Annotated in this window: 353 protein-coding genes, 3 tRNA genes, 4 rRNA genes, 28 pseudogenes and 1 riboswitch (2 of these 389 only partly in view); of the genes and pseudogenes, 195 read left to right on the forward strand and 193 right to left on the reverse strand. The window is 46.3% G+C overall.

Annotated elements, in window-relative coordinates:
- Together D0A34_17685 and D0A34_17690 are read left to right on the forward strand one after the other, a co-directional pair.
- Window positions 1–1,179, forward strand: the 3' portion of a protein-coding gene (locus D0A34_17685) for a DUF3370 domain-containing protein (protein UNU20463.1). The gene continues 180 nt to the left of window position 1, outside the view; 1,179 of the gene's 1,359 nt are visible here — the last part of the coding sequence; the start codon falls outside the window, past its left edge; its stop codon occupies window positions 1,177–1,179.
- Between the two features lie 123 nt (window positions 1,180–1,302).
- Window positions 1,303–1,686: a hypothetical protein gene (locus D0A34_17690; GenBank protein ID UNU20464.1), complete on the forward strand. Its 384-nt coding sequence runs from the start codon at window positions 1,303–1,305 to the stop codon at window positions 1,684–1,686.
- Between the two features lie 355 nt (window positions 1,687–2,041).
- Here D0A34_17690 and D0A34_17695 read toward each other — a convergent pair whose 3' ends face one another.
- The 3 genes from D0A34_17695 to D0A34_17705 form a co-directional block, all read right to left on the reverse strand.
- The gene (locus tag D0A34_17695; GenBank protein UNU20465.1) at window positions 2,042–3,625 is read right to left on the reverse strand and encodes a DUF4335 domain-containing protein; all 1,584 of its coding nucleotides are present in this window, start codon (window positions 3,623–3,625) and stop codon (window positions 2,042–2,044) included.
- A 199-nt stretch (window positions 3,626–3,824) separates the two neighbouring features.
- Window positions 3,825–4,430 (reverse strand): DUF3038 domain-containing protein, encoded by a 606-nt coding sequence (locus tag D0A34_17700; protein ID UNU20466.1) that lies wholly within the window; start codon window positions 4,428–4,430, stop codon window positions 3,825–3,827.
- Window positions 4,431–4,681: 251 nt separating this feature from the next.
- Window positions 4,682–7,411 carry an endonuclease MutS2 gene (locus D0A34_17705; GenBank protein UNU20467.1) on the reverse strand — a complete coding sequence of 910 codons (2,730 nt, stop codon included), beginning with the start codon at window positions 7,409–7,411 and terminating at the stop codon, window positions 4,682–4,684.
- 439 nt (window positions 7,412–7,850) lie between these two features.
- On the opposite strand from D0A34_17705, the gene D0A34_17710 reads away from it, so the two are divergent.
- On the forward strand, window positions 7,851–9,098 hold the full coding sequence (locus D0A34_17710) for a hybrid sensor histidine kinase/response regulator (GenBank protein ID UNU20468.1): 1,248 nt from the start codon (window positions 7,851–7,853) through the stop codon (window positions 9,096–9,098).
- Window positions 9,099–9,382: 284 nt separating this feature from the next.
- Here the strand turns inward: D0A34_17710 and D0A34_17715 are convergent, their stop codons facing one another.
- From D0A34_17715 to D0A34_17730, 4 genes are all read right to left on the reverse strand, one after another.
- Entirely contained in the window at window positions 9,383–10,477 is a 1,095-nt protein-coding gene (locus tag D0A34_17715; protein ID UNU20469.1) for a homoserine kinase, read from the reverse strand.
- Between the two features lie 90 nt (window positions 10,478–10,567).
- Window positions 10,568–11,062: a tetratricopeptide repeat protein gene (locus D0A34_17720; protein UNU20470.1), complete on the reverse strand. Its 495-nt coding sequence runs from the start codon at window positions 11,060–11,062 to the stop codon at window positions 10,568–10,570.
- Between the two features lie 3 nt (window positions 11,063–11,065).
- On the reverse strand, window positions 11,066–11,632 hold the full coding sequence (locus tag D0A34_17725) for a Uma2 family endonuclease (protein UNU20471.1): 567 nt from the start codon (window positions 11,630–11,632) through the stop codon (window positions 11,066–11,068).
- 222 nt (window positions 11,633–11,854) lie between these two features.
- Window positions 11,855–13,090 carry a VWA domain-containing protein gene (locus tag D0A34_17730; GenBank protein UNU20472.1) on the reverse strand — a complete coding sequence of 412 codons (1,236 nt, stop codon included), beginning with the start codon at window positions 13,088–13,090 and terminating at the stop codon, window positions 11,855–11,857.
- Window positions 13,091–13,162: 72 nt separating this feature from the next.
- Here D0A34_17730 and D0A34_17735 point away from each other — a divergent pair, with 72 nt between their 5' ends.
- The 3 genes from D0A34_17735 to D0A34_17745 all read left to right on the forward strand — a co-directional run bounded on the left by D0A34_17735 (window position 13,163) and on the right by D0A34_17745 (window position 15,353).
- The gene (locus D0A34_17735; protein ID UNU20473.1) at window positions 13,163–13,822 is read left to right on the forward strand and encodes an ATP-dependent Clp protease proteolytic subunit; all 660 of its coding nucleotides are present in this window, start codon (window positions 13,163–13,165) and stop codon (window positions 13,820–13,822) included.
- Window positions 13,823–14,002: 180 nt separating this feature from the next.
- Window positions 14,003–14,596, forward strand: a complete 594-nt coding sequence (locus tag D0A34_17740) for an ATP-dependent Clp protease proteolytic subunit (GenBank protein ID UNU20474.1) — start codon at window positions 14,003–14,005, stop codon at window positions 14,594–14,596.
- Between the two features lie 130 nt (window positions 14,597–14,726).
- Window positions 14,727–15,353 carry a molecular chaperone DnaJ gene (locus D0A34_17745; protein UNU20475.1) on the forward strand — a complete coding sequence of 209 codons (627 nt, stop codon included), beginning with the start codon at window positions 14,727–14,729 and terminating at the stop codon, window positions 15,351–15,353.
- Here D0A34_17745 and D0A34_17750 read toward each other — a convergent pair.
- Both D0A34_17750 and D0A34_17755 read right to left on the reverse strand, forming a co-directional pair.
- Window positions 15,347–16,276 (reverse strand): serine/threonine protein kinase, encoded by a 930-nt coding sequence (locus D0A34_17750; protein ID UNU20476.1) that lies wholly within the window; start codon window positions 16,274–16,276, stop codon window positions 15,347–15,349. The two genes, D0A34_17745 and D0A34_17750, sit on opposite strands and share 7 nt — an antisense overlap.
- 461 nt (window positions 16,277–16,737) lie before the next feature.
- On the reverse strand, window positions 16,738–17,469 hold the full coding sequence (locus tag D0A34_17755) for a hypothetical protein (GenBank protein ID UNU20477.1): 732 nt from the start codon (window positions 17,467–17,469) through the stop codon (window positions 16,738–16,740).
- Between the two features lie 474 nt (window positions 17,470–17,943).
- On the opposite strand from D0A34_17755, the gene D0A34_17760 reads away from it, so the two are divergent.
- Window positions 17,944–18,198 (forward strand): hypothetical protein, encoded by a 255-nt coding sequence (locus D0A34_17760; protein UNU20478.1) that lies wholly within the window; start codon window positions 17,944–17,946, stop codon window positions 18,196–18,198.
- Window positions 18,199–18,201: 3 nt separating this feature from the next.
- Here D0A34_17760 and D0A34_17765 read toward each other — a convergent pair whose 3' ends face one another.
- On the reverse strand, window positions 18,202–19,095 hold the full coding sequence (locus D0A34_17765; protein ID UNU20479.1) for a hypothetical protein: 894 nt from the start codon (window positions 19,093–19,095) through the stop codon (window positions 18,202–18,204).
- Window positions 19,096–19,184: 89 nt separating this feature from the next.
- Between D0A34_17765 and D0A34_17770 the strand changes: the two genes are divergently transcribed.
- Window positions 19,185–19,976 carry a 2-phosphosulfolactate phosphatase family protein gene (locus D0A34_17770; GenBank protein ID UNU20480.1) on the forward strand — a complete coding sequence of 264 codons (792 nt, stop codon included), beginning with the start codon at window positions 19,185–19,187 and terminating at the stop codon, window positions 19,974–19,976.
- Between the two features lie 133 nt (window positions 19,977–20,109).
- On the opposite strand, the gene D0A34_17775 is transcribed toward D0A34_17770, so the two are convergent.
- The 4 genes from D0A34_17775 to D0A34_17790 all read right to left on the reverse strand — a co-directional run bounded on the left by D0A34_17775 (window position 20,110) and on the right by D0A34_17790 (window position 31,272).
- A complete protein-coding gene (locus D0A34_17775; protein ID UNU22351.1) occupies window positions 20,110–21,510 on the reverse strand; it encodes a hypothetical protein in 1,401 nt (466 codons plus the stop codon).
- Between the two features lie 374 nt (window positions 21,511–21,884).
- The gene (locus D0A34_17780) at window positions 21,885–27,080 is read right to left on the reverse strand and encodes a PAS domain S-box protein (GenBank protein ID UNU20481.1); all 5,196 of its coding nucleotides are present in this window, start codon (window positions 27,078–27,080) and stop codon (window positions 21,885–21,887) included.
- 406 nt (window positions 27,081–27,486) lie between these two features.
- Complete coding sequence (locus tag D0A34_17785; GenBank protein ID UNU20482.1) at window positions 27,487–28,779, reverse strand: response regulator; 1,293 nt, start codon at window positions 28,777–28,779, stop codon at window positions 27,487–27,489.
- A gap of 174 nt (window positions 28,780–28,953) precedes the next feature.
- A complete protein-coding gene (locus D0A34_17790) occupies window positions 28,954–31,272 on the reverse strand; it encodes a tetratricopeptide repeat protein (GenBank protein ID UNU20483.1) in 2,319 nt (772 codons plus the stop codon).
- A gap of 164 nt (window positions 31,273–31,436) precedes the next feature.
- Here D0A34_17790 and D0A34_17795 point away from each other — a divergent pair, with 164 nt between their 5' ends.
- The 3 genes from D0A34_17795 (at window position 31,437) to D0A34_17805 (ending at window position 39,158) form a co-directional block, all read left to right on the forward strand.
- Window positions 31,437–34,004: a glycosyltransferase gene (locus D0A34_17795; GenBank protein UNU20484.1), complete on the forward strand. Its 2,568-nt coding sequence runs from the start codon at window positions 31,437–31,439 to the stop codon at window positions 34,002–34,004.
- A 127-nt stretch (window positions 34,005–34,131) separates the two neighbouring features.
- A complete protein-coding gene (locus tag D0A34_17800) occupies window positions 34,132–37,638 on the forward strand; it encodes a glycosyltransferase (GenBank protein ID UNU20485.1) in 3,507 nt (1,168 codons plus the stop codon).
- A gap of 191 nt (window positions 37,639–37,829) precedes the next feature.
- Entirely contained in the window at window positions 37,830–39,158 is a 1,329-nt protein-coding gene (locus D0A34_17805) for a beta-xylosidase (protein ID UNU22352.1), read from the forward strand.
- A gap of 70 nt (window positions 39,159–39,228) precedes the next feature.
- Here the strand turns inward: D0A34_17805 and D0A34_17810 are convergent, their stop codons facing one another.
- Entirely contained in the window at window positions 39,229–39,528 is a 300-nt protein-coding gene (locus D0A34_17810; protein ID UNU20486.1) for a hypothetical protein, read from the reverse strand.
- Window positions 39,525–40,064 carry a hypothetical protein gene (locus D0A34_17815; GenBank protein UNU20487.1) on the reverse strand — a complete coding sequence of 180 codons (540 nt, stop codon included), beginning with the start codon at window positions 40,062–40,064 and terminating at the stop codon, window positions 39,525–39,527. The genes D0A34_17810 and D0A34_17815 overlap by 4 nt, the downstream gene beginning before the upstream one ends.
- Before the next feature lie 356 nt (window positions 40,065–40,420).
- Between D0A34_17815 and rfbF the strand changes: the two genes are divergently transcribed.
- The 6 genes and pseudogenes from rfbF (at window position 40,421) to D0A34_17845 (ending at window position 45,255) form a co-directional block, all read left to right on the forward strand.
- Window positions 40,421–41,194 carry a glucose-1-phosphate cytidylyltransferase gene (gene rfbF, locus D0A34_17820; GenBank protein UNU20488.1) on the forward strand — a complete coding sequence of 258 codons (774 nt, stop codon included), beginning with the start codon at window positions 40,421–40,423 and terminating at the stop codon, window positions 41,192–41,194.
- 157 nt (window positions 41,195–41,351) lie between these two features.
- Complete coding sequence (locus D0A34_17825; protein UNU20489.1) at window positions 41,352–42,416, forward strand: acyl-CoA dehydrogenase; 1,065 nt, start codon at window positions 41,352–41,354, stop codon at window positions 42,414–42,416.
- 84 nt (window positions 42,417–42,500) lie between these two features.
- A complete protein-coding gene (locus tag D0A34_17830; protein ID UNU20490.1) occupies window positions 42,501–43,232 on the forward strand; it encodes a cyclase family protein in 732 nt (243 codons plus the stop codon).
- Window positions 43,233–43,242: 10 nt separating this feature from the next.
- Window positions 43,243–43,335, forward strand: a pseudogene (locus D0A34_17835) (cobalamin biosynthesis protein CbiG).
- Window positions 43,336–43,408: 73 nt separating this feature from the next.
- The gene (locus D0A34_17840) at window positions 43,409–44,155 is read left to right on the forward strand and encodes a DUF1995 family protein (protein UNU20491.1); all 747 of its coding nucleotides are present in this window, start codon (window positions 43,409–43,411) and stop codon (window positions 44,153–44,155) included.
- A 329-nt stretch (window positions 44,156–44,484) separates the two neighbouring features.
- Window positions 44,485–45,255: a serine/threonine protein phosphatase gene (locus D0A34_17845; GenBank protein UNU20492.1), complete on the forward strand. Its 771-nt coding sequence runs from the start codon at window positions 44,485–44,487 to the stop codon at window positions 45,253–45,255.
- A gap of 210 nt (window positions 45,256–45,465) precedes the next feature.
- Here the strand turns inward: D0A34_17845 and D0A34_17850 are convergent, their stop codons facing one another.
- Window positions 45,466–46,317, reverse strand: coding sequence for a M48 family peptidase (locus tag D0A34_17850; GenBank protein ID UNU20493.1), 852 nt, complete (start codon window positions 46,315–46,317; stop codon window positions 45,466–45,468).
- A 372-nt stretch (window positions 46,318–46,689) separates the two neighbouring features.
- On the opposite strand from D0A34_17850, the gene D0A34_17855 reads away from it, so the two are divergent.
- Window positions 46,690–47,214 carry a DUF4330 domain-containing protein gene (locus tag D0A34_17855; GenBank protein UNU20494.1) on the forward strand — a complete coding sequence of 175 codons (525 nt, stop codon included), beginning with the start codon at window positions 46,690–46,692 and terminating at the stop codon, window positions 47,212–47,214.
- 307 nt (window positions 47,215–47,521) lie between these two features.
- Here D0A34_17855 and D0A34_17860 read toward each other — a convergent pair whose 3' ends face one another.
- Window positions 47,522–48,427: an alpha/beta hydrolase gene (locus D0A34_17860; GenBank protein ID UNU20495.1), complete on the reverse strand. Its 906-nt coding sequence runs from the start codon at window positions 48,425–48,427 to the stop codon at window positions 47,522–47,524.
- 236 nt (window positions 48,428–48,663) lie between these two features.
- Between D0A34_17860 and D0A34_17865 the strand changes: the two genes are divergently transcribed.
- On the forward strand, window positions 48,664–48,936 hold the full coding sequence (locus D0A34_17865; GenBank protein ID UNU20496.1) for a hypothetical protein: 273 nt from the start codon (window positions 48,664–48,666) through the stop codon (window positions 48,934–48,936).
- Window positions 48,937–48,957: 21 nt separating this feature from the next.
- The gene (locus D0A34_17870) at window positions 48,958–49,572 is read left to right on the forward strand and encodes a hypothetical protein (protein UNU20497.1); all 615 of its coding nucleotides are present in this window, start codon (window positions 48,958–48,960) and stop codon (window positions 49,570–49,572) included.
- Here D0A34_17870 and D0A34_17875 read toward each other — a convergent pair.
- Complete coding sequence (locus D0A34_17875; GenBank protein ID UNU20498.1) at window positions 49,540–49,821, reverse strand: hypothetical protein; 282 nt, start codon at window positions 49,819–49,821, stop codon at window positions 49,540–49,542. The two genes, D0A34_17870 and D0A34_17875, sit on opposite strands and share 33 nt — an antisense overlap.
- Between D0A34_17875 and D0A34_17880 the strand changes: the two genes are divergently transcribed.
- The 5 genes from D0A34_17880 to D0A34_17900 all read left to right on the forward strand — a co-directional run bounded on the left by D0A34_17880 (window position 49,786) and on the right by D0A34_17900 (window position 55,037).
- Entirely contained in the window at window positions 49,786–49,932 is a 147-nt protein-coding gene (locus tag D0A34_17880; GenBank protein UNU20499.1) for a hypothetical protein, read from the forward strand. The genes D0A34_17875 and D0A34_17880 overlap by 36 nt on opposite strands.
- Window positions 49,933–50,110: 178 nt before the next feature.
- Window positions 50,111–50,359, forward strand: coding sequence for a hypothetical protein (locus D0A34_17885; GenBank protein ID UNU20500.1), 249 nt, complete (start codon window positions 50,111–50,113; stop codon window positions 50,357–50,359).
- 1,248 nt (window positions 50,360–51,607) lie between these two features.
- Window positions 51,608–52,510: an MBL fold metallo-hydrolase gene (locus D0A34_17890; GenBank protein UNU20501.1), complete on the forward strand. Its 903-nt coding sequence runs from the start codon at window positions 51,608–51,610 to the stop codon at window positions 52,508–52,510.
- A 240-nt stretch (window positions 52,511–52,750) separates the two neighbouring features.
- A complete protein-coding gene (locus D0A34_17895; GenBank protein UNU20502.1) occupies window positions 52,751–53,965 on the forward strand; it encodes a bifunctional riboflavin kinase/FAD synthetase in 1,215 nt (404 codons plus the stop codon).
- Window positions 53,966–54,128: 163 nt separating this feature from the next.
- A complete protein-coding gene (locus D0A34_17900; GenBank protein UNU20503.1) occupies window positions 54,129–55,037 on the forward strand; it encodes a MoxR family ATPase in 909 nt (302 codons plus the stop codon).
- A 253-nt stretch (window positions 55,038–55,290) separates the two neighbouring features.
- Here the strand turns inward: D0A34_17900 and D0A34_17905 are convergent, their stop codons facing one another.
- The gene (locus D0A34_17905; GenBank protein UNU20504.1) at window positions 55,291–56,499 is read right to left on the reverse strand and encodes a colanic acid biosynthesis glycosyltransferase WcaL; all 1,209 of its coding nucleotides are present in this window, start codon (window positions 56,497–56,499) and stop codon (window positions 55,291–55,293) included.
- 390 nt (window positions 56,500–56,889) lie between these two features.
- Entirely contained in the window at window positions 56,890–57,096 is a 207-nt protein-coding gene (locus tag D0A34_17910) for a hypothetical protein (GenBank protein ID UNU20505.1), read from the reverse strand.
- Window positions 57,097–57,210: 114 nt separating this feature from the next.
- Between D0A34_17910 and D0A34_17915 the strand changes: the two genes are divergently transcribed.
- Both D0A34_17915 and D0A34_17920 read left to right on the forward strand, forming a co-directional pair.
- On the forward strand, window positions 57,211–57,537 hold the full coding sequence (locus D0A34_17915; protein ID UNU20506.1) for a DUF2488 family protein: 327 nt from the start codon (window positions 57,211–57,213) through the stop codon (window positions 57,535–57,537).
- A gap of 38 nt (window positions 57,538–57,575) precedes the next feature.
- Window positions 57,576–58,271: a hypothetical protein gene (locus D0A34_17920; protein UNU22353.1), complete on the forward strand. Its 696-nt coding sequence runs from the start codon at window positions 57,576–57,578 to the stop codon at window positions 58,269–58,271.
- Between the two features lie 85 nt (window positions 58,272–58,356).
- Here D0A34_17920 and D0A34_17925 read toward each other — a convergent pair whose 3' ends face one another.
- Together D0A34_17925 and D0A34_17930 are read right to left on the reverse strand one after the other, a co-directional pair.
- Window positions 58,357–60,456, reverse strand: coding sequence for a tetratricopeptide repeat protein (locus D0A34_17925; GenBank protein ID UNU20507.1), 2,100 nt, complete (start codon window positions 60,454–60,456; stop codon window positions 58,357–58,359).
- A gap of 462 nt (window positions 60,457–60,918) precedes the next feature.
- Window positions 60,919–61,860 carry an NAD-dependent epimerase/dehydratase family protein gene (locus D0A34_17930; protein UNU20508.1) on the reverse strand — a complete coding sequence of 314 codons (942 nt, stop codon included), beginning with the start codon at window positions 61,858–61,860 and terminating at the stop codon, window positions 60,919–60,921.
- 358 nt (window positions 61,861–62,218) lie between these two features.
- On the opposite strand from D0A34_17930, the gene D0A34_17935 reads away from it, so the two are divergent.
- Window positions 62,219–64,237 carry a DNA primase gene (locus D0A34_17935; GenBank protein ID UNU20509.1) on the forward strand — a complete coding sequence of 673 codons (2,019 nt, stop codon included), beginning with the start codon at window positions 62,219–62,221 and terminating at the stop codon, window positions 64,235–64,237.
- Between the two features lie 161 nt (window positions 64,238–64,398).
- On the opposite strand, the gene D0A34_17940 is transcribed toward D0A34_17935, so the two are convergent.
- Window positions 64,399–64,914 carry a pentapeptide repeat-containing protein gene (locus tag D0A34_17940; GenBank protein UNU20510.1) on the reverse strand — a complete coding sequence of 172 codons (516 nt, stop codon included), beginning with the start codon at window positions 64,912–64,914 and terminating at the stop codon, window positions 64,399–64,401.
- Between the two features lie 14 nt (window positions 64,915–64,928).
- Between D0A34_17940 and D0A34_17945 the strand changes: the two genes are divergently transcribed.
- A complete protein-coding gene (locus tag D0A34_17945) occupies window positions 64,929–65,498 on the forward strand; it encodes a YraN family protein (protein UNU20511.1) in 570 nt (189 codons plus the stop codon).
- Window positions 65,499–65,696: 198 nt separating this feature from the next.
- Here D0A34_17945 and D0A34_17950 read toward each other — a convergent pair whose 3' ends face one another.
- Entirely contained in the window at window positions 65,697–66,086 is a 390-nt protein-coding gene (locus tag D0A34_17950; GenBank protein UNU22354.1) for a hypothetical protein, read from the reverse strand.
- A 148-nt stretch (window positions 66,087–66,234) separates the two neighbouring features.
- On the opposite strand from D0A34_17950, the gene queA reads away from it, so the two are divergent.
- Complete coding sequence (gene queA, locus D0A34_17955) at window positions 66,235–67,374, forward strand: tRNA preQ1(34) S-adenosylmethionine ribosyltransferase-isomerase QueA (protein ID UNU20512.1); 1,140 nt, start codon at window positions 66,235–66,237, stop codon at window positions 67,372–67,374.
- Between the two features lie 42 nt (window positions 67,375–67,416).
- Here queA and D0A34_17960 read toward each other — a convergent pair whose 3' ends face one another.
- Window positions 67,417–67,590, reverse strand: coding sequence for a 50S ribosomal protein L32 (locus tag D0A34_17960; protein ID UNU22355.1), 174 nt, complete (start codon window positions 67,588–67,590; stop codon window positions 67,417–67,419).
- A 180-nt stretch (window positions 67,591–67,770) separates the two neighbouring features.
- A complete protein-coding gene (locus tag D0A34_17965) occupies window positions 67,771–68,247 on the reverse strand; it encodes a TM2 domain-containing protein (GenBank protein ID UNU20513.1) in 477 nt (158 codons plus the stop codon).
- A 424-nt stretch (window positions 68,248–68,671) separates the two neighbouring features.
- Between D0A34_17965 and acsF the strand changes: the two genes are divergently transcribed.
- On the forward strand, window positions 68,672–69,748 hold the full coding sequence (acsF, locus tag D0A34_17970; protein ID UNU20514.1) for a magnesium-protoporphyrin IX monomethyl ester (oxidative) cyclase: 1,077 nt from the start codon (window positions 68,672–68,674) through the stop codon (window positions 69,746–69,748).
- A 142-nt stretch (window positions 69,749–69,890) separates the two neighbouring features.
- Here acsF and D0A34_17975 read toward each other — a convergent pair whose 3' ends face one another.
- A complete protein-coding gene (locus D0A34_17975; GenBank protein UNU20515.1) occupies window positions 69,891–73,352 on the reverse strand; it encodes a CHAT domain-containing protein in 3,462 nt (1,153 codons plus the stop codon).
- Between the two features lie 235 nt (window positions 73,353–73,587).
- Between D0A34_17975 and D0A34_17980 the strand changes: the two genes are divergently transcribed.
- The gene (locus D0A34_17980) at window positions 73,588–75,102 is read left to right on the forward strand and encodes a phospholipid carrier-dependent glycosyltransferase (GenBank protein ID UNU20516.1); all 1,515 of its coding nucleotides are present in this window, start codon (window positions 73,588–73,590) and stop codon (window positions 75,100–75,102) included.
- Window positions 75,103–75,251: 149 nt separating this feature from the next.
- Here D0A34_17980 and trmB read toward each other — a convergent pair whose 3' ends face one another.
- The 3 genes from trmB to csaB form a co-directional block, all read right to left on the reverse strand.
- Window positions 75,252–75,884, reverse strand: a complete 633-nt coding sequence (gene trmB / locus D0A34_17985; GenBank protein ID UNU20517.1) for a tRNA (guanosine(46)-N7)-methyltransferase TrmB — start codon at window positions 75,882–75,884, stop codon at window positions 75,252–75,254.
- 159 nt (window positions 75,885–76,043) lie between these two features.
- On the reverse strand, window positions 76,044–76,754 hold the full coding sequence (locus D0A34_17990) for a Uma2 family endonuclease (protein UNU20518.1): 711 nt from the start codon (window positions 76,752–76,754) through the stop codon (window positions 76,044–76,046).
- A gap of 31 nt (window positions 76,755–76,785) precedes the next feature.
- Window positions 76,786–77,829, reverse strand: a complete 1,044-nt coding sequence (gene csaB / locus D0A34_17995) for a polysaccharide pyruvyl transferase CsaB (protein UNU20519.1) — start codon at window positions 77,827–77,829, stop codon at window positions 76,786–76,788.
- 303 nt (window positions 77,830–78,132) lie between these two features.
- Between csaB and D0A34_18000 the strand changes: the two genes are divergently transcribed.
- The 3 genes and pseudogenes from D0A34_18000 (at window position 78,133) to D0A34_18010 (ending at window position 82,753) form a co-directional block, all read left to right on the forward strand.
- The gene (locus D0A34_18000; GenBank protein UNU20520.1) at window positions 78,133–78,447 is read left to right on the forward strand and encodes a DUF2499 domain-containing protein; all 315 of its coding nucleotides are present in this window, start codon (window positions 78,133–78,135) and stop codon (window positions 78,445–78,447) included.
- Between the two features lie 16 nt (window positions 78,448–78,463).
- Window positions 78,464–78,883, forward strand: a complete 420-nt coding sequence (locus D0A34_18005; protein UNU20521.1) for a DUF1311 domain-containing protein — start codon at window positions 78,464–78,466, stop codon at window positions 78,881–78,883.
- Between the two features lie 189 nt (window positions 78,884–79,072).
- Window positions 79,073–82,753, forward strand: a pseudogene (locus D0A34_18010) (DNA polymerase III subunit alpha).
- A gap of 135 nt (window positions 82,754–82,888) precedes the next feature.
- On the opposite strand, the gene D0A34_18015 reads toward D0A34_18010, so the two are convergent.
- The 3 genes from D0A34_18015 to D0A34_18025 all read right to left on the reverse strand — a co-directional run bounded on the left by D0A34_18015 (window position 82,889) and on the right by D0A34_18025 (window position 86,588).
- On the reverse strand, window positions 82,889–84,976 hold the full coding sequence (locus D0A34_18015) for a serine/threonine protein kinase (GenBank protein ID UNU20522.1): 2,088 nt from the start codon (window positions 84,974–84,976) through the stop codon (window positions 82,889–82,891).
- Window positions 84,977–85,301: 325 nt separating this feature from the next.
- Window positions 85,302–85,640: a DUF3593 domain-containing protein gene (locus tag D0A34_18020; protein UNU20523.1), complete on the reverse strand. Its 339-nt coding sequence runs from the start codon at window positions 85,638–85,640 to the stop codon at window positions 85,302–85,304.
- Window positions 85,641–85,937: 297 nt separating this feature from the next.
- On the reverse strand, window positions 85,938–86,588 hold the full coding sequence (locus D0A34_18025) for an ATP-binding protein (protein ID UNU20524.1): 651 nt from the start codon (window positions 86,586–86,588) through the stop codon (window positions 85,938–85,940).
- Between the two features lie 585 nt (window positions 86,589–87,173).
- Here D0A34_18025 and D0A34_18030 point away from each other — a divergent pair.
- Window positions 87,174–87,917, forward strand: coding sequence for a pentapeptide repeat-containing protein (locus tag D0A34_18030; GenBank protein ID UNU20525.1), 744 nt, complete (start codon window positions 87,174–87,176; stop codon window positions 87,915–87,917).
- Window positions 87,918–88,019: 102 nt separating this feature from the next.
- On the opposite strand, the gene D0A34_18035 is transcribed toward D0A34_18030, so the two are convergent.
- A complete protein-coding gene (locus D0A34_18035; GenBank protein UNU20526.1) occupies window positions 88,020–89,006 on the reverse strand; it encodes an alpha/beta fold hydrolase in 987 nt (328 codons plus the stop codon).
- Window positions 89,007–89,117: 111 nt separating this feature from the next.
- On the reverse strand, window positions 89,118–90,584 hold the full coding sequence (gene gatA, locus D0A34_18040) for an Asp-tRNA(Asn)/Glu-tRNA(Gln) amidotransferase subunit GatA (protein ID UNU20527.1): 1,467 nt from the start codon (window positions 90,582–90,584) through the stop codon (window positions 89,118–89,120).
- Between the two features lie 1,100 nt (window positions 90,585–91,684).
- On the opposite strand from gatA, the gene D0A34_18045 reads away from it, so the two are divergent.
- The 3 genes from D0A34_18045 (at window position 91,685) to D0A34_18055 (ending at window position 94,561) form a co-directional block, all read left to right on the forward strand.
- Complete coding sequence (locus D0A34_18045; protein ID UNU20528.1) at window positions 91,685–92,140, forward strand: helix-turn-helix domain-containing protein; 456 nt, start codon at window positions 91,685–91,687, stop codon at window positions 92,138–92,140.
- A 227-nt stretch (window positions 92,141–92,367) separates the two neighbouring features.
- Window positions 92,368–93,669: a serine hydrolase gene (locus tag D0A34_18050; protein ID UNU22356.1), complete on the forward strand. Its 1,302-nt coding sequence runs from the start codon at window positions 92,368–92,370 to the stop codon at window positions 93,667–93,669.
- 55 nt (window positions 93,670–93,724) lie between these two features.
- Window positions 93,725–94,561 (forward strand): alpha/beta hydrolase, encoded by an 837-nt coding sequence (locus tag D0A34_18055; protein ID UNU20529.1) that lies wholly within the window; start codon window positions 93,725–93,727, stop codon window positions 94,559–94,561.
- A gap of 132 nt (window positions 94,562–94,693) precedes the next feature.
- On the opposite strand, the gene D0A34_18060 is transcribed toward D0A34_18055, so the two are convergent.
- The 3 genes from D0A34_18060 to D0A34_18070 form a co-directional block, all read right to left on the reverse strand.
- Window positions 94,694–94,972 (reverse strand): DUF1816 domain-containing protein, encoded by a 279-nt coding sequence (locus tag D0A34_18060; GenBank protein UNU20530.1) that lies wholly within the window; start codon window positions 94,970–94,972, stop codon window positions 94,694–94,696.
- A 300-nt stretch (window positions 94,973–95,272) separates the two neighbouring features.
- Window positions 95,273–96,748: a 23S rRNA (guanosine(2251)-2'-O)-methyltransferase RlmB gene (rlmB, locus tag D0A34_18065; protein UNU20531.1), complete on the reverse strand. Its 1,476-nt coding sequence runs from the start codon at window positions 96,746–96,748 to the stop codon at window positions 95,273–95,275.
- Between the two features lie 263 nt (window positions 96,749–97,011).
- Window positions 97,012–97,458, reverse strand: a complete 447-nt coding sequence (locus tag D0A34_18070; GenBank protein ID UNU20532.1) for a ribonuclease III — start codon at window positions 97,456–97,458, stop codon at window positions 97,012–97,014.
- Window positions 97,459–97,558: 100 nt separating this feature from the next.
- Here D0A34_18070 and D0A34_18075 point away from each other — a divergent pair, with 100 nt between their 5' ends.
- Window positions 97,559–97,870 (forward strand): hypothetical protein, encoded by a 312-nt coding sequence (locus D0A34_18075; protein ID UNU20533.1) that lies wholly within the window; start codon window positions 97,559–97,561, stop codon window positions 97,868–97,870.
- Here D0A34_18075 and D0A34_18080 read toward each other — a convergent pair.
- Together D0A34_18080 and D0A34_18085 are read right to left on the reverse strand one after the other, a co-directional pair.
- Complete coding sequence (locus D0A34_18080) at window positions 97,857–98,213, reverse strand: anti-sigma factor antagonist (protein ID UNU20534.1); 357 nt, start codon at window positions 98,211–98,213, stop codon at window positions 97,857–97,859. The two genes, D0A34_18075 and D0A34_18080, sit on opposite strands and share 14 nt — an antisense overlap.
- Before the next feature lie 153 nt (window positions 98,214–98,366).
- Complete coding sequence (locus tag D0A34_18085; GenBank protein UNU20535.1) at window positions 98,367–99,524, reverse strand: carbamoyl-phosphate synthase small subunit; 1,158 nt, start codon at window positions 99,522–99,524, stop codon at window positions 98,367–98,369.
- Window positions 99,525–99,846: 322 nt separating this feature from the next.
- Here D0A34_18085 and D0A34_18090 point away from each other — a divergent pair, with 322 nt between their 5' ends.
- Window positions 99,847–100,491, forward strand: coding sequence for a hypothetical protein (locus D0A34_18090; GenBank protein ID UNU22357.1), 645 nt, complete (start codon window positions 99,847–99,849; stop codon window positions 100,489–100,491).
- A gap of 285 nt (window positions 100,492–100,776) precedes the next feature.
- On the opposite strand, the gene trpD is transcribed toward D0A34_18090, so the two are convergent.
- Window positions 100,777–101,892, reverse strand: a complete 1,116-nt coding sequence (gene trpD, locus D0A34_18095; GenBank protein ID UNU20536.1) for an anthranilate phosphoribosyltransferase — start codon at window positions 101,890–101,892, stop codon at window positions 100,777–100,779.
- Between the two features lie 874 nt (window positions 101,893–102,766).
- Here trpD and D0A34_18100 point away from each other — a divergent pair.
- Window positions 102,767–105,760, forward strand: coding sequence for a PAS domain S-box protein (locus tag D0A34_18100; protein ID UNU20537.1), 2,994 nt, complete (start codon window positions 102,767–102,769; stop codon window positions 105,758–105,760).
- A 279-nt stretch (window positions 105,761–106,039) separates the two neighbouring features.
- Here D0A34_18100 and D0A34_18105 read toward each other — a convergent pair whose 3' ends face one another.
- The 8 genes from D0A34_18105 to D0A34_18140 form a co-directional block, all read right to left on the reverse strand.
- Window positions 106,040–107,809: a response regulator gene (locus D0A34_18105; protein UNU20538.1), complete on the reverse strand. Its 1,770-nt coding sequence runs from the start codon at window positions 107,807–107,809 to the stop codon at window positions 106,040–106,042.
- On the reverse strand, window positions 107,806–108,201 hold the full coding sequence (locus tag D0A34_18110; GenBank protein ID UNU20539.1) for a response regulator: 396 nt from the start codon (window positions 108,199–108,201) through the stop codon (window positions 107,806–107,808). Before D0A34_18110 ends, D0A34_18105 begins: the two co-directional genes overlap by 4 nt.
- A gap of 112 nt (window positions 108,202–108,313) precedes the next feature.
- A complete protein-coding gene (locus D0A34_18115) occupies window positions 108,314–108,544 on the reverse strand; it encodes a hypothetical protein (GenBank protein ID UNU20540.1) in 231 nt (76 codons plus the stop codon).
- Window positions 108,545–108,707: 163 nt separating this feature from the next.
- Window positions 108,708–114,188: a GAF domain-containing protein gene (locus tag D0A34_18120; GenBank protein UNU20541.1), complete on the reverse strand. Its 5,481-nt coding sequence runs from the start codon at window positions 114,186–114,188 to the stop codon at window positions 108,708–108,710.
- Between the two features lie 125 nt (window positions 114,189–114,313).
- A complete protein-coding gene (locus D0A34_18125) occupies window positions 114,314–114,997 on the reverse strand; it encodes a ribonuclease HII (GenBank protein ID UNU22358.1) in 684 nt (227 codons plus the stop codon).
- 1 nt (window position 114,998) lies between these two features.
- Window positions 114,999–117,344: a ribonuclease E/G gene (locus D0A34_18130; protein UNU20542.1), complete on the reverse strand. Its 2,346-nt coding sequence runs from the start codon at window positions 117,342–117,344 to the stop codon at window positions 114,999–115,001.
- A gap of 1,342 nt (window positions 117,345–118,686) precedes the next feature.
- On the reverse strand, window positions 118,687–121,452 hold the full coding sequence (locus D0A34_18135) for a TIGR03960 family B12-binding radical SAM protein (GenBank protein UNU20543.1): 2,766 nt from the start codon (window positions 121,450–121,452) through the stop codon (window positions 118,687–118,689).
- A 143-nt stretch (window positions 121,453–121,595) separates the two neighbouring features.
- Complete coding sequence (locus tag D0A34_18140) at window positions 121,596–121,946, reverse strand: anti-sigma factor antagonist (GenBank protein UNU20544.1); 351 nt, start codon at window positions 121,944–121,946, stop codon at window positions 121,596–121,598.
- A gap of 384 nt (window positions 121,947–122,330) precedes the next feature.
- Here D0A34_18140 and D0A34_18145 point away from each other — a divergent pair, with 384 nt between their 5' ends.
- Window positions 122,331–122,528 carry a hypothetical protein gene (locus tag D0A34_18145; GenBank protein UNU20545.1) on the forward strand — a complete coding sequence of 66 codons (198 nt, stop codon included), beginning with the start codon at window positions 122,331–122,333 and terminating at the stop codon, window positions 122,526–122,528.
- Between the two features lie 787 nt (window positions 122,529–123,315).
- Here the strand turns inward: D0A34_18145 and D0A34_18150 are convergent.
- Window positions 123,316–126,144, reverse strand: a complete 2,829-nt coding sequence (locus D0A34_18150; GenBank protein ID UNU20546.1) for a hybrid sensor histidine kinase/response regulator — start codon at window positions 126,142–126,144, stop codon at window positions 123,316–123,318.
- A 1,133-nt stretch (window positions 126,145–127,277) separates the two neighbouring features.
- Here D0A34_18150 and D0A34_18155 point away from each other — a divergent pair.
- From D0A34_18155 to argH, 6 genes are all read left to right on the forward strand, one after another.
- Window positions 127,278–128,003, forward strand: coding sequence for a DUF502 domain-containing protein (locus D0A34_18155; protein UNU20547.1), 726 nt, complete (start codon window positions 127,278–127,280; stop codon window positions 128,001–128,003).
- A gap of 354 nt (window positions 128,004–128,357) precedes the next feature.
- Window positions 128,358–128,990 carry a transcription antitermination protein NusB gene (nusB, locus tag D0A34_18160; protein ID UNU20548.1) on the forward strand — a complete coding sequence of 211 codons (633 nt, stop codon included), beginning with the start codon at window positions 128,358–128,360 and terminating at the stop codon, window positions 128,988–128,990.
- A 130-nt stretch (window positions 128,991–129,120) separates the two neighbouring features.
- Window positions 129,121–130,878: a signal recognition particle-docking protein FtsY gene (gene ftsY / locus D0A34_18165; GenBank protein UNU20549.1), complete on the forward strand. Its 1,758-nt coding sequence runs from the start codon at window positions 129,121–129,123 to the stop codon at window positions 130,876–130,878.
- A 567-nt stretch (window positions 130,879–131,445) separates the two neighbouring features.
- On the forward strand, window positions 131,446–132,933 hold the full coding sequence (locus tag D0A34_18170; protein UNU20550.1) for a guanylate cyclase: 1,488 nt from the start codon (window positions 131,446–131,448) through the stop codon (window positions 132,931–132,933).
- Window positions 132,923–133,162: a hypothetical protein gene (locus tag D0A34_18175; protein UNU20551.1), complete on the forward strand. Its 240-nt coding sequence runs from the start codon at window positions 132,923–132,925 to the stop codon at window positions 133,160–133,162. Before D0A34_18170 ends, D0A34_18175 begins: the two co-directional genes overlap by 11 nt.
- Window positions 133,163–133,450: 288 nt before the next feature.
- On the forward strand, window positions 133,451–134,836 hold the full coding sequence (gene argH, locus D0A34_18180; GenBank protein ID UNU20552.1) for an argininosuccinate lyase: 1,386 nt from the start codon (window positions 133,451–133,453) through the stop codon (window positions 134,834–134,836).
- Window positions 134,837–134,935: 99 nt separating this feature from the next.
- Here the strand turns inward: argH and D0A34_18185 are convergent, their stop codons facing one another.
- On the reverse strand, window positions 134,936–135,145 hold the full coding sequence (locus D0A34_18185) for a hypothetical protein (protein UNU20553.1): 210 nt from the start codon (window positions 135,143–135,145) through the stop codon (window positions 134,936–134,938).
- 444 nt (window positions 135,146–135,589) lie between these two features.
- Here D0A34_18185 and D0A34_18190 point away from each other — a divergent pair, with 444 nt between their 5' ends.
- From D0A34_18190 to D0A34_18200, 3 genes are all read left to right on the forward strand, one after another.
- A complete protein-coding gene (locus tag D0A34_18190) occupies window positions 135,590–136,063 on the forward strand; it encodes a thioredoxin-dependent thiol peroxidase (protein UNU20554.1) in 474 nt (157 codons plus the stop codon).
- 77 nt (window positions 136,064–136,140) lie between these two features.
- Window positions 136,141–136,596, forward strand: coding sequence for an NUDIX hydrolase (locus D0A34_18195; protein UNU20555.1), 456 nt, complete (start codon window positions 136,141–136,143; stop codon window positions 136,594–136,596).
- Between the two features lie 158 nt (window positions 136,597–136,754).
- Window positions 136,755–137,561, forward strand: a complete 807-nt coding sequence (locus D0A34_18200) for an alpha/beta hydrolase (GenBank protein UNU20556.1) — start codon at window positions 136,755–136,757, stop codon at window positions 137,559–137,561.
- A 191-nt stretch (window positions 137,562–137,752) separates the two neighbouring features.
- Here D0A34_18200 and D0A34_18205 read toward each other — a convergent pair whose 3' ends face one another.
- A complete protein-coding gene (locus D0A34_18205; protein ID UNU20557.1) occupies window positions 137,753–138,655 on the reverse strand; it encodes a pantothenate kinase in 903 nt (300 codons plus the stop codon).
- Between the two features lie 315 nt (window positions 138,656–138,970).
- Between D0A34_18205 and D0A34_18210 the strand changes: the two genes are divergently transcribed.
- From D0A34_18210 to D0A34_18235, 6 genes are all read left to right on the forward strand, one after another.
- On the forward strand, window positions 138,971–141,070 hold the full coding sequence (locus D0A34_18210; protein ID UNU20558.1) for a GAF domain-containing protein: 2,100 nt from the start codon (window positions 138,971–138,973) through the stop codon (window positions 141,068–141,070).
- Between the two features lie 425 nt (window positions 141,071–141,495).
- Window positions 141,496–143,223, forward strand: coding sequence for an MBL fold metallo-hydrolase (locus D0A34_18215; protein ID UNU20559.1), 1,728 nt, complete (start codon window positions 141,496–141,498; stop codon window positions 143,221–143,223).
- A 153-nt stretch (window positions 143,224–143,376) separates the two neighbouring features.
- Entirely contained in the window at window positions 143,377–144,006 is a 630-nt protein-coding gene (locus D0A34_18220) for a hypothetical protein (GenBank protein ID UNU20560.1), read from the forward strand.
- Window positions 143,999–145,744 (forward strand): flavin oxidoreductase, encoded by a 1,746-nt coding sequence (locus D0A34_18225; protein ID UNU20561.1) that lies wholly within the window; start codon window positions 143,999–144,001, stop codon window positions 145,742–145,744. Before D0A34_18220 ends, D0A34_18225 begins: the two co-directional genes overlap by 8 nt.
- A gap of 114 nt (window positions 145,745–145,858) precedes the next feature.
- Window positions 145,859–146,125, forward strand: a complete 267-nt coding sequence (locus tag D0A34_18230; protein UNU20562.1) for a type II toxin-antitoxin system HicA family toxin — start codon at window positions 145,859–145,861, stop codon at window positions 146,123–146,125.
- Entirely contained in the window at window positions 146,112–146,321 is a 210-nt protein-coding gene (locus D0A34_18235) for a type II toxin-antitoxin system HicB family antitoxin (GenBank protein ID UNU20563.1), read from the forward strand. The genes D0A34_18230 and D0A34_18235 overlap by 14 nt, the downstream gene beginning before the upstream one ends.
- Window positions 146,322–146,430: 109 nt before the next feature.
- Here the strand turns inward: D0A34_18235 and pgsA are convergent, their stop codons facing one another.
- From pgsA to D0A34_18265, 6 genes are all read right to left on the reverse strand, one after another.
- Window positions 146,431–146,949, reverse strand: coding sequence for a CDP-diacylglycerol--glycerol-3-phosphate 3-phosphatidyltransferase (gene pgsA, locus D0A34_18240; GenBank protein UNU20564.1), 519 nt, complete (start codon window positions 146,947–146,949; stop codon window positions 146,431–146,433).
- Window positions 146,950–147,157: 208 nt separating this feature from the next.
- The gene (locus D0A34_18245) at window positions 147,158–148,003 is read right to left on the reverse strand and encodes an ADP-ribosylglycohydrolase family protein (GenBank protein ID UNU20565.1); all 846 of its coding nucleotides are present in this window, start codon (window positions 148,001–148,003) and stop codon (window positions 147,158–147,160) included.
- Window positions 148,004–148,086: 83 nt separating this feature from the next.
- Window positions 148,087–148,797 carry a sugar transferase gene (locus tag D0A34_18250; GenBank protein UNU20566.1) on the reverse strand — a complete coding sequence of 237 codons (711 nt, stop codon included), beginning with the start codon at window positions 148,795–148,797 and terminating at the stop codon, window positions 148,087–148,089.
- 273 nt (window positions 148,798–149,070) lie between these two features.
- Complete coding sequence (locus tag D0A34_18255; GenBank protein UNU20567.1) at window positions 149,071–151,065, reverse strand: hypothetical protein; 1,995 nt, start codon at window positions 151,063–151,065, stop codon at window positions 149,071–149,073.
- Between the two features lie 53 nt (window positions 151,066–151,118).
- Window positions 151,119–153,428: a hypothetical protein gene (locus D0A34_18260; protein ID UNU20568.1), complete on the reverse strand. Its 2,310-nt coding sequence runs from the start codon at window positions 153,426–153,428 to the stop codon at window positions 151,119–151,121.
- Window positions 153,429–153,592: 164 nt separating this feature from the next.
- Window positions 153,593–153,892, reverse strand: coding sequence for a hypothetical protein (locus tag D0A34_18265; GenBank protein UNU20569.1), 300 nt, complete (start codon window positions 153,890–153,892; stop codon window positions 153,593–153,595).
- Window positions 153,893–154,510: 618 nt separating this feature from the next.
- On the opposite strand from D0A34_18265, the gene D0A34_18270 reads away from it, so the two are divergent.
- The 9 genes and pseudogenes from D0A34_18270 (at window position 154,511) to D0A34_18310 (ending at window position 161,423) form a co-directional block, all read left to right on the forward strand.
- Window positions 154,511–155,221, forward strand: coding sequence for a Crp/Fnr family transcriptional regulator (locus tag D0A34_18270; GenBank protein ID UNU20570.1), 711 nt, complete (start codon window positions 154,511–154,513; stop codon window positions 155,219–155,221).
- An 89-nt stretch (window positions 155,222–155,310) separates the two neighbouring features.
- Window positions 155,311–155,808, forward strand: coding sequence for a universal stress protein (locus D0A34_18275; protein UNU20571.1), 498 nt, complete (start codon window positions 155,311–155,313; stop codon window positions 155,806–155,808).
- A gap of 249 nt (window positions 155,809–156,057) precedes the next feature.
- The gene (locus D0A34_18280; GenBank protein UNU20572.1) at window positions 156,058–156,813 is read left to right on the forward strand and encodes a DUF2232 domain-containing protein; all 756 of its coding nucleotides are present in this window, start codon (window positions 156,058–156,060) and stop codon (window positions 156,811–156,813) included.
- Between the two features lie 458 nt (window positions 156,814–157,271).
- Window positions 157,272–158,197: pseudogene (locus D0A34_18285) on the forward strand (ISKra4 family transposase).
- 145 nt (window positions 158,198–158,342) lie between these two features.
- Window positions 158,343–159,218 (forward strand): annotated as a pseudogene (locus tag D0A34_18290) (IS630 family transposase).
- A gap of 249 nt (window positions 159,219–159,467) precedes the next feature.
- Window positions 159,468–160,115 (forward strand): hypothetical protein, encoded by a 648-nt coding sequence (locus D0A34_18295; GenBank protein UNU20573.1) that lies wholly within the window; start codon window positions 159,468–159,470, stop codon window positions 160,113–160,115.
- 84 nt (window positions 160,116–160,199) lie between these two features.
- Window positions 160,200–160,391 (forward strand): hypothetical protein, encoded by a 192-nt coding sequence (locus D0A34_18300; protein UNU20574.1) that lies wholly within the window; start codon window positions 160,200–160,202, stop codon window positions 160,389–160,391.
- Between the two features lie 72 nt (window positions 160,392–160,463).
- Window positions 160,464–160,796 (forward strand): hypothetical protein, encoded by a 333-nt coding sequence (locus tag D0A34_18305; GenBank protein ID UNU20575.1) that lies wholly within the window; start codon window positions 160,464–160,466, stop codon window positions 160,794–160,796.
- Between the two features lie 36 nt (window positions 160,797–160,832).
- Complete coding sequence (locus tag D0A34_18310; GenBank protein UNU20576.1) at window positions 160,833–161,423, forward strand: hypothetical protein; 591 nt, start codon at window positions 160,833–160,835, stop codon at window positions 161,421–161,423.
- 7 nt (window positions 161,424–161,430) lie between these two features.
- On the opposite strand, the pseudogene D0A34_18315 reads toward D0A34_18310, so the two are convergent.
- Both D0A34_18315 and D0A34_18320 read right to left on the reverse strand, forming a co-directional pair.
- Window positions 161,431–162,103: pseudogene (locus D0A34_18315) on the reverse strand (class I SAM-dependent methyltransferase).
- Window positions 162,104–162,233: 130 nt separating this feature from the next.
- Window positions 162,234–163,412 carry a glycosyltransferase family 2 protein gene (locus D0A34_18320; GenBank protein UNU20577.1) on the reverse strand — a complete coding sequence of 393 codons (1,179 nt, stop codon included), beginning with the start codon at window positions 163,410–163,412 and terminating at the stop codon, window positions 162,234–162,236.
- Between the two features lie 160 nt (window positions 163,413–163,572).
- On the opposite strand from D0A34_18320, the gene D0A34_18325 reads away from it, so the two are divergent.
- The 3 genes from D0A34_18325 (at window position 163,573) to D0A34_18335 (ending at window position 165,849) form a co-directional block, all read left to right on the forward strand.
- A complete protein-coding gene (locus tag D0A34_18325) occupies window positions 163,573–163,965 on the forward strand; it encodes a transporter (GenBank protein UNU20578.1) in 393 nt (130 codons plus the stop codon).
- Between the two features lie 378 nt (window positions 163,966–164,343).
- Window positions 164,344–164,550: a hypothetical protein gene (locus D0A34_18330; protein ID UNU20579.1), complete on the forward strand. Its 207-nt coding sequence runs from the start codon at window positions 164,344–164,346 to the stop codon at window positions 164,548–164,550.
- 192 nt (window positions 164,551–164,742) lie between these two features.
- A complete protein-coding gene (locus tag D0A34_18335) occupies window positions 164,743–165,849 on the forward strand; it encodes a TIGR00303 family protein (GenBank protein UNU20580.1) in 1,107 nt (368 codons plus the stop codon).
- 388 nt (window positions 165,850–166,237) lie between these two features.
- Here D0A34_18335 and D0A34_18340 read toward each other — a convergent pair whose 3' ends face one another.
- Complete coding sequence (locus D0A34_18340; protein ID UNU22359.1) at window positions 166,238–166,636, reverse strand: hypothetical protein; 399 nt, start codon at window positions 166,634–166,636, stop codon at window positions 166,238–166,240.
- Window positions 166,637–167,280: 644 nt separating this feature from the next.
- On the opposite strand from D0A34_18340, the pseudogene D0A34_18345 reads away from it, so the two are divergent.
- Together D0A34_18345 and D0A34_18350 are read left to right on the forward strand one after the other, a co-directional pair.
- A pseudogene (locus D0A34_18345) lies at window positions 167,281–167,421 on the forward strand (phycobiliprotein lyase).
- Window positions 167,418–168,527 carry an extracellular solute-binding protein gene (locus D0A34_18350; GenBank protein ID UNU20581.1) on the forward strand — a complete coding sequence of 370 codons (1,110 nt, stop codon included), beginning with the start codon at window positions 167,418–167,420 and terminating at the stop codon, window positions 168,525–168,527. Before D0A34_18345 ends, D0A34_18350 begins: the two are co-directional and overlap by 4 nt.
- A 67-nt stretch (window positions 168,528–168,594) precedes the next feature.
- Here the strand turns inward: D0A34_18350 and D0A34_18355 are convergent, their stop codons facing one another.
- The 4 genes from D0A34_18355 to D0A34_18370 all read right to left on the reverse strand — a co-directional run bounded on the left by D0A34_18355 (window position 168,595) and on the right by D0A34_18370 (window position 174,845).
- Window positions 168,595–169,038 (reverse strand): hypothetical protein, encoded by a 444-nt coding sequence (locus D0A34_18355; protein ID UNU22360.1) that lies wholly within the window; start codon window positions 169,036–169,038, stop codon window positions 168,595–168,597.
- Between the two features lie 296 nt (window positions 169,039–169,334).
- The gene (locus tag D0A34_18360) at window positions 169,335–172,574 is read right to left on the reverse strand and encodes a PAS domain-containing sensor histidine kinase (protein UNU20582.1); all 3,240 of its coding nucleotides are present in this window, start codon (window positions 172,572–172,574) and stop codon (window positions 169,335–169,337) included.
- Between the two features lie 628 nt (window positions 172,575–173,202).
- Window positions 173,203–174,333 carry an aldo/keto reductase gene (locus D0A34_18365; protein ID UNU20583.1) on the reverse strand — a complete coding sequence of 377 codons (1,131 nt, stop codon included), beginning with the start codon at window positions 174,331–174,333 and terminating at the stop codon, window positions 173,203–173,205.
- Window positions 174,334–174,338: 5 nt separating this feature from the next.
- A complete protein-coding gene (locus tag D0A34_18370; protein UNU20584.1) occupies window positions 174,339–174,845 on the reverse strand; it encodes a bifunctional nuclease family protein in 507 nt (168 codons plus the stop codon).
- A gap of 228 nt (window positions 174,846–175,073) precedes the next feature.
- Between D0A34_18370 and ribE the strand changes: the two genes are divergently transcribed.
- Entirely contained in the window at window positions 175,074–175,787 is a 714-nt protein-coding gene (ribE, locus tag D0A34_18375; protein UNU20585.1) for a riboflavin synthase, read from the forward strand.
- A gap of 87 nt (window positions 175,788–175,874) precedes the next feature.
- The gene (locus D0A34_18380; protein UNU20586.1) at window positions 175,875–176,672 is read left to right on the forward strand and encodes a DUF4339 domain-containing protein; all 798 of its coding nucleotides are present in this window, start codon (window positions 175,875–175,877) and stop codon (window positions 176,670–176,672) included.
- 304 nt (window positions 176,673–176,976) lie between these two features.
- Here D0A34_18380 and D0A34_18385 read toward each other — a convergent pair whose 3' ends face one another.
- The 3 genes from D0A34_18385 to D0A34_18395 all read right to left on the reverse strand — a co-directional run bounded on the left by D0A34_18385 (window position 176,977) and on the right by D0A34_18395 (window position 182,147).
- Complete coding sequence (locus D0A34_18385) at window positions 176,977–177,867, reverse strand: glycosyltransferase (GenBank protein UNU20587.1); 891 nt, start codon at window positions 177,865–177,867, stop codon at window positions 176,977–176,979.
- Window positions 177,868–177,882: 15 nt separating this feature from the next.
- Complete coding sequence (locus tag D0A34_18390; GenBank protein ID UNU22361.1) at window positions 177,883–180,162, reverse strand: hypothetical protein; 2,280 nt, start codon at window positions 180,160–180,162, stop codon at window positions 177,883–177,885.
- A 167-nt stretch (window positions 180,163–180,329) separates the two neighbouring features.
- Window positions 180,330–182,147 carry a peptidase M23 gene (locus D0A34_18395; protein UNU22362.1) on the reverse strand — a complete coding sequence of 606 codons (1,818 nt, stop codon included), beginning with the start codon at window positions 182,145–182,147 and terminating at the stop codon, window positions 180,330–180,332.
- 401 nt (window positions 182,148–182,548) lie between these two features.
- Here D0A34_18395 and pgeF point away from each other — a divergent pair, with 401 nt between their 5' ends.
- Both pgeF and D0A34_18405 read left to right on the forward strand, forming a co-directional pair.
- Window positions 182,549–183,427, forward strand: a complete 879-nt coding sequence (gene pgeF, locus D0A34_18400; protein ID UNU20588.1) for a peptidoglycan editing factor PgeF — start codon at window positions 182,549–182,551, stop codon at window positions 183,425–183,427.
- A 244-nt stretch (window positions 183,428–183,671) separates the two neighbouring features.
- On the forward strand, window positions 183,672–184,283 hold the full coding sequence (locus tag D0A34_18405; protein UNU20589.1) for a molecular chaperone DnaJ: 612 nt from the start codon (window positions 183,672–183,674) through the stop codon (window positions 184,281–184,283).
- A gap of 153 nt (window positions 184,284–184,436) precedes the next feature.
- Here D0A34_18405 and D0A34_18410 read toward each other — a convergent pair whose 3' ends face one another.
- Window positions 184,437–185,123, reverse strand: a complete 687-nt coding sequence (locus tag D0A34_18410; GenBank protein ID UNU20590.1) for an HAD family hydrolase — start codon at window positions 185,121–185,123, stop codon at window positions 184,437–184,439.
- A gap of 478 nt (window positions 185,124–185,601) precedes the next feature.
- On the opposite strand from D0A34_18410, the gene D0A34_18415 reads away from it, so the two are divergent.
- Together D0A34_18415 and D0A34_18420 are read left to right on the forward strand one after the other, a co-directional pair.
- Window positions 185,602–187,749, forward strand: coding sequence for a diguanylate cyclase (locus tag D0A34_18415; GenBank protein UNU20591.1), 2,148 nt, complete (start codon window positions 185,602–185,604; stop codon window positions 187,747–187,749).
- Window positions 187,730–188,263 carry a GNAT family N-acetyltransferase gene (locus tag D0A34_18420; protein ID UNU20592.1) on the forward strand — a complete coding sequence of 178 codons (534 nt, stop codon included), beginning with the start codon at window positions 187,730–187,732 and terminating at the stop codon, window positions 188,261–188,263. Before D0A34_18415 ends, D0A34_18420 begins: the two co-directional genes overlap by 20 nt.
- Window positions 188,264–188,283: 20 nt before the next feature.
- Here D0A34_18420 and hppD read toward each other — a convergent pair whose 3' ends face one another.
- The 9 genes from hppD to D0A34_18465 all read right to left on the reverse strand — a co-directional run bounded on the left by hppD (window position 188,284) and on the right by D0A34_18465 (window position 199,634).
- The gene (gene hppD / locus D0A34_18425) at window positions 188,284–189,345 is read right to left on the reverse strand and encodes a 4-hydroxyphenylpyruvate dioxygenase (GenBank protein UNU20593.1); all 1,062 of its coding nucleotides are present in this window, start codon (window positions 189,343–189,345) and stop codon (window positions 188,284–188,286) included.
- A 401-nt stretch (window positions 189,346–189,746) separates the two neighbouring features.
- Window positions 189,747–190,454: an SDR family oxidoreductase gene (locus D0A34_18430; protein ID UNU20594.1), complete on the reverse strand. Its 708-nt coding sequence runs from the start codon at window positions 190,452–190,454 to the stop codon at window positions 189,747–189,749.
- Between the two features lie 83 nt (window positions 190,455–190,537).
- Window positions 190,538–191,947 carry an NYN domain-containing protein gene (locus D0A34_18435; GenBank protein UNU20595.1) on the reverse strand — a complete coding sequence of 470 codons (1,410 nt, stop codon included), beginning with the start codon at window positions 191,945–191,947 and terminating at the stop codon, window positions 190,538–190,540.
- A gap of 42 nt (window positions 191,948–191,989) precedes the next feature.
- Window positions 191,990–193,261: an amino acid permease gene (locus D0A34_18440; GenBank protein ID UNU20596.1), complete on the reverse strand. Its 1,272-nt coding sequence runs from the start codon at window positions 193,259–193,261 to the stop codon at window positions 191,990–191,992.
- Between the two features lie 386 nt (window positions 193,262–193,647).
- Complete coding sequence (gene pstB / locus D0A34_18445) at window positions 193,648–194,499, reverse strand: phosphate ABC transporter ATP-binding protein (GenBank protein ID UNU20597.1); 852 nt, start codon at window positions 194,497–194,499, stop codon at window positions 193,648–193,650.
- A gap of 56 nt (window positions 194,500–194,555) precedes the next feature.
- Entirely contained in the window at window positions 194,556–195,536 is a 981-nt protein-coding gene (pstA, locus tag D0A34_18450) for a phosphate ABC transporter permease PstA (GenBank protein UNU20598.1), read from the reverse strand.
- 2 nt (window positions 195,537–195,538) lie between these two features.
- Complete coding sequence (pstC, locus tag D0A34_18455; protein ID UNU20599.1) at window positions 195,539–196,540, reverse strand: phosphate ABC transporter permease subunit PstC; 1,002 nt, start codon at window positions 196,538–196,540, stop codon at window positions 195,539–195,541.
- 275 nt (window positions 196,541–196,815) lie between these two features.
- Window positions 196,816–197,844, reverse strand: coding sequence for a phosphate ABC transporter substrate-binding protein PstS (gene pstS / locus D0A34_18460; GenBank protein UNU20600.1), 1,029 nt, complete (start codon window positions 197,842–197,844; stop codon window positions 196,816–196,818).
- A 356-nt stretch (window positions 197,845–198,200) separates the two neighbouring features.
- The gene (locus D0A34_18465) at window positions 198,201–199,634 is read right to left on the reverse strand and encodes an NYN domain-containing protein (GenBank protein UNU22363.1); all 1,434 of its coding nucleotides are present in this window, start codon (window positions 199,632–199,634) and stop codon (window positions 198,201–198,203) included.
- A 184-nt stretch (window positions 199,635–199,818) separates the two neighbouring features.
- On the opposite strand from D0A34_18465, the gene D0A34_18470 reads away from it, so the two are divergent.
- The 3 genes from D0A34_18470 (at window position 199,819) to D0A34_18480 (ending at window position 202,038) form a co-directional block, all read left to right on the forward strand.
- Window positions 199,819–201,327 carry a UbiD family decarboxylase gene (locus tag D0A34_18470; protein ID UNU20601.1) on the forward strand — a complete coding sequence of 503 codons (1,509 nt, stop codon included), beginning with the start codon at window positions 199,819–199,821 and terminating at the stop codon, window positions 201,325–201,327.
- Window positions 201,328–201,517: 190 nt separating this feature from the next.
- A complete protein-coding gene (locus D0A34_18475; GenBank protein UNU20602.1) occupies window positions 201,518–201,805 on the forward strand; it encodes a type II toxin-antitoxin system HigB family toxin in 288 nt (95 codons plus the stop codon).
- The gene (locus D0A34_18480) at window positions 201,805–202,038 is read left to right on the forward strand and encodes a hypothetical protein (protein UNU22364.1); all 234 of its coding nucleotides are present in this window, start codon (window positions 201,805–201,807) and stop codon (window positions 202,036–202,038) included. The genes D0A34_18475 and D0A34_18480 overlap by 1 nt, the downstream gene beginning before the upstream one ends.
- Before the next feature lie 162 nt (window positions 202,039–202,200).
- On the opposite strand, the gene D0A34_18485 is transcribed toward D0A34_18480, so the two are convergent.
- The 5 genes from D0A34_18485 to D0A34_18505 form a co-directional block, all read right to left on the reverse strand.
- On the reverse strand, window positions 202,201–204,501 hold the full coding sequence (locus D0A34_18485) for a tetratricopeptide repeat protein (protein UNU20603.1): 2,301 nt from the start codon (window positions 204,499–204,501) through the stop codon (window positions 202,201–202,203).
- A gap of 104 nt (window positions 204,502–204,605) precedes the next feature.
- A complete protein-coding gene (locus D0A34_18490) occupies window positions 204,606–205,100 on the reverse strand; it encodes a hypothetical protein (protein UNU22365.1) in 495 nt (164 codons plus the stop codon).
- 314 nt (window positions 205,101–205,414) lie between these two features.
- Window positions 205,415–205,627: an XRE family transcriptional regulator gene (locus D0A34_18495; GenBank protein ID UNU20604.1), complete on the reverse strand. Its 213-nt coding sequence runs from the start codon at window positions 205,625–205,627 to the stop codon at window positions 205,415–205,417.
- A 20-nt stretch (window positions 205,628–205,647) separates the two neighbouring features.
- Window positions 205,648–205,851, reverse strand: a complete 204-nt coding sequence (locus D0A34_18500; GenBank protein UNU20605.1) for an XRE family transcriptional regulator — start codon at window positions 205,849–205,851, stop codon at window positions 205,648–205,650.
- 29 nt (window positions 205,852–205,880) lie between these two features.
- Window positions 205,881–206,093: an XRE family transcriptional regulator gene (locus D0A34_18505; protein ID UNU20606.1), complete on the reverse strand. Its 213-nt coding sequence runs from the start codon at window positions 206,091–206,093 to the stop codon at window positions 205,881–205,883.
- Window positions 206,094–206,223: 130 nt separating this feature from the next.
- Between D0A34_18505 and D0A34_18510 the strand changes: the two genes are divergently transcribed.
- Complete coding sequence (locus D0A34_18510; protein UNU20607.1) at window positions 206,224–206,466, forward strand: hypothetical protein; 243 nt, start codon at window positions 206,224–206,226, stop codon at window positions 206,464–206,466.
- A gap of 129 nt (window positions 206,467–206,595) precedes the next feature.
- Complete coding sequence (locus D0A34_18515) at window positions 206,596–207,384, forward strand: DUF4058 family protein (protein UNU20608.1); 789 nt, start codon at window positions 206,596–206,598, stop codon at window positions 207,382–207,384.
- Window positions 207,385–207,483: 99 nt separating this feature from the next.
- Here the strand turns inward: D0A34_18515 and D0A34_18520 are convergent, their stop codons facing one another.
- Entirely contained in the window at window positions 207,484–208,182 is a 699-nt protein-coding gene (locus tag D0A34_18520; GenBank protein UNU20609.1) for an ABC transporter ATP-binding protein, read from the reverse strand.
- The gene (locus D0A34_18525) at window positions 208,179–208,448 is read right to left on the reverse strand and encodes a hypothetical protein (protein ID UNU20610.1); all 270 of its coding nucleotides are present in this window, start codon (window positions 208,446–208,448) and stop codon (window positions 208,179–208,181) included. The genes D0A34_18520 and D0A34_18525 overlap by 4 nt, the downstream gene beginning before the upstream one ends.
- Window positions 208,449–208,865: 417 nt before the next feature.
- On the opposite strand from D0A34_18525, the gene psbD reads away from it, so the two are divergent.
- The 7 genes from psbD to cysK all read left to right on the forward strand — a co-directional run bounded on the left by psbD (window position 208,866) and on the right by cysK (window position 217,281).
- On the forward strand, window positions 208,866–209,924 hold the full coding sequence (gene psbD, locus D0A34_18530; GenBank protein ID UNU20611.1) for a photosystem II D2 protein (photosystem q(a) protein): 1,059 nt from the start codon (window positions 208,866–208,868) through the stop codon (window positions 209,922–209,924).
- A 69-nt stretch (window positions 209,925–209,993) separates the two neighbouring features.
- Entirely contained in the window at window positions 209,994–210,230 is a 237-nt protein-coding gene (locus D0A34_18535) for a hypothetical protein (protein ID UNU20612.1), read from the forward strand.
- A 596-nt stretch (window positions 210,231–210,826) separates the two neighbouring features.
- Window positions 210,827–211,108, forward strand: a complete 282-nt coding sequence (locus tag D0A34_18540) for a 4a-hydroxytetrahydrobiopterin dehydratase (protein ID UNU20613.1) — start codon at window positions 210,827–210,829, stop codon at window positions 211,106–211,108.
- 159 nt (window positions 211,109–211,267) lie between these two features.
- Entirely contained in the window at window positions 211,268–212,917 is a 1,650-nt protein-coding gene (locus D0A34_18545; protein UNU20614.1) for an HD domain-containing protein, read from the forward strand.
- A 292-nt stretch (window positions 212,918–213,209) separates the two neighbouring features.
- On the forward strand, window positions 213,210–215,426 hold the full coding sequence (locus D0A34_18550) for a porin (GenBank protein UNU20615.1): 2,217 nt from the start codon (window positions 213,210–213,212) through the stop codon (window positions 215,424–215,426).
- A 393-nt stretch (window positions 215,427–215,819) separates the two neighbouring features.
- On the forward strand, window positions 215,820–216,260 hold the full coding sequence (locus D0A34_18555) for an Rrf2 family transcriptional regulator (protein UNU20616.1): 441 nt from the start codon (window positions 215,820–215,822) through the stop codon (window positions 216,258–216,260).
- A 58-nt stretch (window positions 216,261–216,318) separates the two neighbouring features.
- Entirely contained in the window at window positions 216,319–217,281 is a 963-nt protein-coding gene (gene cysK, locus D0A34_18560) for a cysteine synthase A (GenBank protein UNU20617.1), read from the forward strand.
- Between the two features lie 92 nt (window positions 217,282–217,373).
- On the opposite strand, the gene D0A34_18565 is transcribed toward cysK, so the two are convergent.
- Window positions 217,374–219,029 (reverse strand): hypothetical protein, encoded by a 1,656-nt coding sequence (locus D0A34_18565; protein UNU20618.1) that lies wholly within the window; start codon window positions 219,027–219,029, stop codon window positions 217,374–217,376.
- Between the two features lie 501 nt (window positions 219,030–219,530).
- Here D0A34_18565 and D0A34_18570 point away from each other — a divergent pair.
- The gene (locus D0A34_18570; protein ID UNU20619.1) at window positions 219,531–220,211 is read left to right on the forward strand and encodes a molecular chaperone DnaJ; all 681 of its coding nucleotides are present in this window, start codon (window positions 219,531–219,533) and stop codon (window positions 220,209–220,211) included.
- Between the two features lie 147 nt (window positions 220,212–220,358).
- Here the strand turns inward: D0A34_18570 and D0A34_18575 are convergent, their stop codons facing one another.
- On the reverse strand, window positions 220,359–221,858 hold the full coding sequence (locus D0A34_18575) for a hypothetical protein (GenBank protein ID UNU20620.1): 1,500 nt from the start codon (window positions 221,856–221,858) through the stop codon (window positions 220,359–220,361).
- Window positions 221,859–221,964: 106 nt separating this feature from the next.
- Here D0A34_18575 and D0A34_18580 point away from each other — a divergent pair, with 106 nt between their 5' ends.
- The 4 genes from D0A34_18580 (at window position 221,965) to D0A34_18595 (ending at window position 226,559) form a co-directional block, all read left to right on the forward strand.
- Window positions 221,965–222,249, forward strand: coding sequence for a hypothetical protein (locus D0A34_18580; GenBank protein ID UNU20621.1), 285 nt, complete (start codon window positions 221,965–221,967; stop codon window positions 222,247–222,249).
- Window positions 222,250–222,297: 48 nt separating this feature from the next.
- The gene (locus tag D0A34_18585) at window positions 222,298–223,170 is read left to right on the forward strand and encodes a 6-pyruvoyl tetrahydropterin synthase (GenBank protein ID UNU20622.1); all 873 of its coding nucleotides are present in this window, start codon (window positions 222,298–222,300) and stop codon (window positions 223,168–223,170) included.
- A gap of 225 nt (window positions 223,171–223,395) precedes the next feature.
- A complete protein-coding gene (locus D0A34_18590) occupies window positions 223,396–225,672 on the forward strand; it encodes a tetratricopeptide repeat protein (protein ID UNU20623.1) in 2,277 nt (758 codons plus the stop codon).
- Between the two features lie 326 nt (window positions 225,673–225,998).
- Window positions 225,999–226,559 carry a Uma2 family endonuclease gene (locus D0A34_18595; protein UNU20624.1) on the forward strand — a complete coding sequence of 187 codons (561 nt, stop codon included), beginning with the start codon at window positions 225,999–226,001 and terminating at the stop codon, window positions 226,557–226,559.
- Window positions 226,560–226,760: 201 nt separating this feature from the next.
- Here the strand turns inward: D0A34_18595 and D0A34_18600 are convergent, their stop codons facing one another.
- Window positions 226,761–227,897 carry a DUF262 domain-containing protein gene (locus D0A34_18600; GenBank protein UNU20625.1) on the reverse strand — a complete coding sequence of 379 codons (1,137 nt, stop codon included), beginning with the start codon at window positions 227,895–227,897 and terminating at the stop codon, window positions 226,761–226,763.
- A gap of 124 nt (window positions 227,898–228,021) precedes the next feature.
- Window positions 228,022–228,118, forward strand: a riboswitch (TPP riboswitch).
- A gap of 7 nt (window positions 228,119–228,125) precedes the next feature.
- On the opposite strand from D0A34_18600, the gene D0A34_18605 reads away from it, so the two are divergent.
- Window positions 228,126–229,499 (forward strand): phosphomethylpyrimidine synthase, encoded by a 1,374-nt coding sequence (locus tag D0A34_18605; GenBank protein ID UNU20626.1) that lies wholly within the window; start codon window positions 228,126–228,128, stop codon window positions 229,497–229,499.
- A 169-nt stretch (window positions 229,500–229,668) separates the two neighbouring features.
- Here D0A34_18605 and D0A34_18610 read toward each other — a convergent pair.
- The 3 genes and pseudogenes from D0A34_18610 to D0A34_18620 form a co-directional block, all read right to left on the reverse strand.
- Window positions 229,669–230,057 (reverse strand): annotated as a pseudogene (locus D0A34_18610) (hypothetical protein).
- A 166-nt stretch (window positions 230,058–230,223) separates the two neighbouring features.
- Window positions 230,224–230,901, reverse strand: coding sequence for a hypothetical protein (locus D0A34_18615; GenBank protein UNU20627.1), 678 nt, complete (start codon window positions 230,899–230,901; stop codon window positions 230,224–230,226).
- 292 nt (window positions 230,902–231,193) lie between these two features.
- The gene (locus tag D0A34_18620) at window positions 231,194–231,781 is read right to left on the reverse strand and encodes an orotate phosphoribosyltransferase (protein UNU20628.1); all 588 of its coding nucleotides are present in this window, start codon (window positions 231,779–231,781) and stop codon (window positions 231,194–231,196) included.
- Between the two features lie 85 nt (window positions 231,782–231,866).
- Between D0A34_18620 and D0A34_18625 the strand changes: the two genes are divergently transcribed.
- Complete coding sequence (locus tag D0A34_18625) at window positions 231,867–232,394, forward strand: hypothetical protein (protein UNU20629.1); 528 nt, start codon at window positions 231,867–231,869, stop codon at window positions 232,392–232,394.
- 178 nt (window positions 232,395–232,572) lie between these two features.
- Here D0A34_18625 and D0A34_18630 read toward each other — a convergent pair whose 3' ends face one another.
- Together D0A34_18630 and D0A34_18635 are read right to left on the reverse strand one after the other, a co-directional pair.
- Window positions 232,573–233,319, reverse strand: coding sequence for a pentapeptide repeat-containing protein (locus D0A34_18630; GenBank protein ID UNU20630.1), 747 nt, complete (start codon window positions 233,317–233,319; stop codon window positions 232,573–232,575).
- A 20-nt stretch (window positions 233,320–233,339) separates the two neighbouring features.
- A complete protein-coding gene (locus tag D0A34_18635) occupies window positions 233,340–233,984 on the reverse strand; it encodes a BMC domain-containing protein (GenBank protein UNU22366.1) in 645 nt (214 codons plus the stop codon).
- Window positions 233,985–234,306: 322 nt separating this feature from the next.
- Here D0A34_18635 and D0A34_18640 point away from each other — a divergent pair, with 322 nt between their 5' ends.
- Together D0A34_18640 and D0A34_18645 are read left to right on the forward strand one after the other, a co-directional pair.
- The gene (locus D0A34_18640) at window positions 234,307–234,630 is read left to right on the forward strand and encodes a hypothetical protein (protein ID UNU20631.1); all 324 of its coding nucleotides are present in this window, start codon (window positions 234,307–234,309) and stop codon (window positions 234,628–234,630) included.
- A 113-nt stretch (window positions 234,631–234,743) separates the two neighbouring features.
- Entirely contained in the window at window positions 234,744–235,067 is a 324-nt protein-coding gene (locus D0A34_18645; GenBank protein UNU20632.1) for a hypothetical protein, read from the forward strand.
- A 385-nt stretch (window positions 235,068–235,452) separates the two neighbouring features.
- On the opposite strand, the pseudogene D0A34_18650 reads toward D0A34_18645, so the two are convergent.
- Window positions 235,453–240,805: pseudogene (locus D0A34_18650) on the reverse strand (PAS domain S-box protein).
- A gap of 182 nt (window positions 240,806–240,987) precedes the next feature.
- On the opposite strand from D0A34_18650, the gene D0A34_18655 reads away from it, so the two are divergent.
- Both D0A34_18655 and D0A34_18660 read left to right on the forward strand, forming a co-directional pair.
- The gene (locus D0A34_18655) at window positions 240,988–241,791 is read left to right on the forward strand and encodes a creatininase family protein (protein ID UNU20633.1); all 804 of its coding nucleotides are present in this window, start codon (window positions 240,988–240,990) and stop codon (window positions 241,789–241,791) included.
- Between the two features lie 81 nt (window positions 241,792–241,872).
- Complete coding sequence (locus tag D0A34_18660) at window positions 241,873–242,628, forward strand: DUF561 domain-containing protein (GenBank protein UNU20634.1); 756 nt, start codon at window positions 241,873–241,875, stop codon at window positions 242,626–242,628.
- 140 nt (window positions 242,629–242,768) lie between these two features.
- Here the strand turns inward: D0A34_18660 and D0A34_18665 are convergent, their stop codons facing one another.
- On the reverse strand, window positions 242,769–243,431 hold the full coding sequence (locus D0A34_18665) for a hypothetical protein (GenBank protein UNU20635.1): 663 nt from the start codon (window positions 243,429–243,431) through the stop codon (window positions 242,769–242,771).
- 80 nt (window positions 243,432–243,511) lie between these two features.
- Between D0A34_18665 and D0A34_18670 the strand changes: the two genes are divergently transcribed.
- The 3 genes from D0A34_18670 to dprA all read left to right on the forward strand — a co-directional run bounded on the left by D0A34_18670 (window position 243,512) and on the right by dprA (window position 246,219).
- Window positions 243,512–244,159: a hypothetical protein gene (locus D0A34_18670; protein UNU20636.1), complete on the forward strand. Its 648-nt coding sequence runs from the start codon at window positions 243,512–243,514 to the stop codon at window positions 244,157–244,159.
- Between the two features lie 44 nt (window positions 244,160–244,203).
- On the forward strand, window positions 244,204–244,887 hold the full coding sequence (locus D0A34_18675; protein UNU20637.1) for a YdcF family protein: 684 nt from the start codon (window positions 244,204–244,206) through the stop codon (window positions 244,885–244,887).
- Between the two features lie 180 nt (window positions 244,888–245,067).
- A complete protein-coding gene (gene dprA, locus D0A34_18680; GenBank protein ID UNU20638.1) occupies window positions 245,068–246,219 on the forward strand; it encodes a DNA-protecting protein DprA in 1,152 nt (383 codons plus the stop codon).
- A 261-nt stretch (window positions 246,220–246,480) separates the two neighbouring features.
- On the opposite strand, the gene D0A34_18685 is transcribed toward dprA, so the two are convergent.
- The 11 genes and pseudogenes from D0A34_18685 to D0A34_18735 all read right to left on the reverse strand — a co-directional run bounded on the left by D0A34_18685 (window position 246,481) and on the right by D0A34_18735 (window position 267,818).
- A complete protein-coding gene (locus D0A34_18685) occupies window positions 246,481–246,861 on the reverse strand; it encodes a hypothetical protein (GenBank protein UNU22367.1) in 381 nt (126 codons plus the stop codon).
- A gap of 78 nt (window positions 246,862–246,939) precedes the next feature.
- Window positions 246,940–248,454, reverse strand: a pseudogene (locus D0A34_18690) (peptidase C11 clostripain).
- Window positions 248,455–249,270: 816 nt separating this feature from the next.
- Window positions 249,271–250,110, reverse strand: a pseudogene (locus tag D0A34_18695) (VCBS repeat-containing protein).
- 1,110 nt (window positions 250,111–251,220) lie between these two features.
- Window positions 251,221–252,921, reverse strand: a pseudogene (locus D0A34_18700) (peptidase C11 clostripain).
- A 705-nt stretch (window positions 252,922–253,626) separates the two neighbouring features.
- A pseudogene (locus D0A34_18705) lies at window positions 253,627–254,253 on the reverse strand (hypothetical protein).
- Window positions 254,254–254,535: 282 nt separating this feature from the next.
- Window positions 254,536–255,045 (reverse strand): annotated as a pseudogene (locus D0A34_18710) (hypothetical protein).
- Between the two features lie 882 nt (window positions 255,046–255,927).
- Window positions 255,928–256,527, reverse strand: a pseudogene (locus D0A34_18715) (DUF4347 domain-containing protein).
- Between the two features lie 446 nt (window positions 256,528–256,973).
- Complete coding sequence (locus D0A34_18720; GenBank protein ID UNU20639.1) at window positions 256,974–264,257, reverse strand: DUF4347 domain-containing protein; 7,284 nt, start codon at window positions 264,255–264,257, stop codon at window positions 256,974–256,976.
- A gap of 369 nt (window positions 264,258–264,626) precedes the next feature.
- Window positions 264,627–265,505 carry a 3'(2'),5'-bisphosphate nucleotidase CysQ gene (locus D0A34_18725; protein ID UNU22368.1) on the reverse strand — a complete coding sequence of 293 codons (879 nt, stop codon included), beginning with the start codon at window positions 265,503–265,505 and terminating at the stop codon, window positions 264,627–264,629.
- Window positions 265,506–265,603: 98 nt separating this feature from the next.
- Window positions 265,604–266,728, reverse strand: coding sequence for a cupin-like domain-containing protein (locus D0A34_18730; protein UNU20640.1), 1,125 nt, complete (start codon window positions 266,726–266,728; stop codon window positions 265,604–265,606).
- Window positions 266,729–266,960: 232 nt separating this feature from the next.
- Window positions 266,961–267,818 (reverse strand): sugar kinase, encoded by an 858-nt coding sequence (locus D0A34_18735; protein ID UNU20641.1) that lies wholly within the window; start codon window positions 267,816–267,818, stop codon window positions 266,961–266,963.
- A gap of 84 nt (window positions 267,819–267,902) precedes the next feature.
- On the opposite strand from D0A34_18735, the gene rsmI reads away from it, so the two are divergent.
- Window positions 267,903–268,784: a 16S rRNA (cytidine(1402)-2'-O)-methyltransferase gene (gene rsmI, locus D0A34_18740; GenBank protein UNU20642.1), complete on the forward strand. Its 882-nt coding sequence runs from the start codon at window positions 267,903–267,905 to the stop codon at window positions 268,782–268,784.
- Window positions 268,785–268,867: 83 nt separating this feature from the next.
- Window positions 268,868–270,085: a glycosyltransferase gene (locus D0A34_18745; GenBank protein UNU20643.1), complete on the forward strand. Its 1,218-nt coding sequence runs from the start codon at window positions 268,868–268,870 to the stop codon at window positions 270,083–270,085.
- Between the two features lie 166 nt (window positions 270,086–270,251).
- Here D0A34_18745 and D0A34_18750 read toward each other — a convergent pair whose 3' ends face one another.
- The gene (locus tag D0A34_18750; protein ID UNU20644.1) at window positions 270,252–271,520 is read right to left on the reverse strand and encodes an IS701 family transposase; all 1,269 of its coding nucleotides are present in this window, start codon (window positions 271,518–271,520) and stop codon (window positions 270,252–270,254) included.
- 150 nt (window positions 271,521–271,670) lie between these two features.
- Window positions 271,671–272,651, reverse strand: coding sequence for a DNA (cytosine-5-)-methyltransferase (dcm, locus tag D0A34_18755; GenBank protein ID UNU20645.1), 981 nt, complete (start codon window positions 272,649–272,651; stop codon window positions 271,671–271,673).
- Between the two features lie 78 nt (window positions 272,652–272,729).
- Between dcm and D0A34_18760 the strand changes: the two genes are divergently transcribed.
- Window positions 272,730–273,992, forward strand: a complete 1,263-nt coding sequence (locus tag D0A34_18760; protein UNU20646.1) for a bifunctional folylpolyglutamate synthase/dihydrofolate synthase — start codon at window positions 272,730–272,732, stop codon at window positions 273,990–273,992.
- Window positions 273,993–273,997: 5 nt separating this feature from the next.
- Here D0A34_18760 and D0A34_18765 read toward each other — a convergent pair whose 3' ends face one another.
- The 3 genes from D0A34_18765 to D0A34_18775 form a co-directional block, all read right to left on the reverse strand.
- On the reverse strand, window positions 273,998–274,573 hold the full coding sequence (locus D0A34_18765; protein ID UNU20647.1) for a Uma2 family endonuclease: 576 nt from the start codon (window positions 274,571–274,573) through the stop codon (window positions 273,998–274,000).
- 394 nt (window positions 274,574–274,967) lie between these two features.
- Window positions 274,968–276,251 carry a sugar ABC transporter substrate-binding protein gene (locus D0A34_18770; GenBank protein UNU20648.1) on the reverse strand — a complete coding sequence of 428 codons (1,284 nt, stop codon included), beginning with the start codon at window positions 276,249–276,251 and terminating at the stop codon, window positions 274,968–274,970.
- Window positions 276,241–276,468 carry a hypothetical protein gene (locus D0A34_18775; protein ID UNU20649.1) on the reverse strand — a complete coding sequence of 76 codons (228 nt, stop codon included), beginning with the start codon at window positions 276,466–276,468 and terminating at the stop codon, window positions 276,241–276,243. Before D0A34_18775 ends, D0A34_18770 begins: the two co-directional genes overlap by 11 nt.
- Before the next feature lie 212 nt (window positions 276,469–276,680).
- Between D0A34_18775 and pilM the strand changes: the two genes are divergently transcribed.
- The 8 genes from pilM (at window position 276,681) to D0A34_18815 (ending at window position 292,397) form a co-directional block, all read left to right on the forward strand.
- A complete protein-coding gene (pilM, locus tag D0A34_18780; GenBank protein UNU20650.1) occupies window positions 276,681–277,775 on the forward strand; it encodes a type IV pilus assembly protein PilM in 1,095 nt (364 codons plus the stop codon).
- Between the two features lie 392 nt (window positions 277,776–278,167).
- A complete protein-coding gene (locus tag D0A34_18785; protein UNU20651.1) occupies window positions 278,168–279,073 on the forward strand; it encodes a fimbrial assembly protein in 906 nt (301 codons plus the stop codon).
- The gene (locus D0A34_18790; protein ID UNU20652.1) at window positions 279,070–279,870 is read left to right on the forward strand and encodes a pilus assembly protein PilO; all 801 of its coding nucleotides are present in this window, start codon (window positions 279,070–279,072) and stop codon (window positions 279,868–279,870) included. Before D0A34_18785 ends, D0A34_18790 begins: the two co-directional genes overlap by 4 nt.
- A 321-nt stretch (window positions 279,871–280,191) precedes the next feature.
- A complete protein-coding gene (locus tag D0A34_18795; protein UNU20653.1) occupies window positions 280,192–282,576 on the forward strand; it encodes a type IV pilus secretin family protein in 2,385 nt (794 codons plus the stop codon).
- Between the two features lie 681 nt (window positions 282,577–283,257).
- Window positions 283,258–283,548 carry an HU family DNA-binding protein gene (locus D0A34_18800; protein UNU20654.1) on the forward strand — a complete coding sequence of 97 codons (291 nt, stop codon included), beginning with the start codon at window positions 283,258–283,260 and terminating at the stop codon, window positions 283,546–283,548.
- A gap of 15 nt (window positions 283,549–283,563) precedes the next feature.
- Window positions 283,564–284,697: a threonine-phosphate decarboxylase gene (locus D0A34_18805; GenBank protein ID UNU20655.1), complete on the forward strand. Its 1,134-nt coding sequence runs from the start codon at window positions 283,564–283,566 to the stop codon at window positions 284,695–284,697.
- A 133-nt stretch (window positions 284,698–284,830) separates the two neighbouring features.
- Window positions 284,831–286,306, forward strand: a complete 1,476-nt coding sequence (locus D0A34_18810) for an NAD(P)/FAD-dependent oxidoreductase (GenBank protein ID UNU20656.1) — start codon at window positions 284,831–284,833, stop codon at window positions 286,304–286,306.
- 619 nt (window positions 286,307–286,925) lie between these two features.
- The gene (locus D0A34_18815) at window positions 286,926–292,397 is read left to right on the forward strand and encodes a GAF domain-containing protein (GenBank protein ID UNU20657.1); all 5,472 of its coding nucleotides are present in this window, start codon (window positions 286,926–286,928) and stop codon (window positions 292,395–292,397) included.
- 421 nt (window positions 292,398–292,818) lie between these two features.
- On the opposite strand, the gene D0A34_18820 is transcribed toward D0A34_18815, so the two are convergent.
- The 3 genes from D0A34_18820 to D0A34_18830 form a co-directional block, all read right to left on the reverse strand.
- Window positions 292,819–292,905, reverse strand: a tRNA-Ser gene (locus D0A34_18820).
- Window positions 292,906–292,965: 60 nt separating this feature from the next.
- The gene (locus D0A34_18825) at window positions 292,966–295,536 is read right to left on the reverse strand and encodes a ComEC/Rec2 family competence protein (protein UNU20658.1); all 2,571 of its coding nucleotides are present in this window, start codon (window positions 295,534–295,536) and stop codon (window positions 292,966–292,968) included.
- Window positions 295,537–295,747: 211 nt separating this feature from the next.
- Window positions 295,748–296,227: a DUF4079 domain-containing protein gene (locus D0A34_18830; GenBank protein ID UNU20659.1), complete on the reverse strand. Its 480-nt coding sequence runs from the start codon at window positions 296,225–296,227 to the stop codon at window positions 295,748–295,750.
- 252 nt (window positions 296,228–296,479) lie between these two features.
- Between D0A34_18830 and D0A34_18835 the strand changes: the two genes are divergently transcribed.
- Window positions 296,480–297,514: an endonuclease/exonuclease/phosphatase gene (locus tag D0A34_18835; GenBank protein UNU20660.1), complete on the forward strand. Its 1,035-nt coding sequence runs from the start codon at window positions 296,480–296,482 to the stop codon at window positions 297,512–297,514.
- A gap of 845 nt (window positions 297,515–298,359) precedes the next feature.
- Here the strand turns inward: D0A34_18835 and D0A34_18840 are convergent.
- The 4 genes from D0A34_18840 to D0A34_18855 all read right to left on the reverse strand — a co-directional run bounded on the left by D0A34_18840 (window position 298,360) and on the right by D0A34_18855 (window position 301,184).
- The gene (locus D0A34_18840; GenBank protein ID UNU20661.1) at window positions 298,360–298,698 is read right to left on the reverse strand and encodes a DUF1815 family protein; all 339 of its coding nucleotides are present in this window, start codon (window positions 298,696–298,698) and stop codon (window positions 298,360–298,362) included.
- 317 nt (window positions 298,699–299,015) lie between these two features.
- A complete protein-coding gene (locus tag D0A34_18845) occupies window positions 299,016–299,747 on the reverse strand; it encodes a JAB domain-containing protein (protein ID UNU20662.1) in 732 nt (243 codons plus the stop codon).
- A 122-nt stretch (window positions 299,748–299,869) separates the two neighbouring features.
- A complete protein-coding gene (locus D0A34_18850) occupies window positions 299,870–300,370 on the reverse strand; it encodes a hypothetical protein (protein UNU22369.1) in 501 nt (166 codons plus the stop codon).
- Between the two features lie 571 nt (window positions 300,371–300,941).
- On the reverse strand, window positions 300,942–301,184 hold the full coding sequence (locus D0A34_18855) for a hypothetical protein (GenBank protein UNU20663.1): 243 nt from the start codon (window positions 301,182–301,184) through the stop codon (window positions 300,942–300,944).
- Between the two features lie 238 nt (window positions 301,185–301,422).
- Here D0A34_18855 and D0A34_18860 point away from each other — a divergent pair, with 238 nt between their 5' ends.
- Both D0A34_18860 and D0A34_18865 read left to right on the forward strand, forming a co-directional pair.
- Entirely contained in the window at window positions 301,423–302,439 is a 1,017-nt protein-coding gene (locus tag D0A34_18860) for a succinate dehydrogenase/fumarate reductase iron-sulfur subunit (protein UNU20664.1), read from the forward strand.
- 94 nt (window positions 302,440–302,533) lie between these two features.
- Window positions 302,534–302,722 (forward strand): high light inducible protein, encoded by a 189-nt coding sequence (locus D0A34_18865; protein UNU20665.1) that lies wholly within the window; start codon window positions 302,534–302,536, stop codon window positions 302,720–302,722.
- A 234-nt stretch (window positions 302,723–302,956) separates the two neighbouring features.
- On the opposite strand, the gene D0A34_18870 is transcribed toward D0A34_18865, so the two are convergent.
- The 5 genes from D0A34_18870 to D0A34_18890 form a co-directional block, all read right to left on the reverse strand.
- Window positions 302,957–303,577: a peptidase gene (locus tag D0A34_18870; protein UNU20666.1), complete on the reverse strand. Its 621-nt coding sequence runs from the start codon at window positions 303,575–303,577 to the stop codon at window positions 302,957–302,959.
- A gap of 183 nt (window positions 303,578–303,760) precedes the next feature.
- Complete coding sequence (locus tag D0A34_18875) at window positions 303,761–305,209, reverse strand: serine protease (GenBank protein ID UNU20667.1); 1,449 nt, start codon at window positions 305,207–305,209, stop codon at window positions 303,761–303,763.
- Between the two features lie 109 nt (window positions 305,210–305,318).
- Complete coding sequence (locus tag D0A34_18880) at window positions 305,319–306,443, reverse strand: bacteriocin transporter (protein UNU20668.1); 1,125 nt, start codon at window positions 306,441–306,443, stop codon at window positions 305,319–305,321.
- A 267-nt stretch (window positions 306,444–306,710) separates the two neighbouring features.
- On the reverse strand, window positions 306,711–307,520 hold the full coding sequence (locus tag D0A34_18885; GenBank protein UNU20669.1) for a hypothetical protein: 810 nt from the start codon (window positions 307,518–307,520) through the stop codon (window positions 306,711–306,713).
- Window positions 307,521–307,799: 279 nt separating this feature from the next.
- On the reverse strand, window positions 307,800–307,919 hold the full coding sequence (locus D0A34_18890) for a Photosystem II reaction center X protein (GenBank protein ID UNU20670.1): 120 nt from the start codon (window positions 307,917–307,919) through the stop codon (window positions 307,800–307,802).
- A 124-nt stretch (window positions 307,920–308,043) separates the two neighbouring features.
- Here D0A34_18890 and D0A34_18895 point away from each other — a divergent pair, with 124 nt between their 5' ends.
- A complete protein-coding gene (locus D0A34_18895; GenBank protein ID UNU20671.1) occupies window positions 308,044–308,328 on the forward strand; it encodes a YggT family protein in 285 nt (94 codons plus the stop codon).
- Window positions 308,329–308,449: 121 nt separating this feature from the next.
- Here D0A34_18895 and accC read toward each other — a convergent pair whose 3' ends face one another.
- Window positions 308,450–309,805, reverse strand: a complete 1,356-nt coding sequence (gene accC / locus D0A34_18900; protein ID UNU20672.1) for an acetyl-CoA carboxylase biotin carboxylase subunit — start codon at window positions 309,803–309,805, stop codon at window positions 308,450–308,452.
- A gap of 228 nt (window positions 309,806–310,033) precedes the next feature.
- Between accC and D0A34_18905 the strand changes: the two genes are divergently transcribed.
- Window positions 310,034–310,117: transfer RNA gene (locus D0A34_18905), tRNA-Leu, on the forward strand.
- Window positions 310,118–310,243: 126 nt separating this feature from the next.
- Here the strand turns inward: D0A34_18905 and D0A34_18910 are convergent.
- Entirely contained in the window at window positions 310,244–310,483 is a 240-nt protein-coding gene (locus tag D0A34_18910) for a hypothetical protein (GenBank protein UNU20673.1), read from the reverse strand.
- A 126-nt stretch (window positions 310,484–310,609) separates the two neighbouring features.
- Here D0A34_18910 and D0A34_18915 point away from each other — a divergent pair, with 126 nt between their 5' ends.
- Window positions 310,610–310,822, forward strand: a complete 213-nt coding sequence (locus D0A34_18915; protein UNU20674.1) for an XRE family transcriptional regulator — start codon at window positions 310,610–310,612, stop codon at window positions 310,820–310,822.
- A gap of 16 nt (window positions 310,823–310,838) precedes the next feature.
- Here the strand turns inward: D0A34_18915 and D0A34_18920 are convergent, their stop codons facing one another.
- The 6 genes from D0A34_18920 to D0A34_18945 all read right to left on the reverse strand — a co-directional run bounded on the left by D0A34_18920 (window position 310,839) and on the right by D0A34_18945 (window position 323,676).
- Window positions 310,839–312,338 (reverse strand): hypothetical protein, encoded by a 1,500-nt coding sequence (locus D0A34_18920; protein ID UNU20675.1) that lies wholly within the window; start codon window positions 312,336–312,338, stop codon window positions 310,839–310,841.
- 17 nt (window positions 312,339–312,355) lie between these two features.
- Window positions 312,356–312,688 carry a hypothetical protein gene (locus D0A34_18925; GenBank protein ID UNU20676.1) on the reverse strand — a complete coding sequence of 111 codons (333 nt, stop codon included), beginning with the start codon at window positions 312,686–312,688 and terminating at the stop codon, window positions 312,356–312,358.
- A 10-nt stretch (window positions 312,689–312,698) separates the two neighbouring features.
- Window positions 312,699–316,691, reverse strand: coding sequence for a CHAT domain-containing protein (locus D0A34_18930; GenBank protein UNU20677.1), 3,993 nt, complete (start codon window positions 316,689–316,691; stop codon window positions 312,699–312,701).
- Between the two features lie 221 nt (window positions 316,692–316,912).
- On the reverse strand, window positions 316,913–318,184 hold the full coding sequence (locus D0A34_18935; GenBank protein ID UNU20678.1) for an FAD-dependent hydroxylase: 1,272 nt from the start codon (window positions 318,182–318,184) through the stop codon (window positions 316,913–316,915).
- Between the two features lie 261 nt (window positions 318,185–318,445).
- A complete protein-coding gene (locus D0A34_18940; protein ID UNU20679.1) occupies window positions 318,446–321,973 on the reverse strand; it encodes a PAS domain-containing sensor histidine kinase in 3,528 nt (1,175 codons plus the stop codon).
- A gap of 551 nt (window positions 321,974–322,524) precedes the next feature.
- The gene (locus D0A34_18945) at window positions 322,525–323,676 is read right to left on the reverse strand and encodes a serine/threonine protein kinase (GenBank protein ID UNU20680.1); all 1,152 of its coding nucleotides are present in this window, start codon (window positions 323,674–323,676) and stop codon (window positions 322,525–322,527) included.
- Window positions 323,677–323,976: 300 nt separating this feature from the next.
- On the opposite strand from D0A34_18945, the gene D0A34_18950 reads away from it, so the two are divergent.
- The 4 genes from D0A34_18950 to D0A34_18965 all read left to right on the forward strand — a co-directional run bounded on the left by D0A34_18950 (window position 323,977) and on the right by D0A34_18965 (window position 329,249).
- Window positions 323,977–327,609, forward strand: a complete 3,633-nt coding sequence (locus D0A34_18950; GenBank protein ID UNU20681.1) for a hypothetical protein — start codon at window positions 323,977–323,979, stop codon at window positions 327,607–327,609.
- A 101-nt stretch (window positions 327,610–327,710) separates the two neighbouring features.
- Entirely contained in the window at window positions 327,711–328,253 is a 543-nt protein-coding gene (locus D0A34_18955; protein ID UNU20682.1) for a hypothetical protein, read from the forward strand.
- Window positions 328,254–328,802: 549 nt separating this feature from the next.
- Window positions 328,803–329,060 (forward strand): hypothetical protein, encoded by a 258-nt coding sequence (locus tag D0A34_18960; GenBank protein ID UNU20683.1) that lies wholly within the window; start codon window positions 328,803–328,805, stop codon window positions 329,058–329,060.
- A gap of 3 nt (window positions 329,061–329,063) precedes the next feature.
- On the forward strand, window positions 329,064–329,249 hold the full coding sequence (locus D0A34_18965; protein UNU20684.1) for a hypothetical protein: 186 nt from the start codon (window positions 329,064–329,066) through the stop codon (window positions 329,247–329,249).
- Here D0A34_18965 and D0A34_18970 read toward each other — a convergent pair.
- Window positions 329,239–329,907: a hypothetical protein gene (locus D0A34_18970; protein UNU20685.1), complete on the reverse strand. Its 669-nt coding sequence runs from the start codon at window positions 329,905–329,907 to the stop codon at window positions 329,239–329,241. The genes D0A34_18965 and D0A34_18970 overlap by 11 nt on opposite strands.
- Window positions 329,908–330,006: 99 nt before the next feature.
- Here D0A34_18970 and D0A34_18975 point away from each other — a divergent pair, with 99 nt between their 5' ends.
- The 5 genes from D0A34_18975 (at window position 330,007) to D0A34_18995 (ending at window position 335,411) form a co-directional block, all read left to right on the forward strand.
- Window positions 330,007–332,187, forward strand: a complete 2,181-nt coding sequence (locus tag D0A34_18975; protein UNU22370.1) for a tetratricopeptide repeat protein — start codon at window positions 330,007–330,009, stop codon at window positions 332,185–332,187.
- 17 nt (window positions 332,188–332,204) lie between these two features.
- Entirely contained in the window at window positions 332,205–332,801 is a 597-nt protein-coding gene (locus D0A34_18980) for a tRNA-(ms[2]io[6]A)-hydroxylase (GenBank protein ID UNU20686.1), read from the forward strand.
- Between the two features lie 90 nt (window positions 332,802–332,891).
- Window positions 332,892–333,389, forward strand: coding sequence for a GNAT family N-acetyltransferase (locus D0A34_18985; GenBank protein UNU20687.1), 498 nt, complete (start codon window positions 332,892–332,894; stop codon window positions 333,387–333,389).
- Window positions 333,390–333,403: 14 nt separating this feature from the next.
- Complete coding sequence (locus tag D0A34_18990; GenBank protein ID UNU20688.1) at window positions 333,404–333,946, forward strand: MAPEG family protein; 543 nt, start codon at window positions 333,404–333,406, stop codon at window positions 333,944–333,946.
- 76 nt (window positions 333,947–334,022) lie between these two features.
- Window positions 334,023–335,411: a cytochrome P450 gene (locus D0A34_18995; GenBank protein ID UNU20689.1), complete on the forward strand. Its 1,389-nt coding sequence runs from the start codon at window positions 334,023–334,025 to the stop codon at window positions 335,409–335,411.
- A 56-nt stretch (window positions 335,412–335,467) separates the two neighbouring features.
- Here D0A34_18995 and D0A34_19000 read toward each other — a convergent pair whose 3' ends face one another.
- The 3 genes from D0A34_19000 to D0A34_19010 all read right to left on the reverse strand — a co-directional run bounded on the left by D0A34_19000 (window position 335,468) and on the right by D0A34_19010 (window position 342,369).
- The gene (locus tag D0A34_19000) at window positions 335,468–339,310 is read right to left on the reverse strand and encodes a PAS domain S-box protein (protein ID UNU20690.1); all 3,843 of its coding nucleotides are present in this window, start codon (window positions 339,308–339,310) and stop codon (window positions 335,468–335,470) included.
- A gap of 555 nt (window positions 339,311–339,865) precedes the next feature.
- On the reverse strand, window positions 339,866–341,257 hold the full coding sequence (locus tag D0A34_19005; GenBank protein UNU20691.1) for an NAD-dependent malic enzyme: 1,392 nt from the start codon (window positions 341,255–341,257) through the stop codon (window positions 339,866–339,868).
- 716 nt (window positions 341,258–341,973) lie between these two features.
- The gene (locus D0A34_19010) at window positions 341,974–342,369 is read right to left on the reverse strand and encodes a hypothetical protein (GenBank protein ID UNU20692.1); all 396 of its coding nucleotides are present in this window, start codon (window positions 342,367–342,369) and stop codon (window positions 341,974–341,976) included.
- A 349-nt stretch (window positions 342,370–342,718) separates the two neighbouring features.
- Here D0A34_19010 and D0A34_19015 point away from each other — a divergent pair, with 349 nt between their 5' ends.
- Window positions 342,719–344,476: an arginine--tRNA ligase gene (locus tag D0A34_19015; GenBank protein ID UNU20693.1), complete on the forward strand. Its 1,758-nt coding sequence runs from the start codon at window positions 342,719–342,721 to the stop codon at window positions 344,474–344,476.
- Between the two features lie 108 nt (window positions 344,477–344,584).
- Here the strand turns inward: D0A34_19015 and D0A34_19020 are convergent, their stop codons facing one another.
- The 3 genes from D0A34_19020 to D0A34_19030 form a co-directional block, all read right to left on the reverse strand.
- The gene (locus D0A34_19020) at window positions 344,585–344,845 is read right to left on the reverse strand and encodes a hypothetical protein (protein UNU20694.1); all 261 of its coding nucleotides are present in this window, start codon (window positions 344,843–344,845) and stop codon (window positions 344,585–344,587) included.
- Entirely contained in the window at window positions 344,842–345,099 is a 258-nt protein-coding gene (locus D0A34_19025; GenBank protein UNU22371.1) for a hypothetical protein, read from the reverse strand. The genes D0A34_19020 and D0A34_19025 overlap by 4 nt, the downstream gene beginning before the upstream one ends.
- 235 nt (window positions 345,100–345,334) lie before the next feature.
- Complete coding sequence (locus D0A34_19030) at window positions 345,335–346,345, reverse strand: hypothetical protein (GenBank protein UNU20695.1); 1,011 nt, start codon at window positions 346,343–346,345, stop codon at window positions 345,335–345,337.
- A gap of 103 nt (window positions 346,346–346,448) precedes the next feature.
- Between D0A34_19030 and D0A34_19035 the strand changes: the two are divergent.
- Window positions 346,449–347,702, forward strand: a pseudogene (locus D0A34_19035) (hypothetical protein).
- 58 nt (window positions 347,703–347,760) lie between these two features.
- Here D0A34_19035 and D0A34_19040 read toward each other — a convergent pair.
- The 3 genes from D0A34_19040 to D0A34_19050 all read right to left on the reverse strand — a co-directional run bounded on the left by D0A34_19040 (window position 347,761) and on the right by D0A34_19050 (window position 349,749).
- Window positions 347,761–348,612, reverse strand: a complete 852-nt coding sequence (locus D0A34_19040; GenBank protein ID UNU20696.1) for an alpha-L-glutamate ligase — start codon at window positions 348,610–348,612, stop codon at window positions 347,761–347,763.
- A 108-nt stretch (window positions 348,613–348,720) separates the two neighbouring features.
- Window positions 348,721–349,410 (reverse strand): ImmA/IrrE family metallo-endopeptidase, encoded by a 690-nt coding sequence (locus tag D0A34_19045; protein ID UNU20697.1) that lies wholly within the window; start codon window positions 349,408–349,410, stop codon window positions 348,721–348,723.
- 15 nt (window positions 349,411–349,425) lie between these two features.
- Entirely contained in the window at window positions 349,426–349,749 is a 324-nt protein-coding gene (locus tag D0A34_19050) for an XRE family transcriptional regulator (GenBank protein UNU20698.1), read from the reverse strand.
- 254 nt (window positions 349,750–350,003) lie between these two features.
- On the opposite strand from D0A34_19050, the gene D0A34_19055 reads away from it, so the two are divergent.
- On the forward strand, window positions 350,004–350,276 hold the full coding sequence (locus D0A34_19055; GenBank protein ID UNU20699.1) for a hypothetical protein: 273 nt from the start codon (window positions 350,004–350,006) through the stop codon (window positions 350,274–350,276).
- Between the two features lie 7 nt (window positions 350,277–350,283).
- Here the strand turns inward: D0A34_19055 and D0A34_19060 are convergent, their stop codons facing one another.
- Window positions 350,284–351,552 carry an IS701 family transposase gene (locus D0A34_19060; protein UNU20700.1) on the reverse strand — a complete coding sequence of 423 codons (1,269 nt, stop codon included), beginning with the start codon at window positions 351,550–351,552 and terminating at the stop codon, window positions 350,284–350,286.
- Between the two features lie 176 nt (window positions 351,553–351,728).
- On the opposite strand from D0A34_19060, the gene D0A34_19065 reads away from it, so the two are divergent.
- From D0A34_19065 to D0A34_19095, 7 genes are all read left to right on the forward strand, one after another.
- Complete coding sequence (locus D0A34_19065) at window positions 351,729–352,430, forward strand: hypothetical protein (GenBank protein ID UNU20701.1); 702 nt, start codon at window positions 351,729–351,731, stop codon at window positions 352,428–352,430.
- Window positions 352,431–352,489: 59 nt separating this feature from the next.
- Window positions 352,490–352,858, forward strand: coding sequence for a hypothetical protein (locus tag D0A34_19070; protein UNU20702.1), 369 nt, complete (start codon window positions 352,490–352,492; stop codon window positions 352,856–352,858).
- Between the two features lie 55 nt (window positions 352,859–352,913).
- Complete coding sequence (locus tag D0A34_19075; protein ID UNU20703.1) at window positions 352,914–353,891, forward strand: hypothetical protein; 978 nt, start codon at window positions 352,914–352,916, stop codon at window positions 353,889–353,891.
- Between the two features lie 76 nt (window positions 353,892–353,967).
- On the forward strand, window positions 353,968–355,047 hold the full coding sequence (locus D0A34_19080; GenBank protein ID UNU20704.1) for a hypothetical protein: 1,080 nt from the start codon (window positions 353,968–353,970) through the stop codon (window positions 355,045–355,047).
- Window positions 355,048–355,193: 146 nt separating this feature from the next.
- The gene (locus tag D0A34_19085; GenBank protein UNU20705.1) at window positions 355,194–355,919 is read left to right on the forward strand and encodes a DUF433 domain-containing protein; all 726 of its coding nucleotides are present in this window, start codon (window positions 355,194–355,196) and stop codon (window positions 355,917–355,919) included.
- Window positions 355,916–356,362 carry a hypothetical protein gene (locus tag D0A34_19090; protein ID UNU20706.1) on the forward strand — a complete coding sequence of 149 codons (447 nt, stop codon included), beginning with the start codon at window positions 355,916–355,918 and terminating at the stop codon, window positions 356,360–356,362. Before D0A34_19085 ends, D0A34_19090 begins: the two co-directional genes overlap by 4 nt.
- A 196-nt stretch (window positions 356,363–356,558) precedes the next feature.
- On the forward strand, window positions 356,559–356,840 hold the full coding sequence (locus tag D0A34_19095) for a hypothetical protein (GenBank protein ID UNU20707.1): 282 nt from the start codon (window positions 356,559–356,561) through the stop codon (window positions 356,838–356,840).
- Between the two features lie 94 nt (window positions 356,841–356,934).
- Here D0A34_19095 and D0A34_19100 read toward each other — a convergent pair whose 3' ends face one another.
- From D0A34_19100 to D0A34_19115, 4 genes are all read right to left on the reverse strand, one after another.
- Window positions 356,935–357,405, reverse strand: a complete 471-nt coding sequence (locus D0A34_19100; protein ID UNU20708.1) for a ferredoxin — start codon at window positions 357,403–357,405, stop codon at window positions 356,935–356,937.
- Between the two features lie 77 nt (window positions 357,406–357,482).
- Window positions 357,483–357,869 carry a DUF1257 domain-containing protein gene (locus D0A34_19105; protein ID UNU20709.1) on the reverse strand — a complete coding sequence of 129 codons (387 nt, stop codon included), beginning with the start codon at window positions 357,867–357,869 and terminating at the stop codon, window positions 357,483–357,485.
- A 40-nt stretch (window positions 357,870–357,909) separates the two neighbouring features.
- Window positions 357,910–358,119, reverse strand: a complete 210-nt coding sequence (locus D0A34_19110) for a DUF2997 domain-containing protein (GenBank protein ID UNU22372.1) — start codon at window positions 358,117–358,119, stop codon at window positions 357,910–357,912.
- Between the two features lie 556 nt (window positions 358,120–358,675).
- Window positions 358,676–359,407 carry a class I SAM-dependent methyltransferase gene (locus tag D0A34_19115; GenBank protein UNU20710.1) on the reverse strand — a complete coding sequence of 244 codons (732 nt, stop codon included), beginning with the start codon at window positions 359,405–359,407 and terminating at the stop codon, window positions 358,676–358,678.
- Window positions 359,408–359,459: 52 nt separating this feature from the next.
- Here D0A34_19115 and D0A34_19120 point away from each other — a divergent pair.
- Window positions 359,460–359,732 (forward strand): annotated as a pseudogene (locus D0A34_19120) (DUF1348 family protein).
- Between the two features lie 189 nt (window positions 359,733–359,921).
- On the opposite strand, the gene D0A34_19125 reads toward D0A34_19120, so the two are convergent.
- Together D0A34_19125 and D0A34_19130 are read right to left on the reverse strand one after the other, a co-directional pair.
- Window positions 359,922–360,110: a hypothetical protein gene (locus D0A34_19125; protein UNU20711.1), complete on the reverse strand. Its 189-nt coding sequence runs from the start codon at window positions 360,108–360,110 to the stop codon at window positions 359,922–359,924.
- An 18-nt stretch (window positions 360,111–360,128) separates the two neighbouring features.
- Window positions 360,129–360,365: a hypothetical protein gene (locus D0A34_19130; GenBank protein UNU20712.1), complete on the reverse strand. Its 237-nt coding sequence runs from the start codon at window positions 360,363–360,365 to the stop codon at window positions 360,129–360,131.
- Between the two features lie 84 nt (window positions 360,366–360,449).
- Between D0A34_19130 and D0A34_19135 the strand changes: the two are divergent.
- The 5 genes and pseudogenes from D0A34_19135 to D0A34_19155 all read left to right on the forward strand — a co-directional run bounded on the left by D0A34_19135 (window position 360,450) and on the right by D0A34_19155 (window position 366,729).
- A pseudogene (locus D0A34_19135) lies at window positions 360,450–361,595 on the forward strand (IS4 family transposase).
- 275 nt (window positions 361,596–361,870) lie between these two features.
- Window positions 361,871–362,158 carry a DUF4347 domain-containing protein gene (locus D0A34_19140; protein ID UNU22373.1) on the forward strand — a complete coding sequence of 96 codons (288 nt, stop codon included), beginning with the start codon at window positions 361,871–361,873 and terminating at the stop codon, window positions 362,156–362,158.
- Window positions 362,159–362,245: 87 nt separating this feature from the next.
- Window positions 362,246–364,351: pseudogene (locus D0A34_19145) on the forward strand (DUF4347 domain-containing protein).
- Between the two features lie 1,224 nt (window positions 364,352–365,575).
- Window positions 365,576–366,286: pseudogene (locus D0A34_19150) on the forward strand (IS1 family transposase).
- Window positions 366,287–366,390: 104 nt separating this feature from the next.
- Window positions 366,391–366,729, forward strand: coding sequence for a hypothetical protein (locus D0A34_19155; GenBank protein ID UNU20713.1), 339 nt, complete (start codon window positions 366,391–366,393; stop codon window positions 366,727–366,729).
- A 13-nt stretch (window positions 366,730–366,742) separates the two neighbouring features.
- Here the strand turns inward: D0A34_19155 and D0A34_19160 are convergent, their stop codons facing one another.
- Window positions 366,743–367,630: an ABC transporter permease gene (locus D0A34_19160; GenBank protein ID UNU20714.1), complete on the reverse strand. Its 888-nt coding sequence runs from the start codon at window positions 367,628–367,630 to the stop codon at window positions 366,743–366,745.
- 223 nt (window positions 367,631–367,853) lie between these two features.
- Here D0A34_19160 and D0A34_19165 point away from each other — a divergent pair, with 223 nt between their 5' ends.
- Window positions 367,854–369,182 (forward strand): insulinase family protein, encoded by a 1,329-nt coding sequence (locus D0A34_19165; protein UNU20715.1) that lies wholly within the window; start codon window positions 367,854–367,856, stop codon window positions 369,180–369,182.
- 490 nt (window positions 369,183–369,672) lie between these two features.
- Entirely contained in the window at window positions 369,673–370,701 is a 1,029-nt protein-coding gene (locus tag D0A34_19170) for a peptidoglycan-binding protein (GenBank protein UNU20716.1), read from the forward strand.
- 208 nt (window positions 370,702–370,909) lie between these two features.
- Here the strand turns inward: D0A34_19170 and D0A34_19175 are convergent, their stop codons facing one another.
- Window positions 370,910–371,770: a carboxylating nicotinate-nucleotide diphosphorylase gene (locus D0A34_19175; GenBank protein ID UNU20717.1), complete on the reverse strand. Its 861-nt coding sequence runs from the start codon at window positions 371,768–371,770 to the stop codon at window positions 370,910–370,912.
- 209 nt (window positions 371,771–371,979) lie between these two features.
- Between D0A34_19175 and D0A34_19180 the strand changes: the two are divergent.
- Together D0A34_19180 and D0A34_19185 are read left to right on the forward strand one after the other, a co-directional pair.
- Window positions 371,980–372,192, forward strand: a pseudogene (locus D0A34_19180) (DUF2281 domain-containing protein).
- Window positions 372,193–372,268: 76 nt separating this feature from the next.
- A complete protein-coding gene (locus D0A34_19185; protein UNU20718.1) occupies window positions 372,269–372,634 on the forward strand; it encodes a hypothetical protein in 366 nt (121 codons plus the stop codon).
- 39 nt (window positions 372,635–372,673) lie between these two features.
- On the opposite strand, the gene D0A34_19190 is transcribed toward D0A34_19185, so the two are convergent.
- Window positions 372,674–372,853: a hypothetical protein gene (locus tag D0A34_19190; protein UNU20719.1), complete on the reverse strand. Its 180-nt coding sequence runs from the start codon at window positions 372,851–372,853 to the stop codon at window positions 372,674–372,676.
- Between the two features lie 188 nt (window positions 372,854–373,041).
- Between D0A34_19190 and D0A34_19195 the strand changes: the two genes are divergently transcribed.
- Together D0A34_19195 and D0A34_19200 are read left to right on the forward strand one after the other, a co-directional pair.
- Window positions 373,042–373,257, forward strand: a complete 216-nt coding sequence (locus tag D0A34_19195) for a hypothetical protein (GenBank protein UNU20720.1) — start codon at window positions 373,042–373,044, stop codon at window positions 373,255–373,257.
- A 1,000-nt stretch (window positions 373,258–374,257) separates the two neighbouring features.
- Window positions 374,258–376,120: a HAMP domain-containing protein gene (locus D0A34_19200; GenBank protein UNU20721.1), complete on the forward strand. Its 1,863-nt coding sequence runs from the start codon at window positions 374,258–374,260 to the stop codon at window positions 376,118–376,120.
- A 158-nt stretch (window positions 376,121–376,278) separates the two neighbouring features.
- On the opposite strand, the gene rrf (D0A34_19205) is transcribed toward D0A34_19200, so the two are convergent.
- The 10 genes and pseudogenes from rrf (D0A34_19205) to sufR form a co-directional block, all read right to left on the reverse strand.
- Window positions 376,279–376,395, reverse strand: a 5S ribosomal RNA gene (rrf, locus tag D0A34_19205).
- Between the two features lie 196 nt (window positions 376,396–376,591).
- Window positions 376,592–376,792 (reverse strand): annotated as a pseudogene (locus D0A34_19210) (hypothetical protein).
- Between the two features lie 195 nt (window positions 376,793–376,987).
- A 5S ribosomal RNA gene (gene rrf / locus D0A34_19215) occupies window positions 376,988–377,104 on the reverse strand.
- A 496-nt stretch (window positions 377,105–377,600) separates the two neighbouring features.
- Complete coding sequence (locus D0A34_19220; protein UNU22374.1) at window positions 377,601–379,160, reverse strand: cytochrome P450; 1,560 nt, start codon at window positions 379,158–379,160, stop codon at window positions 377,601–377,603.
- 249 nt (window positions 379,161–379,409) lie between these two features.
- A 5S ribosomal RNA gene (gene rrf / locus D0A34_19225) occupies window positions 379,410–379,526 on the reverse strand.
- Between the two features lie 45 nt (window positions 379,527–379,571).
- On the reverse strand, window positions 379,572–379,757 hold the full coding sequence (locus D0A34_19230; protein UNU20722.1) for a hypothetical protein: 186 nt from the start codon (window positions 379,755–379,757) through the stop codon (window positions 379,572–379,574).
- Window positions 379,735–379,929, reverse strand: coding sequence for a hypothetical protein (locus tag D0A34_19235; protein UNU20723.1), 195 nt, complete (start codon window positions 379,927–379,929; stop codon window positions 379,735–379,737). Before D0A34_19235 ends, D0A34_19230 begins: the two co-directional genes overlap by 23 nt.
- A gap of 201 nt (window positions 379,930–380,130) precedes the next feature.
- Window positions 380,131–380,247: ribosomal RNA gene (gene rrf / locus D0A34_19240) — 5S ribosomal RNA — on the reverse strand.
- A 208-nt stretch (window positions 380,248–380,455) separates the two neighbouring features.
- Window positions 380,456–380,863 carry a hypothetical protein gene (locus tag D0A34_19245; protein ID UNU20724.1) on the reverse strand — a complete coding sequence of 136 codons (408 nt, stop codon included), beginning with the start codon at window positions 380,861–380,863 and terminating at the stop codon, window positions 380,456–380,458.
- A gap of 222 nt (window positions 380,864–381,085) precedes the next feature.
- Window positions 381,086–381,787, reverse strand: a complete 702-nt coding sequence (gene sufR / locus D0A34_19250) for an iron-sulfur cluster biosynthesis transcriptional regulator SufR (GenBank protein ID UNU20725.1) — start codon at window positions 381,785–381,787, stop codon at window positions 381,086–381,088.
- Window positions 381,788–381,978: 191 nt separating this feature from the next.
- Here sufR and sufB point away from each other — a divergent pair, with 191 nt between their 5' ends.
- The 5 genes from sufB (at window position 381,979) to D0A34_19275 (ending at window position 388,301) form a co-directional block, all read left to right on the forward strand.
- Complete coding sequence (sufB, locus tag D0A34_19255) at window positions 381,979–383,421, forward strand: Fe-S cluster assembly protein SufB (protein UNU20726.1); 1,443 nt, start codon at window positions 381,979–381,981, stop codon at window positions 383,419–383,421.
- A gap of 225 nt (window positions 383,422–383,646) precedes the next feature.
- Window positions 383,647–384,438, forward strand: coding sequence for a Fe-S cluster assembly ATPase SufC (gene sufC, locus D0A34_19260; protein ID UNU20727.1), 792 nt, complete (start codon window positions 383,647–383,649; stop codon window positions 384,436–384,438).
- Entirely contained in the window at window positions 384,438–385,799 is a 1,362-nt protein-coding gene (gene sufD, locus D0A34_19265) for a Fe-S cluster assembly protein SufD (GenBank protein UNU20728.1), read from the forward strand. Before sufC ends, sufD begins: the two co-directional genes overlap by 1 nt.
- A gap of 177 nt (window positions 385,800–385,976) precedes the next feature.
- Window positions 385,977–387,239, forward strand: a complete 1,263-nt coding sequence (gene sufS, locus D0A34_19270; protein ID UNU20729.1) for a SufS family cysteine desulfurase — start codon at window positions 385,977–385,979, stop codon at window positions 387,237–387,239.
- Window positions 387,240–387,356: 117 nt separating this feature from the next.
- Window positions 387,357–388,301: a hypothetical protein gene (locus tag D0A34_19275; GenBank protein UNU20730.1), complete on the forward strand. Its 945-nt coding sequence runs from the start codon at window positions 387,357–387,359 to the stop codon at window positions 388,299–388,301.
- Between the two features lie 77 nt (window positions 388,302–388,378).
- On the opposite strand, the gene D0A34_19280 is transcribed toward D0A34_19275, so the two are convergent.
- A complete protein-coding gene (locus tag D0A34_19280; protein UNU20731.1) occupies window positions 388,379–389,203 on the reverse strand; it encodes an NAD-dependent epimerase/dehydratase family protein in 825 nt (274 codons plus the stop codon).
- A gap of 134 nt (window positions 389,204–389,337) precedes the next feature.
- On the opposite strand from D0A34_19280, the gene D0A34_19285 reads away from it, so the two are divergent.
- A complete protein-coding gene (locus D0A34_19285; GenBank protein ID UNU22375.1) occupies window positions 389,338–390,189 on the forward strand; it encodes a DUF1232 domain-containing protein in 852 nt (283 codons plus the stop codon).
- 163 nt (window positions 390,190–390,352) lie between these two features.
- On the opposite strand, the gene D0A34_19290 is transcribed toward D0A34_19285, so the two are convergent.
- On the reverse strand, window positions 390,353–390,709 hold the full coding sequence (locus D0A34_19290) for a zinc ribbon domain-containing protein (GenBank protein UNU20732.1): 357 nt from the start codon (window positions 390,707–390,709) through the stop codon (window positions 390,353–390,355).
- Between the two features lie 327 nt (window positions 390,710–391,036).
- On the opposite strand from D0A34_19290, the gene D0A34_19295 reads away from it, so the two are divergent.
- Entirely contained in the window at window positions 391,037–391,618 is a 582-nt protein-coding gene (locus D0A34_19295; protein ID UNU20733.1) for a hypothetical protein, read from the forward strand.
- Window positions 391,619–391,919: 301 nt separating this feature from the next.
- Window positions 391,920–392,393, forward strand: a complete 474-nt coding sequence (locus D0A34_19300) for a TspO protein (protein UNU20734.1) — start codon at window positions 391,920–391,922, stop codon at window positions 392,391–392,393.
- A 137-nt stretch (window positions 392,394–392,530) separates the two neighbouring features.
- On the opposite strand, the pseudogene D0A34_19305 reads toward D0A34_19300, so the two are convergent.
- From D0A34_19305 to hslO, 4 genes and pseudogenes are all read right to left on the reverse strand, one after another.
- Window positions 392,531–392,940: pseudogene (locus D0A34_19305) on the reverse strand (polyketide cyclase).
- Between the two features lie 59 nt (window positions 392,941–392,999).
- Window positions 393,000–395,060 carry a hypothetical protein gene (locus D0A34_19310; protein UNU20735.1) on the reverse strand — a complete coding sequence of 687 codons (2,061 nt, stop codon included), beginning with the start codon at window positions 395,058–395,060 and terminating at the stop codon, window positions 393,000–393,002.
- Complete coding sequence (locus D0A34_19315; GenBank protein UNU20736.1) at window positions 395,057–395,281, reverse strand: hypothetical protein; 225 nt, start codon at window positions 395,279–395,281, stop codon at window positions 395,057–395,059. The genes D0A34_19310 and D0A34_19315 overlap by 4 nt, the downstream gene beginning before the upstream one ends.
- A 24-nt stretch (window positions 395,282–395,305) precedes the next feature.
- Window positions 395,306–396,205: an Hsp33 family molecular chaperone HslO gene (gene hslO, locus D0A34_19320; protein UNU20737.1), complete on the reverse strand. Its 900-nt coding sequence runs from the start codon at window positions 396,203–396,205 to the stop codon at window positions 395,306–395,308.
- A 424-nt stretch (window positions 396,206–396,629) separates the two neighbouring features.
- On the opposite strand from hslO, the gene D0A34_19325 reads away from it, so the two are divergent.
- Complete coding sequence (locus D0A34_19325) at window positions 396,630–397,283, forward strand: Crp/Fnr family transcriptional regulator (protein UNU20738.1); 654 nt, start codon at window positions 396,630–396,632, stop codon at window positions 397,281–397,283.
- Between the two features lie 76 nt (window positions 397,284–397,359).
- Window positions 397,360–397,578: a hypothetical protein gene (locus tag D0A34_19330; protein ID UNU20739.1), complete on the forward strand. Its 219-nt coding sequence runs from the start codon at window positions 397,360–397,362 to the stop codon at window positions 397,576–397,578.
- Window positions 397,579–397,750: 172 nt separating this feature from the next.
- Here D0A34_19330 and D0A34_19335 read toward each other — a convergent pair whose 3' ends face one another.
- Window positions 397,751–398,971 carry an FtsW/RodA/SpoVE family cell cycle protein gene (locus D0A34_19335; protein ID UNU20740.1) on the reverse strand — a complete coding sequence of 407 codons (1,221 nt, stop codon included), beginning with the start codon at window positions 398,969–398,971 and terminating at the stop codon, window positions 397,751–397,753.
- A gap of 218 nt (window positions 398,972–399,189) precedes the next feature.
- On the opposite strand from D0A34_19335, the gene D0A34_19340 reads away from it, so the two are divergent.
- Window positions 399,190–403,362 carry a methyltransferase domain-containing protein gene (locus D0A34_19340; GenBank protein UNU20741.1) on the forward strand — a complete coding sequence of 1,391 codons (4,173 nt, stop codon included), beginning with the start codon at window positions 399,190–399,192 and terminating at the stop codon, window positions 403,360–403,362.
- Window positions 403,363–403,568: 206 nt separating this feature from the next.
- Here D0A34_19340 and D0A34_19345 read toward each other — a convergent pair whose 3' ends face one another.
- The 3 genes from D0A34_19345 to D0A34_19355 all read right to left on the reverse strand — a co-directional run bounded on the left by D0A34_19345 (window position 403,569) and on the right by D0A34_19355 (window position 405,185).
- A complete protein-coding gene (locus D0A34_19345) occupies window positions 403,569–403,772 on the reverse strand; it encodes a photosystem I reaction center subunit XII (GenBank protein ID UNU20742.1) in 204 nt (67 codons plus the stop codon).
- Between the two features lie 265 nt (window positions 403,773–404,037).
- A complete protein-coding gene (apcB, locus tag D0A34_19350) occupies window positions 404,038–404,523 on the reverse strand; it encodes an allophycocyanin subunit beta (GenBank protein UNU20743.1) in 486 nt (161 codons plus the stop codon).
- 176 nt (window positions 404,524–404,699) lie between these two features.
- A complete protein-coding gene (locus tag D0A34_19355; GenBank protein UNU20744.1) occupies window positions 404,700–405,185 on the reverse strand; it encodes an allophycocyanin in 486 nt (161 codons plus the stop codon).
- A 518-nt stretch (window positions 405,186–405,703) separates the two neighbouring features.
- On the opposite strand from D0A34_19355, the gene D0A34_19360 reads away from it, so the two are divergent.
- Both D0A34_19360 and D0A34_19365 read left to right on the forward strand, forming a co-directional pair.
- A complete protein-coding gene (locus D0A34_19360; GenBank protein ID UNU20745.1) occupies window positions 405,704–406,009 on the forward strand; it encodes a hypothetical protein in 306 nt (101 codons plus the stop codon).
- A gap of 11 nt (window positions 406,010–406,020) precedes the next feature.
- A complete protein-coding gene (locus tag D0A34_19365) occupies window positions 406,021–407,223 on the forward strand; it encodes a hypothetical protein (GenBank protein UNU20746.1) in 1,203 nt (400 codons plus the stop codon).
- Between the two features lie 131 nt (window positions 407,224–407,354).
- Here the strand turns inward: D0A34_19365 and D0A34_19370 are convergent, their stop codons facing one another.
- On the reverse strand, window positions 407,355–407,939 hold the full coding sequence (locus tag D0A34_19370) for a DUF99 family protein (protein ID UNU20747.1): 585 nt from the start codon (window positions 407,937–407,939) through the stop codon (window positions 407,355–407,357).
- 98 nt (window positions 407,940–408,037) lie between these two features.
- Between D0A34_19370 and glpK the strand changes: the two genes are divergently transcribed.
- Window positions 408,038–409,525, forward strand: a complete 1,488-nt coding sequence (gene glpK / locus D0A34_19375) for a glycerol kinase (GenBank protein UNU20748.1) — start codon at window positions 408,038–408,040, stop codon at window positions 409,523–409,525.
- A 74-nt stretch (window positions 409,526–409,599) separates the two neighbouring features.
- On the forward strand, window positions 409,600–409,971 hold the full coding sequence (locus D0A34_19380; protein ID UNU20749.1) for a cytochrome C6: 372 nt from the start codon (window positions 409,600–409,602) through the stop codon (window positions 409,969–409,971).
- A 16-nt stretch (window positions 409,972–409,987) separates the two neighbouring features.
- Here D0A34_19380 and D0A34_19385 read toward each other — a convergent pair.
- A pseudogene (locus D0A34_19385) lies at window positions 409,988–410,797 on the reverse strand (hypothetical protein).
- Window positions 410,798–412,041: 1,244 nt separating this feature from the next.
- On the opposite strand from D0A34_19385, the gene D0A34_19390 reads away from it, so the two are divergent.
- From D0A34_19390 to D0A34_19400, 3 genes are all read left to right on the forward strand, one after another.
- Window positions 412,042–413,028: a hypothetical protein gene (locus D0A34_19390; protein ID UNU20750.1), complete on the forward strand. Its 987-nt coding sequence runs from the start codon at window positions 412,042–412,044 to the stop codon at window positions 413,026–413,028.
- A 110-nt stretch (window positions 413,029–413,138) separates the two neighbouring features.
- A complete protein-coding gene (locus D0A34_19395; GenBank protein UNU20751.1) occupies window positions 413,139–413,648 on the forward strand; it encodes a DUF3122 domain-containing protein in 510 nt (169 codons plus the stop codon).
- A gap of 324 nt (window positions 413,649–413,972) precedes the next feature.
- Complete coding sequence (locus D0A34_19400) at window positions 413,973–414,188, forward strand: hypothetical protein (protein UNU20752.1); 216 nt, start codon at window positions 413,973–413,975, stop codon at window positions 414,186–414,188.
- Between the two features lie 171 nt (window positions 414,189–414,359).
- Here D0A34_19400 and D0A34_19405 read toward each other — a convergent pair whose 3' ends face one another.
- Window positions 414,360–417,407 carry a hypothetical protein gene (locus tag D0A34_19405; protein UNU20753.1) on the reverse strand — a complete coding sequence of 1,016 codons (3,048 nt, stop codon included), beginning with the start codon at window positions 417,405–417,407 and terminating at the stop codon, window positions 414,360–414,362.
- Between the two features lie 390 nt (window positions 417,408–417,797).
- Here D0A34_19405 and rplU point away from each other — a divergent pair, with 390 nt between their 5' ends.
- Entirely contained in the window at window positions 417,798–418,190 is a 393-nt protein-coding gene (gene rplU, locus D0A34_19410; protein ID UNU20754.1) for a 50S ribosomal protein L21, read from the forward strand.
- A gap of 27 nt (window positions 418,191–418,217) precedes the next feature.
- Window positions 418,218–418,517 (forward strand): 50S ribosomal protein L27, encoded by a 300-nt coding sequence (locus tag D0A34_19415; GenBank protein UNU20755.1) that lies wholly within the window; start codon window positions 418,218–418,220, stop codon window positions 418,515–418,517.
- 312 nt (window positions 418,518–418,829) lie between these two features.
- Here the strand turns inward: D0A34_19415 and thiS are convergent, their stop codons facing one another.
- Both thiS and D0A34_19425 read right to left on the reverse strand, forming a co-directional pair.
- The gene (thiS, locus tag D0A34_19420; GenBank protein UNU20756.1) at window positions 418,830–419,042 is read right to left on the reverse strand and encodes a thiamine biosynthesis protein ThiS; all 213 of its coding nucleotides are present in this window, start codon (window positions 419,040–419,042) and stop codon (window positions 418,830–418,832) included.
- 97 nt (window positions 419,043–419,139) lie between these two features.
- Complete coding sequence (locus D0A34_19425; protein UNU20757.1) at window positions 419,140–420,222, reverse strand: thiamine phosphate synthase; 1,083 nt, start codon at window positions 420,220–420,222, stop codon at window positions 419,140–419,142.
- A 219-nt stretch (window positions 420,223–420,441) separates the two neighbouring features.
- On the opposite strand from D0A34_19425, the gene D0A34_19430 reads away from it, so the two are divergent.
- Window positions 420,442–422,322 (forward strand): DUF1565 domain-containing protein, encoded by a 1,881-nt coding sequence (locus D0A34_19430; protein ID UNU20758.1) that lies wholly within the window; start codon window positions 420,442–420,444, stop codon window positions 422,320–422,322.
- A gap of 577 nt (window positions 422,323–422,899) precedes the next feature.
- On the opposite strand, the gene D0A34_19435 is transcribed toward D0A34_19430, so the two are convergent.
- Entirely contained in the window at window positions 422,900–423,577 is a 678-nt protein-coding gene (locus tag D0A34_19435) for a peptidoglycan-binding protein (GenBank protein ID UNU20759.1), read from the reverse strand.
- A gap of 55 nt (window positions 423,578–423,632) precedes the next feature.
- Here D0A34_19435 and D0A34_19440 point away from each other — a divergent pair, with 55 nt between their 5' ends.
- The 5 genes and pseudogenes from D0A34_19440 (at window position 423,633) to D0A34_19460 (ending at window position 430,123) form a co-directional block, all read left to right on the forward strand.
- Window positions 423,633–423,815: a hypothetical protein gene (locus D0A34_19440; protein ID UNU20760.1), complete on the forward strand. Its 183-nt coding sequence runs from the start codon at window positions 423,633–423,635 to the stop codon at window positions 423,813–423,815.
- A gap of 28 nt (window positions 423,816–423,843) precedes the next feature.
- The gene (locus D0A34_19445; GenBank protein ID UNU20761.1) at window positions 423,844–425,784 is read left to right on the forward strand and encodes a hypothetical protein; all 1,941 of its coding nucleotides are present in this window, start codon (window positions 423,844–423,846) and stop codon (window positions 425,782–425,784) included.
- 1 nt (window position 425,785) lies between these two features.
- Entirely contained in the window at window positions 425,786–426,040 is a 255-nt protein-coding gene (locus tag D0A34_19450; protein ID UNU20762.1) for a hypothetical protein, read from the forward strand.
- 290 nt (window positions 426,041–426,330) lie between these two features.
- Window positions 426,331–428,448 (forward strand): annotated as a pseudogene (locus tag D0A34_19455) (hypothetical protein).
- Window positions 428,449–429,262: 814 nt separating this feature from the next.
- Entirely contained in the window at window positions 429,263–430,123 is an 861-nt protein-coding gene (locus D0A34_19460) for an NAD(P)-dependent oxidoreductase (GenBank protein UNU20763.1), read from the forward strand.
- Between the two features lie 618 nt (window positions 430,124–430,741).
- Here D0A34_19460 and D0A34_19465 read toward each other — a convergent pair.
- Window positions 430,742–431,770: a DNA nickase gene (locus D0A34_19465; GenBank protein ID UNU20764.1), complete on the reverse strand. Its 1,029-nt coding sequence runs from the start codon at window positions 431,768–431,770 to the stop codon at window positions 430,742–430,744.
- A 303-nt stretch (window positions 431,771–432,073) separates the two neighbouring features.
- Here D0A34_19465 and D0A34_19470 point away from each other — a divergent pair, with 303 nt between their 5' ends.
- From D0A34_19470 to D0A34_19485, 4 genes and pseudogenes are all read left to right on the forward strand, one after another.
- Window positions 432,074–433,339 carry an insulinase family protein gene (locus tag D0A34_19470; GenBank protein ID UNU20765.1) on the forward strand — a complete coding sequence of 422 codons (1,266 nt, stop codon included), beginning with the start codon at window positions 432,074–432,076 and terminating at the stop codon, window positions 433,337–433,339.
- Window positions 433,340–433,620: 281 nt separating this feature from the next.
- Entirely contained in the window at window positions 433,621–434,889 is a 1,269-nt protein-coding gene (locus tag D0A34_19475) for an insulinase family protein (GenBank protein UNU20766.1), read from the forward strand.
- Between the two features lie 7 nt (window positions 434,890–434,896).
- Window positions 434,897–435,007 (forward strand): annotated as a pseudogene (locus D0A34_19480) (type II toxin-antitoxin system RelE/ParE family toxin).
- 18 nt (window positions 435,008–435,025) lie between these two features.
- A complete protein-coding gene (locus D0A34_19485; protein UNU20767.1) occupies window positions 435,026–435,352 on the forward strand; it encodes an XRE family transcriptional regulator in 327 nt (108 codons plus the stop codon).
- 13 nt (window positions 435,353–435,365) lie between these two features.
- Here D0A34_19485 and D0A34_19490 read toward each other — a convergent pair whose 3' ends face one another.
- Both D0A34_19490 and D0A34_19495 read right to left on the reverse strand, forming a co-directional pair.
- Window positions 435,366–435,674, reverse strand: coding sequence for a hypothetical protein (locus D0A34_19490; protein UNU20768.1), 309 nt, complete (start codon window positions 435,672–435,674; stop codon window positions 435,366–435,368).
- A pseudogene (locus tag D0A34_19495) lies at window positions 435,637–435,914 on the reverse strand (BrnT family toxin). Before D0A34_19495 ends, D0A34_19490 begins: the two are co-directional and overlap by 38 nt.
- A 212-nt stretch (window positions 435,915–436,126) precedes the next feature.
- Here D0A34_19495 and D0A34_19500 point away from each other — a divergent pair.
- Together D0A34_19500 and D0A34_19505 are read left to right on the forward strand one after the other, a co-directional pair.
- Window positions 436,127–437,947: an efflux RND transporter periplasmic adaptor subunit gene (locus tag D0A34_19500; GenBank protein UNU20769.1), complete on the forward strand. Its 1,821-nt coding sequence runs from the start codon at window positions 436,127–436,129 to the stop codon at window positions 437,945–437,947.
- 137 nt (window positions 437,948–438,084) lie between these two features.
- A complete protein-coding gene (locus tag D0A34_19505) occupies window positions 438,085–439,350 on the forward strand; it encodes an ABC transporter substrate-binding protein (GenBank protein ID UNU20770.1) in 1,266 nt (421 codons plus the stop codon).
- A gap of 532 nt (window positions 439,351–439,882) precedes the next feature.
- On the opposite strand, the pseudogene D0A34_19510 reads toward D0A34_19505, so the two are convergent.
- Window positions 439,883–440,730 (reverse strand): annotated as a pseudogene (locus tag D0A34_19510) (IS630 family transposase).
- A 170-nt stretch (window positions 440,731–440,900) separates the two neighbouring features.
- On the opposite strand from D0A34_19510, the gene D0A34_19515 reads away from it, so the two are divergent.
- Window positions 440,901–441,497 (forward strand): hypothetical protein, encoded by a 597-nt coding sequence (locus D0A34_19515; protein UNU20771.1) that lies wholly within the window; start codon window positions 440,901–440,903, stop codon window positions 441,495–441,497.
- Complete coding sequence (locus D0A34_19520) at window positions 441,490–443,997, forward strand: AAA family ATPase (GenBank protein ID UNU20772.1); 2,508 nt, start codon at window positions 441,490–441,492, stop codon at window positions 443,995–443,997. The genes D0A34_19515 and D0A34_19520 overlap by 8 nt, the downstream gene beginning before the upstream one ends.
- Window positions 443,998–444,045: 48 nt before the next feature.
- Here D0A34_19520 and D0A34_19525 read toward each other — a convergent pair.
- From D0A34_19525 to D0A34_19555, 7 genes and pseudogenes are all read right to left on the reverse strand, one after another.
- A pseudogene (locus D0A34_19525) lies at window positions 444,046–445,091 on the reverse strand (IS630 family transposase).
- Window positions 445,092–445,259: 168 nt separating this feature from the next.
- Window positions 445,260–445,508, reverse strand: coding sequence for a DUF4926 domain-containing protein (locus tag D0A34_19530; GenBank protein ID UNU20773.1), 249 nt, complete (start codon window positions 445,506–445,508; stop codon window positions 445,260–445,262).
- Window positions 445,509–445,593: 85 nt separating this feature from the next.
- Window positions 445,594–445,821 (reverse strand): type II toxin-antitoxin system HicB family antitoxin, encoded by a 228-nt coding sequence (locus tag D0A34_19535; protein UNU20774.1) that lies wholly within the window; start codon window positions 445,819–445,821, stop codon window positions 445,594–445,596.
- A complete protein-coding gene (locus D0A34_19540; GenBank protein ID UNU20775.1) occupies window positions 445,818–446,042 on the reverse strand; it encodes a type II toxin-antitoxin system HicA family toxin in 225 nt (74 codons plus the stop codon). The genes D0A34_19535 and D0A34_19540 overlap by 4 nt, the downstream gene beginning before the upstream one ends.
- Window positions 446,043–446,207: 165 nt before the next feature.
- Window positions 446,208–446,711, reverse strand: coding sequence for an NAD(P)H-quinone oxidoreductase subunit J (locus tag D0A34_19545; protein UNU20776.1), 504 nt, complete (start codon window positions 446,709–446,711; stop codon window positions 446,208–446,210).
- Complete coding sequence (locus D0A34_19550; GenBank protein UNU20777.1) at window positions 446,704–447,426, reverse strand: NADH-quinone oxidoreductase subunit B; 723 nt, start codon at window positions 447,424–447,426, stop codon at window positions 446,704–446,706. Before D0A34_19550 ends, D0A34_19545 begins: the two co-directional genes overlap by 8 nt.
- Window positions 447,417–447,779: an NAD(P)H-quinone oxidoreductase subunit 3 gene (locus D0A34_19555; protein UNU20778.1), complete on the reverse strand. Its 363-nt coding sequence runs from the start codon at window positions 447,777–447,779 to the stop codon at window positions 447,417–447,419. Before D0A34_19555 ends, D0A34_19550 begins: the two co-directional genes overlap by 10 nt.
- Window positions 447,780–447,941: 162 nt before the next feature.
- Here D0A34_19555 and D0A34_19560 point away from each other — a divergent pair, with 162 nt between their 5' ends.
- The 7 genes from D0A34_19560 (at window position 447,942) to D0A34_19590 (ending at window position 452,653) form a co-directional block, all read left to right on the forward strand.
- Window positions 447,942–448,277 (forward strand): rubredoxin, encoded by a 336-nt coding sequence (locus tag D0A34_19560; GenBank protein UNU20779.1) that lies wholly within the window; start codon window positions 447,942–447,944, stop codon window positions 448,275–448,277.
- Window positions 448,264–449,277 (forward strand): photosynthesis system II assembly factor Ycf48, encoded by a 1,014-nt coding sequence (locus D0A34_19565; protein ID UNU20780.1) that lies wholly within the window; start codon window positions 448,264–448,266, stop codon window positions 449,275–449,277. The genes D0A34_19560 and D0A34_19565 overlap by 14 nt, the downstream gene beginning before the upstream one ends.
- A gap of 56 nt (window positions 449,278–449,333) precedes the next feature.
- The gene (locus D0A34_19570) at window positions 449,334–449,582 is read left to right on the forward strand and encodes a cytochrome b559 subunit alpha (GenBank protein UNU20781.1); all 249 of its coding nucleotides are present in this window, start codon (window positions 449,334–449,336) and stop codon (window positions 449,580–449,582) included.
- Window positions 449,583–449,602: 20 nt separating this feature from the next.
- Window positions 449,603–449,740 (forward strand): cytochrome b559 subunit beta, encoded by a 138-nt coding sequence (locus D0A34_19575; protein ID UNU20782.1) that lies wholly within the window; start codon window positions 449,603–449,605, stop codon window positions 449,738–449,740.
- Window positions 449,741–449,749: 9 nt separating this feature from the next.
- Window positions 449,750–449,872, forward strand: a complete 123-nt coding sequence (locus tag D0A34_19580) for a photosystem II reaction center protein L (protein UNU20783.1) — start codon at window positions 449,750–449,752, stop codon at window positions 449,870–449,872.
- A gap of 69 nt (window positions 449,873–449,941) precedes the next feature.
- The gene (locus tag D0A34_19585; protein UNU20784.1) at window positions 449,942–450,064 is read left to right on the forward strand and encodes a photosystem II reaction center protein J; all 123 of its coding nucleotides are present in this window, start codon (window positions 449,942–449,944) and stop codon (window positions 450,062–450,064) included.
- A gap of 336 nt (window positions 450,065–450,400) precedes the next feature.
- Entirely contained in the window at window positions 450,401–452,653 is a 2,253-nt protein-coding gene (locus D0A34_19590) for an FHA domain-containing protein (protein ID UNU20785.1), read from the forward strand.
- 606 nt (window positions 452,654–453,259) lie between these two features.
- Here D0A34_19590 and cobA read toward each other — a convergent pair.
- The 4 genes from cobA to D0A34_19610 all read right to left on the reverse strand — a co-directional run bounded on the left by cobA (window position 453,260) and on the right by D0A34_19610 (window position 457,459).
- The gene (gene cobA / locus D0A34_19595; protein ID UNU20786.1) at window positions 453,260–454,069 is read right to left on the reverse strand and encodes a uroporphyrinogen-III C-methyltransferase; all 810 of its coding nucleotides are present in this window, start codon (window positions 454,067–454,069) and stop codon (window positions 453,260–453,262) included.
- Window positions 454,066–454,803, reverse strand: a complete 738-nt coding sequence (locus tag D0A34_19600) for a sirohydrochlorin chelatase (protein ID UNU22376.1) — start codon at window positions 454,801–454,803, stop codon at window positions 454,066–454,068. Before D0A34_19600 ends, cobA begins: the two co-directional genes overlap by 4 nt.
- 246 nt (window positions 454,804–455,049) lie before the next feature.
- Complete coding sequence (locus tag D0A34_19605; protein UNU20787.1) at window positions 455,050–455,733, reverse strand: manganese catalase family protein; 684 nt, start codon at window positions 455,731–455,733, stop codon at window positions 455,050–455,052.
- A gap of 190 nt (window positions 455,734–455,923) precedes the next feature.
- Window positions 455,924–457,459, reverse strand: coding sequence for a serine/threonine protein kinase (locus tag D0A34_19610; GenBank protein UNU20788.1), 1,536 nt, complete (start codon window positions 457,457–457,459; stop codon window positions 455,924–455,926).
- A 632-nt stretch (window positions 457,460–458,091) separates the two neighbouring features.
- Here D0A34_19610 and D0A34_19615 point away from each other — a divergent pair.
- Together D0A34_19615 and D0A34_19620 are read left to right on the forward strand one after the other, a co-directional pair.
- Window positions 458,092–458,164 (forward strand) — tRNA-His (locus D0A34_19615).
- A 175-nt stretch (window positions 458,165–458,339) separates the two neighbouring features.
- Window positions 458,340–461,373, forward strand: the 5' portion of a protein-coding gene (locus D0A34_19620) for a DNA helicase (protein UNU20789.1). 1,271 nt of this gene lie beyond the right edge of the window; the window shows 3,034 of its 4,305 coding nt (coding positions 1–3,034); it begins with the start codon at window positions 458,340–458,342; its stop codon lies off the right edge, out of view.

Genomic DNA, 461,373 nt, shown 5'->3' on the forward strand with positions numbered 1-461,373 from the left:
GGTAAAAGATTTCCGGCGGCACATTTAAACTTTCCATTTCAAGGACGTTTCGACATATTTGCCCACCACATAGCCCGCGCACCTTCGCCGGAAGATTTGCGAACATTGTATCAAGGAGTAATTGTTTACAATCCGGGCAATAAACCAGTAAAATTAGATATATTGCAAGCTGCGAGTTATCTCAGTCAACCGGATGCACCTTTTATTGAATTGCCGCCACAAGTCGATAATTCAAACAGTAATATTTACGCGGGGCCGGGAAGCCGGGCTGTGAATGATATTCTCAGAGGAAGGAGACAGTCAGACTTTGGGCCTGGGTTAATTATTCCACCGGGAAAAAGCCAAATGTTGATGAATCATCCGATACCAGTGCGGGGATTGGTACCGCCGTTAAACGGTCGATCGACCTTGATGCGGTTACGCAGCGATGGTATAGTCTATGTTGCCAGTCTGGCGATGTTTGCCCGACTTGACGGAGAGGAAAACGGACAGGGAAAGGAGCGATCGCCCAACTTAGCAGAATGGCAAAACTTATTAGACAATGGTAATATAGCCGGGCCGCGCGATCGAGATCCCACACCGCCAGAAATCACCGAAGGTCAACTAATTTACGGCAGAGTTGCCGGTGTAGCATTAGGTTCAGAATGGCGAGCACTTCTCTCAGACAACCCCGCCACATCAAACCTAGCAATTCCCCAACCCGGAACAGCATTTTCCTACCCATTAAGCAGCCTCCCGCGCGGGATGCTGGGCACAAATCAAGTGCAAAGTGCGAGAATGCTAGTCCGCTACCCAGATACAGCATACCGCGCCCACGGCAATTACGGAATTCAATACAGTCTCAGCTTGCCACTGTACAATTCTACCAGCAAAAATCAAACTGTAGCTGTCGCAATTCAAACTCCAATTAAGACAGACAAATTAACTTCAGGAGGACTTAGTTTTTTAGAACCTCCGGCACCTCAAACTTTTTTTAGGGGGACGGTTCGAGTGCGCTATACTGATGACAATCAAGTGCCTCAAACTCGCTACGTGCATTTAGTGCAGCGGCGGGGACAGCAGGGGGAACCTTTGGTAAAATTAGAGATGAAATCCGGAGAAAAGCGACTTGTAGAAGTGGATTTTATTTATCCGCCCGATTCGTCGCCGCCACAAGTTTTGACAGTGAAAACAAATTAAATTTTAGCGGCTGCTACTGCTAGACCGACGCCTACAAATACAATACGTAATTAACCTGATTTGTTTTTATTTTTGCGTGGCGCGGACTTGGTTGGTGTCTAGTCGGTATTGGCATAAAACAAGATGAACTTATCAAAAAAATTCTGGATTATTGCTTGTTTTGTGTACGTTTTAATTCTTCTCACTATCATGCTTTTAGCAGATACGGGGAAATTAGTCAACTTTCCTCTCGCTCATCCCCCTTATGACAAACTCGGTCACTTTATTTTGTACGGAATAGCATCTTTTCTGTGCCATAGAGCGACGGGCAAAAAAAATATCAATTTGTTTAATTATTCCATTTCTTTCGGGCCCGCAATTTTTACTATGTTCACTGCTGCGGAAGAAATGCTGCAAGGGATTTTACCCAATCGTACTGCTAGTATTGAAGATTTTTTATTTAGTTTTTGCGGGATTGCAGTTTTTTATTGGATTGGAGAAGTTTGGGATAGAAAAAAAGGGCATTGATGATATAGAAGGAAGAAGGAAGTTCGGCAACGGATTATGTAACGGATGTAACGGATGTAACGGATGTCAGGAAGAAGGAAGTTCGGCAACGGATTATGTAACGGATGTAACGGATGTCAGGAAGAAAGAAGAAGGAAGTTTCTAGAGTGCACAATGCGAACCAGTTGACGAGTGTCAGCAACTTTTTTTACTGGTGACTTTGCGCGCACGGGTAAAGAGATATTTGCAGGACAAAGGGGAGCAAATGTCAATACGCTGGCTGCTGCGGCCGCCGTTAAAAATTAAATTTTTTTGAACTTGTTTAAGATTAGCAATTTACCGGGATTTCCCATCTCGACAATGTGTTTGAGACCGTTTAATCACTCTCTTCCAAAAAGGTTTGTACTCGACCGTTGGGTCGCAAAACAACTCTAATTTTCGGATTTTTGCCATTAGAAACGGCAGAAACAAACGGCTCGCCGACTAATGGCATATTAGTTTGCTCGATATAATCTGCTGCTGCTTTTCCCATCGGCACAATACTTTGAACTGACCCATTTTCATCGATCAGCACGCTGTATTCCAAAGTTTGTTCCATTCCTTCTGGAGGCTTCCAGCGTTCCTCAAAGTAAGTTCTAGCTTCTGAAACTTGAGGAATTGTATCAAATAAAGTGCGGTTTTTTTTGCTCGCCGCGGCCTGGTTGTTGTCCTCGGACTCGGTGGTTGGTTGAGCATCCTCAAGGGGTGGGAGTTCGGTACTAGCGGGGGGGACAATCGGCTCGATGGGGCTGGGGAAGGGCTGCGGCGGGGGAACGGGAAATCGGGAAGCCGACAGGGAGGGCGGCAGGGGGGGCGGTACGGCGGGAGCTAGTCTCGGCGGTAGGGGGGGCAGCACGTAGGGTACTGGTGCGGGTGCTTGGGGGGCGGAAATGGGCGGTTCTTCGGGGGCGGGAATTGTGATTGTTTGCCCTTGAGGGAAAGCTGGGGCGCTCTGTGGGGCGCTGGCTGTGCTGCCATTGGGGGGAAATAGCAGGGGTGGCTGCTGGATAGGGCTGGGTCTGTTGCTGGGGGGATTTGGGGCGAGGGCGATGGGGGGCAAGCTGGGGCTGGGGGAGGCGGCGGTGTTGATGGGCGGGGGCGGCAGGGGCGGTAAACCCGGTGTTGGTGCTGGGGGTGTCGGTACGGCGGGAACTGGACTGGGGGAGACGCCTGCAGCTAGCTGGGGGTTTCCGGGAGCGGGGGCGAGTTGTGGATTGGCGGGGGCGGGAGCGGGGGCTGTGGCGGTTTGCGGGGAGGTGGCGGCCCGATCGAGCATTTTGAGAATTCCTGTCGTCAGGCCGGCGCTGGCGACCAGCATTGCTGCCACCTTGAGCCAGGGTGAGGACAGCGGTTGTCGAGGTTCACGATTGAGGTTGGGAAGCGCCATCACTTCGGCGGCGCAGTCATCTAGTGCTGTGGCCAAGTCAAACAGTTGCAGGGTGCTCAAGGGAACTACTGGCCCGGATTCTACGGCGCTCAAAGAGCCTAAAAACAAGTTGTGGGCGAGCAACCCGCGGGGTTCTAAGCGGGGGGGAACCGGAAGGTAGGAGGTATTCGGGGCGGAAGTTGCCAGTTCGGAAGTGTTGACGGCTCGATCGAATATAACGGCGTTACGCGCTGCTTCTGGCGAGTCTGGGCCCGCAGGGATACGGCCTCTTTGAGAGTTGAGGTTGCTTTCCCAATCGCGGGATTCGCCGAGCAAGTTTTGGACGTAGTTGCTGACAGCTTCGTGGAGGGTTTCGAGTTGAATTCGATCGCCCCTGAGAGTAACGTGTTCGGTATCTGGCAGCCTGGGGTCGTCGAGTCGCAGCTCGAAACTTAAAGATTTAAACACCGGTTGGCCCGCCCAGCGAGATAGAGGCGAACTTTTGGCTGTAATTTCCAGCGTGCAAGTGGGGGGCGTGTACCGTTTGAGAACCATAGCGAAGAAGGAAGAAGGAAGAAGGAAGAAGGAAGAAGGAAGAGGGAATAACTATGTTTTATCTGATATTTGGCAGTATTCTCAACAAGCTGTTTTAGCAAGAGGCATCTTGCCTGTTCCACAATAAATAAATTTTCTGGTGGAACAGGCATCTTGCCTGTTCCCGATGTTTGTCATTCTCGTTCCCATTATGCTTAGTTTAATTCTTAGCACGGTCTAGAAGAGCCAGCCAGAGGCGGCGGTGGCCACCGGGACTGCTGTAAAACAGCAAATCGATCAGGAGTTTGAGGGCCAAATCAGTCAGTTCTCGTGCCGATAAATTTTCTGCATCTTCCATGCGCGAGCCATAAGTGTTGCTGAACCTGTCAATATAATCTCCCAGCAAAGCGATGGTGTGAGGTTCGCGGTTTTGTTCAGCCATTTGTTCCAGCAAAGCAACAGCCCGGCGGATTAAAGCTTGGTGCTGTTTTGCCAAATGACAGCTTATCAAAACGAGCGATCGAGCTTCCTCCACATCGAGTTTTTTGCGCCCTCCGTGACCTTTCCGCAGCGGGTTAGATTGGCGCAGCCGCCACAAAGCTACCCGATCGGCTACCATTGGCTCTAAATTCAGTTCGGCTGCTACCTTGAGCATCGCCTCTGAGCCAATTTCTGCCAATGCTTCTAGGGCTAACAGCACTAAATCCAGTTGGGCTTTAATGTTGTCCAACTGGGTAGGTTCTGGTGCTTTTTGGGTCAATTCTTCCCAGTTGGGAGATTGGCCCGTTGCGTTTGTGGGAGCGGAGGACTTTACGGTCGAGCGCATGGCTTCAGCACGGGAAATTAAGACAGGTTGAGGCAGGATATCAAACAGTATGCAGTGATTAAAGCTTTGCGGCCTGTGGGCAACAGCACATCTGTTAATTTGTCTCCATAGCTCGTTGCTTTGATTCCGGCAATCCTAACTGCTGGACGGAGTTGCGGGTTAAAAGTTGCGGCTTCAAGTTCGATCGATCGCAATCCGCAAAACCCATAAATTTTTACTTCTCACCATGCTACGCCACCGGCTGCCACAAATCAATGTAAATAAACCACCGTCACACCTGTACCTCCTTCTTTTTGACTGGCGAGCTCAAAGCGGGAAACCTGCGGATGAGTCGCGAGGAACTCGTGAACGCCGCGCCGCAACTGTCCCGTACCTTTGCCGTGAATTATCCACAGGACTCCGTATTCCACGGCCTTGGAAAGAGCTCGGTCTATTTCGATTTCTGCGTCTGAGACTCTGGCACCCCGTAGGTCGATCGTATTATTAGCAGTGCGAATGGCGATTTCGGGATTGGGTTTTGCAGCTTCCGCCGCTGCTTGCTTAGCTTTAGCCGTAGCGAGTGCTTGTGCTTGGGCGGCCGCCTTGGCTAATTGAGCTTTAGTTTCCGGTTTTTGACCGTCTAGGGATTCAATTTCTCCTAGTTTGACAGTCATTTTCATAATCCCAAACCGAACGCTCAACTCTTCGTTAGCGTCGGGGCCGCTGAGGACTTCGGCGGTTTGGCCCAAGCTGGGAATGCGGATGCGATCGCCCACTTTCGGCATAAAACTCGGTTTGGGTTTAGCCGGTTGTTGGCGAGAGGGCAGGTGTTTTTCAGAAATTTGATTTAAGGTATCTGTCGCTTGTTGGGCATTTTGAGCGGTTTGGTTACCCGACTGCAAGCGACGAATGATTTGAGCAATTTCTGATTTTGCCGACCCTATCGCCTCATTTACTGCCACTTCCTGAGCTATTTTTAGTTCTCGCTCCCGCTCTTGCAAAGCGGCTGCTTTTTGAGAAACTTCTCTGTGCAGTTTTTCGGTTTGGTGTAGCAGTTGAGTTGCTTCTCTGGCCTTGGTTTCCTGTTTCCGGCGCTGTGCTTCGAGTCCAGCAATCACTTGATTGACATCTTGAGACGCTCCCCCGACATAGGTTTGAGCTTCTTCGACTATGGATGCTAGCAAACCGAGTCTTTTGGCAATGGTGAGGGCGTTGGAACGTCCGGGAATTCCCCACAGCAAGCGATAGGTTGGCTGCATGGAATTGTCGTCAAATTCTACTGAGGCATTTTCAAAGCGGGAGTCTTGATATTTGAGGGCTTTGAGTTCGCCAAAGTGGGTAGTTGCAACTGTTAATAGGGAATGTTGGGCGAGATATTGCAACAGGGCGATCGCCAATGCACTGCCTTCTGAGGGGTCTGTCCCCGCTCCTACTTCGTCTAACAAAACTAAAGATTTGGGAATTGCTAATTGGGAATTGCTAATTGGGCTTTGGGCTTTGGGAATTTGTAATTTAGGTTTGAGAATTGGGAGAGCAGAAACAGTGTTCTGTGTATCTGTGACTTCTTGGTCTTGCTGTTGGGAATTAGTAATTGGAAGGTTTGAAGTTTCTTCCCCTTCAGCCTGCGATTTATTGCCTAAAACTTCTAAAATGCGGCTGATGCGGCGGATATGGCCGGAGAAAGTTGACAAACTTTGCTGCAAAGATTGTTCGTCACCAATATCAGCCAAAATATTGTCAAACCAAGGCAATTCTACGGGTTCGCGGGCGGCAACAAACATTCCTGCTTTCGCCATTAAAGCTGCCAAGCCCAAGGTTTTGAGGGTGACAGTTTTGCCGCCAGTGTTGGGGCCTGTGATGGCGACGACGCGGATGTGCGGCCCGATGGTTAAATCGACCGGCACGACTGGAAAGCCTTGCTCGTGCTGTTGCTGCCAAACTAATAAAGGATGGCGCAACTGGCGCAGGGTAATTTGCGATCGCAGGTTGCGAATTAATAATTGACTGTTTTCTTCTTTTTCCTCATCTTCTTTTTCTTCTTTTTCCTCATCTTCTTTTTCGGGATTTTTTGGTGCTAGTTCTGGCTCTCCCAATTCGATAAATTTCGGCGGATTTGCTTGCAACCAAAAACTATAACGCGCTTTAGCGGCTGCTAAATCTAAAGTTGTAACTACCACCACCAATCTGTCTAAATCAGGTTTTACTGCGGCGACTTGCTCAGTGAGGGCGCGGCGGACTGCTTCTTCTTCGGCTTGTTCTTGCCTGAGAAACTGCCGCATTTGGTTGTTAAGATTGACTGTGCTGTGGGGTTCTACGTACAGTGTCGCGCCGCTAGCCGAGGAGTCGTGAACGATGCCCGGTATGGCATCTTTTTGGGGAGCTTTGACGGGAATGACAAAGCGTCCGCTTCTTTGGGTAATTAGCTGTTCTTGTACGGCGTTGGATTGGCGCTGCAAAATCCCCTGCAATATTTGATAAATGCGATCGCGCAACTGTCGCATTTGAACTCTAATTCCTGCTAATTTAGGAGTGGCTCTGTCTGCTACTTGAGCGCGATCGTCTATACAGCGGTGGATTTCTTGCTCTAGTTCGGGATAAGTCCGCAATTGAGCTGCCAGTTCTTTGAGCGTCGGCACATCTGCCTGAGAGTCAATTATCCGGCGCAATTGCCTTGCTCCGGCGAGGGTAGTAGCAATTGCCAGCAATTCTTCGCCGCTGAGCAAACCTTGCAGTTCGGCTCGTTGCAGCGAAGTGCCGATGTCTTGGATTCCTTCAAAACTCAAAGCACCGCCAGCGCGGCTCTCTAACTGATAAGCTTCATGAGTTTGGGCTAGGAGTTCTGCTGTTTGAGCTTGAGTTGCCGGGATTGGGAGGTCGAGGGCGGCGGCGACGCCGAGTTTGGTGGCCGCGAAGGTAGCCAAGTGCTGACACAGGCGCGGCCATTCTAATAGTTCTAGTGTTTCGGCTTGAATCAAAGTTGAGGTGGTGTTGGTAATTGGCATTCTCAGGCGCTGACCGAGAAGGTGAATTTAACGATACTATTAATTGATTTTAAAGTTTTTTATTGTTTCCTGGCGCAATTTGAGAAAGTATCTGCGATCGCCCTCAGCAGTCTTTCGGCAGACAGCTCTGATGTAACATTAATTACGAAGGAGAAAATTTGCCTTTTTGCAGTGCCCGTCTAAAATTATACCTTCTCGTGATACCAGTCCCCAAAAAATATGCAACTGTAGGCAAGCTCCCAACTATTATTATACAGTAAGTCATTCCCCCTTTTTTACTCGAAAATATAAAATCTAAAATGGTATGAGCTATTTTTGGTTTTGAGGGATCGGGCATCGGCTGTTTTTTGGTGGCATTGAACTATTTGGGAATTTTAAATATGTCAGTGCAATTCTGGCGGTTGTATCCTAAAAAGTAATTTGTGGAGATGATAGAAGTATGGCAAAGATTCTGGCGATCATCGCGGATACTGTGACTTTTCAAGTTGTGCAAGAGTTACTCGGCCAAGAGGGACATCAGGTGAAAGTCGTTTCCGACGACCAAGAGGGTTTAGACTGGGCGAGGGAATTGTCCCCCGATGCGATAATTTGCGACGGGACTTCGCCTCAAATCAACTTTTTGGAGGTGTGCCGGCTGGTGAAAGCCGATCGAGAATTGGCGGCAGCCTATTTTATTCTGCTGACAACACCGGAGCAATTTGATGAAATTCAAGAATTGGATGCGGCCTTTGACGATTTTCTGTTTAAACCGATAGTTAAGCAGGAATTATTGGCGCGGGTGCGCGCTTCTAAGAAATCGCGCGAGTTGAGGGCGCAGTTGGCTCTCACCCAGCAAGAATTGCAACTGTCGCGCGATCGAATGCTACAAACAGAAAAAATGTCTAGTTTGGGCGAATTGGTGTCTGGGATAGCCCACGAAATTAACAACCCAATTACTTTTATTTACAGCAATCTAACTCACGTCCAAAGCTACGCGACCGATTTAATTGAACTGCTGCGATTGTATCAAAAAGAGCTAGTCAATCCCGGAGCGGAAATTATGCAAAAACAACAAGATATGGATGTGGAATTCGTACTCGACGATTTATTAAAAATTGTGAGTTCCATGCGTACCGGGAGCGATCGCATCCGCCAAATAATTTTGTCGCTACAGGATTTTTCCCGCAGCGATCGATCTGGCTGGCAGTTATTCGATGTTTCCGACGGTTTAGAAAATACTCTGTTGTTGTTACAGCACCGCTTGCCGGCTCGCGAGGGAAGGCGAGACATCAAGGTGATGAAAGAATTCGGCAATTTGCCACAAATTGAGTGTTATGCAGGTTTGCTCAATCAAGCTTTTCTGAATATCATCAATCACGCGATCGATATTTTGGAAGAGTCTGCTCAAGAGTTGGCAGAGTTGGAATCACTCAAATTTAAGCCGGTGATTTTGATTAGCACTCAGGTGGTCGATGCTGAGCGAATTTCTATTGAGATTGCTGATAACGACATGGCAATTAGCAAAGATATCACAGCGCAACTTTCTGAGCCCTTTTTGGTTGCCCAACCTGCGGAACCACCCATCTACTCGGGACTTGCTCTCAGCTATCAGATAATTGTAGAGCAGCACAAAGGAGAGTTAAGGTGTTTTTCTGAACCAGGTAAAGGTACTAAAATTTACATAGAAATTCCCCTGCGTCACAGCTAATTAATACTATTTACCGTTCGTGGGGGCGGGTTTTTGAGATTGTTTGTTTTAGCCTGATCTTATGGTGAATCCGCCCCTACAATGACTGCATTTTTTTTAAATGTAAAATTTTGTAGAGGGCATGGCAGAAGTTATCGAAAAGAGACTTGAGTTGATATTCAAGAGATTTGAAGGAGAGAGGAAGAGAATAGAAATATGAATAATTCCATGGAGAGGGGCAAGCACGGGAGATTGCCCCTACCAAACACGGTTATGTAGATGTTGTGTGTCTAAGAGTGGAATAACTAAAGGGAGACTTGCGCGCCTTGAGTATCGAGGCCGATCGCCCTTACATCTGCCTTTACCCCAAATTCCATCCAAGCAGCCGCCATTTCCCTCACAACCGCATCAGCATTAGTAGCATCCGTTAAAGCCAAAAGCGTCGGCCCGGCACCGCTAATTACCATTCCACAGGCCCCTGCATTCAGGGCAGCTTGTTGCACAGTTTCATATCCCCGAATCAGAGATTGGCGGTAAGGTTGGTGAATTTTGTCTTGGAGGGCGCAGCGCAGCCAATTTTCATTGCCCGCTTCCAAAGCCCGCACTAGCAAACCGAGGTGTGCAGCATTAAAAATCGCGTCAGCCTTACTGTAATCTGCTGGCAAAACTTGGCGCGCTTCGGCTGTAGACAGTTCAAAATCGGGGATGGCTACCACGGTCACAATATTTGGATGCCAGGGAATGTCGCAAATTTCCCAGGAACCCCCCCCTTGCCCCCCCTTGCTAAGGGGGGGTGATGGTAGAATTTCCGCATCTAAGGGTGATTGTTCTCTTGGCCCCGCTTCGGTAAGGGGGAGTTCTTCTCTTAGCCCCGCTTCGGTAAGGGGGAGTTGTTCTCTTAGCCCCCCCTTAGTAAGGGGGGGTTGGGGGGGTGGATTGCTAGCAGCGAGGCGACAACCTCCAAGTAAAGCGGGGACAACGTTGTCGGGATGTCCTTCAAGTTCGATCGCCAATTGCATCACTTCCACTTGACTCAAAGGCGCACCGGCTAACTCATTTGCACCGACTAACCCACCGACAATAGCTGTGGCGGAACTCCCCAAACCTCTAGCCAGCGGAACTTGCATATCTATATGTATCGCTACAGGGGGCGGCGATTGGTTGAGGCGATGGTATAACTTGACAAAGGCTAGATAAGCGAGATTGCTATCGTCTGTCTTGACTTTGGCGGCTTCTTGGCCTGTAACAGTAATTTTTAGTTTCTCGGTTGCTGAAGGTTCGAGTCGGGAGAATTGGAAGCGGTTGTAGAGGCTTAAAGCGGCGCCGATGCAGTCGAAGCCGGGGCCTAAATTGGCTGTTGTAGCGGGTACAGTAACGGTGACGGTGGAAGTTTCGGGCATTTTTTGAATGGTGGATTTGGAATGTTTAACCGCAGATGAATGCGGATGAACGCAGATCGAAGGATATTATACTATGTTTTCAAAAGCACTCTATTTTTGCAGAATTTGAAGATGCTGTATGGCATCTTGATAATCGTTGGTATTGCCGTCTTTTTGATAAAGTTCCGCTGCTTTTTGATAATCGGCGATCGCCCCCGGTTCGTCTTCTAAGAACTCGCGGACTCTGGCGCGGTTGTAGTAGGCGTCGCCGTAGTTGGGGTTGATTTCAATTGCGCGATCAAAATCTGCTTTAGCTGCTGGATAGTCTTTGAGATTGCGGCCGTGGATGATGCCGCGTTTGTTGTAGGCTTTGGCGTAGTTGGGGTTGAGGCGAATAGCTTCGGTGTAATCGGCGATCGCCCCTTGAATATCTCCCGCCTCTGATTTAGCTAAAGCACTATTAAATAAGTCTTCAGCAGGATTTTGAACAATCGTTTTTTGAACTATTAATATTGCTGAGGATTTAGCAGAGACAGCAATGGATATATTACCAAAGATAGTAAATATTACTAGAGTAGCGATTAAATTGTAAAATGATGATTTCATAAGTTAGGCAAAAATTTGAGCGACAGAACAACTAAAACCGGGCAACAAAGGCGAAGTTAGTTCATCATTGCTCAACAGCGTAGCAATGAGCCTTAAACTTGCTTGTTCCCTGCGATAAACTTCTATTTGCTGCAATTGCCAATTCACAACCCAGTATTCCTGCACTCCTCGCACCGAATAGAGTCTGAGTTTCAAATCTCGATCGCGTCTATGATTGTCTGCACCGGGGGACAATACTTCAACAATTAACTCGGGTGCGGCGGTTAAATGACCGGCTTCGTCTAGCAAGATAGCCAAGCGTTCAGTGCTCGCCCAAACGAGATCAGGAATAACATTGTCCGCATCACTGAAAATAATGCCTGGATTGATGGCGGCTCGTCCCAAACCACTCGCTCGCGACCAGGTTTTTAACTCTAAGTAGATGTTACCACAAGCTTCTTGATGCCCCCAATGCGGTGCTCTAGTCATAAATAGCTCCCCATCAATAATTTCATAACGATCGCCGTTATCGGGCAATAGTTCTAAATCGGCGGTAGTCCAGCGTACTTTATCAGATATTGTCTGGTTCATACAAGCACTCTTGATAGGTGATAGAAACATTCTAAACGATCGAGCTTCTACATGATCCACGGCTTGAAACAATCGGCATCCCCTAACTTTCGCTTTTTGTAGGCGAGACTCATAATATTGAAACCCGCCTGGGTGCGGGTTTCGTTTTTGTAGAGGCGATTTGGCATCGCCGAATTGTCCAATCGCCCAATTTAAAATTATTTAAAATTTCAAATCGCCCGATTACTTCAAAATAGTTTTAGAAGCAATCCGAGTTTTCTTGCGATCGGCTTCACTCAATTGTTCGCCAGACTGCAAGCGAGTAGCAGAGGTTTGCAGCACAGTTGCGGCACTTTTATCGCCCATTTGCAAAGCAGTTTTAGCAGCAGTTTGCAGCATCGTAGCCGCACCGGCGCGATCGCCCTGTTGCAATCTAGTTTCTGCGAGTTGAGTTTGGCGGTATTTAGCCAAAGCTAAAATGTGCTGCTGTACCATCGGGTTAATTGCCGGCTGATAAACTTTCAGGACATTAGTGGAAATTGCAACGGGATCGGACAGCAAACTTTGACCGACACTCGGATCGTCGTAGCGAATTTGCAATTGCCCGATCGCCTGTGTACCTTCGGGCAACTGTCCAATATAAATATTAGCCAAAACTACTCGCTCTATATCCTTCATTAAATCTCCCAGGCGCACCATAAAACGATCGCCCTCTTGCTGTACCGGTAATTCGATCGTATCCGGGGCAACTTGGGCGATCGGTTTGAGTTCGGCTAACCGCACTTTTGGCATCAGGGAAAATAGCAAATAAGCATTAGTCAAACCTACACCTTGGACGCGGCTAAACAGTTTACCAAACTCGTCAACCGCATCTTCAGGACGCTGAATGTGAGCCAGAGCACCGCCGCCGGCATCAGCAATCTTTTCCAAAATATCTTGATTCCAGTTATCGCCAAATCCCAAAGAATTTAAAGTCATGTTGTAGTCTGCAGCCAGTTTCGCCAACTTCAAACAGCGGCCGTCGTCGCCGTGTTCGTTTTCGCCGTCAGTCAGCAGAAACGCCTGAGATATAGCTTCTTTTTTGCCTTTGCCCAACTCTTCAATACCTAACTTAATGCCCTCATCAATTGCTGTGCCACCGGCCGAGCGCAATTGCTCAATTTGCCGTTTAATGCTACTGGGGTCTCCCACAATTTGATTGGGGACGAGGACTTTGGCTTTATGATCGAAAGCCACCGCGCAAAAGCGATCCCCGGGCTTCAACCTGTCTAGCAAACGTCCTGCGGCTTGTTTGACGGTTTCCAAGGGGCGTCCGCCCATCGAGCCGCTGTGGTCGAGAATCAGACACAGGTTTAAGGGTACGCTGGAGTCGATCGAGCTTGCCATCGCAGACACTGAAATCGCTAGCTGGCGCTGGGTCGAGGGCGCGGCAGCGTCAAGGTTAGGGTCGTTTAAAACCGGGAGCAAACTAACTTTCATGCGGGATACCTAAAGATTGCGTTACTATTTCTTTAAGAATAGCTCCATCAGTTCAGGCAACATTTCGGTTATATGAACACACCAATTAAAGCTGTGCAATCGCCATACTACGGGGAAGGGAACTCTCGGACGCCACCTCCCGATTTGCCATCCCTGTTGCTGAAGGAGCGGATCGTTTATCTGGGGATGCCTCTAGTGCCTGCGGTAACAGAACTGATTATCGCTGAACTGTTGTTCTTGCAGTACGAAGACCCGGATAAGCCAATCAAAATCTACATCAACTCGACCGGCACTTCTGGTTACAGTGGCGAACCCGTCGGCTTTGAAACGGAAGCCTTCGCTATCTGCGACACGATCAGATACATTAAGCCGCCCGTGCACACTATTTGCCTCGGTTCGGCAATGGGGATGTCTGCGATGCTTTTAGCGGCTGGTACAAAAGGCTTTCGGGCGAGTTTGCCCCACGCTTCTATTGTGTTGCACCAACCCAAGGCGTACACGCGGGGTCAAGCAAGCGACATTCAAATTCGGGCTAAGGAAGTGCTGGCAAATAAAGCAACGATGCTTGAGATTTTTGCAAGCTGTACTGGCCAACCGATCGAAAAGATTACTAAAGATATGGATCGGTTGCTGTACCTGACGCCCCAGGAAGCTAAAGAATACGGTTTGATCGATCGCGTTCTTGAAAGTTCGGAAGAATTGCCGAAACCGCTGCCGGCTGGAGTCATCTAACGGGGCTGTGAAAGAAAGTTTTGAATTTTAAGTTTTGAATTTTAAGTTAAAGAGTTCAAAATTCTCGCACCAGCGTTGAGAAGGACGAAATAACCTCAAAATTCAAAACCCGAAATTCAAGACCCGAAATTTCCAACTCAAAACTACTCGTCAATTACCAACTAAACGGAGTTCCGAATTATGCCTATAGGTGTGCCAAAAGTTCCCTACAAAATGCCGGGTGGTTATGATACTCAGTGGATTAATATCTACGATCGCCTCTACCGGGAACGGATTATTTTCTTGGGCAGGGACGTTGACGATGAAATTGCCAATCAAATCATCGCTGTGATGCTCTATCTCGATTCGGAAGATTCAGGTAAGGATATTATTTTGTACATCAATTCCCCAGGCGGGATGGTGTCGGCAGGCATGGCTATTTTTGATACCATGCAGCACATTAAATCGGACGTGGTGACGATTTGTGTGGGCTTGGCTGCTTCTATGGGTTCTTTCCTGTTAGCTGCCGGTGCGAAGGGGAAACGGTTAGCTTTGCCTCACTCGCGAATCATGATTCACCAGCCTTCTGGGGGGACGCGGGGACAAGCAACGGATATTCAGATTGAGGCGAAAGAGATTCTGCGGCTGCGCCACGAACTCAATAATATCTATGCTAAGAATACTGGCAAGCCGATCGAGAAAATCGAGAAGGACATGGATCGCGACTATTTCATGTCCGCTCAGGAAGCCAAGGAATACGGCTTGATTGACAGAGTGATCGAAGATCGTCCGTAAGTTATTTTTGCGCTTCAGTAGTGCGGGCAACCCTCGCACTACAACCTAGTTCGCAGTAAATTTTGGCAGAATCTTTACATTTAAGGATTCTGCCATATTTAATGGTATTATCAACGCTCATTCATGCTAGATGGATATTGCAGATTATTACCGACAGTTAGGACTGAGGTCTGGTGCGAGTTTATCGCAAGTTAAGGCCTCTTATCGGCAGTTAGCCAGACAGTATCACCCCGATGTGAATCCGGGAAACGAACAGGCTAAGAATAAGTTTATTGCTATTACTGAGGCTTATAAGTTCTTGGTGAATGTTGCCCCCCACCATGTTGCGGACTCGAAAGTTGCCAATTCAACTGTGTCGCCTACTTGGACATCGGTGGATCAGGGGGTGAAAGCTCAACCGCAGGCAGTTAAAGTGGCTCGAAAAGAAGCTGCGGTTCAATCTAATGCGGATCTGTCGGCGGTGGAGCAAAAGTTAAAGCAAGATGCTTATTTTGAGTTGCAGCAGTTGCTGAAATATCAGAGGTTCCCACGGGCGATCGCCTTGATTGAGGGTTTGGCCCAGCGGGTTCCCGAAGATTTGGAGGTGCGTCAGTGGCAGGCGATCGCCTATCAGCGCTGGGGACGGCATTTGATCGGAGAAAACCAGGTTGATAAGGCGAGAATTTATTTGAAAAAGGCTGTGAAAACTGACCCTCACAATCGGGCTTTGTGGGCAGAAGTTGAGCGGGATTTTCGCCGGCTGGAACAGATTTATTGAAGCGATGTTGCGTCCCCCTTTTGCAGGGGGTCTCCGTCGGGAATTTTTAATTTTTCTAAAATAACTTGGGTATTTTCAGGTCGGTTTTCCGGTAGCGGTTCGATCAATTCGTCGATCAAGTCTAGGAGTAACGGGTCAATATCTACAGCCTGGTTCCTCCAATTAATTTTACCAGTTTTTTCATTAACGGGAAAGTGTATCGGCTCTATGCCTGTTAATAAATGTACAAAAGTACGCCCCAGGGCAAAAAAGTCGGATCGCACGCCAGCTTTACCTAGAATTTGTTCCGGTGGGCAGTATCCAGCAGAACCTATGGGTGTGGTATTTATCTCTACTTCTGTGGCGGCGCCGAAGTCAATTAATCTCAATTTCCCATGGGCTTCAACCATCAGGTTGGATGGCTTAATATCCCGATGCACTACATGATATTTGTGGATGTCCTGCAAAATATGAAGCATTTGTTGCAGCCAATCAAGAGCGAGCTTTTGAGAAACGGACTGTTTTTTACTTAAGAATTCTGCCAAGTTTTCTCCGGTAATTTTTTCCATTATTAAACAAGACAATTTCTGGAAATTATGGGGGAGTTTAATTTGGAAATAACCGTCAGGTTCGACTTGCGGAACAGAACCCTTTCCGGCCAGCCAAATCAAAACTCGCGCTTCTTGCTTGAACAAGCGAACTAAATCGTAATTGTGGGTCTGTTTCAAGACTTTTAAAATTTTGACAGTTCCCCATTCGTTTTCCCCGGTTCCCAAATCTTCGACTTCAAAGATGTCTGTGGGGCGTGCGGGATTGGGCGATCGCACTGGTTTAAGGATACGATAGCGATCGGCAATTAACAAATCCGTGCCGCAAGCTTGACAATTTTGAGCAGCAGCAGGATTTTCGCGTTGTTCGCATTGAGGATTGATGCAGTAAATCATCTGTCTTGATACGTCCAGGACTGACGGATTTAACGAATTGAATCAATTATTAGCATAAAACCCAGCAGTTCTGACCTTACTACTGGGTTTATATTTACCGCCCATTTGGGCACGCTATCACATTTAAGTCAAGGATTTAAGATTAATAGCATCCCGCTCTACCGATTGAGCTACCCCCCTGCGTTTGGTAGAGGGGGCTGGATATGAGCCAGCAACCTCGATGATGTGATTTTCCTGACATTCGTTTTAGCGATCGGCGGTGAATGCTGAGTTTAGAGTAATAGCTTGCTGTTAAATTTGTACGCAATGCTGCCTCTGCCAATTGGGCTACCCCCCTATTTTGGGTAGGAGGGACAGGAGTCGAACCTGCACTATCACATTTGTACGGTTTAAGTTGAAGTTTTAGATTGAACTTGTACTCTGTTTAGATATTAAACCATAACTATCCAAAAAGCAAGCAATTAGCGGAAAATAAATTGAAAAATTCGCTCTCCCACTCTCTGTTCCTCAACTTCAGAATTGTTAGCTTCTTCGCGGGCGAACATAACAGCTTGCTGCAATATTTCCACCCTTTGTAGCAACTCATTGATCCGCCGTGCTGGTAAAGCTCCAGAAAACTTGACAGTCCGCCAATAGCCGATCGTAATATCTTCGTAATAAATATCGACTTGAGCCGGATGGTGTTCGGTAGCTTCAGCTTTAACGTGATTGCGCGGAGTTTTAAATGTCTTAAGAGTTTGCACAGGTTCTGTTGCCCAGCAGTGGGCCGAAGCATCGAAGTTCCAAGTCTCGGAAGCATCTAAGACTGGAAGTTTTTTGATAAATGCTTGCAAATCTGCTAACTGCTTTTCAAGGAATAGCAAATAGCTGACGGGAACTTGACTCAAAAGCACGTTTCCGTCTACAGTTACGTCCGCCCTGGCGCTACAATTTGTCCAATCTTTGGTTGCGGTTACGTCGAAGAGTTTGGTCAACACTTCAGTCGTTTTGCGGATAATCTCTTCTGCTTTGACTTCAACTTTTTTGGACTCTGGCGGTAGTTGTTCGCCTTCTTCGTCTTTGGGACGGTAAGTGCGGGAGATTCCAGAAAGCACAGCGGGCTTCTGGAGCGCTTTTTGAGCTTCTGCCAGTTCTTGAACCGAGCGGCTTTTGATGCCTTTTTCGATCGCAATAATCTGATTTAAGCGTGCCATTGTTCGATTTTATTGACGCTGAACTCACATCAAGTCCGGTTGATTTTGATAATCAAATTGTTTGTCCTGTGGCTTTTAGGGCTTTGAGGACTTCAGTCCTCAGTACAAACCTCACGATCGTTCTTTAACCAGACTTGTTCAGTTTGTAGTATTACATAATTCAATATAGATTACAAATTTTTTTTGTAGGCGCGGTGCCAAGAGCACCCGCCACTACCCGTGCCAAGCAATTTATCTCTCAAAAAATCGGCAAAATCTCTAGCGTCGCTGCCAAAGTGTAGCAAATATAACTCTTTGTCAGCGCTCCAACTACCTCTTGAGATAGATGCGGAAATCCCTCCCAAGGCGCGTTGTCATATGGGGAAATATTTCTTAACATATAGATAACAAAGGGAATCCGAGGAGACACCAAAAATCCTTAAGCCCTTGGGGTGCCCCGGTTAATCAGACTTTTCGCAAACAAGGGCTAAATCAATGAACAAGCAGCAAAACTCCCAAGTTTCAGCATTTTTGCCCATGCTCCAAAAAGGCATTTGGCTGTTTGGGATTCTCTCTTGGATATTCGGGCTGACAGATAGAACTATTGCACTATTATCTGACGGATATTTGTCGGCGATCGATATTGTCCAGCTATTTACAGCATCCTTTTTCTTCATTAGCTGGCTGTTTTTAAGCCCGTTTCTGGGTCTTAACTCCCAGAGTCAGCCGAAGGAAGAAGCATCTCCCTAGTTTTTAATTTGTAATGTTAGTTTCTCGATCGCTATGAGTTTCTTCTGGGGCAAAGCGGGCCGGCCAAATGCGATCGCAAAAAAACAAAGTTCCCGCCGTCACGCACAGCGGAATCGCCAACAGATTCAACAGGGGAATGCTCACCAAACCCAAACAAACCACACCAAAACTCCCGCTGGCCGGCAAACTCGCCCAAATTATCTCCAACTTCTCCTGAAAAGGTCGCCTGCGCCTCTCCAAAGGTGCATCTAAAAAGTCCAAACAGACAATAGTCGCGCCCAAAGCTACGCCACCCAAACTGCTAAGAATAGAGCCGACACCAGGGAGAAAATTTAGCAGCAGCAGCGGTATACCGACGCTCAACAAAATTTGTAGTTTTCGCAGTTCAAAGGCGATCGCCCTTTGAATATCCCCAAAACTACTCGCCAAATTCATTGGTGCTTCTGCGGGCAATTGACCGTTCCGCAGCAGTTCCAATTGTTCGGAAAGTTGGCCGTACCAGGGTGAACCTAAAATTACGCCAAACTGCACTAACAAAAATCCAATTATCAGCAAAAGTCCTGACACTAGGAGTACGCGCAGCAGCCAGCCGAAAGCGACTGTTAACACCCCAAGAAAGCTCAGCCAAGCTGGAAAACTAGCAATTAGAGCATTAAATCGGACGGACAAATCGGCAACTAAAACGTCTATCCCTGCCAAACTGGGAAATAGCAAGCTTAAATAAAGACCAATACCAATTATAAAATTTAGCACCACGGGAACTAATACATAAGTCCACAGCTTGGGAGTTTGCAAAATCAGCGTGAAAGCTCGCAAAGGATAGGTGAAACCTGCCAGGAGTCCAATTGGTGCGGTAATGGCGGCGTGGGCGGGGTTTGAATTTAGCTGTTTTGACATATTTTCTGCTTTTGAGGACTCGACTCTATTTTCTATTATCCACTTTCCATTATTATTGCTGATGAGGATTTATCGCAGGTAGCCCAAAAGTGAAGCTTTTTATTTACCATACCCCGGAACTTACGCCAGCCGACAAAATGCCGGCTTGCGCGATCGCAGTTGATGTGCTGCGGGCGACTACGACAATGGCAACGGCCCTGAATAATGGGGCGGAAGCTGTCCAAGTTTTCAGCGACTTAGATAAGCTAATGGCCGAGAGCGAAAAATGGCCTGCAGATAAGCGGATTCGCGCCGGAGAGCGCGGCGGCGGCAAAGTTGAGGGATTTGACATGGGGAATTCCCCCTTCGACTGCACGCCAGAAAAGGTGACTGGGAAGCGAATTTTTATCAGCACAACTAACGGTACTCGGGCTCTGGAGCGAGTGCAAGCTGCTGCAACTGTGTTAACGGCGGCTTTGATTAACCGCAAATCTGTGGTGCAGTTTTTGTTAAATAAACAGCCGGAAACTATTTGGATTGTGGGTTCTGGTTGGGAAGGGAGTTATTCGTTGGAAGATACGGTTTGTGCTGGTGCGATCGCCCAAAGTCTGCTAGCAGAAAGCGGTATTCCTGCGAGCGATTTTGCTGGTAACGATGAAGTATTTGGGGCTATTGCTCTTTACCTGCACTGGCAAGATCGGTTGCATGAATTGTTGGAAAGAGCCAGTCACGGCCAGCGCCTCCTCGGTTTAGGGGTAATTGAAGATTTAAAATATTGCGCGCAAACGGATACTTTAGATGTGCTGCCGGTGCAGCGAGAACCGGGAGTTTTGGTTAAGTCGGATTTTAAAATTCCTCAAGCTAATTTCTGGGCTCAATCTTCGGAAAAAACGGCGAATTAAATTTTTCGGCGAGTGCAGTATTAGTAAGGTGCGCCTAGGCGCACCCTACGGAAATTAGTAGTTACCGAACAAGATTTTTTTAAAAGAAAGTAGTATTAAAGATACTGGGCAGGAACACAAAATTGTTTTGTTCCTAGTGGATTGCAGGCAATTGAGAATTGCTGTATTCACCGCCGAAGCGCTGAATTAAACACTCGGCAATTCTGGCTGCTGCACCGGGTTCTCCCATGCGGCGCAAGCCATTTTCAGCGATTAGCTGTAACCTGTCGGGGTCGCGGAGCAAAGACTGCACGGCGCCGGCAACTTCGGCGGGATGTTTGACTAAAATTAATGACGGGCCTAACAGGCGACTTTGATCTTCTGCAAAAGCTGGAGTAAATTGTGGGCCGTTTCCGGGAATGGCGATCGCGGGTTTTCCTAAACCTACAAATTGTTCTGTAGCCGTTCCTGCCATTGCTATTGCTAAATCTGCTTCGTACAAACAATCGTTAAAACTTTGCTGAGTCAAAATCATGGTGGCGTTTCTCTGCACAAATGTCAGCGGCAATAGCAAATTAGGAGATTCTTTCTGAATTTCTTGAGCGCTAGAAACAGGAGGTCGCAAAATACTTCCTTCTCGCCGCTGCGTTCTAATTTCGCCGTCTTGTCGCCAGCCGAAAAATTCTAAACTAGGTCGCAAAGCTTCTAAATTTAACTGAGGAGAAATGGCTCCAAAAAATAACAATTTGCGATCGGCAAACAGCGACAAAATTCCGGCTACAGCCTCTATTATTACCAGCCAATTAGCATAAGCTTCCGGCGCTCTAGAACCGGGGAGTAAGGTGATGACGAGCGATCGCGACCTTTCCCGAAACTCTGCGTCAGGGCCGTAAAAACCGGCTGGGTTTTCCGGTTGGAGTCCGTCCATCATCGGGTTTCCGAGATTGTAAGCGGGAATTCCCAGCTTTTGTAAAGTCTCGGCGGTTAGCGCGTCCCTGGCAAAAACGGCCCGACAGCGCGATCGAGTCATCAACCAGCGCTCCCAAGGCAAATAAACCGAGCGCGGGCAACCCCACCAACCCAAGACTCGGGATTTGCGAGCCAGAGGCCCGTTCTCGTCCCGCAAATAATACTCGGACTTAGCAGTACCGACAAAGGCATAGGGCGCGCCGCTGAGCCAAGCAAACAGCAGCGGTACAATATCCCCGCAGGCTAAAATAACGCCGTCTTGATTCCCAGACTGTTGTTGGGTCCGCACCCAAGCGCGGATGGCTTTAAACTGAGCGATGGTTAACTGAAGCAGGCCGCCTTTAACATCGCGCAAAAATTCCCTCCCGTCCATGTAAATAAAGCCGCCCGAAGGCATCCGCTGCACGGGGCCGATGATGCGGGCGTTTTCTAGTTGAGCGAAAGCTTGCCCTTCACCCACTAGCGGAAACACGGCTAATTCTGGCGGATGCGGGTGCTGTTGCAGTTCCTGCAAGATGCGAAGGGCGATCGCGTCTTCTCCGTGGCCGTTACTGAGGCAAAGTAATTTCAATCCCAACTCTCTCAAAAACTCTATTATCAAAAAATCGCCTGAAAACCCTGCGACTTCAGTCTAGGGATGAAAGGCAACTTTACACTTTAGTTTACCAGAAAAATCTTGTTTGAAATAGTACAAAACACGGTAATGGGGAGCCACAGGAGGCGCTGCTCACAATCTATACTGTGCCCAAAGATATCTGGCATTTAACAGCAATTGCTCGGACTCGGGGAGACAACTTCTGAAGCGGCAAAATAACTTGTTTAATGTTGGGAGTTACGGCCACATACACTGACAATTGCGCGATCGACAATTGCCAGATATCCCGCTAAATAACGCGGCGGTAAGTTGCTGCACATCTAAATTATCTGTATGCAGCCAAGCTCTCAACCATCAGAGGGCTACTATTTTCCCTCGATATATTGCTTTAAAGTATTCCGAATTTGTTTGAGCTGAAATCCCTTAGCAAGTTGGCGCAGCTTCAAGATAAACGGCCCTAAACTAGGTTCTAAACTCTCCAGCTTAGCACTCTCATCAAAAATTTCTTCAATGTCGCCCATAGCTGCGAGTTTCAAAAGTTTTGCTATTGACTCAGAAGCCGCAGGTAACAGAGAAGAATAAGCAGGAAAATCCGAGGCGGGTGACAAACTGGGAGTTTTGCGCTTTTTGTTTTCCGAAGATTCCCCATAAATCCATTCTAGTCCCAAATGCACGCGCAACTGTTCCAAAAAGTGATTTGCTTCGATCGGTTTGGGAAGAAAATCATCGTACCCTGCGAGGATGCTATCTTGCTGCGTAGCCTCGAAAACGCTAGCTGACATAGCGATTAACACGACATCTTTTACTGCCGGCAACTGCCGCAGTTTTCTTGCAGTTTCTAAACCATCCATTACAGGCATCCGCAAGTCCATTAAAATCACATCCGGTTGAAATTCAACTGTTTTGCAAAGGCATTCTTGCCCGTTTTGGGCTTCTGCAACCTCAAATCCCAAACGCAGCAGCAGCCTGCACAACAAATCGCGATCCAGTTGATGGTCATCCACGATTAGCACTTTCCGCTTGTTGCCGATAAAACCGACAAGCCAGCGTTTTTCCTGCAAAGGAGACACCTCCAAGTACCGTTTAGCTGCTGGCAATTCTAAATCTACCCAAAAAGTGCTGCCTTTTCCCAAAGTGCTGTGGACGTGAATTTCGGTACCCATTAGTTTCGCTAACTTCTGGCTAATCGAGAGTCCGAGACCTGTACCTTCAACAAACGTATTGCCTCCTACTTGGTGGAAAGGCAAAAATATTTCTTCTAACTTGCTTCGCGCTATTCCTGTGCCGGTATCCTCGACTTGAAAGCGGATTTTTAAAGCGTGTTTGGCTGCGATCGCATTGTGGGCGAAGCGCATATAATTTTCTTTCAGTTCCGAACTCAAAGTCGAGAACTCATAATTTTCTCCTTGCCCTCGACTCCAGGCCCCTGTGCCGACATAGCCGACTTTGAAAGTCACACCGCCACTGTTAGTAAATTTAACTGCATTGCTGAGTAAATTTATGAGAATTTGGCGCAATCTTTTTGGATCGACACGAACGCAGCTAGGCAGGGGAGAGACTTGTTCGTAATTAAATAAAATTTCTTTTTGAGAGGCCCGCATCTGAAAGAGATCAGCAATGTTTTTTATGAAATTTATAAAATTTAACTCTTCTGGGTAGAGTTCCATTTTTCTAGCTTCAATTTTGGAAAGATCTAAAACATCGTCGATTAACATCAGCAGGTGTTGACCGCACTGTTGAATATTGCTGAGACTTTCTTGGTGATCTGAGCTTAAGTCTTTGTCGGTTTTGAGGATTTGAGCGTAACCTAAAACGCCGTTTAAAGGCGTGCGTAGTTCGTGGCTCATGTTGGCAAGAAATTCGCTTTTGGCGCGGTTGGCGCTTTCTGCGGCTAATGCAGCTTGTTGGAGGGCCGATTCTGCAAGTTTGCGCTCGGCAATTTCGGTTTGTGCTTGTTGAAATAGCGTGGATTGCTGGATCGCGATCGCCAATTGCACGCACAATTGCCGGAGGGATTCTATTTCTGACGAATCCCAGGAACGGGGGCCACTGCAATCGTGGGCGATCAGGAGTCCCCAGAGCTGATTTTCCGCCGTCGGTTGGACTTGGGAAATGCTTTCTCGTGCTTGTAAAATCGGCACTATTAAGTTAGCTTTAACTTCAAATTGTTCGAGGAAGTTAATGTGACATTCGCTCAGATTTTCCGCGTAAATATCTGCTATAGCACGAATATTTCCTTGCTGGTAAATATCAACAAACTTATCTCTAAAACACGTATCCCAATTGTCAAAATTTTGCAACGAAGTTATATCTTTTGCTACGGATTCGACAACTACAAGACCGCTCCAGTCGGGATTAAAGCGGTAAATAACTGTGCGGTCTGTTTGCAAAAATTGCCGCACTTCTTCGACAGCAGTTGTCAGGACTTCTTCTAAATTTAGGGAGGAGCGAATGCGATCGAGCATGGCAACTACTAGCCGTTCTCGCCTTAATTGCTGCTGCAGGGTCATCTCCGCTTGTTTGCGTTCGGTGATGTCGGTAATTACTCCCACTAACCCGATTAAATGACCAGTTTCATCTTTAATGCCGTCGGCGCGAAATAAAGTTGTTACCAGTTTGTTGTTTTTAGTGTTGATTTTGAGTTCGCCTTGCCAAGAGTTGCCTTTACGGAGCGTTTTAAACATTTCTAGCAGCACATTACTTTGGGGGTAAATTGCTGTTAATCCGCCTGCTGTGTTTAGTTCTTCTGCTGTGTAGCCGTACTGTTGAACAAAGGCTTGATTGTGGTAGAGCGATCGCCCTGTCAAGTCAGCAATGCCGATCGCATCGCTGGTGCTTTCCACCGCTTGAGTAACTCGCAGCAAATCTAATTCTGCTTGTTTGCGATCGCTAATATCAGTAATAGTGCCGATATAGCCTTTAATCTCCTGCTTGTCTCCGATTTCTGCAATTGCCTGACCTATCACCCAAATTACCCGACCGTCGGGACGCTGAAAGCGGTATTCTGATTTAAAAGGAATTTTCTCAATAATTGCTCGATGCCATTCATTTTTTACCCGCTCCGTATCATCGGGATGTATGGCATTCATCCAGCCAATCTCTGCTGCTAATTCTGCGTTTAATCCCGTAATTTCGCTCCACCGTTTATTCACATAAAGGCAATTTCCCAAGGTGTCGGTATGGAATATGCAAACTGGCGATGCTTCTGCTAAAGTTTGGTAGCGTCGCTGGCTCGACCGCAGGGCTGATTCTACCTGTTTTCTATTAGTTATATCGCGAACTATAGAAATAATTTCGCCACCTACAAGCATTGTCAGCGACAATTCTTGAGGGAACTTAGTACCGTCCCGGCGCTGACCGATCGCTTCTATATTGCAGTACCCTTTTTGCAGGAGCATCGGCATTATTTGTAGTTCAAAAAATAAATTTTCTGCTTTGCTGTAGAGCATTTTCCATTTCTTCCCATACAGTTCGCTAGGGCTAGCCAAGCCGTACATTTTGAGATAAGCGTCGTTGGAATAAATACATTCTTTATTATTATTAAAAATGGCGATTCCGTCAGAAGCAGCCGCCATTGCTACTGCTTGTCGCTGGAGTTGGGACTCTGCTTGTTTGCGAGAGGTAATGTCGTGACCGACTGAGTAGATTAAACCTTCTTCACTAAATGGCGATGACGTCCACAGGAAGCATTTGTAAGAACCATCTTTGCAGAGGTAGCGGTTTTCAAAGGAGATACTGGACGTACCCGCGATTAGTTTTGCTCCTTCGGCTGCGGTAGCTTTGCGATCGTCTGGATGAACAAATTCCATCATTGGCTTGGCCAACAATTCACTAATACTGTAGCCTAAAGCTGTTGACCAAGCTGGGTTTAAACGTTTAAAACGACCGTCAAAATCTACAATGCAAAGCAAGTCTAAGGAGATGGTAAAAAAACGATCGCGCTCTGTTTGTGCCTGCTTTAATTCAGTAATATCCATCACTAAACCGTCCCAGAGAATATCGCCTTCGCTGCCAGATTTGCTCTCCTTAGTGAGCCTTTCTGGTCTCGCAGCTCCTTGCAGCCACTTAACTTTTCCAGATGGTAAAGTCTGCCGCCACTGCTGCTGCCAAGGTTCCAGCGTAGTGGCTGAAATTGCGATCGATGCTTTTAAATCTAAGAGATCGTCTGGGTGAATTCCATTGGAAATCAGTTCAGCATTTTGCTCTATTGCTTCTGCCTCTAATTCGTAGAGTGGGTGGCTGCCTGAAGAGATGTAGGGGAAAGACATTTTTCCAGTTGCTGACATTCGTAATTGATAAATTATTCCCGGCAGGTTAGCTACCAATTTTTGAAAGCGAGCTTCGCTTTGTTGCAGGGCTTTTTGTTGCTGTCTGTATTCGGTAAAATCTCTAATTGTACCCACTATTACTTTACTGCCGTCTGCTATTTGGAAGACGCTTTTTTTTGTAGAAATTATGTGTTCTCTCCCCCGAGAGTCTGTGAATTTTTCTTCGGTCTCCAAGCAGACACCCGTTGTCAATACTTCTTCATTTTTGGTCCCAAAAACAGCAGCTTCTGATTGAGAAAAAAAGTCATAATCTGATTTGCCGATCAGTTCTTGCCGCGATTTGCCGACCAACTGACAAAAAGCATCATTTAATATCATCCAGCGGTGTTGCTCGTCTTTGACAAAAATTGGGTCTGGGGTAGCATTTATGGTGTGGTTTAAAAATTCTTCTGACGCTTTCACTTTGGCTTCGTAGCGGTAGCGATCGCTCACGTCCAACACTACTTCGATTATCCGGTCGATAGACCCGTCCAGGCGACGGATGCAGCGCAGGGAAACTCGCGTATAAACTATTTCGCCGTTTTTTCTGAGCCACCTTTTGTCTAAGATGTAACCGTCGAGCCTACCTGCTAACATCTGAGAAAAATTTTCACAATTAGCCTCCCAATCCTCTGGATGACTCAACTCTAACCAATTCTTTTGCACGAGTTCGTAGCGCTCATAGCCCAGCAAATGGCACAGGGCCTCGTTAACTTCTATCCAGTGGCAATTTAGAGGAAGTTCGCTGTCAATAATTGGAGCGATGATGGCAATGCCGATCAGGGAATTTTCCACCACCGAGCGATATTTTTCTTCACTTTTTCGCAAAGCCTCTTGACTGTTCTGGCGTTCTATGGCGTACCGGAGCGATCGAATTAACAGTTCGCTGTCGATTTTTCTTTTTACCAAGTAATCCTGTACGCCAGCCGAAATCAACCGCAGGGCAAGTTCTTCGTCGTTTTGGGCGGTCAGAACTACGATCGGCACATTTACCCCGTATTCTTGTACCCGAGCCACCGTCTCGATTCCCAGACTATCTGGCAGTGAAAGGTCTAATAAAATTATGTCAAAAGTTTCTTGATTCAATCGCTGCTGCGCTTCGCTGAGGCGCTCTACTTTCGTCAGCACTATACTCTGCGCGCCGCCAATTTCTGACAGCAAATCTTCAATCAGCTCAGCTTCTTGAGGGTTGTCTTCTACTAACAGAACTTTAAAGCAGATAGGAGGCAAAGCTAAGTTAAAAATTGCTTTCATAATATTTATTAATCAAGAAAATGTTAAACTCACTTGAATTTTACCTTTTATTTTCAGGGCAGTCATTCAATTGCACGTACACATACATCGACCGTAAAATTGCGGGGTGAGCAAGCGCTACAAAAAAGGTGTTAAATAATTAAAATTATATCACGCACTAACTAGACTGTCAACGCAAAATAAGTTTTCTTATAAGTTGCCATTTATACCAGTTAAAAAACCATGCAAGTGTTGTCAAGCTCCCAACCCCGATAGTCACAGTCCTTGTCAATTATTCCCTTCTTTTTTTACATATAAAATGGTATTAAATTCTCGATTGTCCTTTCGAGTTTCTGACTTAAAATATATAAATTAATTGATTTTTCGTACCTTAGAGCTTATACCTTTTGACGAAAAAATCTCTCAATTAAGCGAGAGTAAAGTAAAACGTACAACCTTGCTCCGGCTCCGATTCCACCCAGATACATCCGCCGTGAAGTTCCACAATCTTTTGACAAATTGCTAAACCAATACCTGTCCCCGAATATTCTCTTTGAGTATGCAAGCGCTGGAAAATTTGAAAGATACGTTTTTGATGCTGGGGAGCAATCCCAATTCCATTATCTGAGACAGAAATTAACCAGTTTTCCTCCTGTTTGCAAGCGGTAATATGAACCACAGGCGGTGCGTCGTGGCGATATTTAATCGCATTGCTGACTAAATTTTGAAAGAGCTGTACGAGTTGAGAAATATCCCCCATTACCGCTGGTAATTCGCTGTAAGTGACAACGGCTTGATTCTCGCGTATCGCCCCTTGCAGGTTCGCGAGTGCTTGCTCGACTGCATGATTGCAATCTGTCAGTTCAAAAGGTTTCCGACTCCGACCAACGCGCGAATATTCGAGTAAATCGTCAATTAAAGTTTGCATTCTGGTGCAGCCCTGAACGATATTGCCGATAAACTTAGTACCTTGGGTGTCGAGTTGGTCTTTGTAGCGTTTTTCTAAAAGTTGAGCGTAACTGGCAATAGTTGCTAAAGGCGCTTGCAAGTCGTGAGAAGCCACATAAGCAAATTGTTCTAGTTCCGCATTTGAACGCGCCAATTCTTGGTTAGATTTTAATAGAGCAGATTCGGCGCGCTGGCGGTGCGATATCTCTTGTTGGAGTACCAAATTTTGCTCTTGCAGAGCTTTTTCAACGGCGCGACGGGTGCTGATTTCTTGTTGCAAAATTTGATTTTTCTCCTGAAGAGTCTTTTCGACTGCTAAGCGGCTCGTGATTTCTTCTTGCAGCAACATATTTTGTTCTTTTAGCTGCTTTTGTAAATTCCGCAGGCTGAGGTGACTTTCAATGCGGGCGAGCACTTCTTCAAACTGAAATGGCTTGCTGATATAGTCAACTGCTCCCACAGCAAATGCGTTTACTTTGTCGAAAACTTCATCTTTAGCGCTGATAAAAATTACCGGAATTTCGCGAGTTTTCGGCTCTAATTTCAAGTGCTGACAAACTTCGTAACCGTTCATTTCCGGCATCATTATGTCGAGCAAAATTAAATCGGGTGGATTAGAATTGCAGGCTCTCAAAGCCATTTTTCCGTTAATCACGCAGCGGGGGGTGTACCCCCTCTGAGTCAACATCGTAGACAACAGACGCAGGTTTTCTGCTGTATCGTCTACTACTAAAATGTTTCCTAACGGCGTCCCTGGTTGGTGATTGTTCATTGATTATTTTCCTGTTTTCACAAAAGGTGTTTGCAGCTATTTTATTTAGGTCTTACGGAAAACACCAGTTTTCTAGTAGGAATAGTGGCGAAAGAAAACGAGGAAGCCACTCATGAACCGGGTGTTTAGGCGTTTGTGCACAAGCAAGTCCTGTTATTGCTCGTTTATCAATCCTCAAATCCCCAGCAGGAGAGTCAAAGCATTATTGTTCTCAGTCAATGCTTTGTCTAACACTTTAAATCCCGCCACTTTGCACATACATTCTAAAGCAGTAGCTGTAGGTAGCCACCACCACCGCGCACAGTCGTTGATGTCAAAAACTGCTTTCTCAGTTATCCCTAACATGGCTGCGCCGTCGGTGTGCTGCTGCCAGTAAGCTGTTAAAATAGCTCGTTCTACGTCGCCTAAAGCGGGAATGAAAATTACCCCAGAAGCTGGAATTTCGTAGCGTCCCCGCTCGTTTTCTATAATTTCTTGAGTAATAGCGGAAGTTAAGATTAAATACTCTCCACTTATTTGACGCAAGTTAGTTAAAATTTGCAAAGGGTGAGGGTGATGGTACAAAACTCCTGCACAGTGAACTACATCGTAAGGCTCGCCAATTTCTGCAAGCTGAATCTGAGTTATATCTCGATTGATACAATTATAATTAGCAATCTTTAAACTTGTCATCCGATCGCGAAAATATTGCCACCCGTGGAGGGATGTTGGCATGGCATCAATCATTGTAAGAGAAACTGCACCGTATTTGCTAGCTACAGATACTTTTTCGTTGACAGTTGCCGACAAGCCGCCGACTTCTGCAAAACTCTTGCCTTTGACGACTCGGGCAATGTAGCGCTCAGGAATATCGTGACTCTCCAACTCTAATAATATCCTGCGCTCCCCCGACGAGTCCTTTTTCTCCAAAACTTCCGCCAATTTCCAGGATATTGCTGGATCTTCTGGCCGGATTTCTAAGGCCATCAAGTACAAAACTGTCGCTGCGTCAATCCGATCGATGTCGGAAAATTTTTGGGCTATTTTACAGTAAAATTCAGGAGGGTGCAGGGGCAGCAACTCGTGGTGATAGTAGCTGGTTGCTGTGTCTAAATCTGCCGGACTTCTTTTGATGAGAGCATCGCCTAATTTGGTGTAAATTTTAGGTAGTTCAGGCTCTATTTCCAGCGCGCAAAGGTAAGCTGAAACCGCATCGTTCCACTCGTGCATTTCAGTCAAAGCATCGCCTAAGTTGTAATAAGACCAAGAAAGATTGGGATTTAGTTCAATAGCGCGCTTGTAGGCGATAGATGCTGCTTTCCACTGCTGGGTTTTCAACAGCGCTTCTCCTAAATTGTGATAACTCCAAGAAAAGTTGGGATTGAGTTCGATCGCCCGCTGGTAGGCGCTGATTGCTCCTAACAAATCCTGGAGTTTAACTTTAGTTAAAGCTAAATTATAATGAGACCAAAAGAATTCTGAATGGAGTGCGATCGCCCTTTGGTATGCAGCCTCAGCTTCCGACCATTTTTGGAGTTGAAAAAAAGCATCTCCCAAGTTATGGAAAGAGCCGGAATAATTAGGATCTAAGTCAATAGCTCGTTGGTAAGCAGCGGCGGCTTCGGACCATTTTTCTAATTTGCCGCAAGCTTCTCCCATGCTGTAGTAGCACCAAGAAAAATCTGGGTTAATTTCAACAGCCGTGCGGTAGGCAACAACGGCTTCTTGCCATTGTTCCAACTTGAGCAGCACACTACCTAAATTATAGTAAGACCAAAAAGAGTTGGGATTTAACTCAATACTTTCCCGGTAAGCGGCGACTGCTTCAGGTAATTGTCCGCTGTCTTGAAAAACCTTGGCTAATTTGTAATAAAGCTCAGAAATATCTGGCTGAAGTTGAATAGCTTTGCGGTAGTTAACTATAGCTTCGTCCCAGTGTTGTAGTTGACTAGCAGTTGCTGCTAACTGGTAATAAGCTTCGCAACAACTGGGGTTTAAATAAATGGTGCGGTGATAACAAATTAGGGCGGCTTCTGGCTTGTTTTGCGCCAACAAAGTATTACCTAAATCGAGATATTCTTCCGCTATCTCTATCGGTTCCACCATGAGTGCTTGATACGAACAGTCTGCTGCTTCTTCAGCTTGACCGACTTGGGTAAATATCCGGCTCAAATTACGGTAAAATCCTGCAAAGTTTGGTTGCAGGGAGATGGCTTTTTGGTAACAGGCGATCGCCTCTTGCCACTGTTCCAATGTAGCGCAGAGAGTGCCGAGGTTAGCAAAAGCTTCGGCAAAATCCGGTTGCAGAGCGATCGCAACTTTATACCAATACCTTGCGTCTTCTAGTTTACCCTGGGCTTGCAGCGCCTTTCCCAAGGTCTTGCAAGTCTTGGCGGAATTGGGGTGCGATGCCAAAACTTGCTGGCAAAGTGCGATCGCCTCATCCAACTTCCCTAAAGCCAAATAGACTTCTGCCTGTTGTTGAAAATCAACCGCTGCTGTTTCTGAATTCACTTCCTGCGTTCCTGTTGAGTAATAATTCTATGTATTATTGTATGGTACAACTTGTCAAACTTCAAATTCAAGTAAATACATCTGCCGATGGGCCAATAAATAGTGCTAAATGTCAGCAACCTTAATATAAACTAGACAATAATAGGTTAATAGCGAGCTAAATAATGTCAACAGTCAATCGAACACCGCTTATTAGCGTAATTATACCAGCATATAATGGCGATCGCTACATCGTGCAAGCGGTAGAAAGCGCCCTCGGTCAAACTTTTAATAATTTGGAAATTATAGTGGTAGACGACGGTTCCACAGATCGCACGCAGCAAGTATTGCAGCCTTATCTTGACAGAATTCGCTACATTTATCAGAAAAACCAAGGAGTAGGAGTTGCCCGAAATCAGGCTTGTCAGCTAGCCAGAGGCAAGTTTTTAGCGTTTCTAGATGCCGATGACTATTTCTTACCCTCCAAGCTAGAAAAACAAATAGCTTGTTTTGACGCTGACCCCGCATTAGACATGGTGCAAACAGGTTGGCTGCTAGTCGATGAAACCGGGCGAGAGATTTTTGCTGTCAAGCCTTGGCAGCAAGCACCCGAATTAGATTTAGCCAGCTTTATTATATATAAATGTGTGCGTCCGAGTGCGATGATGCTGCGCCGAAAGTGCTGGGAAGATTTGGGTGGTTTCGATTCTCAGTTTCCGCTAGCCGAAGATTTAGATTTTGCCTTGCGTTTGACTTTAAAGGGGTACAAAGCAGTTTGGTTAGAAGAGATTCTTACCTGTTATCGCCAGCACAATTCTAATATCATGTCAAGCGGTTTGCCGCTAATGAAGAATACAGAAATTTTGATGAAAGAATTCTTCGAGCGACCTGATTTGCCTGAATCAATCCGCCAGTTAAAAAACCAGGAACACTATCTATCCTTCAAGTGGCTGGCATGGCGGATGTACCGCGACGGTCATCTAGCAGAGATGGCCCAGTGTTTGGAAAAATCATTGCACTATACGCCTTTTTCGCCCACAAAAACAGTATTGAATTGGCTGGAAACTTTTAGGATAGCTTCTGAAGAATATGGTGAAAATTTTGACGCTTATTCGCTGAGTAAGTTAGCGGAATGGCAAGAGATAATTCTGATGGTGATGACTAATCCACCCCAATCTCAACAGGCTTCTATTCCCACACCTTCACCAGCGCGTGAAGCGAAGCGCTCCCGGAGGGAATCGCACATTTTACTCTACAACACGGACGATCCGGGCGTGGGAGGATTAGCGCAGTATAATCATGCCATTCTCTGTAAGTTAGCCATGTTGGGCTATCGAGTCACTTGCGTGCAAACGAAACATTCTAGCCCCTTACTGGAGCGAGAACGAGAGTTAGGTATAAAGCATTTGTGGCTGGATTTTAGCGGTCATAAAGATTTACAGCGGGTGTTAAGAAATACTCAGGATGCACGAGAAATTTTTGCGAGTAATAAACCGGATCTGATTATTTTTAGCGATGGCTGGCCCTTTTCTAATTTTGCAGCAAAACAGGTAGTTATTCAAATGGGAATACCATACATGATGGTGATCGGGTTAGTTATGCCAGAACACGCAACTTTTGCTGGCGGGGATGTAGTGCCTTATGTAGAAGGAGTGCTTCACCACTGCCTGCAAGCTAGAGCCTTGATTGTTGGCGCTTACGAACATTTGAATTTATTGTGCCAACATTTCAAGTTGCCAAAAGAGCGAGGACAAGTGATTTACTTGGGGCGTTCTCCTGAATATTTTTTACCTCCTAATGCTGCGGCTCGTCAACGCCTGCGACAAGAAATAAAAATTCCTGAAGATGCGATTGTCTGTTTCACATCTGCTCGATTGGCCTCGATTAAAGGGCATCGATATCAGATCGAAGCAATCAAGCAGTTGCAGCAGTCTCCTGTGTGGTCTAAACTATATTTTGTGTGGGCAGGAACTGGTGAGGGAAGCGCTGACAATGTAGAGATAGAATTGAGGGACACTATTAAAGAGTTAGGGGTGAGCGATCGCGTGAAGTTGATCGGACAGCGCTGGGATATCCTAGATTGGCTGGATGCTAGCGACATATTCATTTTGACTTCTCTAGCAGATGCAGCGCCTTCTTTTTCAGTCATGGAAGCGATGGCTAAGGGATTGCCGGTAGTTGCAACGGCTGTGGGCGGTATTCCTGAAGGGCTTGGCGATACTGGGAAATTGTTGCCCGATCCGAATACCGATCCAGAGGGAACCGCAAGGGAATTGGCGAAAACTGTAGAAGCTTGGGCGATGAATCCAGAATTACGGGATCAAATAGGTCAAGCTTGCAAGCAGCGGGCCGAGAAACTATTCAAAGAGGAACGGATGTTGGCAGAGTCGATGGAGGCGATCGAAAAAGCTTTAGTTTGCGATCGCCCAACAGAGTTATTGGTTAATAAAAAAGAGGTGCAGAGGTCAATGGCGAAAATAGAAAGCCGGGTGTACTACAGCTCTTTAGTGTGGAATGCTTGGCAGGCTTACTGTCAAGAAGATCTAAGCGGAATGCAGAAGTGGCTTCAAAAATCTTTGACGTACACACCTTTTTTGACTACAGAAACCTTATTAAATTGGGTAGAATATTTTGGCAACTTTTCCTCCCAGAAAGGGCATAACTTAGATACCTATTCTCTAATTAATTCCGCAGAATGGCAACAATTAGTCGAGCAAGTACAGGGTATTGAATCTGTATTTTCTGCACGCTAAAATACCAGATTTACCTTTGAAATTTGGATTGCTGTCAGCAGTACAATTGCATCGGCCTTCCGCCTGACCTCCGTTACATCCGTTACAGAATCCGTTGCCGAACCCTTCCTGATCACCGATAAAACTCATGCCAATGGCAAATTCGACACCGCGGGTAAGTGTAATTATTCCCGCATATAATGGCGATCGCTACATCGGGCAAGCGGTAGAAAGCGTCATCAGCCAAACCTATAAAAACTGGGAAATTATCGTCATAGACGACGGCTCAACCGACGACACCCGCCAAGCATTGGAGCCTTATTTTGATAAAATTCGCTATGTTTATCAGGAAAACCAAGGAGTAGCTACCGCGAGAAACCGAGGAATTGAGGAATCCCGAGGTGAATTAATTGCTTTTTTAGATCAAGATGACTTTTTCTTGTCCGATAAGTTAGCTGGACAAGTTGCGTTATTTGACGCTCAGCCATCACTAGGAATTGTTAATAGTGGCTGGCGAATGGTTAAAGACCAGGGCGAAAGTATTTTCGATGTAACACCCTGGGAATACTTGCCTCAGCTAGACTTAAAAACCTGGATTGTTTATATGCCCCTACTTCCCAGCGCCATGATGTTTTCACGGCAGTGGCTGGAACGAGTCGGTGGCTTTGATTCTCAGTATGATTCAGTAGATGATGCCGACTTAATCTTGCGTTTAGCACTATCTGGCTGCGAAGCTGCTTGGTTGCCTCAAGTGACGGTATGCTATCGCCAGCACGGGCAAAATGTGTCCATCCAGAAAGCGCAGAAACAAGCAAATCTTGCTATTAAATTAAAGCAAAATTTATTCGCCCGATCGGACTTGCCAGAGGACATCCGTCAATTGGAAAAGCCGGCTTTTTATGAGATTCTAACATGGATGTCGTGGCAACTTTTCTACAGTGGCTATCCGGTGCAAGCAGTAGATTATTACCAAAAATCTTTCCTTTATACTCCTTACTCGCCAGAAAAAACAGTAATAGATTGGCTTGGCCGTCTGACTGCAATTTCTAAATCTTACGGAATTGACCCCGACACTCAGTCTTTAAGAAACTTACCAGAATGGAAAAAGTTAATGGTTAACATACTTCCCCAAAAAATAGTCAGAGTCAGCGTCATCATTCCCACTTACAACAGCGATAGCTACATTGTCAAATCCGTAGAGAGTGTTCTCAGCCAGACTTATCAAAACTGGGAAATTATCGTCATAGACGATGGTTCAACTGACAACACTCGCCAAGTTTTAGCACCTTACCTCGATTTAATTCAATACATATATCAAGATAACCAAGGAGCAGCAATTGCTCGGAATCATGCTTGTAAGTTAGCCCAAGGGGAATTCTTAGCTTTTCTAGATGCTGACGACTTCTTCTTACCAGAAAAACTAGAAAAACAAGTAGCTTGTTTTGACGCTGATCCCACATTAGATTTGGTGCAAACAGGTTGGCAGATAGTTGGCGACAACGACGAAGCCATCTATGGAGTAAAGCCTTGGGAAGAAGAACCAAAATTAGATTTAGAAGCCTTTGTTTTCTACAAATCAGTGCGTCCCAGCGCCATGATGCTGCGGCGAGAGTGGTGGGAACGCTTGGGAGGTTTCGATCCTCGCTTGCCGCCAACCGAAGATTTAGATTTTGTCCTACGTTTAGCTTTAAAAGGCTGCAAGTCAGTTTGGTTAAAAGAGATATTAACCTGCTATCGTCAGCACGACAGCAATATCATGTCCAACGGCTCCAAATTAATGAAAAATACGGAAATTTTGATGGAGCAGTTTTTCGCTCGGCCAGACTTACCTCAGCACATCCGTGACTTGAAACGCGCGGAACGTTACAAGTGTTTAGTATGGATAGCATGGCGGATGTACCGCGACGGATATTTGCCAGAAATGGTCGAAAGTCTAGAAAAATCTCTGCATTACACTCGTTTGACAGGTACTGAAACTGTTTTTAATTGGTTGGAAACTTTTAAGGGAGTTTCGGAACAGTACGGCTACAACTTTGATGCCTATGCCTTAACTAATTTACAGGAATGGCAAGACATAGTGGCGATCGCAGCCAACAATCCTTATCAGTTTCAATCGGCTCCCAGTTCGACTTCTCGGCAGCCAACAAAGCACGTACTCCTGTACACAGAAGACTCAGGAGTCGGCGGTTTGGCTCAGTTTAACCACTCGCTGATGTGTAAATTAGCTGCGGAGGGCTACCGAGTTACCAGCGTTCAAAGTCAAGCTTCTAATCCTTTAATTACCGAACAAAAACAGCTAGGTATCGAACATCTTTGGCTAGAGTTCGACACGATGAAAGAGTTTTTGCGAATTGCTTACAATTTAGATGATGCTAAAAAGATTTACGCCCAGGCTCGACCGGATTTAATTATATTTAGTGACGGCTGGCCGATGGCTAACTTTGCAGCCAAACAAGTTGCGATCGAGCAAAATATACCATACATAATCAGTCTGGGTTATATCAATCGCAATTATGAAACCTTCGATCGCGGCGATCAAATTCCCTATTTCGATGCAGTGGCCTACCAGTACATGGTAGCCAAAGCAGCAGTAGCTGTTTCGCACGAGAATTTAAACTTGTTCCAAAGTCTATTTAAAGCGCGTCTAGAACGGGGAAAAGTAATCTATTATGGCAGACCAAATAGTTATTTTGAGCCACCGAATCTTTTCACTCGCCAACGCCTGCGTCAAGAACTAGGAATCCCCGAAAATGCTGTTGTTTGTTTCACGGCGGCGAGATTGACTCCAATTAAAGGATATCAGTATCAATTGCAGGCGATCGCCCAATTAAAAAATCGTCCAATATGGCCCCACATTTACTTTGTTTGGGCGGGTCCTGGGTCTACTACTCACGACAATATGGAACCTGAATTAAGAGCAACTGTGAGCCAATTGGGAGTAGGAGAACAGGTTAAATTCTTAGGACAGCGCTGGGATATTGCCGATTGGCTAGACGCCAGCGACATCTTTATTTTATCTTCCGAAGCTGAGGGAATGCCACTAGCAATTATGGAAGCCATGGCGAAAGGATTGCCCGTAATTGCCACAGCAGTCAGCGGGATTCCTGAAGAATTGGGAGACACGGGAAAGTTGCTCCCCGATCCTACCATCGACCCAGCAGGAACCGTAAAAGAGTTGGTAGAAACGGTGGAAATATGGGCCGAAAATCCCGAATCGCGCAGGCTTGCAGGACAAGCGTGCAAAGCGCGAGCCCAAGAACTATTCAAAGAAGAACGGATGCTTCGGGAATATGAAGAAATAATTGAACAGGCATTTGTAAGTGATGATGAGAGCGACAGTTTCTCTATTAGTCCGAAACTCCAAAAGCAGGTGCAGCAAGTGGATAGACTGCTGAAATACTATTATTTAGTGTGGAAGGCTTGGGAGGCTTACGCTCGGGGAGATATGTCCGAGATGGTGAATAATTTGCAATCTGCTTGGGCCTGCACACCTTATTTTACCACAGAAACAATCTTTGATTGGGTGAAAAATTTTGGCATTTTTGCTGTGGAAAAAGGGATTAATTTCGATGCCAACGAGCTGATCAACTCCCGATCGTGGCAACAAGTGATAGAATCAATACAGGGTTTTGAAGTGTTGTCTTCTGTTCGTTAAAATTCTTATTTGTAAGTTGCTAGTAAGGAGTTGATTTCTGATTGATTAAAGAGAGGACTAAACTCCTGACTAGGAATTTACTAATGTTTAACTGGTTCCTAGGCTCGGCCTCGCTTATTTAGTAAATCGGCGAGTGAAATCGCTACTACACATACAAAGTCCGCCTTCGCAAAATGGAGACAATAAAAGATATGCAATTTACCTTCAAGTTCAAACCAATTAATAAACTCCTGCCAATTTGTTTAGCTATTGTCACTGTTCTGTTAATAGCCTATTTTGGACAGCCAAGAGCGATCGCCCAACTTCGATCGAACGTTACAGTAGATTTTGGACAGCCAGCCACCGGTACAATTTCCATGAGTGGCATCCTGCACGGAATCGACACTGCCAAACCGCCGGATAGTTCTATCAAACCCTTGCAGCCCAAGCTTTGGCGGGCGGGGAGACTCGATATTTACGATCGAGTAATCGCCAGCGGAGCCGAGTTTCAGTTAGTAGTCAGCGACTTGTGGGGCTACGGTAGCAATCCCAATGGCTGGCCCTATCAAAACTACCCCGCGTGGGAAGCATTCATCCGACAGTTAGCCCAGCAAAATAAAGGCAAGAAAATTATTTGGGATGTATGGAATGAACCCGATTTAAAAAATCCGTTTTGGAACGGAAGCAGAGAACAATTCTTTGAAACCTACAAAAGAGCTTACAAAATTTTGCGAGAAGAATTGGGACCGTCAGCAATGATTGGCGGACCGAGCATTACCAACTACAACAAAGGATATCTCGCCGCTTTTTTGGATTACTGCAAAGCGAACAAACTGGAAGTAAATTTCCTAGCTTGGCACGAACTCAACGATACCATGATCTTATTTGTTGACGACCATGTAATTGATGCTAAACGTAATTTTCAGCAAAGTCCCTCTTACAAGGAACTGAAATTGCAAAAAATTTACGTCAACGAAATTGTCGGGAACTTAGCGCAGTACCAGCCGGGGGAAATCTTAGGTTATTTCTATAACTTAGAGTATGCAAAAGCTGATGGTGCTTGCAGAGCTTGTTGGGAGAGTAAAGGGCCAAATAAAGTTAGCAATTGCTTCAACAATACGCTGAGTGGGATGGTCACGCCTAATAATTTTGAACCGAGAGCCGCTTGGTGGACATACAAAGCTTATGCTGACGGAGTTAATTCGCGGGTGCGGAGTTGGTCAAATAACAATCGCCTTGTCGCTTTAGCCAGCAAGTCAAATCCTGAAGGTAAAGCACAGATACTTTTAGGTTATTTCGACCCCAATTTTTCCTCAGCAACAACGGTAACATTAAGCCTCGGAAATTTGGAGCAGCTAGGTATTCAAAGAGGTCAGAAAATCACTCTAAAATTAGAAAAAATCCCCAACAATCAAGAAGGAGCAGTGCCACAGCTTGTCACCGTTAAAGAAGAAAGTTTGTCGGTAACTAGCGGCAGCTTGGCTTATGTTATCCCTAATTTCAACGTCCACGAAGGCTACTTATTGACGGTTAGCAAGTGATATCGTTTTCGGTTGCATCGGAATTATATAGAGGACACGGCACTGCCGTGTCCCTACAAATATATAGATTTTAGCTGGGAGTATTCAAAGATTTTTGCACCGATTCCAACCACTCTCGGACTGTTTGATTTTCGGATTGTGGGTCGTAGCAACACCCTAATTCATCGAGGATGAATGCTTCTAAATCGGCAGGGGCGATCGGCATTTGTAGCAGTTTGCTGAGTTCTTGCGATGCAGCTTCAACAGTTGTGGGTGGTTCGCTGCTGCGGTAGTTGTTGACTACATCGCTGGGAGTGTCAGCTTCTAATGGCCAGTCTTGGTGAAAGTAGGAACTGAAAAATTGGGTTAAATGAGGAAATTGATTGATCATTGGGGATAGGCTGTGAGAATAAAGTATCCGGGAGGTAAGTTGGCGCTGCGCTGGAGGACGATTCTCAGGCGAGATGCTGAAGTTGCTTTCGATGCGCGGCGACGCAGAGTAATGCCAATTATTCTGTTGGCGTTGTAGTCGATCGTATAACGATTGCCTCGACTTTTCACCCAGGAGTCGATCGCACTTTGATTTCTGTTCATTGCTTCTGCAATAGCCGCTTCGGCGACGGAACGATCAGTAAAAGAAGATGCTGCAGAAATTCTCGTTTCCCTTGCGAGTCGCTGTGCTAGTTCTGCTTCTGTTTTACCAACGTGTCTCTCTACAGTGTGTCCTCCTGCTGATTCGTGAAAGTCTAATCCGCCGCCCGGTATGTTGGGTACAAAAGCTACGGTGGTTTGTGGTATGGTTGAGATTTTCGCTGCAACAACAGTGGCGTAAACACCAGGTATAGCCGATTGGAATAATATAATTATTGAGGCGATCGCACAGAGGATACCTAAAAACTTTTTTAGGCGATCGAGTTGATTTTTCATTGCTGTTGAAGGTCTTTCTTATATTTATAATAGGTCTTGGCTGTTTTTTTGTCTATTTCTTAATCGACTATTAGTAAGTTAGAAATTGCGCTGTATTCAAATATACTGTCCGCAGTACCCACCCTACGGTTAGTTAGAAATTGCGCGCAGCATTTAAATACATGGTGTGCACGGAACACCCTAGGATTATTCCTAAATACACGGTGTCCACGGATCACCCTACGATTATTTATAATAATTCGTGATTTCTGGGGTTTACAAAGCTTCACTCACTATGAGAAAATGTTAATAATTCTTTGAAATAATCCCTGATGATTGATGATAAATTAATTAATCATCTTTAAAAATGTGACAAAATGCAAGTAGTTATCCTAGCTGGCGGTCTCGGTACTCGTCTCAGAGAAGAAACAGAATTTCGTCCCAAACCCTTAGTTGAGGTGGGGGGACATCCAATTATTTGGCACATCATGAAAATCTATGCACACTACGGTTTCCAAAACTTTATTGTGTGCTTGGGCTATCGCGGCAACATGATTAAAGAATATTTCCTCAATTATGAAGCCATGAACAATGACTTTACTATCTGTCTGGGACGCCAAAATGCCATCACTTATCACGAGGAACATCTGGAACAAGATTTTAATGTTACCCTGGCTGAAACTGGCGCGGCAAGCATGACAGGAGGGCGGGTAAAACGGATCGAAAAATATATCGATCGCGAGAATTTCATGGTGACATACGGCGATGGAGTAGCTGATGTCGATATTGACGCCTTGATGGATTTTCACAAATCTCACGGGAAGCTGGCAACTGTCACCACATTTCGTCCGATTTCTCGCTTTGGAATTTTGGATGTAGACAGCGATAGCCGCGTAGTTCAATTTTCTGAAAAACCTCAAGTTGACGGCTGGATCAGTATTGGATATATGATATTCAACCGCCGGGTATTTGAGTATTTGGGGGGAGATGATTGTATTTTAGAACAAGAGCCGATGCAGCGTTTGGCGGCCGACGGACAATTGATGGCTTACCGTCATGAGGGTTTCTTCTTTGCGATGGATACTTTTCGAGAATACAAGTATTTAAACGAACTTTGGGATGAAGGAAAGGCTCCTTGGAAAGTTTGGTAGTGAGTTAGTTTTGAGGCGGGCTTTTAGGCTCGCTTCATAAGAATTTGAATAAATATAAAGCCGATTATACGTTTATAAAGTACACCCCGCGAGCGAGCGAGTAGTAGGGACACGGCAGTGCCGTGTCCCTACCTCTGCTATAAAATAATTATAAAAAATGGATTCCCAAGAAATTCTCAACAGCACAGAAACTTACCTACAAAAGTGCGTTGCACCTCACGCGGAAATTATCGACAGCAACTCGGAAGCGCTGAGAACAGCAGTTGCTGGATTGGAAGATCGATCGCTCTTAGCATTGCGAGTTCCCCAAAAATGGGGCGGCGCTGAAATTGCACCGGAGATTTTTTACCAATATCAGGAATTGACGGCTCGATATTCGGGCGCTGTGTCTTTCCTGCAAACTCAGCACCACAGCGCAACTGCCATGCTTGCCAACAGCGACAATGAAATCCTAAAAAGCAGATACTTGCCCGGGATCGCCCAAAAAGAGTTACGCTTGGGTATTGGGTTTTCGCATTTAAGGCGATCGGGCAATCCTGCCGTCACCGCGACTCCCACAAAAGCGGGCTATTTATTGTCAGGAAAAGTTCCTTGGGTAACAGGTTTTCGCTTGTTTCAAAAGTTTATTGTAGCGGCGGTACTTCCTGACGAACGTGCTGTTTTCGGTTTAGTGCCTTTTACCAATAGTGAACGCGAATCGGGTAAAATAGCTTTTAGCGAAATCATGCAGTTAATCGCCATGAACTCGACTAATACTGTGACAGCCACTCTCGATAATTGGTTGCTGCATGAATCGGAAATAATTTCAGTTAAACCTGTCGGCTGGATTTCGGAAAACGACAGCAAAAATATAGTGAATTTTGTTCCGGGTACTTTTGGCTGTATTCGAGCGGGATTGGATGTTATTGCAGCAGCGGCGGCTGCTAAGAATTCACCTTTTATAACGGCAGCTTGCCAAAAACTAGAGCAAAAGCTCGATCGGCTAAAACAGAATTTCCCACAATCTCAACATAGCTCGAAAGCAGAACAATTAGCGCTGCGAGCTCAAGCCATTGATTTAGCGGTGCGTTGCGGGCACGCTGCGGTTGCAGTTTCTAGCGGTGCTGCTAACGGTGCGGTACACCCGGCCGGGAGAGTTTATCGAGAAGCTTTGGTGTATACTGTTTCCGGGCAAACAAAGGATGTGATGGAAGCAACGCTCGATCGACTAATCAAATTTTAGATTTGAGATTTTAGATTTTATATTGAGCTCGCAGAAGGTCAAAAATTCAACTGTCTTTAATAAATAAAAAATATATTTAACCTGATGACAAACAACTTTAAGTCAAATAACTTAAAAACCATCGCCTATACCACCATTCTAGACTTAACCCATTCAATTCACCCAAACATTCCCATCTGGCCCGGAGATCCAGCGACAGAAATTGCCACAGTATCTCAAATAGAAAAAAACGGCTATTTCCTGCGAAAATTCTCAATGGGAGAACACAGCGCCACGCACATCAACGCACCCAACAGCTTTTATGCAGGAGGCGCCAGCATTGATAGTTATTCGCCGCAGTCGCTAGTTTCCCCCGCAATTGCGATCGATATCCGCCAGCAAAGTCTTGCCAATCCCGACTACACTTTAACAATTGATGATATATTGACTTGGGAACGGCAGCACAAACTTATAGAACCGGGAACTCTAGTTTTATTGTATACTGGCTGGCAAGAAAAATGGGATGACGAGCGAGCATTTTTCAACCGAGACGATCGCGGAATTTGCCACTTTCCCGGATTTGGCAAAGCAGCCACTCAATTTTTGCTAGAAGAACGCTCGATAGCCGGAATTGGCACCGACACCCACGGAGTCGATACCGGGCAAGATGAAAGTTTTGTGGTTAATAAATTGGTCTTGGAAACGCAGCGAATAGTGCTGGAAAATCTGGCAAATCTCGACTTGTTACCTGCGGCTGACATCACTTTAGTTATCGGAATCTTGCGCCTTTTGGGAGGTTCCGGCTCGCCTGTGTCGGTGTTAGCTTTTGTCGCTTAATGTGGTAAAACTTACATCTTGCACCATGCTCAAGAACAGGCAAGATGCCTGTTCCACAAAGAGTAAATTTTCTTGTGGAACAGGCATCTTGCCTGTTCCTAAATAGGTAATTGAGAATGGTGCAATATCTCAGGTAAAATTAGATTGAGAGAAGTCGAGTAAAAACAATAAGATTAATGACAGAACTGCCCAAGGATCTCAACGAGGCGATCGCCCAATCCCGCATTGCCACCGCCGCTGCCCTCTCGGACGGCAAAACTCTACTACAAGTCGAATTAGTATTTCCAGAAATCGCCCTGCAAGCACAGTCTATCACCGAACAATTCCTCCCAGAACTTGAAGAAATCTACCCCGGAGTAAAAGTCTTTTTTCCCGACGCCGGTGCGGCAGCCCTCGCGCGCCGCGACTGGGGAGAAACACCGTTTAAAGTCACTGATTTGGGTAGCAGTCGCAGCCCTGTTGAAGATAAAATAGCACCGGAAGATCAACTTTTCCTTTTGATCAATCCAGCAGCCGTAGAAGTGGCCCAAGTCGAACGACTTTACATAGCTGCGGCCGGTCGCCCAGTAATTCTACTCAACCCGCGCCTGGAAGATGTTGCCACCATAGGTATAGGCTATGCGGGCCGCCAATTGCGCGATCGATTCCTCAGCAAAATCGAATCCTGCTACTACGTCAGACCCCTAGACGCTGCTGCTTTATTCCGCTGCTACCCCCAATCCTGGCAAGTGTGGCTGGAAAGAAACAACCAATACGAATTAATTTCTGAAACCGCCCAAAAACCAGTCGGAGACGATTTAGAGCGGATTTTAGCCGCTTCTCTCCCAAGCGCCGATCCTGACTCCACCACACCTGCCAAACCCTTAAAAAAGAAAGGTTTTTTGGCAGAGCTCCAGACATTCCTCAAAGCTTTGACTCAGTGACAATCGTTAAGGCTCGATCGTATTTTAGAGTGTGTCAGCTAGGATTATTTTCGACTTAATCCGTCGCCTAATCGCTGATGCACCCTAAAGCGTGAAATAACTCAAAGCTTTGCCTCAGTAACAGCAGTTGCAGAACCACAATTAACAGCTTGCCTCTGTTTCTATCAGTAGCTACGCAAACAGGTACTGGCGAGCTTTACAGAATCTTTATACAAACCAGTATAATGGGTGACACCCCTCCACGGTAAAAGAGGAGAGGCAAATAGCAGCAAAATCAGATGCTATAAGCTAGAGATGGGGCTTTTGAGTCAGGGAAGCGGATAAACCCAATGGAGCATCGGCGCATTGTTATCGGGGACGTACACGGGCATTACGACGGCTTAATGACCCTGCTAGAGGCACTTGCCCCCAGCTGGAACGATCGCGTCTATTTTTTGGGAGACTTAATCGATCGTGGCCCCAAAAGCGCTCAGGTATTAGATTTTGTGCAGCAAAGCCCCTACCAAACTCTGTTGGGCAACCACGAACAACTGATGCTGGAAGCTTTGTCGGGGACACCGATGGATATGCGAGCGTGGCAATCTTGGCTCTACAGTGGTGGCGATGCGACAGTAGCGAGCTACAGAGATACAGGGATGATGCCGTACAAACACTTAGAGTGGCTGCGATCGCTCCCCACGCACCGGGACTTAGGGGACATCTGGCTGGTTCACGCCGGCGTTGACCCCCATCTGTCGCTCGAGGAACAGTCTATCGAACAACTGTGTTGGATTCGCAGGGAATTTCACACCATGTCGAAACCCTATTTTCCCAATAAATTAATTATCACCGGTCACACGATCACCTTTACCTTTCATGGGGTCAGACCGGGCGAATTAGTCAGGGGCGAAGGGTGGTTGGATATTGACACGGGTGCTTATCATCCCAAAAGCGGCTGGCTGACAGGATTTGACCTCAGCTACCGGAGAGTTTATCAAGTAAATGTATTTAACAATCAAGTCCGAATTTTGCCGTTTGACGAAGTTGTCAGGCAATTGAAGCCGCAGCCGATTGCACCCCCGGAACCTGCGATCGATTCTGTTGTTCAACAGCAGTGTTAAATCAAGTTTTCGTTGTAGGGTATGTCAGCTTAAGTCCGATCTCTTAAATCGAAATTAACTTGCTGCTGACATACCTTAGTAACTGGATTTATTTTTTAACGAACCGCGATCTAGCGTTAGCGAAGCGGCGCGTTAGCGCTAGATCGCGAAGTAAGAAAAGAGAAGGGAAGAGAAGAGAAAAGAAGAGAGTGCCTGATTGATTTACGTTTGCTACGAACCTAAAAGTCGGCGGATTTCTAGCCTGTAATCCTCATTATTCAAACCTTCACCGCTAGCAAGCTCCGGATCTATAGCCTGCGAAATAGCAGCAATACGATCGCCAGTTGCCGGGTGAGTGCTCAAAATGCTAGGAGGAGAAGGTTTGTCGAGCAACTTTTTCATAAAATCAACCATCCCAGATTGAGCGTAGCCTGCTCGCCCCATAGTTTGCAATCCCAACTGATCGGCTTCATACTCAGCTTGCCGACTGTGGGGTCGCCGCAAAGCCAATTCCACCCCAATCTGAACCGCCTGAGATCGATCGAGCCCAGTTGCCGAAGCTACACCTGAAGCTATGGCCATTTGACGCATTTGTTGAATCGCGTGGCGAGCATTAATGTGAGCGATTTCGTGGGCGATCACACTTGCCAATTCTGCCTCATTGTCCGCCGCTGCCATCAAGCCTTTATTCACATAAACAAAACCGCCCATAGTTGCAAAAGCATTAATCGTGTCGTCGTCAATCACTTGAAAAGTATAAGGAATATTTGGGCGACTGCTTTCTTGAGCGAGTCGTTGACCGATGCGGTTGATATATTCTGTAGTGTCCCGATCGCGGTCAATCTTAAACTGGCTGTTCGTTAACTGCTGATTAATTTGTCGACCAATAGCCACCTCTTGGCGATCGGACATATTCGACAATTGAATAACTTGAATGCCTCGAAAAATTAGTTCGGGCAACGAAAATGCTTGAGTCGGTTCCGGGGAAACCACCCAGATACCTGCAGCCACCATCAGGGACAGAAACAGATAAATCCCCCGGCCACAAGTACGCCGGCAAGTCAACCAAAAACTTTTTAACATGAGTGATAGGTGCCAGAAGTTAGATAAAATTTGAGGAAAAACTCGAAAAGTCACTAAATAGGCAGACGTAATTTGAGGCTACTTAGTTGCTATTCTAGCTTTTTGTCAATTTTTAAGGGTGCCACCAGCTTCTGGGCCATCGAGCCAAGGCCAAGCAACCGCCGTCAACTGCCTTCTGGCTTAAGTGCCCAAGTCATGCGGATTTTGGGCGATCGTTGTGGTAATATCTTTTAGCTTCAGGACTTACGCATCAATAAAGTATGTCATTGCCAGCGGTAGCTCAGCAATAGCAGCATCTGTTTTTCATCGATGTCTGCGTAAGTCCTGAGCTTGTAAACATACTCCTGTCGCTATCAGTATAATAGGCGATTTATGAAAATTTTGGATTCTCAAGGCCGGCTGTTCGGCAAACTCAGCATCCTAGACGTAGGTGCCGCTCTAATCGTACTGCTAGTTGCAGTCGGAATCTTCTTCTTTCCCGGCACTTCTGGCGGTTCCGTCGCCCAAGTCGGCACCAGTGTCAAACCTGTAGAACTTGATGCAATTGCGATCGGTCTCAAAGGGACAAACGTTCCCGATTTGTTCAAACCAGGTGATAAAATCAATGTGGTGATCCGCAATCAACCCTCCGGTCAGATTACCATCAAATCTGTCAAAACTCTCACCAGAACCCTAGCAGTTCCTCAGCCCAACGGCACTCTGAAAGCTCTCCCCGACCCCAGAGAAGAAGAATCCTTCAGCAAAAATATGATGTTTACCTTAGAGGGAAAAGGTCAACTTACTGAAAATGGCCCGGTTTTAGGTAATACGAAAGTCAAAATTGGCACTACGCTAGAGCTTGAAGGCAACAAGTACATTTTCAACGCCAGCGTCATCGACGTGCGAGTCAAAGAATAATTAGTAGTCATTAGTCATTGCTAATGGGTAATTGGTAATGGGGAATGGGGAATTAATATTCTTTCTTCCCTCTTCCTCAATCCGTTACCTCCGTTTATATCAATTCAGGTAACACCGGAATTGATATAAACGGAGGACACGGCAGTGCCGTTTCCCTACCCCAATTAATAGGGAAATAGCACTTCCGTGTCCTCATGGTTCCAGTCCGCACGCGCCTACCACTGTGGGGTAATATTAATTCCGATGCTACCGAATTTGATATTACATCCGTTACATCCCAAGAAAGCGAAGCCGTTGCGGAACTTCTTCACCCTTCTGAAAGCAATTTTAAGTATTGCCGAATTAAGCCAATCGTAACAGCGGGAATTTCTAACTGCGGAGTCAAACCTACGTTTTCCAGAGGTTGAAAAACTTTGATTGCTTCGGGGTTGAGGTTTGCCAACCGCTGGCCGATATCGGGCCCGGTAAACTGCGATTTTTCTCCCCAAATAATCGCTGTCGGCGTTGTTAGCTGAGTGATGTACAGCGACAAATCAAAGCACAAATCTCCCCGCACAAAAGACAGGGCGGCATATTCTGCATTTGGTTCCAAAGCAGATGCGAGGTAAGCATCAACAATTTCTTGGTAAACGCGGCGGGAATCGGCAAATTGGCGCTGTTCTAGGAAGCTACGGATGCCGCCGTCGGTGGCGATGCCGGTACTGTAGAGCAATTTGTCTAAAATCGGCGTACCCACTAGCTTAGCGAAGAAACTGGTGCCGTAATCTTGTCCGAAGTCCGACAAACCGCTGGGTATGGTCAAAATCAGGGATTTAAAGAGATCCGGCCGTGCGATCGCAGCTCGAATCGCGATCGCCCCTGTTAGCGAAGAAGCAATCACATCTGTCGGACTGCCGCAAGTTTTTTCTAGAAATTCAATCAGAATTGTGATATAATCTTCTACCTGATAATCTCTTGCCGGATGTTCCGATCGCCCCCAACCGATTAAATCAGGTGCTAAAATTCGATATTCTGCCGCAAAAGCCGGATAAACTTTCGACCATTCGTAGGCACTCGACCCGCCACCAAAACCGTGAAAAAATACTAAGTTTGGTTGATTTTCCGAAGTTGAGGTCGGCAACCCCATCCAAGGCATTTTTTCAGCAGTGTAGTAAACCATTCTGCCGAGAGAAGTAACTATTGATCGCTGACCGAAGCCGAGGGGCACAAGCATAAATTAACCTCAATCGCTGTTATATTTTAGATTCTTTTGAGCCGCCCCGTCTTTGTTTAAAAAACTTGCAAAGCTGGTGGCGTTTTTGTAAAGATTGAGTAATGATTTAAATCTATTTTAGTACAGGTGAAGCGTGAAACTACAGACAGCAAGTAAGTTTTGCGATTTGGGCAATTCCCCTGTGTAGTTATCCTTAGCCTTGCAAACTACCGCCGATCGGAGATAATAGCAAAATGATGGGTAAGACCCCTCAACAAAATAGAGTCTGTTCGCCAAGCCGGAAAGCAGACGCTCGGAAAGCAGGAGTATTAGGACTCGCTTTCAGGCAGGAGGCAGGTTGGCCGACGCTCGCCAATCACAAATCATTAATCACGATATTTTGCGGAGCAGTGGCTTTTGAGGTCGAAAGTCTTTGTTGGAGGGCGGGCGATGGGGTTTCGATTCCTAATTGCAGGTTTGGCAATCACGGGCCTCGCCGTTATCAATTCCAAAACACAAGAAACAACTAATCTCAGGGAGGTCTACTAAAAATGCAACTGCTCAGGAAACGGGATCGCGAGGGTTTTATGGTTGATGCGAAAAGTCTTCAATCTGACGGGTTTGCAGAATTTGACACAGCCTGTAGAAGCATGGATTTAAACGGCAAAAAGTCTTTTGTCGCCACTCCAGAACGCTCAGGCCCAGGGGCAGAGGTGCGATCGCGCGCCACAGTACCTGCGATCGTCCGCGTAGCTTTAGAAGACTTGAAATGCTTTGAAGTAGTAGAACATCAGTTTGCACATTGGGGGGTGACTTTTAGCAATGCCGTCGCCATCCAACCTTCAAACCCAGCCTTTTTCACGGGTTCTGCGGCAACAGTGTTAATGGGGGCCCCCAAAAGCGGACTGATAGAAGTAACTTTTAAGTATCCAGTTCGCTGGGTGTCAGGACTCGTCACCAGTTCGCGACGAACTGTTTTATCTGCTTGTGACATTGACGGCAACGCAATTGTTCAGGATGAAATGCCGGCGCCCAATTTGGTCGGGTCTAATTCTCCGATCGCCCCTAGGGCTCCCCTGCGCGTAAAAGCTCCGAATATTCATCGAATTACTTTTTACGCTTTTGACGGTCAGCTAGTAGTCGATGACTTGATTTTTGGATTTTAGAGCAAAGCCATAAGTAGCGTCCCAAGTCTGCAAACCTTCGAGAAGGGCATTGCGGACTAAAGCTTCTGGTTCCCGACTCAGCATCAGGCGAAAGCACTCGGCAGCGCGGGAACGGGCGATCGAACTTTTGACAGAGCTCACAGGGCCAAACCCACCCTGATTCACCAAATCGGTCATTTGCCGCACTGCAATTAAACGCTTCACGGGGTCAGCATCAGTCAAATCCGCCAAGATGCGATCGAGCGCCACTTCATCTTTTGCGGCCCCCAGACTCAACCCTTGCCGCAGCAACAGCCCTGCAATCGCAATCATGCCCACATTCTGCAAAATCAGGTTCAAAGCCATCCAGTGGCTCTCTGAGTCAGCCCAAATCGCGAAACTCATGTAAGCGCCCAAGGTAGCCATGGCACCGGTACCCACGGCTAAAACGAACCGACGGTTCGGGCCCTCCCAAAATTGCTCGCCTTTTGCTCGCAGCAATTGCCAGTCCCACGACTGCCCTCGGTAAACCAGCATCATCGCTGCTATCCCCAGGCCTGTGGAAAACAGTAACTCACTGTTCCACCACCCCCAGACTGCTGCCAGGGTGACAACTGCCAGCCAACCTTTTGAGCGAGTCAAACTCTCTAGCAGCCACTTGAGAAACGCAGTAGAATACACAGGCGATCGGGCCCACTCGCTTTTGCCATCTGCCCTCCGGCGCATTGTTTCGGCAGTCCGGCCTGTGGCTGTTGGGGTTCCCGGCGGGCGATCGTCCGAACTAAATTGCCTCAAAGCTTGGCCCTGAGTCATTTCTACAGACAGGTCGCTCAAGGGGAGATTACCGAGTTCCAAAGTGCGATCGGACACTTTCACAGGCGATCTATTCAGCTTGGTGGTAGTTTTTTTAACTTGATTCATACTGACTTTTTTGTAAAATAACTTAAAGTTATCCAGGCGTTTTTAGCACTGATTTAGATTCTCGGTAAACAAGAGTCTAAGACTCTATGATACCGGAAATTTAAACCCGTGGCGAGTACCGCAACGGCGCCGAATTCCGAGAAATCATTACCAAAAATAGAGCTATGGAAGATTTTTGAGAAAAGCACCACAGGGTAACAGCAAATATTTTTGCATCACTCTTGAGACAGAAGGTTGATCGGAGTTAACCTGATGGCAGCAAAAAAACTAATTTTTTTAATTTCAGTCAGAAAATAGGTCAATTTTGAGTGCTTGAATTCGTCCGCCAAGAAATGCACGCCAAGAAATGCACGACGAAAATTTAGCCTTTTGCCCGCAGATCCGGGCTCTGGCTGCTACCCCGGTGTCAGATGAGGCTGGGTTCAGCTCGACCGCTAGCGGGACGAACCGCAGCCTCTGGGCGGGCCGAGAATCCAGACAGTATTGGTTGATAATTAATAGCAGAAGCCTTCTTAAACTGCTAAGATTTTTGAATTAATGGGAGTTGAGTTAATTCAACCGGGTTCTGGTAAAAAGGAGTCCCTGATGCTCATGGGCAGGGGTTAAATGGCGGGAGCATCTCAAGTCGGATAAATTAACCGTCATTATTGTAGAGGCGCCTTTACGCCCGATCGGCAAGATCGACCAGATATCGGGGTAAAACAGCCCCGCCACCTGCATATTATGGTCCCTCAACCCGACTAGATAGCAGGAAGGCCCTCATCCGGGTTCAAGCCCGTAAAGCAGTAAGGCAAGCAACCGACCGCGCGATCGTGTTTGGCAAGTGCGGAGGCTGGAAAAACAGCGGCTTTTGACCAAACTCATACAGAACTGCGGCCCCAAAGTGTGTCTGGGGAGGTTAGTCTAGTAGAGAGAGGAGAAGAATAGTTACGATCGAGACTTGATTAGTCAACCTTGTAATTTATTGCTCAGTTGTCAAGCCCAACAGTTTTGCATTCTGTGGCAAGCGAGACTCTTACCACTTCCAACAAGTGGGGAACTCGACCGTCAAAGAACTTGGGTTTGATGGTAAAGCCCTTAGTAATATATAAACACCTTACCGATAACTCGCCGGAACAATCTTGCAAGAAAACCCATGTCTAGTATGCAAAACCAATTCACGGTTCACTTCTGGGGCGTTAGAGGTAGCATAGCGTCTCCCGGGGCAGAAACAGTACGTTACGGGGGCAACACGCCCTGTGTAGAAATGCGAGTGGGTGACAGTCGCCTAATTTTTGATGGTGGTACTGGATTGCGGGTTTTGGGACAAACTCTCCTTTCCCAGATGCCCGTAAAAGCTCATATGTTTTTTACTCACTCTCACTGGGATCACATTCAAGGATTCCCATTTTTTGTCCCAGCTTTTATTCCGGGCAATTGTTTTCACATCTATGGGGCTATTGCTCCTAATAAGGCTACTATCCAGCAGCGGCTCCACGACCAGATGCTGCACCCCAATTTTCCGGTGCCCCTGCAAATTATGGGTGCAGACCTGAAATTTAACGATATAGAAGTGGGCCAACCGCTGGAAATCGGAGATATTAAGGTGGAAACTGCTTTGTTGAACCATCCCGGGGAAGCTATAGGCTACCGCGTAAACTGGCGGGGCTATTCGGCTGCTTACGTAACTGATACCGAACATTTTCCCGATCGTTTAGACGAAAATGTGGTGTCTTTGGCTCAGGATGCTGAGGTGCTGATCTACGACGCTACTTATACCGATGAGGAGTATTATGCGGAGAAGAGCAGCAAGGTCGGCTGGGGACATTCGACTTGGCAGGAAGCGGTGAAGGTGGCAAAGGCTGCTAATGTCAAAAAGTTGGTGATTTTTCACCACGATCCGCTGCACAATGACGAGTTTTTAGACAGGGTGGGAGAACAAGTGGCTCAAAGGTTCCCGAATAGTTTGATGGCGCGGGAAGGTTTGTCGTTACAATTGCTGCCTCCTGATAACGATTTGTCTGAAGCGTCGGTGCAAGCGCCTCAAGTGTCTGTCTGAGGGATTTGAGCTTGTCAGATGGTTCTGAAATCTCGATCTGTGAAATCTGAAATTTAAGCGAGGGCTGACCTCACTCAAAGACGGATACCGTGCCACGTACTCCTGTCGTGGAAAACCAAAAAGTTTAGACCAAAGTTCAAGCTTCCAGATTTATCTGTGGAGTCAATTCTAAAATCTAAAATCTAAAATCTAAGATCGACTGGCGATCGCAATCTGGCTAAGTATGTCAAAATTTTAAGCGTGTGGGTAACTTCTTCTTGTACCGCTGCTCTGACTCCAACTTCTGTTGCCTTGGGAAACTTTGATGGTTTGCACCTAGGGCATCGACAAGTCGTGCAGCCAATTTTAAATCGATCGCCTGAGCAAAATTCTGCGACGATTCTTGCGTCGGGGCCAAACTTGCGCTCCAACGCTGGCAGAGATGAAAATTTGGAAAGCGAACCTCCGGCGACCTGCTACAACGACTCAGCAGCACCGCCCGATCGAGCTGGCAGCAGCCATAATTTCGAGGATTTGATAGGCCCTAGGGCCGACGGCAACAGCTTCTCTGGTCGCGATTCTGATGGGGTCGATCGGCTTTACGGCACTGTGGTGACATTCGATCCCCACCCGCAAGAATTTTTTACGGGTCAACAGAAAAAACTGCTGACGCCTCTGGCAGAAAAGGTAGAATTGCTCGAAGCAATGGGCGTCGAGCAACTTGTGCTGCTGCCGTTCGATCGAGAATTGGCGGCCTTGACTGCTTCTGAGTTTGTCGAGGAAATTTTGGTGCGACAACTAAAAGCGAGTCGAATTAGTGTGGGGGTTGATTTTCGGTTTGGACGGGGACGCGCTGGAACGGCTGTGGATTTACAGTTGATCGCGTCGGGTTACGGTATTGATGTTGCTCTTGTACCCCTCCACAATTGCGGTGAGGGCGATCGGATCAGCAGTTCTGCAATCCGCGAAGGTCTGGCATCCGGCGACCTCACAAGAGCGAATCAGTTGCTGGGGCGACCTTACAGTTTAGTCGGGACTGTGGTTGGCGGACAGCGGCTGGGTAGGACGATCGGATTTCCTACGGCTAATATCGAACTGCCGCCGGAAAAATTTTTGCCACGTTTTGGCGTGTACGCGGTGCGAGTCTCGGTGAAGCATGGAGGGGAAAAGATGAAAGATGGAAGTTCTTCCTATCAGCAGGAAAATCCCAAATCTCTAATTCCCGGTCCAGCATCAAATTTATCTTTTGTCAATGGGGTGATGAATGTTGGCTGTCGCCCGACGGTAGAGGGCCTGCAACCCACTGTGGAAGTTCACCTGTTAGATTGGTCTGGGGATTTGTACGGCCAAACCTTGAGCGCGAGTTTGGTAGAGTTTTTGCGACCCGAACAAAAATTCGCTTCTCTGGATGCTCTCAAAACTCAAATTCAGGCAGATTGCGATATTGCTAGAAGCGTATTAACTGCTAAAGTCTAATAATTATGTGATCTAGAACGGGCGATCGGTTTTAAAAATGGTGCAAGATGAGTCAGACTAAATTCTAGTTGTACAAATCCGCAGTCCGCAAGGCAAAGACTCAAGATTTTGGCAATTTGATGTTTGATTCACAATTAGCAATTAGCAATTAGCAATCAGGGATATGAGACAACATATTGAACGGCTCAAACAAAATCTAGGCAAAACTATGGTCGGCAAAGCGGATGCTATTCGCTTGGTGCTGGTAGCCGTGCTTTCGGGGGGGCACGCGCTGCTGGAAGACGTGCCCGGTGTGGGAAAAACGCTGCTGGCGAAGTCTTTGGCGCGATCGATCGATGGGAAGTTTCAGCGGATTCAGTGTACTCCCGATTTGTTGCCGACGGATATCACCGGTACTAATATTTGGAATCCGCGCAGCGGAGAGTTTGAGTTTTTGCCCGGGCCAGTTTTTGCTAATGTTTTGCTTGCCGATGAAATCAATCGGGCGACGCCGCGAACTCAGTCAGCTTTGCTGGAAGTGATGGAAGAAAAGCAGGTGACAGTAGATGGAGTTTCTCGGAATGTTCCGACGCCGTTTTTTGTGATTGCGACTCAGAACCCGATCGAATATCAAGGCACTTTTCCGCTACCGGAAGCGCAGATGGATCGGTTTACTTTGTCTTTGACTTTGGGCTATCCTGCTGCGGTGGAAGAGTTGCAAATGTTGGAACGGCTTTCTGATAGTTTTGCAGTGGAAGATTTGCAGCCTTGTATTTCTTTGGAACAGGTGCAGGAATTGCGGCGTTTGTGCGCTGCTGTGAAGGTGGAAGGCTCTTTGAAACAGTATATGGTAGATTTGGTGCGATCGACGCGGGAAGATGAGGAGATTACTCTGGGGGTGAGTCCCCGGGGTGCGGTGGCTTTGCACCGGGCGTCGCAGGCTTTGGCATTTATGGAGGGCCGGGATTTTGCTACTGATGATGATGTTAAGTATGTGGCGCCGCACGTACTATCTCACCGTTTGATTCCGGCGGGGGGAAAGAGGGCTAAGGCAATTGTTGACAAGTTGTTGCGCTCTGTTCCTATTCCTTAAAAAGTTTGTAAGTAGGTCGTTCTAATTAAATAAACAGGCAAGATGCCTGTTCCACAAAGAATGGATTTTATTATGGGATAGGCATCATGTCCGCCCTTGTTATATCAAATCCGGTGGCATCGGAATTAATATTACCCACAGTCAGGAAACGGCACTGCCGTTTCCCTACCATTAATAGGGCGAGAGTTACATCCGAGGGGGGCTAATGATTATTTTGGGGTAGGGGAACAGCATTGCCTTACTACTTTTTTAATCACGGCTTAATAGCACTCTCAAACAGCGCGACTAATTTTTTGGCCTCTAAATCAACATTGTGTTGTTGAGCAACTCTCTCGGCTCCTGTTTTCCCCATTTGTTCTAGCTTTTCTAACGGTGCCTCCAATACCGCGCGCATCGCTACCGCTAATGCTTCTGCGGAACCGGGAGGAACTAACCAACCGCAAACACCGGGTTCTACGAGCTCGGGGATGCCAGCAACATAAGTGCTAATTACGGGCCGATTGAGAGCGAGGGCTTCCATAATTACAACGGGCAAACCTTCAGCAAAACTAGGCAATACCATTGCCCGTGAAGCTAAAATCTCTTGCTGAACTCGATCGCCACTGGCCCAGCCGGTAATTTCTATATGATTTTGCAGGCCGAGTTGCAGAATCTGCTGTTCAATATCCGATCGCAGCGGCCCGTCTCCTACCAGTACCAACTTAAACTCTAAGCCTTGAACTGCTAGCAAGTTAGCAGCTTCTAGCAATAACAAATGACCTTTTTGTTCGCTGAGCCGGCCAATGCAAGCTAAGCGGGGTGCTGCGGGTATGGGGACGTAGGGTGCAGCTAAAAATGCAGCATCTACGCCGCAGTGTATGACGTGAATTTTTGACCAAAAAGTGCGATCGCACCACCGAAAAAGCTGACTTTTACCGAAGGAACTAACTGCGGCTACAAAGGTCGAGCGCTTAATTTTTTCGTCTAAGGAAAGAAGTGTGGCTTTATCAAATTCTTCAGGGCCGTGAACGGTGAAACTGTAAGTGGGGCCGCCAAGCACGCGGCACAGCATTGCGACTGTTGTGGAATTTGTCCCGAAGTGAGCGTGAACGTGTGCTGTACCCGATTCTGCAAACCAATTTAAAAGAATGCAAGCTTCTGCTAAATAAGCTAGATGCAGCAAAATCCCCCGTTCCGAGTGCCAGCCAACTTTGAACATTAACCGCACAGCTTCGATGAATCGAATGGGTCTAGTTGCGGCAACGCGCAGCAAACCCCACGCTAACCCCTGTACACCAACTCCTAAGATTACTTTAGTCAATTCTTGCTCTAGTTTGTCGGCCCCATCAACGAGTTCAGACTCGCAGGATCGGATGGAATAACGTGCGACTTTCATGCCGCAATTTTCAACGGCTAGCACTTCTCTGCGGACAAAGCTGTGGCTGACTTTGGGATATTGGTTGACTAAATAAGCGATGTTCATGAAGGGGAGAAAATTTTATGGTAAAGCTTAGATTAGTTTAGCCTTTAGCTGCAGTACGTGGGCAACAAATTTAGCTGATTGGTTGAGCTTATTTGAGCAGGGGCGGAGGGCGATCACTTTTGGTGGGAGGGGGAAAGTGACAGCGGGGCGATGGCTATTCCGGCGAGAGGAAATCAATCCACACATTTTACATTTTTAATACAATAGTTACGACAGTTTTTAGGTAGTAGTCACAAACCCTTGATTTTCACGCAGGCAGCTTGATCGCCGAATCGTTATGAAAGCTTTATTTTACGGTTGGTCATCAAAAACTGTCTGAAGTCTTTCATATGCCAACCACTCCCAATCCGGTTTAACAGCCCCCAGTTTGCCTCAATAATTGGTAATTATTCAACCTCCAATTCCATCTAATTTCCTATTGCCACCTAAATTTTCCCGAAAATCACCAGCCCGAAAAATAATCGCCCAAATCCCCAAACAACCAGCAACTCTCTCAACTCTCACAACTCCCCCAACTCTCGCCACCAACGATTTTTCTGAGGCGACTTGCTCTGCATCTATCCAAGATGACAACAAATAAGGTAAAGTAAACGGCACAAGAGTCTAGAACTCTCCAACAACCGCAACTCGGCAAACCCGCCCCTGACCAGCAAAACTGGCAGATACAGGCGGCATTAACCGCTAACCGTCAACCCCTAACAACCAAGAAAAATGCAAACCTACTATTACGTTTTAGCCAGCCAACGCTTTTTGCTAGAAGAAGAAGCCCTAGATGAAGTGTTTAAAGAAAGAACTCGGAACTACAACGAACAAGAAAAACAAATAGACTTCTGGTTGGTCAAACAGCCTGCTTTCCTAGAAGCACCGACAATGGCAGAAGTTAAAGCAAAATGCCCTCAGCCAGCCGCTGCTATTATTTCTACCGATCCTGTCTTCATTACCTGGTTGAAACTGCGATTAGAATATGTACTGACAGGGGAATTTAAAGCACCATCAGAAACTATTCCCGATGCCCTCGCATCCCTACAGCCAGCATGAAAAAATTAGCCCAATCTTCGACAAAAAAACTAACAACAATTAGGGGTAAATTGTACAAATATATTTTGTATCTCCCCCTATTTTCTGCTACCTCGATCGCCCTTTTGGTATTGACAATTTTATCGAGTTCTGTTAAAGCTCAATCGAGCTGCCAACCGCCTCAGCCCGATGAATATCTACTGTTAATTGTCACCAGAACACCCGAACAGCAAGAAAGAGCAAAACGCTCTTTCCCTGGAAATACTAACAACACAGTTTGTCGGTACATCAATGACACGGTGACGCGAGTTGGTGGCTTTCGCGACTCGCAAATCGCCAGCGATTGGGTTAAATACATCGAAGATGTTGTCGGATTACAAACTTACGTAGTACGATCGCCCGCAGCGGCACTACCCCAAAATTTGCCAGTCTACAACCCTCAGCCAGCACCAGGTTCTGAACCCATCACCAATCCTTCAACCGGCAATCTTGCCTTCAATCCCCAACCCCTGGGCCCTGGTTATGCAGTGTTAGTAGATTACTTCAACCAACCGGAATTAGCCGCCCAAGTCAGGCAAGCATTAGGCACGCAAGTAGGCTTAGCTTCCTACGGCCAGCGTCCCTTTTTATTCGTCGCTTATACAACGGATCAAAACGCCGCTACTGCTGCTGTAAAAACATTGAGCGATCGAGGTTTTTGGCCGATGTTAGTAGACAGCCGCCGAGTTACCGTAATTGCTCCCGCTGTTCGCTAAAAGATAAGCTACTCCCACGATCGTTTGGATCGTGAAATCGCTACTACACTTGCCTCTCGTCCTAGCAGAGGGGGACTAATAACAATTATTGTTGTTGTTGTTGGGATTCTAGCGGGCTGCTTCCTAGCTGACTTTCTGCCCGCTTTTTTGCTTCCATTGCGGCTCGGTAATCTGGTTTGTAGCGAATTGCTTTGTCATAGGAGGCGATCGCATCTTCGTATCTTTTTATCGCCACAAGTGCATTGCCGCGACTATACCAGGCTTCCGAGTAGTCTTGCTTGACATAAACGGCTTCGTTGTAAGAGGCGATCGCATCTTCATACCGTTTCAAATTGTACTGGGCATTGCCTCTATTGTACCACGCTTGATCTTCTTTGGGGTTTAAGTCTAAGGCTCTGTTGTAACACTCAATTGCTTGTTCGTACTTGCGTAATTCGTGATATGACCAACCTAAATTGTACCACGCTTGATAATAATCCGGTTTTAATTTAACAGCTTTTTCGTAAGCTTCTACCGCTTCTTCATGCCTCCGCATTTTCAGCAAAGCGATGCCTTTACTGTACCAGGATTGATAAAATTTTGGCTGAAACCGCACGGCTTTTTCGTAGGCTTCAAAAGCTTCTTGATTTTTGTTCACTTCTAGGAAAACATTGCCTAAATTGTACCAAGCTTCATAATTGTCGAATTTGATTTCAACTGCTTTTTGATAGGATTCGACGGCTCGATCGTACTGTTTTAATTTTTGGTAAGCTTGTCCGCGATTGTACCAAGCACGGTACAAGTTAGACTGAAATTCTACGGCTTTTTCGTAGGAAGCGATCGCTTCTTCGTACCGCTGCGAATCTAATAGAACATCGCCTCTGCCTTCCCACGCTGTGGCATAGTCGGGTTGGATTTTCAAAGCGTTATCAAAAGATGCGATCGCCTCTTGAGACTGTTGCAACTTATCCAAAGCATAACCCCGTCCCGTCCAAGCTTCTAAGTATTCCGGCTTTAATTCTATGGCTTTATCATAAGCTGACTGCGATTCATGGTATTTTTTCAATTTATATAAAGTTTTGGCTTTTTCCTGCCAAACTTCCGCGTAGTCTGGTCTGAGAGTTATTGCTCGCTCGTAAGCTGCTAGAGCTTCTTCAAATCGACTTAAATTGTAAAGAGTATTGCCTCGGTTGTACAGGTCAGTTGCATTGGCAGAATTAAAAGTATTTACACCATAAATAGAGGCTATAATACTGATGCCAATTAAACTGGCGATCGACAATATTTTTAAATACAGTTTTTTTCGGGATTTTACAGGCCCCTTCGCAGCACCAACCGGAGGCAATACAGGAACTGTACCGCTGAAAGAATTTTTCAATTCTTTAATAGCTTGCAGCGTTTCCCCGGCACTAGAATAACGTTGCCGAAAATCGTACTTTACCATCTTATCTAAAATCTTCGCAAATTCAGGACTGACTGATGTTTTGTCCTGCCATATAATTTCCTCTGTATCGGGGTTTTTTGGCATTTGGTGAGGATTTATGCCAGTGAGGAACTGAATTGCGATCGCACCGACGGCATAGATATCGCTGCTGAGTTTCGGGTTGCCGTGAGCTTGTTCGCTGGGCATATAACCGGGAGTACCGATGCTGACACTCAAGCTATTTCTGGGCTGAGGAGTGGTGATTTGAGTAGTAATTTCTTTGACTGCGCCGAAGTCAATTAAAACTAATTTTCCGTCTCTATCTCTGCGGAGGATATTGCGGGGATTGACATCGCGGTGAATCACATTTTGCTGGTGTACAAAGTCTAAAATTTCGAGAAGTTCCTGCAATATACAAATGACTTGCTCTTCCTGCATGACTCCCGCATTTCCAGGGGAAGCGGGCGTAATTTCTTGACCTAAATCGTGGCCTTCTATAAATTCTTGAACTAGATAAAACTCTTGATTTTCTTCAAAGTAAGCAAAAAGCCGGGGAATGCGATCGTGATTTCCCAACTTGTACAAAACTTGTGCTTCGGTATCGAATAAACGTCTTGCTACCTTTAGAGTTTCCGGATCGGTTGCGTGAGGTTTAAGCTGCTTGACGACGCAGAGGTGATTGCCTGGTAGCTGCTTATCTTCAGCTAAATAAGTTTGAGCAAATCCGCCGCCTCCCAAGTGACGGATAATACTGTAGCGATTGCCGAGTGTTATTCCAAGCATGAAATTCACCTAATATTTCCTAGTCGTTTGGAGAATTAGCTTCCAACCAAGCTGTCACATCTTCCGCATTTTAAAATTCTAACATGGCCTCTCTAAATTTTTTAATTGCTCGCACCACAACTGGGGAGTTTTAATTTTAATAAAATCTATTTTAGGGTGAAATCCATTGTGCAGTTATTCAATCATTAATTTAGTTCCATCAGTTTTTGCTGTATTGTACAAAGCTAGCTTGTCTAATGTCGGCCGATTTATAACTTGAATTTCAATAATTACAACAGACGTGTCGTTGTTGAGTTTTGCGATCGCCTTTAAGTAGCTATCTTTGGTTTTGATGTAAGGTGCGCGGTGCGAACTTTACTGTGACAGTCTGTTTGCTTTCTTTCTTGTTCCCTCCCCTTAGTAAGGGGAGGGTTAGGGTGGGGTTCTAGATTTTTGCTGGCATGGGGATGCTCCCACTCTAACTTAACTTTGAACCGATTTCAAAATTTCATCATCGACTGAAAAATCTATCTCAGCTTTGTCCCGTCCCGAAACTACATAATCATTCTGAAAAGAATCTTTCAGTCCAGAAAGTAAGTCAAATTCTGGCTGCCAGTTAAGATCGGTGACAGCTTTATTAACTGAAGCAAAAAAGTGCTGCAATCGCATCGGAAAAGCTTTCTTTTTGCCGAAGTCAAATTGTTTCGGATCGTAGTGTACAATCTTAATAGCATCAGGGGATTTGCCTGCAGCTTGAATGCAGGCGCGAGCTAAACCGTCAAAGGTGACAAATCGATCGCCCGAAACGTTGTAAATTTGCCCGATCGCCCTAGAGTTGCCCAAAACCGCCGCCATTGCTTTAGCCAAATCCTGACAGTGCCCCAACTGCGTGAAGTGCATTCCGTTACCGGGAATCGGAATCGGTCGATCGCGCGCAATGCGATCGAAAAACCAAGCCTCTAAATCGTTATAATTTTGGGGGCCGTAAATGTAAGTCGGGCGAATCGAAGTCCAAGGCAAACCCGATGCGGCCAAGTAATTTTCGGTTTCGCATTTACCCAAATGCCGGCTTTTAGGATCGGTAGCGTCCCCTTCGATATGAGGCATTTGATCCGACTTCAAATAAACCCCCGCAGAGCTCATGTAAACAAAGTGCTGTACCCGCCCTTTAAATATTTCAGCTAAAGGCTTGGTATCGCTGAGTTCGCGGCCGTTGTTGTCAAAAACAGCGTCAAACTCGACCGTCGATAACTTTTCTTGCAGTTGTTCGACATTTGTGCGATCGCCCTGAATCTGTTTTACGCCCGCAACCGGTACAGGCTTGTTGCCCCGGTTAAACAACACCACTTCATGCCCTTGTGCTGCTAAAATCTTAGTAAGATAAACCCCGATAAACCGAGTACCGCCCATCATTAAAATTCGCATTATTTTCGATGCTCCTTACAGTTAGTGTAAATATCTTACAATAAAGTTATGCCTTACGGAGCAACCGTTTTTTTAACAAAACACATATTAACAGCGAGCAGCCCTGGTACAAAAAACCGGAACAATTGAGTTTTTATGTGCAAGTCCTGAAAGTCAATTTTGTGCTTTACTAAAGTGCGATCGCTCCCAATAAACATATAGCAATCCCTAAGACGATTCACACTTTCTCACTTGCTAAAACCCTAGCTTTTCTTCCTTCTTCCTTCTGTTTATCCGATCGCAAAGCTGAAGGGTCTTCTTCCTTCTTCCTTCTTCCTTCTTCCTTCCGCTATACTTTCAATTTCCCTAAAATCGCCCTATGCAAGTTCCTCGGCTGCATCCAGAAACAATTGAAGAAGTTAAACAAAGAGCCGACATAGTAGATGTCATTTCCGGCCGCGTCGTGTTGCGAAAACGCGGCAAAGAATTTGTAGGTTTGTGTCCTTTTCACGATGAAAAATCTCCCAGCTTTACAGTCAGTCCCGGCAAACAAATGTATTATTGTTTCGGGTGCGGCGCAGGCGGCAATGCTTTTAAGTTCCTCATGGAATTGGAGAAACGCCCTTTCAGCGAAGTAGTATTAGAATTAGCTAAAAATTATCAAGTTCCCATCAAAACTGTCGAACCGGAACACCGACAAGAATTGCAGCGGCAAATTTCTCTGCGCGAACAACTCTATGAAATCTCAGCACTAACAGCCAACTTTTACGAACACGCTTTGCGGCAAACCCAAGGAGAAGAACCCTTAGCATATCTCAAATCAGAGCGCCAGCTCAGCGAAGAAACTATCCAACAATTTCAATTAGGTTATGCACCCCAAGGTTGGGAAGCACTTTACAGTTATTTAGTAGAACAGAAAAACTATCCGGCGCAATTAGTCGAACAAGCTGGATTAATTGTACCCCGAAAAAATGGCGGCAGCGGTTATTACGATCGCTTCCGCAATCGCATTATGATTCCCATTCGCGACACCCAAGGCAGAGTCATCGGTTTCGGCGGCAGAGCTCTCGGCGACGAACAGCCGAAATACCTCAATTCTCCCGAAACAGAACTGTTCGACAAAGGCAAAACTTTATTCGCCTTAGATACTGCGAAAACAGCCATTAGCAAAGCCGATCGCGCAGTGGTGGTAGAAGGGTACTTTGATGCGATCGCACTTCACGCCGCCGGCATCTCCAACGCCGTCGCTTCCCTCGGCACAGCGTTAAGTTTAAACCAAGTGCGGCAGTTATTGCGGTACACTGACTCCAAACAAATTATCCTCAACTTCGACGCCGACAAAGCAGGAACTCAAGCAGCAGAACGCGCAATTGGAGAAATAGAAAAACTCGCTTATCAAGGAGAAGTGCAACTGCGGGTGCTCAACATTCCTGACGGCAAAGATGCCGACGAATATCTCAAAACCTACTCCCCAGAACAATATCGAGAATTGCTGGAAAATGCTCCCTTGTGGCTAGACTGGCAATTGCAACAAATGCTCGTCAATCAAGATTTGAAGCAAGCCGATACTTCCCAGCAAGTCACCAAAAAAATAATTAATTTATTAACCAATATCACTGACGATAATCAGCTAGCACATTACCTGCAAAAGTGCGCCGAAATTCTAAGTAAAGGAGATTTTAGACTCACCAAAATGATCGCTGAAAACTTGCTCAATCAAGTAGTCAGCGATTGGGCAAAGCGGCAAAGTCAAGACGAATCTTTAACAATGCCCCTGTTAATTAGAAACAAGCTGAAGCCGAACAAACAATATAAAAAGCAGCGTGCAAGCGGCGAAAACAAAAACTCAAAATCCAGCTTATCTGCCGTAGCCCGCAGTCTTTTAGAAGAAGCAGAAGCGCAATTATTGCAGATTTATTTGCACTGTCCCGAATATCGCCAAGATGTCAGAGAAGCAATAGAAGCTAGAGACGTGCAGTTTAGCCTTTCCCACCACAGATTTTTGTGGCACCAGATTGTGAATGCAGAAATATTGCACAAAATGTCTTTACAAGTAGCGCCTTCAGAGTTAATATTGAAATTGCAAGATAGCTTCATTGAATATCCGAATCAACTAAATCAAATCTCGCATTTATTTCACTTAAATGAGTTCTCAGAAAGAAACGTTTATCGCGCACCTCTAGTCATTAGATCTGCCCTCGCCTGTATCGAGCAAATTATCAGCATGAAGCGCCGCCGAATTGCACTCAATATGTGGGAAAAAGCCAAGGCAGCTAGCAGTGGCGAAGAGGCTATAGAATATCACCAACTATTTTGTGCCGAACAAGAATGGCTCAAGGAATTAGAGCGACTGCGTCAAGTTAATTTTTACGATTTAACATCCGTGCCTTGGGGCTAATACCCTTTTAGATTTTAGGTTTTAGATTGGGGATGACTCGTTCGATATAGGTTGGAAGCTTGCCTGCGGTTACATTTTTTTAACTGATATAAGTAATAAAGTCCTTACTACAAACCTGTTTGTACTTAGGACTTTATTCCTTTATTTATTCAACCAGCCTTTTAATAATCGCAAAAAAGAGTTTCGCGAGTATCTCTACCCGTCACGGGATTAGTACCTTTTGCCACTTTACAAAGTTTTTCTATCATATCGTCTCGCAGCAGTGTATCAGTAAAATCAGCACCGTCAATGACTGCTCCTTCGAGTCTGGTATTGTAAGCGAAAGCACCCTCAAGGATAGCATTAGTTAAATTTGCTTTCATCATGCGAGCCAAATCTAAAGTAGCACCCGTGAAATTAGCGCCTTCTAAATTTGCTTCTTCCATATTGGCCGCAAAAAAGCTGACGCCCCGCAAATCTGCATTAGTAAAATTGCTGTTGCGAAGATTGGCTTTATTAAAGCTGTCGTCAGTCAGGACTTGGCCAGTAAAATCAGCGCCTACTAGGATTTCTTTATCGTGATCCAAAGCGAAAGCAGGTGCGGGATTAATGCCGATCGCCCCAGCGGCAATTACTGCTAAAATAACAAAACTCAGCAAGAAAGTATAAATATGTTGGCGAATTCGAGAAATCATCATACAAGTTCAAGCTAATGGGCAGTCGTGACAGTTCAGAATTGAATTCTACCAGAAAGAGCGATCGCCCGTTAGCGACGGCTGACTCCAATTGCCCCCAATCCCTAAACTCTCGGGATATCGGCACATTGGGAGAAAACTTAGTCGCTGACTGGTTGCAGCAGCAAGGTTGGGAAATCCTGCACCGGCAGTGGCACTGTCGCTGGGGAGAGATTGACATCATCGCACTCGGAAGAGAGGAAGAAAGCGCAAAAAACCGAGGTCTTCCCAATCACACATCCCCGACATTAGCATTTGTAGAGGTAAAAACTCGCCGCCGGGGAAATTGGGATGCTGGTGGAATGCTGGCTGTTACTACCACAAAACAAGCCAAACTTTGGCAAACAGCCGAAATATTTTTAAGCACTCATCCAGATTTAGCCAATAATTATTGTCGCTTTGATGTCGCTTTAGTCAGGTGCGAACCTTCACAACAAAACACTAAGCAAATATTACCACCATTAACAGCAGCGAACTCTCAATTCGCCGTTGCAGGAAACTACCGACTCACCCTGCAAGAATACATTCGCTCGGCTTTTAGCAATTAAAAATATATAATTAAAATTTAGAGGGTAAAATCTCATAGCAATGCCACTAGGTAATTTTTAATTATTAACTTGCCTAGGCTGTCGCGCATTTCTCTCTTGAGCTTTAACGGATCTGAAAAAAGCGTTAAATCTTCTCCCGCTTTCCCCTTCTCTCCCTCTCCTGTTCTGTCATCACAGTTAATTTATATGCGTAGCAATCTAGGCGAGAGTTTCCGGGCAATATCCCAGACCCTTGACAAACTGCTGGCGAAACGCTTCAATTTCTTTGCGGTCAGGGCTGCCGTGACAAACCACTGCCACCTGGTAGCGGCGCATCACGCTCAGTGGGGACTGTCCGGTTTCCAAACTCCAAAGCGCCATTTGCAAGCGAATTTCAGGATCGTAAGGAATCCCGAGTTCGTTCATAAAAGCCCGAAAATCCCCGTGCATTTCGGGAGTTAAATATTGGCTCATTTTCACCTTTACCACCCAGCCGTCAATTTGGTGAATAACAGTGATAAATTGCAAGGGAAGATGATGAGCCGTGCGTAGGTAATCCACGACTCTCAGAGTAAGGCTAGTATTGGCGATGTAGTAGAGGTATTCCATAACGATCCTTATGAGCAAAGCTGATGCTATACCTCTATCCTCGCGGGCTATATCCGCCACCACAAGGGGAAAAGCACCCGACTTTGGATGGGGGTTTTTACCCAATTTGTTACCCAGTTGACAGATCGATCGCACAGGAATTCACTCGATGACAGAGATGGACTGGTCTTTGGACGGCTATGACTACGAACTTCCGCCCTCACGCATTGCCCAAAATCCCGTAGTGCCGAGGGACAGTTCTCGCTTGCTGGCTGTAGATTCTCCCAGCAGCCACCAACACCGGATTTTTAGGGATTTACCCGATTTGCTGCAACCAGGCGACTTGCTGGTACTGAACAACACCCGCGTGCTGCCAGCGAGGCTCTACGGGCACAAACCCAACGGCCCGGCTGTGGAGATATTGTTGATGGAAGAACGGCAGCACAACTGTTGGCTGGCTTTGGTTAAACCGGGGAAACGCTTAAAGTTGGGAGCAAAAATTGAGTTTGATCCCATCGCCCCTCCCTGTGAGGACTCGACCACAGCTCCTTGCTGTTGCCTTCCCGATGCCACGATGCCGGATCGTCGTCGATTGACTGCAACAGTTATAGAGAGGGACGACGCAACAGGGGGACGGCTGTTGGAGTTTGACATCCCCACAGATGAGAATCTGGCGAAGTTTTTGGACGAATACGGTCACATACCCCTGCCGCCCTACATCGAAAATTCCCAAGCTTCAGCGGAACAGTACCAGACTGTTTATGCCGATCGGCTTGGGGCGGTGGCGGCCCCCACAGCAGGCCTGCACTTCACCGAAGAATTGTTCAGCCGCTTGGAACAGCGGGGAATAGAAAAAACTTTTGTCACCTTACACGTCGGAGTAGGGACGTTTCGCCCGGTGGAGGTGGCAGACGTGACGGCTCACAAAATGCACGGCGAATGGGTGGAAGTACCCGCCGTCACCGTTGAGAAAATCCGGGAAACTCAAGCCAGAGGCGGGCGGATCATTGCCGTGGGTACCACAGCAGTGCGAGCTTTAGAGGGAGCCGCCGCCGCGAGAGACGATTTTTCCTTGCAACCTTTTTGCGGCCCGACCAATTTGTTTATCTACCCGGGCTACAAGTGGCGGGTTGTAGAGGGGATGATTACCAATTTTCACTTGCCCCGCTCTACTTTGATGATGATGATAAGTGCAATGATTGGAAGGCCTCGGCTGTTGGATTTGTACCGAGAAGCGATCGAGCAACAGTACCGCTTTTATTCCTTTGGCGATGCCATGCTGATTTTACCAACAGCAAAAAAGGATTGATCGATCGGGCATCGGGTTCGCCCCATGCCCGGTACTCCGTTTCTATTCTTCCTCCTCTTCTTCATTGCCGGGATACACGAAGCTGTTGGAACGCCCAGTCAGAACAGATTTGCCCAGAGACAGAGCTTTCTGAGCTGCCACTACAGCTTTGCGCTTCCATGTGGCCTTACGCATATTCTTCTTGGATTTGGAGGTTTTCTTCTTAGGGACTGCCATGACGCTAAATACTTTCTGCTTGCTTATATAGACAAACAAACATTCTAGCCGATTTTGTCGGCAATGCTTACTCGAAAAACGGCAACAACTGCTCGGTCAGCAATATCAAGTAGTAGGGTGCGTCAGCGATTAGGTTCTGGAAAAATAGACAAAATCCCCTAGGTAACGCACCCGCAGCAGCTAAAGTTCGTGAAAGTGGTAGATCACGACGCCAGTTACGGCATCGTTCTCGATACTCACATAACCGGTTTTGAGCATTGCCGTGAAAGCCTCTTCCACTTCGGCAAAAGTAGCGCCGGTTGCCATCACCCCTTGGGTGACAGATAATCTTCCGTTCTTGGTATAAGCTGCCTTCAGGAGTTTAACCCCTAACTGGTGTGGAGTTTGCTTGGGGTATGTCGCGGCGATCGCCCCGCTGCTGGGATATAGCGGTATACCTTCGGGAGATACGCCGAGTTTGCCCCTGAGACTGGCATTGTGTTCGTCCACCATGTTCGGCAGCAGCAGCAAGTCAAACAATTGCCCAAACCCAAACAAACCAAAGGTAAACAGCCACAGCAAACCCGTACCAATCTTGCCGTTGTAGAGGCGGTGGAGTCCGAAGGGGCCGAAAAAACAAGCTGCCCATAAAAGGTAACTAACACCTAAATTGCTCATTTTCTGACCGTCCTGCCTGGTTATTCTAAGAATTGGAGTCCCTCTATACATTTTGTACTTTCTATGTGGTGTTTAAACAGTTTGACACCAGCAGATATTTGTGGATTGTCCGAAGTTATTGGTTATTTACTACCAATTCCCCAATTCCCCATGCCCCATGCCCCATGCCCCATGCCCCATAACCCATACCCATGCCCAGTGAGTAATTTTGCGTAGCAATTCTTAACGCCAGCAACATATTTGCGCGGGCGAGAGCTTGGTAAACTGGAGGGCGTGGAAATTACAGCAGCTTAGACCTAGATTCCACACGGAGCGCCAAAGCAAGCGCGCCGCCAGCGCTGGCCGGACATACACGAGCGCGATCGCCCGCAGTACCCGACAATGGAAACAAGCGAGTAGTTATAAGCAGAAATCCAATAAAAATATGGTAGATTCCCTCAAAAAACCCACTTTTGAAGAACTGCGGCCGGGAGTGAAAGCCCCAGCCAAAGAAACTATTCTCACGCCGAGATTTTACACAACAGACTTTGACGAGATGGCCAAAATGGACATCTCCGTAAATGAAGCCGAACTAAAAGCAATTATTGAAGAGTTCCGCGTTGACTACAACCGCAACCACTTCGTGCGTGATGCCGAGTTCGAGCAATCTTGGGAACACATCGACGGCGAAAAGCGCCAGTTGTTCATTGAGTTTCTGGAACGCTCTTGCACCGCTGAGTTTTCTGGCTTCTTGCTCTACAAAGAGTTAGCACGCAAGCTCAAGGACAAAAATCCACTGCTGGCCGAAGGTTTCTTGCTGATGTCCCGCGACGAAGCGCGGCACGCCGGATTCCTCAACAAAGCCCTGTCCGACTTTAATTTGTCCCTGGATTTGGGTTTCTTGACAAAGAGCCGCAGTTACACATTCTTTAAGCCGAAGTTTATTTTCTACGCGACTTACTTGTCTGAAAAGATCGGTTATTGGCGCTACATCACGATTTATCAGCACTTAAAAGCGCATCCTGAAGACCAGATTTATCCGATTTTCCGATTCTTTGAAAATTGGTGCCAAGATGAAAACCGCCACGGAGATTTCTTTGATGCGGTGATGAGAGCTCAGCCTCAGATGTTGAATGATTGGCGCGCTAAGCTTTGGTGCCGTTTCTTCTTGCTGTCAGTGTTCGCCACAATGTATCTCAATGATATCCAGCGTGCAGGTTTTTATCGATCGCTCGGACTCGATGCTCGCGAATACGACATTGAAGTCATCAAAAAGACCAACGAAACAGCAGGCCGCGTCTTCCCCGTGATGCTGGACGTGAACAACCCCGAGTTTTATGAACGCCTCGATGTTTGCCTCAAGAACAATCAGAAGTTGACCGCCATTGTTGCTTCTAATACTCCGAAATTCTTGCAGTTCTTCCAAAAATTGCCTTTGTATCTGTCGAACGGCTGGCAATTAGTGAAGCTGTACTTCATGAAAACAATTGAATCACCTTCAGTACAGGGCGCTGTGCGTTAAGTTTTGATTTTTCATCCTCTGTGACGGCGGTTCTGCGACAAGCGGAGCCGCTTTTTTTTGGTATCCAGATTCACCGCAAAAAGTTCTCGCCCGACTTACACTCGTCCGGAATTGGAATTAATGCTGGTTTTTTTCATAAAATTTATCGCCATTCCCCCTGAAGCGTAAAAGCCGCCCAATAATAAGGAGAACGCCACTCTTCCTGCTTCAACATTTCCAGTTGCGCCGCCCTTAAAGCCGCCGCTGGCGTTAACCCTTTTTGCAGCATTCCCTGATAAAAACTTGACATTAACGTAGCTGTTCCTTCATCATCCACATTCCACAAACTCACCACAACTCGCTGAGCCCCGGCATACATAAATCCCCGCGTTAATCCTACCATGCCCTCGCCTTTAATATTCTGTCCCATTCCCGTCTGACAAGCACTTAAAACCACTAAATTTGCTGACAGTTTCAAGTTGAAAATATCGGTCAGGCGCAAAAAACCATTAACAAGATTGCCCTTGTCATCTACGGTAGACATCACAATTCCTGACAGTTCGGGATTTTTGCTGTTGGCAAGGCCGTGGGTGGCAAAGTGAACGATTTGATAATTAGCTAAACTGCCGTCGGTAGCATTAGTGCGATTGGCATCAAAATCAATCTTTTGACTGCTAGAAGCTGAGGGAAATAAGCTGGATATTGTTTGGGCTTCTTGGCGGGTAAATGCGAGGCGTTCTGGCGGCCATTGCCGATTAGAAGCACGAAGCGAGCGATTTAAATCGAGGTTATTTGCTTCTAATTTTTCTGTTGTTGCTTGGGTGATTTTTCCTTTAATTCTTTCATCGTCTGGACTGAAAACAGGATCGGCTAAAATTGCTAAAGTTCGGCTTGGGGGTTTTCTATCTCCGTAATTTTGCCTGAGAATGGCGAGAGTTGAGGCAGAAGGCAGAGTGATAATTTCATGTTCGCTAATTAAGGGAACATTGGTATTTTGTGCCCTGGTTGGGTCAAGAGTTAAAGCTTGAAAAGGGGTATATTGCAACACGCCGTCGGGAACAATTAACAAGCGTTTATTGCCTAATTGGGCTGCTGCGGGTTGTAAAATCACTTGACCCAGATTTGCACTTGCTTGGGCAACTTGTTGGGGAATATCTCTCTGGATTGGGCTAGTTATTGCCTCTAGGAAGTCCTTAGCTGCTGTTTCAATGTCAACCTGTTTTGGTAATTCATAGCTGGTTACTCCGGTTGATGTCACAACCCACAAATAACTGCGGTATTTGCCGAGGTAATACTGCAATAAAATTGTGTTTTCATCGAGAATTTGTTTCTGAATTTCTGGCAGCGTTAAAGGTTGGGGTTGGGTGAGGGCAGCGTAGCGGGGGCTGGCGGTACGAATCAGAGTTTGAAGTTGCTGATATTGTTGCAAAAGTGCGAGGCGCCCAGAGTCGATTTCAGCGATTTTAGTGGGATTGGGGTTGGGGCTGCTGATTGCTTCGATGCGCTGCTTTTCAATGGCATCAAGTTGCTGTTGCAAGCTCTTTTCTTGTTGCAGTAAATCGGGGGAAATGCCTTCGCGAATGTTGGCGTTACTTTCTTGCAGAAGTTCGAGGAGACTGCGGGCGCGGGAACGTTCGCTGGCTTCAAAGGCTTTGGTATCATAACCAGATCTGGGTTGCGTTTTGTGCAGTTGCATTAACAGGTCAATGTAGAACTGGTAATAGTTTTGTACGGTGGCAAAGTATGAGGTGCGGAGTTCTGGGCTGGCAATTTTGGTGCGGAGGCTTTCAATAATTTTGATGGAGGCTTCAATGTTAGTGAGGGCTTCAGTGAGATTGCCTTGCTCACGTTTTGCATAAGCTATGTTGCTGAGGTTGTTCGCTTCTCCACTGCGATCGCCTACTGCACGACTTAGGGGAAGTGACTGGCTGTAATACTCTAGCGCTTTCTGTTTTTCTCCTAAATCTGAGTAGACACTGCCGATGTTGTTGAGGGTGCGAGCTTCCCCACGGCGATCGCCCACAGCCCGAAACAGGGGAAGCGACTGGCTGTAATACTCTAGCGCTTTCTGTTTTTCTTCCAAATCATCGTAGACACTGCCGATGTTGTTGAGGGTGGTAGCTTCCCCACGGCGATCGCCCACAGCCCGATACAGGGGAAGCGACTGACTGTAATACTCTAGCGCTTTCTGTTTTTCTCCCAAATCTAAGTAGACTAAGCCGATATTGTTGAGGGTGGTAGCTTCTCCATTGCGATCGCCTACTGCTCGATACAGGGGAAGGGACTGGTTGTAATACTCTCTTGCTTTCTGTTTTTCTCCCAAATCTGAGTAGACATTGCCGATGTTGCCGAGGGTGCGAGCTTCCTGTGGATCGCCTATTGCCCGACTCAGGGGAAGGGACTGACTGAAATACTCTAGCGCTTTCTGTTTTTCTCCCAAATCTGAGTAGACTAAGCCGATATTGTTGAGCGTGCTAGCTTCCCCACTGCGATCGCCTACTGCTCGATACAGGGGAAGCGACTGGTTGTAATACTCTAGCGCTTTCTGTTTTTCTCCCAAATCTGAGTAGACACTGCCGATGTTGTTGAGGGTGGCAGTTTCCCCCCTGCGATCGCCTATTGCCCGACTCAGGGCAAGCGACTGGCCCAAATACTCTAGTGCTTTCTGTTTTTCTCCCAATGCTGAGTAAACCGCGCCGATGCCGATAAGGGTGACAGCTTCTCCATTGCGATCGCCTATTTCCCGACTCAGGGGAAGGGACTGGCTGTAATACTCTAGCGCTTTCTGTTTTTCTCCTAAATCTGAGTAGACAGTGCCGATGTTGTTGAGGGTGCGAGCTTCCTGTTTGCGATCGCCTATTGCCCGACTCAGGGGAAGCGACTGGCTGTAATACTCTAGGGATTTCTGTTTTTCTCCCAAATCTGAGTAGACACTGCCGATATTGTTGAGGGTGGTGGCTTCCCCACCGCGCTCGCCTACTGCTCGAAACAGGGGAAGCGCCTGGCTGTAATACTCTAGGGATTTCTGTTTTTCTCCCAATGCTGAGTAGACAACGCCGATGTTTGTGAGGGTGCGAGCTTCCTGTGTGCGATCGCCTATTGCCCGACTCAGGGGAAGGGACTGGCTGTAATACTCTAGGGATTTCTGTTTTTCTCCCAATTCATCGTAGACTTTGCCGATGTTGTTGAGGGTAGTAGCTTCCCCACCGCGATCGCCTACTGCCCGAAACAGGGGAAGCGACTGGCTGTAATACTCTAGGGATTTCTGTTTTTCTCCCAAATCATCGTAGACTCTGCCAAGAACTAGGAGACTAACTGCTTGTGCTGAAGTGTCGCCCGCTTCTCGATACAGCTTTAATGCTTCTTCAAGCTTAGGGATCGCTTTTCTTAAAGATTCCGCCGTCCCCTGCTGAAACATTTGCACCCCTTCTGTCAAGGCTCTTTCAGCAGCAGCAGCCGGGTTTCCTCCGGACTGCTGCGATACCCCTTGGCTAATTTTTATAACGCTGGGCGCAGCTACCGCCGGGACTCCTAGCAGGATACTCGCACCTACAGCGATCCCCCAAACCCACAGCCTGAGATTCATAAACACCTGCTCAAACAAGACCTGGTTAACCGCTATCATAGTCGATCGCAGCTTATCAGGTGCGCTTTCCCTTCCTGCGTGCCGGTTACATCGGGGGCATATTGTGCCATCCTGTCGCTACCTCTGGCCGCACCCTCCAAGCGCGATCGCCCGCATCGGATTTGCCTCCGCGAACATTAAAAGTCATAATTGTAATTTTTACGCTATTCTCAACTCAGTATTTTTAAATGAGCGATCACCCTCAAATCTAGCATTTACTATTTACTGCTGTTTTATGAAAATCAACAAAAAACAATTCAACAGATCTACTTTAGTTTTTTGCTTAGGAATGTTCGCTGTGTTCCTCCTATCCTTAACACTACGCTTTTGGGAACTGGAGCGATTTAACACCTTAGTCTTTGACGAGGTTTACTACGCTAAATTTGCCAACGATTATCTCACCAAAACTCCCTTTTTCAACGCTCACCCGCCTCTGAGCCAGTACATAATTGCGATCGGCATTTGGATCGGCACTCACCTTCCCTTCGGCAAAACAGCCGTCAACAGTATGGCTGGCTCCCTGCTTTCCCCTTGGGATTACCGCTGGCTGAATGCTCTCACTGGTTCCTTTATTCCGCTAGTGGTGGGAGCCCTGGCTTATCAGCTAGTTCCGCGCCGCACCTTTGCTTTTATTGCTACTTTATTGATCGCCTGCGACGGTCTGTTTTTAGTTGAGTCTCGCTACGCGCTGAACAACATTTATCTGGTTTTATTTGGAATTTTAGGTCAGTTATTTATTTTAAAAGCTGTAGAAGCAGAAGGCAAAAAGCGCTGGATTTGGCTGGTAGTCGCTGGGATAGGTTTCGGCGCATCTGCGGCTATCAAATGGAACGGATTATGGTTTCTTTTCGGTACTTATCTAATTTTAATCTGTGCTTGGGCCGTTCGTTTTATCCAGGGTAACAGAGGAAATGAAGAACAAAGCCGCGAGGTAGATTCACCTCTAATTCCTGCCGAAAGTCCAGTACAAAAACTGACTAAACTCAATTTTATAGAACTCTGCTTGAGTCTAGCTATTATTCCTATTCTAGTTTACAGCATCTCTTGGATTCCTCACCTGCACTTTAATCCAACTCCCAATTTCTGGCAGATGCAAACGGAAATTTTGACTTATCACCAGCGGATTAAAAGCAGCCCAGATGTACATCCTTACTGTTCCACGTGGTACAGTTGGCCTTTGATGCTGCGCCCCATAGTTTACTTCTACAAAAGTGCTAGCAGCAATGCCCAACCAGATCCGGTTTTGCCGCCTTTACCTGAAGGTGCAACTCAGGCAATTTTTGACGTTCACGCAATGGGAAATCCATTGCTTTGGTGGCTGTCAACCTTAGCTTTACTGCTAGTAATAGGAGTTTTAGTTCACCGGATTTTGGTGTGGCTGCAAACGCGCAGCGAGGCTTCTGTTGACACGATAGAAAATCAGCGGCCGATTTTGTTTCCACCGACTGCTGAAATGTGGCTGGGGTTATATTTAATAGTTAATTGGGCCGCTAATTTGCTGCCTTGGGTGAAGGTGACTCGCTGCATATTTTTGTACCATTATATGGGCTGTTCTGTGTTTGCAGCATTAGCACTTGCTTGGTGGGTTGACAGGTGGCTGCACAGCCCTCAAACTCGACTCCGAGGGATGGGGGTAACAATTATTTTTCTGGTTTTGGGTGCTTTTAGTTTTTGGATGCCTATCTATTTGGGGCTGCCTTTGTCGCAAATGGAATGGAAAATTAGGATGTGGCTGGCGTCTTGGGTTTAAGCTAGAAATAATTCTTTTATTAACGGGCAAGATGCCCGTTCCACAAGAAAATTAAGTTTTGTGGAACAGGCCGAAAAGCCTGTTCCTAACCAAGGTGCAAGATGTAAATTATAACATTTATGACAAAGGTGAGTTTGCAAAAGCGAGCATTATTTTTGATAGAGTGCTCGATAAACTGGTTCGCCCCGTTTCAGAGTAGCAATTTCTCTTTCTGTAGCCACAGGCAGGGGATTTTCTGCTAGCCAGTTGTCGCCGTTTTGACGTTTAAAACTAGGGTGAGATGAAAAGCGATCGCACATTTCCCTTTCTACTTCCTCAATATCTGACTGGATAAAAACTTCGCCGCCAATTGCCAGATAAGTTGCCAATTCCTTGACTAATTCCTGCTGCACCACCCGCCGTTTGTGGTGCTTTTTCTTGAACCAGGGATCGGGAAACTGAATGCTAACTCGCTGCAAAATACCGGCGGGTAAAGTTTCTAAAAGTGGTTTGAGAGAACTATTCGCATTGCAAAACAAATAGTGCAAATTTGTCAAGCCTTTTTCGTCCCGCCAAAGATTCGCCTCCTCTACCAGAGGTTCCCGAATTTCTAATCCTAGAAAATTCCAGTCTGTTTGGATTTGCGCCATGTGCCACAAAAACCGTCCTCTGCCGCAGCCGATATCTAAATGCAGCGGTAAATTTAAGTCGGCATAGATTTTAGTCCAATCCGGGGGACTTGCAGATGCTTGATATCTAATTGATAGGGGATTGACGTGTTCCCGCACTCTTACTCTTGCCAATTTTGCTGTCTCCTGAATGTATTTTTTAACCGCTAATGAAGGCAGATTAACGTGGATTAACGCAGATAAATATTGATTTTTGCGATGTTGTTCAATACTTTTTAATTAATGAGCAATCTTAAATTGCAGAGGGACAAATTTCAACTGCTCATTATTGCATTAGGCCTCTGGTTCCATGCCTGCTGCTCTTAATTGTGCAGCTAGTCGATCGGCTCGCTGCCGTTCTCTTTCTACCATCTCTGCTCCCCACAATAACATCTCTCCGCTCTCATCCCACCACCGCAACCAATATCCGGTTCTTTCAGCTTTTGTTCCCTGCCAAACACCCAGAAATAACCCTATTCCTGCAATCCAATAACGACCGTTTAAATCAGGTTGCTGTATTTGATAATCTCCTGATGAATCCAACTGGTAGACTTCTAACACTCCAGCGGCTGGCTCAAAAAGTGCATAGATTGGTACTCGCAATACTTGTCTATAAAAAAACCATTTCCCCGGTGGATAAGTGGGCTTGTTAGAATATTCATCGTAGGAAGTAGCTGACAAGAACTCCATGACGACGGCGGGAATTTCGCCTTCTAAGTTTGGAGTGTAACTGCGGCGAATTTCTTGACTAGAAAGCGACTGTACGTTGCGAGCATAAAACAAATCGGGAGCTTTGATAACTAGCTTATTATCTAAGGTGGCACAAATCCCCAGATTAGGGGCAACTAATGTTCCCTCCAAAATTAGCCCCGCGATTTCTAAGATTTCTCGCAAGGCGGCAGCGAGTAAGGGCTGGTCGATATTTTGCAGAGGTTGCTCCTCTAAAATGAAATCATCTGGTAATTTTTCCCAGGTAATTTTCAAGTCGGTTGTAGTGGCTGTCACGGTATTTTACCTCTTATTGAGACTGCTATTACTAAGACTGCTGGAGCGCGGCTCGCAATACTTCTCGGTGAAAGAGCGATCGCTCTACTATAAATTTTATCCTGTCTGGAGATAAGGCGTCGCCGTTAGCATAGTGTTCGATCCAGGTTTTGCTAATTAAATAAGGATCGTCTGGCAATTCTGATAATAAGTATCCCGGCATTTCTAACTCTTCCATTAACTGGCTGACTTTCGGATCGTAGCTGAGGGCAAAACAGCGACATTCTTCGGATGCTGCCATAATTAAACTGTGGTAACGCATCCCGATCGCCATTTCGACCCCCCGGAACACTCCTTTCAATTTTCTCGGGTCGTCTAAACTGAGGATGCGGCTCCTTTTGGGCAGGGCTTCGTGCAAATGTTGGGCAATTTCTAAGTCGTGAGACGCTTGAAAAGGCAGCAGCAAAATTAAGGTGCGAGTTGCTTTTTGAAAGTCAACTAAAGCTTGAGTTAAGATGGACAAACGCGCGGGAGTTAGTGTAGAATGAGAACGCAAACAAACAGCAACTCTGGGCGCAGGTAAATCCCACAAACCCGACACGGGAGAATTCTCCAAAGCCCACACGGGATCGGGCGCTAAAGTAAAGGGAATTTGCCAATCTGCAAGTAAAGTAGCTGAACCTTTATCCCGCACGCTGACGCCGGTGCATCCAGCAAAACAGCGCTGAGATAACTTGCGAGTCATTTCGCGCTTCAAAGGCCCAATTCCCTGGGCCCAGGCAACAGTTTTTAAGCCCATCCGCTGCGCTAATCCCATCAAACCCCCATAATAGAAAGGACTCGCAATGCTGGTAGCGTCTTGGATTAAACTACCGCCGCCCCAAATTAGCGCGTCGGATGTGCGGAGTGCTTCGAGAACTTGGAACGCATTCATGCGATCGCGCGCAGCTACCCCGTACCGCTGATTTGTCTCGACAGGATTGCCAGACAGGACGATCGGCGTCACGCCATCTGGTAACATTTGCAGTAGCGATGCCAACAGCGCCTCGTCGCCGCCGTTGCCTTTACCGTAATAGCCGCACAAAATTGCTCGCATTTCTACTCTTTTCTTTGTTTGTGATGGGGAATCTAACTATTTTAGATTTTAGATAGGGGATTTTAGATTTTTTTGAGATGTAAAATTTGATAATACTACTACCCAAAAAAATGCTCCTGTCATCAAGCTTCAAGGCTTTACGTCATCAGTCAGCTCAAATCGCAAATCTAATAAAATCTCAAATCGCTAATCTCAAATTGTATGACGCATCATACTTTAATATGACAGTTGCGTAAGTCCCGATAGAGAAATCTTTCATCTTCGTTATCGATAAATCTTTCATCTTCGTTCAGAATACAAAAAATGCACGCTTTGTCAATTCCCACCTGGATTATTCACGTCTCTAGCGTCGTCGAGTGGATTGCCGCCATCTGGTTAATTTGGACTTACGGCGAAGTCACTCAAAACCGAGCTTGGTGGGCCCTTTCCGCCGCAATGCTGCCCGCTCTCGTCAGCGCTATGTGTGCCTGTACTTGGCACTATTTTGACAACTCTCCCGCCCTAGAATGGATCGTTACCCTGCAAGCGGCGATGACTCTCATTGGCAATTTTACTTTGTGGGCGGCGGCTTGGTGGATTTGGCGATCGGCTCAGCCAGCAGAGAAAATTAAAGATTAAAAAAAGGAGAAACGAATTGAAAACTAGCACTATTTCGGTAAAATTAGCCGCGAGTTTGCTTTTGTTGACAGCCGGATTTTTGCTTCCCACCAAAGCCAGCAACATTCCCGTACAAGTCGCCCAACAGCCTAACTGCAAAAATCCTCAAACCACGGTAGAGATGAATGTCTGTTCCAGTCAAGAGTTTGAGAGTGCAGACAAAAAGCTCAATCAAGTCTATCAGCAACTGCAAGCAAAAATCAGCAGTAAACAAAAGCAGAGATTGACGGCGGCACAGCGTACTTGGATAAAATTTCGAGATGAAAATTGTGATTATGCAAAAGGGCAATTTGAAGGCGGTTCGGTGGCTCCTTCTACCTACGGTTATTGCAGGGCCAGAGTGACGCAAGAACGGATTAAAGATTTGGAAGGTTATTTGAAACAAGCAAATTTGTAAAAGTTCGATCGCGATCGAGAATAATTTACCCATTCAATCATCAATACCGCGACAACCTCATCTTTTGCACTTTTAGAAGCCCCAGCACAAACCAGCTCAAGAGTGATATAAAGCTTTGTTTTTTATTTTACGCTTTGCCACGCCAATGGTGTAAAATCTAAATTCTCAAATCTTATATTTTAAATCCCTATGTCCTTCGTTGGTTTGCACATTCACAGCGATTATAGCTTACTAGATGGGGCTTCTCAGCTACAACAGCTCGCAGAACGGGCGGTGGAATTGGGGATGCCCGCGATCGCCCTTACAGACCACGGGGTGATGTACGGCGCGATCGAGCTAATCAAAGTTTGCCGAAATAAAAATATTAAGCCGATTATTGGCAATGAAATGTATGTCGTCAACGGCGACATTGAAGTAAAAGTTAGAGGTAGAAGAAAATACCATCAAGTTGTTTTAGCTAAAAACACCCAAGGTTATAAAAACCTCGTCAAACTAACCACAATTTCCCACTTAAAGGGAATGCCTGAAAGAGGTATTTTTGCCCGACCTTGCATCAACAAGGAGCTGCTAAAACAATACTCTGAAGGTTTAATTGTCACCAGTGCTTGCTTGGGCGGGGAAGTTCCCCAAATGATTCTCCAAAACAAGCTAGATACTGCCCGTGAAGTAGCCACCTGGTATAAAGAAGTATTTGGGGAAGATTACTATATAGAAATTCAAGACCACGGTTCCCCGGAAGACCGGATTGTTAATGTTGAAATCGTCAAAATTGCCCGTGAACTCAAGATTAAAATAATTGCCACCAATGATTCTCACTATATTTCCTGCAACGACGTAGAAGCACACGATGCTTTGCTCTGCATTAACACCAACAAACTGATTGAAGAAGACAAGCGGATGCGCTACAGCGGCACAGAATATTTGAAGTCCGCAGACGAAATGGCGCAACTGTTTCGAGACCATTTGGACGATGAAACAATCAAAGAGGCGATCGACACCACTTTAGAAGTCGCAAATAAAGTAAAATCTTACGACATCATGGGGGAATCTCGCATTCCCAACTATCCAATTCCCCCAGAACACACGGCAGACACTTTTGTCGAAGAAATATCATGGAAAGGACTGTTAGAACGCCTCAAAGCTAGAAACCGCAATGAAATTCCCGTCGTCTACAAAGAACGGCTGGAATACGAACTAAAAATGATTCAGCAGATGGGTTTTTCCACCTATTTTTTAGTAGTTTGGGACTACATGAAATATGCCAGGGACAACCACATTCCCGTAGGGCCAGGACGCGGTTCTGCCGCAGGTTCCCTAGTTGCCTATGTCTTGAAAATTACTAATATTGACCCCGTGCATCACGGACTGCTATTCGAGCGATTTCTCAATCCCGAACGCAAATCCATGCCAGATATCGATAGCGATTTCTGCATAGAAAGACGGGACGACATGATTAAATACGTTACTGAAAAGTATGGCGAAGAGCGCGTAGCGCAAATTATTACTTTCAACAGAATGACATCAAAAGCTGTCTTGAAAGATGTTGCCAGAGTGTTAGGCATTCCTTACAAGAAAGCAGACGAAATGGCAAAATTAATTCCCGTCTCGCGGGGAAAACCGGAAAAACTTAAAGTGATGATTTCCGGTGAAACACCTGCACCGGAATTTAAAGACAACTACGAGAATACAATTTGCATTAATGAAGAAACAGGGACAGAAGTCCCTGTTCGTCAGTGGATTGACATGGCAATTCGCATTGAAGGAACCAACAAAACCTATGGCGTTCACGCAGCAGGCGTAGTGATTTCTTCAGACCCGCTCGATGAAATTGTACCGCTACAAAAGAATAACGAAGGTGCTGTGATTACGCAGTATTATATGGAAGATTTGGAAGCACTAGGTCTTCTAAAAATGGATTTTTTGGGATTGAAAAATTTGACAACGCTCCAGAAAACTGTTGATTATATTAAGCAAACCCAAAATCTAATTGTCGATCCAGAAATGCTACCTTCTGATATAGAGCGCAGAGCTCAAGAGACTTTTGGCCGAATCAAAAAGTTACCGGATGATGTAGATAAAACTTATAAACTTTTAGAAAGAGGAGATTTAGAAGGTATTTTCCAGTTAGAATCTTCTGGGATGCTGGATGTAGTGAAAAAACTCAAACCTTCCTGTCTGGATGATATTTCTTCTATTTTGGCACTTTACCGACCCGGGCCGCTGGATGCAGGTTTGATTCCTCAGTTTATTGACTGCAAGCACGGTAAAACAGTTGAGTACGATCATCCGCTATTAGAGCCGATTTTAAAAGAGACTTACGGAACGCTTTGTTTTCAAGAGCAAATTATGCGGATGGCTCAAGATTTGGCGGGCTATTCTTTGGGGCAAGCTGACTTGCTGCGACGTGCAATGGGCAAGAAGAAAGCTGATGAAATGCAGAAGCAAAAAGAAACGTTTATCGACGGGGCAACTAAGAATGGAGTCAGTCAAAGAATTGCTGAGAAACTGTTCGCGCAGATGCTGCAATTTGCGGAATACTGTTTTAATAAATCCCACTCAATGGCCTATGCGTATATCACGTATCAGACTGCCTATTTAAAGGCGAATTATCCTCTAGAATACATGGCTGCACTGCTGACTGCTAACAGGGGCGATCAGGAGAAAGTACAGAAATATATTGCCAATTGTCTCAAGCTGGGTATTGAGGTTGAGCCGCCGGATATTAATAGCTCTGAACTTACTTTTACACCGCTTCCCAAACAGATGACTGGCTCTGCAAAAGATAAAATTTTGTTTGGGGTTTCGGCGGTTAAAAATGTGGGTGAGGGAGCAATTGAAAATATTTTGGCGGCGCGGCAGGAAGGGGGTAACTTTACATCGCTGGCTGATTTGTGCGATCGCGTAAATCTTCATTCTGTGAACCGCCGCGCTTTAGAAGCATTAATTCAATGCGGTGCTTTTGACAAAATTGAAAACAACCGCAATCAATTAGTACACGACCTCGAAGGGGTGATTAAATGGGCGCAAGAGCGCAAAAGAGACCGAGAAAGCGGCCAAGGTAATCTTTTTGATTTGTTAGGTGCGAATAGCTTTGGCAAGTCAGTCAATACCTATGAGTCGGCGCCAAGATCTAAAGTGGTAAAAGATTTTGAAAAACAAGAGAAATTGCGTTTAGAAAAAGAACTGCTTGGCTTTTATGTGTCAGAACATCCCCTAAAGTTTCTCATGCAAGTAAACCCAGACCCCGATGTTGTGACTCTCGAACAGTTAGCAGATAAAAAGGGTAAAGTATCAGTTATTGTCATGCTCAGCGCTATCAAAATGGTAGTGACAAAAAAAGGCGATGCCATGGCAATTTTGCAATTAGAAGATTTGACACATCAAATAAAAGCTGTGGTGTTCCCCAAGGCTTACGAACAAGTCAAACCTTACATTGTAGAGAATGCTATCTTACAGATTAGTGGAAAAATTGAGAAAGATGGCGAGGAAATTCAGATAATTGTAGACACTGCAAAGCCGGTTGAAACAGTACAGGTTACAGAGGAAATCGAGAGGGCGGAATCGGAAATAAACAACTCTTGGCCAGTGGAACCAGTCAACATTGTACGATCGACAAAACCTGTGGAAGTTTTAGAAATGGTGATTGTCAAGCTGACACCGCAGCAAGTACAAGACGGGGAAAAACTCAATTCTCTCAAAGCTATTTTACAAGAACTTTCCAATCGTGGAGAAGGTGCTAGCGTTTCTGTGGGAGGAATTGTTGTCGGTGAATATTCCTGTCAACCCCTTCGCATTAACCCTCAATTGTGGGTGCACGATGGCGAGGGAACTGTTAGCCGTCTTAAGTCGGCTGGATTTGATGCTTGGGTTTTTCCTCTAGACAATCGCGGGGATGCTGCGGTGTTTCGAGAAATGCGATCGCAACTTAATGTACATTCTTGGGCCAGTCGCTTACTTGACACTAACACCGATCGCCTTCACAAGTATGTCAATTATCTCGCCCAACTAAACAGACGCCCGCCAAACTAACACTTCGCCGCCATCGCCACCGGTGACTAAAGTTTGACCGTCAGGACTAAAAGCCACCGGATTGCACCCAGCTAGACTGCACAAACATTCTCCTGTTTCCAGGTTCCAGAGTTTAACCGTACCGTCTCGACTGCCGCTAGCCATAATTTCGCGATCTGGACTAATCGCCACCGAAATCACCGCATCCGAATGCCCCCTCAAAGTATTAATCAATTCCCCTGTATCGGCATTCCACAATTTAACAGTAGCGTCGGCACTTCCACTGACAATCATCTTGCCGTCTTGACTAAATGCGATGGCATAAACCCCATCTGAATGACCGACAAAAGTCCGTACACTCTCCCCAATACCTACAAGCCACATCTTGATAGTTTTGTCAGCACTGCCGCTGGCAAGCATCATACTTTGAGGGCGAAAACTAACCGATAAAACCTTGTCAGAATGTCCCGAAAGTTTTTGAACTAATGCTCCGTTGCGCTGGTTCCACAATTTAATACTCTGGTCGCCGCTAGCACTCGCAATCGCTCCAGAGTCGCAACTAAAAGCCACCGAGTACACGGAGCCGTAGCGATGACTGTACGGGGAACCAAAATCGCTGTAAAATTCGCGAATCATCGCCTTTTTATCCAGCTTCCACTCAATGACTTTTCTGTCAAAACTGCCGCTAACCATAATTCTCCCGTCGGGGCTGATTGCCACAGCATTAACCCTGGCGGAATGACCGAAAAAAGTATGGATGAATTCACCTGTTTGCAGGTTCCACAGCTTAATTGTTTTATCGTCACTGGCGCTAGCGAGAATATTGCCTTGAGGATTAATAACAACAGCATTAACCGAGTCTGAATGACCGTGGAGAATGCGCTCGCACCGCCAGTTATTAGACAATAATGTCGGATTGTTAGCGGATGGCGCAACATTAATCTTGTGGGGCGGCGCGACCGAGACGGCAGTGGCTGTATTTGGCTGCGAGTTAGTTACTGGCGAATTAATAGCTATTTTTGTGGGCGAATTATAACTGATTTGAGAGCGAGGATATTGCCCAAAATTTACCAAGTCTTGCAATACTTCAGCAGCGGATTGATATCGCTCTCGTACCGAATCTTTGAGCAATTTATTCAAAATAGTTGCTAATTTTTGGCTGACTTTTATGCCTTTTTGCGCCAAGTGCGATCGCCAAATCCATTTGCATTCCAAAGCATCGAACAAATCCTTAAGTACCGCCCCAGTTAGCAGGTGAATACAGGTAACGCCCAAACTGTAAAGGTCGCTCGCCGGATAGGCCTTGCCACTGCGAATTTGTTCGAGCGGCGCATAGCCTGCAGTTCCAGTTATCGTCCCAGTTTGCGCCTCAGAAAGGCCCGTAATGTGCTTAGCAACTCCAAAATCTACTAGCACAAACTGGCCCCCCCTGGCCTTCCCCTGTACAGCAGGAGATTCAGCCACAATTATCCCTTTCATACCACCAGAAGATTGAGGTAAATTTGCCCCTCCTTTTCCTTTACCTGGAGTTGAGGTACTATATCCCGCAGCAGCCCACAAGGTTTGGGGACTTCTCCGCACAATATTTTCCGGCTTAATATCTCGATGAATCACCTGCTGCTCGTGAACAAATTGCAAAACAGGCAACAAATTGATCAACAATTCCCAAATCTGTTCCTCGCTAAAAGCTCCCCGCTGCTGCAACTCCTGAAACAAATTATTTCCCTCGATTAACTCTTCCACAAGATACAGACGTTTGGCTTGTTCAAAAGAAGCCAGCAAACTGGGAATCTGCGGGTGTTCTCCGAGTTCGTGCAATCGATGAGCTTCTTGTTTGAACAGTGCAGTTGCCTTTTCTAATTCAGCCTTTTCTTGCACTTGGGGGAAAAATTGTTTGATGGCGCAGGGAGTTTTCAACCTATCTTCATCGACAGCTAAAAAAGTTCTGCCAAATGTTCCTTCGCCGATAGGTTGAAGGGCGCGGTAACGCTCTTTCAGTAGCAATTTAGAGCCGCACGCCCGACAAAAATTGGTTGAGTCAGCATTCTGCGGCTTTTGGCAATGGGGATTGAGGCAATAGCTCATCTTTTTTCCGGCCTGGAGATTCCCACCACAGCTAAACTTAGCAACATGGTAGTCTGTTTCCACTCACGCCCAGAGCACCATTCTCGACAATACCTGAGAAACCGGCTTTCTAAACCCAAAATCTCGGCTCTCAGGTTGAGCCAGTGCCAAGAAACCAAGGTGATGACACTAGAAGTGCTTGATGTGAGTTTCCATATATTCTAATGCTTTCCTAAAATTTTGCCGGTTGGCCGCTCACAAACTGGTATGTCAACAGTTAACTGTTAACTACGGCTATTCTGCAGCATTTATGCCGAGAGTAAATACAAAACTGAGATGAGATCGGCTATTCTCCCCCATCTAAAAGACACTCTGGCTCCTCGCCGCCCTTCTGTGACGATGCTTTGGCTTTAATCACCGCTTCTCTAAAGCCTAAAACTAATAAAATATTGGCAATTGTTAAGAATACTTCTGCAGAACCGTGCAGCCAATCGACATTTGCTAGCGACTCGTTGTAGGCAACTTTTGCGTAAATTGCGGCGGGAATAGTCACAGCCACAAAAACGAGAGTGCCGTAAAATCCCATCAGAGCTAAACGGGGTGTTTTTCCCGATCGAGTCAAAAACCAGAGAAATCCCAAGTAGGGAAATAGAGACAGAACAAATAAACTTTCTTTGGAAATCATTAGTAATTGGCGAGCGACCAGATACTATGATAAATTAAAAGCTCAAAAATTAGTGTGAATAATTTTTAACTTTTGATATTTAGTTTTTAATATTTAATTAGACAGATGCACCCGTTTCTATCGAACCGCTATAGAGTCACCCAAGACCATAGCTCTTAAACTAAGCCGCAGCAGGTCGGCAGTATTCAAAACCCCTCACCGACGCGGAGACAAAACCCGTAACTTTTTCCCTAACACCGTTTTTAGGATAACACATTTTTAACCGTGCCAGTCTGTTAATTGCCCCTCTCTCCAAAGCTACCCAGCAATTAGAAACAGAGACGGTTCCAAAGTTTTCTGTCTGCTAGGCATCAAGCAAGCATCGTTGACAACCTCTAAATCCAAGCCGTTATTTCTATCTCCTGCCAGAATTTCCTTCAGCTTAGCATCAAAATCAAAACACGGGCCGCAATCCCAAACTTTGAGTTCCAACCGTCCCTTAAATACCCTAATTTCCAGTTGAACAGGAGTTTCTACTGGCAGATTTTTGTGAGCGTGGCGAACTGCATTAGTGAAACCTTCGGCTAAAGCCAACTGAAAGTTCCACCACACTTCATTGGGGAGCGATATATCTTTCAACTGTTCAAACCACAACAAAACTTGGGTTAAAGCATTGACATCTGTGTTGACTTGCAGGCTAATATGTTGAATACAAGTTTCATGCAGATCTTCTTCCTGCTGTTTTTCAGTCTGCCAATCCCAGGTGTTTAATAAATTCATTAACCCATCTAAAACGCTAGCTTTTTTTATATTTTGGGAGCGATTGCGATTTTCTACTTCGTAAGTTTTGCTCAGCGACAAACAATTTCGATTGTCCAGAGTCCGGGTGTAACTTAGCTCGTCTGCAATCTGCCACATGAGTTTGATCCCCCTGCCGCCTTCTGCAAGTTGATCTATGCTGTTGGACATCTATTTTCCTCGTCTGAAAGTATTAGCTGTACCCAATTTTCCCACCCGCCGAGACACCAGGTATTTTTTTTATACTTGCTTGCTCGGTATTATTTCGGGGATCACACAAAAATGCTATCTTTTTTAGAGAAGGCAGCGCATCAGCAATATGTCTTAAGAGTCTAAGCCAATTGGCTTATTTACCTATCGCCTGTACGGAGAACGATCGCCCTCGGCAGCAAAACCCAACTGCATCGATTACAAATACTTATCCGTTGTCCGAGTCGGCCACTTGTCGCAGCCGTCGCCAGCTCCAGAATCCCTGGCATTTAGCGCCTCCGGCCGTTCGCCGTTCGCTGCCACGGAGCCTTGATGTGCGGGCTTTCATCCCCAACGCGTAAGTAATATCCGTGAGCGCGATCGAACCTTACACCGTCGAGTCACGTCCATCCACTAGACTAGGACTTACGCAAACAACCCAGTTTCTGCTTAGAATATTGGGTTTGACAGCGAGGAATTAACGAGGAAACCGGGTTTTTGGTCCCCCGCACGTAAGTCCAGCAGACAAATCGGTGATGAAAGGCAGTTACAGGACTTACCCAGACTATGACCAAAATCAAACTGAAAATTCTGACTGCAGCGATAATGCTACTCCCATTTTGCGCCGCACTTCCCTTATCAGCTCAAAATCTATCTCTAGTCAAGCGGCTGCTAGAAACCAGAGGATGTCCCGGATGCGACTTATTTGGCGCTTCCTTGAGCCGTGCAGATTTGTTTGGCGCTTCCTTGAGCCGCGCCACTCTCAGCAGGGCCGACTTAGTTGATGCCGACTTGACTGCCGCTGACTTAATGGAAGCTAATTTAAACAACGCCAACATGAGAAACGCCTTTTTGGCCGACGCCGACCTCAGCAACGCCGACCTGAGCAGGGCCGACATCAGGGGAGCAAACTTAGAAAATGCAAACCTCAGCGAGAGTTCTCTTCGAGAAGCATCCCTCCAGTTGGCTAATTTAAAATGCAGTAATTTGAGCGCCGCTAAACTAAGTAGAACCGACCTGAGAAATGCCGATTTAAGCGGTGCAAATCTCAGCGGTGCCGACCTCCAAGAAGCCGATTTAAGCGGTGCAAATCTCAGCGGTGCCGACCTTAGATCGGCCGATTTGAGGAATGCGAGATTGAACAAAGCTAATCTCACCGATGCGAATCTCTGTGGAGCCCGGATGCCCGATCAAAAAACCTCTCGGCGAGGCTGCGAAGTTAAGAAAGAACCAGCGATCAGCACGAACAATTACTGTAATTACTGCTATGCCTTGAATGACTGGTGGCTCAATGTATTAAGGTTCTACTAAGCAGTATCATCGCCATCACTACTCTGTTTAATATGTACTGTTAGAAGTGCGAGTAGGCGGTACAGATATCCAACTTAACCTGTTACCGCCAATAGCTTTTATCTACTTGGAAGAACCTAAAAATTGGCTCAGTATTTGCAAATATTCTGCGCCCCCGATCTGTGCCACATTAGTGTGACCTCCCTCAGGAACTATGTAAAGCTGTTTCGGCTCCGGTGCTGCCTCAAACATTTTTTTGCTCATTTCCACTGGAACTACATTGTCAGCATTCCCGTGAATAAAAAGCACGGGCATTTGCAGGCGATCGACTTTTGAAAGAGAATCAAACCGCTGTGTCAGCAAAAAATCGATCGGAAACATCCAAAACAGCCCTTTTTGGAAATTAACCATCGCCCGCGTCGAAGTAAAAGAACCTTCTACGATTAACCCCGCCGCCTCAGGGTGACGCACGGCTAGATCGATCGCGATCGCCCCTCCCAAAGAATGACCGTAGATATAAATTTGATTCGGGTTAATCCCCCGCTGTTTCACCAAATAATCCCAAGCAAGTTGAGCATCCTCATAAACCTGAGATTCACTCGGAAAATCGCCCTGGCTTTTTCCATAACCACGATAATCCATCACAAATACCGACAAACCTAATCGATGAAATCGATAAGCATGTTCGACATTTGCTCCCACATTTGAAGCATTGCCGTGCAGGTACAAAACTACCCGCCCTAACCCCCCCTTGTTAAGGGCGGGAACCGCACTGATGGCCCGTTTGTCACTTTGGGGCGTCGCCAGAAACGACTCCCCCTTTCTCGCTTCACCCTTTGCTAGGGGGGGGCTGGGGGGATTTTCCGAGGCAGGAATCCACCACCCGTGTACGCTGTCCACCGCGCCTGTTTTAGTTGGAATGGGCAGCCAGACATCTTGATATTTCAACTGAAAATCATCTGGCGTAGTTTCGATCGCCCGCGCGGGAAAAAAGATAAACTTACCTTGTGCTACAAATAGGAATACACAAGCAGCAGAATAAGCAACGGCCAAAACTATCCCAAAAGCTATTAGCGCTTTAGACACAAGGAATACTAGCAACTTGTTCATAGATAGAGCACGCGGGAAATTAGAGATCGCTCAAAAGCTAATGGCAAATGATTAATTCAGACAATTAGCCAAGATCGATTACTAACTTCCGCCGCCCTATTCCGCCGATTTTCAAAAATTAATGAATTCGGGGTGGTGTAAGTGCCAATTTGTAGACTGTTCGTAAGCGTGAGCCACTTGAAACAACCGAGATTCTTGCAAAACATTACCAATCAGTTGTATACCCACGGGCAGTCCTTTATCATCAAATCCGCAGGGCAAATTCAAAGCTGGCAAACCAGCCAGATTCACGGGAATAGTCATCAAATCTGACAAATACATACTTAGGGGGTCATTGAATTTTTCCCCTGCCTTAAATGCGGTAGTAGGAGCTGTGGGACAGACTAAAACATCAACTTGAGAAAAAGCTTTTTCAAAGTCTTCTTTAATCAAAGTCCGAACTTTTTGAGCTTTTAGATAATAGGCATCGTAATATCCAGCCGACAATACGTAAGTGCCGATCGCAATCCGGCGTTTAACTTCCGCACCGAACCCTTGAGAGCGGGTTTTGGCATACATATCCAAAAGATTATCGGAGTCTGGAGACCGGAAACCGTATTTGACTCCATCATATCGCGCCAAATTTGCCGAAGCTTCCGAGGGAGCAATGATGTAGTAAGTGGGCAAACCGTAGCGGAACCGGGGACAAGAAATGACTTGAATTTCTGCGCCCAATTGTTGAAATTGCTCGATCGCCTTAGTAACAGCGTCTTTAACCCCCGAGTCCAGCCCTACACCAAAAGTTTCTTTAATTACACCAATTCTAATCTGACCCTTCGGTCGCAAACTGGGTCTTAAAGCTTGAGCGTAGTCAGGAATTGGGACATTAAGACTCGTGGAATCTCTCGGATCATAACCGGCGATCGCCCCCAACAAAATCGCTGAATCCTCAACAGTGCGACCAAAGGGCCCGATTTGATCGAGAGAAGAAGCATAGGCGACCAAACCGTAGCGAGAAACCAACCCATAAGTCGGTTTCAGACCCACCAAACCGCAAAAAGCAGCAGGTTGGCGGATCGATCCCCCAGTATCAGAACCCAAACTCACGACGCATTCTCCAGCCGCTACCGCTGCGGCAGAACCGCCAGAAGACCCTCCGGGCACGCGCTCCAAGTCCCAAGGATTCGCGGTAACTTGATAGGCAGAAGTTTCTGTCGAGCTCCCCATTGCAAACTCGTCCATATTCGTCTTACCCACAATCACCGCACCGGCTGCTTGGAGTTTGGAGACGACGGTGGCATCGTAGGGAGGAACAAAATTCTCCAAAATTCGAGAGGCGCAGGTTGTGGGAACGCCCTCGGTACACATATTGTCTTTAACGGCGATCGGGATGCCGGCCAACAGACCAATTTGCTCTCCGGCTGCGATTTGGGCATCCACTTTATGGGCCTGTGCCAATGCGCTGTCTGCCGTCACGCACAGAAAGCTTTTCAACTTCGGCTCTAGCTGGGTAATTCGGTCTAATGTTTCTTGAGTAATTTCCACAGCAGAGCGTTCTTTATTGACCAGTTGTCGGTGCAACTCGCGGATGGATGCCATGCTCGTACCTTTATCATTTCTACTTTGAGACAATACAGTTAATATAACTGGCAATTGTACCTGCTTACAGCCCGAAGGCAAAGTCTGCTATTTTTGTGGCGAAAGTTCGAGCCTCGAAGAGGGTTCCGTAACGCGCGAGCGGTCATTTTATCTACAATAGATTAAATTCCCAAAATCCCACCGGACACAAATAAGCGATCGCGTTTTTTACCTAATCTTTTAAAAAACCAAGAATGCAACTGTATTACGACTGATGCAAAAAGTGGTTTGACTCGAGATTTATATGAGTAAGGGGTAAGGTGTGCAGTGCGATCCCTACATAATTAGGTTCTGGCTCCAATAATGTGTAGGCAAGATCCCAATCATTAGGAAATCAGTCATTCCCCATTCTGTAATCTAAATTCTCGAATATTAGATCCCAGCTTCTCTTCGAGCAACCCACGATTTAGGGTAGAAAAAGATGGCATAAAAAATAAACTAATTCCCGGTCATGACTGCTTTATTCGGGGGAATATTCAGACAAGACTCAAAATATTTGTTCCCAAGAGATGACCAGTTTTCTAAAATTTTATTTAAAAACGCATATTTCTAAGCATCTAAAGCTGATTTTTGAGGTGATTAATTTCCTCCTGAAAATCCAGAAAAAAATGAACTGGGAATAGAAAATCAGGATAATAAAATATTAGAGTATTGCTGCACATACCCTAATAATTAGGGTCAGATTGTGAAGAACTCTTTTTTAGTCAAAAATGACTGAAAGTTATCAGTCATCCAAGTGAATTAATAGCCGCTGCGCGATCGTCGAAGAAAATAGTGAGCAACCTTTTCCCATAAACGCCCATTGTGCCCAGGGTTAAAAAGCCTGTGAGAAATCTGGGGTTCCCAAAAAAGCTCGAAACGCTCACTGCCAGGCCGAGGTCTCCTGTTGCGCGCCCCTGCAAAAAAACAGCAGTCCTTCCTCAAGTACGACTATCCGCGTGTACCTGCGGTAAAAAAAGCTAGGTATTTGCCGCCACGATCCCCAGGAAAATAATTTCATCCGGAATTATCCCCAAAACCAAAGATATATGGTAAGAAGTTCCCGATGCCCCGTTGGAGGAATGCCACCTAAAGCTCACTTAGAATCCCACCTGACGGCAGAGGAACTCAAAATTCGCTACCGGCAGGCACAAAACACCACAGAGTCGCGCCGCTGGCACTTGCTGCTGTTAGTTTCCAGAAATTGGACTATCAAACAAGCAGCCCAAGTCGTAGGCCTCAACTACGACTACGCCAAAGAAATTGTCCAGCGCTACAACCGAGAAGGGCCTAACTCTGTGAGAAATCGCAGCGGAGACCGCCAGCCCCCTCCTGCGAAATCCTTGCTGAATCCTGAACAGCAAGAAGAACTGCGACAAGCCCTGCAAGGCCCTGCCCCCGACGGCGGAGACTGGACAGGCCCCAAAGTAGCTCGCTGGATTGCCGAAAAAATCGGTAGCGATCATGTCTGGCCCCAACGCGGTTGGGATTACCTCAAGCGGTTGGGTGCTGACTGGCGACGGCGGCGCAAAAAGTAGATAGTTCCCAATATTTAAAGGGGGTTGATTGCTTTGGTGCGATCGCTCCCTTTATCTTGGTTATTTTGCCACATTGGCGCGATTAAAACCCTTTTAGATTTGAGATTTTAGATTTGAGATTTTAGATTTGTTCTTCAATCTAAAATCTCCCATCTAAATCTCAAACCGTTTGACTGATGTAACAATAGCTGCTTATATTGAATGTGGTGGTGTTGAGGATGTTAAATATGCTAGATATCAGGTGTTTTTGGTCGATCGCCAACAAGATGGCGGCAGTAGTAGCCGGCATCGGACTGGTTCAGATGTTAACCATCGCAAGTTCATTCTCTCAATCATCTAACCCGCGTTCCCTAGACGAACTCTACAAAATTCGCGATCGGCTGATCACCGAATTAGAACAACCCTCTTCTCCCTCCCCAGAACCAACCCTCCTCTCCGGCTTAGTTCCCTTCGCAGCCAATCCTCAAGAACAACTGCTACAGCAGTTGCAAGCGGTGGAAGCTCAAATATTAGTAGAACAGAGGGCTAAGGACGACTTACAGCAAGCAGTCCGTTTAGCCAACCGAGCCGTAGAAACTAAACGGCAGCCAAATCAGTCGATCGAATCTTCGCAGCAAACTCAATTTTTCTGGCATCAGGCCCTCAACAACTTGCAGGAAGTTCCTCAAAATTCATTTTTAGCTTCGCTAACTGCCTCAAAAACTCAAGAATACCGGGAAAATTTAACAGCAGCAACCTTTCAAGTGCAGCAAGCAAAATCTGATTTTTTGGGTGCGCTGGCGCGGGAAAGCGGTTTGTCGGCTCAAGCTTCGATCGGGGTTTGCAACCTTTCTAGAGAGTGCGTAAACCTCCGGGGCGATGTGCCTCCTGCCAGTCCGGCCAGCTTAATTAAATTGCCGATTGCTGTCGCCCTGATGCAAAAAGTCGAAAAGGAAAAAATTAGTCTTAACCAAGAAGTATTCGTCAATCGGGGTAATTTCACCGAAGACGCATCGGCAAAGATTACGTCCAATCGCAATTACCCGCTACAGCTACTGTTAGAAGAAATGATCTATCGCAGCAGCAATATCGCCACCAATCAACTAATCGATTATTTGGGTTCGGATTACATCAATCAATTTTTAGATAATCGCGGCTACGAAGTCACCCGCGTCAACTTCAAATTGATGGGGGCAAAAATTATGCCTTCCAACCCCGGTTCTGGTCGCAACCGCCTGACTGCTAACGAACTCACCGAAATGATGGTGCAAATTTACAACGGCGAAACACCCGGTGCTAAACTATTAATAGAAACTCTCAACCGCCAGTACGATCACGCTCTGGGATTTGCTGCATTGGAAGGAACTAAAGCTCAGTGGTTGGGCGAAAAAACCGGCCAAAATTCCCGGGTACTCGGCACAACTTTAGCGATGAGCGTTGACGACGAGGCCTATGTGATTACTGTGATTGACAGCCGCAGCGGCGAGCTACAAATGCGCCAGTCTATTTCTAAAATTGCCGATTACATTGTCCGAAACCCCAGCTTTTAACCGCTGGAATATACAATTTATAGCGGGGACAACGCACCGCCCAAACAGTTAAAAAATGCCGCATCACAAACTCAGTGTTTCCGTCAAAGGCAAAGGGTTTCCGATTCTCTGCTTGCACGGCCATCCAGGTTCCGGCGATTGTATGTCCGTCTTCACAGAACACCTATCACAACGCTTCCAAACGATCGCCCCCGACTTGCGCGGCTACGGCAACAGCCGCACCTCAACTTTCTTTGAAATGACCGATCATCTGGTCGATTTAGAAGCACTATTAGACAGATTAGGAGTCGATCGGTGTTTGGTGATCGGATGGTCTTTGGGAGGGATTTTAGCCCTGGAATTAGCCATGAAATATCCCCAGCGAGTCACCGGTTTGATTCTCCTTGCATCAGCAGCCAAACCGCGAGGAAGTCACCCTCCCATCTCTTGGCAAGATAACCTTTACACCGGTTTAGCCGGAATTATCAATTGGGCGATACCCGGTTGGCAGTGGAATATCGATACTTTTGCTAGGCGATCGCTCTTTCGCTACTTGATACAGCAGCATAACGCCACCCCTTACCGCTACTTAGCACAGGCAGGTACCCCCGCCTACCTCAAGACTTCCAACACGGCTACCAAGGCGTTAAATACCGCTCTGAGGGCTGGATACGATCGACTGATGCACCTGGGCGACATTCATTGTCCCAGCTTGGTGCTCGCCGGAGAGGGCGATCGGCACATCACCTCAGAGTCGAGTTTAGAAACCGCCCGCCACCTGCACGACTGTCAGTGGCACTGCTATCCCAATACAGCCCACTTGTTCCCTTGGGAAATTCCCGATCGGGTAGTCGCAGACATTGATCGCTGGATTGAGAGTCACCCCGAAGCAGTTGGCAATTACGAGTGTTGAGTTTTGAGTTTGTCACAAGCAATTTATTACCCAACACTCAAGAGTTTTGAAGTTACAACAACTCACAACTCAAAACCGCACAGCGTTGCGAGGGAAGCGTAGCCCTCTCAAAACTCAAAATTCCCCCTGCTTCTACTGACCGCTCAAAACCGGCCACAGCCCTCCATCACCAAGCTTTCCCAAATCTTCTGCAACAGTCAAAGTAATTGGTTTGCAGCGCTGAATAGAAACACTAACACCTTCTGCCCCTTCATTTTCTATGTCTTCTACATATCCTGCTTTTGCAGCTTCCGCCTCTCCATCGGTTAAGAACGGGCCAAAATAGTAAATGCACCGCGGCGCTGAAGTTTTAACTTCAACCCACCAAGCCAATCCGAAAAAGTTGAGCAAGCTAATCAAGAATTCTTTCATCTGCTGTTCTAATGTATTTGACGGTGTTTTCAGGGTGCTGCGAACACGCCTAGGCTTTTGTTATTTACACACACGTGGCTGACTGCTACCAAGAACCGATCCAAACCTCTTTAAAGCGGATATCTAAATAGATTTGTGTCGAATTCCTGTTTGAACGTAGGGGCCAGGCCCCCTCTACTTTCGCCTGAACCAGTAACGACAGTCGATCGGCTACCCTTACTTGTTCAGGGTGTGGTGCCACTCCCTTGTGAGTGGCATTCACAATAAACTACTCTGTTGTGTTCTTTTTTTCAACTACCTTTACGATCCGTGTACGTGAAACTTTTTGGGCCCGCGCTGACGGTAAATTTCGTATAAAGCCATCCCCGTTGCTACCGAGACATTCAGGCTAGGAGTATTGCCCCTTAAAGGAATTGAAACTAATCCGTCACATCCGCGCTGTATCAAAAGGCTCAAACCCTCAGCTTCACCACCTACCACTAAAACAGTGGGCCCAGAGAACTTGACTGTCTCTACAGATTGACCGACGCCTGCTGCAGTACCATAAATCCAGAATCCAGCCTCTTTGAGTTCTTCCAGCGCCCGGTTAAGATTGACAACCCTCGCCACGGGCAGGCTTTCCAATGCCCCTGCTGCCACTTTTCTCACTGCCGAGGTAATCCCAACAGCCCGCCGCTGCGGAATCACCATGCCCTGAGAGCCCAATGCTTCTGCGGTGCGAATAATCGCCCCTAGATTATGCGGGTCGTTGAGTCCTTCGGCTACCACAATTACTGGATCTTCGCAAGCCGACTTAGCTTTTGCGATCAGTTCGCTCAAATCCAGGTATTCGTAGGCTGATACTTGAGCCGCGACGCCTTGGTGGTTTGCCTTGCGCGTGATGTAGTCGAGGCGCAAATCGTCAACTTCATCAATGATGCTGCCGTTGGTCTTGGCTTCCGTTAGCAAGCTGTGAAAGCGGGGATCGTAGCGCAGGTGGGGGACAACCCAAATCCGGTTGAGGACTTGGTTTGTTTCTAAAGCTGCTTGCACCGCATGGCGGCCGTAAATCATGTCGTCTGTGTCTGCGTCTGGTTGCACGACTGTATTTGAGGCACTGTCAACAGGGCGAGTGTCTCTGTCTTTGTCTCTGTCTCTGAAATGGTTGCCCCGGAATTCTTGCGGGCTATTGTCTTTGTCTCTGTCTTTGTAATAATTGCCCCTGGATTCCTGCGGTCTGCTGTCTCTGTCTCTGTCTCGGAAATTGTTGCGGGCCGGCTGCGGGCTGCTGTCTCTGTCTCTATCTCGGAAATTGTTGCGGGCCGGCTGCGGGCTGCTGTCTCTGTCTCTATCTCGGAAATTGTTGCGGGCCGGCTGCGGGCTGCTGTCTCTGTCTCTGTCTCGGAAATTGTTGCGGGCCGGCTGCGGGCTGCTGTCTCTGTCTCTGTCTCGGAAATTGTTGCGGGCCGGCTGCGGGCTGCTGTCTCTGTCTTGGTAATAATTGCCCCGGGATTCCTGCGGGCTGCTGTCTCTGTCTTGGAAAGTATTATTTCTGCGAATTTCCGGTTGGCTGTCGGAATCGACTCTGCGTTTGAAAATTGCTCTCACGGGCATTTCTCGCGATTGCGGAGCGAAGGTCGATCGCTTTTGAGGCGCGTCTACTCCGCGAGTTTCGGGACGGGGCTTGCGTTCAAAGCGGGCAGAGGATGGTTGTGAGTCCTGACGGCGGCCTTCGCTTTTGAAGGGTTTGCTGTCGGAATTAGATCGCGAGGAGTTTGGTCTGGTAAATTTTCTCATTGGTTTCTTGTGGTCAAAACGTTTTGACTGAAGGCTAATGGATTGTAGATTGTAGATTTTAGATTCTTGATTGAGGGAGCAATCTTGGGGCTTTGAGATTTTAGATTTTCTAGGGAGGGAGCAAGGATTTTGCTGTGTTCAAATTGCTAGTTAATAACTGATAAATCCTGTTTTGCCGATCGAGATTTTTGCGGTTGTATGTTAGCCGTGCAAGGATGGTTAATTAATCCTTCCCCATTCCCAACTCTTAACTGCTTAATCCTTTAAGTCTCAAGATCTAAAAGTCCCAGAAGTTCGGTCAATCTTTCGGGATCGGTGAGATACAAATATCCGACCAAGGTTTCTAAACTGCTGGCTTGTTGGTATATCTCTGGATCTGCTCGCTTAGAACGGCCCGCTGCTGCATTGCGGCCGCGCTTGACAATTGCTAATTCTGTACTGTTCAAGTAAGGAGAGAGCGATCGCAAGTGACGCGCTTGAGTTTCGGCTCGTACTTGCCCCACCACCAATTCGTGATAAGCTTGCAATTTTTTGGGTGGGACTAAGTACGAACTGCGAACGTAGAGTTCGTACACTGCATCTCCCAAATATGCCCAGGCTGCGGGCGAAATCCTTTCTATTTCTGCTGGTGTAGCCCTCGCAGGATGCACTCGATTTAAACTGATATCCGTCAGACTCAGTTTGAGCCCGTCATCTGCGATCGGCGACATACTTTTTTAAATAAAACTTCCGCACAGCTTGGTTTTTCTAGTCACTTACTTATTTCGTCTTTCGTTACTTCAGCAATTATAGCTTTCACAGGAGTGTTCGTTGTCAGATCACGAAGCGAGATATATAGACAAAGCTTGGCGCAAAGACGATCGCACTCCTAATCGCACTCCTAAAAAAGGCTTTTTACCAAATCGGGATGCTCTAATTTTTATACCATTTTTCCGCGTGTTTGCCACACATATTTTACTGCCCCTCCACCGAAACTCTAAGCATCGCGGAGATAGGCGCTGGCGCGTGTCACAGCTTCTGGCTAAATCCGTATTGTCTTACCCGCAAAAAAATAAAAATTTGCTATCCAGCGTTGAGAACCGGATAGCTAATTTAATCCACTTTGGCGTCAAGCATCCTTGACGTTTTTTACCGCCTCATCAACCGAAGGCTGCAAAGACAAAAATTTCTCTAAGCGAACCAGTTTAACAGTCTGAGTTACGCGGGGATTTGAGACAATTTGCAATGTCCCCTCCAAGGTTTGGGCTTTTTTGACAAGTTGCACAAGTGCGCCCAGGCCTGAACTATCCACAAAGTCTATCTGCGACAAGTCCAAAATTACGTGTTTTGGGCTCTCGTCAATACATTTGCTTATTACCTTCCGAAAAGTTGCCTCAGAAAAAGCGTCCAGCAGGCCAGTCAGGCGAAATAACTGATAGTTATTCTTGACTTCGCGAGTGCCTCTGAGGCTAACGGTCAGGGTCAATGACTCAGGAATGACACCCTCCTAGCTAGATATGGCTTAAAGTCGAGGCTTCATTATAGGAGTTTTTTGGTCTTTTGTCTACACTTTTTTTTGGTCAGTGGTTTTTAGTTTTTTTGAGGCAGCAGTCATTAACGGTTGACTGCTGACTGCTAACTATTTACTGCTGGCTACTTTCTGATTGTCTCGCATTGACTGCACGAATCGATCGAATAAATAATCGGCGTCGTGCGGGCCCGGACTGGCTTCTGGGTGGTACTGCACTGAGAAAAGTGGCAGAGTTTTATGCTTCAATCCGGCTACGGTGCGATCGTTCAAATTGAGATGAGTAATTTCTACTTCGGGGACTAGGGAATCGGGGTTGATGGCAAAACCATGATTTTGGCTAGTAATTTCTACTTGCTGAGTTAAACCCGCTGGATGATTCAATCCCCGGTGGCCGAACTTAAGTTTAAAAGTTTCTGCACCCAAGGAAAGTCCCAAAATTTGGTGTCCCATGCAGATGCCGAATACGGGTTTGTCGGACTTTAACAAAGCTTTCGCAGTCGCGATCCCTTCCGTTACCGCCGCCGGATCTCCGGGGCCGTTGGACAGAAAAATGCCGTCCGGGTTGTATTTGAGGATTTCCTCTGGCGACGTGTCAGCGGGGACAACGATGACCCGACACCCGTAACTCGCCAAACGCCGCAGGATGTTGCGCTTGATCCCAAAGTCTAGCGCTACCACCGTCCACATTTCGCCGTTAGCAGGTTTGACTGTAGGACTGAACTCCCAAACCGAGTCCGTGGCTTCAGACCACTCGTAAACCTCGCGAGTGGTGACTTCCTGGACCAGATTCAGCCCGTCCATGCTGGGGGCATCTTGCACTTGCTCCAAAAGTTCCGCCTGGTCGAGAATCGTGGTCGAAATGCCACCGTTGATCGCTCCCACCGTGCGAATTTTGCGAGTGAGGGCGCGGGTGTCGATCCCGTAAATTCCGGGGATATCGTACTGTTTCAGGTAGTCTTGCAGAGATTGCGAGCAGCGCCAGTTGCTGGGGCGGCTGCATACGTTCCGGGCGATCGCACCCCGAATTTGCGGGCGCGAGGATTCTTCGTCTTCTAGATTTACCCCGGTATTGCCCAATTCTGGATAAGTAAAAGTTACAATTTGACCGCAATAGCTGGGATCGGTCAATACTTCTTGGTAGCCCGTCATTCCCGTATTAAATACTACTTCGCCAACGACGGTGGCGTCAGCGCCAAACGACCAGCCGCGGTAAGCAGTACCGTCAGCCAGGACTAGGAGAGCGGGTTGTGCAGTTGAAAGTGACATGGCATCCTTAATTACTTTCGTTTGGTTTAATTCTTACCACTGCCAGCGATTTGATGCTAGTCGGCAATATACAGATATTATTTTAATTTGTGCAAGGGTTCGGCAAAGCAAGGCACCTAGGCCCGAGGCAGAAGCAACAGGTAATCAAAAAGCTGCAACAAGTGCAAATTCTCCCACTCCCCACCCTCGGCATCTCCTAGTCTCTCCATCTCCCTCTGGCGCAGCAATTTATCTGCCAGCAGCTTATGAGGGCCGAAAGTCTAAATCTATACCAAAAGGCAGTTGTCGCTGTTACGATCGAGCTACAGCGTTTAACGAAACTATGGCTAGTAAATCTCCCTTGCCTTTACTCTCAAACTTATACAAGCATCTACTGAACTCTAAAAAACTGTGCAAACCGTTACTGGTTGTAACAACAGCTATTTCTCTGAGCAGTTCAATTTTAATAGGGACTGTTGCCAACTCCTCGCGAGCAGTGGCTCAAGAAAGTGAGGGATGCTTCATGCGGAGCTCGTCAGGCCGAACCCTCAACCTCAGCCAATCAGTCTGCGGTTTTCTCCCCGAAGCATTGAATTCCGCTACTGCGCCCGCAGCGAAGTCTGGAGTATTTCAGGCAAAAATTAAACGCCGAGAGGCTAATATCCCCGTCATAGAAGTCACATTTAACGGCAAACAAAAGTTCGAGATGATGGTAGATTCTGGAGCTAGTGGCACAGTAATTACACCAGCAATGGCTAAAGCCTTGGGCGTTGTTCTCCAGGGAACAGTGCAAGCACAAACTCCGAACGGAGTGGCTACTTTTCCCCTCGGTCGTTTGACTTCTATTGAAGCTGGGGGTCTGGCAGTTAACAATGTAGTTGTCGCAGTCTCGCCGTCGCTAGATATCGGACTATTGGGTCACGACTTTTTTGGTAATAAAGACATAACGATTAAGCAAGATGTGATTGAATTTCGATCGCGCTCTTAAACAGAGGGAAGAAGGAAGAGGGAAGAAGGAAGAAGGAAGAAGGAAGAAGGAAGAAGGAAGAAGGAAGAAGGAAGAAGGAAGAAGGATTTTTTTTACTAACCAACAAGAAGACAAGAGAGAAAAAAGTTTCCCAACTTGAAAAAGTATGAATGCAGAAGGCTGAGTTTTAGACGGTTAGAGCGGGAAGATTTGGGTATTCTAAATTTTTCTTTACTTCTTCCCTCTTCCCTCTTCCCTCTTCCCTCTTCCCTCTTCCTTCTTCCCTCTTCCTTCTTCCTTCTTCCTTCATTTCAAAAACTCAATCAACTGCTGCAACTTCAACCAAGATTCGCCGCTCAATAAAATGTCCTTAGCCATAGAAACTCCTGCTGCGTGAGAACCCATAGGAATTGCGCCTCCCACCTGAAAAGCCAAAGACGCATTCAAAGCTACAACATCCATTTGTGCGGGCGTACCTTTGCCTTGCAAAACGTTCCGCAAAATCTCGGCGTTTTCCTCAACATTTCCGCCTTTTAACGAGCCGATCGCACTTGGTGTCAATCCTACCTTTTGGGGGTCTAAAGTAGTCAGTTCCACTTTGCCATCCGACAAAACGGCCAAATCAGTCACATCTCCCAACCCCGCCTCGTCCAATTTTTCTCTGCCGTGAGCGACTACAGCTAACTCAGTCCCCAACTCGCCCAAAGCTTGAGCAATAGTTGATACCAGACTAGGATCGAACACCCCGATTACCTGCCCTGTAGGGCGCATAGGATTGACAAGGGGCCCTAAAAGGTTAAAAACAGTCCTTACCTTCAAAGTGCGCCGGAGCGACGCTACAGCCTTAAGTGCGGGATGCCACCCAGGCGCAAATAAAAAGGTGATGCCTACTTCGTCTACCGCAGCTTTTACCTTCGCGGCATCGGCGTTGAGGTTGACTCCGAGTGCTTCCAACACGTCAGCAGAACCCACTTTGCTCGATGCGGAGCGATTTCCGTGTTTGGCAACTCGAACTTTGCCGGCGGCGGCCACAAAAGCTACAGCAGTGGAAATGTTAAACGTCGATGCGCCGTCGCCACCTGTGCCGCAAGTATCAATTAATTTGAGATTGGAGATTGGAGATTGGGAATTGAAAACGCTCTCCGACTCACCTGCAAGCGACTGAGAACCCAATACCTGAGCCATTCCTACCAATTCTTGGGCAGAGATGCCTTTGGCTTGGATGGCCGCTAAAATTGCTCCTGAGAGGACGGGGGGAATAGCTTCTGCTAGCCATCCCTGCATCAAGTCGGCTGCTTGGGCGCGTGAGAGAGATTGTCTGTCTAATAGTTGTTGCAGCAGGGCTGGCCACACAGGAGAATCCGCCGTCTGGGTTGAAGCAGGGGATGACTCTGGCGTTGCTAGGAGAGGAGAATCTGTCATTTATTAGTTTCTAGTCAAATTTAGCTTGATCGAGCTTTGCGGCCAAACCGAGAATCGATCGGGATTTTACCAGACTTGCCGACCAAATTTTGCGCGCCCGGGCCCAGATTTTTGCCCAAATGCCAGCACCGCTACAGAATTTTTCCGCCCGCAGCAGCAGAATATGAATTTTTTGATACAACAATTACCCTATTGTTGTGCCAACTTTACATACAAACCCCAGATCGTACAACTGCCAGCAGTCTGGTGTATTATCTATCAGGAATAATACTTAACAGTAACTCAGAGCAGCCAAAGACCGATAAAAGTTTCCGACAGGAGTTGTGGAGAGCAAAAAATTTTAGACATTAGGAGAGCCCCAGATTCATCTGTGGAGTCAATTCTTTAATCTAAAATCTCAAATCTCCAATCGACTGACAGCAAGGACAGCGAGCGTTTAGCTCTTGCAGGCGGGTTAGTTGCCTCGGGTAAGAGTCGATCATACTCTCACCCAAATCCTAAAAATAGAGTCTTGCGGTTGTAGAAGTCGCTGCCTTTTATTCTTGTAACAACATCGTTGCTACTAACTTATTTCAGGGTATTCAACTGCTAATATATTCAGGGAGATTTCAAGGAACGGGTTTTGCTAGAACACCTGCATCGTAGGCACATCAATGTGCCAATGCGAGCGTGACAGCCAGTCAAGCCTCAAATAAATACCCGATCAACTAAACTTTCTGCAGCAACCACTAACAACTAACAGCCCGGTAGGACAGATGAATAAACACACTCGTCTCCGGCTGCGACACCATCTTTCAGCCTAACTAACGGCTCAAATTTAGCAGGCGGTAGACTAAAAATATTCAACTCATACACAAGAGCAGGGTATTCACAAGTGGGAAATCAAAAAGTAGGAAATAAAACGCTAGAATGCCTGAATGTCGCGGAGGCACTGCACCAAATGGAAGCAAAATATTATAGTATGTTTGAAAATGCTGTGTCGGGTATTTTTCAAACAACCCAATCCGGTCGCTACATCAGCGCTAATCCAGCTTTGGCTCGCATCTACGGATATAATTCCGCCGCAGAATTGATGGGCTGTCTGACTGATATCAGCGATCAACTTTACGTCAACCCCGATCGGCGCGATCAATTTGTTTCTGCTTTGCAAGAACAGGGCATCGTATCGGATTTTGAGTCGCAGATTTATCGCCGAGACGGAACAATAATTTGGATCGCTGAAAATGCGCGGGCTGTCTGCGATGAAGCGGGGAAATTGCTCTACTACGAAGGTTTTGTAGAAGATATCACCCAGCGCAAGCAAGCAGAATCTGCACTTCGAGAAAGCGAAGAACGCCTGCGCTTAATAATTGAAGGGGTTAAGGATTATGCTATATTTATGTTAGATACTCATGGGTATGTAGCTAGCTGGAATTCGGGTGCAGAACGCATTTTTGGATACAGAGCGCAGGAAATAGTCGGCAATAATTCGGAGTGTTTTTTCACGAAAGAAGATCTTGAAATTGGCAAGCCCCGAGAAAAATTAATCAGGGCAGTGGCAGAAGGTCGATACGAAAATGAAGGCTGGCGGCTTCGCAAAGACGGCTCGCGATTTTGGGCGAATATTATTGTTACTCCTTTGCGCGATGAAAGGGGAAAGTTGCAGGGCTTTTCTCAAGTAATGCAGGATATTACTGAGCAAAAGCGGGCGGCTGAGGAAAAGATGCAGTTGATTGCTTCTTTGCAGGCGTCGGAAAAAAAGTTTCGCACTTTGTACGAATCGACGACTGATGCGGTAATGCTGCTAGACGAAGAGGGTTTTTTGGATTGCAATCCGGCTACTTTAAAGTTATTTGGATGCAGCACTGAATCGGAGTTTTGTGGCAAGCATCCTTCGGAGTTCAGCCCGCCGCTGCAAACGGACGGACAAGATTCTATGAGTCTTTATCAAGAGTGCATTAATACCGCTATGCGATCGGGAAATTGCCGTTTTGACTGGCGGCACTGCCGTTTGGATGGTTCTGAGTTTCCGGCGGAAGTGCTGCTAACTTCTATGGATATCGGCGGCAAAATAGGGCTGCAAGGCGTGGTGCGCGATATCACTTATCGGGTGCAGGCTGAGGAAGCCCTGAAGCAGGCTAATGAGGTATTGGAATGCCGGGTTAAAGAGCGGACAAGTCAGTTGGAAGAGGCTATTAAAAAGTTGAGTTTATCGGAAGAAAAGTTTTCTAAAGCTTTTAGATCTAGTCCTGATCCGATGATTATTACTACTTTTACTGAGGGTCGTTTTATTGAAGTTAATGATAGTTTTTTGTCGATGACTGGTTACGATTTAGAAGAGACGACCTGGAATACAGTACCGGGGTTAAATATTTGGGTAAGACCTCAAGACAGACTTAATTTTAGGCAACGTTTGCACGAACAAGGTGTTGTTCGCAATCAGGAATGCGAGTTTCGGATGAAGTCGGGATCGGTGGTGGTGTGTTTGCTGTCTGCAGAGTTGATTAATTTGGACGGCGAACTCTGTATGCTAGCGGTGATGACGGATATTACCGATCGCAAACACGCCGAAGAAGCCCTACGGGAAAGCCAGCGGGCTTTGGCGACGCTGATGAGCAATTTGCCGGGAATGGCCTACCGTTTTCGCAACGATGCCGATCGCAGTATGGAGTTTGTCAGCGAAGGTTGCTATCAGTTAGCCGGCTATTCTCCTGAAGAATTTATCGGCACGCGGCAAATTTCTCTCTCGGAATTGACTCACCCGGACGATCGCGATATTTTGTGGAATGCCGTACAAGTTGCGTTGCAAGAAAATCGACCCTATCAGCTAAATTACCGAATTACTTCTAAAAATGGGGAATTAAAATGGGTTTGGGAGCAAGGTTTGGGAGTGTTTTCCGACTCGGGAGAGTTGATAGCTTTGGAAGGCTTAATTACTGATATTTCTGAGCAGAAACGCAGTGAAGAAGCTTTGCGGCGATCGCAAACAGAGTTAACCCAACAAAAACTTCAACTCGAAAATACTTTGCACGAATTGCAGCAAACTCAAGCTCAATTGATTCACACTGAGAAAATGTCTACTCTAGGTCAAATGGTAGCGGGTGTCGCTCACGAAATTAACAATCCCGTTAGCAGCGTTTGTGGCAATCTCGTTCACGTCGGCCACTACACGGAAGATTTGCTGAATTTGCTCGATATGTACCAGCAGCAGTGCCCGCAGCCGTCGGCAGCAATTCAAGATAAAATTAAGGATATCGAGCTAGAGTTTCTGCTAGAAGATTTGCCGAAAGCGATGTCTTCGATGCAGGTTGGGGCCGATCGCATTCGGGAAATCGTGCGATCGCTCAGAAATTTCTCCCGCAAAGACGATTCTCAAATGAGCAAAGTTAACCTGCACGAAGGGATTGAAGGAACGTTGCTGATTCTGCAAAGCCGCCTGAAAGCCAGAGGCAACTATCCCGAAATTGCGGTAATTAAGGACTATGGAAATTTGCCTCTGGTTGAGTGTTATGCTGGGAAAATCAATCAGGTATTTATGAATTTGATCGGAAATGCGATCGACGCGATCGAGGAATACAACGAAGGGCGTTCAGTTGGCGAAGTCAAAGCTAACCGCAGCAAGATTAAAATTAGGACAGAAGTCCAAAACTCCAATGCTGTAATTAGGATTACTGACAACGGCCCCGGTATGCCAGAAGAAGTTTCCCAGCAGTTATTCGAGGCTTTTTTTACCACCAAACCCGCCGACAAAGGCACCGGTTTAGGCCTGTCAATTTCCTACAAAGTTGTCCAAGAACACGGTGGCAAACTGAGCTGTGTGTCTGCACTCGGCCACGGAGCCGAGTTTATCATAGAATTGCCGATCGAACAACCGATCAAACAATCCTAAAGTGCGATCGGGGCGATCGCATCGGGTTCACGAGTCGCGGTTTGTAGTGAGGACTAAAGTCCTCATAAAAATCCCTCGGACTAAAGCGGTAAGGTGCGGTGTGCATGGAGCCCTACATATAGAAATTTTGCATAAGTTCTGTATTGCTGAAACCCCAGCTTTTATTGCTTCTTGCTGCCATCAGTTACATCCGTCGAGCGAATCCGTTGCCCAACTTCCTTTCATCCGTTAAATCCCTTAAATCCGTCGAGCGAATCCGTTGTCCAACTTCCTTCTTCGTTAATTACACCTTTCCCAATAACTTCGAGCCACCTTATCCCCCGGATTTTGTCGCAAACAATCCGCAAAAAGTCCCGCAGCTTCCCTAAAATTATTCATATTGTACAAAGACAAAGCCTCAGTAAATAGTTGCAGAGTCGCTAACTTCCCCCCTTTAACTTCCGGCACATCCGCATCAAAAACTTCATAAACAGTCACCCATTCAGACTTACCCTTAACTTGAACTTCATCAATTACCCGAATTGCATAATCACCCGGATTTCTCAAGCGATCGAAAGTCTGCTGAGTAATTAATAGCGACACCCCGTAATTCTTCGTCAAACTTTCAATCCGAGAAGCCAAATTAACCGCATCGCTAATCACAGTACCGTCCATCCGGTTTTTGCCGCCCACTATACCCAGAATCAAAGAACCAGTATTGATTCCCACCCCAATCTCAACTGGCACATAACCCACAGAAGCGCGATCTCGATTGTATTCAGCAAGAGTATGCAGCATGGCAATTCCCGCTTTCACAGCATCATCCGCGCCTTCGCTAAACAAAGCCATAATTGCATCGCCAATATATTTATCAATAAACCCCTGATTTTCCACAATCAGCGGTTCCATTCGACTCAGATAAGAATTTATAAATTTGAAATTTTCTGTCGGTGTCATTTGTTCCGAGAGAGTAGTGAAATCGCGGATGTCAGAAAACAAAACCGACATTTCCAACTCCACCGCTTCTCCCAATTTAATATCAACAATACTGTCACATCCCAAAAAAGCTAACAACTCTTTGGGTACAAAGCGACTTGTCGCCTCCGCAATTTCTAATTCTGCATCCAGTGAAAGTTCCAAATTGCAATTGACCTCAAAGAGATCCTCGATGAACTTTTGGCGTTCTGTTTCAGCTTCTTGGCGTTCCGTGATATCTTGAAGAGTGGTGATAGCATAAACAATATTTCCTTGTTGATCATAGATGGGAGTAGCGACGATTTCTAGGGGAATAATCTTGTCGCCTTGATGAACTTCTGCATCGTCAGCCGTAGCACTTTCTCCCTTCAACGCGCGCACGCTGGGCAAATTTTCCGTAGGATAATTTTGATTTGTGCCTGCTTGATAGAGTTGATAAACCTCTGACAATTGCCCGGAACTCGTATCCGGCACAACTCCTTTACCAAATATCTCTTTTGCTTTCCGATTGACGTAGTAAGGTTGGCCGTCCGCATCCAGCACACCTACACCAATCGGCATTGCTTCCAAAAACTGTGTCAAGCGATTTTCGCTTTCATGGAGTTTGGTAATCAGTGCCGTTTGCTGGCTGTTTAACTCGGCTAACTCCTGATTCATTTGCTGAAGTCTGGCGTTTTGTTGTGCCAGTTGTTTATCTTGAAGATAACTATTTAGCGCTTCTCTAACCGTCAATTTCAAATCTTCCGCTTGCCAAGGTTTGGTAATATAACGATATAAGTTTGCAGAGTTAATAGCATTGGCGATCGCCCCAAGATCTGCTTGTCCTGTCAGCATAATTTTTATAGTTTTAGGCGAAATTAGATGAGCCTTTTTTAACAGCTCATCTCCCTTCATATCAGGCATAATGTGATCGGAAATAATTAAAAGAACTTCATCCCCATCCTCTAGCAATTCTTCAATTAACTCTAATGCCTCTTGTCCACCTTCAGCAATTTCTATTATATAATCATTGCCAACAGCCTCTTGCAGTTCTGCTTTGAGGCTCCTGAGTACAGTTTTCTCATCATCGACACAGATAATTACCTGTTGGCTCATAGCTTAGATAAACCCGATCTAATAGTTTCCAGCAAATCTGATTCTAGCCAAGGTTTAGATAAGCAACGATAAAGGTTAGCCTGTTTTTTTGCTCGGTCAATTGCTACTTCATCAGCTTGACCAGTCAGCATAATTTTAATAACATGGGGGTAGCTTTGGTGAATGCGAATCAGCAACTCATCTCCCTTAATCCCAGGCATTAACCAATCACAAATAATCAGAATAACGCTCGTTTCTTCGTCAGAGAGTTCGCTGATTACATCTAAAGCCTCTTCAGCATCTTCTGCTCCTTCGTAGGTGTAAGCATCCCCAAATTCTGCTGTTAGCTGCGTCCTGAGACTGTCTAATATTATTCTCTCATCGTCAACGCACAAAATAACTGGTTTAGACATCTATTTTTTCTCCTTTTTAATTATTATTAATAGCAAAAGTAGCAAAAGTAGTAAAGTGTATTAGTAGACCCCATCTTATCTTAAGATATCAGTCGATTTTAAATTTGAGATTTTAGACTTCGGCGTGAGCGCTCAGTCGAAGGATTTTAGATTGACTCCACAGATGAATCTGGGAGCTTGAACAAGGGTCTAAAATTTTTGCCTCTCCACGAATCCTGTCGGGGCTTGTATCGGTTTTTGGGCGGGGTTCCAAGTCAACGGCTCGCCGCATCCTCTCCCCCTCCCCCCAGTCGCCGAAACTAAGAAACTTATATCGGTAGTAGCTTAGCTGAGCATAGCCCATCGTACTACTGTTTTACATCCGTTTCCGGTTCGATCGGAGTTATGGGCCTCAAAACGCTTTAATTTTTGAAATCCTATCAATGGGGTAGATTGCAGCTTAGGCAGAACCAAGCAAAATCCGATCGGCTTACTACCTTATATAGTTTGCCAGTTCCTTGACCTGCTTATACAGCGCTCATTGGCACGAAAACCTTAAATGTAGTTTTGCCCGGAATTGATTCCACTTCAATTTTTCCCTGATGTTTCTCAACAATCTTCTTGACAATATCTAGTCCCAATCCGCTGCCTTCTCCTGCCAATTTAGTAGTAAAAAACGGGTCAAATATTTTCCCTTTTATCTCTTCTGGTATCCCGTGACCGCTGTCGCTAATGCTAATCTTAGCTTGGTCATCTTCAGCCGTTAACTCAATTGTTAGCGTGCCTCGATAATCCATTGCTTGCAAAGCATTGTGAATTAAATTCGTCCAAACTTGATTAAGTTCGTCGGGATAGCACAGTATCGGCGGGATTTCGGCATAGTTTTTGATGACCTCCACTCCCTGTTTGAGGAGATTTTGATACAGGGTTAAGATTGTTTCAATACCTTCTGTAATACTGGCTGCTGTTTTTTCGCCAGACTGTTCGTAGCGGGCATAAGTTTTTAAGGCAAAAACTACTTTTGATGCTCTGTCTGTGGCTGTGTTGATAGTAGCGATGCCTCTTTTTAATTCGGAAAGTTTGTAGGCGATTTCTAAGAGATGTAAACTATCGGATCTTTGCAACAACGGGACAAAGGCATCTATTTCATTATAAACCCCCATGATCACTAGGCGATCGGCTACGGTATCGGCACTATCAATCTCTAATTCTTCCAGTTTGCTTCTCAAAGCTCTCTTTAATTTGCGTTCTTCTTTTGTTGATAAGCTTGCTTCTTGTTGGAGGGAACGCTGAAGTAAACTCAAGAAATTCTGTGCTTCTGGTGGGGAGAGAGATTGAAAAAGTGGGGGCAACTGTTCTAAAGTTTGATTCAAGAACTTAGAAACATTTCCTGCCGAGGAGCGAATTGCACCCAGGGGAGTGTTAACTTCGTGAGCCACTCCGGCCACAAGTTGTCCTAAAGCCGCCATTTTTTCTGATTGAATCAATCCTTCTTGGGTGGCTTCGAGATTGCTTAAAACTTGTGATAATTCTTGAGTGCGTTCTTCTACTTTTGCTTCTAAGTTGGTATAGAGTTGGGCATTTTCGATCGAGATGGCAGCTTGCGAGGACAAGACTTTTAACAGGGCTACTCTGTCGGGAGTAAAGGCACCTGTTACCAGGTTATTTTCTAAGTAAATTATTGAAATAAGCTGATTCTGTTTGAGCAGAGGAACGCAGAGGATTGATTTAGCTTTATGGGCCTTTATATAAGTGTCATTAGTAAATTTACCTTCACAAGCAGCATCATTTAAAACAACATCTTTGTGAGTCCTGCTTACATAATTAATCACTGATAGTGACAGTAAAGAGCTGCTTTGCAATGGGATTGACTCCAATAAATTGATGCTGTCGCAATCCACTGCACCGGATGCTTCAATCAGTAGTTTACCATGAGATTCCAACAACAAGTAGCCCACCTGTGCGCCAGCATTCTCCATCATAATTTTCATCAAGTTTCGGAGTAATTTCTCTAGCACAATTTCACCAGCAATGGCTTGAGAAGCTTTGATAACTGTCGCTAAATCTAAAGCTGTACCCGCTCCTGTAGTAGTGTGAGAAGTGGCGATGCTCGTGCCTGCGTTTTTACCAATAGTCGCCGCAGATTTAGCCTGTAATTGTGGATATCTTGCTTCTAAATCCTCAACTTTTGCCCTAGCTTGCCAGCGAGTATAGCCGTAGTGTGCTCCTTTGAGATAGGTTTGGGCAATCTCCTCCATACCGCTTGCCAGATAAAATTCTGCTGCTAGCTCATAGGCTAAAGCTTCATATTGAATATATCCGCTGTCTCTTGCTCCTTTAATCGCTCGGTCGTAAAGTTTTGCTGCTTGCCAATTATCTCCCCATACTCGCGCTGTTTCTGCTTCTACTAGGTCGTATTTATGCTGGAAATTGAACGGGGCAAGCTCTGCCCATTGCTTCATTTGCTCCTGGTTTAATTCGACTCGCTCCAAGTTTTCCATGAATTGGGGAGAATACTGAGCGAGCAGGGCAAGAGAATAGTAGAAGTTATGCACAGCAACATACATAAATCCCATGAGAGAATCTATGTATTCTGCGGCTGCAATGGCATTTTTTACGGCGCCGGCACAGTCTTTGAATAAGTAAGAAAGATTTAGTTTGGCGAGGTAAACCAGACAAAGCAAAGTGCGGTTATTCGTGGCTAGCAAACGGGGAATTATTTCCTCCTCGTTAAAGCTTTCGCCCAGCAAACGAGATGGGGTGGCAGTTGTTTCCAAAAGATTTAAGGTAACTTGCCGCCAGATATTAGTCTGGTAGAGAGCATATTCCTGTTTAAGCTTCCATAATTGTTCGCAGGATTGCTGCATTTTTGAGGCGACAGATTCTAGTCCTTCCCCGGTCAAAAATAGGGTGATACAATAAGCTTTAATACAATAACAGGCGTACTCATTGTCTCCTGTGTCCAGTCCGCTTTTACTTCCATCTAGGAGCAGAGAAAGACTGCTTTTTTCGGGGTCTTTCCAGTGTTTAACGAAAGAACAAAATAAGTTATAAACTTTCGCTTTTAGTTCTGTAGCATGATATATATTTACTAGCTTCAGTGCCAATTTTCCGGCGTGATATCCAGTTTCTATGTTGCCTTTTCCCGAACAGATAACAGCATACCCAACATAAGCATAAGCAGCCAAGGCTGAATAACCTTTTTGAATAGTCAGGTTAACCATTGTCAACATAATTAACACTAAAACTCCGGGTTTCGCAAATAAAGCTGAGGGAGAAATAGACATTAAAATCCGCATGGCTGCTAGTTGAGCAGCGTCAGTCATTTGCGGGAAGCTTTCTAAGTCCATCAGTGTTGGCAGCTCTACGTTACTATCTTCCCCTGTCGATAGAGAAATTTCCAGCAATTTCAATGCTTCTAAACCCGTTTCTATAGCTTTAAGTGGCTGATTTTGAGCGGTATAAATTTGCACTTTAAGTTCGTAAGCTTTTACCCTGTCTAGCTGATTTATTGCTCGTTCCAAGATAACTTCAGCTAATGTTTCTGCCTGGTGAAATTTGGTGTTTAAATATTGAGCCTCTACAGTTTCTTGATAGAGATTTAGGGTTAAGTCATACTGCGTTTGCCAACTTTCTTCGGTTAAGAGGCTTAACCCTGTCTTCAAATATTGAACCGCCGCAGTGTAAGCCGTCGCTGCTTTGGCTTTCTGGCCGGCTATCAAATTTAGTTGGGCAATTTCGTTTCGCTCTTGTTGATGGGTTAGTAGGGGTTGTACTGCCCTGCTTGCCCCTATCCCAAGATTGAGATGATCGACAATTTCAAATATTTTTTTTGATCGTGTTTCGGGCGAACTATTCTTTAGCAACAGGCGACCAATTTGTAAATGGATGGCTTGTTTTTCTGATTCGTCAATCAAAGAATAAGTTGCTTGTTGGATGCGATCGTGTCCAAATTTATAGTTTTGAATTAACAGTTGAGTATCTAATTCTGAGAAAGTAAAAATCAACTCAGACTGAATTGCCTCTTTCAGAGCGGAGAAAATTTCAGCGGGCGATCGCTCGCAAATAATTGATAGAGTGCTTAAGTCAAACTCTGCACCTATACAAGCTGCCAAACGCAATACCTCCTGAGTGGTTGACGGCAATTTGTTGAGTTTGGCAATCATTAATTCTACCACATTGTCAGTAATTGCCCTCGCCTCAATCTGACCAATATCCCAGTGCCAAGTGCGATCAATAAAATCGAAGCTTAGCAGGTTTTCAGCATATAACGTTTTCAACAATTCACTCACAAAAAAAGGATTACCCCGGGTTTTTTTCAGGATTAATTCTGCTAAAGAGCGAACCGAAGAACCATCGCATTGTAACGTATCAGCAATCAATTCATTGATATGTTTTTGCGCTAAAGGTACAAGGGTAATCTGGTTAACGACAGATACTTGATCAGAGCGAATTGCTTCCAGAGTCACCATCAAGGGATGGGTGGAATTGACTTCGTTGTCTCGATAAGCTCCAATCAAAAATAGATATTGGGTATCTGCATCCGCCATCATCAGTTGGATTAATTTGAGGGTGGCAGTATCTGCCCACTGCAAATCGTCCAGAAAAATGACTAAAGGATGCTTTTTTGAGCAAAATACCCGAATGAAATTGCCACAGATAAGATTAAAGCGATTTTGCGATTCAATTGCGCCTAATTCCGGCAATGCCGGCTGTTGGCCCACAATCAATGCAACTTCGGGAATTACATCAATAATGATTTGACCGTTAGCACCAAAAGCATCTAATAATTTTTCTCGCCATTGATTAAGCTGTTCTTCGCTTTCGGTCAATAATTGTCGCACTAATCCCGAGAAAGCACTGACAAGAGCAGAGTAAGGAATATTGCGCTGAAATTGGTCGAACTTTCCCGCGATAAAATAGCCTCTAGCCTTGGTTATCGGTTTATAAACTTCGGATACCAGTGCTGACTTGCCGATGCCAGAATAACCAGCAACCAGCATTAATTCTTTACGGGATTGCTGATTATTTTCGGTTTCGCTAACTCGATCGAAGGCTGCTAGTAAATCTGCAACTTCTGCCTCACGTCCGTAAAGTTTCTGGGGAATCTGGAACTTGTCGCAAATATCTTGACTGCCAAGGGGGAACGATTCTATTTTGCCCTTTGTCTGTAATTGGTTCAAACATTTTTCTAAATCTGCTTTGATTCCGCAGGCACTTTGATATCGATCCTCGGCTGTTTTTGCCATCAGTTTGAGTGCGATATCAGAAATAATTGGGGGAATTTCTGGATTAACCTGATGCGGCGGTACTGGTTGTTTGGCGATGTGGCAATGTACCAACTCCAAAGCATCGTCAGCGGCAAATGGAAGTTGCCCGGTGAGGAGTTCGTAGAAGGTAACGCCCAAAGAGTAAAAGTCGGTTCGATAATCGAGAGAACGGTTCATCCTTCCAGTTTGTTCTGGAGAAATATAGGCTAATGTACCTTCTAAAATATTGGGGTTTTTTAGGGTAGGATTTTCACGGGTGAAGACGGTAGCAATGCCAAAATCGATAATTTTGACTTGCCCGGTTTCTGGATTGAGCAGGATATTGGCGGGGTTAATGTCTTTGTGGATAATTTTGGCACTATGAATTTGAGCCAAAATCTCTGCTGTTTGAATAGCGATGCGGAGGAAGTGCTGTAAAGATGAAATATTTGGCGTTTCTACAGGGTTATCCTTCAACATTTCTAAAGAAGTGCCGCCATAATCTTCAAAGATAATGACTAGGGTTCTTTTATACTCATGTAGGCTATAAACTTTGACGAATCCTTCTAGATTTTGGAGATTGCAAGTAATTTCGTATTCCTGCTTGTAGCGGGTAAGTTCAGCAGGATCTGGATAATCTTCATCGAGCATTTTGAAGATAACAAGTTGATTGTCCTGTTCGCGAATGCCTCGATAAACCGTTGAATTGTGGCTTTCGTAAATTCGCTCTAGAATCTCGTAGCCTTCAATTTTTAACATTTTGGGTGATTTGGAGAATGTTAATTTTTATGTAAAGTATGGTAATCTGCACCCTCTTGAACAGTCGCTTTTTTTGAGCGGAATTATGTCTATTTAACCTGACTTGTATTATTGACTACAACTAGCTATCTTCGACAGGGATTAAAAGATTGTCGGTGAAAAGCCGATCGCCCGTAACGTTCCAACCCCAATTTATGTTTAGCTGTACCATATCCTTTGTTGTTTGTCAAGTCATATTCAGGATACTTAATAGCCATCCGCAGAATTAATTCATCGCGCCAAACTTTCGCCACAATACTAGCAGCAGCAATCTGAATCGATCGCGCATCACCCTTAATCATCGTCTCTTGCTCGATCGCCAAATTGGGAATCCTTTGATTCCCATCAACCAAACACAAATCCGGCGTCACCTTCAACTTTAAAATCGCCCGTTTCATCGCCAACAAAGAAGCCTGTAAAATATTGAGGCGATCGATCTCCCGCACCGAAGCCGCACCAATTTGACAGTCAACCGCCACAGCCCGGATTTTCACAGCTAACCGACTCCGGGCTGTGGCACTCAACTGCTTGCTGTCGCGCACCCCGCAACTGGCTAATTCATCGAGAACTTCGTCGGGCAAAATGCAGGCAGCAGCCACCACTGGCCCGAACAAAGCGCCTCGTCCGACTTCATCCACACCTGCAATTACTAGAGTGTTCGAGGGAGAGGGGGAAAGGGGAAGATGGAAAGATGGAAAGAGAGTAAAAATTTCTACTTCTTCCTTCTTCCCTCTTCCCTCTGACTTCTTCCCTCTTCCCTCGGACTTCATATCACTCATCCACCACGGCTGACGAGCGGCGGCGACGGCGACGGTTGATAGCAGGCTCCTCGGGTTCGCTGGGCTCGCTGGGTTGGCTGGGTTCGATCGGCTCATGGGATTCGATCGGCTCATTGAGTTCGATGGGCTCATAGGATTCGATCGGCTCATAGGATTCGATCGGCTCATAGGATTCGATCGGCTCATGGGATTCGATCGGCTCATAGGATTCGCCCATCACATCGCTGGGTTCCTCTCTCCGATCAAAATCATCAGTTTCGTCTATCGAACTCTGGCCATAAATTTCAGCCTCATCCTCATCCTCATCCTCAGAAAAAACAGGCTCAACTACCGACCTTTCTGGGTAATAATCTCGTTCCTCAACCTCCTGTACAGGCGCCGCCGCTTCAAATTCAAATTCGAGCTGCTCGAAAGGCGGCTTGTTCGGGGCCACTCCGGGGAGAGTCACCGAAACGATCGCATTCTTAGGATTTTTCACGCTGCGATCAGTAAGCACCAAAGGAGAAACTCCCATCAGAGCATAAACATCCTGCTCCTCCGCCGTCATTTCCACCGAAATCACCTCCGGAGGCTCCACCATCGGCTTCATCAACTCAGACTTAGCTGGACGCACACGCTCGAAGTCCTCGCGCCTGCCAACAGTCGCCATATTCACCAGCCCGAAGCCCTCCGAAGCCGCCCGGATCCCGGGGGGCGCCAGATACTCAGAGCGCGTATCCGCTACAGGCGCGCTCGAAGTATTCGGCAGCCGCAACTTGCTGCGTACCGGTTCCTCTTCCACCGGGGGGGCAAAAGGCTCTTCACCAATCCGGCGGCGGCGCCGCCGTCTTGTTCCGTTCCCCAAATCCTGATAGCTGGGATGGTTGAGCAAGTCCAAAGGCGAGGCGTTGCTGCCAGTCTCAAAATCGACACTTTCGCTCTGAGGTTCCCAAGCAGCCCGAGCAGGTTCGGGGGGGCGTTCTTCCCGCACCGGGGCAGGAGTTGCAGCCGGCACAGGCGTCAAGCTGCGACGTTCCAATCCTTCTGGCAAATTCAACAAAACGCGGTTCGAGGTAGCAACAGTGCGATCGCCCGATTCCCGCACCGCTGCGGCGAAGTCTTCTTCCCCGGGCAAGTGCACCAGATGACCCAACCCGCTGCAAGTCGGACAACTGTGGCCGAACAACTCGTAAATATTTTGACCTTGGCGCTTGCGAGTGAGTTCTACCAGTCCCAATTCCGACAGTTGAGCGATTTGCGGCCGAGCTTTGTCAGCTTTGAGAGCTTTATTGAAATGTTCCAGCACCTGCAACTGATCGCGACGGGATTCCATGTCAATAAAGTCAACAATAATCACGCCGGCAATATTGCGTAACCGCAGTTGTCTAGCAATTTCCGTTGCTGCTTCGCAATTTGTCCAGAGTACAGTTTCCCGAGCCGTCGCCGATCGAGTAAACGAGCCAGAGTTGACATCGATCACCGTCAGCGCCTCAGTCGGTTCGATAATCACATAACCGCCCGAAGGCAAATCCACCCTTGGTCTGAGGGCTTCTCGAATCGCAGCGTTAACCCGGAAAAATTCTAAAATCGAGGCGCGCTCTCGGTGGTGGTCAATCAAAACTCCCGCAGGAAGTTTACCGCCGTTCCAGCTCATCAACTGCTGCTTCACCCGCTTAATTCCATTTTGCGAGTCCACCACAATCCGATTCACGTCACCGCTGAACATATCTCGCAGCACCCGCTGGATAAAATCGTCATCCCGGTTGAGCAATGCCGGCGCCCGCGAAGTACCGCCTTCGAGTTGAACGGCTTCCCACTGTTTTTGGAGGACTTCCAAATCTTCCATGATCGCTTCTTCCGTCATCCCTTCAGCTTCAGTGCGTACCAGCAGCCCCATCCCGGCCGGTTTCACCAAAATAGCCAGGGCTCTGAGGCGGTTGCGCTCGGCTTCGGACTTGATCCGCCGCGAGAGATTGACTCCCCTGCCGTAGGGCATCAGTACCAAATAGCGACCCGGCAGGGTAATGTTGCCTGTCAGCCGGGGGCCTTTGCTGCCCGTCGGTTCTTTCATTACCTGTACCACCACTTTCTGCTGGGGGGTCAGGAGTTCTGTAATTGCTCCTGCCGAGCGTTTAAGGCGCAGCGGGCCGAGGTCTGTTACGTGCATGAACCCGTTACGTTCTGGGTCGCCAATATTGACGAATGCCGCATCTATCCCAGGGAGTACATTTTCAACAATTCCCAAGTAAATGTCACTGACTTGGTGGCTGCCTGTGGCTACCACAAGTTCTTGGATTTGATCTTCTGAAAAGACGGCAGCAATGCGATGCTGCTCTGCTATAACTATCTGCTTTGTCATTCAATTTCCTCACAAAACTGGCAGCAAGTTAGAGACACTTACGCACTCATAGTGCCTCTGACTTTCACTGTAATTAGTAGTGGCTTGAAGAGTTATTAGCTGTGAGTTGGTGCAGGGTGGAAGAAAATTTAACTGTTGACCGTTCACTGTTAACTGTTGACTGTTCACTGTTAACTGTTACAGATAAAGTAGTTAAACCCGCCCTTACAGAGTTATGAGTTATGCTCAGCAGATAAATCTGAGAGATTGAAATAAGGAGGCTTTTATCGAGTTAGCACTATTGAGATTTGAGTTGAGAATTGCGAAATCAATACTCAAAATTCAACACTTACAACTCTTCCTTTGAACTCAGCGAATAAATTCATTGACACCGTACCAATTTCTTAACACACAACTTAACACTACGAACTGATAACTCCGCTTGCGTGGTGGTAGGGGGCTGGTTTTGAGCGAAAGTAGGTAGGAGTGAAAGCGCCTAGACTTTTGTTGAATTCTTGTGCGTTCGCACTCAACATACCCCAGCTTGGCATTCGACTGCAACCTCCGCCCCTGCCAAGCCTAAAACCTCGTCAGTCGATTTTAGATGTTAAATTTTAGATTTTAGATTTACTCAACAGATGAATCTCGGAGATTGAACTAGAGTCTAAAATCTAAAATTTTTGGTTCTGCACGAATTAAGTCGGGGGCTTATTTCCGTTTTTTGACGGGCCAGTCGATTTTAGATGTTAAATTTTAGATTTTAGATTTTAGATTTACTCCACAGATGAATCTGGGAGATTGAACTAAAGTGTAAAATCTAAAATTTTTGGTTCTTCACGACTTAAGTCGGGGGCTTATCTGCGTTGTTTGACGGGTCAATCGATTTTAGATTTTAGGTTTTAGATTTTAGATTTACTCCACAGATGAATCTGGGAGCTGGAACTTTAATCTAAAATCTAAAACTTTTGGTTCTCCACGACTTAAGTCGGGGACTTATCTCCGTTTTTTGACCCGTCAAAAACATCTATTGTTGAATACCCGCTCTGCGGTTTGAACCGTGAGATTTTTGAATAAGCCGACCACCGACAACCAGTCGATAGATCGAAATTAATCGCTAAATTTGGTTCAGACCCCGCTCCTGCGGGTTTGGCGCTAGATTTAGCCCGTGAATGTACAACAAAAAGGCTTGAAGTCTTGAACAGAAGCAATTTGCACCCAGCCCGCGTTGCTGGTTGACGAGGGCGGCGAGCGACTAAAGCGCTCGAGCCGCCGCGGCTTCCATAACAAGCGATTATAGCGTGAAACGACACATCCCGATCGAGAGCCGAAGGTGAAAGAAATATTCCACCACGGCTTCCCTATCTTAACCATAACCCAGGATTAGCTGACTACGCTCAACCTGCAGAAGCTGAATTTCCTGCTGGCTGACTTGTTCGAGCATGAAAACAATATGTTCTGGCTTTAGCAAGTTGCCGTCGCTGCGACAACTCCCGGTAAAGCGCAAGACGGCTCTACCTTCCGATGTAGCACCAGAGGCTCTTGTGCTGCTGTCTGGTTTCTGCTCTACAAGTTCTAGTTTGTGCAGCCTTTCGCGCAAATTGACATTCTGCGTCTTTCCCGACTTAGTAGTATGCACCCGCCAAAAAGCCTCGGTTTCGGCGATCGTCTTGACCCAAGCTTCCCAGTTGGCATCAGGAGCCACGGAGACAGGAGCAGCATTTTCCCCGTCTAATTCGCCATTTTCTGTCAACGAGCCTGCCGAGGCCACAGTAATTACGTACTCGGCTGCTTCTAACAACTGGTTAGCAGAAGGAGCCTTGAGATCGATCGACTCAACCTTGTAAATCGGAATATTTTCCGGCAGCTTAGCCGCCAACTTTTCCCGAAAACTCTCAATATCGATCGACTCAGTGAGCTCAAAGTCGGCAATTTCCCCAGTGCTGGTCACACCCAGAGGCAGAGCATTTGCCAGAGAAATCCGAGGGTTCGGGTGAAACCCGCCGGTAAACGAAATCGGCAAATCGGCTCTGCGGACTACTCGATCGAACAATCGGATCAAATCCAAATGACCAACCAAAGCCATATCGCCCACCTTCCCGAACCAAACCCGTAAACGCTGTTTCCGCTCCGTATTCGGGACAAACTCCCCAGCAAACTCAGGAATTGGCAGCGCTTCCACAACCACATTGTGTCCGAAATCGGTGCCGCAAACCCCGCAGCGCGAACACCCTTCAAAGGAACAGTCGGGAACCGTCGCTGCTTCTAAAGCCTTTTGCAAGTCAATTTTCAGCCAGTTTTTGTCGATCCCTGTATCTAAGTGATCCCAAGGCAGGGCCTGATCGAGAGAGAGGGAGGGGGACAGGGGGAGATCCGGAGAATTGGGAAAATCTTCCTTGATTTCTCTTCCTTCTTCCTTCTTCCTTCTTCCTTCTTCCTTCTCCTCTTCCTTCTCAAAAAGATTCCACTCGCCGCTTTCGACTTGGCGGTATTTCCAGGTAAGGCCCGATTCATCGATCGCCTGAGTCCAAGCTTTGTAAGCCTGATCCAAGCTTTCCCACCACGCATCCATACCCGCGCCAAGTTCCCAAGCGCGGCGGACTACAGCAGCCAAACGTCGATCGCCCCGTCCGACAAAATCCTCCATTGCCGAAATCCGCACATCAGTGTAATTCACCTTGACGCCCCGCATCCCGCGAAATTCTCCCTTCAGGAGTTTTTGCTTGCGGGAAAACTCAGCAGTAGAAACCGAGTGCCACTGAAAAGGAGTGTGAGGCTTAGGCGTAAAATTAGAAATTGTCAAGTTAAAAATCAGTCCCCGGCGGCCATCGAGCCTGCATTCCCTGTGCAGCCAGCGGACTGTTTCGGCGATGCCCACAACATCAAAATCTGTTTCTCCGGGCAAACCGATCATAAAATACAGCTTGATTTTATCCCAGCCGCGATCGACCGCAGTTTTGACACCCCGAAGCAATTCTTCATTCGTCAAACCTTTGTTAACGATGTCGCGCATCCGCTGAGTACCAGCTTCCGGGGCAAAAGTCAAACCGCCTTGTCGCGTACCGCCGAGAATGTCGGCAATATTATCGTCAAATCTGTCAACCCGCTGACTGGGTAGAGACAGAGAGATATTTTTATCTTTCAGGCGATTTTTGATTTCCATCCCGACGGCTGGGAGTGCCAGATAGTCGGAACAACTCAGGGAAAGCAGGGAAAACTCGCTGTGTCCGGTGGCTTGCATCCCCTGTTCGATCGCCTCTACGACTTGCTGCGGTTCGACATCGCGCGCGGGGCGAGTCAGCATTCCCGGCTGACAGAAGCGACACCCGCGGGTGCATCCCCGGCGGATTTCTACTGTCAGTCTGTCGTGTACTGTCTGGACGTAGGGAACCAGGCCGGTCGAATAAGCTGGTATGGGAGTTGCCACGCGGCGCAGAATTCGTTCTGGAACTTGGGGGCGGTTGGGATGAACAGAACCGTCGGCCGCCATATCGTAGAATTGCGGGACGTAGACGCCGGGAATTTGCGCTAAATCCAGCAGCAATGCTTCTCGGCTCAAATTATTTGTTTTGCCTTCTGCCAAAATCAAGCCAATTTCTGGCAGCAACTCTTCTCCATCTCCCAAAGCGATGAAGTCAAAAAAGTCCGCGTAGGGTTCGGGGTTAGAAGTTGCCGTTTGCCCGCCAGCAAAAATCAGCGGCATTTGACCGTTTTGGCGATTTGTCGCTCTTTCTTGCCAAGTTAGTGGAATGCCGGCTAAATCCAGCATTTCCAGAATGTTTGTGGCTCCGAGTTCGTAGCTGAGGCTGAAGCCCAGAATATCAAATTCTGTGAGCGATCGCCTTGATTCTACGGCAAACAGGGGAGTTTTGGTCGATCGCAGTTTTGCGGCCAAGTCGGGCGCGGGCAAATAAGCCCGATCGCACAACTGTCTGGGCCCTGCGTTCAAAATGTTGTAAAGGATGATGTGTCCCAGATTGGAAGCACCAACTTCATAAACTTCTGGGTAAGTGAGAACCCAGCGCACCAACGCCCCGTCCCAAGGCTTGTGCGTAGCCCCCAATTCGTTTCCCAGATAACGAGCAGGCTGATTAATGTCTGCTGTAAGTAATTCTTCGACTTTTACTGCCACGGCTCGACTCGCTAAATATTTGCGACTCTTAAGCAGCCTACCTTAAAATCTGCCAACACGCCAACGACAGTCGTCTGTCTTTTCGGGCATTTAACCGAATTTGCTTTGTTTTGTTGCCTGTTCTCGTCGCCTAGGAGGCTCTATCAGTGTTGTTTTACGCACGAGTTTTCGGCATCAAAGCTATCGACATTTTCAAATATTTCAAACACTCGATCGAGTTGGCTGAGTTCCAGAATCATCCTAATCCCGGGGGATACCGAGCAAAGACTAAACCTGCGGCCCATTTTTTTCGCCTGCTTGAGGCCTGAAACCAATGCCATCAAACCGGCACTGTCAATAAATGTTATTGCGCCCAAATCTACGAGTACCGCTACCACTCCGGGGGCTGAAATTGCTGTCGTTAGTTGCCGTCCGAATTCTCCGCAGGTGGCTGCATTCAGGTAGTCTAGGGGTCGAATCACCGTAATTGGTTTATGGGCAAGAAGTGTCTGCATATGTCAAACCTATGATTGCTACGTATTTTCAACTACTGTGCTGGACGGATGTAAGCCTAAACCTACTTGATTACTCTGAGCCTAACTTAATCCGAGGCAAACCGACCAGTTGTTTTCAGTAATTTTACGTAATCTTTATTTATTGACTCTTTTTTATGAATTTTTGCGTAAGATTTGGCTAGGAAACGTAAGCTACTATACTATTTTTTATTTATGCCAGCAGGCGCAAGTCTTGGTAACTGTAAAAATTGCGATCAACTTTGCCCTAGCTGTTAAATAAAACTGAACAATGTAATTAAAATCACTGGTTAGTTCTGATCTAGATCACCTGTTTGCTCGACACTTCAGAGGAAAATTAAAATGTACGGAGTTCTCCGACTTACTATGCAAGCAACTCATGCTATCCGTCAACTTGTAGAAAAAGCCCTCTACATTAAGCAGTTGACGCCTGACATTGAAAACGAAATCAACTACGAGCTCACCCGTTTGGGATACATCTCGGATATTGATTATGAGGCTTTAGAGTTATTAATGGATGAAATGGATGCCGGCCGGGTGCAATTGGTATCTAGCCGTCGATAGTGGGAAGCGGGCGACCAGCCCACATTCAAGAACCAAAAAATCCTTGCACGGCGGGCAATAGAGGAGTGTTAGAAGCATTCACGTCGGCCGAATATTTTTTTAATGAAGCATCTCATTGCTGAACTTGATATTTGAGGAAATAGTGTTAGGGGCGATCGTCCCTGCACCTCTGCTCAAAAGCTAAAAACTTTGACTTATATTAAATTTCTAACTTTTGGGGTATGACAAATTAGGTTAATTTTAACCAAGAGTCATGCTTAATTAAGCAGCTAATTGCTGAACTTGATATTTGAGCAGAGACTGTTAAGGGCGATCGTCCCTGAACCTCATACAATTTTAGATTTTAGATTTTAGATTTTAGATTTTAGATTTTAGAAGTCGGACTACTGATGATTATCAGGGTTTGGAACTTTTCTACAGTTGCATTCTTTTTAGAAACTGTTATCAGTATCAAAAACTACACACTGTGCTCCAAATTAAATTTATAACTTTTGGGACTTGACAAATTATCTCTAAGTCTAATTCATAATAAAAAAAGTTTTTCGGCAGGATTAGGACTAAGGGCAACTGTCACAAATAAAGCTTAAATTTTAAGTAAGTATGTAGTTGCGCTTGTACGCTCTTTCCTAAGCTAATAGCGCACAAGCTCAACTACATATTTTTGTTTAATCTACGAGTTGGCCTTAGTCCTAAGAACTATTATCCGATCGCTCGAATGCAAGGAAAATTGGTTTGTAGTTAGGATTTCCGTCCTCGCGGAGTCAATCTAAAATCTAAAATCTAAAATCTAAAATCTAAAATCGTTCGATCGCCCCACCAAACTTGCCACCACCGCCACCAACTCAGCAGGCTCGATCGGCTTGGGCACGTAAATTTGAAAACCTTGCTGCAGTGCCCGTATGCGTTCCTCTACCCTACCAACCGCCGTGAACGCCAACGCCGGAATTTCCCTGTCCACCATCCGCGATCGCACTTGTTGCAGCAGAGCCTCTCCGTCAAGGGCCTGTATCCCGATATCGATCGCCAACACATCCGGATTCAGCCTTTCAATCGCCTCCACCGCACCCTTTTCAGAGCTAGCAGTCTCCACTTGGGCCCCGCAATCTTCGAGCACGGTACAGGCAAAATCCAGGGAATCCGCGTCGAGATCGACCACCAATACCCGCACTCCAGAAAGATTGCTGTTGACAAAAGAGTCCTTTACAGGGGCTCGCGCCTTGCTTTGAGGAATCGCCAACTCCCCGAGTCCGGCAACAGAAAATCCGCCGTCGCCAGGAAGCTGTTGAATTGGCAATCTCACTAAAAACCTCGACCCTTTTCCCTTCCCGGCCGATTCGGCTTGCACCGTCCCCCCGTGCATTTCCACAAAATGCCGCACTAGGGCCAAACCCAAACCCAATCCGTTGTACGATCGCCTTGTAGAGCTGTCAGCTTGGCTGAACCGCTCGAAAACGTGCGGCAAAAACTCTTCTGAAATCCCTTGTCCCGTGTCGCTAACCTCAATTTCGACACTAGCGGGCGACAAATTTTTACAGCAAGCGGATTCCTCAGGGGCCAAAGTCCCCTGCATCTTTCGCACCTCCACCTTTACCTGTCCGCCATTGGGAGTAAACTTAATCGCATTCGACAGCAAATTCCAGGCTACCTGCTGCAAGCGACCAGAATCGGCAAAAATCCGCCCTGCATTGGGGTCGAAATCCGTCACCATTTCAATATTTTTGGCGGCAATCGCGGGCGCGAGAGTATCGATCGCAGCCTCAACAGTCGAAACCACATCCACCCACCGCAAATTCAGCGACAGTTTGCCGGTAATAATCTGCGACACGTCCAACAAATCCTCGATCAGAGTTGCCAGCGATCGTGTATTGCGGTCGATCGTTTCCAGAGCCCGAACAGTTGTTTTTTCGTCAAACTTGCGGTTTCGCAGCAGTTGCGCCCATCCCAGCATCGAATTCAGCGGCGTCCGCAATTCGTGGGACAAAGTTCCCAGAAACTCGTCTTTAATCCGGTTCGCCCGCGCCAATTCCTGGGCTCGATCTTGCAGTTCTCTTTCCAACTGCTTGCCAACCGTCAAGTCGAGAATAAAAGCCACAGATTCTTGCCGCTTGTGTGGCAGCAAAACATATCCGATCAACACCGGAATCCGGCTGCCGTCTTTCCTCCAGAATTCCTTTTCGTAGGGAGTACAAGCCCCTGTTGCTTGTGCCTCTGCAATCCCCTTCTTGTCGAGAGGCCGGTACTCCGGGGGCGTGATGTCAATCCAGTTTAATTCCCCGCGCTGCAAGTGTTCCCGAGTGTAACCAACTATCCGCAAAAATTCATCGTTTGCCTCGATGATACTGCCATTAACATCCCCGAAGATAATTCCTATCAAGTTAGCTTCGGCTAACATTCTCAGCTTTTCTTCGCTAGCTTGGAGTGCCGCTTCTGTTTGCTTGCGATCGGTAACGTCTTGGATGTAACCCGACAAACCAGAATCGGAAGGATAAAAACGCATCTTCAACCACTTATTCCATAACGGTATGAATTCTTCATACTCGATTGTTACTTTTTCTGCTAATGCTTTGCAAGCCATTTGGTAAAACGGTAAATCGACAGCCCAGGGAAATATATCCCAAATTTTTTTACCAATCAGTTCGGCTTTTGGTCTGCCTAACAGCTCAATAGCTTGGTGGTTGACATAGGTATACTGCCAATTTAAATCAACAGCAATAAAAGCATCGGTAATGCTTTCGAGAATGTTAGTAATTTGATCATTTGCCAATTGCAGCGCTTTAGCAGTTTCTTCTGCTTGCAACCTCGCTGCTTGTTCGCGGGACAAAGCTGCCGCGCGTTCTTGTTCTGCCTGTTTTCGATCGCTAATATCGATGTAAGAACCGATGTAACCTGCAAAAGTGCGATCGGGTCTGTATCTGGGTACGCCTGTACCCAAAACCCAGCGGTATTCCCCGTCATAGCGCCTCAAACGGCATTCGACCCGATACTCGCTGCCAGCTTTGAAGGCTTTTTGGTAAATATCCAGAGATTCTGACAAGTCATCTGGGTGCAAGTTTTCCATCCAACCCGTGCCCATTTCTTGCGCCAAAGTTCTACCGGTAAACTCCAGCCAAACTTTGTTAAAGTAATCGCCAAGTTGGTCAGTGTCCGACATCCAAATCATCACCGGCGCCGTATCTGCCATAATCCGAAATCGAGCTTCGCTCTCCTGCTGCTGTGCTTCGGCTTGCTTGCGCTCGTTCCGTTCTTGAACTTCCCGCAGGGCCCGCTCAATCGACGGCACCAGGCGTATCAAACGGCGTTTGAGAACATAATCAGTAGCGCCGCTTTTCAAAGTTTCGATCGCCACTTCCTCGCCCAAAGTAGCCGAAACAAAAATAAACGGCACTCCCGGACAAGTAGTATGGGCGATTTCCAGTGCCGCTATCCCGTTAAAACAAGGCAGCATATAATCTGCCAAAATAATGTCAAAACTTTGTTTTTCCAGCGCCGTGGCAAAGTCTTCTCGAGTTTCCACACACACCAGAGAAAATTTGAGTCCGCCATCCATTAGATATGCCTCAATCAGTTCGGCATCTAGGGGACTGTCTTCTACTAAGAGGATACTGAGCGTTTTCACAAAAATTCCTTTTACTTAAATATTAATTATCGGATACAAAATTTGATCGGGCTGCGGCTTTCAGTGAAGCCCAAAAAATTCTTGGGTTTTGAATCGCATAAAAAAATGTAAAAATCAATTGGTTTCATGAGTTGAGCATTCATATCTCAATCCTAACTTCTAATCAAGTCTATTGCTGCTTGCCGCGAGGTGAATCCCCGCTCTGACTTGATTGGCTAGTACGCTTGTTTTTCCTTAACTTTCGTCGGCTTCCAAGGAATCGGCACCGCTGGAGTCTTGCTTCTATGCAGCAGTTTAGCTATACGCTGTTGAACAAATAGTTTCCCGCTTCTGGCTAGAAACAACTAGCTATGTAGTAATTTATCTCGCTTGCTACTAACTACTGCTACCTCGTTTGGCAGATTCTTTATTTTGTAGTGATGCCCGAGTTAATTCTATATTGCTTAGCCACTTCTCTCAAACTCGAATTCGCTTGAATTGTGCCCTTATTTCCTGAATATAGATCGATCCTGTCAAAAAAAGTCAAAGTTGCTGGTCTGTCTGCTTTACTTTTTGGCGGATTTGCCTAACATTCAACACTTGCATGGTAGGCAAGTGTTGCCTTGTTGAGCGCTGTCGTCCCTCAAGAATAAGGAATTTTATACTAAAAAATGTCATACTGCATCTAGCGAAAGATAGATTTTTGGATAGACACTGCACTCAACCTGCATAGATTCGCCTGAATTCGGTACAACGAAGTGCCACCCAGCCGAAAATCTGAGAAAGCTCGATCGAGCAATTAATTTCCTATACAAATAACAGAAAAATTTCTCTGGACTCGCTAGACTTGCACTCCCAGGCTGCCTCTGACCGATCGGCTTATTGATTGCACCGACCCAAAGTGTCTTAAAATATACAATACGGTGAGCTGCTGCACAGCCTGCATATATTAAAACCCAGCGCCAACTTGCAATAATTCTTTAAAATAGAGGTACAGCACCGGCGATCCCTAACTCTTCCCCCTCAGAAAGGGTAGGGTTTAGCAGAATTGAAGACGATCGTCTATGGTGACTTCCGGTAAAGCCCGTGCAGTTGCTTTAGTCTCAGCTTTATTCAGGTTATTGGCAACCAGTTACGAGGAGATTTGACCCGCCGTGCTCCAACGCATCAAACAAGACTTAAAAAACGACCTGATCGCAGGACTATTGGTAGTCATACCCTTAGCTACCACCATCTGGCTGACAATTACCATCGCCAGTTGGGTTATCAATTTTCTCACCAAAATTCCCAAGCAGATCAACCCTTTTGACGGACTCAACCCGATTTTGGTGAATCTGCTAAATCTCTTAGTAGGCCTGGCTGTACCCCTGCTAAGCATCTTAGTCATCGGTTTAATGGCCCGCAACATTTTCGGCAAGTGGCTGCTAGACTTTGGCGAACGGCTGTTGCAGGCAATTCCCCTAGCCGGTTCGGTTTACAAAACCCTCAAACAACTGCTGGGAACCCTCCTCAAATCAAACGACAAATTTCGCCGCGTGGTGTTAGTGGAATATCCCCGGCGGGGAATCTGGACGTTAGCATTTGTGACCGGTACGATCGAGAGTAACGATATCCCACCTCACCTTTCTGGTGAAACCCCGATCGGCATTTTCATCCCCACCACTCCGAACCCCACTACCGGATGGTACGCTATAGTTCCCGAGGCAGATTTAGTCAATTTGTCAATGTCGATCGAAGATGCCTTTAAAGTCATCATCTCTGGCGGCATCGTCAACCCCAGCAACTCAGTTTCAGTAACCCCCGAAAAAATCAAGGGCAAAACACTCGAACCCTTGGTATCCGAATCAAGATACCAGGCTGTCCCAGTCGAAGAAGATTGAATCAGGACATTAATCTGTAGGTCAGCTTTAGAAAGCATCTCAATCAGAATAAAAAGCGTTTTTTAGGAGTGCGAGCGGGACGCCCACTATATGTATATATGTAGCGGGCGTCCCGCTCGCACTCCTGTAAAAGCAAAACTCAGATGCTCCCCATTTTTAGTGGGTTTCAAACTCTAAACTTTACTTTGCGAATAACAGATAATATTTGTCCAAAACCTACCCAGAAACAATCGTGACTCAGGGCGGGTTTTTTGCGAGTTTTTCTGCTAAAGTCCAAGTCTATGCTCTGAACCAGCGCCTAGCAATCTCAAAAATTCCGAAATTCCTAAAGTCCCAATTCCTATCTAACAAACTATGAAAAAAGCCCGCGAAACAGCACGCGAACTCGCACTCCTCGGCATCAGCCAACTGCCGACTAATCCAGAACTCTTAGAAGCCAAGAAACTGCAAGATGTTCTCCTCGCCGCCATCCGTGCCCTGACAACAGAAGTTCAAGAAGCCCTAGAAGCAGCAGCATCCGAAGTGCAGCGGAGTAGCGACAAACTGCTTGCCAGCGAAATCCGCGCTGCCGATATACAAAGTGCTAGAGCAATGGTGCGGGAAGCAGTCGAACTCACCCAAACCGCCATCAACCGTCTCGGTTCAGCAATGGAGTTTCCAGAACAGATCCAGCTAGCCAACCAGCAAGATGTCCGCACCTATGCTTTGCAAATCCTGACCAAAGTCAGCGCCAACCGTGTTCAAATTGACGAATTACTCTCAGAAGCCCTTGTAGACTGGCAAATAGAACGGTTGGCCCGGATCGATCGAGATATCATGAGAATCGCGATCGCCGAAATGCTATATCTCGCCTTACCCGAACAAGTCAGCGTCAACGAAGCCGTCCAACTGGCAAAACGCTACAGCGGTGACGAAGGACATCGCTTCATCAACGGAGTCCTCCGCCGAGTAGTCGATAAAATCAAGGCAGAAGTTGTTAGTCAGTAGTCCTTAGTCCTCAGTCAAGAGTCTGTAGGGTGCTCTTCGGCGCACCTTACCCAGAGTCATTAGCAATCCACAATCCGCAATCGGCAATCCGCTCTAAACTAAGGACTAATAACTATCTTCCCAATTTCCTATGGTATTTAATTGGTTTCGTCGCCAGTACAGCGAAAGCAAATCTTCTGAAACAGAGGGAACCCCCAAACACCCGCAAGATGAGTCGGCAAAATCCGCACCGGTTGAGCCTCAAACAGATGCAACAGAGCAAAGCTCTCCTGCTGTATCCGAAGATTATCTCAATTGGGCAAAAGCTGCTTACAAAAATATTCAAAAACAGCAAAAACCCGAAACAGAAGTTTCCGAGACAGCAGGGCCCGAGGTTCCCGCGGCCGAAACAGAAATCGCGACAGTTGCGGAAGTTGCAGCACCGGCGACTATTGAAGCAACGGAGCCGAGCGAACTTGAACCAGCACCCACAGCACCAACTGTTGCAGAAGTTACAGAAGTTGAAGCACCAGCCGCATTTGGAGCTACCGACACGATAGAACTCGATGCAGCTAACCCAGCCGCAATTGCAGAAACTCTGCAACCAACAGCCGGGGCGATCGACATTGCACCTATTGCTCAAAAATTAGAAGTTACAGCAGAAAATATAGAAATTGCCGAGCCTGCAACGGAGGTTGTAGAAACCGAATCACTCGCATCCGACGGCCAAACAGAGGAAGCCCTGCCGTTTTGGGCCAGAGCTCAGGCCGAGCGCATGGAGCGCATCGAACGCCTCAAAGAAACCGCAATTGAAGAACCCGACGTAATTGCAGCCGCCGCCGAGAGAGCCGCCATTATCGAAGAAATTCCCGGTTTCGCCTTTGACGAAGGCTTCCTGTGGTCCTCAGAAATCTTAGCCAGTCAAGGCCGCCGGCCAGACCAAGTATCAGTTGAAGAAATCACTTGGCTGCAAAAACTGCGGAAAGGCTTAGAAAGAACTCGTCGCAGCTTAATTAATCGACTAAAGGCGATCGTCGGTCAAGGCCCGCTCAATCAAGACGCGGTAGCCGAAATTGAGACTTTGCTGCTGCAAGCCGATGTCGGAGTCGCAGCCACCGACATCATTATTACGCGCCTCCAAGAAAGACTCACACAAGAAGTGCTCCCACCAGAACAGGCTCTAGCCTACCTCAAAACCATCCTGCGGGACATTCTCGACGCTCCCTGTGCCGAAACCGCCGCAGGCAATCCCGCCTACAGCCTGACATTTGCCCCGGAAAAAGACACTTTTAACATCTGGTTAATCGTAGGAGTCAACGGTGCGGGCAAAACTACGACGATCGGCAAACTTGCCCATATTGCCCAAAAATCCGGCTACAAAACCCTAATTGCTGCCGCCGACACTTTCCGCGCCGCCGCCGTCGAACAGGTGAAAGTTTGGGGTTCCCGCAGCGGGGTCGAAATTATTGCCAACCCAGGGAAAAATACCGATCCGGCTGCTGTCGTGTTTGATGCGATCGCCGCTGCCAGCGCCCGAGGCACAGAACTCCTGATCGTAGACACCGCAGGCCGCCTGCAAAACAAAAAAAATCTGATGGACGAATTAAGTAAAATCCGTCGCATTGTAGATAAGAAAGCCCCTGGGGCTACCGTAGAATCTCTACTGGTCTTGGATGCCACACTGGGTCAAAATGGTTTGCGACAGGCAGAAGTGTTCGCAGAATCAGCAAAATTAAGCGGAGTAGTATTGACAAAACTCGACGGTTCTGCTAAAGGTGGTGTTGCTCTAGCAGTAGTGCAGCAGCTTGGTCTGCCAATCCGCTTTATTGGAGTCGGGGAAAGCATCGAAGACTTGCGCCCGTTTTCTAGTTACGAATTTGTGGAAGCCCTACTCGATTTTAGATTTTAGATTTTAGATTTTAGATTGATCAGGTATCTGTGGTCGTCCCAATTTTTGGAGGCGGATACAGAGGTTCAAAATCTCAAATCCTTAACCTCAAACTACCATCGCAGGACTTGTGCCGATCGCCACGGGCGGCGAGTGAAAACTAAATACCCCTAGAAACAATACCTTCCCCTGTTCTTGCTGGTTGGGGTTCAAAGCGCCATTAGTGTGTCAAATTAAGCTCAAATTTAGTATCAGTCTGCTGTCTGATTGCACAGTCTTCCCGATCCCCTTGGCCCTCCCCTTAAGAAGGGCGACAGCAAATCGTTAAAGTCCCCATTCTTAAGGGAAGCCGCTGCGGTCTTGGGGCCCCCCAAGTAAAGCAAGCGGCGTGGATTTAGGGGGTTCTAGACTCAGCTATAAACGAGATTGCTTAAGAATTTCAGAGTTAAGTTGATACGAATGTCCGAGTACCGAACCTACTTGCTCAAACCAAACTACTTGTTCTAAAAAAAACGGGTTTCTGTTCCAGTGACCCCTAAGTCATCAATCATTCCTCCTCCCTCTAAGATCGAAAATCACAAATTTAAAATGACTGCTGTGCCTTTGCCTCGCCCCTCACCTCAACCTGCTGACCGCCCTCCCGGTCGCAATTCCACCGACGCGACGCCAGTATTTGCCCTCAAAGAACTGGTGGCGCGTTTGCACCGATATCAGCACAACGTTCAAGATATGTTGGGTTCGCTGGGATTTGCCCTGCGAAGTTTTAACAATCTCAACCAATTTTTGGAGTTGGTGCCTTTGGTGGCGACTCGCGTTACTGACGCCGACGGGGGAGCTTTAGTGCTGTTCAAACCCAACGGTCAAGTCAGGTTTCAGCAGTTGCATTGTCAGGAAGGACGGCAGTGCCAAGATATGCGAAAAGCGTTGGAAATAGCCACCAGGCAAGCTACAGCAGGTGCGGGCGCTACTGCTGCATCGTTTTCTGAAACCTCTGGGCAAACTTCTAGTCTAGACCTGCAAGTCGGTCGTTATTTGGGCCCGGATGTTCATTTGTTTGGGGCGCCAATTTTAGTCAACAATTTGGAACGCGGACGCCTTTATGTTTTTAGCAGTGATCCGCAATATCTCTGGACTCCCAGCAGACAGAAATTAGTTCGGTTGGTGGCGGATCAAACCGCTGTGGCTATTTGCAAAGACGAACTTACTGTTAAGTTGGCGGAAAAAGACCGCTTAGACAGAGAGTTAGAAATCGGGGCGGAAATTCAATTGCGGCTGCAACCCCGCAGTTGTCCGAAAATTCCCGGTGTTGACGTGGCCGCCCGCTGCCAAACTGCTAGCAGAGTCGGCGGAGATTATTATGATTTTATTCCCGCTGACTATGACCCGATCGGCAAGGAGAATGAGGGGGAAAACCCCCCATCCCTAATTAAAAATCTCAAGTCCAAAATCGACAAGGGCCGCTGGAGCATTGTGATCGGCGACGTGATGGGCAAAGGAGTACCGGCTGGCCTGTTGATGACGATGACACGGGGTATGCTGCGGGCGGAGGTTTTGAACCGCCACTCGCCGTCGAGAATTTTGCAACATTTAAACCGGGTTATGCACGCGGATTTGGAAAATTCCCATCGTTTTGTGACTCTGTTTTATTCGGAGTATGACCCGAAAACTCGCGTTTTGTCTTACAGCAATGCAGCTCACCACCCGCCTTTGCTGTGGCAAGCTGCAACTAATTCGATTGTTCAGCTCGATACTTTGGAGGGAATGTTAATTGGCCTGGATGCTGATTCGCATTACCAAGAAGCTCAAGTGCAATTGCAGCCAGGAGATACTATTATTTATTACACAGACGGATTTACTGATGCTGCTAATCAAAGGGGCGATCGCTTTGACGAGGATAACTTGACCTCGGCTTTTCAGTGGGCCTGTCAAAATTACGAGCAGTCTGAAGAGATTTTGGATTATTTGTTCGATCGCGTACACCAGTTTATCGGCATCGGCAATCGTAACGAAGATGACATGACACTGGTTGTACTTAGGGTAAGACCTTTAGCAGGAGAAAATCACCATGATAGTTAATTTAATGCCGGAAATTACTGCTGGATTAACCAGTTCAATTAATTGGAACGATGTCGCTCACGTGTTAGTTGTGAAATCTCATTTGAGATCGACGGTGGTTTTGGGTCAAAGCTACGAACTTTTTACAAATTTCCAGAAAGCTTGGAACAATTTTGTTTCGACTGGTCAAATAGGAGCTTTTTTTATAGGTATTTTTGTTGGCTGGTTCTTTAAAGGGATTTTTCGTTAGATTTTTTGTCGAAGGAGGTATCTGGAACAGATTTAAAAGGTTTGTAGCCAAAACTTCACTTCTTTCTGATGCAGCAAAAGTTTCACAATTTGGTAGTCAAGACTTCAGTTTTTTGGGGTCAAAAGATGTATAAAAACTTTGTAGTCAAAACGTGAGTTTTTTCTTACAGAATTTGGGAGGGAGGATTAAAGTCCCGACTACAAACCGGAGGAAGGACTAAAGTCTTTGCTACAAACCGGTTTTTATAGACTTCTGCAACAGAGATATAATCTAGTTTTAGCTTGAGCAATGACAACACAACAAAAAACTTGGAGTCAAAGATTTGAATCGGCGCTGCACCCAGCGATCGCCCGATTCAATGCTAGTATTGGCTTCGATATTGAATTGATTGAGTACGACTTGACGGGTTCTGTCGCTCACGCGAAAATGCTGGCAAAAACAGGGATTATTTCCGCAGCAGAAGGCGAACAGTTAGTCAATGGTTTGGAACAGATCCGCCGCGAATACCGCCAAGGACTTTTTGTTCCGGGAGTTGATGCAGAAGACGTTCACTTCGCTGTAGAGAAGCGGCTGACGGATATCGTGGGAGATGCCGGGAAAAAGTTGCACACGGCCCGATCGCGCAACGATCAAGCCGGCACTGATACTCGCTTGTATTTGCGCGATCGCATCGCAGAAATTCGCGAGCAATTGCGGGAATTTCAAGGAGTTTTGCTCGATATTGCCGATCGTAACGTGGAAACTTTAATCCCCGGTTACACGCACTTGCAGCGCGCTCAGCCGATCAGTTTGGCTCATTACCTGTTAGCTTATTTTGAAATGACAGATCGCGATTGGGAACGTCTCGGCGATATCTGCAAGCGGGTGAATGTTTCGCCTTTGGGTTGTGGCGCGCTGGCGGGGACAACTTTCCCAATTGACCGACATTATACGGCAGAACTATTGCAGTTTGACAAGGTTTATGCTAATAGCTTAGATGGAGTGAGCGATCGAGATTTTGCGATCGAATTTCTCGCCGCAGCTAGCTTGATTATGGTACACCTGAGCCGCTTGTCAGAAGAAATGATTTTGTGGTCTTCTCACGAATTTGGATTTATTACGCTCAAAGATAGCTGCGCTACGGGCTCTAGCATCATGCCACAGAAAAAAAATCCCGACGTGCCGGAGTTGGTGCGGGGCAAAGCGGGGCGGGTGTTCGGTAACTTACAAGCCTTGTTGGTAGTAGTGAAGGGACTTCCTTTGGCCTACAACAAAGATTTACAAGAAGATAAAGAGGCTTTGTTTGATACCGTAAGAACGGTACAGGGTTGCTTGGAAGCAATGACGATTTTGCTGCGGGAAGGAATCGCGTTTAACGGCGATCGCCTTGCTGCTGCTGTTACGGAAGACTTTTCTAACGCTACAGACGTAGCCGACTACTTGGCCGCCAAAGGCGTTCCCTTCCGGGAAGCTTACAACCTTGTCGGCAAAGTCGTCAAAACTTGCCTTTCGGGGGGCAAACTCCTCAAAGATTTGACACTTGAGGAGTGGAAAGACTTGCACCCAGCCTTTGAGACAGACATTTACAGCGCGATCGCACCTCAGCAAGTGGTGGCGGCTCGCAATAGTTACGGGGGTACCGGGTTTGAACAAGTGAGAAAATCACTTATCGCTGCGCGCGATCGGATCGCCTAAACATCGTTGAATTATTGGACAAATTCCGGCTGGCTATCTCTACGAAAGAACGATCGTGTTTTCCACTCTGGTTCTAAGTTCGGCAGATAGCCTCAGCAATTAATCTTCAGCAGCAGCCATGTCTTTGTCTCTGCCACCGCTCATGGCGCCCATGCCACCGCCGTTGCCGCCGTCAAATCGTCTTCTCTTGTTGGAGAACATATCTTGATTTCTCCGCTTGCGAAACTTGCGAGCGTATGCTTGATTTCGTTGTGCCTTCTCTTTCTTGAGATTGCGGCGCTTAGCCATTCTGACCTCACTAATAAACATTGACAGTCCCCGGGCTTTCACGCCCAGGGATTCTTAAGTTTGACACTCTGTGCACTCTGGGTGACTAAGATTCTTGGTTCAGCGAAGTCACTTACTGGCGACAGGATTGCTCCAGCCAAAATATAGGTGTCTTCTCCCCAAGCGTAAATTCCGGTATGCCATACCGTACTCGATCAGTTCTCTTTATGTAGTTAGGTTTTCTTCAAATTTAGCTTTCCTAAACCGCAACACCGTTAGGTGTGACTACGCACTCAACTAATCCAGTTAAGTTTTTACGTTGTCTAGTTATACTCAATTTTAGACCGATGACGATCATAGCACACCCGGTACAAGACCCAGAAAAAAGAATACGGGGATTCAAGTCGGTGGGAATGCGGGCCCGATGGGACGCAATGTTTTCGCTCTTGCGGAATATTTCTATAAACTCTTGACAAAATACGACAAATGACGATTTATTCCGGTGACGTAGCTCCTGTCTTCAGCCTGCCCGACGCGCAAGGCAATGTCGTCAGCCTTGCAGATTTTCGAGGGCGGCGAGTTGTACTTTACTTTTATCCTCGGGACAATACCCCAGGCTGTACCAAAGAAGCTTGCGGCTTTCGCGATATTCACTCAGACTACGAGTCGCGCAATATTGCAGTCCTCGGCGTCAGCACAGACGGGGCCGAGTCTCACGCCAAGTTTGCAGCTAAATATCAACTGCCCTTTCCCTTGCTGTGCGACTCTAACGCCGAAGTTGCTACCGCCTACGGCTGTTACGGACTCAAAAAATTTATGGGAAAAGAATTTATGGGAATTACTCGATCGACTTTCGCGATCGACCCAGATGGTAGGATTGAAAAGGTTTATCGGAAAGTCAAACCAGAAACTCACGCGGCGGAAATCCTAGCAGACTTGCCAGACCTCTGGCGTGAATGAAAAATTAAAAATTAAGACTCCGGAGCTGCAAGCTAGGAGGCCTGAAGTTATTATCTCCTAAACAAGCTTTTGAGTTTATGCGTCGATTGTGGCAAATTGTACAAACTGTGCTGGGACTGATTTTTCGACATCCTGTGACTGGTACTGCGGTGATCCCCGTATTGCCTGACGGGCGAATTGTGTTAATTCGCCGCCGCGACAACGGTCGCTGGGCACTGCCGGGAGGTATGGTGGATTGGGGAGAGGATATTCCGACAACTGTGCGGCGGGAATTAGCAGAGGAAACAGGACTCGATTTAGTCAAAATCCGTCGCTTGGTGGGTGTTTATTCGGCTGCCGATAGAGACCCTCGCCTGCACTCGATTTGTATCGTGGTGGCTGCAGAGGTACAGGGCAATATGCAAGTTCAGGATACGCTTGAAGTCAGTGAGGTTGAGGCTTTTTTGCCCGAATCACTGCCCGAGGGCGCGCTCAGCCACGATAACGACCAACACTTACAGGACTATTTTCAAGGCCTGACAACTTTGGCGTAAATCGGCGGGGCATCCAAATTTGAGAAAAGTCGGAAATTACCTCGCCGTCAAAAATTGTCTGTGATGACTGTGGAATTAATTTTTAATGTTTTCCTACTTTAATTCACAATCTCTGAAGATTAAATTAATCATCTTTTTATTACTAAATATTTAACCGGATGTACTCACCGCTACGCAATTCTCGGGTCAAACTCTCTGTAGGGCAAATCTTCTGGCACGAAGTCGGTCAAGGCCCGAATTTAGTATTTTTACACGGTTCTTGGCAGGACAGCAGTCAGTGGCTGAGGACGATCGAACATTTGAGCCCCTACTACCACTGCTTCGCACCGGATTTGCTGGGGTTTGGCGACTCGGAACGCCCGAATCTTCATTATTCGATCGACCTGGAAGTAGAATGTCTCGCTCAATACCTCGATACTTTGAAACTGCGAGAGGTTTATTTAATCGCTCACTCTCTCGGTGGTTGGGTGGCCACCAGCTACGCTATCAAATATCCCGATCGAGTTCAGGGTTTGGTTTTGTTGGCCCCAGAAGGCCTCAAGGTTGGCAACCGGCGGGGGCGGTGGCAGACGGCTAGCTGGCTGATCGGCAAACCACCCCTCGGTTTTTGGTGGCTGCGATCGATCTATCCAATTGCTAAGTTGCTGGGTACTCAAAACAAGATTGACGGACTGCTAAATTTCAGACAGCAGTTGATTCACTCCCCAGTTGCGGTGCAGTTGCTCTTCCGGCGGCGGCGGGCTGAAATTACAGCGGAGTTAGTTGATGAGAATTTGCCTTTGCTGAAAGCGCCTGTTTTGGTGTTGCAAGGTTCTGAAGATACCTCGGCAGCTTCGTCTCTGTGTCAATCATATGCTGCTCTAGCTCCTAATGCCGAACTGCAATTGGTTAGTCCGGGGGAAAGCAATTTGCCGCAGGAAGTCCCGGATGTTGTTGCTAAGTATATTCGGGAATTTGCTAAGTGAATTGGTAATTGGTAAGGAATAAGAAAGAGGGCAGAAGGAATAATAATTGGGAGCATCTCACTTTTGCAGCAAAGCTAGAAATTGGAGTTTTGAGGCCGAAGGAAACAGTAAAGAGGGAAGAGGGAAGAGGGAAGAGGGAAGAAGAATTCCCTATTACCCATTCCCCTTAACAATGAGTCATAACTTATGACTCATAACTCATGACTCATTCCCAAAAAAATAGCCTCGGGCGCGTCAATTACGCCTGCGGCTGTATCAGGAAAGGCTGCGGTGAGGTATTTTAAAAGCATAGCGCGATCGCCCCCCGTGACCGCAATTTTGCTATCAGGAAACAAACACCGCCAATCTTCAATAAAATCCCTAACTCCTGCCACCGTCGCATACACAACTCCGCTTTGAATTGCCCCAGCAGTGTCTTTCGCCCAGCGGTGCGGCAGATTTTCTGGTAAACTAATTAAAGGTAATGCAGCGGTTTTTTTACTTAGGGACGATAACTGCAAACCCAAACCTGGTAAGATTGCGCCCCCAACTAAATACCTATTGACATCAGCCCCAGTAAATGTTAAAGCTGTACCAGCATCTATAAGTAAAATCGGCCAACCGAATTGGTTGCCAGCGCCCAGTACAGCCAAAGCTCTGTCAATTCCCAGGGTAGGATAGACTCCCCCGATCGGCAACTGGTTTAAAGTAATAATTCGGACATCAGGATAACTCTGCCAAATTGCTGTTTGCTGGGTAACTACTGAGGCCAAAATTAGAGGCAGCGGCACTAAAGAAAGTGTGTGAGGACTAGAAAAAGCGGGAGCAGCAGGAAGACAAAGGAGATTTTGAGAAGATACTTCCTCGATCGACCTCATTACTGTTTGCACCAAATATTCGGCCTTTTCCTGCTCGGAGAGCCGGGAAACAGTATCAGCATTGAGATGCTGTGTATCCCATGTTTTCTCCAGAGTTTTGCCCGCAAATAATCCCCAGTGCAACCGAGAATTGCCGATCGCCAAAGCTATTTTAATCTGGCTTTTACCTATTAATCCAGATATAAGGTTGTCGCTCCTTGCTGGCGAACGAAAATTGTCGGGAATTGAGTTTTCCATATTTATCGAGCGCGCGCAAACATTGAACTAAAGATAGATTTTAGATTAATTTTATTAGGTTAAGCGGGCAGCTAACTCTATTTGACATCTGACCAAGTTCAATGGCGCGCGCCAATTAGTATTGTGGGCGTCTGAGCGCATACTTGCTAAATATAAATATTTGTAAAGCAAATAATTGCTTTGCTCAGGCTGCATCCTTTATAATGTCTTAAGATATTCCAAAAGTCCTGGTAGCTGCGATGGGGCTGTTGGCGGGGTAAGCATAGGTTTAAAAAAGCCGACTCAATCAAAATACTGTACCACTCCTGAGTAAATATGTCTTTAAAAATACAAGAACACGAAAACCCCTGGCAAAGAGTAACTTCGCGGTTGCCTGAATCTGAAAATTGGAGACAGGAAGAAAGTCTTTCGCTGCCGGAAGTAGACCAACAAAAAGCCCTAATCGTGCAGATGCAGCAGCAAGTTCAGTTATCAAACTTGCTGAACCAAATTAATAACGAAATTCGCAGTACACTTGACATAGAAGAAATTTTGACATCGGCCTGCCGATTACTGGGGCAAGCGTTAGAGTGCAATCGCGTAAGCATTTTAGTCAAAGAATCAAATACAGAAAAAACTTTAGTCACGCGCGGAGAGTACAACGCGGGGGACTATCCGATCCAACTGGGAATGAAAGTACCGATGACTGACAACCCGCATTTGGCTGCCGTCGTGTCTCAGCAAGAGTCGCTAGCAGTGACGAAGTTTCTCGATTTTCCGGGATTGAATCCACAAACCCGAAAAATTGCCGAAGCTTTGGAGATTAAGTCAATGCTGGCAGTAGCTACTCGCTATCAAGGTGAAGTGAATGGCATAATTGGCTTGCATCAATGCGATCGTGTACGGGAATGGACTGATTGGGAACGGCAGCTTTTAGAAGGGGTAGGATCGCAATTGGCGATCGCGATCAATCAAGCCAAACTCTATAGCAAAACCAGGCGCCAAGCCGAACGAGAATCGCTGCTGCGGCTGATAGGCAACCAAATTCGCAGTACCCTAAATCTGGAAACTATCCTACAAACAGCGGTGAGGGAAGTCCGCCAAATGTTGCAGTGCGATCGAGTAATCATCTATCAGTTTCAAGACAACTGGCAAGGAAAAGTTGTTGTTGAAGATATGGTCATCCCTTGGCCTTCAATTTTAGGAGATATGGGGGCGGATAAGTGTTTCCGGGGAGATTACGCGGATCTTTACCAGCAAGGGCGAGTCAAAGCCATTAATGATATTTTTAATGCTGGTTTAGAGCCTTGTCACGTTGATTTCTTAGACCGTTTGCAGGTAAAAGCTAATCTGATCGTGCCGATTGTTACATCGAGAACTGAAGAAAGTTCCCCCGAAACAGCCGGAAACTATAATCCTAAATTTCCCGGTAGGCTGTGGGGTTTGCTTATTGCTCACGAGTGCCGGGATACCCGCAATTGGCAGCGACAAGAAATGGAGTTGCTATCCCAGATAGCCAACCAAATGGCGATCGCCATTCAGCAAGCAGAACTTTACAGCCAAGTCCAAGATGCTGCGGTAAAATCTCAAGCTCAAACCCAGCAGTTGCAGACTGCGTTAGAAGAATTGCGATCGGCGCAGCAGCAATTGATTCAAAGCGAAAAAATGTCAGGTTTGGGGCAAATGGTAGCCGGAATTGCTCATGAAATTAACAACGCCAACAATTTTATCCACGCTAACTTGTTTCACGCTCAAGAATATTTTAAAGCCTTGAACGAAGCTCTAGAACAGACCGGAAATGCCTGCCCGGAAGCAGCAGAGGCAATTGTCAGAATCAATGAAGAACTAGAACTCGATTACATTCGAGAAGACTTTGGTAAACTGATCAATTCAATGCGAGAAGGCAGCGGCAGGATTCGCTCGATCGTGATGACGCTGCGAAATTTTTCTCGTTTAGACCACGCTGAATTAAAACCAGTAGATTTGAATGAAGGTTTAGAAAGCAGTTTCTTGATGCTGCAAAATAAGCTAAAAACCCATATCAAAATACACAAGCAATACGGCAGTTTGCCGCCCGTCCAATGTCATGCCAGTCAAATCAACCAAGTATTTTATAATTTGATTGACAATGCTTTAGATGCCCTCCAATCAACGAGCAAACCGGGGGAATTAACCATTCGCAGTTGGCAAAGCGAGCCGAACTGGGTAACAATCTCTGTCCGCGACACGGGAAGTGGCATTCCTGCAGGAATTCAAGACAAGATTTTTGACCCCTTTTTTACTACTAAACCTGTGGGTAAAGGTACGGGTTTAGGACTTTCAGTGTGCTATCAGGTAATTGTTCAAGGTCACGGTGGCAAAATCAGTTGCGTCAGTCAGGTTGGCGAGGGAACGGAGTTTATTGTAGAGTTGCCCGTAACAAATCAGAGGGTTTGACACTTGAATAAGACTAATGCCACTGGCACACTCGAATCGACTTGTAGGGTGCTCTACTACTTTGATTATGAATGGATGATCGGGGGTTTCATATAGTAGAGCACCTTAGTAATGGTGACACAAATGTTCAGGACTGTTGAAGTAATATCACATTCGGGTTAAAATCCCTTTCTAAGACTCGGGGTTGAAACCAATCCGACACGAACTTTCGTGCGCCTCCGCAGATTAAATAATTAACCGTAAAATTGCAGTTTTGTCAAGACCTAATTTGTAGATTTTTGCAAAAACCTGGTCGATCGCCCCCTTCACATATCCATAACTTTGAAGTTACTTAACAGCCTCATAAGAAATTTTATAAAGATTTACAAAAAAAACGTGTCAGAATGGAAACAATAAGGTAATGGGTAAAAGACAAGGAGGCACTGATGGTAGCGCTGACTGAACGAGTCCAACGCAGATTGACGGTGGAAAAAGTCGAAATTGCCTCTGACACAACGGCAATTCGATGCCTGGACTGGGATAGAGACCGCTTTGACATCGAATTCGGGCTCAAAAACGGTACAACTTACAACTCATTCATCATTCGCGGTGAAAAAACCGCCCTCGTCGATACCTCGCACGAGAAGTTTCGCCAGCAATACATGGAAACTCTGACGGGCGAAATTGACCCCCAAGAGATTGACTATCTAATTATCAGCCACACCGAACCAGACCACAGCGGTTTAGTCAAAGACGTGCTGGCGCTGGCACCCCAAGCGATTGTCGTGGGGGCGAAAGTAGCAATTCAATTTTTAGAAAACCTTGTACACCAACCATTTGAGCGATTGGTAGTAAAAAACGGGGACAAACTAGATTTAGGAAACGGCCACATTATCGAATTCGTATCGGCGCCGAACTTGCACTGGCCCGATACTATTTTCAGCTACGACAGCAAAACTCAAGCGCTGTTCACCTGCGATGCTTTCGGGATGCACTATTGTTCCGACAGCACCTTCGATGACGATTTAGCAGCAGTTGAGGAAGATTACCACTTTTATTATGAGTGTTTGATGGCTCCCAATGCTCGATCGGTACTCGCTGCGATGAAGCGGATGGCAGAGTTGGGAGAAATCGGTTTAGTTGCGACCGGTCACGGGCCCTTGCTGCGGCACAATGTGGTGGAACTTACCGGGCGCTACAAAAAGTGGAGCCAAGCGCAAGCTAAGGCAGAAACCACTGTAGCGGTATTTTACACTTCCGATTACGGATTTAGCGATCGACTCAGCCAAGCGATCGCCCACGGTATCACCAAAACCGGTGTCGCTGTGGAAATGATGGATTTGAGAATCGCCGACTTGCAAGAAGTTGCTGAACTTGTCGGTAATGCTGCCGGCATCGTAATTTGTTCGCCACCGAGTGGCGGTACTGCTGCTGTGAATGCCGAAGCCGCAATCAACACAATTTTAGTTGCAGCTAACAACAAACAATCTTTCGGTTTGTGCGAATCTGGCGGCGGCGATGACGTATCTATTTACCCGCTGAGAAACAAGTTCAAAGAGTTGGGTTTAAAAGAAGCATTCCCCAACATTTTAATTAAAGAATCACCGACAGAAGCGAGTTATCAACTTTGCGACGAAGCCGGCACCGACTTGGGACAGTGGCTGACGCGGGACAAAGCAGTCAAACAGATGAAATCCCTCGATAGCGACCTCGATAAAGCTTTGGGACGAATCAGCGGCGGACTGTACATCATCACAGCTCAAAAAGGTGATGTTAGTGGTGCGATGCTAGCTTCTTGGGTAACGCAGGCAAGTTTTAAACCGCTGGGTTTAACAATAGCAGTTGCGAAGGATCGGGCGATTGAATCGATGATGCACGCCGGAGATAAATTTGTTCTCAACGTGCTCGAAGAAGGCAATTATCAAACTTTGATGAGGCACTTTTTAAAGCGTTTTGCTCCTGGTGCCGATCGATTTGCCGGAGTTAAAACTCAACCAGCAACCAACGGTTCTCCGATTTTGACCGATGCTTTGGCGTACATGGAATGCGAAGTAGTCAGCCGGATGGAGCTTTCGGATCATCATATCGTATATGCGATCGTCGATAGCGGCCGCGTCTCCAATCCAGATGCACTGCCGGCAGTTCACCACCGAAAAGTCGGAAATCATTATTAGGTAGGAATATCGGGTGCTTATGCGGCATCTTACCTACGCAAAAACTCTCAACGTAGGGTGCTTATGGCGAACCTTACCGGCAGCTAAACTTAGGGTGCGCCATAAGCCTTTTCTTACTTTTTGCTTTTCCATTTTCACTCTTAGGAATTGCCCATGCCTGCCAATCTTTTAGAAGACCGAGATTACACAATTATTATTGCCAGAAGCGATGCCAGCCGAAACCCCCAACATCCTTGGTACGAGGAGTGGGTAGAAGCACAGGCATCTCTGATTGACTTAGCAAAAAAATGTCAGGAATTTGACAGCGACGGCATCACCCTTTACGAAGCTTCTACTCCTATGTGGAAGTATAAAAATTCAACTGTTGGCCGGTTAGCTGAAATTTTGCAGCGACAAAATACGGAACCGGATTCAGCAAAACCGACGGCAACTAATTTGGAAGAAGCTCTTAAAGCAAGTTTTAGCGATTATTTCGCAAACAAAACAGACGGCAAAGGGAAGAAAGGAGCAATAATTGTTGCAGTCCTCGATGAAAAACCCGAACAAGTCGCTGCTGTCGCCGAAATTATTGTAAGTGCGGCAAATAAAATAGAGAAAGATGAAGAAATTGGAGTGAGCTTTATCCAAATTGGGGATGATTTAGAAACCAGGGAATTTCTGACTGATCTGGATACCAATTTACAGGGTAGAGGTGCAAGATTTGACATTGTAGATACCAAGTTTTGGCACGAAATCAAAAGAAGTTCTGTAGTTCAGTTTCTCATAGGTGCAATAAATGACTAACACTTTGATTAATAGACTCGCATCTGATGTCAAACCCCGCGACGTGCAGTTTATCCCGATCGCACTCGATACTTTTATTCTGCGATCGCGCACTTGGGCTCGACTCAAATTTGAAGTCGAGTATTCGCTGCAAAAGGGTACGACAGCAAATAGCTATATTATTCAAGCTGACAAAACTGCTTTGTTCGACCCGCCGGGGGAATCTTTTACTCAAAATTACCTGGAATTTTTACAGCAACGGGTGGACTTGACCAAGCTGGATTACATAATTTTGGGGCATTTCAATGCTAACAGGTCAGTAACAATTAAAGCTCTGGTAGAATTAGCTCCTCAAGTAGCTTTGGTTTGCACGAATCCCGCCGCAATTAGTTTACGAGCCGCTTTCCCCGACCAAGAATTAAACATTATGATCGTTCGGGGAGAAGAAACTCTCAATTTAGGAAAAGGTCACGCCTTAAAATTCATCGCGACTCCGACTCCCCGCTGGCCTGACCAACTTTGCACCTACGATCCGCACACTCGAATCGTGTTCACTGACAAACTATTTGGAGCTCACGTTTGCGGGGATCAAGTATTCGATGAAGGGTGGAGCGTTTACAGCGAAGATCGGCGCTATTATTACGATTCCCTGCACGCATCTCAGGCAAAACAAGTGCTGACCGCAATGGATAAATTCGCCGATTTACCCACAGCATTTTATGCTCCCGGTCACGGCCCGATCGTCCGTTACGGCCTTAATGAACTGAGCAATTTGTATCGGGAATGGAGCCAGCAACAAAATTCAAAAGACTTGACAGTGGCTTTGATTTATGCTTCGGCTTACGGAAATACGGCTACTTTAGCGCAGGCGATCGCCAAAGGAATTACGAAAGCCGGCGTTGCTGTAGAAAGTATTAACTGTGAATTTGCCGAACCAGGGGAAATTAAAGAGGCGATCGAAAAATGCGCGGGATTTATCATCGGAACTCCCACGCTAGCAGGACACGCTCCGACGCAAATTCAAACTGCTTTGGGAATAGTTTTATCTACTGCAACTAAGAGCAAATTAGCGGGAGTTTTCGGTTCTTTTGGCTGGAGTGGAGAGGCGATCGACTTAGTGGAAAACAAGCTGAAAGATGCTGGCTATAGAATTGGATTTGAGCCGATTCGAGCCAAATTTAAGCCGACGGCGGCGACGATTCACGAGTGCACAGAAGCGGGAACGGATTTTGCTCAAGCCTTGATTCGATCGCAAAAATTGCGGGCACCGAAACCGCAGTTAGCAGCAGGAAGCGATCGCACAGAACAAGCAGTAGGGAGACTCGTTGGTTCGCTGTGCGTAGTCTCGGCGAAGCGGGAGGATGTCACCAGTGCGATGCTGGCTTCCTGGGTGTCGCAAGCAACGTTTAATCCGCCCGGTGTGACGATTGCGGTGGCCAAAGATCGATCGATCGAATCTTTGATGTATGCCGGAGATAAATTTGTGCTCAACATCTTAGCAGAAGGGCGACAGTTGCGGAAGTATTTCATGAAAAACTTTGCTCCGGGAGAAGACAGATTTGCGGGAGTCGAAACAATGGAAGCTAGCAACGGCTGTCTCGTTTTGACTGATGCTCTAGCTTATCTGGAATGCCAAGTGATAAGTCGGATGGAATGCGGTGATCACTGGGTAGTTTATGCGGCGATTGAAAACGGTCATTTGCTGAAAAATGACGGGGTGACAGCGGTGCATTATCGGAAATCTGGGAGTCATTATTAAGGAATTTGTCATTCGTCAGAATTTTTGATTCGGGCTTCTGATTTCTGACGAATGACTTTCGATCGCCCACTCAAAAATATGTCATCATAAAATAACTGATAACTTGGACAGAGCGTGAGTCAACCAGACAAACTGCTAGCTAAAATCTTACTTGGTAATTCCGACGCCAATATACCCTTTGCTCAACTTTGCCAACTTTTACGCAGACTCGGCTTTGAGGAACGGATTCGCGGCAGTCACCACATATTTGCTAAAGATGGTGTTGAAGAAATCCTAAATCTTCAACCCAAAGGCTCGCAAGCCAAAGCCTATCAAGTCAAGCAAATTCGTGAGGTAATTCTCAAACACCAACTAGGAGGTAAAGACGATGCTTCGCTATGAAATTATCCTCTACTGGAGTCAAGAAGACCAAGCATTTATTGCCGAAGTGCCGGAATTACCCGGATGCGCCGCAGATGGCGAAACTTATCAAGAAGCACTACAAAATATAGAGATTGTTATGCAGGAGTGGATTGAGACGGCTCAGGAATTGGGGCGTTCTATTCCTCAACCGAAATCTCGCTTGATTTCGGCTTAGTTTAACGGTAATTTCAGGCGATAGTTGTGATATTTATCAAAGTTCGATCGCCTCTTTTTTATCCAGATAGAAATGCAAACTTGCATTCACACAATTAACTTTCTCCCCCTTATGTTTCCTTTATTTCCTTTTCAGGCCACAGATAAATAGCGCCAGAAATCAAAGTTAAAGCTACAGAAACCCAAAAAGCAATAAATGCGGGAAAATTCCACGCTTCCGACAGAGGAGCAATTAAAAGTGCGATCGCCACAATCTGACTCACCGTCTTCAATTTGCCCCAAATATTAGCTCCAGAAATCGTAGTTTTATTAACACGCCACCCCGCAATTGTCAACTCCCTGCCCAAAATCAAAAACACTCCCCAAGCCGGGACTCGACCCAACTCAATCAACACTAAAAGCGGCGCGAGAACCAACAATTTATCCACCAAAGGATCGAGAAACTTACCCAAATCGGTAATTTGATTCAGCTTCCTAGCCAAATAGCCGTCCAGCCAATCAGTAGCCGCAGCTACCACAAAAATCGCGGTGCAAATCCAGCGACTTTGCGGGCTTGGGTCGTACAAACCGTAGAGCAGAAAAGGCACTCCCAGTAAGCGAGAGAAAGTAATCAAATTAGGCAAATTCATAATAGATAGGACTAAGGTTAACTGGAAAATTAAACAAAGGTATGTAGTTGCGCTTTAGCGCTCTGAGCTTAGGAAAGAGCGCCCAAGCGCAACTACATACATAAAATTTAACCCTATTTGTGGCAGTTGGTCTTAATCCTAATAGAAAGAAGTTCGGCAACGAAACAGTGTAAGGGATTTAACGAATGTAACCTATCTCAGGAAGAAGTCAGAAGCCCATCGCGCAATTCATTAACTGTCGATCCAGTTCTATGATATAATCTCGACCGTAAGATTTATTTTCTAATCCTTGTACCAGATTTTCTGGCAGGTCTTGGGCAATTTCACTGCTACAGGAACCAGCAGCTAAAGCAATAGTTGCTACTGTATCGACATCTCCCGAAAAGGCAATGCAATCTTGGAGCAGTTTGCTCATACTATCATTTCGCATAACCGCAGTAATAGCTGCTCTAACACAGACCAAACCTTTAACGCTGACTTCTCCTTGCCAAGGTATCGACCACTCACCAGCTACGTGCTTTTCTAGAAAATTTCCCAAATTCTTCTTTAAACCTAGCTGATAAATAAAGTAATGGGACATCAAAGCCGCCGCTATAGCTGCTTTAAGGCCATCAGGAGTGTTGTGAGTAATGGCAGCTTGAATGGTAGCATTTTCAATGACTTTTTCAATAGTAGGAAAAACGCCAATCGGCCCGGCTCGCATCGCCGATCCGCTTTTATCGCTAGCGGAGTGAATTTTTGCTAAGAATTCTTTGCCGTCTTGAACTTGGAGCAAAAAATTGTAAAATTTGCCAGCATAACCAACTCGCCGATCGCGGTGAAAAGCTGCAACAAATTTGCTGGCTAAAAGTTCCGGTGTCCAAGGTTCTCGGCTGACGATAGCTTCTGCGACGGCTAAACTCATCTGCGTATCGTCTGTGTAACATCCAGGCTGGATGTCGTGACGGGGATGCTGGAGGTAGCCGTTGAGATTGTTGTACAATTTGATCGTCTGCTGGTCAACAAATTCAAAACCCGCACCGTAAGCATCACCAAGCGCTAATTCTATTAACATATATTTAATCCGTTTCCTACTATTTCATCCCCTGTTTTTTCCTAAAATTTAAAATCCAATAACACCCCAAAACCGCAAGTCTATTAACACGCACCGTTTTTACTGAAGACAACCCAAATTGTTTGGCAAATCAGAGTGATGTCGTAGACAACAGACCACTTGCGCTGATAGTCGAGATCCATGAGTACAATCTCGTCAAAGTCTTTAACTCCAGACCGTCCGTTGACTTGCCACTCCCCAGTCATACCGGGTTTGACATTTAAACGTTGCCAGTGAAAATCGTCATAGGCAGCAACTTCATCAGGAGTTGGCGGCCGAGTTCCCACCAAACTCATGTCGCCGACTAACACGTTCCAGAATTGAGGCAACTCGTCCAAACTCGTGCACCGCAAGAAGCGGCCGACGCGGGTAATTCGCGGGTCATTTTCATTCTTAAAAATGTGACCCTTGGCTTGGTTCCTAACTAAATGTTTGAGGTTTTCTGCCCCGACAACCATCGATCGAAATTTCCACATTCTGAAAAGCCGCCCTTTGAAGCCGCAGCGGACTTGACTGTAAAGCAGCGGGCCCGGATTGTCCAATAGCATCGCCACTGCCACCGGCACTGCCACCGCAGCAGCAATTGCCAGTCCCAGCAGCGAGCCCAAAATATCGATTAACCGTTTTACCTTGCTCGTTACGGATCGGTGATGCTGTTGTTTTGATACACAGACTTCGTAAGTAAATTCTTGAAAAAATAAGGACAGCATTTCTGATAATGATGATTTCCACGAGGCACCCATCGGAAATTTCATATGATTTGTCTCAACTTTAACGATCTCTTACGTCCATCTTATTAGCCATCCCAAATCTGCAGAACCTAAAATGCTGAGCTTTGCACAATCTTTAAAAACCAATAACACTTTTATAAAGTTTCTATGTGTTTTTTATAAAAACGTATAAAGTTTAGGTAAACATACGTAAATATACAGAAAAAAGTTAGTCCTGACCCAAAAAAACCTGGTTTCGACTAGGACTCTTCCCGAAAGACAGGGAGGATTCTACTGAGAAACCGGGTTTTTTGCCGTTTAGCGATAAATATCGGTGCCAACATCCCAAGCAAGTGTTAGCGGCTCTAACAATTTTTGCTGGCTGCTAGAGGCGAGTTTGCCTAAATATTCGCGGACAACAGAGGCGTGTTCGAGATTCAAACGATAACCCCGTGAGACATCTTCAAAGAAAAGCGGCTCAGCCCAAATTGCTTCCCAATCAGGATTTTGCCTCGACTCCTCGGCCAGCAGCATGAAATCTTCCTCCGCAGGCACAAGTCCCGCCGGCAAATTTCCTTCCAAAATCCCCAAAATCCGGGGTTCGCAGGTGCGGGTATTCACGCCCTGACGTTCCAACAACTGCAAAATTTCCTGAAAGCTCAGAGTTTCCTGACCCAAAACCTGCATTAATTCCCACAGCAGAAAAAAGTCGCTGTACTGCTGCTGCGACACATCCAAAATGTGAGGATAGAGAGCCAAACTCGCCAACCCGCAGGCAACTCGACCAAATTTTTGGGAAAAATTTGTACTTTGAGATACCGAATTTAATGCAGAATTGTGAATCTCAAAAATATCTCGATTGACCTCCAATTCGTGGTCTTGAACCACGATCGCATTCGGCAGCTTCTGCCGCAACCAGCGGGCGATCGCAGGCCAAGCACCCATACCCCCCGCACAAATCGCCTGATTAATCCCCGCCGACGACATTCCCGCGCGGCTGAGCAAAGCATTCAATTCGCGGTTTAACTGCTGCACAAAAGGCACTAAAACCAGACTTTCCAAATCTTTGCGCTTCACATCCCAATGCTGCTGGCCAATATCCAAAGTAAAACTTTTTTGATGTTGCAAAATAACTTTTATTTGCCTTGCAGCCTCTAACAATTGCAGGCCAAAAGCAGAACCTTGTAACCGTTGCTGCAATTGATAGCGGTTCGGCAAATCAGGATGGCCAGGACGTGGCAAATCGATCGACATTCCCCACGTTTCATTTTTAGCCAACAACTGACAGATAATATCCTGATCGAAAGCATCGCCAGCAAAACCAAAACTCTGGCAAGTAAAATCAGCACGAGTTAAATCTTGAAGATTGGATGGCAACTCAACTAAAGCTAATTCCACCGTCGCCGCGCCCACATTCAAAATCAAAGTTCCCCCGCTAAAAGATGAAGCATTCACACTCAGCGGTGCAGCTTCTTCACCGCCCTTAGCAGAATCCACGGCTGGCGACTCGACTTCCATGCCATTTTTCACAGGAGTTACAGCCGCAAGCAAAGTGGCGATCGCATCTTCCACCACAAAAATTTGTGAACTAGAAGCCACAAGAGACGCGCCCAAAACCGCCTCCCGCAGATTAAACATATAAACATCCGACCAGCCGGCAGGAGTCCCCAAAACTACACCCTGCAAGTCTAAAAGCGCCGCATCGAGAGTTTCTGGCGTTAGTCCCGAAGCCCTACAGATTAAATTGGAAACTGGCAATCCTGCAAAAATCGCCCTTGGTGCAGAATCCAAAACTTCCCCCGAACCGTCAAATTTTTTTCCCCGCAAACTCGGATTCAAAGTAGCCAGCAGTGCCCGCACACCTTGCAGCGGCAAGGCGATCGAAAAAGCCTGCAAGGGCGACCACTGCAATAGCGGTTCGTACATCCCAGCAGCCTCCCGCTGATAAGGAATGCCCACCTTTAAAGGCAATTTAAAATTTTGCAGTAAAAACTCTCCAGCAGGCAAAGCCTGGGGTCGGAATCCCACCGACTTGACTGTCACCTCTGACGCTGGGCTTCCTGGGGCTGTTTCCGCCAGCACCGCAGCCGAGGGAATCCGAAAGCTGGCGTCTGCTGCCCAAGCCTCAGCCTGCGATGCTTCCCAGTAAATCGGGTGCAACTGGCCGCTGGTGCGATCGAGCAAAGCCGCAGACAGGCCGCTGGAACCAAAATCAATACCCAAATACCAGCTAGAATTCCGGCGTTCTCGGGAGGGGGCGATCGCACCTGCTGCAGAATGCCCAGCCGAGTCTGGCTGCTGTGTCCCGGCCAACTCGCTAAAATCGGTTTTCCCCTCAACAACTTCTGCTTTACTCTCTGTCGAAATTAGGTTTTTTTTTTACTTTCTGGAGGACTCGATCGCAGTTCATTAGTTTCGGCAGTTTCTGGAGGGGGAGAATCAGTCAAAGGGCGATCTGTCTCGGTCAAACTAGCCAAAATCTCGTCTAGCGTCAAATTCGAGTCGTCTTCCTCTGCAAACAAATCCTCCTCAAGTTCGTTTTCCAAAACAAAGGGTTCATCCTCAGATGAGAGTTCCAACACATCGGAGAACAAATCCTCCAGCGTGCCGAGTTCTTCCTCTGCGGCCTCGGCAAAGGGATTTTTTGCAATGTCCTCGGGGGAACTGGCCGATAAATCCAAGCTGTTAGTGGCTGAGAAATTCGATCGCCGGGAGCTAGTATTTTCCAATCCCTCCAGATTGTAGAGGTCTGCCTCCAAAAGTTCCAGAGTATTGTTGTCCAAATTTAGAGCTCGATCGAGGTCATCTTCTAATGCCTCGACCGGCAGCAAATCCTCGTCCGGCGAAGCTTGGATGTACCCATCATCGAGCCGCTGCGAGGATGAGTCGAACTCACCAGTTTGAACATCGCCGGCACTCGGCACATGGGGCCCGGCACTGGGGCGCTGAGGGCTAATTTCTACAGGCGTTCTCAACGGCAAAGCTGCTGATTGAGGCACAGTAGCGCCGAACTGCTCGCTGAGGTTTTGATCCGTTTCTAGATTTTCTCGATCGTCCGCGTCAAGTTGCATCTCAGCACTTGAGGGTGGTGCTTCTGAAACTTGAGGTACTGTTGCCACTTGCGGTTCAAATAGATCTGCACTATCTAAAGTTAGAGAGTCTACAGAATTCCCCATTACAAAGTCTGAATCTTCATCTACTAAAATCTCTTCCAGAGATTCGCCTTCCTCCAGCAGATTTACAAACAAATCTTCGGTCATTTTTAGCGAGTCGGCAGTGTCATTATCCCCCGCATCTTGATACTGTACACCTTCACTCTTGACCTCGCTTCCAGTATTCTCTACCGGGAAACTTTCGATTTGTAATTCTACTTCAGGAACCGCTTCTCCCGCGAACAAACTTGCATACAAATCCTCAATCTCTTCGCCTGTTTCTATTAATTTATTTTCCGCTTCACCCCCAGGCAACCGAGTTGCATTTCGAGATATTTCGGTTCTGCACCCGAAATATTTATCTTCCAACTCCGGGAGCAAAATTGGGGCTTGAATGCGGTCGCGGTCGCGCCTCAACTGTCTGAATTGCGGAGAAATTTCTGTACCGGCGTAGGGCAATCTGTCTTGTTCTCCGAATTCGCCGGTGCGAATTTCCTGCACCGAGTCTCCAATCTGAGTCTCTGCGGCTGAGTGCTCGATCGAAGTATTTGAAAGGGTGGGAGCGACAGGAGATTGATCTGCTGCGGTTGGGGTGACGGTTTCGAGATTATTTGCTAAATTGATCGGCTGTTGAACGTAGGAAGATGCTTCTCGTCCCAACTGTGCGGCTAAGTGGTTGACCAAAGTCGCGAACATCGCCTCGCTCTGCTGACTCAAACCGTACATATTTTCGAGTTCTTGTCTCAAGGAAGCTTGATAGCTTTGCAGATTTGCTTGCAAAGCCTCGAACACGATACCCATCCTAGAATCGAGACTCATCAGCAGACTGTCAGCATGAGATTGGAACAGTTGCATTTGCTCCAACCTCTGAGCCGGCGTCAGCAGCGGGTGTTCTTCTGAGGTTTGTGGGTTAAGTGTTACGTCAATAGCCGATTGTTCATCAGCCGCACCGCCCAAAGAGTAAGCTGCTGCGTTGCTTTGCAATAACTGATTTTCTAGGGAACTTAGAATTTGGGAGAAATCGCTAGTCAAGGTTTCTTCCAAGCGGGTAGTCAGTACCTGCAAGAATTCAGCAATGATTTGCTGTTGGTTGGCTTGTTGCTGAGCTAGGGATTGTTGCTGCTGCCGTTTTGCTTCTAGCTGTTTGATTTCTTGAATTAGAGCTTGCTGCTCTTGCCGCAGAGCTTCTATGTCTTCTTGGAGCGGCCCTGTCAGGCTGGAACGCAGGTGGCTGATTTCTCCGGTTACGGCAAGCATGATTTGCTCTGCAGCTGAGGGGCCAGGGGCGGGCAGAGGCACTTTTGGCACTGGAACTGGTTGCGGGCGGACATTTGGGCGGGCGGGGGCTTTTGCGGCCGTTAGCTTTGAGTCTGAGGAAACCAGATAAGCGCGAACTCGCTCTAAAAGTTGGCGCTGGTGGACAGTATCGATCGAACCCGTCCAAGGCAAGCGGGGTGCGGGCTTGCTGAGTACCTCGTCTATCTCAGCAATCAGTGCTTGAATTTTGTACTTCTGAGAATTCAAGGGCGGAACCTCTGGGAATGCGGCTTGGGAGAAACTTTACCGAAAAAAGACTGAAGTCAGGCGGCAGCGATGCCAATAGATAGAATAATCTGAATGCGAGTCCGTCAATAATTCACTAATATTTTCTGACAACTGTTAATTAACGTTTTGCCTTCGGATAACTTCTATTGCCTATGATAGGTTAGCCGGTACTTCCGCACCAAATGCCCGCTGCTATCAATTGCAAGTGCTGTCAAATTCTGCGGCTCAGGGGCGAGTTTCCCGACCCGGAGGCTGATTCCTGCTCGTAAGAGCTGCGATCCCGACGAACTTTTGCCTTTACCTGCTTGAACGGCGGACCGCACACTGTCGCCGCGAGTTTCGTTAGCATGGTGGCGCGCCACTGTCTCTTCATCTTTCACCGAGTTGGAAAAAACCTCAAACAATTTGGGATTTGGGATAGCGAGATTCGGGATTGTCCCCATATGCTGGGTTTGAGTAACCTTTAATTATAGCCTTTTATATATATTCATGGCTAGATACTAATGGTACAATAATCTTGGGGTAGCAGAAAAGTTTGCTGGGAAGTGGGTGGGTTTCGCTCGCCAAGAGCGCCAGTCTTTAGGCTCGCAATGGCTGTGGATTTTGCCGATCGTGCTGACCTTTGCCAGGTTTCAGGCTTGCAGTCGGATATGGGATCTGTCTACCGTGCTTGCAGGCTTGTGCTCGTCGATTCTGACTTCTCGACAGCAGGGCCTAGTGACAACAAATCTCTCAGCAGTGTTAAGCTTTCTAAGCGAAGTGCTTTCAAAGGTAATTCGAGCGGCTCAGTCGTTTGCCACATTGCTAAAATTTTGTTAATAAAATTTGCTCAGTGGTATATATCTAAAAAATTATGGTATATTCTTTAGTTTCTAGCTCCCAATCAGAGCTTGAGGCTATTAATTACCATATTGAGCCTTTGACCGCAAAACTTTAGAGGTAAAATTGCCGATTTTAGATCCTTGTTTCTCAAATCTTGAATCTCAAATCGAATGACTCGGCTGCAAGCTATTTCTAACTGCCCAGCGCAGCTCAAGCGCATAAATTAAAATGATGGCCTCATGGAAGACCGCTTTAACACCCGAGATCCGAATTCCAATATAAATCAATTGATAGTTTCTACTCCTTTTTTTGCAGGATTACCCGATCCTGTAATTGAGAGAGCAACTGTCCACATCGTTACCCGCAGTCATCCGTCGAATCAAGTGATTTTACTCGAAAATGACTGGGGAACATCAGTTTATTTTATATTGGATGGTTGGGTGAAAATTCGCACCTACAACCTAGACGGAAAAGAAGTAACACTGAATATTTTAGGGAAAGGAGAATTATTCGGGGAAATGGCCGCGATCGAAGAAGCACCCCGATCGACAGATGTGATCACCCTAGCCCCGACATTGATCGGCAATATGCCATCTCAGGATTTTGTGCAGCTCATTCATACCGAGCCACTAGCAGGGATTCGGCTAGCCCAACTGATGGCCCGTCGCCTGCGACAAGTCAACCGCCGCCTGCGTTTGCGAGAGTCGGACAGTACCTCGCGAGTAGCAGATATTCTATTATTTTTGGCCGAGGGACAAGGGAAAATCATGTCCACAGGAGGTACAGAAATTCCCAACCTGCCACACAGAGAATTGAGCAGCCTCAGCGGGCTGGCTCGCGAAACAGTAACGCGAGTGCTGAGCAAGCTGGAAAAAAAAGGAACTATTCAGCGCGAACGTGACGTTTTGTGCATTCCCGACCTGCACGCCTTAGAGCGTCTGTTAGTCTAGAAGTATCAGAGTTTGCTAATTTGAATTAGATTCAACAGCACTCTCTGTTACCTAACTGATATTAATGATTTCCCGCAGGAGGTAAAGCTGTGAGTTTTAAGAAAATTTTAGCCGCCTTAGATGATTCTGAACTCGGCCACCGCGTCTTCACTCAAGCTTTAGAATTAGCTCTGAGCGATCGCGCCCAGGTGATGCTATTTAACTGCGTTACTGTTAGCACGGTGGGTCAGACGGCAGTGCCAATTCCGGTAGATTTGGGCATGAATGTCGAGTTAATGGAGCAAGCTTATCAAGCTCAACGTTTGCGGCTGGAAAGGGATGTAAAACAGGCTTCGGGTTTGCTGAAAAATTACTGCGACGCCGCAGCAAAAAAAGGATTGCAGGTGGAATTTGACTGCAAAATGAACGGAGATCCGGGGCATTGTATCTGTGAATCCGCCGAAAATTGGGGCGCAGATTTAATAGTGTTGGGGAGGCGCGGCCGCACTGGGTTCACAGAAGCTTTTCTCGGCAGCGTCAGCAATTATGTCGTTCACCACGCATCTTGTTCGGTTCTTGTAATCCAGGAAGTCAAAATCGAAAAATAATGCTGCTGAACATTTTGGCTGAGAAAATCCATCTAAAATAAGACTTGCGTTCCTACCTAAACCCGGTTTATGCGAGCAATATTAAATTTGGCGGCGAGGCATCCAAACAGTGAAACCGGGAATCAGCCGTATGGGGCGCAAGTCCCGTAAAATCTAAAATCTAAAATCTAAAATCTAAAATCGGGAATCAGCCGTATCGGGCGCAGGTCCCGTAAAATCTAAAATCTAAAATCTAAAATCTAAAATCGGATGAGTGATTTTTTGTCAGCAGATGCTGCGTCTAATTCGGGTAGTTCACCCAGTACAAATAACGAGCCGCCAACCGCCGATATTTCAGCAATTGCTGGCGATCGCACAAATCCCGACCCGGGGAAGCGCGCCTCTGGGGAAGCGCCTTTAAGGCTGGTAGAAACGGCTTTTTTGGCAAGTACCGCTAGCTTAATTTGGCTGGTAAATTATTACTTTCCGCTGGGGCCTTTGCTGCGGGTTTTTTTCCCGATACCCATCGCCCTAGTTTACTTGCGTTGGGGCAACCGAGCAGCTTGGATGGCAGCTTTGGTATCGGGTTTGCTGCTGTCGGTACTCATGGGCCCGACGCGGAGCATTTTATACGTGATGCCTTTTGGAATTATGGGAGTTGCGCTGGGAGGACTTTGGAGGCGTAAAGCGAGTTGGTCACTCTCTATTAGTGTGGGCGCGCTAATTGGTACTGTCGGCTTCTTTTTTCGGTTTTGGCTGCTGTCAGCGTTGGTGGGTCAAGATCTATGGGTTTACGTAACCGCCCAGGTAACAGAGATGGTGGAATGGGTGTTTGTGAAGCTGGGCTGGCTTAATGTACCGAGTTTGAACACAATTGGGGCGATCGCCGCCGGGATGATTTTGGTTAACAATATTGTCTATTTATTTGTAGTGCATTTAGTAGCTTTGCTGCTATTAGATCGTTTAGGAAATCCAATCCCGCGGCCGCCAAGCTGGGTGCAAGTTTTGATCGATTATGAAGAGTAATTATGAGTCCTTATACCAATTAAATGGGGATAACTAATTATTTTAAAAACAATCGCCCTCGCACTTAAAATTTTGAAGAACACGTGCTGCGCGATCGTCTTCCACTTTATCAGCGCGATCCAGATTAACTTCCGCCATCTTACTTATACGGTTCTAATTGAATCCTGACCAACTTGTGAGCCAATATCGGGTTGATTAGTAGCGCACCCTCGTATTTGTGCAGGCACACTACATATAGTGTGCCTGCGTAAGTCCTCGATCTAACCTATGATCATTCCAGCGCAGCTTACTCATAGATTTTTCGTTTTTACCGTACTTTTTAGGACAGCTTCAATTGTAGCTTTTGTACATACATCCCGCGATCGCCCCGGGTGCATTTCAGTGAAAGCAAATCCCTGAAAAAAAGCATAAAATGAAAAAGCTAGCTAAAACTGTAAAAAAAGCATAAGGTAAAGAAAATGACACCCGAAGATAAACAGCAGCTAAAAGCATACTTAAAAGGGGCAGCAGAAATACTTTACATAAATACACATTCAACCGAACTGTCAACTTTTAAAAGTATCGAAAAATCTCTAGGTCAAAAAATATTATCAGAAGTGGAACCAGAACTAGGTCGCTTTTTTTTCAACAGTATCAGGAATTAAAACGGGAAGAACCCTAACAGTAAAATCCGTAGTGGGATTTCTCAATATTACAGATTTATCATAGTACATTGCTCATATTAGTAAAGCTACAATAATTTGAATGGCTTACCTCTCAACAAGGAGTTTAATAAAGTACCTTAGATGGAGGCAAAGCCAGGCTAAGTAACCAAAATAAGGGCGATTCGTGTTATTATAAAGATTATAAAACCCTGTGTTTGGATAATGTTTGTTGCGGAGCCTTTTTTCAACCTAATCAAGATTTAATTGATAGGAGTAATACCCAAAAATTGCTACATCCTATCTATGGTATAGGAGATGGTCATGGCGGGATTTGAAACCTATTTCAATAAATTGGATATCCTGAAAAAACACAAGCAATTTTAAATGGGTATCATCTTCAAGAAAATCTGTACAAAGCAGGGGGTTCATGGAAACGATTAAAGCAAGCAGAAAGTCTGTTATGGTGCGGTCAAGTTAATGTAGGGAGCGATTTATTGGTCTAAGTAAAATATTTTAAAACATTCTGCAATTATTTAAAAACCCATCGCCGCCGAAGAGTTAGCTACCGATTCTATAAATAATAATCCCTAAGTTCTATCGCTTCAGGAACAGTAGTTGACTCAACTATTAAACGAATTGGAATAATGGTGAAACTATTCGGATCACAGTGGAATGTGGAGAGTGTTTCCTCTCTCCCTTCTCTTCGCTGTGCTTATCTCAATGGTCAACTTTCCACTTGATGTATGTGGCAAACTGAGATGCACCCGATCGCCCCTCTCTTCCCGAAAAGCCCTCTTTTCCCCAAGCCCTTATTATAGCAACCGCCAAGGCGGTTAGGGCATAAACTGTAAGTAGTCCCAATTGCCAAGCGCGATCGCACAACTCATGCCCAAGCCCTACAGTTACGACCTTCGCCAAAAGGTTATACTCGCTATAAAGCTCGATGGCTTGAAGATTACCGAAGCCAGTCAACTGTTCAATATTAGCCGCAACACGATCGGTCTATGGCTGAAACGACAAGCCCAAACAGGGGGCTTTGAAGCATTGCCCAATCAACCAAAAGGTAATGGTCATAAAATTACCGACTGGGAAAAATTCCGAGAGTTTGCTAAAACTTACGGGGATAAAACCCAAGTGGAGATGGCAAAACTGTGGGAAGGAGAGATTAGCGATCGCACTATTTCACGGGCATTAAAGAAAATTGGCTTTACTCGAAAAAAAAGACCTATGGCTACCGTGAAAGAGATGAGGAGAAACGGCAAGCATTCATAGCGCAGTTGTCAACTTTGTCCCCATCTCAAATTGTGTACCTTGATGAGTCTGGCATGGATAATCGAGACGAGTATGATTATGGCTGGAATCAAAAAGGGGAACGCTTTCACAGCCTAAAATCAGGACGGCGCCAGGGGCGGGTCAACATGATTGCTGCCCTGTGCAACCAAAAACTGATAGCTCCTTTTACAGTTGAAGGAGCCTGTAATCGAACAGTGTTTGAAATGTGGCTGGAAACTTGTTTACTTCCAACTCTCGAACCTGGACAGGTTTTAGTCATGGATAATGCCACATTTCATAAAGGGGGTCGCATCTTCCAACTGATACAGGATGCAAACTGTCAATTGCTGTACTTACCCCCTTATTCCCCAGACCTCAACTTGCATTGAACAGTGCTGGTCTTGGTTAAAAAGTCGCATCCGCAAACAACTTGATCGGTTTAATTGTTTACGAGATGCGATCGAAGATGTATTGCGCTTTTCGTCCTAACTGCCTTGACGGTTGCTATATTACCAAAAGTGCGATCGCACTTCCGTCAATCCTAAATTTCTCTCCGGTATCCAATCCGATCAATAGTAATCACCTTTAAATCATCCTCCAGCGACGACTACAAAAAACAATATATTGACAAAAATTACACAGTATTCTAAGATAAAATACGATTCATAACACACCGCCAAAAGTTAACAAGTCGTCCCTCCAAAAGTTAACAATTTAATATAATAGGCTTTGACAGCAATGGTTCCATACCTAATATCATTCTTCTACGGTATTTGCCTGCTTTTATCCCTAATCGGTTGGGGGAAATTCCTCAACCACATTCTTTTTCCCAACCATGAAACGGACTGGGGACAAAGAGCGGGTTGGGGTATAGCCTTGAGCCTTATCATTGGCGGGGTATTAAACGCAACTTGGAATATCTCGCCACCCACAATTTTAATTTTTTTAGGTTTGGGACTCATTTATTGTCTAGTAGATTTTGTAAATCACAGACAATCAATCGCCAACAATCTCTCACAGCTATTTCAAGAAAGTCGCAAAGATAAAATAATCTTAGCAGGCATTGCGACTGTCAGTCTGCTGATTTTAATCCAATACGCGGGATGGGTGTATACAGGCAGACTCAACTTTGCCAACATGGTGTATGCTGACGGGTTTAATACCAGCGATGACTACCACGCTTACTTAGTATTTCCCCACAAAATGCTGCAACTCGGTTCTATGGGTCTAGAGCCTTTTAGCGAAAGAAGAATAGTATCTTTGGGGGGGCAGTCATTTCTCCATACTTTCATTGTCAGCGTACTTTCTGACACTAATTTAAACATCATAGACCCGGGTTTGGCGCTGATAATTACGATCGGACTAATTATCGGATTTTTTAAATAAAATTCAGCCTCGACTATACGAGTAATATTTACAATTTTAGTTGTTCTATTGATTGCTGTTCCTAAGGCAAACACTACAAGTATTATGCTGCCTGTAGCTTTATTTTTAAGTTGGTTTATAACCCTTGACAGCAAAGCAATAGACCGCAAGTCTTGGGTTTCTAATGCTTGTATTATTGCTTTAATTTCCGCCGCAATTTGTACGTTCAAATCTTCTCTAATTCCAGCCTCGGCTATTGTATTTGCAGTTAGCTATCTTTGCTATTTTATTAGTTAAAATACCAAACTAAAAGTTGTATGGGAATTCGGGCTGGCGACAGTATTAGTAGGAATATTTCTCCTACCTTGGATGATTTCTTTGTATCAATCTTCTGGTACTTTATTGTATCCTCTTTTGGGAAAAGGCTATCACGCATCCGCCTACGGCATTACTTTCAAATCAGGTTCGACACTCTTGGCGACTGTTAAAATAGCCCTCGCGGCCTTCAGAGGTATTTACGTTTTTATACTGATATTGCTCGGCTGCTTGAGCTTCAGTATCCGACCTCTGAAATCTACTAATTTACCCGCAGAATCCTCGTTCTCGCATCGGCAAGCACTTTTATCTATGACAGTTGCAGCGCTAGTGGCAACTGTTGTTGTAGGCGTACTTACCGAAAATGCCGACCCTTTTCGCTATTGATTCTCTCACCTGTTTCCGGCAATTATCATATTAATTATGATCGCCATGACAGATACAGGAGGGTTAAATAAAAACGCAATTCCTAACTTTTTTATTGCCGCTGTTTTTTGTGCAGGTCTTAGAATCAGCTACGATTGGGATCTAACTAAAAATACTTATTCAGCTTATGTGAAAAATATTAAATTCGGACTAACGAATCCATCTTTAGTTTCAGCTAAGCAAAAGTTGCAGTATGCAGCGCTGCAACAGTCTATTCCCCAGGGAGAAACAGTGTTAACCAGGCTAGATGCACCTTTTATCATCGATTTTAAACGCAATCAAATTCTCTTAGCTGACTGGCCCGGAGGAGCAAGTTTGCCTCCCGGAATGCCTGTCTTCAAAGGCGATGAAGCTTTAGCAAACTATTTAGTTTCAAAATCTATTCGATACATAGCTTATTCGTCTTGGAGTCTCAATCATCCGCCAAACGTAGATACTTCACGGCCTGGATTGTCATCTTGGTTTAGACTGCAATCACAACTTGCTCACGACTTTCGGGATAACGTGCAACAACTAGCAAAAACGAGAAAGAAGCTTTATGCAGACGGAGAAAATTTTGTGCTGGATTTGGGAGTTCAGGGTAAGTAGCAACTATTTAGACGACATAAAAGAGCAGATTAGATATCAAACCGAAAAGCCGGAAATGTTTGGTAGAAATGTGAACATCTGCTGGCAGCATCTTTAACACATCTTTCTCAGATAAAAGGTTGAGATTTTCCTCTTGGGCAAAAAAGTGTTGACGGAGCAATTTCAGCAACGCTCGAAACCAGGAGGGGGGGCAGCCAATGTATGAGGGGAACAGCGGTGTGGAATTCTAGGGGATACCAGCGGTTGGGAGTTGTGATGCAGCAAGTTTTGCCGACGCGGCAAAGTTCCATAACAAAAGCTTTTTGCTGAACCCGACTGCCAACGTGTTCGATGACGGCAAAACTCACGACTAAATCAAAGCTTTTGTCGGGAAATGGCAAGGCTAAACCGTCAGAACGGACATATTTTAAACCCGGATATTCTTGCGCTAAAAACGAAGCATCTTCCATACCGACTGCGGTGATTTTGTCCTTATGCGGATAAAGTTTCTCAAAGAAATTGCAGTCTTCCCGGCGGTCGGAAGTTACTCCTACATCCAACACGGTTGTGGCGGCGCTGGGATTGGCTAATGCCATAAGCAAATCGAACATTTGTTGACGGGCGTACCAAGATACTTTAGTTGCGAAACCGCCTAGCTTGGGGCCAACATATTCGCTGGAGTTGTTTTCAGCTACTGTCATATAATTTTAGGTTTGAGATGAACTGACCACCTGCTTTAAGACCGATTGTTCGCGATCCATTTAACACAGCATTTGGGCAATTTAAATCATCTTTCCTGAAATTTGTAACACAAGTGTAGTTTTAAGTGTTTTATCTGCGCTTTAAGCTCAGCACGCTGAGAAAAAAGCTGGACAGAACCATCTGCAAACCGACAGTCAGGCAAGTGAGCGAGGGAATAACCAAACGCAGAGTTTTAGAAGGGTCTAGAGAACCGAAAGCTGTTTCCTTCCAGATAGTTAATGACAAGAACGAGCCAACTATTCCGATTAATATCAGCGTGACTCCGACAATCAATCCTGTCTCTAGGGTGACATAGCGAAATATTGTGTTGAGTTTCGGGTCTTCGGGCAGCAGTTTTTCACTGATGGCAAAAACTTTGGTGAAGAAAGCGAAAGTTACTCCTTGAAAACCGATGATAATTGCGATCGCAGCATACAGCAGCGTATGCACGTCAAAGCTGATACTCCCGATATTTTGAGAACCGGGCAACAGCCAAATGCCCACTATTAGACCCACAATCATCAGGAAAACACCCGGATACAAGAACAGCCATCGGGGACTGTAAAGCAGCAGAAATCGCAAGTGCCGCCAGCCATCTCGCCAAGTTCGCAGGTGCGGCGGACGGCTGCGGCCATCGGGAGAGAGTACGGTTGGGACTTCTGTGATTCCCAACTTGTACAGAGAGGCTTTAACGACCATTTCGCTGGCAAATTCCATCCCCGTTGTTTGCAAGTCGAGTTTCAAAATAGAGTCTCTCCTGAAACCCCGCAATCCGCAGTGAAAGTCGCCTGCTGGACTGGAGAAGAATAACTGCCCCACCCAAGTAAGTACCGGATTCCCTAAGTATTTGTGCAGTGGTGGCATTGCCCCCGGTTTAATGCCCCCTTGAAAGCGGTTTCCCATCACTAAATCGCACCCTCCGCGCAATTTTTCGACAAAGGCGCCGAGGTTAGAAAAGTCGTAGCTGTCATCGGCATCGCCCATAATGATATAGACTCCGCGCGCCGCGATTATGCCACCCATCAGGGCGCTACCGTAGCCCTTGGCTGCCACAGGTACGACTCTGGCTCCCATTCTCGTAGCGATATCTTGAGAACCGTCAGTGCTGCCGTTGTCTGCTATGATGACTTCACCGGCAATATCAAGTTCGCCCAGCGATTTCAGCGCCTTCTCTATGCAGACTTCTAAAGTTTCTGCCTCGTTCAGGCAAGGCATGAGTATCGATAATTCGAGAGTGTATTCCCCGCTTGCGTTAGTCTCTTCTGCCATATGTTTATTTCACTATTGTTCGCGATCGACAATAGTTGCATTTCCAGTATGTATGTTTAAAATATGGGTGTCGAACAAAACTCAATAAAACTTAATCAAAGCGGTTTAGGAGAGTTTTTTGCGGGCCATTCTCGAGCTGTAGTATTATGTGGGTGAACTCATGAATAGAGGCGTTTTTCTGGTTCTGCTTGCTGCCATTTTGTGCAGCGTCTTGGGTCAATTTACTCTGAAGGCTGGAGCTAAAATTTTAGGGCCGATCGGCGCTGCTAATTTAGTAGAAAAAGTTATAGCAATGGCTACTCAGCCTTTGATAATAGCAGGTCTTTCTCTGTACGCAATTTCTTCGATTGGTTTTATCGTAGTTTTGTCCCGCGCTAACATTAGCATAGTCTCGCCTTTACTGTCAATTAGTTACTTGTTTACTGTTTTGGGTGGCAAAATTGTATTTAACGAGCCGTTGCCGCCACTACGGTTGGTAGGTGTGGCGCTAATTATGACGGGAGTAATTTTTGTACTCAGAGGTCAAGCAGGGGGTGCCCCTGGCGGCAGTTAGCGATTACTTTTGACATTGACGCTTGAGTGCGAAATTGATAACTTAACTCAAAGGGTGCGTCTAAGTGTTCTGTTATTAGATAGATCCAAGAACCTACAACTTGTGCGCCAATATTTTGAAAAATATAGAAAATGCAATTCTAGACAGGATTTGTACAGGTACACTATATTTGTGCCTGCACAAATACGAAGGCTACTAATTGACACAATATGGCCTCACAAGTTGGTGAGGATTTAATTAAAACAGTATAAGTAGGATCGCGGAAGTTTACAGAGATCGCGATCGGCGAGTGAAAGACGATCGCGCCTGCGTCACCATAAAAATTTTAAGTACGAGGGCGATGAGAGCTAAAATAATTAGTGAACTATCGAGGAAAATATGTCAATATCTCATTTAACCAGGTTGATTATTGTCAATATTTACGGTTGGAGTCAAATCAACTACGGATTAACCGATTTCTACCAGTTTTACAGGAAGTTGCATACAATAAAGATTCTGTTGAGAGGGCATCGGGATGGCAGCCAAATTGATAGGGCGATCGCCGTAAGTGCACAGGAGCAACAACTAAAAACCAGTCGGATCTAAGCTTTAATGAGCCGTTGCAAATGTTGTGGGGGCTCATAAACAAGACAAATCATATCAAGTCCGCTAGTACCGGACTTGATATAAGGGGTAAGGGGTAAGGGATAAGGGGCAAACGAATAACTAAAAACAAACAAATAAGCAATAACAAATAACCAATAATTAATTCCCAATTCCCATGACTAATGAGTAATTATGATTCATATTTATACAAAAATCCAACAGGGTCAGCGGTGGCTCGATCGCTATCGGGGACGAAAACCGATATTTGCCTGCGTGTTAGGATTTACCGCTACTGGCTTAATTCCGGGGATTTCAGCAGCAGGAGCAACCCCGCACGATCGACAATTTACTTGTTTAGCCGATGCAGAATTTTTGTATAACGGCCCCCAACCGTCGCCCCAATATCCTTTGCCACCCTTAGAAGCGGGTGCCTCGCCGGTACTAATATCTCGCGCTGTAGTCGAAGCTTTGGAACTTCCCCTTTACCTATTTAATGCTGGTTTGCCCCTCCCACCTCCGGTACCTGCAATTGATTTGGGCGGCACTCCGGCAAAGTGTCTGATTTCTGGGAATGCTTTAGAACTCGAAACAGTCAAACATTTGCTCGAACAAGGATTAATTTGGGGAGCTAAATTGGCTGCTCAAACTAATGGCAGCTATTTAATTTTAGGGGAGTGCGTAGTTGGGGGAACGACTACTGCTTTGGGCGTGTTAATGGGTTTGGGTATTGCAGCGGCGGGCAAAGTTAATAGTTCTCATCCTCGCTGCAATCACGCTCAAAAATTGGCTGCGGTGACAGCGGGACTCAATAATGCTGAGTGGGAAATTGGCGGACAAAACAGCACTCCCCTGGAATTGGTAGCGGCGGTGGGCGATCCGATGCAAATAGCGGTCGCGGCAATGGCGATCGCCGCGAGTCGGACTTGTGGGGTGCTTCTGGCCGGGGGCACGCAAATGCTGGCAGTGTACGCTTTGATGCAAGCCTTAGCCAGGGAATATGCTCTGGTATGGCGTCCCAAACAAGTTACGGTGGGGACTACACGCTGGGTGGCCCAAGACCCTACAGGAGACACTGTAGGACTTGCTAATCATATCGGCGGTGTGCCTCTGTTAGCCGCGCAGCTAAGTTTTGCTGGATCTCGCTACGGGCAACTGCAAGCTTACGATCGCGGCTATGTTAAAGAAGGTGTCGGTGCGGGAGCGTGTGCGATCGCCAGTGGCCTGACTGCAAATTGGACTCCTCCTCAACTCCTCCAAGCTGTCGAAGCTTTAGCCTCGCGGTGTGAAATTAAACATTAGAGAATCCTGGAGGCAAAAAACCAGGTTTTTACTGAAAATATTGGGGTTTTGCAGCGATGAATGCACTCCCAAACCGGGTTTTTAGTTTTCTGTGCGTCCAGGAATCTTAGGAATTAAACATTAAAAATTCAGATGCGCTGATCGAGCTGCGAACATGGTTGTGCTGCTCACCCAGCGTCGTTTGCGCTGAATAATTATATCACTTTCTGTAGCATTTCTGCTCTCAGATTTACAGAATTCCCTACACAATATCTGGCTTGGATGCAGTATTCCCCCTGCTAATTGCGGGAGATAAAAAACTCTATGCAAGGAATCTATAAGTAGATGAGCATAAATCAAAACAACTTGTATTTTTTTTTGATTAGTACCCGATCCCCGCTAGCAATATTTAATTAGGCCCGCCTAGATGTTGCGAGTGCATTCTTTTCGAGAGCAACTGTTCTTCCAAGGCGGCAATTCGATTGTAAGCTGCTGTTAGCTGAGCTGTTAAGCGCTGGATTTGAATCTCTGCGCTCAGCTCTTTTTCCAAGCTTTGAGAATTCTTGTCGAAGTAGCTGTCATCTAACAGTATGTCTTTGTGTTCGAGGAGGCCGTCGAGACTGCTGTAGCTTTGATAGGGCGAGGTTTGGTCATTTCCTAGGGTTCCAGAGCGATCGTTTCTCTGTTGCTGGGTCAGCTTCGTGTCCTTGGCAGACTCCAAGAACTTTTCATTGAGGTTTTCTATGAGTTTGTAGAGGGCATCGACTTGTTGGCTCAATACTGTAACTTGCTGGCGGAGCGCTTCCATACAATCATCCTTTGGCTCGTAACTTATATCTTTACATTGTAGGTAAATCTTTACATAACTTGGATTTATCACTAAATTATTTAATTTTTGACGTAATTGTTGTGTTCCCAATCCTGACGGTAGATTCAGGGAGCCAGCTTGAAGATAATCGCTCGCCATTCGTGAGTCGATTGTAGATTGTAGATTTTAGGTTTTACATAGTCTGGGACACAGGAACCAGGTTCGTTAACCCCCATACTTCGTTCAAACCTTCAATCAGAGTTAAAACGTCGGGTTTCTGAGAGTCGGATCGCAGAGCGTCCTATTAGATTGACTTTGCTCTCGCCAGTGCTTTCAGGATTCAGATGAATGGATTTTTAGTTTTTTTAGTTATTAAGCTGTCGCCGATTTAAAAAGGATTTTTTACTTCGGTTGTGTAAAAAGCGTCATCCAACGGCAGATGGCAGCGCTCTCGTTGTTTCGTTATATTAAAAAATGTAACACAGATGCAGTCGATCGACCCGGCTGGCGAGCAAAACTGGCTCAAAGGAACTTGGAGCAGAGAAATTAGGCGTTAAGTTGACAGAGTTTTCGGCATCGGAAAGCTCGATCAACTAGGTAGAAGGTAAAATCAGGGCAAGAGTCCAACAGACTCAGACCGCAGCAGAACCGAGTACAATGGCTCTGTGTTTGAGGAAGAAATAAGACAAATCGGCGCCAACTACCGGACTCGACAAACAATTATTTCCCGGGCTGTAGAACACAAAACGATCGGTCACTATTTAGAAAAGCGGATTCACAGGTGAAACGAAGGTCTTTGCTATTGGGGGCCGCCACCCTAACTTTAAGTCAATTGGCGGCAGGGTGCGAGTCGAAGCCCATTCTCAAAATTCGATCGCTCAAAAATGGTATTCCGGCCCAACTGGTAAGCAAATTTAGCCGCGATGTACAACCGTCTCCGCTTTTGCAGGTAACGCAAGAAGGACAATTAAAAGAATTATTCGCCCTGTTGCAGGAGTGGAAACAGGTTCCCCAATCAAAAAATCAAGCTAACTTGGTGATGTTGGGAGATTACTGGCTGACTTTGGCAATTAGGCAAAAATTGATTAAGCCGATCGATCCTGCTAAGTTTGCTAATTGGCCGCAATTGCCAGAAAGATGGCAAAAACTCGTCAGGCGCAACGATGAGGGTAAATTAGATCCTCAAGGTAAAGTGTGGGCTGCACCTTACCGCTGGGGAAGTACGGTAATTGCTTATCGAACCGACAAATTTAAGGCCTTGGGGTGGACTCCGACAGATTGGAAAGACTTGTGGCGATCAGAATTACGCGATCGAATTTCTCTGCCAGACAGTGCCAGAGAAGTTATCGGTTTAACATTAAAAAAACTCGGAAAATCTTACAATACGCAGCAATTAGATCAAGTCCCAAATGTTAAAAAAGAACTCGAAAATCTGCACCAACAAGTTAAACTTTATAGTTCTGACGCTTACCTACAACCATTAATTTTAGGCGATACTTGGTTGGCAGTAGGTTCCTCTGGGGACTTGTTGCCGCTGCTGCAAACTCAAAAGGATATTGCTTTAGTAATTCCAGTTTCGGGAACAGCACTTTGGACAGATTTGTGGGTAGAACCAGCATCAGGCAATCCAGTTTCTTTAGTGGAAGAATGGATTGATTTTTGCTTGCAGCCTCGGGTTGCTCCTCAATTATCTTTGCTGGCTAAGGCTAGTTCGCCGATAATTATCGGCATGAAACCCGAGGATTTGCCGGAAGCTGTTCGCACTAATTCTGTGTTGTTGCCAGATGCGAAGATTCTTGCTGCTAGCGACTTTCTGCTGCCGTTTGGGGATGCGGGGATTGCCCAATATCGCTCGCTCTGGCAAGAAATTCGGCAAGTAGTGAGAAGTTAAAATGTAGAGTGCGTCAGATATTGATTGATCGATTATCCAGAAAATTACTCGCGACTGACGCACCATACTAAAATCCTTTCACCCTTCCTCGAATACCCGGATTTGAGAGAGATTCTAAATCAATGCGACAGTTAAGCCGATCGCCCTTGCACGAATAAACTGCCAAAGCAGTGCCTTGACGGTTGCAAACTCGCACATTGTAACCATAATCGTTGGCGACAGTGCCAAAGCGGTTAACAAACTGATAGCGTTCCATATAATCGAGCAAACTCCAAAGTTGGCGGTTGACTATGATAATTACCCAAGTATTGCCGGGATCTACAAACCAGCGATCGAGCAATTTTCCGCCATAGAGTTTTTGAGCTAACCACAGACTCGGCACACTTTTTTCGGTTTGCGAAAGCGGAGGCGGCGGGAAATTAGCAGCGTTGCCAGTCGGGCAGCTCGGCTGCTGGGAATATGCGGCAGATTGTCCCCACAGCAAGGCTCCGAAGCACGAAGAACCCGCCATAAGCAACAAAAATAAACTTTTTGTCAAAATGCAATTCTTGCGGGGATAAACATCGTATTTCATAATTATTGTTGGCTTTTTTTTTATATGTTCTGTTGGTGCGGGTTTTACCAACCATTCATGTCGGAAACTAGCCATCTAGAAAACCAGTCCCCGCATAGGAGATAACCTAAATCAACCTTACATCTTATTAAATGGAAAAGATGTACATTGCGATTTTTTGTTGTGTGGTGGCAAGTTTATTAGATTGTTTTTTTTTGCTTTTATTGTTGGTAAAACCCGCCTCTACAGTCATGTTAAAATTCCGATCGCTTAAACAATGAAGCAGGCAGACAAGCAGTAAAAGTAGAACCGCAATCTAACTCGCTAGTAACTTCAATATCGCCGCCCATCATCTGACAAAAACGCTGGCTGATAGTCAGTCCCAAACCCGTACCGCCGTACTTGCGAGTAGTTGAATTGTCAGCTTGAGTAAAAGGTTGGAACAGTCGCTCTTGCTGTTCTTGTGTCATGCCGATGCCCGTGTCCGTCACTCGGAAAATTAAAAAATCTGCATCCAAAATTAACATTTGAGCAACTCTCGGTTGATATTTATTTTTTAATTCTTCACTGGTAATTCTTTCAACAGTAACCACGATCGTCCCATTAGCAGAAAATTTAGCAGCATTGCTGAGCAAATTCAGCATTACCTGCCGCACTTTCATCAAATCGCCGTGCATCGCGCCGATATTGTCAGAACTCAATACTTCCAAAGTATTGCCGTTTTTATCCATTAGCGGTTTGATAGTTGTTACCACCTCCTCGATTAAGCCTCCAACATCGAAGCTTTCGAGGTAAATCTCCATCTTGTCAGCTTCAATTTTGGAAATGTCGAGAATGTCGTCAATTAGGCGCAGCAAGTGTTTGCCAGCAGTGCGAATTTTGTCTAAATCCGAGACTACCTCTAAGTTGCCTAACTCTTCGGCATCTTCCACCAGCATATCGCTGTAGCCGATAATCGCGTTGAGGGGAGTGCGTAACTCGTGGCTCATGTTTGCCAGAAAAGCACTCTTGGCGCGGTTGGCGAGTTCTGCTGCTTCTTTGGCCAACTGCCACGCTTCCTCCGCATCTTTGCGTTCGGTGATATCCCGCAGTGTCGCCACTACGGCTTCGACGCTGCCGTCTGTCGCACAAACCGGACTGAGAATGTACTCGTAGTCGCGGGTTCCCCAGTTTGCCGTAGGGACAATTACTTCGCCTTTCTTGGGCTCGGCTGTCACAAATATGGCGTGGCATTCTTGGTGAACCCGCTGCATAATTGTTGGCGACCAGCCTAATTCCTGCCAGGTTTTGCCAATCATTTCTCTGGGGTTCATGCCGGCCGCTTGAGCGGCGGTGCGACTGACATAGGTGTATTTTCCCGATCGATCTACTAGAAAAATTAGGTCAAGGGAGGCACCTAGAATGCCGTCAACTGTTCTGGCGTGTCGGGCTACCTGAGCGGTCATTTGTCTGACTGTGATGGCGCCGCGGACTCTGGCGGCGAGTTCAAACCGCAAGAGTTCGTTGGCTTGTTTGAGGAATAGGGTGCGCTGTTCGACTTCTATTTCTAGTTCTGCTTTGGCTTTTTCTAGGGTGAGTTCGGCAAGTTTGCGATCGCTCACATCTGTAGAAATTGTACCGACTGCATAAGCTTTACCTTCGGAGTTGCAGAGGGGAAATTTCAGAGAAATATAAGTGTGCGGGCCGTCGTCTTGAGGAATGATTTCTTCGATGGTTAGGGGCGAGGAGGATTCGAGAACTTTCAGGTCATTTTCTCGCAAGGCTGCTGCTTTGTCTGGGGGAAAAATATCGCGGTCGGTTTTCCCTGTTATTTGCTCTTTTGCGATGTCGAACAAATTGTCAAAATGGCGGTTGGTGAGCAGGTATTTTCCGTGAACATCTTTGATGTAAATTACTGCTGTTGAGTTGTCTAAAATCGCTTGCAGCAGTGCTTCGCTCTTTCGCAGGGCTTTTTGAGTGTTTTGGCGATCGAGTATTTCTGGCTGCAATTCCAAGTTGAGGCGATTTAAGTCTTGCCAAGCTTCCTGGACTAGATTTAAGGCGATCGCGCTTTTTTCTAGTTGTGTATTTACCTGCCGCGAGTGGTTTGAGACGGAGTTTTCTGGCAATTCTAGGGGTTGGAAAGCGAGCGGGATGTGGGGATTTGCGATCGAGCGTTGGCGAAGTGATCGAAGAGGATCGCCCGCAATTTTTTTATATCGAAAATCGACTGCTACTTGACCATCTAAACTCGATTTTTTAGGGAATAAATCGGGGAATTCGCCGAAATTTAAATTGTCATAAATTCGATCAAACTTCCGGGGTCGCTGCTGCGGTTCGGCGGTGGAGTTAGATGCCCAATTCCCGTCTGCTGTTGATAAATCTGAGTTTGTGGGTTTGGCAATCCGGCGGGTGACTGCAACTGCCAAGGCGAAGGGGACAACGGCAGCCGCAGACAGTGCCAGCAGCCAGTTATTGACCCACCAAGTTTCGATCGAGGTTTTGGGGATGAATCGCACTAAAATTGCTGCGGGTTTTCCCGCTAAATTGCCAAGGGATTTGGCAGCTACTGCATAAGTTTGACTGCCTGTTTGTACGTTTCCGGCGACTGGTTTGCCGCCGGCGGCGAGTGCAGATTTCAGCAGCGATTTCTCGACCAGCAAGTCTGGTAACTGTTGGTTTTTTGTAAATGTTTGCGAAGCCAAAACAAATTTGCCGTCAGCCAGCGGTGCGTAGATAGCCTGATATCCCCCGTCTTGTAAATTGAGGGCTTTGCTGCTAGCAACTACCGACGTTTTGCTAACAATTTTTCCTAATACTAAGGCAGCAATCACTGTCTGAGTTTTTGGATCTTTTATGGGAATTGCTGCGTAGCGGACGAGAACAGGGCGATCGCCCTTTCCGGGCGGCAAAGAGCCCAATTGTTCCTGAACTTCTGATTTGGCAATGATTTCGGTAGCCGTAATTGGCTCTTTTGCAGCGAATGCTCGATCGACTATTTTTTGCAGGTTAAAACTTTTTCCCTTCTGTTTGGAGTTGACGCTAACCACAATCTGCCTGTTTTTTCCCACTAAGGCCGCGCTGTCTATTTCCCCTGTTTTGACTTGATTTTCCAAAATTTGCTTGACTGATTTTCGCAAATCTGATGTTGTTTGTTTACCGCTGTTGTAAGCTAAGGCTGTTTGGACGATCGTTTTGCTGTCAGAAGAGTTTTGCAAACGGTCGGCGGCGCGATCGAGTTGGAGATTGTAGTTAATTTCACTAAGGCTCAGTTCGGATTTAGCTTGATTTTGCAGTTGATTGCTTCCAACTGCCGATGTTAGCCAAAGTGCTGCTGCCGTTAGTCCGACGGGCAAGATTGTTTGTAAAGTCAGCAGTCCGATTAGCTGTTTTCTGGTAACAGATAAGTTGTAGGTACACGGCTTGAAAGCTGCTTTCAATCTTCTTTCGGAAGTCGCCACTTTAGTTTGCTGCAGACAATTTGGCTGGCTGTCGTTTAACTGAGTAGGAGCCATAGTAGTAAATACGGGATCGGTTGTAGATGACAGGCCATCAATTAATCGGGAAGGGAATCAATGTGAGATTTGAGATTTTAGATTTTAGACTTCGGCGTGAGCGCTCAGCCGAACGATTTTATATTTTATATCGAGTTCGCTTAATCACTCATCATAAAATTGTTAGCTCTCGCCGGGGGCAATAAAGCAAGAAAATGACTGGGATATTTTTAAATAAATCAATTTCTCGGTGTTCAATCAGATTGTCTTATTTAGTTGTTTTTCCATATACTGTCGGCTCCTATTTAAAGTTTGTTGCGAGCAGACAGGGGACATGGGTGTCAACTTCAGACTAAAACCATTTGTATCTCTCGTTTATAGCCGAGTCTCGCTCCCCGTAAATCCCCCTTAAGAAGGGGGACTTTGACGCTCTTGTCCCTGGGGGGTTAGGGGGGATCGGGAAGACTATGAACTCAAACAGTAGATTGGTACAACATAAGACGTTAAGTGGACACCAATGCCTGCAGACAGTCCGCAAGCTAAGTAGTTTTTCGATCGACTGTATCGTAAATTCACTTAAACCAAAGTTTAACGTAATTATTGCAACACTTAGATACGCTCGATCGCCTTTTCCCTGCTTGACCTTTTTTCAATCCCACAACCGCCTGCCTGCTTTGCCACCCAGTCGCTGGTGAGTATCTTTGAGCAGGCTGGGGATGTCTAACTCTTCGGGACACCGGGGCAAACATTCGCCACAATCGGTGCAGCGGTTGCCTTTGCTGCCGGGAAACCAGTGTCCGGCATTTTCAAACATGGCGTAGCGGTATTTGCCAAAGTCAGTCATGTCGCACCCGACGGCGAGATTGCGAAGTCGCAATACTTCGGGAATGTTGATGTTCTCCGGGCAAGGCAAACAGGCATAGCACTGGCTGCATTTGTCGGTTTTCAAAGTGGCTGCAATAACCGATTCTAGCCGATCGAACGCAGCGATTTCGGCGTGGGTGAGGGGAAAGTCGCGATCGGCATATTTCAGAGGTTGCTCTAATTCGGTCGCATTTGCAGCCCCCACACTCAGAGTCCCAATCCTAGTATCGCTGAGTAAAAATCGATAGTTCAACTCTAAAGGCGAGAAAGGCGAGCACAATTGTGCGAGAGTTTCCGGAGGCGTGTAGAGTTGCCCTCCTTTATCGGCTGGGGAAATGATGAAAACGCCCATGTCTTTGTGCTTGGCGAGTTCAATTGCCGGGGCGTTGCGCTGAAAAAAATAGTAATAATGCAGATTGACAAATTCAAACAAATCTGTATTGATTGCAGCCAAAATCAGATCCAAAGGCCCGTGAGTCGAAAAGCCGACGTGCCGAATGCGACCATCAGCCAGGGCTTTGCGTACAGATTCCATGCAGCCTGTGGGCGATCGCACCCAAGCCAAATGTTCCCAAGTATTCAAACCGTGAATTGCCAGACAATCGATATAGTCTATATTCAGGCGTTTGAGGGATGCGTCGATGCAGCGTTCCATTGCTGCTGCATCCTCGGTTGGGGAAATTTTTGTAGTGACGTGAAGGCGCGATCGATCGACAGACAAACCAGCCGAAAGGGCCGCGCCAAGATATTCCTCGCTGCAACCGTAACCAGCCGCAGTTTCCAGGTGATTGATTCCCTGAGACACCGCCTGTTGTACAGTCTGACAGGCAGTTTCCTCAGAAGCCAAATAGCGCATGGTTCCCAAGGAAAATACCGACAGGTGCAACTCCGTTTTGCCAAACCGTCGATAGCGCATAAAGGTTAGGAAGTTTCGCCCGGGCTGAAGCCGCTTCTCTTAATCAAATCCTCTGGACGCAGGTTTGAGATAAATTCCCGGAAGGCCCGGCGTTCGGCCTCATCAGCATCTCGATCGACCGGTATCGAAGCATCGGCGACGACTTCTTCCATCACCCAGATGGGGCAGTTCGTTCGCAGGGCTAGGGCGATCGCGTCGCTAGGTCGGGCATCGATCTCTTTTTTAACTTCTCCCTGACGGACGATCAGGACGGCATAGAACGTGTTATCTTGCAGCGAGTGAATAACTATGCGCTCCAAGGTAAGACTCCATGCCTCTAAAAAATTGACCATCAGATCGTGAGTTAAGGGCCGAGGAGGCTTGTGGCCTTCGATCGCGCTAATAATAGCCTTTGCTTGCTCCTGACCGATATAAATAGGCAAAGCCCGTCGCTCAGTAGCGTCTCTCAATAGGACAATAGGACTGCGCGTGGCTGCATCTAAGGCAATTCCAGCGACTTTCATTTCAATCATTCGATCGGCCTCATAGAATTAAGAAACTGTAAGGCAGTAGAGAACTTGGACATAAAGATCACCTAAATCCAGTATGACTTGATCTTCGCCTGAATCTGCAACAGATATGGGACTGTCGATTTTAGATTTTAGATTGACTCCGGGGGACAGGGGGACGGCAAAACCTCCTGTCTCTGGTTTGTCCCTATGGTTTGATGTAAATAAGCGATCGACTACGGAAAAATACTTATGTTTACAGGACTAATTCAATCTCGGGGAAAGCTGAAGTCGCTAGGCAACGATTATTTCCAAATTTCCTGCACATCAAACAACTCCTACCCGATTTTACAAGATTTAGCCATTGGGGACAGCGTAGCCGTGGATGGAGTCTGTTTAACGGTAGTGGAAGTTCTGCAGCAAGGTTTTGTCGCCGTCGCTTCCCCAGAAACCCTCCGCCGCACTACTCTGGGATCATTCCCCGATGCTTTGGTGAACCTAGAAACCTCCCTGCGCGCCGGTAGCAAATTGGGGGGACATTTTGTGACGGGGCACGTAGATGCGATCGGCACTTTAGCCACATCAACCCAAACCGCCAACGCTTGGGAGATGCGGTTTACTGCCCCACCAGCAGCAAATTCGGGATGGCAACGTCAAATCGCACCTTACATCGTTTCCAAGGGCAGTATCGCCGTCAATGGCATCAGCTTAACCGTGGCAGATTGCGATGCTGACGGCAATTGGTTTGAAGTTGCTGTCATTCCCCACAGTTTTGGTGAGACAAACCTCAGCTATTTACAACCAGGAAGTTTAGTAAACTTAGAAGCAGATATTCTGGGCAAATATGTCGCCAAATTTCTCCGCAGCGGCTCAAAATCCCATCCCGAACCGTGGGAAGAAACCCCCACAATCAACAGTTTGGGAACAATTACACCAGAATTCTTAGCAGAACACGGATTTATTTAATCTTCGGGTGCGCGCGGCGCACATTGCTAAGATAAAAGTCGGCGGTTGAAACCGCTACTAAACAAACGAACTCCTAATTGCAAGCTCATGAAAATTCCATCATGGCCCGCGTGGTTTCCTTATCCTATCTCATGGTTAAGGGGTTTCGTTCTTTCCAGGAGCTTCGGCTTTTTTGTAATCAGTGGCATCCCAGAAGTTAGTAACACCGGTGATTTTTTCATCTTGCTGACGGTTGCTTGGCTGGTGCAGCCATTCCTGTTTACATTCCTTCACTACCTGAGTGCCACAACGATCGAAGCAGCTATCATAGGTTTACCGAGTCAAGTCCCGAACTACGATCGCATCCATCAATGGCTTACCAGCAAGCGGTGTTCGGGAACTTGGCGGCACTGGAGAGAAGGGTTAAATGCCTTCGTGGTTCTGTTCTTCGGCTTCTTCTTCTCGCTATTCGTTGGTGCACTTATTATTGCCGCCCCTTCCGATCGAGAATCTTCAATGTGGAAATTAACAATCGCCCTCTCCTGTTTGCCTGTTGCCACCGCTTACCTCTATCAATATGATCTTTGGGCGCGTCAGCGACGGGCGGCTAAGCAAGAAAAGCGATCGCAGAATTCCACCGCACCTGCTGCAAATCCAATAGAACAAGAACTCAATCAACTCAGGGCTGACGCTGGAGCAACTCGGATGCGACCTGTGAGACAAGCGACTCCCGAAGTTGCTGACTGGTACGTGTTCCGATCGGGTAAAGCCGAGGGCCCGTATACCGCATTGCAACTGTGGGAAGTTCAGAAAATTACAGATCGCACAAAAGTTAGGCGAGGAGAGGGTGACTGGCAACGCGCTGGTGAAGTTTCAGAACTGACCAAATATCTTACACAACAATAGACCTCTTGCAAAATATTTTTGTGCTATTATCGAAAGTTTAGCCAATCTTATAATCTAGCAGGCTGGGCAAGTTTAAGGAGATGCCAATCAACCCAATAATTCAAAGTTTGACCTAAACTTGAGCAAACTTTTAAGAATAACACATATTTTTTTTGCAATAGGTCTAAAGAATAAACTTGTAATTGTAGGGTGCGTAATCCGCGAATTATTTTATCAATAATTGACGGCTCAAAGCTGACGCACCTACTAACTCTTAATTCTCTCTCTGCGCTCTCTGCGCTCTCTGCGGTTCATTAATAAAAATCTATTCCTCAACAAAATTGTTTTTCTCCCAAAACAATCCCGCAGCAATTCCTGCCTGAGAAACTAAAAACAATGCAGCAATTAATAGCTTTTGAAAGCCCGGTGCGTGGAAAAATGGATAAGTTAGCAAATTCAGATAAAATGACGGATGTTGTAGTTTCCCATTAGCCCCGCGTTTCGAGATAATTTGCTGAAACAAAAAAGCACCTCTACCATAATTGAATTGCTGTTTCCAAAATTTGCGAAGAGTTAGTGCGTGTGAGTGATAAACTATAACTTCGGGAGCGTAAATTGCGGCATTGCCCGAATGCAACCACCGATCGCAAAATTCCCGGTCTTCTCCAGCCGCTAGAGAAAAAGTCGTATCAAAGCCGCCGATTTTTTGGAAAGCCTCAGCGGGAAGAGCAAAATTGTTAGAAGTGAAAAATTGCGCGCGATCGCCAATAGCATTATAGTAACTGTAAAGGTAATCGATCAGTTGCTGGCTGGCAGTAGAATAAATGTTATCCGGCAGCGCGTTTACAGTTCGACCTCCGATTAAGCAATCTGGTGTTTCCACAAATCGCTTTTCCAGATTTTGCAGCCAATCTACCCCCACAGTACAGTCATCGTCTGTAAACACTAAAAATTTGCCTTCTGCGGCAAAAGATCCAGTATTCCGCGCCGTTGCAGGGCCGGAGTTGGGTTGTGTCAGAAGTGTGATATTTAGCTGATTTTGAAAAGGCGAAATTGTATTTTCTACAGAAATTTCGGTGCTATCGTTGACCACTATAACTTGAAATTTATCGCGCGGATATTCAATTTCAACAAAAGACTGAAGACACGCCGCTAATTTATCGGGTCGATTGTAGGTCGGAACAATAATTGAAAATAGAGTTTTAGCTTGGTTCATGGTAACTAATAACTTTTAATTTTTCAAGCGATATAGCACCGACTCAGTATTAAAATCTTTACCGAAAACTGGTTGCAGCGGGCCCTGGGCACTTGTCAGCCAAGATAAAGCTTTTCTGGTAGCTGCGTTTGTCTCAGTCAGGGGCCCGAATCCCACAGTCCTAATTTTATTTTGCCGCAGGTTGTCAATCCATGCCGAAAGTCGCTCGGCTTTAAACGGCACATATAAAACTTGTCTGTCCAAATTTCTCCCGTAAAACAGGTAGCTGCGCGAACTTAAAAAGAAGCCTATTCTTTCATCGGGTGCTGTATTTTTATCAATATATTCGTAAATACCACGATACAGTTCTGTGCGTGCAAAATCTCGCTTTTCCCTCCAATGACCAATTACTATCAATCCTATACACACACCAATTATCACTATATAAATTGATTTTTTTCGAGTGGGAAATAGATAATTCAGCCATCCGAAGCCAGGATTGATTTTCCACAATATCGCCGCCAGCGTCACTGACACAATATAAAATATCGGAGCTGGTAATATATCTTGCCAACTGGGGGCTAAAATTTTTCCGATAGTATTAATAGTTTCTACTGGGTTAGACTTAAAATTGTCAATCAACAAACTCCCCCAAACAATACTATGTCCGGTGAAAGAAGCATTTTTAATATAATCAAAAATTGTGTTGCTAGTAATTCCGAACAAACCACTAACCAAAACCACTGCCAGAACAACTTGATTTTGAGTTTTCAAGAGAGTTGCTGTAGCTGCTGCGGCGATGGCGAGTACGCTTAAAAAGGGAAATCCGTATCTGAGGTTAAAACCGAGTATAGGGCTGAGTTTACCGATCGAGTCTCCGACAGTACCGGAGGTGTAAGGTGTAATTAGATACAGAATTCCTGTGCTGGCGAGAAGTATAATTAAAATAATATTATTTTGATTAATTCTTCTGGTTTTACCTTGGATAAAAGCCAGAGGCGCTGCCAATACCTGAAGCGCGATCGCCAGAAAGGGCAGTTGCAATCTAATGAGAATTTGTAAGCCGACAGTTTGCCAGTGGGAAATATTGCTGGGATTAAATTGAGCTGCTAAAGTGCTTTGCCAAATCTTTAGAAGTGGCGAAGCGGGCGGCTCCTGTACCGGAGGTATTGGTGCAGGTATGGAAGACGGTAAGGGAACAGGCTCTAAGGGAATTTTAATATCGCCGACTTCGGCGATAGGATAATTGATTTGCAGCAAGTTCCTCGCATACCAAAAACCTGCTAAAAGCAAGCAACAAGCTATGCCGCACAGTAACACTGGTTTGAGAAAGTGGCGAATTCTAAAATTAGCTGGTGTAGATTTTTTATTAACCGCGAATCTTTTAAGTTCTAATATTGCTAATCCTCCTAAAAGTGAGGCTGCATAGACTATTCCCGTGATTTTTATTCCGGCTAGCATTCCTGTGGCTGCCAAAAATAGGGAAAGTTCGGATTGCGATCTGCTGCTATGATAGGATAAACCCAAATATAAACCGACTGTAAATATTGCAGCTAGCGGTAAGTCTGGGTGAATGGTGTTAACTTGGTTGAGCATCATCGGTACTGTCAATACTAAAGATGCTGCTGCCATACCGTGAATTCGCGTTGCTCCAAATTTTACGCTTAAGAGATAGACTGCAATTCCCTCAAGTACCCACGCAATTAGCAGGGGGAAAGCTGCTAGAAAATCTTCTGCGAAGGGAAGCACACACAAAGCAGATAAAACGTGCCAATTGTAGGGATATACTCGGGCTTGTTCTTGTTCAAAAATCCAATTCCCCGCAGCATCTAATAATGTAAAGGAATTGGTTTGATACCATCGGGCGATCGCAGGTAGGTGAAACCACAATGAATCATAATTGGTTGTGGGTTTGCTTGCGAGAGTTTCCAACAGCAAAACTCCTGCAACAGCGGTGGCAACAATAATTAGGAATTCTGAGGGGCCCAAAGGTTGCTTGAGTTGTGGAATCGGCCACTGCGAGAAGGTAAAAGTTTTGTGGTTTTTTGTATAAATCAGGATGAAGCCGATCGCACAAATCAAAATTTCTGCTATCATCACCGCAGTAATATTTAGTCGATCGGCACTTCCTAGAATCAAGCCGATACAAACTTGTACAATGCTCCATCCCGTCAGAAGTACGAGGAGAAAATGGGGAAATGAATAGTTATTGTTTTCTTTCTGATTCTCGAAGGCAAGAGACAAGCTTAAGGGAATCGGGCCGACTATAATAATCAGAAATAAAATTAATTCCCACAAATGCTGCGCTATTAGCATAAGCTGCAAGTTACCATTTTTTATCACTTTTTCCTCGTTACCCGAAAGAGCCAGGTAACGAGGAAAAGCAACGAGTTCACGTGCTGGTTGCACAAAACATTAATTTTCTTGTGGGGTGGGATTTTAGACCGTTCCACAAGAAAATTAATCTAGGCAATCCCCAATTTTTACCTGTTAGCTTGCTTCTGAATTTTGGGTTTGACAGCTTCGGCATCTTTGGGCTTAGAAGTGTCAGCTTTTAAGAGTTCCGGGAATGGCGGCTGGAGGTTGTGAACTTCGATGTCCATTCCCAGCGGCAGAGGTGGAAGCTGGGGCAGATCGTTTTCCAAATCCTTGAGTCCGCTAGCGGTTTGTATTTCCACCATTTTCGGCATTTGCGGTACTTTGGCGGTTTCCAAACTGCCGATCATTTTTGCCAGAGCGAATTCTAGCTGAGATCCCGGGTCGATCGCCACCCAACCCTGGTCAGTCATTTGCCGAACCTCGAAGTGGAGGTGAGGCCCTGTAGACATTCCCGTACTGCCGACGCGGCCGATAGTCTCTCCCTGTTTCACCCACTCTCCCGGTTTCACAAACAGTTCCGAAAGGTGGGCGTAGAGAGTTTCCTGAGACTTTTTGTTGTGGTTGAGAACCACCGTCAAACCGTAGCCACCCAACCAATCGGCGATCGCCACTTGACCGGCATAGGCCGCCAGTACGGGCGTTCCCATCGGGGCCCCCAAATCGGTTCCGGTGTGAAACCTGCCGTAGCCCATAACCGGATGAGTCCGCCACCCAAACGGCGAAGTAATTGCCGAAGCAATAGATAGCGGAAACAGCAAGCTGGTGTTGCCATTTCCGGGCAGGCCTGCGGGACGCGGCGTGAGATTGTAGTAAGCAAAACCGGTATTGCTGCCGCTGCTGACACTAACCGCACCGACTTGAACCGGCCCGAGTCCCATGCTCGGGGCTGGAGCGCCGCCACCGTAAGATGCAGATCCGGCATAATACCCAGCGTCTGCGGAGTATCCTGTGTCTGCGGAGTAGCCGATGTTTGCCGAGTATCCAGTGTCTGCCGAGTATCCTGCGTCTGCCGAGTAGCCGATGTTTGCTGGGTAGCGCGGGGGTGCGTAGGCAGATTCCGGTGGGTTTGAACCCCCCCAAACCTGGCTGCCTATTTGTTGAACGGCTTGACCGATTTTACTGACAGGATTTCCGCTACTATTTTCTGCCACAGTTTCCCGAACATCGCCCGGAATGCTTTCTGGCAAATTTCGAGGAGGAGGGGCTGCAATATAGCGGTCCTCTGCGATCGGAGTTTCCTCTCTGTAGTTGGGTTCTCCGGCATCTGCCGTCACCGGCTCGGAAACAGGAGGAGGCGCGCACAAACCGCCTTCTCCTTCGCAGCCGGTCGATCGTTCTGCAAACTCTATACTTGTTGGCGCTTCGTACTCTTGGTACTCGCTGGTAGCGCCAATGCTGTAGTCTGTTTGGTCGATTTCAGCGTGGGCTGGGTTAACGGGCGCTTCAAAAGGTGGCTCCTGGGCCGTCGCTTCTGGTAGGGGAATCAGCGCGGGTTCCGGCAGATAATATTGGGTGGGAGGTGGTTCGCTGGCGTACTCCGGCTCGGACGGCGGTGCGGCATCGAAAGGCTCGGACGCCGGAACTTCTGCCTGCGGTTCCGGGTCGGGTTCTGGCTCCACTTGGCTGTATTCGGGTTCCGGGGGCGGGAGAGGAGCTTCAAATAATGGCTGGAGGTCTGCTGCGCCGGGGACGGCTTGTTCTGCTGGCGGAGTTTCGGCTTGAGCCCAAACTAGGCCTTTGCTGAGCAGTCCCAGACTGGCAAGACAACCCAGTCCCACCAGCAGTGAGCGATCGGACAAAAGGCGCGATCGAGTCCGGGTGCCTGTAGGGTTCTTTTTTTGCTGTTTGGTGTTCAAAGGGGCTGTTATTTGCTTGTCTGGAACTGATTTCACGATTTTTTTTCCCAACTCAACAGGGGGCACAAGGATCTCGAAGTCAGGATCGAATGTATGGCAATCCTTGTCTTTATATACAGGCCTAACTGATTTTACCGGGCTTGAGGCAATTTTTTTTGCACATAGAACAAGCTCGAATGCCTTGCACATTCAGTCACGCTCGATATCCGGTTTTTTTGATCCCGATGGCACTTGCCTAGAAGTCTGTGACGGCCACACTGATGATAGCGCTTTGGCGTTCCTCTATGTTAATTAGTTGCCTATATTTCTCGGGTTATGCAAAATTTCGGCGCAGTCGGTTGTCCTAAAACCGCCTCCTTCATCGCGATTTTTTCCTGAAAGCTAGCCCTGCCTTTAAACTTCGCGGACAAAATTGTTGATTGTTTAGAATACAAGCTAAATGATGCGCTTGGGTAAGGATAGGTTTCATGACTGTAGCTGGCGATCGCTTGACAAATTTTCCTGACTCTGAATGCGTCGGACAGCCTGACGGAATCAGTTGGGACTGGCAGAGTTCTGAAGGCTTGCCCTATCTGACTTGCAGCTTGCTTTCTCGCTGGTCTCACGGCTTTTTTACTCGCGATTTCTCGCCCCGGGGGCCGATCGATCTGACGGAAGTTCTCGAACCTGGAGCTAAGGTTTACCGACTCCAACAGGTACACGGCAATGCGGTACTCAAAACGAGTGAGTTGTCCCCGGTTGTGGCTCTGGGACCGGAAACTGCTGCCCCAAGCTATGCTGAGGCTGATGGCTTGGTTGCCGAGCGAGAATTGGAGGCGCTGTGGGTTTGCTCGGCTGACTGTGTGCCGGTGCTGATTGCTGACGATCGCACGGGACTCGTTGCGGCAGTTCACGCGGGTTGGCGCGGGACTGCTGCTAAGATATTACCAGAGACGATCGCTCAACTTGTGGCACAAGGCAGTCAACTAGAAAATCTGAAGATTGCTATGGGGCCGGCGATCGCTGGAAAGGTTTACCAGGTATCTGTGGAAGTAGCAGCGGAACTGGGAGCCACTATAGCTCCTAAGAGTGCCGTTAGTGCGACAGCCGACGGCATTCTAGAGTTTTTGCACCAACTGCCGGAAACGCCTGTCTTTGCCGATCCAGAACCGGGAAAGGTACGCTTGGATGTTCGCCTCTGCAATGCTTTGCAATTGCAGCAGTTGGGGATCGATTTTTCTCAAGTGGCGATCGCTCCTTTCTGTACTTATTCTGACTCGGCTCGCTTTTTTTCCTACCGCCGCGATCGACTTAAAAAAGTCCAGTGGTCGGGAATTGTGAGTGCCTGCGGGACAAGTTCCTTCTGAGGGCATTTGGCCGAAGGTAAAATTTTAGACGGCCAAGATAAAAATAAAAATCTTTGGATTCATTATTTTTTATTTCCAAATGCCAAATGCCTTCTATCTTCTACCTTCGTAAGGTTTGCTGGTTCCTGTTTTAAAGCACTAAAAACTAGCAGCAAAACTTTTGGGAAAGCGGCCCAAGCCCCCGCCCCGCTTTCCTCTCTTGTTAAGATTACTCTATAACGAGAGTCTTCAGCGGGTTATTACAATGAGTGAGCCAACTCCCTATCAACTGCTTGAAGTCGATGAAGATGCTTCCTTTGATGAAGTGCAAGAGGCCCGCACGCGCCTAGGTGAGCAGTACAGCGGTGACAAGAAACGTTTGGAATTGATCGAAGCAGCTTACGACGCGATCCTCATGGATCGCCTGCGGCAGCGACAGGAAGGTAAAATTAAAGTGCCCGAACGCATCCGCTTTCCCGAGCGGCTGACTCCCCCACCGGCAAGCTTTACTCCGTCTCCTCCTAGTGGCAGCCCAGCTTGGTTGCAGCGGCTAATCGATACTCCTAGTCGATCGGACATTTTGTGGCCGGCTGGAGTGTATGTGGGGTTAGGCGGACTGAGTATTTATCCGGCGGCTAATGATGGTTTACTACAGTTGACTCTGGCTCTTGGGGTCGGCTCTTGTCTTTATTTTGTTAATCGCAAGGAACAAAAATTTGGTCGGGCTGTGCTGCTGACTGTGTCTGGCTTGGTTATAGGCTTGTTGCTGGGAGGCTTTTTGGGTTCTTTGGTCAGTCCGGCATTTATAACAACAGAGAAATTTATCGCTTTGTTTACGTTTTTAATTCTGTGGCTGGTCAGCGGTTTTCTGCGATAGTCAACAGTCATTAGTCAGCAGTTATTAGTCAGCAGTTATTAGTCAGCAGCCAACCACTAATAACTGTGAAATCAAGACCTCCGACAAATAACATCAGCTAACAATTAAGGACTAATGACTAATAACTAATGACTAATGACTAATGGCTAATGACTAATTTTTGTGACCTAAGATAATCTCCACTGCTTCGCTCAAATTGTTGGCAATTAAATCCGGTTGGTGCTTTTCTAGTTGGGTGCGATCGCGAATTCCGCACAAAACACCAATTACCTTGACACCGTGCGTTTTTGCTGATACAATGTCGGCCTCCGTATCGCCAACCATCCAAATGTCAGAAGCCGGCGGCAGTTCGGCGAGAGCTCTTGCCATCAACAGGGGCTTATCTTTGACATCCCCGGTTTTAACGTAATCGTTGGGGAGGCAATAGCGGCGGTTTTCTGGGAAAAATTGCCCTAAATTACAGCGGTTGAAGGCTTCGTCTAGTTCCCTGACGCGGCGCATGGTCAGGACCGCTAAGTCTACTCCAGCGCGCTGCACCTTTTCGAGCGTTTCCACAGCGCCGGACACTGGTTGATCGTAAATCATGTAAGGGAGCGTGTGAACGGTTTGACGGCGTTTCTGGGCAAAATCGCGGGCTTGATCTGCATCTAATCCTGAGAGGATGGCAATTTCGGTTTCGGGAACCCGCGCGCGCTTCATGTCCCAAAACTCGGCTTTGGGGAGTTCGCGCACTGCTTGGTCCGAACGCTTAGTCTCGGCGAGACAATACTGGTAAACTCGGTAGTAGCGATCGGACACGTCCATGATCGGGCCGTCAAAGTCGGTAATAAGTCTCAGCATTTAGCAGAGTGTTTTTAAGTTTTTATACAAATTCTTCGATACTATATCATTTAAAGGTAACACTTTCTTTACAAAAATTGACACAGATACCTAGGGGAGGTAAGGTCTATAGGAATGGTGCTAATTAAAGGAAACTTTTGAATTAAACTGTGCTGTTCCTCAACTTTAACGGTTGTAAGCCATATCGGGGAATTTAAAATTAAAATGTGTCGCACAAATAGTGTAAACCGCTACATATTCTTCATAAATCTCAACCTCAATAGAGGATGATTTTGACTGCGCTTTCTCACAAAAAGTGGGTCAAATTAATATTGGGCCCCATTTTTAAAATAAGCAAAAAACTGCTTGGAGAATCCAAAGTGTACTGTTTGCATAAATTTGCCACCGGTAACAGGTGATGACATCTGCCAGTATAAAAATTCCCATGATAAATCGCAGCCAAACAACAACTAACTTTACCGGCTAACCTTTGAGAGAGATGCTCTACAATAACGAGATGCTTCCCACATTAACTGTAGAGAGCAGCCCCAGAAGTATTAATATTCTTCTTTATAAGCTGTTATCCTTACGCAGGATTGAATACCTCACAGTCGATCGGGAACTTAAGATTAAAGAAATATCTTTGAAAGTACAAGATTTTGCCTACATTCATGAGGAAGTAGGCGAAGGAAAAGACGTGCGCGATAGTTTTCCAGAACTGATCGGAATTGAAGGACTCCTTGAAGATATTTTTGAAGAAAGACAGCAAGATTGTCAGTTAAAATCAATTAGCCGAGTTCTCGAAGACGGATCTTATTTGTATCTAAACTTGTACATATTTGGTTATAAGGGACAAGCGAATGCTGACAGATTGATTATTTTATGCGAAGATGTGACAGATAGCATTGGATCTCAGCCAACCATGCTTCAGGCTGCCAACAAAACAAGTATGAAAGGCGAGCACGTAGCTGCTGCTGGCGATTATATTGACAAAATTATTAATTCCCTAGGCGATGTTTTGTTCGTAACAGGAACATCGGGCCAAATCAAAAAACTGAATCAAGCTGCACAGCAATTATTTGGATATACCGAATCAGAATTAATCGGCCAATCCATATCCATGATTACGGCTGAGGAGGAATTGTTACGCAAAGTCAGCCAGCTACCTCCTGCACTTAAAAGCGAATATTGGCCTCAAGTAAAAGTAGCTTGCCAAACGAAAATAGGTTTAAAGGTGATTGTTGCGTTTTCATGCTCTACTTTCGAGACAACCACAGGAAGCCCGGATGCAGATAGGGAGGTTATACAAGATTTTGTTTATATCGGCAAAGACATTACCAAGCAACAACGCATAAAAAAGTGTCAAGAAGCACAGTATGCTGTTACTCATATCCTGTCAGAATCAAGTTCTCTAGATAGCGCAACTCCGAAAATTTTGCAAGCTATTTGCCAAAGTTTTGGGTGGGATTTTGGCGAACTTTGGACGCCTGCAGAGGTGGAGAAAGAAACTAGATTGGGTGAGGAAATAAAATCTGAAAAAGATCCGCTTTGGTGCTTGCCGCTTTCCTGTCCGATCGAGGAAACTCCTTGTTGGCGGCGGGTAGCAGTTTGGCAGGCAGCGGAGGAAGTTAGGCAGTTTGCCGAAAACTATCAGCAGATTACTTTGGCTGCGGGTGAGGGTTTGCCGGGAGCGGTTTCCAGAAGCGGTTCTACGCAGTGGATTACTGATCTTGTGGGCGATCGCAATTTCGTGCGATCGCGCTTGGCCGAGGAAGCGGGACTGCGATCGGGATTCGGTTTCCCCATTCACGCTAGGAGCCAAGTTGTAGGAGTAATGACTTTTTTTTGCCGGGAAGAACTGCCACCGGATCAAGATTTACTTCAGATCATAGCTGTGGTAAGTTCTCAATTAGGGGAATTTGTCAAGCGCAAATATGCAGAGAAAGAATTGCAAGAAGCTGAAGCTTCAATCCGATTCTTGTACGAACAAGAAAAACGCCAAAGTGAAGAATTAGCTCGGCAAAATTTAGCTTTAGAACAAGCCAAATTAGAATTACAAGCAGCTAACATGGAATTGCAGCGCCTCGCTTCGGTGGATGGATTGACTCAAATTCCCAACCGCCGCTGTTTTGACAAAAAATTGGAGTTAGAATGGCAGTTGATGGAGCGAGAAAAAGAGTCGCTGTCTTTAATTTTGTGCGATATCGATTTTTTCAAACTTTACAACGATCATTACGGGCATCAAGGAGGCGACGAATGTTTAAAACAAGTAGCCGAGATTTTAGCTAGCAAGGCTCAGCGGGCAGGAGATTTAGCCGCCCGCTACGGTGGCGAAGAATTTGCGGTAATTTTGTCGCGAACTGATGTGCAAGGAGCAAAGCAGATAGCTGAAGCAATTCGCAGCGATTTGAAAGCAGCGGCAATTTTTCATGCTGCTTCCAAGGTAAGTAATTTTATAACTCTTAGTATGGGTATCGCTACTACGGTACCTGCTACTGGTTTATCGATTGAGGAGTTAATTGGACAGGCTGATCGAGCGCTGTATCGAGCTAAACTAGAAGGGCGCGATCGTATAGTTGACCTAGACTTGAAAATAGAATTTCAGCGCCCGAAAGGAGTATTTTCTGATGATTGTGAGAGAAGCTAAAATCGCTGATGCACCTGCAATCGCACGGGTTAATCTAGATACTTGGCGGACAGCTTACCGAAAAATTGTACCCACAGCTTACCTCGCGCAACTGTCCTATGAAAAAGGAGAAAGCCGTTGGCAAGAAATCCTGACAAACGTCAAAAATACTGGGGTTTTTGTCTGCGTTGCTGAGAATGACTCGGGACAAATTGTGGGTTTTGCTGCGGGTGGTTGTGAGCGCACCGGCAAATATATATATAAAGGAGAATTATTTGCCATCTATATTTTGGAGGAATATCAGCGTCAAGGAATCGGACGGCAACTCGTGAGAACAGTTGCCACAAAATTGGCAGAATTAAGTTTGAACTCGATGCTAGTTTGGGTACTAGGAGACAATTCAGCCTATAAATTTTATGAATTCTTAGGAGGTGAAAAAGTAGACGAACAGCAAACAAGTAGAGCCGGAGTTGCACTCAAAGAAATTGCCTACGGGTGGAAAGATATCGCAGTGCTGATTAACACGGCTGTATGACTTAAAAACTGGAACTTTTGTCAATCGTCGATCAAACTTCCCCTCTTCATTTGTTCCCGTTCTATCGCCTCAAACAAAGCTCGAAAATTCCCCGCCCCAAAACCTCCAGCTTGCACCTGTTTGCCATTAACTAAACTAACTCGGCGCTCAATAATCTCCAAAAAGAAAGTCGGTTCTGCAAAAATTGGCTGGGTAAAGATTTGCAGCAGCATCGCTGCGGGAGTATCTTCTTGCCAATCGGCCAACACTTGACAAGCTGCAATTGCTTGCCAATCCGCAGGCAAATAGTTTTGCCGCTGCTGCAATTCGGAGTAGTATGTTGGAGGAACCGGCAGAAAAGGCAAACCGCACGATCGCAAATCGGCAACAACCGCCACGATATTATTAGTTTGCAAAGCCATGTGCTGAATTCCCGGCCCCCGATTTGCGCTCAAAAACTCTTGAATTTGAGAATTAGCTGATGCCGGTTCATTAATCGGGAATTGCACCCCACCTTCAGCGTGCACCATAACTTGGCTCCGCAAAGCTGATTTCTCAGTCTGAATGTCAAAATTTTGCTGCGGTTGAAAATTTAATATTTTTTGATACCAACTAACAGCACTTGACAAATCCCCAGATTCAACATTTAACACTACGTGGTCAATCCGGGTAAACAACGGCCGCTTATCCGAAGCCGATAGCAGTGAATGGCTGCTAATTCGCTCCACGAGTGTATGGCTTAAATCTCCCCAGCCCGAGATTTTTGCCCGCTTAAAATAGCCTCCTGCGTTTAGGTCTTCTTGAATCGGTTCCAGGATTTTAGCACCTTCAGCAGCCGCTCTAGCTACCGCTAATTCAATATTTTTTACCCGAAAGCCTACATCGGCAATCCCTGGAGGATGAAACTTCAACCAACTAGCAGCGGGACTAGCGGGTGTCAGGGGCGAAGATAAAATAAAACATACATTGCCGCTGCTGACAACTTCAGTGCGAGTGTGGCTGCTGGCATAACCTGCTATTGATTGAAAGCCTAACTTGCCGACAAACCAGTCGCGGGATACTTTAGCGTTTTCAACGTAAAATTGAATGCGATCGAACTCCATAATCAATAATTGAAAATGGAAACTGAAAAATGGAAAATCTGCTGATTTTCAAGGCGAAATTGCAAGGGAGGAATTGAGTAATGGATATTTTTCATACTTTTTATTGCGCGCCCACTTAATAATAACCTAAAAATGGAATATCCTAGCTCCCTCTGAAGGCAGAAATAAGTCGGCACTTAAAAGAAACCCGGTGTGTGCGATAACTTAGGTTTGACCGCTAGGCCTTCACCAATAGGACTAAGGCAAAAAAATGGTTTGACGTGCTATTTATAGGGGTAAGGTGCGCGAGTCCATGCACCCTACATAATTAACTGCTGTACAAGTTCTCAAACCTAAAAATATCATAATTTTTCTTGCCTTCAGCTTCCGCTGCGTTCTGCCTTCAAATCACTCCTCAATAGCTAAAAGAACAAATGACTTTCCGGCTGAATATTAATCTCCATCGGCACAGCTTGCGGGTCAGCCGAAAGAGCAAACATAATCGCATTGGCGGCAGTTTCGGTACTCAGCATTTTTGACCTGTCTACCTTCAAACTCACATTATCCCAAAACGGAGAATCCACCCCGCCAAAATAGAATAGCGTAAACTTAATGCCGTAGCGTCGCAGTTCATCTGCCATGCACTTGCTGAAACCAACTACCCCAAACTTTGAAGCGCAATAAGCCGTTCCCATCGCCATCGAATGCTTGCCCAAAATCCCGATGACATTGCAAATGTGGCCGGATTTGCGCTCTTTCATCACATTCGCCGCTGCTTGAGACGTGTAAAAACTGCCTTTTAAGTTCAAGTCAAGCATTGCATCTAAATCAGCGGGTTCTAACTTGTTCCACTGCTTGAGAATTCCGGCACCGGCGGCGTTTACGAGGGCATCAATTTGTCCGAAATGTTCCACAGCTTTGTGCATCAGCGTCTCGACTTGGGGCAAATCGGTGATATCTGTGGGTACGCAGAGTACCTCTGTTGCCGAAAGTTCGCTAGCTAAAGCGTCTAATTTACTGCTGTCTCTGGCGGCGAGCACTAGCCTCGCACCCGCATCAGCGAGTTTGCGGGCCACTGCTGAACCGATGCCGCCAGTTGCACCCACCACAACCACAACTTTGTCCTGCATATCCCTTTACATTTCTTTACGTCCCGATTGTATGATAACTCAAGTTGCTAGTAATGGGGAGGTTGATATATTTTAATTTTTAATTAATTGAGGGAAACTTGCCAGCCTTTTTCGGCTTTTTTTAGCTGGAGAGAAGCGCAGGATTGCAAAAACTTAGTAAATTTCCTACCGAGATTAAAATCTTTAATTATTTGGGTAATTTGTTTGCCGTATTGTCTGTGAAATTCGCTGCCTACATTGGAGAGAAATACAGAATTTTCACGAGAGTTGCCGGTTAAGTCGCCAACGATTTTGACAAGAGCTCTTTCCAAGTCTTCCAGAGAATTAATATCTGTCAAAGTCGCAGGTGCTGTCTGGTGGTTATTCAGAATTTCTTGGCTAAGTATTGGCGGTGGGGGCGATAATCTTACTTCAAAAAGAGTGACATAAGTTTGAGAAACTTCTGAGGGTTTGTGGAGGACAAAATCGGTGGGATATTTAAGAAAGATATCCCGGGTTTTAGTACCGAGCAAATGATGAGCAACAACTTGATTGAGGACTAAGCCGTAATTTTCCCTAAATAAAGCTGCAACAGTGGAAACTTTGATCCACTGAGTTGAGGTGCGTTTTTGCTCTTTTTTGATTAATTCTTTTAGTTGAATAACTAATTGTTCGAGGGGTGTAATTTCCGGTATGGTTACAAGGGAATGGGTTTCCATTTGTCCGGTTTTGCTGTTTAAAACTAGGATTTTATCTATTTGTTTGCGGACTTGAAATACGGTTAGTCCGTGGGCTTGCAGTGTATTGCTGAGGTGAGTGAGGGCGCGATCGGACGAACAGACAAAAATCTCTTTGGCTGTGGGATAATGTACGAAAATCGAGGCGCCGACTGTAGCCATTTTTAAGTCTGCACTGTCTTTGCCGGGGGGGACGTGAATTAGTTGATAGCCGCGCTGGTGAAATTCCGCATCTTTTTTGCCCATGCTGCGCCAGTTGGCAAAGGCGACTTTGATTTGGATTGGATAGTGGCAAATTCCCTCTAGGAATTTTTCGGTTTCGATGGTGAGTTGCAAGTTTTCGACATCTAGCAGCAAGATAGCAATGCCGATTGGAAGCGAATTTGTTTGATGGGTGGTGGGAGTGGGAGGTTTTGAGGAAACTGAGTTTTGTGATTTAGCGGGTGCTGTTTGAGATTGGGCTAGCTGCTGAATTTTGACCGATAATTTGCTGAATTGAGGTGAATTAACGAATTCTGGAACCAGCAGAATTTGTAGGTATTTTTTCGCAGTCAGCAGCAGGGAATCTGTATCGCTGGCTACTGTGAAACTTTTTGTCAATTTTCCAATCAAAACTGACTGAAACTCAGGTTTGGCCCAGGGGGTTTTCCTGTATTTTTCAGCTATCCATTCGGGATGCTGTTCCTGAATGGTAATTAGGGTTTGAGCTATATAGCGACTGATGGCGCTGAATGCGAGAGATTCTTGAGTCGCCAGCAAGGGGGTTCGATCGGGCATGGCCCTCTACAATGCGGGATGCTGTTTCAATTTATCACAATTCTAGTTTCTGGCCGGGAGTCGGACGATCGCCCGCCAAATTAAACCGGCGGCAATTAATGCCAATCCTGTCAGCCAAATTTCCCTCTCCACCCAGAAAGCCAGAAACAGACAATTCCCCAAACCCACCCAAGCCAACCACTGCGGATAAAGCCTTTCGGCGGGGGAAAGTTGCAGCGCGGCGAGGTTGGTGATAGCGTAATATATCAAAACACTAAAAGCACTGAACGACCAAGTGGTTTTGACATCGCCGACGAGGATTAAAAGTGCGATCGTAACTTCCACCACCACCACAGCCACGTAGGGAGTTGTCCCCGAAGGATTCAGCCGCGCCAAGACTCTCGGCATATCCAAGCGCCGCCCCATCGCCAGCCAGATGCGCGAGAGCCCTAAAATTAAGTTCAGCAAGACTCCCAACATAGCGGTAATTGCGCCGACGGCTAGCAGTTGAGAAACTCCTCGAATTGGGAAACTGCGGGCGATGACTTCCAGGGGTGCAGTCGTACCGCCTGTTTGTAAAGACAATTTATCGCCTCCCGGGGCGCCCGCGATAACTATTGCTACCCCCACGTAAAGCATCATTGTCAGCACCAAAGTAAAAATTATGGCTTTAGGAATCGTTTCCCTGGGTTCCCGCACTTCCTCGCTCATTGTGGTGATGCGGGCGTAACCGCTATAAGCGACAAACATCAGGGCGGTGGCTTGGAGGATGGAGCCGATCGAGCTATCATTCTGTAGGGCGGGCATTTCCCACCTTACCTCTGGCAAACCGACAGCAACAAACACCGCTAAGGATAGAAGTGTAACTGAGACTATGGCAGTATTGGCAATATTCGATCGCCTAATTCCCGTCAATACAATTAAAGTGAGAACGGCGAGGGCGACTAAAGCTGTTAGGATCAGGTAAGTGCGATCGGCTACACCAAAGGCATTTAAAAAATACCCCGCAAAACCTAAAGCAGCAGTAGCCGCAGAAGCCGTTTTCGCCAACAGAAACATCCAGCCCGCAGTGAACCCCAGCCAAGGATTGAGATATTTGTAGCCATATTCATAAGTACCGCCGCTAACAGGATGATTTGCCGCTAATTGAGCGCTGTTAAGACCATTGCAAACAGCCACTAAAGCCGCAATACCTACAGCCAAAATCACTCCCGGCCCTGCAACTTCCGCCGCAATCCCGATACTCACAAATACTCCGGTACCGAGGATTGAGCCCAAGCCCATGAGAGTTGCGCCGAAAACACCTAACTCTCGCTTAAGAAGCGGTGAAGACATAAATATAGCGGTTTTCTGTTCAGTGCCATACTGATATTAGGTTATATCTAGTAATATTTGCAAGAATTCCGGCAGGGGTCTAAACCCCCGCCTCAAAAATCAAGTCCCCAGCTAGGAGGACTGAAATACTTATTGAGAATGTTGCCCAATCTGAGTTAACATTAATATCAATTCCGCTTGCATTGGAATGATTAAACCGCAGAGTACGCAGAGAACGCAGAGTTCGAGAACAGAGAGAGAGAGATGAATAATTCCGATGCTAACGGATTTGATATAACTCAAATACTATTACTATTTCCTAGTGTTCTTAAGAGGACTTTAACTGTGAGACAGGGACTTAATCCTGTCGGAATATAGCGGCTGAGAGAAAGGAAAGAACCCTGGTATTAACCGAAACGGCCTTGAATGTAATCTCTCGTACTCGAATTGCCCGCAGAAGTAAAAATCTTACTTGTCGGCCCAAATTCAACCAGGCGGCCGATGCGACTTTCATCAGTATTAAAAAATGCCGTGTAATCAGAAACGCGAGCAGCCTGCTGCATATTGTGCGTCACAATCACAACAGTTAACTGCTGCCGCAGAGTCTGAAATAACTCCTCAATCTTCATCGTTGAAATCGGATCTAGAGCAGAACAAGGTTCATCCATCAGCAAAATTTTGGGCTTCACAGCCAAAGCGCGAGCAATACAAAGTCGCTGCTGCTGTCCCCCCGAAATCCCCTGAGCCGATTTCTTCAAATCGTCTTTGACTTCATTCCAAAGCGCCGCACTTTTGAGTGCAGATTCCACAATTTCATCTAATTCTGCTTTGCTTTTGCGACCAAAAATTCTCACCCCGTAAGCAATATTATCGTAGATGCTCAGCGGAAAAGGATTTGGTCTTTGAAACACCATCCCGATTTGGCGGCGCAAACTATTAATGTTTACTTTCTGGCTGTAAATATCCTGTCCAAAAAACTCTACTTTTCCTTTAATTTGAACCTTTCCCTCCAATTCACCAATCCGGTTGAGAGCTTTGAGAAAGGTAGATTTGCCGCAACCTGAAGGACCAATAATCGCCGTAATTTGCGGGTGAGGGATATTCATCGATAAATTTTCTAAGACTTTGTGAGTTCCGTAATAAAAACTCAAGTCCTGAACCCGCAGTGCTGGCATTGCATTGAGGTCAATTTCCGGGGTGGCATTCTCTGGGAATTTATCTGTATAGTTTTCGGCTTTCAAGTTAGCTTTAGGTTTCATTATTTCCCTGGTTATATTGTTAATATTTGACTGAAAAATGGACTTGAGTTATTGATTTATCGATTTTGCAAGCGTTTCCGAGTTACTGTACGGGATGCGACGCTAGCAATCAAAACCATGCCCAAAAGCACAGAGGCAGCAGTCCACGCCAATTCGTTCTGCTCTTTGTAGGGAGAGCTGGCGTAGCTATATATTAATACTGACATAGAAGGAGTCGGAGTCAGCAGTGTCTCGGGAATTTCTTTGAGTTTTGAGATGGTTTCTGCACCTATGGGGGACTGCATTATCTCGCCCAATTTATCAACTAAAGGAGGCCAAAACTGACTCGACAAAGCCGTTACAATCAATGGGGCGGTTTCGCCTGCGGCCCGGGAAGCAGCGAGTAAAATACCTGTGGTAATAGTTGGGAGTGCTGAGGGAATAATAATCCGAAAAATAGTTTGAAAACGTCCGCCTCCTAAACCCGCAGAAGCGAGACGGTAAGAAGTAGGCACTAATTTTAATGCTTGTTCTGTTGTCAGAGCAACAACTGGAAGCATGATGATGCCGAGGGCAAAACCGCCTGCTAATGATGAAAATGCTTTGGTGGTAACGACAATTAGGGCGTAGGAAAAGACGCCAACGACGATCGAGGGAACGCTGCTGAGAATGACGGTGATAAAGCGAATACTATTGGCCATCGCTTTGTTTTCTCTACCAAACTCAGACAAAAATATTCCCGTCATTACGCCGATAGGCACGCTGATCAATGTCGCAATTCCCACCATTAAAGCAGTGCCGAGAATGGCATTGGCAAAGCCGTTGGGCTGGTCTTCAACTCCGACGGGTGCGGGCAGAGATACTAGCACTTCCCAGCTCAAATGTGTAAGTCCTTCACCCAATATTTTGTACAGAATAGCGAACAAAGGTAGCACGGCAAGAGCTGTGAGAAAGCAGGCAATAAGTGTCATTCCCCGGCTGAACAAAGTTCTGCTCAGTGACAGGGGGTTGTAGATTTCTGCATCCAGAATAGTGTTTGATTTTTGTGCTTGAGTCATTTTTAATTTTTAGCTCCCTTAACGCCCATTAGCTTAACCAGCAATACTGCCACTGCATTCACCAACAGAGTGATGACAAATAGAATCAAGGCTAAATACATCAAAGCGCCAATGTGCAGCGGTTCGAGAGCTTCCCGAAATTGACTTGCCAAAACCGCAGGAATTGAGTAGCTGGGAGCTAGCAGGGATTGGTTTATTTGAATCGAGTTGCCAATCACCATTGTGACGGCCATTGTTTCGCCTAAAGCGCGTCCCAATGCCAAGATTGTAGCGCCGATAATCCCTGAACTAGCTGCTGGTAATAACAGCTTAAATATTGTTTCCCAGCGGGTAGCCCCGAGGGACATCGAAGCACTTCGCAAATCTACTGGAACAGATAGCAATACATCGCGACTGATGGCGGCTACTGTGGGCAGAATCATAATTGATAACAGTATTCCAGCCGGCAGCATTCCCGGACCTAAAGGTTCGCTGCTGAACAAAGGAAACCAACTGAAATTATCAAACAATGACTGCTGCAATGGCAACAAAAAGGGAATCAAAACAAAGATTCCCCAAAGGCCAACTATCACGCTGGGAATAGCCGAGATTAATTCAACCATGAATCCCAAGGGCGATCGCACCCAAGGGGGTAAGAAGTTCTCGCTAGTAACTATAGCTACTGACAGCCCTAAAGGAAGTGCGATGATTATGGCGATCGCAGAACTAATCACAGTGCCGTAAATAAAAGGCAAGGCCCCAAACTGCAACTCGCCGATATCCCACTTGGGATTCCACAAGAAGGAGAGCCCAAAATTGCTAATAGCTGGCCAAGCATCTTTAAAAATTATCGCGCTTATCCAGAACAGCGTGCCCGCTGTCGCTAAGGCAAAAGCCCATACAAACATTGTAAATCCTGACTCGATCCATAAACCTTCACCAGAAGTATCTGTCAAGTCTAAGGCTGTGTTTATTTCGGGCGATTTCCGAGTCACTTTTTTACGTTTTTTGGAAGGATTTGTCATGCCGGAATTATTGCGTAAAAAGCGAAATATTTGTTTGAGAACTAATTCTAATTAGCTGGCAGGGTGCGCTGCACGTTACACCAGTAAATGTAGCGCACGTTAGCCTGAGAAGTTATGAGTTTTGAGTCATACAGCAGATTCCACGTTTATCAAGTACAACCGAGAGCGATCGCTCCCCGTAGGGACACGGCGAAAGCCTTTGTCCCTACACTTCATAAAGCTGGAATACGCTATATATTTAACTCTTAACTCCTAACTTCCTGCGATCGCCCTAATTAACCTCTGGCAACCACACTCTGATTCACTGTTTGAACCACTTTTTGAGCTGTCGCTGAAGGAATTTGAGTAAACTCTAGCTGTTTGTTGATACCTTGACCTGTAGTCATCACCCAATTAACCATCTTTTTAATAGCCTCTGCTTTCGCAGCAGGATACTGTTTGTAGATTAACAGCCAAGTCAAACCAACAATCGGATAACCGTCGTTAGGATTGCCTTCTACTAAGCGGAAGTCTGCGGGGAATGTTTCCCCTGCTAAAGCTTTCTCTGCTTCAGCCAAACTAGGATCTACAAACCTACCAGCTTTATTTTGAATAAACGCTGTTTGGAGATTGTTTTGCCGAGCATAAGTATCTTGAACGTAGCCGATCGCACCCGCTGTATTTTTCACCAAAGCAGCTACGCCGGGGTTTCCTTGACCGCTGACAGGGCTTCCGGGCCAACTCGGCTGAGCGGCAGCTTTGATGCTGCTACCAGTTGCCTGCAAGTGGTTAGCAAAAATAAACGTTGTACCGCTGCTGTCTGCGCGTACAGCTACTCGAATTGCAGTATTTGGCAAGCCTTTAGCTTGTCCAGAAATTCCCGCTATTTTAGGATCGTTCCAGCGGGTAATTTTGCCTTCAAAGATGCCGTTCATGGCATCCTTATTTAGCCTCAGATTGGTCACTCCGGGCAAGTTGTAGACAACTGCAACAGCGCCGCCAGCAGTCGGAACCGCCATGACGCCGCGCTTTACTTCGGCTATTTGCGCCGCAGTCATCAGCGCGTCGCTGCCTGCGAAATCAACAGTCCCTGCAATTAATGCTTTGATACCAGCACCGCTGCCAGTTCCTTCGTAGTTTACAGTAATTTGATTGGCACTTCTCATCTGAGAAAAGTAGCGATCGTAAAGAGGTTTAGGGAAAGTTGCTCCCGAACCGTTTAGTGTGACAGCAGCTACAGCAGAAGTAATCAACGAGAGCGAAAATGCTGCTACCGCTAGCGTAACTATAAAAGCACGCCGCCAACGTGCTGTGAAGAAAGTCATAATTTTCGTCCTCAATATTGATAGCAGGCTTTGGGAATCCCCTACATAGGATAGACTGAAATCCCTAAGTAAAAACCTAGAAAACAATAAACTTGTTTTAAATTATGGTTAACATTAGATTAAGTTTTTCCTAACTAATAAAAGACGCAAAAACAATAAGCTTGTTTTAAATTATGGTTAACATTAGATTAAGTTTGTGAGGGTTAGGTGCAGCGAGTTCTATTGGAGTTATTGCGCGTATGATTGATGCTCGAAATAGGCGATCGCCGTAAAAAATTATTTTTCCGATCGCACTCGGCTAATTTCATACTTCGGCGGGCGATTTACAGCGCAGGTAGGGCGGATTTATAAAAAAGCTAGGAAAGTGCGATCGCCACTTCATAAATTTTACCGTTTTTCTTAATTTTAAATGTTTTGCATGACTGCAAAAAATTAATCACCTTGCTGCCCAAATTCAGCGATTGCAGTTTTTTAGTAATTGGTTGATTGTATAACTTATTAAATTCGCTGGCAACCTGGCTAATCGGAATATAGCTCCCGGGAGATTGAGCAGTTAATCCTCTGATAATTTTGACTAGAGATGCTTCCAGGGCAGCAGAGGAATGAGTTTTTGAAGGGGAGGTTTTTTTTGCGAGCGCCACTTGATGTTTCTGGTCGATTAATTTTACTTGAAAAACCTCAGATTCCGACTGCAAATATTTGATTAAACTGGATTTTTCACCCAAAAACTTTTTCACAACTAAATCAGCATGAGATTGATACTTAGCCAAAAAATCTTTTTTAATTTTTACCAGAGGAATAGCATCCTCTTTCAAGTCAAGTTTGGCAGTTTCAATTATTTCTACAAGTATTTTTTTTAAAACATCCAGCGACTCAATAGCATTTGAATTGAGAGCAGGTATTATTTCTGGCAAATTTTGCTCCGCAACATTTTGATTAACAGCAACGGTCGCCAAAGATGCTTCAGACACCGGGGTAACTTCGTTTTGTACTGACTGCGACAGTGCTGCTGCAGGGGAAGTTGTAGAATTGAAAGCAACAGTTCGGCGCTCTTGAAAAAGCTCAGCCACAGTAGAAAAACGAGCGATTCGCTCATCAATAGATTTGTGTTCAGCTTTCAACAACTCTGCAACTTGATTAGCCAATTCCTCAAAACTAGGGATTTCCAGTTCCCTCTCACAAGAATAATGATGAGTATCACCAGTCAGAGGATTTTCTACAGACAACACAGCATTTTGCCGTCGCACCCGAAACACAGTCACTCCCTGATTTTGCAACTGATTGCAAAGATGATTTAACAAACCATCCGAAGAACAGACAAACACTTGTCGCACATCCCGATATCGGTATAAAATAGCAGCGCCAAAAGCAATCATCTTACCATCAGCACTATTAGCACCGCCCGGAACGTGAATCAGTTCGTAACCGCGATCGTAAAGTTCAGCATCCAACTTGCCGATACTCGGGTTTTTCCAGCTAGCAAAAGCAATTTTAACTTGCAGGGGATAGTCGCACAAACCGGCTAAAAATTGTTCTGTATTAACCTTAAGTTTCAGATTTTCGGCATCCAACAGCAAAATCGCAATCCCGCCGGACTCTGTGGTGGTTGCAGGGGCGATTTCCTTCGGGATAGCTTCGCTTAACCGTGTTTCGGTGCATTTGCGACTGAAAGACTGCGGACTCAACCGCTCAAAAAATTGTTTGCGGCAAGCTTTGCAAAGATACCGCTGGTGCCCGTTGGGACGGCCGTTTTTACGAACTTGGTCAGATTCGCATCTTGGACATTTCATGTAACCCATTATGCAGCCTACTCCCGAACCGAACAAGGCATTACCTATCTTCTTCTTTCTCTTCCTTCGCGCCCTTGGCGTCTTCGCGGTTCGTTAAATACGTATCTTTTGAGCGGTTCAGGAGTAACTTGTGGCAGTCGATCGGCTCATAATAACAAAAGAACGTTAACAATTCTTAAAAAAAATGGCTAGAGACTTGCGGGGATTCCTAAAACTACTCGAAGAACGGGGACAACTGCGCCGGATTAGCGCTTTAGTCGATTCCGACCTCGAAATTGCCGAAATTTCCAACCAAATGCTGCAAAAAGGCGGCCCCGGATTGCTGTTTGAAAACGTCAAAGGCGCAGATTTCCCCGTTGCGATTAACCTGTTGGGTACGGAACAGCGCGTTTGCTGGGCGATGAACATGGAAAAGCCGATCGAACTAGAAGAGCTCGGCAAAAAACTGGGAATGCTGCAACAGCCAAAACCGCCGAAAAAGATTTCCCAAGCCATAGAATTCGGCAAAGTGCTGTTTGACGTAGTGAAAGCCAAACCGGGCCGAGACTTTTTCCCAGCTTGTCAGCAAGTGGTATTTGAGGGAGAAGGGGTGGATTTGAACAAAATCCCGATGATTCGCCCTTATACGGGAGATGCGGGCAAAATTATCACCCTGGGTTTGGTAATTACCAAAGATTGCGAAACGGGTACGCCGAATGTGGGGGTTTATCGGTTGCAGTTGCAGTCAAAAAACACGATGACTGTACACTGGTTATCGGTGCGGGGCGGCGCGCGGCACTTGCGGAAAGCGGCGCAGGCTGGTAAAAAGTTGGAAGTTGCGATCGCCCTGGGAGTCGATCCCCTGATTATTCTCGCTGCAGCAACCCCAATTCCTGTAGATTTATCGGAATGGTTATTTGCGGGACTTTACGGCGGTTCCGGCGTGCAATTGGCGAAGTGCAAAACCGTAGATTTGGAAGTACCGGCGGACTCGGAAATTGTGTTAGAAGGAACGATTACGCCGGGGGAAGTTCTGCCCGACGGGCCCTTCGGGGATCACATGGGTTATTACGGCGGCGTGGAAGATTCGCCGTTGGTGCGGTTCCACTGCATGACGCACCGGAAAGACCCGATTTATCTGACCACATTTAGCGGGCGGCCGCCGAAAGAAGAAGCAATGATGGCGATCGCGCTTAACCGTATTTATACCCCTATTTTGCGGCAGCAAGTATCGGAAATTGTCGATTTCTTCTTACCGATGGAAGCCCTGAGTTATAAAGCGGCAATTATCTCGATTGATAAAGCATATCCCGGTCAAGCGCGCAGGGCTGCTTTAGCATTTTGGAGTGCATTACCGCAGTTTACTTACACTAAGTTTGTGATTGTTGTGGATAAAAGTATCAACATTCGCGACCCGCGTCAAGTAGTTTGGGCAATTAGTTCTAAAGTCGATCCTGTTCGGGATGTATTTATTCTCCCGAATACGCCTTTTGATACGTTAGATTTTGCCAGTGAAAAGATTGGTTTGGGAGGCAGAATGGGGATTGATGCTACTACGAAGATGCCGCCGGAAACCGATCACGAATGGGGTGAAGTTTTGGAATCCGACCCGGATGTGGCGGCGATGGTAGAAAGGCGTTGGGCCGAGTATGGTTTGGCAGATTTGAATTTGGGAGAAGTCGATCCGAATTTGTTTGGATATGAGATGAGGTAGGAAAGGAACCGTAAAGGCGCAGAGGATGAAGGGAGAGAATTTCTCCCTTTTTTTTCTGGAGTTTGATAAACTGGATTTACGCATTTTAAGGTAATTCTCTCATTCTGAGCGAAGCGAAGAATCTGGGTCGATGCTTCGTTGATAGGACTAAAGCCAAAAATTAAAGAGGAGGAGGCATGAGTAAATTAATATGCACGTGATCACCCGCAAACGGCTGAATGAGTTTACTAAACTTCATCCAGATACAACAAATGCCTTGGTTCAGTGGTACAAACTGGTCAAACAAAATGAATTTGCGACCTTCGTTGAACTCCGTGAACTATTTCCATCTGCCGATCAAGTCGGGAAATTGACAGTCTTCAATATAGGAGGGAATAAAGTTCGACTCATTGCTGCTATTCATTACAATCGGAAGAAAGTCTACATTCGGGCGGTATTAACTCACTCAGAATACGATGAAGAGAGGTGGAAAGAATGATGCAAAGTCTTAATCTGGATCAAACAATTGCTGCTTGGTCATCCATTGCTAAAACGGTTTTTGTCCCTCACACCGAACAGGAATACGAGCGTTTAGTCGAACTATTAGATAGCCTTATAGATCAAGTGGGCGAGGATGAAAGTCATCCCCTGGCTTCGATGATGGACGTTATTGGTGTTTTAATCGAAAACTATGAAGCTGAACATATTCCTGAATTAGAAGAGGTTGGGTAACTCACTATTCCGCTTTGACCCACAAAGCCATGAAGTTTACATTTTCGCAGGCGACGAATTGCAAATCATTGTCTTCCTGTATGAAAACTGGAGTTTTGTAGATGAAGCGATGCGCCAAAAATTTGAGTGAGAAATTGGAAACAATCGCTCTAGCAGCAACAGCTACTCCGTCTCCCGAAGTTGCTGAAGCATTGCTTGCGTTGTTGGATGCTGGGAAAGTTGCGAGTCTTGACCCGGTGATATCGCCTGCTGGAGACAAGCAATGAAATTGCTCCAAATAGTTTGAGTGTTGGGATGCTCCTCTCCCAATCGGTTAGACAAGATTTCTAATGCTCGTAGATACAAAGGTTCCGCCTCCGGGTAGCGCCCCATTGCATAGTACAGCCCTGCCAGATTGTTCAAACTCCCTGCCGTATCGGGATGGTCGGCTCCGAGGTACTGTTCACAGATAGCGAGCGAGCGCACATACAAAGGTTCCGCCTCTGGGTAGCGCCCCATTGACTCGTACAGCGCTGCCAGATTGTTCAAAGTCGTTGCCGTATGGGGATGGTCGGCTCCGAGGTACTGTTCACAGATAGCGAGCGAGCGCACTAACAAGGGTTCCGCCTCTGGGTAGCGCCCCATTGCCTGGTACAGCATTGCCAGATTGTTCAAACTCATTGCCGTATTGGGATGGTCGGCTCCGAGGTACTGTTCTCTGATAGCGAGCGATCGCACTAACAAAGGTTCCGCCTCTGGGTAGCGCCCCATTGACTGGTACAACAATGCCAGATAGTTCAAACTCGATGCCGTATGCGGATGGTCGGCTCCGAGGTACTGTTCTTCGATCGCTCGCGAGCGCACTAACAAGGGTTCCGCCTCTGGGTAGCGCCCCATTGACTCGTACAGCGCTCCCAGATAGTTCAAACTCATTGCCGTATGCGGATGGTCGGCTCCGAGGTACTGTTCTTCGATCGCTCGCGAGCGCACTAACAAGGGTTCCGCCTCTGGGTAGCGCCCCATTGCCTTGTACAGCATTGCCAGATTCTTCAAACTCATTGCCGTATGGGGATGGTCGGCTCCGAGGTACTGTTCACAGATAGCGAGCGAGCGCACTAACAAGGGTTCCGCTTCTGGGTAGCGCCCCATTGACTCGTACAGCGCTGCCAGATTGTTCAAACCCAATGCCGTATAGGGATGGTCGGCTCCGTAGCGTTCCTCCGTCATCTGCAGGCAAGCTTTCAACCATTTCTCCGCCTCTGCCCACAAACTCTGGCTCTGGGCAACCCACGCTAAGACCGTGAAAAACCACATAGCATCAGTGCTATCTTCCAGCAAATGCGACCATTGCTCCGCCACCACCGCCAAATGGGGCAGCACCTGTTTCAACCGTTCCTGCACCTCCAGCGTCACCGTCTGCGGAATCGTCTTCGTCACCGATGTCAACACCACAGCAAAGCTTCTCCGCAAATTCTCCGCATCCGCCCGTTCCTGCAACTTGGTCGCAAAAAACTCTCGAATCAACGCATGAAGTTGATAGCGTACCTGCACCTGCCGAAACTCAGCCGCATCGGAGGTTTCATCCTCCACCAGCGACAGCAAACTCTGTTCCAGCAGTTCGTAATCCCGACAATCCTCCAAATCCTCCTCATCCCAATCCGGCAAACACTCGGTTACCAACTTCCAAGGAATCGGAGCCAGAGCAAACACGCTCAGCAGACACCCCAGCGTGCGCGCCGGAGGCTTCAACTCCGCCCAACTCAACTCAAAAGCTGCCGCCACTCCGCGCCTAGCCGTCATCCCAGCTTCCGCCTCCTGCAATGCCCGCGCTTCCAATCGCTGACTCTGCAACCGTTGCAGCACTGTTGCCAAGGGCAGCCTCTCCTTGCGTCGCAGATAGCGCCCCACCAGTTCGATGCCCAAAGGCAAATAATCCAACCACTGACAAAGCGCTTCAGCATCTTCAAGCTGGGCATCAATATTTAAACCCAGTCGGTTTCCCGGCAAATCCCCTGCCGTCAGCCGCAGCAAGTTTAGCGCCGCCTCTGGTTTCAACACTTTTAACGGCAAACACCCCACAGGCGACGGCACAATTTGTCGCGCTGTCAGCAACACTTTAAAGCGGGGATTTCTAGGCAGCAACGGCTGCACCGCCCGGTAATCATTGACATCATCCAATACCAGCAGAGCATTCCCAGAGGTTTGTTTTGCCCACTCTTCGTAGCAAAACTGCAACCGTTCCTCCAGATTGTCGAGAGTATCCGGCGGCTGAATTCCCATTCGCAGCGCTTTTTGCAACACCTGTGGCGCTAAATCGTTGTCCCGGACAAACAGCCACCAAATCCCCGCTGGATAGGTGTTGCAGTCGCGGTGAAATGTTGCATACTGCCATGCCAATTCTGTCTTGCCGATGCCGCCCATTCCCGACGCAGCGGCAATGGCAACGCGGCTTCCATCCTGCAACAATCCGTGCAACTGCTGCATTTCCTCATCCCGTCCGACAAAGTTTTTGGAACCGAGTTCGGAGGGAATATCGTATAGTTGGTAAAAACTTGTGAAACCTGGATTGGGTGTTTTTCGCTCCAGGTCTAGGACTTTTTTGCTAATACCTTAGACCATTTCCAAAACGTTGGGAAATGCTGCTGTAAAAAATTCTCTGTATCGAATTCTCCCTCTATGGAAATTCCTAAAAACGGCGGAATGCTTGAGATTACGCCTTTAAGTTTCGCGGCTGCTGTCGGCCCCGGTTCGTTCAGCTTGTCCCGGATCTGCCACACAATCTGAAGCACTTCATCGGGATACTGTCGCTGCACTTCAATTTGCCCAATTTCTTCGACAACCTGGGCAACAATAACCTCAGCTTCCTGTTCGGGAATTTCCACTGTTTTCGTTTGCTGAGCGAGAATCTGCCAATACTCCTTCTCGTACTCCCGGATTTTCGGCTTAATTTTTTCTTGCAACCGCTGCTCAGCTTGGATTTGTGGTAGTCCTGTTGTCAGGATAGCTTCTTGCTCTAAAGCGTGTTGCTGGTCTCGCAGAGATTTCAGGTTTTTTTCAAGTTGAGACAGACGATCGATCGGCATTGATTTAACTCCGGCAGACTGAACAACTCCTGACTTTAGTCTACAACCGGAAAATTCCAATATACGCATTAATGCGATCGAACTGATATCTTGCATTTTTTGCCAGATTCCGGCAGGGGTTGAAACCCCTGCCTCAAAGCGAAAGTCCACGCTTTTTGGACTGAAGAAAGGAGTGATTAAAAATTTCAAAAAAAGGATTGAAGCGGAGCTTGATCGCCTTTTCAGTCGTCTTTAGACGACTTGAGCTTTGAGGCGGGGGTTTCAACCCCCGACGGACTGTTGCAAGAAGTGCAAAAACTAAATCACAAATCAGTTTACCGTTCCAAAACCTCAACCAAGTCTTCCACCATCACATCGAAGACTTCAGCAAGTTTCTGCAAAGCCATGTAGTCCACGGTTGCCATTTTGGGAGCTTGGGCGTATGTTTTAACCGTGCTGTAGGGAATTCCCGTTCTGTCAGAGACTTCTTTCAGCGTCCAACCCTTTTCCTCAGCTAGTTCTCGAACTCGCAACCGTATTAACCCCATCTTCCCGCTGACAAATCAGTTTATTGTTCCAAAATCTCAACTAAATCTTCGATCGCAATATCGAACGCACGAGCCATCTTGTCGAAAGCTGTGTAGTCAACGGTAGCCATGCCTGGAGAATTGGCATAGGTAACGATCGTGGTATAGGGAATACCTGTTCTTTTGGAGACTTCTGTTAGATTCCAACCCTTTTCTTGAGCAAATTCTCGAACTCGCAGCCTAATTCGTCCCCTATTCCCAGCAAAAAATCAGCCTACTCTTCCAAAATCTCCACTAAATCTTCGATCGCAATATCGAACACGCGAGCCATTTTGTTTAAAGCTGTGTAATCTACCGTTGCCAGCTTGGGAGAATGGGCATAGCTTCTAACCGTACTGTAAGGAATGCCCGATCGCTCAGAAACTTCTTTAAGCGTCCAACCCTTTTCCTCAGCTAGTTCTCGAACCCGCAACCGAATTAGACCCATCTTGCACTTGACAGTCGATACGAACGTATCATAAAATTAATATTATCAAATTAGCGATCGCCCTCCGACCTGATAAATCAAGAGCGATCGCCTTTCATTCACCACCCACAAAAGTGGGAAGGATTTTCCTATGATACCAAAACAACCGACATATCGCGATCGACTTCAACCTTGGCATCTAATTCGCCACCTCCCCAACTGTCAGCGGTTAACAGTCGCCCGTTTCGCCCGCCGCCGTGATGCCGAATCTTACCTAAATGCACTGCGCCGCTTAATGCCCGCAGTCCCGCATACAATTGTGTTCGTAAATGCGGTGTCTGTGTTGGATGAAAACAGCGTTCCAATTCCGATGCAATTGCCGATCGAAGTTTAATTGTTGAAAAGTGCGATCGCCCTTCCACAAATAGGAATTATTCTATTTGACAGGAAGTGCGATCGCCCCTAATTTTCCCAAAACAACATTGCTAAACTATAAATAGAGTTGAGTCAAGGAGTCACATCAATGCCATCTCCCTTTCCTGGTATGGACCCGTATTTAGAGCATCCCGACTTTTGGCCAGCCCTACATCACTTGTTAATTAGTGAAATTTTTAGATTTTTGTCTCCCCAACTTCGTCCTAAGTATTTAGTCTCATTGGAAGTAAGAATCTATGAAACCGCTGACGACAATTTATCAATTGGCATTCCTGATGTAAACGTAATTCAGCCAAGAACCACAACCGAATTAATAACATCAAACGTAGCCGTTGCAGCGCCACCAACACAACCCTTGACAGTAAATATTCCCATGCCCTACCAGGTTCGGGAAGGCTATTTAGAAATTAGAGAAAGAGGAAACCAAGAATTAATCACCCTGATTGAAATCCTCTCGCCTAGCAATAAGCGCACAGGAAAAGGACGACAAATGTACGAAGAAAAGCGAGAAGAAATTTTAGGTAGCCGCACTCATTTAATTGAAATAGATTTATTGCGGCGCGGTCAAAAAATGCCAGTTATTGGCAATGACATTGAAAGCCACTATAGCGTTTTGGTGTGTCGGGGAAATCGCCGTCCCCGAGCAGATTTGTACGCTTTTAACGTGCAGAACCCGCTGCCTGCCTTTCCTTTACCACTGCGATCGGGCGATACCGAACCTATAATCAATTTGCAGGAATTATTCACTCAAATTTACGAGATAGCAAGTTACGACCTGAAGATAGATTATCGCAACTGGGAAGTCATACCACCGCTGTCAGAAGCCGATACAATTTGGGCAGATGCTTGGTTGCGCGATCGAGGATTGCGAGATTGATTTGGGGTGCAGCCATCCTCTTAGTCTGCGGAGGCAGACTTCGTTTTTGTAGAAGCGATTTCACTCGCAGAATGACTTAATTCTCAAATTGCTTGACAGCTAAACATCTTGACTTTGCATCAACCGCTGCTTCAAACGCGCCGGATCTCCCCGATCGACCACTTCGCCCTTTTCCAACAAAAAAGCCCCATCACAATAATTCAACTCATCCAAACGGTGAGTCACCCACAAAGCCGTAATCCCGCGATTTTTCACCAACCGCTGCACCGCAGCCACCAAATCCAACTGAGAATCAGGATCTAACAAAGCCGTCGGTTCATCTAACAGCAGAATTTCGCAGTGACGGGCGATCGCCCCAGCCAGGGCAATTCGCTGCTTTTGGCCCCCACTCAAAGCATAAATCGGCCGCCGCTGCAACTCCAGCAAATTCACAGCCTCCAAAGCCTCCGCCACCCTCTCCCGCACCTGAAGGTTAGAAAGCTTTTCCTCCACCAAACCAAAAGCCACATCCGCACCCACCGTCGGCATCACCAATTGGTGATCCGGGTTTTGGAACACAAAACCCACTCGCCCGCCCAGGTCAATTTCCCCCGACTGGGGGTGCAGCAGCCCAGCCATCAGCCTCAACAGCGTAGACTTGCCGCTGCCGTTAGTGCCCAAAAGCATCCAAAACTCGCCCTTAGGTACATCCAGAGAGCAACCTTGCAACACTCGATCGCCCGACGGCCAGCAAAAACCCAAATCCCGCACAGCAACGGCTGACTGGCTCATATCGGCACCAACACCCCCAGCCCTCATTCTGCTCCCATCGAGACAAAGCCAGGGGATCTGCCTGTAGATGACGCCCCCGATTTCTGAGAAACCACCACCCCAGAAATCTCGCTGCTGAGCACAGCTACCTTTTTCTCAGGATTTTTCTCGCAAGTTAGTTCCAAAATTTGCGGTTGGGAGTTGCGAATCGCCTCTAAGACCTGCTGGTAAACAGTATCAGCGTCCTCCTGCAACTTCCGCTGCACCGACAGCGATACGGGCGTGTTCTTCACAATGATGTCAATGCTGAACATATAGTCTTAAAAACCTAAATCTGGAGCTCTATCCTCAGTATATATATAGGACTTACCCAAGGAAACGCAGTTTCTTAGAAAAATAAGAGGTTGAGGCCGATATATCTACTAAGCCACCGGGCTTCTGACCCAAAGCGCAGACACTCCTATATAGTAGAAGTTCCCCAATGCAGGGCAAGGACTTCGGCGACTTCGAGGGCTTCGGGGACTTCGGCGACTTCGGAAAAATCAAGAGCCGGAAGTTTTTTAAGAAAAACTTGCTCTTGTAAAGAATTACCTCTATAATCGTTAATACGGTAAAGAAAAGTAAACTCTGTTCATAATCCAAGTTGTTTTCTGCTAAGCAGAGGCAACGGTTAGAGACTAATGACTAGAGGCAGATCCGTTGTAATTATATCCATTTGGAGATTTGCGTAAATGACAATCGCAGTCGGACGCGCCCAGACCGAAAGAGGCATCTTTGATGTACTCGACGACTGGCTCAAACGCGATCGCTTCGTCTTCGTAGGCTGGTCTGGCATCCTGCTATTCCCCTGCGCCTACCTAGCCATCGGTGGCTGGTTAACAGGCACCACCTTCGTCACATCCTGGTACACCCACGGTTTGGCAAGTTCCTACCTCGAAGGAGCCAACTTCCTCACCGTAGCAGTCTCAACCCCAGCCAACAGCCTCGGACACTCCCTGCTGTTCCTGTGGGGCCCCGAAGCACAGTGGGACTTCACCCGCTGGTTCCAACTCGGCGGCCTGTGGACATTCGTAGCCCTCCACGGCGCTTTCGCATTGATCGGCTTTTGCCTGCGTCAGATTGAAATCGCTCGTTTGGTAGGCATCCGCCCCTACAACGCCTTAGCATTCACCGGCCCCATCGCCGTGTTTGTTTCGGTGTTCCTGCTTTACCCCTTGGGTCAATCAGGCTGGTTCTTCGCCCCCAGTTTCGGCGTCGCAGCAATTTTCCGCTTTTTGTTATTCCTGCAAGGCTTCCACAACTGGACGCTCAACCCGTTCCACATGATGGGCGTTGCAGGCATCTTGGGCGGCGCGCTGTTGTGCGCTATCCACGGTGCAACCGTAGAAAACACCTTGTTTGAAGACGGCGAAGGCTCAAACACCTTCCGCGCCTTCAACCCAACTCAGTCAGAAGAAACCTACTCGATGGTTACAGCTAACCGCTTTTGGTCGCAAATCTTCGGAATTGCCTTCTCCAACAAGCGCTGGTTGCACTTCTTCATGCTGTTCGTACCTGTCACAGGCTTGTGGATGAGCTCCATTGGCATTGTCGGTTTAGCATTAAACCTGCGCGCCTATGACTTCGTATCACAAGAATTGCGCGCTGCTGAAGATCCTGAGTTTGAAACGTTCTACACTAAGAACATTCTGCTTAACGAAGGCATTCGTGCTTGGATGGCTCCTACGGACCAACCCCACGAAAACTACATCTTCCCTGAAGAAGTTCTGCCTCGCGGTAACGCTCTGTAATCAGGGCGAAATACCAAAAATTCCAACATTTTAAAAGGGTAAGATAAAGCAGTTTAGGCTTTACCCTTAATGCTCAAAAAGCTCCCGCCACCAGGCAGGAGCTTTTTGTTTCCAGGATTCGATCGAATTAGCGCCCTAAAAAAAGTTGATTTTGTACAAAAACCAACTCTGCCTGTAGCTAGAACAACTTGTGTCTTTATATCTGGTGAACTCTCCTATCTGGCAAGAAATCGAGCGGCCTTTCCCCGCCGCCAGAGTTGCAAAGCACCTGATAACCGCAGAGCCCGGATTCTGAAAAAAATATAGGCAAATGGCTGAAACTGCGATCGCCCGCTTGCTGTAGAGATCGATCAAAGACCTTGCTGCTGCAGTAATTTCACCCAATCTTGCAAAAATCTCAATTTGCATCCCCCCACTTCTAATTCCTTGTGTTATTCTAATAATTGTGACTACTGGAATGATACTCAGAACGCAAGTTCTTCTGGTAACGCTGGCAATGGCTAGCGCACAAATCATCACCTTAAATCTTGTATTTAGGTGATGTGCGTTCCAATATTAAGCCATTTAGCTAAACCTGGAGGTGATGCCCATGATAGAAAGTAGTAAACGCATGGGTCATCAGATTGGAAACTACCGGCTGTGCGCCGGGGCCGCTCACTAGCAGTCAGCCGTCGTCTCCAACTGGAAACGACTTCCACGGGGAACCAGGCTGAGCTAGGGATTCTCCCGGCAGTCAGGTTCTAATCTGAAGACCCGCTAGACCGCTCTCACCTCAAATAGTGTTAAATCTTGAGTATTAAAACTTGAGACTAAACGCTATTGGTGAGAGCGGATAGTTTTTGGTCAGGATTTCTACAAGTGGGCAGTTAATCTGCCATTGCTAATCCCAAAGAAAAAAAATTATGGCTGAGCTAATTAACAATACTGAAATTAAAGAGCGCGCCAGTCAATTGTCAGGTTGGACAATTGAAGGTAAACAACTGCGCTCTACCCGTTTATTTAAAGATTTTATCGAAGCGATCGCCTTTGTGAATAAGTTGGTCGCCCCCTCAGAAGCCGCAGCACATCACCCAGACATAGAAATCTCCTACAACAAAGTTACAGTTAACTTGACAACTCACGATGCCGGAGGCTTAACTGAGAAAGACTTTGCGCTAGCCCAAGAGATTTCTACCCTAGATTAAAAGACTTCCCGTTGGCCCAACAAGAGCGACTGCATCTAGCGCCAGTCGCAGATCGCGGAAAGCTCGCAAATAAAAATCGACTGGGGGTTAAAATCGGGTGTGAAAAAGTCGAGAGGCCCAACGTTCAATGTATAAAAGGCTATTCCCCATCATCCGACCATGATCGTATTTGAAAAGCCAGAGTTCAAGAACGAATCTGCCGCAGAAAAAACCGATCTGATAGAAAAGCTTTTAGATATTGGCGCGGCTCTGTCGAGCGCCCAAGATTTGGGCGAATTGTTAAACTTAATTTTATCCAAAAGTAGAGAAATTACCTACAGCGATGCTGGCAGTGTTTACTTAGTAGATCACAGCGACGAAACACCTAAGCTGCTGTTCAAGGTAGCGCAAAACGGTTCTAAACCCAGCCTGTCGTTTAAGGAGTTTGCCCTGCCGCTGACAGACAAAAGCTTGGCGGGATACGTGGCAATTACAGGTCAAAGTTTGAACCTGTCTGATGCTTATGACTTACCCCCGGGCGTACCCTACCGGCTAGATACCAGTTTTGACAGGGATATTAATTACCGCACTTGCTCGGTAATGGTACTGCCGATGCAAAACCGACAGGGGGAGACAATAGGGGTACTGCAACTGATCAACCGCAAAACAAAGGCAGATACGGTGCTGACAGCAGAAAATGCCTGGGAATCGACGCAGCAGTATTCGGAGTGGGAAGAAAGGATAGTTCGATCGCTCGCCTCTCAAGCAGCAATCTCGATCGAGCGCAATCAACTCCAAGACAGCATAGAATATTTGTTCGAGGGCTTCGTCAAAGCCTCGGTGCAAGTCATAGAAGCCAGAGACCCCTGTACCTACGGCCATTCAGAACGAGTAGCAGCCCTGACAGTACGCCTTTCAGAAGAAGTAAACACCGTCAGCAGCGGACTACTGCGCTCTATTTACTTTAACAACCGCCAAATTCAAGAACTTCGCTACGCCGCCCTGCTGCACGATTTTGGCAAAATTGGAGTGCCCGAAGCAGTTTTGACCAAACAGAAAAAGCTCTACCCCGCACAGCTAGAAATCATTCGCCACCGCTTTGGCTTAGCTCAACGGACGATGGAAATGGAATGCGTCCAGTCTAAATATAAATACTTGCTGGAGCATTCAGCCTACCGAAAACACCCGAGCCAGGAGCCAGAGTGCGCTCAATGCCAGGAAATCGAACAGCTAGACACTAAGCTAGCAGAGGCGAAAACCAGATTAGCAGAATACTGGGAAGTGCTGCTAGAGGCAAACGAGCCTCACATTTTGGCCGCAGAACCCCTAGCTCAACTGCGAGAAATTTCTCGACAAACTTACAGAGATATAGATGGGGCAAAGAAACCCCTGCTGAACCCAGACGAGATCGTGCAATTGATGGTGTCGAGGGGCAACCTGACGCAGGAAGAACGATCGGCAATAGAATTTCACGTAACTCACACTTACGAGTTTCTGAAACAAATTCCTTGGACAAAGGATTTGAAAAATGTTCCAGACATTGCCTACGGACATCACGAAAAACTAGACGGCACAGGCTATCCGCGAGGCCTAAACAAGTCAGAAATTCCAATTCAAGCGCAATTGATGACGATCGCCGATATTTACGACGCCCTGACAGCAGGCGATAGACCCTACAAGCGAGCCCTGCGTACAGAGGCAGCGATGAAAATTTTGCGGCAAGAAGCAGCTCACAACAAAATTAACGCCGATTTGTTAGAACTGTTCGATCACCGCCAAGTCTTTAGCGTCCTTGGACACAGCTTGAGTGTTAAAGTCGAATCAGCCTAGACGAGTCGGGCGTGCTGTGCTAAAAAGTAAATAGGCGATCGGGCGCTATCAAGTGTCATCAGTAAAATCAATCGATAGCCCAAGCTGGGTCTGGTTTTGACGCCGTTGACTACAGGTTAAAAAACAGGCTCTCTGCAGCCGTCAGTAACATCTATCTACTCGGTCAGCCCGAAAGAATCAAAAGAAAAAGTGAATTTTAGGTCTCTTTTTAGAGTATGCTAGTTGAGCAACGACTGACCACATAGAAGACTAGAAAAGTTTCTCTGTAATCGGTGTGAGGATGAGAGTGAATATGTCGAAATTTTTGTGGAGTTACTTACTAATCAGCCCAGCAGTCTTAGGAGCTACCCTAGTAGTTTCTTCGAGCGCGATGGCAGCAGACGCCCAGCAGGCTGCTGATGCGCTCAATCCCGCTGTCGCAAAAGCTGAAACCGCTGAAACCTCCGAAGCGAAACTAAATGCTTTAGCTGCTGTTTCCGAAACAACTGCAGCCTCCGAGCCAGTAGAAGAAATTTCCGAAGCCGCTGGCGGCGAAACTCAGGCAGCGACTGCAGATGGGACCACGGCTGCAACTGAAAATGCGATCGTCGGAGCCAACGCAGCCCCTGCTGAGGCAAATCCCCAAGCGGCATCACAACCTACAAGTGAATCTTTAGCCGCAGTTGAGCCAACCGTCGCTCAACCAGTAGAAAATGCGGCCCCGGCAGCCCAACTAGAAATTCCAGCCCCGGCAGCTACCGCTCTCCCAGAGCAAATCGGTGCAGTTCAATTAGAAACTCCAGCCCCGGCAGTGGCAGAGTCGGCAGAACAAAGTTTGCCAAAACCGGCTGAATCTTTAGCCCAAACTGCCGCACCGCAAGAGCAAAACCCAGCCGCCACATTAGAACAGCTCAACCAGTACACCAGCGAAGGTGCTGCCGGTGGCGAAACTGAAGGTCAAGTTACCTCAGTATCTCAACTTTCCGACGTGCGGCCCACAGACTGGGCCTTCCAAGCACTGCAATCCCTAGTCGAGCGCTACGGCTGTATTGCCGGTTATCCCGACGGCACCTTCCGCGGCAACCGCGCAATGACTCGCTACGAATTCGCAGCCGGTTTAAATGCTTGCTTAGACAAGGTGAGTGAGCTAATTAGAGGCGGCACGGGCAACTTCGCTACGAGAGATGACTTGGCAGCCCTCCAACGGCTCCAAGAAGAATTTGCAGCGGAACTGGCAACCCTGCGCGGTCGCGTCGATGCTTTGGAAGCTCGGACAGCCGAACTCGAAGCAAACCAATTCTCCACCACTACCAAGCTGACTGGGGAAGCAATTTTTGCCCTCACCGACGACTTTAGTAACTTTACTGGCGGTATTAACGTGCCGGGCATAAAGGGCAGAAGAGTCGGCAGCAACAACAACGAAGCTGTCTTCCAACAGCGGGTACGTCTCAATTTAAACACTAGCTTCACCGGCAGAGACTTGCTCCTGACGAGGCTTCAGGTAGGCAACGGTCAACGCTTGAACGTAGGGTTTACCAACGAAGGCACTCAAACTTGGAATTTTGTCGGCAATACCGACAACGCTGTTGCGCTAGACACCTTGCTGTACAAGTTCCCCGTCGGTCAGCGACTGAACGTAACCCTTGCAGCCAACGGTGTTGTGTGGGACGACATTCTGCCGACTGTCAACCCTTACTTTGAAGACTTTGACGGCGGCAACGGGTCATTGAGCACATTTGGACAGCGGAACCCGATTTATCGCTTAGGTGGCGGTGCAGGTATCGGCTTTGACTATGCCTTCGGCGGCAGGGGCTTGCTGGGCGGCGTGTTCGGCCCGACTTCTCTGTCCTTCGGTTATTTGGCGTCAAATGCAGCAAATCCTAGCAAGGGTGCAGGCTTGACGAACGGCGACTACACAGCGATGGGTCAGTTGACTTTTACCCCCGGACGCAACTTGCAAGTTGCTTTCAACTACAACCACGGTTACTTTGGCAGAGGTAACTTTGGGTTTGACAACGGTTTCGGGAACAGCGTCGAAGGCGGTTTCACCGGTACCGGCCAGGCTAATTCTCTGGGCTTGTTGAGTTCGGGCTTTGACTTCGGTGACGGCAATGAGTTCCGCGCTCGCAAAGTTGTCACCAACTCCTACGGCGCTCAGGCTTCGTTGCGGCTGAGCCCGAGGTTTATCATTGGCGGCTGGGGTGGTTTAACCCATGCTCGCATTCTCGGCCTCGGCGATGCGAGAATTTGGAATTACGCTGTCACCTTGGCTTTGCCAGATTTAGGGAAAGAAGGCAACTTGCTAGGGTTCGTGGTAGGTCGCGAGCCTTACTTGGATAAACTTGAGGTTCCGAGGGATTTGCGGGGCTTCACAAATGACCAGTCGTGGCACGTTGAAGGGTTCTACAAGTTTCAGCTCTCGGACAACATTTCTGTTACTCCGGGCGTGATTTGGGTGACGAATCCCGATCAAAATCGCAGTAATGATGACATCATCATTGGTACTCTGAGAACTACTTTCACGTTCTAAGAGCGGGTTAGAGGAGGCAGGGGGGTCATACCCTCTCTGCTGGCAACTCTAGATGCCAAGTTTAGCCCTGCCTGGTGCAGGGCTTTTTTGTGGGCGGGACGAATGGGGCGCCGAGCATCTATTAAAAATTAAAAAATATCCGTCATAGACGCAGAAACCCGGTTTCTTGAGGTAAGGCAGTGGTGGAAGGGGAGGGAGTCGAAACTAGAAACTGGGTTTGTTTGGTTCAGATTGCCGATCGTCCCAAGGATGAAGTGACGAAAGTCGATTAAGTTCAGTGGAAAACCGGGGTATAATAAAAGGTAAAGTGAGGAGTTAGAATTCGGAACTCAACATTGAGGGGAGTTTTAACATCTGACTTCGGAGTTGATAATTCTGGTATTGGAAGCAACTATGGTAGAACTCTCCTGTAAAAGCGAATACGCAATCTTAGCTTTGCTGGAGCTTGCCGATTGCTACGAAGAAGGCGAGCCTCTGCAAATTCGCCAGATAGCAGCTCAGCAAAATATTCCCGATCGATATTTAGAGCAGTTGCTGGCTACTATGAGACGCTGCGGGCTGATTCGTAGCCAGCGAGGAGCTAAGGGAGGTTATATCTTGGCGAGGGAACCGTGGAAAATTACACTCCTAGAAATTATTAACTGTCTCGAAGGCTCAGAGTTCGATCGATCTGAAAAAGACTCGCCTGCTCAAACTGTAGAAAGTGCGGTGATTTGGGAAGTTTGGCAAGAAGCCCGATCGATGGCCAACTCAGTTTTGCAAAAATACACGCTACAGGATCTGTGCGAAAAGCGCAATGGCAGACGGCAGCTCGATATCATGTATTACATCTAGTTAAAATATTGCCAACTAGGAATTAACATTTACTTTCAACCACAAACTGACAAAGATTATGCGTATTGCTGGCGACATTACAGAATTGGTAGGACGGACGCCTCTGGTGCAACTCAACCGCATTCCCCAAGCCGAAGGCTGCTTGGCTCGGATTGTGGTAAAACTCGAAGGCATGAATCCGGCAGCATCGGTGAAAGACCGCATCGGGGTCAGTATGGTCAATCAAGCCGAGGCCGAAGGACTCATTAGTCCAGGCAAAACGGTTTTAGTGGAACCGACTTCTGGCAATACCGGAATTGCTCTGGCAATGGTGGCGGCGGCTAAGGGCTACCAGTTGATTTTGACGATGCCGGATACGATGAGCACGGAACGCCGATCGATGCTGCGAGCTTACGGGGCCCAACTAGAACTGACTCCCGGAATTGAGGGGATGAGCGGCTGCATCCGCCGCGCTCAAGAGATTGTGGACACAACTCCCAATGCGTATATGTTGCAGCAGTTTCGGAATCCAGCGAACCCGCAGGTTCACCGTTCGACAACGGCTGAAGAAATTTGGGAAGATACAGACGGCGAGGTGGATTTCCTGATTTCGGGAGTCGGCACGGGCGGTACGATTACGGGTGTCGCAGAGGTGATTAAGTCGCGGAAACCCGAGTTTAAGGCGATCGCCGTTGAGCCGGCCAACAGTCAGGTACTCTCGGGCGGAAAGCCAGGGCCTCACAAAATTCAAGGTATCGGTGCTGGTTTTGTGCCGCCGGTGCTGAATGTGAATTCGATCGACGAAATTATAGTTGTTACGGATGACGAGTCGATCGCCTACAGCCGCCGCTTGGCCAGAGAAGAAGGAATTTTGTCGGGTATTTCCAGCGGTGCGGCCCTATGTGCGGCAGTGAAAGTCGCCAAGCGTCCGGAAAATGCAGGGAAATTGATAGTGATGATTCAGCCTAGCTTCGGCGAACGCTATCTCAGCACTCCCTTGTTCCAAGATCCAGAACTCAATCTGGCGATGGCCCTCAACTAGGCTAGCCTCCGGCCCAAGTCGCAGAAATAGAGAGCAGGGCGTTACAAAAGTACGCCCTGCTTTCCTTTTTGGCAACTGCTATCATCCAATGCCTACAAACTCACGCCTCTTAGAGAGTCTACACTTGAGAAAGGATAAAGCCGCGTCGCTGCATTAAAAGCTGTATCGGGAAAATCGGTAAACAAACCGTCTACACCTAAACGGTAAAATTGTTCGTACTCCAAAGCTGGATTACCGCCATACTCGGAAGCCAAAAAAGTAGGAGATTCATTGCGGAAAGTGTAAGGGTGAACTAATAAGCCAGCCTGGTGAGCATCGGTTATTAAACTATTAGCGGGCTGTAATTTCTTATCTGCACCTTCCACAACTATTGTCCGCTTCCAAGGCCCTATTCCGTCCGCATAGGTTTTGATTTCTGCCAACCCTTGGGTTGTCATTAAATCGCGGTAGGTACGGCGATCGCCACTCACTACAAAATCATAAGGTTTTTTTCCAAAGTCATCCATTAACTGCACCAGCGGCAAGTCTGTCAAGCGATTTAACTCTTTGAGATTCTCCACTTCAAAGGATTGGATAAACACGGGATCTGTGCGTTTGGTATATCCATTAGCAGACAGCACTTGCACTAACGGCTGCTCTAAAGGCAAATTAACTGACTTAAAATAAGTCGGGTGTTTTGTCTCTGGATAAATTCCAACAGTCCGTCCTTTTTCGGCACTTTTGCGCTTAGCTAAATCGATTACTTCTTGAAGTGTAGGAACCTGAAATTGACCGTCAAATGCTGTACCCCGCAACTCTGGCAACCGTTCTCGCGCCCGCAAACTTTTGATTTCTGCTAAAGTCAAATCTTCTGTAAACCAACCTTCTACTTCTTGACCGTCAATTGTCTTTTTGCGTTTGCGATCGGCAAATTCGGGTCGTTTGGCAATATCAGTCGTCCCCGAAATTTCATTTTCGTGGCGGGCAATTAACACTCCATCTTTAGTGGAAACTACGTCAGGTTCAATGAAATCTGCGCCCATCTCGACTGCCAATTCGTAGGCAGCTAGGGTATGTTCGGGGCGGTAGCCGCTTGCGCCGCGATGTCCGATAATTAAAGGGCGGCGGGGTAGTTCAACAAAATTGTTTTGGTTAATAGCTTGTACTCCATTTATCGTTGCCAACAATGTGCCGTCTCGGAAGCTAATTGCTGTATTTGTCGCGGTGCTAGTAATCAACAAATCCGAGAATTGAAGTTGACTTTCCAAAGTCAAGCTATCGCCCGCTCCAAAATCAGTAATAATATCAGCACCCTGAGTGCTACGCAAGAAAAACGTATCATTTCCGACACCGCCAGTGAGAGTATCTACACCTTTGTCTCCACTGAGAAAATCGTTACCCTCTCCGCCTAGCAATATATCATTACCTTGACCGCCAATTAGGCTGTCATTTCCGCCAACACCAGAGAGTGAATCATTACCAGAATTCCCATTAATTTGCTCTGAATCAACACTTCCCACAATATTGTCGTTACCGCTCAGCGCCGAAATCCCGCCCAGTATTCCTTTGAGCGAGCCAGGAGTAACGGTGAAATTGTCATCGCTATTGGTCAGTACAAAAGACTCAGATTGTAGCACTGAAGCTGTGCGAACAGCTTGAATCTCCTTGTCTTCTGATAAAGGTAGATCGGTATCTTTGAGGTTGCTGTCGATCGCTGGAACTCCACGCTCAAGGTTGGAAGCATGGATAATTTGCAGTTTAAGTGACATGATTTTGATTTCCCTGATTGACTCAAAGATAATTACTTTGACTTTCTGTTAAGGTCACTAAAAAACTATCACGACAAGATTAAGTAATTACTATCAAATACTTAATTTTTAGTTATGCAACGGCAAAAAAAGTGATGGGGGGATTTTCAACAAGCTTGAGGTACTCACCCGCACCAACACGCAATTAGCAATTTGCCAACCGATGAGTATAACGGATTGGAAGGATGTAATATAGCAACCGCCGTGGCGGTTAATACATAGTAATAGCAGTAGGGTGTTGCTGCGGGTGAGATTTCTCCTAATCGGATGAGATGATAATAGCGCCCACCCTACAAGAATTTTTCCTAACCGATTTGACGACTGCTATAATTTTAAAACTGAGGTTTTTTAGTTACACTTGACCTTTTTTTATATCAAGTAAATAGCTTTTGTATTAGCAAATTCTGAAACTCTTGTCAAGCACTTTTTCGCAGATTATCCAGATTTCAAGGAAATAAGAGCGTGTCTTCCGTTACCAATCACTACAAAACCCTAAAGATTAGCCCAACCGCAACACAAGCCGAGATTAAACAAGCATACCGCCGTTTAGTCAAATTATTTCATCCAGACAGCCGCAGCGACACAGCGGGTCACGAAGAGATTGTCCGCCTCAATGCAGCCTATGAAATATTAGGAGACGCCCAGCGCAGACAATCTTATGATCGCCAACTTTCCCAGCAAACCGAACAGCAATCACCAGTCCCACCAAACGTCAGTCGCGAGCAAACACAAACAGCACGGGACGCTGACGAACAAATGCAAAAGTGGCTGATTAAAGTATACAAACCCGTCAATAAAATGCTCAACAGCATCTTGAAGCCGCTTAAAAAGGAAATAGACGAGTTGTCCGCCGATCCGTTTGATGACGAACTGATAGAAAAGTTTCAACTTTATATCGAAACCAGCCGCGAGTATCTCAAAAAAGCTCATAACTTTTTTACATCGATGCCCAATCCATCTAATGTAGCCGGAGTTGCGGCCTATCTCTACCACAGCATCAATCAAGTCGGAGACGGAATAGAAGAATTGCACCTATTTACCCTCAATTATGACGATCGCCACTTGCACACCGGTCAAGAACTGTTTAGAATTGCCGCTAGACTGCGGCGGGAAGCGCAGGATGAATTAAAAATTAAAATTTAAAAAAGCAGATTGTTCTCTCTTCCCTCTTCCTTCTTCCTTCTTCCGTCTTTCTTCTTCCGTCTTTCTTCTTCCCTCTTCCTTCTTCCGTCTTTCTTCTTCCCTCTTCCTTCTTCCTTCTTGCCTCTTCCTTCTTCCTTCTTCTTTCTTTCAAATTCCAAAAAGAACTTGAATTCGCTTGCGAATTTTAATAAAAGGAGTTTGTTCCAGAGAGTCGCCATCTAACAATCCCAAATCTCTTAAAGCTTGCTGGCGTTCCGACAATTTTTGAGCAATCTGATCGGCTAAATTCGGTTGTTCTCTTAAAAGTTTTTGCAAATCGTGACGTTCCACCACAAACAAAATTGCATCTTCGCTAGTTTTAACAGTCGCCGTTCTCGGAGTACCCAACAGCAAAGATATTTCCCCAAAAAACTCGCCCTCGTGAAGCGTAGCAATATACTGGTCTGCTTTTTGAGAAAGAACTTCTACAGTACCTGAAAGAATAATATAAAAAGAATCACCCGGGTCATTTTCTTTACATACAACCTGTCCCGCTGGAAACAGTTGTCGGTAGCCATATTCAATTAACTGTCGCAGTTCTAAATCCGTACACTGTTCAAAATAAGTTACTCGTCGCAACAAATCTCGCAGCGTCCAATTATTAGGGGATTTAGGGCCTGGGTTTTTAGGTTCAGAAAGGGTGGAATTAGATTTTAAATCTGCTGAATGTTTGGCATTCTGCGGAAAAACTTTCCCGTTGGAATTATCGTCTTTGTTATTGTGAAAAAGTTGAGTTAACTCTTGCGGGTTTCGCAGCCACAAATCCCGCTGGGGAAAGGGAATTTCGATATTTCGGTGGCGCAATTCGTAATCTATTAAAAAATTTACCGCGCTTTTAATAGCATCGCTTTCCTGCGGCTGGTCAATCCAAACTAAAAGTTCAAAATTTAAAGCGTTATCTCCAAAACCGTGAAACCATACTTTAGGAGAAGGATGGGACAAGACATTCGATTCCATCCGCGCCGCAATTAATAGCGCTTCCGTAACTATTACTGGGTCAGATCCGTAAGCAACGCCGACGGGGATGTGGAGGCGACATCTGGGGTCTCTGTAACTCCAGTTAATAATGTTAGTTTCGACAAACTTAATATTTGGTATGATTACAAATAGACCGTCAATTGTTTTAATAATTGTAGAGCGGATAGAAATTGTTTCTACTGTTCCTAATAACTTGTCTATTTCAATAAAGTCTCCAACTCTAATTTGGTGTTCAAATAGCAGGGTGAGACCGCTGATAAAGTTGCTGGCGAGATTTTGCAAGCCGAACCCAAAACCAATGCCGACAACCCCAGCTAAGACGGTGAGAGAAGTGAGGTTGATGCCGGAACCTTGCAGGACGAATATACAGCCAATAGTGGCTAAAATATAGCTAATGATCGTAGAAATTGCTTCTCGACTGCCGCGATCCAATCCCATCCGAGCTAGCAGGCTGCGCTTGATTCCTTCACTGATAATCTTAGCTATAATGAAGGCAAATATAGCTAAGATTATCAGTTTGACGATCGCACTGATCGACAGATGAGTGTCCCCGATATAGAATAGCGGGGTTGTCATCGCACCCCAGAAATGTTCAAAAAAGCGATCGGCTCGTGCAGTAATCGAATTCATTAATATTGGGTAATGGGTAATTGGTGATTAGTTTTGAGCGCAACTGAACTGCCAACGGCTAACTATTGCAGAGCTTAGGCGAAAAACTCGAAATGTGGAGTGTCCCGTGTGGCAAAAAAGTCGATTCCCTACCCTTCGGGAACGCTTCGCGAACGAAATAGCTCAGCTTCACCCACTCTCTCAAAGACTCGTAACTGATGGGTTAGCAACTGATGGCGAAAAACGGTTTTGTAGCGGTATTTTCTGCCGGATATCTGTGTTGTGGCGTAAAAAGGGCCCTGCGGCGCGATCGAACAGCGACTTGTGGCCAATATTTGGAAAATTGGTAGAAATTCATTTACAGCACCCTCAAATAATCGAAAAATTCCAGCAAAAATTAGTTTATCCTTAAGAAGTAAGTCCTTTACAGAACTTAACAAGCTTACCCTACTTGACTTTTATGCAGTGCATCATCAATCGTCGGGCACAGTTTTCGGCGAGTCACCGGTACTGGCTGCCGGAGTTAAGCGAAGCCGAGAACTTTGAGCGGTTTGGCCCAACTGCCCGCGCACCGGGACACGGACATAATTACCTCCTTTACGTTTCCATGATAGGCGAACTCGACGAGTATGGCATGGTGCTCAACCTGTCTGATGTCAAGCACGTCATCAAACGGGAAGTTATCAAGGAGCTCGATTTTTCCTACCTTAACGAAGCGTGGCCGGAATTTGAGCAGACTCTGCCAACTACGGAAAACATAGCACGGCAAATTTGGCTGCGGCTAGCCCCTCATTTGCCTGTGAGTAAAATTCAATTGTTTGAACATCCCGAACTTTGGGCTGAATATTTAGGAAACGGAATGGAAGCTTATCTAACTTTGTCCACTCATTTTAGCGCCGCCCATCGGTTGGCTCGTCCCGATTTGAGCTTTGAAGAAAACTCGGAAATTTACGGCAAATGTGCTCGTCCCAACGGTCACGGTCACAATTATCATTTAGAAGTGACTGTTAAAGGGGAAATTGATGCGCGGACTGGGATGATTGCTGATTTGGGAGCTTTGCAAAAAGCCGTTGACGATTATGTTGTTGAACCTTTCGATCACACTTTTTTAAATAAGGATATTGCTTATTTTGAGAACGTTGTGCCGACTGCAGAGAATATTGCTGTTCGGATCGGGCAATTATTGCGATCGCCCGTTCGGGAATTGGGCGCAGAGTTGCACAAGATTAAGCTAATTGAAAGTCCGAATAATAGCTGTGAAATTTACGGCGCTGATTTAGAGGAAGTGGTGGCTGAACTTCAGCAGCCGCAAGCGATTTTAGCTGGGGTTTAGAGTTAAAAATCGGATCGGCTGGGGCGGGTTCACCGGGATAGTTGGCTAATTGTGCAGATTGGTGAAGCCACCCCTACCAGCCTAATGATGATTCCGAGAGTTATCCAACCGCATGAGGCGCGAGAATATATTCTTTCACAAAAGTTCCACAGCCAGAATTATTGGCACTTTTCCTGAAAAGTCAGGCTGCGCGCGTATTTTGGAGATAGTAAGTCAGCATTCCTCATGTCAGCTATTCTAACTGCTGAGAGTATGAGGTCGATCGCCCGATCGCTGACAACCAAGCACCAATTTCTCCTAAATGAGTTGACGTTTATGCGCGTCTCAAATGTAGCTCTCCTGACTCTGGCTGCCCTTGCATCCCACAATTTAACTGCTAATACTAGCACCAATCCTGCTGCACCTCCTATTTCTCCTCAGACACCGCAAGCTAGCAACTTTGTTGATGCCGTAAATAATACTGAATCGCGTCGGGCTGAGTCAATTAGTGAGCCTGAGACGATCGCCCACGAACAATTTTCCCCAAATACTACCCTATCCCGTCGGGCTGAGTCAATTAGCGAGCCTGAGACGATCGCTCACGAACAATTTTTCTCAAATACTACCCTCTCCCGTCGGGCTGATTCAATTAGCGAGCCTGAGACGATCGCCCACGAACAATTTTCCCCGCGAATTGGTGTAAAATCGCCGACTGGTTTGCTGGTAGCGACCGCTCAACCCGATTTATCTGCTAGTGCAAAAACCAAGGCGAATACTCCTGCTGCATCCGGCGATGAACTAACAAAATCTTTACAAGAAACTTGGCTGGCTAAATTAATCGAAACTGGGGTTGAGAGCAATCCTCAAGTTCGCGAGGTTGTCGCTTTTATCTCCCCGTCTAGTGGCAGTTCTGAATCGGGATACGGTTTTAATAGTACCATAACTTTGCTCAATATTTTACTAATTCTTGGTACTGTATTTCCACCAGTGACAATTGCCTTTTTTTGGATGATGCGACGGCTGATCATCAAACACTTGGTTGCTGATGCTAATAAACGATTGCAAGGAATTGGTGTATTGGAATCAGAACTCATAAATTCTAGCCAACTGACTCAAAAGTTGAGGAATGAATTAGAAGCGCAAATGACAGCAGCTAAACAATCTATTGATTTTTTGACTAGAGAAACTGAACTTTCCAAATCTTCCGTCGAGCAAATTGAGACTCTCAAATCTCAATTTATCATGCACCTGCAAGTTTTGCGGACAGAAGTTGACGAGAAAAAATCTCAAATTGTTCAAGAAATTTCCCAAGTTCCCGCAGTTGTTGCCAAAGAAGCTCTGAAAGTCGCACCTCAACCGCCCTTAAACACTTCCCAAAATTCGCAAACGGCATCTGTTAGCGACGAAAAGTTGATTGCTGACGATTATATCAAGCAAGCCGAAGGGCTTTATTTTCAAGGAAATTATGATGAGGCATTAGGCTGCTTAGAAAAAGCTATTTTAGCGAATAAAGATTTGGATGAGGCTTGGTATTGGCGGGGAAATGTGTTAATAAGATTGCAGCGCCCGGAAGAAGCACTCGCCTGTTACGATCAAGCACTATCGATTAAACCAGATAACTACGAAGTGTGGTATAATAAAGCGTACTTGCTGGGAAAAATGCACAGGTACGAAGAGGCGATCGCCTGTTACGAGCGAGCAAGTTTGAGCGAATCTAGAAAATACGGTTGTTGGCACAGTATAGCCGCTTTGTTGGGTCAACTGCAGCATTACGAAGAAGCGATCGCCAGTTACGATCGCGCCCTCGCTATCAAAGCAACGGACAGCGAAATTTGGCACAACCGAGGTGCAATGCTGGCCAAAGTACAGCAGCACGCAGCAGCAGTTGATTCTTACGATCGCGCTCTTGAACTCAATCCCAAGAGATATGAAACTTGGTACAATCGAGGCAATATGCTGTGGAGACTGCTCCGCTACAGCGATGCTATTGATTCTTACGATCGGGCGATCGGCATCCGGCCGGATAAATACGAAGTTTGGTACAATAGAGCCGCTGTGTTCGGAAAAATGCAGCGATATCAAGAATCGATCGAATCCTACGACAAAGCAATAGCCCTTAAACCGCAGGATTTTGAAGTGTGGCACAACCGAGGCGCAGCTTTCGACAAACTGTCGCAGCACGAAGCAGCAATTGCCTCTTACGAATCAGCAATTACCCTTAATTCCGAGTGTTACGAAGCTTGGTTTGGTAAAGGCGAATCTTTGGCCAAATTGCAGCGCCAGGAAGAAGCGATCGCAGCTTATGAAAAAGCGATTGCTATTAAGCCAGACTCCTACGATGCTTGGCGTCATCTGGGGATAGTCTTGTCTGAATTAAAGCGCTATGAGGAAGCAATGGCAGCTTACGATCGAGCTATTGCCATCAAACCAGAAAATGCCGAAGCTTGGCGCGATCGAGGCGCAATTGTATCAGAATTAAAGCACGATACAGACAAAATTGACTCCGCCGAAAAAGAGACTTAAACTCAGTCAAAATCCGGTTGTTCAAAATTCATAAGTGTCAGGGAATCGGGAGGCAAGCTCTAGTTTTAAGTTGGCAATGGATGAGAATATGTTGCCTGTATATCGAGCTAAACTTTTGCAACCACACTCAACTTCAACTGTATTAATAGTTGGCGATGAACCATCCCTACAGTTATTGACGAGTATTTAAACCGACTTGATAGCGGACATTTAAATGCTTTTTGTCTACGGTTTGTCATCTAAATTTTTCCTCTTTTTTCCGTTCCGTTTGGGGCGGTTTTTTTTATGGTAAATTTATGTAAGCTGCCAACAAGGAGAATAGTTATATGTCTGTTCAGCTTCAAAAACGGTTATTTACAGTAAAAGAATATCATTTGATGACTGAGGTTGGTATTCTCTCGGAGGGCGATCGGGTAGAACTCATAGAAGGAGAGATTGTTAAAATGGCTGCAATTGGTACTCGTCACGCAAGTTCTGTTAAGCGTCTGATCGCTGTGTTCTCGGATTTGGAGAGAAGACGTGCGATTATAGGTGCCCAAGACCCTATCCAGTTGACTGAGCGCACTGAACCTCAACCGGATGTTGTATTGCTGGAACCTCGCGCTGACTACTACGCCACAGCCCATCCAGTACCGTCTGAAGTTTTGCTGTTAGTTGAGGTTTCAGATAGTACGGTTGATTATGACAGAGATGTGAAAATATCCATTTACGCTCGATCGCTCATTCAGGAAGTTTGGCTGGTAGATTTAGTTGAAAATTGTTTGGAAGTCTACCGTCAGCCAGGCCCGAACGGTTATAGTTTAATGCTCAAGTTTTGGCGCGGTCAACAAGTTGCGCCGCTGGCTTTTCCCGATTTAGAAGTGAGCGTTGATTTTATATTGGGTTAGGGCGAGCTCGCCACTCGTAAACCTACTGCTATCTTAACTTACAATATATTTAACAGCCCAAATCAGCGCAAGTTCTATTAGGTGGGTAATCAAGTGCTGTATAGCACTTATATAGAATTTGTGGCTAATTGATAGCGAGAGGTTAAAGCTGAAACACAGGAATCTATAATCCTAATTAACGCTACTTTTATGCAATACTTACTATTCCAAATTTCCTAAATGATAGGACGCAATTTCTAACCTCTTCATAACATTCTCTAGGCTAGTAAGATTGCGTACTTTTTGAGCTACTCCACTAAAATTATTATCTTCTATAAGTGATTTATAGCGTTCTCCCAGTTGTTCAAGATTATTAATCTTGCCTTGTTGTAACCTGCGGGCAGTAACTACCATTACAGCTTCAAAGTAAGTAGGTATGAATAATTTTTGAGGTTTAAAAGCTTTGTTACCAATACCTTTCTGGATCACTTCAATCGTTGGGATAAATGCGTTTATTATTTGTTCTTTTGATTGGCGGGCAAGGTGCCTATTTTGGCTCATGTATTGATTAAGAAATTCTTTTAGAGAAGGCTTATAATCGTTTCCATCGAAGTAAAAAGCCAGGAATCGTAAAATAAGTTCTTGATCTTTCCCGTTTTTGTCTGGGAGACCAAATATGTCACGCCACGCTGGGTTTTTATTTAGTTGCCCTAGCAAATTATTGAGTTCGCCGTGATAGATGCAAGCACGAATTTCCTGCGGTTTAAGGATAGTACCTCCGGTATTCAGCCTTTCAAAGATATAGTAAATACTACTTTCGTCGTTTGCATAAAGTGGCTCGACAACTGTAGCCGATACAACCGAGTCATCTAACTGGCGTCGGTATGCGTCTTTCAGTGATTTATATGTCTCCTTCTCAAATTCTGTATGAACCCCTTTCAGAGCAAACGAGTGCCGACTGTTGGGAAACTTGCCTTGATAGAAATATAAAAGGCTACGTAATCTTTGCTGACCATCAATCACCAGCAGTTTTTTTGTTTCTCGCTCTTTTGCTAAAAATATGCCGGGAACTGGAAGACCAAGCAAGAGTGATTCTATAAAACGCGATGCTTGTTTTGGTTTCCAGACATAAGCACGCTGGAACTCTGGAATAAATACGTCTTCGCTTTCCAGGCGTCTAACTAGACCCGCTACATCAAAATCAATTCGAGAAACTGCTATAGAAAATCTGGAGGGAATAATGTCCTCCTCATCTTCCCCGCTATCATCTTCCCCGCTATCGTGAATATCGTTTTCCTGTTCCTCATCCGCTAGATGCTTTGGGGGAGATGTCTCGCTGTTTGACTCAAATGTACTCATCTTGTAGCCTCCTTTCTGCCTGAGTTATTAGATATTATAGACCGATCGCTCCCCTCATCTATCTCTCAATATTAAGATTTCCTTAGTTGCTGCCGTGGCGCACAGAAATCGGTGATACAATCAACAGCTTAGCTAGGGGTGCCCGAATATCCGGGCTGAGAAAACACCCTTAGAACCTGAGTCTGGGTAATACCAGCGGAGGGAAGCTGTTTATCAAGGACATAAGATATGCGTACCGAATGGATCGCGAAGCGTCAGGGGCACACCAATGTATCTCAAATGCACTACGCCCGCCAAGGTGTAATTACTGAGGAAATGCACTTTGTTGCTAAGCGAGAGAATCTCCCGCCAGAACTTATCCGCGCCGAAGTAGCGCGGGGACGGATGATTATTCCCGCTAATATCAATCACACGAATTTAGAACCGATGGCGATCGGCATTGCGTCTAAATGCAAAGTCAATGCTAATATCGGTGCATCTCCCAACTCTTCCAATATGGAAGAAGAAGTTGACAAGCTTAAACTCGCCGTGAAATACGGCGCTGATACCGTGATGGACTTGTCCACCGGCGGCGGCAATTTGGATGAAATTCGCACTACAATTATCAAAGCTTCACCGGTGCCGATCGGTACTGTACCAATTTACCAAGCTATAGAAAGCGTTCACGGTAATATGGAAAGTCTGACCCCCAATGACTTTCTTCACATCATTGACAAACACGCTCAACAAGGTGTTGATTACCAAACTATTCACGCCGGAATTTTGATCGAGCATTTGCCGTTGGTAAAAAATCGGTTGACTGGAATTGTCTCTCGCGGCGGCGGCATTTTGGCGCGGTGGATGCTGCATCACCACAAACAAAATCCTCTCTACACTCACTTTAACGACATCATTGAAATCTTCAAAAAATACGATGTTTCGTTTAGTTTAGGAGATTCTCTGCGCCCCGGTTGCACTCACGATGCGTCGGATGAGGCTCAATTAGCTGAACTCAAAACTTTGGGACAATTAACTCGCAAAGCTTGGGAACATGATGTGCAGGTAATGGTGGAAGGGCCTGGTCACGTTCCGATGGATCAAATTGAGTTTAATGTCAAGAAACAAATGGAGGAATGTTCCGAAGCACCTTTCTATGTTTTGGGGCCGTTGGTGACAGATATTGCGCCTGGATACGACCACATTACCTCAGCAATTGGGGCCGCGATGGCTGGTTGGTACGGTACTGCAATGCTGTGTTACGTGACGCCGAAGGAACACTTAGGATTGCCGAATGCTGAGGATGTCCGAAACGGCCTGATTGCTTACAAAATCGCGGCTCACGCTGCAGATATTGCACGGGGTCGTCCGGGTGCGCGCGATCGCGATGATGAACTCTCGAAAGCGCGTTACAATTTCGATTGGAACCGTCAATTTGAGCTGTCATTAGATCCAGAACGGGCAAAGGAATATCACGACGAAACTTTGCCGGCGGATATCTACAAAACTGCTGAATTCTGTTCAATGTGTGGGCCTAAGTTCTGTCCGATGCAGACTAAGGTTGATGCCGATGCTTTGACGGAATTAGAGAAGTTTTTGGCTAAGGAACCTGTAGCCCAAAGCTAATTGGATTAATTCGTAGGGTGGGCATTGCCCACCTTACTTAATCGTAAAGCTGTTTCGTTTCTTGTGGGGCGGGCATCCTGCCCGCTCAAAAGTAGCGTGCTGATGGCGCACCTTACTTAAGGTGATATTAAAAGGAGTTTCCGAAAAGGAGAATTGCGATGTTCCCTGGCAGGTACTTTTTTCTTACCAAGGAATCCAGAATTTTATCGAGATGGGGATGAGCAAAAAAAGTAGTTATTTGCTCTTTAGTTAATAGCTTATCATCTGGGTCATGCCCAAATTCTTTATTTCGCCTTTTCAATATAAAACTCTTCATCTACTCAATTTCGTCTCAACTGCACTCGCCTCGCAAACCCAGTTCCCAAGAATGAAGAGAATTGCCACCGCGAGAGTCAATTAGCCGCCTACCCTGTACTGGTAAACTAACTGAGCGTCGGGATTGATTTCGCTGCTTAAGAGGCATTCCGTTTGCAGATTCAAGGAACGAGCGGCGGATTCAAACGCTAATCTCATGCCGCCTATTTCTGAGAATAAGTCAATAAAACGGATTTTTTTCAGAGCCATTTAGCCGGCGGTAAAAACTCATATTTTGTACTATTTTTCAATCGAGGCATAGCCTCTAGATATTTATTACCAGGCAGAGCCTGGTAACGAGAAATTTTCAATTCGTAGGGTGGGTTAACGCAGCGCCAGCCTAATGCACTATTTGAGCTAAGTAAAAGATTTACCTGGATATGTTAGCTTGCGCTGTATCTTGGCACGTTGAAAGAATGCGCCGATCGTTTGAGCTAATTGTGCGAATAGAATGCAGATTTGTTAGCTGAGTATTGACTTCAACTGTTTGAATTTTTCCGGCTGAGATTGCCTTCCCGGAGAGTGTATTTCCCTGAATTTTACCAGTGAAGCACGTAAAGTCCGATCGCGGGGCGTAGATTGCACCAACCACCCGATCGTTCTGGCGTTGAAACACAATGTAGTTTTGAAGAACTTGGTTGGGCTGTGGCGAATCTCCGTACAGGTAAATACCATCTGGCAAAGCAGCAACATTAGTCTTAGATGGATTTTGTTGTGCTTGAATCGGTTGTTGCTGAATCCCAACACCAATTAGTGTCAGAGGACAAATAAAGGCTGTTGCCAGTAGTTTCCATTTCCTTTTAATAGATGCAGGTAAAATCATTACTGCTTCTCCTTGCGCGTCATCTAACATCTTAAAACAGTCTTCTCTAGTTAATATCTCACTTAGGTTATAATTTCCCTCTGCTAAAATCAGTCGATTGGTAGAGATTATGAACCTGAAAGCTTGCACTTGTTTAGCACGGAAAACTTTATTTTCCATTGTCATCCAAGTACGTGAGCTGATTTTGATAAAATTAGAGCGGGCATAGTTTCTAATCCCACCCAATAAAAGACCGATTTACTCTAGCAATACCAAGTTTTTTTGCTCTATATTATTCACTTTTTCCGAGTATTCTACTCTTAATTTTTCTACCCGCACGGCGTCGCAGCTTGACGGCCTAGGAGCGTATTTTTTTTGTTATTCCCTGCCTTTTTAAGTCTCGACACATGGCACTAGGACTTACCCATTGCCCATAAATATTCCCCCAGCTCTTCGTAGCAGGGACTTTAATCACTACTATTGAGAAGTAGCGACTAAAGTTGCGCCTTTGTCCTATTTTGGGAGGCAGAAGCTAGGGTTATTTTTCTGATTCAGCGATGCGCGATCGCCATTCCTTAAGATCCTGAATGGTAAAAACTGTTTCAAAGTCCAATCCAACAGAGCGATAAAACTCCGCACCACCTTGCTCTCTGTCAATCAGCGACAACACGCGATCGACTTTATAACCCGCTCCCCGCAACCTTTCCACCGCCTGCATCGCCGACTTACCCGTCGTCACCACATCCTCCAAAACCGCCACATTCGTCCCCTCTGGCAACAGCGGCCCCTCAATGTACGCCATTGTCCCGTGTCCCTTCGTCTCCTTTCTGACAATGAGCGCCGGAATCGATCGACCTTCCAGAGCCGAAACCACACTCACCGCAGTTACAATCGGGTCAGCACCCAAAGTCAAACCGCCCACAGCTTGCACATCCGACGACAGCATCGACAACAACAAACGTCCTGTTGCCAAAGCACCTTCAGCGTGCAGCGTCACGGGTTTACAGTTAATGTAATAAGAACTTTTCTGCCCCGAAGACAGCACAAAATCGCCTTCGCGATAGGCAAACTCGCACAACAAATCTAGAAGCCGATCGCGCAACACCTTTAAATTCCCAGCATCCATAACTCACACCTTGTAAAAAACACAAATAATCCGTCGATAATCAGTTTATAGTGGAATCGGAATTAATTAAGGAGGCTGAAATATTATGAGTCAAAAGTTAAAAAGCCTGAGCGGCGCGTTGATTCTCGCTGTCGCCTCTGCCGCAATGGCATCCGTCAAACCAGCTCAAGCACAAACAGAGCGATTTCACCCAATTGCCGACGACTTCAACCGACAATTTTTTCAAGCTTCAGGAGACTTTTACCACAACGTTAGCTTGCAAGGTTACTTTGGCGACTATTTAGGCATCGGTTCCCCCAGCGGCGTCGTTGCCTTTCCCGAAAAAGAAATCGAGAGGGATGCCAGCCGCGTCAACGGCTTCTACCGACGAGTAATGCAGCGGCAAGTTTCCAGCGACCCGATTCTCCGCGTCCCAGATGCAGTTAATCCCTTCGATGCCTCAGTCATGGCACTACCTCCAGCTTGTCAGCTAGCACCTCAGCCAAGTGGCTGTTTCGCCACTCCCGCCGGACTCCAAGATCAGTTTACACTTCCAGCACAGCAGGAAGGTTCACAGACTGATCCAGGGCCCGTTAGAGGACTTTATCAAGTATCGCCCCCTGGCCAAAATTAATCGATCGACAGTTGCGAGTTTTGAGCCGAGGCGGGTTTACTAAATCTCGGATTTGTATGAGAGAGAAAGCCTCAACCCGCCCCAAAAACTCATGTTTTGGCAATCCTTTCGCTAAACGCGCAACTGACTTTTTTTTAACTATCGCGGTTATTTTACAGGACTAAATATTATCCAATATTTATGAAACCATGCTGCCGTCAGGCATGATTGTTCCTTTCAAAATAGCTTCGCCCAGATTAGCTCCCGCCAAGTTCGCTCCCCTGAGATTTGCCCCGGTCAAATTCGCCCCTCTCAAATCAGCTTTGCCGAGGTTTGCCCACCGGAAATCGGCAGCGCTCAACTCTGCAAAACAGAGATTTGCCCTGAAAAGATATGCTCCAGTGAAGTGAGCTTCCCCCAGGTTAGCTTTAGAGAAATTGGCTGCATAACAATGTGCTTCAATCAATTCGGCTTGAGGGAGATTTGCTTGACTGAGATTAGCACAGTTGAAGTTGGCGCCCATCGCATTAACTCGAAACATCACCGCACCGATTAAATTCGCATCTCCAAAATCGGTTTGTTGGAGATTGGCACCGCTAATGTCCGCCCCAATTAAATTAGCACCGCCCAAATCAGATCCTCTGAGGTCAGCCGCTTGGAGGTTGGTTCCAGTTAAATTAGCTTTAATTAAATTAGTTTCGAGCAGTTGCGCTCCGGCAAGATTTGCTAAACTGAGGTTGGATTCGGCGAGGTTTGCCGCAATTAATTTAGCCTTAAACAAATCTGCTTTAAAAAGGTTAGACCGCCAAAGATGTGCACCTCTGAGATTTGCTTCGGCGAGGTTAGCTTCGCCCAGATCCGGTTCTATATTTGGGTTGAGATTTCTCCATTCAATCCAACTAACTGCACCTTTTTTTAACAGCGCTAAATGCTGTGTGTTTGCCATAATTGCATCTCCTTTAACGGCTATTCCTTGCGACCCAAAATTGCTGGATGTTCTCGACCCGTCACGTTTTCCACCGCCGCAATTGCTGCCTGGGAACCTGCGATAATATCTCGTTCTGCGCCGCCGAGGTAAAGCCGTCCAAAACTGCCTACAGCCTGAACCTCTAAGATGTTAATAGATGCGCCTTTTTCTGCTTCATTGGCCGCCAGCGCTGCATAAGCAGCCGGTTCTACTTCTAAGACGTAAAGCGTTTGTCCCGCCAGCAGCAACTGTCCGCGGCGGGTGCGGTTGATTAATTGTGTTTGGTGGGGGTCAATGTTGCGAATAATTTGACTGGAAATCACTCGCGGTTTGATACCTTCTTCTCTGCGGACCCCCATGAATTCTAGAATTGCTTTGCCTGCGGCCCGCGTTTCCCCCTGCTGGCCCGAGTGTACTTCCAGAAGGCCGTACAAGCGTTCGACTATCTGCACTCCCGGGCGCACGGAGGCAGATTTGAGGGCGACATCAGTAATTCGGTTAATTTCGATACCGGGGGAGATTTCTATCCACAGCGACGCATCCCCCGGCAGCGGCAAGAATCCGGCGGCGATGGTGCCGATGTATGCTGCGTGCTGTGGCTGCAAGTTGTCTAGAAATACGTAGCTGCGTAACTCTATTCCCAAAAGTTTTGATCTCCGTCGATCGAGTTCCAGCACTTGTCTGTGCAATATCTGAGTTTACCTTTTTTTGTCCACCACACCTTGTCTATTGTCGGGACTACCGCACTGCCTCACAACCTAGTGAGGTGCCAGATGCGCGCTTTCTAGTGCCGGAGTGCCTCCGCGAGCAATCTTTAATTTTGTGCGCCTGTTAAAAATTTGATATCAATCTGTAGTTATACGTGGAACATAACAATGTTTACTGCTAGAGGTGGATTTAACTTGGATAGCCGATCGATATAGTGATGATAGTTAAAGATTTTAGCCAACAGAGAGCATTTGAAGTATGAAACGTTCTGATTTATCCAAAGCAATCGGTGCAGGTATTATAGCTGCTGGTTTAGCCCTAGCACCAGCTCATCTCCCTGCTTCAGCTCAGACAGATACAACTGGCGGTACAACTTCGGGTACTAACACCACTACCACCACCACAACTCCTGGTTCCGATGTCTCCAATGCTGAAACCGATCGCGATTTTGATTGGGGATGGTTGGGATTGCTCGGCTTGTCTGGCTTGTTGGGTTTGATTCCCAAAAAACGCGAAGAAAATGTCCGCTATACCACTACAACAGGCGATCGCGAGCCCGCTGCGCGCACTGACTACCGTTAAGAATTGAGTCTTAGTGCTGTGGCCATTATGCAGGGACAGGATGTTTTAACCTGTCCGCCGATCGATATAGTTTTGATAGTTAAAGATTTTAGCCAACAGAGAGGAGTTGAATTATGAAACGTTCTGATTTATCCAAAGCAATCGGTGCAGGTATTATAGCTGCTGGTTTAGCCCTAGCACCTGCTCATCTCCCTGCTTCAGCTCAGACAGATACAACTGGCGGTACAACTTCCGGTACTAACAGCACTACAACCACCACCACTCCTGGCTCCGATGTCTACAATGCTGAAACCGATCGCGATTTTGATTGGGGATGGTTGGGATTGCTAGGCTTGTCTGGTTTGTTGGGTTTGATTCCCCGCAAACGCGAAGAAAATGTCCGCTCTACCACTACAACGAGCGATCGCGAGCCCGCTGCGCGCACTGACTACCGCTAAGAATTGAGTCTTAGTGCTGTGGGCATTATGCAGGGACAGGATGTTTTAACCTGTCCGACGATCACGAATAATCATCAAAAAACCTCCATCGGTGAGGTTTTTTTGTTTGAGATGATGCGCGATCGAGCGAGGATTAAATTGGTTACATCTGACCTATTGCACCATTTTGATGAACAGGCTTTCCGCCCTGTTCCACAAAGAGTGAATTTTCTCGTGGGCCATTGCTCCTAGCCAGTCAATAAAATCATTATTGAGCATGGTGCAATATTTCAGATATAACCGGACTTGAGATTATTAACTTCTTCCCTTCTTCTTCGCTTCTTCCTTCGCGTTCTTTGCGTCTTCACGGTTCATTAAATAAAGACTTTTCCTACACAAAAAAACCTTAAAAAATATTTTCGCCAGAACGATCGAGTACCTCCCAAATCGCCTGCACCAACTTGTCGGGGTCTAAGGGCTTACAAATGTGCCGCTGGAACCCCGCAGCCATGGCCTGCTGATAGTCAATTTCTCCAGCATAAGCTGTGAGGGCGATCGCGGGAACCCGTCCCCCTTGGTCTGGCCCTAGATCCCGAACCTGCCGCAGCAACATATAACCGTCGGTGTCGGGCATTCCAATATCGCTCAACAGCAAATCCGGCACAGACTCAGTTAAAACCGCCAAGGCATCGGAGGCGTTAGCAACTGCTGTAACACTTGCCCCACAATCCTCAAGCAGAAAAACCACCAAATCTCGCGCATCGGCATCATCATCCACCGCTAACACGCTGATACCGTTCAAATTGAAGGATTGGTCCGGGGACGCAGTTCCCGCAGGAGTGGTCTGAGATTGGATGGGCATCAGAGGTATCCTGACGGTCAAGGTTGCACCTTTTCCTTCGCCGGGACTGTCTGATTTCACCGTGCCGCCGTGGAGTTCGACGAGATGGCGGACGATCGCCAATCCTAAACCCAATCCGCCAAACTTGCGCGTCATCGTGCTGTCAGCTTGCCGGAAGTAGTCGAATACATAGGGCAGAAAATCAGGTTCGATACCTTTTCCAGTATCAGTTACAGTAATTTGGGCGTTCGTGTCCACCCGATCGAGAACGACTTGGATTTTGCCTCCTGGCGGGGTGAACTTGACGGCATTTGACAGCAAATTCCAGACTACCTGCTGAAGTTTGCCCGCATCGCCCAACACCGGGCCGAGATTCGGTGCAAATTGAGTGCTGATTTGAATCGACTTGACTTCGGCCGCCAGACGCACCGTTTCAATAGCAGCGCCGATCACCCCAGCTAAATCCACAGGTGCAATATTCAAGCTGACCTTGCCTTGCAGAATCCCCGACACATCGAGCAAATCTTCGATAAGCTGGGTTTGCAGTTTGGCGTTGCGCTCGATCGTCTCTAAGGCATAACGTTGCTTTTCCGGTGTCAGAACGTTCGATCGCAGCAGCTTCGTCCAGCCCAGAATCGGGTTTAAGGGAGTCCGCAATTCGTGGGACAAAACAGCCAAAAATTCGTCTTTGACGCGGTTAGCCTGTTCTGCTTCTTCCCGCGCCTCCTTTTCCCGCGCTAGAAGGCGTTCCCGTTCGGCTTCTGCAACTTTGCGATCGGTAATGTCAGTGTTGGTGCCACACCAACGCAGCAGCTTGTTTTGCTCGTCGCGAATCGGCACGGCGCGGGAGAGAAACCAGCGGTAAGATCCGTCTGTGCCGCGCAAGGGGAAAGTATCTTCCCAGGCTTCGCCTGTTTCAATGCAGCGCCTAAATTTTTCGACAACGCGATCGACGTGTTCCGGGTGGTGCACCTGCTGCCAGCCCCAGCCCTGCATGTCCTCTAGGGTGGTGCCAGTGTAGTCAAACCACCGCTGGTTGTACCAGAAAATCCAGCCGGTTTCATCTGTCATCCAGGCCAACTGAGCGATGTTGTCAGCTAGAGCGCGGAACCGAGCCTCGCTTTCGTGCAGATCGTGCAGGGCTCGCGCGTGCAGGATCACCGTCCAGAGGCGCGCCACCACTTCTTGCATCAGCCAAACTTCATCGGCCCGCCAGTGCCGAACCACCTTTGATGTCACCACCAAAAGAGCCACCCAGCGCCCTTCCTGAAGGCAGGGAACATCGACCAAAGCGCGAATCGACACGGCACCGTAGTTATCGACCAAATGCGTTGTATGGGGGTGATTAGCGATATCTGAGATGACAACTGTTTGACCTGCGATAGAGAGAGCTTTCAGTTCTGGCGTCTTAAAGTCTGAGATTTGATAGGTGCCGACGACGCTGGCAAGGTCGGACTGATGCCAGTCTTGCTGGACAATTACTAGGTCGGCTTCTAGATCGATTTCGTGCCACACGCAGCGATCGACCTTTAAATATTCTCCTAAACTTTTCATCGCTTCCCACAACATTTCTGCGGGGTTAGAGCGCTGTCGCAAGCGGACTTCGAGATCTGCGAGAAACTGCTCGTTGAGTTGGGCTTGTTTGCGATCGTGAATATCGGTATTCGTGCCGATCCACTCGACAACCTGGCCGCCTGCGTCGCGAATTGGCACGGCGCGGGACAAATGCCAGCGTTCCATTTGGTCTGCTGCCCGCCGCAGGCGCAGCTCAAGTTGATAAACTTCTCCGGTGATTAGACATTTTTCCCAGCGGGCCCAAGATTCTGCCAAATCCGAGGGCGGGACTAGAGATTCCCAGTTGTTTTGAGAGGCTTCCTGGTAAGACATTCCCAGATATTCCGACCACTTTTGTTGATTGGTAAAACGAATTCCCCCGGCGGAGTCTACGTTCCAAATCAGGTGGGGCAGGGACTCAGCCAGGAAGCGGAAGCGGCGATCGCTTTCTGCTAAGCTTTCTTCTGCTCGTTTGCGATCGTCAATATCAATGCCGATCCCGGCCCATTGCACCACCTGGCCCCCCCTGTCTTTGACGGGCACAAGTCGCGCTAGATGCCAGCGGTAAGTACCATCAAAGCTGCGTACCCGACACTCGAATTCGTAGGCTTCCCCTGCTTCAATAGCCTTGGTGCGCGTGCCGACAACTGCTGGCACATCCTCAGGATGAAATAATTGCAGCACCGGCGCAGCCCGCGGCAATTCTGGCATCATCCCCGTGTAGCTTTTCCAGTGTTGGTTGCAAAACTCTAACCTGCCGTCGGCGGTGTTGATCCACATTAATTCCGGGACGCCATCGGCGAGAGTGCGGTAGAGATTTTCGCTTTGCCGCAGTGCTTCTTCTATTTGCCGGCGCTCGGTTTTGTCCTGCATGATTTTCAGGAAACCTTGCACCTCGCCGGCTGCGTCGCGCAGGGGCATCACCAGTCCCGCTGCCCCAAAAGCGGCTGCCGTCTTTGCGGACGTGCCAGCGCTCGTTTACTGCCTTTCCCTGAGTCAGGGCGATGTGCATTTCTAGTTCCGGCTTTCCGGCTGCAGAGTCTTCTGGGGTGAAGATGAGTCGTCCGTGCTGCCCGACGATTTCAGATTCGGTATAGCCCAGCACTCTCTCCGCGCCTGCGTTCCAACTGGTAACGTGTCCGTCGAGGTCCTGGGTGAAGATGGCGTAGTCTTTGGCGCTGTCGAGAATCAACTCCAGGTGGGTTTCACGATCGCGCAGTGCAGCTTCTGCTTGTTTGCGCTGGGTAATGTTACTGGTGAAGCCTACTATTTTGGTCACTTCACCTTGCTGGTTGCGGATCAAACAGCCGCGCTCCCAAACATCGATCCAGCGCCCGTCTTCGTGCCGGACTCGGTACTCGACTTGGTAGCGATCGCCAGTAGTCAAGAGTGATTCCCGCGTGGGCTGGAGGCGCGCCACATCGGCGGGATGGATGCGTTCTCTCCACCACTCTGGTGTTGTCGGTGCATCGTCTGGGCGGACACCGACGATCGAGGACAGTCCCTCGGAACGGTAAACGGAGTTTGCTGCCAAATCCCACTCAAACACCAGGCCGTCGATCGCCGTTGTAGCTAATTGGAAACGGTTGTAGCTTTCTTGCAAGGCGAGTTCGGCCATTTTGCGATCGGTAATTTCCTGTACCACGATATGAATCCCGACAATCTCTCCGCCCCTGTCTCTGAGCGGCCACCAATTGTGGAGCCAAGTGCGAACCACAGTGGGTTGATCCCTGGTTGCACCGGTGAGTTCAAAATTCCGGATCGGTTGTCCGGTATCTAGAAGGTGGCCCAACAAAGGTTCGGCTGTGTCTGCCCACTCGGGGACAATTTCGCGCAGGGTGCGGCCGGTGTGCATTTCTAGGGCCAGGCCGTTCATTTGGGCAAACCGCTGGTTGATCCGCACGAACCGCAAATCTGTGTCTAAAACGGCCAAACCCACGGGAGTTGTTTGGTAGAGCGACTCTATCTCTAGAAGTTGACGGCGCACGGTTTGCTCGCTCTCTTGCAGCGCGAGTTCTGCCTTTTTGCGATCGGTAGCATCAAATAATACTCCGATAAACCGCACTGCTTCCCCTGCGGCGTCGTAGAGATAGCGCCCGAACGCGCTCAACCAGCGGATTTCTCCGTTGTCTGCCCGGATGATCCGGTATTCGGGCGAGTAGAGCGATCTCGTTTGTCGAGCTGTTTTGGCTGCTTGCATGACTTGCTTTAAGTCGTCTGGATGCACGCAGTTTTCCCACACAGTCGCGCTTGCTTCGCCGGGTATCGGTTCGCAGCCCAAAATGCTGAAATGGGTCGCCGACCAAATTACTCGATGTGTTCGCACGTCAAAATCCCAGGTTGCCATGCCTGAGCCTTCGATGGCGACGCTCAAACGTTCTTCGCTTTGTTTCAAGGCAATTTCAGTTTGTTTGCGCTCGCTGATATCTGTCAGGGAACCTACGGCCCGCAGGGGATTGCCTGACTCGTCCCAAATTACTCGCCCTCTGGCTAAAACCCATTTGTAGCGCCCGTCCCGACTGCGAACGCGGTACTCGCAGCAGTAATGTGAGGTTTCTCGATGCAAGTGCTGCTGCCAAGTGCTTTGCATTATCTCCAAATCATCGGGATGAATGTAGCTCAAAAATTGGCTGAAGTCCTTGACTTCTTCGGGCCCACGTTCCAAAATCTCTAAACAGCGATCGCTCAGGATCTGGCAATTTGTTTGCAGGTTGCAATCCCAAATCCCGTCGTTGTTGCCCTGCAAGGCTAGCTGCCAGCGTTCTTCGCTTTCTCGCAAAGCTTCTTTGGTTTGATTGGCGCGATCGATTTGTACGCCGGCAACGGCAAAGTCTGCTAGGGCGACCGCGATCTCCAAGTCTTCGGCATCGAATTGGCGATCGGAATCGTGAGATACAATCCATATTGCCCCCAGCGGTTGATTTTCTGCTTGCAGTGGCACGACTAACGCTTCGGCGATCGGCAATTCTAGCTGCTGTAAGTCGGTGAAGTATTGTTCTGGAGCGAAGTAAAGTTGCGGAGTTTGGTGCTCGATCGGCATTCCCGACAAACGCAATTTGCGGGGTGTGTTTCTATGTTCTGCTGCTTCCCACGCTCCCGCCAAGGCTTCCCAGCGAAATATTTGTTCGGAAGTTGCATTTTCTTCTAGCAAGCAGACTCCGACGCTTCCTGCGTCGCACAAATCTTTAGCGATCGCAACCAGTGTTTTGAGCAGCCTGTCGGGTGAGGTTGCCAATTGTCTAGCCAGCGTTTGCAGCGCTCGGTTTTCTGCTTTTTGATCGTGCGATCGAGGGATGCGGCGAGACAGTTCATCGGCGATCGGAATGTCGGTTAAATTAGTTGGTGGGGTTTGCCAAGCTTCCATCAATTAGTCGTCTCTACGTCTTTCGGTCTGAGCTGGCGAGCGTATATCAGCGCCCTGTTGAATCATCTGCTATAAATTATAGCATCTACCGAGAGACCGAATTAGGTATCTATCTTGGGAATTACTTTTTAGTTGTCAGGTTAGTTGATTGCCTTGGTTGCTTTTACTCTTGTCGCTACCTTATGCACAATTTTATTCCAGAATCGCGTTTTTTTCCATATCTAACTTGGACAGAAATTCAGTCTATGCCGGATAAGGAAAATACTGTGATCATTCTGCCGCTAGGTGCGCTCGAACAGCACGGCCCCCATTTGCCTTTAATTGTAGATGCGGCAATTAGCGCGGCGGTGACAGGCAAAGCGCTGGCAAAGTTAGAGGCAAATATTCCCGCGTATGCTTTGCCGCCTTTGTACTATGGCAAGTCGAACGAACACTGCCATTTCCCCGGTACAATTATGCTCAGTGCTCAGACACTTTTAGCAGTAATCAGTGAAATTGCTGACAGTATTTATCAGGCTGGATTTCGTAAATTAGTGTTAATGAATGCTCACGGCGGACAGCCGCAGGTGATGGAAATTGCGGCGCGCGATATTCATCAAAAATATCAAGATTTTTCGGTTTTTCCGCTGTTTGTTTGGCGGGTTCCGAATGTAGCTGCTGAATTATTAACTGCGAAGGAGTTGGAGTTTGGGATTCACGCGGGTGATGCAGAAACGAGTTTGATGTTGGCAATTTTGCCGTCGCAGGTAAACATGGAACTGGCTGTTACAGAATATCCGAAAAATTTGCCGATCGACAGTTTGCTGAGTATGGAAGGCAATTTGCCTTTTGCTTGGCTGACGCGAGAGTTGACGGAAAGCGGTGTGTTGGGCGATGCGACGGCGGCAACGAAAGAAAAGGGATCTCGTATTCTCGAATCTCTCTCTGACGGCTGGGCACAAGTTATCAAAGATGTTTACAAATTTCGACAGCCGGGAAGTAATTAAAAATTAAGAATTAAAAATCAAAATTTGTTCTAATCCGTGTCAAAATGAGTCTAAGAAATTTTTTGAGTTGGAAAACTAACGATGAGTGTAAATTCTAAATTGCAGCGCGCTTTTGAGCAAGGTCGCGCCCTGAAAATTATCAGCGGTTTAAATAATTTTGATGCCGCAAACGTTGCGGCTGTCGTCAAAGCAGCGGATCTCGGCGGTGCTTCCTTTGTCGATATTGCTGCGGATCAAGATTTGGTGTTGATGGCAAAACAATTGACAAATTTGCCAATTTGTGTATCGGCTGTGGAACCGGAAAAGTTTGTGCCTGCGGTAGAAGCTGGCGCTGATTTGATTGAAATTGGCAACTTTGATGCTTTCTACGCAGTCGGTCGCCGCTTTGAAGCTGAGGAAGTTTTGCAGTTGACTCGCGAAACTCGATCGCTATTTCCCAACATCACTCTTTCTGTGACAGTTCCCCACATTTTGGCACTCGACAAACAAGTGCAGTTAGCAATTGAATTAGTCAAAGCTGGGGCTAATATCATCCAAACCGAAGGTGGTACCAGCGCTCAACCAATTCACGCCGGCACATTGGGATTAATCGAAAAAGCAGCGCCTACTTTGGCCGCAGCCTTTGAAATTTCCCGCGCCGTATCCGTCCCCGTACTCTGCGCTTCCGGTATCTCCAGCGTCACCGCACCCCTCGCTATTGGAGCTGGTGCTGCGGGCGTTGGTGTCGGTTCTGCTGTCAGCCAACTTAATAGCGAAGTGGCGATGATTGCGGCTGTTCGCAGTTTGGTTGAAGCTTTGGCTTTGGTTTCGCGATCGCACTTACCAGCTTCCATTTAATTAAGAAGGAAGAAGGAAGAAGGAAGAAGGAAGAAGGAAGAAGGAAGAAGGAAGAAGGAAGAAGGAAGATTTTTCCCATCTCCCACTCTCCCCTTCTCCCGCTCTTCCCCTCTTCCCCTCCCCCACTTTTCCACTTTTCCTTAATAATTGATAAACCACACGGCATAATCATCTAATAACTGATTGTTTCGGGAGATTACATCAACTGATTCTAACTCTGATAAAGGCAACATAAACTTTTGGCGATCGCCGATGCGCTGCACTTCCACAAATATGCCTTCTTCCTGAACCACCAAATCCTCCAACCGATTAATTGTGAATCTATCAGTATAAGAAGGTTGAGTTTTTTTGAGCCTTGCATATTCTTTTTTACTGCCGGAACCCATTGTATATTCTTCTTCCCATTCAAACTCTTCAATGCCGGTAACGTGGCAGGGTAGTTGAATATTTTGCTTGATGTAATCTAGATATTTGACTAAATTTTTTAGGTTGAAATCAATATTTTTAGACCCCAAAATCTTGCTAATTTTAGTTTCAAATTGCTTGATATTAAAGGGGATATTTTTCTCGATATGCGCTAACATTTCTGGATCGAACCCCGATCTCAATTCCGTAACTTCCGCCAGCAGGCGCTGGAAGTCGTTTAGCGGTTTCGGTCTTCTGCCTGCTACAATGGTTTCATCAAGCTGAACTGGAGGAAGTTCGGATTGTGAAGGAAGGGATTGGCTTTGATCGGGGCGATCGTCCACTTTAGACTTGTTAACTTTAGACTTGTTAACTTTAGGCTGGTTAAGTTTAGGCATCGCTCGGTCTCGCTGGCTCGGTTTATCAATAAAGTATATCTTGGCAGAAGTACATTCGTGTCTGATAGGAGGAAGCTATTATGCAACTACTGAAATCGCCTGATGAATCGCCAGTCTATCAAGGACAATTCGGCGAATTTACGATTACTCAAAACGATCGCACGGGAGTGTTGATTTACCGCGCTGGATTGGGGGTAGCGGCGCTGTGTTTTGCGATCGGCACTACTCTGGTGTTGCAACAGGGCGACAACCCGATTGCAATCCAAGCTGTAACGCCTGTTTTTGCTTGTTTCTGGATAGCTTTAGGCGTCAGCTTAGCAACTATTCACATTTACATGATTGCGCTGCACCGAACACTACAGGTGTTTTGGGCGATCGGCGGCGCGGCAGCATTGTTTGTCGCCCTACAAAGCAGCCAACCTCTAGCTTTAGCAGTGTACGAACATCCCGCCACGTTGTGGGGAATTGGCTTTACTTTTGCCGCCTTAAATGGCATTTATTTTAAGGAAGCATTCTGCTTTAATCGCCTCGAAACTAAGTTTTTGACTCCGGGAGTTCCTCTCTTAATTTTAGGACATATTTTCGGCTTTTTATCAGCAGAAAATGAACAACTTTTGCTAGCCGTTTGGGCGACTTTGTTTATCATCTTTGCTGTACGCAAGTTTTTTCAACCGATGCCACAGGATATCGGGGATAAAAGCGTTTTTGAGTATCTGAAACACCAATAGTATAGAAGAAGGAAGACGGCTCTTCTTCCTTCAACATCTGCTATATGAAATTTGCAACACTGCGAAAACTCCAAATCAAAATTAGTCTAATCCGCCGCCGAGAAATGTGGGCAGTTACCAGGGAAGGCTGGGTAATTGCTCTGATGGGATTAATAATAGCAATGCTCTTAATTCTCACAAATATCCATCCGTTTTTGGCGGTAAATGCGCCAATTAAAGCAGATATATTGGTTGTCGAAGGCTGGTTGCCCGATTATGCGATCGAAAGTGCGATCGCCGAATTCAAAAAAGGCGAATACAGCCAATTAATTACCACAGGAGTTCCTTTAAGTAAAGGCTACTATCTGGCTGAATATAAAAATTATGCCGAACTGACCGCCGCGACTTGTATTGCGCTAGGATTTGATAAAAACAAATTAGTAGCAGTACCAGCGGCGAATGTTTTGAAACACCGCACGGCTGCTTCTGCGATCGCACTTCGGGATTGGTTTTCTACTTCAGGTTTAAAAGTTAACTCAATTAATCTTTATTCCTTTGGCCCTCACGCCCGCAGAAGTTGGATTGTTTTCAAAGAAGTGCTGAATCCTGAGATTAAAGTCGGGATTATAGCGGCGGAACCGCAAGATTACAACCCACAAGAATGGTGGAAATCGAGCGAAGGTTTTCGGACAGTAATCGGAGAAATTATTGCTTATATTTATGCCCGTTTTGTAGATTGGAAAACCTAGCCAGTAATTATCAACCTCCCTCTTAATTCCCTTCGCGTTCTTAGCGCCTTCGCGGTTCGTAAAAAAATATTTGTATAGCAGTTGTAAATCTGTAGAAAGACAGGACAAGGCAGTGCCCTTTCCTACCATAATCACACCAAAAATGATAAAATCCTTCTCAGATAAGTTGAGGGCAACTCGTTGTTAGAAGAACGCGCTTACTGGTTAGCCTGGTCGCAAATTAACGGTATCGGGCCGATTTTGTTGCAAAGATTGCACCATAATTTCAATAGTCTGGCAGAAGCTTGGGCGGCAAAACCAGTAGATTTAATGCGAATCGAAGGGTTTGGGAAGCAGATAATTGAAACCATTGTGCAAGAACGCAGTAAACTCAATCCCCAAGAATTTATCGAAAAACATCTTATAAAAAATCCCTGTTTTTGGACGCCCGCCGATCCAGATTATCCCCGCTTATTATTGGAAATTCCAAATCCGCCACCAGTGTTGTATTATCGTGGTTTAGTTGATGTAAAAGAGAATCAAGGAATTACGCCGACAGTGGCAATGGTTGGCACTCGCAGCCCTTCGGAATACGGCAGAAGGTGGAGTCGCAAAATTAGTACGGCTTTGGCTAGAAGCGGTTTTACTGTGGTTTCGGGATTGGCTGCGGGCATTGATACAGAGTCTCATACAGGCTGTTTGGAGGCGGGAGGAAGGACTTTTGCAGTAGTGGGGACGGGAGTAGATATTGTATATCCTAAACAAAATGAGAGGTTGTGCGATCGCATTTTGCAGCAGGGATTGGTAATTAGCGAATATCCCGCCGGCACTCAACCGAATAAAACTAATTTTCCGCGCCGAAACCGCATAATCGCTGCCTTAAGCCGCGCTACAATCGTGATAGAAGCTCCGCATAAATCGGGTGCTTTAATTACTGCTTATCAAGCGAATGATTTTTGCCGGGATGTGTATGTTTTGACGGGCAGATTGGATGATGAGCGTTCTTTTGGTTGTTTGGAATTGCTGAGTAAAGGTGCTCATCCGATTCTGCCAAATAGCGATCGAATGTTAAGCGAAGACAGGTTGTTGGAAATGCTCGGCGCTATGCCAAAATTGGATAGAGCCGAGCAGTTGTCGCTATTTCCCCCAAATCCGACGGTTGAGAAGCAAGGGCCGCCGTTGGAGCCGGAATTGGCTAAGGTGTTAAGTGCGATCGTATCTGGGCCTATTTCTTTTGATACAATTGTGGAAGCAGCGGGATTAGAAGCGGGAAGAGTTTCTAGTATACTTTTGCAGTTGGAATTGTTGGGATTAGTTTCGCAGTTACCAGGAATGCGATATCAGCGGTGCTGATTTGTAAGTAATACGGTTTAGGCCATTGGTGTCAACTTAAGTCTAAAACCCTCTTTATCTCTCGTTTACCGCCGAGGCCAGATCCCCCTAAATCCCCCTTAAGAAGGGGGACTTTGAGAAGATTCTTGTCCCCCCCTTTTTAAGGGGGGTTAGGGGGGATCAAGGCCTTGATAGTCAGCGGTTGAAACCGCATATATACAAACGAAGTCAGTCTCTAAGAGACTGAAGAATAATAAGGACTAAAGTCCTCATTACGAACCTTTAAATCAATCCGAAATTGACCGCACTAATACTGCTAGCAGAAACACCATTGAGAGAAGCTAAAATCTCCCCTGTTTGTGCCAACCGGATTAAAGTTGCACCGCTATCTTGACTAATCGTCAATTGCGAGAAACTCAACCCGTTACCCAATACTAACAAATCTTTACCGACTTCAAAATCAGTAATCGTATCAGTACCGGAATTCGTAGAGAGTAGGAATTTATCTACTCCCATTCCTCCTATTAAACTATCACTTCCCAAACCGCCATTCAACAAATCATCTCCCTTACCTCCGTAAAGAATATCATTACCATCATCGCCATTCAAAATGTCAGCACCGCGACCGGCAAACAAGGCATCATCACCGCTACTTCCCAAGATTGTATCGCTACCTTTGCCACCGAAAATAGTGTCATTCCCCAGAACTCCATCGAGGGAATCATTGCCCCTCATCCCCATCAACACATTATTCGCGCTGTCGCCAGTCAGGATATCGTCGCCATTTGTACCGAGAATTGAATTGGGAGAATTGCTGCCCAAATCTGCATCACCGCTGACAACAGGAGTTGCAATCCCAGCCGGCAATATTACAGCTTCAATTCTGCTATCTAAAGCAGTACCAGTATTGTCAGCAACTACCTGGGAAATTGGTTTATTTCCGGTACCAACTTCTTTGAAGTCTTGAGTGGTTGGGCCCAAGGCTACTTGTTGGAGGCGCGCAAGTGATTCAGGAATTGATGTTGCTGTTGGGTTGGAGACAGCCGCATCAATGCGTTGATTTACTGTTGCCATTACTGTCGCAGCTTGCGAGGTAATTTGGCTGACAGTTTGAATGTTGAAACTGGGGTCTATTTGCTGAATTTTAGTGGCAGCTTGCTGAATGATTGGTTCTAAAGCGGCTGCATTGCTGAGATTTAAGACTGTACCCGATTGAATTTGATTGGTAATTGAACTGACAACAGCCTTGACAATATCGCTATTGGCTGCACTGGAAGCACCGTCAATCAAAGCGCTGGTTTGAGTGATGAAGTTTTGGACTTTCACCATTTCTGCTAAGACTTGGACGCCACCAGGTTGGTTGTTATTGGTGGCTTCTATTGGATCTAAGCTAGTCAGGTCAACTTCAGCGGGGAGTCCAAGGGCAGCTTTGACTAAAGATTGGGCTTCTTCTGGTTCAATTCCTTTGTCGATTAAGTCGGCGACTAAGGTGGTTAGGAGGGTGACTACACTCGCATCTGGGGGTGCGGTGACGGGTGTTTCTAGGGGTAATCCGGTGGCGGTGTCAGTGCCTCCAATCGCAACTAGATTGCCTTCTGATGGGTCGATTTCTCCGTTTTTGTTGGTGTCGAAAGTCTCGAAGGGGATGTTGAGATTGAATTTACCGCCTGTGTCGGTTGTGGTGGATGGTTCGTTGGTGTCAAGGACGGCGTTTTTGTTGGCGTCGAGGAAGACAGTTGCACCGTCTATGTAGCCGTCGATTACCCAGCGATCGGTTCCGGGGTAAGTTGTTACCGTGAAAATCTGTTCGCTACTAGCACCGTAAGAGTCTGTAGCGATTAACTTTGCCCGAAAAGGTTGCGCGCCGGTTGGGGGAGTTCCGATGAACCGGATCTCGTTTGTCGGGGAGTCAAATTCAAGTCCGAGCCAGCTAGAGTATGGGTAGCTGTACAAAGGACTGCCATCAAGTAGAGTTAACTGGTAGGAAATCTGGTCGCCGTCGGGGTCAGTATATACATCCTTGATGGCTTGGTTAAACTCACTGTACCTCCCACCTAAACTAATCTTCTCTTCTGGCGGGCGATTGCCAACTGTAAAACTGCCTTCTGTGGCAAACTCTGAACCCGCCCAAGCAGCATCGATCGCTTGTACGCTCCAATAATATGTCCCTGGAGGCAAGTCTTTGAGTTGCCATTGAGTGTTTTGATTGACATTCCCCAACCCAACAACTTGCCGAGTTCCATTGTTCAAAGACATGGGGGGAAGAATATCTATGCCCCCTTCCGTAGTGCCAACTCGCAGGTTGTAGCTTAAACCGGGACTTGGAGTTTGAGCATCTGTTGCTGGGTTCCAATTAAAAGTAACATTTTGACCGTCTGGCTGGGCCGATAGCCCTGTGGGTGCGGTGGGTGGAGTGTTCGCGATCGCAGTATTGCTGCGGTACACTTGGTTGCCCAGCAAAATATCCAATTTGCCGTCACTGTCGTAGTCTCCCCAAGATCCCTGACCGTCACCAGTCACTCCAGCACTGGTATCTTCGCTAAAGCCGGTGCCAGTGTTGCGGTACACTTTGCTGTCGAGCAAGATATCGAATTTGCCATCGTTGTCGTAGTCTCCCCAAGCTGCGGAACTACCACCGGGCAAGGCGGCAGTCGTGTCTTCGCTAAAGCCACTGCCTGTGTTCCGGTAAACTTTAGTGATGTTGCCAGAATCTGAATTACCCGCCAGCAAGATATCCAAATCGCCATCATTGTCATAGTCTCCCCAAGCAGCCGAACCATTAGAAACACCGGGCAAAGCGAAAGCTTCGCTAAAGCCGCTGCCAGTATTGCCAAACACCTTAGCTATTTTGCCTGAAACACTATCGCCCGTTAGCAGGATATCGAGTTTGCCATCCTTGTTATAGTCCCCCCAAGCAGCCGAACCGTTGAGAACACCGGGGAGTTGGGTAGTAATATCTGCCGTCAAAACAATATCGCTCTTGCCAGTATTGCGATACAGTAAGCTTGCGTTTTCCAGCGTACTAAACGTACCGTCTGCATTTTCAGTCGTGATACTTTGTTGGGTGGCTTTCAGGATATCCAGTTTGCCGTCATTGTTGTAGTCTCCCCATGCTGGCGAACTACTATTATTGGGACTTATGTACTCGATCGTAGATCCATTCCAGCCATCGCCATTGTTGCCGAACAATTTGAGACTGGATGGTGTTCCGTATTTGCCTCCGTTTGTTTGCAAGAGAAAATCTAGCTGGCTGTCGTTGTTGTAATCTCCCCAAGATGCAGCAGAAGCTGACTCCCAACTTGGGTCGCCGCTTTCAGCGGTAAAGGTACTGCCACTATTGCGGTACAGCCAAGTACCAGTGAAGTCAAAAGAGCTACCGAAGCTGCTAAGTGGCTTAGGGCGGCCCGACGCGATAAAATCCAGTTTCCCATCACCGCTGTAGTCTCCCCAACCGCTAATCGCTCCGCCGTTGAAATCATTAGAGATTTCCGTATTGATTTTGTTGAAAGTGTAACTGCGTTCGAGATTAGTCACGCTGACATCTTGAGGATCGAAACCTGAGTACCGGGCACTGCCAAAAGAACTGCCACTGTCCGCAGATTCGTTGCTTATAGCCTCTCCAAGAATAATTTTGTAGGGACGATCGCCATCAGATTGATTATCGTTAATACCCTTGATTGTGACAGTCTGAGCTATATCCCAATTATCAGGAGTGAACTTCAGCGTCGATACAGAAACAGTTCCTTCTGCTGGGTTGTCACTGCTGACTGGGATGACAACATCAGCCATAGGTTGCTGAGTCAACACAACACTGAAATTAGCAGTGTCGCCTGCTTCTGTTGTAATCAACTCGTTTGTTGGGCCAACGACAATCTGAGGATATTGATTGTAGGGATCGGCATAAACGAACATATTGGTGAGACTGACATCAGAGGCATCTAGACCTGAGTATTTGCTGTCAGTGCTGATGGCAGGGGCGGTAACGATCGTGTAAGGTCGGTTAGCAGCAGCAGAGAAAGTACCACCCTCTCCTTTTACCGTTACCTCCTGGGGAATATTCCAGTTGTCAGGTGTAAAGGTAACTCCTGGAGTAGAGAGGCTACCTTCTGTGGGATTTTGAGGAGAAACGTTCAAACCGATCGTAACAGGAGCCGTCGGCTTGCTATTCAGTGCGAGGGTAAATTTGGCTTTGCCACCTGTTTTAGTGGTGATTAATCCGTTGGTGGGGGAGACGGTGATGCCTGGGTTAGCAGCAGTGTCAGAATCCAAATCTGAAGAACTCTCCTCAGATGGCGGTATGGTGTTACCCCTGTTAACAACAGTGGCATCCGGTGCGTTAAGGCCGTTGTAGCCACTATCCGCACTGACAGCAGGGGCACTCACAATCTGATAAGTCTGATCGCCGTCAAATACTCGATCGTCCACACCCGTTATCGTAATCGGCTGCCACTGATTCCAATTAACAGAATTGAAGGTAATCGATTCGGTTGAAATTACTCCCTCTGCCTCATTGCTGCTACGCAAATCAATTCTCACATCTGCAGTCGGTTGCCTGGTGAGTTTGATGGTGAAAGTGTCTGTGCCACCTGCTTCTGTAGTTACTAATCCCGATGCCGGACTAATAACAATGCCAGGGCTTCCAAGTATTGGTTCTACTACAGTGCCACCACCGCCGGGTTCTACTACAGTGCCACCACCGCCGGGTTGTGCTACAGTGCCACCACCGCCGGGTTGTGCTACAGTGCCACCACCGCCGGGTTGTGCTACAGTGCCACCACCGCCGGGTTCTACAGTGCCACCACCGCCGGGTTCTACAGTGCCACCACCGCCGGGTTGTGCTACAGTGCCACCACCGCCGGGTTGTGCTACAGTGCCACCACCGCCGGGTTGTGCTACAGTGCCACCACCGCCGGGTTCTACAGTGCCACCACCGCCGGGTTCTACAGTGCCACCACCGCCGGGTTCTACAGTGCCACCACCGCCGGGTTCTACAGTGCCACCACCGCCGGGTTCTGGTGCTAAATCGTTATCCGCGATCGCCACTGTCACCCCTGGAACCACAATCCCACTATTATACTTAGCATCCGTGCTAGTCACAGTGTGAGTGATGTTAGCGCTCTGCGCCCCTTCCACAACCGTATCGTCAACAGCTTTTACCGTAACGGTTTGAGCCTGATCCCAATTATCTGGCGTGAAAGTCAGAGGCGCGATCGTCTCAATCTGATTACCTGTTGTGAGAGTGATAGTTACAGGGGCGCTCGGCTGGGATTTGAGCACCGCACTGTAAGTACCATTTGCACCGCCTTCTGTAGCAGTTGTTGCCGTGGGAGTAATAGAAATACCAGCGGTATCATCGTCTTTATTGGTAAGGCTAACATCCGCTACATCTCGGTTGCTGTAATCTCCATCTGTGCTAACAGTAGTCCCCGTGACAACTTTGTAGCCCATATCGCCGTCAGCAAGGCTATCATCAACCCCAGTTACTGTCACCTGTTGCGGTGCACTCCAGTTAGTCGGAGTGAAAGTTAGGGTATTAGGAGAAACTGTTCCCTCGGCAACATTATCCGTGTTCAAACCGATAGTAACATTAGCAGTCGGCTGAGTATTCAGAACCACAGTAAAGTTAGCACTAGAGCCAGCTTCGCCCGTAGTTAATCCCGCAGTTGGATTCACCGTAACTCCCGGAGTTTCATTGTCACTGTTGGTGACTGTGACATCATCAGGATTGAGGTTATTGAAATCAGGATCGGTACTCACAGCAACAGCCGTGACAATTTTGTAAGGTTGATCGCCATCAACTAGCAAATCGTCAACACCTGTCACCGTTACTTTTTGGGGCTCATTGTAGTTAGCGGGAGTGAAAGTTAAGCTATTAGTTGAAACGGTTCCTTCGGCAACCTTGTCACTGCTCAAACCGATCGTAACGTTAGCAGTTGGTTGAGCATCAAGTTTGACAGTAAAATCTGCCTGGCCACCAACTTCACTTGTAGTTAATGCTGTTGGGTTAATAGTAAAGCCAGCCGTATCATCATTACTGATAGTTGTGGTAGCAGTAGCAGTGGTAATTGTCGGTGTAGAATCTAATTTCGAGGGATTGGACAGCGTAACCTCAAGGGTTTCATTAGCTTCGATCGCTGCATCGCCTAAAACGTCCAGAGTAATGGTTTTCGATGTCTCGCCCGCTGCAAAATTAATCGTACCAGTCGCAGCAGTTGCACCGGATGTGCCACCGATGTTTTTGTAGTCGCTGACGTTGCTAGCAGAACCTGCGATCGCATAATCTACTGTGCTCGCCAACTCAGTGCAACCGCTGCGGGTAACAGTAAAAGTGGCAGCAGTTGTGCCGGAGTTGCCTTCAGTAACGGTTGCAACACCAGCAGTAACCGCGTAGTCGATCGGATTAAGCAGAATTGTCACCTTGCTAGCACCCGATCCGATGCGATCGCCTGGCCCTGAGATCACTCTGTTAAATCCGGCGTAAATCTCGGAATTGACGGGCCCCGTAGCATCAACTTGACCGTTGAGGGCGTAAAGATACGGCGAATTCAAGCTATTGTTTAGCCCGTTTTTGTTATCCCACCCAAGTTGTTCGTTGCTGACTTCTAACTCGACACTCGAAGCGTTAGTCACAAAGTTAGGCAAATTTCCTGGGGTAAGTTCTCCGCCAGGAGGTGTATTATAGTCATTGCCGAAAACGCTCATATTGCCGTTAACAATGTTCATCTCGGCATCGCGGCTTTGAGTGCTGCCATCCCCTCCATAGCCATCGTTTGACCCAGAGTCGCCCAGATTTACCGTCCATCCTGACGGGGTTTGGTCGTATTCAACGATGAATTTGGCTTTCTTGATCTTGCCGTCAAAATTTATTTTTGCTACGGCTTCTAACCAACTGTCTGCGTTGGAGTCGGTAGGGGTATTTACTAGAGAAATAAACGGGTTTGGCCCACCAGTAATTGTGCCTGTTTTGAGGTCTATTTGGTACGGACTCAGGGTTGATGTACCAACCGGTGGTGGCGGTGGCGGTGGCGCTACATCGTTATCAGTAATCGCCACTGTCACCCCTGGAACCACAATCCCGTTATAATTCGTATCAGCGCTACTCACAATGTGAGTAAGATTAGCGCTGTGCGCGCCTTCCACACTCGTATCATTAACCGCTTTCACCGTAACGGTTTGAGGGTCATCCCAGTTATCCGCAGTGAAAGTCAGAGGGGCGATCGCCTCTATCTGATCACCTGTTGTGAGAGTGATAGTTACAGGGTCGCTCGGCTGCGATTTCAGCACCACACTGTAGGTACCATTCGTACCGGCTTCTGTAGCAGTTGTTTCCGTAGGAGTAATAGAAACACCAGCCGTATCATCATTACTGATAGTTGTGGTAGCACTAGCAGTGGTAATTGTCGGTGTAGAATCTAATACCGAGGGATTGGAGAGCGTAACCTCAAGGGTTTCATTGGTTTCGATCGCACTGTCGCCTAAAACATCAAGAGTAATGGTTTTCGATGTCTCGCCCGCTGCAAAATTAATCGTACCAGTCGCAGCAGTTGCACCGGATGTGCCACCGATGTTTTTGTAGTCGCTGACGTTGCTAGCAGAACCTGCGATCGCATAATCTACTGTGCTCGCCAACTCAGTGCAACCGCTGCGGGTAACAGTAAAAGTGGCAGCAGTTGTGCCGGAGTTGCCTTCAGTAACGGTTGCAACACCAGCAGTAACCGCGTAGTCGATCGGATTAAGCAGAATTGTCACCTTGCTAGCACCCGATCCGATGCGATCGCCTGGCCCTGAGATCACTCTGTTAAATCCGGCGTAAATCTCGGAATTGACGGGCCCCGTAGCATCAACTTGACCGTTGAGGGCGTAAAGATACGGCGAATTCAAGCTATTGTTTAGCCCGTTTTTGTTATCCCACCCAAGTTGTTCGTTGCTGACTTCTAACTCGACACTCGAAGCGTTAGTCACAAAGTTAGGCAAATTTCCTGGGGTAAGTTCTCCGCCAGGAGGTGTATTATAGTCATTGCCGAAAACGCTCATATTGCCGTTAACAATGTTCATCTCGGCATCGCGGCTTTGAGTGCTGCCATCCCCTCCATAGCCATCGTTTGACCCAGAGTCGCCCAGATTTACCGTCCATCCTGACGGGGTTTGGTCGTATTCAACGATGAATTTGGCTTTCTTGATCTTGCCGTCAAAATTTATTTTTGCTACGGCTTCTAACCAACTGTCTGCGTTGGAGTCGGTAGGGGTATTTACTAGAGAAATAAACGGGTTTTCCCCACCGGTAATTTCGCCTGTTTTGAGGTCTATTTGGTACGGACTCAGGGTTGAAGGTTGACCGTTAGCAGCAATAGTTAGTGTGGTTTGTTTGGTAGTACCGGCAACGCCACCGGTGATTGTGCCAAAGTTGAAGATTGCGGTTTCGGCATTTTCAACTAGGTTGTCGGGTTTGATAGTAAATGCAACATTCTGGGTGAGTGCGTCACCTGTGGCACCTGCGGGGAATGTAATGGATGTCGGCGAAAAGGTGTAGTCTGAATTTTCGGTGGCTGTGCTACTGGGGTCGATGACAATTGGCACTGTCACGTCAGCGTCAGGAGTGGCGCTGATAGTAACGGGAATATTGACTACTGTATCGGCAGTTCCTTCAGTGCCACTGTAAGTTGCAGCCCCGAAATTTACCGCCGGGGTTGTATTAAGCAGAATCGAGGTATTTTGAGAGTCAAAGTTCGCCGTAGCTAAATCGGATAAGCCATCTTTGTTAAAATCGCCTACAACAATACCTTGGGGACTGTCTCCCACAACAAAATTAGTGGCAGTGCCAAAGCTGCCATCGCCACTTCCAAACAAGACGGAGACATCGCCCGATGAATTGTTGGCTGTAGCTAAATCAATTTTTCCATCGGCATTGAAGTCACCACTAGCAATAGCAAGGGGTTGTGTTCCAACGCCAAAGTTGGTAGCTGCACTAAAGCTTCCTGTGCCAGTTCCTAACAGTATTGATACGTTGTTTGACCCACCTTCATTACTCGTTGCTAAGTCAGGATTATTGTCTCCGTTAAAGTCTCCTAAAGCAATGTAATTAGGGCTATTTCCAACAGTAAAGTTAGCGGCGGCGCCGAAAGTGCCATCAGCATTCTGCAACACGATGGATACGTCGCTAGAACCCGAGTTCGCTGTCGCAAAGTCTGACTTGCCATCCTTGTTAAAGTCGCCGACAAGCACAAAATAGGGAGTTGACCCCACGCTCAAATTAGTGGCTGTGGCAAAAGTACCATTACCATTCCCCAGCAAGATGGAGACGTTGTTAGAGGTTTGATTGGCTGTAGCTACATCAAAATTGCCGTCGGCGTTAAAGTCTCCCACAGCTACGCCATAAGGACTTGACCCCACCCCAAAGTAAGTGGCTACACCAAAAGTGCCATCGCCATTCCCTAACAGGAGAGAAACGTCGTTAGTAGAATTATTGGCCGTAACTAAGTCAGAATTGCCGTCTTTGTTAAAGTCCTCTACAGCGACAGACCAGGTAGTGAGATCGCTTGGCGGGCTGGTGTTAAGATTAGTGGCAGCGCCAAATTTGCCAGTGCCATCTCCCAGTGCGATCGAGACGTTGCGATTAACTCCAGTGGTTGCAAAGGCTAGGTCAAGGTTGCCGTCTTTGTTAAAGTCCCCAGTCGCAACTTTACGGAGACTGTAGGTTATGGGAAAATTAGTTGCCGGATCAAAAGTAGGCAGAACATACTCGTAACCTGCTAATACTTCGGCTTCAAATACCAGCGGCGTTTCTATTTCCCCGGTTCTGACTTCCAGTTCCCAGTCGCCGCCTTTTGCTACACTTCCGGTGAGGTTTTTGGAAGCCGCAACCGATGCCCCAGTTAACTCACTCAAGCGTTTGACAAATGCTTTTCCTGTCTCGCCTGCTGCTACACAGCACCCGTACAGCAGGATATTCGGTCGATTTTTGCTCCTTGAGTCGGTTCGTTGCGAAAACCATTGCTGTAGAGAATCCCGATCGCACTCTATATCATCTAAACTCAAGCGAACGTCGCCTAGTTGCAAGCTGCCCGGAGCACCGTGAGAAACGATGTGAATGCTGTCAATATTAGTACGAAGAGCTAAAATTTGAGTAATTTGGTCGATCGCATCCCGGTTCCCATCCAAAACGACTACTTCCGTACCCGGTGTTACTCCGGCAATCAAACTTTGATAATTTTCTACTTTAGTGTCGATAAAGGCGATCGCACTTGGTGAAACTTGATTATTTAAATTTGGCATACTGCACCTACTAATAGCTAAAAAAAGACAATGATTCCCCTGTTTCGCGACTTGCATCGGAAACACTTTCTGAAGGTTGTAGTAACCATAACTGTTTTTTGAGAAAATCTATATAAACTTTTCTTTATAAACACTTTTTTAGTTAAAGTTTTGATAAAGATGGGGAAATTTATTAAGTAATATTACGGATGAGCCAGCGCGAGGTGGATTACATAACACAAAAGCCGTTCAATAGCAAGTGTGATTAGACTGAAATATTAAGCTCGGGATTTTTGATACATATCTGCGATCCGGTTCCGCCCTTCGTTTCAACCCCTGGCGGACTTTCGGGCAAGGGTGGGGGCGGGTTTACGAGATAATTGGTTTTAGGCAATTATTTTTGGTAAAACCCGCCCCTAAAACTTATTCGTTACCATCTTTACGGGCGATTCGCTACGGGATAGCTTCGCTTCACGTACTTGCTTCTAACTCCGATAGAATAAGTGCTTGAACCCACACCTTTCTTAAATCAACCCGAAATTAACGGCACTGATACTGCTAGCAGAAATACCACTGAGAGAAGCTAAAATCTCCCCTGTTTGTGCAAACCGGATTAAAGTTGCACCGCTATCTTCGAGAATTGCCAATTGCGAGAAACTTAGCCCGTTACCCAATACTAACAAGTCTTTACCGACCTCAAAGTCATCAATTGTATCAATACCGGAATAGCTAGAGAGTAAGAATTTATCATTGCCTACATCCCCTACTAAGGTATCATCCCCCAAATCGCCACTGAGGAAATCGTTACCCTGACCTCCTAGCAGAATATCATTGCCTTGACCGCCGTAGAGGGTATCGTCGCCCTTTTCACCAATTACGATGTCTTCACCTCGATTGCCAGAAATAAAGTCACTGCTGGCACCACCAGTCAAAGTATCAAAACCCTTTCCGCCATAAAGCGTATCGTCCCCAATTCCACCATCTGTTAAGTCGTTCCCCTGATTGCCATTCATCCAATCATTGCCATCAAGGCTAAACAGCAAGTCATTTCCTTTTTTACCGCGCAATATATCATCGCTAGCGCTGCCCATGAGGGTATCGTCGCCATCTGTACTTTCGCTAGTATTTTCCCCATCTTTAACTAATTCAATACCGCTGCTGGGGAAGGGTTCTTCTGGTGTAGATGGTGCGATCGAGTCATCAGTATCTAAGGTATTGCGGACTGTTGGGTTGTTAGCTGTCGCCGCCTGAATTTTGGTATTTAGAGATGCACCAGTATTTTCGGAAATCGCCGACTGAATCGTTTTATTTCCGGCTGCGACTTGCAGTAAATCTTGGGCTACTTCTCCTTGTGCGACTTTTTGTATGCGGGCGATTTCTGTCGCGGCATCTGAGGGCGAGGAATTGCTGGAGACGATCGCCTTTATCCGCTGATTTCCCTCTGCAATAATAGAGGCAGCATCCGAAGCAATACTAGATACTTGCGGTACTTGCAGTTGAGTCGTCGCCGACTGAATAATCGTCTGCACTTGTGTGGAATTGCTTAAATCGACAGTGCCAGATTTAATTTGATCGGCAACGGCGGAAATTACGCTAGAGGCAATCTCATTTTTCGCGGTATTTGAAGCACCGCTAATTAAATCAGTTATCAAAACAATGGTATTTTGCACCTGAGCGTGTGCTGCATAAACCGCCAAAGCGTTCGGGTCGTTTTGAGTAATTGCCTGTAGCGGATCGTAGCTAGTCAAGTCAATTGCTGACGACAGTCCCAGTGCAGATTTTACCTGAATTTGCGCCTGATTTTGGTCAGTCCCTTGCTCGACCAACTCGGTCATTAGGGTAGTTAACGGAGTGACGACAATAGCATCAGGTGTGGCAAAGAGGGGCGTTTGCTGCGGCAAATAAGTAGAGGTATTGATGCCGTCTCTAAGTACAATTTTGCCTTCATCCGGTTCGAGGTCGCCACTGTTATTTGTGTCGAACTTGTCAAGAGAGACATCTAAGTCAAAGCTGCCATCCGCGTTAGTAATTGAGAACGGTTCGCTGTCATCTTTGATTCCATTAAAGTTGGCATCGAAGAAGACAGTCGCCCCGGCCATGTAACCGTTAATTGCTCTGCCCCTAGTGCTAGAACTCGGCCCCAAACTAAAGCTAGCTAACTCAAATGTGGCCAAGTTATTATCGTAGACTGTTTTGTAATCAAATCCACAAGGATAAGGTATGTTGATTTCAGGGGTGATCTTTTTGCGACCCCAGGGCGTCCAAACTTTTACTGCGGGAATGGTTTTCTCACAGAATTTAACTGAAATTACCTTAGCTTCAGCAGCCAAGAAAGCATTAACTTGTCCTGCTACATCAAACAGTTCTGAGGGCTGGCTGATGCGCGAAGTGATTTCCGATGTTCGGATTTTTCCGTCGCCGCCTTGTTTGGGCTGGAATTCTCCAATATCTATCAAATCAATGCCGACTTTTCCTTGAATTCCACCTTTGACATAACCCTCGACAATTTTCGCATCTATCCCTGCACCCACGGCAATACTAGCGTCAAGACTGAGTTCGTCAACATCTGGCCCTGTACCGTCAGCATTTTCGCGATCGCTCACATAAAATCCATCCAAAACTTTGTCAGCAGAACCCGCATCAAAATTTGAGTTTTTCCACTGGTTTAATCCGTAGGTATCATACCCAAATCCTAGATGAGCTGAAGCACTAAAATTCCCTTCCAGTAAACCCTCTATCGGCCCCCAGATTGGAAATTTTTGATCGATATTAAAGTCAAATCCCAGTTTGGGCATCTGATAGGTGAAGACCGGAACATCCGGTTTACCTATCAACAATTGAATTGCGGTTTCTGGTTTCGTTAATAGTGGCAAATCAAAGCCATCAATATCTTGTAAAGCATTTAAGAAGTCCTTGACAGTGGCGCTTGTTTTGGAGTTAATTTGTTGGTTAGCCGTTTGCTGTACAGCATTTGTTGGAACTGGTAAAGCATTCTGAAGATTAGCACTTGGGTCGGCAACATCTATATTACCCAGAGTGTAGGAACCCAAGTCGATTTTATCTGGAGAATTTGCTATTTGGTTTGCCAAATCCACAACTTTATCAACCTTGGCAACCGCCTCTAAAAAGCGAGTATCGATATCGCGGCCAGATATTTTTGCTGCCAGCTCTAGTACACTGACTATGCCATCCCCATTTTTATCAAACGGCCCCGCTAGACCGATTTTAGACAGTAACTTGGTGTCGGCATTGAGGAAGTTGATAACGGGTCGAAATGGTTTGATGACATCGGAAATTTTACCGATAATTGGTTTGGCAAAATTATTGACAAATGTTCCCAAATCAAGTTGCATATTGTTAAACGCAACTGTAGGCTTTTGTGGCCCTGTTAATTGACCGTTAGCGTAATTTAGGATTGGCCAATCCACTGCTAAGTCGAAGTTATACGAGGGGAATGCAGCATTGCCGTTGATGCTGGTTTTTGCTGTGAGACCGAGATTAGCATTGCTCGTTAAGTTGGCATTGAATAAGTCTTTAAACTGATAGTTGCCTTGCAGTTCTGGCAAGGTGAGGCGAGAGCCATCATTCGGGGCGCCGAGATTGTCTAAGTCATTAAGCTTAACTTCGAGGTTGGCATCGACTTTAGTAGGGTTGTTGGTATCGTTTGCCAGGTCAACTTGGAAAAAACCTAAGTTGCCTTTAGCCTTGAATTGGTCATCTAGGTTCAAGTCAATGTTGGCGGTTAATTTGGTTTTGTCAGTATCTATGTAGCAGCCAAAATCTTTACTAACACCAACTCCTAGGGACAAGTTGTAGTTGTATTTTGATTTGGCTTTTCCATCTACATCTAAGCTTAAGGCTGGTACTCCTAAATTTTGCGAGAGATTGATCTCGGGAAACTGATATTGCTTGCTCAGAGTAATTAGCAAGCTACTTTCATCAGCACTAGAATTCTCAGTTAGAGCAACATTGAAGTCAGATCCCAGTGCCGTGCGGAGGCTACTTTCTAACTGACTCAGACTTTGATTTCCATGATTTTTAATCGTATCGACTAACTTAGTCTTGAAGTTGCCAATAAAATCTGGGGAAATGTCCTTGAGGGGGCCGACAATGGGTAGGTTAACTGCCTGTAATTGGTCCTCAAGAATTTTCTCAAGTTTATCCAATCCAGCTTCTACGCCGCACCAATTCTTCTGCGTGTCGATGTTACCAACAGGCGTTGGCGGTGTCGGCGTCGGCGGTTCTGGTGTCGGCGTCGGCGGTTCTGGTGTCGGTGTCGGCGGTTCTGGCGTCGGCGGTTCTGGTGTCGGCGTCGGCGGTTCTGGTGTCGGCGTCGGCGGTTCTGGTGTCGGCGTCGGCGGTTCTGGTGTCGGCGTCGGCGGTTCTGGTGTCGGTGTCAGCGGTTCTGGTGTCGGCGTCGGCGGTTCTGGTGTCGGTGTCGGCGGTTCTGGTGTCGGTGTGGGTGTAGTGTCGTTATCCGCGATCGCCACCGTCACCCCTGGAACCACAACCACATTATACTTAGCATCAGTGCTAGTCACACTGTGAGTAAGATTAGCGCTGTGTCCCCCTTCCACAATCGTATCGTCAACAGCCTGCACTGTAACTGTTTGAGCGTCGTTCCAATTATCTGCAGTGAAAGTCACAGGGGCGATCGCCTGAATCTGCTCACCTGTTGTGAGAGTGATAGTTACAGGGGCGATCGGCTGCGACGTTAATTTGAGCTCATAACTGCCATTTGCACCGCCTTCTGTAGCAGTTGTTGCCGTGGGAGTAATAGAAATACCAGCGGTATCATTGTCCTTATTGGTAATGCTAACATCCGCTACATCTCGGTTGCTGTAATTGGCATCGGTACTAACAGCAGCCTCCGTGACAATTTTGTAGTCAATATCGCCGTCAGCAATGCTATCCTCAACCCCTGTTACTGTCACCGGCTGCGGTACACTCCAGTTAGCCGGAGTGAATGTTAAACTATTAGTCGAAACTGTTCCCTCGGCAACATTATCCGTGTTCAAACCGATAGTAACATCAGCAGTCGGCTGAGTATTCAGAACCGCAGTAAAGTTAGCAGGAGTGCCATCTTCACCCGTAATTAATCCCGCCGTCGGATTAATTGTAATTCCAGGAGTGTCATTGTCAGTGTTGGTGACGGTGACATCATCAGGATCGAGGTTATTGTAATTAGCATCGGTACTCACAGCAGCAGCCGTGACAATTTTGTAAGGTTGAGGGCCATCAGCTACTAAATCGTCAACACCACTCACTGTTATTGTTTGCGGTTGATTGTAGTTAGCCGGAGTGAAAGTTAAGCTATTAGTTGAAACTGTTCCTTCTGCAACAGTGTCACTCCTCAAACCGATGGTAACGTTAGCAGTAGGTTGAGCGTTGAGTTTGACTGTAAATTCTGCCTTGCCACCAACTTCACTTGTAGTTAATCCCGATATTGGGTTAACTGTGAAATCGGCTTTGTCATCATTAGTAATAGTTGTGGTAGCGGTAGCAGTAATAATTGTCGGTGTTACGCCCGGGCTTGTGGGACTTGAAAGGGTGACGGCTATGGTTTCGTCGGGTTCAACTAGGGTGTCGCCTAATACATCCAGAGTAAGAGTTTTGGATGTTTCACCGGCGGCAAAATTAATGGTGCCAGTAACAGCAGTTGCGCCAGAAATGCCACCGATGTTGTTGTAATCGCTGACGTTTGTAGCTGTTCCTCCAATGGTATAATTGACGCTACTTACCCCGCCTGTGTCGCCGCTGCGAGTCGCAGTGAAAGTCAGAGGCTTTGTGCCGGTATTACCTTCGTCCATGGTTGCAATATCGGCGGCAATGGCATAAGAAACAGTACCGTTAGCAGCAATAGTTAATGTTGTTTGTTTGGTTGTACCTGCCACGCTACCGGTGATTGTGCCCAAGTTGAGAATTGCGGTTTCGGCGTTTTCAGGGAGATTGTCAGGTTTGATAGTAACTGCAACATTCTGAGTGAGAGTAGTAGTGCCGGCGGGGAAAGTAACAGTAGTAGGCGAAAAAGTGTAGTCTGAATTTTCGGTGGCTGTGGTAGTGGGGTCGATGACAATTGGGACTGTTACAGCAGCGTCAGGAGTAGCGCTGATAGTAACGGGAATATTGACTACTGTATCCGCAGTTCCTTCAGTGCCACTGTAAGTTGCAGCACCGAAATTTACCGCCGGGGATGTATTCAGCAGAATCGAGGTGTTTTGAGAGGCAAAGTTCGCCGTAGCTAAATCGGATAAGCCATCTTTGTTAAAATCGCCTACAACAATACCTTGGGGACTGGCTGCCACAAGAAAAGTAGTGGCAGTCCCAAAGCTGCCATTGCCACTTCCAAACAAGACGGAGACATCGCCCGCTCCATTGTCGGCTGTAGCTAAATCGACTTTTCCATCGGCATTGAAGTCACCACTAGCAATAGCAAGGGGTTGTGTTCCAACGCTAAAGTTGTTAGCTGCACTAAAGCTTCCTGTGCCATTTCCTAACAGTATTGATACGTTGCTTGAGATTTGATTGCTGGTTGCTAAGTCAGGATTGTTGTCCCCATTAAAGTCTCCTAAAGCAATGTAATTAGGGCTATTTCCAACACTAAAGTTAGTGGCGGCGCCGAAGGTGCCATCAGCATTCTGCAACAGGATGGATACGCTGTTAGAACCAAAGTTCGCTGTCGCTAAGTCTGACTTGCCATCCTTGTTAAAGTCGCCGACAACCACAAAATAAGGATTTGACCCCACGCTCAAATTAGTAGCTGCGCCAAAAGTACCATTACCATTTCCCCGCAAGATGGAGACGTTGTTAGAGGTTTGATTGGCTGTAGCTAAATCTGAATTGCCGTCCCCGTTGAAGTCTCCCACAGCGACGGTATAGGGCCTTGACCCCACACCAAAGTAGGTGGCAGTACCAAAAGTGCCATCGCCATTTCCTAACAGGAGAGAAACGTTGTTAGTCGCATTATTAGCCGTAACCAGGTCAGAATTACCGTCTTTGTTAAAGTCGCCTACAGCGACAGAGTAGGTAGAGAGATCGCTTGGCGGGCTGGTGTTAAGATTAGTGGCAGCGCCAAATTTGCCAGTGCCATCTCCCAGTGCGATCGAGACGTTGCGAGCCTCTCCAGTGGTTGCAAAGGCTAGGTCAAGATTGCCGTCTTTGTTAAAATCGCCAGTGGCAACTTTACGGAGACTGTATGTTATGGGAAAATTAGTCGCAGCACCAAAACTATTCAAAACATACTCGTAAGCTGCTAATACTTCGGCTTCAAATACCAGCGGCGTTTCAATTTTCCCGGTTCTGACTTCTAGGAACCAGTCGCCGCCCTTTGCTACACTTCCCGTGAGGTTTTGGGAGGCCGCAACTCTTGCCCCGGTTAACTCACTCAAGCGTTTGACAAATGCTTTACCTGTCTCGCCTGCTGCTACACAGCACCCGTACAAGAGGATATTAGGTCGAGTGTCGCTGATTGAGTAGGGCACTGGCGAAAACCACTGCTGTAGATCCTGCCGATCGCACTCTATATCATCTAAACTAAAGCGAACGTCGCCGAGTTGCAAGCTGCCCGGAGCACCGTGAGAAACGATGTGAATGCTGTCAATATTGCTGCGATCACCTAAAATTTCAGTAATTTGGTCGATCGCATCCCGGTTCCCATCCAAAACGACTACTTCCGTACCCGGTGTTACCCCGGCAATCAAACTTTGATAATCTTCAACTTGAGTGTCGATAAAGGCGATCGACCTTACTGAAACTGGAATATTTAAATTTGGCATAATCCACCTGACTGCGGTTTCAAAAAAATACAAAAATTCCCCAATTTCGTGACTGGCGTCCGAAACTATCTATCACTTTTTATTTATACAGACACACCCGTTCTCCGTAAAAACCCGGTGAGCGATCATCTTTCGTCCTCAAACTAACAGTTTTTTTACGGAATATATGTAAAGTTTTCTTAAAAAATAACTGATTAATTAAAAGTTTGATAAATATACGGAAAATACTTAAGTATTTTTACTGTAAAAAATGCGAGATTAATTTACCACAAATATTTGTGAAACGTAAGTGCAATTGTACAGAAATTTCAAAGTCAGCAATTTTGATACATACTTTAGGGTGCGTAAGCAATTAGTCGTGCAAAAAATACCGTCTTCTAACGCACCCTACTAAACTTTTGATTACTTCAAACCCCCATCTATCCCCGCTAAAATCTGCTCAGCTTGCCCGCACAAAGCAGCGTGACAGCAACCGTTACTCGCCAACAATCCCCCCCACTGACTCACATCTCCCCGGTTATATTGCAAAGTAGAACCGTCAAAACGAGTAAATCGGCCGCCCGCTTCAGTCAAAATTAATTCCGGTGCCGCTAAATCCCAATCTTTCGGTGCAGACTTTCCCGAAAGAGCAATATAAACATCAGCCTTTTGTTCGACAATTGTCGCAATTTTACAGCCGATACTACCGACAGCTAGTTGATTTTGACAAGGCAGTTTTTGTAACAATTGATTAAAGCGATCGCCCCGGTGACTGCGGCTAGTTACTATAGATAAATCTGCCACTATATTTCGCGCCGAAACTTGCAACTTTACCGCAGAACCGTCCCGAGTTTCCATAAAAGCGCCAGCATTTTGCACCGCGTAATAAATCTTTTGCTGCTGGGGCCAAGCCACAACTGCCAATACTGGTCTTCCCTCGAATGCTAAAGCAATGTGAACGGCAAATTCCCCTGTCCTGTCAATAAAATCTCGCGTTCCATCCAAAGGGTCAATAATCCAAACCCAACTTTGAGGTAAGGGAACTTGACCGTTGGTTTTCAAATAAGATTTGTAAGTTTCTTCGCTGAGATAGCCAAATTCTGCATTCCCTAAAGCCGACTGCAATTCGTCGAGAATGTAAGAATTGACTGCGACATCGGCGGCGGTGACGGGGCCATCTTTTTTCTCTTGGATGTCGAGGTTAGGAGTGTTGGAATCCTGGCGATAATAGGATTGTAGGATATCTGATGCACTCCAGGCGATCGATCGGGCAATTTCGCTGATTTCTTCGAGAGTTTTCATGAATTCCTTTTTTTTGAACTGCAGATGAACGCCGATTAACGCAGATTTCTGTAGGGGCGGTGCCCCCGTGCCCGCCCCTGGAAACCATACATTAGCAATTACCAATTAATATGAGGATATTTCCATTCATAATAATTGGGAAAAACAAAATTAGTAAACGAAACCGAAATACTAACCTCCAATGATTTTACATGATGCCACCAACCGACCGGAATAAAGATAGCCTCTCCCGGTTCCAAAATTACTTCAATAATTTTCGCATCTCTGTAAAGCGGGTATTTGTCATAATCGGGATTTTCGCCGTCCACCTTGCTGAAAACTCCGACGTGATTGTAAAGCAGAGGGGTTTGTTGCGGAGAAATCAATTTAATTAGTTTGCGACCAGACACTTGAGCTAAAATTAAATTAACTGGGTCATGGTGCAGCGGTGTAATCGTGCCTTTCGGGCCGAACCAAAAGAAAACTCTGCCTTTTGTGTCCGTTGGATTTAGGTATTCTGGGAAAATTTCAATGTCGTCGAATAGGGATTTAAATTCCTCTCTTTCTAGAGTTTTGTTGTTAGCAACCATGTAGTAGTCGTTGCTAGGCCCGCCCTTGACCACCATCTCTACATATTTGCGAAACAAAACAATTTTTTTGTGATTTTCTATCTTAATTTCGTAATTCGGGTCTGAGTTGCGGTTAGCTTGAATTTGTACCTCTACATCGCCATATTTTTGCTGCAAATACTCCGGCGTCCACAACTGCAACGCTTTCCAGTTGTGCATAATATTGGTAATAATTACTGGAGTATTTTTTGCGTAGTAATTTTCGAGAAAATACTCTCTAGAAAGGCTGCTTTTGCGTTCGATTGTGCCAAACTTGGAAGACAATGCAGCTAATTGATTGCTAATCCTGAGATGCGATTCTAATTTCTGCAATAACTGCACGTACTGACTGCCTGCTTGAAAGTAGGGATGAGATGATATTTCCCTAACTTCTGCGGTGGCTGTTTCCGCATCTATGCCGGTATTTATTAGTGTTTGAATGATTTCTGCATCGGGTTGATTTAATAATTTGTTAGCCGCCACCCACTGTTTCATATTGTCGGGAAGTTCTTGTTTGCTTGGGGTGAGTAGATTGGGCAAATTTTGTGTCAGCCATTCTAGGTTAACTTGCTGTTGTTCTGTGAGGGTAATCCGCAAAGGGGGAAGGGTGATACTTAGAGGTTGGGTGTCAGGCATGATTCGGGTATGTTGTTTTGGAAGTGTTTTGTGTGACTTTAACTTGTCTTACTAATATAGCAATTTTGTTAACGAACCGCGAAGGCGCTAAGGGCGCTAAGGAAGAGAAGAGGGAAGTTCACAAATTTTGTCGAGGTTGCTGTCAGGATTTTAACTTAACAAGTGTTGTCAGTTAAAGTTTTCTAGCTTTGAGCGATTTTAACCGGATAGTTTGGTTAATTTTAATTTTAAATTAACCCTTATTCATCCAGGCGCGGGTTCCGAAGTTTTTGCAGGAATGGGAAGCGATTTTAGCCGCTGCGGTGAGAGTATCGATAAAGTTGTTTTGCAAAATATAGTGACAGAAAGCCCCGTGAAAGATGTCGCCAGCGCCTAAAGTGTCTGTGGCTTGAATTTGAGGTACTTCTACAGTGCCATAACTGCCATTGCTGAGGTATAAAATTGATTTTTCGCCGCGAGTGATGGCAATATGGGAAATTCCGGCTGCTGACAGGTAAGCAAAGACTTGTTCGGAATTGTCGCAGTCTGGCGGATGAAAGTTATCCGAACATACGGCCCATTCTATAAAAGGCAATATTTCCTCTAATCCGGGTTTCCAACTGCCACCGTCGAGGACAATGGGAATGTTTTTTGACTTGGCAAGTTGAGCAATTTCTTTGCTGGCTGCGATTTGATGTCCGTCAACCAGTACAATACTAACTGATGTTAAAATATCCGGGTTAATTGTTTGACTGTCAACTTGCGATTTCGTAGCATTGATGGAAATTACCGATCGATCGCCCGTTGCTTCAGTTACAATAATCGAGGACACTGGTGGCGAGTGCGATCGCCCGGGTTCCAAATCAATTATCCTGACATTATACTCCGCTAAGTCTCCACGAATTAATTGGGCGATCGCGTGAGTGCCCAAAACGCCAGCCCATACCGCCGCATTCCCCAAATAGCTAAAAGTGACCGCAGCATTGGCCGCCGGCCCGCCCGCAGCAATGGTACAATCAGAAGCAACAACTTTCTGATTTTCACGCGGAGGCTTCTCGGCCAAATAAACTAAATCTAAAGTTGCCAATCCCAAAAACAATCCGGTTTTCATATCTTCTTAAATATGTGGCATGGGCGTGTGGCATGGGCGTCCCGCCCGTGTCCCATCTGCGGTTAAAAACTTCAAAATATCAAAATGCAGCCAAATCCCAATACAGGAACACTTTACATCGTAGGAACCCCGATCGGCAACCTCGAAGACATGACATTTCGCGGCATCCGAATCTTGCAAACAGTAGACTTCATCGCCGCCGAAGATACCCGCCATACCGGCAAACTTTTGCACCACTTTCAAATCCAAACGCCCCAAATCAGCTATCACGAACACAACCAACACCAGCGACTTCCCGAACTTATCGACAAACTGCATTTAGGCAAAGATATCGCCCTCGTCACCGATGCCGGAATGCCGGGAATTTCTGACCCCGGATACGAGTTAGTCAAAGCTTGCGCCGATGCTAATATTAACATTATTCCGATTCCCGGCCCGACCGCCTGCATTGTTGGCATAACTGCATCAGGATTACCCACAGAAAGATTTGTATTTGAAGGTTTCTTACCCGTGAAAGGTCAAGAACGCCAACAAAGTTTAGAAGCTTTGCAAATAGAATCCCGCACTATAATCTTATACGAATCTCCCCACCGATTGCGGCAAACTTTACAAGATTTAGCAAATACTTTGGGAAGCGACAGACAGATTGTGCTGGCGAGAGAGTTAACTAAAATGCACGAAGAGTTTTGGCGTGGTAGTATGGAAAGTGCGATCGAGCTTTACACCAATCGCGAACCCCAGGGAGAATTTACCCTCGTAATAGCCGGCATCCAAACAGCAGCCCCAATATTTTCCGAAGACGCCATTAAAGCAGAATTGCAAACATTAATTGCAGAAGGCATAAGTCGTTCCCAAGCCAGCCGCCAGCTAGCGCAACAAACATCCCTCCCCCGCCGCCAAATCTACCAACTCGCCCTCACAATAGGCGACAATGAATCGCTAGAACAACCCTTAGATGACTTGTGAATAAATCTTTTCTATTCTCCTCTGCGCCCTCTGCGGCTTCTGCGGTTAAATAAAAAAAGCTAGATACTCACACTCAGAATTATATGGTACGCGGAAACTACGATCGACAAAAACCATATTTACGCAACCCCCACATCAACAAACCAATCGCCGAAATTTATGCAGACTTAGACGCCTTTAGCTGGGAGATATTTGAAGACCAACCCCACCGCTTCGATACCGTCAGTTTCTACGTCTTGCTTCCCCCGCTGTTTTACGAAGGCCGTTTCATTAAAGGGATATATTTCAGCGAAGCAGTCGAACTCATCAACAAACTCTTTCCCCAACTTTCTTCAGTATTTTTATCCTTCACCTATTCCCCCGGAATCTCCTACTCCTGGGCCCCCATAGCTGACGCCTACTCTAGTTTATACAAAAACCCGCAGCGGGATAAATGGTTTCGGGAAACTTATGTCGATCGCGCCCACAAACCAATTATACCCCTACAAGACACCGACTTCATCAACGAATACTTAATTTCCCCGCGCAACGTCCCCGCCAAAGACATCGACTTGCTAGCTGTGGCCCGAATTTCCGAAGAAAAAAATTTGCCAATCATAGCCAAAGCCTTAAAAGTTTACCGCCAAAAATATCCGCAAAAACCGATAAAATTAACAGTAGTCACCGGCCACGAATTTGATGCTAGCAACCTGAAAACTCTCGACCAGTACGCCTTACAAGAATGGCAACAAGTCGAGGAAATTTTAACCAATCCCTCCGACTACATTAACTTAGTGCCGAGAGTTGACTACTACAGCGAAATCCCCACATATTATTCGCGGGCGCAAGCATTCGTCCTCGGTTCCCTCCTCGAAGGAAAAAACCGGGGCATTACCGAAGCCATGAGTTGCAACGTACCAGTAATTTGTTTTGAAGAATTCAACCAATACGCCAGAGGAAACTCGCCAGTTTTCCCCGAAGGTGCCGGTCTTTACGCCAAGTTTGACCCGGAATCTCTCGCAGATACTATTTATACAGTATTGGAAAATCAAACAGAATTCAAACCGCGATATCAGTATTTAAAGCATTGCGGGCGCAAGAACTTTTTCAATACTTGTATAGACAGTTTTCCTTACTATCAGCACAACATTCCCGACTACAAGTCCGGAGATGCGATTAACAATTTGTGGCTGGATTTAGCAGTTCAGCAAAATTATCAAGTTAGCTTAAACAGCTTTTTGTACGGAGGTTCTCCCTTGTCTCATATTCGCGGGACAAATGCGATTCAGCACAATCTCGGCGAGTTAACAAAGTTTTTGTGAGCATCTGTACAGCAAACTAGAGTTATTGCATAAATCTTTGATTGATATGGCAACCGCAGATAAACGCAGATAAACGCAGATAAACGCAGATAATTTATAGTAAAACTCGGCGATAGAAAGCAATCCTACACAAACTTTCGACCGCCTAATGGGACTTAAACAAGTTTTAAGCCCAAACAAAGCCCAAACTGGCTTTATATAAAGTAAATAGGTCCCTGTTTTCTTGCAACCAGCCAAAAAACCTGTAAGATATAGCTGTTCTAAAAGCTGACAAAGCTTCAGTAAATGTTGTTAAAGGTTGGTTAGCCCACTGCCGACGCAATCCTCCTGTTAACTGATGCCAAATGATAAAAGTATAAGCACAAAATACTAATATTAAATGTCGATAAAGGCTTCTCTTTCCTCGGATTTGATATTCTTTTAACCCTAGCCATCCTTTAGCTTCACGGTAAAACACTTCTACCCAATTACGTTGGGAGTAAGTTGTTACTATCCATGATGCTGTTGCCCGCTCACTGGCAGCGTTAGTCACTAAATAATCAACTTCTGTGGCGGTAGAACAAGTCGGAGCATTCATGACGATAGCGACTGTTTTTGGCCCGGACATGGTTGAGAATTCTACTGTGATAGTTGCTACCCACACAGTTCTGGGCTTTTCCCGATTTAGTGTAATAGCACTTAAAGCCTCTGCTGGTAAACGTTTTGCTAATTCTGAGAGTTTGAGTTCTTCGGGTTGTCGCTCGGGTTCTATTTGACAGACTACTTTTCGATTTTTGGCTAATCCTCCTACATAGGTTAACTTCCTTTTCTCTAACTCCTGCAAAAATCTACTATTATTCCCATAGCCTGCATCGATTAAAACTACTGCTGGTCGCTCTTTCCTTTCTAAGCATTTGTCAATTAGTTTGATGGCTATATCGGGTTTTTTAATAAATTCTGGATTTTCTTTTCCTTGAGGTAACGAATGAGCGTGTTGATATAATTCAACATCAAGTGGTAGGCTTTTCACTCCATCATATAAGTGTGTAGTTACCACTACTACACCATTATCTGTTTTTCCGATTTCTCCAATATATTGCCGACCAACTCCTGCTGTTAAATTGCCACTTTTTCTGTGACCGGAATCATCTATTATCAGAGTAAACCCTCTGCTGATATGAGTCTGCCTACACTGCTGCATCACCTGCAACCGTCGTTGGTTAACTTGCTGGGCATTCCAAGGAGCTTCTGTCAAAAAATGATGCAATCGGTTGTATGTAACTCCTATACAGTCTCTTGACATCTGAGTCAGGTTTTTTCGCTCACTTTCTCCCAATAATCCCCCTAAATAGTGCTTAAACCCTGTTTTTTGGGCTTGATGGCTAAAAACATCGTCAAAACGACGACACCATCGATCGAAGCATGGTGGCATGGCGCTAGGAGTTGTTTCTTTCATTGCGCGTTTTTGACGTAAAAAGCTTAACCTGACTACATTATACTATTTTTAGCACAATTTTTTTGTTTAAGTCCCGCTAAGCGCTGCCGCGCTGGCTTCGCCCACGCGGACTAAAAAATCAACATATAGAGATTCGGGATAAGTTTTGTTTCAAAAGGCAGAAATATCGGCAAAAATCTTACTTGCCAAAACTCTTGCTAAATTCACAGGAACAGCATTGCCGACCATTTTGTATCCATCAGCAATATACTTGTACTTAAAAATAAACTCATCCGGGAAAGTCTGAACTCTCGCGCACTCTCGCACAGAAAGCCGACGGTAAGGCAGAGGCGAATTAGGGTCAAAAATGCGCTTATCTTTGCCAACCAAAATCATTTTACTAGCTTGAGGATGGAGAGGTGCGTGTCTGCCGCTGGCCTGAATTGTAAAAGAAGGTTCTGACCAACTTCGCACTCGATTGCGCGACATATAAATGCTCGAAAACCCCAAATCCGCACATTCGTGATTTGGGACAGAATCGTGATAATTATCTAATTTACCCTTAACTGACATAGGGGCGGCCTGCAAATCAAAAATCGCATCTTTCAGCGTCAAAACATCGGCTCCAGGTTCGGGAAACTCAAAACCAAAACCCAGAGTTTCCCGATAGCCAACAACAATCACCCTTTGCCTATCTTGGGGAACACCAAAATTTTTAGCATTTAACAACTTGTACGAAACCCGATACCCGATTTCCTCAAACTGCGATAATATATAAGTGAAAGCTTCCTTGTTTCTGGGAGCTAAGATTCCGCTAACATTCTCAGCTAAAAAAAACACAGGCTGCTTGTCGCGCACAATTCTGATATACTCCCAGAAAAGTTGACCCCGACTGTCATCAATTCCGCGTTTCGCCCCCGCTTCACTCCAACTTTGACAAGGAGGGCCGCCGATAATCCCAATACAATTGGGAATTTCATCAGAATTAATTTTTCTGATATCTCTGCGATCTAAAATGGTTTCAGGATGGTTAAACTCGTAGGTATCCCAAATAGACTTATCATATTCATTCGCCCAAACCGGATTAAACCCAGCTAAGCGAAAACCCAAATCCAACCCGCCACAACCCGAAAACAGAGAAATAATATTCATACCTATCGACATCTGTCTCCTCTCTTCCTTCGCGCCCTTCGCGCCTTCGCGGTTCGTTAAAAAATCCAATAATCCTCAATGAATGCAGAATCCATCCTTCAATCTTACCAACATTTCGGCGTCCATCTTGGACTTGAAAGAATTCACCAACTTCTCGAAAAACTAGACAACCCCCACAAACAAGTACCCATTATCCACGTTGCCGGCACCAATGGCAAAGGTTCCGTTTGCGCTTATCTCTCTTCCGTACTAACAGAAGCAGGCTATCGAGTTGGACGCTACACATCTCCGCACCTAATTGATTGGACAGAAAGAATTTGCATCAACCAAAAACCGATTTCCCCAACAGAATTGCAACAGTGTCTAGAACGAGTTGTAGCCGCCACCGAAAACAACACCGAAACTCCCACTCAATTTGAAATAATCACCGCAGCAGCTTGGCTGTATTTCGCCGAACAAAAAACAGACATCGCAGTGATAGAAACTGGATTGGGCGGTAGATTAGATGCGACTAACGTTTGCGAAACACCTCTCGCTAGCGTCATTACTTCTATCAGTCTCGAACACTGGCAAATACTAGGCCCCACCCTCGCAGATATTGCTGGGGAAAAAGCGGGAATTCTCAAATCAAAGTGTCCGGCAGTTATCGGAGAATTGCCAGAATCAGCTAGAATAGTAGTAGAAAAACGCATTCAAGAATTAGACGGTCCGGCAACTTGGGTAAAACCAGCAATAGATTTAGGACAAGGGTTCGCCGAATATCAGTTTAATCAAAATGCGGATAAAATAAAATATCAATTGCCGCTGCTGGGAAAAATTCAACTAATGAATTCAGCAATTGCGATCGCAACTTTGCAAATTCTCCAAAACCAAGGATGGCAAATTTCCCAAACCGCCATCGAAAACGGTATCGCCAAAACCCAATGGCCCGGAAGACTCCAGCAGACAACTTGGAAAAACCGCAACCTATTAATTGACGGCGCGCACAATCCAGCCGCAGCGATCGCCCTGCGTGAATATGTCGATAATCTTAACAGTTCCCAACCGATTAACTGGGTAATTGGGATTCTGGCTACCAAAGACTGCGACGATATTTTGAAAGCATTACTCAAAAAGGGCGATCGACTTTACCTAGTACCCGTACCCGATCACAACTCATCATCCCCCGCAGAATTAGCCGCCCTAGCTCAAATTATCTGCCCCGAATTAACTCTCTGTCAAGCCTTCTCCGACTTAACAACAGCTTTAGATGCTGCTGTTACAGGCGACAACCTAACAATCCTTTGCGGTTCGCTTTATCTCGTCGGCTATTTTCTGCAACAACAACAATCCCAAGCTTAAACGCATCAGAATTGTGTTTCTTCCTCAGTAAAGATAGGAGGCCACAATTCCGAAACGGGCAATTCCCAACCGGGAAAAAGTTCTGCTACTGTTAAAATATCGCCATTTCCTAAAACAGTCGGTTCACCTGTAGAGCCATAAATAGTCACTGTCTCTTCATCAGGATCGATCAGAATTCCGACGATCGCACCCAATTCTATAAACTTCAAAACCTTGGTTTCTATAAGCTTAATGCGATCGCTCTGAGATTTAATCTCAACCACCAAATCGGGGACAAGTTCTCCAAAATAACGCGGACTTTGGCGCAACCGGGCGGCCCGCACAAAAGAAACATCCGGTGCTTTGACATTCGTATCCGGCATGATGAAACCGCCTGCGGAGTCAAAGACTCTCCCCAAGCGACGGGGATAAACCCAGTTACCCAGCAAGCGAATCAAAATACTGCTGATTTCACTGGATACGATGTCTGATGGCCCCACAATTGAAAGTCTCCCGTCTTCTAGTTCAATTTTGTAATCTAAACCCGCTTCGGAAAAAAGGGTTTGAACTTGGTTTAAATCTTTGAGTGTCATCGCTGGCATAAGAATTTTCTCCTATTCCGATCTGAGCTTTGATTTTAACACGAGTCAAATTACTGAATATTTGAGGAATTCAGGCTAGATTTCTACAACTCATCAATCAAGCTGAATTTAGAAAGGCGATCGCACGGGATAAAGAAACCCGGTTTTTGGGATGAGCGATCGTTTTTATCAACAAACATTTACCTCTAAAATAGTCGAGATAGACTTATCCAGAGTTCTCCTCCGACTCCGCCTTGTGAAGAGGCGGTAATTTCATCATTCGATAATCACTTAAAAGCTTATATATACTTATTATATATGGCGGCACAGATTCCCATTATTTAATAATACGTCAAGTCGCAGAAAAAAGCAAGAGGCGAGATCAAAAAAAACCCCGCCCAGCTTCAATTAAAAACTACCTTTGATCCCAAGCCTTAGCCGCATCAGCAACAGCTTGGTCTACCGACTTCTCATCCAACATCGCCGCCTGCAAATTGTCATAAATCGCCTTTTGCAGCTTCTTAACATCCTTGAGAGGCGGAATCAATAGCTCGGCGGAACTCAACCCAGAAGCACTAACAACCCGAGCTCGATCGGCTGCAGGAGCATCAGCAGGAACGCTCTTAAAATAATCGTCCTGCAAAGCCTCAACCGTAGAAGGCAAAACATTAGCAGCCTTAGCAAAAGCCAACTGATTTTGAGAATTAGTCACGTACAAAGCAAACTTGACAGCATCATCAGGGCGCTTGCTGTCGCGGGGCACAACCAAATTCATCACCGCTACAGTCTTCTTGCCGGTTTCCCCCGTAATTTGAGGCGCAGCAGCCGAAACAGCACCAATACTCGGAGCATTCTCAGCAATCGCTTTCAAAAACTGAGGCCCCGAAGCCAACAAAGTAGTTTCCCCAGCTTGATAAAGCTCGATCGCCCTACGATGTCCCTGCACCAAAACATCCTGCGGCAAAAGTCCGTCCTTGTACAAATCTACCCAATACTGAAAAACAGCTTTGCCCTTAGCAGTATTAAAAGCAGCCTTGCCTTTAGCGTCAACCAAAGGCACACCCATCTGCACGAAAGATTGCAAAACTTCCGCCGAATCTTCCGGCACAAAAGTCACAAAAAAAGCAAACTTACCAGTCTTTTCCTTCACCTGCTTGGCAACAGTTGCCAACTCGGCATAGGTAGCCGGAGGCTTAGCAATTCCAGCCTTCTTCAACAAATCAGTATTGTAAATTGTCACCCCAGTCGTGAGGTACCAAGGAATGCCAAAACTCTTGCCGTCGAGTACGCCAGCTTTCCAGATATTTGGCAGATAGGTCGATCGAACTTGCTGCGGAATGCGAGAATCCAAATCCAGCCAAGCATTGCGTCCCGCCAACAGCGAAGCAAAATCGGGATTTAGGTTCACCACATCCGGCGCAGTTTTCGCCGAAACCGCCCCCAAAATCTTGCTTTCCATCGCCGACCAAGGAACGTCCACCCAGCGCACCTTCACCCCCGGATTTTCCGCTTCAAAACCGGCGATCGTCTTGTTGAAATACTCAGTAAACTGAGGTTGAAGCTGCATAGTCCAGAACTCGATTTCCGGCGTATTATTTGCCTGGGAATTAACAGCAGGCTTGCCGCAACTCACCACCGCAGCCAGCAGCAGCCCCACCAGTCCAAAAACAGCAAACAGTTGCCAAGATTTACGTTTCATAGAATAAAATTTGAGAGTTATGGGAACCGTTAGACAAAAAAGCGTGAAGCGAAGCTATCCCGTTCCCCGCAGGGGTTCCCGAAGGGTAGGGAATCGCCCGAATCAAGCGCGATCGAGTCAGTAACAGAGTTTTGTACCTGGGCACGGCGATCGAGAGAGTCGGTTTTTGTGCAGAATCGGCAGGTTTTCGGTCGATCGAGCTGGAATTTATTGACATTCGCAGCAGAATAGCTATTGTCAAGTAAATTGGATAGCATAAAATCGGAACTAGCGATCGCGCAACACAGACGGATCTGCGTAGCTACGGCGGGATACCGAGATTACAGCACTCTTGCGACAGTTGGAAACCAACCCTCCAACACCGGGCGCGCTTAATCAGGCTGGCCAACTACAAAAGAAAAAAATAGCAATTACCGGCGACCCAATCACATGGTTAACTTTTTCAAAGGTCTACTTTCCCAACGCCAGCCAGGAATCGGGATCGAAATAGCCCCAGACCGCATCAACATCATTCAGCTCGAAAAGAAAGCTCAGGCATTAAAATTAGGCATCCTAGCCTCCATAGAAGTTCCAGAAGACTATGTACAAGAAGGACAAATAGTCGATCCGCCTGGAATGGCAGAACTAATAAAAGCCGTCCTCGCCGAAAACAAAATCAAAGCCAAGCGAGTAGCCACAGCCATTCCCGGCCGCGAAGCCGTCATCCGCCTCATCCCAGTTCCCGCAGAGCTCAACGAAGAAGAACTGCGGGATTACATGAATGCAGAAGCAGGACTGTACTTGCCGTTTCCCAGAGAAGACGCCGACGTAGACTATCAAAAAATAGGCCTATTTGTAGATGACGACGGAGTAGAAAAAGTGCAAGTCGTGTTAGTAGCCACCCGCAGAGAAGTTACCGACACATACATCGAAACCTTCAAAGAAGCCGGACTGATTATAGACGTGCTAGAAGTAACCAGTTTTGCCCTAATCCGCACCCTCAAAGACCAACTGCAACAATTTTCGTCCCAAGAAGCCGCAGTTCTCACCGCCATAGAATTTGACAGCACCGAGTTAGCTATAGTAGTGGACGGTATACCTCAGTTCAACCGTACCATCCCGATCGGCACCTACCAAATCCAGACCGCCCTCAACCAAGCCATGAACCTGCCGCCAACCAGAGACACCAGCGAACTGCAAGGCATGACCCTGCCAGTCACAGATACAATGGGGGCATCGGGAGACGCCAATCCCGGCACAAATGCGATGATAAAAGTATTGGGAGAACTAGCAGACGAACTGCGCCGCTCAGTAGACTTTTACCTCAACCAGAGCGAAGAACTCGAAGTAGCGCAACTGCTGCTAGCAGGCCCGGGAGCTGCGATCGGCAAACTAGACGAATTTTTTATGCAAAGATTAAGCTTGCCCGCATCTCAAGTCGATCCCATCGAAACCCTAGGACTCGAAATCAGCCAAGAAATTACCCCAGAACAGCGAGCAGGTTTAGGAGTCGCCCTAGGTTTAGGACTGAGGGAGGTTATGTGAACTAACAGTTTTAGATGAGAGAAAAACCGATTTGAGAATTTTAGGTAAAAGCCCCTTCCAAAAGAAGAAGGCAGAAAGCAGAAGGTAGAATATTGGAGGTAGAAGGTAGAAGGTAAAAGGTAGAATATATCTGAGGTAGAAGCAGCCCCTTCCTTCAGTAGAAGGCAGAAAGTTGTTTCTTTCTTCCCTAAATAAATCCTTCACTTGTACCAGCAATCTTGGGTTCTGTCTAAAATCTAAAATTTCAAATTTAAATCTATAGCAACAGCCAAGACTGTTAGGACCTTCTTAATTGCTGAAACATAAGCGGTAGATCACTTTTTCCTTCTACCTTCTACCTTCTACCTTGTGCCTTCTACCTTCTTCCTTCTGCTATAAAATCCAGTGAAGCCATGTACAGCCTAGATATTAATTTTCTCAACGACCGTCCGGACTACAAACCCGTTGCAGCAGCCAAAAGCTCAACTAAAAAAAGTTCCGGTGGAGCCAAAGACCAACTGCCCATATATGGGGCGGTACTGTTTGCCTTTGGGATCAACGCCGCAGTCATGGGCGCCTGGTGGTGGGCGACTAACGAAAATACCAAATTAGCCGCACAACAAGCAACCATCGACCAAGAACTGGCAAAGTTAAACACTCAAGCCAGCACCATCAAAGCCATCAACGCCGAAACTGACCAAGTTACCGCCGAATACAAAGCATTAGCTGGAGTATTCGACCAAATTAAACCTTGGTCGGCGATGCTGCAAGACCTCAGTGCCCGTACTCCGGCGGGAGTGCAAATTGGCAAAATCGAGCAAATCGACCCGAGTCCCTCCCCCGTTGCAGCAGCACCCCCTCCCCCCGCAGCTACCCCCGCAGCCAGCCCGTCCCCAGGGGCGAGTCCGTCCCCAGCCAGCCCTACTCCGGCTGCTGCTCCCCCCCCCGTCGTCCCGCAGCAGGCAGCAAAAGTACAAATTTCAGGGATAGCCAGTACCTTTGCCCAAGTTAACGACTTTATGCTGCTAGTCCAGCGCTCTCCTTTCTTCCTCAACACCGATACCAAACTGGTAGCGGCCACATTAAAGAACAACCCCGCACAATTACAAGTACGCAACCAAAACGCAGCACCACCAGAACTTCCTAAACTGCGACCGGTGGTGGAATATAAAATTGAAACGACGCTCAGCCCGACTGGGGCCTCCGAGTTGCTCCCCGAGCTCCGCAGCAAGCAAGCAGACGGGCTAGCAATACGGATAGAAACACTTCAAGAAAAAGGAGTGCTAGAACCACAAAAATCAGAGGTGAAAAAACAATGACAGCAAATCAGTTTATTCCCAGCGGCGCACAAGCAGAAGAGACAGGGGCTCAGGAAATATTCGGCATTAAGCTGACACCCCAAGTCCAAGCAATCGGCATCGCCGTTCTCGGTCTCGGAATTGCGGGGTACCTAGGCTACCAGTTCGTACTGCCAGAATTCCAAAAAAGCGGCGAATTCAAGCAAAAACTTAGCGAAAGCCAGCAAACGCAACTGCAATTGCAAAGTCAAATTCAAAAAAAGGCAGAAGCAGAAGCAAAGCAAGAAGAAGCAAAACAGCGTCGGGCAAACGTGACGGCAATGTTTGCCAGCGACGCCAGCGCCAACACGCTTTTGCTTGACATGACCCAACTGGTTAATAGAATCAACGCCGGCGTGCAAGGAGATGACCTCAAGGCTAAAATTACCAAATTTGAGCCGGATATGCCCCCAGCAGCAGCAACCGCCGCGCCCGGAGCTCCAGACCCTGATATTCTGGCGGATACCTCCTTCGGGCCGTCCCTGGCTGGCAAGCTCAGACGCAAAAAATTTAAGGTAGAGTTTGAAGGCACTTTCGCTCAAACCCGCAATTTTATGCGTAACTTGGAGTTGATGCAGTCGCTGTTGGTAGTGAGGAATTTGAAATCTGAATTGCTAGCATCAAATCAGCCAATTGAAGTTGATTTTTTGAAAGGTAAAATAGTTCCTGTGGAGCAGCCACCAACTAAAATTAAAACTGCTTTTGACTTGCACGCCCTGCTGCCGTTAAAGCAAGAAGAAAAACCGCCAACTCCAGCTCCAAGTCCTGGTGCTAAGTAGCTGTAGTTGGGCGGATATTAGCTATTGTTCCAAACTCGCTCTTTCACCAGAAGGGAGAAGGCAGAAGGTTGAAATTGGATGATTGAAGGTAGAAGTCAAAAAATTATGAATGCCACAAAATTATTTTTTTATATGGCAATCAACAATTTGCTCTAAAACCTACTTTCTTCTAATACCAGTTTCAAAAATTAATGGAGCTGTAGAATAGCTTCTAACCCTTAGGTCATCAGTTATTCCCAAGCGAGAATCTTTCAGTCAGTTTAGCAGCTAGCGACAAAAGACTGCGAACAACAAATAACACAGTGTAGTGGAGGAGAGAACGTGAAACAGCATCTACGGTTAAGTGGAGGACTCTTATGCAGCGTTGCAGGAGTTCTGATCGCCCAAGCCCCCGTCTTGGCAGCGCCGACTCAAGTCACAGGAGTGCAAGTAAGTCAAGGTAATAATGGCGTAAATATTGTGCTGGCGACAGAAAAGGGCGATCGCCCGCAAGTTTTCGCCATCAATAACGGCAATACTTACCAAGCCACAATTGTTAACACCCAGCTCCGCTTGCCACAAGGCAACAGCTTCCGTCAAGATAACCCCGCTCCGGGAATTTCTTCAGTAGAAATCAGCCAGGTAGAGGCTAACAGCATCCGCGTTGTGGTAGCCGGCACCAACGGAGTTCCCAACGGACAAATTGTGCCGGGACAAGGCCAAAGCATCGTCCTCAGCGTTGCCGGACAGGGTGGTACAGTACAGTCTGCCCAAACAGCACCTCCGCCGCCTCCAGGCCTGCCACTGAGCCAAACAGCTCCCCCGCCGGCTCCCCAAGTCCGCACCTCCCAAAACCCAGGCGTGCTGCTGCCCAATCCCGAAGTTAGTGTTACCAGGAACGATCGCCCGCCCCTCCCCAGCGAAATTCAATCCCAGACAAATCAGGCTGCCCCTTTCCAGCCGCGGGCAGTTGCTCCGCCCTTGGGAGATATCGCGGTGTCTAACATCGCCCCCGGCGCGGGAAATATTGAACTGAGTTCGGGAGAACGCATCCCCCGCTTGGTGCTGCGGGATGCCCCAGTCCGGGACGTTTTGGCTCTGCTGGCTCGCGCTGCTGGCTTGAACATTGCTTTTACAGGTGGCGGGGCCCCTGGTCAACCCGGCCAGCCCGCAGTGCCTGGTCAGCCGGGAGCCTCCGGTTCAGATGAAGGGCCGAAGATTTCTTTGGACATCGAAAATGAGTCGGTGCAAGATGTCTTTAATTACGTGCTGCGGCTCAGCGGACTGCAAGCTAACCGGCAGGGGCGGACGATTTTTGTAGGGACTAGCTTGCCTATCGACTCGCGCAATATTATCATTCGGACTTTGCGGCTCAATCAAGTTCGCTCTACGGATGCAGCTAACTTTTTGAGCGCTCAAGGCGCGGAAAGTCAACTGCCGATTACTCGGGTGACTATTCAAAGCGTGGGTCAGGGAAATGCGGCGCGGGATGTGGAAATTAGGGAACCGGACATTAAGGCGATCGGCGCTACCCAAGGCACCGGGCCGCTCTTGCTGAGGGGACTGTCGGTGCTGGCGGATGCGAGGCTCAATTCCATCACTTTGGTGGGCGACCCGCGCAAAGTTGACATGGCTGTGGCTTTCTTGACACAGCTAGATTTGCGGCGCCGTCAAGTCGCTGTCAACGTCAAGGTGATCGATATCAACTTGTTGGGAGACAACAGAACTAACAGCAGCTTCTCTTTCGGAATTAATAATAATTTCTTCGTCAATGACAATGGGGCGGCCACTCTCAATTTTGGTGGCATTAATCCACCCACTGGCGATGCTGCCCGACAGGGGATCCTCGCTCGACCGATCACCGGCAATCCAGTAACCGGGGATGTTTTCTACGATGCGAACGGCCGGCGTATCGTGCCATTTACAGGTCAAGGTCTCGAAGGTCCCGCCAAAGGTGTGTTCCTCCAGCCGACAGCCCCAGTTACTAATAACCCCACGCGAGTGGGAATTACGGATTACGAGCCAGGCTCGGCAACCGCCTCAGGAAGTGCAGAGTTCGGCCTGTTCCCGCTGTTCCAGTATCCGAGGAGGTTCCTGTCGGCGTTGCAGGCAACTATTCAGAGCCGGAATGCCAAAATCCTGACCGATCCGACTCTGGTGGTTCAAGAAGGAGAAACGGCGAATGTGAATATTACTGATGAAGTGATTACTAACATCACGTCGCAAACGCAGAGTACCGGAAATACAAGTACCCAAACGGTGACGGCTGTCAAAGACAGGGCTGGTTTGCAGTTGGGGGTGGCGATCGATCGAATTGACGACAACGGTTTTGTCTCTCTGCGGGTAAACCCGATTATCAGGACACCCGGCAACACTCAAAACCTTTCCACTGGCCCGAATACCAATAGTATCACTCTGCTGGGCGAGCGATCGTTGCAATCGGGGCTAATTCGCCTGCGGGACGGTCAGACTTTGATTGTTTCGGGGATTATCCGCGACGAAGAACGGGTTACAGCGAACAAGATTCCGATTTTGGGAGATTTGCCGATTATCGGTTCGCTGTTCAGGAGCACCAGTAAGGCTAACCAGCGGGCGGAGTTGATTGTATTGCTGACACCGCAGATTTTGGATGATAGCGATCGATCGAATTTTGGCTACCAAAACAGCATCAGTCCCGACGCGCGCCAACTGTTGCAGCGCAGTCAGCCAGTCCAGCCGAGACAGTAGGAAGTAAGGAAAAATTCCTTGCTGTCAACTTTCCACGCTCTTTACTCTGAGTCCGACAGTCCGACAGGAGTTGAAACCCCTGCCTCACAGCTAAAGTCCTCTAAAAGAGAACTAAAAATTAGTATTTGAGTCGGTTAAAACCGACTTCAGCTATGAGACAGGGACTTCCGTCCCTGGCGGGTTTCGGGAGAATGAAACAGCCCTGCCCCACGGGGGAAAGAAAGAAGGAAGAAGGAAAAAATTTTTCCTTTAGCCCTTGACAAATTACATTTTATTCCTTCAATTTCTCCTTTTTGTTTGCTCGCAAATCCACCGAGGCGAGAAATCTTCTTTCCAAGGTGGTATTTTTTTACCTAAATTTTGGGATTAATTAAAAAAATTGTCCAAATCCATATAAATTAAAGGTTCCACCGATCCATAACGGTCGGCAAGACTTTAGAATAATGCAGTGAAAATTAGATGCTGTGGGGTTTTCAGCAATTAGAAACAAAAATTCCTTTTCTGACCAATTACCCTAGGGTAATTGGTATTCAGCAGGAGTTGTGATTCGGGGAAGCGGACGGGAGCAATCGGGAACCACCCAAACCTCCCAAGCCACGCCTCAATCCAGTTGATAACTCACGGCTAATAGTTGAACTAACTCTGTTTAACGTAATTTTGCAAATCCAGAAGGAGTTCGCAATGAACAAAGGTGAATTGGTTGATGCAGTCGCGGAAAAGGCTAGCGTGACGAAAAAACAGGCAGATGCTGTTTTGAGTGCCGCCCTTGAAGCAATCATGGAAGCTGTCTCCGATGGCGACAAAGTGACGCTGGTCGGTTTTGGCTCATTTGAGTCGCGGGAACGCAAAGCCCGCGAGGGTCGCAATCCCAAAACTGGCGACAAGATGGAAATCCCGGCAACCAGAGTTCCTGCATTTTCCGCAGGGAAGTTGTTTAAGGACAGAGTTGCACCGCCGAAAAACGCGGAATAGCTGGCGCACTGAGTCTTGATTAGACCTGTACACGGTGGGAATTTAGCTTGGGCAGCCGCACTGGCAGGCTGCCCTGCCTCTGCTATTCTCGATTTTTCGGCGAGTATCAGTCCTTTGGGCCCTCCTGAGTCGGCCCTGGATGCGATTCAAGCACACTTGAGCAGTCTGACGGCTTACCCTGATCCGGATTATGGGGAGCTCAGGACTGCTTTGGGTGAGGCTTTGAATGTTGACCGGGATTGGATTTTGCCGGGGAATGGTTCGGCGGAATTGTTGACTTGGGCGGCTTGGGATTTGTCGAAGCTGGAGGCGACTTATTTGGTGACTCCGGCTTTTGGCGATTACTCGCGGGCTCTTTCGGCTTTCGGCGCGCAGGTGCTGAAATGCCCTTTGGAACTGCAATCGTTGGACGCGGAGGCTGGAAGCCGGTTAGTAACGGATGATTTGTCGGTTTCTAACCGTTCCCTTGTCTCCCCTTCTCTCTGTCTCCCAGTTCCTCTTGCTATCGATGCCAATCGACGAGGTTTACTCCTGAACAACCCGCACAATCCTACGGGTTTGCTGTTTGCTAGGGAGGCGATTTTGCCTTATTTGAAGCAGTTAGGTATGGTGGTGGTGGATGAGGCCTTTATGGACTTTCTACCGCCTTCTGAGCAGGAAACTTTGATCGATGATGTTGAGGAGTTTCCGAATTTGGTGATTTTACGATCGCTCACTAAATTCTATTCTCTGCCGGGACTGCGCTTGGGCTGTGCGATCGCCCATCCCGATATTCTGCGTCGCTGGCAGCAGCAGCGCGATCCTTGGCCTGTGAATGCTTTGGCTGCTGCTGCTGCTGCTGCTGTGGTGCGAGATGCGGCTTTTGAGCGGCAAACCTGGGATTGGCTGCCAGTTGCTCGCCGAGAGCTATTTGAGGGTTTGGCTAATTTACCGGGTTTGCAGCCTTTTGCAGGAGCGGCTAATTTCTTGTTGGTTGAGTCGTCGATGTCGGTTTCTTCTATTCAAAAAAGTCTGTTGGAACGACACCGAATTTTGATTCGGGATTGTTTAAGTTTTCCTGAGTTGGGCGATCGATTTTTTCGGGTGGCTGTGCGCTCAAGGCCGGACAATCTGCGGCTGATTGCTGGACTTGCCGAAGTTATTCATTAGGTGACTGTTGATTGTTGATAGTGGACTGTTGGTTGACTGTTTTCAGTTGTCAGGTGACTGTTTATAATAAATAAATAACTCATAAATAACTCATACATAACTAACAAATAACTAACAACTGACTTTTTTATTTATGCTTGACTATGATTTAGTGATTATTGGTGGAACTCCGGCGGGACGTTATGCTGCTTTGACTGCAACTAATTTCCCGGCTCGCGTTGCTTTGGTGGAACCGCTAAGTAATTCCCAAGATTTGCCGACAGGGGGGAAAGAGTCGATCGACCTTGGTTTGAGATACAGCCAAACTTTGAGGGAGGCGGCTCGTTTTGCCCAGCAGATCAGCCGTCAGCAGTTGGGGGTGCGCTGGGAAGTCGCTAATTCCTCTATGCCGATCAAATTGCGGTTTGAGGGGGTTCTAAAGTGGGCCGAGGGTGTTGTTTCTAATTTGTCAGAAATTGATGATCTCGGCGTTTTGGCTGCTCGCGGGGTCGATGTTATTTTTGGCAGTGGCGAGTTTGTGGCGAAACCGGATTTAGCTTTTGTCGCGGGCGGTAGGAAATTGCGATCGCTATGTTATTTGCTAGCTTCTCCAACTCTGCCGGCGATTCCCAATATTGAAGGACTTTCGTCGGCTGGCTTTTTTACTTCGGAAACTGTCGGGGAATTAGCAAAACTTCCACAGTTGCCTAAAAGTTTGGCTGTAATCGGCGCCGATCCCAGCGGGGTCGAAGTGGCTCAGACTTTTGCCCGGCTGGGGGTTGCTGTCACTTTGGTGGTGAAAAGTGCACATATTTTGGCTAAAGAAGACCGGGAGGCTGCTGGTTTGGTGCAAGCTGGAATGGAAGCTGAAGGGGTGCGGATTCTGACTGCAACTGAGGTGACTCAAGCTAGGGTGATTGAGGGTAAAAAGTGGATTCAAGCTGGGCCAAGGGCGATCGAAGCTGAGGAGATTTTTCTAGCCGCCGGTAGAGGGCACGATTTTTCATCGTTAAATCTCGAAGTGGCTGGGGTTAAATTCAGCGATCGGGGGGTGATTTTAAATGAAAAGCTGCAAACAACTAATCACCGCATTTACGCGATCGGCGATGTGGCTGGGGGTTATCCGTTCCCTCACCTCGCTAATTACGAAGCTGCGGTTGCTGTGAAAAATGCTTTGTTTTTGCCGCTGTTTCAAATAGATTATCGTGGGATTCCTTGGGCGATTTTTTCTGACCCGCAATTGGCGAGGGTTGGCTTGACTGAAGCGCAAGCAAGGCGCCGTTTTGGAGACGATCTCATTGTTTGTCGGGAATATTTCAAGAATGTTGAAAGAGCTCAAATGTGCGGGGAGACAACTGGTTTTTGTAAGATTGTCGGGCGTCGCAACGGGGAGATGTTGGGAGCGAGTATTGTGGGGCCGCAAGCTGCTGAGTTAATTCACGCGATCGCTTTGGCTGTGCGTCACGGCATGAAGGTTGAGGCGATCGCCCAACTTCCTTATATTTGGTCGAGTCTTTCGGCAATTAACGGTCAAACTGCTGCTGTTTGGGAGTCGCAGCGCTTGGGCAGCAATACTTTTATGCAGAATTTGTGGGAGAATTTGTTTCACTGGCGCAGGTATTGGAAGTGAAACAATCAAAGGGGTAATTGGTAATTTGTAATTGGTAAGTATGTGAGTGGCAAAATATAATTGACTTGGGCTAATTCCACAGTCGGCTTGTGAACTTTGGCATTTAATTCCTGATTCACTTATTAGAGTGGGGCAGCTTGTTGTGGCATCTGGACAAATAATTTAGCTTGGAGTCTATGACTCCCTACCCATGCTTCATCTAGCCCACAAACTCGATTTCCTCTGCTTCCTGCTTTAAATGCAGAGTCGCCCGAATTGTAATGATGAGATTAAATTATGAGCTAAACTCGACATTAGATTTAATAGGCAATCGCATTCAAGCATCGGTTTCAAAAATAATCTTAAGTACCTGATTAGCCTCTTAAATTCCTCTTCTCTCAACTGCTGTCGTTTAATCAGCCTTAGCCTCCTTCCTTTTGTACTTAGTCTTAACTCAAGTATCAACAGCTCTTACATGAAAAATTCAACTATTGTTTTAAACTCGTGTTTTCATAATTTGAGCCACAAAGTATATTAAGAAAAATGTAATTCCCTGAATACCACAGCAGAGCGAGCGAAAATAGTAGATAGTAACTCTCAGAAGGTTCTGGCTTGACAGAAGCAGTAGGAATACGTAGATATGACTAACATCACAAAACTTTTCCTAGGATATCACATTAACGAAGAAATTTACGCAGGCAATCGAACTCTAGTTTATCGTGGCATTCGCTCTTCAAAGGGCCAACCGGTCGTCATCAAACTACTGCGAAATGAGTTTCCCAGCTTCAACGAACTCGTTCACTTCCGCAACCAATACGTCATTGCTAAAAACTTAAATATCCCCGGCACTGTCAAGGCATACAGCCTGGAAAACTACCATAACCGCTATGCTCTGGTGATGGAAGACTTTGGCGGAATTTCCTTAAGTAGCTACTTTGCTAATCTAGCAGAAGCTAGCAACGAAACCCTAGAAGGCTTGCCTGTTAACGAGTTTCTTCCTATGGCGATTCAAATTGCCAACGCCCTTGACGGACTTCATCGCCACCACGTCATCCATAAAGACCTCAAGCCCGCCAATATTCTAATTAACCCCACCAGCAAAGAAGTGAAGCTGATTGATTTCAGCATCGCTTCCATGCTGCCGCGCGAAACCCAAGAAATTCAAAATCCCAACGTCCTTGAAGGCACTTTACCTTATATATCTCCCGAACAAACGGGGCGAATGAACCGAGGCATTGATTACCGCACAGATTTCTACTCGCTAGGAGTAACATTCTACGAATTACTAACAGGAAAGTTACCATTCCAAACGGATGACCCAATGGATTTGGTACACTGCCACCTCGCTAAGCAACCTATCCCAACCTCAAGTGTCAACAAAAGCGTTCCATTTTTGCTGTCGGAGATTGTCAGCAAACTGATGGCGAAGAATGCTGAAGCTCGCTATCAAAGTGCCCTAGGACTCAAGTTTGATTTGGAAACTTGTTTATCCCAGTGGCAAGAGACAGGGGCGCTAACTAACTTTACCATAGGGCAGCGAGATTTGTGCGATCGCTTTACTATCCCCGAAAAATTGTACGGTCGAGAAAGCGAAGTATTTTCGTTGCTAGCCGCCTTTGACCGGGTGAGTGCAGGTAGCACTGAAATGATGCTCGTTTCTGGTTTTTCTGGTATTGGTAAAACCGCTGTCGTCAACGAAGTTCACAAACCTATTGTCCGGCAGCGTGGCTACTTTATTAAAGGCAAATTTGACCAATTCCAACGCAACCTTCCCTTTAGTGCCTTTGTCCAAGCTTTTCGCGACTTTATGGGACAATTGCTATCTGAAACAGATGCTAACATTGAGCGATGGAAATCAGAAATTTTGGCTGCTTTGGGCGATAGTGCTGGGGCGATAGTTGAAGTGATTCCCGAACTAGAACGTATTATCGGACCGCAACCGCCCGTCCCCGAACTTTCTGGCAGTGCCGCGCAAAATCGCTTTAACTTGTTGTTTGAAAAATTCATTCAAATCTTTACCACCAAAGAACATCCTTTAGTAATTTTCTTGGACGATTTGCAATGGGCAGACTCAGCATCATTGAAATTGATGCAACTGCTGATGAGCGACATTGATAACTGCTATCTATTTTTAATTGGAGCTTATCGAGATAACGAAGTATTTCCAGCGCATCCCTTGATGCTGACTTTATCGGAAATTGAAAAGGCTGGAGCAAAGAAGAATACTATTACTTTAGCTCCTTTACAACAGTCACATATTAATTATCTGATTGCAGATACTTTAGTTTGCTCGACAGAGTTAGCCACACCTTTGACACAATTGGTGTATCAAAAAACGCAAGGTAATCCCTTCTTTAGCACTCAGTTCCTCAAGTCATTATATGAAGATGGACTGATTGAGTTTAATTTCGAGATCCGTTATTGGCAGTGCGATATCTCTAGAGTGCGATCGCTAGCAATCACCGATGATGTGGTTGAGTTTGTGGCGCTTCAGTTGCAAAAGTTGCCAAGTCAAACGCAAGAAGTTTTGAAGTTCGCAGCCTGTATTGGCAATCAGTTCGATTTAGGGACTTTAGCAATTGTTGATGAAAATTCGCCAGTAGAAACCGCAACATCTTTATGGAAGGCACTACAAGACGGGCTAATTTTACCCGTTACCGAAGTTTATAAGTTTTATCAATCACAGGGAGATAGCGAATCGGTAATCGGTAATGGAAAGGAATCTCAGCAATTATCAATTACCCCTGACCAATTACCCAAATATAAGTTTTTACACGATCGCATTCAACAAGCTGCTTATTCCCTCATTCCTGACAACCAAAAGCGATCGACTCACTTAAAAATCGGTCAACTGTTATTACAGAATACGTCTGAAGCCGAACGAGAAGAAAGAATATTTGATATTGTCAACCACTTAAATGTGGGAGTTGAGCTAATTACCCAAGAGGCACAACGGGAGCAATTAGCACGGTTAAATCTGGTTGCCGGAAAGAAAGCCAAAGCTGCGACGGCCTATTCTGCTGGGGTTGAATATTTCAATAGTGGCAGAGAATTACTTACAGCAAATAGTTGGCTCCATCCATACGAACTAACATTAGCGCTGTATACAGAAGCAGCAGAGGTGGCATATCTAAGCGGTGACTTTGACCAGATGGAAAAATTAGCATTAGTGGTGGAAAACTGCGCCAAAAGGCTACTGGACAAAGTGAAGGTATATGAAGTACAGATGCAAGCTTATATGGCGCAAAATAATCTACAGGAAGCACTGAATACGGGACTACAAGTTTTAAAGCAGTTGGGGGTAGAGTTTCCCTCGGAGCCAAACTCGTCAGATATTGGGCAGGCACTAGGGGAAACTTCGGTAATTTTGAATGGCTTGCGAATTGAAGATTTAGTTGACCTGCCTCAAATGAGCGATTCCTATAAACTAGCAGCTATGAGACTTTTATCAAGTATCTTTGCTCCTGCATACATTGCTGCTCCTGCACTGTTGCCTTTGACGGTGTGCAAACAAGTGCAATTATCCGTCCAATATGGGAATGCTTCTGTTTCTCCCTTTGCTTACGCCAATTATGGTTTTCTTCTTTGTGGAGTTGTGGAAGATATTGATTCAGGTTATCAGTTCGGTCAATTGGCTTTAAGTCTAGTGTCAAAGTTAAATTCTCAAGAAATCAAAGCCAAGACAGCCTTTATAGTAAATTTATTTATCCGACATTGCAAAGAGCATCTGAGAGAAACCTTAGAGCCTTTGGTGTCAGCTTACTCTAGCGGAATGGAGGCAGGAGATTTAGAATATGCAGGCTATAATTTATTACAGTACTCCTGTTCAGCTTACTATAGTGGCAAAGAACTGACTGTCCTGGAAAGAGAAATAGCAAGAAACAGAGATGCTATTCATAAAATCAAGCAAGAAACAGCCCTAAACTATATAGAGATATATTGGCAGGCTATCTTGAATTTGGTGGGAAAAAGTGAGAATTACTGCCTTATAAAGGGTGAAGCCTGCGATGAGCAGATGAAGTTGCCATTTTACCACCAAGCGAACGATAAAGTGGGAGTTGCATACATATATTTAAACAAACTTTTACTTTGTTATTGGTTGGAAAATTACTCAGAAGCGATTGAAAATATCGCTATAGCAGAGAACTATTTAGATGCAGTGGTAGGAATGCCCGTTGTTCCTGTTTTCCATTTCTACGATTCTTTGGTGCGGTTGGCGGTGTATTCTGACACTCCAGAGTCAGAACAACAGGAACTTCTCGACCGAGTACAAGCTAATCAAGAAAAAATGCAAAAGTGGGGGCATCATGCCCCCATGAATTATCTGCATAAATTCTATCTCGTAGAGGCAGAACGGCATCGGGTTTTAAACCAAAAAATAGAAGCGATCGAGATGTACGACAAAGCGATCAATGTTGCTAAAGAAAACGAGTACATCCACGAAGAAGCACTTGCTCACGAACTCGCCGCCAAATTTTATTTGGAATGGGGCAAAGAAAAAATTGCTAAACCCTATTTAATTGATGCTTACTATGCTTACGCTCGTTGGGGAGCAAAAGCAAAGATTGACCATCTAGAACAGCGTTATCCCCAATTGCTTGCTGTGATCCTGCAACAGGCTCGAAGTCGCCAGTATCCGAGCGAAACAATTGACACTTCCAGCAGTGAATCATCACTATCTAACACGACTAGAACAATTATCGGTAGCACCAGCAGTTCGGAATTAGTAGATTTGCCGTCAGTTATCAAAGCTTCTCAAGCTCTCTCCCGTGAAATCGAGCTTGAGCAATTGCTGACGACTTTGATGGAAGTAGCAGTTCAAAATGCCGGAGCACAAAGCGGAGCATTAATTTTGGATGAAGGTGGAAAGTGGAGAGTGGCCGTACACTGTACAAATCGCCAAGATTGTCATTTGGAATCGCTTCTAGTTGAAGAAAGCAAAGCAATTCCTCTGAGCATAATTAACTACGTCAAACGTACAAAAGAAATCCTGGTATTCGATCGTGCCAGCACTCAAACCACCTTCGCGGCAGATCCTTACATCATTGAGCAGCAACCCAAGAGCGTTTTATGCACTCCGATTCTCCATCACGCTAAAGTAATGGGCATTCTGTATTTAGAGAATAATCTCACAACGGGGGCGTTTACGCGCGATCGCGTCGCCATCCTCAACATCCTCTGCTCCCAAGCAGCAATTTCCTTACAGAACGCCCGACTGTATCAACAATCTCAGGAATATGCCCAAAAACTAGAGCAGTCTATCCACGATCTCAAACAGATGCAGTTGCAATTGGTACAGGGTGAGAAAATGTCTGCTCTCGGAAATTTAGTTGCAGGGGTAGCCCACGAAATTAACAATCCCGTAGGCTTTATCGCCGGCAACTTGCAACCGGCTCAAGAATACGTCGGGGATTTATTCAACTTGATTGATTTGTATCAAGAAAGATTTCCCAATCCGGGAGGGGAAATTGAAACAGAAATTGAGGATATAGACTTGGAGTATTTGCGAGAAGATTTGCCCAAATTGATTGGCTCAATGAAGGATGGAGTTGAGCGCATCCGCAATATAAGTACGAGTTTGAGAACGTTTTCCAGGGCAGATAGCGATCGACCAGTTTCTTTCAATATTCACGACGGACTCGAAAGCACTCTGCTGATTCTCAAGCACCGTTTAAAAGCGAGCGAGTTCCGCCCTGCCATTGAAGTTGTGAAAGAGTATGGTAACTTGCCCCTAGTGAAATGCTTTCCCGGACAGTTAAACCAGGTATTTATGAACGTACTGGCAAATGCCATTGACGCTCTGGAGGAGTCAAATAAGGAGCGCACTTTTAAGGAAATTAAAGCCAGACCTAATCAAATCACGGTTCAAACTGCTCTGAGCGAATCCAAAAATCACGTTTTGATTCGCATTAAGGATAATGGAGTGGGGATGTCGGCGGAAGTCAAGGAAAACATCTTTAACCACTTATTCACTACTAAGTCTGTGGGTCAAGGAACTGGATTAGGATTGTCTATAGCCCACCAAATTGTTGTGGAAAAACATGGAGGTACATTAGTGGTGAATTCCTCCCTCGGTCAGGGTTCGGAGTTTGTGATTTCTATTCCCTTGTGAGCAGTTCCTAGTAGGTCTTTAGCGCAATTAGCGCCGCCTCGCAATTACAAGCCTCCTTATTAGAAGAAAGAGGGAATGGAGAACGGGGAACGAGCAACAGGCTAAGGGTTCTTTTGCTAGGAAATAGCGACCTACGGACTAGGGAAAGAAAGAATCTAGACTAATTCCCCCGTCCTCCGCCCGCACCTTATTCGTGCTTGAGACAGCGGTTTGCAACTGCCCGCTTTACCAACACTCTTCCCTTTTTTTGTGCCCTGTTTTGAGTTAAGAGTTTCCTTGAGATTTTAAGCCTCTACCTTACCCAAATGAAAGCAGCTATCATGCTACTGAGATTGTGGAGTTAAATTTCATAAATAATATGATAAGGTGCGCGCACCCTAGGTTAATAAGGTGCGCGCTTGCCGCTTGACGCTGAGATGTACGGAGAGGGTGGGATTTGAACCCACGTTAGAGTCACCCCTAAAGTAGATTTCGAGTCTACCGCATTCAACCGCTCTGCCACCTCTCCAATTGATTTGAGATGTGAGCTAAAAGTATCTTACCGCACAGTGCGCCACATTGTAAATCTTTATAAAAAAGAAGTTTGATTTTCTTCAGATTCCAAAGTGGTCTTAAATCCCCCTGCAGGAGTCCACTGAAGAGCTCCGTCGCGCCCTGTCCAGAATATCTGGGTTTTGGTTTGGCGCAGTTGGGCTGCGGTTTCTGGGTCGATTTCGTCAGCAGATGCGATCGCCACTTGCGGCCCCACTGCGCCCAATAACTCGGCCGTCAAGGTTTTTCCCGACCACCACAGCACTTGAGCCGGCTTCAAGCTTCCCGTTGCTGCCAATTTTTTTTGCGCTTCCGGTGTCATTTCACCGACTAGCAACCAAGTTCTATTGCCCACGAGCAATTCTACCACCGGAATCTCCGCATTCACGAACTGCAACCGCGTCGAACCCAGATCAACTGTACTGTTAGTTTCTAAAGGAATGTAAACGCCTTGGCGTGATTGCACAGCCGTCATAAATTCCTGATTGCTGCCACGGTGAATTTGTTTCGGAGCATTCTTATCATAAAATGTTTTAATTGGCAAGCGTTCTAGCAATTTTCCCCAACCTGCGCTCAAACCTAAATCACCGTGAGTGGCGATCGCAAAATTCACAGAATTGACTCCTTGCTGCTGCAAAAAAGGCAACACTGTAAACCTTACGGTATTTTCATCACCGCTATTAATTAGCGTCACTTTTCCCCTATCTTGAATTACTAAAACAGGTTCGCCAGATGTCGCCAGCAAAGTAACTTGAAATAAAGATGATTGAACGTGCCAAGCTGGCAAAACTATGATACTTATTCCCGCCACAAGCGCCAGCGGTAAAATCCAAGCCGATGAAAAACTCGGCAGCGAAATAACTCTACTTTTCCCCTTCTTATTTCTTCCTTCTTCCTTCTTCCTTCTTCCCTCTTCCTTCTTCCTTCTTCCCTCTTCCTTCTTCCTTCTTCCCCCAATCCACACCCAGCAAATTAAACTGTAAAGTGCGATTAATTGAAACACCGATACTTGACCGACAGCTACCGAATTACCGGGTAATTGCGAGAAATATTGGGCGATCGCAATTAACCCCTTTGCCGGATAATCGAGCAGTTGCGCTAAAACACTGCCAGCGGGCGGAAAAATCAATCCAGCTAAAGCGCTAACCATCCCCCCAATACTCAAAATCCACAGCAAAGGAGCCGCAATAATATTGACTAAAATGCTGTAAGGCGATACCACACTAAAAACATAAAGTAGCAGCGGCAGCACCCAAACGGAAGCGGCGATTGGAACCACAACAATCGAAGCGATCGCGGGAGGCATCCAGTCCAACTTTGCCATCAGTGGCGGCGTTGTCACGATTAACCCCAAAGTTGCCAAAAAACTCAGTTGAAAACCTAAATCCCAAATCCACAAAGGGTTAACCAGCAGTAAAATAGTAGCAGCGATTAACAGCAATCCCAGCGGCTTAACTTGGCGGTTCAGCACCAAAGCAAATAGTGTTCCAAATCCCATCAAAGCCGCGCGGCATACTGAAGCTTCAAAGCCAGTTAATCCGACGAGCAAAAATAAAGCACCGACGCCAAAGCTAAATTGTAATTGTTTGGAAAAACGTCTGGTTAAAGCTAGAACTAAAGCCAAAACCATCGAAACTTGAGTGCCGGAAGCTGCGATTGCGTGGGCTAATCCAGCCTGCACAAAATAGTCGCGGATGTTGTAAGGTAAATCTACTGCTTGTTTGCCGAGGGCGATCGCACTGATTAAGGGCCCTTCGGGAACATTTAACTGCGATAGTTGCGATCGCACGATCCGCTGCCGCATCGCTTGAATTTTCGATGCCTGCATCCCGCTGGGCTCCAAGAAAGCAGCCGTTTGGCTGTTAACTCGATTTACATCCGCGATCGCATTTTCTCTCCTCCAGTCAATTTGACGCCCTTTGATCCCTACAAAAGCTCCTTCTCTGGCTAAATATGTTTGAAAATCAAAAGCCCCCGGATTCGACGGCGGCTGCGGTTTGTACAAGGAACCCACAACTGCGATCGTATTGTCGGCGTACAAGCCAGTTGCTTGCAGCAGCGGCACTGTAACGTAGAGTTTGCCGGATACTGGGCGGTTTACAACTGCTCCTCCCTCGCCGCCGTTGATTTCGCTAACTAAATCTGTTTCTAGCCAAAATTGCGATCGACCCGATCGAGTCAATCGAGGCGTACTGACAACTCTACCGCGAACTGTCACCGCCACTTCTTGAGTGTTGCCGCCAGCCGGAATCAGTTTGCTGATGTCATCTATTGCTGGTTGGGGCGATCGAACTGCAAAATAAACGCTAGCTAGAAATGCCACCAAACCCGCAACTGCCCACACCCATTTCGCTCTCGGCAGCATCTCCAACAAACTCAACTCTTCCCTAGCATCTAAGGGTGCTTCAAGAGCATTTTCTTTTTGTCTGCTGCGTCTTTTCTTGGTGACTTTGACAGAATTTTTAGTAAATTTTCGCAACAATTTTGGCAGGGCGATCGCCACCGCTATTCCCAAAGCAAGTATCCCGTATCTACCCCAAGAAACCGCTGTAGAAATCAATCCCAAAATGTAGGCAAGACAGAAGATAACACCCGTTGCTTGATTCATTAATTAGTAATTTAGAGGGGGAATATTTCAGGGAAACCTATGCGGGACGTATGCACTCCTTACCAAAAAAACCGGGTTTTTAAACCTAGATAAAAAGCTAAACGCGGTGTATTTAGATAAAAAACCCAGTTTCTGGCTACCCGTGCGTAAGTTATGGCAAAATTTCTTTCCTTACATTCTTTCCCTTCCCCTTCCCCTTCCTCTTCCTCTTCTAAATAGACAGCCCCAATTTTAAACCGAAAGCCGCGTGCAGCACCATAAGTGCAAGGGCTGTTGTGCCTAAATAAGCGTGAACCGCGCGCAGTGCCAGCTTATTGCCCCCAAAACCCGTTAGCGATATCAAGCTGCCAACAGCCAGTAAAACCAGCACTGCCGAACCTGTCCAAAAATGCGGACTTTCCATGACTGGCTGGTGCTGCATCACCAGCGACAGCAAGCCGCCTGTATAGCCCAAAGCTAGAAACAGAAACATCCACGGTGCAAGCTTGCGGTGATCCGAGCGACTTTTGAGTGCGACATCTTTATCGGTGGCCAAACGTCCCTGCCATCCCGTATACCCGACAAAACTGCCCATCGCCACCACCACTATCCCCATCATTACAGGGTGTCCCCAATGGGTAATTGGTTCGGGAATTCCCAGACTGCGAAATTGACTGGCGATGGGTTCTAGTAGTTCGCTGAGATTTATCATTTGCTTGAGATTCCTAACTTTGCGATCGCTAATTTTGATTTAACCAACAACTTACTCTAAATAGCAATATATCGATCGCGATTTTCAATCACTGTTTCCAGCCAGAAGTCTGTATAAAATAAAAGAGCCGGACACAGGAGAAGTGGATTCCCTAGCCTCAGCCGGGGAGCGGCCATTTCAGTTAATTTGAGCTGAGCACTATCCAGTTTTTTGTCCTCACACCCGTAAGAGGATGCTATTGCAGACGGCGCTATGATTAAGCCTTACCGATTTTTGCAGCGAATTGCTCAACTCCTCGCCTACGCTTACTCCGCACTGATTGTCAGCTATCTGATTCTGAGACTGATCTTTTGGGACAGGCTGTGGCCGATTGCCTTGATGGGGGATTTTGTTCCTTGGATTTTATTGCCAATCTTCCTGCTGCCACTTCTAGGGTTTTTTATCATAAAGAAACGCTGGTTCGCGATTGTTTCCTCTGTGGCTTGCATCTGTTTGCTGGGTTGGCTACACGTCACCTACTTTTCTCCCCAGCCGACGAACATCAGTGACTCCCAGCCAACCCTCAAGGTTTTTTCTCTCAACCTCGGCTGGCATCACAAATCCCCACAAGCTTTGGTTAACCTAATTCAGGAAGAAAAACCAGACCTCATTTGTTTGCAAGAAATTAAGGAGGATTACGCCAAAGAAGTCTTCTCTAAGTTGGCCGCATTATACCCGCACCACCTGGGGCGCGGATACCATGTGATTCTCAGCAGATATCCCATTCGCTCTTTCCAAAAGTTAAAGCTAGCCGGTGGGAACGAACCACAGGAACGAGCTATTATCGAAATGAACCAGCAAGATGTAGTTCTTTATAACATTTCAACAACCCCACCGTGGTTTCGCCAGCATAAAATTTTGCCTTTCCTCAAAATCCCAGTTTACGAGTACGGCGACCGACCGGCACAAATTCAAGATTTAGTGCGGCGACTCCAGAAAGAAACGCTGCCGACTATTGCTGCCGGGGACTTTAATCTGACTGACCAGTCTCAAGACTACTATTATTTGAGAGCGGTTATGCAAGATGCTTTCCGAACAGCAGGACTGGGTTTTGGCTTTACTTTTCCTCACGGGTGGGATCTGAATTTACTGGTTAAACAGTTAAACTGGAAATTAACTTTTCCCCTGGTGAGGCTTGACTATGTTTGGTATTCTCAGCACTGGGGGGCGAAATCAGCCAAGGTTTTACCGCCAATTGGTTCAGAGCATCTGCCGCTGTCGGCCCAACTGCGGATGCAACCGGAATAGGGACGAGTGTAGGGGGTACGCAACACTTTGGTGGGGCTTCCACAATGGAATTAGTGTCAATTAAAGCTCCGGGCGAAGATTCTGATGCTGTTGGCGAATCCGTGAAGCGTGACACCCCACATTTGCTCCCGTCCCACCCCTGTTACATCATTTCCGCTAATTACCCGCAATTAATTTTTATTTCCCTGTTTCTCTTTCTTCTTTCTTCTTGGCGTACTTGCCATCTTGGCAGCTCATTATTAAACCCCCCAAGGAAACAAAGTATTGATTCGCCAGCAGTCTCATGGAATTCGCGGCTATCCAAACAAGGAATTTTAGACAAATGAAGATGTTTTCACATCAAGCACACACTAATTGCTCGAATTAAGCCTTACCGGCTTTGCAGTTGACTGCTGAATCGCCCCTAGGCGATAGCCCCCGGTATGCGCTTCACCCAATCTTCACAGCCTCACCCTCACTCTGGATGTTAAATTCTACCTGCCTGCTCAAAGTTAATTTCAATTCCTTGACTTTTGAATGCCAAGTGAGAAATTAACATCGCAGCCGACGAGCAGTCACACTTCTAAATTTTGCTAATCGCTCTCAAGGGAGAATCAACTGCTGAAAAAAAACTAGAGGTTCCAAGTTTGAGACTTCTGGCATAAAGTATGCCGTCTGCCCAGGCTCACTTCGATCGACTCAGCGCTAAACCGTCTGAAGGCACCCTGATAGCACCCTTGTCTGTTGAGCAGCCATCGGTGTGCACCTAAATGAACCCTCTCAACTAACTCGCTGGGGATTCGGTTTTAGCAGACAAGCACTGACTTTCTTGCGTCGCCTTCCTCGGAACCGTGCAATCGCTACACTCACTGCGCCGTCGCTAAAGTAGCTTCCGAAGGTTGGATTTGATACTTTACGAGATTTGCCAGTTCTTGTAACTGACTAATAGCTTCTGCACCTTCTAGTTTCATGAGTTCGCGGTCGTCCCGCATCTCAGTCCAAGTGATACCGTAATCTGACACTAAGAATCGAATCAGATGGTTGTCCGTCAAACTGACCATAAATGAGGCACTGTTCATCTGACCCCCGCAAGTGTAGCAGGATGCCAGATAACCCCGATGCTCTAGCACGATCGCTAAAGCTTGGAGGTTCATTACCAAATCTTGAACGAATTTACGGTGTTGTTCTGCAAGTCTCAGAAACACAGTTCTCCTCCTATCACCACACCGTGTATTTTACATCCCATTTAATAATTTCTTAATAAATGGGTATTTAGGTGCTGGTTTAGTATACGTTTAGTATGCTCAAAAAAAATCGGATTAGCGACCTCTTCAGCCTACCTATACTAGATTAACCGAGTTGTGGGCGAAACGAAGTATCAGCAGCGACATTCAGCCAAAACAGGCTCTCGTGGGGGACTCCAGCCGGAAAATTTGCCTGCTGTCAGGGCTGATTCAGCCGTCGGAGAACCCAAAGATACAAATAACTAATGATAGTGATGAAATTAGTTAAGTATAAGAGTTCAATCGCCTTGGGGATACTCGTCCCAAAGCGTTGTAGTCTGCCGCAAGCTCCGAAAATCGCCATTCCCCAAAATCAAGTGATCCAGCAGGGGAATCGACAAAAACTGCGCTCCCGCCAGCAACTGTCGCGTCAAAGCAATATCTTCCGGGCTTGGCTCCACAATCCCCGAGGGGTGATTGTGCGAGATAATCGCCCGCGTCGCCCCCTGGCGGATCACCTCGCGAAAAATATCCCGTGGGTGAGCCAAAGTTTCCGTTGCTGTGCCGATCGTAATTACCTGAGTACCCAGCAGCCGATTTTTCACATCCAGCAGCACTACAGCAAAACGTTCCTGAGACTGCCACATCAAATCCTGACTCAGGGCGTCCGCCGCCGCTTGGGGAGAGTCAACCACAGCCATTTCCGGTGGCCGCGACTGAAACACCCGCTTCCCCAACTCCACGGCAGCCAAAATCGAAGTCGCCTTAGCAGGGCCAATCCCGTGAATCTGCGTCAACTCTTGAACGCTAATAGTGCGTAGCACAGCCAGAGGATCACGGTGGTGCAAACTCAACTGATTTAAAATATACTGTCCGAGCCCGACGGCGGAAAGTTTGCCTTGTCCCTGACCAGTACCCAGGAGAATCGCAATCAATTCTGCAGTCGCCAAACTTTTCGGGCCACCCGCCATCAACCGTTCCCGTGGCCGTTCACTCGTTGGCAAATCGACAATTCTCAAGCTGTAAGTCATAGCTGCACCCGCACCGCAAGCTCAACAATTAAACAATTTTAGCCGATCGATTTGCGTTCTTCAATTCGTACAATCACCGAAAAAAGCCTTGATCATTAACCGAGGCTGTTGGCAGAGCAAATCTAACCTAGCGTTTCGCAAGCGATCGAGTCTCGATCTCGATCGAGCTTAAACGGATCGCCCGGATATGCCTCTAACACTCGCTGCGCTTCGGCTTGACTCGCAAAGTCAGAACAGTTGCAATCCGAGTTAACGCAACTCGGAAAATCGGCACTTTTAACCTTCGGTTTAGAAGACTCATCAATAACTTTCTTGGTATCTTCCTTTGGCGGCTTTGCATCAATAGCAATCTCTGCGGTTCCCTCAACAGATTGGACTGAAGATGGCAATTTGCGATCGGGCCCTGGTTTGGCAAGTGCAGGTACCTTCGCAGAAATTGCAGGTTTCGGTGTTGGTGTCGGCGTTTTCACAGTCTCCGGCTTGGGTGTCGGCGCTGCCGAAAGCGGTGACGGCTTAGCGGTTTGAGATGATACTAGCGGATCGGTTGGGGTCGGAAGTGCCACTGAAACTTCCTGAGACGGAGGGGGTGCGGTGACGCCAGCAAGCACAAACGAAGCCGCCATCAACCCGCCGTATATCGCGATCGATCGCTTGGGGGTTGGTGCGCCCACCCATTTCGGATTAACAATACCCAGAAAGAAGGCAGGGATAGACAAGAGAAAGCTTAAGACGAAAAAATTAAACATAGCGATTTCTAGCAGTAAAAAAGAGAAGTCATCCAGGACGCAGAAACCGGGTTTCTTTTACCAAAATCCGAGGTGAAGCACGAAGGATATCTGTTTAAACAACCTGAGTTCTTTAATCCCTGTGCGTAAGTCCTGAGAAGTTAACTTGCTTATTTATCCGCCGGCCAACTCACAAATCCCTATGATTTACGAAGTAAACTAGAACGTTGGACACCCGACCCTAGTGCCACCGGGTTTCTGAGTGTATTTGTCCTTACTAAACCCACGATTTTTTCCTACAGTTCGCGATCGCACTCCGACGCCTATAAACCGGGGTTTTTAATTGCAGTAAATGAGTAGAACCAAGTATTTTTCTTAAAAAACTACGTTTCTGGCCCCAACCGGCCGTAAGTCCTGGTAAAATTTCTTGTAATGCTGCCAACAAAGTGAAATGCATACCCAGCCACCTTCAGCGCAAAGGTGCGCTTACCCCAAATTCTGGCCATTCAGTTGAAGCCAGCAGCCCCGATGAAACTGGTTGTGGCGCCTTAGGTGCTGTAACCCCAAGCAAAACGAACGAAACTGCCATCAACCCGCCGTACAAGGCACTTGATCGCTTACGAGTTCCCAGCCCCACCCATTGAGGATTTAGCAGACCCAGACAAAAAGCCGGTGTGGAAAACATGAAAGTTAATACAAACAAGCTGGACATCACGCACCTCCAACTAGCGAATTGCAGCGATTAATTACTTTTATCTCCAATTAATAGCTCACAAATCCGCTTAAAAAAGTGGTAATTTAGGATTTATAACTTGAGAATTATTCATGTTTATCAAACAATAATAATTTTTTTAAAATCTCTTACTTTAGGTAGTTGTTTAAAAAATAATAGCTTTCTAGAAAGGTCAAAAATTTAGCTTAAAATAGAAACTAAATTCCTTACTCAAAATATGAAAGTCCGCTTTAATGTAGTGCGCCAAAATCAAAACGAGGCTCCTCGGGTTCACACTTACACCCTAGATGTGGAAGAGAGCAATACCATCCTAGACTGCCTCAACAGTATTAAGTGGGAACACGACGGCACTTTAGCTTTTCGCAAAAATTGTCGCAATACAATTTGCGGCAGTTGTTCTATGCGAATTAACGGTCGCTCAGCATTAGCTTGCAAAGAAAATGTAGCCAGCGAACTGGCAAGACTGCAAAAAATAGCTGATTCCAGCTCAGCAGAAAGGCCTACCGATTTCATCCCAGAAATCACCGTCGCCCCAATGGGAAATATGCCGGTTATTAAAGATTTGGTGGTTGACATGACCAGTTTTTGGGACAACCTAGAAGCAGTTGAACCCTATGTCAGCACCGCCTCGCGAGCAATTCCAGAACGCGAATTTCTGCAAACTCCAGAAGAGCGATCGAAACTCGACCAAACCGGCAACTGCATCCTCTGTGGTGCGTGCTATTCTGAGTGCAACGCCCGCGAAGTCAACCCGGAATTTGTCGGCCCCCACGCCCTCGCCAAAGCTTACCGCACGATCGCCGACTCCCGCGACAGCGAAACCGAAAATCGGCTCGAAAAATACAACGAAGGCACCGCAGGCGTCTGGGGATGCACCCGCTGTTACTACTGCAACTCGGTTTGCCCGATGGAAGTGGCGCCGATGGATCAAATTGGTAAGATTAAACAAGAGATTCTCGATCGCAAAGACGACCAAGCCAGTCGATCGATCCGCCACCGCAAAGTTTTAATCGATCTCGTCAAAGAAGGTGGCTGGATAGACGAGCGCAAGTTTGGCATCGAAGTAGTAGGAAACTACTTCCGGGACGTTAAAGGTTTGCTGAGTCTGGGCCCGTTGGGTTTGAGAATGATCGCTCGCGGCAAGTTCCCGCTGTTTTTTGAGCCTTCTGAAGGTACCGAAACCGTGCGAAATCTGATCGAATCCGTTCAAAGTTTAGAAAAGTCAGGAGATTAGCCATGGGCTGTCATTTTCCTGGTAAATTACAAGTTGTGCGATCGCAAAGCTTCCCACAAGTAATTACTCAAAACTCAAAACTCAAAACTTTTAAATGACTGCTAAAACTCCTCCCTCCCCAAAACCCACAACCCCAAATACCCCAAAACCAGAACCAGCCTTTGGGTGGAATGCCTATGCAGAACAAATCAACGGCAGATTTGCGATGGTGGGATTCGTGGGACTTTTGCTGCTAGAATTCTTCACCCGCCAGGATTTTTTTACCTGGCTGGGTTTTCGTTAAATTAATCTAAATTCAGAAGGGAAGTGGAAAATTTATCGCTCTTTCACCTTTCCTTCTACTTTTAAAAGTTATTTAAAATACAGTTTATCAAATTAAAAATGCACAATTATGACTTTTCTAGTTTCAGATAACACATAAATTTACCAAAGTCGATCGCACTACAAGTAAGTGCGATCGTCCTTGAATTATAGGGACAGGGCAATGCCGTGCCGTGACTCCCAAGTTTAGTTCAAACTAATTTCCAGTTATTTCGCGGACGGTCAAACTGTACTTGCCTCTACCTTTTGGAGGCGGCTCGTAAGCATTGACAATGACGCGATAGCGACCATTCGCAGACAAGGTAACAGTAAGCTCTGAATTGGAATTTTGCTGCGTTGCATCATCATTTTCTCCAACTATCTCGCCCTGGGAGTTGAAAATAGCGAGATAAGTATCAAACTCGGTACTTTCTACGGTAACAACCACTTTCTGGCCCTGAGTCCCTTCAAAGGTATACTCGTCGTATAAACTGCTGTCCGAGGGCAGTACAGAAGACTTAGCAGGGGTGAGTTCTCCGTTTTGCTCTAAAATGACCTTAGATGAACCCGCATCAGGACTCGGCGGAGGTTCTACAGTTGGTCTCTGAGTTGGCGAACTCTGTGGTGATGGCGACGGGTTGGGGCTTGCTTGAGCTAAAACCGCCTTGTCGGCAGGCTTTGCATCAGTTAAATTTTGAGCAAATTCTGCTGAAAGGAGGGTGGAACTACTGTTAGCAACTCCACCTAAATTTGAAACTGGCAGGGAGAGAATCGGCTTACCAGAAAAAGTAGCTAGTAGAGCAATTGGCGCGATCGCCCAAAATCTAACTTGACGCATGAATTACCTCGGTTTGCAACGAAGAAGGAAGTTCGGCAACGGATTTTGTAACGGATTTAACGGATGGAAGAAGGAAGTTCGGCACCGGATTCTGTAACGGATTTAATGGATGCACGGAAGTAGGAAGCAGAATAATTCGACCAATTACCAATTCCCGATTACCCATTACCTTTTTCCCCATTTTCACCGGACAGTTAGAGTGTAACGACCCCGGCCCGAAGCATCGTAAGCATTGACAATTACGCGATAGCGACCCGTAGCGGGCAAAGTAACGGTCAGAAACGCATTTTTAGTCGAATCGCTCCCATCGTCATTTTCTGCCACTAATCGGCCGTTAGGGCCAAAGATAGCCACATAGGGATCGAAATCTGTACTTTCGAGGGAAATGGCTACAGACTGACCCGATCGACCTTCAAAAGTATACTCGCGATACAGACTGTTGTCAGACGGCAATACTGGGCCGCCTGCGGCTAAAGCGCCTTCTTCTTGCAAAATCGCCCGAGAAGGCGCGGTAGGAGCACTCGCTTTCAGTTCTAACGTATAAGCCCCTGACTGCCTAGCTTGGTAGGAATTTGCCACTAACGTGTAAGTCCCGTCTGCTGGCAGCCTGACTGTAATTCTGGCGTCTTTACTGCCTGCCCCGTCATCGTCTTGCGCGATTTCGCGCTGGTTGGGCCCGAGCAAAATTAAATAAGGGTCAATTTCTTGACTTTTCATTTCTATGGTGATTTGCTGGCCCGCTTTTCCCTCAAAGGAGTAGAGGTCAAAAAAGCTGTTGTCGGTGGGCAGAACGCTAGACTTGTCGGTGAGGATGCCGCTGACGGCGGGCCCGTTTAACGGAACTTTTTGAGGTGATTTGTTGCCAAAGGGCGATCGGGCTTGAGCCACGCGGGGAGCTCGCCCTTCTCGTACCGCTGTCAGGAAAGCGGGTATTTTGTCTGCTGAAATTGCAAAACCGATACCGATACTGCCACCGCCCCGACCGCGAGTAAAAATAGAAGTATTAACGCCGATTAATTCTCCTGAACTGTTGAGCAAGGGCCCTCCAGAATTGCCGGGATTGATGGCGGCGTCGGTTTGAATTAAGCCCCGCTGCTGGTCGATGCGGCTGACGATTCCGACTGTAAAAGTACCTTGAAATTGACCGAATGGATTGCCGATCGCAAATGCTTGTTGCCCGACTTTCACCGAACCGGGACGGGCTAAAGGAATGGTGGGCAAATTGTTTTGACCGCGAATTTTCACCACGGCTAAGTCTAGACCTTCTTCGCCGAATCCGATGACATCGGCGACAAGTTTTCTGCCGTCTGACAAAATGATATTGACGGTACCGCCTGCCGAAACAACGTGGGCATTAGTTAACACCATGCCGTCGGGGCTGATAATTGTGCCGCTGCCGTTAGATTTATCTGTATCGACGGTAACAACCGCCGGACTAGCCTTTTCGTAGACTCGAATATTGGTTTGTTCTTCGACATTTTGGGCGATCGCACCCTGGGAATGCACCGAGTTAAATTCCGTTAAATCTGTTGATTGCCGCACAGGGGATGTCGTAACAACCGCAGTAGCGCTGGTTGCAACCCCAACCGTTAAAATTCCCGATACTGCTAAAGTTAGAAGTTTGAAATTCATGGCGATCGATTATTATTTAGCGATCGGTAGCTAGGAATTAGGTTTTGTGGCTAACCGCTAACTACCTTCTGTAATTATTTTAGGACTTGCACCAGGGTAGTGACCTTCCTCACGTCGGTTCTCCAATTTGGGAATCTGAATCAGCAGCTAAATACTTAAAATTAGCTTCTCGTACCGCAGCGTCCTCATTGCCGTAGAAAAAAGACAGCAAAGCAAAGCGCTGACCACTAATCACGGTAGTGGCTTCATGCAGCAAAGAACACGAAAAAATAATCGCCGTGCCAGAATCGCCTTTATAACCGTGCGGCGCGTACTCTGGAAACCGTAAAAATCCCCCCGTGTACTCTCCCACATTCAAGTTTAGCGTCATCGCAAACCTGCGGTGCAGCGTAGCTTTGCTAGTGTTGTCGCGGTGCGACCGAAAATAACCGCCGCTGTCAGCATCGTAACAACCTATCAAATACCGTTCAAACCTAGTGATTGTAAACTGAAAAGCTTTCTCTACTTCCGGCCGCACCCGGCGTAGAATAATCGCATTCAATTGTTGCTGGAAATCCTCGTCTTGAATAAAGAAATCTCGGCGCTTCTTAAAAGTGTCGTCGTGCAAGCCAACAGTTTTCCCGCCTATTTGCCTCATAAAGCCCGAGGGACTGCCACCATTAGCTTTGTACATATCGATCAAACTGCGGCAAGAGGCTTTGTCTAAAACGTTAGGAATTACCAACACCGGGGCGTGGCGAGTGGCTGCTCGGGCTTCCTCAATAGGGGGCAAAGTTTTGAGAAAATCTAATACTTGTTGGGCGTGTTGGTGCGGTTCGCCCATCGGCAAAATATTAATTACCTGAAGGTTTTCGTTGAGTACAAAAGTTTGGGGTGCATAGTGAACTCCGGCAAATCCATTTTCTTCGACATCTCGGAAAACACCGTACTGCTGACTGACTGTTTTATGCAAGTCCCAGAAAAAGAGGAATGACGGAGCAATTGTTGTCGGTCTGTTTTGTTCTTTGTCTGCTGGGTCAACGCTCACTCCGAACCGGGCTACTTTCAACCTTTGGAATTCTTCTGAAAGCTCTTGAAAGCTTTTGAGGATAACTTGGATTTGTTGAAAAGCTGCGCTGGCAAAGAAAAACAGCACGACTCGTCGGCCGGCAACCGTTGAGAAATAAAATAAGGGGTTATTTGTAGAAGTAATGGAAAACCAGGGAGCCGGATCTCCTATTTCGAGTAATGGCATCTTGCTGATTTAATAAGTGGTATTTTATATTAAGATTATTATACTGTCGATTAGTTCCACAGGTTCCGTAGGTCAAAATAATTTTAAAAAAAATTAGCTCTTGTTTTTGTATATCTGTGTTGGTATGGGGTTTCACACTCACAATTTACAGGCTTTTTAATCACTTTAATATCTCAGAATAAGTAGATGGGGCTCAATAAACGCAACTTATTTTTTTGCCTGCGGGCACGAGAAAAGTTTAGTTTCACCCATCTACTTAGTGTTTGCCTATTTGTCGAAACTGGGGGAATTATCCGGTTGGTCTTCCGGGTATTCTACAGGTCGATACTCCACGTAGTCTGACGGCGGTGCTTCCACGTCGCGGTTGCTGGGGCGAGACCTGGATGATTCCGTAGGACGGGTTTTTTTGGTTCTCGGCGGCGTATCGGAACTGCGGTTTTCCGAAGCAGGGGGGCGACCGCTGCGGCTGCGGGTCGGTCTTTCTTCGGGGTTGTCTGAAACGTCCCAGTTGTCAGACTCTTGGGCAGGGGGGGCTTCTGGGCGAGAGGGACGTTTGCGCGACGCTCGCTCGGGCGACTCAGGCCTGGAGGTGTTAACGCTGCCGTTGCGATTCGAGGGGCGGCGGCGGGGTTCGTCGTCGTAGGCTTCCCGAGAGGAACGGTAGTCTTGGCTGCCTCTGATCCGGGGACGCTGCGGATAGTCTTCCTCTGGTTCTAGCTGTTCCATTTCGCCATCGTAGCCCTCGTAACCGTAGGCGTTGCTGACCGGTCGCTCTTCATCTACGTATTGGGCGCGAGTTTTGGCTTGGGCTGTGGTCGCTCCTCGCAGTTTAATGCTTTCTGCTGCAAAAAATATGGCGGAACCAGCGAGCAGAAATTGACCGAATGCCAGAATTGGGTCAAGCCGCCATCCTTGAAATAACAGAATACCGCCGCACAGCAAGCCGACTGCTGCAAAAAAAATATCGTGGTCTCGGGCTAGTTTGGGACGCCACGATCGCAGAAAATACAGTCCTGCCCCTGCTACTGCTAGGATAATCCCTAACAGGCTGCTCCAGTTCAATCCTAAATTGACCATTAGCCTATCTCCTATGTCTTTCCTATGTTAGCGAGTTAGATTTTACATCTATCATTAAGTCTGTCAGCCCGACTGTGCTTTCTGGGGCAGCGTCCGGTCAGGGTTTCAGCTTGGGAAGTGAGTATAATAATGAGTTTAACGGGAAAAAACCTCAGCTTGGCAGTCAACTGAAGGTTTTGCCTTGACAGTTGCTGGCAGCCGAGGTTTATCGGATCGGGGAAATGCCCGACTTGTAGCCCACAATTGACTTGCAGCGCCGGACATAGAAACCCGCTGACTTTAGGTGCGCTTGATTTTGTCTTTTTGGCTGATGAAGATCAGGCCGATCGTTGCTGGAAGCACTACAACCACCACGCCCACCAAGAGGCTGTACAAAAAGTTCGCGAGAGAAGGAGTCATAGATTCAAAGCCTTTGTTACAACAATTTGATTTTTATTAATTTTATACTTTCGATCGCACCTGTGAAACGGTTAAAATTATGAACAGCAGACTTAACAAAACTTAAAATTTCGAGATAAGACCCATGACTGGTATTACCGTTGCAAGTTGGATTCTGGGCTCTGTCCTAGTCGTGATGACTTTGCTGTTTATTTTTCGCATCGTCCTGACTTGGTATCCCGAGGTGAACCTGAGCAAATTGCCGTTGAGTCTGATTGCTTGGCCGACGGAACCTTTTTTAGCTGTAACTAGAAAGATTGTACCGCCGATCGGCGGGGTGGACATTACGCCGATTATTTGGGTGGGTATCTGTAGCTTGCTGCGAGAAATGATTCTCGGTCAGCAAGGGCTGTTGACCATGATGATGTAGAAGTTGGCGGTTGACTGTTGACAGTTGACAGAAAGCAGGCTGGGTACAAACCCCCGGATTGATCCGTGGGGTTGCTTTCTTCAATTCTTCAATCCAAAATCCCAAACCCAAAACCGATTGACTAATGACTGTTTTGGTTCAAGAACTGTTCGACGAAATTAGTGTAAACTTCGCCGCTGAGAAACTCGGGGGAATCGAGAATTTTTTGGTGGAAGCTGAGGGTTGTAGGAACGCCAGTGATGGCGCATTCCCGCAATGCCCGTTTCATCCTGCGGATGGCTGTCGGTCGATCGCGCCCCCATACAATTACTTTACCGATTAAAGAATCGTAGTAAGCGGGTATTTCGTAATCGGTGTAAACGTGAGAGTCCATCCGCACGCCGGGGCCACCGGGAGGCAAATAACCGCTGATTCTGCCGGGGTGGGGTCGGAAGTTGCGATCGGGATCTTCGGCATTGATGCGGCACTCGATGGCGTGGCCGTTGAGAATTACTTGGTTTTGCTTGATTTGCAGTTTTTCTCCTTGGGCGATGCGAATTTGTTCGGCTATCAAGTCGAGACCTGTAATCATCTCCGTGACGGGATGTTCTACTTGGATGCGAGTGTTCATTTCCATGAAGTAGAACTTGCCCGATTTGTCAAGCAAAAATTCGACAGTGCCCGCACCCGTGTAGTTGATGGATTTGGCGGCGGCAATGGCGGCGTGACCCATTTGATCTCGCAGTTTCTGACTGAGGGCTGGGCTGGGGGCTTCTTCCAGCAGTTTCTGGTGTCGCCGCTGAATCGAACAATCTCTCTCGCCGAGGTGGATGACGTTACCGTAGTTGTCGGCGAGGATTTGGATTTCGATGTGGCGGGGTCTTTCGATGAATTTTTCGAGGTAAAGCCCGGGATTGCCGAAGGCTGCATCGGCTTCGCCTTGGGCTGCTGAGAATAGTTTGGGGAGTTCCGATGCTTCTTTGACTAGCCTCATGCCGCGGCCACCACCGCCTGCGGTGGCTTTGATCATCACAGGATAGCCGATGTCGCGGGCGATCGACAAAGCTTCGTGTTCGTCCGCCAGCAATCCGTCGCTACCGGGAACTGTGGGGACTTTCACCCGCTGCATAGTTTCTTTGGCGGTGGATTTGTCGCCCATCGCCCGCATCGCGGCAGCAGAAGGGCCGATGAAGGTAATTTGATGGTCGGCGCAGATTTCCGCAAATCGGGCATTTTCCGAGAGGAAGCCGTAGCCCGGGTGAATGGCTGCGGCGTTGCGCGTCAGGGCGGCCGCGATGATGTTGGGGATATTTAAATAGCTTTTGCTGCTGGTGGGGGGGCCGATGCAAACGGCTTCGTCTGCCAACTGGACGTGCAAGGCGTGTTTATCTACGGTGGAGTGAACGGCGACCGTGGCAATCCCCATTTCCTCGCAGGTGCGCAGTATGCGGAGAGCTATTTCTCCCCGATTAGCGATTAAAATTTTCGAGAACCCCATCTTCGCTGCTTAATTCACTCAATATTCTGTACAATAATGCCTTTCGGTATGTTCTGGATAATCGTTTTCCAGAAATTGTTCACAAAAATTTATTTTACATTTTGCTGGTAGTGGTGCTATGATTTTAAATCGGCGGTCTAAAAGGGCAAGTCACAAGTTAAATGTCAGGAACCTCAACCTGTGAATCTTTAACTCGTAACGCAAAAATCCCAGAGAGTGCTAGAAAGAGCGGATGTGGCGGAATTGGTATACGCGCACGCTTGAGGTGCGTGTGGCATTATGTCCTTGCGAGTTCGAGTCTCGCCATCCGCATTGAATATATAAAACAACTGTTGACAGTTTTTGCTGTTGGCAGTTGTTTTATATTGACTGGTTTTTCTAGAAAGTCGATCGAGTTTTAGATCGGATTCTCGAAAACTCGATCGAACTAAGCATTCTTTAACTGTCGATCGACAATTGTGTTTGAATTGGAACGCTGGTTTCGTTGACGCACAGCCCATTTACAAAAACAATTGTATGTGGGAGTGCGGGCATTAAGCGACGCAGTGCATTCAAGTAAGCTTCGGCATCAGGGCGACGAGTAAAACGGGCGACTGTTAACTGCTGACAGTTCGGGAGTTGGCGAATTATACACCAAGGTTTAAGTCGATCGCGATAAGTGAGTTCTTTTGGTATCATAGGAAAATCCTTTCCACGAAAGTGGATGGTTAGAGAGGCGATTGCCCTTGATTTATCAGGTCTGAGGGCGATCGTCTTTGTGATTACAAATATTAAACGATATATACTTATCGTTTGTCAAGTAGAATGGGGTTAGTTAGGTTCCGAATCCGAGAGTTGGCTGACGAAAAAGGATGGACGCTAAAGGATGTGGCCGATCGATCGGAGGTTCCGTACAGCACAGTCAGGCACTATGCTCGATCGGAAGGACTAGCAACGGTTGATATCACATCAATTCAAAAAATAGCTCGCACCCTCGATGTTTTGATTGAAGAGTTAATGGAAGTTGTCAAAGAATAGTCGCTCGATCGGATAATTAAGAGCGAGGTTGATTTTCGGAACTAGGTAAACTTGTGCGATCGTCCGATCGTTTGAACAGTTTACGCGCTGTCAGCAAAGCGATCGCTCCCAAGCCTCCACCGCAGATGCAACTAACTATAATGGCACTAAAGAAAGGATGAAGCGGCAGGGGATGCTGGAAAGAAGGTGATGCCCAAGGTTTGTCTACAGCTAAGGTGTAGCTGCTGGAAACAACCCCCGCAACGCCTATACCTACACCGACAACGGCTATGGTGATTTGTAAATTGCGATCGCGATCTTTTTCTTTTTTGTCATACTCTACCTGTTGTTTTTGAGCATCAACTTCCACAATGCCCCGGATTGTTTCAATCATCTGTTGAAACAATTGCCGTCCTACGGTAAGATAACTCATATTGACTTTAATCTGTTCCTGAAATTTCGGGCAACTCCGGTCAACAAATTCTTGTATAAAATCTAAGTTATCCATTTCTTGGACGCTGAAATCGCCAAGTGTTTTGAGCCAATGACTATAGTTTTTAGCATTCGTTTCAATTGCAATCTGGTGAAGTTCTATATCTCGCAAATACCGCGCATAATTCAATCCGATTTTAGGGAGTTCTGTCAGCCAGCCTTCTAGTTGTTCCAGACGTTGCTCTCTATCTGATTTCAAACGGCTAAATTCTTCTACTTTTTCCTCTAATTGACTGTACAGTTTTCTCGCTTCCTCGTTGCAAAGATACGCTTGGTGATAAACATAAAGAATTTTACTGCGGCAGCATAACAAATTGAGCAGCGGACGGTAATAATTGCCTAATTCTTCTATCTCGGAAGTTTTTTCATCAGTATCTAACCAGACTAGGATATGACACTTTAAGCTCGGATCTTCTTGACTGTTGTCAAATTCAAAAATGGGACTACCTAGCAGTTTACCGTCACCGATTAAATAGGGTTTTGGCTGTTTAAGCTCTGAATTTTGAAACAAAGCGTCTACACAAGCTACTGCTAAATCTTGATGATTGCCAGCAAAATCAACAGGTTTAGCAAATAATACTAGGGTTTGTCCCAGTGACGCTTGGATTTCGCAAGGTAGCAGACAACCTTGAAAGTTTAGGTTGCTCAGTTGGTTGATTTCTACTGTAGAATTCGGGGAACGTAGCGTGAAGTCAAGTGCGTAAGTGTCGTGGAGTTGCAGCGGGTAAATTTCGCCTGTTAGGGGCAGTTGATCCGGTTGGCTAACAGTTGTAAATGACACAAATTTATCGCCATCTGACTCGTAAAGTTCAAGATAGTCAACCTGTTGGCTATTTTGGCTGTTTCTATTGCTCAGATTTTCCGGTAAAAAATCGAGCTGCGGATTTGTTTGCAGCAGGTGTCCCAAAGCAACGCATTTCTGCCATAAATGCTCGGCTTTGTCTACAAGTTGTTTATCGCCTTTAGCAAGGTTGTTGCACAAATGAAAGGCAAACAGCGTTAGTTTGGGGTTGGCAAGTTTGCCTATCAATTCAGGATTGTTCATCACCTATAGCCTGAGTGCTATTTTGACTGGTTGGGGAAACTTTCTTGGATGGCATTTAATAGCGTTTCTCTGGAGACTTTGGGAGGTGGAGGCGGTGGAGGAGCTATCGGTTTGGTTGTTCCCGGAAGGCGAGCCTTATCAAGATCATCGTGCAGCTTTATCAAAGCCTCTAGTATTTGAGGGCGACTTTCACAAGCGCACCAATTTGAGACACCATCAGATATTTTCTCGATGTCATCTGAAAAAGTAGCCGCTAGCTGGTGTAATTCAGCCTCGTATTTAGAAAATAATAGAGGTTCGGTAGTAATCAACTGTTGAAATGCTCTAATGTTGTCTTCTGCAAATGACATTTATAGACTCCTATTGACCGATAGCACAGAAAGCAGCCCAGTGGTAAGGCGACTGAAAAGGCTTAGCATTAGCTTCCATCTTATTAAATAATGCAGGTAACTGTATAAGTTTTTGGGTGGGAGTCAAGGTAAGTTTGCTTGTCCATGTTTGCAAATCTTCTTTAGTGGCATCCCGCAGCCAAAGTTGAGCAGAGTTAAGGGCAAGGGAGACACTTAACCCGGCTTTGAGAAGCTGATAAAATTTTATCATCAAAAATGAGGTAGACAAATCGCTGACTGTCCACAGCGTCGGGACTACACTGGAACTGCCCGCTACCAGGAAACCGCTAGGTAAGCTGATATATTCATCGCTGATGCTGCTAAAGTCGCTGATGCCGGTTTCGCAGGCGGAGATCACAACTAGGCGGCATTCTCGGAAGTCGAGGGCAAAGATGTCTGCTAAGGTGAGGCATTTCGTGAGGTCGAGGGTTTTGCCATTTCGTAAGGGTAGATAGCGAGAGGGGTTTTCTTCTGGAGGAGGCGGGGGTAATTCGCTGTCGGCTAGCAGCAATGCTGATAGCAAAGGTTGTTTAAAGTTAAAATAGCCGTGACAGCTAAAGTGGGCGCAGTGGGCGATGCGGAGGCGGCTATCATCTATGACTGATTTTTTGGCATCATTTTTGACGAGGATATCTTTGGGGTGGAAATGCTGACTAATCGCTGGCACTTCTAAGTCTGTAAATAGCAGGTCATTGGTGGGGTTTTGGACGGCAAATAGGTGAGTGAAATTGGGGCGTTTTCGCCTTTGTGCCTGTTGCAGCAGTTGACAACTGGGGGAATAGCGGACACCTTGTTTGAAGCAATCTAGTAAGCAGGGATTGGTGGGTTCAGGAGACTGGATTTCTGGGTTAAAGCGCTTCCAGATTTCATGGCTAACCGGCAAGGCGTGAAGGGGGAACAGGTGCAGGAAACGGTGGGGAATTAAAATTAGTTGATCGCAGTGTTTGGGTACTTTCCCCAGAATTTCATTGATATGCAATATTTCAGATAGGCTTTGGAGGCGAGGGGCTAGGTTTTCCCGCCATTGGGTTTTGTCTTCTTCTTGGTAATCTCTCAGATATTCCTTGCCCCAATTTACCAAGGCTTGAAAGTCGGTTTTTGAAGATGGCCAGACTATAGGAGTTGGTGATTGAGGAGTAATGATGAAGGTGAGGAATTTGTCGCCCAGGATGTACCACTCAAGGATAGCGGTGTTTTCTACTGTGAGGGCTTGAATATCGCTGTAGAGGATGCTTTTAACTTCTTGAGTGAGCAGGAAGTCGGGGTCGATGGGTTTGATGTCACGGACGAGCAATTCGTCGAGTTGTTGCCGCAATTGGGTGAGATTGGTAGAATCGCGGCTGGTAGTTTGTAGGGTGTCGATTTGGAGGCCGCGTTCTCCCGATATTGTGCCGCCGTTGCTGTTACGATTTGTCTGTTGGATTTCCACTCGTCGCTGTTCGGCATCAATTGCTCGACGCAGGCGCGAAAGTTCGTTGATAACAGCTTCGGGAATATCGCCTTTGGGGTATAAGTCGCGGGTAGCGAGGAGTTCGACTAAGTTCCGGGCTTTGCTGCGTTCGACATACTCAATCGCTTTGTCTGGTTGATTGATCTTGATGTATGCTTGCACTATTCCCACATAAACATCTATCACTTCTGAAATAATCTCTTGCTTGCGCCGATCAGTGCTAGCCCATGTCCGACTTTGCTCGACAGCTTGAATGGCAGTGTCATAACCTTCAATAACTTCTATCCATAGTTCAGCCAAGGAGGCTATATAACCTAACCTACCTGCAGCTTGGAGGCATTCAATGGGAAAAGTCCTGGGTTGATAGACTTCTATGGCTGCTCGAAAACAAGCTATTGCTTCTACTACCTGTCTTTGTTTCTGATAAATAGTACCCAAGGTAACTTGGATTCCAGCCCATCGTTCTGGAAACTCTTGACGAGTAAGGATTTGCAATGCGCCTTCTGTAGCAGCAATGGCTTGTTTCAAGTTTTCAGTGCGCTCACCTTTAAGGCGATTGTGATAGGTATTAGCCAAGTTAATGTGAACTTCAGCCCATTGTTCTGGATATTGTGCCTGGGTAATAACTTGCAAACATTCTTGATATAAACAAATAGCTCGCTCTTGGTTTTCTTCACGATCACCTCGTAGTCGATGTTGATATGAAACAGCTAAATTCATGCAAGTTGTAGCCCATTTTTTTGGAAAAGCTTCACGATTATAAATTTGTAATGCTTCTTCATATGTAGTAATTGCTTGTTCTAAATTTTCTTCCCGAGTTCCTCGTATACGATCATCATAGGCACTACCTAGACATATTTTAGTTCTAGCCCACTCTTGTGGAAAAGTTTCAGGTTTATAAACTTGTAAAGCCAATTGGTAATAGTCAATGGCTATTTCTAAATTTTCCGATCGATCTCCCTTGACCCGATTACTGTAAGAATTTGCTAGATTCGTCTGTGTTCTAGCCCAATCTTCTGGAAAAGTTTCAGGTTTATAAACTTGCAAAGCAGCTTGATAAGCACCAATAGCTAACTCAACATCTTCCAATCGGTTGCCTCGAACTTGGTCGTTGTAAGCATTTCCTAAATTACTCTGGGTTTTTGCCCATATTTGCATTTGCGAAGAGTCTTCTAATCTCAATACTTGTAGGACTGATTGATATGCAGAGATTGCCAAGTTGAGATTTTCAGCGCGACTCCCATAAATTCTATTGGCATAAGCATTTCCTAGATTTTGTTGAGTTGCAGCCCAATACTCTTTGTATTTATCTACAAAAAAAATTTGTAAAGCGGATTGATAAAAAGCAATTGAAAGTTCTAAATTAATGGCTGGATTTCCCTGAACTCTACTGCAATAAGCACTAGCTAGATTCATTTGTAACATTGCCCATTGAAGGGGATAATTTTCTTTAGTAAATAAAACTGAAATTACATAATATCCTATAATAGCTATTTCTAAATTATCGCGACGTTTACCCAAGGGAAAATCTTTAATTTTACTAATGAGATTTCCGATATCCGTAGCCACAATGTGCGCTTTTTGAGGATCTCTCTCAAACATTTCAAGTATTGCCCATTTGCGTAATACTTGAGCAAATAATTTGTCTAATCTATTTATGCCCGACTTAAGTATCACAGCCAATTCTTGAAAATCATTATTTGACGTTACTTGTAGTAATTCCATTAAAAAATCTTCATATTTAAGATATTCTTCAAAAGTCTGAGGCCATGAATCTTGATCGGGTAAAATTTCTTGTATAAAAAAAATTTGATTTGATATAAATCCTGCCTCTTGTGCATCTTTTACGATTTTCACAACAGGGCGTAATAATGCTAATGAGTATTTCATCATCGCCCACTTTTCTGGATAAGTTTCACGGGTGAGAACGGTGGTTGCTACCTCGTAACCTACAATAGCAATTTCCAAGTTAGCTACCTTGTCACCTAAAGAAAAATTAATTATTAAACTGCTAAAATGGCCAATAATATCCGCTGAACCTGCTTGCGGTATTCCTTGCTCCATTTGTGCGAAAGTAGCCATTGCCCATAGACGTAAAAATATAGCAAAATTACTATCTAGTAGATCAATATTATTAGACAATAATGGATATACTATTGGCTCTAAGTTTTGAGAGTTATCTACAATATTATCTAAAATTGTCTGGAATATTTTTCTCCATAAACCGAAATATTGTTCTTCTCTCCCAAAAGAAAAATATTCATAATTATCGCGCTCTCCCTCATCATTGAGCGCAAAAAAATCCCGTAGCTGACTGGCCAGATTTCGTAAAAAATCAGCCGGATTTTCCTGTCCTTCCTCTGCGAAGTTTTCTGCTACTACCTCGCAAACTTGCAAAAACCCTTGATCCAGCAATTCAGAGTTAGCCCGTAAAATCTGCGGTTCCTCACCGTTGGGGCAATTCAGGAGTGTCTCAATCAATTGCAGATAAGCTTGGGCGCGGGTTTCGTCCATTGTGGGGAGTTGTCAGTAACACCGATGTTTATTTTACCATTATTCGATGAGTGGCCAGAAACCTTTCTAAAGTTTGGGAACCGCAGATGTCGGCGGATATACGCTGATGGACGCAGATGAATTTAGTTGATAGGGGCGGGTTTATGAGTTTGTTGGTTTTCGGCAATTATTGTGAGTAAAACCCGCCCGTACAGGATAAATGGTAATAAACGGGGTTTCTTCTAATTTTGTGCTAATTCTGGCGGCCGGCCCATTAAACCGGTCATCAAGCGCAAGGCTAAAAACCTCACTGGGGGAATTGTCCGCAAACACCACAATCCAAAGCGGCGAAATGCCACAATTGGCAGCCAAGTATTGGAAAATAATCTGTCTAGAAAATCAGTAAATCCTAACACGATTAAATTCTCTTTTTTGCGCCAGTTGTGATACCGTTTCAATACTCGCAAATCGCCGATATCTTCGCCTTTTTGGTGCGCTTGCTGCAAGATTTGGGCGATCGCCCCTGCGTCTCGAATGCCCATATTTAATCCCTGGCCGCCGACGGGATGGCAGCAGTGGGCGGCGTCGCCAATTAGCGCTAATCTGGGCAAAACGTAGCGATCGCTCTGCATTAACTGCACGGGAAACAAAAAGCGATCGCTCTCCAATTCCAAACGCCCTAAAAGCCCGCCCGTGCGCTGTTCCAACAAAGTCAAAAACTCTGTTTCATCCATTTGTTGCAAAGCTTTAGCTTCCGCGTGGGGTGCTGTCCAAACTACTTGACAACGGTTCCCTGGTAATGGTAAGATTCCCATCGGGCCGCTCGGCCAAAAGCGCTCAAAAGCGATATCGTTGTGCGGTTTTTCTGCTTTAATAGTGATAGCAACGCAGGATTGCCAGTATTTCCAGCCGCGAGTGCTGATGTTGGCTTCGGTGCGAATGCGCGATCGCGAACCGTCGGCGGCGACTAATAATTTGCTGCGAATTGTCCGAGTTTCGCCGTTTTGTTTGACTTCTATTTCGGCGCAATGAGTTAAATATTTTACCTCGACTACTTCCGCCGGACAAACCCAACTAAAATTCGGGTTTTTTGCCAAAGATTCTTGCAAAGCTGACAGCATGACTCGGTGCTCGCCCACATAACCTAAAGCTGTTTTTGGTACGGGCAATTTGCCAGTATTTCCCAAATCGGGGCGGTGGAATTCGACGACGCCGGGATAGTCGCCGTCGCAGAGGCTAATTTGCTCGAAGGTGGTGATTTGCGGCAAGATTTGCTGCCACACGCCGATACCTTCTAAGATCATTCCTGATAGCAGGGTGATTGCATAGGCTTGTTTTTTGGCTGCGGCGGCTGCGGGGAGTTGGGTTTCAATTATAGCGATTTTCAATCCAGAATCTTTTAAAGCGCTGGCTAAGGTGGCCCCGACTATGCCGCCTCCGACGATGGCTATGTCAAAGTCAAGTGTCGGTGTTTGCGTCGAGGCTGTGGTTGGAGAAAGTTGGTTTACAGGCATTTTCAAGGGATTTTGTCAAAGTTAATTGCATTGTTACTTTGTTATTGTAAAGAATTATTTCGATTTAGGGCGATCGAGAAAGGGAGAGTACCGACATCCGTGAAAATCAAGGTTTTCAGACTACGAGATCCAAATCCAAGTCCTGGATGCACTCGCTACCTCAGAAACCCGGTTTCTTCCTATATTTCTCGTCACTAAACGCAAAACTCGTAGAAACCGGGTTTCTAGCCCCCCCCGATGGATCAGCCCTGAAACTCAGGACTAATGACTCATGACTAATGACTCATGACTCATGACCATTTCCTTTGTGTTTTCGGTAGCCAACGCTGATACTTCCTGGCAAATGGGAATCTCGATGACAAACTCTGCACCTTCCCCGGGCGTGGAAATACACTGCAATTTGCCTCGGTGTTTTTCAACTATAATCTGATAGCTGATTGACAGTCCCAAACCTGTGCCTTTGCCGACTGGTTTAGTAGTGAAAAAGGGGTCAAACAACTTGCTAATAACTTCTTGATTGATTCCCATCCCGTTGTCGGCAATGCGAATTGTTACTGTGTCTGCATTCGCACAGGTGCTAATCCGAATTCGGTTGTGACGAGCATATATTTCTTGGGAAGAATGAGTGCTGTTGTAGTCTTCGAGGGCGTCGATCGCATTTCCTAAAAGATTCATAAATACTTGATTTAGCTGACCTACATAGCACTCGACTGGTGGAAAAGTCCCGTATTCTTTGATAATCTCAATCGCGGGACGAAGTACATTAGCTTTGATCCGGTGCTGCAAAATTAGCAAAGTGCTTTCGATTCCTTCGTGAATGTCTACTCGCTTCATCTGCGATTCGTCGAGTCTGGAAAAGTTGCGTAAGGATACAACTAAGTCGCGGATGCGATCGGCTCCTACTTTCATTGATTCCAAAATCTTCGTAAAGTCTTCCATTAAGAAATCAACTTCAATATCTTCGGCTGCTTCTACAATTTCCGGGACGGGATTTGGGTATTTTTCCTGGTAAAGATTGAGCAAACCGAGCAAGTCTGTGGCGTATTGGCTGGCGTGGGTGATGTTGCCGTAGATGAAGTTAATCGGATTGTTAATTTCGTGGGCTACACCGGCGACTAGCTGCCCGAGAGAGGAGATTTTTTCGGTTTGGATTAGTTGAGTTTGAGTTTGGTGCAACTCGTGGACAGCTTTTTCGAGCTCGGCTGCTTGCGATCGATACTGTCCCTCGGACTGCTTGAGTGCTTCCAAAACTTGGACTCGATCGCTAATGTCGGTGTGAGTTCCCACCCATTCGCGAATGCTGCCGTCTGCTGCTAAAACAGGAACTCCGCGCACCCAGAAGTGTCTGTAGCTACCGTCTGCTGCCCGCAAACGGTGCTCGACTTCGTAGAGACTTTTGGCTTCTACTGCGCCCATCCAAGCTTGCGCCGTGATCGGGCGATCGTCTGGGTGAATTGCCGAAACCCAGTTGTCTGTAGCTTCCTCGAAACTTTGACCTGTATATGCCATCCAGTCGATCGGTGCGATCGGCTTTCCCTGGGCGTCTGTCATCCATACCAGTTGCGCGGTGGCCCTTGCGAGCGATCGGTATCTTTCCTCGCTCAGACGCACAAATTCATCGGCTTCTCGGCTGGCTGTCACGTCGCGCAAAATTGCTGTGAATATGATTTCGCCTGCAACTTCGAGTTTGGAAATAGAAGCTTCGGCGGGAAATTCTGTACCGTCTCGGCGGCGGGCGAAAATTTCTTTGCGGCTGCCCATTTTTCGGGCTTGTTTAACGCCGCCGCCGAAATTGCTGACGAGGTGACGATGATCCGTGGCAAAAGCTTCGGGCAACAGCAAGCTCAGGGATTGCCCGATCGCCTCAGCAGCCGTCCACCCAAAAATCCTTTCTGCACCTTGGTTGAACAAGATAATTTTTTGCTCCGCATCCACCGAAATAATCGCGTCGTCGGCAATTTCTACAATGCCGGCGAAACGAGCTTGAGACAGTTGCAGCGCTTGTTCAGCTTGTTTGCGATCGCTAATGTCGCGGGCGATCGTCGAAATGTATGTGAGTTTGTCGTCCGGCGCGGAGTGGGAGATGAGGACTTGGCTGACGGGAATTTCTAGTCCCGATGTTGACAGAAAGGTTGTTTCTCCGCTCCAAAAGCCCCCGGAAACAGCGGTGGCGATCGCTTGATTCAAATGGCTGCGACCTGACGCTGGCGTGAATTCTGCAACTTGTAGGTTGGATATATCTTCGTTTTCGTCTATACCCACCATTTTTCTGCCTGCTTTGTTGATGTAAACGGCGCGTCCTTCGAGGTTGCAGATACCTACAAAATCCGGGGTTGCTTCCAGAATTGCTGCCAGACTTTTGTTGGCGATTTCGGCTTTTTTGCTTTCAGTAATATCCCGCGCGATGGTAACTATACCGCTAATATTTCCTAGTCCGTCCCGGTAAGCACTTTTTGTAGAAAGAAATGTCCGCAAATTTCCTTTAACTGGCAGCTCTTCTTCGATCGCTTGCGTTGTTCCCGTTGTCATAATTGGGCGATCGGTTTTTTTAATTTTGTCGGCAATTTCCGGGTGAAATAATTCGCTGTCATCTCTGCCAGTAATGTCGTCTACAGACTTGCAAATTATACTGGCTCCTGCAGCATTGAGCATCAGGTAACGGCCCTGAATATCTTTGACAAATAAGGCTGCTGGCGTACTATTGATGACGGCAAGCAAGAGGTTGTAGTTGTTTTGAAGCGCCTGCTTTGTTGTTTGAGAGTCGAAAATTTGCTCCTGCAATTGCTCATTGGCGAGTTGCAGTTGGATAGTTCGTTTCTCAACTTGAGTTTCTAAGTCTGATTTAGCTTTCCTAAGTCCCACTTCCGCTCGATAGCGCTTCCGGTCTGCGCTGCAAAGAGTTTTGGCATTCTGCCAAATCATAATTGTAAAAATAATCACGTTCAATACGCTTAACAGCGATATCCCTACCTCTGGCGTGTAGGCTTGTAACCGCTGTCCCGATAGGATGAAATAACCGACTAAAGGCGGGATAATGATTGCCCGTGGCAACAAGCGCCTCGCCATGATGCCGCCGGCGCGATCGCTGGTCATTACTGCGATCAATCCTCGCTCTGGACTGGCAAATAAAATGCCGAAGCTCAGCAACATAAATGCTGCCGACGTGTGCAAAGCCATTCCTGTATAATTGCCAATTTGGTAAAATAAAGCTTTGTCGTAGATGTAGCCTATCAAACCCATAAATGCAATTAAAAATGCACAACAGCTTAAGATTTGAATCCGCAGGTATTTAGGGCGACGTTCTGACAGCAGCAGCAAGGCTATTCCCACCAATAAAAAAGCACCAGCAGTATTCGGAGCCATGCGTCCTGGTATTCCGGCGCTTGTCAAGGTGTAACTTTCTTTAAATAGCAGTTTGTCGATGCCTAAGTCTACATTAAAACTATATTGAACGAGGGTTAATAGACTAATTAATATAATTAAAAATGAACAGCTATAAATTAAAAAATTAGTAATTTTTTGATACTTTCTTGCCCTTAATTCGGCGCGCCGCCGCTGTTGGATGAACAGAGAACACCCGCCCAAAATAAAGCAGATCGCAGTATTGGCTTTCATCGTCACGAGTCCGGGCAGAATGCTTTTTAACAGTTGCAGATCGAATATCCAACCCAAAATGACTGTACAGCCGATCGCCATTACTGCAATACTCGCTTTTTTGGAAAAAGACTCGACAGCAGCCATTCGGGTGGAGGGCGTTTGCAGTTGTTGTGCTCGTTCAAAAACTTCCAATTTCTCGCTCCCTCTAATTATTGGGTTTCTACGTATCTAAGGTAACAATAAACACTTTAGTGATATTGTTGTCCGCTATACAAAGCTGCTTAAAATTTTCTCAAAGCTCTTAAGCATAAAATATTAATTATATTATCTAACTTTAGATAGATAGTCAACTGAAGCTTGAAGGCTCTTATGTAGAAGGCATTCGGCAGAATATAACAATTTTTCTTGCTTGTAAGTTAAAACAAAAAATTGCTTGTTGCTTGTTGCTTGTTGCTTGTTGCTTAAGCCGTCAGCCTTGTTGCTTAAGGCTTCAGCCTTCTTCCTTGGCAATTAGGACCCGATCGCGCGGCAAGACCGAGTGTTTTTACTCAGTACATCAAGGCGTAATAGTAGCGGATTAGTCGATCGGCAACAAGATCACTCGCATTGTAAACCGGGTGCTGTGGCTGTGGTTAATGCGATCGGCAGAACACATAAGACTCGGCGGTTGAAACCGCTACTACACAAACAAAGTCCGCCTGCGCGGACTAAAGAGGGGATATTAAAGTCGGGTTTGGTAACTGTCAACTGTCAACTGTCAAATGACAACTCACTCCCAAGTTTTGAAGTGCTTGCAAAGCTTCGGTTGCTGACGGGTAACGCTGTGGGAAATGGTAAAGCACCATCTTGTCTAAAACGCTAGCCAACTCCGGGGTGACACTTACATTTTTCTGCCAGATGAGATTCCCTAAATTATCAACTCTGAGTTGTTTCGGGCGCATTCCTGTCAAGGCTTGAATCCCGATGATCCCGACAGCATAAATGTCGCTGCACAGTTTCGGGGAACCGATGGCTTGTTCGGGGGGAATGTAGTCTTGCTGAGTACCGCCGCGCGATTTCGTTTGACCGATGCTGTTTTGTGAAGTGTTGATTTCTTTAACTGCCCCAAAGTCAATTAATACAATCTTGCCATCTGATGTCCGCCTGATTAAGTTTTGAGGGTGAACGTCGCGGTGAATTACATCTTGTTTGTGAACAAAGACAAGCACTTCCAAGATATCTTTCAGCAAAGCAATAACCTGATCTTCTTCCCAGGGTTGACCTTCAATTAGTTCTTGATACAGGGGTTGCCCTTCGATGAATTGATAGACTAAATAAAAATATCCATCTTCTTCAAAGCGAGCTAACAATTCCGGTATCCGATCGTGGTGGCCCAATCGATATAAAAGCCGCGTTTCTCGATCGAATAGGTGGCTGGTTCTCTCACACTGGCTTTTCAGGCGCTTGACGAGGCACAAAGGTCGATCGGGCAAATTTTCATCTTCAGCCAGATAGGTATCGCTGTACTCGGTGCTGACCAAATGTTCTCTGAGTCGGTAACGCATCCGCAGCAGCTTTTGCAACATGGGATCGAGAGAATTAGCTGGTTGTGTGCCTTTTTGTACAGCTCTCATGATGCAGTCCCAAAGATTTGCTCCGACGACTCTTTCTTCTTGTCCAATAATTTCTGCTTGCTTCAGTACCTTGGTGAGGTCTTTCCACAAGTTGTAGCCGACATACCGCCCCAGGTAGCACACTGTGTACCCACGGGCGATCGGATCGTTTTGCTGAATTTCTTTGTACGTCAAACCCCCTACAACGCCTCGAATTATCGACTGTTGCAACCGACTTAGGTGTTTTTCCGTTTGTTCGTATACCAGATTGTCCAAAAACAATGTTGCTTCTTCTACTGTCATAGCTTCATATTTTAAGTGATTTGTACAGGAGCCACGCATTTTTATATCCCTAGATTTCTGTTATATATGATTTCTCTTAAATTTGCTAGATTGTCTACTTATTGAAATATATTTTTACCAATATGACTTTTATGACTTTATGTTATGAATTTTATGAATTGACGTTTTAAGTAGTTACTGCTACTATCTCAACTACAACTTTTAACGAGAGAGTACATTGCCAAATTAGGGTCTCGCAGATTCGACTTTACAACTGCAAACACCAGAAACGACTGTTGTCAATTAATAGGTAAATTAATCATGTCTATCTTCAGTACCGCAACCAGCTTCCCTGTCGGCGAAGGGCCGAGTGACGTTGTTGTAGCAGATTTTAACAAAGACGGTAAGCCAGATATCGCCACAGCGAATCAAGTAACTAACAACATCTCCATTCTGTTGGGGACAGGCACTGGCAGCTTTGGCACTGCCAACAACTTTAAGATCGGCTTTATGCCCATAAGTCTGGCATTAGGGGACTTTAACAGCGACGGCAACCTCGACATAGCTTCTGTAAAGAGGGACAGCGCAGATGTAGGTGAAGTAGCCATCCTGTTGGGAAATGGCACAGGTAGCTTTGGCACTCCCACGAGCTTTGATACGGGGGAAGCTGATGGGAAGTCAAATTTTGGCCTTGGTGTTGGTGCGGGTGACTTTAACAGCGACGGCAAGCTAGATTTAGTTACGATAGGCAATAACAATCTATCGATCCTGTTAGGAACTGGTACAGGCAGCTTTGGGGTTCCTACTAACCTTAATGTTAATGGGTCGAATTCGCGGTTTTTCGCCGTGGAAGACTTTAATGCTGACGGCAAGCTCGACTTAGCCTTCATAGACTCTTCTGATAATCTATCGCTCCTGTTGGGGACAGGGACAGGCAGCTTTGGGACTCCTACTAAATTTAAGGCGGGGAACGATCCGAAAGGGCTCGCCACAGGGGACTTCAATGGGGATAACAAGCCAGATTTAGCTGTAACAAACATCGACGAATCTAACAGCGTATCAATCCTGTTGGGGACAGGGAAAGGCAGCTTTGGGGCTCCCACTAACTTTAATGCGGGGGACTTTCCCAATAGCGTTGCTGTTGGGGACTTTAACAGCGATAACAAATCAGACTTAGCTGTGACGAGCGATGGTGGTATCTCCATTTTGTTGGGAAATGGTACGGGCAGTTTTGGTGCGCCCGCCAACTTTTCGGCTGGGGAAGATCCCTTTATCATTGCTGTTGGGGACTTTAATGCTGACAGCAAGACAGACTTAACTACGACAAACAATAATGAAGAATTTTACAGCGTCTCGGTTTTACTCAACAACGATGATGTAGCGGAGGGTAGCGGAAATGAGGACAATGATACGGTTGGTGTTTCTGTTAGTCTTACCGAAACGGAAGTTACAGAAGGTGGCGCGAATGGCAGTTACCAGCTCAAATTAAAGTCGAAGCCAACAGCCCCCGTTACCATCAATCTCACAACCAATAATCAGATTCAGCCGATCGCCCCTGTGACTTTCACTCCAAATAATTGGAATGTTGCTCAAACCGTAACGGTAAAAGCTGTTGACGATACAGTTGCCCAAGGTACAGACAGCGCTAATATTACTCACACTGCAACCAGCACTGATGCTAAGTATAACGAAATTTCGGTGCCAGGGGTGATAGTGGCGATCGACGATAACGACACTACGCCGACACCGACGCCAACGCCAGTCACCCCGACGCCAACGCCAGTCACCCCGACGCCAACGCCAGTCACCCCGACGCCAGTCACCCCGACGCCAGTCACCCCGACGCCAGTCACTCCGACGCCAGTCACTCCGACGCCAGTCACCCCGACGCCAGTGACGCCGACGCCAGTCACCCCGACGCCAGTGACGCCGACGCCAGTCACCCCGACGCCTGCAGAAGTGACGCCGACGCCTGCAGAAGTGACGCCGACACCAGTGACGCCAGTGACGCCGACACTAGGGACGCCCCCACTGATACTTGCAACTCCAGACATTATTATTAATCCACCAGCGGGATTCTTAGTCACTTGGGAAACAGGTGGCACAGACCACTTCACTGTCAAACTCAACAGCCCACCTACTGCTGATGTGAGTATTAATTTTAGTACCGATAGTGTGGGAGAAGGAGTAATTGACAGGCCAACTGTTACCTTCAATTCTACTAATTGGAATCTAGAGCAGATCGTGAGGGTAAGAGGCGTTGATGATTTTGTATTTGATGGAACTCAAAATTACAGTATTATTGCCGACCCTGCTGTTAGCGCCGATCCCAATTACTCCGGGTTAACTACATCAATTGTTTACGCTTACAATACTGACGATGACGATCCTCTTCTTCAGACGACCGTTATTATGGGCGAAGGCTTTGTTATTGATGGTTACATCTCCGGTGCAACCATCTTCCTAGATGCTAACAAAAATGGCATTAAAGATAGTAACGAACCATCAACTACTACTGACTTTAACGGTGCATATCAGCTCGATATTCCCTTGGAGACTTTCGACAAAAATAAAAATGGGAAAATCGATGCAGATGAAGGCAATTTAGTTGCTTTTGGCGGGACGGATACTGCGACAGGTTTGCCGCTGGAAATGCCTGTTTCTGCACCTGCGGATGCTAATGTTGTCACTTTGTTAACCAGTTTGGTAACTGATTTGATGGCTGGGGGAATGACGCAGAGTGAAGCCGAGTCAAAAGTTAAATCTACTCTGTCTATTCCTGCGGGAGTTGACTTGAGCGACTTAGATCCGATCGCCTCTACAGCAAAAAATGAGCCTGGGGGCGTTGAAACTCTAGTCGCCATGACAAAAGTCCACAACGTCATCACCCAAACCAGCAGCCTCATAGACGGTGCATCTACGGCGGACAATGCTGCGATCGTCAAAGCTGTTGTCGGGGCAATTAACAGTAAAATTCAATCCGGTGGTTCCCTGGATTTGAGCGATGCGGCACAGGTAGAAAGCATTATCCAGCAATCTGTTGCCAAGGTCAAAGAATTTGACACCAATCTCAACACTGAAAAACTTTCCCAAATTGCCCCGGAAGCGGCGAAGGTAATGGCTGAGGCAAATCAAAGCACGGATAAAGTTAAATCTAACTTTTTGCCTGAGTTTATTCCCTCGGAAATTGCTAAAGTCCAAAAGGTGACATTGGGTGAAAGTTCGATCGCCCTGGAAGAAGCGGGCGCTGGCACAAAACCAATCGCACAGGTAGTTTCCGAAAATACGGGCGAATCTTTGAGTGCCAAAATTCAAGGTAATCCAGCACCTTCTCAACCCGCTGTTCCGGTTGTGCAAGGTGATGTGGAACTCGTCAATACTTCTCCTGAAATTCTCGGCGCTGAGGGCCAAAATCTTGTCGGTACTGATGATAGCGATACTTTAATCGGCGGCAGCGGTAACGATTTTATCACTGGCAGAAAAGCTAGCGATTCCCTTGATGGTGGCGGCGGCAATGACACTATTTACGGTGGGCGGGGACTCGATACGCTGACAGGTGGCAGTGGTGATGATATCCTATTTGGAGGCCGCGGTGCTGACAGTTTGGACGGCGGTATCGGCAATGACAGTTTGTACGGTGGCAAGGGAGATGATACTTTGCTTGGCGGTTTGGGAGATGATTTTCTCAGTGGCGAAAATGGCAACGATTTTCTGATTGGAGGTAGCGGGAGCGATCGCTTTTTGTTAACTCCAAGTATCGGCTCGGATACGGTGGTTGATTTTGAGGTGGGTATCGATAAATTTGCCCTCGATAACAGTTTGACTTTCCAGCAGTTAGAAATTAGTCAAACTGCGGGAGGAACAGTGCTGAAAGTTATATCCACCGATCAAGTTTTGACAACTGTGACTGGGTTGAATAGTTCTATTACTGCATCGGATTTTGTGTTGGTTTAGATTTACCTCCAGCGTAGGGGCAATCCTGTGGTTGCCCTTCTAAATGAGGTAGGCACTAAAAACGAATCATTTGTTAAATCACTTTTACCCGGAGGAGCATCATGTTTAAATTTGGAAAAATGACCCTAGTATTCATCACCGCATCTGTTGCTGTTTTGCAGCCAGCTTTTCTGGCTCACGCACAAGAAACCAGCAGCGAACTCAGGCAACTACAAACCTTATTAGAAGCTAAGAAATGGGACGACGCCGATCGCGAAACCGTCTCTTTACTCCGCAACAACCCCACGTCTTGTCCGAACCTCCGCGCGATCGACCAATTGTGGATGCAACACAGCAATAACAAATACGGTTTGACCCCGCAGTTAGAGATTTGGCAGAAGGCGGGCAAGGGTTTAAATTGTCAAAGTTGCGAAGGTGAAATTAAAGAATTTAGCGAAAAGGTAGGATGGAAACTAGGCCAGCAAGTAACTCCTATGCTAGGGGATTTTCCAGCTCAGTACCCAACTGTTGCTGCATTAGGTTGGCAAAGCTACGTGGATGGAGATGCAACTATGCATATTCTTTTTGGCAACCGGAATACATGGCAAGCGTGGAAAGTTCAAGGTTATAACTTGTTCTCTACTTTTGCTAATTGCGGCAAGTAAGTAGACCCACCTAAAAAAACAGAGCACCCAGATACCCGACTTCTTTAAGAAGTCGGGTATCTAAAGGGCGAGATCGTTTTACGTTCTTTTGCTTTCATACTTCTGCTTCCTTTAAAAAGCTATTATGGTTGAAGGGATTGGCAATTTATATGTGCTGCGAAATATATGAGCCAAGCAGATTATCAAAAGGCATTAGAACAGATAGAAACTGGAGATTTAGCAGGATCTCTGCAAAGCCTCGATCGCATTTTGAAAAAAAATCCCAAGTTCGCACAAGCTTATCCGCCCAGAGCACAAGTGCGCGCAAACTCCAGGATTTGAAAGGTGCGATCGCCGATTACAAGGAAGCGATGCGCTTGCAGCCGAGGGCGATGTAATTTGGGGAACGGGTATCAATTCAGTCGCAGATCGTTGACCTCGAAAATGCGATCGCAGACACGCGCTTGCTAAATTCAGCAAAACACCTGTCGTCCCCGCTTTTCTTCGAGGAAGCTCGCGAAGCGGTCGATCGGGGCGAATATTCAGAAGCTTTGTCCGACCTTAGCAGGCATGACGCTGATTACCCGCAGGATGGCTGATGCGCTGACAATCGTGCCGTCTGGGCGCTGCCAGGAGGCAGTTGCTGACGGTAGGGTTGTGGAATTTGATTTAGGTTCGGTGCAATCTTTAGCAGTGCAAACCGCTGTTGTGTACCACATCCAAGTGGCGATCGGCGATCGAGCAGCCGAAGGACTTTTAGGGCAAAATTTCCTTGCTCGTTTTGACGTGCGGATTCTCGAAAACGAAGTAGAATTTCACCGTCGATAATTTATGGAAATCGGCAAGATTCCTGTTCCACAAATATTAGCAACACGCTTTCGGGCCTGTTCCACAAATATTAGCAACAGGCTTTCGGGCTTATTCCACAAATATCAAATTTTCTTGTGGGGAGTAGGGTTAGGTTCTTATAGCCCACCCTCAAAGGCTTATTTACAAATGAATCAGCTTAATTTTTAATCTTATTCACATAGCCCCACAAACTATAATCGCGACTCAGCCAACCCCGGAAAAAAGCCATCTGAGTCGGATCTTCTTGCACTCTTTTGTAGCGGTAAATAATTCGTTCATTAATCATTTGCAGCGCGGTATTTCTGTTATTTGCCCCTTTTAGCGCTTCCTTGGTGCGGGCATCAAAAACTCCCGTTTGTGGCAATCCTAAGGCTTGCTGAAGAAAGGTAATTGAGTTATTAATACCGAAATTAACGGCGGTGTCAAACATGACGATCGCCAAAGCCGGCTGCATCGTGCCCGAGAGGCTCGAATCCCAGTAATATTTATAAATTTCTAGGAGCTCTGCTTCCGACATCTGCGTCACGTCGAGGGGCGGAAGCCCACGACTGTAGCGGTAGGCGTTGTATTCCGTTTGCAAAACGCCCCGATAAGTTCTGCCGCCCTTATCGGCAGGATGATTGCTGAATCCGCCCTCAAAATAGAGGGTGAAATAAAGAGCAGTTTGAAATAATTTCTGCCGAAAGCTGGCTGTTTGCTGCTGCTGTGCGAAAGTCTTTTGGGCAAAGGGTAAGGGGATTGCTAAGGTTAACAAGAGTATCCCCAGCAGGAGGTTTGGTTTCCACTTGATGTTATGTTGGCGCTGTGTCGCTTGCTTGTCGCTCATAAATTCTGTGTGACGATCGCCCGTAATTCCGCTAAAACTGCTACTCTTCAAAATAATATAGATTCAACCTTTAACTTGATAGCACAGATAGGCCGCCAAATGAAGTCCGATTTTCCCAACCAATCCGAAACACCCCAATTTGAAGATGCTGCATCGCTGACAGTCGTTGCAGAAACCTATTACTCTCAAGGCAATTTAGCAGCAGCCGTCGCTGCTTGTCGCCGAGCTCTGGAATTGCAACCGGATTGGGCGGCGGCTTACGTGACAATGGGCAATGTGCAGCAAGCAAGCGGCCAAATTGAGGAAGCGATGCGGTTTTATTCCGAGGCGATCGCTCTGAATCCCGATTTTGCTGAGGCTTATGCTAATTTGGGCAGTATGCTCTACAAACAAGGGCATTTGGTGGAGGCTATTGTCAATTACGAAAAGGCGATCGAACTTAAACCAAATTTGGCGGCTGCTTACTGGAATTTGGCAGGGGCACTGAAACAGCAGGGGCAGTCGGATGCAGCGGTAGCATACGAGCAAAAAGCTCTCGAACTCAATCCCCATCTTGCTGAGGTAGATTTTCACTTAAATTTAGGAGATAAATTAGCGCGGCAAGGGAAATTAGATGAGGCGGTGGCTGCATGGCAACAGGCGATCGCATTTAAACCCGATTTAGCCGAAGCATACTGTCAAATTGGCCGAGTTTTGCGCCACCAGGGTCAATTTAAAGACGCAATACCCAACCTTCAAAAAGCCCTAGAAATTAAACCAGATTTTATTTCTGCCCACCAACATTTGTGCGGCATCCTCAGAGATACTAGCAATTTAGCTGCCGCGCGGCAAGCCGTGCACCAATACAGCCAAATGTGTGCCGAAACAGATCCAATTATGACCGCGATTTACTTCATCAGCACCTATCAAGTGTCGGGATTAAATCAAATTGCGGGCGATCGATTTTTAGAGCTAGAGTCGTACTTGCAGCAAAAATTAGAAACCGCTAGCCCGGTGGAAATTAAATCGCTTTATGCAAACTTGTTATTCAGCACGCCCTATTTGCGAGATGACTTGGCAGCCAACTCAAAACTTTCCAGATTAATTGCCCAAAAGTATATCGACCAATGTATTAAACCTAATTTTTCTCAACCCGCAAATTACAGTTTCAAACCAAGTGTTCCATCCAGCAAGTTAAAAATCGGCTTTTTGTCCAATCACTTCAGCCGCCATTCAGTAGGTTGGTGCAGCGCTGACATCATTCGCGAATTGTCCGCCATCACACCCAATGTGTATTTGTACGCTTCCGAAAGAATTATTCCTGACGATCGCACTCAGCAATTTGAAACTTGGGGCAAACTGACTTTTCCGACAACCTACCCGAACGGACTTGCCAATTCCGCAGAAATTATCGACAAAATTCAGCAAGATGAACTGGACGTTTTAGTCGATTTAGATTCTCTCAGCGTACCAGTTCACGCTGACATTCTCTACCAAAAACCCGCACCAGTTTGTGTTTCTTGGCTGGGATTTGACGCCCCTTACCTATCGCCGGAAAATTACTTTCTTACAGACTGGCACTCCCACCCAGCCGGGCGGGAAAAATATTATGAGGAGCAGCTAATTAGGATGCCGGATTCCTTTGTAGCGGTGTCAGGTTTTCAGAGATATGGAGTCGATCCCGTTGCATTGAGAAGGTCGAATCGGATCGGTTTGGATCAGATAGTTTACCTGTGCGTTGCACCCGGCAGAAAATTCAATCACGAGTTAGTAAAAGCCCAAATTGCCATTCTCAAACAAGTGCCAAATAGTATTTTAATTCACAAAGCTTTAGGCGATGCTGCGGTGTTTGAGGCTGCATATCACCAAGCTTGCGAAGCTGAAAAAGTGAGCAAGCACCGAATTAAGTTTTTGCCAAGGTTTGCTACTGAGGAAGAACACAGAACTATCTATTTGCTGGCCGATGTTTTGTTAGATTCTTATCCTTACAACGGAGGAACTCACACTTTAGAGGCTTTGTGGTGTAATTTGCCAGTGGTGACTCGCACAGGAGAGCAATTTTTGTCGAGAATGGGTTATTCATTTTTGCAGGCTTTGGGAATTGAAACTGGTGTGGCTTTGTCTTGGTCGGAATATGTGGAAGTTGGTGTAAAATTGGGTAAAGAACGTGAATTGAGAAATGCAATTAAAGCACAGTTGGTGAAATCTAAACTTCCAGCCCATTTGTCGCCGCTGTGGAATCCTAAAAAGTTTGCTGGTGATATGTATGCGGTGTTTGAAAAATTAGGTAAAATAGGATAAATGCTGACTAATGACTAATGACTTCAACACTGCCAACTATTAAGTTTTTAAAACAGCCGACTTCGGAAGCTTGGGTAGAACAGGCGATCGCCCATTTGGATACAATCTTATTAGACCATTCTCACTGCGAACGGAAAGCGGCGGGAGTAGCGTTAAATTTAATGTTTCGCTACCCAGCAAGGGAAAAATTGGTGAGGATGCTAACGGCGATCGCCCGCGAAGAATTAGAGCATTTCGAGCAAGTCAACCAGCGGTTAGAAAAGCGCAGCATTGCTTTAGGCCCTTTGGCTGCACCTCCCTACGGTGCTGGCTTGTCCGCCCAAATTCGCAAGCAGGAACCCGATAGGCTTTTAGATTCTTTGTTGGTTTCGGGTTTGATAGAAGCGCGCAGTCACGAACGGTTGGGGCTGCTGGGCGATCGCTGTCCCGACGCGGAATTAGCTAAATTTTACCGCAGTTTGATGGCTTCGGAAGCGCGTCATTACGGTGTATATTGGATTTTGGCAACAACTTATTTCGATCGGGATATTGTGATGCAGAGGTTGGAGGAATTATCATTAGTAGAGAGCGAGTTGCTGGCAACTCTTCATCCCGAACCTAGAATTCACAGTTAAAATCTATGGGCATTTAAAGACTGTAAAATACAAAAAATCACTAATTTTACAGTTGCTCAAGTCAAAAAAAAATATACGTTGCAACTACCAATGAAAACCCAACATCTGGATTTTTTAATTCGTTCCTGGGAAACGCGCGATCGCGCTGAGGCGTTCTATTTAATTAGGGATGTTTTAGCAGAATACGGTTTAAAATGCGAACCTCACGGGGCCGATCGAGATGTCTATGATGTAGAACTACATTATCATAATCAAGGCGGCGAATTTTGGGTAGTGGAACGGCAGGGTAAAATAGTGGGTACGGCGGCTTACTATCCGATTGAGCGCGGAAATAATGCTGTGGAAATTCGCAAAATGTATATTTTGCCCGCAGCAAGGGGACAGGGTTTGGGGAAATTTTTACTGCAAGAATTGGAAAGTAAAATTATCGCTCGCGGCTTTGAAGAAATCTGGATAGAAACTGCCAGCATTCTCAAAGAAGCTGTTAAGATGTACGAAAATAGCGGATATATACCGACAACTGGTGTGGAGACGCAAAGGTGCGATCGGCTTTACGTAAAATCTCTCGGTATAAAAAAGCTACAATAAAGTTTCTGTAAACAATGATTAATTTACCCAGTTTCAATCAACACCAGCAAATAGTTGTTTGGCGAGGCATTTCTGCCTTGATCTTCTCCCTTACTTTTGTAATGATTGGTTATTTTGTGATAGCGCTGCCCCTACCGCTATTCAATACCCCAGAGTCACGCCTAATTTTCACCCTTCGCTGCCAAATTTTTCCGTTACTGATGTTATTTGCCGGCATAGTTGCTGTTGGTAATGGGAGATTTAGCAGCCCAGCCATAAACCCTTTAGCAAATGCCGAATCAGAAGCAATGCGGATTCATTTGCGTTATTTAAGCAACACTCTAGAGCAATTTTTGCTGTTTTTTGTAGGCAGTTTAATCCTTTCTACCTTTTTAGATACTTACAGCATCAAGCTGATTCCTATTTTGGCAAGTTTGTTTGTTGTCGGAAGAATAGCGTTTTGGATAGGCTATCTCAAAGAGCCAATCGAACGAGCTTTTGGCCTGGGAGTTACTCTGTATCCTACTATTGCCGTACTAATTTATGATGTTTACCGCGTACTATTTTTCAATAGCTGAGGGATTTGATAGTTTTGTGAAATAAGACGTATGCTTTCATTAGCCCTGTGAAACCCTAAAACTAAGAGAAAAACAAATGACTATTTCCACAGAGAACACTCACTCTCAAAATCATGCTACCAACAAATTGCTAAACGGCCCTAAAGACGCTAGATTTGTTCAGACAGTGCGGAGAAGTTTAAATCCTCTGTATTATTTAGATAGTAATTATCAACGCTACGGCGACATTTTTATCAGCCAATCCAGCATCTTTCCGCACCAAGTAATTATTAGCAATCCTCAAGCTATTCAAGAAATTTTTACAGCCGATTCCAAACTCTTTAAATCCGGTACGGTAAATCACATAACGCTACCTTTAGTAGGGTCCAGTTCCTTATTGTTGTTAGATGGCGCTCGACATTTGCAGCAGCGCAAACTTTTAATGCCACCTTTTCATGGTGAACGCATGAAAGCTTACGGACAAATCATCCGCAATACCACCGAAAAAGTAATTAATAATTGGACTCCTGGTAAGTCGGTTATCGCGCAATCAACTATGCAGCAAATTTCCTTGGAAGTAATTTTGCACACGGTTTTCGGGCTGAGCGAAGGAGAACGCTACCAGCAAATTCAGCAACTAATGATTAATATGTTCAGCCTGTTTAACAATCCATTAAACGCTACCTTTTTGTTTATCAAGTCGTTGCAAAAAGATTTAGGTGCTTGGAGTCCTTGGGGAGGATTTCTGCGACAAAGACAGCGTTTAGATGACCTGCTTTATCAAGAAATTCGCGAACGCAAAACTCAGTCTGAACCATTGGGAGAAGACATCCTGAGCTTGTTAATTTCAGCTCGTGACGAAGCAGGACAGCCGATGAGCGACGTTGAATTACGGGATGAATTAATGACAATCTTATTCGGAGGACACGAAACTACAGCCACAGCTTTAGCCTGGGCTTTATATTGGATTCACTACATCCCAGAAGTCCGTGAAAAACTGCTGCAAGAACTCAATTCTATTGATCTCGAAAATTGCGACCCGGCGGAAATAACTAAACTCCCGTATTTGAATGCTGTATGTTGCGAAACCCTGCGGATTTATCCGATCCTATTTTTTACATTTCCGCGCCTTGTGCAAGCTCCGATGCAGTTAATGGGTTATAATATTCCCAAAGGAATGGTACTTTCTCCCTGTATTTATTTGGTTCACCACCGACCGGATATTTACCCGGAACCAAAGCTTTTTAAACCAGAACGTTTTCTAGAACGTCAATTTTCGCCTTACGAATATTTGCCATTTGGCGGAGCAAACCGCCGCTGTATTGGCACGGCATTTGCAATGTTTGAAATGAAGTTAGTATTAGCGAAAGTGCTGTCTCGATACTCTTTAGAACTTGCAGAAAATAGTCCGGTTATGCCAGTACGCCGCGGTGTGACAATGGCACCGGCTGGTGGTGTGCGTTTGGTGGTAAAGGGTAGGATTTGAATCCTATCAAATTCGGTCGATCGAGCACAGATGATATGATACCGATACAACGGGTTTTAATTTATTTTTTGCCGCAGAGGAATCTCGATCGCAAATTCGGAACCTTCTCCCAATACAGAATTGCAAGAAAGCTTGCCGCCGTGTTTTTCTACTATAATAGAGTGCGAAATCGCCAATCCTAAGCCAGTTCCTTTGCCAATGGGTTTAGTAGTAAAAAACGGGTCAAACAAGCGCTTTTTCACATCTTCGCTCATCCCGGGGCCGCTGTCAGCTATCCATATTGCAACGCTGTTATTGTCGGTTACTTGGGTGCGAATTGTAATTGCGAGGTTTTTGGCGGTGCGATCGGATTTCTTCATCTCCATGTCCAAGGCGTCTAGCGCATTGCTCAACAAATTCATAAATACTTGATTTAACTGACCGGGATAACATTCAACTAAAGGCAAAGTACCGTATTCTTTAATCACATTAATTGTCGGGTGATCGGCTTTATGTTTCAGACGGTTTTGCAAAATCAGCAGCGTGCTTTCAAGACCTTCGTGAATGTCAACTTGTTTCTTTTCGGCTTCGTCAAGTCTTGAGAAAGTCCGCAGGCTCAAAACTATGTCGCGGATGCGATCGGCTCCGACTTTCATAGATGCTAAAATTTTTGGTAAATCTTCAATAAGATAATCAATTTCAAAGTCTTCCCTTGCATTTACAATTCTTGCGCTAGGCTGCGGGTATTCTTTCTGGTAAAGTTGCAACATTTTTAGCAAGTTTTGAGTGTATTCGCTGGTGTAGCTGAGATTGCCATAAATAAAATTAACCGGGTTGTTAATTTCGTGGGCCACACCTGCTACTAACTGGCCCAAACTAGACATTTTTTCACTTTGAATTAATTGAGTTTGGGTGCGTTGGAGCTCGTGTAAAGTTTGTTCTAGCTGTTGAGTTTGAGCTTGAGCTAATCGGGCCGCTGTGCGGGTTTGGGTGTAGAGTTCGGCGTGGTCGATCGCGATCGCAATTTGAGCCACCACCGCTTGCATCAGTTCGACTTCCGATTCGCTCCAATGTCGCATGGATAGGGTCTGATAGCAGGTAATCACCCCAATCTCGCCGGAAGCAGTATGAATGGGCAGCGACAGCACGGATTGAAATTTTGAAGCCTGGAAAAGTTCGCGCAATTCTACATCTTCAAAAGTGCTGACATCATCAATTCGCAGAATTTCTCGTCGCAAAATCTGTCGCACTGCGAGACTAGATTTGTAGTCTACAGGATAAGTGCCGAGTATACTCGGCAAATCTGCATTCTTCGCTTCGTAAGTTACGTCCCAAAGCGGAGGATTGGTGTTGGGGCGATACCAAGTGAAGATGCACCAATCTAGGTGCATCAGATTGCGAATTTCTTGAACGGCGGTTTCTACAATTGTATCTAAATCTAAAGAAGTGCGGATTTGGTTGGCAATTTGATTGAGCAGTAGTTCTCGCTGAGCTTGTTGTCTAAGCGCTTGTTCCGATCGCACTAAAGTTTCTTCTGCAAGTTTGCGATCCGTTAAATCTTGGATAACTGCTTGGATGATTTTTTCATTTCCAACCTCGATGATTGTCAGCACGACTTCTGCGGGAAAATCAGTACCGTCTAAGCGCTGATGAACCCAATCAAAACGGTGGTTTCCCCGCTCAAAGGCGAGATCCATCATTTCGTTAATAAAGCTCAAAGAATCTCTGCCGTTAGGTTGAAAAGGAGGCGACAGTTGGCCGGGGTTTTTGCCGTACAACTGTTGGGCGGTAGTACAGCCAAATAGTTTTAGGGTGGCTGTGTTGGCATCAGAGATGTCATTGTCATATAACATCAAAACTGGCAAACTGGTTAATTCGTAGAGCGATCGAAATTTGGCTTCCGACTGCTGCAATGCGGCTTCTGTTTGCTTGCGAGCGGTAATGTCGGCAACCATTGCCAAAGCCCCCACATAGCGTCCCTGTTTGTCGGACAAGGGATTAGTAGAAAGTATCGCCCACAAGTCGCTGCCGTCTCGGCGAAGGAACTTAAAATCGTGTTGTTCGCGAATTCCTTCACGGCGGCGTTCGAGACTGACTTGTGCGAGCGCCATGCCTTCTGCATCCATGAAAGCAAATAGCGACTTTCCGATCATTTCCTCTGGAGTGCAGCCGAGCATATCGGTCATTTTTTGGTTGACAAAAGTAGTTTTACCCTCCGTATCTACGATCCAAATTCCTTCGTCTGCTGTCTCGACAATACACCTGTATTTTTCCTCGCTTTCCCTGAGCGCTTCTTCTGCTAAGTGGCGAGCCGTAATGTTTTGAGTCATTAGCAATCCGCCGATAATTTCTTGTCGTTCGTTTCTGACTGGCAAAGTATAACCGAGGTAAACGCGCTCCCTGTAAATAAATTCTGTAACAACTGTTTCTCCTGCCAGTGCCGCCCGATAATTTGGCTCGAGAGCGGCGCAAAAATCTGGCTCGAATACTTCCCAGATTGTCTTGCCTTCCATCAATTCTTTGGAAAGCCCCACTGCTGCTAATTCTCTACCTTCTACCAGGGTGAAGCGCATTTCTCGATCGAACAACATCACCGCACCGTTAGGAAAGTTGCTTGCCATAGTGCGGTAAAGCTGTTCGCTTTTTTGCAGCGCAGCTTCTGCTTGTTTGCGATCGCTAATGTCAATTATGACTGCACCGATGCCGAGAGCCTCGCCCTCTTTGTCTAGCAAGGGAAAATAAGAGCCTGTCAGGTGTCGGACAAACCCAGGCTTTCTGGGATTGTCACCACTCATCTCGATATTAATTAAGGGTTGTTTTGTCCTCAAAATTTGTTCGTACAAAGGCTCTACAATTGGAGCGATATTCGGCAATATTTCGCGTACAGTCTTGCCTATGTGCTCTTCAGGGTTCAGGCAATTTATTTCGGCTAGAAATTGATTAATTTGCACGTACCGCAGTTGGGAGTCTAAAATGCAAAGTCCCGCAGGCGCCTCCTTCAAAAAGGCATCAAATAGTGCTTGTCTCTGTGCTAATTCTTGTTCTAAAGCTTTGCAAATACTGAGATCTGTTAAAGAGCCAATCATCCCCACAACTTCTCCTCTTTTGTCTTTCAAGAGCGAAAGCATGAGGTGCGAGGAAAATTTCTCTCCCGATTTATGGCGTGTGATAACTTCTATTTCATGCTCGCCTTTTTCTTGTAGCGGTTTGATGACTTGCTCTAATAAAAATTCGTGCTGTTCTGGCGGGTAAATTAGAGAAACGTGCTGTCCGATAGCCTCAGTTTTTTCATAGCCGTATAACTTTTGGCAGGCTTGATTCCAAATGGTGATCGAGCCGTTCATATCTGTAGAAATCATCGCTTCGTGAATTTGGTCGATAATTTGACTTTCGAGACGCAGCTTTTCTTGAGTCTGCTCCAGTTCGGCGGTTTTTTCTGCGAGTAGTTTCTGAGTTTTTTCCAGTTCGGCAGTCTGCTTTGTCAGCAATTTTTCCAGATGTGAATTGCTGTGCGGCGGCGCTGATTCCAGCGGATCGCTATTTTCAGGCCCAGGATTAAAAATTTCTTCAGCGCTCAGCCAAATCGCACGCTCTCCCCCTGTTTCAATTGCCCGCTCAGAAACTCGCACGGGTACGAGATGGTTGTTTTTATGTTTGTATGCTGCTTCGCAGGGGCCGGTGCAGCTATTTTTTGCTTGACTTTCTAGATATTTTTCTCGGCCCGCGCACTGCGTTTGCTGAATTTCCCAGTAGTTGAGGTGAAGAGTTTCTGCAACTGTGCGGCCGATAATACTTGCAAAAGCTGGATTTACGTCGAGAAAAGTCCCGTCCGTCCGGCACAATGCCAGCCCGATCGGGCACAGTTCTAACAATTGGCGGCGGGAGCGATCGCGCTTGGCTTTTCCTAACTGACTTTGCATCTGACCTAGCGGGACGTGGGTGATTTAATTATATCTTTTTATCTTGTTTATTAAGTAGGTAAGCGGGATTAAATAGAGCTATGTAACAGTATGTAAACCGCCATAACTTAGCCACGTTTAGGGCATTGGGATACTTTACAATCGTTTACATAATTGTGTTTTACATCGCCTACCTACTTACTGTGACTTTTATCCTTCATTAAGGAAGAGAGAAGAAGGAAGTTCGGCAACGGATTGTATAACGGATGTAACGGATGTAACGGATGGATGCTGAGGTTCGAGGGAAGAAGGAAGAGGTTGGAGGTTGGAGGTTCGAGGGAAGTTCGGCAACGAGCCCTGTACTGGATTTAACGAATGGATGTTGAGGAAAAAGACAGGATGGGGAAACAAAAATGAGTAATAATCAACGGGGAGGAGGAAAGAGGGAATGAGAAGAAACCAGAAAAATCACAAAAGAAGAAGTACAAAACTGGTACAAAGACCATTAATTTATACATGGTATCTTCCCTCCAACCTTCTTCCTTCTTCCTTCTTCCTTCTTCCTTCTTCCTTCAATTAATCGCGGGCAATACCTTCGGATCTAGCGGCCAACTGCACTGCACCGGCGACAGCAATGGCAACTCTTTCGTCAAAAACAGACGGTATAATGTGCTCTTTGTCAAGCTGGGAAGGACTGACTAAAGAGGCGATCGCATAAGCTGCTTCCAAATACATAGTGGGCGTAATCGTGGTTGCTTTGCAGTCCAAAGCACCTCGAAATATTCCCGGAAATGCCAAAACATTGTTAATTTGATTCGGGTAGTCGCTGCGTCCGGTTGCTATGATTGCCGCATCTTCCATAATTAATTCTGGCTGAATTTCAGGAATGGGATTTGCCATTGCAAAAACAATGGGATTTTCGGCCATCGAACGCACCATGGAGCGGGTGACTACGCCTGGGGCGCTGACGCCTAAAAATACATCGGCACCGGCGATCGCATCTTCCAAAGTACCGCTCGATGGCACAGCAAATTCTAGTTTTTCTGGGTTCATATCCGTGCGGTCTTGGGAGAGGACGCCTTTGGAGTCGCACATGATGATGTTTTCGGCACCTGCTTTACGCAGCAAGCGGGCGATCGCGACTCCGGCGGCACCGGCTCCGTTAATCACGATACACACTTCTTCTATGGATTTTTTCACGATTTTCAAGGCATTAATTAATGCTGCCAAACTGACAATTGCAGTGCCGTGCTGGTCGTCGTGAAAGATCGGAATATCTAAGCTTTCCCGCAATCTTGCTTCGATTTCAAAGCAGCGGGGAGAAGAAATATCTTCGAGATTAACGCCGCCAAAAACCGGGGCGATATTCTGCACTGTGCGAATAATTTCCTCGGTATCTTGGGTATTCAAACAGATAGGAAAGGCGTCAATACCTGCAAATTCTTTAAATAGCATGGCTTTGCCTTCCATGACTGGCAGTGCGGCGGCAGGGCCGAGGTTTCCCAGTCCCAAAACTGCGCTACCGTCGGTAACAATGGCAACAGTATTTTGTTTGATTGTGAGGTTGTAAACTTGTTCGGGGTCATTAGCGATCGCAGTGCAGATGCGGCCGACTCCAGGGGTGTATGCCATTGCCAAATCTGACTGGCGTTTGAGGGAAATTTTGCTAACTACGCTGATTTTTCCGCCGCGGTGCAAGTTGAAAGTGCGATCGTACACATCGATCACTTTGATATCCGGCAGCGCTTTCACTGCTTGCAGTATTTCTTCGTTGTGTTCGAGGCTGTAAGCATCGACGGTGATATCGCGAATCGTAGTGGCGCGGGTTTGCTCGATCAAGTCGATTTGACCGAAGTTGCCGCCGACAGATGCGATCGCACTGGTGACGCTTGCCAGCATTCCCGGCCGATTCGGCAGAGCAACCCGAATTGTTAAACTAAAGCTAGGGTTCGGTGTCAGTTTTACCATGATTCCTTGATTTCAGATTTGAGAATTTCAATCTTAGATTTTATCCCCAATGTTAGGCATAAAATTTAATAATTCAAATTTTCAACTGAAATTTTTAACAAATTCTATGAGCCTGTGGTACGATCGCTCTGCACTGCCAGGGGTGTCGCTGGAAAAGTAATCTTTTTTTGAGTAAAGCTTTGCTCTGTTTCTAGCTTGTGACTCTTCCACAAACAGCTTATTTTTTGTCAATTTCCCAGCGAACCGCGAATATGAAGCGCGGGGCTAGAAACCGGGTTTCTGAGGTAAACCTGCGGAACTATTATCTATTTTTGAAAATATTTCTGCTTATTCTGAACATCAGCAGATATTTCGCAAAAATCTATTTTCCAGGGATACCGCCTAATTCCTGCTGCTGTCTTTTGAAGCGAGACACCCAGGAGAGTTGATGCGGCTTTTTGGTGGCTTTTATTGGGGAGTTAAAAAGTAGATGCACGGCTGCTTGAGCCTGCAGGTAAAAATCTGAGCGACTGACAAGCGGGCATTTGATATATATATGTTGCCTGCTTGTTTAACACTTGCCAAGGATTGCGAGTGCAACCTTGCAAACGATCTAATTACCTGCACGCTTTGCCCGATAATTCCAGCGACTGTAACTAACAGACAATATACCCCGCGCCGGCACAGGCACAGGTTCAGCCGAACCGTGCACAGTTGCTGGTTGCTAACTGTCAATTTTATCGATCGGCCGCAGCATCGGCCCATATAATTGTAAAGAATTTGCAAGCCAGACAATCCGGGGGAACTTTTTCTAAGTCTTGCAGATCGACCGGTTGCTCTGCTTCGCTGCCGGGAGGAACTATGCACAGGGCAACTTGTCCGACTCCAGCCATAAGTTCGGCAACTCGCTCCAAAATACTGTCCATTTTTTCCATTAGTTGCTCTGCTGCATCCAGACTCGGCGCGATGATGAAAAAAGTTTTGACTCCATCGGGACAAGGAGCGAAGCCGAGGGTACACTCTCGTAATAGTGCTTGGGTGGAGAGACTGAAACCGTCGTAGAAGCGATCGATTACTGCTTGATAAAAGACTTGGGTCAGAGAGCGATCGCCAAAAATAGGTTGAGATAACATAACTGCTTCCTTTCGTAGGATTTTTGGGTGCATTGAAAAAATTTTAACATACCTTAATGTAAGGGATTTAACTAAACGATCTAGCGATCGAGATCATGGACTTGATGTGACATTTTTTAATTTGTGTAGCGATCGCAACTGTGATAAAATGTACTATGTGTTAGCGCTGCCAGTGATTTTTATCGCATCAGCAGCTCAAAGCTAAGTACAAAATTTCCTAGTAGGTGGGGAGAGGGCCAGAGGGCCAGAGGGAGAGGGGGAGAGGGTAATTACCTAAGTAGTAAGAGTATTATTGGCAAAAAGTCCTGAATCTAGAGTTTAAAATAAACATCCAATCAAAATATTAAAGATGAACTCGATCGCCCAACAGTTAAAAGCAAAATTTGAAAAAGCATTCACCGCTGCATTCGGCGAAAGTTATGCAGGTGCAGATCCGATGCTAGCCGCCGCCAGCAATCCCAACTTTGGGGACTTTCAGTGCAACGCGGCGATGAGTTTGGGGAAAAAGTTAGGAAAGCCCCCACGGGCGATCGCCTCAACAATCATCGAAAACCTAGATATTACTGACATCTGCGAAACCCCAGAAATCGCCGGGCCCGGTTTTATCAATTTGAAGCTGAAACCGGCTTATTTGGAAGCGCAAATTAGTGCGATCGCCGGCGACTCGCGTTTGGGGATTGAACCGGCGAAAACGCCTCAGACAATCGCGATCGACTTTTCGAGTCCGAATATAGCCAAAGAAATGCACGTCGGACATTTGCGATCGACAATCATCGGAGATGCGATCGCCCGCACCCTCGAATTTCAAGGCCACGACGTACTCAGAATCAACCACATCGGCGACTGGGGCACCCAATTCGGAATGCTGATCGCATACTTGCGCGAAGTTCACCCCGAAGCCCTCACAACCGCTGACGCCCTAGACTTAGGCGATTTAGTCGCATTTTACCGCCAAGCAAAACAGCGCTTTGACACAGACGAAACCTTCAAAGAAACCGCCCGCCAAGAAGTAGTAAAACTGCAAGCAGGCGCCGAAGACACCCGCCGCGCCTGGAAATTGCTGTGCGATCAATCGCGCCGCGAATTTCAAGTAATATACGATTTGCTCGATATCAAATTAACCGAACGCGGCGAATCATTTTACAATCCATTATTGCCCGCAGTAGTCGAAGATTTAACCAATCTAGGTTTGCTAGTAGAAAGTGACGGCGCAAAATGCGTTTTTGTAGACGGTTTCACCAACAAAGAAGGCGAACCACTCCCACTAATTGTCCAAAAAACCGACGGCGGCTACAATTACGCTACCACAGATTTAGCAGCAGTGCGCTACCGCATCCACAAAGACAATGCAAAGCGCATAATTTACGTCACCGATTCGGGACAAGCAAACCATTTTGCCCAAGTATTTGCAGTAGCGAGAAAAGCAGGTTGGATTCCTGAAGATGTCGAAATTGTCCACATTCCCTTCGGTTTGGTATTGGGAGAAGACGGCAAAAAATTAAAAACTCGTTCTGGGGAAACGGTGCGGTTGCAGGATTTGTTAGATGAGGCGATCGTCCGCACGCGCCAAGATTTAGAAGACAGATTAAAAACAGAGGAAAGACAGGAAACTGAGGAATTTATTGCTAACGTATCTCGAACAGTTGGTTTGAGTGCGGTTAAGTATGCCGATTTGAGTCAAAACCGCGCCAGTAACTATATTTTTAGTTACGACAAAATGCTCGCTTTGCAAGGAAATACTGCTCCTTATATGCTGTATGCTTACGTGCGCGTGCAGGGAATTCGCCGCAAAGGTGAAATTAATTTTGATAACTTAGATGCTGGTGCGAAAGTAATTTTGCAATCCGATGCCGAGTTGGTATTGGCAAAGCATTTATTGCAGTTGAATGAAGTTGTAAATGCTGTGGGCGGTGACTTGTTGCCGAATCGAATTTGTCAGTATTTGTTTGAATTGAGTCAAAAGTTCAATCAATTTTTTGAGCAGTGTCAGGTGTTGAAAGCTGAGGAACCGTTGCGGACTTCGCGGTTGATTTTGTGCGATTTGACGGCGAGGACTTTGAAATTGGGTTTGGAGTTGTTGGGGATTAAGGTATTGGAAAGGATGTAAGTTTTTAACTCTTGTGAAACAGGCAAGATTCCAGGCGATGTAGGGGCGGGTTCGCTAACAATAATTGCCTGAAACCAACCATCTCGAAAACCCGCCCCGGCCTGATTACTAGAAGAAACGTTCATAATCATCGTGGTTTCCAATCCAAAACCATGTCACGGTATCTCCTTGTAAAATCCCCACTGCTCGATAGCCGCGCGTGATTCTCGCAGACCAGATATTTTCTTCCTGGTTGATGCACTTGAAGTGCAAAGATCGATGAAAGGGATTTTCCAGCCAGAAACGATAAGCTTTTCTAGCTTGCTCTTTTACTCTACTGTCAAGAGAATTGTATCTTTCCCAAAAGGAAGGAAGGGTGGCAGATTTCATAACTCATTCAGTTTCATTTCCTGTGCCTTTCCTTCAGCAATTTCTTGTTTTGCGCGTTGGGCAGCAGCCACAAGTTGCGGTTGCGTTTTCTTGAAAGATTCGTCCCATTGAAGCTCATCTTTTAAGTCTGCGATATACTCTTTCAAGTATTCCGCTACTTGCTGCTGTAAAGTTTCTGGCAGAGACTGCATCATCTCGATCGCTGTATCAATTTCTTCCCACAGTTCAGAAAGCGGTACAGTGTCTCCTGTCATTGCTTCCTTCCATCCTTGACGAAAACAGTCTTCGGCTGACTTCAGCGGTTCCTCATCAGCAAGAACGATAATGCGAACTCGGCGATCGGCAAATTTGGCTGATTGGGCGAGAATTTCTTCCCACGTTCCCTCTAATTCTAACAATTCTGGTGTCATTTTTTTGATGAAATTGTGACTAAGTTTATTTTAGCGTGTGAAGAAGTGCACTCTAGTACAATGACAGTAGCTTAAGGAATTATGGAGAAGAATTTAGAATCACTTTAATACCTTTTTCCACTCTCTGAATTTCTGTCCATTGCGAATCAATCCAGGCTCTTTCAGCCTGACGTTGTGCAGGTGTTTCTTTCTGATATCTATCTTGCTTTTCCAAAAATTTATTGTAAAATATCATGGCTTGAACCAAAGCTTGACTTCCTACTTTTAATCTGTCATCAAAGATTGAATTGATGAAATTATCGATTGCGGTTGAAACCTGGTTTTTGAAATTTACAACCTCTTCCCAGAAAAGATCACCTAAACGGTATTTGGATAAATTATCCAGATCCGAAATAAGTTCAGACCTCAGTGATTTGGTGTTCTCAGGCAAGTAAACTGTCGGCTGCTCAAATTTATTTGCTATCTCGCTAAAAGTTAAATTCATCTGATGTTTCAACACATCTTTTGTCTGCTTATCTAAATTTTGGAAATACTGGGTAAGCACTTTTAAGTTAATCGTGCTAAGGTCTTGATAAACTAGACCTAGGCTACGCTTAATGATTTGATCAATTTCCATACAAACAAGATTCATAACGATGGGAATATCTTTAATAAAATCATCCTTTTCTTTCCAGCCAATTCCTTTTTTTTGTTTCTTTGCTGCATCAATAAACCACTTTTGTTTAACGCGCACATCAAATATTTTATCCCAATAATCTTGAGATTTATCAATCGCCGAATTTTGACATTGCTCGCCTAGTTCATTAATTCTGACATGACAGCCGCTCAGTTCCCCAAGCTGTTGCCATATTTCCTGTTTTGAAGCTTGGACAATCCCAAGTTTGCAAGTCCAAACGTCTTCAGCATGATCGATATCGTTCCGGCATTTTTGCACAACTTTATCAAGTCTGGTAGCTGATCCAATCAATTCGTCAAAGCCAGGCTGGACTGACTTAATCATGGTTGTAGCAGATTCCTTAATCTCTAAGGATTTATAATCATCCGCCGCGACGAGAGCCGCATATTGGGCGATGTTCTGAAATGCTTTCATGAATTCGTTCATTTAAGTAATTCCACTGTAGACTGACAGAGTTAACCATAATCATATAATATATTATAATGTGTAACATAAATCGCTATTCAGGTAAAAAAATATGGTTTTTGTGTTTCCTCCTCACATACAGGCTGGTATCATCTCCGGCACTTATGAAGTCGTGAAGAATAGTGCAGGAGTATTATTGGGAATAGCTAGAGACAGAGCAACAGGTCGCTTTGTAGGTTCGGCAATTGGTATGGTTGCCGAGCCGTTGTTCGCTATTCCAGATTTTGTATTAGGTGTAGCGCAAATGGTTCAAACAGATCTGGGTTTTAAAGAAACTTACAAAAGACTAGATGTGATTGAGTATGGCTTAAAATCTCTTTCGGCTAATGTGGGCATTCTGTCAGCATCTACTGCCGTCATTGGTGTCGGCGTGGTGGCCATAGCTGCAATGTCAGCCGTCAATCTTCATCAGACTTTGAAAATGAGGGAAGATATTAAGGAATTGAAGCTAACAGTTACACATGGCTTTATTAGTATAGAGGCACTGCTGAGAGACCAAAAAGCAGAAGTTATTGCTGAAATTAAACTGTTAGCTGAAAGCATTAATTTTGAGCAACATCGTTTAATCTTAAGTCAAGCTTATCAGAAATTTGCGATGGCACAGAGACTAATTCAAAGTGCTTTATTAATGGAAGATAAACATACCAGAAATTCTACCTTAACAAGTGCACAACACATTTTAGCTAATGCTTTAGCTGACTATAATAATCCTGAATTATTCAAAGCCACTTGTGCAGTGGGCTATCTTCGTAGAGTTGAATGTGCTTGGGCAATTGAGCAAACAATTTCATTAACTTATCAATTGCTGAACGAGCCTGCGTCTGTAAGTAATTCCCTTTCCCACCTCCAAGAAAGAATACGCCAAGACATTCTCACCGTGATTGAGCGCTGCACAAAAGATGAAATTGATTTTATATTTCCAGAAATCACACGAATTTACAATCAGGATCTAGCAGTTTTAAACTCTTGGCAAAATCAGGTAGATTGGATGCTAAGTTTATCGGCTGATGAGCGTAAACAATTGGCTAGTTTAAATATGGAAACGACACCAGTTTCAAATACTAATCAAGAAGTTGCTATAGTGGCAGAACCAGAAGAAATTGCGCTCTACGAAAACTTGCAGCAAAAATCCCACTTCAAATCACTACGCGATCAATTGCGATTTTTGATAAAACCTAGCTTGCGTCAACAACATGAATCTTATATCAGTCAGAAAGCAACTACCTCTGGCTATAAAGCTTTAGCCCCCTCAAGTTGGCAAGAAGTCAATGATTTAACTGTTGCTAACCTCTACTGGTATTTTCAAGGAATGGAGGGAAGTTCAAAATATGTAGGTTGGGTTAAGGTTCTCGTTACTCAACTCTTCATTTCAAATAAGGCGTTTTGTTAACAACCAAGCTATCCAGAATGCCTTTAAACATTGTTACGACAATTTGGCGATCGTTATCTCTGACAAAAATATCGTAATTGGGACTTGAGTTAATTTCAATTAACCAATATGCTCCGTTTTTATCTAGCGCGATGTCAAACCCAGCATAATTAATCGCCATTTCGGCAAAAACAGGTTTAACAAAATCTTCAATCTCAGACATGAGGTTTGGGTCAATTATATGTTGGGCTTTTGCACCTTCCCAGTGCAGCGGGCTTAAATTGCCCGCAAATTCAGCCTGAGATTTGTCTTTTTCGTATAGCAAAACTAGCTTTTCTTTGCAGAATACAGCCCGATATTCGTGGGCAATTTCGATGTATTCTTGAGCTAGCGCCACATAGTCATAATCTTTACTGTTGACGTTAAATATAATTTCTAGGGCTTCTTTAATTTGCTCTCTAGTTTTACACAAAAAAACATTATTGCCACCAGCACCGCGATTTCTTTTGAGAATCACCGGGAAAGCAAATTTTTTGTTTACTTCTAAAACTATTGATTCAATATCTGGGAAACTCAAATACTTTTTATACTTCTCCTCGCAGTGAGGCGAGACAAAACCGAGAGTTCTGGGAGTATTTATTTTGCCGTTTAATAGTTGATATGTATATTCTTTGTCTTTAAAAATCTCTGCTACTGACGCGCTGTTAAATGGCGTCATGTAATTGACAAAATAATATTCTGCGCCGCTCTGTTTGAGTCTAATCAAGTTTTGGGAAGGATGCAGGATTTCGTAAGGGATATTTAATTCCTCACAAGCTGCCAGCAGGATTTCAATATTGGTTAGCATAAAATGTAACTTAATTAGAAATTAATTTTAAAGATTTGAGATTTGAGAATCGCTTCCAAATCTCAAACCTCAAATTCGTTAGCGCAGCCCTCGAAGAGGATCGCACTTTTATCCAAACAACCGCTGCTGCCCGTTTGCCGCATCTTTCCCGGCATAAATCTCGCGCGTTCCCTTGGGAATGTAAATCCAATCGAATTCTTGCAAGCGGTTTGTCAAATTGGAAATGCTCACTCCCAATTCATCTCTCATTTTGTATAAATGCGACCACTTAGTTAAATCGCGTCCCTGTCTTTTTTCCTCCAAAATACACCGAGGCATCAACAAACAGCTTGCAAAATATTGCGCTTGCCATTCGATCGACAAAACCTTATTATCCGCACTCGCACCCCGGCAAACAAACGGTTCCTCGACATCCTGGGCGGTTTTTCCTTCATCGCCCAAGTTTAATTCCAACTGTTCCACAGTGCCGTCTGCTTCGTCTTGATTGACGTGTAGCACCCAGTGTCCGATTTCGTGGGCGATCGTCGATTCGATGAACCCCGGCGGTTTTTCGAGAATCTGTTCGTTGATTTCGATTAACCGCTGCTGCGGCAAAATCCTCGCCGCGATCGCACCTTCTTCATCCGGCTCAATGCACTCCCAAACTACGCCCAAATCCAGAAAATCAGCAACCGTTGTCGCATCAAAAGGCCATCTCGGAGCAAAATTTTGCGTTTTCTGCATCTGCATCAAGATGTCATTTGCCAAACGCTCGATCGTTTCTTTGGGATAGAAGCAATACGGCTTAAAGATACTCACTATGAGGGGCCTCTCTTACGCTTCAAAAGACTGTTTGAGCCAATCTGGATTTTCTTGCATTCGGCGGAAAAGAGCCTGCATTTCCTTCGGATTCTGCTTCAGCAGCGCTTCGTACTGCTGCGGCAGCCTCCCCGCCAGGAAAATCAATTCCTCTTCGTTTATGTCTAGATTTCGCGCTAATGCTCGGATTACCTCCTCTTTTGGCGCATAATCCGCTCGATCGTTCTCCAACTTCGACAAATAAGTAAAGTCCACACTTAGCATAGCTGCTAGCTCACGTTGTGAGTAAGCTTTGTCCTTGCGAGCTTGACGGATCAGTCTTCCAAATGTTTGTTCCACGGTTTTTCGCCTCCTGACAAGCATTCTAGCCTGTTTTGATGAAAAGTTCAACAAAACACTTGACGGGAAAATCAACCCGCGCTACTATGAGGTTAGTTGACGGTTTAATCAACCCCACGAGCCTGACGGGTAGGGTTAAGGGTGCAAATTAGCCTAGCTCACACGCTACATATAGCGTCGTCAACTTCAGAGGAGTGAGAAGCGCTGGGCGTCAAAACGCTTGTACGCAGCAAATAAGGAGGAGCAGATCGCAAATGCTGAGAACCTGGACAGACACGCATTACAAGCTCGAAGACGATGACTGGCTATACATCGCCACCCACGAAGAACAAAGCTCAGCCTCACTGGTTTGTCCCGGCTACGCGCGGGATGGCGAAGGCTTCAGCATCCACTTCACCCCAGCGCACCTAGAAACGTTAGAGCATTTGCTCGCCGCGCTGCGGATTATCAAAGCTCAACAAGAGGCGATGCTTGAGTATACCTATCCAGAACCAAAAGCGACAACACATCTCATTAGTGGGACTTAAACAAGTTTTAAGCCCAAACAAAGCCCAAACTGGCTTTATATAAAGTAAATAGGTCCCTGTTTTCTTGCAACCAGCCAAAAAACCTGTAAGATATAGCTGTTCTAAAAGCTGACAAAGCTTCAGTAAATGTTGTTAAAGGTTGGTTAGCCCACTGCCGACGCAATCCTCCTGTTAACTGATGCCAAATGATAAAAGTATAAGCACAAAATACTAATATTAAATGTCGATAAAGGCTTCTCTTTCCTCGGATTTGATATTCTTTTAACCCTAGCCATCCTTTAGCTTCACGGTAAAACACTTCTACCCAATTACGTTGGGAGTAAGTTGTTACTATCCATGATGCTGTTGCCCGCTCACTGGCAGCGTTAGTCACTAAATAATCAACTTCTGTGGCGGTAGAACAAGTCGGAGCATTCATGACGATAGCGACTGTTTTTGGCCCGGACATGGTTGAGAATTCTACTGTGATAGTTGCTACCCACACAGTTCTGGGCTTTTCCCGATTTAGTGTAATAGCACTTAAAGCCTCTGCTGGTAAACGTTTTGCTAATTCTGAGAGTTTGAGTTCTTCGGGTTGTCGCTCGGGTTCTATTTGACAGACTACTTTTCGATTTTTGGCTAATCCTCCTACATAGGTTAACTTCCTTTTCTCTAACTCCTGCAAAAATCTACTATTATTCCCATAGCCTGCATCGATTAAAACTACTGCTGGTCGCTCTTTCCTTTCTAAGCATTTGTCAATTAGTTTGATGGCTATATCGGGTTTTTTAATAAATTCTGGATTTTCTTTTCCTTGAGGTAACGAATGAGCGTGTTGATATAATTCAACATCAAGTGGTAGGCTTTTCACTCCATCATATAAGTGTGTAGTTACCACTACTACACCATTATCTGTTTTTCCGATTTCTCCAATATATTGCCGACCAACTCCTGCTGTTAAATTGCCACTTTTTCTGTGACCGGAATCATCTATTATCAGAGTAAACCCTCTGCTGATATGAGTCTGCCTACACTGCTGCATCACCTGCAACCGTCGTTGGTTAACTTGCTGGGCATTCCAAGGAGCTTCTGTCAAAAAATGATGCAATCGGTTGTATGTAACTCCTATACAGTCTCTTGACATCTGAGTCAGGTTTTTTCGCTCACTTTCTCCCAATAATCCCCCTAAATAGTGCTTAAACCCTGTTTTTTGGGCTTGATGGCTAAAAACATCGTCAAAACGACGACACCATCGATCGAAGCATGGTGGCATGGCGCTAGGAGTTGTTTCTTTCATTGCGCGTTTTTGACGTAAAAAGCTTAACCTGACTACATTATACTATTTTTAGCACAATTTTTTTGTTTAAGTCCCGTTAGGTAATCGAAGTTCTGCCACCAGCAATGTACGAGATTTAACGGATTACCAATTACCAATTCCCCGTAAAGCAATAAAAAACTAAGGAAAAACGAACAATGACTAAAACACAAGAAAGACCGACATTTTCAGTATTTGGTGCCAAACCGAGCAATGCTTTGCTAGTACCGGAAATCCCGATCGCAGTACGTAACAATTGCCAAAGCGGCCAGTGGACGATCGGCGACACCGACTACGGTTCCAAGTGTTCCATGACAATCCTCAAATTTTCCAAATTCTTCGGTTCCCTCGGTCAAACTTCCCACACACTGTGGGGTCAACTGTGGTTTGTCGCAGAAACCGGCGAACTGCCTCAAGGAGTTGTCATGGTGACATACATAAAAAACCGCAGCTTGAACGATTTTAACCGCTTGGTAGCATCAGTTCAATCTCGCGGGGTAGAACCTGCAACCGGGATTTTTCTTCCCGAATTTGTCAAGCATTCCGGTCAGAAACCAGACGATAGCGGAGTAGTAAAACCGATCAACTACTACAGCTTGAAATGGTCTTGGAACGAGCGGAAAGATTGGGCGGTTATCGACCAAGCCGCAGCAGTTTTGTCAGATTCTAGCAATCAATCGCGGATGATTGACTTAGAAGGAACAAAAGCTATGGTGTGTTTAGATAACCTGCCGGCGCAGCAAGTTGCCTGCTTGATGGCTGCTCACGCTAGCGGTGAAAGCGATGCTATTGCTTTGAATTCCAACGGCGGTATGTCGCTACCGCCAGCGGAAGACAAATCTACTGCTGACTTGTTCTAATTCTGTTGTAAAGGCGCGATTTAATCGCGCCTTTACCATAACTGTTACAACAGAGTGAAATGAAGAAATTAACAAACCTGAAAACCCAACCCAACCTGCAAGAAAGCCGTTTGAGAGAGAATCTTGAGCTGCTCGACCAAATTCGGGCAGACGCAGTTAACGACATCGAAAGTCTCACCGAAGACTTCCAACACATGACTTTAGTTGCCAAATCCGTCCAGCGGAATTACCGAGCTTTGTTAGCCGAAAATCAACTGCTAAAAGGCACACTTTTAAGTATAATTGATGAGTGCGGCTGCGGGCAAGGAAATCGGTGCGATCGCTGCTGTAAAATTCTCAAAATTCTAGCCAGCGATAATCCAGAAGAAAAACCCGACGCAGCCAGAAAATACCGAGCCATTCTCAGCCAACTCCGCAACTTAGAATAACTGAGAAAGCCTCACTCAAAAGTCTCGAAAATTTATAATCAGGAGGAGCAAAATTATGACAATAGCAACTGCCAAGGATAGCAAAGCCCAAATTTTGCAAAACTTTCAGCAGATTTTAGCCTACCACAAAAAGATCGAATCCAAAGTAGAAACCAAAGAACAGTCAGCCGAAAAAGCCAAAAACAAACAAGTCCTCGAACTCGCCTCCACCTACACAATTGACAGCATCGTCAAAGGCTTAGCAGACTTGCAATTAGATTTCGGCAGCATCACCAGCGGACTTTCCGAAAAACTGAAGGCGGAATCTTCAAAATTAGACGAATTAAAACGCGCGATCGAAATAGAAGCCGAACAATTGCAAGAGTTGCAGCAAATCAGAGTTGTAGCAGACGCCCTCCACATTTTAACTCAAGAACACCGAGAAAAATTGACCCTGCTGGAACAAAACGCTGCTAACCAACGCGAACTTATCGAAAAAGACACGACCCAAAAACGCAAGGTTTGGGAAAAAGAACAGCAAGAATTTGATGCAGCAGTTCAAGAAGAAACTGCACTCATAACTAAAGAGCGTCAGGAAGAAACAGCCGATTACCAATACGAATTACAGCGCACCCGCAAAATCGAAACCGACGAATACGAAGAAACGAAGCGCAAACTAGAACGGGACTTGCAGCAATCTACTCGCGAAAAAGAGAAAAATTGGACACAGCGCGAAAAAGTCCTCAGCGACAACCAAGCGGAGTTTGAAGAGAATCAAAGAAAAGCCGCCGGATTTGAAGAAGAACTCAAACAGGCTTATGTCAAAGCCAAAGAAGAAGCAATTCAAGAAGTTTCCCGCGAAGCTAAAGTCAAGGCAGATTTAGTGGAGAAAGAATGGGAAGGCACTAAGCAGGGATATGAATTGAAAGTGCAATCTCTACAGCAGACAATTGGGCGACAAACCGAACAAATCGCCGAAATTTCCGCGCAACTGCAAGCCACGATGAAGCAAGCGCAAGATTTGGCAATGAAAGCTTTTGCCAGCAAAGCTTAAAACCTAGTAGGGTGTGCAATACACACCTTACGAAAAAATGACAGAAATTTTCCCAAGTATTAAGAAATGAAAAGTCATGAACAAAAGAGTTAGCGACAAAAGCACCAAGGCTGAAATTTTAGAAGCGTACAAGGAAGCAGCGCAAGAAAAAGCGCAGTTAGAATCGCAAATCCAACAGCTAAAGGTTTCCCAAAAGCAAACATTAGTCTCAGAAAAACCTATTGTGGAGGCACCAAAACCAATGGCTTTAACTCAAAATCCACAAAAAATGCAGTCCACAATCGACAATTTGATTTTGCTGCAATTTGGCTTTGGCGGCGCTGTCAGCCAGTTGTCTGAGAAATTAACTTCTGAAGCTGCTAAACTCGAAGAATTGCGGCGCACTGTGGGCGAGGAAATTCAACAACTGCAAGAGTTGCACAGTTTAGAAGATGTTGCAGAAGATACGCTGGACAATTTAATTCAACAGTACGAAGAAAGCGCCAAAACTTTTGCTGGCGAACTCAGCGAACAGCGCGAAACGGTTGAAAAGGAATTGTTGGAACGTCGGCAAGCTTGGGAAAAAGAGCAAGAGCTCCAAAAGTTGGCCGTTAAAGAACGCAATGAGCATCACCAAAAAACTCGCGAGCGGGATGAAGAGTTGTATGATTATGATTTGAATCTTCAGCGAAATCTGGACATCGAAGAATACCAACAGCGCCAGAAAAGGCTGTATCAAGAAATCGAAGAGTTTCAGCAAGAACAGGAGAAACAGTGGGCGGAACGCGAAAAATCTCTTTCGGAACGGGAAAAACTTTATGCTGAGGTGAAAGCTAAGGTAGAAGCTTTCCCGAAAGAACTGGAAGCTAATATCAAGAACGGGAAAGATAACGGTCGCAATATTGGTAATTATCAAGCTAAAGTTAAGGCTGATTTGTCTGCTAAAGATATCGAAGGGCAAAAGCAAAATTATGAACTGCAAATTCAAGGGATGTTGCAGACAATTCAAAATCAAGATGCGCGCCTTGCTAGCTTGTCGAAACAACTGGATTCTGCTTTGAAACAGGTTCAAGATTTGGCGGTGAAGGCGATTGAGGGCTCATCGAATTTGAGTTCTTTGCAAGCAGTCAGGGAAATTGCGATCGAACAAGCGAAGACTCAGCAAAAAAATAAGTAATCCGTAGCGCTTTTAGGAGCTAATTAGGTTGCTTTAGATACCCGATTTCTTGAAGAAGTCGGGTATCTGGGTATTGAAGGGAGAGATTTTTGCGATCGCCCGCGAACTGTGCAAAAATATAAGTATTTAGGATTAGGACAACTGCTATGCTTGATACTAACTACTTCGATCCGCGCGACATTCCTATATATTCTATCCCTGAAGCAGCGCAATATCTCAGGCTCCCGAAGGATAGGTTGCGATCTTGGGTTAAGGGCAGGTCTTCGGAAACAAAAGCGGACAAGCCCTTCTTTGAGCCACTGATTAAGTTACCTCACCCCAAAAATTTTGAACTGCTTCCCCAGTCCAAAAATACACTACTTTCTTTCATAAATTTGGTAGAGGCTCATGTCTTGATTGCCATTTTTAAGGCTACTGGCTTCTCCCGAAAACAACTTAGCACTGCACTCGACTACATCAACGATCATCTTTCGACTCCTCAATTATATGCTGGAAAGGAGTTTGAACGCAAGGTAAGAAATCTTTTATTTAAGAAATTCGGACAGAAGCTTGCAGCATCCGACAGGGAACAGGAAGCAAAACAGATTCTAAACACTTATTTCGATCGCATTGTACGAGATGAAGCTGGATTACCCCTCAAACTCTACCCTTTCACGAAGCTACCAGGTTCCGACGAACCTAAAACAGTGATGATTGACCCCAGAATCTCCTTTGGCCGCCCAGTTTTAGCTGGAACTGGCATTCCCACAGCTATACTGGCGGAACGTTACAAAGCTGGGGATTCCATCGATGAACTTGCCGAAGACTACAATTGCGATCGGCTCCAAATTGAGGAAGGTATTCGCTGCGAACTTCCGCTAGTAGCAGCATGAATGAGATATTTTTCATAGACAGATGTTTAGGAAAGAAACTGGCAGATTCACTACGAAATGAGGGGGCTACAGTAGAAATTCACGACGCTCATTTTAAGCAAGATATGAAGGATGAGGATTGGCTGAGGGAAGTTGGAGAGCGCAATTGGGTGGTATTAACAAAGGACAAGAAAATCGCTAGCCGTCGTTTGGAGTTATTCGCCGTGGCTCAAGGCAATGTCAGGCTTTTTGCATTTGTGGACGGCGATGTTTCTGGAGTTGTAGTGGCACAAGGTTTTGTAAATGCCTTAGAAAATATGCAACAATTTATTCGGGGGAATCAAGCACCTTTCATCGCTAAGGTGCACCAGTCGGGTATGGTAAAGTCCTACAAGAACCGAAAAGAACTTTTGAAAATGCTCCCTAAACCAGTGAGTAAATCATCCCAAATCAATCTCCCTTAGTCCAGTTTTCAAACTGTCCACTCGCTGCGAGTCTTCCTTGAGCCTTAAACCCTATCTACAGCGTTCTAATTTTTAGTAAAAAGCCCGATCGCACTGTTCACTTATCGAAACTGTCCCCTGCTCTCCTGACCGCTTCACTCACGCTATCTATTCTTTAAGTTAATCAACCAAAAGATATATTGGACTTAGAGGCACTATGCAGAAACAAATCATACGCCAAAAAGATACTAATGCTTGGATACTTCAGTGCTGGCTTTCTTTTATTCTTGCCCTTTCCGCCACTACTGTAGGTATCATTTATTTACAGGTAGACCCCTGGCAAAAAGCTTTTATGGGTATGGGTTTAACTTTTTCAGTCGGCTCGTCTTTTACTTTAGCAAAAACCATTCGGGATAACAACGAGGCATCAACATTAACTGCCAGAATCGACGAAGCTAGAGTTGAGAAAATTCTCGCTGAACACCATCCTCTCAAATAAATTTGACTATACAATGTATACAAAAAACAGCCCGCGCGGGCTGTTTTTGTTGTTTGAGCCACAGGTTTCAAGCTGCGGATGGGAATTGGGGATTTCAATGGCTACCTTTGAACTTACGATCGCGCAACTTATTCTTTTGTCGCTGGCGAATACCGGCCTTAACTGTCGCCATATCCACCGGAAAACCAACGACAGGCATCACCTGATCCTTGCGTTCTTCTTCCAGATTCTTGAGTTCGGTGTAATCAACCCAGTGAATGCAATTCACCGGACAAGTGTCGATCGCCTCAGCAATCAACTCTTCAGAATCCCCGTCTTGTCGAACTACCCGCGATCGACCGTAATCCGGTTCAATATAAAAAGTATTGCGAGCAACGTGAGCGCAGTGCTTGCAGCCAATGCAGGTAATCTCATCAACATAGACACCTTTTTGGCGCAACACACCGCCCAATTCCGGTTCCAAACCAGAGCGATCGGGCGCATCCCGCAAAAATCCTCCCAACTCCGGCTCTAAACCAGAGCGATCGCTTGCTGTATCTATTCCGAGTCCAGAAAGCTCAGACATTTAGACCCCCACAATAGTAAATAAGTCCGCGAAAGCGGACTTTGATGAGACAAGATTGCAAAAATCTCGAAAAATTATTAAGCGCACCAACGTTGCACCACCAAGCGGATCGAACCGTCTTGATTTTGCTTTTGCTCAGAAATTTGGAAACCCTGCTTAGCGCTTTCATTCACCACAGTATGGTAAGCGTAGCGCTGAGTCACCTTATTCAGAAAACGGTCTACAGACCAAGCTTGCTGCCAAAACTGCAAGTCAGCCACTAATTCATACTCAGTCCCGTTCCAGCTAAAACCTACGTCGTAGCCGTTTTTTTGCTCAATCACGACCTCAGCGGTGCTGGTTAGGCCGCGATAGCCGCGCACCTCAGTCGGGCCCGACTTCCAGTCGATACCCAAGTCAGTTAAAGCAGCTTCCAAAGAATTCAAATTGCGGATCTGGGTCTTAATTTGGCTAAAATGTGACATGGTGGTTCCAAAAAAACTTAAGTGAACTCAACAAAAAAAATTACCAATCGCTAAAAGCCACTTGGGCCGTCGCTTCGGCTGACTGATGCAGCGCTTGCGTGAAATATTCAGATGTTGACTCTTGGTGAAGCACCACGCCGAGCTGAGCTTCAATTGCAGCCGTTACCTCAGCACAGGAAGCACCGACAATGCCGGTGACCGTTTCCTGTACGCGGCCATCTGGATAGATCACAAACTCTAGTGTTTCCATAATGCGGGCTGACTGAATAGGAATATTGAGAACAGACACCGACACCAGCAAGCCAGGGACGATGCCTCCTGAAGTAGCTTCTTGAGAGTTGGCTGACTGACAAAGCGCTATATCAATTTTGACCAATTGATAGGTTTTGAGTCACAACTTAACAGAACTTATTAATACGTAGAAGCAATACATCAGTTGTATGTAAAGTTTCGCGTAGATCGTGACAGCAGTCAAGTCATACATGAGTGGTGAATATTCGCAAGGGCTATTTGGGAGGGATCGGGAGGGAAGAGCGATCGCGGAGGGTGGGTATGTAAGTTAAGTGCGGTGGGAACCGAGGTACTTAACTTACATAAAGCTAAGGTGATTGACATTTGTCTGCATGATAGTGGGGATCGCCCAACAGCGAGAGGCAAATGCCGCTCAAATCAAGTCTTTGACGGAAGGGTTGCGATCGCGCTAACATCAGAAGTTTATCAAAAGCGCCTTCAGTAACTTCTGGTCGTGGTGAAGCATCGTCAGTTGACTTTTTAACCTGAAGTTCCCCGCAGGAGGGAACTTCAGGTTAAACTTTCTTGGCAGTGATACAAACCATTCCATTAATCATCTCGTTCTGAAGTACCTGTAAACCTATTTCAGATAGCCGATCGCACAACCAATTTTTATTGAGCCGCAGTTTTTGGTAAGAACTGGCACTAAATGACCACCGATCGCCCTGTTTTTGATAGAGTAAGTCATGGACTGCTACGCTGTTTTCCTGATACTCCAAGAAACAAGTGAGGATTGTAAATTCATCACTTTGTACAGGAATAAAACGCTGAGTTCCATGAAGCTCTGCTGAAACATAATCGCGGAAAGTTAAAATCAACATCCCCTTCTCAATCAGCCAGCGCTCAATGTCCAAAAGTAATGAATCGACAGCACTCAATGATTCTAGGTGTGTAAGTGTGTCGCCCATGCAAACAATGAGCTGCGCCTGTTCCTGAATATGTTGCGAGAAATTAAGCAGATCGTCGTGAATGGTACGGATGGAAAGATTTTTAGCGCGATCGCGTAACTCTGAAAGTAGGGCATCACAGAAATCTATAGCTACTACCGAAAAGCCTAATTTCGCTAAAGGAATAGATTGAAATCCTGAGCCTGCACCTAAATCAATGGCTAATCCTCGCGGTGCGGAGTCGAGCGCCAATTGACAAAAAAGAGCGTGATTTCGTTCGATCGCTGCTTCAGGATTTCCTGACATCCAACTGTAAACGGCAGCAAGTTGCTGGTTATAGTGGTCTTGTGCTGTGTTCATTATTATGCTAAGTTCTATGACTCGTTGAAAAGGAGCAAAATCATTCAACCCGATGGAAACTAAACCACCACTGCCACCTTTTACGCGGGAAACTGCTAAAACTAAAGTTCAAATCGCAGAAGATGACTGGAATAGTCGCGCTCCAAAACGAGTAGCTTTAGCTTACACCGAAGATTCACCGTGGCGTAACCCTGTCTAATTTTTCAGTGGAAGGTAACAAACCAAGGCTTTCTTAAAACGAAAGTGGGCAAAAGAACTAGACTACTGTTTGAAAAATGAAGTGTGGAGTTTTACAAAGAAGCTGATTTCTGTGCGCTTTGAATAGCAGTGGCACGAGGGTCAGAGTGCGGATTTCTTCCTTGAAATAATCCCCAAATATCGAAGGAAGAGGGAAAGGGAAGAGCTGAAAGGGTGAAAAAAATGGCTACAAGACAGTTATGATAAGCTTTGCCGCCCTTTTTCATCCTTGATAATTTGACCGTTTATTGGGGTGTAAACTAATATACTCTCTAACTTATTCTTGTTGACAAATATCCATAAAACTTAGCCAATTTTCCGCCCAGATACCCACTTGAAATGTACTGTGCGAACGATAAATACGTTTGGGTTGTTTTGGACGATCTACATATTTTGGCGCTCCCACTTTTTTGACTAATTTTCCTTCAATAATTGTCGCTGTATAAGCGATGCTTACTAACAACATTAAGGTAAATAGCCTGGGTTATGATACTTGGGCATCTTCAATGTTAGAGCTACCGCTTTTATAATCTCTAAACATTTCTTCTATTATATCAAATCTTTGTTTATAATCGCTTATAGCAGCTTTTAAGGTTTTCAATTTAGTTAATATAAACCATCCTTCTTTGAGTGTGACTCCGCGATATTTTCCTTTCCATTTACAAGCGACATTAGCTTTAAATCCTTTAAATTTTGCTGGCGGGGTGACAACCCCGCCCAAAAGCCAGACAGGGCAAAGATTTGACTCACCTGTGTTAAAAAAAGATAGGTCAAGCTAAAGTTACACTCGACCTATGCCAAAAATATTTTACCTAGATTCTATCAGACTCACTTCCAAAGAGAACTAACCCCCTCTCAATTTTTAGTTCTAGAAATAGTGCTCAATCTCTTAACATCAGGAAAACAGGTGAGATTAGAACGACTTGCTCGCGTATTTCCGTACCCCATTACCATGCTCAAGTCGTCGCCGCAAGTTACAAAGATTTTTAGATTTACCCCAGCTTACCTTAACCTGTCTGTGGTTTCCGCTAATTACCTATTGGTTGACAAATTATTGCCACCCCGGACAGAAATTATGGATCGCGATCGATCGCAGCCAATGGGGATGTATCAATCTTTTTATGGTTAGTCTGATATGTCCGCCAAGAGCAATCCCGTTATCTTGGTCCCTGTTACCAAAACGAGGTAGCAGTAATATCAATGAGCAGATCGCCGTCATCTCAACTATTTTACCCTTATTTAAAGATTATCAGCTCGTGGTACTAGGCGATGCCTGAATTCTGTTCAGTAGATTTGGCTAACTAGCTCAGAGAGCAAGATGTGTATTTTTGCTTACGACTCAAACGAAATCATTGTATCGAAACCGAAAATATGCTGCAGGCTACGGTTAGATGAGTTAGGGATCACGCCCGGAACATCTCTATATATTCAAGGTGTAAAAGTTAGAAAGACTAAGCCACGGGCAGGATTTGATGTTGCCTGCAAATAGAAAAGGAATTATCAAGTATGGACAGTTAACGAGGCGTGGTTTATTCTAACTAACTTAGGTAGTTTACCGGAAGCTATCGCTGCTTATAAGCAACGGATGGGAATTGAGGAAATGTTCCGTGATTGTAAAAGTGGAGGCTATAATTTAGAGGGTACAGGGTTAAGAGAAGACCGATTAATTAAAATGATTCTCTTGATGAAAATTGCCTATACTCGTGACCTTGTTGAAGGTACAATAGTCACAATAAAGCCTTTACAGAAGTATTTTTTTTGCATCAATAAACCCCAAAAAACTTATCGCAGACGCAGTACATTCGGGAGTGGCAATGATAGCCAACAGTGGGTTAATTATCTTGAAAAATATGCTGAACCTGTGGAAGAGTTAATGAAGTTAACTCGTAATAAGCGTCACTTTTATCACAAAGGTCTCAGGACTAGAACTTTGCTCACGCAAGGTTTCTAGCTATATTTGTCACCCCCTGGATCGCAGCACTTGCCATTAATTTGATGAATCCTAACCGTTTAAGACATTGGTTCGCTCATTGCTGCTACTGTACCTCATAGCATGGGAAAGTGCTGTAAATTCCGTGAGATCGCGGATGGCAGCGCTGCCAAAATAGGGGAAACTGATAGATAGGTTAAATAAAAATGAGCGAAATAAACAAGGTCGCTGGCAGTTTCAGAAGCTCTGAATCTAAGGCTGTATCTATCCCTAAACTCGCTTTTGGAGGACGCAATATGTTGGCTTCTTTAAGGGAAACGACTCGCGCCTCGGAATACGCAAATTCCCCATCCAAAAGCTTTGTATTCAAGGAGTCCAGCATCAATGAAGGTGGATATTTTGTTTCCAGAATTTTGGCTGGGGAATCGGACTGCATCGAGAAAATTACCTCGGCACTTCAAAAATATGCCTCTATCCTTATAGAGGTTGACCAAGTTCGCACAACTTCTGACGGCAGCTCGGGCCAACTTCAATTAGGCTCTGTTATCCTCAATTCAGATTACCTCGATCCATACAAAAGTTAATTGCCAAAATCGCACAGTTATCAAATAAGCTTGATGAGATAGCTCCGGGGCGTATCTACCAATAATGCCCTTAATGGAGTCTCCAATATGAGTTCTACGTTCGCTCAAGTTAACTCACAATCTTCTTTTGAAAAACGGCCACGGCGCTCCTTAGTCTTCATTGACTCCGGCGTGGAAGATTACGAGTCAATTGCAGCGGGAGTGCTGCCGGGACAGCAGGTAGTAATACTCGACCGCACCAAAAACGGCATCGAACAAATCACCTCCGAGATGGAAAAATACGCCTCTACTAAGGGGGCGATAGACTCGGTTCACATTATTTCTCACGGCAGTTCTGGCAGCCTACAATTAGGCAATACCGCTCTGGCTTCAGATAACCTAGAGCAATACAAAAGCCAGTTGAAAAAGTGGCAAACTTCACTAGCCCCACAAGCAGACATCATGCTGTACGGCTGCGATGTAGCAGACGGTACAGGTGCTAATTTCGTCGATCGCTTCAGTCAATTAACCGGGGCTGACGTTGCGGCATCCACCAACACAACCGGCCGCGGCGGCGACTGGAATTTAGAATTTGCCTCTGGCCAAATTGAATCTCCCTCAGCCTTGCAGCCAGAGGCTATGGCTAGTTACCAAGGTGATTTAGCTACGATCGTAGTAGCCAACAATAGCGATAGCGGGCCGGGTTCATTAAGGGCTGCGATCGCCACCGCTGTTGCAGGCGATATCATTACCTTCGCTCCAGGTTTAGCCTCCCAAACCATTACCCTCACCAGCGGTCAACTCGATATTCCCGCTGGCAAAAACATCACCGTTGACGGCGCCGCAGCACCCGGTTTAACCATCAGCGGCAACAATACTTCGCGGGTAATCCGCATAGGAGGTTCGACCAATGTTACTCTAAAAAACCTGATTGTTGCCAACGGCAAAGTTTCTGGAATCGATCCGAATAATGAGGCAACTAGCGCCGGTGGTGGCATTCAAACAGGAGGTAGCAGCACTTTAACTTTAGAAAATTGCCAAGTCAATAATAATGTTGCCGGTTTTGGTGGCGGCATTCACACGGGTTTTCGCAGTACGACCAATGTAATTAACAGCAAGTTTAGCGGCAATGACGGTTCGCTAGCAGACAATACCGAACGCGGTGGCGGTGCGATCGCCACTAAAAGCGGCGGTGTTCTGACTATCAGAGATAGCGAATTTACCAACAACAAAGGCAGCTACGGCGGAGCTGTTAATAACCTGTTGGGCAGCATGACGATCGAAAACTCTAAATTCACTGGCAACCGCACAGAGAAAGGCGTTGGCGGGGCAGTTTACGTCGATGGCGCTAATGCTTCCGGGCCGAATGCAACCCCCGGCCCCGTTGCCGGAACTATTGCTATTCGCAACAGCGTTTTTGATGGCAATATCGGAGCGAGAGAAGGAGGAGCAGGATTTTTATTTGGCTATCTTCAAGATAAGATATTTTTGGAAAATAGCACTTTTATTAACAATAAAGCTGTTAACGATCTAGCAGGAGTTGGAGGTTCTGGAGGCGCAATTCGTCACGGTAATGTGGATCTTACTGTAACAAACTCCACTTTTGCTAATAACCAAGCTGAAGATAATGGGGGCGGTTTGTGGTCAGGAGAAAATGGAAATATCAGCATTGTCAACAGTACATTTTCGGGCAACAGCGCTGCAAAGCAGGGCGGAGGAATGCTGGTCGCTAACCGAGATTCTTTTTCGACTAACATCGTCAATTCGACTTTTGCTAAGAATACCGCTGAATTTTCGGGAGGTATTGCTACTTTTAACGATCCTGTGAAATCGCCAATTACTGTCAAGAATTCGATATTTGATAGGAATACGGCAAGTAACTCTTTTAAAACTAGGCAGCACACTGGACGGGAGCTCATCGATGGGGGAAACAATATTCAGTTTCCCGCTAAACTGACGACCGGAGATCCTAATGATAGTAATGTTACGGCAAATGTGACAATCGCAGACCCCTTACTCGGCCCTTTGCAAAATATTAACGGCGCTTTTGTGTTGCCGCTGCTAGTAGGAAGTCCGGCAATTGATACCGGTACTGGTGCGGGCGCGCCGGCTGCGGATCAGCGCGGTATGAGCCGCCCTCAAGATGGTGATAATAACGGAAGTGCGATCGTTGATATTGGCGCTTATGAATTTAACCCTACAGTTACGCCGACTCTTACTGGTTCTTTGGGTCAAACCAATAATTACAGCAGTGTCAGTGACCTGATCGCACAATGGCCTACTGCCGCCCAGAATCAAGGCATCCAACTGTCTGGGATAGCTTTTGACGGCGTGGAAACTGACTATCTTAACCCGAATGTCATCAGCAACCTCACCTTAGCAACCAACGAAAACCCTAAAAGCTGGTTGAGCTACGGCAGTACTGGCGGTATTGGTGTCCCATCCTCTTATGATGGTTGGTTCACCGACGCTAAGAAAATTCGGGCGGAAATCAACCATAACCCCAACACCAATCAATCTCAGGCGCTGAAGGTGAAATGGGCAGATAACCAAGACATTACTAGCACCACGATCGACCTCAGTGGACTGACTCCCAAAACAAGTCCTGGTTTGGGCGATCAAGGCAATGAAGTTGGTTTCCTGCAAATCTTTAATAATGGGGTTCGGGTACCGGCCACCAATTTTAAGATCGCTCGCCTCAACGCTCCGAGCGCTCCAAAACCCATTACTGTGTCTTCAGATGGAGTGACTTTCATTGGCGATCGCACCGATGGCAGTTTCAAATTCCAGATAGTAGGAGACTCTCTGAGTGGCGCTACTTTTGACGAACTGCGGTTTTCCACTAAAGCCTACGATAGCCCCACCGCTGCCTACGCCGCCACCTCCTTCAAAAACGATGGTTCCGACTACCTAGTGCGGAACATTGAATATCAAGGGATTTCTAATATTGATACTACTGCTGTGGCTCCGACTTTCTTCTCTTACGGTTCATCTCCCGATCCTATTATTGATGGTGGTTCTGGACAGTTTACGATTAATCGGACTGGCGATACTTCGGTTTCGGCTTCGATCGACTATTTGATTGTTGCCCCTGGTGGTGGTCAACCTGTGAACAACGTAGACTACAACATTAGTCCATTTGCTGTGAATCCTTCGTCCGGCACGGTGAACTTTAATCCCGGTCAAACTAGCGTTAGTCTGACGATTAACAATCTACCTGGTTTGACTGGTGGGGTGGTGAATTTGGGCTTTGGCCCAGGTTCGATCGGCGCTCCGGCATCGACTGCAATTACTCTGCTTTAAGGCTGTTAGTAGGGCGAGGAATCCTTGCTCTACTAATATGTCCCGCAAGCAATTAAATGCTTTGGTAGCGATGCACAGTAATGGTTTAATATTAAATCAACATAACTTTTTGAGTTAAAAGTATGGACTGTCTTAATTGTCAAAGGGATTTTTTTAAAGGGAAAGACTTATTACAGGAAACAGCGATTTTAGTGTCAAAATTGTAGTCGTCAGGAAGATTGAAAATCCTCAATATAAGCAGATTCCAATTCTCAACTCAATCCTTATTTGAGCGGCTGATTTTAGAAAAAAATTCTTGAGCCGGAATTGCTAGAGCGACGGGGGTATCCATTCGATGGCTTAAGGATTATGTAAATAAAAAGTATGCCGAAAATTCTGGGTAAATTTTGGCGATGAAAAAACCGAAAGCTTCATTTACTTTACAGGTAGATGAAATGTTGTCAATTGTCAAAAACAAGCGAAAAAAGCAATGGCTCTGGATAGCTTTCGATCGAAATACCCGTAAAATTGTTGGACTTTATATTGAATATCGCTCAAAAAAATCTGCGTTTATGCTCTGGCAATCTTTACCTTTTGTCTATAGACAATGTGCTGTTTGTTATACTGATTTTTGGGAATATTCTTCAGAAGTGCTACCTTTTAAAAGACATCGACCTGTAGGTAAAAAATCGGGAAAAACCAGTCATATTGAAAGACTTAATAATATTTAACGGCAGCGAATTTCTCGCTTGGTTCGTAAAACCTTGTCTTTCTCAAAAAAACTGCTTTCACCATATTGGGGCAATTTTTAACTGTGGATCTCACTATAATTTTTGCATAAGAAAACGATATCCTTACTGTGCATGACTACCAACGCTAGTTTATGTAGAGAGCCAAAAGCTTGATTATCATTACTATGCAGGACTACCAAAATACTATTGATTATTTTGCCAAACTATAACTGAAAAAAGCTGCAACATGGTTCAGACCTTCGCGGTATCGCCCTCGAAGGCGTTCCAGAGGAACAGGTTAACCCCACCCCGGAAATGGCGACAATTGTGGGTCAAGCCTTTGTGAGTTGGCTGGTGCAAAAAGTCAATAAATCAGTCGCAGAATTAACGATCGCGATCGGGCGCGACAGCCGCCTATCCGGGCCAATCTTAATGCAGCCAGTCATAGCGGGTATCACCTCAGTCGGCAGCCCAGGCTACGACTTTGAAATGGCTTCAACTCCCGCCAAAAGTTTGAGCATACCTGAACAATTTTTAGAGGATGCACAGTATGGCTCAAATACTGTGCTTGCTGCGTAAGTCCTGAATATTGCTATTTCCTTGCCGCAGCATTGGATCTGGGGTCTAAAGCGTCTCGCAGCCCGTCGCCCAAAAGATTGAAACCCAGAACAGTCAAGGTAATCAGCAAACCGGGAAACAAAATAGTCCAAGGAGAAGAAAGAGCGTATCCGCCCTTAAAAGCATCAGAAAGCATCGTCCCCAACTCAGGAACCGGCGGCTGTGCGCCCAAACCCAAAAAACCCAAACCCGCAGCTTCTAGTGTCGCCGTACCAGTCGAAAGAGTTGCTTGTACAACTAGAGGCGCCAGACTTCCCGGCAAAATGTGGCGAAAAATAATCCGCAAGTCGCTGGCGCCCAAGGCCTTGGCAGCCAAAACAAATTCTTGTTCCCGCAGAGACAGCACCATACTGCGAGTTAAGCGGATGTAAATCGGAATTTGCACGAGGCTGACAGCGATAATTACGCTTTGCAGGCTCGGCCCGGTGACGGTAACAACGCCGATCGCCAGTAAAATCGAAGGAAAAGCTAACAAAATATCCGCCAAAGTGCCGATCGCAATTTCCAGAAACCCCCGAAAATACCCGGCCACCAGCCCCAAAAGCGCTCCCACAATTAAACCCGCACCCACAGAAACCAGGCTGACGAGTAAAGATATCCCCAATCCGTGCCAAACCCGCACCAACAAATCTCGCCCCAAACCGTCGGTGCCAAACCAATGTTTAGCGCTAGGAGCCACTAAGCGCAACAAATAATCTCGATCGACCGCCGGATCGTAAGGAGAAAGTAGGGGGGCCAACAATGCCGAGATCATCAGCGCTAAAGTCAAAATTAAGCCGATTTTCCCCGAAGTCGATCGCCAAAATCGTTGAAAAGCTGGTTGTGGAAATACTAAGTTTTTATTCAATCTTCGATTTTCCATCGAATGCTGTCACCAAAAAACAGAGGACTTGGGCAACTATTAGGATAAATTAATGATCGCGATCGCAGAAATACGTTAACAAGACTTCTTCCGGGAGACCAAAAACTCGGTGCGTGCATTACCGTCCATATCCAAGGGCATTTTTCGCGCCAAATGCCGAATGCCTGAGCCCTTCCTTAAAGACGCTTTAAGATATAGAGAACAAGATAAATTTAAAAGCACAATGACATCCACCCTACTCAAAACCTCCGCCCGATCGCCCCTCAACGCCCCAACAATCCGCCATTTCCCCAACGGCCTCACCGTTATAGCCGAACACTTGCCGGTCGATGCTGTTAACCTCAGCGTGTGGCTCAATTTAGGCTCAGCCGTCGAACCAGACGACATTAACGGCATGGCTCACTTTTTAGAACACATGATTTTTAAGGGAACTCCGAGCATTCCCAGTGGCGAATTTGAGCGCGCGATCGAACAACGCGGCGCTGTCACCAATGCTGCTACCAGCCAAGATTACACTAACTACTACATCACCACCGCCCCTAAAGATTTTGCCGAACTAGCTCCCCTGCAAGTCGATGTGTTGCTCAACGCCAGCATTCCCGACGACGCCTTCGATCGAGAACGGCTGGTAGTCTTAGAAGAAATTAGACGATCGGAAGACAATCCGCGCCGCCGTACCTATCAGCGATCGATGGAATTAGCATTTGAAGTCCTGCCCTACAAGCGACCCGTACTCGGCCCGACTGCAGTAATCGAACAGTTGACAGCCCAACAAATGCGGGATTTCCACAGCAGCAGATATCAGCCAGGGGCGATGACAGCCGTAGCTGTCGGCAATTTGCCAGTCGATCAACTAATAGAAATTGTCGCAGACAGTTTTGCTGCAAAAAGCACAGCACAAAACAACAAAATAAATGTGCCTGCTGTCGGCAACTTTCACCCAGAATCCCAAATCCTGAACTACGGCCAAGAATCGCCGTTTACAGAAACAGTCCGTCGCGAATTTGTAGACTCTGCCCTTCAGCAAGCCCGACTGATCGTGATGTGGCGAGTGCCTGGTTTCATGGAAATGTCCGAAACTTATGCCCTCGACGTTTTGGCGACAATATTGGGTCACGGCCGCACAACTCGCTTGGTTCAGGATTTGCGCGAAGAAAAAGGGCTAGTTTCGTCAATTTCGGTCAGCAACATGACTCAGCGACTAGGCGGCGTATTCTCAATTTCCGCTCAACTACCGACAGAAAACTTGGCTGCAGTGGAAGCTGCGATCGTCCAACACATCCGCACTCTCCAAACCGAACTGGTGACAGATGCCGAAATTTCCCGCATCCGCACTCAAGTAGCAAATCGGTTTATCTTTGGTAACGAAACTCCGAGCGATCGAGCAAGTTTGTATGGTTACTATCAATCGATGGTAGGAGATATCGCTCCCGCCCTCAACTATGCCGCCTGCATCCAAGCTCAGACTGCCGAGGATCTCCGAGATGCCGCCGTCAAATATCTCTCTCCCGACGCGATGGGTGTTGTGGTAATTCGCCCCGACGAAGCATGAATTGGACATCGCCTCAACAGGGCAATTTTGCCATCCCTCTGCTTTTGAACCATCCAACGGCATTCGGCATTCGGCAGAAACAATGTCAACGCGCACGAGGGATTTTTAGTCAATAGTGCGTGAAATTCGATCGACCCGCGCCTTGAAGGTTTTGTATCAAATAATTAATATGAAGCCTTTAAGGTACGGGCGATCGGCAAAATTACCGTAATTTTATGAGACGATAAACTGGGAATTATTGACCAGCAAGCAATTTAGTCTAGGGAAACCGGATTGATAGGCGATCGTAATTCTAAAATCTAAAATCTAAAATCTAAAATCTAAAATCTAAAATCGATTGCTCGGCAAAATTACCGTAATTTTATGAGACGATAAACTGGGAATTATTGACCAGCAAGCAATTTAGTCTAGGGAAACCGGATTGATAGGCGATCGTAATTCTAAAATCTAAAATCTAGAATCTAAAATCGATTGACAGGGGCACGCAAGCATGAAATTACAAAACTTTCTCAACTCAAAAATTAGGTACGATGCCAAAGCAATTGCTGCCGACGACGAACTCAGTGGCCAAATTCAAAGCCGCCTCATTGACCTGGGTTTACTGAAACCTCCCGTAGACGGAATTTTTGGCCCTCTCTCTACCGCCACCCTCCACCGATTTCAAACTCTGATGAAGTGCGGCGAAGCGGGGTTTTTGGGAGCAGTCACAGCCAAAAAGCTGATTGAAACCAAACCAGAGGAGATTCCCACGCATCCCCTGATCCTGAAAACGCTCAGAGACACCATTTTTAAATCAAAACCGCTGGCGTCTTCTCAAATTCACGACTCGGAAAAACAAGTAATACCAGCCGGAAAAGAGTTTGAGATTCTGGCTTTTGCTCCGGCTCGCGGTCACATCAGAGTTGCTCTCCGCAACGAGTCTTTCAAAGGTTCAGGAATTTGGTATGTTTTTGGAGCACACGCTCAAATTACTCAAGACAGCGTTCTGTTTTATCCCAAACCGAATCCCCCAACTGTCAGGCTGGGCATTCCTTACCGATCGCAACTGGATAACTTGAATAATCCTACAGGTTCTTGCAATGTAACTTCATTAGCGATGTGTATGGACTTTTTGAGGGTGCCACGGCGCAAACAAACCGGGCAATATGAAGACGAACTCTACGAATATGCGATCGCCAAAGGTTATAGTCGCTGGGACCCCTACGATTTAGCAAAGATTGTTAAAGATTACGGCGCTCAAGATTTCTTTACCGAGAATGCAACTATTGATGATGTTCAAGATTGGCTCGCCACTGGAAATCCCGCTGTCATCCACGGATACTTCACGTCTTTCGGTCACATTATAGTTGCCTCAGGCTACGACAGCGAGGGATTCTTCGTCCACGATCCCTATGGTGAGTGGTTCCGAAGTGGCTACGATACAAGTGTCAGCGGTGCTTACTTGCACTATACTTACCGCTTAATCCGCAGCCTCTGTATGCCTGACGGGAATTTTTGGGTTCATTTTATCTCTAAGTAATTGGGAATCGGGAATTGGTAATTGGGAATTGGCATTGTTACTATTGACTAATGATACTAAACCCGGGGTTATTAACTTCTTTATCACTAAGCGCTTGAAACGCCTAGCAACGCGAGAAGATAAACGAAGTCCCTCTCTAAGAGACTAAGAGATAAAGACAGTATTTAACCCGCATTTGATATAACAACAGTCAACAGTCAACAGTCAACTAACTATTAATTTTCATACTCAAATCGAGCCAAGTCGATCGCGTAATCGGAGCACTGGTAGAAATATAGTCAACTCCGGTTTCCGCTACACTTCTAATTGTTTCTAAAGTAACATTGCCGGAAGCTTCAATTTTTACCCGATCGCTCTTTTGGCGAATTATTGCCACAGCCTGCCGCATCAAATCAAAGGACATATTATCTAACATGATAATATCGGCTTTGTGCTGCAAAGCTGTTTCTACTTCGGCGAGAGTTTCGGTTTCGACTTCGATCGTCAGCGGATAGGGGATAGAATTGCGAATTAGGGCGATCGCCTCTGCAATTCCTCCAGCCGCCGCAATGTGATTGTCTTTAATCATCACCGCGTCATCTAATCCCATCCGGTGATTGCAAGCACCACCGACTTGAGTTGCGTATTTTTCCAACAATCTCAATCCCGGCGTTGTCTTGCGGGTATCCACTAATTGCACGGGCAAATCGGCAATTTTGTCAACATATTTCTGAGTTAAAGTAGCGATGCCACTCAAACGCATTGCCAAGTTTAATGCTACTCTTTCTCCGGTTAGCAGCGCATCGAAATTGCCGGAAATCTCGGCAATTACTTCTCCTTTTTCGCACAGTTTCCCTTCCGGTACTTGCGGGATGAAACTGAGGCTGCTGTCTAAAAGTTTAAATGTGCGATCGGCAATTGGCAATCCGGCAATGACTCCAGCTTCTTTGACAATCCATTTAGCCGTACCTTGGATGCTGTTTGCGGGAAATAAGGCCGATGTTGTGCGATCGCCCCTACCGATATCTTCTAGTAGCCAGTTGTGCAATAGCGAGTCTAAAACTATCCAAGGCGGTAATATTGCTGTCATATTTTTGTCAGTTGTTATATCAAGATGATATCTACTAGGAAGAATAGTCGATCGGGCGATTTTAGGCAAGTTGCACAATTATGATGGTGTTAGTGCGATCTGGATTTGGGTAGAGTGATGGCGATCGGGCTAGATCATGGGGTATTCTGTTGCTGACATTTGGTGTTGGTGCTTTAAGGGAGTAGATGGGGCGGTCGCGAGCAGAAACCATGATACAGCCAGTCATTTTAGAAAAATTAGCATAACTCCCTGAGTCTCTTCAGACAGAAGTGCTTCATTATATTGAGTTTTTGATAAAAAAGCAGGCTAAAAACTCAACCCAAGAAAAGCCGACACAGAAACGTCGAGTTGCCGGGACAATGAAAGGAATGTTTGTTCTACCGTTGCCTGATGACTTTGATGAGCCGCTTAAGGCAACTTAACTTACAAAACTCATTATCTGAGTTAGAGCAAGTATTCCAACAACATAGTTAATGAATAAAGGGCATTCAATGTATAGTGAGGTTAGGTGTTGGTGCTATAATGATATGGATGACTTTACTAAGGAACACAGAAATCAAAATGGCGATGGAAAAATACAAAGACCAGACTATTGCAGCCGGATTTTGGGTTGCTTTAACGCTTCGTGAGGGCACAGCGCCTCTCCGTAGTTATGTAGGCGAAGTGCAAACCGTTGATGGTAATGGTATTCGATTGACATTGATAGATTGGATTAGCCTTACCCTCAACGGTTTTGACTTGTTCGTTCCGTGGTCAAACATTGAAGCAGCCTTAATTGCAACGCCGGAACATAATTCAGAGAGGTTTGTTGAGGAAGCGAAGGCGTGGCCAAAGTCTGTTTCAAGCAAGACAAGCGGGAAATAGAAGTAATAAACCACAGCAAAAATAAGCTCACCTGAACTCCTACAAATTAGCTCGTCGTTGCTCCTCGCTGCACTTGAGGCAGCGAAGATAAAAAAATCTGGGAATTGCATTTGCTACAGGAACATTCGCCGGTACGGCAACTGTTTTAGCTGCTTGGACTGCTGCAAGTGCTTTGGGAGTAACGGGTACATTATCGTGTGCTGCTGCTATCACTACCACCCTCTCGCCTCTTGGTGGACTCAGTTTAATCACCGGCGGTGCAGCTCTTGTTGCATCGGGTACAGCATTTGTGATGCGGTCATTTCTCAAAAGTGGGAAGACACGGGATCAGTCGATACTGAAACAGTACCGAAACAAAATTATCCTCACTGCTATCTGATGATCAGCAGAAGAACGATTTATCTAAGTTGAAAAAGGTAGTTGATATTTTATCTGACGAGAAGTACGCGACTAATTTATCTAAGCTGCAACAGTTAGTCGCTCTCACCTATGATGACAAGACGTTAGGCCAACTTGTCTCTAATAAGTACAAAAACCAATTGTCTAAATTACAAGAGGCAGTAGATATTTTATCTGACGAGAAGTACAGTAGGAACTTGTCTAAGTTGAAAGATGCTGTATAGCGGTTATTGAGTAGATGAGGTACACAATTCCACTTAAAAAGCTTGCGAACACAAGGTTTGGGCGTACTCCATATTTCTGAGAAAGCCTATAGATATTTTATCTAATGAACCTGATTTAGTGGAATTTTTCCCGCCGCAATTACTCTCACAGATCTCTGACGAGCAATATATAAATGAATTGTCTACCTTCAAAGAGTTAGTAGATATGTTATCGGATGAAGCTGACAAGGATAAGTTGACTCAATTGCTTCGACAAATTGGTCTGAGATATAGCACAGTTTAGGTCGCAACTTTTGCGCGCTATTCAGGCCAGGAGCAAGGGGGAAGGCGATCGCCCACTATTGACTGCTAAAATTAAGGGCGATCGCTTGTTATGATTGTATTAAAATAAAAACCACTGCCATGGGCAATTATTATGACTATGTGTGATATTGCGATCGCCAAATTGCACCAACTTCCAGAATCATTCTTGCCATAAGGTAGCAACTTTATCGACTTTGTGATGCACAAGCATAAAAATAGAATAGCTGAACCCAAACTCCCAGACGATATTGCTAAAGCTTGGGCAAAATGGTTCGAGGAAGTCGATCGCTTAGAAGTAATGACTAATGGCCCGATAGCGAATTTAAGCTACACTAAAAGCTATAGCACTTCATCTAACTCAAGAGCAGGCGGAGACTTTACTCTGGGTAAGTAGCGCTGACGGGAAGTTTGCACGAAATTTCAGCAGGTAGAATTCGGAGAGTTGTGCTAATTTAGAATACAAAAAAGATGTTCGGCGTTTGCGGGTAACATTGGAACGGGCGGGGTGACTATCTACTGCGCGGTTCTGCACGATTTAGGTAGAGCCTTTAGAAAAGCGTAAATTCAAGACGTAAACCCTGTAAGGGAAAACCTATCCTAAACATAGGAGTTTTCCGTTTTCAAACTTAAAGGCTTAAAATGAGCAAATAGGGGGCACTCGGTCAAGCAAATCTCCTGTAGGGCTAGAGAAGGTTATATGGTGCGCCAGAGTTTAGGACAACGGTTATCCAGTCTCAGAGTTGGGCAAAAGATCGGTTTAGGATACACCCTTGCTCTAGGCATTGCTGTGTGTGGAACAATTGCTGGTTTTGGAGTTGGGGATCATTATCAACAAGAGACTCAAGAGCATGAACAACACGCGCGTAACGAAGTGGAACTTCTGCAGCGTCTGCAATCTCGTGTTCTCCAAGCCCGAACCCACCAACAACAACTCATTCCTTTAGCGCAATACCCAGAAAAATTTCAAGATGAATATGCTCACTTGCTGAAGCATAAAGCTGAAATCCAAAAAATTTGGGCTGAACTTAAGGCATTTGTGGCAAAGTATCATAGTCGGCAAGATAATGTACACCACGCAACGATTCTAGCCTTCTTGCAAACCTATGACCGTGTACCACAACTCTACTCACAGGAATTAGAACGCCGAGTTGAACGAATTCGTAGTCTGGATCTTGCGTCACCCACTGATGTTGAGCAAGCCCAAGCCCTGATGTTGGAATTTACCAACAGCGATTTGGCGCTTGAATACGATGGCATCTCCGATGATTTGGTGGGTTTTATTGACCATGCTTACCAAGAACTTGAGGTAGCAACAAGGTCATATCAACAGGCTAGTGAAGTTGCTGAGAAATTGGTGGTTGCAAGTATCGGATTGTCTGTTGCGATCGCCATTCTTTTGGCAATTTTGACCAGCCGAGCAATTGCCCAACCCATTCAAGCTCTTACCAGCGTTGCCCGACGAACTACTGAAGAATCTAATTTTGAGTTACAAGCGACTGTTGAGCAAGATGATGAAATTGGAATGCTTGCCAATGCCTTTAACCAATTAATTCGCGCTGTTCAACAACTGTTACAGCAACAGAAAACAGCCAACGAACAACTCGAAAACTACAGCCAAACGCTTGAATCTGAAGTGGAGGTAAGAACCCAAGAACTCAGCGACAAAAATACCCAGTTGCAACAACTCTTAGAGGAACTGCAACGCACTCAGGTTCAAATGGTGCAAAGCGAAAAGATGTCTGCTTTGGGGCAAATGGTGGCAGGGGTGGCACACGAAATCAACAATCCAGCCAACTTCATTCACGGCAACTTGACTCATGTGCAGGAATACGCCCACAATTTATTAGGTTTGGTGCAACTCTACCAGAATTACTATCCCGACCCAGCACCCGAAATCCAAGCTGAGGCGGAAGATATTGATATGGAGTTTATCCAAGCCGATCTACCTAAAGTCCTCGACTCCATGAAACTCGGCACCGATCGCATTCGCCAGATTGTTTTGTCACTCCGCAACTTTTCACGAATGGATGAAGCTGACTTCAAAGCCGTTGATATTCATGAGGGCATTGATAGCACGTTGTTGATTTTGCAGCATCGCTTGAAAGATAAACCAGAGCGTCCAGCGATTCAAGTAATTCGTGATTATGGTAATCTACCCCTAATAGAATGCTATCCTGGTCAAATCAATCAGGCGTTTATGAACATCCTGGCAAATGCGATTGATGCGCTGGAAGAAGCCAACGTCAAACGAACCTATCAGGAGATTAAGGAAAATCCCAACCTGATTACCATTCGGACTGCCATGATTGATTCAAAGTGGGTAAAAATTGCAATTTCTGATAACGGAACGGGAATGTCTGAATCTGTTCAGAAACGCCTCTTTGATCCATTCTTCACCACAAAGTCTGTCGGTAAGGGAACGGGCCTGGGGCTGGCGATTAGCTATCAGATTGTCACTGAGAAACATGGCGGTAAGTTAGATTGCTGCTCAATACCTGGTGAGGGAACCGAGTTTGTGATTCAAATCCTTGTCCAGCAGCAAATCCGTGATGCGGTCTAACAAAATGCGCCCCACCGCCGAAAGGTTATCTGTTAGGCATTGGAGGTTATCTGCTATGAGGTTTTAGTTGTAATATTCACTTTCTCTTTTCGCCTAACTCCCCAAAAAACTAAAGCCCTTTTCCGTTGTTGCGGGAAAAGAGCTTTAATTTATTATTAACCTGGCACTGAGCTATTTTACCGGGCAGTGACCCGCCGAGTATCTTCGCCATAGCAACGTTTAACAACCGAGTTCGGGATGGATCGGAGTGGTTCCATTACATCATAAGCACCAGGAAAGCTTTGAAAACTTTTTATCCTGTGTCTGCGTTAAGTCAGATGCGCTGCATCTCTTTCGCTCGACTTAATTACCTTATCAAGTTTTTCCCTGTCTGTCAACCCCAAAGTCAAAACTTTTTTTCGCTCGCCCGAAACTGCCCCCAATAGCCGAGTTTGACGTATTATTTGCCAGTGGGACCGATCGACCTTTAACTCACAAATCCAAAAACGCCGCATCCACACCATGCTCTCTGCGAATCTTCCCGTCCTTCACAAACTACGCCACGATCTGCTTAACTGTTAATTGCTCGATCGCCCTTTCGGCGTCTGCCGCAATTGGCCTCTCATGCCGCAAAGACGCAACGACCAAATTCGTAAAAAAGTTTTCAAAACTCGCATCAAGTTCGATCGACCCAAAATCTGCTGCTGGCCCAGAATATTGAGATTTCTACAAAACTGGCACCAAAGACATCTCCAACAATTCTTGTGGGAAGTAGGGGTTAAGCATCGTGCTGGCCCAACACTTGCTGTTGTGTAGATGAGTAATAATCCATCAAAAAACTAAAGCCCTTTTCCGTTGTTGCGGGAAAAGAGCTTTAGTTTTTTATTAACCTGGCACTGAGCTATTTTACCGGGCAGTGACCCGCCGAGTATCTTCGCCATAGCAACGTTTAACAACCGAGTTCGGGATGGATCGGAGTGGTTCCATTACATCATAAGCACGATGTTGTTATGATTTTGTTAAAATAAATGACGACTCAAAGAGACAATTATTAGGACTATAAGATTTTGCATCAAAAGTACGGATCATTTTTCCACTCATCCTTACTTACACCATATTCCAGGTTTATTAAGTACAGTAGCAGCTATATTGTGTGGTACGTGTTATGTAGGTGCGCCACTGTTTTATTATAGTTCAATGGAACTTGCAGATTGTTGATGGCAACGCACCTTACTTACAACAAAATTGTATGTACCGCATATAAATGGAATATGCTGTATCTACTTCAATCTCATCCAAAGCTGGTTGAAGATGTTTCCGGTTCCGCAAGAATCTTTGGGATTTCCTAGGCGGATTTCTTTGATGAATTTCTTTCCCATTCCTATTGCTCAAACGAATTTTACCCCTGATTACCTATTTTCCTCTGCTTAGAATGACAGAAGAGCGCTAATCGGGCTATCTTGTATATTCCTAAAAATTGCGGTGTTTGAAAGGTTTAGGCTTAGTTTCTCTCTCGAAAGCGTACTGGCATTCGATCTGACGGATAAATTAACAGGTTTTGCTGTAATTCTTCGAGAGAAGAACGACCGTTAACTAACTCCCAATCGAAGTGGCGCACCAATAATGCTAACATCATTGTTCCTTCGAGCATTGATAGATGCTCTCCTAAGCAACGATGCGACCCTGAGCCAAAGTGTATCATTGGCAGTGAACTTGTTTCCTTATTCTTGTCTAGCCAACGTTCGGGCAAAAATTCCTCTGGATTAGCATAAACTTCTGGATCTCTTCCGGCTGCAAGCATTGACCAGGATACTCTTGTCCCACGCGGAATCACTGTACCGTCAATTAGAGTATCCCGTTCAGTCTCCAATGGACTTGAGCCAGAGGCAACTGAATAAAGGCGCAGTGTTTCTTTGATAATGGCACGAATATAAGCCAATTCTTTGAGGTTTTTTAGGTTGATCCCACTTTGTTTTTGCCAAGCTTGGTCAACGATATCTCGTGCTTGTTGAAATACTCTTGGATTTAAGCTCAATTCGCCAACTGCAAAGGATAAAGTATGGGCTGTGGTGTCAGTACCCGCGATTAATAGTTCAATCGATTCTGATATTAAGGTTTCACGATCGTATTTGGGTTCTTTAGCCGCGATTTTGACTAACATTGATTCCCTAAACAAACTACTGACTTGTGGGAAATCAGTTTGATTTTGTTCTCTCATCTGTAAAGCTAAGTCTACACGGGGAGTAAGGAATTCCGTTAAATATCGCCTTGCTGCCCAATAATCCCGTGAATTCTGAGTTGGCAAATATTTCATCCATCTTTTCTCCCCCGTAGCTTGTCGCAGGAAACGATAGCCTACAATAGACATCGCTTCGTACAACTTGCTAACTTCCAGGGGAGAACCTTCCTGACTGATACTATTTCTATCTACAGGGATACCTAGTACAAAAGAGGAAATCACCCTCATTGTTAGTTCCACAAACAGAGGATCTACTTCCACCTCTTTTGGGGGGGCAACTTGTTTCAGTGTCTCAATGACTTGTTCGCAAGCTTGGCTAATTATTTCCAGATATTTGGAAATATTGCTCGAACTAAATTCTGGATTCCAAGCCTGGCGTCGCCACTGCCACTCGGTTGCAGTTTCTCCGAGCATAATAGAACCGCTCATATCGTTCCATGCTTGACGTACTTCCTTGGATCTAATTAAGCTACCATCTCTCATCCCATTGATAATGGTATCTTCAATTACTTTTGGTTTACTTAAAATCACAGATGGAGTCCTGCCATTCCAGATGACGTACATCGGGCCTAACTGCTGGCTCCAATCAAAAAATAGCTGAAATAATTTCTTCTGTTTTACTGCTGCTAATACTTGTGGTAGATTTCCTAACACCCAATATTGGGGAGGCGACGGGAGAGATTGTAGCGATTTATACGTTTCCTTGCCTTTCCACCATCGCCAACTCAGTATAGACGCTATGCTAGTAACGGCTAATACTATTACTAAATATGACAAGAAGGAAGAAGAACCATTTATTTGAGAAGTAATGCTTTGAAACATAAATCTGCCCAAGTCCATAGTTTTTTATTACCCATATACTACCTTGAAATGGAGATTAAGTAAGTCAACGTAATTAAATATAAAACGTTCGACTTGGTAATTGCCTGATGTGGCTCTAGCATTAACTCCTTTTCAAATACGCAACAAGCTCTGGACTTACGCACTTGTCATATTACAAACATCTGTAACTCACCAAAAAACTAAAGCCCTTTTCCGTTGTTGCGGGAAAAGAGCTTTAATTTATTATTAACCTGGCACTGAGCTATTTTACCGGGCAGTGACCCGCCGAGTATCTTCGCCATAGCAACGTTTAACAACCGAGTTCGGGATGGATCGGAGTGGTTCCATTACATCATAAGCACCAGGAAAGCTTTGAAAACTTTTTATCCTGTGTCTGCGTTCTGCTTAATTCTAAGCTTGATGCGCTGCATCTCTTTCGCTCGACTTAATTACTGTATCAAGTTTGCCTTTGTCTGTCAACCCCTTTATCAAAAGTTTTTTTCGCTCGCCCGAAACCGCTCGAATTATCGGGGTTTGAGGCCGGATTTGGGGGTGCGGCCGATCGACCTTTAACTCACAAATCCAAAAACGCCGCATCCACACCCTGCTCTCTGCGAATTTTCCCGTCCTTCTCAAACCACGTCACGAACTGCTTAAGTGTTAATTGTTCGATCGCCCTTTCGGCTTCTGTGGCAATTTGCCTCTCATGCCACAAAGACGCCGCCACCAAATTCGTAAAAAACTTTTCAAAACTCGCATCAAGTTCGATCGACCCAAAATCTGCTGCTGGCGGAGAATATTGAGATTTCTACAAAACTCGCACCAAAGACATCTTCAACAATTCTTGTGGGAAATAGGGGTTAAGCATCCTGCAGGCCCAAGACTTGCTGTTGTGTAGATGAGTAATAATTCACCAAAAAACTAAAGCCCTTTTCCGTTGTTGCGGGAAAAGAGCTTTAGTTTATTATTAACCTGGCACTGAGCTATTTTACCGGGCAGTGACCCGCCGAGTATCTTCGCCATAGCAACGTTTAACAACCGAGTTCGGGATGGATCGGAGTGGTTCCATTACATCATAAGCACCAGGAAAGCTTTTAAAACTTTTTATCCTGTGTCTGCGTTAAGTTTAATGTTAAGTTTGATGCGCTGCATCTCTTTCGCTCGACTTAATTACCTTATCAAGTTTTCCTTTGTCTGTCAACCCCTTTGGCAAAACTTTTTTTCGCTCGCCCGAAACCGCTGGAATTATCGGGGTTTGAGGTCTGGTTTGGGGGTGCGGTTGATCGACCTTTAACTCACAAATCCAAAAAAGCCGCCTCGGTTCCCTGTTCTCTGCGAATCTTCCCGTCCTTCTCAAACCACGCCACAACCTGCTTAACTGTTAATTGTTCGATCGGGATCTCGGCTTCTGTCGCAATTTGCCTCAAAGGCCGCAAAGACGCCACCACCAAATTCGTAAAAAAGTTTTCAAAACTAGCATCAAGTTCGATCGACCCTTTAATACTCTCATCATTCTTAATCCAATCCATCACCTGCCCATTAGTCACCTCAGCCACCGGCTTCCCAGTCTCCCCAGCAATTTGCTTGAGCACCCTCAAAGCATAAATTGCCACCCGCGCCGAAAACTTTTCCTTCGACGACAGCAGCGCCATATCAACTTCCGCACACTCTTCCGGCTTTAAAAAATCTGCTAGCGGTTCCATAGTTATTAGTTACTTGTTATTTGTTATTTGTTATTGATAATCGGTAAAAGCATCTATCCGTGTATCCGTGTCAAAATCCGTGTAGTGCTGTCGGTAATTGGTAAAAGCAAAAAATACCCATCCGTGTATCCGTGTCAAAATCCGTGTAGTGCGGTCGGTAATTGGTAATTAGTAAAAACACCCATCCGTGTATCCGTGTCAAAATCCGTGTAATGCCTTCCCTCATCCTTCTTCCTTCTTCCTTCTTCCTTCTTCCTTCCTTCTTGCAATCAAATAACCGCAGCGGTGTTCCCCATTAATAATCCAGTGAGTCCGCTCCACAATACAATCCGGCAAAACCGCTGCAAACATTTCCAACTCATTGCCACACACACTCGGAAAAGTTTCAGCAACATTAGAAATCGCGCAGTTGTGTTCCATCAACACAAATCGATCGCCCAAACCAGCGCGATCGCACATCCCAACCTCTACAGATTCTACAGGATAACACTCAGCCATATAACCTTCAGCCCTGCGGAGTTCCACCAACTTAGTCACCCGTTCTTGCAGCGAACCCGCACCCACTAGCCGCCGGTAGTCCGTAGCTTTGCGCTGCCACTGTTTTCGCAGGATAGTAATCACTTGCTCGCGGCCGACGGTTTCCGCCAAAGTATCCAAGAAAGAGACTGCAAAATCGCCGTAACGATTCGGGAATCGATCGCGCCCCAGACTGGTAAGCTCATAAATATGCTGCGGCCGCCCCATCCCAGCCTGAACCGACTGATACTGAATCAGCCCCTCCGCTTCCAAATCCTTCAAGTGACGGCGAATCGCCTGCGGGCTGATATCCAAAGACTCCGCCAACTCAAGAGCCGTCCCCTGCCCCCCCTTGAGCAAATATTGCAGGATCTCTTGTTTCGTGGAAGTCTGCTGAGTAGTCTCCATCATCTTCACAAAAAATTATTAATTTGACTTTGACAATATCACTATTGTTAATGTAGCTTAAAATATAGTAAAGCAACAAAATTGTTGTTTTACTTCCCAGAGCAGTCCAGCAGAACTCGCTCAAGCCCAGACAGGCATTGCCCCGTCTGCCATCCAGAGAGCATTATCTAGAACACTGAACACGCAAAATAATGAGTTCTACCACAGTCAAAACCTTAGTCAACCAGCCCTACAAATACGGTTTCGTCACCGACATCGAGTCAGACACCATCCCCCGCGGCTTGAGCGAAGATGTAGTCCGCCTGATTTCCGCCAAGAAAAACGAACCGGAATTCATGCTGCAATTCCGCCTCAAAGCATACCGCAAGTGGCTGACAATGAGCGAGCCCACCTGGCCCCACGTCAACTATCCCGCGATCGACTACCAACAAATTATCTACTATTCCGCGCCCAAACAAAAGCCCAAAAAGCTCAACAGTTTGGACGAAGTAGACCCGACACTGCTAGAAACCTTCGAGAAATTAGGAATTCCCCTCTCCGAACAAAAGCGCCTCGGAAATGTCGCAGTTGACGCCGTTTTCGACAGCGTTTCAATTGCCACAACATTTAGAGAAAAGTTAGCCAAAGATGGTGTTATTTTCTGTTCCATCTCAGAAGCCGTCAAAGATTATCCCGAATTAATAGAAAAATATCTGGGCAGCGTCGTACCAGTCGGCGATAACTTTTTCGCAGCCCTCAACTCCGCCGTATTCAGCGACGGTTCCTTCGTTTACATTCCCAAAGGCGTCAAATGCCCGATGGAACTGTCAACCTATTTCCGCATCAACAACGGAGATTCCGGCCAGTTCGAGCGCACCCTAATTGTCGCAGAAGAAAACAGTTCTGTATCTTACCTAGAAGGCTGCACCGCGCCGATGTTTGACACCAATCAACTGCACGCCGCCGTCGTGGAATTGGTAACAATGGACAATGCGGATATCAAATACTCGACAGTGCAAAACTGGTACGCTGGGGACGCCAACGGCAAAGGCGGCATTTACAACTTCGTGACGAAACGGGGTTTGTGTCAGGGAGTTAATTCTAAGATTTCTTGGACGCAGGTAGAAACAGGTTCCGCGATTACTTGGAAATATCCCAGTTGCGTGTTAGTCGGCGACAACTCGGTGGGCGAATTCTACTCGGTAGCGCTGACAAATAACAAACAGCAAGCTGACACCGGCACCAAAATGATCCACGTTGGCAAAAATACTCGCAGCACGATTATTTCTAAGGGAATATCGGCGGGAAATTCATCCAACAGCTATCGCGGTTTGGTGAAAATGGGACCTAATGCTAAAGGCTCTCGCAATTACTCTCAGTGCGATTCCATGCTGATTGGCGACAACGCTCAAGCGAATACTTTCCCTTATATTCAAGTGCAGAACCACACCGCTAAAGTGGAACACGAAGCTTCTACTTCTAAGATTGGGGAAGAGCAATTGTTCTTCTTCGCACAGCGGGGAATTTCCGCAGAAAATGCTATTTCGATGATGATTAGCGGTTTCTGTAAAGATGTTTTCAATCAGTTACCGATGGAATTTGCGGCGGAAGCTGATAAGCTGTTGAGTCTGAAACTCGAAGGAAGTGTCGGGTAGAAGGAAGAAGGAAGAAGGAAGAAGGAATAAAATATTTTGGCGGGCGAGAAACCCTCGTTACCAGGCTCTGCCTGGTAACGCATATCTAGAGGCTCTGCCTCACATTTCTCTCTCCCGTTTCCAACGAGGCAGAGCCTCGCGACACGCATTCATAGGCTCTGCCTAGGAACGAGAAGAACGAGAAGAAAAAACTGTAAAGTGCATTGAGGCAAAGGACAAAAATAGATGATTGTTGAAAATAGTCAAGTGGTGCTATCCGTCCGCGATTTAACGGCGAATGTGGAAGATACCCAAATCCTTAAGGGTTTGAATCTGGAAATTAAATCGGGTGAAATTCACGCGATTATGGGCCCGAACGGTTCGGGCAAAAGCACTTTATCCAAGATATTAGCCGGCCATCCTGCTTATACGGTAACGGGCGGAGAAGTTACTTTTTTGGGTCAAAATCTGCTGGAATTACCGCCGGAAGAACGTTCTCTGGCTGGCGTATTTCTGGCTTTTCAATATCCTTTAGAAATTCCCGGCGTTAGCAATCTGGATTTCTTGCGCGTGGCTTACAATTCTCACCGCAAACATCGCGGCTTGGAAGAATTGGATGCTTTTGATTTCCAAGATTTAATCGAGGACAAGCTGGATATTGTCAAGATGAATGATTCTTTTTTAGGCCGCAGCGTAAATGAGGGTTTTTCCGGCGGCGAGAAAAAGCGGAATGAGATTTTGCAAATGGCGCTGTTGGAACCGAAATTAGCTATTTTAGATGAGACTGATTCGGGTTTGGATATCGATGCTCTCAAGATTGTCGCCGGCGGTGTGAATCAGTTGTCAAATGCTGGAAATTCGATGTTGGTGATTACTCACTATCAGCGGTTGCTGAATTACATTATTCCTGATTTTATTCACGTCATGGAAGGTGGCCGAATTATCACGACTGGCCCGAAAGAGTTGGCGCTGGAATTGGAAGAGCGCGGTTATGACTGGGTTGGGGAAGAGGAAGCAGCAGGAGTAGGCGCGCGATGATGAATACGCAAGTTGCTAGTAGGGAAATGTTTTTGACTGATTTGGTGAATCAGTGCAGCAAGTTGGAGGCTGCTAATAGCAAAACTCCGGCTTACGGGTTGCAGGATTTGCGGGAGGCGGCGACGCAATACGTGCTTTCTTCGAGTTTTCCGACGGTGAGGGATGAAGAATGGCGCTTTACTGATTTGTCGTCGGTGTTGCAAATTCCTTTTCATATACCGCAGAGCAATCAGTCAAAAGTTAAGCTGGCTGATATCATTATGCCCGTGAAAAATCGGGATGATTTACCCTTAAGATTGGTATTTGTCAACGGTTTTTATGCGCCGGATTTGTCAACGGTGGAGTCGTCGGTTTTTCCGAATTTGCCGTTAGCGGAGCCCTCGAAGAGGATCGACTTTTACGCAGGTAATCTATCCAATGTACCCGAAAAATATCAAGGGCGCATCAGCGATGTTTTGAGCAAGCACAGACAGCAAACCGAGGTGTTTACAGCGCTGAATACTGCGGGTTTGGCTGATTCTGCGGTGGTGTTCGTGCCGGCCAATATGTCGATCGACCTTCCGATTCACTTGCTGTTCCTGACAGCGCCTGGTGCATCTCCCACGATGTCCCAGCCGCACTGCTTGGTCATAGCTGAGCCTGGAAGCAATGTCACGCTGGTTGAGGATTACGCAACTATCGGTAATGTCGCTGCATTTACTAATGCTGTAACCGATGTTGTTGTCGGCGAAAACGCCACTGTGAATCACGTTCGGCTGCAGCGGGAAGGTGGGGAGGTTGTTCATATCGGCACAAGTGCGATCGAGCAATCTCGTAATAGCCGTTACACTTGCCATGCTATCAGCTTGGGAGGCAAAATATCGCGGCACAATTTAGAAGTATTTCAGCGTGGCGAAGCCACTGAAACAACTCTAAATGGCTTAACCGTAGCCTTTGGGGAACAGTTATCTGACACTCACAGTTTAATCGATTTCAATCACCCCCACGGTACAAGCCGCCAATTGCACAAGTGCATTATCGGTAACAAAGCTCGCGCTGTATTTAACGGCAAAGTTTTCGTTCGCAAAGCCGCACAATTGACAGATGCCGGACAGTTGAGCCGGAATTTGTTGCTGTCGCCGAGAGCTCGTGTAGATACCAAACCGCAGTTAGAAATTGTGGCCGACAACGTTAAATGTTCCCACGGTGCAACTGTCAGCCAGTTAGAAGATGATGAGCTTTTCTACTTGCAAAGTCGCGGTTTGGATTTAGAAAGAAGCCGCTATTTGCTGATTGATGCTTTTGCAGCCGAAATTCTCAATCAGTTGCCAATTATTGGCGTGGCGAAAATGCTTTCTACCTGCATGGCTATCCAAGGATAAAAGAATCAGCAACAGCGTCGAAGCCTGTGCCACAACAATAAATATTCTTGTGGGGTGGGCCAATAGCCCGCCCATAATCAGCAACAGCGTCGAAGCCTGTGCCACAACAATAAATATTCTTGTGGGGTGGGCGAATAGCCCGCCCATAATCAGCAACCATACTAACTTCTGAAATTTATGACACTTATTCAAGAAAAAACACTTGCATCAAAAGTTCGCGGCGACTTCCCAATTTTGAATGAAAAAGTCAACGGTAAACCGCTAATTTATCTAGACAATGCAGCTACTTCTCAAAAACCCCTAGCCGTGCTCAACGCTTGGCGCGATTACTACGGACAATACAATGCAAACGTGCACCGCGGCGCTCACACTCTCAGCGCCAAAGCGACTGATGCTTACGAAGGTGCTAGAGACAAAGTTGCGGCGTTTGTGAATGCCGCGTCGCGGCAAGAAATTGTTTACACTCGCAACGCCACCGAAGCGATTAATTTGGTTGCTTATTCTTGGGGTTTGAGCAATCTGCAAGCCGGAGATGAAATTATCCTGTCGGTAATGGAACACCACAGCAATCTCGTGCCGTGGCAAATGATGGCTCAAAGAACCGGTGCGGTGCTGAAGTTTGTCGAGTTAACGGAAACTAACGAGTTTGATTTGGAACAGTTTAAAACGCTGATTTCCCATAGAACTAAATTGGTGTCTACCGTTCACGTTTCTAATACTTTAGGCTGCATTAGTCCTGTTAAAGAAATCTGCGAGATTGCTCACCGTTTCGGCGCAAAAGTTTTAATTGATGCTTGTCAAAGCGTGCCGCACATGATAGTAGATGTGCAAGCAATAGATTGCGATTGGCTGGTTGCTTCCGGCCACAAAATGTGCGCTCCGACTGGCATCGGTTTTCTGTACGGTAAGCTGGACTTGCTAAGAGAAATGCCTCCGTTTTTCGGCGGCGGTGAGATGATTGCTGACGTGTTCCTCGATTATTCCACCTATGCCGATTTGCCGCACAAATTTGAGGCCGGCACGCCTGCAATCGGAGAGGCGATCGCCCTTGGTGCAGCAATCGATTATCTTAGTAACATTGGCATGGATAAGATTCACGCTTGCGAAGCTGAATTGACTGCTTATATGTTCCAACAATTGCGGCAAATTCCCGAAATCAAAATTTACGGGCCACAACCAGACAGTAACGGCGAAGGTAGGGCAGCTTTGGCGGCATTTACTGCGGGAGAAATTCACCCTCAAGACTTGTCTACCATGTTAGACCAGGAGGGAGTCGCGATTCGTTCCGGGCATCACTGCACGCAAGCTTTGCACCGCTATTTGAACGTTTCATCTACTGCCAGAGCGAGTTTGTATTTTTACAATACTCGCGAGGAGATTGATGTGTTTGTGAAAGCGTTGAAAGAGACGATCGACTTTTTTGGTGGGATTATGGGATAATTTGGTGAGGTGGGCAAATGCCCACCTTGTTAGTAGAAAATCGTTTGCCTTTGCCGAGCGGAATATCTCGTGAAAATAGTTGAGTATTATAGTTTAATAATACAACCACTAAAAAACATGAATCAATATCCTATTATCCTCATGCCAGACCCTGTTATTCAAGCTCTGGATGCAGTTCCATTTACATGGAAATTTAGTGAACCAAAACCTTTACCTCCTAGTTATAAGCCCCAACCAATTGATGTATTTTTGTTTTTTTATAAATCTCTCCCATTAATTATTCCTTTTGCAACTATTTCTCTAATTGCCAGTAGAAATATTATCATCACTGTCTATATTTCTCTAGGGGGGATTTTTGTTACTGCCTTGAACTTCTGGCAACAACAAATGTCTTACTTACGAACACTTAATCAATACAAGCAACAAATGCGCGATAATAAAGATTTGTTAGCAGAATGGCAAAAGCGTGAGATTCAGCATAAACGGCAGATAGCAAAATCCCAAAAACCTGAAAAAATAAAACAGTATCGCTATCAGATAATTAAAGACATTATCATAAAAACAATCCCTCCTGAAGGTATAATTGTCAGTACAAAGTCTCAGTGGCTTGAAAGTAAATTTTATAATAACTTACAGCAATTATTTCCCGATAAGATTTATAACAATTTAATTATCCAAAAAGCCCACTCCTATCAACGTTACTGTATAGAAATTTCTTATTTTGATAAATTAACAAATTTACGTATTGATATAACAATAGACAAACCTTATAACTATGAAACCGGTGAGCCTAAAAATTACGAAGTGCTTGTCCAAGAAAATCAGCGCCATCAACTCTTTTTAGAAAAAGGATGGATAGTCATTAGATTTGCTGAGGAGCAAGTAGTCTGTTGGCCACAAAGCTGTTGTCGGGTAATAGCAGAAGTAATCAATCAAATAATAGGTACACCAATTCCCGATGAATTGACAACTGTAGAAACTTTACGACCTATCCAGCAATGGAATGAAGTTGAAGCACGACAAATGGCAGAGGAACGTTATCGAGATAATTATTTAATCTAGCGCTCGCTCTTTCTTTATCGGCGTTCCTCCGCGTCTATCGGCCTACATCGGCAGTCAAAAAAAGAGCGATCGCCCAACTAAAACTCCCTAATCTCAGGATGAACAAATTGATAACCAGCCGCTTTAATCTTTTGATTCGACACCCTCGCATTATAAGGCCGCACACTAGGACTTCCATCCCAAGAAGCTGGCGGCAAATTGTGAGTTTCAAAAATGCGATCGAGTAATTCGCGACTGGATAGCGACACATCCCCGACTAAATTATAGATTCCCTGCAATCGATTTTCCAAAGCAAAAGTTAACCCCCCAACAACATCATCTCGATGCACCCAATTAGTAGAATCTTCCCCCGCACCGGGACGAGTGTTCCCAGCCCAACGTCCAAAAATTTTAACTAATTCTCGCCCTGGCCCATAAATTCCTCCCAAACGGAGAATGCAGACTTGAAGATTTGGACTCGTTGCTGCTAATAAAACCCGTTCTGTTTCTGCGAGAATTTCACTGTTGGGATTAGCAGGCGCTACGGGAGAATCTTCATTTACCAATTCACCTTGGCGATCGCCATACACAGAATAAGTACCCGTATAAATAACCTGCTTTACTGTCGGTATCTGCTGTAAAACCGATACTAAAGTTGTCGCAGTATCTAAATAACTTTCCCGATAAGCATGAGGATTTGGAGCACCGACGCACAGCATAACAGCATCTTGTTCTTGCAGTATGGCCGTCATTGCATCTTTGTCATTTCCCTTGAGCACGGCTACCCGCTGCGCGACACCCTCCAACTCAACTACTCGCGTCGCCGTGGTAGTTGTCGCCGTCACGGTACAATCAGATTTGCCGCGTAAATGTTTGGCTGTCGCAGTACCCACATAGCCGCAGCCGACGATCGCAACTTTCATAAAAAATTCTCCCTTGTGTCATACTCTCTAAAATTATTGCCGGTTTCCGCAGCCCTTGAATGCAGGTGCCGAAATCATTTCGAGCGGAGTTTTGTGAGAAAATGCAAAGCATCGTTATCAATCCGAGTAGCATCGTGTCCGAGAGAGATATTTTTGCCACCTCCTCAGAAAGCGAACTTTTAGCTTTTTATGGTTCTTTGTTTGCGATCGCAGCCGCCGATGGTTCCGTTGATATTGACGAACTAGATTTGTTGTTTAAAACCATAAATTTAGACAAATTTTCTGACTCTGCAAAGACTCAAATCCAATCCTACACAGCCCGTCCTCCATCACTCAGCGACTGTTTGCAAACACTCAGCCAGTCAGAAGAACCGCTGCGTTTGGGAGTCATGTATTTTTTAATTAACATTGCTGGGGCAAATAAGACGCTGCATCCCGGAGAAAGCGAGGCGATCCAATCCGCAAAAAAACTGCTGGCGGTTTCCGACTTACAAATCCAAGCCATGCAGGAATTCATCGCAGACATGAAACAAATACGAGAAGCCGCGCCCAATAAAAATCAGGCATCAGCCTCCTTCAATTCTGCTGTTTCCCAGCTCAAAAATAAGGGCATTCCTCTCGATTTAATCGACCGAAAAGGAACCACAACAAACCTCAGCAACCCCAAAATTAACTATTCAGATGAAAGTTTTTGGACTAAAATTAAAAACTTTGCTTTAACCGCAGGAAGAGAAGTAGTTGAAAAAGCTTTGATTCTCTACTATACGGCTGAAAACCCAAACGTGCCTGCTTGGGCAAAAGGAGTTGTAGTTGGAGCTTTGACGTATTTTATATCTCCTGTCGATGCCATTCCCGATATATTAGCCGGTATCGGATTTACCGACGATTTGGGAGTCTTGCTGGCGGCAATAGCTACTGTGTCAGTATACATTAATGCTGATACTAAAGAACAAGCAAAACAAAAAATGAAAGATTGGTTTGGCTAATAATATTATGTCCGGTGGAGCGTTTTGTTTGGGTCTGCATCGGAATAATATAATCTAAATAATATAGCAGTTGTCAATCCGATGAAATACAGGACACGGCAGTGCCGTGTCCCTACCCAATATCTGTAATTGACTCAACTGAAAACTTGATTATTGTGGATTCTCAGTCTTTAATCGGCTTGCCATCTCGATTGACAATACGGCTTTCACCATCCTTAGCCGTGACATTTTCATAAACCCCTTCATCCCGCTTCACGTACTTGCTGAAACCCGAATTTTTATAATCGGTGTCGGATGTCGGCTTCATCAACCTCGGAGCGCTCAGCAGTCGGCGTACCGGAGCATCTGCCGGAGTGTCCCCGGGTTCGCACTTAGCTAACTCGCACAGTTGGCCCCAAGTCGAAACTTCCAGGTTCATGCTGTGGGAAACTTCTAACTGCTGGTTGTTTTTGGGACAAAAATAATCGTATACAGGCATACTAAGAATCTCGTTTGCAACTACTAAAATTACTAATTGCACGGTAATTGAGAATATTATAGCTCAACATTACTAATAATTCAAGCCCAACAATCAAACTTTACTATTTTTAACGGTTGTTAAAACCTTAAATCAGCTATATTATTAACCCTGTGTGCTTGCTCCCGGATGCGATCGAGACAAAGCCCAAAACTACGCTACCCTGAAATCCTCTGAATCGATCCAACGATCGCACGATCGACGGCTAGCAAATGCCCGCAATACTTCCCTCAATGCCGTCACAGGATTGATCGTCATTTTCAGACTGTACGCAAATCACAGATTCTAAGTTTCAATTTTATTTATTTACTCACCAGCGAGGATTTACCGATGAGCGATTTCAAAGTTACGCCAGAAGTAGAGCTGAACACAGCTCAAATGTTGGAGCGATACCAACTGCAAGAGGAGACAACTCTGCGGCGTTGGGCAAAACTGCACGGCATCAACAGCACTCGCGGTTTCTTCTATCCCAGTGAAGTAGATTTGATGGATCACGCTCACCACCATCTTTACAATTTGGGAATGAGCATTGCTGACTACCAAAGTCTTTTAGATCGACGCCGCAGCCATTCCCAGACACCAGGCGACCACAATAAAACAGTAGCAAGTCAAGTTGCTGACGAAGCATACGATGCCATAGAAACGCTGACCGATCAGTATGCTGAAGCTATTGATTTAATGGGAGAACGTATAGCCGACCATTTCATAGATGAACTCGATTTATCTGTGATGCGGCACCTTTCTAAAAAAGTGCAAGACCGCCGCACTCTCAATGGTCAAGCTAAAAAGCCTAACCGTTTTCTCCAAGTGATTAAAGCCGTGTTGCAACCGAGCAGCGAAAATACGCTTCTGGTTCCCAAAAAAGAGAATGACTCTAGTTTAGAATTAGAACAGCATCATCGGCTTGGCTAGTCGCCGATTTTTGTGAAAGACTAAGAGACTTTTTGTCAAATTTACTGCTCAAATTTACTGAAAAGCCCCCGCGAACCCTCCCCTGGTCAAGGGGAGGGAGCAAGAGTCAAGTTTTTTATATTATGAAGGACAATTGAAGAGAATAAATTGAGGTTTCCCAGAAGTCTAAATTACTTTTCAACTGATGTTGGGTTTCCCGACTCAGCCCAACCTAATATAACTGGGGACTGATTGCGCGATCGCTAAAATTAGAGATAATATCTGCTGAATTGAACCTGTCAACCTCGCCCAAGGTAAAAAAATGATTAAATCCTGGATGGTAATTGGAGGCGTCGCCTTGATAGTAGCACTAGCTGCTAACATAATCCCGCCCAGCGACATCCAATGGTTCAACCGCTTGCGGCGTCCGAGATGGCTAGTATTTGAAAGAGCAATTCCCCTAATTTGGACAGTAATTTTTATTTGTGCAACTTGGTCAGCAGTGATTGTTTGGGAAAAAGAACCGGGAACTCAGGAGACTTGGCTGAGAATGGGTTTGTACCTGCTTTTAGAAATAGTAACTATGTCTTACACCTCGGTTATGTGCAAAGTTAGGAGCCTAAAAGTCGGCACAATAATCGGCGGAACGGGCGCTATTTTAAGCGTAATCCTAGCTTTAACTGTGTTGCCAGTTTCGGAGCCGGCCGCCCTGTTATTGCTGCCTTACATACTTTGGAGTCCGATCGGCACTTACACCACTTGGGTCATGATGCACCTCAATCCGGCGGATGTTTAGGCTCTGGAATTAGTCCTTTTAAGGGGATTGCAAGCATCGGGAAAAAGCACCTTTTTTCGGTAGTATCTACCTGCAACGCAGGTTTTAGTCAGCAAAGACTTGATGCAAAATAATAGTACAGTTGCACAACTGGAAGCTTATGATATCGGTAACCCAAGCTGCATGAACCAAGTGTGCTTGTCTATGTAACCGCGTTGAAAATGGATTTTGCCATCAACAACCTGAAAGAAGCCACAGCCTTCAGCGTAAAACTTTTGCCAGTTGGTAGGTTGCCACCAAACTCACCTAGAGATGTGCCGCCACCAGTCCACTCGACGATCGCCCACTCGCCATCCTCAAACAGATTCTCAACGTGCGTGTAATTGTCTCGAAAGGCTGGGAAGAAGGTAACAAAACTCTCAAGCAATGCCTCACGCCCGTTTAGAGGATCGCCAAAGGCAACTTGATGGTTCTGTGCATCCTCGTGATAAAGCTCGATCGGGGCGTAAGGGTCACGAGCGTTATAAGCAGAAACCCAGTCTTGGATCACTTGCTTGGGCCTTTTCACTTTTGGTTCCCTAATACAGATAAGTAAAGATATTGAGTAGCAGCTTATAACCCTCAAATTTACCGACTTGGAGACCTGCTAGGTGGCTCAGTTTCCGGGGGTTCGGGAGGGGGAGATTCAGCATCGGGAAGATTCAGCGACTCTTCCCAAACTTGGATTTGCGATCGAGCTTGCTCAAAAGCCCGAGTACCCGAGGGAATTTTTTTCAAAGTCGCGATCGCCCCAGCCAGATCCGACGACGACTGTTCCACACCAAGCGCCAAAATCCGCTGGCTCCACTCATCAATCGCCTCACTCGCCTGCCACCGGAGCGAACTCGACTCAGGCACCTCAAGGGCCAGCGCAATAGCCGTTTGCAGAGCCTCCGCAGTCCCCGCTCGGGCGGCCTGACGGGCGTTCTGCAAACCTTGCTCGCCCAGAAATTGAGCCTCCCAAGTCCGAATGTTCGATCGAGCTTCCTCATAAAGCACCCGTCCCGATCTAATCCGGCGGGCCATCTCAATTGCGCCCGCCAAATTGCCGCCCGCCGCTAGCTGCTGAGCTCTATCCAAAAACGGCTGGTCTTGAAGCCGCTGTCTCCTATCAAGCCAAGCTTGAATTTTGGTTTGAGCTTCCACGTAAAGCGCCCTACCTCTAGCAATCCGAGAAGCTTGAGCAACGGCCGCTTCTAGAGCATTCGGATCGCCCATACTCGCCAAATCGTTCGCTCTTTGCAAATACGGACTATCTTCCAGCAGCTCGATTTGACGACTCAAGCTGCTAATTTGACTGCGAGCTTCCTCAGAGCGGGGATTTGATTCCGGGACTGTTTGTAATTGCGCGATCGCAGCCCTCAAATCATTTACCCCACCCGGCGCCGCCAGCCTGCTTGCCAAATCCAAAACTTTCACATCAGCCCTTTCTTGCTGCCAGCGGCCGACTAAATCTTGAGCTTGTTTGTATAAAGGGCGGCCGGACTTCAACTTTTGAGCAATCTCGATCGCCTTGGAGAAACCCTCAACAGAGCCAGTCAAAGCCTGAGAAGTAGCATTCGCCAACTGGTTAAAATCCTCAACTTGCTCCCTTAAATTTGCAGTGTCGGGAATTTTGTTAGCGATCGCGATCGCCTGCTCCCAATCCCCCACCTGCAAGCGTTTTTGGGCGATTTCCAGAATTTTCTTGCTAAATTCCGCGATCGCCTTATTGGCAGCTTGATACAAATAACTCTTCTGACCAATTCCCTGAGCCAGCTTAATCCCCGTCACCAGATTGTCGAGACCTCCCTCCGAGGCTGTATTCCGGGCTTTGACCAACTTATTGCCCTCAGTCCGAGTCGCCTGAATTAGCTTAGTCAATTCCTCGTACTTAGTCGATTCCCAGAAAGTATTTCCCAAATCCAAAAGCAAAGTAGCTTGGCGGAAAGCCAGCGTCCACTCTTCCTTACGCAAGTGGTCTTCGGCCGTGCGGTAAATTTTCTCTGCATCGCTCCATATCGACTGCCACTTTTCAATCTGCTTTTCCACCGTCGGGTAAGCAGGAACGTTTTGAGGAACCTTGCGAGCGATCGCAATCGCCTGCTCCAGCTTTCCTTCTTGGAAACTAGCATTTCCCAGCCTGAGCATATCTTCCGACCACCGAGCGATTTGACCGTTAATTCTCGGCCGCAGCGGATGGTCTTGTGGCAAAGCATTCACTAATTCGATCGCCAACAGCAAATCATCTGCCGTCCGCTTGCTTGCTGCTTCTTGAGCGCAAAAAAAGCGATCGTTAGCAGAAGCCGTCGGCCAAAAAATCTTTGAGCAATTCGACTGCGAGGTCAGGTTGAGCAAAGACGCAATTGCCACAAACCCCATACCCACCGACAGCAGCAAACTCACCGCCAGCCAAAACTGCCACTTATTCGACCAGCTCCGCCACAACTTGTGTGGCCCGGGCGGCTGCGAGTTTTCCCCAGACAAATTCGGCCGTAGTTCCAAATGCCCTCCCGGCAGTTTTCCCGAAGTAACCAGCTCTCGGAGCTCTTTAAGTCGTTCAGCCCGGTTTTTCCTTGCTGGTAACCGCACCAGCGACGAAGTATCCTTTGTTGACTCCAAGGATTCTGATGCAGACCAACGGCCTGGTGTTTTGCGATCTTGACTCATATCCTCACCACAAACAACAACCAGCCTGTCTTAATTATTTCAAAACAGCGATCGCTGCTATTGACTGCTCTATAGAATGTATTCATCACTTTTAAATACTCCAGCAGGCGAAAGACTACAAGAGACGATCGCCAAACCACAAAAATCAAAATTTTGTGATTAGGTAATTGATAATGGGTAATTGGCAATTGGTCAAGGCCTTCATCCCGACTCGCACTCATTATTGCCAATTACACATTATTGTCTCAAGAACCGGATTTCGAGCGCAAATCGCCGATCAGTTCTGCAAGTTGGTCGCTGTTAGCTTTGTAAACCTCGTTGCAGAAATGGCAGGTAGCCTCAGCCCCCCCATCTTTTTCAATCATGTCTTGGAGTTCCGCTTCGCCCAACATTTTCAAAGCTCCCAAAACTCGATCGAACGAACAGCCGCAGTGAAACCGCACCATCTGAGTTTCCGGGAAAATTTCCAGGCCCATATCTCCCAGTAACTCTTCGAGAATCTGGTGCAGCGTTTTGCCCGATAGCAGCAGTGGCGTAAAGCCCGACAATTCAGCAACTCTAGATTCTAAAGTTTGCACCAATTTTTCGTCCGTTGCCGCCTTCGGCAGAACCTGCAACAGCACACCCCCAGACGCTTGTACCCCGCCCGCCCCCACAAACACCCCCAAAACCAGAGCCGAAGGCGTCTGCTCCGAGGTTGCCAAATAGTGAGTCAGATCGTCGCCAATTTCGCCGGAAACCAATTCTACCGTACTTGAGTAAGGGAAACCGTATCCAACGTCCCGCACCACGTACAAATAACCGTCCCCTATGGCCCCGCCCACATCGAGTTTGCCTTTAGCATTGGGTGGCAGTTCCACTTCGGGATTGTCCACATAACCTCGAACTGTTCCATCGAGTCCCGCATCAATCAGAAGCCCGCCCAGCGGCCCATCTCCTTTGATGCGAATGTTGACTCTCGATTCGGGCCGCTTCATGCTGGAGGCAAGTAACAGCCCTGCCGACATCGTGCGCCCGAGGGCCGCTGTAGCCACGTAGGAGAGCTTGTGCCGCTGTCTTGCTTCTTCGGTAAGGCGGGTGGAAATGACGGCTACAGCGCGAATTCCGCCCTCTGCGGCTGTAGCGCGAATTAATTGATCGGCCATGAAAAACCTTACTTTGTCTTTTGATACCTTCTTGAACTATTTTAGAAGTTCTTGAAGGTTGTGGCAGAAGATAGCAGCAGTTGACTCGGCGGGCCTGGGAGTGCGATCGAACTTCAGAACTCGCCTCTGTTTTCTATAAAACCTCGATCGACTAACTATTTATTAACAAATAGGCTGATTGATTCTTCCACTTAAATATTTATTTAATATGCCCGCAATAACGACTGCATTTATTTTCCATTATCTACCCGGTTATCAGTCCTTTTAAAACAACTAACAACTCATGACTAATGACTAACAACTACTCACTAACAACTAAAGCTTATCTTGGCGCTAACCAGACGATTACCAAATCTTTACCTTGGCCGGCTAGAGTGAGAGGCGTAGGTCTCAGACCAGTGTTTTTTAGCTGGAAATAACGGATATGCCATTAACATCCAAAGCACTTTTAGCGGAAATCCAGCATAACACAGGAGCGAGCCGAAACTTGCATTTTTATGCTAAGGGGGAAACCATTCCTATGATGTCGCACGGTCTTTGGCGAGTCTGTCAAGGTCTAGCACAACTGAGCACGCTTTATCCAACCGGGGAAGAAGGACTTTTGGGTTGGGTTGGGCCTTCGATGTGCTTCGGTTTGTGGTTGACAAGCTTGCAGACTTACCGAGCTACGGCGACATCAGATATTTATTTGATGTGGTATTCTATGGTGGAAATCGAAGCTTCTCCTCAATTGGCTCACGAGTTGCTGCCTCAAATGGTACGACGACTGCGGCAAATGGAAGCAATTTTAGCGATCGCCGGACAGCGGCGAGTAGATGACCGTTTGTATCAGCTACTGCTATTATTGCAACAGGAATTCGGTCAGCCTGTGGTTGAGGGAACTCGTTTGAATATCCGCTTGACACATCAAGATATTGCTAATGCGATTTGCACGACGCGGGTAACAGTAACTCGAATGCTGGGAAAATTGCAGCAGCAAGGGTTAATCAGTCGAGATGGCGATCGGCATTTAATTCTTAACAAAGATGTTTTTGCGTCCACATCGGATTTGTTTGGCTGCAACCCTCAAGCAGTGTAGAACCGACAGCAATTTGCATTTACACTTTTTTGCATTTACATAAAGTCTTCCAGTATGAGCTATCAAATCTCTGTGCATGAGAATTGTTTGTCTGGCTCTTCCTCTCCCAATCTACAGCTATACCTTTGCAGTTGGAAAAGATATAATTAAGCAGTGCATCTATTTAGGGGAAAACTCAATGGCTAACTCAACTCAAGAAACACCGCAACCAGACAAAAAAGAATTAACTGACATCACAGCTAAACCTCAAGAACAACAAGAAGAACCGCCCAATAAAGGTGACGGGCGGAAATAGTCGATCGTTAGTTTTTATTTGCTATTACTCGTTCCCCGGATCTGCCTTACCAGGCAGATCGGGAGGCTCCTCCTCCAATTTGCCCCAGCAAGAATCGAGGCAGAGCCTCTGGGGATTGGTTCCCAGGCAGAGCCTGGGAACCAGTTAATCGGGTTTGTTTACTATTGACAAATTATTCAGTTTGTGTAGTTGCGTTGTTCGATCGCAACTTCGGCTTTCCCGGCTTTCCACGAAGGCCCTTTAAAGAAACCACATCAGCCTCAGAACTCTCCCTCGCCACCCGAATCAGCAACCCCGACAACAACAAACTTGCCAACATCGAAGAACCCCCATAACTAAAAAACGGCAGCGGCAAACCCGTAGTCGGCAAAACCCCCGTCGCCACCCCAATATTCAGCAGCGACTGTCCCACCATCACCACCATCACCCCAATCGCCACCAACTGACTCTCACTATTTCGAGCCTTCATCGCTACCCTCAACGCCACAGTAGAGTAAGCTGCCAACATCAGCAACAGCGAGAAACCTCCCACCAAACCAAACTCCTCAGCAAACACAGCAAAAATAAAATCGCTGTACTGAATCGGCAAATAAAATAGCTTTTGCTGCGACATCCCCAAACCCACACCCCAAATGCCCCCAGAACCCACAGCCAGGAGACTTTGAATCAACTGATAGCCGTCTTGCATCGGATCAGCCCAAGGATTGAGGAAAGACATAATCCGGCGACGCTGGTATTCCCTAAAACTAATACTTAAAACGGCTAAAAGCATTCCCCCCATAGCCGTTGCGCCCAACTGCAAGTAAGGCAAGCCCGCAGCCAAAGCCACCAACCACAAAGTCATCCCGCACAAAGCCGTGGTACTTAAATTCGGCTGCAACAAAATTCCCAACAGCATTGCACCGAAAATTAACAGCCAAGTTAAGCGAACTTTATTCGTCAACCGGGACCAGTTGCCGAAAATGCGGGCGCTTTGGAGAACAAAAAACGGCTTGATCAACTCAGAAGGTTGAATAATCGGAACCGGGCCCAGAGATATCCAGCGGGTCGCCCCGTTGATTGTGGTTCCCACTCCCGGAACTAAGGTCAACCAGAGCAATCCCAGCAGCAATAAAACGCCTAACTGAGATGTTTTCATGATGTAGCGCAGTGGGGAGTACACCATCAAGTTAAAGCCGGCCAGCCCGATCGCCACTGCGATTAGCTGTCGTTTAAAATAATAAAGGCCGTCTCCAAATTCATAATTTGCAATGGGATAGGAAGCCGAAAACAATGCTGTCAGCCCTACAAACAGCCACAGAAAAGTCAGCCACCTCAGCCACCGGGCCTCAGCGGCCCATTGAGACGCGCTGGGGTCAAAAAAGGGAATGAAGCGTCGAATGTCAGCAGCCATAGGATTTTATAGAAGAAGGAAGAATAGGACTTACGCAATGTAACGAAATTATGTCATCCTGAGCAACAAATCTGGTAATGTGTCAAAAAAACAGACTGTTTTTTGAGGTGTAGCTACAATAAGGATTTCACCGATTGGTGAATAATCTAGCTTAGATGTTAGCACATTTTTTTCAGACAAGTTAAACTGTCCATTAGCGTTCGTAATACAAGTGCAATATGTCAGATATTCACCTCTTGTTAGAAAAACTGAGTGAGAGAGAGATTTACCTTCTTAAGGTAATGGGTGAGTATCCACTACGAATCGATAAGGGAGTATGGATACTGTCCGATATACCTGAAATTTTAGTTACTCATGCCCCAAATTACCTCAGAACAAAAATATTTAGAGATCTTAGGACTCTTGAGGAGATAGGTTTAACTGAAAAGCAAAACAATGAAATACACCTTAATCACCTAGGAAAAAAACTAGCAGAATATGTACAAGAGAGGGATCAAAAGCTTTATGAGGAATTAAAAAGTAAGAGGGAAGCAGAGAGTAATGCAATGCTCGAACTATACAAACAAGGCTTCTCCTATCAAGATATTGGAACTCAGTATAAGATAAGTCAAAACAGAGTGCGTCAACTTCTATCAAATAATCGTGACTTTCGTAATTATTTGATAGAAATAGAACAAAAAAAAGAAGCAGAGAGTAATGCAATGCTCGAACTATACAAACAAGGCTTCTCCTATCAACATATTGGAACTCAGTATAAGATAAGTAAACAGAGAGTGGGTCAAATTCTATCAAAAAATCGTGCCTTTCGGGATTATTTAATAGAAAAAAAACAAAAACAACAGGCAGAAGCTGAAACTCAAGAACAAGCTCAAAAAGAGAAAAAGAGACAAGAACAGCTAGGTAAAAGCTTAATTGTAGTCTATCCAGAACGTGTTGCTGAATTGTGGGACTATGAAAAAAACGGAGACCTCAGTCCTGCAGATGTGGGTACAGGAACAGGAAGTCTATCTCCTTGGTTTAAATGCCCAATTGATGGACATTCATGGCAGAAAAAACCAAACGATATTAGTACAAGTTGGCAGAGAGGGTCTAGTGGATGTCCTAAATGTGCTGGGAAAAAGAAAAAACCCGAGAAACAGCCGACTCTAATTGAAGAGTATTCTGAACTGATTTCCAAGTATTGGGACTACGAGAAAAATGATCGGCTAGGTCTTAACCCATCAGAAACAACTCTCAGCAGCAATAAGAGAGCATGGTTTAAATGTCCCCATGATGGCAATGTGTGGCAATCAAGCATTGTTTCGACAGTAAAGCAGCAGTGGTCAAAGGATAATACTGGTTGCCGAGTTTGTAATGGCACTGCTGAGCGTAAACGAGGTGAATGGAGCCGTAGAGAACCGATAGCTCTTGAATTTCCTGATGAGATTGCTAACTATTGGTTTTATAAAGCAAATGATGAGCTAAAAATAGATCCTATGAAGCTCACAACTGGCTCGGGAAAAGAAGCTTGGTTTAAATGTCCTATTGATGGACATGAATGGGTATCATCTCTTTCTCAAATTAAATCATGTTGGAAAAAAGGAAATAGCGGTTGTCCAGCTTGTAGAGGATTCATTGCCACTAAAACCACATCATTAATTTCTCTGTATCCTGATTATGTTAGCCAGTATTGGGACTACGAGAAAAATAATGCATTAGGTCTATCTCCTGACAAGGTAACTAAAGGCTCTCAAAAAGAAATATGGTTTAAATGTCCTATTGATGGATATGAATGGAAAACTAGGATAGGTGTTATTACTAAATCTGCTTGGAGTCGTGGAAATAGTGGATGCGCTCGTTGTTTTGGTTGGAGTCTGGAAGCAATTCGTCAATTTGTAGCAAGTTTAGAAGGATACATCCCCAACCTAACTCAAGCTGAATTGTATAAAATATTTGAGCAATCAGGTGCTTTAGGTACGCAAAATGCTGAAGGTCTCAAAATTGTTAAAGACATTATCAAGGGCAAACTCTCAGGGCAAAAACTACGAGATTTGATTCAGGGTAAAGAAGTCAAAACCTCTGGTGCTGACAGCAACTCAGATGATAATCTCAAAGCTGATGATGAATTGCAAGTTGTTGATGCTGCGAATTCATCTCAAACAACTCAAGGTTTTGAAACTAGCAGTGACTCTTCAGTACAAAGTGAAGAACCTAGTGAACTACCAAGAATCAAAGTCCAGAAAAGTCTAGAATTTTTGAACAGTCAAATAGTTGCGTCAGCCGATAAAGAAGCTATTGATTTCTTTATCGCTTCTAGACGTAATCGAATTTGGGCAGAAGTATTTGAAGATGAATCTGCCGTTGAAAGCGTAGAAGCTTTTACTGAAGAAGGTTATGGTCGTCAGGTGCGAGATCAGTTTCTCGATGAATATACCCAAGCCCAGAATATGCAGATTCCCACAGGCTGGGGATTTCGCATCAATGGCAAAATTACACCGCCAAACTTAATGCAAAAGCTATCAGCGGTGAGGCTTCGCAATCAACAGCGAATGTTAAACCTCTCCTTAACTGGAACGGGTAAAACCATTGGCGGGATTCTCAGCAGTCGAATTATTGACGCTCATCTCACCATTATTATTTGTCCACTAGACACGATTCCCAACTGGCATACAGAAATCAAAGAAGTATTTCCAGATAGTCTCGTGACAACCAAAAAGTTTAACCCTCATTGGATCGATATTGAGAGTGGACATCATTACATTATTTTGAACCATGAAATGTTTCAGCAGCCCTCAACCCCTGCTGATATTCGGCAACTACTAGACCGCTATCAAATTGATCTAATTATTGTTGACGAGATTCATCGCTGCAAACACCGCAATGACGATCCATCCAAACGTCGGCAGATGGTTCTCGCGCTAATCACCAATGCAACCGAGAAAAATCCTAATCTTCATGTGCTTGGCATGAGCGCAACACCTGTGATCAACAATCTCAAAGAAGGTAAAAGCTTGGTTGAATTAGTGACAGGCGTTGAACGTAAGGATCTTGGCGAAAAAGCCACACTCAACAACTGTATGCGTCTGCATCAAGCATTTGCAACTGTGGGCATCCGTTCTAAAGTCAAGCCCAAAATTAAAATCAATAAATTCACAATTCCCGTTGACTGTACTCACCTAGTTGACAAGATTCGGGAAGAGGGGACTTCCATCATCAAAATGGAACAGATTCTCACCAGTGCAAGGATTCCAGCGATTCTGAATGAACTTCGCCCAAAAACTATTGTTTACACTCATTACGTTGAGGGCATAGTCGATCAGCTAACAGCAGCAATTAAAGGCGCAGGATGGACAGTAGGTTTTCATATGGGTGGCGATAAAAGTGGACGCAACGATTTTATTAACGGCTCAATCGATGTTCTAATTGCTAGCAGTGCAATGGCTACAGGTGTTGATGGATTTCAAAAAGTGTGCGATCGGCTGATTTTGAATATTCCACCTTGGACAAGTGCCGAACTTGAGCAGCTAGAAGGGCGGTTAAATCGTCAAGGTCAAGTCCATGATACGCTCACAATTCTTATGCCCGTTACCTATGGTTTAGATGACGGCGAACATTGGAGTTGGGATGAAGGGCGATTAGCGAGACTGCAAAACAAACAGACAGTTGCCGATGCTGCCGTTGATGGTGTGATGCCTGATGGACAACTGCGAACAGAATCTCAAGCATTCCGCGATCTACGCCAATGGCTAGAACGCTTAAAAACTGGTGAGCAAAAGCCAATCGTTCGCCCCAGAATCTTTGTCCCTCTTTCAGACGCAGATCCCGCCGATGTTCAGCGCCGTAATATTAACTATGGTGACTTTAGCCGCATGAATGCTCGTTGGAATACTAGCTATAGTCACACCAACTATGAACGCTTACAGAATAATCCCGAAGAGTGGATGCAATACCACACACTCTATCAAGAAGCCAGAAAAACATGGTCTGTTCTTCCCTATCAAGAATCTATTAAATGGCTTCAAAAGCGCTCTGGTCTAGTTGTAGGGGATTTTGGTTGTGGTGAAGCACTGATTTCTAAAGCCTTAGCCGATAAACACACATTTCACAACTATGATTTCATTGCCATCAATGATAATGTCATCGAATGCGATGTAGCTCAAGTCCCCTTGGAAGATAGCTGTTTAGACGTTGCCATGTTTAATTTATCGCTCATGGGCTTAAACAGTGCTGATTACATCCGAGAAGCAGCCCGTACTCTTAAACTCGATGGACAGCTTTGGATTTACGAAGTAACTTCACATTTCAAAAATCTGCAAGAATTCCTCAGCTTGATTGAGAGACTAGGTTTTAGAATCATTGATTCACATGAAAATTGGAAATTCTGGCATATCAGAGCCATCAAATCCGAGTAAATTAACCTAACTTATTCACAATAAGCAGAAAAATGGAGAGGAAAAAAGCCTAAAGATTTATAGCAACCGCCAAAGTGATTAGGACGTTTTCAATTTCTAAAACCATTAATTTTATTTAATTTCCCTTTTTCATTCTTTCTTCTGCTATAACAACAAAAAAGAGGTCATCGCGACCTCTTACCCCTCTACTAATCCAGCTTCGGCTCTTAAAGTAAACCTGTATTAGCTCCGGGCTTACCGGTAGCCAGTTGCACTTTAATAATTCTGCCGCCCATTTTCATAATTCTTTGCTGTTCCCGGAACCAGTTGTCGTAGGGAACGAGCTTAGTAAAATAGGTATTTTGCAATTCGCGCTGAGTGCGGATGCGAGTTTGACTGGGGACGCAAGCAGTCACCTTAAACATTCTCATGGGAAACTAACTCCTGAGTAGGTTTACAGATTTTTAGATGGATTTTTTAAAGATTGAAGGCAGGGAGTTACGAGTCAAAACTAGCTCGTTAAAACTCGTCGGGCTTTCTCGACAAGCCTTTGACGGTCTAGCAATCACTCTCAACTTCCCTGACCTCTTTTCAAAGCCAAAGGTAACAAGTCCAAAGTTAAAAGTTAAAAGAGGCAAGAAATAAGTGTTATTTCTTCTTCCTTCTTCCTTCTTCCTTCTTCCTTCTTCCTGAGTCTTAGCTCAAGCCAGAGCAGATGTAGTCGAAATAGACGCCCATTTCTTTACCAGCGTCAGAACCGACCAAACCAGCGGTGACTTCTTTCATTGCTTGGATTGCTTGTACGGTAGAACCGATGGGCACGCCCAAGGAGTTGTAGGTTTCTTTCAAACCGTTGAGCACGCGCTCATCGAGGATGGAAGGGTCGCCAGCCAACATAGCGTAGGTGGCGTAGCGGAGGTAGTAGTCCAAGTCGCGGATGCAAGCTGCATAACGACGAGTGGTGTACATATTGCCGCCGGGACGAGTTACGTCAGAGTACAACAGAGACTTAGCAACTGCTTCTTTGACAATTGTGGCTGCATTGGCGCTGATGGCTGTAGCGGCGCGGACGCGCAGTTCGCCAGAAGCAAAGTAGTTCTTGAGCTTGTCTAGAGCGCTGATGTCGAGGTACTTACCTTGAACGTCAGAGGAATTGATAACGGCGGTAATTGCGTCTTGCATGGTTGTCTTGTTTCCTAGAAAGTGGCTGAGTCAGTCCAATTTTGGAGCTAGAATTTGGAATTTGGGATTTGGGATTTGAGATTTTTAACTGGCTGGTTATTTGCAAAAGCTTTTAACTTGTTGCCGGCAACCCCCAATTTTTTAATCTAAAATCGAAAACCTAAAATCGAAATTCCTTACTGCATCGCACCGATAACGTAGTCGAAGTAAGAGGAAGCTTCGGAAGCGTCTTCTCCAGACAGCAGCGAACTTGCTGCACTTTTCATAGCGCGAATGCCTTCGGCGACGCCTTCAATCGGGGTGCCGAGAGATTTGTACATTTCGCGGACGCCGACAATACCGATTTCTTCGATCGGAGTAATGTCGCCAGCTACGATTCCGTAGGTGATCAAACGCAGGTAGTAATCCATGTCGCGCAAGCAAGTTGCGGTCATTTCTTCGCCGTAAGCGTTGCCGCCGGGAGAAACAATATCAGGGCGCTTTTGGAAAAGTTGGTCGCCTGCTTGCTTGACGATGCGTTCGCGGGATTCGCTCAAAATTTGGGCGATGCGGACGCGGCGTTCACCAGAGGTGACGAAGCTCTTGATCCGATCTAATTCACCTGGGCTCAAGTAGCGAGCTTCGGCGTCTGCGTTGACGATTGATTTGGTGACGATACTCATCTTGTGTGTACCCGCTGGATATTTTGCTATATGAACTGCTCTGCGCTGGGCTAGCGAAGGCGGGGGCTTGCGTCCCGTATCTTTCCTGCTCAGGCAGGAGCTTTGACCGGGAAGGCTGGACTTTCCACACTCAGCAACTGTTGAAGTTGTTGGCGGGTGACTGCCTTCGGTGCTTAACGGCGCTCGTTCTTCACGCCGGTGCGGTTGTGAGTGCTCGCACTAAGCCTGTCGCTTACAATACCACAAATGACTGATGCGATCTTTAATTTACGATCGAGATTGCAGCAGGCCACTTAGTGGCGATCGAGTGACTGTCGGGCAGTTAGTAAGGATATTGCTTCTCTAACACAACTACCTCTCGCAAGTATTTTGAGGCATTATGTTCACATTCTGAGTGTTACTGTAATAGTTTGTAACATTCCTTTTCATATTTGGGCCCTCGCTTGGGTCTGAGAAATTAAAATTTCACCGAAAAAAAGTATTTAAAATTACCTCGCAGCAAGGGTTGCAGGCGATCTATGCCTCGCGAGAGAGTGGGGACGGGCGAGGGCGCGAGGTTCAAAGGCTTGGCCCTGAGAGGGAGGGAAGCGGGAGATGGGGGAGACAGCGGGGAGACAGGGGAGATGTGCGATCGTCTCACATCTTGCACCATTCTCAATAAGTCTTGGACGGGCGGGCTCTGGGGCCCAACCCCTATTCCCCACAAGAAAACTCACTCTTTGTGGAACAGGCATCTTGCCTGTTCTCGATCGTGGTGCAAGATATTCATATCATCGGAAATCGTGACTTTCTTTCTTGTAGCTAGATTTGACTCTCACTTTTAATCTGGTGCGCCGTGAAAAGAAATCTCTCAGCCCTTAAAAAAGCTTTACAGTTTGGCATTAGCGGTGCTGTCGGCGGTTTCGCCGGCAATCTAATCACCGAACCTTTCATGCAGGGGCTCACTGGTTCGGAATCTGTTTTTGACAGTGTATTGTCCACAGCTCGCTGGTTTGGATTGGTAGGCGGTGGAATTGCTACTGCTATTATGTTCGGCTATTATTACTATATCAAAGGCAAGCCTCAAATTACACAGGCTTTAAAAAATGGCGGATTGTTTGGTTTAATAGCAGGAGCCATTTCTGGGGCGATCGCCGAAGGTATTTACAGCGGAATTGGCGACGGAGACAACGAATTATTGCGAGTAATTTGCTGGGGAATAGCTGGCAGTTTGTTAGGACTTGGACTTGCACAGCGGATTCCTAATTTGGGAGCGCTTCGCGGCCTGGGAGGCGGCGGTGTTGGAGGAGTTTTGGGCGGCTGTTTGTTTATTCTGTTTGCTTACAATTTATCCGGTACCGCGGGCCGCTTAGCTGGCTGTGCTGCGATCGGTTTTTGGATTGGAATTATGCTAGTTGTAGCCGAAACTTTGTTCAACAAAGCTTGGCTGGTAATTAGTTACGATACCGGAGCAAATCGCACTCTCACTCTGGGTTCGGAACCGATCACTTTTGGCAGTGATGAAAATTTGTCGATTATCTGCATTCCTAATGTTTCGCCCTTGGCGATGCGGTTTCAATTGGAAGCAGGTCAAATTGTTTGCGAGAATCTTGATAGCGGGGCGGTGAGTTATTTGCGATCGGGCGACCAAAAGAAAATCGGCAACTGTACAATTACAGTAGGAAACTCTGACTTGCCAGCCCCAACACCAGCAAATATTCCGCCTACCTTTATATCTGATCAGCCCGCAGTAAATTCTTTTACCAGCAGCCAACTTTCTCTGAAATTAGGCAGTCGAGTTATTCCTCTGAGTGCGGGAACTCAACTATTCAACTCTGACATACCGAGTTTAACAGCCGCAGCCTCTAACGGTCTTGTAGCTATAGTCACTTCTCGATCGAGAAACGAGCTTTCGTTAGGATTGACCAATTTGTGCGATCGCGCTTGGTGGGCTACAGACATACAAGGCGATATAAAAATGGTAGAACCTGAAACTACCCTGACTTTGGCGTTGGGAACTCAAATCGAATTCGGTGAAATTGACGGCGAAATTGTGTAAGTAAGTAGGTAGGTACAAACTTATCAAATAACATCATTTACAATAAGCCTTTCATGGGCGGGCAAGATGCCCACCCCACCAGAAAATTTACTCTTTGTGGAACGGGCATCTTGCCCGTTCTTAATAATAATTCAAGCAGAACTGCCGCTAACTCCAGTAATTACCGCCGCACCAATCAAATGAGCCAAACGCAAAGCTTCAGGAACTTTCCCAGTGTCTGTCAAACGCTGAAGGACCAGCGCAATTACTTCGGGTTGTTCGCCGCACACTTGAAAAAAGAAAGGTTCAAAAGCGTGAATTTTCCCGGCGCGACGCAACAATTCTAAACGGTATTCCGAGTCGGGTAAATGGCGGAGCGCTTTTTCAACAGCAGCTAAATCTGGTTGGCGGCGCATGACAGCAACGCAAGGAATTTGCAGCCGCGATGCTAACTCGGGAAGGTCAATAATATTGAAGCCGCCGAAAGCAATTCCGTCTAGCAAAACCAGATGCAATTGCGGCAGAAATTTGCCTCCGAGGAGTAGCCCAGAAATAGCATCCGTGGCATCTAATCCGTCTGGGAAAACTTGTCCCCACACCATTCCTTCAAATCGAGTTCCCCCGCAGACTATGCCCGCGATCGACACTAGACTGCCGCTTGTGCGAGAAAACGGAGCGTCGTCAAAGCCAATAACCTTAATTGTGCGATCGAGCCTCAGCAAATCTGCCAGTTTCAACTTATGGAGTTCCCTAAGCTAAAGTTTTTGAGATTAGGTTGTGTTTTACATAGTATCATATACCTTAAATAGCTCATTACTAAAAAGGTTTTAGACAATTGGCAAAAAAATACGTAGCAGCGATCGACCAAGGAACCACCAGTACCAGATTTATCATATTCGATCGCCTGGGACAGATAATATGCAGCAACCAACAAGAACACCAGCAAATCTATCCCCAACCAGGATGGGTTGAGCACAATCCCGAGGAAATTTGGCACCGCACCCAAAGCGTGATTAAAAATGCCCTCGAAATCGGCAATATCGACCCGAAAGATATTGCTGCCCTCGGTATTACGAACCAGCGCGAAACTGCAATTGTTTGGGACAGAAAAACTGGCAAGCCTTACGGCAATGCGATTGTTTGGCAAGATACCCGCACTCGCTTTATTTGCGATCAATTAGCTGAAGTTGAGGGCAAAGATCGATTTCAAAAACGATGCGGTTTGCCGCTGGCTACTTATTTCAGCGGGCCGAAAATTAAGTGGATGCTGGACAATATTCCAGGATTGCGGGAAGCTGCAAATCAAGGAGATGCTATTTTTGGCAATGTGGATACTTTTCTGATTTGGCACCTGACTGGCGGCGCGCACATTACCGATGTTACCAACGCCAGCCGCACGATGCTGATGGATTTGCAAACCCTCGATTGGGATGCCGAAACTTTGGAAATAATGGCAATTCCCCGCCAGATGCTGCCAGAAATTCGCCCTTCGAGTCAAGTTTTTGGAACTGCAAAAGGATTGCTTGCAGGTGTTCCAATTGCTGCTGCTTTGGGCGATCAGCAGGCCGCTCTCGTCGGGCAAACTTGTTTCAGTCCCGGGGAGGCAAAAAATACTTACGGTACGGGCTGTTTTATGCTGCTGAATACTGGTGAGGCGATCGTCCCTTCAAAAAACGGGTTGCTGACAACAGTCGCCTACCAGATGGGGGAATCGCCCGCTGTGTATGCTTTGGAAGGCAGTATTGCGATCGCCGGAGCTCTAGTGCAGTGGCTGCGGGACAATTTGGGCATCATCAACACATCTGCGGAAGTAGAAACATTAGCAAATACAGTCGAAGACAGTGGCGGAGTTTACGTTGTCCCGGCTTTTTCTGGACTCTACGCGCCCTATTGGAAAGACAGTGCCCGGGGAGTAATTGCAGGTTTAACTCGCTACGCGACTAAGGCACACATTGCCCGCGCAGTATTGGAAGCTACAGCCTGGCAAACGCGAGAAGTATTGGATGCGATGAATCAGGATTCGGGTGTGCAGCTTTTGTCTTTAAAAGTAGACGGAGGAATGGTGGGAAATCACACGCTGATGCAGTTTCAGAGTGATGTTTTGGGAGTGCCTGTGGTGCGACCTGTGGTAGCAGAAACTACTGCACTCGGTGCTGCTTATGCGGCCGGTTTGGCGGTGGGTTTTTGGAGTCAGCTAGCCGAATTGCGGGACAATTGGGCTGTGGATTGTACTTGGGAACCAAAAATGCCGATCGCACTTCGCGAACAAAAATATCGCTTTTGGAAAAAAGCAGTTTCCCGCACATTCGATTGGGAAGAATGAATGGCTGAGTTAACCCCAAAATGCGTATTTAGTGATATCATTAAATTCAGCACTATTTTTCAAATTTCAAATAAATGATTTCGCTAAAGAACTTAAAAAAAATTCTCACCGCCTTTCTATTGATACTGACACTGGCATTTGTAGAAATCGCCACTAATTCCCAAATCGCCCTCGCAGATACAGCTACAAATCCCACAACGGCAGCCGAAGTCTTCAGCGCCAACTGTGCAGGCTGTCACATCAACGGCAGCAACATTATCAGGCGCGGCAAAAACTTGAAACAAAAAGCTTTAAAAAAATACGGTATGGATTCCATCGCCAACATTTCCAACTTAGTAATCAACGGCAAAGGTATTATGCCCGCTTACAAAGATCGTTTATCTGAACAACAAATTATCGATGTTTCAGCTTACGTGCTATCCCAAGCCGAAACCGATTGGAAATAGAACCTTGGTAGATTATTTATAGCTTAGGCAATCTTGCCACAGACATCAGATATTTCTTTACCGCAGGTTGAAGCGCGAACAGAGTTTCACTTTCGGCTTGGACTGTTTCAATTAGCGATCGCCTTAAAAGCGATTCCAGCGCCTTCAGCAATTCTGAATCCCGATCTTGCTGAATATTTGAGTACAAATTTTCACACCCAACAGGCTTGACTTCTTTCGTCATACTGTGTACTAACTGAATTTCTAATGCTGATAAGCGATGAAACTGCCGAGAAAACGTATCGCTATAATCTCCCAGCAACGGCCCATTTCTTAAAAAGTTAGCAATGCTTCCGCCAAACATATCATTAATAGTTGTTGTTACTATTTTTAACGCTAAAGGATTGCCACTGTAAGCTTCTATTAATTCTGAGTATTGACCTTCTTCAGACAAACCCTTATTTTTAAATATTTCCACTGCCGCTTGTCCCAAACTACCCAATTTTAATGACCGTACAGATTGATTTTCACCTTCTAACGCTGCAATTTCTTTAGGTTTTTCACAGCTAGTCAACACTAAGCAACTTTGATGCTGCAATTCTCCTAATTGTTTCAGAAGTTCCCCATATGCTTCATACCCTTTTCGATAGTTTCCTGTTAACTGCCCAGCGCTGAAAACAGCTTCCCACCCATCTAAAATTATCAAGCATCGATGCTTTTGTAAACAGTGAATCAGGCGCTGGATAGCCTCAGCGATGATTGTCGGTTATATTGCATTTGTGGAAGCAATTAGACTGTCCCGGAAAAATTCAAGCGGCGCTTGAAAAAAGTTTTTTTTAGAGTGGATAACTAACCGCAATTTCTCTAAATCGCTTAGCGGTTGATCGGATAAACATTCGATTAAATTTACCAGAGTATATGCCAAGAGAGGTGCATGACTGAGGTTGAGCCAAATCCCGCACTCAAACTGGTATTTAATCATATTTATTAGCTTAGAGGCTAAAGCAGTTTTGCCAATGCCACCCATACCCAATATAGCAACTAAGCGAGAGTTTTCCTGTAAAATCCATTGCCTTAAGTTACCAAGTTCTGTTGTACGCCCGTAGAAAATAGACGTATCTACCCCCAGCCCCCATTCAGTTGGATTTTCGATGGGAGATTGGGGAGCTTGGGCAGAATTTATCAATGTAGAATGCAATGTTTCTCCGCTACTCTTTTGTTTATAACCACATCTTTCTAGCATACTTGGGATTTCTTTCCAGTCTTTGGGGTGTTGCAGCGTCAAAACTTCTATGTAGCGATACAGCCCTCTTGATAAATCTACTCTAATACCCGTGCATTCACGATGGAGTTCGACGGCAATTTCCGACGGACTATAATTGCAAAGCAATCCTCGCAAGTACGTTTTTTCTAAAGGGGTGAGTCGCTGCTTTCTACTGGTGGCATATTCTTGCTTCGCCGCTGTCAAGTCTGCATATAACTGTGGGAGATTCCATCCAGCCTCAGCTTCTATAAACTTCTGTGCTGGTATTTGTAAAGGTTTATTTCGCTGTGTGTCATGTAGATTCATAATAAGTAAACACCCCGTCAACTCGATTATTGTAGGATTTTGGAGAAATGGTATTACTTAGCGATCGCAGCTTACCATTATACTCCCACAGGACTTACGCATAGACAAAGTAATTCTGTGGTAGCTACCTCATAGGTATAACTACGAGCTATACCGAAACTTTCTGTATAATATACGAAATTGAGTAGATAGGCGGACTAATTTTATAATAACAATTAGGATCGTTTTCAAGCGCTAACTATATAATCAAAGTTTCAGGCTTTCCGCAAGCCCCCATACAAACGGTAGAATGGCATTTTTAGGATCTCATTCAATATTTTAAAGATAAATTTTGTTTAATTCCCGCTAAGTATTCTTAATTAAATTAAAACCGATAATTTTAATTTGGTGTAGGTTTCAGAAAAATACCTAATAAAACTACTAATAGCCGTTAGGTGGCTTATCGATCTTGAGTATTTTATAAATGTAGAGAGCAGGATTTTATAGCACCTACTACCAGAAAAGTTAAGAGGACAGCTTAAATGGCATCAATTCAACTGACAAATCGGCTAACTGCAACTGACAAGAATATCCCAACTCCCGTACCGTTCGATCCTCCTGGTATAACAACTCGCGCTAAAGATTACCTCTTAGAGGTAGAGTTAGTTAATCAGCCAATATCAATCGAGCTTTTTAAAGATCTGAACACTGACTTCGACCCTTATGTGCAAGTCTTTCAGGTACCCAAAGGCAGCAGGGGTGCGAATGTCGCTGATACGGGTCTTCTTGTTGCTCAGGATGATGATAGCGGCAGCGGCAACAGCGTACTAGACTCAGAAATACCGGGTATCGAGACCGAATACTTCAATGGTGCTTCTAACCCGCTTAGAAGTGTGCCTGGTGTGGACTATGTAGTCCGCGTGACTAGCTATGATACGGTAACACAACTTCCTCAGCCTTTCACATTAGAGGTTTCAACTCCCAGTGGCAATGTCGCCTTGAAAGACCCCGTAACAGGTGCGACTTTAGATGCACAAGGCAACATCATCGGAGGCGGTAGTGGCGACCCTCTAACAGGCAATCTTCCCGTCCGGCGTTTCTTTGACATGGTGGCTGGAGGGCATTTTTATACCACAGACCCGACAGAGAAAAATGACCGACTAAACAACCCTTTTCGTTACCAGAGTGAAGGCGATGAATTTATCGCTCCAGCCAACGGTAACGCAAAGGTTCAACGCTTCTTCAATACGGCATCAGGAACCTATTTCTATACGAATAAACCTACTGACATACAGTTTATTCGCGACAATTTACCCCAGTTCCGTGCTGAGGGGGAGGCTTTCAATTCATATAACACGGCAGTTTCGGGTGCGATACCCGTCTTTCGTTTTACCAACCTGGCGAGGGAACGGGAAAATCCGCAAAATATTACACACTTTTTCACCGCCGACCCAAACCAGCGGCGACTCGTACAGCAGAGGTCAGATTTCCGGGATGAGGGGGTTGCTTTTTATGCTCTTCCCGCCTAAGCAGGCAGTTAGATTCATCTAGGTTTAAAATGAGTAGTAGGGTGCGTGCGACGTACCCTACTTTTTTATCTATTAAACTTTTGGGTAACAAGCGATATTTTGGTCATCCTATGAACAATCTCAGTACAAAACCTTCCCTTTTCAAGGCTTTAACTGTAATTAGCTTGTGCTTGTCACTAATCTTAGCTGTCAACCCGCCCGCTTTCGCCTCGATTCACAAATATCCAGAAACTGCCGAGACAGTAATGTTCCGATCCGTACAAAGCCTGCGTGATACAGATGACAAAGCATGGCAAGTTGTTTTGTACAAGCGAGTCAAGTCGGGAGTAGTAAAGTCTTTAAATCTGAGATTAGTAGGATTTCCCGGAACAGAATTGCAGCACCCGGTTCCGCTGAAAGTTGCTGCGGGCAAGCGCGAAATTGGCAATGCTAATGATATTTGGAACGATTCGGGTTTGCCAATTAATGTCGGAGAATACGATTTCAAATCAATAATTACACAATTAGAAAGTAATCGACCTTTGCTGTTGAATTTGCCCGTGAAAAATCAAAAAGAAACAGAATTGCTGGTTCCTCCCTTTGCTGTCAGAGAATGGCGGTTGTTGTTAGACAGAAACTAAAAATACCAATTTAATCGCACTCTACATTTAAAATCCATACAATTTCCCATGTCACAAATCGCTATGTTAAAATATGCCTTAAGATAGATTTAACGTAGGGGAAGGATAATCTCGTCTGACAAAAACCAAATCTACCAATTTAATCGAGTTCTACATTTAAAAGCGCTAAACTTTCAGGGATGTATCAAAAACAACTTTATTTACATAGACCTTAAGGTAGATTTAACCTATTTGAGGGGTAATTATGAAACAAACTAAAAGCTGAGTTAGTCGGGTGACAAAACTTCAGTGTTTTAACGTAGGTGTATTCAGGGTAAATCTACTATGACTTTAATCAGTAAAATTGTCCGAAAAGCTTTGGCAACAGGTTACTTAACGGTTGAGGCCGAAGAACTGTTGCGACAGCAGTTGCAGATGACTAAGTACGGTTTAGAAGATTTTGAGGCTTTTATTACTTTGCAAAAAGAGGTGATGGAAGGTAGGGTGAAACAGCAAGCTTTGGAATTGTTACGATCGCGCAAATGTTCTGCGACGGCTTGAAGCCAGTTCGATCGACCTTTTGGATAAAATAAGGTCGATCGACCTTCGTATGTCGATCGGCCTTTCGGGCGCGGACTAGGAGAGCCGACCCCACAAGAAAATTCACTCTTTGTGGAACAGGCCGGCGTCGCCTGTTCATAAAAATGATACGCCCAGCCTGGAAAAAGGTTTCTACTGCATTCCTAGCTGTCGCCTTAACGCTTCTGGAACATTAACGGCTGTATCCAAACCTCGAACCTTCTCCCAGTTTGTATTTTCATCCCCTTCGACATCGCCAAAAGTGCGATCACCGAGGTATGCGCCGCTGAGGTCTGCGCCGCTGAGGTCTGCGCCGCTGAGGTTTGCACCGAAAAGCTTTGCGCCGCTGAGGTATGCGCCGCTGAGGTATGCGCCGCTGAGGTTTGCGTCGCTGAGGTTTGCGTCGCTGAGGTCTGCGTCGCTGAGGTCTGCGTCGCTGAGGTTTGCGCCACTGAGGTCTGCGCCACTGAGGTATGCGTCGCTGAGGTATGCGCCGCTGAGGTTTGCGTCGCTGAGGTTTGCGCCGCTGAGGTTTACGCCGCTGAGGTTTGCGCCGAAAAGCTTTGCGCCGCTGAGGTTTGCGCCGCTGAGGTTTGCGCCGCTGAGGTTTGCGCCGCTGAGGTTTGCGTCGCTGAGGTTTGCGCCGCTGAGTTCTGCGCCGCTGAGGTCTGCGTCAATGAGGTATGCATCGCTGAGTTCTGCGCCGTTGAGGTCTGCGCGGCTGAGGTTTGCGTGGCAGAGGTTTGCGCCACTGAGGTTTGCGCCACTGAGGAAGCTCCCAACTGTTTGGCGAAAGCCAGAACCCCCAACACACCAGCTATAACCTATGAGACGCAACAACCGACTGGGATCGTCAAGTTTACCTTCAGCATTAGGTTTCCCGCAAGGATAAAACATTATTTTGTCTTTGAATTCAGGTGTCTCCTGACCGTAACGGTGCAACTCCAACAGCAAAATCATCGCATTCAAACCAGCATAAATATCTATTTGTCGCTGTCCCAAGGTTGAGGTTCTCAATTGCTCTCGCAGTAGGCGCATCTTCTTTTGAGGCAAATTTTCCGGCGGCGCATCAATAAATTCCCCCTCGCACCACCGCACATAAAAACCCTCCAGACGCTGGAATAACTCCACAGGGCGAAACAAACTTTCTTCCCCTGCAACAGCCGGAGTTGTTAACAACCCCATCAAATATTCCACAATTTCTCGCGTCAGCGGCCCATAACCCAACAAATCATAAATCTCCCCGTCCATCTGAGAGTCTTGAATATTAAATCCTCTACGTTTGTTTCCTGGTTCCGTCCACTCTTCCAGACTTTGTTTCAATCGTTCCGCACACAGAAATTCACCAAAACTCTTGTGTACAAACTCCACAGAACCTTCTTTGCTGCCTTGCTGAAGATAAAAAACCGCCAAAGCATTTCTCAGAGGATCATCAATCCGTTTTTGTGCTTCCTCAAGAAATTCTTTAGCTGAGTCATGTGCTTTCAATCGTTTTTCAATCATCGCTACAGGAGCGCATTCCCCTCCCGACTGCACCACGCACAACGCGGCTTCTGTAAGGATGCGCCGCAAATCCTCTGTTTCCAATTCTGTCAAATCGCGATTGAGCTTTTCAGACCGCTGTTCCGTGAGTACCCACTTCACAGTTTTGTTGTAAATCAAAATTTTTGCTTGAGTGCTGTTAGTTCCTTGAAAATCCTCAATTTTCAAGGTTTCGTCCCGGTGCATCGCCGCTAAGAGATAAAGCAATAGCGGTTCTCGCGACAGTTCTGATTTTACATTTTGTGGACAGCTTTGATGTTGCAAAAAATGCTTAAAAGCTGAGGTTTTTGCCGCACCAAATTGGGCTTTCCACTTGCTTAACCACTGTTGCTGTAGTCGGTTATCCATCACCTCAATTTTGACTCGCTCCAGGTTATCTGGCATTTGCCTTTCAATCCCTTGCAAAGCTAAAGTTCGGCCAGTAATCAAAACCCGGTGTCTCATTTCCGAATTCTGCTCGCAGTCCCGCTGAAATTGTCCTACTTGCTTGAGAAATTGCTCTAAACCGCCGCTACTTCTCCCCTCCATCACCAACTCGTCAAAGCCATCCAAGAAAAACAAATATCGTGTGTTTCGATCCATCAACCAGCCGTCATCGCTAGCAAAACCCGCAGTAACTGCATCTTTTAGCGTCTCTCGAAAACTCTTTTGCAATGTGGGAATATCTCGCAGTCGAATTAACACGGGCGTCCAAACTGGATGCAAATGTTGCCGCACCCAGTCAGCAAACATCCGACAAAAAACGCTCTTGCCGCGTCCGGGTCCAGCTTCGACGAACATCACCAGATTTTGTTTGTTTTCATCTGCAAGCAAGTTTTTTGCCCAACTTTCTAAATCAAATGCTGCGACACGCTTATTAACAGCACCATTTTTATCAATTGCCTTTGCCTTCAGAGGGACGTAGATATCCTTGAATGAGAAATTTTCTGCAAATACGGGTTCTAGGGGTAGAGAGGCTATCAGTTTTTGCAGGTAGTTGTCAATGCTTTGATATTTCTGCTGTTCCTCCCGCCATTCGGTGATAGAAGGCTGTCCAAGATGTTTCATGGAATCGCCGGAAACTGCCCAAGCTTCGATCAAATAGCGGTGAGTATTAGCAGCAACTCTCTTTGTCAAAATTTGAGCTTCATCGGCCTTCAGTCCGGCTTGTTGCAGCCGCTCTGACAGCACTCGGTTAAATTCCGTGGCTAACATCGAATCGCGGAAGCAAATAACAGTTTCTTTGGCTGCTTTATCGTTAACTTCTAAATCTGCCAATTTTTTAAGCAACTGCTTAACTTTATCGGAAACCGGAGTTTGCCCCATGCGATTTAACAGACTCTCATCTGGTCCAATAACCTCCTTAAAACTTTCCAGATAAGCCGCCTGACTGACGAGGGAAATGCACTCAGCTAAAGTCGGCTGCTGTTGAGTTTTTTCGATAAAAAACGCCAGCATTTTCGCCGCAATCCCGATAAATGGCAATCCAGTTCCCACAACTTGAGCTAAGGGAGAGTTCAAAACCTCTAGCAGCAAGTTGCTATTGTCCAGCTCTTGTTCTTTGAACATTTTTGCCAATTCTGCGGCTGTTTTCCCAGCTTCTCCGATTCCCTCCGCTGCTTCGGCGGAACACAGTTCTTTGATATCAGTATTTAAGAATTTCCAGATGCGCTTTGCCATTTTTACCTGCCACCTTTCAGAAGAGAGAATGTGAGAAAATTTACATTTAACTCTGTAAGCATCCGTAAAGAAATAAAATCGGACTTACGCAAGGGTGGTCAGAAACGGGGTTTTTTCCTGAGAAGACGCGTTACAGCCCGCATTAACGGCAAAAAACCGGGTTTTTTGGGTTTGGATCGGTTTTCAAACTAACAATTAGAAAAGATTAAGTGTCTTTTACCTTGACAAAACTACAAAAATCCGCAATAATAGTAGATTGTCTGTCTAAATCCGGCTCGGATCAGGTTAAGACATTCCAAAAGCTGGAGAGCAGTCAGCAGTCAAAAGTCCACAACGACCAATGACCAATGACTCATCAGCTACCTGTACGGCAATTTCAACCACCATCCCATGACTTACGCAATCATTGAAACCGGCGGCAAACAATTTCGGGTAGAACCAGGCCGCTTCTACGACATCGAACTGCTTCACGTTGAAGCTGAATCCAAAGTCACCATAGACAAAGTATTTCTGATCCAGCACGAAGGCGAGGTTCATATCGGCCAGCCTCTACTAGAAAATGCCACTGTAGAAGGAACGGTTCTCCGGCATTTCCGGGGCCGCAAAGTCCTCGTCTACAAGATGCAGCGGAAAAAGAAAACTCGGAAGAAAAAAGGGCACCGTCAAGAAACAACTCGCTTCATGATTGACTCGATTAGCGTGAACGGTACAGTCTTGGCGGCCAGAGACTTAACTGCAGCAGTTGTGGAAACCCCCCAAACCGCCGAAACTGATTCAGAATAAAAAATAGTAAATACAGTTGAGGATATTATGGCCCACAAGAAAGGTACAGGCAGTACACGTAACGGACGCGACTCTAATTCCCAGCGTCTGGGTGTCAAAAAGTACGGCGGTCAAGTTGTCCGAGCAGGCAACATTTTGATCCGTCAGCGCGGCACCAAATTTCACCCCGGTAACAATGTTGGTATCGGCAGAGATGATACTCTGTTTGCCATGATTGACGGTGTGGTGACTTTTGAAAGAAAAGGCAAAACTCGCAAGAAAGTCAGCATTTATCCTGTTGTAGCAGCACCTGTGGCTGAACCAGTGGCTGAAGCTGTCGCAGTTTAGTTCCTCGTTCCTAGGCTCGGCCTGGGAACGCATATCTAGAGGCTATGCCTCCTGATTTTCTATGTTATTAGAAAGTTACAGGAGGCAGAGCTTTTTGCAATTTGTTTCGCCGGAGAAAGCACTGTGGGTGCTTACGAAGAACCAGAGAAGCAGGAAAAACTCTCGTTTTTATATCATTTCCGGTTACACCGGAATGATGTTGACGGTTGAGGGTTGACTGTTCACTGTCAACCGTCAACCGTCAACCGTCAACAGTGAACTCGAATTTACCATTCCGATGCTAACGGATTTGACATTACTCCTAAAAATTGCCTAGCCTCCTCCGACAATTGTGACAATTTCTAATATGTCGCCCTCTTGCATCTGTGTAGTTTCCCAAAATTGTTTGTGCAGAATTTCCCCGTTGTACTCCACAGCCACCAAGCGGGGGTTTAATCCCAATTGTTTTAGTAATTCTGGTAACGGTGTGTCGATCGCACAATTGCGGGTTTCTCCGTTAACTTGCAGCGCAATTTGATTTATCATAAGTAAAATATCAGTTATCAGGGCGGGTTTTGTAACAAAATTATATTTTATGCACAGACTTCCTGCGCTAAACCCGCCCTACAAATCGCAAATAAACCTAGCTTTTCCCGTGCAAAGCTTTCTGAGCTTTCAGATTCTCCATCCGAATCAACTGTGAGATGAAAAACTGCGTCACTAAAGTAGGCTGTTCTGCTTCCATAATCGCCCGTACTGCGGCAACCCTTTGAGCTCCGGCATTCAATACTTCATCGAGGTTGTTGATATCAATTCCGCCGATCGCAAACCACGGAATCGAGGACTTATCAGCAGCATACCGCACATAATCCAAACCCGCAGCCTGTTTATCAGGTTTAGTAGGAGTGGAGTAAACCGGCCCAACTCCAATGTAGTCGGCTCCCTCTTCAATAGCTCGCTGCATTTCCTCGCCATTCGTAGTAGAACGACCGATGATCCGTCCCGGGCCGAGCAACTTGCGCGCTTCCGCCACAGGCAAATCTTGCTGTCCTAAGTGTACGCCGTCAGCATCCGCTGCAATCGCAAAATCCACGCGATCGTTCACAATCAGCAAAGCATCGTAGCGGTGACAAAGTTCGCAAAGCTTGCGCGCGTTAGCCAGCTTTGCGCCGTCGTCTGAGCTTTTGTCGCGGTACTGCACCAAAGTCAGTCCGCCTTGCAAAGCAGCTTCCACGACTCCCAACAAGTTGTCTCTGGGCGAAGTTACAAGGTATAACTGCGATCGAAGTAACTGCTGGTAGCGCCGGTAAGCCAGCAAATTGCTTTCGAGAGTATAAACCCGATAGCGCATCTGCTTAAAAGCCGCACCCATATTCCGATCGTAAATTTTGCCATACTCTTCGAGTACCCGCAGAGCTTCTTCCACCCTACAGAAATTCGCCTCCAGTAGCTGCTGAATGCTCGAACGCTGCTCTTCCTGCGGGTGAGTCAACTCCGTACCCGGATCAGCGGGCGTATCCCTAGCACTGCGAAGTTCTGCGACGTGCCAAGCAGCCAATTCTTGACGCAGTTGCTTGCACTCGCCTGCTAAATCGGCGTTGTTGAGACCAAACCTGCACCATTCTTCAATAATTCTCAACCCTTCGCGCGATCGATCTAGATTTGCATCTAAAATCCGGCAGAGGGCTGGCTGTGCCGGTAAAGTTCTGTTTTGTTTGTCGGTCATTCAGAACCACCCTAATTATAATTAATCCTACCAGTCAAACCGCTACATTCTCCCACGCCGTATAGATTCTAGTACAGCGATCGGCTTAATTTTGGCATCAACCGATTTAATTTAGACAAATTTTTAAGTTTTATTGAATTTGAGAAAAACGAAGCATAATAGATCAAACTTGATGAGAGTGAAATCGTTAAGCTGCATACCACACTTGGGAGGAGAGCCGTGAGGTTAGCAGAACAACACAAAAGATTAAGGGAGAACAACCCAAACAGGCGGGTGAAATCAAAGTTCGATCGCGAAAACCTGACACAAAACACCGGAGGCGACACTCGGATCACAGATAAGTTGTGTTTTTTTATGCTGATGTACTCACAACAGACCAGGCGCAAAGAAAAGCGATCGCAAAAATCTTGTTTGAGTTCTTGCCTTCTGCTCGTTTTTGCGATGACCGCCCTTTGCAACCATCAACCGTCAGTTATCGCTGCCGGCATACCGGGAGTGCAGCTACTTTCTCAGACGCTGCAGAGCGACATCAACATACTGTACGTCAGCTCGACAGGGGGCAGCGACACAGGAGGCAACGGCAGCGATCAAGCTCCGTTTAAAACCCTTACCTACGCCTTAAGCGTGGCCCCGCCCAAAACAGCGATTTTGCTAGCGCCCGGTACTTACAGCGAGCAAACCGGCGAAAAATTTCCATTAATGCTCAGGCCCAGCGTGACAGTTCAGGGAAATCCCAACACTCGCGGTCAGAATATTGTCATCAAAGGCGGAGGATACTTTATCAGTCCGACTTCGGCGGGTCAAAATATCACGATTTTAGGCGCAGACGGGGCGGGACTCAGCGGGGTGACGGTGACAAATACCAACTATCGCGGTTACGCTTTGTGGATCGAATCGAGTTCTCCAACGGTTGTCAACAATACTTTTTCTGGCAGCACTCACGACGGCATTTCGGTAGTGGGTACTTCCAGGCCGACGATTGGCGGGAATGTTTTCTCGAAAAATGGAGCTAACGGCATTACGATTTTTGGAAGTTCTCAGCCGGAAGTTCGAGATAATGTGTTTGAAAACACTGGATTTGGGGTGAATGTAGCGCAGAACGCTTCGCCTCTGCTAATCGGTAACAAAATTACTCGCAATAAAGACGGCGTGGTGGTGCAAGCTAATGCTAGACCTGTGCTGCGTAACAATTATATCGAGAGTAACCGGCGGGACGGAATTGTGGCGATATCGAGAGCTCTGCCGGATTTGGGAACTGCCGCCGAACCGGGGGGCAATGTTATTCGCAACAACGGTCAGTACGATGTGAACAATGCGGCCAAAGGTCAAGTAATCCCAGCTTACGGCAATCAATTATTGAGCAGCCGGACGACGGGCTCGGTTGATGTGGCGGGAACTTTTACCCCTCCGCCAATTGGAGGAAGTGCTTTGCAGCTAACGACCGATCGACCCCCCAGCATCGGTGGCCCAGACACTTCTCTCCCGGCTTACACTCCCGGGCGGCTAAGTCCCAGAACTGAAAGAGCGCCACTTCCCCCGCCTGCGCCCGTTTCAAGGCGATCGGTGCAAAATCGATCGACACCGCCAAGCGCTCAGTTGCAGCAAGAGCTTTCTCCCAGGAATGCCGCTGGTTCATCGGTAGTCCAAGGGGCGATCGCAATTCCCCTGCCCGATCCGAATTATCGATCGGTTTCGGAAATTTCGGTACAGCAACCAATGATTCCTCCCAATTTTGATAGTTCGACGAGTTCGGTTTCTTCCGAGGGTAGATTGCCGGTCCCGGGCCGCAACATTCCTGTAGGAAGGGGCGGCTATGTACCTGCACCTTTAGGGGGGAATTCTTTGCCCGATTCCCCGGAGAATTCGCCGTCATTCGATTTGCCGTCGGCTTTGGGTTTGCGCTATCGAGTTGTGGTGGAGAGCAACAGTTCGGGCGATCGACAAAAAATCCAATCCCTCGTTACCGGTGCTTTTCGCTCTTTTTCCAACGGACGACCGGTGATGCAAGCCGGTGCTTTTCGAGAACGCGAAAAAGCTGAGGAATTGCTACAAATGCTTACCGGTAACGGTTGGAATGCCCGAATTGAAGAAATTAAATGAAATCGTCATTAGTCATTAGTTAACTAATGACTACTTCAAAAAAAAATCAAAATTTTAGGGCCTAGCATATCGGATGCCAGACCCTAAAAAGTTTGTAAATTAAGTTGATTCAAGTGGGTTTTTAGCTCTGCTGAGTTTCAGCAAACTACAACTAATGTGGACTTTTTTGCAACTACTCTGCGGACGAGCTAGCTATCAGCGGAGTCTATTCAGACTTCTGTGTTTGACTGTTGTGCGATCGCCACTTTTGATTAATCCAATAGCCTCAAGCTATCTAACAAATCTGGATCGCAATATCAACCTTTTTTTGCTAATAAGCTACACGCTTCAGGCGTTGCCTGCGGACTAGAGCCGAGCGGGACAAATACTCTAATTCCAAATTTTTTATCCAAGTTTTTTGTGCTTCTTGGTTTTGCCCCTCATGTTTTTAAGTTAACACCAACTGCGCGCATAAAAACACTTTGTTTACCAAACTTGACACTTTTTGATGTGATGAAATACTTCCAAAAGCGATTATTAACAATTTGTACAAGCGTCCGATACCGCAACGTGCATACCCGGCACTTTTCGCTTGCTGTCAACGCAGCAGAGCTTCCCAAGTTGCGCGGCCGACAATGCCATCGGCGGGTAGTTGATATTGTCGCTGAGCCGCTTTGACAGCAGCTTGAGTTTCCGGGCCGAAAACGCCGTCAACACTCACGCGCAAAAATCCCTTGGCCCGCAGCCGCTCTTGCAAATTTCTGACTGCCGCCCCCCGCATTCGTCTTCTCAAAACGGGAAAATTGGTTGGCTGCGCTTGGGGGTTAATCTCTGAGTTCTCGGCAGTTACAGGAGCGTTGTCGCTCGGGTTTTCGATCGCGCTCGGAGCCTCCGGAAACAGCCGGTTCCAAGTATCTTGACCGACTATTGCGTCGGGAGGCAGACCTGCTGCTTCCTGGAACTGAGACACAGCTCTAGCGGTGCTTTGTGAGAAAATCCCGTCTACAGTGTCAGCGTAAAAGCCCAATAATTTAAGAGCAGCTTGGAGTTCGATTACTTCTGAGCTGCGGCTGCCCAATTTGAGCGTGGGGCGGGCGCGAGCACCTGTTTGAGCGATCGGGCTATTAATGTTACCTTGTTCGGAGGTAGGTAGCTGTGCGGCAGCAGGAGTAGAGGCGATCAATCCCATTACAAATAAACCGCACAAACTCCAGCCGAAGAGCAAACTCGGAACCTCGCGGGCGTTATTCCAGCTTGCTGTCAAGTTTTGGGACATTGGGAATTCGACCTCTGCAAAACTGGTAGCGATCGTACATCAAATCTGGAAAAAATTGGGAATTTCCGCATTGGGAATTGGGCATGGGGCATTTACTGGTTCCCAGGCAGAGCCAGGTTCCCTGATTAAATCAAAACTCGCAACTTTTCCTTGCTTCCCTTTCCTCAAAAAAATTTATCCCTCTCAAATAGCTGCAATTGGCAAAAAAACTGCTAGATTGCCCTACAGAAAACATTGAACCGCGTTCATTGGGCCCCAGCAACACCATGTCCGAATCCAGCACCAGAACCGCCAGCCAAATAGACATCGGCAACGTCAACATCGGGAACTTCCAAGTCGGCAGCATCAGCGGCACCAAATACAACGACTTCAACGCCAACGGCCTCCCAGATCCCGGAGAAGTTCCCATTCCCAACTGGCAAATCTACCTCGACCTCAACAACAACGGCCAGCCAGAATTTAACGAACCTTCCACCCTCACAAACCCGCAAGGCAACTACATCTTCGCCAACCTGCCGCCGGGTACTTACCAAGTTAGGGAAGTCCAGCAGCCGAACTTCCGCCAAACTACCCGAAATCCCGCACCCATCACGATTACCAGCGGCACAAACGCTGGCAATATCAATTTTGGCAACAACTTCAACGCAGGGACGATCGCAGGCACAAAATTCAACGACATTAACAACAACAGCAGCCGAGATCCCGGAGAACAAGGGCTAGCTAACTGGCAAATTTACCTCGACCTCAACCGCAACAACAGGCTAGACGGCGGCGAACCTGTTACTTTGACAAATGTTGAAGGCAATTACGCTTTTGTCAATATTCCCGCAGAGACATATTTGGTGAGAGAAGTCCAGCAGCCGGGTTTTATCCAAACCACACCTGACCCCGGCCCGGTTAACGTTACTTCCAACGCCACTGTCAACAACATCAATTTTGGCAATCTCTTTTTTGTCGGCAGCATCAGCGGTGTCAAGTTCAACGACCTCAATGCCAACAGCGTCAGAGACGCCACAGACCCCCCTCTGACCAACTGGCAAATGTACCTCGACCTCAACGGCAACGGCAGCGTTGACCCGGGCGAACCCACCACCATCACAAACCCGCAAGGCAACTACACTTTTGCGAATGTTTCCCCGGGCCGGTATTTGGTGAGGGAAGTTCAGCAACCGGGATGGGTACAGACTACGCAAAATCCAGGCCCGATCGACATAACCGGCAATACCAACGCTGTCGGCGTCAATTTCGGCAACAATTTTCCTACCGGCAGCATCAGCGGCTTCAAGTTCAACGACCTCAACGCTAACGGTGTCAACGAACCGACCGAACCAAGAGTTGGCAACTGGCCGATTTACCTTGATTTCAACAACAACGGCAGCTTAGATCCGGGCGAACCTTCGACTGTAACAAACCCCGAAGGTAATTTCTCTTTTATCAATTTGCCTCCAGGGACCTATGTGGTGAGGGAAGTCCCGCAGCCCGGTTTTCAACAAACCACGCCCAATCCGACTCCGCTCACCGTGGGCAACGGCACCAATGCCACTAATCTCAGCTTTGGTAACGTGTTGGTGACGGGCACGATCAGCGGTGTGAAATTTAACGATTTTAACGCCAACGGCCGTCTAGATCCCGGGGAACCGCCGATCGCCAACACTCAGATTTACATCGACCTCAACAACAACAGCAGTTTAGATCCGGGCGAAGCGAGTACATTAAGCGACCTTCAGGGCAATTACAGTTTCCGTAACGTTCCTGTAGGTAGTTATGTTGTCAGGGAAGTTCCGCCGCCGGGTTTCATTCTAACGACTCCGCCTGCGGTGGTTGTTGTCTCGGCAGAGATTCGGGCTAGCAAAATCGATGTGGTGACGGGAGATTTGGTGACGGGAGATGCTGAGGGTAGGTCGGCTAAATTCTGGAATGGGGACCCGCTGACCAATGCCAGCAGCTATGCGGGCGAACCTGCAGCCAATAATATTGGGGCAGATAGCTTCCCTTTGAGTTCTGGTGGTGATACTAATCGAATTAGTGATTTTTTGGTCGATCGACGTTTTGCGAAGTTAGGCAATATTCCTAACTTTGCGCCACAGAATGTCGGTCTGGATAGTAATGCACAAATTGGTGAATTTGTCAATAAAAATGAATTAATTAAAGGGGCGATCGGGAACTGGGTCAGCACGGTGGATGCTAGAGATTGGTCGGTGATGTAGGGTGACAGAAAGCTCGATCGCCCCGAATCCTAAACCGCAGATAAAAATTAGGAAGAGGTTAAAGGGCGATCGCGTGATACCCTATTGTTGGCAACCTCCAACGCTCAAGCCAGAGTTCCGGGAAGCCCAAAGCTGGCTTGTATATGGGGAGCAAGATTCAGAGGCAGTATCATACCTGTTTTTAGGAATTATCAGACAATTCCCCAAGTGCGATCGCCCTCGTGGCATAGTCGCTCAAGTCACCGAGGTGCAGTGAGTTTTAACGTTGTTCGAGCTCAAAACAGCAAGTGTCCACGGGCAGAAGAACTCAGGGCGCAAATCTTGAAGATATTGCGCTCAAATTGCCACAGCTATTCAAAACCTGATATAATCTCGTGCGACAAAGCTGGAGTAAGCCTGATGTTAGATGAGGAACCTTCGAGCAACGTAGACGTATGTATGATTGAGTAGCGATCGTCAGTCGCTAGCAGCAGCTAACTGCTGATTGACAAAGTGATACAGTAGCCTGTAGCTTACGTAGATTTAGGTGTGAAGGAACAGAAAATCATGGCAGAATTAAAGGCTAGTCAGGTAACTCCTGTATTACCCCCAGTAGTGCTACCGCCAACCATCAATTTTGGCAACGCTCCTGCGGGTATCCAGGGTACCAAATTCCGCGACAACAACCTCAACGGCATTCGAGATGCAGGCGAACCGCCAGTCTCCAACGTCCAAATCTTTATTGACAACAATAACAACGGCACTGTCGAGCCAGGTGAACCCTCGACGTTGACAAACGCCACCGGAAACTTCGTATTTCCAGGCTTGCTTCCAGGCACCTATACAGTCAGGGAAATTCCGCCACCCAATTTGAACCCGACAACTCCTAACCCAGTTGTCGTCAACCTTGCGGGCACTAATGCCACAGTGTTGTTCGGCAATGGTCCGATCCCGCCCGGTGGTCAGATTATTGGCTGCAAATTCCTCGACGTAGACAACGACGGCTTTCGAGACGGGAGTGAACCCTCGATGCAAAACGTCAGAATCTATATCGATGCCAACAACAACGGTCAGCTAGATACAGGGGAACCCACTACCTTAACTGATACAAACGGCGAGTACCGATTCACCGGTTTGCAGGCAGGACTATACCGGATTCGGGAAGAGCGCGCCAACGGGCCTGGTACCGAACCGTTAGAAAGAGATTTTCCTCAAAGCACTCCCCCCGGCAACATCTCCCTGCTTGACATTAACCTCGGCCAGGGCGAAATCTGGGCTTGCGCTCAAGTGGGCAACACTCCCCTGTACGAAATCCCGATCTTCAAATTTCGGGACGACAACGCCAACGGCATACAAGACTCCGGCGAAGTTGCCCTCTCGGGCATCCCATTCATCCTCGATTTGAACCGGAACGGCCGAACAGACACGGGCGAACCGCAGCAGTTCACTGGCGCTGATGGTAGGGCTACCTTCAGAGATTTGAGAGCTGGCAGCTACTCAGTATTGGAAACCTTTGAAACATTCATAGCCAACCAGCCGCCAATTAACACTACCCAGAACCCGGTAGAAGTCACAGCCCCCGGGCCCGAATCGCGACAGCAGGGAACGCTGCCTTTCATCGTGGCAGATCCAACTGTGGCAGGTGGCCAGCGGGTCGTTTCTGCGAACTTTCCGCCCCCCTTCCCCCCGGTCAACCCGGAACCCGCAGTCTTCTTCACCTCGATTCCGGTAAATCCAGGCAGCGGTGCAGTCGGGAATACGCGCCCCAACATCACAATCTTCAAATACAACGATCAGAACGCTAACGGTCGTTACGAACCGGGCAACACTCTACAGGAAGTGGGCATTCCCGGCGTCACGGCCTACCTGGATGCCAACGACAACGGCGCCCTCGACACAGGGGAACAGTCGATAGTAACGGACGCCAACGGGCGCGGTGCTTTCACCAACCTGGAACCGGGCAATTATGTGGTTCGGGAACTGCCGCAAGCGGGTTTTAGTCCTACTACTCCGGATCGGGTGCAGTTCAACCTCAGCACTCAAGATGCCAACGTCGTCTTTGGCAACACCCCCAACAGCCGGATCACTGGGTGCAAATTCCAAGATGTGAACGGCAACGGCTACCGCGATGGCTTTGAAACGCCGATCGCAGGGGTCACAATCTACCTCGACAGCAACGGTAACGACGCCCTCGATGCCGGAGAAACCACTAGCGTCAGCGATCAGTTCGGCCGCTGGGAGTTTGGCAATTTGACCCCCGGTATATACCGAGTCCGGGAAGTCACGCCTTCAAATTCTTTCCAAACTACTCAACCACTGGACATCGTTCTGGGCGCAAACCAAACGTTTACTTGTGCTTTGGTGGGCAACGGCCAGATCCCTCAGAACCTTACCTTTAACGAGCCAGTTGAGAAGTTCCGCGACGACAACCGCAACGGCATTCGAGATGCGGGCGAGCCTCCTTTGGAGGGTATCCCGTTCACCTTGGATTTGAACAACAACCGGCGCTACGATCCTGCTACCGAGCCTCTGGTCAGGACTGATGCTAACGGTATTGCCCTGTTCACCAATTTAGCTCCGGGCAACTATTCGCTATTGGAAGTTTTCAACGCTCCGGGCGTTCCCAACCCGTTCCCGATTCCGACCGGGCCCAACCCTGTTCTTTTAACGGTGCCGGGACCGAATGCGTCTGTGACGCCGATCGCGCCGGCGCCAGTACCGACGGGAACACCGACGGGAACATCGACGACAGCACCGACGGGAACATCGACGACAGCACCGACGGGAACATCGACGACAGCACCGGCGGGAACATCGACGACAGCACCGACGGGAACATCGACGACAGCACCGGCGGGAACATCGACGACAGCACCGACGGGAACATCGACGACAGCACCGACGGGAACATCGACGACAGCACCGACGGGAACATCGACGACAACACCGACGGGAACATCGACGACAGCACCGACACCAACCCTCACTACTTCTAGCCTCGATCAGGTGACTGGCGGCCAGGTAACTGCTTCTAACATCGTCGATCCTCTGACTAACCCCGGCAGTTCAGTGGCGGCTCTGGTACAGGCCAGCAGCGCCGATATCTTGCTCGATCCTAATAGTGCAGGTGCCATGAGCTTTGTTAACCTCGACGAGTTGAAAGACTCGGTGAATTCGTTGATTGCATCATTTTTAGTAGAGAATGGTCTAGAGGAATTACTGTTAACTCCTCCAAATCCTCTAACTCCTCAGAATGCTAAGGCTGCGTGGTTTTAATGTTAAGTTGGGTTTCTAGTTCGAGACTCAGCAATTAACAGTTAAGTTGTTGAAACTGCACGTCAAATGATCTTTTGGCGTGCTTTTTGCTGTTTTGACACTTATAAGCAGCAGTTTCGATCACCCACACTGTCTTTAGTAGTAGGGCACGATCGGCAAAAAGAGCGATTCCCTAGTTCCAGAAAACCTTTATTTATGGAGGTAGAACGAAGAGGACTTTTTTATGACAACCGAACAGAAGATTAATCCGCCTCAACATCAAGAACAGCAACCCGGTATAGAATCGCAAATGACCCCGCAACCTCAGTCCTTCGCGGAGGGCTATCGCGGTAGCGACAAATTGCGGGACAAAGTAGCCTTAATTACCGGCGGAGACAGCGGTATCGGGCGTGCAGTGGCGATCGCCTTTGCCAAAGAAGGCGCTAACGTGGTCATCAGCTATCTTAACGAAGATGATGATGCCAAAAAAACCAAAGAGGCGATCGAACAACAAGGCCGGCGCTGTATTGCGATCGCCGGCGACATCGGCGACGAAAACCTCTGTCAAAACCTTGTAGAACAAACAGTTAAAGAATTTGGTAGCCTCGATATCCTCGTCAACAACGCCGCCGAACAGCATCCGCAAGAAAGCATTGAAGACATCACCGCCGAACAATTAGAGCGCACCTTCCGTACCAACATTTTCTCAATGTTTTACCTCACAAAAGCCGCTCTCAAACACCTCAAAGAGGGAAGTGCAATTATCAACACTACCTCTGTCACTGCCTACAAAGGCAATCAACAATTACTAGATTACTCCTCCACAAAAGGAGCAATTGTTGCCTTTACCCGCTCTTTGTCTCAAAGTTTAGCTGAGAAAGGAATTCGCGTCAACGGAGTCGCCCCCGGCCCGATTTGGACCCCTCTAATTCCTGCAACTTTTCCTGAAGAAAAAGTGGAGAAATTTGGTGCAGACACGGCATTGGGACGCGCCGGTCAACCCGATGAAGTTGCCCCCAGTTTCGTGTTTTTAGCTTCAAAAGATTCGTCTTACATGACTGGTCAAATTTTGCATCCCAACGGCGGATCTGTGATTAACGGATAGATTTGTCGCGAGTTGAGATATAAATAATCGCATTTTGTGGGGGCGACTTTCAGCCACAATCTCTGACTATAACTCACAATCTAAATAAACCCGCCCCCACAACCACGTTACCTAGGGCGGGTTTATTCATTTTTTTAGTTATATCAAATCCGGTAGCATCGTCGGGCGTAAAATCCAGTCAACACCTATGCCCACTTAGCTTCGCCGAAGGGTCACCAATCACGGACGGTGCAACCGAAATTGATACAATTAATCTGCCTTAATCTGTGTTGATATGCCCTCATCTGCGGCAAAAAAAAAGAATTGCTGAACCGCAGATGACAAGGGATTGACGCTGATTTACGCAGAGGTCGAGAATAGATAGATGAATAATTCCGATGCAGCAATCCTCGCATCATTTGTGAATTTCTTACTCCCTCCCCTTGGCAAGGGGAGGCTTGGGGTGAGGTAAAAAATTTACGACTGCTGCAAGGATTGCTATAACAGATTTGATATTAGTTTTTGAACATTGGTGAGTTTACACAAAACAGTAATCCCGCTACTCACGTAGCGGGATTGATAGGTTGCAGTTTAGCTAGTTTTGAGCTCAGCTAGAGCTACAATTAGCTCGCTGCGGAATTAGCTCATGTTAGCCATTTCTTGCTGCATCGTGCTTTTGGCTGCTTTGAATTGAGTAGCCATTTGTTCCATTTGTGCTTCGCTCAGGTGGCGGCGAATTTGAGGGAACATATCGTTTTCTTCTTCTTTGACGTGATCCTGAACCACTGTTTGGAGCTGTTTGATTTGGGCTTTGAAATCAGAAGAAGTGGGGTTGAGAGCCTTAATTTGGGCAAGCATCTGCTTCATTTGTGCTTGCTCGTCGAACAGTTCTTGAGTATTGCCGTAGTAGCTGCGAATTGCTGGGTAAACAATTTGTTCTTCGGCTTCGGCGTGAACGCTGAGGTCTTTGTAAAGTTGACCGAAGAATTCTTGCAGTTTTTGAGGATCGTCGGTGCTTGCGATTTCCATAAAGAGGGTATCGGTTTTGCGGTGATCCATTGAGATGATTTCGGTGATGTTCATCTCATCTTTGCTGCGGGTAACTGCACCGCCGATGATGCCGGTCATTGCTGCCATTGCATCTTGCACGCGAGCCCAAACGCCTTGGTCGGGGTCTTTGCCGGTCAGTTCGCGCACGCCCAAGATTTCCATAACTCCCTTGAGTTGCTCTTGGTGAGCGCGGTTTTCAAAGTTAACTGTGTTGAGGGGAGTAATGGCGGCTTCGATGTCAGCGCCGACTACTTGAGCAGCTTTGTGAATTAACAAACCGGCCATTGTTTGTTTGTGTTTGAGCAGTTCGTGCTGAGTGACTTTTTCAAACAATGTGAGTTCAGAACCTTCCATGAGTTTCTGAACTTCTTCAATCATTTTTGCGCTGCTTTCTTTGGGCTCGGCTTGAATGCCGTATTGCACGATCGTAGTTTCTAATACGCCCAAGTTTTTGCGATCGTCCTCAAGCATATGGCGGAAGCGATCAGCCAGTTCGGAGTCGTTACAGGAATTGATGAACAATTCCTCGTTGGCGATCAACAGGTTTTGCAGCGCTTTCATGTCTGCTAATTTAGTTGCGATCGCTTGGCGCTTGGTATCTTCTAAGGTAGCTACCATCTGTCGTTTCTCCTCTCAATGTCTTTAGTGTTCTTATATTTCTTAATTTATTGAAATATTCCGATAACATCCTCTTTCTCCCGACTGATTAATTAATATCCCGCGAAACCTATTGACTTTTGAGAAAAAAAATGGTAACTATTTGAGACTGCTTGAAAAAACAGCAAAAAACAAAAAATAACTGATGAGTAAGGATTAATGGCAGATGAGTAATGATTTCTGTATCAATTAATCCCGATCGCATACCTGTAAAGCGCTACCATAGTTGCAGCCAAAGTTAACTAAAGTTTAAGAATAACTAGCTTGTCTCAACTGCTCACTGCTTTAGAGTTCCCAGCCAATGTCTGGAAGCTCAACAACGGGTTAACGGTAATTCACCAGCGGATTTCGGCCACACCGGTGGTCGCCCTAGACGTGTGGGTGAGGGCTGGCGCTACGCTGGAGCCGGATTCTTGGTCGGGAATGGCTCATTTTCTAGAACACATGATATTTAAAGGGACGGATTCGATCGCCCCTGGAGAATTTGACCAGGTAATCGAAAATCGCGGCGGTGTCGCCAACGCAGCTACAAGTCACGACTACGCGCATTTTTTCGTCAACGCTGCGGCTGATTATTTAGCAGAAACAGCGCAGCCACTGGCAGAATTGCTGCTGCGGGCTTCGATTCCGGATCAGGAATTCGATCGGGAGCGAGATGTGGTGCTCGAAGAAATCCGTCAGGCTCAAGACAATCCCGATTGGCTGGGTTTCCAAGCCATGATGGAAACAGTTTACCAGCGGCATCCCTATAGGCGATCAGTATTGGGCACGGAAGAGCTGCTGATGTCGCGAACTCCCCACGAAATGCGCTGTTTCCACCGATCGCACTATCAGCCGGAAAATATGACGGTGGTGGTAGTCGGGGGAATTGATGAACAACAGGCCAGAGATATTACGGGGAAAGCTTTCGAGCAGTTTTCTGATCGGTGGGATTGTCCCCAATTAACCGCAGAGGCGGAACCGCCGGTGGTAGAAATTCGCCGTCAGGAACTCTGTCTCCCCCGATTGGAACAAGCGCGGCTGATGATGGCCTGGACGGGCCCGGGAGTTGAACAATTGCAAAGTGCTTGCGGCTTGGATTTGCTGTCGGTGTTGCTCGCACACGGGCGGACTTCGCGTTTAGTCAGGGAACTGCGGGAAGAATTACAATTAGTAGAGGCGATCGACAGCACTTTCTCGCTGCAACGGGAATCGAGTTTATTTACTATCAGTGCAGTCTTGGACGCGAAAGATATTGAACAGGTGGAATCTCGGATTTGCGATCGACTTTGGGAATTGCAGTCTGAGCCAGTTTCCGAGGTAGAATTGCTCCGCTGTAAGCGTTTGCTGTGCAACGATTTTGCTTTCTCGCTCGAAACGCCGGGACAGTTAGCCGGTCTTTACGGATATTACAATACGATCGCCACTGCGGAATTAGCGCTTAGCTATCCCACCAGGATTAAAGCATTTGGGCCCTTAGACCTCCAGCGCCTAGCTCAACAATATCTCTCTCCCCGACGCTATACAGCCGTGGTACTCAAACCAATCTAATTGGTAAACGGGTGAAAATACATATATTTTTGGTACCGGAGAGATGTTCGGCATTTGTCCGGGGTTCTTTGTGCTTGTGGCACACCCTACGCGATAGATGTTGTTACATTTAGATGTTGGGGGTCAGGCCCTGCCCGGTATGACATCCTACAAGATCCGCATGGAAAATAGAAAAATGGCAATCAAGTAATTACCAATTACCAATTACCAATTACCCATTACCCATTTTCAATTACCAATACTTCAGCTACTCTCAGTACAAGTTCCCAACTAAATTAACCATGAAAAATGAAATCCAGCGCACGGTTTTAGACAACGGTATTGTTGTCTTAGCAGCAGAAAATCCAGCAGCGGATATTATTGCAGCTAGGATATTCCTGCGGGCCGGCAGTCGCTACGTGCAGCCGGAACAAGCAGGATTGTGTCACTTGCTGTCGGCGGTAATGACTAAGGGAACCGATCGCCTGTCTTCGCTGGAAATTGCCGAGCGTGTAGAATCGGTGGGAGCGAGATTGAGCGCCGACTCTACTACAGACTATTTTTTAGTGAGTTTGAAGACGGTTTCTGCGGATTTTGAGGAGATTTTGGAGTTGGCGGCGCAATTGACGCGATCGCCGACTTTCCCGGAAGCTGAAGTCGAACTTGAACGCCGCATTGCTATATCGGCAATTCGATCGCAACAAGAACAGCCATTTGCGATCGCCTTCGAGCAATTGCGGCACGCGATGTACCAGGAACACCCCTATGCTTTCTCTCCCTTGGGTACGGAAGCTACTATGTCAAAGCTCACCAGAAACGAGCTCGAACAGTTCCACAAAACCTATTTCCGTCCCGATAATGTAGTTATTTCTGTAGCCGGCAGAATATCGACCGAAGATGCGATCGCCCTGATCGATCGAACTTTTGGATCCTGGAAAGCGCCTTTAACACCTTTACCAACTTTAACCGTCCCCCCTCTGTCACCTTCCCCTGAATCGGTCGTTACGGCGCAAGATACGCAGCAATCAGTGATTATGCTGGGCTACCTCGCACCCTCTGTCAAAAATCCCGACTATGCAGCGATTAAGTTGCTGAATACTTATTTGGGTAACGGTTTGTCGAGCCGATTGTTTGTGGAATTGCGCGAAAAGCGGGGCTTGGCTTACGACGTTTCCGCGCTCTACGCGACGCGCTTGGACACGGCTCAGTTTGTCGTGTACATGGGTACTGCGCCGGAAAATACGGCGACTGCTTTTGAAGGATTGCGCGCAGAAGTCGATCGACTCGCCAACACCGAACTAAGCGAGGAAGAATTGCAAGCTTGCAAGAATAAAATGCTCGGTCAATATGCTTTAGGAAAACAAACTAATTCGCAAATTGCCCAAGTTTTAGGCTGGTATGAAATTTTGGGATTGGGAATTCAATTTGACCAGCAATTTCAAGAAGAAATTGCACAGGTGACAGCTTCACAAGCGCGGGATGCTGCTAAGAAATATTTTGTAGAACCGTATATTTCTTTGGTGGGCCCGGAGGCGGCGATTACAGAGTTGGGTGTAGCGGCTGTTTGTTGAGTAGGAAATTGGCGATCGAACTTTTCAAAAGTTCGATCGGTTTAGCCAAGAAGCACGCATAGAGGCTGGTGTGATTCTCAGACACTTGCAGCAAGGTGAAGGTCTCGTAATGCCTCATTTATAGAGGACTAATGTTATGGGTATTTCCAAAAAGAAGCGTCTAGAAGATAAAGGCTGGAAGATTGGATCAGCCCCGGAAGTCTTAGAACTTTCACCAGAGGAATCGATCCTAATTGACATTAAGTTAGCCCTCAGTCTTAATCTCAAAGAACGTCGGCAAAGATTGATGACACAGGCAGAGTTAGCTGAGAAAATCAACTCCAGCCAACCTAGTATTGCCAAAGCTGAAAATGGCGACGATTCGGTTTCTATTGAACTGTTAATACGCGCCCTCCTGACAACAGGTGCAACGCCTCAAGATATAGGGCAAATTATTGCTCAGGTAGGAGAGAAAGACCGATAACTCCCCCACTATACTATGCACCACCACTTAAAACGCACGCCTCTGGTGAGTGCTGGGTTGTGTTATTGTTCTCTATATATTGGCGTAAAACGTTGTTAATTAAAGTTTTATACTGTTCTCCTTGAGCCTCAAACCACTGCTTCACATCTGGATCAAGCTGAACTAAGTTGTGGGAGCGATCGGCTGGAATACGTAAAGTCGCTCTTTCAAAAAATTCATCGGTTAGCGGTGGAATATCTGAGTAGTCGATATTCTCTTCTGACCTTGACTCTAAGGCTGCCCAGTTAGTACCAGAGGTCATGTTCAAATCGTTTCTGCTCATGACGGTTACTTCTTGGCGCTGAAATGATTCGGATTACATTGTTTTGAGGTTCTGTCCAGACTACTACCGCTATTCCAGAACCGAGAAAACCGATTCCCAACCAGCGATCTTTACCACAATCAAAACATCGTCTAGCTCAATCAGCATTTCACCATCAAACATCGCGGGAACATCGGCAAAATTAATCTGATGTTTACGGATGTTTTCAAGGTTTTTCGCTTCGTCTCACTCAAATTGCATGAAGGATTAGGGTATGCCAGATTAAACTATCTTCCTTTATTATCACGCTTTTGGCTGAACAGGTTTTATGCTGCACAGGAGATCGATGTTGGGATCTAAACTCGATCGCCCGCAAGCATTAAACACGGGAAAAAACCTAGTGAGACTTCAATTGAACCTTTTCTGTTCCCGATCGGTCTAAATTCAAGACAGACCCATCAGGTCTAATTTATATGTACTTAGTAAAGCACTTTCAGATTAAAAAAGAGCTGACTCCCTGGCTTAGCGGACTCCTGGCCGCTTCCCTGCTTGCAGGAGTCGGCTACACAGCTTACAGCCAACTCACAGTCAAATCCACCCGCGAAACCAGGCGCAAGGAAAAAACCGTTGCTGTCGAAAGGGTGAACCTGCCGATTACTATTTCGGCAAACGGCACAATAGTGCCCGAACGTTCCGTTAACGTCAGCCCCAAAACTTCAGGAATGCTCAAAAGTTTGCTTGTCAAGGAAGGAGATAAGGTTGAAAAAGGGCAGATTCTCGCCTACATGGACGACTCCAACCTCCAAGGGCAACTTACCCAAACTCGCGGACAACTCGCAGCGGCAGAAGCAAACCTGGAAAAATTGGTCAACGGCACTCGAACCCAGGACATTGCTGTGGCTAAGGCAGTGTTAGCAGAACAACAGGCAAGTCTGGAAAAATTGCTCAACGGCAATCGAACCCAGGATATTGCTGTAGCTGAGGCAGCGTTAGCTGAACAACAGGCAACGTTGCAAAAATTGCTCAACGGCAATCGAAGCCAAGATATTGCCGTAGCCGAGGCACAACTAGCTGAACAACAGGCAAATTTACAAAAATTGCTTAAGGGCAATCGCCCTGAAGACATCGCCCAAGCAATTGCCAAACTCAGAGATGCCGAATACGGTCAAAACCAAGCAGAGGAAGACTTTCAGAGAAATCAGGAACTCTATAATGCCGGAGCCATTGCTTTGCAAATTGTGAACAACTCCCGCACCGCGCGCGATCGAGGTCAAACGCAAGTCAGGCAAGCCGAACAAGCTGTAGCTTTGCTGCAAGCGGGTACTCGTCCCGAAGAAATCGCTTCGGCGCGGGCTGCTGTGGAGCAAAAACGGCAAGCTTTGACCCTGGCGCGATCGGGCGCACGCCCGGAAGACATCGCAGCAGGGCGGGCTGCTGTGGAGCAAAAACGGCAAGCTTTGGCCCTGACGCGATCGGGCGCACGCCCGGAAGACATCGCTGCGGGGCAGGCCGCCGTCGAGCAAAAACAGCAAGCTTTGGCGCTGCTAGAAGCTGGTTCTCGCCCCGAAGACATCGCCCAAGCCCGCGCTCAAGTTCTAGCCGCTAGAGGCAGCCTGCAAAGCGTTCAAGCGCTGATCGACGACACTGTGCTGCGGGCTCCTTTCACCGGCACTGTCACCCGCAAGTACGCCGATCCGGGCGCTTTTGTGACTCCCACGACTGCAGGTAGTGCGGTTTCTTCGGCGACTTCTTCTTCGATTTTGTCCTTAGCTTCCAAAAATCAATTAGTAGCAAACGTAGCAGAGACTAATATTTCTCAGATTAAGATCGGCCAGGCTGCGTCTATTCAAGCCGATGCTTTTACCGGAAAGACTTTTACAGGTAAAATCACTCAAATTTCGCCTCAGTCGATCGTCCAGCAAAATGTAACAAGTTTTGAGGTAAAAGCGGCAATTATTAATGATGATAAACAAATGCTGCGATCGGGCATGAATGTGAATGTGGAGTTTAAGGCTGGTGAGCTCAAAAATGTTTTGGTAGTCCCGACTGCGGCAATTGTCCGCCAACAAAGGGAAACGGGGGTTTTTGTTGCGGGTGGAGAAGAGGGTAAACCTGCTTTTATGCCGATTAAGACTGGTATGACGGTGGATGACAAGACGGAAGTGCGATCGGGTTTGAAAGGAAATGAAAAAGTGCTGCTTAGTTTACCCCCCGGATTGCGGCCTCGATCCCAAAATCCATCGTCGGGCGGGATTCCGGGTTTGCAACCGGGTGGTGGAACGCGGTTGCGTTAGGGTTTTGATTTTTTTATTGAACCGCGAAGGCGCGAAGGGCGCGAAGGAGGAAAAGGAAGAAGGAATAAGGAATAAGGTTTTAATTGCCTATGCTTTTCGGCTCACTGCCCAATACCCAATGCCTAATCAATAATAACATGAAATTACAGACTCGCCCCCGCACCAACAAAATCTCTAACGTTCAAATCGCGTTCATGGCGACAGAGGCGCTGTGGAATAATAAGCTGCGTACCAGTTTAACTATGCTGGGCGTAATTATTGGGATATCTTCGGTAATTGCCATTACTTCGGTGGGACAGGGAGTACAAAAATCAACTGAAGAACAGTTAAAGGCTTTGGGTACAAATGTGCTGTTGGTTTTATCCGGCGCTTCGCGATCGGGCGGTGTCAGTCAGGGAAGCGGTTCTGCTACTACTCTTACTTGGGATGACGCTAGGGCGATCGGCAAACAAGCTCCTGCTGTCAAGGCAATTTCGGCTTATTTGCAGCGCCAAGTGCAAGTCGTTTACGGCGGACAAAACTCATTTACTGCTATTTTGGGAACGGATTTAAACTATCCAGATGTGAAGAACATTCAGCCCCAAGAAGGACGGTTTTTTAACGAGGATGAATTGAATGCTGCTGAGCCAGTAGTTGTCCTCGGTTCTAAGGTGCGGGACGAACTTTTTGGAGCCGGAGCTAATCCGCTATCCTCCGATATTCGCATTCAGGGAAACCGCTACAAGGTCATTGGAGTGATGGAAAGCAAGGGGTCTGTAGGGGGAACCGATCAGGACGATCGAGTGTATATTCCCCTCAAAAATATGTCTTCGCGGATTGTGGGGAGAAATTCTTTAGCGGGGATTGCGATCTCGGGTTTTTGGTTGGAAACTGCCGGCGAAGCGGATTTAGCGGATGCTCAATTTCAAGTGGAAAATATCATGCGCTTGCGCCACAATATTTATCCGCCACAACCGGATGATTTTCGAGTTGTAAATCAAGCTGAAATCGTTAATACTTTTAGCAATGTGATAGGTTTATTTACGGTTATGATCGGAGCGATCGCCGGAATTTCTTTGGTGGTTGGCGGCATCGGTATTGCTAATATTATGTTGGTGTCTGTTGTGGAACGCACTAAGGAAATCGGGATTCGCAAAGCGGTAGGCGCTACTAATGCAGCAATTCTCATTCAATTCATGGCGGAATCTATTTTAGTTTCCACGGTGGGGGGTACAGCGGGTATTGGCTTGGGAATTGTGATCGCCTTTGGGGCCTCGACAGCGTTCAAATTTCCGTTTGTGGTTTCTGTATGGTCGATCGCAGCGGGTTTTGGGCTGTCTTTTACCGTGGGGTTGTTAGCTGGAGTATTGCCGGCTCGGAATGCCGCTCGCTTAGATCCGATCGCAGCCTTGCGGAATGATTGAAAAGCGTAAGGTAGTGTATCATCAATCTACCAATCCGCTTCTGCTCTAGTCAAATAACTCTATGGCTCCCCCTTCGCCATCTCCCTGTCCGTTTTCTGCACCCTCTATGCTGAAAAAGCGCGATTGCTTTGTGGGGCGCAAAGATGAACTAAAATTTATTCAATCTCAGATGACAGGCCCACAGCCAACCAGCGTTAATATTGTGGGGCCACATAAAATTGGCAAGTCATCCCTACTTTGGCGTTTTTATCAAATTTGTCGCAATCATCGTCAATACGCTTCCAGCCGTTATGCTGTCATTTATTTATCATTTCAAGATGGTGAATGCCAAACTGAAAATACTTTCTATCAAAGAGTTGCTGAAGAGTTGAGGAAAGCGCCAGTTATTCAAGCTAAGCCAAGTTTAGTTACAGCTTTTTCCGCTTCCAATTGGGAGCGCAGTACCTTTGCTAAAGCCATTAGACTTTGTGAGGCAGAGACAATATTACCAGTGTTATGTATAGATATAGTTATTTCAAATAAAAATGAGACACTAAGTTGCACAATAAGCGCGAATAATCTCATCAAGAGATGTGGCAGAATGCGAATACATTATAGCTCTCTTTAATGCACTAAAATCATGCTCAATATCATTTAAGTCAGGAGAGTATTTTGGTAAAAAAAGTATCTGATGGCCTGCTTCCTCCACCAGCAGTCTAATTGCTGTCTTACGATGAATCGGTGCATTATCCATGATTAATATTGATGGTATTGTTAAAGATGGCAATAAATATAAAGCTAACCACCCTTCAAAACTTTCTGCATTCAAGCTCCCTGTAAAGACCATAGGTGCAATCAAGTCCTTGTTTCCTTTTCTTCTTCCTGCTACTAAATTTTCTCTCTTTCCGCGTTTTCCTTGTCTATCCCCATATACTTTTTTTCCTTTTTTTGACCACGCATAAACACAAGCATGAAACTCTTCAAACCCTGACTCATCAATAAATACAAGGCTTTTACTCCCATGAGCTTTAATTAAATTTCTCAGTGTTTGGTAGTATTGTATTCTTTCTTCTCTATTCCTTTCTCTATAACGATATTCTTTTTTTTTCTCGTAATTTTCATTTTCTTTAAGGCATAGCATATGGCACTCGCTCTCACCCCGAATTTCCTTGCTCTTTCTATTAATCTTGCTTCGGGATTTTCTTCTACATCTTTTCTGAGCGCTTCCCAGTCTATCTTTCGCTCACGGTGTTCTACCTTAGTGGCTCGAAGGTCTTCCCTCCCTAGCCATCTGTATATTGTTGCTCTTCCTACTTTAAACAGGGCGGCGGCTTTAGTTATACCCCCTCCATTTTCCACATAATCCACTACTCTTTTTCTTAAATCTAGACTGTATGCCATTTTTCGGCTCCGAGTTAACAATTTTTCTTGATTTTACATCATCTTGCATTTGTCTCAGATTTATTTGAAATGACTATAAATTTGAAGCGCTGTTTCAGGATAGTTATCGCGAAAAATTTGATGAAGGATTTTATGACAATCTTCATTCCTTAATCAACAATAGCGCCCTGATGTTGGTATTAGCCTCTCTAGAAACTCTTGATTCCTACCGCACCAAACATAAACTGACCTCTTCTTTTTTCAACGTCGGTTCAGTGTGGCCATTGGAAAAGTTTTCAGAAGCCGAAGCTCAAAAATTGGTCGAGTTGCCTAAAGGAACAATAGCAGGTGCTATACCAGCTTTAACTGAAACAAATCAGCGTCTAGCTTTGGAGTGGGGAGAACGGCATCCTGTGCGTTTGCAATTAGCCGGAAGATATCTCTGGGAAGCGCAACAATATCGTAAAGATGTGAAGTGGGCAAAGCAGCAGTTTCAATCCCAAGCAGGGGCAGTTTTACAATGGCCAACTCCACCCAAGCGCCCTCAGAAATTGGGGCAGTGGCTGCGCTGGCTAGTCTTGGATGTGCCAATTTGGGTTGGCAATTTAACTAAACGTTTCGGGCTGAAAGTGGATGACATCTTTGCTTGGGTAATGGGTCTGAGTCTGATCGTTGTGGCGATGATGTGTCTAACAGGTATGATTCCTGGAAATTATTTTTCTGATTTGTTCAAAAAATTTTTGTGTGGCAGTTTGAGTCCGGTGTTAGGCAAGTGGTGTGATGGTTAGTATCAATATGAATTGGAATTATCTAGCTGAATGCCTTCGCCTTCTCTACTGGATTTACTTTAAACCTTTTACTTTGGCGGAGTGGCTGCGGGAAATTCACCCCGATTTGAAATCTGATACTAATCCTTTTAGTATGCGGGCGGAGTTTAGCGGGAATCCTAAGTTGCCGCGGTATGCGGGACAAGTTTGGCTTTTGATGGTAGTCATTCCTTTAATAGCTGTACTGCTAGTTGGAATTATTTATTCGCTGGTAGTCGAGCCATTTAATTGGTTGAGAAGCAGTCTTATTTTGATGGGATGGTTATTGGCAAACCGGATAATACGGGGTACTAATAGTAGTTTGCAAATCGGATTGATACTAATGGTTATGTCGATGTTGTTTAGTTTTACCCTTGCGATAATTACCGAGCAGCTATTCATGCCTGAAATACAGAGATTGATTTTACAACCTTCATTTTTTTCTGTGCTGTTGGGTTTGATGTACGGTATGTGTTTTGGTATGGGACCTAGTGTAGCGTTCGGTACGGTCTTCGATGTGGCGTTCGGTGTGGCGTTAGGTGTGGCGTCTGGTGTGGCATCTGGCGTAGCGGGTGTGACATCTTCTGGTGTAGCGTTTGGTGTGGCTGCGATCTGGGGTGTGACCTGGGGTACGACCTTGGGTGTGGGGTGGCGTGTGCCATTGGATGCAGGGTTGCGAGCGCTCGTTGGGGCATCCTTTGTGCCATTCGGCGTGACGTTGAGTTTCTTGAATTTGGCATCTGTTACGGCTATTATGACTGTCGGTGTAGTCTACGGTGTAATTTCGATTCTCGGCGTTTTGCGAGTTTATTTCTGGATTCCAGAATTACTGTGGATGTTTTTCTTGTTGCGTTTCGTGCCAGAGGGAGACGAGGCAAAATGGCTGCGGTGTCTCCCACCGTACTTCGACCAACTCATTCACTTACCGATGCCTTTGATAGATTCGTTTATCGTCAAAGCTTATCAGCAAAACCCAGTCGCAGCCCAACAAACCATCAATTATCTCATTAACTCAACTAACCAACAGAAAGTAGCATTAAAGGCAATGGTGGGAATTGCCATTGATACCCTCAACTGCTGTCAGAACTCTCAAGATATCGTTGCCATTACCGAACAACTTGCCTGGATACCCTCACCACCGCCAGCCGAAATCGGTTCCGTACTACCTGAATTTTTGGAGATCAGCCAAGATGTTTGCGCTGCCAAAAATGCTAGTTCTGCCTACCTTCAATCCGAAATGCTGGCAACACCTTTGACTAAACTCAATCGTTTGCGAAAAAGTCTGGTTTTAGGCAAAAATGCAGCTTTAGCAACTAGCTTTGCCAGCATTGTACAGCGGTGGTTGAGTATCTTAGAAACATCCCGACAAACTCTAGAGGAAGCAGCTTTAGATTCAGCAGAAATCCCGCAAGTTTATGTCGCTGGGCCAGCCCTCAACCCAGAAAATTCTAGCAGTCGCTTCAAAGGGCGTTTGGACGTATTTCGAGAAATCGAGTCTTTGGCTCGTTCCTCTCAACCACCTGTATTGTTGCTGTATGGAGGTCGTCGCACCGGAAAAACCTCCGCCCTCAAGTTTTTACCTAAAAAAGTTGGCTCAGAATTAGTGCCGTTGTCGATCGACTTTCAGGGTGCAGCCGCGGCAACAACCTTGAGCGGTTTAGCCGAGTTTATCGCTGATGAAATTGTGGAACCGGCGCGGCGCAACCGCAATTTGCAATTACCCGCCATTGACAGAGAATCGCTAAAGAGTGATCCGTTTATGGCTCTCCAAAAATGGTTTGTGCAAATTGAAAAATTTGCGCCCGGAAAGCGATTTTTGTTGTGTATGGATGAGTTTGAGCGGTTGGAAGAAGTAGTCGAACATACGGGAAGTCGAGCGCCCCTGAACTTTTTGCGCTACATTTTGCAGCACCGCGCTAATTGGATTTTGCTATTCAGCGGTTCCCATACTTTGGACGAACTAAATCCTTATTGGAACGATTATTTGATTAATACACAATCTTTACGGATGACGTATTTGCAGGAAGCAGAGGCGCGGGATTTAATTCAGCATCCTATTGATAATTTTCCTGACATTTATACAGAGGGCGCGATTGATGAAATTATTTACTTAACGCGGTGTCAACCTTATTATGTACAACTGATGTGTCGCGTACTTGTCGATCGCCTGAATGCAATAAACAGAGAAAAGAGCAGGTTAAATCAGGAAAAACAAACGCAATTAGCACAAGGGGACGTGAAGGCTGCGATTCTCAAAAGTTTGGAACAAGGGGGGGCTGCATTTCGAGAACGCTATCAAGAATTAACGGAATCAGAACGAGAGTTTTTGCATAAATTAATCAAAGAACCAGTTTTAGCGGTAGCAGAAAGTCGTTCATGGCAGAGACTTGTGGAGAAAGAAGTGCTGGAGGTGACTGAAAAAGGTTATCGTTTTCAAGTACCGCTATTCCAGAAGTTTGTAGAGATTCAAAGTCGGCAATAAGTAGGTAGGCGGTAAAAAACCTATCTATGTAACAAAACATTAAGTTACCTAATTGGAGTTAAACTTAAGACGTTGTGTAGTGTAATTTCCCCTTTGTCCTCTAACTTCTACTCCATGAATTACGGCGTAGGCGAGTTCTAACTCATCATCAAACATTTGTCCTGCCAATTCATCTTTTTTAATGTGTTGCCACTCCAATTCAATGGGGTTCATTTCCCAACAATACTTGGGCAAAAAGAAGATATATAAACCTTGATTTTCCCAACGCGGCCATAATTCTTGGACTTCTTTGCATCGGTGTATTGGGCCGTTGTCTTGTACGATTACTCTCCGTCGTCCAATCTCAGCAGCTTCCTGGGCTTCTCGTTCCATCATTTTGATATAAGCTTTTCGATCAACACCCCCAATGATTAAACCGTAAACAAAACTGATTCCCTGTTGAAGAAGTCCGACAATACTTAGTCTGCGACCACGCCGTTTCGTTTGTTCCAACCGTTTTTGCTCACCTATTTGGTAATAAGTATAACCAGGTTCACTCCACGCACAAAATCCTGATTCATCTAAATATTTTAAGTCAATTCCTCCCGCCGCTGCCTCTAATTGCAACATATCTAAGTCGGATTGCTTCGTTTCTTGTACTATGAGGTCTTGTTTTCCTTTATGACTTTTTCTAAGCGAATTTCCAAATAAACCTTTTTTTTTAGTATCCGTCTTAATCGGTCGGCACTTAGTTTAACAGAACGTTCTTTTTCTAATTTCTGGACTAATTGAAGACTGTTATATGTACGTGGTTCGTTTTTGAGGCATTCTTTTAAAAACTCTATATCTGACTCTTTCCACTTGGGTTTTGCCCCTCGACCAGGCGATTCCCAAAGCCCTTCCATGCCTAGATGCGACCATTTATGTAAAACCTCTCTCACTGTTTGTGGAGTCCAGTTAAAATGAGCAGCTATTTTTTCAACGTACCAGCCATGTGCATTTAATCTAATTACTTCTGCTCTATCTTTGACTTTTTGTGGAACATCCGCAATTCTCAGTTCTAATAGAGTTTTGTCTTGTTGTTGAGTCAGGAATACCCTTAATCTAGCGCCCATATATTGAGTTACCTCAGTAGATGTATTCTCTTTCTTTACTTATTTTAACATACTTCGGTTTTTTTGCGCCGACCTACTTAAGTGACCGCATTGATGATTCGGCGATTGAAATGCTTTTACATTTACAAGATATCAGCTTATACTAAAGCCAGCAAGTTATTGTGTCGCTTATGCTGTAACCATTTCGGGTTTGCGATCCGGTGATGCTGGCTCAAAGTACAACACCATGATTTGCTCTGGATGCAGCCCGACAGATTCATAAGTGCGTCCGTTACGATCGCTAAATTCAACTTCAAACGCTGCACCATCAGCCAACAGTTCAACCACAGTCCCTACTTGTCCGCGCCAGAAGTTGTATTCAGGAATGTTAACTGTCAAGGCAACAACATCTAGTAATTTAATTGTATTCTTTGCCACTCTTATTACCTCCAGGCACTACAAAGGAGAGCAGGTTGTTAATCTCGGAATCTCCGAATCATGCTCAATGACTTCAAATCTATGCTCAAGCAAACAGCAAGTTTTGTACTAAAGTTTTAGGTGCTGGGAGAGATTTACCATCTGCCTGATATTCTTCAACTAAAAGCTCTAATACCTCCACTGCATTCTGCAAAGCTTCTTCGTAGGTATCTCCGTGAGTGTGGAACGGCTGAGATGGAAAATCAGGTAAGTGAACTAGGTAGCAGTTATCTTCATTTGACCATTGAATAACAATTATATAAGGTAATTTCATGATTCAGACTCCTCTTCTTCAATTGCTTTCAATATTCCAATTTTTCGATTAACTTCTCTCTCTAAATACAGTTTCGCATCATCGCCATCATTTCCAGCAATGGTAATTGGTTCATTAGGTAGTAAAGGATGAACCCATCTTGTATGACTGCCTTTTGCCGAACGATAAGTAAACCCAGCTTTTAGCAACAGGCTTTTGAGTTCTCTAATCTTTTTGGGCATAAGCAGACATCAAAAATGTAGCAAGGTGACGGGTACACTTTCATCATATCCCAAAAAGTTTTGATCAACATTTCAAAAAAAAACGCACAAAAAAATGTACCCACTCCTCAAAGAAGTGGGTGCAAAATAACCAACTGTATTTTGAGCTAAAAACTCAAAATTTCCTTAATAAGCGTCTTGCAATTCGTAAAAATCAGGGGAAATGTAATCTTTCCGCAGCGGCCAGCCTACCCAATCTTCGTTCATCAAAATCCGTTTTAGATTCGGATGTCCTTCGTAGACAATGCCGTACATATCGTAGGATTCCCGCTCTTGAAAGTCGGCTGCTTTCCAAATCCAGTAGACTGATGGGACTCTGGGATCTTCGCGGGGGATGAATACTTTGACGCGGACTTCTTCAGGCTTGGAAGCATTGTCTGTCAGTTTAGCCAAGTGGTAGACGCTGACTAAATCTTGTCCCGGCCCTTGGTCGTAGGCGCACTGGCACTGCATATAATTAAACCCGTAGGCATACAGTGCTGTTGACATCGGAATTAAGAATTCTCGATCGACCTTTAATATCTCCACGCCCAAATTATCGGCCGCTAAAGCTTCGTGTTCAAACCCATTCTGAGTCAACCACTGGGAAACCTTCCCGGCTTCAACAATTGCAGATTCTTGCTCAGCCACGGTTTACCTCCTGTTTTTGTCCTGCAAGCAGGGCCGGCGGTACTGGCATTCCCATTGCTTCTGTCAATTCCTTCGGCGGCGCAATCCGGCCTGGAACTGACAAGTATTTGCCGTCCAAAATGTCGTCTACTACTTTCATTTTGTGGGGTCTGGTGTAGTAGCGGTGGGTGGGCAGCAATCTGGCCCGTTCTTGCATGGAATCGTTGGCGATTTTTTTCCGCAGTTTGATAATTGCGTCAATAATCGCTTCTGGCCGGGGGGGACAGCCGGGGATGTACACGTCTACGGGAATCAGTTTGTCAACGCCTCTGACTGCTGTGGTGGAGTCCATGCTGAACATTCCGCCGGTGATGGTGCAAGCGCCCATCGCGATCACGTATTTGGGTTCCGGCATTTGTTCGTACAGCCGCACCAAGATGGGGGCGTACTTCATGTTAATTGTGCCGGCGGTGATGATCAAGTCGGCTTGCCGGGGGCTCGATCGCGGTACTAAGCCGAATCTGTCGAAGTCAAAGCGCGATCCGATCAAAGCTGCAAATTCGATGAAGCAGCAGGCAGTGCCGAAAAGCAGCGGCCACAGGCTCGAAAGTCTCGCCCAATTGTAGAGGTCATCCACTGTTGTCAGGATGACGTTCTCTGAGAGTTGGGATGTGACTTCCGGGCGCTCGACAGGGTTGATCAGCGCTTTTTGTGATTTGTCAGAACTTAAGACCATTCCAAGGCTCCTTTGCGCCATGCATAGACAAGAGCAATAACGAGGATCGTGATAAAAAACAAGGCTTCGATAAAAGCCAAAAGTCCTAGCTGGTTGAAAGCAACCGCCCAAGGATAGAGGAAGACGGTCTCTACGTCGAAGATGACGAAGACCAGGGCGAACATATAATATCGGATGTTGAATTGAATCCAGGCTCCGCCGATCGGCTCGACACCGGATTCGTAGGTAGTGCGTCGGTCGTAGGGACGACTTTTCGGGCGCAGTACCTTAGACGCCGTGAGGGCGAGGATAGGGACTAGGCTGGAAATTAACAGGAAGCCTAAGAAATACTCGTAGCCGCTGAGTGCAAACACGGTGAATAATTACTGCCTAGGTGAAAGGGTTCTGTAACTTAGTCTTTACATTATATAGATTTTGGGTAGCTAAAATTACGAGTTGGTTGAGATTAATCGTCCATCTTCTGCAATAATTTTTAATGTATATTTTAAGATTAGCTTACCTACTCTTTTGGAGCTATGAGCGATCGAGCCACTGAAACAAAAACCCTCGATCGGCACGAGTGCCGCGCCTGCGGCTACGTCTACGATCCGAAAAAGGGGAATCCTAAAAATGACATTGCCCCGGGCACGGCTTTTGAAGATTTGCCCCAAACTTGGGTCTGTCCCGTTTGCGCAGCGCGCAAGTCGGCGTTTCAAAATCTCGGTCAGATGGAAGGGGTATCGGGATTTAAGGCAAATCAGCGCTACGGTGTCGGTGTCAACGGCATGACCGAAGGTCAGAAAAGTTTGCTGATTTTTGGCGGCTTGGTCGTTGGTTTCTTGTTGTTACTTAGTATGTATGGTTTGCAGTAAAACGATTGTGAGATTTTGGCAACGAATTGTAATGTTATTGGCCGCTGCGCTTATCTGTACGAGTTGCAGCACCATCGGTTCTGTGAGTTACAACCCCTGGCAAGTGATTTCCTTGCCGACGGAAGCTAATTTGCAGGATATTGCTTTTACGGGCAATCCTCAGCACGGCTGGGTTGTGGGTTCTGAGGCGACTTTGCTCGAAACCCTTGACGGTGGCACTAGCTGGAAGTCTATAGCACTGGATATCGACGATCCGAGGTCGCGTTTTGCGTCGGTGAGTTTCTCTGGTTCCGAAGGCTGGATTGTCGGCCAGCCTTCTGTTTTGCTCCACACGAAGGATGAGGGTAAGTCTTGGACGCGGATTGCTTTGAGCAGTCAGTTGCCTGGTTCTCCGAGTAAGGTCGCGGCTTTGGGCCCGAATTCCGCCGAGATGACGACCGATGTCGGGGCGATTTACCGGACTTCTGACGGCGGCAAAAATTGGAAAGCTGTCGTGCAGGATTCTTTTGGAGTAGTTCGCAATATCAACCGTTCTGAAGACGGGCAGTATGTTGCGGTTTCCTCAAAGGGCAATTTCTACTCTGTGTGGAAACCCGGACAAGAAGCTTGGGAACCTCACAACCGCAATAGTTCTCGACGCCTGCAAAATATGGGCTTTACCAAGGATGGGCGTTTGTGGATGCTCGCCCGCGGTGGTCAGATTCAGTTTAGCGACCCGTCCAATCCTGAAGGTTGGGGAAAACCGTTTTTTCCCGATCGCAAGGCGAGTTGGGGTTTGCTGGACATGGCTTACCGGACTGATAATGAAGTTTGGGTAGCCGGCGGCGGCGGCAATTTGCTGTGCAGTTTGGACGGCGGGAAAACTTGGCAAAAAGACCGCGAAGTTGAAGATGTTCCCGCTAATTTTTACAGGATTGTCTTTATGGGCCCCGATCGCGGATTTGTGATCGGCGCGAGCGGTACTTTACTTAAATATCAAGGTTCAGCACAAGCTGCTTGATAGTAGAATAGTAATAGAGATTGTCTGTCAATTTGTTGTTGAAAGGAGGATTCTAAATGGCTGGTACAACTGGAGAACGTCCGTTTGGGGACATTATTACAAGTATCCGTTATTGGGTAATTCACAGCATCACCATTCCAGCTTTGTTTATTGCTGGATGGCTGTTTGTGCAAACGGGTTTGGCTTACGATGCTTTCGGAACTCCTCGCCCTAACCAGTATTTCACACCGCAGCGGGAAGAAGTGCCGATTATCTCGGATCGCTTTGAAGCTAAGAAACAAGTAGATCAGTTCATTGCCAAGTAATTTAACAAGGATTTGGAAAAATGACGAGCAGAACCCCAAATAATGAGCCAATTTCGTATCCGATTTTTACGGTGCGCTGGTTGGCAGTTCATACTTTAGGTGTCCCAACAATTTTCTTTTTGGGCGCGATCGCAGCAATGCAATTTATTCAACGATAGGAGTTTACAATGCCTGAACGCCTTCCTAATCCCAACGAGCAGCCTGTTGAGTTAAACCGGACTTCTTTGTATTTGGGTTTGTTGCTGATTTTTACTCTGGGTATTTTGTTTTCCAGTTATTTCTTTAACTAACTGGTGTCTGAGTTTGCTTTCGATAGTTCGACCGAATGTGTTTAGCTGTAAATTAGTGAGGTGATGGCTATGTTTAGTGAAAGTGGCAGAATTCCTTTGTGGCTGGTAGCTACTGTCGCCGGTCTCGGTGTTCTGAGCATTGTGAGTCTTTTCTTCTACGGTGCTTATGCCGGTTTGGGTTCTTCGATGTAAGGAGAATTAAGCGGATTTTCGGCTTTTAACCCCCCTTTTTCAAGGGGGGTTTTAATTACTTAAAGTGTGTTGGTAAATTAGGAATAAATTTGATTTAAAGTGTTGATTTTTGGGCAAGTTTATGATATTTTAATTATCTCGTGATAGCGGGATTTTTTGTGGTTGGGTAGAGATTTGCTCAATAAACGGATTCCGGGCGGATTCACCAATCACCCCAAAATCGATCACCACTAGCCGACGATCGCCTCCTTCTGTGGGGCAGATCCTGAAATTAGCCAAAAGTTGCGAGTAGAATGGTGCAAGAGCCGATCGCTCGATCGTAGTGCACAGCGAAATATGACCCCACCGCCGCCCCGCAAACCTCAAACCGTCTTGGGTGCGATTACCCAAGCAGTCCAGACTATTGCCAAGGTTAATTTTAACCAGCTAGCGCTGAAACCAAACGCCAAAGTACCCGAACTGTGGGTACAGGATGCGGGTGCAGCTAAAGCTGAGGTTTATCCGCTGTTGGGCGATCGATATTTGTTAGGTCGATCGTCCAAATCTTCAGATATTGTAGTTCGCAATCCCGTTGTCAGTCACGTGCACTTATCTCTGTCGCGGGATACTCGGCGGCGGACTCCTTTTGTCATCAAAGATGAAGACTCCACCAACGGCATTTACAATGGCAAAAGGCGAGTTAAAAGTATGTCCCTGCGTCACGGAGACGTGTTCACTTTAGGGCCGCCGGAACTAGCGGCCGCTGTCAGAATTCAGTACGTATATCCGCCGCCTTGGTATTTGGAACTGGTGCGTTACAGCTTTTACGGCGTCAGCGGAATCACCGCTTTGATTGCCGTGTTGGTAGGGATGGAATCGACAAAGTTTCAAGTGCGGCCTCTGCCCAGAAGTATCAATGGTCCGGTGATTGTTTACGCGCGCGACGGGCAAACTCCGCTGCGTCCTCCTCAGAATAACGCTCACTTAGAATTAAAAAAATTGCAGGATTTTTCGCCTTATTTATCCAAGGCGGTACTTGCTTCGGAAGATAGCCGCTACAATTGGCATTTGGGGGTCGATCCGCTGGGGGTTTTGCGGGCGCTTTTGACCAATGTTCGCGGGGGAGGAATTCGCGAAGGCGGCAGCACTGTGACGCAGCAGTTAGCGAGGAGTTTGTTTCGAGATTATGTGGGAACTCAAGATTCGGCAGGACGCAAGTTGCGGGAAGCCGTAGTTGCTTTTAAACTGGAGACTTATTACAGCAAAGATGAGCTGTTGCTGACTTATTTAAATCGCGTGTTCTTAGGAATTGACCTTTACGGTTTTGAGGATGCGTCTCGGTTTTATTTTGGCAAATCGGCGAAGGATTTAACTTTGTCAGAGGCGGCAACTTTGGCGGGCATTTTGCCGGCGCCAAACAGTTTTAATCCGATTCAAAATTATCAATTGGCGGTGCAGTACCGCGATCGAGTGATCGAACGGATGCGGGCACTGGGGACGGTTTCTCAGGAAGAAGCAGATCGCGCGAGGCGATCGCGAATTGAGATCAATCCCAAAGCTCGCCAATATCTGCAAAGTACGATCGCTCCTTATTTCTACAGTTATGTATTTGACGAATTGGAGTTTTTGCTGGGGGAACAGTTAGCCCGAGAAGGCAATTTTATTGTAGAAACAGGTTTGAATCCCGGCTTGCAAAAGTTGGCGGAAAGTTCCCTCAGAAATGCTGTTGAAAATGCGGGAGCCAGTGCAGGTTTTTCTCAAGGAGCAGTGGTAACTCTCAACTCTGCAACCGGGGAAGTCTTAGCTTTAGTTGGGGGCGTAGATTACTTAAAAAGTCAGTTTAATCGGGCTACCCAAGCTTTGAGACAGCCCGGTTCTACATTTAAGATTTTCACCTATGCAGCCGCGCTGGAACGGGGAATCTCAGCCGATAAAACTTATTCTTGCGCCCCCCTTTCCTGGGGCGGACAAAGTTACAGCGGCTGCGAAAGAACCAGCGGCAGTGCGGATATGTATCGCGGCTTAGCGTTGTCGGAAAATGCAATTGCTTTGAGAATAGCACAAGAAGATGTCGGTTTAGACAATGTAGTGCAAATGGCCAGACGTTTGGGGATTACTTCTGAACTGCGTTCTAATCCTGGTTTAGTATTAGGTGAAAGTGAAGTTAATGTGTTGCAATTAACGGGTGCTTTCGGGGTTTTGGCCAATCGGGGTTTGGGAAATCGTCCCCACGTAATTAAGCGAATTATTGACAGCAGCGATTGCAAAGATAGAAATGATTTTAACAGTTGCCGGGTGATTTATGACTATCAAAAAGATGGCATTGCCAATCGGCAGTTAGTTTCTGAAGCCGTAGCGGATACGATGACTGATATGCTGCAAGGTGTTGTGCGCGGAGGTACGGGCAGCAGTGCTGCTTTGGGGTTGGGAGAAGCGGGAAAAACAGGCACGACTAATGATAATAGAGATTTGTGGTTTGTCGGTTATATTCCAAGTCAGCAACTGGTGACAGGAGTTTGGTTGGGAAATGATGATAATTCTCCGACTGGGGGAGGTAGTGCAAATGCCGCTCAGTTGTGGGGGGAGTATATGCGGCAAGTGGCGCGTTGAGTGGATGCGGGGATTGGACGAATTTTGATACGGCATTGAAATATACAATTTAAATGCGGTACAGCTTAGTAGGGACAAAGGCTTTCGCCGTGTCCCTAGGGGGATTGATCGATAAGCGGGTATACTTCATACACGTGGAATCTGCTGTATATGCAAGTTCTATAAATCTCAGATCAACTGTTGATTAAAATTTTTTAGGTTTCTGGCGACCAAGGCAAAGGAGAAAATAGTCTATATTGCTGTAGAGGAATCGAAACCAACATTTATGCAACCGAAACTCAGGAAGCACAGCCTCAACAAACGCCCCACCAAAATACTATCAAATTATCCCCCAACAACGCGCGATGATTGCCAACAAACGGCGAGATTTTCCGCGCGCTTGAAGTGACATCCACTCCGGGAGGCAAAACCCATGAAAAAAAGATGCTGCAATTGCTTTCCGTCGGATCGCGAAAGCTAACGCTCAAGAGTGAGCAATGACATAAATATGTCATTGATGCCTCCAGGAATGACATCAAGCGTGCGATCGTCCCCGCTGGCGATCCAAATCAGACGCAGTGAAATCAAAGCATCGAAATTAGAGCGCTTCTGACCCCATCCTCCCGCTTATTCTACAGTCTGAGAAACGGGCCGACAGCCAGACAATATTGAGTGCAAATTGACGACATTTCCGATTACTGCGATCGCAGGTGCTGCAAATCCAGTCGCCTCAACTTGCTCTACAATTGTACCCAAAGTTCCGATCAATTCTTCTTGTTCCGGCCGCGTTCCCCAGCGCACTAACGCTATGGGCGTTTCTGCACTCAATTGGGCTGCTGTTAACTGACCGATAATGTAAGGCAAATTGTGGATTCCCATGTATACTACAATGGTTTCGGAGCCGCGGGCGATCGCCTGCCAATTTACCTCCGGTCGATATTTTCCCGCTGATTCGTGACCGGTGACAAAGGTGACAGAGGAACTGTACGATCGATGTGTTAAAGGAATTCCCGCATAAGCAGGGGCCGCAATCCCAGAAGTTACGCCGGGGACGACTTCTACCGACACTCCAGCTTTTACCAACTCTTCCATTTCTTCGCCACCGCGGCCGAAGATAAAAGGATCGCCGCCTTTGAGACGAACTACGATCGCATTATCTCCAGCTTTTTCTATCATTAACTGAGTTGTTTCATCTTGCATTAATGAGTGGCGGCCTTTGCGTTTTCCGGCATCAATTCGTTCTGCTTGGGGGTTGATTGCTGCCAAAATTTGAGGGCTGACTAAAGCGTCGTAAATCACCACATCCGCGCACTCTAACAGAGCTTTTCCCTTCAAGGTCATCAAACCCGGATCTCCGGGTCCCGCACCTACTAAATACACTTTTCCTAAAGACATTTTTCTTTCTTCCTTTACCTCTTCTGTGCCTCTGCGGTTCATTTTTGAATTAAATCCCTAATTAACTCTGCTAATTCTACACTTGGCCCTAGAGGATTTGCGAGATGAAGTTCCGCCGCAGGAAATTGCTGCTTTAGCTGTCCGACATTTTTGGCGATCGCATCTGTAATTCCTCCATTAAATAAGAAGTATGGCACAATCCCTATTTGCTGCTGTCCACCACGAACCAAACTCTCAATTTGCTCTTCCAAACTCGGCTTTACCGACCAATACGCTGTTTGTGCACCGAGTTGGCTGGCGATTTCCTCAACAATCGAGTTACCTCCGGGGCGACGGCTGCCGTGAGATAATAAAATCCATTTAGGCAATAGCAGATTGGGGAGAAAAGTCACCTCTTGCATCTGACTTTTTACCAATTGTGTTAAGCCTGCTTTCTGGGAACCTAAATGCGGGCGCAATTCAATTTTTAGCTTGTCACCAAAAGTTTTTTGGGCAATTTCCACCTCTGCCGGTATGTCTTCGGCGACGTGAACTCCCGGCAATAAAAATACAGGCAGGATTTGCAATTCTGTCAGTCCCAGCGACAGGGTACGTTCGCCAAAACTGCAAATTTGTTCGTGTAGCGGTGCGGGCCCGAGTTCTAAGGTGGCGGTTGCTACTGCGGGGAAGGAGTCAGCCAAATTTTGAGACAGCAGTTGACCTAGGTTTTCCAAAGCTTGTTGGGGTCTGGGGTCGCGGCTGCCGTGAGAAACTAATAAATAGGTGGATGATCGCAATTTCAATATAGATTGGATGTTAATGTTCGATCCGGATTTCAAATAATTATAACACCGTGGGGCGCGTGACTTAAAAATTACTCAACACAAAAGTTCGATATTCTAGGGTGCGCGGCTTAAAAATTACTCAACACTGGGCTTAAAATTTATAAGCCGCACACCTTACAAAAGAAGGGGCGCGGCTTAAAAATTACTTAATACTGGGCTTAAATCTTCACTCGCCACCCAGGTTACACAAATCTCAAATTAAGCTTTGGGAGCGGGATCGGCAATGTATTGGAAAGTAGGTTCCGAGTTCCAAGGCCCGCGTTCATCCTTGCCATTTGTGGACAAGTTAAAGTAGAGATCCACAGTGGAATCGGGGGGAATATTGCCGAACATCGGATCGGTGAGTTTGCCCACCGATTCCAAAGCTTTCATGAACATTTGAGTGTGAGAAATTTCGCGAGTCAGCAGAAACTGCAGCGTCTTTTTCGTTCCCATATCCGGTGCTAGTTTAATCAACTCTTCGTAGGTTTGGCGAGCTCCTCCTTCCGCAGCGATATTAGCGCGCAAATCGCGTACCACTTCCCCGCCTTCGTTGATATAAGCTGCCGTCCAAGCTTGACCTTGGCTGTCTAACAAGTGTGGACCTACGCCGCGCACCGCAAACAAAGTGCTTTTGTAAGCTTCTGTTTGGTCAACGTTTTTGGTGTGCATTTCGATGAGTTGACCCACCATTTCTAAGTGGCTGAATTCTTCGAGCGCAATATCTTGAAGCATATCCTTAATCCCTGCATCTTCACAGTGGAATGACTGCACCCAGTATTGCAGAGCTGCTGTCAGTTCTCCGGTTGCTCCGCCAAACTGTTCTAGCAGCAATTGGGCAAAACGGGGGTTGGCTTCGTCTACAGTCACCGCAGCCATTAATTGTTTTTTGTGAAAAAACATGGATTGATACCTCTCTTTAATTCTGTTGTGTCTCAGGATCGCAGACTTTATCTGTGTTCGCCTTCAGCATCCATTGTGCGACAAGCGATCGCACCGAGCCTCGGTCAATGGATACATCTCTCGCGATAAATTTCTCTGCTTTCAGGTAGAGTTTAAAGTTAAAATTTTAGCTAGTTAGTCGGTATAAATACTACAATTTACACGCGGCATTATTGTCGCACTCGGTTAATTTTGCAGACAGGGCATCGAGATGCTGCAGCCACTGAATGCCACCAACCCAACTGCGAGATGGGAGGTGTCCGATTGGTGCTTGCTGATTAAATTTAATCTGCCCTAAAGTAGTAGTAGAATTGTAGGTTTGCCAGTTGACCCGATCGCAAAATCTGATATAGTCTCCCTTAACGCTTTCGTAAATCTGCTTTTGGACGCTGAAGCCAAACCGACCTTGACTGTAGTGCAGCCACAGGCGATCGACTGTTTGCAAATCTTGGCAGGGGATCTGGTAAATTTGGCTTATTTCTAGCTGAGTTCCCGGTGGCTGGGAAAGAGATTGACACATCAAGCCCCAAGTTTCGCGATCGGCTTCTTTCCACTTTTTGTGAGACAAAAAATCCCGCAGTTTGGTATAATCAACTCCCCGTGCAGAAATTAGGGTTGAATCGAGATTTGAAGTATTTGAAGTAACAGATAAGGACAAATTTTCTGCCGAATTGGGGACGGCATTGGTGGGTAAAATTGAAGAATCAGGAGCTTGTAGTGCGCTGATATCGGTTGAGTTGTCGGTATTACCGAGATCAGGAGCGATCTGTTTTTGGGGCGAAAGCAAATTTTGATGGCGAATATCTAAAGCTGCTTGGATATCTTGCAAAACTTCCGTAGCAAAACTGTACCGCTGAGTGAGACGAGTTTGCAACAATTTATCTAAAATTTCGCCTAACTCGTCGCTAATACTCGTCGCTTTGGGGAGAAACTCGCGCCACCACCAGCGCTCGTTGTTGCAGTCGTACATATCCAAGGGAGGAACTTGCGTCATTAGACGAATGCAAGTAACCCCTAAACTGTACAGGTCGCTAGCAGGAAATACTTGGCCGCGCATTTGTTCGGGAGCTACATAATCTTGACTGCCAATGAGCGTTGCTGGATGAAGCATGGCTGAATCAGTCAGCAATTTGGCAATGCCGAAATCGATCAAGACGAGTTTGTTGTCCGATTGGCGGCGGATAATATTTTCTGGTTTGATGTCGCGGTGAATGACGCGCTTGTCATGGATAAATTGCAGCACTGGCAATAAGTCTTGCAGCAGTTGCCAAATTTTCTCTTCATCGTATACACTCTTGTCTAATTCTTGTTTAAGAGTCGATCCCCCTATAAACTCTTGAACTAAATAAATATGACCTTCTTGTTCAAAGCAGGCTAATAATGTAGGGATTTGCGGGTGTTTTCCGAGTTCGTCTAAACGGACGCCTTCTTGCCGAAATAATTCAACGGCTTTGTTAAAAATTTTGGGGTCGCGGTCGTAAAAATAAAATTGCTTGACTGCACAGCGGGGTAGAGATGGGATGTCTTCATCAATTGCTAGGAAAGTTTTACCAAATCCGCCTCTACCTAAAAGTTCAATTGGGCGATATCGCTGTCTCAGCAACAGGTTAAAGCCGCAGTTTAAACAAAATTGTGCGGCGTTGGAGTTGTGAGGATTTTGACATTTAGGGTTCACACAGTAGCTCATATTGATTTTAGATTTTAGATTTTAGATTTTGGATTGCGGAGAAGAGTTTTTTTTACGAACCGCGAAGACGCGAAGCGACGCGAAGGAAGAGGGAAGAGAGAAGAGAGAGAAGAGGAATGGTTGATAACTCATGCAGTGTGGAATAAGCTGTCCCGCTTCTTGCGTTGTATTTTTCGGGCGGGCGGGAAACCCCACAAGCATTTCATCTGAGATGTTGCACCATTCTCAATAAGGCTTTTAGGGGCGGGCTAGAAGAGCCCACCCTACAAGAAATTCATTCTTTGTGGAGCAGGCATCTTGCCTGTTCTTGAGAAGGGTGCAAGATGTGAGTTTTATCAAACTGGACTGTAAAATTTAGATGCGCCTGGGCTGATAAGGCTATTTTAATGCGCTCGGCCGAATCGGAACGCTACCAAAGCTACCGAACCCAGGCCGCATGACTGCTGGGGGCGAGATAATTGCCGATCGCACAAGCCGGCGCAGAGCGAAAATAGTGCTATAGTCTTACTGTGCTTGGAACTTGAGGCACAATCTATCTGTCCAGTTCAGGGACGCTCAGAAATATTTCAAAATATTTTTGCCTTACCCCTAGACTTGTGCTGAGATCTGATGCTATAGTTAAAACTGATACGGCGAGCGTAGCCAAGTGGTTAAGGCAGTGGTTTGTGGTACCACCATTCGTGGGTTCAAGTCCCATCGTTCGCCCTTTTGATTCTAAACAGTTTAATTCGAGCGCCTGTCGCCTGTACGGTAATTTGCGATGGTCGTAGGGTGTGCAATGCACACCTTAATTTTTTTTGGGATGTAGCGGTTCTGTCGGCACCAGTTCCGATGTGCTAATCTTAAATCCAAGATAAAATCTAAAATCTAAAATCAAAATATGCCATCTTTAGTAACAGAAGATTGGGGATATAAATTTAGTGGCGATCGCACAATTAATAAGTTTATTCGGGATATAGAAGGAGAAGCGGCTTTAGGGAAATATTGCGATTGGGAATGCAAAGAACGTGCGGAAATTCTGATGTCGGAGATAGCTGGCAAATCCCACAATCTTTTCTACGTGCGTCGCCAAAAGGTAAATGAGAGATTTTCGGAAGAAGAAATCTGGGAATTGTTGCTTGCTACGGATGGAGATGATTTTGAATTACCTCAATTGTTGCAAAAAGCCGATCGCACTTTGCGGTTGTTAGCAACTGTACGCTGTGAAGACGGAATTGGCGGTTTAAAACTGCTGGATGCTGGTTTGGTCGCGGTTCCCAGAGGAAGGAAAGATGGGTATGCTTTGCCGGTTCAGTTGCGACTTTTGGCTAACAGTCGTTCGCCAATTCCTGTAAAGTCGATCGCCCGCGTCCAACAAATGCCATTTTGGGACCATAGACACATACCGACTACCGAACAGCTAAAAGTTTGGCACACTTTTTTAAATGTTGAAAAACGCATCGCGGAAGCGCGTCAATTTTGCGTTTTTTTCCGAGGGCACAATTACGGTTCCGGCTTCAAAATCGTCACTTTTGAAATCGATCGTAATTCCGCAACTCTTGACGGTTACGAGGAAAATTTCTTAGAATTGGGCGACTTTCGCGAAAGGCTAAAAAAGGCGCGAAATGAAGAAATTATTCTGTTTGATTCGCCGCCCGGAAGCAGAAGCAGCCGCGATGGCGAGACATTGGGTAGCATCGCTGAAATTGACTTTGAACATGGTAAGTTACGGATTAAGTTAGATGTTGATTTAGGATCTCGCATGGCGGGCGGCAGATATCAACTGCCCAAACAAGGATTCTTATATTTTGAGGCGGCGGGCGATATCAGTCAGATCGAACGCAAGAAGAAAGCTTTAAAAATGCTGACAGATGGCCGCGCTCAAAATCCCTATTTGAGTGAGTTTTTATTCGACTCCTCTCAGGCGAGAGTGCCCGAAAAACTGATTAAATTGGAGCGGAAAAACTTATTAAATCGCAATGCTAATGACGACCAACTTGCTGCCGTAGAAACGGTGCTTTCGGCGCGGGATTTAATTTTGATTCAAGGGCCGCCGGGAACGGGCAAAACGACTGTGATTGCGGAGATTTGCTATCAAATTGCCCGTCAGGGCGGGAAAACGCTCATTGCTTCGCAAGCAAATTTGGCTGTAGACAATGCTTTGAGTCGGTTAGTACACAATCCGGCGATTCGGGCTTTGCGGAAGGGAAAAGCTCATAAGGTGCAGGAAGAAGGGCAGCCGTTTTTAGAGGAAAATGCGATCGGCACTTGGCTGCAAAATACGGCGACTGACTGCGAAAAAAAGCTCTCGCAGCGCCTGACTAATGTCAAATCTTTGCGGCAGTTGGTGGCAGAATCCGAGCGATTTACCGCCTACTGTGCCGCAGAGAGAGATTTATTTAATGAACTAAAACACCTGCACGACAGTAAAGCAAATATTGAGGAAAAATGCAGTCAGCAAGCAGCAGCTTATGAAGAGGCTTTAACCAAAAAAAGCGAGATTGAATCCCTAGTTAGGGGGCTAGAAAGTTTGTTGGATGCGCCGAATGTTAACTGGGAATCTCCAGAAGTTGCTGAGTTTATGCCTCGACTAAAACCTTATTCAGAAGGCAATGTTTTAGTAGAAAACTTTATGGCAAATGTTCGCATTGCCGCCAGCAATGCTATTCAAATAGGCTTCGATCGCCCTGCTTGCGGCGCGTTTGGGATTGCGGTGTGGCTTCAGGAAACTGTAGCAGCGCAAATATCGGAATTTAAGACAGCATTCGATCGCGCTGATGATGTTTGTCACGCTATGTCGGCGGTTGCGGAGTCGTTGCGGGTGTCGCGGCAGATGTCTGAGGCTGTGAATCAACTCGAATTGGGCGATCGGCAAAATCAGACACATCGCCACAATCTCGAACAGAAAATCAAGAATTTGGAACTGCGAAAAGCTGAAATTGCAGCCGTTGTCGTCGCCGTTGCACAGTGGATTGAGACGGCAGATACGGGGCTCTATGAAGTCGTGAAAACTTGCTGGGAAACGGGCGCAATGCTCACGGATGATATGGTAGAATTGCCCGCAGGATTGCTGAAAATTGCCCGATCGCTCAAATTGCCGATCGTGCCGCCCAAATGCAAAATCAATTTGCCCGATTTGGATCGGTTGCAAAAGGCGATATCCCACGAAGAAAGCGCAGGTTGTAAGGACATAAAAGGGCAACAGTTCCGGTTTAGCGAGTTTCTGCACCTAAATTTGAGTCAAACGCCGATCGTGCTCTCTGCGGGCGATCGCGCACAGTGGCAGCAACTCGCTAAAGACTTCGCCAGCTACTCCCAAGTCAGCCAAAGTCAGCGCAAATTTATCATCGAAAAAGCTCGCACTTTCTTAGGTAGCATTCAACAATTTTATAGTGAATCCTTGCACCCAAATCATATCCAGGCTACCTTCGATCGCCTAGTCAAAGAATTGCTACACAGTATCCTCGCAAATGCGCGTCAGTGTGTGGTTCCCCTGAAAACCGAAACCGAACAGCAGCTTATCAAACAGCAACAATTATTAGATAAAATCGGTCAAACCTTAAACCAGCAGCAAATATCCGCCGCTAAACTTCAGGTAGAAACAGCGCAGCAAGAGGCAAACTTAAAAATTAGCGAAGTTACTAATTTGTTGCAAGCAGTTGTCCAACAGCCAAACGCCCCTGAAAAGTTGCGGATTTTAGCCGAACAATATCTCGCCCAAAAATCGAATATTTGGGAGCAACCGCAGCAGTTTGTCAAGCAAGTTGAGGCTTGGAAAGCAAGCACGATTCAGCTTGAAAAATCCATTGCGGATCTAGACCCTTTTGGGGTTTTGGAGACCATCAAAAACACTCTTGACGAGCATTTATCCCCGCTGCAAATTGCGGCTGCAACTTCGCAGCAGCAACTCGCCGAACTTCAAACCGAATTGAGCG

It is taken from the genome of Microcoleus vaginatus PCC 9802, from assembly GCA_022701275.1.
Lineage (GTDB): Bacteria > Cyanobacteriota > Cyanobacteriia > Cyanobacteriales > Microcoleaceae > Microcoleus > Microcoleus vaginatus_A.

Excerpts from the sequence above, each read along its gene's own strand:
- pilM (UNU20650.1), top strand. The coding sequence starts at position 276,681 with ATGGTTAACTTTTTCAAAGGTCTACTTTCCCAACGCCAGCCAGGAATC.
- D0A34_19585 (UNU20784.1), top strand. The coding sequence starts at position 449,942 with ATGTTTAGTGAAAGTGGCAGAATTCCTTTGTGGCTGGTAGCTACTGTC.
- D0A34_18130 (UNU20542.1), bottom strand. The coding sequence starts at position 117,344 with ATGACAAAGCAGATAGTTATAGCAGAGCAGCATCGCATTGCTGCCGTC.
- D0A34_18200 (UNU20556.1), top strand. The coding sequence starts at position 136,755 with ATGTACTCACCGCTACGCAATTCTCGGGTCAAACTCTCTGTAGGGCAA.
- D0A34_19390 (UNU20750.1), top strand. The coding sequence starts at position 412,042 with ATGGCATCAATTCAACTGACAAATCGGCTAACTGCAACTGACAAGAAT.
- D0A34_18550 (UNU20615.1), top strand. The coding sequence starts at position 213,210 with ATGTCGAAATTTTTGTGGAGTTACTTACTAATCAGCCCAGCAGTCTTA.
- D0A34_18535 (UNU20612.1), top strand. The coding sequence starts at position 209,994 with ATGCTCAAAAAGCTCCCGCCACCAGGCAGGAGCTTTTTGTTTCCAGGA.
- D0A34_18440 (UNU20596.1), bottom strand. The coding sequence starts at position 193,261 with ATGTCTTCACCGCTTCTTAAGCGAGAGTTAGGTGTTTTCGGCGCAACT.
- D0A34_18320 (UNU20577.1), bottom strand. The coding sequence starts at position 163,412 with ATGGCAGAAGAGACTAACGCAAGCGGGGAATACACTCTCGAATTATCG.
- D0A34_18105 (UNU20538.1), bottom strand. The coding sequence starts at position 107,809 with ATGAGCCAACAGGTAATTATCTGTGTCGATGATGAGAAAACTGTACTC.
- D0A34_19015 (UNU20693.1), top strand. The coding sequence starts at position 342,719 with ATGAACTCGATCGCCCAACAGTTAAAAGCAAAATTTGAAAAAGCATTC.
- D0A34_17710 (UNU20468.1), top strand. The coding sequence starts at position 7,851 with ATGGCAAAGATTCTGGCGATCATCGCGGATACTGTGACTTTTCAAGTT.
- D0A34_19200 (UNU20721.1), top strand. The coding sequence starts at position 374,258 with ATGGTGCGCCAGAGTTTAGGACAACGGTTATCCAGTCTCAGAGTTGGG.
- D0A34_18120 (UNU20541.1), bottom strand. The coding sequence starts at position 114,188 with ATGTTAAAAATTGAAGGCTACGAGATTCTAGAGCGAATTTACGAAAGC.
- D0A34_18235 (UNU20563.1), top strand. The coding sequence starts at position 146,112 with ATGCTTCGCTATGAAATTATCCTCTACTGGAGTCAAGAAGACCAAGCA.
- pstA (UNU20598.1), bottom strand. The coding sequence starts at position 195,536 with ATGACTCAAGCACAAAAATCAAACACTATTCTGGATGCAGAAATCTAC.
- D0A34_19460 (UNU20763.1), top strand. The coding sequence starts at position 429,263 with ATGACAACCGAACAGAAGATTAATCCGCCTCAACATCAAGAACAGCAA.
- D0A34_18630 (UNU20630.1), bottom strand. The coding sequence starts at position 233,319 with ATGGCAAACACACAGCATTTAGCGCTGTTAAAAAAAGGTGCAGTTAGT.
- D0A34_18265 (UNU20569.1), bottom strand. The coding sequence starts at position 153,892 with ATGGGGACAATCCCGAATCTCGCTATCCCAAATCCCAAATTGTTTGAG.
- D0A34_18605 (UNU20626.1), top strand. The coding sequence starts at position 228,126 with ATGCGTACCGAATGGATCGCGAAGCGTCAGGGGCACACCAATGTATCT.
- D0A34_18025 (UNU20524.1), bottom strand. The coding sequence starts at position 86,588 with ATGTCCAACAGCATAGATCAACTTGCAGAAGGCGGCAGGGGGATCAAA.
- cysK (UNU20617.1), top strand. The coding sequence starts at position 216,319 with ATGCGTATTGCTGGCGACATTACAGAATTGGTAGGACGGACGCCTCTG.
- D0A34_18600 (UNU20625.1), bottom strand. The coding sequence starts at position 227,897 with ATGAGTACATTTGAGTCAAACAGCGAGACATCTCCCCCAAAGCATCTA.
- D0A34_17945 (UNU20511.1), top strand. The coding sequence starts at position 64,929 with ATGGGCAGTCGTGACAGTTCAGAATTGAATTCTACCAGAAAGAGCGAT.
- D0A34_18965 (UNU20684.1), top strand. The coding sequence starts at position 329,064 with ATGGAAATCGGCAAGATTCCTGTTCCACAAATATTAGCAACACGCTTT.
- thiS (UNU20756.1), bottom strand. The coding sequence starts at position 419,042 with ATGATAAATCAAATTGCGCTGCAAGTTAACGGAGAAACCCGCAATTGT.
- dcm (UNU20645.1), bottom strand. The coding sequence starts at position 272,651 with ATGAATATTATTTCTCTGTTTTCGGGTTGTGGCGGGTTGGATTTGGGT.
- D0A34_19030 (UNU20695.1), bottom strand. The coding sequence starts at position 346,345 with ATGAAAGCATTTCAGAACATCGCCCAATATGCGGCTCTCGTCGCGGCG.
- D0A34_19465 (UNU20764.1), bottom strand. The coding sequence starts at position 431,770 with ATGGTAGCTACCTTAGAAGATACCAAGCGCCAAGCGATCGCAACTAAA.
- D0A34_19110 (UNU22372.1), bottom strand. The coding sequence starts at position 358,119 with ATGGAAACACTAGAGTTTGTGATCTATCCAGATGGCCGCGTACAGGAA.
- D0A34_19565 (UNU20780.1), top strand. The coding sequence starts at position 448,264 with ATGGTTTGCAGTAAAACGATTGTGAGATTTTGGCAACGAATTGTAATG.
- D0A34_19245 (UNU20724.1), bottom strand. The coding sequence starts at position 380,863 with ATGGAACCGCTAGCAGATTTTTTAAAGCCGGAAGAGTGTGCGGAAGTT.
- D0A34_18190 (UNU20554.1), top strand. The coding sequence starts at position 135,590 with ATGACGATTTATTCCGGTGACGTAGCTCCTGTCTTCAGCCTGCCCGAC.
- D0A34_18470 (UNU20601.1), top strand. The coding sequence starts at position 199,819 with ATGGCTAGAGACTTGCGGGGATTCCTAAAACTACTCGAAGAACGGGGA.
- D0A34_17735 (UNU20473.1), top strand. The coding sequence starts at position 13,163 with ATGAACACACCAATTAAAGCTGTGCAATCGCCATACTACGGGGAAGGG.
- hppD (UNU20593.1), bottom strand. The coding sequence starts at position 189,345 with ATGGAGTTCGATCGCATTCAATTTTACGTTGAAAACGCTAAAGTATCC.
- pstS (UNU20600.1), bottom strand. The coding sequence starts at position 197,844 with ATGACTTTCTTCACAGCACGTTGGCGGCGTGCTTTTATAGTTACGCTA.
- D0A34_17925 (UNU20507.1), bottom strand. The coding sequence starts at position 60,456 with ATGCTTGGAATAACACTCGGCAATCGCTACAGTATTATCCGTCACTTG.
- D0A34_18480 (UNU22364.1), top strand. The coding sequence starts at position 201,805 with ATGCAAAGTCTTAATCTGGATCAAACAATTGCTGCTTGGTCATCCATT.
- D0A34_18250 (UNU20566.1), bottom strand. The coding sequence starts at position 148,797 with ATGAAATTTCCGATGGGTGCCTCGTGGAAATCATCATTATCAGAAATG.
- sufS (UNU20729.1), top strand. The coding sequence starts at position 385,977 with ATGACACTTATTCAAGAAAAAACACTTGCATCAAAAGTTCGCGGCGAC.
- D0A34_19610 (UNU20788.1), bottom strand. The coding sequence starts at position 457,459 with ATGAGCTACTGTGTGAACCCTAAATGTCAAAATCCTCACAACTCCAAC.
- D0A34_18885 (UNU20669.1), bottom strand. The coding sequence starts at position 307,520 with ATGGTCAATTTAGGATTGAACTGGAGCAGCCTGTTAGGGATTATCCTA.
- D0A34_17975 (UNU20515.1), bottom strand. The coding sequence starts at position 73,352 with ATGATAGCGGTTAACCAGGTCTTGTTTGAGCAGGTGTTTATGAATCTC.
- D0A34_19605 (UNU20787.1), bottom strand. The coding sequence starts at position 455,733 with ATGTTTTTTCACAAAAAACAATTAATGGCTGCGGTGACTGTAGACGAA.
- D0A34_19500 (UNU20769.1), top strand. The coding sequence starts at position 436,127 with ATGTACTTAGTAAAGCACTTTCAGATTAAAAAAGAGCTGACTCCCTGG.
- D0A34_18945 (UNU20680.1), bottom strand. The coding sequence starts at position 323,676 with ATGACAGTAGAAGAAGCAACATTGTTTTTGGACAATCTGGTATACGAA.
- D0A34_19300 (UNU20734.1), top strand. The coding sequence starts at position 391,920 with ATGATTAAATCCTGGATGGTAATTGGAGGCGTCGCCTTGATAGTAGCA.
- D0A34_19395 (UNU20751.1), top strand. The coding sequence starts at position 413,139 with ATGAACAATCTCAGTACAAAACCTTCCCTTTTCAAGGCTTTAACTGTA.
- D0A34_18060 (UNU20530.1), bottom strand. The coding sequence starts at position 94,972 with ATGAAAGAATTCTTGATTAGCTTGCTCAACTTTTTCGGATTGGCTTGG.
- D0A34_18555 (UNU20616.1), top strand. The coding sequence starts at position 215,820 with ATGGTAGAACTCTCCTGTAAAAGCGAATACGCAATCTTAGCTTTGCTG.
- D0A34_19540 (UNU20775.1), bottom strand. The coding sequence starts at position 446,042 with ATGCCCAAAAAGATTAGAGAACTCAAAAGCCTGTTGCTAAAAGCTGGG.
- D0A34_18955 (UNU20682.1), top strand. The coding sequence starts at position 327,711 with ATGTTTAAATTTGGAAAAATGACCCTAGTATTCATCACCGCATCTGTT.
- D0A34_18015 (UNU20522.1), bottom strand. The coding sequence starts at position 84,976 with ATGAGCTATTGCCTCAATCCCCATTGCCAAAAGCCGCAGAATGCTGAC.
- D0A34_17965 (UNU20513.1), bottom strand. The coding sequence starts at position 68,247 with ATGAGCAATTTAGGTGTTAGTTACCTTTTATGGGCAGCTTGTTTTTTC.
- D0A34_18280 (UNU20572.1), top strand. The coding sequence starts at position 156,058 with ATGAGTGATTTTTTGTCAGCAGATGCTGCGTCTAATTCGGGTAGTTCA.
- D0A34_19345 (UNU20742.1), bottom strand. The coding sequence starts at position 403,772 with ATGAGAATGTTTAAGGTGACTGCTTGCGTCCCCAGTCAAACTCGCATC.
- D0A34_17795 (UNU20484.1), top strand. The coding sequence starts at position 31,437 with ATGTCAACAGTCAATCGAACACCGCTTATTAGCGTAATTATACCAGCA.
- D0A34_18645 (UNU20632.1), top strand. The coding sequence starts at position 234,744 with ATGAAACGTTCTGATTTATCCAAAGCAATCGGTGCAGGTATTATAGCT.
- D0A34_18195 (UNU20555.1), top strand. The coding sequence starts at position 136,141 with ATGCGTCGATTGTGGCAAATTGTACAAACTGTGCTGGGACTGATTTTT.
- D0A34_18225 (UNU20561.1), top strand. The coding sequence starts at position 143,999 with ATGACTAACACTTTGATTAATAGACTCGCATCTGATGTCAAACCCCGC.
- D0A34_18895 (UNU20671.1), top strand. The coding sequence starts at position 308,044 with ATGACTGGTATTACCGTTGCAAGTTGGATTCTGGGCTCTGTCCTAGTC.
- sufB (UNU20726.1), top strand. The coding sequence starts at position 381,979 with ATGAGTTCTACCACAGTCAAAACCTTAGTCAACCAGCCCTACAAATAC.
- D0A34_18585 (UNU20622.1), top strand. The coding sequence starts at position 222,298 with ATGCAGTGCATCATCAATCGTCGGGCACAGTTTTCGGCGAGTCACCGG.
- D0A34_19505 (UNU20770.1), top strand. The coding sequence starts at position 438,085 with ATGAAATTACAGACTCGCCCCCGCACCAACAAAATCTCTAACGTTCAA.
- csaB (UNU20519.1), bottom strand. The coding sequence starts at position 77,829 with ATGCGAGCAATTTTGTGCGGCTATTACGGTAAAGGCAACGGCGGCGAC.
- D0A34_19435 (UNU20759.1), bottom strand. The coding sequence starts at position 423,577 with ATGTCCCAAAACTTGACAGCAAGCTGGAATAACGCCCGCGAGGTTCCG.
- D0A34_18760 (UNU20646.1), top strand. The coding sequence starts at position 272,730 with ATGAATGCAGAATCCATCCTTCAATCTTACCAACATTTCGGCGTCCAT.
- D0A34_18640 (UNU20631.1), top strand. The coding sequence starts at position 234,307 with ATGAAACGTTCTGATTTATCCAAAGCAATCGGTGCAGGTATTATAGCT.
- D0A34_19230 (UNU20722.1), bottom strand. The coding sequence starts at position 379,757 with ATGCGGCGTTTTTGGATTTGTGAGTTAAAGGTCGATCGGCCGCACCCC.
- D0A34_18910 (UNU20673.1), bottom strand. The coding sequence starts at position 310,483 with ATGATACCAAAAGAACTCACTTATCGCGATCGACTTAAACCTTGGTGT.
- D0A34_17760 (UNU20478.1), top strand. The coding sequence starts at position 17,944 with ATGAACAAGCAGCAAAACTCCCAAGTTTCAGCATTTTTGCCCATGCTC.
- D0A34_19095 (UNU20707.1), top strand. The coding sequence starts at position 356,559 with ATGCAGAAACAAATCATACGCCAAAAAGATACTAATGCTTGGATACTT.
- D0A34_18845 (UNU20662.1), bottom strand. The coding sequence starts at position 299,747 with ATGACTTACAGCTTGAGAATTGTCGATTTGCCAACGAGTGAACGGCCA.
- D0A34_19405 (UNU20753.1), bottom strand. The coding sequence starts at position 417,407 with ATGGCAAAGCGCATCTGGAAATTCTTAAATACTGATATCAAAGAACTG.
- D0A34_18950 (UNU20681.1), top strand. The coding sequence starts at position 323,977 with ATGTCTATCTTCAGTACCGCAACCAGCTTCCCTGTCGGCGAAGGGCCG.
- D0A34_18545 (UNU20614.1), top strand. The coding sequence starts at position 211,268 with ATGATCGTATTTGAAAAGCCAGAGTTCAAGAACGAATCTGCCGCAGAA.
- D0A34_19535 (UNU20774.1), bottom strand. The coding sequence starts at position 445,821 with ATGAAATTACCTTATATAATTGTTATTCAATGGTCAAATGAAGATAAC.
- D0A34_18430 (UNU20594.1), bottom strand. The coding sequence starts at position 190,454 with ATGCAGGACAAAGTTGTGGTTGTGGTGGGTGCAACTGGCGGCATCGGT.
- D0A34_19340 (UNU20741.1), top strand. The coding sequence starts at position 399,190 with ATGTCAGATATTCACCTCTTGTTAGAAAAACTGAGTGAGAGAGAGATT.
- D0A34_18000 (UNU20520.1), top strand. The coding sequence starts at position 78,133 with ATGCACGCTTTGTCAATTCCCACCTGGATTATTCACGTCTCTAGCGTC.
- D0A34_19445 (UNU20761.1), top strand. The coding sequence starts at position 423,844 with ATGTCCGAATCCAGCACCAGAACCGCCAGCCAAATAGACATCGGCAAC.
- D0A34_19490 (UNU20768.1), bottom strand. The coding sequence starts at position 435,674 with ATGAGCAGAAACGATTTGAACATGACCTCTGGTACTAACTGGGCAGCC.
- D0A34_18655 (UNU20633.1), top strand. The coding sequence starts at position 240,988 with ATGCACAATTTTATTCCAGAATCGCGTTTTTTTCCATATCTAACTTGG.
- pstC (UNU20599.1), bottom strand. The coding sequence starts at position 196,540 with ATGACAAATCCTTCCAAAAAACGTAAAAAAGTGACTCGGAAATCGCCC.
- D0A34_19115 (UNU20710.1), bottom strand. The coding sequence starts at position 359,407 with ATGAACACAGCACAAGACCACTATAACCAGCAACTTGCTGCCGTTTAC.
- D0A34_17935 (UNU20509.1), top strand. The coding sequence starts at position 62,219 with ATGCAAGTTCCTCGGCTGCATCCAGAAACAATTGAAGAAGTTAAACAA.
- D0A34_18380 (UNU20586.1), top strand. The coding sequence starts at position 175,875 with ATGAAAATTCCATCATGGCCCGCGTGGTTTCCTTATCCTATCTCATGG.
- D0A34_18675 (UNU20637.1), top strand. The coding sequence starts at position 244,204 with ATGAAATTTGCAACACTGCGAAAACTCCAAATCAAAATTAGTCTAATC.
- D0A34_18575 (UNU20620.1), bottom strand. The coding sequence starts at position 221,858 with ATGAATTCGATTACTGCACGAGCCGATCGCTTTTTTGAACATTTCTGG.
- D0A34_19335 (UNU20740.1), bottom strand. The coding sequence starts at position 398,971 with ATGGCTGCTGACATTCGACGCTTCATTCCCTTTTTTGACCCCAGCGCG.
- D0A34_18170 (UNU20550.1), top strand. The coding sequence starts at position 131,446 with ATGACTGCTGTGCCTTTGCCTCGCCCCTCACCTCAACCTGCTGACCGC.
- D0A34_19175 (UNU20717.1), bottom strand. The coding sequence starts at position 371,770 with ATGACAGCAATATTACCGCCTTGGATAGTTTTAGACTCGCTATTGCAC.
- D0A34_19125 (UNU20711.1), bottom strand. The coding sequence starts at position 360,110 with ATGTTGTTAGTAAGCATCGCTTATACAGCGACAATTATTGAAGGAAAA.
- D0A34_19060 (UNU20700.1), bottom strand. The coding sequence starts at position 351,552 with ATGAAAGAAACAACTCCTAGCGCCATGCCACCATGCTTCGATCGATGG.
- D0A34_19570 (UNU20781.1), top strand. The coding sequence starts at position 449,334 with ATGGCTGGTACAACTGGAGAACGTCCGTTTGGGGACATTATTACAAGT.
- D0A34_18975 (UNU22370.1), top strand. The coding sequence starts at position 330,007 with ATGAAGTCCGATTTTCCCAACCAATCCGAAACACCCCAATTTGAAGAT.
- D0A34_19360 (UNU20745.1), top strand. The coding sequence starts at position 405,704 with ATGCCTCGCGAGAGAGTGGGGACGGGCGAGGGCGCGAGGTTCAAAGGC.
- D0A34_19355 (UNU20744.1), bottom strand. The coding sequence starts at position 405,185 with ATGAGTATCGTCACCAAATCAATCGTCAACGCAGACGCCGAAGCTCGC.
- D0A34_18330 (UNU20579.1), top strand. The coding sequence starts at position 164,344 with ATGTCAATATCTCATTTAACCAGGTTGATTATTGTCAATATTTACGGT.
- D0A34_18770 (UNU20648.1), bottom strand. The coding sequence starts at position 276,251 with ATGAAACGTAAATCTTGGCAACTGTTTGCTGTTTTTGGACTGGTGGGG.
- D0A34_19310 (UNU20735.1), bottom strand. The coding sequence starts at position 395,060 with ATGAGTCAAGATCGCAAAACACCAGGCCGTTGGTCTGCATCAGAATCC.
- D0A34_18220 (UNU20560.1), top strand. The coding sequence starts at position 143,377 with ATGCCTGCCAATCTTTTAGAAGACCGAGATTACACAATTATTATTGCC.
- D0A34_18090 (UNU22357.1), top strand. The coding sequence starts at position 99,847 with ATGGCTAGTAAATCTCCCTTGCCTTTACTCTCAAACTTATACAAGCAT.
- D0A34_17870 (UNU20497.1), top strand. The coding sequence starts at position 48,958 with ATGCAACTGCTCAGGAAACGGGATCGCGAGGGTTTTATGGTTGATGCG.
- D0A34_18335 (UNU20580.1), top strand. The coding sequence starts at position 164,743 with ATGATTCATATTTATACAAAAATCCAACAGGGTCAGCGGTGGCTCGAT.
- D0A34_19485 (UNU20767.1), top strand. The coding sequence starts at position 435,026 with ATGGGTATTTCCAAAAAGAAGCGTCTAGAAGATAAAGGCTGGAAGATT.
- D0A34_17740 (UNU20474.1), top strand. The coding sequence starts at position 14,003 with ATGCCTATAGGTGTGCCAAAAGTTCCCTACAAAATGCCGGGTGGTTAT.
- D0A34_18515 (UNU20608.1), top strand. The coding sequence starts at position 206,596 with ATGCCATCTCCCTTTCCTGGTATGGACCCGTATTTAGAGCATCCCGAC.
- D0A34_18245 (UNU20565.1), bottom strand. The coding sequence starts at position 148,003 with ATGTTAATAGAATTAGCGCTTGGTGATGCTTACGGTGCGGGTTTTGAA.
- D0A34_19020 (UNU20694.1), bottom strand. The coding sequence starts at position 344,845 with ATGAAATCTGCCACCCTTCCTTCCTTTTGGGAAAGATACAATTCTCTT.
- D0A34_18830 (UNU20659.1), bottom strand. The coding sequence starts at position 296,227 with ATGATAAATCTCAGCGAACTACTAGAACCCATCGCCAGTCAATTTCGC.
- D0A34_18505 (UNU20606.1), bottom strand. The coding sequence starts at position 206,093 with ATGGGTCTAATTCGGTTGCGGGTTCGAGAACTAGCTGAGGAAAAGGGT.
- D0A34_17705 (UNU20467.1), bottom strand. The coding sequence starts at position 7,411 with ATGCCAATTACCAACACCACCTCAACTTTGATTCAAGCCGAAACACTA.
- apcB (UNU20743.1), bottom strand. The coding sequence starts at position 404,523 with ATGCAAGACGCAATTACCGCCGTTATCAATTCCTCTGACGTTCAAGGT.
- nusB (UNU20548.1), top strand. The coding sequence starts at position 128,358 with ATGAAAAAAGCCCGCGAAACAGCACGCGAACTCGCACTCCTCGGCATC.
- D0A34_18660 (UNU20634.1), top strand. The coding sequence starts at position 241,873 with ATGAGTGTAAATTCTAAATTGCAGCGCGCTTTTGAGCAAGGTCGCGCC.
- D0A34_19295 (UNU20733.1), top strand. The coding sequence starts at position 391,037 with ATGAGCGATTTCAAAGTTACGCCAGAAGTAGAGCTGAACACAGCTCAA.
- D0A34_19580 (UNU20783.1), top strand. The coding sequence starts at position 449,750 with ATGCCTGAACGCCTTCCTAATCCCAACGAGCAGCCTGTTGAGTTAAAC.
- D0A34_18030 (UNU20525.1), top strand. The coding sequence starts at position 87,174 with ATGACCAAAATCAAACTGAAAATTCTGACTGCAGCGATAATGCTACTC.
- D0A34_17900 (UNU20503.1), top strand. The coding sequence starts at position 54,129 with ATGAGACAACATATTGAACGGCTCAAACAAAATCTAGGCAAAACTATG.
- D0A34_18785 (UNU20651.1), top strand. The coding sequence starts at position 278,168 with ATGTACAGCCTAGATATTAATTTTCTCAACGACCGTCCGGACTACAAA.
- D0A34_18860 (UNU20664.1), top strand. The coding sequence starts at position 301,423 with ATGAAAGTCCGCTTTAATGTAGTGCGCCAAAATCAAAACGAGGCTCCT.
- D0A34_18925 (UNU20676.1), bottom strand. The coding sequence starts at position 312,688 with ATGTCATTTGCAGAAGACAACATTAGAGCATTTCAACAGTTGATTACT.
- D0A34_17695 (UNU20465.1), bottom strand. The coding sequence starts at position 3,625 with ATGGTTCTCAAACGGTACACGCCCCCCACTTGCACGCTGGAAATTACA.
- D0A34_19280 (UNU20731.1), bottom strand. The coding sequence starts at position 389,203 with ATGAAAGTTGCGATCGTCGGCTGCGGCTATGTGGGTACTGCGACAGCC.
- D0A34_19170 (UNU20716.1), top strand. The coding sequence starts at position 369,673 with ATGAAATTACAAAACTTTCTCAACTCAAAAATTAGGTACGATGCCAAA.
- rfbF (UNU20488.1), top strand. The coding sequence starts at position 40,421 with ATGCAAGTAGTTATCCTAGCTGGCGGTCTCGGTACTCGTCTCAGAGAA.
- D0A34_18050 (UNU22356.1), top strand. The coding sequence starts at position 92,368 with ATGCTAGATATCAGGTGTTTTTGGTCGATCGCCAACAAGATGGCGGCA.
- D0A34_18385 (UNU20587.1), bottom strand. The coding sequence starts at position 177,867 with ATGAACCAAGCTAAAACTCTATTTTCAATTATTGTTCCGACCTACAAT.
- D0A34_19380 (UNU20749.1), top strand. The coding sequence starts at position 409,600 with ATGATTTCGCTAAAGAACTTAAAAAAAATTCTCACCGCCTTTCTATTG.
- D0A34_19590 (UNU20785.1), top strand. The coding sequence starts at position 450,401 with ATGACCCCACCGCCGCCCCGCAAACCTCAAACCGTCTTGGGTGCGATT.
- D0A34_19425 (UNU20757.1), bottom strand. The coding sequence starts at position 420,222 with ATGACCGACAAACAAAACAGAACTTTACCGGCACAGCCAGCCCTCTGC.
- D0A34_18140 (UNU20544.1), bottom strand. The coding sequence starts at position 121,946 with ATGCAGACACTTCTTGCCCATAAACCAATTACGGTGATTCGACCCCTA.
- D0A34_19010 (UNU20692.1), bottom strand. The coding sequence starts at position 342,369 with ATGTTATCTCAACCTATTTTTGGCGATCGCTCTCTGACCCAAGTCTTT.
- psbD (UNU20611.1), top strand. The coding sequence starts at position 208,866 with ATGACAATCGCAGTCGGACGCGCCCAGACCGAAAGAGGCATCTTTGAT.
- D0A34_18565 (UNU20618.1), bottom strand. The coding sequence starts at position 219,029 with ATGTCACTTAAACTGCAAATTATCCATGCTTCCAACCTTGAGCGTGGA.
- D0A34_18405 (UNU20589.1), top strand. The coding sequence starts at position 183,672 with ATGAGTGAGCCAACTCCCTATCAACTGCTTGAAGTCGATGAAGATGCT.
- ribE (UNU20585.1), top strand. The coding sequence starts at position 175,074 with ATGTTTACAGGACTAATTCAATCTCGGGGAAAGCTGAAGTCGCTAGGC.
- D0A34_18835 (UNU20660.1), top strand. The coding sequence starts at position 296,480 with ATGATTAAGCCTTACCGATTTTTGCAGCGAATTGCTCAACTCCTCGCC.
- D0A34_17960 (UNU22355.1), bottom strand. The coding sequence starts at position 67,590 with ATGGCAGTCCCTAAGAAGAAAACCTCCAAATCCAAGAAGAATATGCGT.
- D0A34_18775 (UNU20649.1), bottom strand. The coding sequence starts at position 276,468 with ATGTCAATAAATTCCAGCTCGATCGACCGAAAACCTGCCGATTCTGCA.
- D0A34_19005 (UNU20691.1), bottom strand. The coding sequence starts at position 341,257 with ATGGTAAAACTGACACCGAACCCTAGCTTTAGTTTAACAATTCGGGTT.
- D0A34_18855 (UNU20663.1), bottom strand. The coding sequence starts at position 301,184 with ATGTCCAGCTTGTTTGTATTAACTTTCATGTTTTCCACACCGGCTTTT.
- D0A34_18390 (UNU22361.1), bottom strand. The coding sequence starts at position 180,162 with ATGCTAATAGCGCAGCATTTGTGGGAATTAATTTTATTTCTGATTATT.
- D0A34_18980 (UNU20686.1), top strand. The coding sequence starts at position 332,205 with ATGACTTCAACACTGCCAACTATTAAGTTTTTAAAACAGCCGACTTCG.
- D0A34_19475 (UNU20766.1), top strand. The coding sequence starts at position 433,621 with ATGAAAAATGAAATCCAGCGCACGGTTTTAGACAACGGTATTGTTGTC.
- D0A34_19515 (UNU20771.1), top strand. The coding sequence starts at position 440,901 with ATGTTGGTATTAGCCTCTCTAGAAACTCTTGATTCCTACCGCACCAAA.
- D0A34_19000 (UNU20690.1), bottom strand. The coding sequence starts at position 339,310 with ATGCAAAGTCAGTTAGGAAAAGCCAAGCGCGATCGCTCCCGCCGCCAA.
- D0A34_17725 (UNU20471.1), bottom strand. The coding sequence starts at position 11,632 with ATGAACCAGACAATATCTGATAAAGTACGCTGGACTACCGCCGATTTA.
- argH (UNU20552.1), top strand. The coding sequence starts at position 133,451 with ATGACAACACAACAAAAAACTTGGAGTCAAAGATTTGAATCGGCGCTG.
- D0A34_18745 (UNU20643.1), top strand. The coding sequence starts at position 268,868 with ATGGTACGCGGAAACTACGATCGACAAAAACCATATTTACGCAACCCC.
- D0A34_18205 (UNU20557.1), bottom strand. The coding sequence starts at position 138,655 with ATGGAAAACTCAATTCCCGACAATTTTCGTTCGCCAGCAAGGAGCGAC.
- D0A34_17850 (UNU20493.1), bottom strand. The coding sequence starts at position 46,317 with ATGTTAAAAAGTTTTTGGTTGACTTGCCGGCGTACTTGTGGCCGGGGG.
- D0A34_18495 (UNU20604.1), bottom strand. The coding sequence starts at position 205,627 with ATGGGGTTAATACGGTTGCGAGTTCGAGAACTAGCTGAGGAAAAGGGT.
- D0A34_17840 (UNU20491.1), top strand. The coding sequence starts at position 43,409 with ATGACAGAACTGCCCAAGGATCTCAACGAGGCGATCGCCCAATCCCGC.
- D0A34_18370 (UNU20584.1), bottom strand. The coding sequence starts at position 174,845 with ATGATTGAAATGAAAGTCGCTGGAATTGCCTTAGATGCAGCCACGCGC.
- D0A34_17720 (UNU20470.1), bottom strand. The coding sequence starts at position 11,062 with ATGAAATCATCATTTTACAATTTAATCGCTACTCTAGTAATATTTACT.
- D0A34_17845 (UNU20492.1), top strand. The coding sequence starts at position 44,485 with ATGGAGCATCGGCGCATTGTTATCGGGGACGTACACGGGCATTACGAC.
- D0A34_19070 (UNU20702.1), top strand. The coding sequence starts at position 352,490 with ATGAAGAAATTAACAAACCTGAAAACCCAACCCAACCTGCAAGAAAGC.
- D0A34_18410 (UNU20590.1), bottom strand. The coding sequence starts at position 185,123 with ATGCTGAGACTTATTACCGACTTTGACGGCCCGATCATGGACGTGTCC.
- D0A34_18850 (UNU22369.1), bottom strand. The coding sequence starts at position 300,370 with ATGGCGGCTTCGTTTGTGCTTGCTGGCGTCACCGCACCCCCTCCGTCT.
- D0A34_18875 (UNU20667.1), bottom strand. The coding sequence starts at position 305,209 with ATGAATTTCAAACTTCTAACTTTAGCAGTATCGGGAATTTTAACGGTT.
- D0A34_17915 (UNU20506.1), top strand. The coding sequence starts at position 57,211 with ATGCAAACCTACTATTACGTTTTAGCCAGCCAACGCTTTTTGCTAGAA.
- D0A34_18185 (UNU20553.1), bottom strand. The coding sequence starts at position 135,145 with ATGTTTATTAGTGAGGTCAGAATGGCTAAGCGCCGCAATCTCAAGAAA.
- D0A34_17765 (UNU20479.1), bottom strand. The coding sequence starts at position 19,095 with ATGTCAAAACAGCTAAATTCAAACCCCGCCCACGCCGCCATTACCGCA.
- accC (UNU20672.1), bottom strand. The coding sequence starts at position 309,805 with ATGGGGTTCTCGAAAATTTTAATCGCTAATCGGGGAGAAATAGCTCTC.
- D0A34_18145 (UNU20545.1), top strand. The coding sequence starts at position 122,331 with ATGCAAGCAACTCATGCTATCCGTCAACTTGTAGAAAAAGCCCTCTAC.
- D0A34_17810 (UNU20486.1), bottom strand. The coding sequence starts at position 39,528 with ATGATCAATCAATTTCCTCATTTAACCCAATTTTTCAGTTCCTACTTT.
- rplU (UNU20754.1), top strand. The coding sequence starts at position 417,798 with ATGACTTACGCAATCATTGAAACCGGCGGCAAACAATTTCGGGTAGAA.
- D0A34_18725 (UNU22368.1), bottom strand. The coding sequence starts at position 265,505 with ATGAAAACTCTCGAAGAAATCAGCGAAATTGCCCGATCGATCGCCTGG.
- D0A34_18765 (UNU20647.1), bottom strand. The coding sequence starts at position 274,573 with ATGCCAGCGATGACACTCAAAGATTTAAACCAAGTTCAAACCCTTTTT.
- D0A34_18730 (UNU20640.1), bottom strand. The coding sequence starts at position 266,728 with ATGCCTGACACCCAACCTCTAAGTATCACCCTTCCCCCTTTGCGGATT.
- D0A34_18590 (UNU20623.1), top strand. The coding sequence starts at position 223,396 with ATGTCAGCTATTCTAACTGCTGAGAGTATGAGGTCGATCGCCCGATCG.
- pgeF (UNU20588.1), top strand. The coding sequence starts at position 182,549 with ATGACTGTAGCTGGCGATCGCTTGACAAATTTTCCTGACTCTGAATGC.
- D0A34_17755 (UNU20477.1), bottom strand. The coding sequence starts at position 17,469 with ATGGCACGCTTAAATCAGATTATTGCGATCGAAAAAGGCATCAAAAGC.
- D0A34_19400 (UNU20752.1), top strand. The coding sequence starts at position 413,973 with ATGACTTTAATCAGTAAAATTGTCCGAAAAGCTTTGGCAACAGGTTAC.
- D0A34_18890 (UNU20670.1), bottom strand. The coding sequence starts at position 307,919 with ATGACTCCTTCTCTCGCGAACTTTTTGTACAGCCTCTTGGTGGGCGTG.
- D0A34_19085 (UNU20705.1), top strand. The coding sequence starts at position 355,194 with ATGCTTGATACTAACTACTTCGATCCGCGCGACATTCCTATATATTCT.
- sufC (UNU20727.1), top strand. The coding sequence starts at position 383,647 with ATGATTGTTGAAAATAGTCAAGTGGTGCTATCCGTCCGCGATTTAACG.
- D0A34_18815 (UNU20657.1), top strand. The coding sequence starts at position 286,926 with ATGACTAACATCACAAAACTTTTCCTAGGATATCACATTAACGAAGAA.
- D0A34_18045 (UNU20528.1), top strand. The coding sequence starts at position 91,685 with ATGCCACCTAAAGCTCACTTAGAATCCCACCTGACGGCAGAGGAACTC.
- D0A34_17815 (UNU20487.1), bottom strand. The coding sequence starts at position 40,064 with ATGAAAAATCAACTCGATCGCCTAAAAAAGTTTTTAGGTATCCTCTGT.
- D0A34_18365 (UNU20583.1), bottom strand. The coding sequence starts at position 174,333 with ATGCGCTATCGACGGTTTGGCAAAACGGAGTTGCACCTGTCGGTATTT.
- rsmI (UNU20642.1), top strand. The coding sequence starts at position 267,903 with ATGCAGCCAAATCCCAATACAGGAACACTTTACATCGTAGGAACCCCG.
- rlmB (UNU20531.1), bottom strand. The coding sequence starts at position 96,748 with ATGAGAAAATTTACCAGACCAAACTCCTCGCGATCTAATTCCGACAGC.
- hslO (UNU20737.1), bottom strand. The coding sequence starts at position 396,205 with ATGGCCGATCAATTAATTCGCGCTACAGCCGCAGAGGGCGGAATTCGC.
- D0A34_18985 (UNU20687.1), top strand. The coding sequence starts at position 332,892 with ATGAAAACCCAACATCTGGATTTTTTAATTCGTTCCTGGGAAACGCGC.
- D0A34_18800 (UNU20654.1), top strand. The coding sequence starts at position 283,258 with ATGAACAAAGGTGAATTGGTTGATGCAGTCGCGGAAAAGGCTAGCGTG.
- sufD (UNU20728.1), top strand. The coding sequence starts at position 384,438 with ATGAATACGCAAGTTGCTAGTAGGGAAATGTTTTTGACTGATTTGGTG.
- D0A34_18995 (UNU20689.1), top strand. The coding sequence starts at position 334,023 with ATGACTATTTCCACAGAGAACACTCACTCTCAAAATCATGCTACCAAC.
- D0A34_17860 (UNU20495.1), bottom strand. The coding sequence starts at position 48,427 with ATGCTTGTGCCCCTCGGCTTCGGTCAGCGATCAATAGTTACTTCTCTC.
- D0A34_19550 (UNU20777.1), bottom strand. The coding sequence starts at position 447,426 with ATGGTCTTAAGTTCTGACAAATCACAAAAAGCGCTGATCAACCCTGTC.
- D0A34_19075 (UNU20703.1), top strand. The coding sequence starts at position 352,914 with ATGACAATAGCAACTGCCAAGGATAGCAAAGCCCAAATTTTGCAAAAC.
- D0A34_18790 (UNU20652.1), top strand. The coding sequence starts at position 279,070 with ATGACAGCAAATCAGTTTATTCCCAGCGGCGCACAAGCAGAAGAGACA.
- D0A34_17700 (UNU20466.1), bottom strand. The coding sequence starts at position 4,430 with ATGCGCTCGACCGTAAAGTCCTCCGCTCCCACAAACGCAACGGGCCAA.
- gatA (UNU20527.1), bottom strand. The coding sequence starts at position 90,584 with ATGGCATCCATCCGCGAGTTGCACCGACAACTGGTCAATAAAGAACGC.
- D0A34_18340 (UNU22359.1), bottom strand. The coding sequence starts at position 166,636 with ATGGAAGCGCTCCGCCAGCAAGTTACAGTATTGAGCCAACAAGTCGAT.
- sufR (UNU20725.1), bottom strand. The coding sequence starts at position 381,787 with ATGGAGACTACTCAGCAGACTTCCACGAAACAAGAGATCCTGCAATAT.
- D0A34_18960 (UNU20683.1), top strand. The coding sequence starts at position 328,803 with ATGACGCTGATTACCCGCAGGATGGCTGATGCGCTGACAATCGTGCCG.
- D0A34_18420 (UNU20592.1), top strand. The coding sequence starts at position 187,730 with ATGATTGTGAGAGAAGCTAAAATCGCTGATGCACCTGCAATCGCACGG.
- D0A34_18670 (UNU20636.1), top strand. The coding sequence starts at position 243,512 with ATGCAACTACTGAAATCGCCTGATGAATCGCCAGTCTATCAAGGACAA.
- D0A34_18620 (UNU20628.1), bottom strand. The coding sequence starts at position 231,781 with ATGGATGCTGGGAATTTAAAGGTGTTGCGCGATCGGCTTCTAGATTTG.
- D0A34_19220 (UNU22374.1), bottom strand. The coding sequence starts at position 379,160 with ATGTTTCAAAGCATTACTTCTCAAATAAATGGTTCTTCTTCCTTCTTG.
- D0A34_18020 (UNU20523.1), bottom strand. The coding sequence starts at position 85,640 with ATGATTTCCAAAGAAAGTTTATTTGTTCTGTCTCTATTTCCCTACTTG.
- D0A34_18475 (UNU20602.1), top strand. The coding sequence starts at position 201,518 with ATGCACGTGATCACCCGCAAACGGCTGAATGAGTTTACTAAACTTCAT.
- D0A34_17980 (UNU20516.1), top strand. The coding sequence starts at position 73,588 with ATGAAAATCAACAAAAAACAATTCAACAGATCTACTTTAGTTTTTTGC.
- D0A34_19520 (UNU20772.1), top strand. The coding sequence starts at position 441,490 with ATGGTTAGTATCAATATGAATTGGAATTATCTAGCTGAATGCCTTCGC.
- D0A34_18070 (UNU20532.1), bottom strand. The coding sequence starts at position 97,458 with ATGTCGCCGATCGCAGATGACGGGCTCAAACTGAGTCTGACGGATATC.
- D0A34_18915 (UNU20674.1), top strand. The coding sequence starts at position 310,610 with ATGGGGTTAGTTAGGTTCCGAATCCGAGAGTTGGCTGACGAAAAAGGA.
- D0A34_19040 (UNU20696.1), bottom strand. The coding sequence starts at position 348,612 with ATGCTAACCAATATTGAAATCCTGCTGGCAGCTTGTGAGGAATTAAAT.
- D0A34_18825 (UNU20658.1), bottom strand. The coding sequence starts at position 295,536 with ATGAATCAAGCAACGGGTGTTATCTTCTGTCTTGCCTACATTTTGGGA.
- D0A34_17800 (UNU20485.1), top strand. The coding sequence starts at position 34,132 with ATGCCAATGGCAAATTCGACACCGCGGGTAAGTGTAATTATTCCCGCA.
- queA (UNU20512.1), top strand. The coding sequence starts at position 66,235 with ATGACAGAGATGGACTGGTCTTTGGACGGCTATGACTACGAACTTCCG.
- D0A34_18125 (UNU22358.1), bottom strand. The coding sequence starts at position 114,997 with ATGAAGTCCGAGGGAAGAGGGAAGAAGTCAGAGGGAAGAGGGAAGAAG.
- D0A34_18490 (UNU22365.1), bottom strand. The coding sequence starts at position 205,100 with ATGCCGATCGATCGTCTGTCTCAACTTGAAAAAAACCTGAAATCTCTG.
- D0A34_18810 (UNU20656.1), top strand. The coding sequence starts at position 284,831 with ATGCTTGACTATGATTTAGTGATTATTGGTGGAACTCCGGCGGGACGT.
- D0A34_18055 (UNU20529.1), top strand. The coding sequence starts at position 93,725 with ATGCCGCATCACAAACTCAGTGTTTCCGTCAAAGGCAAAGGGTTTCCG.
- D0A34_18990 (UNU20688.1), top strand. The coding sequence starts at position 333,404 with ATGATTAATTTACCCAGTTTCAATCAACACCAGCAAATAGTTGTTTGG.
- D0A34_18970 (UNU20685.1), bottom strand. The coding sequence starts at position 329,907 with ATGAGCGACAAGCAAGCGACACAGCGCCAACATAACATCAAGTGGAAA.
- D0A34_18625 (UNU20629.1), top strand. The coding sequence starts at position 231,867 with ATGAGTCAAAAGTTAAAAAGCCTGAGCGGCGCGTTGATTCTCGCTGTC.
- D0A34_19105 (UNU20709.1), bottom strand. The coding sequence starts at position 357,869 with ATGTCACATTTTAGCCAAATTAAGACCCAGATCCGCAATTTGAATTCT.
- D0A34_17855 (UNU20494.1), top strand. The coding sequence starts at position 46,690 with ATGAAAATTTTGGATTCTCAAGGCCGGCTGTTCGGCAAACTCAGCATC.
- D0A34_18085 (UNU20535.1), bottom strand. The coding sequence starts at position 99,524 with ATGTCACTTTCAACTGCACAACCCGCTCTCCTAGTCCTGGCTGACGGT.
- D0A34_18305 (UNU20575.1), top strand. The coding sequence starts at position 160,464 with ATGATTTCTTTGTATCAATCTTCTGGTACTTTATTGTATCCTCTTTTG.
- D0A34_19160 (UNU20714.1), bottom strand. The coding sequence starts at position 367,630 with ATGGAAAATCGAAGATTGAATAAAAACTTAGTATTTCCACAACCAGCT.
- D0A34_18110 (UNU20539.1), bottom strand. The coding sequence starts at position 108,201 with ATGTCTAAACCAGTTATTTTGTGCGTTGACGATGAGAGAATAATATTA.
- D0A34_19325 (UNU20738.1), top strand. The coding sequence starts at position 396,630 with ATGCCATTAACATCCAAAGCACTTTTAGCGGAAATCCAGCATAACACA.
- D0A34_18300 (UNU20574.1), top strand. The coding sequence starts at position 160,200 with ATGCTGCCTGTAGCTTTATTTTTAAGTTGGTTTATAACCCTTGACAGC.
- D0A34_17865 (UNU20496.1), top strand. The coding sequence starts at position 48,664 with ATGGGTAAGACCCCTCAACAAAATAGAGTCTGTTCGCCAAGCCGGAAA.
- trpD (UNU20536.1), bottom strand. The coding sequence starts at position 101,892 with ATGACAGATTCTCCTCTCCTAGCAACGCCAGAGTCATCCCCTGCTTCA.
- D0A34_19560 (UNU20779.1), top strand. The coding sequence starts at position 447,942 with ATGAGCGATCGAGCCACTGAAACAAAAACCCTCGATCGGCACGAGTGC.
- ftsY (UNU20549.1), top strand. The coding sequence starts at position 129,121 with ATGGTATTTAATTGGTTTCGTCGCCAGTACAGCGAAAGCAAATCTTCT.
- D0A34_18215 (UNU20559.1), top strand. The coding sequence starts at position 141,496 with ATGGTAGCGCTGACTGAACGAGTCCAACGCAGATTGACGGTGGAAAAA.
- pstB (UNU20597.1), bottom strand. The coding sequence starts at position 194,499 with ATGAAACCTAAAGCTAACTTGAAAGCCGAAAACTATACAGATAAATTC.
- D0A34_17690 (UNU20464.1), top strand. The coding sequence starts at position 1,303 with ATGAACTTATCAAAAAAATTCTGGATTATTGCTTGTTTTGTGTACGTT.
- D0A34_17950 (UNU22354.1), bottom strand. The coding sequence starts at position 66,086 with ATGGAATACCTCTACTACATCGCCAATACTAGCCTTACTCTGAGAGTC.
- D0A34_17780 (UNU20481.1), bottom strand. The coding sequence starts at position 27,080 with ATGAAAGCAATTTTTAACTTAGCTTTGCCTCCTATCTGCTTTAAAGTT.
- D0A34_18310 (UNU20576.1), top strand. The coding sequence starts at position 160,833 with ATGATCGCCATGACAGATACAGGAGGGTTAAATAAAAACGCAATTCCT.
- D0A34_18465 (UNU22363.1), bottom strand. The coding sequence starts at position 199,634 with ATGAAATGTCCAAGATGCGAATCTGACCAAGTTCGTAAAAACGGCCGT.
- cobA (UNU20786.1), bottom strand. The coding sequence starts at position 454,069 with ATGAACCGCAGAGGCACAGAAGAGGTAAAGGAAGAAAGAAAAATGTCT.
- D0A34_18510 (UNU20607.1), top strand. The coding sequence starts at position 206,224 with ATGATACCAAAACAACCGACATATCGCGATCGACTTCAACCTTGGCAT.
- D0A34_18870 (UNU20666.1), bottom strand. The coding sequence starts at position 303,577 with ATGCGTCAAGTTAGATTTTGGGCGATCGCGCCAATTGCTCTACTAGCT.
- D0A34_19140 (UNU22373.1), top strand. The coding sequence starts at position 361,871 with ATGTTGGCTTCTTTAAGGGAAACGACTCGCGCCTCGGAATACGCAAAT.
- D0A34_17825 (UNU20489.1), top strand. The coding sequence starts at position 41,352 with ATGGATTCCCAAGAAATTCTCAACAGCACAGAAACTTACCTACAAAAG.
- D0A34_18595 (UNU20624.1), top strand. The coding sequence starts at position 225,999 with ATGTCTGTTCAGCTTCAAAAACGGTTATTTACAGTAAAAGAATATCAT.
- D0A34_17715 (UNU20469.1), bottom strand. The coding sequence starts at position 10,477 with ATGCCCGAAACTTCCACCGTCACCGTTACTGTACCCGCTACAACAGCC.
- D0A34_18115 (UNU20540.1), bottom strand. The coding sequence starts at position 108,544 with ATGGGCTATGCTCAGCTAAGCTACTACCGATATAAGTTTCTTAGTTTC.
- D0A34_18035 (UNU20526.1), bottom strand. The coding sequence starts at position 89,006 with ATGAACAAGTTGCTAGTATTCCTTGTGTCTAAAGCGCTAATAGCTTTT.
- acsF (UNU20514.1), top strand. The coding sequence starts at position 68,672 with ATGGTAGATTCCCTCAAAAAACCCACTTTTGAAGAACTGCGGCCGGGA.
- D0A34_18485 (UNU20603.1), bottom strand. The coding sequence starts at position 204,501 with ATGCAGCAGTTGCACGGATTGTTGCAGGATGGAAGCCGCGTTGCCATT.
- D0A34_18360 (UNU20582.1), bottom strand. The coding sequence starts at position 172,574 with ATGGCTCCTACTCAGTTAAACGACAGCCAGCCAAATTGTCTGCAGCAA.
- D0A34_17805 (UNU22352.1), top strand. The coding sequence starts at position 37,830 with ATGCAATTTACCTTCAAGTTCAAACCAATTAATAAACTCCTGCCAATT.
- D0A34_18920 (UNU20675.1), bottom strand. The coding sequence starts at position 312,338 with ATGAACAATCCTGAATTGATAGGCAAACTTGCCAACCCCAAACTAACG.
- D0A34_18930 (UNU20677.1), bottom strand. The coding sequence starts at position 316,691 with ATGGACGAAACCCGCGCCCAAGCTTATCTGCAATTGATTGAGACACTC.
- D0A34_19165 (UNU20715.1), top strand. The coding sequence starts at position 367,854 with ATGACATCCACCCTACTCAAAACCTCCGCCCGATCGCCCCTCAACGCC.
- D0A34_19275 (UNU20730.1), top strand. The coding sequence starts at position 387,357 with ATGAATCAATATCCTATTATCCTCATGCCAGACCCTGTTATTCAAGCT.
- D0A34_17750 (UNU20476.1), bottom strand. The coding sequence starts at position 16,276 with ATGATTTACTGCATCAATCCTCAATGCGAACAACGCGAAAATCCTGCT.
- D0A34_18880 (UNU20668.1), bottom strand. The coding sequence starts at position 306,443 with ATGCCATTACTCGAAATAGGAGATCCGGCTCCCTGGTTTTCCATTACT.
- D0A34_19090 (UNU20706.1), top strand. The coding sequence starts at position 355,916 with ATGAATGAGATATTTTTCATAGACAGATGTTTAGGAAAGAAACTGGCA.
- pgsA (UNU20564.1), bottom strand. The coding sequence starts at position 146,949 with ATGAATTTGCCTAATTTGATTACTTTCTCTCGCTTACTGGGAGTGCCT.
- D0A34_18865 (UNU20665.1), top strand. The coding sequence starts at position 302,534 with ATGACTGCTAAAACTCCTCCCTCCCCAAAACCCACAACCCCAAATACC.
- D0A34_18295 (UNU20573.1), top strand. The coding sequence starts at position 159,468 with ATGGTTCCATACCTAATATCATTCTTCTACGGTATTTGCCTGCTTTTA.
- D0A34_17890 (UNU20501.1), top strand. The coding sequence starts at position 51,608 with ATGTCTAGTATGCAAAACCAATTCACGGTTCACTTCTGGGGCGTTAGA.
- D0A34_17785 (UNU20482.1), bottom strand. The coding sequence starts at position 28,779 with ATGAACAATCACCAACCAGGGACGCCGTTAGGAAACATTTTAGTAGTA.
- D0A34_18735 (UNU20641.1), bottom strand. The coding sequence starts at position 267,818 with ATGAAAACCGGATTGTTTTTGGGATTGGCAACTTTAGATTTAGTTTAT.
- D0A34_18355 (UNU22360.1), bottom strand. The coding sequence starts at position 169,038 with ATGGCGGGTTCTTCGTGCTTCGGAGCCTTGCTGTGGGGACAATCTGCC.
- D0A34_19415 (UNU20755.1), top strand. The coding sequence starts at position 418,218 with ATGGCCCACAAGAAAGGTACAGGCAGTACACGTAACGGACGCGACTCT.
- D0A34_19100 (UNU20708.1), bottom strand. The coding sequence starts at position 357,405 with ATGTCTGAGCTTTCTGGACTCGGAATAGATACAGCAAGCGATCGCTCT.
- D0A34_19575 (UNU20782.1), top strand. The coding sequence starts at position 449,603 with ATGACGAGCAGAACCCCAAATAATGAGCCAATTTCGTATCCGATTTTT.
- D0A34_18525 (UNU20610.1), bottom strand. The coding sequence starts at position 208,448 with ATGTTCAGCATTGACATCATTGTGAAGAACACGCCCGTATCGCTGTCG.
- D0A34_18540 (UNU20613.1), top strand. The coding sequence starts at position 210,827 with ATGGCTGAGCTAATTAACAATACTGAAATTAAAGAGCGCGCCAGTCAA.
- D0A34_18325 (UNU20578.1), top strand. The coding sequence starts at position 163,573 with ATGAATAGAGGCGTTTTTCTGGTTCTGCTTGCTGCCATTTTGTGCAGC.
- D0A34_17940 (UNU20510.1), bottom strand. The coding sequence starts at position 64,914 with ATGATGATTTCTCGAATTCGCCAACATATTTATACTTTCTTGCTGAGT.
- D0A34_18750 (UNU20644.1), bottom strand. The coding sequence starts at position 271,520 with ATGAAAGAAACAACTCCTAGCGCCATGCCACCATGCTTCGATCGATGG.
- D0A34_19330 (UNU20739.1), top strand. The coding sequence starts at position 397,360 with ATGAGAATTGTTTGTCTGGCTCTTCCTCTCCCAATCTACAGCTATACC.
- D0A34_18435 (UNU20595.1), bottom strand. The coding sequence starts at position 191,947 with ATGCCCGATCGAACCCCCTTGCTGGCGACTCAAGAATCTCTCGCATTC.
- D0A34_19025 (UNU22371.1), bottom strand. The coding sequence starts at position 345,099 with ATGACAGGAGACACTGTACCGCTTTCTGAACTGTGGGAAGAAATTGAT.
- D0A34_19055 (UNU20699.1), top strand. The coding sequence starts at position 350,004 with ATGCTGAGAACCTGGACAGACACGCATTACAAGCTCGAAGACGATGAC.
- D0A34_17730 (UNU20472.1), bottom strand. The coding sequence starts at position 13,090 with ATGAAAGTTAGTTTGCTCCCGGTTTTAAACGACCCTAACCTTGACGCT.
- D0A34_17745 (UNU20475.1), top strand. The coding sequence starts at position 14,727 with ATGGATATTGCAGATTATTACCGACAGTTAGGACTGAGGTCTGGTGCG.
- D0A34_19080 (UNU20704.1), top strand. The coding sequence starts at position 353,968 with ATGAACAAAAGAGTTAGCGACAAAAGCACCAAGGCTGAAATTTTAGAA.
- D0A34_18270 (UNU20570.1), top strand. The coding sequence starts at position 154,511 with ATGGAAGACCGCTTTAACACCCGAGATCCGAATTCCAATATAAATCAA.
- D0A34_19065 (UNU20701.1), top strand. The coding sequence starts at position 351,729 with ATGACTAAAACACAAGAAAGACCGACATTTTCAGTATTTGGTGCCAAA.
- D0A34_17930 (UNU20508.1), bottom strand. The coding sequence starts at position 61,860 with ATGCGAATTTTAATGATGGGCGGTACTCGGTTTATCGGGGTTTATCTT.
- D0A34_18665 (UNU20635.1), bottom strand. The coding sequence starts at position 243,431 with ATGCCTAAACTTAACCAGCCTAAAGTTAACAAGTCTAAAGTTAACAAG.
- D0A34_18175 (UNU20551.1), top strand. The coding sequence starts at position 132,923 with ATGATAGTTAATTTAATGCCGGAAATTACTGCTGGATTAACCAGTTCA.
- D0A34_18210 (UNU20558.1), top strand. The coding sequence starts at position 138,971 with ATGTCTTTAAAAATACAAGAACACGAAAACCCCTGGCAAAGAGTAACT.
- D0A34_17905 (UNU20504.1), bottom strand. The coding sequence starts at position 56,499 with ATGAACATCGCTTATTTAGTCAACCAATATCCCAAAGTCAGCCACAGC.
- D0A34_18415 (UNU20591.1), top strand. The coding sequence starts at position 185,602 with ATGCTCTACAATAACGAGATGCTTCCCACATTAACTGTAGAGAGCAGC.
- D0A34_18520 (UNU20609.1), bottom strand. The coding sequence starts at position 208,182 with ATGAGGGCTGGGGGTGTTGGTGCCGATATGAGCCAGTCAGCCGTTGCT.
- D0A34_19315 (UNU20736.1), bottom strand. The coding sequence starts at position 395,281 with ATGAGTGCGAGTCGGGATGAAGGCCTTGACCAATTGCCAATTACCCAT.
- D0A34_17830 (UNU20490.1), top strand. The coding sequence starts at position 42,501 with ATGACAAACAACTTTAAGTCAAATAACTTAAAAACCATCGCCTATACC.
- D0A34_18935 (UNU20678.1), bottom strand. The coding sequence starts at position 318,184 with ATGCCTGTAAACCAACTTTCTCCAACCACAGCCTCGACGCAAACACCG.